The sequence below is a fragment of the Kribbella endophytica genome, assembly GCF_054781295.1.
On sequence record NZ_BAAGUR010000002.1, the window covers coordinates 1 to 461,373 of the forward strand.

Sequence of the window (461,373 nt, forward strand, 5' to 3'; positions counted from 1 at the left end):
TACGCGCCACGCGTCAAGGGCGCCTTCGGCGTCGCTCTGCGATCGAGCAAGCTCGCCCCTGGACCCGCATCGCTCCGGACCTCGGGCGGCAGCTATCGGGACGATCCGGCGGACTGGCCGCGCTTGACACGTAACCGTCAACCAGCGTCAAAGGCTTCCGACAGTCTTTGCATCTGAGCTGCGATGCTATCGCGCATCTCGGACTTCCGCTTGAGAAGGTCAGGCCAGTTCGGATCGGCCGGGCTCGATTTCGTGATGGAAACTTCGAGCTGAGTTTGCAGCTCATATAGCTCCGCCAGAGTGTTCAAATGGAATTTCCGATTGCTTTTCGACTGCTCCGAATTACGAGCATCTTCCTGCTCTTGCTGGGTGGTGCGCGTCTGACGCTCATGCAATGCCCGCGCACGCGCAATGACCGAATGCTCAATGACACCCGACAAAACTGCGCGCATCAGAACGTTAACCGCCAATTGATGCTTTCGGAATGATTGCAAAGTTAAAAGTAGAGCTATCAACATCGGCACAGGAATCAATAGAGTACCTAGGAGGCTATCCCCAGCTAGCGGCGCAATTGCGATGCCTAAAACAAGAAGGGGAGGTGCGACATTTATGCGAAATGTTGCCTCGGATTCAAGCCTATCGTATTCTCCATACATTTCTTGGTTGGCAACTAGGAGCCTCGCACGCAGATCATCCGCCGGTAGCATCTCGTTCCATTCGAGTGCCTTGGATCGTCGGGACGCATCCACACCCTCCAATGCGGTCGATATGAAGTCTTCAAGTTGACCTTCAGTATCCAATCGGCGCGCGCGCACGCCCATAAATGAAAGCCTGCTGAGAAGCTTAGATTCAAAATCGATGGTCAGTATTGCGCCAACTAGAAAAGCAGTGAACGAAACTGCCGCGATTGCGGCGCCCTGCCCCAGGAATTCGTAAGCAGCGATCACCGCTTCCCAGGTGCGTGAATCTGCATTGCTTCCGCGTAGAGCGTAATGGCCAAAGAACAACCAAAGATTGAGCAGCCACAGATATCCCACGGCGAGCGGCGTACGCACGTCTCGCAATCCAGGCAAAAGACTGGCCAGCATGTTTCCCCTTGCAAGAATCTACCCCGAACACCCTGGAAGATTGAGCATACTCGCGAGTCGAGGCCTGCCTCCGAGAACTCGCGGGGCATTACTCATCCAGTCTGACGGCGATGTGTGTCAGATCGTAGAAGGCGGCCAAGTTTCGGCCGGCCGAAGATGCACGGCTGCGAACCAGTCCTCGATCGACCGCCCCGACCGGTAATCAGGGACGTAGACCACTCGTGCTACCCAGACTCCCGAATTGGCTCGCCGCCACTCCAGAATCAATCCGGGCCAGGGACCGCTGTCGGATGCTGTCCGGAGCACCCAGCAGTGTCGAGTGGCCAGCTTCGGCGGCGGTTCCCGAGGGTATCGACGGTTGCTGCCCATGCTGAGAACTATAGAACATGTGTTCGATCCGAGGTTGACTCATACGTGTCAATACGGCCCTGTGGATAACCGCCCCGGATGGGGGCAGCGCTGCGGCATACTCATCGACAGGTCCGGCGCGGCCACCGACCCAGACCCTGGCCTGAGCGCTAGTGAGCATCAGGAGGCGAGGCGTCGGCAGGCCACCGGACCGTCTACGCGGATGGGAGAGATTCGGGAGACGGCGATGCGTAAAAACGCCCCTCAACATGCCGCAACGCGCAGGAACCGGGGGAGGGGCAATCCCTTGTAGGGCAGGGGCTACGCGGACCAGAGCGTAGAGCACGAGGCAGACCCCCGCCCATGGCATGGAAGAGGTCAGGGGTTCGAATCCCCTAAGCTCCACCGCAGGTTAGAGGCCGGTTTCCCTGAAGGGGAACCGGCCTTTTGTATGCCTGAGTGACTAGCTGAGTGACTGACGGTTTGGGCGGCCGCGGGGTCAGTCGTCTGCTTGGGGGAGGTGGGCGGTTGCGTTGAGGGACTCGACGGTTCGGTAGTGGTAGCGGTCGTCTTCATGGAGGGTGGTTATGCCTCCGCTGGTGGAGCGGAAGGAGGCGTAGTTGGCGGACTCCAGGGGGACTCGGAGCCAGGCGGTGATGAGGAAGGTTAGGGCTGTGCCGTGGGTGACGATGATTTGGTGGGGCGTGTTGCGGGCGAGGATTTGGGTTAGGGCTCGGTAGGTGCGGTGGGCTAGGGCGGCGCGGGTTTCGGCGCCTGGGATGCCTTCGTGGTGGTGGAGGCGTTCGCCCTCGGGTGGTGGGTAGATGAAGCGGTCGGTCAGCCATTGCTGGGGTTTGCCGCCGGCTTCGCCGTAGGACTTTTCTCGGAGGTCGGTCATGAGGACTGGGGTTAGGGCGAGCTTCGAGGCGATGGCTTCTGCGGTTTGTAGGGTGCGTTTTAGGTCTGAGGTGTAGAGGTCGGCGGTGGGTGGGACTCGGTCGGCCAGGTGGTTGGCGATGGCGGCGGCTTGGCGGTGGCCTCTTGGGGTGAGGGCTGAGTTGAACTGGCCGCCGACGACTCGGTCCACGTGGTGGGTGGCTTCGGGGTGGGTTACTACGTAGAGGGTTCTCATCGGATGGCCTCGAGGATGGCGTCTACGACCTCGGGCAAGGGGCGGTTGGTGTTGATGATCGTGCCGTGAGGGACGCCTGCTCTGGTGGGGTGGAGGCTGAGGATGAAGGCTTTTTGGGCGTCGTTGCCGCCCCAGTCGTCGGCCTCGCGGAGAGCCAGGCGGTGTTTGAGGGTTTCCAGGTCTACGTCGAGGACGAAGATCTGGTCGAAGAGGTCAAGGAACTGAGAGTGGTTGCGGGAGCCGCCGCAGAAGAAGGCGATCTCCTCGGTATCACTAGCGGCGATCTCGCGGACTTGGGGGACGTTCCAGATGTGGTGTTCGTAGCTGCCGGGGCCTTCGAGGGGTTCGCCCGTTGAAGGATCGCCTTGGTAGGCGAGTTCGTTGTCGCCGTCGATGGCTTGGTAGCCGCGGCGTCGGAGCTCTCGGAGGACCGAGCTCTTACCGGTGCCGGAACCGCCTTCGACCAGGTAGTTTCTCTCCGCCATGCGCCGCATCGTAGCCAGGCAGGGAGTAGGCGTACGACGTAATTAGGCTGAGGACGACCAGCTCAACGCCGTCCTCGATCAGCAGCGCGTCGACGCCGAGCAGTACGCACTGCACCGTCGCCGGTGGCCGCAGCCCGCGCACCGCCGTACTCCGCACGCCACACCCCCCGCTCCCAAGCACAGCATGTCTCGTATAGGGAGGAATGCTGATGTCCTGCGCTACCTCAGCCGGGGAGATTCGGTCGCACGCGACGACCGAGGAGCTACGGATGGTCACCGACGAACAGGCGCCTACACGTTTTCGCGACGCCCTGCGTGGGTTGCCGCCGCGGGTGTGGATCATCAGCCTGGGCATTCTGGTCAACCGCGTGGGCAACTTCCTGCCGGTGTTCATCGTGCTCTACCTGACCGAGCGCGGGCACTCCGCCGGCGCCGCGGGGTTCGTGCTCGGCGTGTCCGGCGTCGGCAACGTGCTGGGCAACGCCGTCGGCGGGTATCTCGCCGACAAGATCGGCCGGCGCTGGACGATCGTCGTGAGCGCCGTGCCGACCGCCGTACTGACAGCCACGGTCCCGTACGTCGGGCCGTTCGCTCTCCTCGTCGCGGTCGTCGGGCTGATCGGGGTGACCTCGCAGATCTATCGGCCTGCGGCGGCAGCGGTGCTGGTCGACGCGGTGACGACGAAGCAGGAACGGCTCGCCGCGTTCTCCGTGTTTCGGTTCGCGATGAATCTCGGCGCGGCCCTGGGCGGTGTCATCGGCGGCGTGCTCGCCACTACGTCGTACGTCGAACTGTTCCTCGGCAATGCCGTCACGTGCCTGCTGTTCGGCGTGGTCGTGGCGGTGCTTCTGAAAGGCGCGCCCCGGGCAGAGCAGCAAGACGAAGAGCATCAACAAGTCGGCTACCGGCAGGCCCTTGCCGATCGCACGCTCGTGCGCTTCCTCGTGATGACGGTCGTCGCCGAGTTCGTGTACATCCAGTGCACCGTTGGGCTTCCGCTGCACGTCACGGACGTCGGCCTGACCGCGCGGGACTTCGGCTTCCTGATCGGACTCAACGGTCTGGTCGTGCTGGCGCTCGAGTTGCCGACCACCGCCGCCGTGTCCCGCTATCGCCCCGAGTACGTACTGGCCATCGGCAACCTTCTCGTCGGCGTCGGGCTCGCGCTGACTGGATTCATGACCGGCATGATCTTGCTGGCGGCAACGGTTCTGGTCTGGACGATCGGCGAGATGATGTACAGCTCCGTCGCGATGGCTCACCTCGGCAGCCTGACGCCGCCGGGCATGGCCGGTCGCTATCAGGGTCTGTACGGCGTCGCGTACACCACCGGCACTGGCGCCGGCCCGTTGATTGGCGGCGCCGTGTACGCGATCGGCCCCTGGGCACTCTGGGCCTTGATCGGGGCAGCGGGTCTGCTCTCGGCACAGCTGGCAATGCCTCGCCGCAAAGTGTCGATCTGAGGAGCAGCCGTTCGACCTGTAGGTGCAGGCGGTCACCGGACCGCCGTACGCCGAAAGGAACGACCGATGTCCACTGCAACGATCGCCACACCTACAACCAAGCTCGGAGCCCTCGCGCTGACCGGCCCGCTCTGGGCCGTCGTCGCGCTCACGCAGGCCGCGACGCGGGATGGCTTCGACCTCACTCGTCACCCGCTCAGCATGCTGTCGACCGGCTCGCTCGGCTGGATCCAGATCACCAACTTCGTCGTCGCCGGGATCCTCGCGATCGTCGGCGCCCGCGGGATCGGTCGCGCGACCGGCAGCAAGTGGGCGCCACGGCTGGTGGCGGCGTACGGCGTGGGCTACGTCCTGGCGGGCGTGTTCGTCCTGGATGGCGGGGACGGTTTCCCGGCGGGTACGGAAACTCCCGCGACGATCAGTTGGCACGCGATCGCGCACCTGCTGGCCGGCACGATCGCGTTCGCCGCGCTGACCGCGGTGCTGTTCGTCCTCGGTCGGTACTTCGCCCACCGCGGCGAAGGGGCCTGGGCCTGGACGGCCCGCGCCGGCGCGGCCGCGGTGATCGTCGCGGACGGCGCTTCGATGGCCGGCGTACCCGCGGCGTCCGCCGTACTGGCGACCGGCGTCATCGCCGCCATGCTGATCCTGTCCCTGATCGCCGCCAAGCTGGGGCGTTCGGCGCCAGGCGTCCAGTACGACGCTTAAGCCCCGAGCCCCGAGCCCCGAGCCCCGAGCCGCGAGCCCCGAGCCGTGTGCCGCGAGCTGCGTGCCGGCGACCCGCGAGCCGCGAGTTCCCTGCCGCGACGCGCGACGCGCGACGCGCGCCCCGCGCCCCGCGACCGGCGCCCCGCGACCGGCGACCGGCGACCCGCGTGCCCGCGAGCTCCGTGCCGGCGACGCGCGAGCCGCGAGTTCCCTGCCGCGACGCGCGACCCGTGACCCATGACCCGCGTGCCGGCGACCCGCGACCTGCGACCGGCGGCCCGCGGCCCGCGTGCTGCGAGCCGCGACCGGCGACCGGCGACCCGCGACCCGCGTTCCGCGAGGCCCAAGCCGCGAGGCATGGGGCAACACCCGCCCGTGGCAAGATCAGTGGGTGCAGATCGTGATGCTCGGGCCGTTCGAGGTGCGGATCGGTGACGGGGTTGTCGCCGACGTACCGGGTGCTCGGCTGCGTGGGCTGCTCATCGCACTGGCGCTGAGGCCGGGGCAGGTGGTTCCAAAGGCGACGCTGGTCGACTGGATCTGGGGTGAGAGTCCGCCGGCGGATGCTGCGAACGCCTTGCAGCGTTTGGTTTCGCGGCTGCGTAAGGCGCTCCCGGACGGCGCGGTCGAGGGGCATCCGGAGGGCTACCGGCTGGTTGTCGAGCCGGATGCGGTCGACGCGGTCAGGTTCGAGCGGTTGGTCAGCCAGGCGCGGCAGGATCCGCGGCTGCTGGGTGAGGCGCTTGGGCTGTGGCGCGGCGAGGCCATGCAGGACATCGGGCTGCAGGACAGTACGGCGTACGACGCGGCGATCAGCCGGCTCGACGGGCTGCGGTTGTCGGCCATGGAGGACCGGTACGACGCGCAGAGCGGCGCCGAACTGGTACCGGAACTGACCGACCTCGTCGCCGCCAACCCTGTGCGCGAGCGCCTCGTCGCTGCGCTGATGCGGTCGCTCGCCGCGGCCGGGCGGAACGCCGAGGCGCTCCAGGTGTTCGAGCGGACGCGGCAGGCCCTCGGCGATGAACTGGGGGTTGATCCGTCGCCGGAGTTGTCCGCGGTGCACGTCGCGCTGCTGCGCGGTGAGATGGGGCGGAAGCCGGATGAGCGCAAGACCAACCTGCGGGCGGAGCTGACAAGCTTCGTCGGGAAGGAGTCGGACCTCGCCAAGGTCCGCGAGTTGGTCGCCGGGCATCGGCTGACCACGCTGGTTGGGCCGGGTGGTGCGGGGAAGACCCGGCTGGCCTCAGAGACCGCGAGAACGCTGCTCGCCGCGGGCGGCGACGTCATCGGGGGCGACGTCACCGGTCGCGGCGGCAGCACCGGCGTTCCGTCGTACGGCGGAAGCAGCGACGACACAGGTCGCGGCGGCACCGGCGGCGACGGCACCGGTCGCGGCGGCAGCACCGGCGTTCCGCCGTACGGCGGAAGCAGCGCTGGCACCGGCGTTCCGTCGTACGGCGGAAGCGGCGATCTCCCCGACGGCGTCTGGATGGTCGAGCTCGCCCCGATCAGCCCCGACAGCGACGTCGCCCAGGCCACGCTCGCCGCCGTCGGTCTGCGCGACGGCTTGCTCGGCGACCCGGCCGACCTCGACCCGACCGACCGGTTCGTCAACGCCTTCCGCGACCGTGAAGCGCTCCTCATCCTCGACAACTGCGAGCACGTGATCGAGTCGGCCGCAGCCTTCGCCCACCGGGTCCTCGGCGAGTGCCCCCGGCTGCGCATCATCGCGACCAGCAGGGAGTCGCTCGGCATCACCGGCGAAGCCTTGTGGCGAGTCTTACCGCTGACCCTGCCGCCGAACACAGCGGACGCAGACGAGATCGAGGCCTCCGCCGCAGTAAGACTGCTGCGCGACCGGGCAGGTGCCGTCGGCAAGGACCTCGACGACGCACAGACCATGGCCCGCGTCTGCCGAGCCCTCGACGGCATGCCCCTGGCGATCGAGCTCGCCGCGGCCCGGTTGCGCACGATGTCGCTCGACCAGCTCGCCGACCGCCTCGACGACATCTTCCGCCTACTGACGGGCGGCAGCCGTACGGCGCTGCCGCGGCAGAGAACGCTCAGAGCAGTGATCGACTGGAGCTGGGAGCTGCTCAGCGACGCCGAACGGACCGTCCTGCGCAGGCTCTCGATCTTCTCCGGCGGCGCGAGCCTGGAGGCCGCCGAGCGAGTCTGCAGCACCGAAGCCGAAGGCACCGAAGCCGAAGGCAACGAAGGCAGCGAAGGCGCCGAAAGCAACGAACGCACCGAAAGCGCCGAAGGCAACCAACCAGTCGAGTCGTGGCAGGTCCTGGAGTTGCTGACGGCACTCACCGAGAAGTCACTGATCGTTGCCGACGGCGACAAGTACCGGCTGCTCGGCACGATCCGGGAGTACGGCGTCCAGCGGCTCGCCGAGGCCGGCGAATCGACCACCGCACGGCTCGCGCATCTCGCCTACTTCACCGATCTCGCGGAGACCGCCGAGCCGTACCTTCGCCGTACCGAGCAGGTGGAGTGGCTCGCGACGCTCGCGGCGGACCACGACAACATCAGCGCCGCGATGCGCGGGGCGATCGCCGCCGGCGAGGCGCAGAGCGCGATGCGGCTCGCGGCCGCGGCCGGTCTGTACTGGTGGCTCAGCGGGAACAAGGCCGAGGGCAACGAGTTGGTCATGGCCGCCACCCGGACGCCCGGCGAGGTCACCGACGACATCAAAGCGATGGTGTACGTCATCGTCGTGACGTTCCTCAACAGCGGTCCCGGCGACGAGCACCACGCCGAGGAGTGGATCCACGAGGCGTACCGGATCAGTCAGCGCACGCAGCTCGCCAACCCGGTCCTGGCACTGATCGCGCCGCTCGAACACATGCTGACGGCGCCCGGCGACATCCTGTCCGCGTGGGAGCCGATGCTCGGCAGCGAGGATCCGTGGGTGCGCGCGATGGGCCGGCTGCAGCTGGGCAAGATGCGCGGCGTGCTCGGCCACGGTGGGTTCGAGGCCGACGCGCAGCTCGAACTGGCGGTCACCGAGTTCCGCGCCATCGGCGAGCGGTTCGGGATCTCGTTCGCGATCACCGAGCTGGCCGAGCGGATCTCGACCAGGGGCGAGTTCGAGCGCGCTTGCGGGTACTACGACGAAGCCGTTGCCGTCATCACCGAACTCGGGTCGTTCGACGACGCGATCCGGATGCGCTCGCGCCAGGCCCAGCTGTACTGGTTGCTCGGCGACACCGAGGCGAGCACCAAAACGTTGGCCGAAGCCCAGCAGTACGCGGACCGGGTCAACTGGCCCGGATCGCTGGCCCTGCTGGCGTTGTCGAAGGCGGAGCTCGCGCGGTGGGCCGGGGATGCCGACGAGGCGCAGAAGCAGATCCGACTTCTGACCTCCCTGCTCGGTGACGAAGCGAAGCAGCCGCACGTCAGCGCGACGACCGAGACGCTGCTCGCCTACCTCGCCGAAGACCTCGGCGAGGCTCGCGACCATCTGACAGCCGCCTGTCAGGCAGCGACCGCGACCGGCCATGCGCCTGTCATCGCCGGAGTTCTCGTCGGGCTGGCGAACTTCGCGTTGCGCCGCGACCAGGACGAGCTCGCCGTACAGTTGCTCGCGGCAAGTACCGCCGTACGGGGGCTGCCGGACCGGTCGTTGCCGGACGAGGCGCGGATCGAGCAGACGCTGCGAAGCCGCCTCAGCGACGTACGGTACGCCGAGGCGGCTCAGGCAGGCCGGGAAGCCAGCTGGGATCAGCTGTTCGCGATCATGCTCGCTTCTTGAACGTCGCCGACGCCCACAGGTAACCGACCAGCGCGATCCCGAGGCACCAGGCCAGCGCGGTCAGCGCGTCGCCCATCTGCGGGTTGCCGTTCAGGAATCCGCGCAGCGTCTCGATGATCGGCGTGAACGGCTGGTACTGCGCGAACTGCTTGATGCCCGGGCCCATCTTGTCGGCCGGCACGATCGCGCTGCTGAAGAACGGCAGCATGATCAGCGGTACGGCGGCGAACGCGGCCGTCTCCGGCGACTTCGCGGCCAGCCCGAGGGCGACGGTCAGCCACGCGGTCGCGAAACCGAGCAGCAGGACCAGGCCGATCACGCCGAGCCAGTCGAGGAAACCCGCCGACGGGCTGAAGCCGAGCAGGAAGGCGACCCCGACCAGCGCCGCGATCGCGATCACGTTCGTCAGCACGCTGGCCACTACCTTGCCGGTCAGGACGGCGTGCCGGGGAACGTCCATCACCTTGAACCGGTTGATGATGCCCTTGGTCATGTCGGCGTTCACCGCGACCGCCGTACCGCCGAGTCCGTAGCAGATGGCCAGCAGCATCATGCCGGGCGTCGCGTAGTCGATGTAGTCGACCCCGACGCTGAACGCGTCGCCGAGCACGTACACGAACATGAACAGCATGATCACCGGCATCAGCACGGCGTTGAAGACCGAGGTCGGGTTCCGGGCGACGTGTCGGAAGTCGCGCTGCAGCATGACGAGTGAGTGGGACTTGGCGCTCATGATGCGACTACCTCCGTGGTGTGGCCGGTGAGGGCGAGGAACACGTCGTCGAGATCGGGGGTGTGGACCGAGAACTCCTCGGCGCTCAGCTCGTACTCGTCGAGCCGGTCGAGCACGCCGCGCAGCGACTTGGTGCCGCCGTCGCTCGGGACCTTGAGGGCGAGTGCCTCGTCGTCGCGGGTGGAGTCGGGGAACAGCAGCGCCGCCGCGTCGAGCTCGGCCGGGCTGGTGAACCGCAGCCGGACGTGCGTGCCGGGGAGCTGACGCTTGAGCTCGTCCGGGGTGCCCTCGGCAACGAGTCGGCCCTGGTCCAGTACGGCGATGCGGTCGGCGAGCTGGTCGGCCTCGTCGAGGTACTGGGTGGTGAGGAAGACGGTCACGCCGTCGGCGACGAGCTCGCGGATGATCGTCCACATCGTGCGCCGGCTCCGCGGGTCGAGGCCGGTCGTCGGCTCGTCCAGGAAGATGATCTGCGGGTTCCCGACCAGCGTCATCGCCAGGTCGAGCTTGCGGCTCATGCCGCCGGAGTACGTCGAGACCGGCTTGTCCGCGGACCCGGTCAGGTCGAACCGATCGAGCAGCTCGTCGACGACCTTGCCGCCGACCGGGCGGGTGCTCAGGTCGACCATCAGTTGCAGGTTCTCGCGGCCGGTCAGCAGTTCGTCGACCGCCGCGAACTGACCGGTCACGCCGATCGCGGCGCGGACCGCCTTGGCGTCGCTCTGTACGTCGTACCCGGCAACCCGCGCCGTACCGCCGTCGGCCTGGATCAACGTCGTCAGCACGTTCACCGTCGTCGTCTTGCCCGCGCCGTTCGGCCCGAGTAGCGAGAAGATCGACCCGGCCGGCACCTCCAGATCGATGCCGTCCAGCACGACCTTGTCCTTGAACGCTTTCCGCAGGCCCGAGACCGCGATCGCTGTGCTTGTCATGCGACCAGCTTCGGCGCGGGCGCTGACACGGCCCCGCCACGGTCCTGACACGATCTAGGATCCGGTGTCATGGCGACCCGGCTGGTGCAGATCTCGGTGAAGGCTCAGGACAAGTCCGCGCTCGGGCGGTTCTGGGCGGAGGCGCTCGGCTGGAAGGTCACCGACGAGCCGGACGAGACGAACGTCGAACCGAAGGGCCTCGAGTACCCGGACGCGAGCGCCGTCTACATCGACGTGCTCGCGGTGCCGGCGCCCAAGACGGTGAAGAACCGGGTTCACCTCGATCTCGCCTCCACCTCCGTGGAGCACCAGGCCGAACTGGTCGCGCGGCTTCAGGGGCTCGGGGCGACGCCCGCGGACATCGGTCAGGGTGACGTCCCGTGGACCGTGCTGGCCGACCCGGAGGGCAACGAGTTCTGCGTGCTGGAGCCCCGGGAGATCTACCGCGACACCGGGCCGATGGCCGCGGTGGTGGTCGACTGCGTGGATCCCCGGGCGATGGCCCAGTTCTGGGGCGAGGCGATGGACTGGGTGGTGCACGAGGTGACGGACGACGTCGCGTCGCTGCGCTCGGCCCGGGGCGTCGGGCCGTACTTGGAGTTCCTGCGGGTGGACGACGCGAAGAGCGGACTGAACCGCATCCACGTGGACCTTCGCCCGTACGCCGGAGACGACCACGCCGCCGAGGCAGACCGGCTGCGGGGGCTTGGTGCCACCGACCTGGACATCGGCCAGGGCGACGTCGGCTGGACGGTCTTCGCCGACCCGGAGGGGAACGAGTTCTGCCTGCTCACGCCGTTGGGCAACCGCTGAACTCCCGCTGGCCCGGCGCGGAACCGGGACTGCTGCTCGGGCCGGGCGCTGCTGTCAGGAGGCAGCTTCCTGGCGGCGGACGATTTCGTTGATCCAGGCGGGGGCGTACGGCGACGTGCAGCCGGGCGGTGTCGGGTAGTCCTTGAGGACCTCGAGGCGTTCGCCGATCTTCAGCGCTCGAGGCCGGAGCGTCGGGTGGTCGATGCCGATCTGGGCGAGGCAGTGGTTCATCGCCCACTGGAGCCGGGTGGGCGCGTTCTTCATGTCCGACTCGATGGTGTCGAGCAGGGCCGGGAGGTCGAGGACGTCGGGGTTCTTGGTGACGCGCTCGGTGGTGAGCGCCCAGCCGGCGCTCGCGACGATCGGGTCCGGGTCGGCGAACCAGGTCCGGCGCAGCTCCTCGGCGTACGGGTTCTTCTTGACGACGTAGTTGACCAGCCAGTCGTGCGTCTTGGGGCTGATCGGCTCGCGGATCATCGCGTCGAGCTCGTCCCGCTCGAACGCCTTCGGCCGGCAGATCAGCAGCGCGAGCAATCTGGCGGAGGGCTCGCCGGTCTTCCAGAGGTCGCGGGCGAGCTCCTGCTGCGTCTTCAGCCGCTTGGCGACCGCGCGCAGCTTGGTGAGATTCACCCCGTGATCGTCCCCGTGCCTCTCGTTGACCTCGCGAATCTTCGGGTCTTCGAGCGCAGCCAGCTCGGCCAGGATCTCGGCGGTTTCAGTCACCTCGGCAACGCTACTGTTCGGCGGCTTTGGACTCCAGTACGGCGTACAGGAGGTGGGAGGGGCCGCCGCGGCCCCTCTCCACTCACAGGTCGAACGGCGCGCGCACCGATCGACAGCATGCCAAAAGTTTCTCAGCTGGTCAGTACGACGAGTTGCTGCGTCGCGCGGGTCATCGCGACGTACCGGTCGACCGCGCCCTCGATGCCCTCGCCGAACGACTCCGGATCGACCAGTACGACGAGGTCGAACTCGAGGCCCTTGGCAAGGATCGGCGTCAGCGACCGGACCCGTGAAGTCCCCTCGAAGGTCGGATCCCCGATGACGCAGGCCACGGAATCGGGGTGCTCCGCCACCCACTCCTCGATGATCCGGTCCCGCGACGCGACGTTGCCGTGGACAACGGGCAGGCCGCTGTCGCGGATCGAGGTCGGCACGTTCGCGTCGGGCAGGACGGCGCGGATCACCGGCTCGGCCTCGGTCATGATCTCCGACGGTGTGCGGTAGTTGACGGTCAGCCCGGCCAGCTCGACGCGGTCCAGGCCGACACGGTGCAGCCGCTCCTCCCAGGTCTCGGTGAAACCGTGGCGGGCCTGGGCGCGGTCGCCGACGATGGTGAAGCTGCGGGACGGGTTGCGCAGCAGGAGCATCTGCCACTCGGCGTCGGTCAGTTCCTGCGCCTCGTCCACGACGATGTGCGCGAACGGCCCGGCCAGCTCGTCGGGGTCGGGCGTGGGCAGTGCGCCCTCGTCGATCAGCGCGTCCTGGAGGTCGCCGTGGACCAGGCTCTGCACGAGCCCTTCACCGTCGTCGGCCGCGCGGAGGCGGTCGATCACCTCGGACATCCGCTCGCGTTCCGCGGCGGCGACGGCGCGCTGGCGCCGCTTCCGCCGGGACGACTCCGGGTCGCCGAGCCGTTGCCGGGCGGCGTCGAGCAGCGGCAGGTCGGAGACGGTCCACGCGTACGGATCGTCGCGCTGGAGCAGCCGGACCTCGTCGGGCTCCAGCCAAGGAGCGCAGCGGCGCAGGTACGCCGGTACGGACCACAGATCCGCGACCAGGTCGGTCGGCTCGAGCAGCGGCCAGGCCCGGTCGAAGGTGTCGCGCAGCGTCTCGTTCCGCTGCAGCGACCGGCGGACCTGGTCGAGCGAGATCTCCTCGTCGTCCTCGTCGAGCTTGTCCAGGAGGATCGTGAGCAGCTCCTCCCAGGCCAGGTCGCGGCCCTCGTTGTGCGGCGTACCGGCGTCGACCGATCCGAAGGCCTCGGCCCAGTCGCTGACGCTGAGGCGAAGATCGGCCCAGTCGGTCTCGACGACCAGCGGCTTGGTCGGCGGCTCCTCGTACAGCGCGGCCGCCGGCTCGATCGCCTCGACCATCTGGGCCGTGGACTTCAGGCGCAGGACTGCGGGATCGATTTCCGGACCTGCCGTCGTCCCTTCGGGCAGCAAGTCCCGCAGGGTGCAGGTCTGGACGCCTTCCTCACCGAGGCTGGGCAGTACGTCGGAGACGTAGGCCAGGTACGGCTGGTGAGGGCCGATGAACAGTACGCCGCCCCGCCGTTGCTCGAGCCGCGGATCCGAGTAGAGCAAGTACGCCGACCGGTGCAGCGCGACGACGGTCTTGCCGGTACCGGGACCGCCGTCGACGACGAGCGCCCCGCGCGAGCTCGCGCGGATGATCGCGTCCTGGTCGGACTGGATCGTGCCCAGGACGTCGCGCATCCGGTCGGAGCGGTTGCTGCCGAGGCTCGCGATGAACGCCGACTGGTCGTCGAGCGCGGCCGCGTGCCCCTCGAAGCCTTCGGAGGTGAACACCTCGTCCCAGTAGTCGCTGATCTTGCCGCGGGTCCAGCGGTACCGGCGGCGGAACACGAGATCCATCGGCTTCGCGTGCGTCGCGCCGAAGAACGGCTCGGCGGCGGGGGAGCGCCAGTCGATCAGCAGCCGGCGTCCGTCGGTGTCGGTCAGGCCGAGCCGGCCGACGTACACGGGTTCGCCGTCGGTGCCGACCATCTGACCGAGGCACAGGTCGAGGCCGAACCGGCGTAGGGTCCGCAGGCGCGAGGTCAGCCGATGGATCTCCAGGTCGCGATCCAGAGCCTCCTGGCCCGTGCCGCCCGGGGACTTGCGGATCTCTTCCAGGCGCTCGGACAGGTCGGAGATCGACTTGTCGAGGCTGGCCGCGATCGCCGCGAAGTGCTGCTCGTCGCGCCCGATCAGCGCCGGGTCGTTCTTGGCGGGGTGGCCGGCGAGGTCGAAGGCGCTGGTCGTTCCCACAGACATGGGGCTCCGTTTCGTCCGAAAACTGGTTCGGTCGATGATTGTGAGCTATGAAGTGGGCCTTGCGGCAAGTCCCCCTGTGCGCTATAAGTTAGTTGTGGCAAGGAAAACATTTCCTTGCCGCTTTTTTGTGCCCGGTGTGTGATGGGCAGCGTGAGCGACCACGGATACCTGCTCGACAACCAGCAGACCGAGGCCGGACGGCGGTTCGAGGCTCTCTCGGAGCTGCTCGACCCGGTGACGTTCCGGCACCTTGCGGCGACCGGCCTGACGACCGGCTGGAGCTGCTGGGAGGTCGGGTCCGGCGGGCCCGGCGTACCGGACTGGCTCGCGGCGCAGGTCGGGCCGTCGGGGCGGGTCGTTGCCACGGACATCGATACGGCGTGGATGCCGAGCGATGCGCCGTACGACGTACTGCGGCACGACGTCGGGGCTGACGCGCCGCCGGGGGAGTTCGATCTGATTCACGCGCGGCTGGTGCTGACGCATGTGCCGCAGCGGGCCGAGGCGCTGGCCGCGATGGTCGGGGCGTTGAAGCCCGGTGGGTGGCTTGTGCTGGAGGACGCGGATCCGGCGTTGCAGCCGTTGATCTGCCCGGACGAGTTCGGGCCGGCGCAGGAGTTGGCCAATCGGTTGCGGCGCGGGTTTCGGAGCTTGATGGCGGAGCGTGGGGCGGAGCTCGCTTTCGGGCGGACACTGCCGAGGTTGTTGCGCGAGGCCGGGCTGGTCGACGTACAGGCTGATGCGTTCTTCCCGATCACCTCGCCGGCGTGTACGACGCTGGAGATCGCTACCGTGCAACAGATTCGGGACCGGTTGGTTGCCGCAGGCCTCGCGACTGAGGAGGAGATCGCGGAGCATCTGGGAAATGTTGCCTCGGGCAAGCTTGATCTCGCGACGGCGCCGCTGATCTCGGCGTGGGGACGGCGGGGATAGAGTCGCGAGCATGGCGACCGACGTACGTGACGACCTGGCTCCCACCGGCGTGCTCCGCGCGTCGATCAACCTCGGCAACCCGGTGCTCGCGCAGGGCACGCCCGAGCAGCCGGGCGGCGTGACCGTCGACATCGCCCGGGAGCTCGCGCGCCGGCTGGAGGTGCCGGTCGAGTTCGTCTGCTTCCACGCCGCGAAACAGTCCTTCGAGGCGCTGACCGACGGGCGTGCGGACCTGGGTTTCCTCGCGATCGAACCGGCGCGTGCCGACCAGGTCGCCTTCACGCCGCCGTACGTGATCATCGAGGGGGTGTACGTCGTTCCTGCCGACTCCGCGATCACCGGTCCCGCCGAGGTCGATCGGCCGGGCGTCAGGGTCGGTGTGAAGGAGGGCTCGGCGTACGACCTCTTCCTGACCCGCACCCTCCAGCACGCGACGATCGTCCGCGGAGCCGAAGGCGTCGATCTCTTCCACGCCGAGTCCCTCGACGCCGGCGCAGGCATTCGGAAGCCGGTCGAGGAGTTCGTCGCCCGCACTCCTGGCACGCGCGTGGTCCAGGAACGGTTCATGGAGATCCGCCAGGCGGTCTGCACGCCCAAGCGCCACGCGGACACGACCATCTGGCTCGGCGACCAGGTCGAGCAGCTGAAGGCGAGCGGCTTCGTCGCCGAGTCCCTGAAGCGCTCCGGCCGTCTCGATGCCGCGGTGGCCCCGCCTGCGCGCTGACCTCACCCGAAGTTCTTGGCGCTCTACCGCCGGGCAGTAGCCAGTGCGATGTGCTTGCGCACCGGGAAGTAGCCGTCGGCCGCGATCTTGTCGTCCACCAGGCGCCGTACGGCGTCCTCCTCGGCGGCAGCGAGCGCGATCTCGCTCAAGCTGTTCAGATAGGCAACCACCGGGTCGGCCGACGGCAGCCGCAGCTCGTCCGGATACCGCTCGAGCGCCACCTCCCCGAAATGTTCGGCCACCAGACCTTCGACGGTTTCGGCCACGACGTCGTTCATCACCAGCCCGCGCAGCAACTCGGGCCGCCCGATCGCCGGCCCGAGCTCCCGCAGCTCAGCCAGGTGGTCGGACCCGTTGACCGCAGCCACCAACCGCCCACCACCCCGCAGCACCCGCGCGAACTCCGCCAACGCCGCCGACGGATCGTCCAGGTGGTAGAGCATGTGGTTCGCGATCACCAGATCGAAGCTCGCATCTGCGAACGGCAGGTGCGCAGCATCGGCCCGCCGTACGACGGCGCCAGGCACTCGCCGCAGCTCCTCGCACATGGCGGCCGATGCGTCCGTCAACGTCAACCGAGCATCACCAGCAGGAACCTCACCCCACAACTTCCCGGTCCCCGCGCCTACCTCCAGCACGTCCCCGCGCGGCTCCAGCCGCTCACCCAACCAACCGAACCAGCCCTGCGGATTGGTGCTGAACTCATGCACAGCCATCCGGGCCTTCAAGCGATCAGCAGAACCGGCGTACTGAACAGCAGCGTGAGCGGAAGGCGTCGTCATCCCGCCATCCAAACACCCGGCAGGTGTCAGGTGGTCGCGATCTCGAGCAGGGCGGCGTAGTCGCCGCGGTCCGCCTCGCGGAGAGCCGACAGGTATCGCAAGCGGGCTTCGGCGACAGGCAGGCCGCTGCGTGCGCCCCACGAGAGCTGCGTGCCGAGGGCGGCTGCCAGCGCGCCGGCAGCGAGGCGGGCGTGGCGGCCGTTGCCGTTGACGAATGGGTGGATGAAGACCAGCAGGTGGTGGAAGCGCGTGCCGATCTCCGACGCCGGGTAGGTCTGGTGCTCCACCCAGTACGACGTGTCGCCGAGCAGGATCTGCAGGCGTTCCGGGATCTGGGCCGGCGCGACGCCGATCGTCGTCTCGCGTCGCCGGGGTTGGCCGGCCCAGCTCCACACCTCGCCGAACATTCGCCGATGCAGCTCTCGCAGGAACGACTGGCTCAGCAGCTCGGCCGTGGTGATCGTCTGGTCGCCCAGCCACAGCAGTGCGTCGGTGATGTTGTCGGCTTCGGCGTCGTTCAGCTCGGCGCGGGTGGTGATCCCGGCGTACGCCGGTGTCAGGTACTGCGCGTCGTCGGCGTCGACCGGTGTCTGGCCGTCCTCGTCACCGCCGAGTGGATGCGGGCTCACGCCGCCTGGTTGCGCACGCGATGGCCGACGATCTTGCGCAGGATGCGCTGGAAGCCTTCGTCGGTCACCGGCTGGGCTTCGAGCGACATCGTCCAGGCGATCTGCTGGGCCTTCGCGACGTCCTGCTGGGTGACCTGCTCGTCGGCGGTGACCAGTGAGATGCCGATCACCGACAGCACGTGGAGGACCTTGTCGGCCTCGAGTCGCGGCGCACCGTTCTCGAGGCGGCTGAGCCATTCGCGGGAGACGCCTGCCTCGGCGGCCAGCGCGGCCTGCGACTGGTGCCGTCCCTTGCGCTCGGCCCGTACGGCGGCGCCAAGTTGCTGCATTCCGCCGATCGCCATCCGATCCTCCTCGCGCAGTCATGGTGTGGCAGTACTGTCACAGCTTACGTGTGTGACGGTACCGCCACAAGTCAGCCCGTACGGCGGAGGAGGTGGCGGCCGGGGGTGCGGGTGTAGAAAGCCAGGGGCCCTTCCGAGGGCAGTTCGGAAGGGCCCCTGGAGCTCGGGATCAGCCCGGGAACTTCAGCCGGACGATGTAGTTGTCGATCGTGGTCGGCGACCCGCCGTTCATGTCGTTGTTCGTCGAGGTCAGCCACAGGGCGCCGTCGGGCGTCTTGGTGATGCTGCGCAGCCGTCCCCAGCGACCCGAGAACAGCGCCTGCGGGGTCCCCACACCGTTGCCTGCGGCATTGATCTGGGTGACCCACAGCTGTCGCCCGGTGACGCCGGCGACGTAGATCCAGTCGTTGACGATCTCCACGCCGCTCGGTCCTGCCTGCGACGTCGACCAGGTGCGCTTCGGCGCGATGTACCCGCCGCAGTCGCCGATCGTCCCCTCGCAGGCGGGCCAGCCGTAGTTGCCGCCCTTCTGCACGAGGTTCAGCTCGTCCTGGCTGTTCTCACCGAACTCCGCCGCCCACAGTTGCCCGCGCGAGTCCCACGCGAGCCCTTGCGGGTTGCGGAACCCGAGGCCCCAGACGTAGCGCGCGTTGCCGCCGTCGCTGACGAACGGGTTGTCGCTCGGCGCCGTACCGTCGGGGTTGATCCGCAGGATCTTGCCGTTCAGCGACCCGCGGTTCTGCGAGTTGCCGGAGTTCTTCGCGTCACCGACCGCGGCGTACAGCTTGCCGTCCGGACCGAACCGGATCCGGCCGCCGTTGTGGTACCGGTTCTTCGCCAGCCCGGTGAGCACCGGCTCGGACGTCGTTCCCAGTACGCCGTTCTCGTACTTCATCCGCACGATCCGGTTGTCGTTCGCGGCCGTGTGGTAGAGGTACACCCAGTGGTCGGTGCTGAAGTTCGGCGACAGCGCGAGGCCGAGCAGGCCGCCCTCGCCGGTCGTCGTGACCGCACCAGGGACCTTGCCCAGCGTGGTCTTCTGCCCGGTCGACGAGACCAGCAGTAGCTCGAACCGGTCCCGCTCGGTGACCAGCGCCGAACCCGATCCGTCCGGCAGGAACGCGACGCTCCAGCCGAGGTCGACCCGCGCGATGTCCCGCTCGTACTCCGGAATGCCACCGGTTCCACCACCGCTGGTCCGCACGGTCACCGCGTTGCTCGGCCCGGACGCGTTGCCGTCGGGATCGCGCGCCTTCACGGTGAACATGTACGCCGTGTTGGCGCTCAGGTTCGTCACCGTCGCGGTCAGCGATCCCGTGCTGGAGACCAGCGTGCTGCCCTGGTACACGTCGTACCCGGCAACGCTTCCGCTGTTGTCGGTCGACGCGTTCCACGCCAGCGAGACGCTGTTCGCCGTGGCGCCCGTCGAGCGCAGATTGCCCGGAACAGTTGGCGGCTGGGTGTCGCCACTGACCGGCGTGGTGAACGTGACCACGTTGCTCTGCTGCGACGCGTTGCCCGCGGCATCGAAAGCACCGACCGAGATGTCGTACGCCGTGTTGGAGGTCAGCGTGTCGACGGTCGCGGTCAGCGTGTTCGCGTCGACCACCTTGAGCACGTTGCCGCCGCGGTTGATCTCGTACCGGACCACGCCGACGTTGTCGCTCGCGGCCGACCAGCTGAAGGTCGCGGCGTTCGACTTGATGTTGCTGACGGCAAGGTTGCTCGGCGCGGACGGCGGCTGGGTATCGTCGCTGGTGGGGTTGACCGTCAGCTTGTCGGCGTTCGGGCCGCCGTCGGCGGTCGTCGCGCGAGCGCGGATCTTGTTGCTTCCGGCCACCAACGACAGTCGGACCGTCTTGGTCTGCCAGGTGGTCCACGCGCCGGTGCCGGGGAAGGTGATCCCGACCGCGCCGGCGACGCCGTTGACGGTGAAGTCGAGCGGGCGGGCGGCCGCCGTACCGTTGGCGTACCGCAGGGTGACGTCGGCCGGGCCGGTGGTGGGGGACTGGACGGTCCACTCGACGTAGCTGCCGACCAGGTTGTCGAAGTTGACGAACCCGCGACCGGTGAAGCCGGCGTGGTTCGACTCGACCAGGCCTTGCGAGATCAGTGCGTCCTCGGCCTGGTAGTCGGTGGGCGCCGCCGCGGCGGGTGGAGCGGCTAGGGCCAGCGTCACGGCGAGGGCGGTCAGACCCGCCAGCGCCGTACGCCGGGCAGAACGAAGTCTCATCGGGCGGTCTCCTGACTTCCTGGGGCGGGAGGAGCAGCAGCAGCCAACGCTGATAGGCAGGAATGTTTCCTAACTATCAGCGTTGATCACACCACCGTCGGCAAACCGCTGTCAAGACGTCGGGAATGCGCCTGCCGGGCTCAGTCCGAGCGCACCACCGCGCCGATCACGTCGTTGAACGCCTCGGTCGAGGACGGGTGGGTGAAGATCGAGCTCTGCAGCGCGCTCGCCGTCACGCCCTGGCGCATCGCCAGCGCGACCACGTTGATCAGCTCCTGCGCATCGACGCTGAGCAGCGCCGCGCCGAGGATCTGGTCGGTGTCCAGGTCGATCACGAACTTCATCGCGCCCCGGGTCTCCTCGACGATGTACGCGCGCGGCATCGCGACGATGTCGGCGACAGGCTGGTACCCGACCTTGATCCGGTGCCCGGCCGCACGGGCCGCCTTCTCGGTCAGCCCGACGGTCGCCAGCGGCGGCGACATGAACAGCGTCTGCGGTACGGCGACCCGGTCGGTCGTGGTCCGCTTGCCCTCGCCGATCAGCTGGTCGAGCACGATCCGGCTGTCGTCGAGCGAGATGTAGGTGAACTGCGGCCCGCCGTTGACGTCACCGAGCGCGAAGATGTGCGGCTGCGCCGTCCGCAGGTGCTCGTCGACCTCGACCGCGCCGCTCGCCGTCGTACGGACGCCGGCGTTGTCCAGCTGCAGCGCCGCTGTCGCCGGCTGCCGCCCGGTCGCGGAGAGGATCGCGTCCGCGGTCACAGTGTGTTCACGGCCGTCCTTGAAGTAGACGACGGTGTCCGAGTCGCGGATCTCCAGCACCCGTGCACCGGGAACGATCCGCACGCCCTCGTCGGTCAGGATCTGCTCGGCGACCGCCGCGATGTCGTCGTCCTCCCGGCCGAGGATCCGCGGCGACGCCTCGAGCACGGTCACCTGCGACCCGAACCGCCGGTAGATCGAGGCGAACTCGATGCCCAGGTAGCCGCCGCCGATCACCACCAGGCGGTCAGGCAGGTGCGTGGTGTGGACCAGGTCGACGTTCGTCATCGTCAACGGGCTGTCCCGCAGGCCCGGGATGTCCGGGATCACCGGCTCGGAGCCGGTGTTGATCAGGATCGTCTCGCCGCGCACCTCGATCCGGCCGGCGCCGGTCTCGACCGCGACCGTGTGCGGATCGACGAACGACGCCTCGCCGGTGATCAGGGTGGTCGTCTCCGCGCCGTCCAGGGCCTCGAAGTTGCCGGCCCGGAACGCCGACGTGATCGCCTGGACCTCGCCGACCGCGCGCTCGAACCACTCCTGCGGCGGATCGTTCGTCCGACGCTTGCCCGAGCGGTGCACGAGGGCCTTGGTCGGGACGCAGCCGACGTTCGGGCAGGTGCCGCCGTACATCTGGTCGGACCGCTCGATCAGGACGACGCGGCGCCCGAGGCGGCCCAGCGTGCCGGCGGCGATCTTGCCGCCCTTGCCGAAGCCGATCACCACGACGTCGGCCTGGAGCAGGTTCTCTGAGGTCATAGCCGTAGTGTCGGTCGGTACGCTTGAGACGTACCAGTCGATCCCAACTCAGATTTCGGTCGTATCGTCTCATGGACACCATCAGTCACCTGCTCGAGCTGGCCGACCTGCAGGCCACCCTCGACAAGCGCTGCCTGCTCGCCGCGGCGACCGAGATGAAGGTTCCGGCGTACGGCGCAACGGACGCGACGTTCCATCTGCTGCTGGACGGCGAGTGCACGTTCGAGACCCCGTCGGGCTCGTTCCCCTTGCGGGCCGGGGAAGCGGTGATCCTGCCGGGGAGCCCGCCGCACTTCGTCCGGACGAACACGAGGTCTTCGCGGCAAGCGACTGAACTCGACTCGTCACCACCTGACAAGTACCGACCACCGATCGAGAGCCGGTACTTGATAGGTGGTGACGGGAGTCGACCTGTCGAGCCGCTGCATGGCGTTGTCGACACCCCAGGACCGGCGTTCGGGACCTTGCGGAGTCAGTACGGCGGGGAGCCGGTCATCGATCTGTTCTGCGGGTACTACACGCCGGGATCGGCGTCGGGCGTGATGCTGTTCCGCAGCCTGCCGGACCCGCTGATCGTGTCGGTGGCGGACGACGAGGCCGCGATCCGCGCGCTGTGCACGATGATGCGGAGCGAAGCGAGTAACCCGGGGCCCGGAGCAGGCGCGATCCTGACCAGCCTGTGCGAGGCCTTGCTCGCGATGATCCTGCGCCGGTCGGCGGGGGAGTTGACGCCCGGGCCGCTGTGGACGGCGGTCGAGGACCCGCGGATCGCGGACACGATCGACGCCGTACTGCGGGAGCCCGGCGCGGACTGGTCGGTCGAGCGGCTCGCGCAGGTGGCGGCGATGTCGAGGGCCACCTTCGTCCGGCACTTCGGCAAGCACACCGGTACGACGGTGAACGGGCTGGTCACCCAGATCCGGATGATGGTCGCCGCCGACCTGCTCGGCCGCGACGAGCTGACCGTGGCGACGGTCGCGGCCAAGGTCGGCTACCAGTCGGAGTCGGCGTTCAGCCGGGCCTTTCGGCAGGCCAGCGGCAGTACGCCGGGCCGGTTCCGCCGGCTCCCGGCTGGCGGGCTGGATGGTATCCGGTATACCATTGGCCACTGATCGAAAAGCTACACTAACCGCAGAGCAAGTGGAGGGGAGTATTCCCCCGAGTCCGTCCGGACCGTGTCGCATCACGCCGTACGGACTCGCAACGGCAGTGTCGTCATCACGGAAGGCCCGGGCGGCCGACCCGGTGCTGCCGGTCCGGGTGTGAGCGTACGCCCGGGCGGAAGAGACCTCCGGACCAGGTGCTGTCTGTCGTCGTCCGGAGGAACCGTCATGGTCTCTGTCATGTCCCCTGCCGTCTGGGTGCTCACGATCGTCGGGTTGCTGGCGATCGTCGCCTTCGACCTGATCGTGATCGCGCGCCGCAAACACACCGTCACGATCAAGGACGCCACCCGGTGGGTGCTGTTCTACATCGGTCTGGCGGCGCTGTTCGCGATCGGCCTGTTCGTCTTCAGCCCCGGCGCGAGCGGCGGCGAGTTCGTCGCCGGCTACATCACCGAGTACAGCCTGAGCGTCGACAACCTGTTCGTCTTCGTGATCATCATGGCCCGGTTCGCGGTGCCGTCACTGGCCCAGGACAAGGTGCTCTACATCGGCATCGTGGTCTCGATGCTGCTCCGCGCGGTCTTCATCCTGGCCGGCGCGGCCGCGATCTCGGCGGCCAGCTGGGTGTTCTACATCTTCGGCGCGTTCCTGGTCTACACCGCGGTCAGGCTGGCGATCGAAGGGGAGAACGACGAGGAGGACTTCCAGGAGAACGTCGTCATCCGCGGGATGCGCAAGATCCTCCCGCTGACCCACGACTACGACGGCAGCAAGCTGGTCACCCGCGTCGACGGCCGCCGGATGCTCACCCCGCTGGTGATCGTGATCTCCGCGATCGGGATGGCGAACGTGATCTTCGCGCTCGACTCGATCCCGGCCATCTTCGGCCTCACCCAGGACGCCTACATCGTGCTGACCGCGAACGCGTTCGCGCTGATGGGCCTGCGCCAGCTGTACTTCCTGATCGGCGGCCTGCTGGAGCGGGTGATCTACCTGAACGTCGGCCTGTCGGTGATCCTCGCGTTCATCGGCGTCAAGCTGATCATCGAGGCGCTGCACGGCTCGCACATCGACGACATCGGCGCGATCCACCTGCCGCACATCGGCATCGCCACCTCGCTCGGCTTCATCGCCGGCACGCTGTTCGTCACCACGGTCGCCAGCCTGGTGAAGTCCGGGTACGACCGGCGCCGGGTCGAGGCCGAGGCGGACTGACCTCCAACAGGGCGACGTGCTCGTCGGCGCTTCGCGCAAAAGGCATTGTTTTTCGCCTGTGATTCACCCGGTTGATCCCCCTACGCAGGGGTACCATCGAAAGTGCCTGGCCCGGCCGTTCCCCCGTGATGGTCGGGTCAGGTCTTTGTCCGGACGAGACCTGCCACGGCGAGGCCCGAGGGACCGATGAACACGACAGAGCCCATCGCCGGGTGGTCGCGATTTCTCGCCGAGTGGGGAGTCGATCCGGCGCTCGCGCGCTCGGAACCGCTGACCGGCGGTCTGATCAACGAGAACGTCCTGCTGACCGAGGGCGACCGGCGGTACGTCGTACGGACCTACCAGCGGACGAAGGAACCGGACGACATCGAGTACGAGCTCCTCGCGGTCGAGTTCCTGCGGGCCGCTGGCTTCCCGACCGCCGGGCCGGTGCGCTCGCTGTCGGGTGCTTTGTCCGGCGAGATCGGTGGACGGCCGGCGGCCGTCTTCGAGTACGTCGACGGAAGCCGGGCGCCGTCGCGCAGTGGTGGCTTCGGCTCGTTCGACCTGGCGCTGGGATGCGAGATCGCCGGCGCGGTCGCGCGGATGCACCGCCTGACCTGGGACCTGCAGCTGCCGGTACGACGCGCTGAACGGGCCGATCCGCTGCGCAGGGTCGAGGAGTTTCTGGAGACCGTCCAGGGGTGGCACGGCCGGGAACTCGTTCCTGGGCTGGAGGAGCTCGTCAGCGGACTGGCCGAGGTGTCCTCGTGGGTGCGCTCGGTTCTGGAGAGTGAGAAGGAGATTCCTTCCGGGCTGGTGCACGCGGACGTCACCGAGACGAACGTCCTGGTGGATCGCGACGGACACCTGCTGGCGCTGCTCGACTTCGACGACTGCCTGGACTCCTACCGTCTGTACGACCTCTGCTCGGTGGTGTCGTCGTGGGGTCTGGACGACGAACGACGGCTGGACGTCGAGCGAGCTGCGCAGCTGATCTCGGCGTACACGGAAGCGAGGCCGGTCACGCAGGCTGAGCAGCAGGTGCTGCCGGGGTTGTTGACGGTCTACGTCGCCGCCGGGGGGTTGTGAGTTCCTCACCGGGGTCTGGGAACGCAAGGCCTTCGTCGACGGGGTGAGCGACAGTTTCGCGGCGACGACCTTCTTGTCGCTGCTCGGGGACACGGCGTGGCAGGACTCGTTGCGGGATGCGTGCGTCGTCGCGGACCAGCGGTGACGGTCAGGTGACCGGCTGGACCGGCTGGACCGGCTTGCGGTAGCGCGGCTGGCGCTGGTCCTCGCGGTAGCCGAGCGACTCGTAGAGTGCGACGCTCCCGGCCGGATTCTCAGCCAGCGTCCAGATGCCGCTCGTGGTGACGCCGTGGTCCAGGAGCTGGGCGTGGTTGGTGCGCAGCAGCGCCGACGCCAGGCCCTGACGCCGGTACGCCGGGCGCACGCCGACCCAGGGAGTGTCGGCGATGCCTTCCTCCTCTTCGGCGCTGATCACCCAGCCGGCCAGCTGGTCGCCGTCGTACGCGAGCGTCCACAGCTCGTGGTCGGGGAAGTCGTCGGCCGCCTCGCGCTCGAACTCCTCGAAGGTGTCCTGGACGTAGCCGAGGTTGCGATCGTTGAACACCTCCGCGTTGGCCTCGAAGACGGCGCGGTGGTGGTCGGCGTCGGCGGCGCGGAGCTCGAGGCCGGGTGGGAGATCGGTGAGCGGAGCGCCGTCGAGGTCGAGCGTCAGATGGACCCGGGTGAAGGCGACCTGGTAGCCGGCGGCCTGCAGGAGCGCCTCGACCGACGGGTCGTGCTCGCGGGTGTTGCCGCCGTACAGGGCGGTGCCGTCGGTGGGGTTCGCGGCGAGGTGCTTGCGGGCTTGGGCTTCCTGCCAGGCGAGGATCTGGCGGCCGTAGCCGCGGCCGCGGAAGACTGGTTCGACCCAGCCGAGCAGCAGGTAGAGGCGGGTGCCGTCGGACTCGTCCCACCAGCGCAGCGCCGTGCAGCCGACCAGCTGGTCGTTGTCGAGGGCAACAAATTCCGGGGTGAAGCCGGCTCGGACGGCGTCGACGCCGTCGGTCACCGCCAGCGCGCGCAGGTCCATGGGCGCCGATTATCCCGGTGCGGGCTCGGGTCCGCAGCTGGATAATGGCCGGATGCCCTCCGCGCCGTACGACGTTGCTGCTCTGCTCGGTCTGCCGGTCGAGAAGCTCGAGGAGATCCAGCGCACGGATCCGGGCGATCCCGGCAACGGCGTGTGGTTCCTGTGGACCGGTGGTGGGGAGTGCGTCGTCCTCCGGCGCTACCACGTGCTGCGCACGAAGCTGGACCTGCTGTTCGAGGCGAAGGTGCTCGCGCATCTCACGGATCGGGGCTGGGAGGTGCCGAGCACGGTCGCCGGTCCGGTCGAGTACGGCGAGCGGCTGTGGGCCGCCACACGGTTCGTGCCGGGGGAGGCGCGGCGTGACGAGACGCCGGAGCAGCGTTCCGAGCGGGGCGCGGTGCTGGCGCAGCTGCACGCGGATCTGCGGGACCTCGAGATCGACCTTCCGCAGCGCGAGGGGTTCTTCCAGGGCTGCGACCTGGTGGCGATGGGCAACTTCCAGGACTGGACCCCGGGCGTCGCGGGCCTGCGGTTGCAGCGTCCCGATCTCGCCGACTGGGCCGACCGGGCGATGGCCGGCGGCATCGAACTTGTTGCCGAGCACAACTTGCTGGAGCTGCCGCAGACGATTGTGCACGGGGACTTCGCCGAGTGGAACGTGCACTTCGGGCCGCTGGGTGTGATCGACTTCGACCTGGCGCACGTCGACAACCGGAGCTGGGAGTTCGTGATGGCGCGGGTGCACCGCTCACCCGAGCTGCTCACGGCGTACCAGCAGAAGGCGACGGAGCTGGGGATCCCGTTGTCCCCCGAGGAGCTCGCCGCGATCGAGCCGCTGGAACGGGTCTTCCGGATCAACATGGTGATGGCCGAGCTGTGGACCGGTCAGCACACGGGCGCCTTCAACCTGGAGCAGATCGAGCATCAACTCGGCCGCACCGGCATGCCACGGCCCTGACACACTTGCAGTGTGCCGAGACTGAGTGAACCTGCGTTGGCGGCTGGGACTCTGCGGGACCTGGAGCAGCCCGAGTTGCCGGGAATGCGGCCCTGGTTGGACGGGGACGCCACCGCGGTTCGGGAGGCCTTCGGTGATCCTGGGACTCAGCGGTGGCACGTCCTGCGGATCGACGACGACGCCGAGGCGCTGCAGTGGATCGCGCAGTGGCCGGGGCGGTGGGCCGCGGAGGAGGCCGCGAGCTGGGCGATCGTGTCCGGAGACGGCCAGGCGGTGGGGCAGATCGGTCTGCGCGGAATCGACCTGTACGAGGCGAAGGCGCACCTCTCCTACTGGGTGCTCCCGGCGGCCCGTGGTCGCGGGCTGGCCGGTCGAGCTGTCGGAACGCTCACCGAGTGGGCCTTCACAAAGCTGGGGCTGCACCGGCTGTCGATCGAGCACTCGGTGCACAACGTGGACTCCTGCCGGGTCGCCACCAAGGCCGGCTTTCCGCTCGAGGGCACCCTGCGCGGCTCGATGCTGCACACCGACGGGTGGCACGACGCCCACAGTCACGCCCGGCTCGCGGGCGACTGATCAAGTCCTGACATACTGGCGGCCGCCCGTTCCCGGAGTACGTCAGGAGAGTTCGTCATGCCCGACGCGCCGTTGCGCCTTCTTCAGGTCGGGGCGGGCTCGATGGGCCGCACCTGGCTGCACACGATCGCCGGCTCGCCGGACGTCGAGCTGGTCGGGCTGGTCGACCTCGATCTCGACCTCGCGCAGCGCGTGAGTGAGGACGAGCTGGCCGCGCTGGTTCCGGTCGCGCGGACGTTGACCGAGCTCAAAGACCTGACCGGCGCGGACGCCGTCGTCAACGTGACCGTGCCGGAGGCGCACAACGCGGTCAACGAGGAAGCGCTGCGGGCCGGCCTTCCCGTGCTCTGCGAGAAGCCGATCGCGCCGAGCGTCGCCGACGCGCAGTACATCGCCGGCGTCGCCGAGGAGACCGGGACGTTGCTGATGATCAGCCAGTCCCGCCGGTACCTCAACCAGTTCACCGCGCTGAAGAACGCGACCGGCGAGCTCGGCCGGATCGCGAGCGTGTCCTGCGAGTTCGCAAAGGCGCCGCACTTCGGCGGCTTCCGTGAGCAGATGCCCTACCCGTTGCTCGTCGACATGGCGATCCACCAGTTCGACTCCGCCCGGGCCCTGCTCGGCGCCGATCCGGTCAGCGTGTACTGCGAGTCGTACAACCCCGGCTGGAGCTGGTTCGCCGGTGACGCCGCGGCGACCGCGATCTTCGAGTTCCCCGGCGGTACGCGGTTCGTCTTCCACGGCAGCTGGGTCGCCCCGGGCCAGGAGACCTCCTGGAACAGTCGCTGGCGCGTGAGTGGCGAGCACGGTACGGCGGTGTGGGACGGCGACGACGCTCCCTCGACCGGTGACCCGCTGCGGCCGGTCGCGGTCGGCGAGGATCCCGAGCAGACCGCCGGCTCGCTGGCCGAGTTCGTCGCGTGCGTCCGGACCGGGACGCCGTCGCAGGCCGATGCGCGCAGCAACGTTCCGTCGCTCGCGATGGTCGAGGCCGCGGTCCGGTCGGCCACCGAACGCCGCCGGGTCGAGCTCGCCGACGTCCTCGTCGACTGAACGTCAAAGTCTTGACATAGTCGCCGGTAGGCAGTTGACTGCGACATAGTTAACAAAAGAAATAAACTGGTACGGACCGGTGGCGACCGCTCAGAACGCCACCGCGCCGGATCACCGTAGTGCTCGGACCCGCTGGTGACACCAGTGGGTCTGTTCGGCGTTCCCGGACCCTTCGGTGCCCTGGGCAATTGCGTGAACACCTTACAAAGCAGGGGTTTCGCCGCCTTGGTCAACATCGGATATCGACCGGTGTAATGGCTCTTCCGCAACGCCGCGTTCTGTGTCATTCTCCCGGAGAAGAGTTCCGAGATCCTATCGGATATCGGTTCCGCTGCAAGCGGTACGCGAGTCGTCACAGCACGTGCTGGACCAGGAAAGGGATTCGGGAGTGAGTCGAACGATCGAGGTGAACCCCGCGCCACCGGCGCCGGTGGTCAAACAGGCGGTGGCAAGTATTCGCCACCGACCGACCCGTCGGGCCGCGGCCGGCCGGAGTTTCCGCCGGCACTGGCAGCTCTACCTGCTGATGGCGCTGCCGATCGCTTACTTCGTGATCTTCAAGTACGTCCCGATCTCCAACGCGGTGATCGCGTTCAAGGACTACAGCCCGATCAAGGGGCCGTGGGGCAGTGACTGGGTCGGCTTCAAGAACTTCGAACTGTTCTTCCAGAACCCGGTGTTCTGGACCCTGGTGAAGAACACGTTCTACCTGGCCGCCTACACCGTGCTCGCGAGCTTCCCGATCCCGATCATCCTGGCGATCGCGCTGAACGAGATCCGGGTCGGCGTCTTCAAGAAGACGGTGCAGCTGGTCACCTACGCGCCGTACTTCATCTCCACCGTGGTCGTGGTCTCGATGACGATCCTCGTGCTGTCGCCGCAACTGGGCTTCGTGAACGACGCGATCGGGCTGTTCGGCATCCCGAAGGTCGACTTCCTCGGCAACCCGGACTACTTCCGGCACATCTACGTCTGGTCCGACGTCTGGCAGACCACCGGGTACTCCGCGGTGATCTACCTGGCCGCGCTGGCCGGCATCGACCCGGCGCTGCACGAGTCGGCCCGGATCGACGGTGCCAGCCGGCTGCAGCGGATCCGCAACGTCGACCTGCCCGGCATCATGCCGACCGCGGTGATCATCTTGATCCTCGGCGTCGGCAACATCATGTCGATCGGCTTCGAGAAGGCGTTCCTGCTGCAGAACCCGCTGAACCAGTCGAACGCCGAGATCATCGCCACCTACGTCTACAAGACCGGTCTGCTGAACGCCGACTTCTCGATGGCGACCGCGATCGGGCTGTTCAACTCCGTCGTCAACCTCGTCCTGCTGGTGGTCGTGAACTTCGTCGCCAAGCGGATCACCGGGAACGGACTGTGGTCATGAGCGTCACTCTGCAAGGCTTCCGGCGGACCGGACGGCGCCCGGTGTCATCGCGGCGGACCGCGATCGAGGAGACCAGGACCGACAAGATCTTCCTGGTCGGCGTCAAGATCATGCTCTGGATCGCGCTGCTCGTGGTCGCGGTGCCCCTGATCTACATCGTCGCCAACTCGTTCAGCAGCGCGTCGGCGGTGAGTGCCGGGCGGGTGCTGCTGTGGCCGATCGAGCCGAGCATCAAGGCCTACCAGGAGGCCTTCGGCGATCCGCTCATCATGAAGGGCTACCTGAACTCCTTCATCTACGCGATCGGCGGCACGCTGATCAGCGTCACGCTGACGATCGCGATCGCCTACCCGTTGTCGCGCAAGTCGCTGTTCGGCCGCAACGTGATCATGAGCGGGCTGATCTTCACCATGCTGTTCTCCGGCGGACTGATCCCGACGTACCTGGTGGTCCAGGACCTCGGCATGCTGAACACCCGCTGGGCGATGGTGATCCCGAGCGCGATCGGCGTCTGGCAGGTCATCATCGCGCGCACCTTCTTCCGCTCGACCATTCCCGACGAGCTGTACGAAGCCGCCACCATCGACGGCGCCAGCGACCTGCGCTTCCTCTGGTCGATCGTGCTCCCGTTGTCCAAGCCCGTGATCGCGGTCATCGCCTTGATGTACGCGATCTTCCAGTGGAACAGCTACTTCGACGCCCTGATCTACCTGAAGGACCCAGGCCTCTACCCGTTGCAGATCGTGCTGCGCAACGTGCTGATCCTGAACACTCTCTCCGGGTCGACCACTACCACCAACCTGGCGCAGCAGCTCGAACAGCAGCAGCTGGCCAACGTCTTGAAGTACGCGCTCATCGTCATCTCGAGCCTGCCCGTACTGGTCATCTATCCCTTCGTCGCCCGCCACTTCACCAAGGGCGTCATGGTCGGCGCAGTCAAGGGCTGAAAAGCCCATCCAGAAAGGAACCACCGCAATGCGCTCATCAGTGCGCACGGTCACCGCGTTCGTCGCGGCCGGCCTGCTCGCCACCCTGGCTGCGTGCAGCTCCGACAAGTCCGACGGAGTCGCCAACGAGACAACGGCCGACGGCAAGACCGTCATCGACGTGTTCACGCCGGCCGACCAGACCATGAACCTGGACACCAACTCGGTGACCAAGATCATGAGCGAGAAGTTCAAGCTCCAGTTCAAGTGGCAGACGACGACGTTCGACGCCGGCCCGGCCAAGGAGAAGCGGCAGATCTCGCTGGCCAGCGGCGACTACCCGGACCTGTTCTTCCTGATCCCGTGGGTCGACGGCTTCAGCAAGGCCGAGGTGCTCAAGCTCGGTCAGCAGGGCGTCGCGGTTCCGCTCGAGCAGCTGATCAAGGACAACGCCCCGAACATCCAGAAGTTCCTGGACGAGAACAAGGCCTACAAGGAGGAGTCGACCACTCCCGACGGGCACATCTACGCCCTGCCGCAGTGGGCCGACTGCTACCACTGCAGCTTCCCGAACAAGCTGTGGATGAACTCCGCCTGGCTGAAGAAGCTCGGCCTGCAGCAGCCGAAGACCCCCGAAGAGCTGCGCACGGTCCTGAAGGCCTTCAAGACCCAGGACCCGAACGGCAACGGCAAGGCCGACGAGATCCCGCTGACCGCGGACACCCAGGACGGCACCCTGATCTCGTACCTGATGGGCGCGTACGCCTACCCGCCGGTCGGCGCGAACAACGGCGTCCAGGGCCTGATCACGCTGAACGGCGACAAGGTGGTCACCCCACTGACCACGCCGGAGTGGCGCGACGGCCTGAAGTTCATCGCCTCCCTGTACAAGGAGGGCCTGATCGACCAGGGCGCGTTCACCCAGAACGCGGCCGCGCTGCAGGCCCAGGGCAACGACCCGAAGGCGGTCCGGATCGGCTCGGCGTCGATGCTGCACCCGTACATCTTCGTGCAGTCCGACTCCAAGGACGGCCGGGACAAGCAGTACGACGCGGTCCCGCCGCTGACCGGCCCGAACGGCAAGAGCTTCTCCGGCGAGCAGTACCTGCCGACGCTGAACTACACCTTCATGCTGACCAACAAGGCCAGCAAGGAGGCGCAGGTCGCCGCGATCAAGATGCTCGACTACATCTTCACCGACGAGGGCCAGATCATCACCAACAACGGCCCCGAGGGCGTCGGCTGGAGCAAGCCCGCCGCTGGTGAGGTCGGGCTCGACGCCAACACCAAGCCGCTGTACAAGCCGGTCCAGAACGCGCCGAAGAACATCAACTGGGGCGCGCTCGCGCAGTACCACAACGTGCTCGCGTTCCGGAACGCGCAGGTCACGCCGACCGACATCTACACCGGCGCGGGCTACGAGCGACGGTTGTTCCAGGCAACGAAGCAGTACGACGGTCACGGCGACCGGGCGCAGGTGTACCCGCAGGCCGTCGTCTGGCCGGACCCGAGCCTGAGTGGTGAGCTGGCCACGCTGCAGACCAACCTGAACAACTACGTGACCCAGAACCAGCTGGCGTTCATCACCGGGTCGAAGAACATCGACTCCGACTGGGACACGTACGTGAAGGGTCTGGACAGCACCGGGATGCCGCGCTTCCTGGAGGTCAACCAGCAGGCCTACGACAAGTACAAGTCCGGCAGCAAGTAAGCATTTCCGAAACCCCTCACCCGGCCGCACCCGGGGAGCCGCAGTTCTGGCTCCCCGGGTGCGGCCACCCCTCTGTCCGGCCCCCTGTCCGGCTCTGAAAGGACCTTGCACGATGTCGCACGAGCTGTGGTTCCGTACTCCCGCGCCGGACTGGTTCGAGGCGTTGCCGATCGGCAACGGGCACCTCGGCGGGATGGTGTTCGGCCGGGTGGCCGACGAGCGGATCGCGCTGAACCTGGACGACGTCTGGTCCGGCGACGGGCCGCGCACGCTGCAGGTGCCGGACGGGCCGGCGGTGCTGGCCGACGTACGGCGGTTGCTGCTCGAGGACGGCGACCGGCTCGCGGCGACGGAACGGACGCGGGCGCTGCAAGGCCCGCTGGTCGAGTCGTACCAGCCGCTCGGCGACCTGATGATCACGCTGCCGGCGGCGGATGACTTCCAGGGCTACCGGCGCAGCCTCGACCTGCGGACCGGGATCGCCGCGATCGACTACACACAAGACGGAGTCAGGTTTCGGCGCGAGAGCTACGTGTCGACGCCCGACCAGGTGCTGGTCTGGACGGTCACAGCCGACGTACCGGGGTCGGTGAACCTGTCGGCCGCGCTGACCAGCGTGCACCCGGTCGAGCCGTCGGTGATCGACAGCCGGACGATCGGGGTCACCGGGCGCGCGCCGTCCGACCTCACCATCGAGTACCGGGAGAGCCCGGACCCGATCCGGTACGAGGACGGGCGGGGGATCGGGTTCGGCGTTGTCCTGCGGGCCTTCGCCGAGGGCGGCACGCTCGGCACCGGGCCGGACGGGATCACCGTCGAAGGGGCTGACGCGGTGACGCTCGTGCTGTCCGCGGCGAGCAGCTTCCAGGGCTGGTCGGTGCCGCCGGGCCGCAAGCTGCCGTTGCCGGACGCCATCCGGATCGTGGATGCGGTTGCCCCGGACAAGCTCCTGCAGCGGCACCTGGACGACCACACCGCCTTGTACGACCGAGCCGGGCTCACGCTCGGGACCGCAGTCGACCTGCCGACCGACGAGCGGGTGCGCGCGGTCGGTGCCGGGGGCAACGATCCGGACCTGGCCGGACTGGTCTTCGCCTTCGGACGGTACTTGCTGATGGCATCGTCCCGTCCAGGGACCCAGGCGGCCAACCTGCAAGGGATCTGGAACGCCGAGCGTCGCCCGATGTGGGCCAGCGACTGGACCAACAACATCAACACCCAGATGAACTACTGGCTCGCCGACGTGACCGGTCTGCGCGAGTGCTTCGACCCGTTGACCGATCTGCTCGAGGGCCTGGCCGAGTCCGGCCGCGAGACCGCGCGCATCCTGTACGACGCACCCGGCTGGGTCTCCCACCACAACGCGGACATCTGGCGCGCGACCTGGCCGGTCGGCGACGGCGGCGACGACCCGGTGTGGGCGATGGCCGCGACCTGTGGCGTGTGGATGTCGGCCCATCTGATGGAGCACCACCGCTTCCACCCGGACGAGGCCTGGCTGCGCGACCGCGCGTACCCGATCCTGGCCGGCGCGGCCGAGTTCGTGCTGGCGATGCTCGTCGAGGACGGCGACGGCCGGCTGCAGTTCATCCCGTCGACGGCGCCGGAGCACCACTTCCTGCTGCCGTCGGGGGAGAAGGCGTCGGTCGACTTCACCTCGACGTACGACCTGTGGCTGATCCGCGAGCTGTTCGCGAACCTGTCCGAGGCGGAGACCGTGCTCGGCCTGTCGTCCGGCCTCGCGGCGCGCTTCGCGACGGCGGTCGACCGGTTGCCCGCGATCGGCCTCACCGACGACGGCCGAATGCTGGAGTGGCCGACCGACTGGCCGCCCTCGGAGTTCGACCACCGGCACCAGTCCCACCTGTACGGGCTGTACCCGGGCAACCAGATCGATCCGGTCCGTACGCCGGAGTGGGCCGGCGGCGTCCGCAAGTCGCTAGAGCTCCGTACGTCGGGCCGCCCTGCCGGTGGCTGGACCAGCGCCTGGCTGATCGCCCTGTACGCCCGCCTGTCCGACCCGCAGAGGGCCGTGGACGTCGTCCGCGACTACACCACTCGCCTGGTCGCCGGGAACCTGCTGCACCGCGACGGCGACATCTTCCAGATCGACGCGAACTTCGGGATGACGGGCGCGATCGCCGAGCTGCTGATCCAGAGCCACACGGACGTTGTACGGCTGCTTCCTGCGCTGCCGGCCGAGTGGCCCACTGGTTCGTACCACGGGCTGCGAGCCCGCGGCGGTCTGTCCTTCGACGTCACCTGGCAGGACGGACAGATCACCGAGGCGCTGGTCCGTGCCGACCAGGCAGGTCGTTTCCGGATCGCCTTGGGTGCAACGGCCGAGCCGGTCGAGGTCGAGCTCTCGCCTGGTGAGGCAGTGCGTCTGTAGCCGGTCGGTGACGGGTGGTCCCGGTGGGTGGGATGTGCAACAAAATGAGGGTTGCCTTACCAAACTCATGTAATGTCCGCTACGGTTTCAACGCCCGAGGAAAGGGACATGACATGAGGAGCCGATGGACCGCGGCTGTCGCGGGATTGGCCGTGCTCGGCCTGGCACTGGCCGGTTGCGGCAGCGACGACAAGTCGGCCGACACCGGCGTCGGCGACACCGAGGTGGCGACCGGCGGACGGTTGTTCTCGACCGCCGACGCCGAGACCGCGAAGCTCGGCTCGGACGCCGCCGACGGCGTCTTCCCGCGGACGGTGAAGCACGCGCTCGGTGAGACCAAGCTCGAGAAGAAGCCCGAGCGGGTCGTCGTCCTCGACAGTGGCGAGCTCGACGGCGTGCTCGCCCTCGGCATCACGCCGGTCGGCATGGGCACCAACGCCGGCCAGAACGGCGTCCCGAGCTACCTGGCCGACAAGGCGCAGGGGATCCAGCCCGTCGGTGGCGTCAGCGAGCTCAACCTCGAGGCGATCGCGAAGCTGAAGCCCGACCTGATCCTCGGCAGCAAGCTGCGGGCCAACGACCTGTACGCCAAGCTCAGCGCGATCGCGCCGACCGTGATGAGCATCCGGCCCGGCTTCCCGTGGAAGGAGGACTTCCTGCTCGTCGCCGACTCGCTCGGCGAGGAGGCCAAGGCGACCGGGTTGCTGAACGACTACCAGAAGCGCGCCAACGAGGTGAAGAGCAAGGTCGAGGGCTCGCCGACGATCTCGCTGGTCCGGTTCCGGCCGGCCGACATCCGGCTGTACGGCAACCTGTCGTTCATCGGCGTGATCCTGAAGGACATCGGCCTGCCGCGGCCGAAGGTGCAGGACATCCAGGAGCTCGCGCTGGAGATCTCCCAGGAGAACATCGGTCAGGCCGACGGTGACTGGATCTTCTACTCCAGCTACGGCAAGCCCGAGACGACCGCGGAGAACACCGTCGTCAACGGGACGCTGTGGAAGTCGCTGTCCGGGGTGAAGTCGGGCAAGGTGCAACGGGTCAACGATGAGGTCTGGTTCCTCGGCCTCGGCCCGATCGGCGCGCAGGCCACGCTGGACGACCTGGAGAAGTACCTCAGCGCGAAGAGCTGATCATCGGTACGCCGGCCTGCTGCATGTGCGGCGGTGGGCCGGCGTCAGTCCGGGACGCGACCGCGGTCGTTGACCGCGACGTGCGGAGCGTACCGGCGTACGGCGGCCTCGAGCTCGTCGAACGGCAGCGTCCTGGTGAGCAGGCTGCCCGGCCAGTCGCACGACGGGCCCCAGTTCTTCGACAGCTTCGGAAGCTCGGTGTCGGGAACCTTCTGGACGATCAGGTACGACGACCAGGTCTCGTCGTCGTCGCCGTGCACCTCGCGCCGCTCGACCCGGCAGATGCCGTGCACCTGGTCCCACGGCAGCTTCTGCGGCTGGTCACCGCCGAGGTAGACGCCCTCGCTGTCGATCGCGAGCAGGATCTCCTCGCCGTCCGCCTCGTGCCGGGACTCCGCCGTCGTGACCCAGCCGACGCCGAGCAGCACCGGTAGCCCGACCGCGAAGATCAGTGGCATCCCGCCGAACGACAGCCAGACGGTCTCCAGTGGTTCGCGGACAGGTTCGTTCCGGGCCAGCGCGACGACGACGCAGGCGATGGTCAGCAGGATCATCAGGCCGAAGACCACCAGGCCGACGTACAGGAGTCCGGCCGTGCTCTCCCACCGGCTCTTGCGCACCACGAAGGAGGGTGGCGGCTCGGTCTTCGTCATAACCGCATTGTGTGCGCTGCCGGGGTCGCGCACCAGCCCCCAGGCGCGTCGCTCAGGCCGAGCCGGGCCGAGCCCGCACCAGGAGCGTGCTGGTCGCGGTCGCGACCAGGTCCCCGGCCGCGGTCTTGACGTTGCCTTCGGCAAATATCACCGAGCGGCCGCCCTTCACCACCCAGCCGGTCCCGATCAGCTCACCGGTATCGGCCAGGACCGGGCGCAGGTAGTTCACCTTGATCTCGACCGAGGTGTAGCCGACGCCGGCCGGCAAGGTGGTGTGCGCGGCGCAGCCGGTCACCGTGTCCAGCAACGTGCAGACCAGGCCGCCGTGCACCATCCCGATCGGGTTGTACGACGCGTGCGACGGCTGGCAACTGAACGCGACCCTTCCCTTCTCCACGCTCACCGGGCCGAACTGCATCAGCACCGCGATCGGTGGCGGCGGGATGCGCCCCTCGTTCATGCCCTGGATGTACTCCAGTCCACTGAGGGCCGCGGTCTCGGCCAGTACCTGCTCGGGATCGGTCCATTTGAACGTCTGCTCACCCATGGTCTGAATAGTAGACTCAGCCAGGTCCTTTTGGGGGATCGGTCCTCCGATCGGCGTCGGGTGGTACGCCGGGTGTCCTTCCATCGGATGAATTACCCGGGCCTTACGTGTCACGGACTTTGGTACGGACCGGGAGTCCGTAAGAATCGACGTCATGTCCGACCGCCAGACAGCACTCGCCAGCCGCCCGCCACGCAGCGCCGCCCGTAAGCGCCGCTCCGGCGGTTCGCGCGCGCAGCGTCGCAACGGTGGGAAGTGGCGTCGCGGCATCGTGATCGCGGTGCTGGCGATCCTGTCGGCGCTGCCGCTGATGTTCCACCGCTACGTGCCCAACACGGTCGGAAACCTGGGGAGCCTGCTCGACACGTTCCTGCCGTGGGTCGGGATCGCCGTACCGGTGCTCGCCGTTGCCGCGCTGGTCCGCCGGTCCGCTACGGCCGGGATCGCGTTGCTGGTGCCGGCTGTCGTGTGGGGGTTGATGTTCGGTCACCTGCTGATCCCGAACGGGTCCGGTGGGCCGCACGACCTGCGCGTGCTGTCGCACAACGTGGGTGCGGACAACCCGGACCCGGAGCACACGGCGGCCGAACTGCTGAAGGCCGACGCGGACGTGATGGCGCTGGAGGAGATCACCTCGGCGGACCTGAAGATCTACAAGCGGGAGTTCGCCGCGGCGTACCCGCACGTGGTGTCGCGGGGGACCGTGGCGCTGTGGTCGAAGTTCCCGGTCGAGGAGGGCAAGGCCGTCGACGTCGGCTTCTCCTGGACCCGCGCGCTGCGCGCCGAGGTCAGTACGCCGGAGGGCAAGGTCGCCTTCTACGTCGCGCACCTGGCGTCGGTGCGGGTCGGCACGAGCGGCTTCACGTCGAACCAGCGCAACGAGACGATCAAGCAGCTCGCGCAGCAGATCGCGGCCGAGAAGCGCGCCGGGGTGGTCGTGATGGGCGACTTCAACGGTACGGCGAACGACCGCAGCCTCGCGCCGATCACCGCCGGCCTGCGTTCGGCGCAGGGGGCTGCGGGGCAGGGCTTCGGGTTCACCTGGCCGGCGAAGTTCCCGATGGCGCGGATCGACCACATCATGGTGCGCGGTGTGACACCGACCAAGGCGTGGGTGATGGAGCCGACGGGCAGCGACCACCGGCCGGTCGTCGCGGAGCTTGCGGTCTAGGCCTGCTGCCCTCGCCTCAGGCCTCGGCGATCCCGTGGCGATAGGCGTACCGCACAGCCTCGGCGCGATGCCGTGCCCCGATCTTCGCGAACGTGTTGTTGATGTGCGTCTTCACCGTCGCCTCCCCGATGAACAACAACGCCGCGATCTCAGGGTTGCTCAACCCCTGAGCGATCAGCCGTAGTACCTCGGTCTCCCGCGCCGTCAATCCGTCTGAAGTGTTCGGCCCCGGCGAAAGCCCAGCCACCAACCGCCGAGAAACCTCCGCATCAAACGTCGACTGCCCCGCCGCGGTAGCCCTGAGCGCCGCCCCGATCTCCACCCGGCCGGCGTCCTTCGTCAAATACCCCCGAGCCCCGGCCTTCAACGCCTGAGCAATCGACGTGTCATCCGCGTACGTCGTCAGCACCAGCACCGCAACCTCCGGATACTCAGCCGTCAGCCTCGCCGTCGCCTGCACCCCGTCCACCCCAGGCATCTTCAAATCCATCAACACCACGTCGACGCCGCCCTTGCTCACCAACTCCACAGCCTCACCCCCATGAGCCGCGGCCCCCACCACCTCCACCCCATCAATCAACCCCAGCAGCGCCACCAGCCCTTCCCGCACCACCTGCTGATCATCAGCAACCACCACCCGAACCACGTCACTCATCCGCCACCTCCGCCACCACAACCCACTCCCCGTCAACAACCCCCGCCGACAACCCCCCACCCACCAAAGCCAACCGCTCCCGCATCCCCGCCACCCCAAAACCACTACCTGTTGCAGAGTCAGTCACTTGATTACGCACCTCGAGCCGAACGCCCGTGGACAAGTACTCGAGCTCGACCTCGATCGGCTCTCCCGGCGCGTGCCGACCCGCGTTGGTGAGCGACTCCCGGCTCGCACCCAGCAGAGCGACCACAACACCTGAGTCCAGCGGCCGAGCCGTGCCGGTGACCGTCAGGTGCGCGGTCGTCGCGTGGTCCTTGGCATGCTGTTCGGTCATCGTCTCCAACGCCGTGGGGAGAGCCGGTACGTCGTCCTGCCGCAAGGTGGCGACCGCGTTGCGGGCCTCCGTCAAACCTTGGACGGCCAGGCGGCGGGAGCGGCGGATTCTGTCTAGGGCTGCTGGTCGGTCGTCCTTCTCGGACAACAGGGCTTCGGCCAGTTCTAGTTGGACGGACAGGGCGCCCAGCGAATGCGCGAGTACGTCGTGGAGTTCTCGGGCTATGCGGGTGCGTTCGTCCAGCGCGGCGGCTCGGGAGTGTTCTCGTTGGGCCAGGACGGTCTGGTCGAGCAGCTTGCGGGTCTGCTGGGCGCGGAGTTCGTCGTACCGGCGGTTGAGGCCGAAGAGGATCAGGACCGCGGTCCACAGGAGCTGGCTGAGGAACCAGCTGCTGGTGCGGTCGTACAGCTGCGCCGAGACGCCGTACAGGAGAAGGCAACCGATGCCGACGGCAATGATCGGCTGGTTGCGGCGGAGCCGCGGCGTGCGGGCGAAGGTCATCACGGCGACGTCCGTGATCGGGACCAGCACGAGGATCAGCGCGTTGGAGCCGGGCATCCCGGTGACGACGGCGGCGCTGAGGGCGGCGTACGACAGCAGCCCGAGCGCCACCACCTCGTACCGGTGCATCAGGAACGTCCCGGCGAGGAAGCTGAGCAGCGCGACGACGAGCACCGGCCACGCCCACGGCTCGGACGGTCGCGCGGTGGCCAGGACGCCGATCGTCACCGCGGTGATCAGCAACCGGGCGAGCACGCCGTTCCAGCCGAGCAGGCCGGCTTGCTTCCTGATCAACGTTCTCCCGTCCGACGAGCTCCGACGACGACGCCGAGGCGACCTCCGACCGACGCCGGTCGATCGTCGCACGCCGGCCGGTCCCATCACCGCGAAGTTATCCCCGGCGAACCATCGCGCGGGACCAGCCGGAGGTGGATCTTGGGGTGGAGAAACGCCCGGGCGCGGCCCAGCGGGACTGTGGTTGAAAGCAGGAGTAACGTTCCTCACCGGTAACAGCACCTTGCGTCACGAGACGATGCGGAGGCCGGATGTTCGCGCAAGAATCGGTCCTGAGGCTGGACGCCCAGGCGATCGACTACATCATCATCGCGTTGTACTTCGTCTTCGTGCTCGGCATCGGGTACCTCGCCAAACGCGCGGTCTCGAACAGCCTCGACTTCTTCCTGTCCGGCCGCTCGCTGCCGGCCTGGGTGACCGGCCTGGCGTTCATCTCGGCCAACCTCGGCGCGATCGAGATCATGGGCATGTCGGCCAACGGCGCGCAGTACGGCATGCCGACCGTGCACTACTTCTGGATCGGCGCGATCCCCGCGATGCTCTTCCTGGGGGTCGTGATGATGCCGTTCTACTACGGCTCCAAGGTGCGCAGCGTGCCGGAGTTCATGCTGCGCCGGTTCGGCAAACCGGCCCACCTGGTGAACGCGATCAGCTTCGCGGTCGCGCAGGTGCTGATCGCGGGCGTGAACCTGTTCCTGCTCGCCACCATCGTCAACGTGCTGCTGGGCTGGCCGATCTGGGTCTCGACGGTCGCTGCCGCCATCATCGTTCTCAGCTACATCACGCTCGGCGGCCTGTCGGCGGCGATCTACAACGAGGTGCTGCAGTTCTTCGTGATCGTCGCCGCGCTGCTGCCGCTGACGATCGTCGGCCTGCACAAGGTCGGCGGCTGGCAGGGACTGGTCGACAAGGTCTCGGCCGGACCTGGAGGCGGCGAGCAGATGAGCGCCTGGCCGGGCAACGAGCTGAGCGGGTTCACGAACAGCACGTTGTCGGTGATCGGCCTGGTCTTCGGCCTCGGCTTCGTGCTGTCGTTCGGCTACTGGACGACGAACTTCGTCGAGGTCCAGCGGGCGATGGCGAGCAAGAACATGTCGGCGGCCCGGCGGACGCCGATCATCGGCTCGTTCCCGAAGATGTTCATCCCGTTCATCGTGATCATCCCCGGCATCATCGCCGCGGTCGCCGTACCGGAACTGCAGGCGGTCAAGGCCGGCACCGGGTCGGAGGTCACCTACAACGACGCGTTGCTGCTGCTGATGCGTGACCTGCTGCCGAACGGCATGCTCGGCCTGGCGATCACCGGTCTGCTGGCGTCGTTCATGGCCGGTATGGCGGCGAACCTGAGCTCGTTCAACACCGTCATGACGTACGACCTGCTCGAGCGGTACGTGATCAAGGACCGCAGCGACGACTTCTACCTGCGGACCGGGCGCTGGGTGACCGTGATCGGCACGCTGGTGGCGGTCGGTACGGCGGCGATCGCGTCGGGCTACAGCAACCTGATGGACTACCTGCAGCAGTTGTTCTCGTTCTTCAACGCGCCGCTGTTCGCCACCTTCATCCTCGGTATGTTCTGGAAGCGGATGACGGCGACGGCCGGCTGGGTCGGTCTGGTCAGCGGTACGTCGACCGCCGTACTGGTGTTCATCCTGTCCGAGACCGGCGTGATCAACCTGCCGGGTCAGGGCGCCAGCTTCGTCGGGGCCGGTGCGGCGTTCGTCGTCGACATCCTGATCAGTGTCGTGGTCAGCATGGTCACCAGGCCGAAGGCGGACGAGGAACTGAAGGGGCTCGTGTACTCCCTGACCCCGAAGGAGGACCGGACCGAGGTGGCCCAGGAGGGCGACCACGGCTGGTACCGCAAGCCGACCCTGCTGGCGGGGATCTCGCTGGCGATGGTCGTCGTCCTGAACATCGTCTTCGGCTGACCCGGAAAGGAAGCGGCAGATGGCAGACAAGAAGAAGGCCGGAGCGTTCGACATCCGGGTGGTGATCGCGCTGCTGGTCGGCGTGTACGGAGTGGTGCTGACGGTCCTCGGCATCATCGCCGACCCGGCCGAGGTGGCCAAGGCCGACGGCCTGAACATCAACCTGTGGGGCGGTCTGGCGATGATCGTGTTCGCGCTGCTCTTCGTCGCGTGGTCGCGGCTGCGGCCGATCGTCGTACCGGCCGAGCCCGCGGAGAAGGCACCGACCGAGTAGGCATGACCTCCGGCGCTGCTGGTCGTTGTAAGACCACTAGCGCCGGTGGTCCTTTGCGGTGGGACGCCGGCATCGCCCCCGTTCCACCGCGAAGGACCACGTATGCCTGCTGCAGCTCCGTTGTCCCGCCGGGCCTTCCTGGCCCGGATCGGTGTGCTCGGTGCGGCGCTGGGTGGAGGCGGCCTGCTGGCCCGCGGCCTCCTCGCCCCGGCCGACGCCGCCACCGGTAACCCGCTCCTGCCACCCGCCGTCGACCTGATCCGGCCGGTGCTGGCCGAGCTCGCCCGCGACACCCTGAACGGCCTGACCGTCTTCGCGATGCCCGGCCCGGACGCCTACTCCCGCACCCAGGGCACCCCGAGCGGTACGCCGGGCGCGATGGAGTCCGGCGCGACCGACTTCATGATCGAGGCCCTGGACAACTTCGTCCCGTTCCCCGACGCGATCGCGCAGCCGATCTCGGCCGCGCTCGTCACCGGGCTCGCGGACAGCGGCATCGCCCTGCCCGGGCTCGAGCTGCTCCCGCCCGAGCTGCGGCAGCTGGACCGCGCGCTCGCGTCGTACCTGCAGAGCGACGAGGCGATCCCGCTGTCGTTCCCGATCGCCGGCCTGCTGAACCTGATGGCCACGCAGGTGAATCCGCTCGCCGTCAACGGCGTGCACCTGTCGCCGTTCGCGCGGCTGACGTACGCCGAGAAGGCGGCCGCGTTCGCGTTGATCGAGAAGACCGACTCCGACCTCGTCGCGCTGCTCGACGTGCACTTCCCCGAGCCGCTGAAGGAGTCGGTGTCGGGGCTGCTCAAGTTCGTCGGCGGTGCGCTGATCGAGTTCGCCACCTTCGGCGCGTACAGCGAGTACGGCGTACTCGACAAGACCACCAAGACTCTCCGCGGGCGTCCGGTCGGCTGGACCCTCGCGGGCTACCAGCCGAACGGGCCGGTCGAGGGCTGGGACGACTTCATCGGCTACTACCAGGGACGCAAAGAGGTGCACGACTGATGCGCGACGTGATCGTGATCGGGGCCGGCGGTGGCGGCCCGGTGGTCGCCAAGGAGCTGGCCGCGAAGGGGCTCGACGTCCTGCTGCTGGAGGCCGGGCCGCGGCACGCGAAGCCGCGGGAGGAGTGGAGCACCTTCGAGGAGGACGCGAACAACCCGCTGTCGGGCTACTTCCGGCTCGGCCCGACCGACCGCAGCAAGCCGGCCTGGTACCGGGAGTGGCCGCAGAACTCGTTCGTCTGGCAGCTGTCCGGCGTCGGCGGGACCACTCAGCACTTCTACGGCAACTACCCGCGCGCGTACCCGGGCGTCTTCACGGGGTACGACGGTGCCGACCGCAACGAGTACGACGTGAACCACCGGTTCCCGTTCACGTACTCGGAGCTGGTGCCGTACTTCGAGTGGGTCGAGGCGACGATGCCGGTGATGACCGCGGCGATGGGCACCAAGGAGCAGACGTTCTTCAAGGGCGCCGAGACGCTCGGGCTGCCGGTGCAGACCACGAAGACCACGCACCGGCCGTCGTACCGGCCGCAGGAGAACGCGATCCTGCAGCCCGGCGGGACGGCCGGCAAGACGTCGGACAAGAACCTGCTGAACTACCCGCAGGCGACCGGATGCACCTTCTGCGGCTACTGCTTCCAGGGCTGCATGCGGCCGAACGGTGCCCCGCGCAACCAGTTCGCGAAGCGCTCGACCGACAACAGTTACGTGCCGATGGCACTGACCGCGAACGTGTGGGCGCGCGGCGGCAAGCCGGTCGAGCTGATCGCCGACGCGTACGTGACGAAGGTGCACAGTGAGAAGCGCAACGGCGAGCTGACCGCGACCGGCGTGACGTGGCGGGACAACGTGTCCGGTGACGAGCACCGCGAGGACGCCCGCGTCGTCGTGATGGCCGGCGGCTGCACCGAGAACCCGCGGCTCTGGTTCAACAGCGGCCTGCCGAACCCGAACGGCTGGGTCGGCCGCGGCTACACCGACCACTTCTTCGACTGGATGATCGGCTCGTTCGACGACTACACCGGCAACCCGAAGGGCGTCGGGTCCAGCGCGCGGCTCGACTACCCGGGGTACGGCGGGCTGGAGAACGTCGGGCTGCCGCCGGCGCTGAACGCGTTCTCCGGGACGCTGTCGGACAGCGGGATCCGCGGCCAGTACAAGAACGGTCGCGGCGCGACGGGGCCGTGGGACGGGCCGGCCGGGCGCGTGATGGGCCCGGAACTGAAAGAGTTGATGGCCGGCGGCATCGACCACCTGCTGACCGTGCTGGTGATCACCGACGACGACGTCGAGGCGCAGAACCGCGTCACGCTGTCGGCGCTGCCGGCCGACGAGAACGGGCCGATCCCGAAGGTCACCTTCAAGCAGCGCAAGCGGACCCGGCGTACGGTGCGCAACCGGGAGTTCATGGCTCGCAAGGCGGCCGAGCTGCTGCGCGGCGCCGGCGCGAAGAAGGTGTACCGGGTCGACTGGGCGCCGCTCATCCTGCACGTCCAGTCGTCGATGCGGATGGGGGAGTCGGAGAAGAACTCGGTGCTCGACGCGCGCGGCGAGGCCCGGGCGGTGAAGCGGCTGTTCATCGCCGACAACTCGGCGCTGGCCAACGGCCTCGGCGGCCCGAACCCGACGCTGACCAGCCAGGCGGTGGCGACGCGGACGGCGGAGAAGATCTTCCAGACGTACTTCGACGGGGACCCGTGGGTGCGGACGTCGGCGCCGGTGGTGTCGACCGACCCGCGGATCAGCGTGCGGTTGGGGCAGCTCGGGCTGTAGCTGTGTCCGTTTCACGAACATCGGCGTCCGGCGCGGTCCTGCCGTCCGGGCGCCGGTGTTCCTAGGCTCGAAGTACCCCGACGAGGAGGACTTCGAGATGACTGTGACCACTGATCTTTCGGCGCTGGCTCAGCAGTACGCGACGCAGGGCTTCGTACTGGTGAAAGGCCTGCTCAGCAAGGAGGAGGCCGCGTCGTACCGGGAACGCAGCCACGCCCTGCTGGCGCAGCTGAACCGGAGCGACGACCCGACCTGGAAGTCGGCGATGGGCCTGTCCGACGGCGCCACCCGGCTGCAGCACCTGCACGACGCGCAGTTCTACGACGCGGCGTACTCGCGACTGCTGGTGGACCCGCGGTTCACCGACGTGGCCGCCGCGGTGATGGGCGTGGACAACGTCCAGCTGCACCACACGAAGCTGTTCGTGAAGCCGCCGGAGAACGGGTCGCCGTTCCCGCTGCACCAGGACTACCCGTTCTTCCCGCACACCTACCACCGGGTCGGTGCGGCGATCTTCCACTTCGACGACGCGCCGGAATCCAAGGGTTGTGTGCGGGTGATCCCGGGCAGCCACCTCGAAGGGCCGCGCGAGCACGACCCGGAGGGGTCGTTCCACCTGCCCGACGTACCGTTCGAGTCCGCTGTCCCGCAGCCGGCCGAGGCGGGGGACGTGCTGTTCTTCACCTACCTGACCGTGCACGGCTCGGGCGTGAACGTGAGCGACGAGGCGCGGACGACGTGGCTCGTGCAGTACCGCGACGCGGGCGACCCGCCGTCGGTGAAGACCCACGACCACTCGCTCGGTCAGGGCATGATGCTGCGTGGGGTCGACCCGACCGGCAGGAGCACCGTTTGAGCTTGTCGTCCGTTGCGGCGGCTGATCGTTTCGTCGACCTCGCAGGGCTACTGGAGTCCTGCGAGGTCGACGGGTTTCGCGCGGACTTCGTGAGCTGGGGGCACTACCGGCCGGAGTACTGGCGCAACTACTGGCACAGCCACTCGTTCCACGAGGTCTGCCTGGCCTACTCGGGCGAGGGCCGCTTCAACGTGAGGGATTCGGAGTACGCCGTGGCGCCCGGCACCCTCTTCCTCGCCCGGCCCGGCGACACCCACGAGATCGAGTCCAGTCGATCGGAGCCGCTGGGCATCGCCTTCTGGGGCTTCACGTTCCGCCCGGTCTCCAGTGTCTCCGGTGCAGGTTGGTGGTCCGGCCTCACTCGGTCGGACGGACCTGTTGTCTCCGAAGCCGTTGGAGGCCTGACGGCTACGGTCTCTGCCCTTGCTGCAGAAGCTGCTGTTCCCCGATCCGGCTACCAGGCTTCTCTGGCTGCTCTCGGCTCTGCTCTGGTGGTCGACACCGCTCGGGCCTTCGCACTGGAGGAGGACCTGGCCGTCGAACCAGTCGGTCGCTCGCAGTCCCGCGACCGGGTCGTGGTGGACGCCATGCAGCGTCTGCTGCTCGACAACCTGGCCCGGCCGATCACCGTGCGGGAGGTGGCGGCCGCGGTCCACCTGTCCGAGCGGCACACCGAGCGGCTCTTCCGCTCGGTCACAGGCGACTCCCTGATGTCCACACTGCGCCGCCTCCGGCTGGAGCTCGCTGCTCAACTCCTGCTCGACCCGTCGAACACCGTGACCCAGGTGGCCCACGCAGCCGGCTACTCCGACGTCCGTCCCTTCTCGACGGCCTTCCGCCGCCACTACGGCAGCACACCGACCGCCTACCGCCGTACGGGCGGTACTACGTTCGTCAGTTGACCCGTCGGCCGGCCAGCGCGGCCACCTGGCTGAAGTACGCACGGAACGACGCCTCGTCGGCCTCGTCCACCTCCAGATGGGTCCCGGCGAACCGGAAGTCGAGCCGGTCCGTCCCGTAGAGCGGTGACGCACTGTCCCGCACGACACCGACGAACAGCTGCCCGGGCTTGCCCGGCTTCTTGAAGTGCACCAGCACCCCGAGCCACTCCAGCGGCACCCGGAAGGTCTCGCCGGACCGGCTGAGGTCGAACAGCTCGAAGACCCCTCGATCTGTGCGTGCGTGCAGGTCTCGGTAGTCAAAGGTGAGCGGATCCATCCGCGTAACCTATCGGCTCAGTCACTGGTACGAGTGCGCCACAGGGCGACCACGGCGACCAGGCCGGCGAGTGCTGGGAGCAGGCCGAGGGTCCCGTGGAACAGGGGGACGATCGTCTCGTACGCCTCTCCGCCGATGCTCGCGTCGATGAGTGCGACGGTGGCGCCGACCGCGAAGAGCGTCGTACCGACCCAGCGGGTCCAGCGCTTGCCGCGGCTCACTCCCGCCAGAGTCGTCAGCCAGCCGACGAGTCCAAGCACTCCGACGGCGACCAGGTAGGCCGTGATCGCGGTCCGGTCCTTGCTGACGTCGGCGGCCGACCAGTCCGGGTACGCGCTGCGCACGTGGTCGCCGATGCTGTCGACCGTCGCCAGGTCGACCAGCGGTGCGGCTGTCGCCAGCACGGTCAGCACCAGCCCGGCGACGAGGGCCTTCTTCGGGGACATGCTCGATCCTCCTCATTCTTACGGCGTAAGTTTCAGCTCTACGGTAAACTTACGGCGTAAGAATGATCAAGTCGAGGAGATTCTCGTGCCAGGACGCCGTACGCAGGGGCAGAGCGCCGGACTCACCCGCGAGGCGGTGCTGCGCGCTGCCGTCGTACTGGCCGACCGCGAGGGGCTGAAGGCGTTGTCGATGCGTCGGCTCGGTGCTGAGCTGGGCGTCGAGGCGATGACGCTCTACCACCACCTGCCGAGCAAGGACGCCTTGCTGGACGGTCTGGTCGAGCAACTGGTCGCCGGCGTGACTGCGCCGCAGTTCGAGTCCTCGTGGCAGGAGGGACTCCGCGGTTACGCAGTGGGCCTGCGGTCGGCTCTGCTGGCCCACCCGAACCTGGTTCCGCTGATCGCCTCCCGCCCGGCTGTCACCGCCCAGAACCTGCAGGTGATGGAAGCGGCCCTGCAGGGACTAGCAGTCGCAGGACTCGAGCCGGCCGACGCGCTGGACGTCCTGTACGCCGTGAGCGGCTTCGTCGTCGGCCAGGTCGTGACGGCGTCGGAGGGCGACCCGGTCGACCACCTGGTGGCGATCGACGCCGGGGAGTTCCCGCTGCTGGCCAAGGCGGCAGCCGCCGTACCGGCCCGCGATGCGGACACGCGTTTCACGTACGCGCTCGACGCCCTGCTGAAAGGACTCGACGCAGGGCGGTAGTATGGGTGTATGCGAGTGAGCCTGCTCCTTAGTTAGCCGTACTGGCAGATCCAGGTCAGTACGGCGTCCCCTCCTGTGTGAGGGGCTTTTTCATGTCTGGGATGCCTTTCTGGCACATTTGGGCTCAACCATCACAGAAGAATGCGGGAGTAGGACCGTGAGCGAGCAGGTGGAAGACACTCCGATCGACCGGGGCGGCTACGACTTCAACGCCATGCAGGACAAGTGGCGGCCGGTCTGGGAGAAGCTCGACCCGTTCAAGGCCAAGGACGACGGCTCGGCCGAGCGGCGCTACGCGCTGACGATGTTCTCCTACCCGTCGGGCGACCTGCACATGGGCCACGGCGAGGTCTTCGCGCTGCACGACGTCCTGGCCCGGTACTGGTTCCAGCAGGGCTACGACGTGATGAACCCGATCGGCTGGGACTCCTTCGGGCTGCCCGCCGAGAACGCGGCGATCAAGCGCGACGAGCACCCGGCGACGTACACCTACGCCAACATCGAGACCCAGGCCGAGTCGATCCGGCGCTACGCGCTGAGCTTCGACTGGTCGCGCCGGCTGCACACGTCCGACCCGGAGTACTACAAGTGGACGCAGTGGCTGTTCCTGCAGTTCTTCGAGCGTGGACTGGCCTACCGCAAGGCGTCGTTCGTCAACTGGTGTCCGCACGACCAGACCGTGCTGGCCAACGAGCAGGTCGTCCAGGGCCGGTGCGAGCGGTGCGGCCACGAGGTCACCAAGCGTGAGCTGACCCAGTGGTACTTCAAGACCACCGAGTACGCGCAGCGCCTGCTGGACGACATGGACCAGCTGCAGTGGCCCGAAGAGATCCTGCTGATGCAGCGGAACTGGATCGGCCGGTCCGAGGGCGCCTTCGCCTCGTTCCAGGTCGAGGGCCGCGACGAGCCGATCAAGGTCTTCACCACTCGCCCCGACACGCTGTTCGGCGCTACCTTCATGGTCGTCGCGCCGGACGCCAAGCTGGCCGAGGAGCTGGTGACGCCGGACCAGCGGCCGGCCTTCGACGAGTACCTGAAGGCGGTCAAGGCCTCCACCGAGATCGAGCGGCTGAGCACCGAGCGCGAGAAGACCGGTGTCTTCCTGGGCTCGTACGCGATCAACCCGGTCACCGGCGAGCGGATCCAGATCTGGGCGGCCGACTACGTGCTGGCCGACTACGGCACCGGCGCGATCATGGCCGTGCCCGGTCAGGACAGCCGCGACTGGGAGTTCGCCGAGAAGTTCGGCCTGCCGATCGTGCGCACCGTGCAGCCGGACGAGGGCTTCGACGGCAAGGCGTACACCGGTGACGGCCCGGCGATCAACAGCAGCAACGCCGAGATCAGCCTGGACGGGCTGCCGATCGGCGAGGCGAAGTCGAAGATCATCGACTGGCTGCAGGACAAGGAGCTGGGCGAGCGCACGATCAACTACCGGCTGCGCGACTGGCTGCTGAGCCGTCAGCGCTACTGGGGTGCGCCGATCCCGATCATCCACTGCCCTTCGTGCGGTGAGGTCCCGGTGCCCGAGAACCAGCTGCCGGTCGAGCTGCCGGATCTGCGCGGTGCGGCGCTCAAGCCCAAGGGCGTCTCGCCGCTGGCCTCGGTCCGCGAGTGGGTCGAGGTGGCCTGCCCGAAGTGCGGCGGTGCCGCCGAGCGGGACACCGACACGATGGACACGTTCGTCGACTCGTCGTGGTACTTCCTGCGCTACTGCTCGCCGGGCTACACCGAGGGCGCGTTCGACAAGGACGCGGTCAACCGGTGGATGCCGACATACCAGTACGTCGGTGGCAAGGAGCACGCCGTACTGCACCTGCTGTACGCGCGCTTCTTCACCAAGGCGCTGCACGACATGGGCCTGCTGGACGCCACCGAGCCCTTCACCCGGCTGCTGAACCAGGGCCAGGTGATCAACGAGGGCAAGGCGATGAGCAAGTCGCTGGGCAACGGGGTCAACCTGGGTGACCAGCTGGACGAGTTCGGCGTCGACGCGATCCGGCTGACGATGGTCTTCGCCGGTCCGCCGGACGACGACATCGACTGGGCCGACCTGTCCCCGGGCGGTTCGCTGCGCTTCCTGCAGCGCGCCTGGCGGCTGAGCGGCTCGGTGGAGGCTCCGGTCGGGGCCGACCCGTCCACCGGTGATCTGGCGCTGCGGAAGATCACCCACAAGACGGTGGCCGACGCGAGCGAGCTGATCGACTCGTACCGGTTCAACGTGATGGTCGCCCGGGTGATGGAGCTGGTGAACGCCACCCGCAAGGCGATCGACTCCGGCCCGGGTGCCGCCGACCCGGCGGTCCGCGAGGCGGCCGAGACGGTGGCGATCCTGCTCAGCCTGGTCGCGCCGTACACGGCCGAGGACATGTGGGAGAACCTGGGTCACCAGCCGACGGTCGCCAAGGCCGGCTGGCCGACGGTCGACCCGGCGCTGCTGGTCGAGGACTCCGTCACCTGCGTCGTACAGATCGCGGGCAAGGTGAAGGAGCGGCTGGAGGTCGCCCCGGACATCAGTGACGCCGACCTGGAGAAGCTGGCCCTGGACTCCGAAGCGGTGCAGAAGGCGCTGGACGGCCGCGGGGTGCGCAAGGTGATCGTGCGCGCGCCGAAGCTGGTCAACATCGTCCCGGCCTGACACTCTGGCGGGCATGCGTTCCGAGCTGATCGACGTACGGACCGGTACTGGTGAGGTCGTCTTCGACCTCACCAGCCGGTGTGAGCAGTTTGTCGCCGCCGAGGCCCACCAGGCCCAGGGCGACGGACTGCTGCACGTGTTCGTCCCGCACGCGACGGCGGGGGTGGCGATCCTGGAGACCGGTGCCGGGAGCGACACCGATCTCCTGGCGCTTTTGGAAGACCTGCTGCCGCGGGACTTCCAGTGGCAGCACCGGCACGGCACGCCAGGGCACGGCCGGGATCACGTGCTGCCGGCGTTGATCCCGCCGTACGCGTCGATCCCGGTGCTGGGCGGGCGGATGATGCTCGGGACCTGGCAGTCGATCTGCCTGGTGGACACGAACGTGGACAATCCTTCACGTCAGGTGCGGCTTTCCTGGCTGCCCTCGTGAATTACTGACCACCATTGTTTTGTGGCGGGTTTTTGCTGACGTATCGCGATGTTGCCGGACGTGTTACCTCGGCGAAACACGTCTTCGCTTGAATATCCGCATGGCAGCCCTTGACTCCTTGCTCGGCCTCGGTTCCGAGCTCCTCGTGCGCGCGACCAGGAACATCTGCGCCGGCAGCCTGCTCAACGCCGACCACGGCCGCACCGTCACCGCGGCCCGGCTCTCGGACTGGACCGAGGTCCTTTCCCTGTACGCCGAAAAGAATGCCGACGACGTCCGGATCAGTGCCTGATCGGGCATTCCTGTTCGGGCAGCAATTCCCCTGGTAATCGGTCTGTCCGGTGGCGCCGCCGCGGACGTGACCGCCCACCCCGCTCCGGTCACGTATCTTGTGCTGTGGCGGTGTGAGGCTCAGAAGGGGTGACGGGCTTTGGCGGACGCGGATGGCCGGAGCGGTTTCGCCGATCTCCTGCTCGACTTGAGGGTCAGGGCGGGGTTCTCCCAGGAGGAGCTGGCCGAGGCGGCAGGCCTGAGTGTGCGCACGATCCGCGAGCTGGAGGCGGGCCGGGTGGCTCGGCCTCGCAAGGACTCGGTGCGGCTGCTGGCTTCGGCGCTGGGGCTCCAGGACGCCGAGGGCTTCCTCGCGGCGGCTGGGCACGGGACTGTTCGGCCGGTGATCGCCGTGGGTGCTCCGGCGCCGACCGGCATGCGCTGGCGGGGGACCAGGCCGATTCCGGACGGGCTGGTCGGGCGGGACAAGGAGCTGGCCGAGCTGGCCGACCTGCTGCGGCAGAACCGTCTGGTCACGCTGGTCGGCCCTGGTGGGGTCGGGAAGACCGAGCTGGCGCTGGCTGCTGCCGATCGGTTCTCCGGTGCGGACACCACTGTCGTGGTCGTGGACCTGACGACGGTCCAGCGCGATGCCGCCGTACCGTCGGCGATTCTGGATGCTTTTGGTACGGCGCCCGGCACCTCCGACCTGGATGACGTGCTGTCCGGCCGGCAGCCGGGCGACCTGGTGATCGTGGAGGACAACGCCGAGCACGTGCTCGACGGAGTCGCCACGGTGGCGAACCGGATGGTCCGCAGCTTCCCGGGCGTCGGCGTACTGGTGACCTCGCGGATCCCGCTCGGGCTGCCGGACGAGGTGGTCCGCCGGGTCGAGGTGCTCGGCGTGCCCCGGAACGACCGGGACTTCGCGGAGATCGCCGCGAGTCCCGCGGTCGAGATGTTCGTACGACGGGCCGCGCGGGTCCGGCCGGACTTCTCGCTGACGCCGGAGAACGCGGCCACGGTCGCGCGGCTCTGCCAGCGGCTGGACGGGCTGCCGCTCGCGCTGGAGCTGGCCGCGGCGCGGGCCGGGTCGCTGTCGGTGGAGACGATCCTGACCGCGCTGGACGACCGCTTCCGGCTGCTGTCCGGGCCGCGCCGTTTCGGTGCGCCGCACCAGCGGACGCTGGCCGACACGATCGCCTGGAGCGTCGACGCGCTGTCCGACGCCGCGCGGCAGCTGCTGTACCGGGCGTCGATGCTGGGGTCGCCGTTCACGCTCGACGCGGTGGTCGGGGTCTGCACCGGGCTGCCGATCGACCCGCTCGACGTACCGATGCTGCTGGCCGAGCTGGTGGACAAGTCGCTGCTGCAGCCGGTGCTGGAGTTCGAGCAGCTGTACGGCGCGCGGTACAAGATGCTGGAGACGATCCGCGAGCACGCGTACGCCGGACTGACGTCGCAGGGCACCGACCTGACCGAGTTCCGCGACCGGGCCGTGGCGTGGTGCGCGGAGTACGTGAAGGGGCTGGAGGGCGCCTGGTCGAGTCCCGACCGCGACCGGCGGTACCGGGCGGCCAACGCGAACTCGGCGACGTTCGAGGTGGCGCTGGAGCGGGCCGCCGAGCTGGGCCAGTGGGACACCGCCGCGCAGATCGTGCTGGGCTTCCGGATCGCCTGGCAGTACCAGGCGAGCGTGGCGCAGAGCGGGATCCGCTGGGCCGTGGCGTGCGCCGAGAACGTGGTCGACAAGGAGGTCAGCGGGATGCTGCTGGCCATCGGCGGGCGGCTGTCGAGCCTTACTGGCGACGTACGGGCTGCTCGGCGGTTGTACGGCGAAGCGCGCACGCTGATCGCACCGGAGTCGGAGATGGGTCTGGTGGCTCGCGGCGGCTGGGTGTCGTCCGGGTCGCTGCTGCTGGACACGGCGAGCCTGGCGGAGATCCCGACGCTGGTGGCTGACGCGCGGGCGCACGGGAACGTCCAGCGGTCCGCCACAGTCCAGGCGATCTGTGGGCTGGCGCTGGGTCGGTGGGGTCGGCTGCCGGAGGCCAAGGAGTTGCTGCTGGCCTGGGAGGCCGCCCTGGTGAACCCGGGGGTCTACCCGGACGAGATCGCGTACATGGCGCTCAGCCGGGTCTCGCTCGAGCTGGGTGACCTCGTCGAGGCGCGGCGGTGGGCGGAGTTGGCCCGCGACAGCCAGGCCTCCGATGACCCGGAGCGGACGAAGATCGCCGGGTGCTTGGCGATGGTCGAGTTCGCGGAGGGGCGCTTCGACGAGGCGCAGGCCCTGCTGGACGAGGCCGACGCGGACATCCGCGGGCACCGGGGGTACTTCGACTATCTGGTGATGCTCTACCGGAGCCGGTTGGCCCGGCGTACGGGTGACCTTGCGGCGGCTCGTATCGCGATCCGCGACGCGGTCAGCCGGCTGCAGGTCGAGGGACGCGTCGTGTACCTGCTGGACGTCTTGCCGGAGGCTGTCGCCGTACTGCATGCAGCTGGGCAGTCTGCCGCGGCCGACCTGCTCTGCGGGCAGCTGCTCGCGTGGCAGCGGACGATGGACCCGCCGATGCTGCCGACCGCCTGGGCGGTGCTGCAGGAGTCGTGCTCGAGCGCCTCGCAGGCGCCGGGCTGGCCTGAGCCGAACCCGGCGGAGTCCGTACGACGGCTGGCGGACGACGTACTGCGGGCACTTTCGTAAACGTCGCTGCCGCGAAGCTGCCGGGGAACTGCCGGGGAACTGCCGGTTCTTCTGCCTCGTCGCGGGGGCCTGTCCCGACCAAGATATTCGGTGTAGGGCAGGTTCCACACAGACAGAGATCGACGGCCGGACCGGGTGTCCGAGGCAGGAGGTGGACCGTGACGAGGCAACCGCGGACCACCGACCGGCTCAGGGAGACCACGGGACGGGTGGAGGCGACACGGAGCAGGTCAGGCAGTGATCGGTGGGGGCGCCGTTCAGCTGTCGTGAAGCTCCGGAGTGCTGCGACGTGCGGGTCTGTCCTACGTAGTACCGGGTGCCGTGCGCCGTCAGGGCACCGGACCCGGGGTGGGGCTCCAGCAGAGGCCATGCACACGACACAGGGGACGAGTGCGGGCCCGGCCGACACGGGACAGCCGATGGGTTTGGTCACTCATCGGTGGGGTCGGCCGCTGGAGCTCCCCGGGGGGCTTTGTTTGCGGGGAACTGCGGGGGAATCAGTGGGGCACTGAACTGACAACCAGGGGGAGTCAGTTCGCAGCGGGGTGGCAGTCGGCGGAGGGGTCGGCAGCCACCTCGCTAGTCCTTCGTCGGCTGGTCCTTGGTCAGCTTGGACTTGTCGAAGGCGTAGCCGACCATCCAGTGCGGCTGGAGGCGGCAGTAGGCGATGTCGTCGGCCCAGCTCGACGGTGAGCTGCCGTAGTGGTTTGTGAGGTGTTGCTCGATCTCGTCGAAGTCGCTGTGGCCGGCCGTCAGGAACTCGACCTGACCGTGGCTGAACACCCCGATCCGCTCGCCGTCGACGTACGAGAGACTCGCGGCCGGCCTCTTGGTGAGGTGTCTGGCCTTCGCCGCCGAGTGCGCCGTCGTGAACACCCAGCGCGCGTGCAGGAAGTGTCCGTCGACCGCGCTGATCCGTGGCTCGCCCTTGGCCGTCACGGTGGCCAGGTTGAGCGTGCACATGCCGGTCAGCGCCTGGGTCAGCTCCTCGGCGGTCAGGTTCCGCTCGTCGGTGACGATGTTGCGCAGGTGCTCGGTCGAACGCCCGTACGCGGCGTCCAGCAGCTCCTGCAACTCCGTGATCTCCGCTGTGGTTTCCCTCATTCTCCCCACTCTCGCACCAGGCACCGACGAAAACTGTCCGGTAACCTCGCTGCATGTCAGCCCGCGTGCACGTCGTCACCGACTCCACGGCGGGCCTGTCTGCGCACGAGGTGCTCCGCCACCCGCTGACCGTCGTACCGCTGCAGGTGGTGATCGGCGGCGTCTCGTACGACGACGGCGGCACGAGCGCCGACGCCGTCGCGGAGGCTCTGAAGACCTTCACCCCCGTCTCCACCAGCCGCCCGTCACCGCAGTCCTTCGCCGACACGTACGCCGAGTGCGCGGCCGCCGGCGCCGAGTCCATCGTCTCGATCCACCTCTCCGGCGACATGTCCGGCACCGTCGAGGCCGCGATGATCGGCGCCAAGGAATCCCCGATCCCGGTCCGAGTCATCGACTCCCGCTCCCTAGGCATGGGCCTAGGCTTCCCCGCCCTGGCAGCCGCCGCCGCAGCCGCCAGCGGCGCCACCCAGCAAGAGGTCGAAGCCGCCGCCCGAGCCCGCATGTCGGCGATCTCGTCGTACTTCTACGTAGACACCCTCGAATACCTCCGCCGAGGCGGCCGAATCGGCCCAGCCCAAGCCTTGCTGGGAACGGCCCTAGCCGTAAAACCCCTCCTAACCATCAGCGGCGGCCGCATAGTCCCCCTCGAGAAGGTCCGAACCTCCTCCCGAGCCATAGCCCGCCTGGCCGACATAGCCGTCCAACGAGCCGGCACCGGCCCAGTCCAACTGGCAGTCCACCACCTGGCCAACCTGGACAAAGCCCACACCCTCGCCGACGGCCTAGCCACCCGCCTACCCCAAGCCGAGGAAATCGTCCTCCGAGAAGTAGGCGCCGTAATAGGAGCCCACGTAGGCCCCGGCATGCTCGCGGTAGTAGTAGCCCCGCAGTAACCGCCAGCCCACCTACTGACCACTCGCTCTCACTCAATCTCTTCCGGCCGCAGCGGCCTTAGCCCCCACAGAGCCTTCCCGGCCGCATCGACGCCGGCCCTGCCAACCGCCGTCTCCTCGGACCCACCCGCGCCCCCACCTCTCGCGCCCCCACCACCCCGCGCCCGCTCACCACCCCGGCGCCTCCAGCGTCCCCAGGGTCCGCCCCACCTATCGCGCCGCGGCCCACTTTCTTCTTCTCGTCCGGCCGCAGCGATCTCAGCCCCAACAGCCTTCCCGGCCGCATCGACGCCGACCCTGCCGACCGCCGCTTTCTCGGTCACCCCGCGCCCGCTCACCGCCGGCGCCCGCTCATCGCCCCGCGCCACCCCAGCGCGCCTGGGCACCCAGCGCCGCCCCACCTCGCCTATCGCACCCGCCCACCAAACTGAGCACCCTCTCACTTACCTCTCTTCCGGCCGCAGCGACCTCAGCCCCCACAGCCTTCCCGGCCGCATCGACGCCGACCCTGCCGACCGCCGTTTCCTCGGACCCGCCCGCGCCCCCACCTCCGGCGCCCCCACCATCCCGCGCCCGGTCACCATCCCGCGCCCGCTCACCACCCCGGCGCCCCCAGCGTCCGCCCCGCCTATCGCACCGCGGCCCACATCTTCTTCTCTTCCGGCCGCAGCGACCTCAACCCCTCACGACCTCTCCGGCCGCTTTGACGCAGACCCTGCCGACCGCCGTTTCCTCGGACCCACCCGCCCCGCTCACCATCCCCGCGCCCGCTCACCACCCCGCGTCGACTCACCGGTCGGCGCCGCCTCATCACCCCGCGCGCGCTCACCACCCCCACAACCTCCCCGGCCGCATAAAGCCGACCCCAACCTTCTCCACAGGCAAAAATCTCCCCCCGCCCACCCGCGGTTTCGCTCGTACCTTCCTTGTGTGAAGCCACCACGCCGCTCTCCCGCGCCGGATCCGGCCGACCGCCAGGCTGCCCTGGACCGGTTGCGCGCCGCCTCCGCCCCGAGACCGGCCGACGAACGGGAGGACCAAGTGCGAGGCGGATGGATCCCTGACACCGTGCTGCCCGAACGCCTACGCGGCAGCACCCGCTGGACCGTGGCCCCACGCCACCTCATCGTGATCGCCCTCGTCCTCGCCGCAGGCCTGACCTGGGCCGGCTGCACCGTCCTCCGCTCCCGCCCCCAACCAATCCCCGAACGCACAACCGAAACCCCCAGCGCCCTCACCACCGGCACCCCAGTCGCAGCCCCAACAACAGCCAAACCACCAACCCCACAAGCAACCCTCGTCATCCACGTAGCCGGCAAGGTCCGCCGCCCCGGCCTCATCCACACCAAGTCCGGCAACCGAGTAGCCGACGCCCTGGAAGCAGCCGGCGGCGCCCTCCCCGGCACCGACCTGACCACCCTCAACCTCGCCCGCCCCCTCACCGACGGCGAACAGATCCTCGTCGGCACCCCCAACCTCCCACCCACCACCAGCTCAACCAACCGCCCACCAACCCCCACCACCACAGGCCCGATCGACCTCAACACAGCGACGATCGACCAGCTCGACGACCTCCCCGGCGTAGGCCCGGTCCTCGCCCAACGCATCCTCGACTACCGCACCGAGCACGGCCGCTTCACCACCATCGACCAACTCCAGGAGGTCTCCGGCGTAGGCACCAAGAAGTACGAGGACCTGAAACCCCATGTCCGCATCTAGCGACCCCAGCAGTCTTCAGCCGAGCGACTCACGAGACCTCCACAACCCCATCCAGCAAGCCCCCTCCATCGCCGACCAAGACCCAGCTGACCAAGAAGAAGAGCCCACGCTCGACGCCCGCCTCCTCCTCCCCGCGACCGCAGGCTGGATCACCGCGATCCTCCTGATGCCTCGGGCAAGCATCGTCGCCGTCATCACCGCCGCAACAGCCACCGCCCTCACCCTGACCCTGCTCACCCTCGCCCTCCGCCGCCGCTCTCGACTCCTCTTCACCCTGGTCGCGATCACCGCCCTCTCCGCAGGCATGGCCGCAGCCTCAGCGCTCCAGATCCACCAACTCACCACCGGCCCCCTCCCAGCCCTGGCCGCCACCAACTCCACCGCCAAACTCCACCTCAAAATCACCAGCGACCCAGCCGTCCGCAGCACCCCCGGCAACCGCCGGCCGCCGTACGTCGTCCTCAAAGCCACCGCCGAACAGCTCACCGCGAAGGGGGCAACCACCCGCATCCGCACCAAGGTCCTTGTCATCGGCTCACCTGCCTGGCAGCACGTCCGCCTCGGCCAACACGTCGAAACCACCGGTCGCCTGAGCCCCGTAGAGCCCGGCTCTGACGTAGCCGCGATGCTCTCCGCCCGCTCAAACCCCACGATCATCGACGACCCAGCCTGGTGGCTTCTCGCGGCCGAACAGGTCCGCGCCGGCCTCCGAGAATCAGTCGAAGACCAGCCCGAAGATGTACGCGGCCTCGTGCCCGCCCTGGTCATGGGCGACGAATCAGCCCTCCCGCCCGACCTCGTTACCGATTTCCAACTCACCGGCCTGACTCACCTCTCAGCGGTCTCCGGCACCAACCTCACCCTCCTACTCGCCTTCGTCCTCCCACTCGCCAGGCTCCTCGGCGTCCGCGCCCGCGGCCTCACCGTCGTCGGCCTACTGATCGTCGTCGCCTTCGTCATCCTCGCCCGCCCCCAACCAAGCGTCCTGCGCGCCGCTGCCATGGGCCTGGTCGCCCTCGCCGCCATGACCACCGGCGGCACCAGACGCCGCGCAGTCCGAAGCCTCTCCGTCGCCGTCATCGCTCTACTCCTGCTCGACACCTCACTCGCCCGCTCGGCAGGCTTCGCCCTCTCCGTCCTCGCCACCGCCGGAATCGTTCTCCTCGGCCCCGGCTGGCGCGACGCCCTCGCCAACTGGATGCCACTCCGCCTGGCCGAGGCCATCTCCTGTCCACTAGCAGCCCAATTAGCCTGTACGCCGGTTGTCGCCTGGCTCTCCGGTCAGGTCTCCCTGGTCGCCGTCGCCGCCAACCTGCTCGCAGGTCCCGCGGTCGGCCCAGCCACCATCCTCGGCTTCGGCGCCGCCGGCATCGCCTTACTGAGTTCAGATCTGGCCCGCCTGGCGGGTTGGCTCGCAAGCTCGCCGGCCCGGTGGATCATCCTGGTCGCCGAGACCGGTGCAGACCTCCCAGGCGCCGTCAGCCCCTGGCCGGCCACGGTCGTCGGCGTCACGATCCTCACCCTGCTCTGCGTCGCACTGACCTTCGGCCTGCACCGAGTCCTCGCTCGTCCGCTGGCAGTCCTGCTCTGCTTGGCGATCCTCGTGTTCGTGGTCCTTCGTCCCACTCCACGCCTGGGCTGGCCACCCGCCAACTGGATCCTGGTCGCGTGCTCTGTCGGGCAAGGCGACGGCCTGGTACTGCGCGCAGGTCCGAACTCCGCCGTCGTGGTCGACACCGGCCCCGACCCAACCCCGATGGACCGCTGCCTTCAAGACCTCGGCATCACCCACATCCCGGTCCTGGTGCTCACCCACTTCCACGCCGACCACGCGGGCGGTCTCGCCGGTGCGCTCAACGATCGCCAGGTCGACGAGCTCGAGGTGACGCCGTACTTCTCCCCACCTGCCGAACACCGCCGAGTCCAAGCCCTGGCGGCAGCCCACCAGATTCCCGTCCGCCCAGTCACCTACCTCGAACGCCGAGCCGTCGGCGCCCTCACCTGGACGACCCTCTGGCCAGCCCAGGTCCCGTCCTTGCCCGACAACCCAGCGACCACCAGCGACAACGAAAGCTCACCCGAGAACAACGCCAGCATCGTCATGCTCATGGAGACCGCGGGCCTGCGCATCCTGCTCACCGGCGACCTCGAACCCGAAGCCCAACGCGCCGTCCTGGCCGCACACCCCGATCTCCACGCCGACATCCTCAAGGTCCCGCACCACGGATCAGCGCGGCAGGACCCGGCCTTCTTCGCCAAGGCTGGCCCCCGACTGGCCCTCATCTCCGTCGGCATCGCCAATGACTACGGTCACCCAGCCCCGCGGACGTTGGATCTCCTCACCCGAACCGGCACCACCATCCGCCGTACCGACACCGCCGGAGCCGTCGCCGTCACCACCGACGGCGACACCCTGGCCACTGCCACCCAAGGCCGACAGCCATGACCACCTCAACGTCAGTCAGGAATCCCAGATCGGCCCCAGGGCAGGGATTCCCAGTCGCTCCATCCCGTGCACCACCGACCAGGTCACCTTCTTGTTCGACACACAGATCACTGCCTCGGCCTCCGATTCCGCGTACGCCGCGTAGGCGAGCTTCACCATGTCTGGCTTACCCCTCGCGTCCGTATCCCAGATCACCGTGTCCGGTTGCGCGGCCAGGATCTCGTCGACGAGTTCCTGCCCGTACGTCTTCACCGGATCCCGCGTCACCCAGACCAGCGTGTGCGGCACCCGAGCAGCCAGCACGTGCGCCAGCACCGGACCGATCCCGCTGCCCGTCACTACGTAGACCACCCGCTTGAACACCGTCCCGTAGTTCGCCATCCCCGCAGTGGCCACCCCACGCACCCACACATGCGAAGGCGGTTCGTCGATGAACTCACCGGTCCAGTCCCCAGCCCGCGAAACCGCCATCCGGAAGCCGTCCTGCCCAGGCGTCGGAACCACCGCGAAGCTGTGCCACTGCCGCAACGGATGCCGCGAGATCGCCCGCGTCGTTCCAGCCATCGGCGTACTACGCCCGCTCTTCACCAACGCGACGTGCGACGACGGCCGCACCACCTCGATCGGAATCCGCCGCAACAACATCCACGGCACCAACGAGCTGACTGTGGTCACGACGAGTACCCACACGGTCGGCGTACTGGCCAACGCCGACCACAGCGCCTCTTCATCACGCCGCTCGTCCGCCAGCAGCACCGCACCGATCCAGAACAGTGCCGACAGCCCCCACCCACCGAACCGATGCACCCGCTCGAACAGGTCATGCCGCTTCGCCCGAACCTTCGGCCGCGAAGTCATCACAATCCCCACCAGCAAAGCAGCCTGTACGAAGTACACCGCCGTGAGCGCCATCCCGACGTGCCCGACAGCTACCACAACCAGCCCCAGAAACCAGAAGGTCCCACAAACCGCCCCACCCACATGCAACCCACCCAGGTGGTACCCCTTCGCCAACGCCCACCGCACCCGCAACGGCCACGACTTGGGCACCCGCATCACCAGCCGAGACAGCCCGTTCACCAAGAACTGCTGCCGAACCAGCACCCCCACCGCAAAGTTGCCCTGCGCAACCAATGCCAGGTTGACCACCCCCTGCAACCCGCCACCCCACCACGAGTTCCCCAGCCCGAGCCCGAGAATCACCAGGTTGATCCCCAGCACCATCACCATCAACCGATGGCTCTGCATCAACCGAGGATCCTTCAAAACTCGTCGCCCCAAAGGAAGCGGAGCCGGCAAGACCACCCCCGCCAACTCCGGCGCAGGCCGCCCCAACCTCCCGGCTGCCCCTGCCCCCGCCGCTGACTGTGCCCCTGCCCCCGCCGCTGACTGTGCCCCTGCCGCTGACGCCTCAGCCTGCCTCCCGACCGCAGAAGCCCCGCGATCCGCGACCTCCCTGACCAGCCCGTTTGCCCTTACGTGCAAGCGTTCTGGCCGCGTACAAACCGTCCGCCGACCATGCCCAACCCGACGCCCCGGCCTGCACTCCACCCCGGAAGCCAGATCGCGCTCCGCCAACGACAAATCCACCGCATCCATGAAATTCCCCCAGAATTTCGAAACCACCCCGAAGAGCGCCGGCGATCACCACCCCGATGACCAAGCCCACGCGAACCGCCGAACCACCCCGGCGTCACAGGCTGAGACGACCCCAATCCCACGCCAGTTCGCCCCCACCCCCGCGTGCAACCCCACTGCAACAAAACCTCAACAGTCCGAGGCTCTGTCTGGGAGTCGTCCCACGGAGAGCACTAGGACCAAGTGCAGGCCTGCCCCCGAACCCCCTGCCCGATCGCCCCCGCGCCCAGACTCGTCAGCACCGGCCGGAGCGCGTAGTCGATCACCAGCACGTGCGCCGGCGTACCGCCTGTTGCCCGTCGCGACGCCGATCCGGTCGCGACTGCCCGAATGGCTCACCCCGACGCGATGCTGTGGGGCGGAGACTTGCCAGCCCGCCAGCCCGCCAGCCCGCCAGCCCGCCAGCCCGCCAGCCCGCCAGCCCGCCAGCCCGCCAGCCCGCCAGCCCGCCAGCCCGCTGCACCGGTGGTGCTGCCCGTTGCCCGGTCCCCGTCGCCGGCTGCCCATTGCCCGCTGCCCGCAGCCGCGTCCGACTGGGCGGCCTGCCGCAGTCAACACCGACCAACTCCGCGCTGCATCGCGTCGCAAGGCGCGACGACCAGCCGACCGTGAGGACGGCGACGCTGTCCGCTCGGGCACCGCGCGCGACGCTGCCTGCTCGGGCACCGCGCGCGACGCTGTCCGCTCGGGCACCGCGCGCGACGCTGCCTGCTCGGGCACCGCGCGCGACGCTGTCCGCTCGGGCACCGCGCGCGACGCTCCCTGCTCGGCCACCGCGCGACGGTGTCTGCTCGACGACCCCGCGTCGGGGTGGGCGCGAGGATTGTCGGTACGGCGTGGGATGCTGGCCGCGTTATGGCTGCTAGGAAGAGTGGTGCGCCGAAGCTGGGTGACGTCTTGCTCGTCACCGGCTCGGAGACGTTTTTGGCGGATCGGGCGGTGCGGTCCGCGATCGCGGCTGTCTCCAAGGGAAAGACCGACGTCGAGGTCACCGACGTCGGCGCCGGCGAGCTCGACGTCGGCGACTTCGCCGAACTGACGGGTCCGTCGCTGTTCGCCACCGAGCGAGTGCTGGTGCTGCGGATGCTCGAGAACCTTCCGGCCGAGATGGTCACCCACCTGCTGGAGTACGCCGGGGCACCGGCGGACGACGTACTGGTCGTCCTCGTGCACTCGGGCGGACAGAAGGGCAAGGGCGTACTCGACAAGTTGCGCAAGGCGTCGGTCAACGAGGTCGTCGCAACCGCGCCGAAGACCTGGGAGCTCCCGCAGTTCGTACTGGGGGAGATCCGTTCGTTCGGTGGATCGATCGACGAGCACGCCGCCGCAGCCCTGGTCGACGCCGTCGGCCATGACCTGCGAGCCTTGTCGGGAGCCTGCTCACAGCTGGTCTCCGACTCCGACGGCCGGTCGATCTCCACCGACCTGATCAGCCAGTACTTCGGCGGCCGAGCCGAGGTCACAAGCTTCGCCGTAGCCGATGCAGCCATCGCCGGCCGTACAGAACCAGCCCTCGAACAACTCCGCTGGGCCCTCGACTGCGGAGTCGCAGCAGTCCTGGTCACGAGCGCAATGGCCGGCGGCCTCAGAGGCCTCGCCAAGTTCTCCAGCGCACCCCCCGGCCTCCGCGAAGCAGACCTGGCCCGCGAGGTCGGCGTACCCCCGTGGAAGCTGAAGTCCCTCCGCCAACAATCCCGCGGCTGGACCCCAGGCGGCCTCGCCACGGCGATCAAAGCAGTAGCCCAAGCAGACGCCGACGTAAAAGGCGCCTCCGGCGACGCCGGCTACGCCCTCGAACGCATGGTCATCACCGTAAGCCGATCCCACGGCAGACGCTGACAGCCCGTACAGCTCGCCCTGATCCCACGTCACCCAGCTCAGCCGGCCTGCGCCAGCCGAAGGCCGTCGGCCGCCTGTACAGCTTTCGCGCGGCTAGCACGCACGGCTCGCCCTGATCCCGCGTCACCCAGTCCAGCCGACCTGCACCTGCCGCAGGCCGTCGGCCGCCCGTACGGCTTTCGCGCGGCTAGCACGCACGGCTCGCCCTGATCCCGCGTCCCTCAGGCCAGCCGGTCTGCACCTGCCGCAGGCCGTCGGCCGCCCGTACGGCTATCGCGCAGTTGGCACGCACGGCTCGCCCTGATCCCACGTCACCCAGCCCAGCCGGTCTGCGCCAGCCACAGGCCGTCGGCCGCCGGTGCGGCACTCGCGCAGCTAGCGCGGGCTCCGGCACCCCAAGGCCCTGCTGCTCGCGTCGCTGTCGCCGCGCAGCTAGCACGTGCCGCGGCAACCCGAACCGCCGCTGCGAGTCCTAGCCTGCTCACCCGGCCAACGAACCTACGGATCGTTCCACCGCGTGCGCCCGAACGCGGCGCGCGACACCACTCACGCCGTACAAGCACGCCACCAGGTCGCCGTCCGGGTGGTGTGTGAGCGAGCGAGCTGAACTACCAGGCTCATCACGGGCACGCAACCCGCCGCCATCGCGCGCCGGTGCGCCGATGTCTCGCAGGCAAGTACGACGTCGAGAGGACCGAGCATCCGCCGGGCACCGGGCATTCACAGCGCAACGGTCATCCGTCGGGCGACGAGCACCCACCGGGCAACGGGCATCCGTTGGGCGACGAGCACCCACCGGGCTACGTGCATCTCGGGCAACGGGCATCTGCGGGGTGATGGGCATTCGCCGGGCTACGTGCATCCGCCGGGCTACGTGCAACGTGCATCCCGGGCGACGGGCATCCGCCGGGCATGGGCATCGCGGGCGACGGGTATTCGCCGGGCTACGTGTACCCGCCCAGCAACGAATGGCCGCCGACCTGTGAGCACCCGCAAGTGGGGGAGCCGGCGGCTGTGGCGACTGCGCGTCCACCACGAGCCCTACGGCCGCGGAAGGGGTGAGCTGCAATCGGGGTGGTCGGGCATTGGGGCTTGTGAGGTCACGCCATTTTGGGTCCGCGACAGCACCTCGGCGTACCGGCGGCTGATCTACTCGCCGAGGGGTGGCCGGGCGTGTGAGGTCAGGGCGTTCGTGTTCGCGACTGCACTCCGAAGTACCGGGAGCTGACCTACGGGCCGAGGTGTGGGAGGGGCGGCGCGGCTAGGTTGAGTGGGTGGCGACTTATGGGGAACTGCCGGGGGAGTTGGGGACTGAGCGGTTGCGGTTGCGGCGGTGGGTGGGGGCGGATGCTGAGGAGTACCGGGGATTGTGGCTCGAGCGGGATCCTCGGGCGTTGCGGCGGGTTGATGCTGAGGGGCGGCCTACGGTCGAGGAGATTCGGGGGTGGCTCGTCGAGAATCCGTTGGCGGCGGCGCCTGGGTTGGGGTTGTTGCCGATCGAGCGGCGGGATACCGGGGAGTTCGTCGGGTACTGCGGGTTGACTGTGGGGCAGGCTTCGTTTGACGAGCCTGAGATTGCGTACGAGTTGGCTCGGCGGGCGCATGGGTGCGGGTATGCGACGGAGGCCGCGCGGGCTGTTGTCGAGGCGGCCGCGCGGACGGGTCGGCGGCGGTTGTGGGCGACCGTGCGGGAGTGGAACGCGGAGTCGTTCCGGGTGCTGGAAAAGCTTGGGTTTGAGCGGAGCGGTCGGGTGACCGCGGATGCTGAGCGCGGGGATTCGATCTGGATGACGCGCGAGCTCGAGCAGGTCTGAGGGCGCGCGCAATACGGTGCGGCGAGGCCGGACCTGCGACCAACGGATTAGAAGTCCGACGCTCAAGCCTGAGACGCCGTCGGTTGAGCTGCGGGTCAGAGCTGATGCCGGCGGGCATGTGGCCGGACTCGGTCGTCTGGGGTTGCGGCCGCGGCGGCCGGAGGAAAATGCCAGAGAGGGCCGGGCTATCGGCTGGGGTGAGGCCGGGCGCGCCGGGCGCGCCGGGCGGGGCGGGATTCGGTTGGGCGCGGGCGCGGGCGTTGGCAGGCGAAGGCGAACGCGAGGCGAGGGCGAGAGTGAGGGCTTGCGTCGGCGGTGTCGAGGCGACAGTCATCGGGCGGGGCCTGGATGTCGGCCGAGGCTAGCCGGTGCGGGGTGATCGGCTGCGGCCGCTCGAACTGTGGGTCAGAGCAGCAGGCCGGCGGGCATGCGGCCGGACTCGGCTGTCTGGGGTGAGGCCGTGGCGGCCGGAGGAGTTGGCGGAGCCGGGGCTATCGGCTGGGGTGCGGCCGGAGGAGTTGCCGGGGCGCCGGGCCGGATTCGGTTGGGCGCGGGCGTTGGCGGGCGCAGGCGAGGGCGGGGGACTGCGTCGGCGGGCGTCGAGGCGACAGGCATCGGGCGGGGCCGGATGTTGCTATCGCCTGGGTGCGGCCGGAGGAGCTGAACGAGCCCGGGGCGTTGGCGGGGGTGCGTGGGGCCGAGGGTCAGGCCTGTTTCGGGGACGCAAAAACGATCGGCCCGGGCCACTGGGTGGCGGGCCGATCGTTGGGTGCGATCAGAGGGAAGCGGCCTTCTTGAAGATGGACGACTTCCGGTTGGCGGCCTGGTTGGCGTGGATGACGCCCTTGCTGGCAGCCTTGTCGAGCAGGCGGCCAGCGACCTGGGCCTGCTCCTGGGCCTTCGTGGAGTCGCCGGCTTCGGCGGCCTCGCGGAAGCGGCGAACTGCCGTCTTGAGGGTCGACTTCACAGACTTGTTGCGAAGCCGCGCAGCCTCGTTCTGGCGGTTGCGCTTGATCTGGGACTTGATGTTCGCCACGGAGCAGAGCCTCGATCAGGAGTTTGCGGTCAGTACAGGAAAGGTGGCGGGTGCAGGGCGGTAAACCGACGCACACACGCGAAGAGACAGATTAGCAACAACTTGTGGGGTCCTCCAAACTGAGCACCCCACGCCGGTGGCGGTCACCCGCGTGCCAACGCCCCACGCCAGCCGCGGTCACCGCGCAGGCGCTTCACACCGGGGACGGTCAGCCGTGAGTTGCGAGTTCAGCGTACGGCCGACTCGGCGGTGGCTTTGAGGTTGGTGAGGGTGGTGTGGATGCCGTGCTCGTTGCGGGGTGCTCGGTCGCCGTAGATCGTGGCGAAGACTCGGCGCAGCGCCCGGGGGCGGCGGTCGGTCCAGGTTTCGGTCACGGTGCAGGTGCCGTCAGGGGACGCGGTGAGCTCGTAGGACCAATCCGCGACCGGGACCGGGCCGCCGTAGATGTGGAAGGTGAAGCGCCGCCCGGGCTCGGCCTCAGTGATCACGCCCTGGCTGATCCAGCGGATGGTGCCGGCGCGGTTGTGGCCGATGAAGCGGGTGCCGACGACGGCGTACGGCGGACCGCCGCGCCAGGTGACGCCGGTGCACTCCGGGGACCACTCGCCCATCCGGGGAAGGTCCGCCACCAGGGCGTAGATGGTGGAGGGGTCGGCGGCGATCAGGATCGACTCGCTGAGGTCCGGCATCGGGCTCCTCGGGGGAAAGGGCAAGGGGGCAAGTACAGCCCGGTACGCCGGGAAAAACTGCCGTACGGCGTACTGGCAAACCCGTGACACGGCGTGGACCGAGCGTGACATCCCTGCGGGCCCCCGGCATACTCAGGGCCCATTGTGGCGCCGTTGGGGACGGCGGCCATCTCGGTAGCGAACCAGCAAGCCGACCAGCCAGCTCCGTCCAGCTCTGGAGGAACTCCGTGCCAGCTTCCGCCCGCCGGCGTCTGACGGTGCTCACCGTCGCCGCCGTGAGCGCGACCGCCCTGGTCGCCACTGTCATGAACCATGCGACGGCGTCCACCCCGACCGCGACCCAGGCCGAGCCGCAGGTCAAGGAATCGGGGACCGGCGCGTACATCGTCCAGCTCGACGACTCCCCGGTCGCCGAGTACGACGGTGACATCGCCGGCCTGGCCGCGACGCGGGTGCTGCCCGGCGGCAAGCTGCTGCGCGAGGCGACCCAGGTGGTCAGCTACGTGCAGCACCTTGCCAGCGAGCGGACGCAGGTGCTCGACCAGGTGCCGGGTGTGGAGAAGCTGTACGACTACGACTACACGTACGCCGGGTTCTCGGCGCGGATGTCGCACGACGACGCGGTGAAGCTGGCCAAGACGTCCGGTGTGAAGAGCGTCGAGCCGAGCGAGATCCAGCACGCGGACACCGTCGACACCCCGCGCTACCTGGGCCTGTCCGGCAAGGGCGGCGCCTGGCAGCAGGCCGGTGGCGTCGACAAGGCCGGCGACGGCGTGATCGTCGGCGTGATCGACTCCGGGTTCACCCCGGAGCGGCCGAGCTTCGCGCCGATCAAGACCACCAAGGCGTCCGACGCGCTGATCAAGAAGAAGTGGAAGGGCACCTGCCAGGTCGGCACCGAGGCTCCGGTGGCCTGCAACAACAAGGTGATCGGCGCCCGCTACTTCGACGCCGGCATCGGCAACCGCCCGATCCCGGAGGAGTACCGCTCGCCGCGGGACTACGGCGGCCACGGCACCCACACGGCCAGTACGGCGGCCGGCAACTACGGCGTCGACATGAAGGTGCTCGACCGGGACTACGGCAAGGGCTCCGGCATCGCCCCGCACGCGCGGCTGGCGATCTACAAGGTGCTGTGGGCCGTCGACGCGGCCGGTGGCGGCAGCGGGACCGACGCCGACATCGTGGCCGGGATCGACGCGGCCGTCGCCGACGGCGTCGACGTGATCAACTACTCGATCTCCGGTTCCGGCTCGACGTTCGTCAACGCGACCGGCCTGGCGTTCCTGCGGGCCGCGAAGGCGGGCGTGTTCGTCTCGACCAGCGCGGGCAACACCGGCCCGGGTGTCAGCACGGTCGGCAAGAACTACCCGTGGGTGACGACCGTTGCCAACGGCACCCATGATCGCGACGTCCAGACCACGGTGACGCTGGGCAACGGCAAGTCCTACACCGGCGCCGGCATCGCGAACGGTACGCCGACCAAGCCGATGGTCCTGGCCAAGGACGCCGGTCTCGACGGCGCGAACCAGACCAACCTCGTGCTCTGCATGCCCGGCACGCTCGACCCGGCCAAGGCGACCGGCAAGATCGTCGTCTGCGACCGCGGCGTCAGCGACCGGGTCGACAAGAGCCGCCAGGTGAAGGCCGCGGGCGGCGTCGGCATGATCCTGGTCAACCCGACCGCGAACACGCTCGACTCCGACCTGCACTCGGTCCCGACGGTCCACCTCGACAACGTCGTCGGCCCCGAGGTCAAGGCGTACGCCGCGACCGCCAACCCGACCGCCACGATCGCGGCCGCGAAGACCGTCCGCGTGAACGCGCCGAAGGTCGCCAGCTCGTCCAGCCGCGGCCCGTCGCTGGCCGGCAACGGCGATCTGCTGAAGCCGGACGTGATGGCGCCCGGCACGAACGTGCTCGCCGCGACCACGCCGTTCGCGGCCGCCGGTGGCGAGTACGCGTTCATGAGCGGTACGTCGATGGCCGCGCCGCACATCGCCGGCGCTGCCGCCGTACTGAAGAGCCGGTACCCGACCTGGTCGCCGATGGCGATCAAGTCGGCGCTGCTGACCACCGCGACGTCGCTGAACACCGGGGGTCAGCCGATCCAGAACGACGCCGGCTCGCCCGGCAATCCGTTCGGCTACGGCGCCGGACTGATGCAGCCGAAGAAGGCGATGGATCCGGGCCTGGTCTACGACTCGTCGTACGACGACTGGGCGCGGTTCGTCTGCGGGTCCGGGCAGGTCGGGGAGACGCACGAGCTGTGCGCGAAGGGCAAGATCGACCCGAGCGACCTGAACTACCCGACGATCGCGATCGGCGACCTGGCCGGCAAGCAGACGGTCAAGCGGACCGTGAAGAACGTCGGCAAGCTGCCCGAGGTGTACTTCCCGAAGGTGGAGGGCCTGACCGGCTTCAAGGTCACGGTGACGCCGAAGCTGCTGGTCCTGCTGCCGGGCGCCAGCGCGTCGTACCGGGTGACCTTCGAGCACAACGGCGCTCCGCTGGAGCAGTACTCGTTCGGCAAGCTCAACCTGCGGTCCGCGCGGCACGTGGTGAGCAGCACGCTGGCGATTCGCCCGCTGACCGTCAAGGCGCCGGTGCAGGTCAACGGCACGGGTACCGCCGGGTCCGTCCCGGTCCCGCTCACCTCCGGGTACGCCGGGACGCTGCAGACCTCCGCGGTCGGCCTGGCCGCGGCCGGCGTCAATGACGCGGCGCTGAAGAACCCGGGTGGTGTCTCGTTCCCGACCACGAACCCGGCGGCCAACGAGCACGTCGCCAAGTTCACCGTGAACGTGCCGGCCGGGACGAAGCACGCCCGGTTCTCCACCTTCGACGCGGACTACCCGGCGGGCACCGACCTCGATGTGTTCGTCTACAAGGCCGGTACGACGGCAGTGCTCGGCAGCAGCACGGGCGGCTCGGCAGAGGAAGAGGTGAACCTGCCGGCGCCGGCAGGCGGCTCGTACGACGTGTACGTCGACCTGTTCGCCGGTGCGGACGAGCAGGGCGTCAAGCTGAACCACTGGGAGCTGCAGACCCCGGCCGGCAACCTCACGGCGACTCCCGCCAGCCAGCAAGTCCAGGTGGCCGGCCAGGCGAGCGTCACCGCCACCTGGTCCGGCCTGACCGCTGGCACGCGGTACCTGGGTCTGCTGTCGTACACCGACGGCGCAGCAGGGTCCGGCTCGACGGTGCTCCGCGTCGACAGCTAGTAAGACAGCTAGTACGACGGCTAGGGCTGACCGAGGTTGACCCAGGTGTCTGCAGGAGCTGTGTACACGGCTTCGCAGGCACCTGTGGTCACGTCACAGCGGTAGAAGATCTGCTGGGGAGTAGAGCGTGGGGTGGTGGCTGCGCCGGCCGCCCCTCGGATCTGCGCCAGCAGGTGGGTGGCGTCCTCGAATACCGGGGGCGCCATCAGGTTCCCGGCCGGCAGCGCGAGCTTCGTCGTACGGCCACCGGTGACGGCGACCCGACGGTCGAGGTTGACGATCGTGGCACCGTCCGGGGAGAAGCCGGCGTACCCCTGGGCGCTCGTGCCGGCGCAGTACTCGGCGTCGACGGCCAGCTTCCCGTCGCGCGCCGTACCGGCCTTCAGACAGGTGGTCGACCCCTTCTTGGTGACCGCCAGGACCCTGTCACTCGCCGAGCCCACGAAGAGGTTGGCGCCGTAGTCCGCGACCTCGAGCTGGGTGAACTGGTCGCTGCCGGGCTTCCAGAGAACGGGCTGCACCTTGCTGGAGTACTCCGCGATCAGCCAGACGCCGTCCTTGTTCCAGCCGGTCGGCGTGAGTCCGCCGGGTGGCAGTTCGTGGCTCTCCACTTCGTTGCCGGTCGCGACGTCCAGGACGACCAGCCGGGTCTTGCCGGCTCCGGCGCCGTCCGGAGTGACGGTTGCCACCTGCCGGTGGTCGGGGGAGACCTCGAACCCGTACGCCGTGGAGGGCCCGAAGGGAATCGGGTCTCCCGTCGGCTTGACGAGGCCGAGCCGGTAGCCGCGCACGCTCTGGTCCTGGTACAGGATCACCCAGCCGCCCTCGACGCGTGCGCTGTCGCGGAAGGAGAACTGGTTGAGGTCGAGCGAGACCGTCACGTCGCCGTCGTGCAGGGTCACCGGCTTCGCCATCACGGCGTACGGGACTCTCAGGCCGGGCTTCGCGGCGGGCGGTGCCGACGGTGGTGGTGGCGTGGTGTTCAGCTTCGACACGACCGGTACGGCGATGACCGCCGCGATCGTCGCGGCAGCCGCGAGGACGGGCCAGATGCGGCGGCGGGGGGCGGGCTCGTCGAGTCCGGGTGGTTCAGCGTCGTCGGGGACCGTCGCGGCCTTGGTCTGCAGGTAGTCGCGGAGGCGGGTCTCGGTGTCGGTCATCAGGCGTCCTTCAGGTGCTGGGTGAGGATCGTGAGGCCGCGCGACGCGGTGGAGCGTGCGGTCGACTCGCTGATCCCGAGGGTCTGGGCGATCTCGGCGTGCGGGAGATCGAGGTAGTAGCGCAGGACGAGCACCTCGCGGGTCCTCGTCGGGAGCTTGCGCAGGGCTCGCTGGACCTCACGGCGCTCTTTGTCGAGCACCACCTCGCTCTCGGCAGATGCACCGGGTCTGTCGAGCGGGGGTGTGTAGAGCCTGGCTACGCGGCGCCTGCGCAGGGTGGACCGGCTGCGGTTGAGCACCGTCGTACGGAGGTAGCCGACGGCCTTGTCGGCGTCCTTCAGCGGCCAGCGCCGGTACAGCTCGGCGAAGGCCTCCTGGACCAGGTCCTCGGCCGACTGGCGGTCGTCGACCATCAGCACGGCCAGCCGGACCAGTCCGACCCAGTGCTGCCGGTACAGCTGGCTCACGGCAGCCGGTGCGTCGTCAGGTACCGGTACGGCGGTGCCGATGCTCACCATTGGATTCGTCACACCCGTCTAGACGCCCGGTGAGCCAGAACGCTGCATGCGTCAGCCGAGTCGTTCGCGCAGCCAGTCGAAGTGCACCTGGGCGGTCGCGTACTGCCAGGCCCGCATGGTCGGGATGCTCGGCTGCGGCGGCTGAGTGCTTCCCCACAGGTAGCCGGCGCAGAGCCCGGCGATCAGGCCGTTCACTCCCGGCTCGTCCGGGAGGTCCGGCAGGTCCACCGACTCGTACATGTCGCCGCACAGGATGACCGTGTCCGTCCAGACCGGTGCGATCGAGGCGTGGGCCCAGTCAACGAAGACGACCCGGTCCTCGGTGAGCAGGAGGTTGTCGGCGCGCAGGTCCCAGTGCACCAGGGCACTGCCCTTCGACAGCTCGTCCAGCCCGGTCTGGGCCAGCTCGGCGAGCTCCTGCTCGCGGCCGGCTGCCCAGGCCGGTACGGCGACGCCGTCGGCGATCACCTTCTCCCACCGGCTCAGGAACGCCTGGCTGCGCTCGGCCGCGACCGGTGCCTCGGTCCACGGCGCCGGGTCCAGCGACTCGGACAGCTCGGCCAGCGCGTCGAGCACCCGGGAGGCGTCGTGCTGGTGCCACGGGTGCGGCGGCACATAGCCGGAGATGTCCTCCAGCAGGATCCCGACCCAGTCATCGTCGTCGTACACGCCGTACAGGCCGGGCGTCTGCGGCAGCGGGCCGATCGCCTGCATGGCGGTGATCTCGTTGCGGATCAGGTCGGGGGTGCCCGGGTTGAGCTCGGGGCCGACCGCCTTGACGAACGCACGCCGTCCCGACGCCGTCACCAGCCGCGCCGCGACGCCGGGCGAGAACCCGCCCAGCTGCGTGGAGGCCGAGACGACCGAGGCGCCGAGCGAGCGCTCGACCCACGCGCGCACCCGGGCTGGAGCCTGTTCGTAGGCCAAGCGGGTCCCCAGTGCGTGCGCCATGCCTACTGAGGGTAGATGGTCGGCCCAGCAACCGGCGGCCGGTTTTCCACCGGCCGGACAGTGGCCCGGCCGGTGGAGTCCTCAGGGGCGCCCGAGGTCGGGGCCGGCCGGGCCGGTCTTGGGAGGACCATCCTTGATGCGCTCGCAGGAGCCGCTGACGACGTCGCACCTCAACATCACGTCGCGGGTCGCCGCTACGTTGCGAGTCGCCCCCAGCCCCATCCGGCCGAGCAAGTGGGTGTCGTCCTCCCAGAGGCCCGGGTAGTCCGCGTGGAAGTGCTGCGGTGACAGCTTCAGACGCGTCTTGGCGCCGGTGTCCACGACCACCCCCTGGACCGCGGCCCCCTCGGCCACCAGGATCTTCCCGTCCGGTGACAGGGCGCCGGTACTGCTGCCGCACTGCTCCCGCAGGGTCTTCAGCCGCGTGCCGTTCAGCTCGGCCACCCGCACGCACGGCCCGGGCCCCTGACCGTCTTCGCCGGTCTGCTCCGGGTCACTGAGCAGGATCCGATCGGTCGTCCGGTACGCCGCCAGCCGGCGTCCTTCGGTGTCCACCGGTACGGGGTCCGTACCCGGCCTCCAGACGCGGGTCTGTGCGCGCTCGTTCCGCGGCATGAACCAGATCCCGTCTCCGTTCCAGCCCAGTACCTCGGCCTCCGAGTCGGTCGGCCACGACGCGGTCTCCTTGCCGGTGGCAACCTTCCGAACAGTGACCCGGGCCTGACCGCCCTCGGTGGGCGCGACGAAAGCGACCTCGGAGCGGTCCGGGGACACGCTCATCCCGTCGCCGGTGACCGGACCGAACGAGCTGTACGCCCCCGACGTGTCCAGCCGCCCCATCACCAGCTCGCCGCCGGGGCCGTAGCGTTGCCGGGCGACGATCCACCCGCAGTCGACCCGGCCGAGGCTGAAGTAGGTGAAGCCCTGCTCGATCGGGACGCGAACGCCCAGATCCTCCAGGTAGCCGCCCGAGCCCTCACGGTTCGCTGCCATCGTGAAGGGGACCCGTGGAGCTTCGCCGAAGGGCAGCTTGTCCAGTTCCGGGGTCGCCGGCTTGGTCCCGTTCTGCCGCGGGAAGGCCAACGGCTCGACGGCCGGCGGCGCAGTGCAGGCACCCGTGCTGACCTGAGCGTTGTTCCGGGAGACGACCACCGGTACGACGACCGCCGCGACCACGGCCGCCGCCGCTAGGGCGATCACGAGCACCGGCCGCGTACGCCGTACAGATGCCTGCGTACGGCGTACAGAAGGAAGGTCAGCCGGCGGTACGGCGTCGCTCGGCACCGTCCGGGCGGCAGCGTCGAGGGCGTCGGTCAGACGCTGGTCGAGGTTCATCGGTCCTCCTTCAGCTTCGCGCCCAGGGACTTCAGCGCCCGGGAGACGGTGGAACGGACGGAGACCTCGGTGATGCCGAGCGTCTGGGCGATCTCGGCGTCGGACAGGTGCAGGTAGAAACGCATCACCAGCACCTCTCGCCGCCGGGCCGGCAGGGTCGCGAGCGCGGCCAGGACCTCGCGGCGGTCCTCGCCGAGCATCGCCTGGTTCTCCGCGGACCAGACCGGCGGATCGACAGGCTGCCGGTGCAGTACGGCGAGCTTGCGGCGGCGCAGGACCGAGCGGCTGGTGTTCAGCACGGCCGACCGCAGGTACGCCTCGACCCGGGTGCCGTCTTTAATCTTGTCCCAGCGCCGGTACACGGCCGCGAACGACTCCTGCACGGCGTCCTCGGCCGAGGCACGGTCGCCCAGCATCAGCAGCGCGAGCCGGACCATCCCGGCCCACTGCTCCTGGTAGAGCCGGGTGATCGCGGCCTCACGCTCCGCGACGGGCGGTGGGTGAGTCTGGGACCGGCCCAGGCTCAGCATCATGTTCGTCACGGTAGAGAGACACCGGTCCACCCGGTTTGTTGCACGGCCGGACGCTTCGATGCGGAAACGGCTGGCGTGTCATGGGAAGATGGAGCAGTTGTCCTGTCTCCATCCTCAGACGAACTGGATCCCTCCGTGCCCGCTGGACCCACGACCGTTCCGCAGCCGGGTCGCACCGACCCGTCGCTGATCCGGAACTTCTGCATCATCGCCCACATCGACCACGGCAAGTCGACGCTGGCCGACCGGATGCTGCAGATCACCGGTGTCGTCGACGGCCGGCAGATGCGGGCGCAGTACCTGGACCGGATGGACATCGAGCGCGAGCGCGGCATCACGATCAAGTCCCAGGCGGTCCGCCTGCCGTACGCGCCGAAGCCGGACAGCCCCGGCGGTCTGCTGGCCGACGACGGTACGACGTACATCCTGAACATGATCGACACCCCCGGCCACGTCGACTTCACCTACGAGGTGTCGCGGTCGCTGGAGGCGTGCGAGGGCGCGGTGCTGCTGGTCGACGCGGCGCAGGGGATCGAGGCGCAGACGCTGGCCAACCTGTACCTGGCGCTGAACGCGGACCTGCACATCATCCCGGTGCTGAACAAGATCGACCTGCCCGGCGCGATGCCGGAGAAGTACGCCGCCGAGCTGGCGCACATCATCGGCTGCAAGGAGTCCGACGTCCTGCGGGTCTCGGCCAAGACCGGTCAGGGCGTCGAGGAGCTGCTCAGCGAGATCGTCGCGCAGGTCGAGCCGCCGAAGGGCGTCAAGGACGCACCGCCGCGGGCGCTGATCTTCGACTCCGTGTACGACACCTACCGCGGCGTGGTCACCTACGTCCGGGTGGTCGACGGCGAGCTGACCCATCGCGACAAGATCAAGATGATGTCGTCCGGCGCCGTGCACGAGATGCTCGAGGTCGGGGTCATCTCGCCCGAGCCGATGAAGTCGCCGAGCATCGGCGTCGGCGAGGTCGGGTACCTGATCACCGGCGTGAAGGACGTTCGCCAGTCCCGCGTCGGTGACACCGTCACCTCGTCGATCCGCGGCGCGACCGAGGCCCTCGGCGGGTACAAGCACCCCCAACCGATGGTGTACTCCGGGCTCTTCCCGATCGACGGCGACGACTACCCGACGCTGCGCGACGCCCTCGAGCGCCTGCAGCTGAACGATGCGGCGTTGAGCTACGAGCCGGAGAGTTCGGGCGCGCTCGGCTTCGGGTTCCGCTGCGGCTTCCTCGGCCTGCTGCACATGGAGATCGTCCGCGAGCGGCTCGAGCGCGAGTTCGACCTCGACCTGATCTCGACCGCGCCGAACGTGGTCTACCGCGTCGAGATGGAGGACGGCAAGGAGCACACCGTCACCAACCCGAGCGAGTTCCCCGAGGGCAAGATCGCGGACATCTACGAGCCGATGGTGCGGGCGACGATCCTGAGCCCGAAGGACTTCATCGGCACGATCATGGACCTGTGCCAGACCAAGCGGGGCAGCCTGCTCGGCATGGAGTACCTGTCGGAGGACCGCGTCGAGCTGCGCTACACGCTGCCGCTGGCCGAGATCATCTTCGACTTCTTCGACCAGCTCAAGTCGAAGACCAAGGGCTACGCGTCGCTGGACTACGAGGCGACCGGTGAGCAGGCCGCGGCGCTGGTCAAGGTCGACATCCTGCTGCAGGGCGAGACCGTGGACGCGTTCTCCGCGATCGTGCACCGCGACAACGCCTACGCGTACGGCGTCTCGCTGGCCGGCAAGCTCAAGGAACTGATTCCGCGCCAGCAGTTCGAGGTGCCGATCCAGGCCGCGATCGGGTCCCGGATCATCGCCCGGGAGTCGATCCGGGCGATCCGCAAGGACGTGCTCGCCAAGTGCTACGGCGGTGACATCACCCGTAAGCGCAAGCTGCTGGAGAAGCAGAAGGAGGGCAAGAAGCGGATGAAGATGGTCGGCCGGGTCGAGGTTCCGCAGGAGGCCTTCATCGCCGCGCTGAAGACCAACGAGCCCGCCGAGAAGGCCAAGAAGTAGGTGCCGGCCTTCGAGATCCCGGCCGGGTTCCTGGTCGTCGGGTCGCGCGGGCCGGACTGGGTCGCGTACCTGGACGGGCTGCCGCGGCTGGTCGGCGATCTGCTCAGTGAGTGGGAGCTGACCATCGACGGCTCGCCGTCGTACGGGAGTTGTGCGGTCGTCGTACCGGTGCTGACGCGTGGTGGCGAGGCGGCGGTGCTGAAGGTGCAGTTCCCACACTGGGAGGCCGAGACCGAGCACCTCGCGCTGCAGGCCTGGGGTGGTCGTGGGGCGGTGCGGTTGCTGCGGGCGGATCCGCGGCGGTTCGCGCTGCTGCTGGAGCGGTTGTCGCCGCGGGATCTCACCGGGGTCGACGATCGCGAGGCGTGCGAGATCGTCGGTACGGCGTACTCGAAGCTGCATGTCGCCGCCGGCCCGCAGTACAGGACGTTGTCGGGCGAGCTGAAGCGGTGGATCGAGGAGTTCCGCGCGCTGCCCGCGTCGGCGCCGGTCCCACGCCGGTACGTCGAACAGGCGATCTCGCTGGGCACGGACTTCGCCGCCGATCCCGCGACCGACGGCCGGCTGATCCACAGCGACCTGCACTACGAGAACATGCTGGCCGGCGAGCGCGAGCCCTGGCTGGTGATCGACCCGAAGCCGCTGTCGGGCGACCCCTGCTACGAGGTGCCGCCGCTGCTCTGGAACCGCTGGGACGAGGTCGTTGCCTCCGGCGACATCCGCTTCCGGGTCCGCTCCCGCTTCTACACCGCGATCGACGCCGCAGGGCTGGACGAGGAGCGCGCCCGCGACTGGGTCATCGTCCGCCAGATGCTCAACGTGCTCTGGACCCTGAAGGACGCCGGCGCCGACGAGTCCCTGCCCCAGGACTGGCTGACCCGCAACATCGCCATCGTCAAGGCCATCCAGGACTAGAAACTCGGTGGAGCGTTGCCGCCTGCCGGGGGAGGATGCGGGTATGCGGCTGCTGACGGTGAATGTGGTGGAGGAGTTGATCCCGGGGCCCAAGGAGACCGGGTGGACGGCGATCGACAAGCGGCCGCAGGGTGGGCGGGTTCGGGTGGGGGAGTTGGGGCTTGCCGGCGACTCCGTCTGTGACGTCGAGAACCACGGTGGGCTGGATCAGGCTGTTTACGCGTACGCCGAGGAGGACGCTCGGTGGTGGAGCGAGCAGCTGGGGCGGGAGATTCCGTCGGGGTTGTTCGGGGAGAACCTGCGGACCGAAGGGGTCGATCTGACCAACGCGCTGATCGGCGAGGTGTGGCGGATCGGGGACGAGGTCGAGGTGCAGGTGCGGGCGCCGCGGATTCCGTGCATCACGTTCCAGCACCGGATGGGGATCCCGGGGTGGGTGAAGCAGTTCCACCAGGCCCAGAGGCCGGGCGTGTACTTCAAGGTGTTGAAGACGGGCACGATCGCGGCGGGGGACGAGGTCAGCGTGGTGAGCCGGCCTGAGCACGAGGTGACCGTCGGCGTGATGTTCGCGGCGCAGGACAGCGCGAAGATGCAGGGGATGCTGGACTCCGGGGTTGACCTGATGGTCGAGTGCCGAGAGATCGCCAAGCGGGTCGCCGCCCGGCCGGCAGCCAAACCAGGCTCCGAACCGAGCTCCAAGCCGGGTTCCACCACGAGCTCCACCCAGTGAAGGGTGTGATCCCGGAGCCAGGCCCGCTGAGGCCGCTGGCTCTGGCGACGCTGCTCAGCCGGGTCGGCAACGGCCTGCTGATGACGGTCAGCGTCCTGTACTTCACCCGCATCGTCGGCCTCTCGATCGCCGAGGTCGGGCTCGGGCTCACGATCGCCGGGCTGTTCGGCCTGCTCTCCGCCGTACCGCTCGGGCACCTCGCCGACCGGCGCGGCCCGCGCGGCCTGTTCGTCGTACTCGGCAGCGCGGTCGCCGTCCTGTCGCTCGCCTACCTCCTGGTCGACACCTTCTGGCAGTTCCTCGTCGTCGCGATCGTCGTCACCGTGCTCGACCGCGGCGCCGGCGCGGTCCGCGCCGCATTGATCGCAGCGGTCACCCAAGGATCGGTCGGCCGCGTCGCAGCCCGCGCCTACCTGCGCGCGATCACGAACATCGGCATCATGGCCGGCGCCGCCATCGGCGCGCTCGCTCTGCACTTCGACACGCGTACGGCGTACCAGCTGATGTTCGTCATCGACTCGGTGCTGACCTGCGCCTCGGCGTTCATCATCCTCGGCATCCCGCGCGTCGCGCCGCAACCGAAGACCGACGAGGGCCCGGTCTGGATCGCGCTGCGCGACCGCGGCTACCTCGCCGTCGCCGCGCTGAACGCCGGCATGTCGATCCACTACGCCGTGCTCGACGTCGCGATCCCGCTGTGGGTGGTCGAGCACACCGACGCGCCGCGCTGGACGGTCGCGCTGCTGCTGATCATCAACACGATCGTCGTCGCGCTCTTCCAGGTCCGTTCCAGCCGTGGCATCCAGGACCCGACGTCAGCCGCACGAGCCACCCGTACGGCGGGTTGGTTGCTGCTGGCATCGATGGTGCTGTTCGCCGCCGCCTCGGGTGGAGGAGTCGTGGTCGCTGTCGCGCTGCTCGCGATCGGCGCCTTCGTCCAGGTGATCGGCGAGCTGCTGCAGTCGTCCGGCTCGTTCCTGCTCGGTTTCGACCTGGCGTCCGATCAGGCGCAGGGCCAGTACCAGGGCGTGTGGGGGACGAGCATGTCGATCAGCTCTATGGTCGCGCCGACCGTGCTCGCGCTGCTGCCTTTAGGACTGGGCGTCCCCGGCTGGATCATCCTCGGCGTTTGGTTCGCCGTGATCGGCGTGCTGTTCGTCCCGGTCGTCCGCTGGGCGGCTGCTCGCAAGCAGACCGCTCAGACTCAGTTGGAAGGCTCCATGTAGCCCAGCGCCGCCGAGATCTTCCGGGCTGCCTCGATCGCGGCCGGCGCCATCAGCGCGACCTGCGCGATCGACTGCTCCAGCGACAGCGTCGAGATGCTCACCGCCGCGATCGCCGCTGCTGTGTGATCGTGGATCACCGCCGCGACGCAGCGAATGCCCGGCTCGTTCTCCTCGTCGTCCAGCGCGTACCCCCGCGCGCGAACCTGCGCGAGATCCGCCTTCAACCCAGCCGCCGTCGTGTGCGTCAGCGGCGTACGGGCCGGCAGTCCAGTGCGAGTGATCAGCGCGTTGAGCGCGTCGTCGTCCTTCTCCGCCAGCAGCGCCTTGCCGATCCCGGTGCAGTGCAGCCAGAACGCCTTGCCCACTCGCGACGGCATCCGGTACGGCTTCGGGCCGTCCAGGCGGGCGACGTAGATCGCCTCGTCTCCGTTCAGCAGACCGACGTGCACCGTGCAACGCGTCTGCGCGACCAGGTCGGCGAGCACCGGCCGGGCGACCGTCGCCAGGTCGACGTTGGTCAGCGCGTGCCCGGCGAGCCGCAGCGCCTTCGGGCCCGGGTGGTACGAGCCGTCCTCGGCCTGCGCGACGAACTCGTGCTCGACCAGCGACGCCATGATCCTGTGCACGGTCGACTTGGCCAGGCCGGTGGCCGTCACCACGTCGGTGAACCGGGAGTGCTCGAGGACAGCGTCGAGCACCATCAGCGTCTTGTCGATGGCCGAGGGCGAACTCATGTCGCTCATCCTGTCACCTCTCTCCTGGTCAACCCGGTACGCCGTACTGCATCACCGCGCCAGCCAACCTCCGTCGACCGCGAGCACGTGGCCGTTCACGTAGTCCGACGCCGACGAGGCCAGGAACACCGCGGCCCCGACCAGGTCCTCCGGCCGACCCCAGCGCCCTGCCGGGATGCGGTCCCGGATGGCCGCCTCGCGGGCCTGGTCGGCCCGCAGGTCGGTGGTGTTGTCGGTACTGATGTAGCCCGGCGCGATCGCGTTCACCTGGACGCCGGCCGCTCCCCACTCGTTGGCCAGCGCCTTGGTCAGTCCCGCGACCGCGTGCTTGCTCGCAGTGTAGGCGGGCACGGTGACGCCGCCCTGGAAGCTGAGCAGCGAGGCGATCGTGACGATCTTGCCCGCGCCGTGCGCGACCATCGCGGCGCCGATCGGGCGGGTGACCGCCCAGGTGGAGTTCAGGTTCACGTCGATCACGTGCTGCCAGTCGGGCGTCGCGGTCTCGGCCGCGGGCGCCCGGCGGATCGTGCCCGCGTTGTTGACCAGGATGTCGATCCGGCGCTCGCGGGCGAGGTCGGCGGCAACCTTCTCGACGGCGGCCGGGTCGGCGAAGTCCGCGGTGACGACGGTCGCTTCACCGCCGCCGTTCAGCTTGATCGCCTCGAGCGTGTCCTCGAGCGCCGCGTCCCGGGCGAGCAGGATCAGGTCGGCGCCGGCCGCGGCGTACCCGGCAGCGATCGCGGCGCCGATCCCGCGCCGCGCCCCCGTCACCAGGGCGGTCCGTCCCTTCAGGGAGAAGACGGTCACCGCAGCTCCGTCACGTTGACGCCGTCCATGTCGGTGAAGGCCTGGTTCTCGCCGGCCATCGCCCAGACGAAGCTGTACGACGAGGTGCCGACGCCGGAGTGGATCGACCAGCTCGGCGAGATGATCGCCTCGCGGTCCGCGACCAGCAGGTGCCGGGTCTCGTCGGGCTCGCCGAGCAGGTGGACGATCCGCTCGGTCTCCGGCAGGCCGAAGTACAGGTAGCACTCGGTACGACGGTCGTGGGTGTGCGCGGGCATCGTGTTCCAGGTGCTGCCGGCGTGCAGCGTGGTGACGCCGAGCACGATCTGGCAGCTCTGCACGCCGCTCGCGTGGATGTACTGGTCGATCGTGCGCCGGTTCGCTGTCTGCTGGTCGCCGAGCTCGAGCCGGTTGCCCTCACCGGGCTGCACGAGCGTCGTCGGGTACGCCGTGTGCGCGGCCGCGCTGAACAGGTAGAACGCGGCGTCGGTGCCCTCGAAGACGACCTCGCGGGCGCCGCGCCCGGCGTACAGGCAGGCACCGGTGGTCAGCTCGAACTTGGTGCCGTCGACGGTCACCGTGCCGGGGCCGCCGACGTTGACGATGCCGGCCTCACGGCGTTCGAGGAAGTACTCGCTGCGCAGCTCCGGCCAGGTGCCGAGGGTGAGCGGACCCGAGACCGGGCGGGCGCCGGCCAGCACGATCCGGTCGTGGTGGGTGAGCACCGCCGTGACCGCGTCCGGGGTGAACAGGTCGTCGACCAGGTACTGCTCGCGCAGTGCGCGGGTGTCGAACCCCGGCACCTGGGCGGGATGGGTGGCATGCCGGACCTGAAGATTCATGGAACTAAGTTCTACTAGACAGAACCACAAGTCAAGAGTACAAATGCTGCCCAGGTATTAGTTCCGCCTCGCGACACCTAGTTCCGCCCCCTGGAGGCTTCGCATGACCACACTCGACTGGACGGTCCTGGCCGGCTACTTCGTGCTGATGGTGCTGATCGGGCTCTGGTCCCGCACCAAGATCAAGACCGTCGTGGACTACTTCACCACCGGCGGCCGGATCCCCTGGTGGCTGTCCGGCATCTCGCACCACATGTCCGGCTACAGCGCCGTCATGTTCGTCGCCTTCGCGGCGGTCGCCTACACCTACGGCATCACCGTGTACGTCTGGTGGGCGGTCTCGATCGGCGTCGGTGTCGGGATCGGCGCGTTCGTGTTCGCCGCGCGCTGGAACCGATTGCGTGCCAAGCACGGGGTCGTGTCGCCGCTGGAGTACCTTGCCCAGCGCTACAACCTGCCGACCCAGCAGGTGCTCGCGTACTCCGGTGCCGCGCTGAAGGTGGTCGACATCGCGTCCAAGTGGGTCGCGATCGCCGTGCTGCTGAACGGCTTCACCGGCGTACCGATGCGGTGGGGGATCCTGCTCACCGGCGTGGTCACGATGTTGTACGCGACGCTCGGTGGGTTGTGGGCCGACGTGCTCACCGACTTCGGGCAGTTCGTCATCCAGGCCGCGGCCGGGATCGCAATGTTCGTCGGCGTACTGCGGCACCTGGACGGCGTACCGACGCTGTGGAAGATGTGGGACCAGCTGCCCGAGGGGCATGGTGACGCGCTGAACGGCCCGTACACCCCGATCTTCCTGATCGCGTTCCTGTTCATCAAAACCTTCGAGTACAACGGCGGCATGTGGAACCTGGCGCAGCGCTACATGGCCGCGCCGTCCGGCTCGGAGGCCAAGCGGTCCGCGCTGCTGTCGTCGATCCTGTGGCTGGTCTGGCCGCTCGTGCTGTTCATCCCGATGTGCGCCGCGCCGCTGCTGGTGCCGGACCTCGGCAAGCCCGAGCAGTCGTACGTCGAACTGGCGCAACTGCTGCTGCCGAGCGGCCTGATCGGTCTCGTGCTGGCCGGGTTCTTCTCGCACACGATGGCGATGGTCGCCTCCGACGCCAACGTGATCTCGTCGGTGATCACCCGCGACCTCGGCCCGGTGCTGGTGCCGAAGCTGCGGCGGATGTCCGACGTCGCGACCCTGAAGTTCGCGCGGATCACGACATTCACGTTCGTGACGGTGAGCATGCTGATCGCGATCCTGACCAACGGCCAAGGCGTCGTACTGAAGATCGTCGTGGACCTGGTGGCCGCGACCATGGGACCGATCTCGATCCCGCTGATGCTCGGGTTGCTGCCGTGGTTCCGGCGCTGTGGCTCGCGGGCCGCGATCGCTTCGTGGGCGGCCGGGCTGATCGTCTGGGCGGTCGTGAAGTGGGGTGTCGGGTCGACCGACACCACGCTGGTCGTCGCGTTGCCGCTGGCAACTTCCCTGGTCGTGTACGTCGGGCTCGGGCTGCTGATGCCGGAACGGCGCGACTCCGTCGACGCGCTGCTCGAGTCGCTGAACAGCGACCCGGCCGAGACCGACGAGGTGCTCGCCAGGCGAGCAGCCGCCGCCGCGGCCGACTGACCCATGGAACAATGTTCCGCTGAACAGAACATCTACTGAGGAGATCTGAGATGCCCAACATCACCGTCGAACTGCTGTCCGGCCGCACCCTCGACCAGCGCCGCGAGTTCGTCGCGGCCGTCACCGACTCGGCGATCTCCATCCTCGGCGCCAAGCGCGAGGCGGTCCGGATCGTCTTCACCGAGATCGAGAAGTCCGACGTCGCCAACGGCGGGGTGCTGGTCTCGGACTCCTGAGCCCTGTCTTTAGCTGATTCGAGCGGCCGGCCCTCGCTGGCCCGGCGTCCCCTCCCGCCCCAGGGGACCCGGGCCGTTCTTTCTACTGCACGAACGCGGCCTTCACTGACTGCTGGGCCACGGTGCTGAGCTGCTCTGCGGTCAGTCCTACCTCGGCAAGCGCCGTCCGGTGCTCCTGCGACAACCTCACATTGCTCGCCCGCGGATTGTCCGTGCACAACGCCACCGGCACCCCGGCAGCCAGCAACTTGTGGATCTGGTGCTCCTTGTAGCTCGGCGCAGCACCGGTCTGCGTGTTGCTCGTGAGCGACACCTCCAGCGTCACCCCGTGCGCGGCCAGCCACTCCATCAGCCGCGGATCCTCAGCAGCCCGTACGCCGTGCCCGATGCGCTCGGCGCCCAGTTCCCGTACAGCGTCCCAAACGCTCTCCGGCCCGGCAGCCTCGCCGGCGTGGATCGTCACGTGCAATCCCGCCTGCTTCGCCTGGGAGAACGCGTCCGCGAAGAGCGTGGCGGGGAAGTTCGCTTCGTCGCCCGCCAGATCGACCGCGCAGAACCGGTCCTTGCGCGCCAGCAGACTCGCCATCTGTGCGGCGGCCGAGTCTGCGCCGAGATGCCGGACCACGATGCCGATCAGTCCGACCTTCAGCTGCCACTTCTTCGCCCGCTCCGCAACGGCATCCGCGACCGCGTCGATGATTGCCTCAGGCGCCAGTCCGGTCTCGTGCGCGATGATGCCCGGGCAGAACCGCAGCTCGAGCAGGTCGAGCCCGTCGTCGAACGCGTCGTCCACGGCCTCCCGTGCGGCACGGTTCCAGTCGTCGAGGCTGGTCAGCACGCCGATCGCGAGGTCGACCCTGTCCAGGTACGGCAGCAGACCCGTTTGGTTGTCGTCGGCCACCAATGCGTTGCGTGGCGCGTTTCGCCGTACCAGTTCGTGCCCGGTCCGTTCGGCGACGTCGAGCACGGTGCTGGTCCGGATCGAGCCTTCGAGATGCCGATGCAGATCAACCAAGGGAAGCCGAGTCACCATCCCGTCACCCTAGCCGCCGATCCTCCAAGTCTTCGCGGGTCCAAGATCTCCGCATACTGAAATTCCAGCGCCACCCTGAACCCCTCCAACTATCCTCGTCCCCATGCGAGTAGGCGTTTTCGGAGCGACAGGTCAGGTCGGCGGCGTGATGCGGGAGCTGCTGGTCGAGCGGAACTTCCCCATCGACGAGATCCGGTACTTCGCGTCCGCGCGATCCGCCGGCACGGAGCTGCCGTACGGCGACGCGAAGGTCACGGTCGAGGACTCCGCCACGGCGGACTTCTCCGGGCTCGACCTCGCGCTGTTCTCCAACGGCAAGACGGCCTCCAAGGAGCTGGCCCCGAAGGTCGCCGCGGCCGGCGCGATCGTGGTGGACAACTCGTCCGGCTGGCGGATGGACCCCGACGTCCCGCTGGTCGTTGCCGAGGTCAACCCCGAGGACCTCGACGTGCTGCCGAAGGGCATCGTCGCCAACCCGAACTGCACGACCATGGCCGCGATGCCGGTGCTCGCGCCGCTGCACCGCGAAGCGCGGCTGACCCGGCTCGTCGTCTCGACCTACCAGGCGGTGTCGGGCTCCGGCGGCGTCGGCGTACGGGAGCTGGCCGACCAGACCGCCGGGCTCGTCGACGGCGCGGAGCGGTTGGCTCGTGGGACTGAAGGGGTGAGCCTGCCGCAGCCGAACGTGTACGCCGGTCCGATCGCGTTCAACGTGCTGCCGCTGGCCGGCTCGATCGTTGACGACGGCACCGGTGAGACCGACGAGGAGCAGAAGCTCCGAAACGAGAGCCGCAAGATTCTGCACCTGCCTGATCTGCCGGTCGCCGGTACGTGCGTGCGGGTTCCGGTCTTCACCGGGCACTCGCTGAGCATCCATGTCGAGTTCGCCGAGCCGATCACGCCGGAGCGCGCGAGCGAGCTGCTCGCGGTCGCGCCGGGTGTCGAGCTCGCAGAGCTGCCGACGCCGCTCACTGCCGCCGGCCAGGATCCGTCGTACGTCGGGCGCATCCGCCAGGACCAGTCGGTGCCGGGCGGGCGGGGGCTGGTGCTGTTCATCTCCAACGACAACCTGCGCAAGGGCGCGGCGCTCAACGCCGTACAGATCGCCGAGCTGCTGCAGAAGCGCTGATCGAGTTCACAGCCCCGCCCCCGTCGTACGCCGGGAGCGGGGCTGTTTTGCGTCGGGCGATGCACGTGCAATGGACTGCCGGCGCGTCTAGAGACCAGGTCAGATTTTCTGACTCAATGCTCGGAAATAACACAGTGTCTCAACTTGATCCACTGTGCTCGATTACTGGGCGTAGTGCCAGGAAAGAGGGTGTGACGCCAGGCTTTCCGCTGATGCAGACTGCGGAAGATGAAGCCCGAGGAGCTGGACGCCCTGATCGCGGGCAACGTGCGCGCAGCCCGCGCCCGCCTCCGGCTGCGCCAGGAGGACCTCGCTGCCGAGATCGGTTGGTCGCGACCCACCGTTTCCTCGCTCGAAGCCGGCACCCGCCGGATCACCGTCTCCGACGCGGTCGCGCTCTGCCGGGCGCTGAAGCTCACGCTGCCCGAGCTGCTGCGGGGTGCACCCGCTGAGGTCTTGGAAGCACTGGGTGTCACACCCGCCTGACCGTCGTACCCCTGCGTTGCGGAAACGTGATGGAGCTCGGGCCCTCGCGTGGGCGAGCGGCATGGTCAGCGTGCGCCCGACCTATTACTCTCCGGTTTACCTGACCCCTGGGAGGCCAGAATGAAGCCCGTTGCCGACGGTCCGCAGCTCGCGCTGCTCAGCTCCCGCAAGGAGCACCTCGCTCAGATGTTCTTCGACCGGGTGGCAGCCACGCCCAACCGGGAGGCGTTCCGGCACCCCGTCACCGACGGCTGGGCGTCCGTCACCTGGCAACAGACCGACGAGGTCGTACGCCGCCGCGGCGCGGGCCTGATCGCGCTGGGTGTCGAACCCGAGCAGCGCGTCGCCGTCGCCGCGAACACCCGGCTCGAATGGGTCGAGTGCTACCTGGCGGCCGTCGTCACCGCCGCCGCGACCACCACGATCTACCCGACCACGATGGCCGCCGACGTCGCGTACATCGTGGCCGACGCCGAGGTGCAGGTCGTCTTCGCCGAGGACGCCAGCCAGGTCGACAAGCTGCGTGAGCACAAGGCCGACATCCCGTCGGTGCGCAAGGTCGTGCTGATCGACGGCGAACCCGACGTACAGGACGGCGACTGGGTGATCAGCGTCGCCACGCTCGACGAGCTCGGCGCGCGCCACCTCGACGAGCACCCGGAGGCGATCGACGAGCGGGTCGCGCAGATCAAGCCCGAGCACCTGTGCACGCTCGTCTACACCTCCGGTACGACGGGCCGCCCGAAGGGCGTCCGGCTGCCGCACTCGGTGTGGACGTACGAAGGTGCCGCCGTCGAAGGGATCCGGGTGCTCAGCCCGGACGACCTGCAGTACCTGTGGCTGCCGCTGTCGCACGTCTTCGGGCAGGTCCTGCTCGCCGTACAGTTCCAGATCGGCTTCGCCACCGCGATCGACGGCCGCGTCGACAAGATCGTCGAGAACGCCGCGATCGTCCAGCCGACGTTCATGGCCGCCGCGCCGCGCGTCTTCGAGAAGGCGCACGGGCGGATCGTCACGATGATGGAGGCCGACGGGGGAGCCAAGCTCAAGCTGTTCCACTGGGCCTTCGGCGTCGGGGCCGAGGTGTCGAAGCTGCGGCAGGCCGGCAAGGAGCCCAGCGGCGTACTGGCGGCCAAGTACTCGCTGGCCGACAAGCTCGTGCTGTCGAAGATCCGCGCGCGGTTCGGTGGGCGGATCCGGTTCTTCGTGTCCGGCTCGGCGGCGCTCGACAAGAAGCTCGCCGAGTGGTTCCACGCGGCCGGGCTGCTGATCCTCGAGGGCTACGGCCTGTCCGAGACCGCGGCCGGGGCGACGCTGAACCGCCCGGACAACTACCGGCTCGGCAGCGTCGGGCCGGTCTTCCCCGCGGCGCAGTTCAAGATCGCCGAGGACGGCGAGATCCTGATCAAGGGTCCGCTGGTGATGAGCGGTTACCACAACCTGCCGGACCAGACCGCCGAGGTGATCGACGCCGACGGCTGGTTCCACAGCGGCGACATCGGGCACTTCGAGGACGAGTTCCTCTTCATCACCGACCGCAAGAAGGACCTGTTCAAGACCTCCGGCGGCAAGTACGTCGCCCCGCAGGTGATCGAAGGCCGGTTCAAGATGATCTGCCCGTACGCCAGCCAGTTCCTCGTCCACGGCAGCCAGCGCAACTTCGTCAGCGCCCTGGTCACCCTCGACCCCGACGCCATCGTCGCCTGGGCCGAAGCCAACGGCCTGCCCGGCAGGTCGTACGCCGAGATCGCGAACTCCGACGCCGCCCACACGATGATCCAGGGCTACGTCGACGAGCTCAACGCCGGCCTGAACCGCTGGGAAACCATCAAGAAGTTCACCATCCTCGACCGCGACCTGACGGTCGAAGGCGGCGAGATGACCCCCAGCCTGAAACTCAAGCGCAAACACGTAGAAACCCAGTACGGCGACCTGCTCGACAAGATGTACAACTAGCCGACGCGTTCGCTCGGCGAGCGGAGGAAAGCAAAAGCCCCCACGCGCGGCCCTCCGCTCGCTGGCGCTCGCTGCGTGCCGTGCTCCCGCCCACCCTTTGCAAAGTGTGCGGGCTGGCGCCCGCCGAGTGTGCGCTGGCGCGCTGGGCGCGCGTGCTGTCGCCCGCTCCGCACGCGCGAGCTGGCGCTCGCCGGGTGCGCGTGCTGCCGCGCTTCGAGTGCGCGGGCTATCGCCCGCCAGGTGCGCGCTGCCGCGCTGTTCGACAACAGGCGGTGGCGGGGGAGTGTCGCGGGATGCCTGCAACGACGCTACAACCCCTGGCTTGTACAAGCTCAAGGTTGTATTGTTGCGCCATGGAGGAGTACGACGTCTACGTCCTGGACGGCTGCAGCAAGTGGATGGATTCGCTGCCCACCAGGGAGTACGACGCCTTGGCCGCTCGGATCGATCTGCTGGCTGAGCAGGGTCCGGCGACGCCGCGTCCGACGGTCGACACGATCAAAGGTTCGCGGCATCAGAACATGAAGGAACTGCGGTGCGGCAAGCTGCGGGTGCTGTTCGCCTTCGATCCGCAGACTCAGGCAGTGCTGCTGGTGGACGGCAGCAAGCAGGATCGCTGGTCCGAGTGGTACCTGGAGAACATCCCGGTCGCCGACGATCTCTACGACGAGTGGCTCGGCAACCTCCGGCGAGATCCAGGCTGGGCTGACGATCCTTACGGTGAAGGAGGGAAGGACGCATGACACATCGGAAGTGGAAGGACGTGCGCGCCGAGCGCATCGACAGTCCTGAGGCTGAGGCTCGGGTCGCTGTCCATCGCGAGGAGGCGCTGGCCGAGCAGCGGGCGTACCGGTTGGCGGAGCTTCGTCAGCAGCACGGTGTCACGCAGACGCAGTTGGCCGAGTCGATGTATGTCAGCCAGGCGGCGGTCTCGTCGATCGAGCGCGGTGAGCTGACCAGGTCAGAGCTGAGCACCATCAGAAAGTACGTCGAAGCGCTGGGCGGCAAGCTCGAGATCGTCGCGAACTTCGGAGACGAGCGGCTCGTCCTCGGCTGAGCCGCCGTCGTCGACGGCGTGGCCTCGGAAACGGGCGTGCAGATCGCGTCGTCAGGTGACGGCTTGCCAAGGGTCGGCGGGGGAGCTGCCTGGGGCGAAGCCGTGTTCTGTGGCGACGGCTGCGGCTTGTGCCAGGCCGGTGGCGAGGGCTTCGGGGAGGTGGGCGTCGCTGCCGAAAGTCAACCGCTGGCCGCCCTGTTCTCGCCACCAGTGGAGGATCAGCGGGTCCAGCGGGAGGCGGGTGTTGAGTTCCAGGGCTCGGTCGGCTGCGGCTAGGGCAGATAGGGCGGACCGGAGTTCTTCTTCGAAGTCGACGGGGTTGAAGGGGCCGGGCCAGGAGCGGACTGGGTAGTCGATGTGGCCCAGGACGTTGAAGGCTTCGGAGGCGGCGATCATGCGGGGGATCTCAGCCAAGTAGGAGCGGAAGATTTCGGCGGGTGGGTGGTGGGGGAAGAGTTCCCAGGGCTCCGCCATGGTGCCGCCGGTGTCGGGGAGGCAGTGCAGGGAGCCGATGACTCGGTCGAAGTTGCCTTGGGCCAGCAACGACGCGACCTCGGCCGTGTGCAGGTGGGGCTGGCCGATTTCCAGGCCGGTGAGGATCTGGAGGTCGGGGTACGCCGAGCGGCAGCGGTCGATCGAGTCCAGGTAGCCGGCGACGTCCAGGGGCGGGGCTTGGAGGATGCCATCGGTGACTAGGTGGGGGAAGTTCTCGACCAGAAAGCCGGCGCGGAACGGGGTGAAGTCGACGTGCTCGGTGAAGGCGACGGCCGGGAGGCCCAGGGCGACGGCTCGGGCGCAGGTGGCGTCCATGTCGCCGCGGTCGGCGTCCCAGGAGAACTCGGTGTGTACATGACCGTCGGCCGGTAGCTGCATCGCCCCAGTGTCCGGCTTGACCCTGACGTTGCGTCAACCCTCCACCCTGTGGTCACGACGATCAGGGAGGACCAAGGGATGACAGCGATTCGCGTGCGGGGGCTGGAGAAGTCGTACGGCGAAGTGGACGTGCTGCGTGGCGTGGACCTCGAGGTGGAGCGGGGGAGCGTGTTCGCGCTGCTGGGCTCGAACGGGGCGGGAAAGACGACCCTGCTGCGCATCTTGGCGACGCTGTTGAAGGCCGACGCAGGGACGGCCGAGGTCAACGGGTTCGACGTTGCCACGCGAGCGTCCGACGTACGGGAGTCGTTCAGCCTCACGGGGCAGTTCGCGGCGGTGGACGACATTCTCACCGGGCGGGAGAATCTCGTCCTGGTCGCGCGGCTGCGGCATCTCGGGGATCCGGGGGCGGTCGCCGACGAGCTGTTGCGGCGGTTCTCGCTGACTGATGCAGGCGTACGCCGGGTGTCGACGTACTCAGGCGGGATGCGGCGCCGGCTCGACATCGCGATGAGCCTGATCGGGGAGCCGCCGGTGATCTTCCTCGACGAACCGACCACCGGGCTCGATCCCGAGGCGCGCGTCGAGGTCTGGCAGACCGTCCGAGGCTTGGCCGGCGACGGCACCACGGTCCTGCTCACGACGCAGTACCTGGAGGAGGCCGAGCAGCTCGCCGACCGGATCGCGATCCTGCACGAGGGTCGGATCATCGTGAACGGCACCCTCGCCGAGCTCAAGCAACTCCTGCCGCCCGCCGAGATCGAGTACGTCGAGAAGCAGCCGTCGCTCGAGGACGTCTTCTTCGCGCTCGTCGCGAACCCCGCGAACCACGGGAACCCCGCGAGCCCAGCGAATCCCGCGAACGCCGCGAGCCTCGCGAACGCCGCGAACCCAATGGACCCCGCGAACCCACCGAACTCAGCGACCCGCGTCACGAGCCCCGACGCCGGCCCCGTCGCGAACGGCCGAGACCGCGAGCCCAGGAGCTGACGAACCATGCCCACCCACTTCCTCGCCGACACCGCCGCGCTCACCGGGCGCACCCTGCGCCACGTCACCCGCAGCCTCGACACGGTCCTGTCGACCGCCGTGATGCCGATCGCGATGATGCTGATGTTCGTCTACGTGTTCGGCGGCGCGATCGAGACCGGCCGGGCCCGGTACGTCGACTACCTGCTGCCGGGCATCCTGCTGATCACGATCGGCTCCGGCATCTCCTACACCGCGTTCCGGCTGTTCATGGACCTGAAGAGCGGCATCTTCGAACGGTTCCGGTCGATGCCGATCGCCGGCTCCAGCGTGCTCTGGGCGCACGTCCTGACCTCGCTGGTCGCCAACCTGATCTCGGTGGTGATCGTCGTGGCCGTCGCGTTCCTGATGGGCTTTCGGTCGGCCGCCGGCGTACTGCAATGGCTCGGCGTCGCCGGCATCCTGGTCCTGTTCACGCTCGCGCTGACCTGGATCGCCGTGATCGCGGGCCTGTCCGCGTCGTCGGTCGACGGGGTCGGCGTGTTCTCGTACCCGCTGATCTTCCTGCCGTTCATCAGCTCGGCGTTCGTGCCGACCGCGACCATGCCCGGCCCGGTGCGCTGGTTCGCGGAGAACCAGCCGGTGACGTCGATCGTCGACACGATCCGGTCGCTGCTGGCAGGGCAGTCGGCCGACGGCGACAGCTGGGTCGCGTTGATGTGGTGCGCCGGCATCCTGCTCATCGCGTACGGCGGGGCGATGGCCGCCTACCGCCGGAAGATCGCCTGAGGCAGGCTGATCCCATGCTCACGATCAGCCGGCTGGCGGTGTACGCGGGAGTGACGGTCCGGGCGGTGCGTCACTACCACCAGATCGGGCTGCTGCCCGAGCCTGAGCGCGACTACTCGGGGTACCGGAGCTACGGCGTCGACGCGGTGGTGCGGCTGATCCGGATCCATGCCCTGGCCGGTGCCGGGGTGCCGCTGGCCCGGGTGCAGGAGCTGCTGGACGCGAGCCCGGAGGAGTTCGCCGACGGCGTCCAGGAGGTCGACCGGGAGCTACGGGCCGAGATCCGGCGGCTGCAGGACAACCGTCGGCGCATCGCCCGGCTCGCCGCCGGAGAGCACCTGGCGCTGCCGCAGAGCGTCGTGGACTACCTCGATCGGCTCCGCAGCCTGGGGGTCGACGAGCGGTACGTCGTCATGGAGCGCGACGCGTGGATCCTGGTCGCCGCCCAGGCACCGGATCTGGTCGACGACATCATCGCCAGGAAGCACGAGGAGCTGCGCGATCCCGACATGCAGCGGCTCTACGGCCTGCTGAGCGACGTGTCCGGCTGGCAGGTCGATGATCCACGGGTCGTCGAGATCGCGGACCTCGTAGAACGGCGGCTGGTCCGTGCGGTCGAGGCGGGGGAGGCCGGCGGCGGGAGTATCGACGACCCGTTCGTCGACCTGCTGGACGCAAGCATGATCGAGTCCTCCCCGATCGCCGAACGGATCGTGACGATCCTGGAGCAGCGAGGCTGGAAGGGCTGGACCCGAATCGAGCGCGTCCCCGACAACGTCGCATCCAGGGCGCCGCACGCCAAAACGCTCAACGGCGCGCTCGACCGGTAGGCCCCGGACCCGCCGCCAGCCGACAGGGACAGCACGTCCAACAGCCCAGTCAACGTCTGCTCGACGGTCGGTCGTGTGCCCGACGGCGTCGTGTCCAGGGCGCCGCGGTAGGTCCCGGACCCGCTGCCGGTCGCCAGGGAGAGCACGGCCGGCAGCCCGGTCAGCGTTTGCTCGACGGTCGGTCGTGTGCCCGACGGCGTCGCGTCCAAGGCGCCGCGGTAGGCCCCAGACCCGCCGCCGGCCGACTGGGACAGCGCGTCCGACAGCCCGGTCAGCGTCTGCTCGACGGTCGAGCGGGTGCGCGACGGCGTTGCGTCCAGGGCGCCGCGGTAGGCCCCGGACCCGCCGCCGGCCGACCGGGACAGCGCGACCTACAGCCCGATCAGCGTCTGCTCGACGGCCGGCCCGGGTGCTACCCGGCGCACGGCGCGGCTGTGGTCGCAGTGTCGTCAGTGCGCGGCGCGGCTGTGGTGACAGTGTCGGTCAGCGCGCGGCGCAGGTGTGGTCGCAGGTCGGTCGGCGCACGGCGCGGGAGCTGCCCCGCACGGCCACCGGCAAGATCCTGAAACGCGACCTGGGCTAGCGTCAACCGATCGCTCGGGCGGGCCTCGGTGTGGGCGCAGTGCCGATTGGCGCGCGGCGCGGATGGTGGCGGTCGGTCGGCGCGCGGCGCGCGGCGCGGGTGTGGCGCAGGTCGGTCAGCACACGGCGTGGTGGTGGCGGTGTTGGTCGGCGTGGGGCGTGGTGGTGGCAGTGTCGGTCAGCGCGCGGCGCGGGTGTGGTCGCAGCGTCCGTCAGCGCGCTGCGCGGGTGGTGGCGGTGTCGGTCGGCGCGCGGCGTGGGTGTGGTGGCGGTGTTGGTCGGCGTGCGGTGCGGCTGTGGGCGCAGTGTCGTCGCAGTGGCGGTCAGTGGGTGGGCCGGCTTGCTGAGCTCGGCCGTGGTCGGGGCCGGCGGCGGCTCGTGGAAGTAGGGCGCTCGGACCTTGTCGAGCTTGGTGCGGGCGGAGTGGTGCTGGGACTGGAGACGGCGCCGTTGGCTCCGGCGTCGCCAACACGGCGGCACTTAAATTGCCGAGGGCAACGAATTGTTTTCTCACAGGTTGCTTACGAAACCCCGGGAGGACGCCGATCGGCCTTACCGTAGAAGAGTGGACGCAACCGGCAGGGGCGGTCGCAACTTCGTTCGGTCGTTGAACAAGTTCATCGGCGTGAGCGTGCTGTCGGGCGCGCTCGCGGCCGGGCTGGTGATCCCGTTGACCGGACTGGTCGATCTCGGCACGCGGAAGGTGTCGGAGACGGTCGAGAGCTTGCCGCAGGAGTTGCAGACCGAGCCGTTGCAGATCCGCAGCCGGATCTTCGCCGCGGACGGCAGCCTGATCGCGACGCTGTTCGAGCAGAACCGGGTCCCTGTGCCGCTCAACCAGGTCAGCTCGGTGATGCGCCAGGCGATCGTCGCGATCGAGGACTCGCGGTTCTACAGCCACGGCGCCCTGGACGCGAAGGGCACGCTGCGGGCGCTGGTCCGCAACCAGACCGAGGGCTCGGTGCAGCAGGGCGGTTCGAGCATCACCCAGCAGTACGTGAAGCTGAGCCTGATCGCGAAGGCGCGGACCGCCGAGGACCGTGCGGCGGCGACGGCGGTGTCGTACCAGCGCAAGATCACTGAGCTGCGGTACGCGATCGCGCTGGAGAAGGAGGTCTCCAAGGACCAGATCCTGGAGCGGTACCTGAACCTGGCGAACTTCGGCGACGGCGCGTACGGCGTACAGGCCGCCGCTCAGCACTACTTCAGGACGTCGGCCGCCAACCTGACCCTGCCGCAGGCCGCGCTGCTGGCCGGTCTGGTGAAGAACCCGACAGGCTACGACCCGACCAACAACCTGAAGCGGGCGCGCGACCGTCGCGACGTCGTGCTGCGCCGGATGCAGGAACTGGGCCTGATCACCACCAAACAGACCGCGAGCGCGCTCAAGACGCCGGTGGTCGACCTGGCCAAGATCCAGAAGGTCCCGAACGGCTGCGCCGGCTCGCGGTACCCGTTCTACTGCGAGTACGCCGTGTCGAAGCTGCTGCAGAACCCGGCGCTCGGGGCGACGCCGAAGGAGCGCGACCACTACCTGAAGACCGGCGGGCTGTCGGTGACGACCTCGCTCGATCCCAGGATCCAGGCGGCCGCGCAGGCGTCGATCAGCGAGCACACCAAACCTCGCGACACCGCGATCGCCGCGATTACCGTGGTCGAGCCCGGCACCGGCGTGGTGAAGGCGATGGTGCAGAGCAAGCCGTACGGCAACGGCAAGTACCAGACGGCGTACAACTACAACGTCGAGAAGTCGTACGCCGGTGGGTACGGCGGGTTCCAGAACGGGTCGACGATGAAGGCGTTCACGATCGCCGCGGCGATCTCGAAAGGCCTTCCGCTGAGCTACCGGATCAACTCGCCGCAGCAGATCGATCTGAGCGGGAAGCGGTTCCGGACCTGTACGGGCTTCACCAGGGACCCGGACTACCAGCCGCAGAACTCGACCAAGAGCGGCGACCTGACCATGATCGAGGCGGCCAGGTACTCGACGAACACCTACTTCCTGCAGCTGTCCCAGCGGACGGGGCTGTGCGCGCCGGCGACGATCGCGGCGAAGCTCGGCATGTACAACGCGCAGAGCCTCGGGCCGCTCGACCAGGTCGTGTCCTTCACCCTCGGCGTCGGCTACACGACGCCGCTGATGCTGTCGAACGCCTACGCGACGTTCGCTGCCCGCGGCAAGTACTGCACGCCGGTGCTGGTCACGTCGATCCAGGACAACGCCGGCAAGCCAGTCAACACGCCTGGCGCGTCCTGCCGGCAGGCGATCTCGCCGCAGGTCGCCGACGGCGTCAACCGGGTCCTCAGCGCGGTGATGGAGCCCGGCGGCACCGGCGGCCGGCTCAACTTCGGCAAGTGGGACCTGGCCGGTAAGACCGGAACCATCCAGGACAACCGCGCGGTCTGGTACGCCGGTTACACCCCGAACCTGGCTGCGGCCTCGGTGGTCGCCGACGCGAACCTGCCGTACACGAACCTCATGTACGGCCACACCCTCGACGGCCGAGACATCGCCGACCCGACGGGCTCCGGCACCGCCGGCCCGCTGTGGAAAACCACCATGGAGAAGGCCCTCCCCGGCCTGCCGCTGCGCCGCTTCGTGCCCCCGACCGCCAAGATCGTCGGCGCCGACCAGAAGAAGCCGGACGACGAGAAGAAGAAGCCGACCGACGACGACAACCGAGGCCGAGGCAACGACCGGACCCGCTAGCTCGGGATCGAGGCGTCACCGACAGCAGACCTCGTCGCCCGCCACCTCACAAGTACCGGCGCCCGGTCGGTGGCGGGTACTTGAAGGGCGTGGGTGGGGGTTGGATTGTCGCCGGGCGCAGACCTCGTCGCCCGCGACCTCACAAGTGCCGGCGCCCGATTGGTGGCGGGTACTTGAAGGGCGTGGGTGGGGGTTGGCTTGTCACCGGGCGCAGACCTCGTCGCCCGTCACCTCACAAGTACCGGCGCCCGGTCGGTGGTCGGTACTTGAAGGACGTGGGTGGGTGTTGGTCTGTCACCGGGCGCAGACCTCGTCGCCCGTCACCTCACAAGTACCGGCGCCCGATTGGTGGTCGGTACTTGAAGGGCGTGGGCGGGTGTTGGGCCTGTCACCGGGCGCTGGCCGGCTAGCGGCTTGTGGGATCTATGTGAATCGCATACATTCACCTCATGCAGCACCACCTGGAAGCCGCGATCAACCGCTGGCACGACGCGGTGAACGCCCACGACTCCGCCCAAACCATCGGCGCTGTCACCGATCCGGTCGTCGTGCTCGGCCCCAAGGGCGCCGGGCCGATCAGCCCGGACGAGTTCGCCGACTGGGTCGTGCGCTCCGGCATCTCGCTGACCGCGCGCTCCTGGCACCCGGTCAGCGAGCGGCTGATGGTCGTCGAGCAGGACGCGGCCTGGCCGGGGAACGAGGGACCGACGCGCGTGGCGACCGTCTTTCGCGTCACCGGCGACCAGGTGTCGGCCTCGCTTCGGCTGCCGGACCTTCGAGCCGCGCTGGACCTGGCGTTCGTCTGCGGCGAACTGGCGGCCACCGAGTGACTCCGGAGCCGGGCCCAGGGCAGGTGCTCTTCGAGTTCGTGCGGCACTGGTCGCGCCGTACGGCGGGCGAGGCGGCCGAACAAGGCCGCCTCGTGGTGGTCGTCGAAGCCGTGCACTCGCTCGCCGCGCGGACCTCACCGACCATCAACGCGGTCGCCCACGAGATCGGGATCGATCAAAGCGGCGCGTCCCGGCTGGTCAAGGATGCCGTCGCCGAGGGATATCTGGAGCTGACGCCCTCGCCGACCGACGCACGCCGGCGTGAGGTCGCGGTGACGGCCGCCGGGCGGCAGATGCTGCGCGATGCGCACCGCTGGCAGGAGTCCGTCTTCGAGCAGCTCACCGACCACTGGAGTGCCGAGCAGCGCGACGACTTCCGCGCGGCCATGCTCGAGCTCGTCGGCCGCTCGCGAGTCCTCAGCGCATAAGGCGGGGCCGTCGAGGATGACGTCCGGGCCGGACCTGCTGCCCGGCGTCTTCGCTCACGCGACCCGGCACCCGACCGCCGCGGCGATCAGGCGTCAACCAGGGCGGCGTTCACGCTCGCGCCACGTCTTCCACGAGACTGGTCAGCACGGCGCGGCGATCAGACATCAACCAGGGCGGCGTTCACACTCGCGCCCACGTCTTCTCCGAGACCGGTCAGCACGGCGCCGGGATCAGGCGTCAATCAGGGCGGCGTTCACGCTCGCGCCCACGTCTTCTCCGAGACCGGTCAGCACGGCGCCGGGATCGGGCGTCAACCAGGGCCGCGTGTTTGCCAGCGGCGATCAGGCGTCGACCAGGGCCGCGTGCTTGCCTGTGGTGAGTGAGTGTCCCCGGTCGAGCATCTGTTCGGCGATGCGGTCGATGGCGATGGAGAAGTCCTCGGTGGTCTCCCAGTCCTCCAGCCGGGCCAGGAGCCAGCGGCGGTAGGCGCCGATGAAGCGCTGGAACATCTCCAGCCCGTACGGCGTGAAGCGGTAGTGCCCGAGCACCTCGGACAGGTAGCCGTCGGCAACCAGCTGGGCGGCCAGCGGCTCGAAGACGCCCGGCGGGACCTTCAGATCGCCGGCGATCTCGGCGAGCGTCGCCGAGCCGTGCTCGGCGCCGCCGCGGAAGACCCGCATGATCATCCAGGCCTGCGCGATGTTCAGCGGGATCCCGGACTCGGCCAGCACCTCGGGAGCAGGGCTGCGCTTGTGGTTCTGGACGATCAGCGCGACCAGCTTCTGCAGTTCGTGCTCGGAGTCGAAGGACGACGGCGCCGCGAAGCTCTCGCCGACGCCGGAATTGCCGCCGGCCGTCATCCGCGCGGTGTCGCGCAGCGGCACTTGCTTCAGCAGCAGTGCGACGACGAACCCGAGCACAGCAACCGGTACGGCGGTCAAGAACACGACGTGCAGCGCATCGGCGTACGCGGCCGTGACCGGCTCCCGCGCCGCCGGAGGCAGCGACCGAACCCCTTCGACCGTCGCCGCCAGCCGCGGATCGACGCCTTCAGGCACAGCCCCGGCCAGCTTCAAAGGCAGCTCGGACGCGTAGATCGAGCCGAACACAGCGACCCCGAACGAGCTGCCCATCGTCCGCAGGAAGCTCACCCCCGACGTCGCCACGCCGAGATCCTTGTAGTCGACCGTGCTCTGCACGACCACGGTCGGCACCGGCATGCACAGCCCCACGCCGAGCCCGAGCACCACCATGAACCCGGCCGTAGTCCAGTACGGCGTGCTGTTGGTCATCAACGACAGCAGGTACAGCCCACCCGCGATCAGCACCGTCCCGATGATCGGGAACGGCCGGTACCGGCCGGTCTTGCTGATCACCTGGCCAACGCCGACCGATGCGAGCAGCAGTCCCATCACCAGCGGCAGCATCTGCAGGCCGGAGTCGGTCGCCGAGGCGCCGTGCACGTACTGCAGGTACGTCGGCAGGAAGGTGACCCCGCCGAGCATCGCGAACCCGATGATGAAGCTCAGGATCGAGCACACCGTGAACACGCCCGACCGGAACAACCGCATCGGCAGCAACGGCTCGGCTGCGCGCTGCTCGACCAGCACGAACAGGCTGAGCGCGATCAGCGACCCGACCGCCATCGCCAGGATCACCGGTGACGTCCAGTCGTACTCGTTGCCGCCCCACGTCGTCACCAGCGTCAGCCCGGTCGCGGCCAGCCCGATCAGCAGGATGCCGAGGTAGTCGATCTTCGGCCCGACCGCCGCCTTCACCGACGGCAGTGTGAACGAGGCGACCACCAGGACGAGGATGCCGAGCGGGATGTTGACGTAGAACGCCCAGCGCCAGTTGAGCTGGTCGACGAACAGTCCGCCCAGCAGCGGTCCGGCGACGGTCGAGACGCCGAAGACCGAGCCGATGAACCCCTGGTACTTGCCGCGCTCGCTCAGCGGTACGACGTCCGCGATCACCGCGGTCGACGTCACCAGCAGGCCGCCGGCGCCGAGCCCCTGGATCGCCCGGGAGCCGACCAGCCAGAGCATCGAGTCGGCCATCCCGCACAGCGCCGAACCGGCCAGGAACAGCACGACGCTGATCAGGAACATCCGCTTGCGCCCGTACAGGTCGCCGAACTTGCCGACCAGCGCGGTCATGATCGTCTCGGCGAGCAGGTACGCGGTGACCACCCAGGACAGGTGGTTCGCGCCGCCCAGGTCGCTGGTGATGGTCGGCAGCGCGGTCGCCACGATCGTCTGGTCGAGGGCCGCGAGCAGCATACCGAGCATGATCGCGACGACGACCGCGTTCCGGGTGCCGCGTCCGACCGGCCGAGCCTCGGTGTCCATGAGCCGAATGTAGCGACTCAACCACACGTAGTGATCGAGGAACCGCCGCAACGAGATGGCAAACGAGGGTCCGTAGCATGGGATGCGTGCCATCGACACTGCCTGAGGGAGAGGTCGCGCCCCGGGACGGGTCGCTGCCGGACGCCGCCGTCGCCGAGTCCGCCACCAGGCCGTTCGGGTTCTACCTGCACGTCCCGTTCTGCGCGTCGCGCTGCGGCTACTGCGACTTCAACACCTACACCGCCAAGGAGCTCGGCGGTGGTGCTTCGCAGGCGTCGTACGCCGAGACCGCGGTGGAGGAGGTCCGGCTCGCCCGCCGGATCCTGCCGCACGAGAAGCCGGTCGACACGGTGTTCTTCGGGGGCGGTACGCCGACGCTGCTGCCGGCCAAGGATCTCGGCGCGATGCTCAAGGCCGTCCGGGACGAGTTCGGGCTGGCGCCCGACGCCGAGGTGACCACCGAGGCCAACCCGGAGTCCGTCGACCAGCGCTACCTGGAAGAACTGCTCGAAGCCGGGTTCACCCGGGTCAGCTTCGGAATGCAGAGCGCCACGTCGCACGTGCTGAAGATCCTCGACCGCCAGCACACGCCCGGCCGGGCTCTGGACGCCGTCAAAGAGGCGACCGCCGCCGGGTTCCGGCACGTCAATCTCGACCTGATCTACGGTACGCCGGGGGAGACGCTCGACGACTGGCGCGCTTCGCTGGAGTCGGCCCTGTCCGCGGAACCCGATCACGTCAGCGCGTACGCCCTGATCGTTGAGGACGGCACCCAACTCGCCCGCCGGGTCCGCCGCGGCGAGCTGCCGATGCCGGACGACGACGACCTGGCCGACAAGTACGTGCTCGCCGACGACCTGCTCACCGCGGCCGGACTCGGCTGGTACGAGGTGTCGAACTGGGCCAAGGCCGACGACGCCCGCTGCCGGCACAACGAGCTCTACTGGCGCGGCGACACCTGGTGGGGGATCGGCCCCGGCGCGCACAGCCACGTCGGCGGAGTCCGCTGGTGGAACGTCAAGCACCCGAGCGCGTACGCCGAACGGATCGCGGCCGGCGAGAGCCCGGCGTACGCACGAGAGCTCCTCGACGAGGAGACCCGCCGGGTCGAACGAGTACTGCTCGAGATCCGGCTCCGGGCCGGCCTTCCGGTCGGCGTCCTGGACGCTGCCGGGCGCGCCGCGCTGCCGGGTCTGGACGGACTCGTCGTTGTCGACGACGATCGTCTGGTGCTCACGCGGCGTGGTCGGCTGCTGGCCGACGCGGTGGTCCGCGACCTGCTCACCTGAGCGGTCAAAAGTCCGGACAAGTCATCAAACTCCCAGGTTACGGAGCACTCGGTCATCGGCGTGGTGCTGTCGGTGATCAAACCCCCAGGTATGTACTGACCTAGGTGGATCGGTATCTCAGCGTGACGGTGTGGTCCTTGACACACCCGGTTGAAACGCTCGAAACTCAGGTCACTTTCCGAAAGGGGAGCGCTCTCAACCCGTCCGAATCTCAGGGAGCAACTCACATGCGGCCCAAGGCCCGCCTCCGCCCCCGTACTACCGCCGCCGTGCTCGCCTGCAGCCTCACCCTGCTGGTCGGCGCCTGCGGCGGAAACAACGATCAGCCCGGCACCGCGTCCCGTGACAGCGCCGCCGACGGCCCTCGGGTCGAGCTGACCATCGCGACCTTCAACGAGTTCGGCTACAGCGACCTGTACCGCGAGTACGAGGCCGCCCACCCGAACATCAAGATCACCGAGCGCCGCGCCCAGACCGTCGACGAGCACATCAAGAACCTGGAGACCAATCTGGCCTCCGGCTCCGGGATGGCCGACATCGAGGCGATGGAGGTCAGCTGGATCTACAAGTACCTCGCCAAGGCGGACAAGTTCGTCGACCTGCGCGACTACGGCGCCGGCGACCTGTCGAAGCGCTGGCTGGACTGGAAGGTCGCCGGCGCCACCGCTCCGGGCGGCAAGATCATCGGCTACGGCACCGACATCGGGCCGGAGGCGATCTGCTACCGGCGCGACCTGTTCGCCAAGGCCGGGCTGCCGACCGACCGGGCCGAGGTCGCCAAGCTGTTCCCCGACTGGTCGTCGTACTTCTCCTACGGGCGCCGGTTCAAGGCCAAGATGCCGAACTCGGCCTGGTACGACTCGGCGGCGCTCACCTGGGACGCCATGCGCAACCAGCTGATCGAGGCCTACTACTCCAACCAGGACCGCTACCTGGGCGAGGACAACGAGCTGCTGCAGCGGACGTGGAACCAGATCGTCGCGGGCAGCGAGGACGGGCTGTCGGCGAAGCTGCCGACCTGGAGCGACGCGTGGACCAAGGCGTTCCGCACCGACGCGTTCGCCACGATGGCGTGCCCGGGGTGGCTGCTCGGGGTGATCTCCGACAACGCGGGGTCGTTCGGCAAGGGCAAATGGGACGTGGCTGACGTGTTCCCCGGCGGGGGCGGGAACTGGGGCGGGTCGTACCTGACCGTGCCGACCCAGTCCGCGCAGCCGGAGGAGGCCGCGAAGCTGGCCGCCTGGCTGACCGCGCCGGAGCAGCAGATCAAGGTGTTCAAGAAGGTCGGGTCGTTCCCGTCCACGGTCGACGCCTACGACGCGGAGCAGGTGAAGTCGCAGGTCAACGCGTACTTCAACAACGCGCCGGTCGGGAAGATCTTCATCAACCGGGCGCAGAACGTGATCCTCAAGCAGCACAAGGGCCCGCGCGACGGTGAGATCAACCAGGTCTTCTCCCAGGCCCTCGAACGCGTCGACCAGGGCAAGCAGTCCCCGTCGGCCGCGTGGAAACAAGCCCTCCGAGAAGCCGAGAAGGCCGCCAACACCCGAGTCGGCAACTGAGGTCAGGACAGCGGAGCGGCGGTCACCTCTTCCTCGCTCGTCCTCCGCTGCCGGACCAATTTGTTGCTTGAGGCAAACACCAGGGCACCGGCCACCACGCCGATCGCCAGGTTGTGAGTGGCGACGACGACGATCACCGTCACCAGCATCGCCGTCGTCTCCCGGTACGGCATCCGGCGCAGGGTCTTCGGCCGGATGCTGTGCCAGTCGAACGTGCCGACCGACACCATCACCATTACCGCGACCAGCGCGGCCATCGGGATCAGGCCGACCAGGTCGCCGAGTCCGACCAGCAGCACCAGCAGGAACGCGCCTGCGAGGAACGTCGAGATCCGGGTCCGGGCGCCGCCGCCCTTCACGTTGATCATCGTCTGCCCGATCATCGCGCAGCCGCCCATCCCGCCGAACAGTCCGGTGATCACGTTCGACACGCCCTGGCCCCACGCCTCCCGCGTCTTCGCCGACGGGGTGTCCGTGACGTCGTCGACCAGCTTCGCGGTCATCAGCGACTCGAGCAGCCCGACCAGCGCCATGCCGAGCGCGTACGGCGCGATGATCCGCAGCGTCTCCAGCGAGAACGGCACATTCGGCCAGAACAGCGACGGCAGACTGTTGGGCAGTTGCCCCTCGTCGCCGACCGTCGGCACACCGGAGTGGGTCAGCAGCACGATCGCGGTCACCAGCAGGATCGCGACCAGCGGCGCCGGCACCGCCGTCGTCAGCCGCGGCAGGAACACCAGCACCGCAACGCCGATCGCCACCAGCGGGTAGACCAGCCACGGTACGCCGACCAGATGCGGCAGCTGGGCGAGGAAGATCAGGATCGCCAGCGAGTTCACGAAGCCGACCATCACCGACCGCGGGATGAACCGCATCAGCCGTGCGACGCCGAGCAGCCCGAGCACCACCTGCAGTACGCCGGCCAGCAGCACCGTCGCGATCAGGTAGTCGAAGCCGTGGTCGCGCATCACCGGCGCGATCACCAGCGCGACCGCACCGGTCGCGGCCGAGATCATCGCCGGCCGGCCGCCGAGGAACGCGATCGAGATCGCCATCGTGACCGACGCGAACAGCCCGACCCGCGGGTCGACGCCGGCGATGATCGAGAAGCTGATCGCCTCCGGGATCAGCGCGAGCGCGACGACCAGGCCGGACAGCACCTCGGTCTTCAGCAGCCGGGGCGACCGCAGCGCGCCCAGTACGGACGTGACGGGCAGAGCTGACTCAGGCGTCAGCGAAGTCATCGGGGTCTCCTGGAGCGCGGGCGCCGCCGCTCGCCCGGGACGGCGCGCGTCGTTGCGCGCGGTCGGGTGGGCCGAGGGGGAACCGGGTCGGTGGGCGGGCGGGTCGCCGCCGTACCGAAGGGCGACTTTACCCGAGGCGGAAATCGATACCCCGCCCGGGAAACGGCCGTGGCGTGGATATACCCGACCCGGTGGCCCGAAAGGCATTACCGTGTGAAGGTCAGATCGCGTCAAGGAGGTCCCAGTGGCATTCGATGGTCAGGCCGGTGGGACTCCGACGTTGGAGCAGGTCGCCGCGCTGGCAGGCGTGTCCCGCGCCACCGTGTCCCGGGTCGTGAACGGTTCGCCGAAGGTGCTGCCGGACACGGTCGCCGCGGTCGAGCAGGCGATCGGCCAGCTCGGCTACGTCCCGAACCGGGCGGCTCGCGCGCTGGTCACCCGGCGTACGGACTCGGTCGCGCTGGTGATGCCCGAGCCGGACAGCCGCGTGTTCTCCGACCCGTTCTTCGCCGGCATCCTGCGCGGCGTGAGCCGGACGCTCGCGCCGACGTCGTCGCAGCTGGTGCTGCTGATCGAGCCGGCCGAGGGCGACGACCAGCGCCTCCTGCGGTACCTGCGGGGCGGTCACGTCGACGGCGCGATCATCGTCAGTCACCACGGCCGCGACAACGTGCTGCAGGACCTGGCCCAGCTGCCGCTGCCGATCGTGTTCAGCGCGCGCCCGATCGGCGTCGAGGTGCCGGTCGCCAGCGTCGACGTCGACAACGTGGCCGGTGCCCGTACGGCGGTCGAGTACTTGCTCTCCAAGGGCCGCAAACGGATCGGCATCATCGCCGGCCCGCTCGACATGACCGCCGGCCTGGACCGCCTGACCGGGTACCAGGAGGTCGCCGCCGAGGCAGGCTTCGACGAGGCCGTGGTGTTCGGCGACTTCACCGCCGAGGGTGGTGAGCAGGCGACGATCCAGCTGCTCGACGAGCACCCGGACCTCGATGGCATCTTCGTCGCCAACGACCTGATGGCGACCGCGACCCTGCGCGTCCTGTCGCAGCGTGGCCGCCGCGTGCCGGACGACGTCTCGGTGGTCGGCTTCGACGACTCGGTCGTCGCGACGACGACCACGCCGCAGCTCACCACGGTTCGCCAGCCGGTCGAGAAGCTGGGCTCCCGCCTCGCCGAGCTCCTGCTCGCCAAGATCGGCGGCGCCGACCTGACCAGCCCGGAGATCTACGGCACCGAACTGGTCGTCCGCGGCTCTGCTTAAGGCGGATCGTTCTGGAACTGGAACTGCACTCGGATCGACGAGTCCAGTGACACGACCAGCGTGGTGTTGGACGGGTTCCACTGGTTGGGGACGAGGAACAGACGGTTGTCGCCGACAACGAGCAGTCGCAGCCCGCGGTAGCGGTAGTTGAAGGTCTGGCCGGTGCTCGGCCGCAGAGCCGTCTCCTCCAGACCGGGCGATCGGAGCTGCAGCCGTTCCTTGGTGTCGAGGATGACGGACGGGAACTGGCCGAGGTTCTCCGCGTCCGACTTGGCCAGACCACGTCCGGAGTACTGCGCTGTGGTCGAGGTCGCCCAGAACGCGCAGGTCGTGGTGACGACGCCGAGCAGCACGATCAGTACGACGGGAGGACGTCGCGTCGCGAGGCGCGCGGCGACGTACGAGAGATAGCCGAGCGCGGCGGCCGCGAGGCCGATCACCACGGGGACGACGAGCGCGTAGTACGCGAGATGGCCGATCACGGGGTAGAGGAACAGGCCGACGACGCCGAGCATCAGCAGTACGGCGGAGGCCGCGGCTGTTCGTCGTACGGCGAGCTCGGTGGGGTGGACCGCGTTGTGCAGCAGCAGACCGGCGACGGCGAGCAGGGTGAGGACGAGCAGCGGGACCAGCAGCGGCTGCGGGCTGCGCATCACGTAGTCCTGCGTGCTGAGGCCGATCGTGTCGACGTCGATGCCGAAGTACTCGTACTGCGAGCGCGCGGAGACGTAGCCGAAGTAGAACAGCAGCGTGCTGATCAGCGTGACCGGCGCGACGATGCCGGCGGCGAAGCTCACCCAGCGTTCGAGCTGGGGGCGCTGCGGCTCAGCCATCCCCGGCTTCGACCGAGATCGTCAACCCACCGGCTTGCAGGTACTCGTTCTGGACCTTCGCGCAGTCGTCTCCGGAGGAGCAGGTCACGTCGCCGTAGATGTTGAGCACCGTCTGGCCTGGGCCTGCCTTGTTCAGCGCGAGGTAGCAACTGTCCGCGCCACTGCCGAACCGCGTGCCCTCGACGCAGGGCGGTCCGTCCGGGCACGTGCCATCGCCGAACTTCACGACCGAGGTGTCGGTGAGCTCGTACTTCACCGCCAGGATCTCCACGCCGGCCGGCAGCTCACCCGATCCCCACGCGGGTGCGAAGCACGCCTTGCCCTCGTCGTCGAACTCGACCTGACCACCGACCGGCAGCTTCGCGTTCTTGATCGCGGGCTTGGCCTGCGCGGTCTGCGGCTTCTCGGGCTCGGTCGGTTCGACCGACGGCTCGTCGGTGGACTCCGTCTCCACCGGCGCCGTGGTCGTCGTGTCGCCGCCGCTCGGTTCGTCACCGCCGGCTTCGTCGTTGCCTGCTGAACAGCCTGCCAGGCAGACAATCACCAGCAGGACCGTGGATGCCTTCCCCCACTGGGACATCGAGCATCACCCCCACTGACCAGAGTGATCCGGGTAGGGCGGGTCGGCAACAGTTCGGGCCTGCTTTGTTCACTCTCCGCTGCCGAACTCTGTTTCTGTAGTTCCCGCCGTGGTATTCCTGCTAGTGGACGAGGGGGGAGACCATGTCCGACCACGAGATCCGGATCGCGCTGGTGCTCAACGGAGGCGTCAGCCTGGCGGTCTGGATGGGCGGCGTCACGCACGAGCTCGACCTGATCCGCCGCGCGTCGGCGGGCGGCGACGCACCGCCGTCACAGCCGTACGACGAACTGCTGGCGCAACGCTGGCGCGACCTGTGCCGCCGCGACGGCGAGCAACGCAAGCTGGTCGTCGACGTCATCGCCGGGACCAGCGCCGGCGGCCTGAACGGGTCGTTGCTCGCGACCGCCGTCTCGCACGGGTCGACGCTCGATCCCGGCGACGACCACGGGCCGTGGCTGCGGCAGAAGTGGGTCGGCCTGGGATCGCTGGAGGTCGGCAAGCTCGTCCCCGCGGTCGGCAAGCCGTCCACGTCGGTGCTCGACGGCGACTACTTCCTGACCGAGCTCAAACAGCTGCTCAAGGGCGTCGCCGGGGGAGGGCAGTCCTCGGCGGCGGAGCCGGTGACGTTGTTCGTGACGGCGTCCGGGCTCGGGGTGCAGCAGTTCGAGGCGAAGGACGCGGCGGGCCAGCGGTTCGTCGTACCGGATCATCGATACCTGTTCTGCTTCACCAGCGAGCAGCGCGCCCTGTACGACGGTAAGACGCGGTCGTTCTCGGTGGATCCGGTCAACGGGCTGCGCGACACCAAGCTGCTGGCCCGGGCCGCGCGGGCGTCGGCGTCGTTCCCGGTCGCGTTCGGGCCGGTGCTGGAGACGCCGAACATGGCGACCAACCCGCCTCGGCTGCAGCCGGGTGCGCACACCGGGGCCGGCGCTTGGCTGGTGGACGGTGGCGTGCTCGACAACGCGCCGTTCGGGCCGGTGCTCGACGTCGTCGCCCGGCGGCCGGTGACGGGGAAGGCGAGCCGGTACGTGCTGTACGTCGTACCGTCGTCGGGGATCGGGCTGGCCGAGACTCGGTTGCCTGAGGCAACTGAGCCGGGCTGGCAGGTGGCGGCGTTGTCCGCGGTGCAGTTCCCGCGGGAGGTGGACTTCCGGTCCGACGTCGAGCAGCTCGAACGGTTGCTGCTCGAGGCGGATGCGTCGTGGTCCGACACGCAGCGGCTGTACGACCGGTGCGTGCATCACCCGGAGAACCGGGGCGCGTTGCACGACGCCGCGGCGCTGCTGCAACCGACGTACTCGCGCGGCCGGGCCGCCGGTGGGGTGTGGGAGGCCGTGACCGTGGCCTCGCCGGACCGGTCGACCGTGCTCGACGCGGCGACGGCGTTGTCGGAGCCGGAGGTCGACGAGATCCTGGCGGCCGACCACCCGTGGGTTCCTGGGCCGGACGGGTCGACGGCATTGCTGCGCGAGGATGCGGACGGGAATCCCTGCTGGCCTTGGGGAACCGGCGCGGCCGAGCGCGTCGTACGGCTGGTGCTGCGATCGTTGCGGACGCAGATCGACAACGCGTTGGACGACGATCGCGACGTGCTGGAGAAGTGGCTGAAGGCATCGAGTGACGCGTTGCTGAAGGTGCAGGCCGTGCGCGACGCGTTGGCGGCCGAGCTGGCGGTGGCGGATCTCGACCTGCGGCCGGCTGGTGGGGCCGAGGCGGTCGCGGTCGGGCTGAACGACATCTTCGAGTCGCTGCAGATCCAGCGCGCGCTCGGCGACGAGTTCGCGACGCTGGTCGGGGTGGTCGGGCCGGTGATGGTGGAGACCGCGCTGGAGGTCGAGATCGTGTCGCGCTGCACGTCGGCGCGGACGCCGCAGCAGCGCAGCGCGCCGTTCCAGTTCCTGCGGCTCGGACCGGACATCCCGCTGACTCTGCTCGACGAGCTGCCCGAGGGATCGATCGCGAACGACCTGAAGGACAGGATCCTGTACGGGACGCAGGTCGGGCACTTCGGCGCGTTCGGTGCGGCCGAGTGGCGCCGGTGGGACTGGCTGATGGGCCGGCTGCACTGCGTCGCGCACCTCGGCGCGATGCTCGGCGCGGAGCCGGACTGGATCCGGGAGACGCAGCGGCAGGTGCTCGCGTCGGAGGAGTGGACGGTCGACGAGCTGGCGCTGCAGGTGCGGAAGCTGGCCGAGGACTTCCCGGTCACCGCGGGGCTTGGCGCGCTGACGACGATGCGCGACGAGCTGAACGGGTCGAAGGCCGGGCGGGCGACGACGCGCGGGCTGGCTGATCGGCTGGTCGACGTGTCGGGCGGGTTGAATCCGCAGGTCGGCCAGTGGATGAAGGCGTCGGCGGCGCGGAAGAACGAGCCGAAGTCGTGGTTGCTGCGGACCGTGCGGTGGTTCACCAAGCCGGCCCGGGAGACGTTGTGGGGTCGGCTGGTGCGGTCGCCGGATCTTGGCGCCGTACGGCGGCCGCTGGTGTTCGAGCCGTGGTTGCCGGTGGCGGCGGCTGGGGTCGCCGTGCTGCTGCTGGTGGTTGCCGGGGTGGTGAGTGCTGGCGGCGTACGGATTGTTGCTGCGTTGCTGGCCGGCGTGGTGCTGGCGCTGGCGGCGGTGCTGTTCGTGGTGTCGTTCTACGTACGCCGGGCACGTCAGCAGATCCGCCGGTGGATCGAAGCGCGGCTGCCGGAAATCAGTCCATCGTCACGAAATCGATGAGCTCCTCGACCCGGCCGAGCAGGGCGGGGTCGAGGTCGGCGAAGCTCTTCACCTTGGACAGGATGTGCTTCCAGGCGGCGGCGACGTCGGCCTGGTCGGTGGCGGGCCAGCCGAAGGACTTCAGCACGCCCTTCTTCCAGTCCTCGCCGTACGGGATCTTCGGCCACTCCGCGATCCCGACCGACGACGGCTTGACTGCTTCCCAGATGTCGATGAACGGGTGCCCGACGACCAGCACGTGCCGGTTGTTCACCTGCGCCGCGATCTTGGACTCCTTCGAGCCCTCGACCAAGTGGTCGACCAGTACGCCGAGGCGCCGGCCCGGGCCGGGCTGGTACCGGTTGACGATCGCGGGCAGGTCGTCGATGCCTTCCAGGTACTCGACGACGACGCCTTCGATCCGCAGGTCGTCACCCCAGACCCGCTCGACCAGCTCGGCGTCGTGCCGGCCTTCGACGTAGATCCGGCTGGCCCGCGCGACCCGCGCCCGGACGCCGTCCACCGCGACGGACCCCGAGGCGGTCTTGGTCTTCTTCGCCGGCCCCGCCTTCTTCGGCGCGACCAGACTCACCGGCTTCCCGTCCACCCAGAACCCGGGGCCCATCGGGTAGGTCCGGATCTTCCCGTGCCGGTCCTCGAGATCGACGACGCCGTGCTCCCAGCGCACCACCGCCCCCACGAACCCGGACGTCGGCTCCTCGACCACCATCCCCTTTTCGAGCGGGACCTCTACAGTCCGCCCGTTCTTGGGCTTGCGCCAATCCCCGGCCAGCACGTCGTTCCCATACCTGTCAGCCACCCCCAAACCGTATGCCCAGAACGGTCTTTCCCCCGTCAACCACACACCCGAGCTGGCAGGATCCGTCGTATGGCTTCGCTCACCGCCTACGAACTCCGCCCGGCGACCGCGGCCGACGGCGAGTTCCTCTACGCCCTCCACCGCGAGTCCCTCGGCGCCGCCATCGAGGCAACCTGGGGGCCGTGGGACGACACACTGCAACGCGAGTTCCACCGCGCGTGGTTCGTCCCAGCGCAGGTCGAGCTCGTCCTGGTCGACGGCGATCCCGCCGGCATGCTCGAGGTCCATCCGCCGGTAGATGGCGTCGTCTACTTGTCCCGCTTAGAGCTCAGCGCGAGCACCCGCGGCAGGGGCGTCGGTACGGCGATCGTCACCGATGTCATCACCCAGGCCCGCGCAGCTGGTGCAACCGCCGTCGACCTCGACGTACTGGAACAGAACCCCCGCGCCCGAGCCCTGTACGAGCGCCTCGGCTTCACCCTGCTCTCCGCCAAGCCCCCGAAACTCCGCCTCCGGCACGATCTGAACCAGGACTGAGGCTCAGGCCGCGAGGTGTTTGACCTCGTACGCGTGGATCTGCTGGTCGCGGGTGACCAGAGTCAGCTGTTCGCACTGGGCCTGGGCGATCAGCATGCGATCGAAGGGGTCGCGGTGCAGGGGTGGGAGTCGGCCGGCCTCGGCGGCGTGCTGGGCTCGGATGGGCAGCTCCAACAGGCCGCTCTGGCCGACCACGTCGAGCCAGTCGGCGGGCATGGTCAGCTTGCCCGCGGCGGTCTTGATCGAGATCTCCCACAGGCTCGCGCCGCTGACGTACACCTCGAGCTCGGTGTCGATCAGGTCCTTCACACCGACGGACAGCTCGTAGTTGTCGCTCAACCACCACAGCACGACGTGGGTGTCCAGCAGCAGCCGGGCCGGGGACAGCATCATGACGGCAGGAAGTCCCGGGTGATCTCGGCGTTGGTCTCCGCGGAGTCCCAGTCCTCGGCGGCCGAGAATCCGGTCAGTGAGCCGCGGCCGGTTCGCACGGTGCTGCGCAGGGGAACCACCTTCGCGACGGGACGGCCGGCGCGCATGATCACGATCTCGTCGCCGAGCTCCACCCGCTCGATGATGCGTGACAGCTGGGTCTTCGCCTCGTGCATGTTGAACCGCATCGCGCCCACGCTCACGGCATCCTCGCCTCCTTAGTCCGGTTAGCTAAGGTTAGTCGGCGCGGGAGGACTCGGCAAGTTCTAGACCGTCGGGGTGGCGTGGGTGGCTTGGGTGGTTCGGTGGGGGAGGGCGATGGTGAGGCCCAGGTAGATGAGCAGGCCGGCGGCGAGGCCGACGACCCAGGAGTAGTCGTAGAGGGGCTGGAGGAACGGGATCAGGCCGTCGGAAGGGAACGGGCCGCCGTACGCGCCGCCGACGGCGAGGACCGAGCCGATCACGGTGGCTAGGACGGCTCGCCAGTTCCAGCCGGCCCAGTACCAGTAGCGGCGGTGGGGGAGGTAGAGGTCGGCGAGGAACAGGTTGGTGCGGTCGATCAGCCAGTAGCCGGCGATGAGGACTCCGGCGACCGACGCGAGCAGGCCGCCGTAGAAGCCCAGCCACGCGAAGATGTAGATGTCGGGGTCGGTGAGCAGGCGCCAAGGCTGGATCAGTACGCCGATCACGCCCGTCAGCAACCCCGCCGTACGGAAAGTGAGCCACCGCGGCAGCGCGTTCGCGAAGTCGTACGACGGGCTGACGACGTTCGCGGCGACGTTGCAGGACATGGTCGCGAGGATCGCCATCACCAGGCCGACGGTGACGACCACCGGGTTCTCGAACCGGCGGGTGAGCTCGACCGGGTCCCAGATCGCCGAGCCGTAGACGATCACGGTGCCGGACGTGGTGACGATCGAGACCAGCGCGATGAACGACATCGTGGTCGGCAGCCCGATGATCTGCCCGATCACCTGCTGCCGCTGCCCGGCGCCGAACCGCGTGAAGTCCGGCATGTTCAGCGACAGCGTCGCCCAGAACGCGATCATGCCCATCAGCGACGGCGCGAAGATCTTCCAGAAGTCGGCGTCCCAGCCGAGCGCGGACGGCTGCGACAGGATCGGCCCGGGCCCGCCGGCCTTGACCAGGATCGCGATCATCAGCGCCAGGAACGCGACCGTGACCAGCGGCGCCGCCCAGTTCTCGAAGCGCCGCAGCCCTTCGATGCCGCGCCAGATCAGCCACATCTGCAGCAACCAGAAGAACGCGAAACTCACCCACAGCGTCCACGGATGCCCGCCAACAGAAGAAGCGTTCTGCCAGCCCGACCCGGCCAGTTCACCGACGATCACGTGGATCGCCTGCCCGCCGATCCAGGTCTGGATGCCGAACCACCCGCACGCGACGAAGGCCCGCAGCAACGCCGGGAAGTTCGCACCGCGGACGCCGTAGAAGGCCCGCGCGAACACCGGGAACGGGATCCCGTACTTCGTCCCCGCGTGGCTGTTCAGCAGCAGCGGCACCAGCACGATCAGGTTGCCCAACGTGATGGTGAGGAAGGCCTGCAGCCAGTTCATCCCGAGCGCGACCAGCCCGGACGCGAGCAGGTAGCTGGGGATGTTGTGCGCCATCCCCATCCACAGCGCCGCGTAGTTGTACGTCGTCCAGTGCCGCTCGCTGATCCGGGTCGGCGCGAGCTCCTCGTTGCCGTACCGGCTCTGGGTGACCACGGTCGGGTCGTCGAGCTCGACCCTTCCGTCCGGGTGATCGAGCTGATCCGTGTTGACCATTGGTCCCACCTCATCCCGTCGGGGCGCCTCGCACACAACGTGCGGGATGAGGTGTCACTGTGTCAACGGATAACCACTACTAGTGCTCGGGCCCCAGCAACGGCAACGTCGGACGACGTGGAGCACCCAGTACGCCGTACCCACGGCGTACGGCGTGCTCGAGGTGCTCGACAGGCCAAGGCCAGTCGTCGGTGTGCTTCAGCGCGTCGTCGAGCGACGTCCCGGCGTGGTGCAGCCCGGAGATCGTGTTCGCGACCGTGCCGAGGTGCCCGGCCTGGTCGCGGACGAACTCCGCGTCGACGACCGCGCCGTGCCCCGGGACCACCTTCGAGTCCGCGCCGAGCAACCCGATCACGCGGTCGAGCGTCTCGGGCCATTCGAGCGGGTACGAGTCGTCACCGTACGACGGCGGCGCGGACTCCTCGACCAGGTCGCCGACGAAGAACACGTCGGCCTCCGGTACGACGACCACCACGTCCCCGTCGGTGTGCGCGTTGCCCAGGTGCAGCAGCTCGACCCGACGGCCGCCCAGGTCGATGACCTTGGCGACGGAGAAAGTGTTGTCGACGGCAACCAGTTCGGTCGCGGCGACCTCGGCGAGCACCTCGGCCGCGATCTCCGGGTACGCCGGGTCGGTGCCAGGGTTGTCGCGGTAGTGCTCCTGCAGCGCCGGGCCGCGCTCGGCCAGCGCCGTCGCGGCGTTCTCGTGCGCGTAGCTCGCGGCCTCGGTGAAGACGCTGTTCCCGAAGGTGTGGTCGAAGTGCGCGTGCGTGTTGACGACCCACTTCACCGGCAGGTCGGTCAGCTCGCGGATCTCGGCCAGCACCTGCTCGGCCTGCGCCGTCGACGCCCGCGGATCGATCACCAGCGCGCCGTCGTCACCGACCACCAGCCCGACGTTCAGGTCCCACTCGCGATACCGGCGGACCCAGCATCGATCACCCAGCTCGGTCCACTCACTCATGCCACGGACTTTAGCCTTCGGCGTCAGTGGGTCAGCACGTCACCCTGCTGCACGTCGGACTTGTCCAGATCCTTCAGCAGCAGGCCGACGTTGTCTCCCGCGACCGCCTGCTTCGTCGTACGCCGGAACATCTCCACGCCGGTGACCACGGTCCGCAGCACCTCGGCGCCACCACGCTGCACACCGACCGTGTCGTTCACCCGGACCATTCCGGCCAGCACCCGCCCGGTGACGACCGTGCCACGGCCGGTGATCGAGAACACGTCCTCCACCCGCAGCTGGAACGGCACGCCGTCCTGCACCCGCGCCGCCACTGGCGGCACGGTGTCCTGCGGGCGTTCGTCGTTCTTCCAGAACTTCCATCCCATGTCGGCGACCCTATGCGGTGACCGGTTCCGGTAAACGATATCCACCGGCTGGGAAGGGGCTTGAAGGGCCGGTGGGCACCGCCTAGGGTCGCCTAGGCGGTGCAAAGATCCGATCTCTGAAGGGCAGGCAGCGTGACGACACGACGGGCACTGGTGGTCCGGGGCGGCTGGGAAGGCCATCTCCCGGTCGAGGCGACCGAGCTGTTCATCCCCTTCCTGCGGGACAACGACTTCGAGGTCACCGTCTCCGACAGCACCTCGAGCTACCTCGATCTGGACGGCACCGACCTGGTGCTGCAGTGCATCAGCATGGGCGAGATCACCGCCGAGGAGACCAAGGGCCTGGAGGCCGCCGTCCGCGCGGGCACCGGCCTGGCCGGCTGGCACGGTGGCATCGTCGACTCGTTCCGCGGCAACGTCGACTACAGCTTCATGACCGGCGGCCAGTTCATCTCGCACCCGGGCGGTTTCGTCGACCACCGGATCGAGGTGGTCTCCGACGACCCGATCGTCGAGGGCATCGAGCAGTTCGACCTGCACACCGAGCAGTACTACGTGCACGCCGACCCGAGCAACAACGTCCTGGCGACCACGACCTTCCGGGCCCACCCGGACTACCCGTGGATCGAGGGCGCGACGATGCCCGCGGTCTGGACCCGCACCTGGGGCGACGGCAAGGTCTTCGTCTGTACGCCGGGCCACAGCCTCGCCGACCTGGACACCCCCGAGGTCCGCACGATCATCGAGCGGGGGCTGCTGTGGGCGAGCAAGTGAGCCGGATCGGGATCGTCGGCACCGGCGTCATCAGCGGCACCTACCTGGACCACCTGGCCAAGCTGCCGGGGGTCGAGGTGGCCGCGGTGGCCGACCTGGACGTGTCGCGCGCGCAGGTCGTCGCGGACGCGCACCCCGGCGTACGGGCGCTGTCATCGGACGACCTGATGGCCGACCCGGACGTCGACATCGTGCTCAACCTGACCATCCCGGCCGCGCACGCCCCGGTGCACCGGGCCGCGCTCGAGGCCGGCAAGCACACGTACGGCGAGAAGCCGCTGGCCGTCGACCGGGCCGAGGCCAAGCCGCTGCTCGAGCTCGCCGAGGCGAAGGGCCTGCGGATCGGCTGCGCGCCGGACACCGTGCTCGGGACCGGGACTCAGACCGCGCGCGCCGTGATCGACCGCGGCGACATCGGCGTACCGACGGCGGCCAGTGCGTCGTTCGTCACGCCCGGGCACGAGCTGTGGCACCCGGCGCCGGAGTTCTACTACCAGCCCGGCGGCGGCCCGCTGCTCGACATGGGCCCGTACTACGTGACCAGCCTGGTCACACTGCTCGGCCCGGTACGACGGGTGACCGGGCGCGCCGGTCGTTCGCAGGACGAGCGGAAGGTGCACACCGGGCCGCGGGCCGGGGAGATCTTCCCGGTCGACGTACCGACGCACGTGACCGGGATCCTCGAGCACGAGTCGGGCGCGCTGACGACGGTGCTGATGTCGTTCGACGTGTGGGCCGCGCGCCTGCCGCGGATCGAGATCTACGGCACCGACGGCAGCCTGTCCGTGCCCGACCCGAACGCGTTCGACGGCACGGTCGAGATCGCGACCGCGGCGCGCCGCGAGTGGACCGAGGTCCCGGTGGCCGGCGGGTACGCCGGAGCGGGGCGGGGTGTCGGGGTTGCTGACCTGGCGCGCGCGATCCGTACCGGCGGGCCGCACCGCGCGGACGGTGCCCTGGCGTTCCACGTGCTCGACGTGCTCGAGTCGCTGCTCGAAGCGGCCGCCAAGGACCAGCCGGTGGACGTCACCAGCACGGTCGAGCGCCCGGCCGCAGTACCGTTGGGAGCCTCGCCCGAAACTGCCTGAGCAGCGATCGCCTGCTACGGGTCGGTAGACTGGCACTCGAAAGACTTGAGTGCCAGGGGCCGACGCTGAGAGAGGGTGGTGCGCGTGCTGGACGAGCGCAAACTGGACGTGCTCCGGGCCATCGTCGAGGACTACGTGGCGACCCATGAGCCGGTCGGGTCCAAGACGCTGGTCGACCGGCACAACCTCGGCGTCTCGCCGGCGACCGTGCGCAACGACATGGCCGCGCTGGAGGAGGAGGGGTACATCACCCAGCCGCACACCAGCGCCGGCCGGATCCCGACCGACGCCGGGTACCGGCTGTTCGTCGACAAGCTGAGCACGGTGAAGACGCTGTCCGCGGCGGAGAAGAAGGCGATCTCGTCCTTCCTCACCGGCGCGGTGGACCTGGACGACGTCGTACGGCGTACGGTCCGGCTGCTCGCGCAGATCACCCGCCAGGTCGCGATCGTGCAGTACCCGACGCTGATCCGCTCCAGCGTGCGGCACGTCGAGGTCGTCACGATGACGCCGCGGCGGCTGCTGCTGGTGCTGATCACGAGCACCGGCCGGGTCGAGCAGCGGATCGTCGAGACTCATTCCGACGTCGACGAGCAGCTGGTCGCCGACCTGCGCTCCCGGCTGAACACGGTGCTCACCGGCCAGCGACTGACCGACGCGACGACCGCGCTGACCAGCGTGGCCGACACCTTCCCGCCGGTCGACCGGCCGTTCGTCACGACGATCGTGACGACGCTGCTGGAGGCTTTCACCGACGAGGGCGAGCAGCGGATCGCGGTCGGCGGCGCGGCCAACCTGACCCGGTACGGCGACGACTTCGAGCGCAACGTGAAACCCGTGCTGGAAGCGCTCGAGGAGCACGTGATCCTGCTCAAGCTGCTCGGCGAGGCGACCCACCCGCAGACCCTCACGGTCCGGATCGGGCACGAGAACCCGTACGAGGGGCTGGCCACCACCTCGGTGGTCGCGACCGGGTACGGCCCCAAGTCGGAGGCGCTGGCCACGCTCGGCATCGTCGGCCCGACCCACATGGACTACCCCAGCACGATGGGCGCCGTCCGCGCCGTCGCGCGCTACGTCAGCCAGATCCTGGCTGATTCATGACGTTCCCCTACCTCTGGTCTGGAGTATGAGCACCGATTACTACGCCGTTCTCGGCGTCAGCCGTGACGCGTCCCAGGACGAGATCAAGAAGGCCTACCGCAAGCTGGCCCGCCAGTACCACCCGGACGTGAACGACTCCGAGGACGCGCACGCCAAGTTCCAGGAGATCGGCCGCGCCTTCCAGGTCCTGAGCGACCCGCAGAAGAAGCAGGTCCACGATCTCGGCGGCGACCCGTTCGCGAGCGCCGGACCGGGTGGGGCGGGCGCGGGCTTCGGCCAGGCGTTCACCTTCACCGACATCATGGACGCCTTCTTCGGCCAGACCGGCGGGGCGACGCGGGGACCGCGGCCGCGGACCCGGCGTGGTCAGGACGCGCTGATCCCGTTGCGGATCGACCTGAGCGAGGCCGCGTTCGGTACGACGCGGGAGCTGAAGGTCGACACCGCCGTACTGTGCCCGACCTGTTCGGGTTCGGGCGCGGCGGCCGGGTCCGAGCCGGTCACCTGCGAGGTCTGCCACGGACGCGGCGAGGTCACGCACACGCAGCGCTCGTTCCTCGGTGAGGTCCGGACGATGCGTCCGTGCCCGAACTGCCGCGGCTTCGGGACGACCATCCCGAGCCCGTGCGTCGAGTGCTCCGGCGACGGGCGCGTGCGCTCGCGTCGTACGGTCACGGTGAAGATCCCCGGCGGCGTCGACAGCGGCACCCGCGTGCAGCTGTCCGGCCAGGGCGAGGTCGGCCCCGGCGGCGGTCCGGCCGGCGACCTGTACGTCGAGATCGAGGTCGAGCCGCACGAGATCTTCAGCCGCAACGGCGACGACCTGCACTGCACGGTCACGCTGCCGATGACCGCTGCCGCGCTCGGTACGACGATCGACCTGCCGACGCTGGAGGGCGAGACGACGCCGCTGGAGATCCGCCCCGGCACGCAGTCCGGCACCGCGATGACCCTGACGGCCCGAGGAGTCCCGCGCCTTCGCCACGCCGGCCGCGGCGACCTGATCGTGCAGATCATCGTCGAGACCCCGACGAAGATCGACGACAGCCAGGCCCAGATCCTCCGCGACCTGGCCGCGGCCCGCGGCGAGGAACGCCCCCAGGGCCAGGTCCAAGCCACCCACAAGGGCGTCTTCGGCCGCCTCCGCGACGCCTTCGGCGCCCACTGAACAGCCAGACCCAGGCACCGACGATGGGACTCGCAGTCTTCTACCTGGCGGACCTGGGCACCCTCCCGCCACCCCCCGACGCCGGCGTAGCCGGCGAGCCCGGGGGCAACGACCTCGCCTCCGCTCCCGGCGTAGCCGGCGAGCCCGGGGGCAACGACCTCGCCTCCGCTCCCGGCGTAGCCGGTGAGCTCGGGGGCAACGGCCTCGCCTCTGCTCCCGGCGTAGCCGGTGAGCTCGGGGGCGCAGGCTCCTCCTCCCCCCACTCCTCCTCCGCCGCAGGCGGAGGAGGAGCTGAGTTGGTGCTCGGCGGCGCCGAGGGTCGCCATGCGGCGGTGGTGCGGCGCATCGGTCCCGGCGAGCGCGTTCGGCTGACCGATGGCGTGGGCAACTTCGCTGAAGGTGCTGTGGTGGCTTCCTCCAAGGCTGGGATCACTGTGTCCGTTGATCAGCGGGGGAGTGTGCCCAAGCCGGCTCCTCGGTTGGTCGTCGTACAGGCGCTTCCCAAGGGAGAGCGGGCTGAGTTGGCCGTCGAGATGCTGACCGAGGTCGGGGTGGATCTCATCGTTCCGTGGAACGCGGATCGTAGTCAGTTCCGGGCGAATCCGGAGCGGGTGGAGAAGACGCTGACCAAGTGGCGGTCGTGGGCGTTCGAGGCGAGCAAGCAGTCGCGGCGGAGCTGGTTCTGCGAGGTGGCTCCGGTGGCCTCGACGGCTGAGGTCGCTCAGCTGGTCAAGGACGCCGCGCTGGCCGCCGTACTGCACGAAGAAGCCAAGACTCCACTGGCAACACTGAACCCACCGACCACCGGCGACGTGGTGATTGTCGTGGGACCTGAAGGCGGCATCACCGACGCCGAGCTCGAGACGTTCGCAGCCGAGCCTGTGCTGCTCGGCGACACCGTCCTGAGAACATCGACGGCAGGCGTCGCGGCAGCTTCTGTCCTGCTGGCCAGATCTCGTTGGAGGACAGCGGTTTGAGCTCGATGGACTGGCTGGAGTGGCACTCGTCGTACGAGGACGAGGAGTCGCCCTTGAGTCGCCGCCTCGCAGCGGTGCAGAAGGCGATCCGCGAACGCCTCGATGCCGACCCCGACGCCAAGCTGCAGGTGGTCAGCGCCTGCGCCGGCCAAGGCCGCGACCTGATCGAGGTCCTTGCCACCCACCCGGCCCGAGGCCGCGTCACCGCCAGGCTCGTCGAGCTCGACCACCGCAACGTCGGCCTCGCCCGTGCCGCCGCGACCGTCAACGGCCTGACCGGCGTCGAGGTCGTCGAGGCCGACGCCGGCAGGACCGACGCCTACGCCGGCGCCGTACCGGCCGATCTCGTCCTGTTCTGCGGCGTCTTCGGCAACATCACCGACGCCGACGTCGAGACCACCGTCAAAGCACTCCCGCAGTTCTGCGCCCCCGGCGCGACCGTCGTCTGGACCCGCACCCGCGAGGAGCCCGACCTCTGCCCGACCATCCGCGGCTGGTTCGAGAGCGCAGGCTTCGAGGAGATCTCGTACGACGCCCCCGACGACGTGCTCTGGTCCGTCGGTGTCCACCGCCTGACCGCCGACCCGCAGCCGCTAGAGCTGGGCCGGCAGCTCTTCAGCTTCGTCCGCCACCCCGACACCCAGTCGATCTGAGCCGGAACCACCAGCCGCTCAGCGGTACTGGGCGTGGATCACGCCGGACGGATAGGAATCCACGGCGGTCAAGCTCAGCCGTTGAGGATCGGCGATCCCGGCGAACAGGGATCCACCACGGCCGATGGCCGTAGGGCTGACCTTGAGCCAGTACTCGTCGACGAGACCGGCGGCGACGAGCGAGCGCAGAGTCTTGACGCCGCCGAAGGCCACCATGGCGCCGCCGGACGACTTCTTCAGCCGACTGACCTGATCCACGCCATCGCCTGCGGCCAAGGTCGAGTTCTTCCAGACACTGGTGTCGAAGGAACTGTCGCTGGACAGCACGACCTTCGGTGTCTCGTTCAGCCACGCGGCCATGTCGCCGTCCGCGGTGGACCAGTACGCCGTCATGTCGAGGAAGGTCTGGCGGCCGACCACGATGGTGTCGGCGACGGCTCTGAACTTCGCGGCCAGTTCGTCGTCGAGCTGCTGGTCCTGGACGATGAACTCGAGTGACGCCAGCGAGTCGTCGGGACCGGACATGAACCCGTCGACGGTGACGTTGCAGGAAACGATCAGAGGCTTCATGGTCCGTCCCAGAGGTGGTCGAGAGGTGCTGTCACTCCGAGCATGTCGCTCGGCGGCACCCGTCGCATCACCCCCACGGGGACACCTCGCCTACGCCGACCGCAGTACGCCGACACCCAGTGCGGGCTACTTCACGACCAGCGTCTTCGAGTCCGTGGACGTCAGCCGGCCGTCCGCGGCCGACACCTCGAAGACCTCGAGCGTGTAGCGCCCGGCCGGCAGTTTGGCGACGACGAACGAGTACGGCGTGAGCTTGAAGGCCTCCTCGGTCGCCGCCACGCCCTCGCGGAGCACCCGGCGGTTGTCGTCGGAGGTGATCCGCCAGTTCAGCTGGGCCTCGTTCACCGCGGCGATCCCGCTCACCTTGAACGGCGCCGTGAGCACGGCGCCGTTGTCCGGCGAGGTGATCCAGATGTACGCCTGGACGTCGAGCGACTGGGCCCGGCCGAGCGGTTGCTTGATGTCGACCCCGAACAGTTCCGACAGCGGCTTGCCGTGCAGCCTGACCTCGACCGGGACGGTCGCGCCGCTCGCACCCTGCACCGTGTAGACGAGTTGCTGCAGCGCCATCTCCGCGACGTCCGGCTCGAGCCGCGTCTTCGGCACGGACTTGAAGTCCACGGTCGTCAGCGCACCGGACATCCGGACCTCGGAGACCTGCGCGCCGATCCACGGAGAGGTGTAGTCGGGGTCGTTGGACTTCCCGGAGGCCATCAGCTGCAGCGCCGAGTACGTCGCGCGGCCCTTGAACGGCACGAAGGTCCGGTACAGCCTGACACCGGGACCCTTCTCGAAGCCGACCGCCTTGCCCAGCCAGTAGACCGGGATGGCGCCCGAGGTCTCCGGCTCCAGCTTGCCGGCCTGCGTCGGCTTCGCCTTCGGCGTCGCGTCGGTCGGCAGGGTCGCCGACGGCGGTGGCGACGGCATGGTCGACGGCCGAGCGGTCGCGCTCTCCGGAGCCCCGGTCGCGCTGGTCGTCGTACTGGGTGCTCCGGCGACCTCGCTGTCGCCCGCCTGCTTGTTGTCGCCGTTCAGTACGGCGAAGGCGCCGATCGCGGCGGCCGTCCCGACCACGGCGGCGCCGGCGGTGACCACCCAGGGACGGCGGTTGACCGGCGTCCGGGTGTTGCGGACCCGGGCCTGGATCTCGTGCAGCCCGTCGGTCGGCTCGATCCGGTCGGCCTCGTTGTGCAGGGCCCGCCGCATCAGCTCGTCGAACTCGTCCTTCGGCTGATCATTCATGCGCTCTGCTCCAGGACCTGGCGCAGGGACTTGGTCGCCCGCGCGGCATGGCTCTTCACCGATCCCCGGCTGATTCCCATCGTGTCGGCGATCTCCGCCTCCGACAGGTCACCGTAGTACCGCAGCACCATGACGGTGCGTTGCTTCTCCGGCAGGGTGCGCATCGCCTCGATCACCCGGTCGGTCTCCGCGGTCCGCAGCACCGCCTGCTCCGCGCTCGGCTCGTCCGGCAGCGAGCGCGGCATGTGCTTGTCGACGACCACCAGGTGCCGCTGCCGGGAGCGGCAGCGGTTCACCACGGCGGTCCGCAGGTACGCCAGCGCCTTGTGCGGGTCGCGCAGCCGGTGCCAGCGGGCGTGCATCGCCACGAAGGCGTCCTGCACGATCTCCTCCGCCGCTCCGCGGTCACGCAGGAGCAGGGCGCCGAGGCGGACCAACGACGTGTAGTGCGCCGTGTAGACAGCCGTCAGCGCCTCGTCGGCATTCCACGAGGAGTCCTGAGCCACGCACTCGTCATACACCACGGCCGGTTGTGCCACATGACGATGACGCGACGGAGGTGTCCCAGGTTGACAACCGCGCGAAAGTTCGGCCTCATCGTGTGACCTACGACGCATCGGGAGCCCGATGAGACAGCACGGCGATCACACCTGGTGCGGGCATCGTGAACTCACCGTGACCGCCGTTCATCGCCTGTACGACGACCTCGCGGGCCCGGACGACCTGATCCGCGGCCTCGGACGGCACGACTACGCACGGGCGATCGACCGGGCCCAGGCCCGCCAGGACCGAGCCCTCGGCGCCGGCCTGATCCGCAACGTCGCCAACACCGGCCGCACCGTCCCGTACGCCGGCCCCGGGCCCACCCTGCACTCGGCGTACCTGAACCCCGACGTCCAGCGCGAGCACTTCCTCGCCGACCCGTTCCGCAGCGGCGAGGACAACCTGCGCATCAACGCCCAGTACGTCGTCGACCGGCTCCGCCTCGCGTGGGCGTCTTCGATCCGCCCACTCGGCGCCGCGGTCCACGCGATCCAGGACAGCTACAGCGGAGCCCATGTCTGGCGAGACTACGCGGTCCACGACGGCGACCCGACAGCCGCCGTCCGGGCGCTGCACGTGTTCACGCCGTCCCACCTGCTCGGCCGGGACGACGGCCGCAACACCCACGCGGACGAGTTCGATCACCCGCCGGCGGGGTCCGGTACGGCGCGCGCCGCGGTCGAGGCGACGTACCGGATCCTGCGCGCGCACGAGCTGGGCCGGCGCGATCCGGACCGGGCCGAAACCCTCGTCAGCGACCTGGTCGAGCCGCTGCTCAGAGCGTGCGCGGACGGCGTACAGGTCTGTCTGCGCGCGGACGAGCAGTGGCGTGCCGAGCGGGACCGGCGGCTTGAACTGGACAAAACCCCTGGTCAGACACCAGAAGGGGGGTGATCCGGAGTTTTATCGAGTGAGTGTGTCGGAGCGTACGGCTAGCATGGATCAGGTCATCGTCACCAGGCACCAGGAGGAAAGGCTGTCCAGGCCACGCAGTATCGAGCCGTCGCACCAGGGTGCGACGCGCGCCGGCGGTAACGAGCCGCCCAAGGCGTCCCACAAGATCGTCGTGCCGAACAGCATCGACATGGTGGCGCTGCTCGGAGCCCGGGACGAGTTCCTCCGGATCATCGAGAAGGAGTTCGCGGCCGACATCATGGTCCGCGGCAACGAGATCACGATGAACGGCGAGCCGGCCGAGCTGGCGCTGACCGAGCGGCTGATCGACGAGCTGATCGCGGTCGTGCGGACCGGTCACGGGCTGACCGCCGACTCCGTCGAGCGCAGCATCGCGATGATCAAGGCCGAGACGGCCGAGAGCCCGGCCGACGTCCTGACCCAGAACATCCTGTCCAGCCGTGGCCGGACGATCCGCCCGAAGACGCTGAACCAGAAGCGCTACGTCGATGCGATCGACAAGAACACGATCGTGTTCGGCATCGGCCCGGCCGGTACGGGCAAGACCTACCTGGCGGTCGCCAAGGCGGTCCAGGCGCTGCAGGCCAAGGAGGTCAACCGGATCATCCTGACCCGGCCGGCCGTCGAGGCCGGCGAGCGGCTCGGGTTCCTGCCCGGCACGCTGTCGGAGAAGATCGACCCGTACCTGCGCCCGCTGTACGACGCGCTGCACGACATGCTCGACCCCGAGTCGATCCCGCGGCTGATGACGGCCGGCACGATCGAGATCGCGCCGCTGGCCTACATGCGCGGCCGGACCCTGAACGACGCCTACATCATCCTGGACGAGGCGCAGAACACCTCGCCCGAGCAGATGAAGATGTTCCTCACCCGGCTCGGCTTCGGCTCCAAGATGGTGGTCACCGGTGACGTCACCCAGGTCGACCTGCCGACCGGGACGAGCTCCGGCCTGCGGGTCGTGCAGGACATCCTGGAAGGCGTGCAGGACCTGACGTTCTGCCGGCTCACGTCGCACGACGTGGTCCGGCACAAGCTGGTCGGCCGGATCGTGTCGGCCTACGAAAACTACGAAGGCAGCGCTGAACCGAACCGATGAACGTCGAGGTCAACAACGAGTCCGGCGTGGAGATCGACGCCCACGGACTGATGCGGCTGAGCCGCTTCGTGATGTCGAGCCTGCGCCTGCACCCCGAGTGCGAGCTGTCGATCAAGCTGGTCGACGAGGACACGATGGCGCGGTACCACGTCGAGTTCCTGGACCTGCCCGGGCCGACCGACGTGATGTCGTGGCCGATGGACGAGCTGCGTCCCGGCAACGACTCCGACGACGCCGAGCCGCCGCTCGGGCACCTGGGTGACATCGCCCTGTGCCCGACGGTGGCCGCGGCGCAGGGCGCCAAGGCCGGTCACGGGACGTGGGCCGAGCTCGAGCTGCTGACGGTGCACGGCATCCTGCACCTGCTCGGGTACGACCACGCCGAACCGGCCGAGAAGGCGGAGATGTGGGAAGTCCAGGGCCGCCTGCTCGAAGCGTGGCGTGCCCCGGGAAACCGGCTCGGCGAGGAGTGACGCGGCGGTGAGCTACCACGACGGCGTCCTGCTGGTTGTGGCTGCGGTGCTCGTGCTGCTCGCGGGCGTGTTCGCCGGCGCGGAGGCGGCCATCTCGGCGTATTCGAAGGTGCGCGCCAACGAGCAGGTCGAGATGGGCAACACCCGCGCGATCCGGTTGAGCGAGCTGCTGAACGACGCGCCGCGCTACCTGAACACCCTGCTCCTGGTCCGGCTGAGCTGCGAGATCACCGCGATCGTGCTGGTCACCCAGGCGCTGTCGAACATCTTCACCATCACCTGGGAGCACATCCTGATCACCGCGGTGGTGATGGTGGTGGTCTCGTACGTGATCATCGGCGTCGCCCCGCGCACGCTCGGCCGGCAGCACTCGGACCGGTTCGCGATGCTCTCGGCCGGCCCGATCATGGCGCTGACCACGGTGCTCGGCCCGATCCCGAAGCTGCTGATCCTGATCGGCAACGCGCTCACCCCCGGCAAGGGGTTCGCGGCCGGCCCGTTCGCGACCGAGTCCGAGCTGCGGGCGCTGGTCGACCTGGCCGAGAAGTCCGCGGTGATCGAGTCCAACGAGCGGCAGATGATCCACTCGGTCTTCGAGCTCGGCGACACGATCGTGCGCGAGGTGATGGTCCCGCGCACCGACATGGTCTACATCGAGCGGCACAAGAAGCTGCGTCAGCTCACCTCGCTGGCGCTGCGCTCGGGCTACTCGCGGATCCCGGTCGTCGGTGAGTCGCTGGACGACATCCTCGGCGTGGTCTACCTCAAGGACGTGATGCGCCGCGTCTACGACAACGCGCAGTCGGAGTCGACCGAGCGGGTCGAGTCGGTGATGCGGCCGTGCATGTACGTGCCGGACAGCAAGCCGGTCGACCAGCTGCTGCGCGAGATGCAGGCGGCCCGGATGCACGTCGCGATGGTCGTCGACGAGTACGGCGGCACCGCCGGCCTGGTCACCATCGAGGACATCCTCGAGGAGATCGTCGGCGAGATCACCGACGAGTACGACGAGGCGCCGGAGGCGGTGCAGGCGCTGTCCGACGGCGCCTTCCGCCTGTCCAGCCGGTACCCGATCGACGAGCTCGGCGAGCTGTTCGGCGTACCGCTGGACGACGACGACGTCGACACCGTCGGCGGGCTGATGGCCAAGCTGCTCGGCAAGGTGCCGATCCCGGGCGCCCAGGTCGAGATCGAGGGCCTGTCCCTCACCGCGGAGCGGCCGTCCGGCCGCCGCAACCAGATCGGTACGGTGCTGGTCCGGCGGACCGACGAGGTCGCCGAGCAGCCGCAGGACAGCAGTCACCAGACTGCCTGAACACAGATGGAGCCCTTCACTATGGAGCACTGCGTTGCCTGACCTCTCCGACGAGGACGCCAAGCTGGTCACCCTGGCCCGCGCCGCTCGAGCCCGCACCCGTGCGGCCGAGGGTGCCGCCGTGCGTGACACCGACGGCCGCACGTACGCTGCCTGTACGGTCCAGCTCGACACGGTGCTGCTGTCCGCGCTGCAGCTCGCGGTCGCGATGGCGGTCTCGTCCGGCGTCAAGGGGATCGAGGCGGCCGCAGTCGTCACCGACGCCGGCCCCGAGGCCGTGGACGTCGAGGTCGTTCGGTACTTCGGTGGCGCCGCGCTGCCGGTAGTCGTTGCTGATGGCAACGGAGAGGTTCGAGATGTCGTCCACACCTGAGGAGTTCCGCTCCGGTTTCGCCTGTTTCGTCGGGCGGCCGAACGCGGGCAAGTCGACGCTGACCAACGCACTGGTCGGCCAGAAGATCGTGATCACCTCGTCCAAGCCGCAGACCACCCGGCACGCCGTCCGGGGGATCGTGCACCGCGACGACGCGCAGCTGATCCTGGTCGACACCCCCGGGCTGCACAAGCCGCGGACGCTGCTCGGCGAGCGGCTGAACGACGTGGTGAAGACGACCTGGGCCGAGGTCGACGTGATCGCCGTCTGCCTGCCGGCCAGCGACCGGATCGGGCCGGGCGACCGGTTCCTGGTCGGGGAGGCGGCGAAGGTCGCCAAGACGCCGAAGGTCGCGCTGGCCACCAAGGCCGACCTGGTCGCCCCGGAACGGATGGCCGAGCACCTGGACCAGATCGTCAAGCTGGGCGAGGCCCACGGGATCGAGTGGGCCTCGATCGTGCCGGTCTCGGCGGTCGACGGGTACCAGGTGGACGTCGTCGCCGACGAGCTGGTCAAGCTGCTGCCGACCGGCATGCCGCTGTACCCCGACGGTGACGTGACCGACGAGCCGGAGGAGATCCTGGTCGGCGAGCTGATCCGGGAGGCCGCGCTGGAAGGCGTCCGGGACGAACTGCCGCACTCGATCGCGGTCACCATCGACGAGATGATGCTGCGCGAGGGCCGCCCCGACGACAAGCCGCTGCTGGACATCTACGCGAACCTCTACCTCGAGCGCGACAGCCAGAAGGGCATCGTGATCGGCCACAAGGGCGTCCGCCTGCGTGAGGTCGGCGCCAACGCCCGCCGCCAGATCGAGGCCCTGCTCGGTACGCCGGTCTACCTGGACCTGCACGTGAAGATCGCCAAGAACTGGCAGACCGACGCCAAGCACCTGAAAAAGCTCGGGTTCTGATGGGGGAGGGGAGCACCGCCTCCGACGCGAGCGCCGGCGCACCTGACGCCGTGCTCCTCAATCCCGCCCTCGCGGCGCTCTCCGGACCGCACTCCTCCTTCGCGGAGGTGCGCGGGAACGCTCGGGTCTACCCGGCCGACGTGGCGCCTTTCCTTGGGCTGCCGTACGAGCCGAGTGAGCAGGACTGGGCCGACGCGGCCGCGCTGATCGGGCCCGGGCGGGTGGTTGCGATCAAGCACCCTGACCTCGTGGTGCCGGACTCGTTCAAGGTCGACCTGGTGATCGACCTGGTGCAGTTCGTCGCGCCGGACGGTCTGGGGGTCGAGGACCCCGAGTTGGTCGTGCTCGGTCCGGACGACGTACCGGAGATGCTGAGTCTGGTCGCGCTGACCGACCCTGGTCCCTTCCGGGCGCGCACGATCGAGCTCGGCACCTACCTGGGCCTGCGGCAGGATGGCATCCTGATCGCGATGGCCGGCGAGCGGTACAGGCTGCCTGGAAATGGTCTGGCCGGCTACACCGAGATCAGCGCCGTCTGCACTCACCCCGACCACCGCGGTCGCGGACTCGCCACCCGCCTGATCCGCGCCGTCGCGGCCGGGATCGAGCAGCGCGGCGACCGGCCGTTCCTCCACACCGGCAGCGCCAACCTGCCCGCGATCCGCGTCTACGAGCACCTCGGCTTCACGCTCAGCAACCGGACGAAGGTCACGATCCTGCAGGTCGTCTGACCACCAGCGCCTCGCTCAGCGGCTTGCGCTCCAGCACCGGCACCTCGCAGTCGTCCGCGGGATAGCCGATCGGGAACAGGATGTACGGCCGCTCGGTCCGCGGCCGGTCGAGCAGCTTGGTCAGGAAGTTCATCGGGTTCGGCGTGTGCGTCAGCGTCGCCAACCCCATCCGGTGCAGCGCCGCGAGGAACAACCCGCACGCGATCCCGACGCTCTCCGACACGTAGTAGTTCTTCCGCAGCTCGCCGTCGGCCAGCGGCGTGTGCTTCTGCGCGAACACGACCACCAGCCACGGCGCCGTGTCCAGGAACTCCTTGTGCTCGTCGGTCTCCAGCCGATCCAGCGCCGCATGCCACTCGGGCAGTTCACGGTCGCGGTAGAACCGCCGCTCTTCCTCCTCGGCGGCCATCCGCACCGCCCGCTTCAACTCCGGGTCGTCAGTCGCGACGAACGTCCACGGCTGATGATGCGCCCCGCTCGGCGCCGTGTTCGCAGCCTGTACGGCGAGCTCGATCGCCTGCTGGGGAACGGGATCGGACGAGAACCACCGCACCGACCGCCGCCGGTCCAGCTCCTGGTAGAACTCCTCGCCCCGCCGCAGTCCCTCGTCGATCGGCAGCCGCGGTACGGCGTACGGGACGAACGGGTGGCGGTGCTCGCGCGACGACATACGACCACCGTGGCACGCTGTTGACTCATGAGTCGAGCTTGGAAAACTCAACCGAGCCATATGCTCTGCTCATGGTTCTGCCGAACGTCTCACCCCGCCAGCTCGAGTACCTGGTCGCCGTGGCCGAGACCGGCGGCATCACCGCCGCGGCCGCGTTGTGCCACGTCTCGCAGTCCGCGGTGTCGCTCGCGATCGGTGAACTGGAACGCGCGCTCGACGTCCGCCTCGTCCTGCGCGGCTCGCGTCGTGGCACCCGGCTGACGGCCGCCGGGCAGCAGGTGGTCGTCGACGCACGCAAAGTCTTGGCAGCCCTGACCGAGCTGGGCAGCGGGGCTCGCAGCCTCGGGCAGGAGATCGAGGGCCGGCTGGTCGTCGGCTGCTACGCGCCGATCGCGCCGTTCCACCTCCCGGCGGCGATCGCCGGGTTCCGCGAGGTGCAGCCGGGCGTGACGATCGAGTTCGTCGAGGGCACGCTGCCCGACGTACAGCGCAGCCTGCTCGACGGCCGGAGCGAACTCGCGTTCCTGTACGAGCAGAACCTGGAGCCGGGCATCGAGACCGAGGTGCTGCACGACCGTCCGCCGTCGGTGCTGCTGCCGGCCGGCCATCGGCTCGGCCGGAGGCGAAAGGTCGCGCTCGCCGACCTGGCCGACGAGCCGTACGTGCTGCTCGACGTACCGCCGAGTGAGCACTACTTCGCCCGCGTCTTCGAAGCCGCCGGGCTGGAGATGAAGCCCGCGCATCGCGCGGGCAGCTTCGAACTCATGCGCGCATTGGTTGCCCGTGGCATCGGTTATTCACTGGCCGTGCAGACACCGCTGACCGACCTCAGCTACGAAGGCCTACCGCTGCTCACGAAGCCGCTGGCCGACCTCGTGCCGACGACGCCGGTCGTGCTCGGTTGGGCCGCAGGCTCCCGGATGACCCGCCGTGCGGAGGCCTTCCGGGAGCACTGCAGACAGCTCTTCAGCTAGAGCGACTTCTGGTAGGCGATCGACTTGGCGACGATCTGGTACCCGAGCTGCTCGTTGATGCCGATCATGTGCGCGTTGGACTCGGCGTTCCAGGTGTCGAGCTGGCTCAGCGCCGGCTCGACGTCGCGCATCCACAGCAGCATGCCGGTCTTCACCAGCGCGCCGAGCCGATGCCCGCGGTGGTCGCGCGACACCGCGGTGTCGGCCTGCTCGGCGATGTGCGGGCGCTCGCGCTCCACCGTGATCGTCGAGTGCCCGGCCAGCGCGCCGGTCGCCTTCTCGCGCGCGATCACCCGGTACAGCGTCCGGTCGTGCGCCAGCTGCGCGTCCTCGTAGGCCCGCAGCCGCTCCGGGCTGTACTCGTCGTCCTCGATGTCCAGATCGTCCTTGGGCGCGTCGTTGATCGACGCGGTGACCGCGACCATTCCCTCGAGCATGTCGTCGGGCAGCTTCCCGGTCACCCGGACCAGCTCGTACGCCGAAGCGGCGCGCACCGCGTCGTCGTACAGGCGCTGGACGAGGTCCCAGTCCAGGACGGTCAGGTCCTGGCGCCGGTTCACCTCGATCGCCTTCTGCTCGAAGCCCTGGTGGCGCGCGAACACGTCCGCCTTCGGCAGGTCCCAGGCGCTCAGCCCGGCCGACGTGCGGCCGAGCTCCTCGGCCAGGCCCTCGCCGTACGCGATCAGTTCGCCGCCGAGACCGCGGCCGCGCCGGTCCGGATGCACCTCGACCTCGAACCAGGCCAGGTTCGTGTTGTCGTACGTCGGGAGCTCGACGCTCAGGACTCCGACCAGCCGGCCCTCGTCGTCACGCGCCAGGTACGCCTGTCCGGGATCGCCGTCCCAGCCGTACCTCAGGTGCGCCGCGAACCCGCGCGGCGTCGGCAGCAACGCGCCGGGGCAGTCGAGCTTGTGCGTGGCCTGGAACAGCGCCACGGCGTCCGCGCACCCGACCTCGTCGTCGGGGGAGAGCCTCGTGATGTCCACCAGGTCAGAGTGGCTCGGACGGGCGGACACCGCGAGTGATTTATCGGTGGTGAGTTTCTTGCGGGCTCACCCATTCTTGACTCGTTCCAGAATGCGCGAGAGACTGCGCTCGATGGCCTCCGACCGTGACTTCCACCACCTGCTGCGGGACTCCGCACTGCGGGTCACCAAGCCACGGCTCGCTGTCCTGACCGCCGTGCACACCCATCCGCACGCCGACACCGACGCGATCATCCGGGCCACCCGGGAAGAGCTCCCGGACGTGTCCCACCAGGCCGTGTACGACGTACTGCGCGCGCTGACCGACGCGGGTCTGCTCCGGCGGATCCAGCCGGCCGGATCGGTCGCGCGCTACGAGGCCCGGGTCGGCGACAACCACCACCACGTGGTGTGCCGGTCCTGCGGCGCCATCGAAGACGTGGACTGCGCCACCGGCGCGGCTCCGTGCCTGCACCCGTCCGACCATCACGGCTTCTCCGTCGACGAGGCCGAGGTCGTGTACTGGGGACTGTGCCCGGACTGCTCCGCGGCCAGTTCTGAACCAGCCACCACATCGAGAGGTTGAGCATGACCGAGACGCCTGAGCTGCCCCACCACGGCAGCGAGAGCGAGAACCCTGCCATCGACGCCCCGACGCCCACGGTGCCCAACCCGCGGACGAACCGGGACTGGTGGCCGAACCAGCTGGACCTCTCGGTCCTGCGCCGGCACGCGCCGCAGGCCAGCCCGCTGGACGGCGACTTCGACTACGCCGAGGAGTTCAAGACCCTCGACGTGGACGCGCTCAAGCGCGACATCGTCGAGGTGATGCGGACCTCGCAGGACTGGTGGCCGTCGGACTTCGGCCACTACGGCCCGCTGTTCATCCGGATGAGCTGGCACAGCGCCGGCACCTACCGGATCGAGGACGGCCGCGGTGGCGCCGGCGACGGCTCGCAGCGGTTCGCCCCGCTGAACAGCTGGCCCGACAACGCCAACCTGGACAAGGCCCGCCGCCTGCTCTGGCCGGTCAAGCAGAAGTACGGCCGGAAGATCTCGTGGGCCGACCTGCTGGTGCTGGCCGGCAACGTCGCGCTCGAGGACATGGGCTTCGAGACCTTCGGGTTCGGCTTCGGCCGCGAGGACCTGTGGGAGCCCGAGGAGATCTTCTGGGGCCCCGAGGACACCTGGCTGGGCGACGAGCGCTACAGCGGTGAGCGGCAGCTGCACAACCAGCTGGGCGCGGTCCAGATGGGGCTCATCTACGTGAACCCCGAAGGCCCGAACGGTCAGCCCGACCCGGTCGCCGCGGCGCACGACATCCGCGACACGTTCGCCCGGATGGCGATGAACGACGAGGAGACGATCGCGCTGATCGCCGGCGGTCACTCGTTCGGCAAGACGCACGGTGCCGGCCCGGCCGACCACGTCGGCCCGGAGCCCGAGGGCGCGCCGCTGGAGCAGCAGGGTCTCGGCTGGAAGAGCGGGTACGGCTCCGGCAAGGGCGCCGACACGATCACCAGCGGTCTCGAGGTCACCTGGACCAGCACGCCGACGCGCTGGGGCCACGACTTCTTCAAGAACCTGTACGAGTACGAGTGGGAGCTGACCAAGAGCCCCGCCGGCGCTCACCAGTGGGTCGCGAAGGACGCCGACGAGACGGTGCCGGACGCGTACGACGCGGCCAAGAAGCACCGCCCGACGATGCTCACCACCGACCTCGCGCTGCGCTTCGACCCGGAGTACGACAAGATCTCGCGCCGATTCCTCGAGCACCCGGAGGAGTTCCAGCTCGCGTTCGCCAAGGCCTGGTACAAGCTGCTGCACCGTGACATGGGCCCCCTGCCGCGCTACCTCGGCCCGTGGGTCGCGGAGCCGCAGCTGTGGCAGGACCCGGTCCCGGCCGTCGAAGGCGAGCTCGTCGACGACGCGGACGTCGCGGCGCTGAAGGACAAGCTGCTCAACTCGGGCCTGTCCATCGGCCAGCTGGTCCGTACGGCGTGGGCCTCGGCCGCCTCGTTCCGTGGCACCGACCGGCGCGGTGGCGCCAACGGTGCCCGGATCCGGCTCGAGCCCCAGCGCAACTGGGAGATCAACGAGCCGGCCGAGCTGTCGAAGGTGCTGGAGACGCTGGAAGGCATCCAGCAGGAGTTCAACGGTGCCGGTGGCAAGCAGATCTCGCTGGCCGACCTGATCGTGCTCGGTGGCTCCGCGGCCGTCGAGAAGGCGGCTCAGAACGCCGGGCAGGACGTCACCGTGCCGTTCCACCCGGGCCGGACCGACGCCTCGCAGGAGGACACCGACGTCCACTCGTTCGCGGTGCTCGAGCCGCGGGCCGACGGTTTCCGCAACTACCTGCGGGCCGGCGAGAAGCAGACGCCGGAGCTGCTGCTGCTCGACCGCGCGTACATGCTGACCCTGACCGCGCCGGAGCTGACCGTCCTGGTCGGCGGCCTGCGCGCGCTGGGCGCCAACGCGGGCGGCACGGCGCACGGCGTACTGACCGACAAGGTCGAGACGCTGAGCACCGACTTCTTCGTCAACCTGCTCGGCGCGGGCACGGAGTGGAAGGCCTCGGCCTCGGAGGAGAACGTCTTCGAGATCCGCGACCTCGGCTCCGAGGACGTCAAGTGGACCGCGACGCCGGTCGACCTGGTCTTCGGCGCGAACTCGCAGCTGCGGGCGCTCGCCGAGGTGTACGCCGCCGGGGACGCGCAGGGCAAGTTCGTCAAGGACTTCGTCGCCGCGTGGGTCAAGGTCATGGAGCTCGACCGCTTCGACCTGAAGTGAGCTGACGGGGCCGGCCGCACTTCGGTGCCGCCGGCCCCGGGTCTTCCAGTCCGCGCGACTCTCGAGTCGCGCGGACTTGGTGGTTCAGGCGGGTTTCGGCATCCCGTACGCGTGGTCGACCGTCATCGTGAACAGCAGTCGGCCGTCGGCGACCATCGTGCGCCGGTAGTCGTCCCAGTCCGGGTGCTCGCCGGAGGCGGTCCGGTAGTAGTCGACCAGTGCGTCGACGGTCGCGTCGTCCGGCCGCTGCGCGACCGCGGTGAGCTCGGCCTTGCCCTCCAGTACGACGTACGACCGGCCGTTCGGCCCGTCGACGTACAGGCTGGCCCGCGGATCGCGGCGCAGGTTCTTCGTCTTCGCCCGGCCGTCGGTCAGCGAGACGCTGATCCGGTTGAGCTCGGCGTCGTACACGTAGGTGACGTTCGACAGCTGCGGCCGGCCGTCCCGCTTGAGAGTGACGAGCGCACCGAGCCCGTGGGAACCGAGCCGCGCGGCGAGAGATTCAGTCATGTCCTCAAGCCTAGGAGCTCAACCCAACTTGAAGACAAGCCAGCGTCCGCGCGAGCCAGGCGGTCCTGGTCTTCCGCGCCGCGACGGACAGCGCGGCATCGGGGAAGAGCGCGTCGAACCCGTGAAACCCGCCGGCCCACACGTGCAGCTCCGCCTGCCCGCCGGCCGCCCAGATCCGGGAGGCGTAGGCGACGTCCTCGTCCCGGAAAACCTCCGCCGAGCCTGCGTCGATGTAGGCGGTCGGCAGGTCGGCCAAATCTCCATGCCGAGCAGGTGAGACATAAGCACTTGGCTGTCCTACAGCGTTCCAAGCGAAGGCGTTGGTCTCACGGGTCCACACGCCCGGCTCTCCGGCGTACTGCTGACTGGAGACAGAGCTGTTGGAGTCGTCGAGCATCGGGCAGATCAGCAACTGGGCGGCGATGACCTGCGTACGTCGGTCGCGGGCCATGAGGGTGACTCCTGCGGCCAGCCCACCGCCCGCGCTGGCTCCGGCGATGATGATCCTGTCGGCATCGATCCCCAGCTCGTCGGCGTGCTCCTTGATCCAGAGCAGCCCCTGGTAGCAGTCCTCGACGGCGGTGTCGCCAGTGGCCTCGGGCGCCAGCCGGTAGTCGATCGTCACGACGACCGCCCCGAACTCGTCGAGCCACTCCAGCGGAATGTCGAGCTGGGAGAACCGGTCGCCCATGATCCGCCCACCGCCATGCAGCCAGTAGACGCAGGGCGCCCCCGGCTTGGCGTTCGCCGGAGTGAGCACGGTCATCGAGATCGTGGAGCTCTCCGCGCCCGCGCCCGAGCCCGCGTCCGCGCCCGGGGTCTGGACCGGGACCTCGACCTCGCGCCGGCGGACTGTGCGACCGGCGAGCACAGCCTCCGCCGGTACTGCGGACATCGCACGTAGCTGGGGGAGCAGCTCAGCGGTGACCTCCGTGACGAGCGGCATGCCCTCCAGACCGGCGGCGAGCTCGGGGTCGAGTGCGGGGCGGGCCAGCATCACAGCACCGCCTTGCCGCCGACGGGCATGTAGTCGGTGCCGGTGGAGTCGCTCAGCAGGTTCTGGACCTGGGTGACGATCGCCTGGGCCGCGTCGCCGGCGAAGATCCGGTGGTGGTCCTCCTCGGTCGTCCAGCCCTCGGTGACGTGGACGACGTCGGGATCGGAGGCCGAGCGGCTGACCAGGTAGACGACGCAGTACTCGGTGGAGGCCGGGTTGCCCGGCTTCAGCGCCGACAGCAGGACGTCGACGAGTTGGTTGCCCATTGCTGGCTTGGCGGTCATGGTCGCTTGGAATCCGTAGGTGACGTTCATGAGTCAATTCCACAGTCCAGCGCGTGATACAGGTAGACAGAAGCTCTCAGGCTCTTGCACGATCCTCTACGGTTCGAGGTGGGCACGCACGGCGGTCAGCCAACGGTCGGGGGCCTTGGTGTGGATCCGGTGGCCGGCGTCGACCTCGGTGATGCTTGCTGAGGGCAAGAACTTGGCGACCAGCGGGAAGCGCGACTGGTCGAGGTGGCTTCCTGAGCCGCCGGCCAGCAGGAGAGTGGGGGCGGTGATCTCGGGCAGCCCGGCCCACCACTCGGGCTGAGGCTCTTGGAGCTGGGTGAGCACCTGGCGGAACATAACCGGGTCGTACGAGCGACGGCTGAGTCGAGCCAGCAGTCGCATCACCGGACCCGCGGCGGTCCGGGCGGGCGCGCTGTCCTGCGCGTCCCGCGGCGGGACCGGCACTTCCTCGAGCACGAGCCGTTCGACCCGTTCAGGGTGCTGCTGCGCCACGAGCGTCGCGACGAACGCGCCCAGCGAGTGACCGACCAAGGTGAAGCGATCGATGCCGTCGAGCTCGCGAACGACTTCGTCCCGGAAGGCCGTCAGGGGATAGGCATCACGTCGTACGGCGTCCTCATGACCGAGCAGCGTCGGGCAGACCAGCTCGTACCCGAGCGCCTCCAACCCCGGGCGGACGACATCCCACGTACCAGGCCCGCTGATACCGGCATGCAGGCAGACGAGCGTTTTCACAGCGAGGCTCCTAGCAGCACGCCGCCGACGATAGCGGCGAGTCCGGTGGTGGTCAGGGGAGTGAGTCGTTCGCGCAGGACGACGAGCCCGAGCAGCGTGCCGACGACGACGTTGAGCGTGCGGCCGATCGCGACGGTCTCGATCGAGGTCAGCGTCATCGCGACGAGCACGAGCCCGTAGCTGGCAGGCGTGAGCGCGGCTACCGGTACGGCGCTTCGCCAGTACCGCAAGACCTTGCGCGGCCGAACGACCGCGGTGAGCAGGATGACCTGGGCAAGGTTGCTGACCGCGAGGTAGGACAGCAGATCGACGTCGAGCATGGTGATCGCGATGCCGTCCCAGAGGGTGTAGGCACAGCTGCACGCGGCGACTCCGAGGCCGAGCCCGACGCCGCGGCCGAGTCCACGCCGTCCGGGAGTGCGGTCCATCACCAGGACTCCGCAGGCGACCAGGGCTGCGCCGATCCACGTCACTATCGGCGGCAGGCCGGTCCACGGAATCGCCGCCAGCGTCACCAGCACCGGCGTCGTACCGCGGCTCACCGGATAGACGATCGAGAACCCACCGGCGCCGTACGCCTTCTGCAGCGTCACCGCGTACGCCGTGTGCAGCGCCATGCTCACCAGCGCCGCCCACCACGCGGGCCCGAGCCCGCGCCACGCGACCAGCCCGAGCGACACCGGCGCCATCACGACCGAGCACAACCAGACGAATCCCGGCCCCTGCGGCGGCGACCTCTTGAGCAGCAGGTTCCAGCTCGCATGGCAGCAGGCGGCGACGACGAGCAGGGCGAGAGCGGTCACGTAGACAGTGTCTACCTCAACCAGGTAGACGCTGTCTACTCAAGCGGGAAGCGCGACCCGACGGCGGTCACCCTCGCTGCCGAGCCGCCCGCGATCACGCTGCGTGTCTCGCCGATCGAGACCCCCGGTTCGACGGCCAGGCGGAGCTGTGCCTAAACTCGCTGGCATCATGCGGCACCAGATTCTCCTCCTTCGCTGCCGCGGCGAGGCCTGACCAGGCCGGTTCCCTCGCCGCGGAGTTCTGTCGTGCGCCGGTCGTCTGCGACCCGTAGTACAGCCTTCCCGAGGAGAACCCCGTGGCACCGAAGAACCAGCCTCAGCCCGTCCAGCAGCCGTCCGGGATGCCGGTAGCGCGCTACCGCGCCTTCCCCCCGATCGCCCTGCCGGACCGCACCTGGCCGACGAAGTCCGTCGAGCAGACCCCGCGCTGGCTGTCCACCGACCTGCGCGACGGCAACCAGGCCCTGGTCGAGCCGATGTCGCCGGCCCGCAAGCGCCGGATGTTCGACCTGCTGGTGAGGATGGGCTACAAGGAGATCGAGGTCGGTTTCCCCAGCGCCAGCCAGTACGACTTCGACTTCGTCCGCAGCCTGATCGAGGGTGACGCGATCCCCGAGGACGTGACGATCTCCGTCCTGACCCAGGCCCGCGAGGAGCTGATCGAGCGGACCGTGCAGTCGCTGCAGGGCTCGCCGAAGGCGACCATCCACCTGTACAACGCGACCGCGCCGCTGTTTCGCCGGGTGGTGTTCAACGTCGAGAAGGCCGAGTGCCTGAACATCGCCGTCCGCGGGACCGAGACCGTGATGAAGTACGCCGACGAGATGCTGGGCGACTGCGAGTTCGGCTACCAGTACAGCCCGGAGATCTTCACCGGCACCGAGATGGAGTTCGCGCTGGAGGTGTGCGAGGCGGTCAGCGACGTCTGGCAGCCTGCCGCCGGCCGCGAGATCATCCTGAACCTGCCGGCCACGGTCGAGATGTCCACGCCGAACGTGTACGCCGACCAGATCGAGTGGTTCGGCCGGAACCTCACCCGGCGCGAGCACAGCACGATCAGCCTGCACCCGCACAACGACCGCGGTACGGCGGTCGCCGCCACCGAGCTGGCGCTGATGGCCGGCGCGGACCGTGTCGAGGGCTGCCTGTTCGGCCACGGCGAGCGGACCGGCAACGTCGACCTGGTGACGCTGGGGATGAACCTGTTCAGCCAGGGCATCGACCCGCAGATCGACTTCTCCGACATCGACGAGATCCGTCGTACGGTCGAGTACTGCACGCAGATGCGGGTTCCCGAGCGGCAGCCGTACGCCGGTGACCTGGTCTACACCGCCTTCTCCGGCTCGCACCAGGACGCGATCAAGAAGGGCCTGGAGGCGCTGGACAAGCAGGCCGCGGCCGAGGGCCGTCCGGTCGGCGAGATCACTTGGGAAGCGCCGTACCTGCCGATCGACCCGAAGGACGTCGGCCGCTCGTACGAGGCCGTGATCCGGGTCAACTCGCAGTCCGGCAAGGGCGGCGTCGCGTACATCATGAAGTCCGAGCACCGTCTCGACCTGCCGCGCCGGCTGCAGATCGAGTTCAGCCGGGTCATCCAGCAGCACACCGACGCCGAGGGCGGCGAGGTCGGCCCGGGCGTGATGTGGGACATCTTCGCGGCCGAGTACCTGGCGCCGGGCAAGCTGTCACTGCTGACCGTGACGTCGAATTCCGGTGGCGAGGGCAACGAGACCGTCGCCGTGCAGGTCTACTCCAACGGCGTACCGCACGAGCTGACCGGCGAGGGCAACGGCCCGGTCTCGGCGTTCGTCGACGCGATCAAGCCGCTGAAGTACGACGTGCGCGTGCTGGACTACCACGAGCACGCCCTCTCGGCCGGCGGCGACGCCCTGGCCGCCGCGTACGTCGAGTGCGAGGTCGGCGACGAGGTCTTCTGGGGCGTAGGCCGAGACGCCAACATCCTCACTGCCTCGCTGAAGGCAGTCGTCTCAGCCATCAACCGCGCCACCCGGTAACCCGGGGGCGGAGCTCCCGCCCGCACCGCAGGTGCAGGGCCCCGGGGCTCGGCTCCCTCCCGCCCCTCTTCTTTCCACCCGCCCCCGTGCCCGCAGGGCACGGGGGCGGGTGAGAAATAGGTGGTGTTGTGGGGGCCGAGCTGGTTGGCTCGGCGGATGATTTCCGTGCGTGAGGTGGACCCGTTCGACGAGCCGACGTTCGGAAGCTGGTACGACGCCTTCCACGCGGCCGCCGTCGACCAGCGCCCCGCGGCGTTCGTCGCCAACCGCGACGCCATGACCTACTCCCTGCAGAACCCAGGCCCGGCCAAACGCCGCATCCCGGTCGGCGCCTTCGACGGAGACCGCCTGATCGGCGCGATGCTCTTCGAGTACCCCCTGATAGGCGACCCCGACACGGTCGACGTCGAGATCGACGTCCCACCGGCCGAACGCCGCCGCGGCGCCGGCACCATGTTGTGGCGCTGGGCAACTGCTCGCGCGGCGGAGCTGGGCCGCACCATCTTCCAGGCCGAGCTCGGCGTCCCGGCAACCAACGGCCCCTGGCCCGCCAGCGCGTTCGCCGCCGGCCTCGGGTTCACCATCGGCAACGTCGAGGACCACTTCGTCGTACCGCTCCCGTACGACGACGACCGCCTCGCCAAACTCACGACAGACGCCGGCGACCTCACCGGCTACCGCCTGACCTCCTGGGCCGGCCCCTGCCCCGAGGAGCACCTCCAGGCGTACGCCGACCTGAGAACCGCGATGGACCTCGACGTCCCCTCCGGCGAGATGACCCGCAACCCCGAGCCCTGGACCGTCGAGCGCCTGCGCCCCAACGAGGAGCGGATGGCGAAGAACTACCTCGCCCTCGTCACCATGGTTCACACCACCGACGGCGCCCCGGCCGGCTACACGCTCATCTACGTGATGCCCGGCGACCCGGACAACGTGATGCAGGACGACACCCTCGTCCTCCGCGACCACCGCGGCCACAATCTCGGCACCCACCTCAAACTGGCCAACCTCGCCCAGCTCGCCGAGCACCGCACCACCCAGACCCTCCTGCACACCTGGACGGCCAAATCGAACGGCCCGATGCAGAAGGTCAACGCCCGCTTCGGCTTCGAGTTCGCCGAAGAGCTCCACGAGCTCGAACGCCACACTCCGAACCTGCGCCCGGCCGCGCGCGCCGTCGTACTGGATCGCGACGACCGCATCCTGCTGCTCCGCTTCGCCTTCGGCGACCGCCCGGACGTGTGGGCCGCGCCAGGCGGCGGCGTCGAGCCGGGCGAATCATTGCTGCAGGCCCTCACTCGCGAACTGGTCGAGGAGATCGGCCTGACACCGCCCGCCGATCCGCCGCACCTGTGGCACCAGGAGGTTGTTGCCGAGGGCCACGCCGCCGGGTACGACGGCGTGATCAACGACTACTTCCTGGTCCGCGTCGACACCCACACCGCCGCCGGCACGATGTCGGCGGACGAGCTCCTGGCCGAGAACGTGCACGGCCATCGCTGGTGGACCCAGCAGGAGCTCGCGTCGTACGACGGCCCGGACGTCTTCTCCCCGCGCGCACTCCCGGCCTACCTGGCCGACCTGCTCGCCAGCGGACCGCCCACCTCACCGCACCTGATCGGCCTGTGACTACAGCCGGCGCTGCCAGCTGAGGTGGCCCTCGTCCATCGTCGCGTGGCCGTCGGCACCGGCGGCCACGCTTGGGTCGTGCGTGGCGATGATGACCGCGGCGCCACGCTCGGCCTCCTGGCGCAGTAGGTCCAGCACGCGTTCGCGATTGGTGCTGTCGAGTTCACTGGTCGACTCGTCGGCCAGTACGACGCGGCCCTGCTGGGCCAGCCCGCGCGCGACCGCGACCCGCTGCTGCTCGCCACCGGACAGCTCCTCGACCAGGTGGTCGCCGCTCTCCTCCAGCCCCACCGCCTTCAGGGCCTCGTCGATCACGTGGTCGACATCTTTCTTGCCCTCAGCAAGCAATGGCAGGGCAAGGTTCTCCCGAGCGGTCAGCACCCGCGCCAGCCCGTTGCCCTGAGGGATCAGTACGACGCCCTGCTTGGACGCGCCCGGTCGATCCACTACCGGTACGCCGTCGAGCTCGACCGTGCCCGACTTCGGCGCGACCGCCCCGGCCAATGCCCACAGCAACGAACTCTTGCCCGCGCCGGACGGCCCGCTGACCGCCAGCACGAACCCCGGCGGAACGCGGAGCGACACGTCCGCGACGGCCACCAGTTCGCCGTACACGACGGTGAGCCCGGTCGCGGTGATGCCCTGCTCGCTCATCGGGTGCCTTCCTGCTCGACCGGGCTGAGCCGGACCTCGCCGTCCTCGGTGGTCGTGACCCGGAGCAGAGTCCCCGGCGGCAGCAGGTCGGCCACGTGCGGTGGCAGCGGCAGCGAGCCGTCGCTGGCGACCACCGCGAACTCCTCGCCGGAGCGGCCCTCGGACGCGATCCGGCCGTCCCGGATGGTGATCGTCCGAGGCAACGCGGCGGCCACGTCCGGGTCGTGGGTGATCAGCAGCACCGTCATCCCGGTGGTCCGGTTGATGGTGGAGATCGCCGCGAGCACCTCGTCGCGGGCCTGGTGGTCGAGCTGGCTGGTGGGCTCGTCGGCCAGCAGCAGCCCGGGGAAGGTGGCGATCCCGACCGCGACGGCGGTGAGCTGGATCTGCCCCGGGGTGAGCGTGCCGAGCGGCGCCTTCGCCTGCTCAGTCAGGCCGACCAGTTCCAGCACCTCCTCCGGCGACGGCAGGTCCCGGTCACGCGGCGCGGCGCGCTGCGCGTACCGGATGTTGTCGATCGGCGTCAGGTACGGGATCAGGTTGCGCCCGGCGCCCTGCAGCACGATGCCGACGTCGGCCGCGCGCATCCGGTCCAGCTCCGCCTCGGTCATCGTGGCGACGTTGTGGTCGCCGATGTGCAGCCGCCCGGCGCTCGGCGTGAGCAGCCCGCCGCACAGCTGCAGCAGTGTCGACTTGCCCGCACCGGACGGCCCGAGCAGGCCGACCAGCTCGCCCGGCCGGACGTTGATCCCGATGCCGGACAGCGCGGCGACGTCGTGGCCCTGGCTGCGGTAGATGTGCACCAGTCCGCTGGTGCTGATCGCGAGCCCGCTCATGACAGCTCCTCCTTGATCCGGCTGTAGCCGGCCCGGCGGTTCACTCCGGAACCGAGCAGCAGGGTCGTCACGGTCAGGACGACGGTCCCGATCAGCCACAGCACGCCCGCGACGGCCCAGTTGGTGCCCAGGTCGAGCGGGATCGGCGACGGTTCGGCGGTCTCGGCGAACAGCGGGATCAGCGGCAACGCGACCTTCGCGCCGACCACCCCGCAGATCGAACCGAGCAGCACAGCCAGTGCGACCGGTCCGGTCTGCTCCCATCGAGCGGCCCGTCCGGTCGTCGAGGCCGGTACGCCGGTGATCCTGAGGCTCGCGTAGTCCTGCGCCCGCGAGCGCCACGAGGTGACCACCATCAGCAGCAGCACGATGATCGCCAGCGACCAGCCGGCCACCCCGATGATCGGCGTGAGCTGCAGTGCGAGCGCACTGGCCGAACGTCCGTACGCCGCCTCGCGGTCGGCGCTGCGGTCGACCAGTTGCGCCTGGAACCCGGCCTTCCTCAGCGCCGCGATCGCCTCGTCGGCCTTGGCCACGCCCTCGTCGTTCAGCCAGACCTCGAACGACATGCTGCGCAGGGCAACGGTTCCGCCCAGCCGGCGCATCGTCTCCAGGTCGACCACCGCCGACCGCTCGGGGTACCGGTTGATCGGTGCCGTGAGCCGGTCGACCGAACTGATCCGGAACGCAATCCCGTCCAGGCCCGGCACGGTCAGATTGTCGGACCACGGGTATCCGCGGGTGACCAGCGAGGGGACCAGCGGTGGGACCGAGCCGTGCTGGAGCAGGGTCTCCAGCGCGATGCTGGTGACGTACAGCGTGAGTCCGCCGGCCGGTCCGTCCTTCGCGCTGATCGCTCCGGTCTTCTCGCTGAGCTGCGGGATCTCCTCCCAGTCCGACGCCTTGCCGAGTGAGAGGGCCGGCTTCTCGGCGGTGCCGAGCTTGCTGATCGTCACCTCGCCCTCGATGCCCGACTGGTCGTCGAGGCCACGGGCGATGCCGATCCGCAGCAGCTGGCAGCCGCCGCCACACGGGATGCTCGTCGAGAGGTTGACCGTGCGCCCGGGGACCAGCGGCAGCGGTGGGAAGTTGGCAACGTACCGGCCGCCGTCGCGGAGGCTGACCACCGTGGCCTGGACGATCACCGACTTCGCGGGGTCCTGATCCGGCGGCGGCGTCCCGTTGATGGTCTCCGGGATGACCGGCTTCATCGGGCCGGTGCTCGCCGTCACGTGCAGCTTGTCGCCACGCAGGTCGATCGGCGTCGGCTCCCGCCGCGCGGTGACCTGGGCGAAGCCGTCCGGGTCGGTCAGCTCGTCGCCGCGGAAGGCGATCCGGCGGAAGCTGTCCGGCTCGATCATCATGGTCCGCAGGGAGTCCGGGGCGGTCGTCGTACCGATGATGACGGGGGAGAGCCACTGCCGGTCGCGGTCCAGGTCGTCGAGCACCTTGGTGAAGTCGCCGAGGCTGCCGGGGCTGACATCGAGTACGCCGGGAGCGCCGGCCTCGTAGCCGGCGCGGGTGTCGCGGTTGTGAGCAGCAACTGACGCGGCCTGGCCGGCGAACGACACCAGCGCGGTCGCCACGGCGACGACCGCCACGATGCGGGTGACCGCAGGTCGGCGTGAGACCTGCAGGGCGCCGAGGGCGAGTCCAAGTCGCCCAGCGCGCAGGGCCTGCCGGCTGATCATGGCCGCGGCCGGGAGCAGCAGGTGCGCGAAGGTCAGACCGACTGCCAGGGCCAGCAGGGTCGGCGTGAGCACCGGCAGCGGACCGCGGCCGCCTCCAGTGAGCGCACCGACCAGTCCGGCGGTCGCGAGGACGATGATGGCGACATCCACGGCCGCCACGGTCCTGCCGCGGCGGCGGGGCACCACGCGACGCAGCAGCGTGGAGATCGGCTGGCGGGCGATCGACCGTACGGTCCACGCCACCACGGTCAGACCGATCACCAGGGCGAGGCCCAGCGCGGCCGGGACCGTCCAGTGGAACTCGAGTGGAGACCCTCCGTTGAGCCAGGTCGCCCGGACCGCCAGCAGCAGTCCGAAGCCGGACACCAGGCCGAGGAGCATTCCGATCGCCACTGGCGCGCCGAGCTCCACTGCGAGTGTGCGCCCGGCCCTGCGCGCGCTGGAGCCCCGCAGCCTGGCTACGGCGAGCTCAGGTCTGCGCTGGTCGACCACTGCGGCCAGCGCCAGTGCCAGGACGACCACGCCGAACAGCGCGACCTGGACCATCACCAGCGGGATGATCGTCGCCGCCTGCTTGCGTTCGGCATCGATCGAGTCGATCAGGCTGGTCAGCGCGGAGGCGTTGGAGGCGTTGTACTCGAGTTCGCCGGCGTTCGCCTGGACCTCGTTGGTGGCGGCCTTGAGCCGGTCCAGGTCCTTCAGACGGGTGAGGCCGGGCAGCGGCCGGGTGTCGAGGGTGTTGCGGTGTCCCCACGCGTTCTGGTCGAAGGTGTCCCGGGCAGTGAGCAGGTAGTCGAGCTTGCCGGGGTCCTCACCGGTCTGCGGGTAGGAGTGCCCGGTCGGCGGGCGGCCGAACCAGTAGACGTCCTTTGCGTCCACCGGCCGGTACAGGCCGACCACGGTGAGCTTCCCGCTGCCGACGTACTGCTCCGGGACGATGTCGAGGCGCTGCCCGAGCTTGACCTCGTGGTTCTCGACGTCCGCCAGCGACGCCACCACTTCGTTGGGCGCGGTCGCGCACCGTCCGGCGGTCAGCGTCAGCCGCTCGCAGAACCCGTCGCGCCACACGATCCGGACCCCCGGCTTCGGATCGGTGATGTGGGGGCCGGTGATCCAGCTGACGTCGACGTGCGAGCCGTACACGGGCGTGCTGAACAGCGGCCGGACGTCGGCCGGTACGAGGTTCTGCAGCTTCTCCGGCGCGGTCGGCGTACTGGTGATGCGGCTCGTCGGCGGCGGCAGCGCCTCCATCTGCCAGGCGGCCGCGAGCGGCTGGTTGGTCAGCATCTCGGTCGTCACGGTCTGCTCGACCGACCGCGAGAACCAGGGCGCGAAGGTGGCGCACGTGCCGATCAGCAGACTGACCCCGGCCAGCACGACCGCCTGGGACCATCGGTACCGCAACGCTCGGCCCAGAAACATCTTTTCCGTACCCCCCAGCAGTGCGTGGAACCCTGACGAGAACTTACGGACTGGCCGGTGTCACGTCAGGAAGTCGACGGCGACCGATGCGGTTTCGTTGCGCACCCTGTCGGCCACGAGCAATAGTTGCTACTGAGTGATACCTGCCTGTCACCGTGGGTCGATACGGCGGGGGCTTCGTCGCGTCAGGGATGCTTGTCCCATGACGGATCCGAAGGTCACGCTGGAGCTGGACAGGCCGCAGGGTGGATCACTCGACGCACTGATGGCACTGCCCGCCGGCGAGGTGCGCGCGTACGCCGTACTGGCGCACCGCGCACCGGGCTCGGTGGACGTGATGACCGAGGTCCTGACCCGGGCCGGCATCGCCGTGCTCGCCTTCGAGATCGGCGCGGCCGGGGCGGTCGCGGACGTCGTGCTGGCGGCGTACCACCTGCGCGCGAACTTCGAGCCGCCGGAGATCCTGATCGGCCACTCGCTCGGCGGGGTCGCCGTCCTGTCGGCCTCGCACCTGGTCCCGGAGATCCGCGCCGTCGTGACGATCAACGCGCCGGCCGGCGAGATCCCGCCGCCGCGCACCGCGCTGCTGGTGATGCACGCGCCGAACGACCAGCAGGTCGGCATCCAGAACGCCGGCCACCTGTTCGTCGCGGCCCGGCACCCGAAGTCGTTCATCGCCCTCGACGGCGCCGACCACTCGCTGTCGGCCGCCGCCGACGCCCTCTACGTCGCGTCGATGATCGGCGCCTGGGTCTCGCGGTACTTGACCATGCCCGCCCCGCCGGAGGTCGCGCCGGCACCGCCTGCACCGCCCGAGGTCGCGCCCGCGCCGTCCGCGCCGGCGGAGGTTGCGCCCGCTCCGCCCAAGGTTGCGTCGGCGTCGTCCCCGCCGCCGGAGGTCGCGTCCGTGTCGTCCGTGCCGCCCGAGGTGGCGGTGGCGCCGTCCGTGCCGCCGGCCGTCGCGTCCGGGCTGACGTTCGGCCACCACGTCCTCGTCCGAGAGAACGGCGCGCCGTACGCCCAGACGATCGTCGCCGGCCGCCACCACCTCACCGCCGACGAACCCGTCCCCTTGGGCCGCGACACCGGCCCCACGCCGTACGACCTGCTGCTCGCGTCCCTCGGCTCCTGCACGTCGATGACCATCCGCATGTACGCCGACCGCAAACAGATCCCCCTCCGCGACGTCTCCGTCGAGCTCCGCCACGCCCGCATCCACGCCAAGGACTGCGAAACCTGCGAAACCACCAACGGCATGCTCGACCGCATCGACCTCCGCATCAAACTAGACGGCGACCTCACCGAGGAACAACGCGAAAAACTCCTAGCCATAGCCGGCAAGTGCCCGGTCCACCGAACCCTCCACTCAGAAATCCAAATCCGCACAGCCATGGTGGACTGAGGTTGTTGGTCCACGTACGGCGCTCACGGGGAGAGACCGGTTTCTTGTCTCACGGGGCCGGGCCCCTCGACGTACGAGCGGGCGAACGGGGGTAAGTTCGGACGCATGCGTGAATCCCAGCTCGGAGATCTGACCGTTTCCGCCCTCGGCCTCGGCTGCATGGGGATGTCCCAGTCGTACGGCACCGGCGACGACGCCGAGTCGATCGCGACGGTGCACGCGGCGATCGATGCCGGGTGCACCTTTCTCGACACCGCCGACGTGTACGGCGACGGCGCCAACGAGGAGCTGCTCGGCCGTGCGCTCGCCGGCCGCCGCGACGAGGTGGTGCTGGCGACGAAGTTCGGCTTCCGCCGCGACAGCGCCGGCGACCAGGTCCCGAACGTCGTCAACGGCACCCCCGAGTACGCGCGGGAAGCCATCGACGCCTCGCTGCGCCGCCTCGGCGTCGACCACGTCGACCTCTGGTACCTGCACCGCCGCGACCCCAACGTCCCGATCGAGGAGACCGTCGGCGCGATGGCCGAGGCCGTCACCGCCGGCAAGGTCCGCTACCTCGGTCTCTCGGAGGTCAACGGCGAGACCGTCCGCGCCGCTCACGCCGTGCATCCGATCAGCGCCGTCCAGAGCGAGTGGTCGCTGTGGACCCGCGACCCCGAGACCGTCGTCCTGCCGACGCTGCGCGAGCTCGGCATCGGGTTCGTCCCGTTCAGCCCGCTCGGCCGCGGCTTCCTCACCGGCCAGATCAAGTCGCCCGCCGACTTCGGCCCCGACGACATGCGCGCGAGCATGCCCCGCTTCACCGGCGACAACTTCCAGAAGAACCTCGACCTGGTCGACGAGGTGAAGGCCCTCGCCGCCGCCCGCAACGTCACCGCCGGCCAGTTCGCCCTCGCCTGGCTCCTTGCCCAGGGCAACGATATCGTGCCGATCCCCGGCACCAAGCGCCGCAAGTACCTGGCCGAGAACCTCGCCGCCGTCGACCTCACCCTCACCCCCGAGGAGCTCACCACCCTCAACAACGCCTTCCCCCCGGATGCGGCCGCCGGCACCCGCTACAACGAAGCCGGCCTGAAAATGGTCGGCAAGTGAGCCCGTACGGCGAGGAGGGCAGCCCCGCCGCACCTACCCCCGGCGCCATCCCCACTGCTTCAACCGGCGCCGCCGCGGCGAGCACCTCGAGCCGCGTGCCCGGCGCTCTCAGCGGCGAGCAACCACTGATCGCCGTGACCGGCTCCACCGGAACGCTCGGCTCGAAGGTCGCGCGCCAGTTGGCCGACGCCGGCGTACACCAGCGCCTGCTGGTCCGCGACCCGGCCAGAGCCCCCGAGCTAGAAGGGAGCGAGATCGCCCAAGCGCCGTACGGCGAACACAACGCCCTCCTCAACGCCCTCGACGGCGTCCACACGCTCCTCCTGCTCAGCGCCACCGAGTCCGCCGACCGCGTCTCCTTGCACAAGGCAACGATCGACTCGGCCGTCGCCGCCGGCGTCCAGCACATCGTCTACACCTCCTTCGTCGGCGCCGCACCGAACGCGACGTTCACCTTCGCGCGCGACCACTGGCACACCGAGCAGCACCTCCGCGCGACCGGCATCGACTTCACGTTCCTCCGCGACAACCTGTACCTCGACTTCATCCCCGGCTTCGTCGGCGAGGACGACGCCATCCGGGGCCCGGCCGGCGACGGCCATGTCGCCGCCGTACTCCGCGACGACGTCGCCGCAGCCGCCACGCAGGTCCTCCTCGACCCGGCAGCACACACCGGTACGACGTACGACCTCACCGGCCCGACGGCCTTCACGCTCACCGAAGCCGCCGCCGTCCTCAGCGAAACCCACGGCCGCAAGATCCGCTACGAACCGGAGACCCTCGACGAGGCCTACCGCTCCCGCGAACGCTTCGGCGCCCCCGCCTGGGCGGTCGCCGGCTGGGTCACGTCGTACGCCGCCATCGCCAGTGGCGAACTCAGCGCCGTCAGCCCCGCCGTCGAACAGCTCACCGGCCGCAAGCCCACCGGCCTCGCCGAGTACGCCAACTCGCTCTGACTGTCGGACCCGTTTGAGACACTGTCCCCGTGCCGCTCTACCGTGACGAAGCCATCGTGCTCCGAACCCAGAAACTGGGCGAAGCCGACCGCATCGCCACCCTCCTGACCCGCCAGCACGGCAAGATCCGCGCCGTCGCCAAGGGCGTACGCCGTACGACGTCCCGCTGGGGCGCCCGCCTGGAGCCCTTCAGCCACGTAGACCTCCAGCTCGCCACCGGCCGCACCCTGGACGTGGTCACCCAGGCCGTCTCCATCGCGGCGTACGGCGAAGGCATCGTCTCCGACTACGCCCGCTACACCACCGGCACGGTTCTCCTCGAAACAGTCGACCGCCTCGTCGTAGAGGAGAAAGAGCCAGCCACCCAGCAGCACCTCTTACTAGCCGGAGCCCTGAGAGTCCTCTCCACCGGAGAACGAGAACCCGGCCTGATCCTCGACTCCTTCCTCCTCCGCTCCCTGGCCATCTCCGGCTACGCCCCCTCCTTCGGCGACTGCGCCAAGTGCGGCGAAGAAGGCCCCCACCGAGCCTTCAACCCCTCAGCAGGCGGCGTGGTCTGCAGCGCCTGCCGCCCACCCGCCTCCGCCATGCCCGCCCCCGCCACCATCACCCTCCTGGCCGCCCTCCTCACCGGCGACTGGCCCACCGCAGAACGCACCGACCCCAAAACCCGCCGAGAAGCCGACACCCTGGTAGCCGCCTTCGCAGCCTGGCACCTAGACCGCCTCCGCTCCCTCCGGCATCTGGACCTCTCCATCACCCCAGGGACCCCCCTCCCCGGCACCGAAGCGGTCAACTAGCCCGGGCAAATTGCAACAACCTGCAGCCTCCAGCCTGCCGCTCCGACCCCTGTGGACAACCCCAACGCCACGAACTACCCGTATGGCAGAGTTATACGGTCAGTAGTCGCACAGGCCAGTGGAGGCGCATCAATGATCGGCCGGCTCATCGCGGTCACCCTCGCAGTAGCCGTCGCCTTGACCGCCTGCGACAGCAACGCCGGCGGCAGTGCCACCCCACCACCGTTCACCCCCTCGGCTGCGCCGACGACTGCGAGCACTCCAACGGATCCGTCGGCAGCGGCCGGCGTTGCCGCCGTGGAGGCCTACAAGCGATACCGCCAGGTGATCGACACGATGACGGGCAGCGGCGGCACCGACGTCAAGGACCTGCCGTCGGTCACGACCGGCCTCGAACTCGAGGCATCGAAGAACCAGGCTGTGACCTACCAAGGGCGGAAGGTCCACACCGTCGGTCAGATCAAGGTGCTCTGGGCTCGCCCGGGCACGATCTCGGCGCCGGTGGACGGCAAGGTCGTCGCGGTGTCGGTTCAGGCTTGCTACGACACCACGAACATCAAGGCCGTCGACGCTGCGGGAAAGAACGTCCGGCCCCCTGGCACTCCGGACCGCTGGCTGGACAACCGGGAAGTGAAGTTCGTCGGCGGAAGCTGGAAGGTCGCCAACGGGCGAAATCAGGCGGCCAAATGTTGATCGCGACCGCGTTGACCGCGGTGCTGATCGGCGCAAGTATCCCGGCCGGACACATTCCGCTGGCGCCTGCCACCGCACTCGCTGGCCCCGACTGCGACCTTGACGCTGCTTCGGGTCTCTGCAGGATCAAGGTGGTCAAGCCCGAGAAGCCCGGAGCGCAGAACAACGGCAAGCCCGGGACCAAGGCCGTGAAGTCCGGGTGCCAGCGGGAGGGAAAACCGCTGCCATGCACAGCTCCCGAAGGGGTCTGGGACCCTGCCACATCGTGCTACCTGAAGCAGGAGGCTAAGCCGCAGCTGCTCGGCAGCCCGGGGGAGATCAAGCCGGCAGTACGTTCTACCGATGCTTCTACGTGTACGACGTCGTCAACGGGAAGGCCGAGGGGATCGAAAGGTTCGACTCGGTGATTCGGGAACCGGGGGAGGCTCCGACCAGGGATCCTCGAGAGGTGGCTCAGGAGGTTGTGGACGACATGAACTTCGTGGCGCCGCAGCTGGGTCTGTCGCCGTTTGTGCAGAGCGCGCGGCGAGAGGGCGTCGTGAATTCACCAGTCTGGATGTGGGTCACCGATCCCGGTGAGAGCACGACTGGACCGTTGTCTGCGCGAGCAACTCTTGGCGGCGTGACGATCGCGGCCACAGGGACGTTGGCCCGGATCGAATGGTCGATGGGTGACGGGGAAACGGTCAGCTGCAAAGGCGCTGGTACGCCGTTCGACCGATCGGCGATGGAGGGCAAGTCTCTGAAGGAAGTGCCCGCGTCGCCGACCTGCGGGCACAAGTACGTGAAGACCTCTCGCTGCGAGAAGGGCGGCACGTTCCCGGTCGGCGCCACGGCGTACTGGAACGTCCACTGGACCGGCGGCGGCATCGAGGGCGACATCCCCCTGCAGTTCAGCCGCTCGACCTCGCTCGCGGTGGTGGATCTGCGACCGGTCCTCGTGGCGCCTGACGGTGCCGGCGATCCGCAGGTCAGCTCGCCTGCGCGCTCTTGCTCTTGAGCCACTCGGGAATGCGTTCGGCACGGCTCTGGTTCAGTTGCGCCTGAGGCCATGCCGGCTAGCGGCTCGTGGTCGAGCCGCTCCAGGGATCCTCATCGAGGAGTTCTCGGATCCCCTAGGCTCGCACTGTCCGGAGATTGTTGCCCCAGGCAATCACTGTGGCGAGGTCCACCCAGTCGACCGAGTCTGTTGATCGGAAGGGCACCGCGCCTTCGGCGGCGTAGGCGCGCAGGTCGTCGCGGCCATGCTGATCGCGTCTGCTGCCTCGTCTATTGGCAGTTCGGGGCGTAGTGGGGAGATTTATTGCCATGCCGGCTCGCATTGCCTCAAGCACGTGCTGGACTGCCGCGAACGCGAGGGGAGGAAGGTCTTCTCGTACGCCGTCCGGACCGACGACGAAGGGGCCGTCGGAGGTGATCCGTCGTTCGTCCGCGTCCAACAGGTAGATCCGCGCCTCGCTCGTGGGGCCAGGCATGGGCAGAGTTTTGTCAGGCGTGGGCTTTCTGCGACCGGGTTCGCTCTGGCTGCAGGCGACGGCGGAGGCCTGGTCCGAGGTCGCGTCGCCGTGCTGCGGCCCTCAGCAGGGAGTCTTTGCAGCTTGGCGACGGCGTTCTCGACTGCGGGGAACGGAACTGCCGGCTTATCGGGCCTCGGTGAGCAACCGGGAGCCGGGCTGCCGCGTCACGTGGCCGCCGCTGCTGGCCGGCGTCAGGCACGCACGCCAAGGTCCGTCCCGGCACCCGCTGACCGCCCTGTGGTGCGTGGCTGTAGGGATTCGGTGATCGGTGGATCGGTCCTGCGGAGGTCAGCAGTTCGCGGTACTGGGTGGGGCGGGGGCTTGGGCGTTGCTGTTGGGGTCGACGAGGACCGGTACTGCTTCGCCGATTCGTAGTTGGGTGTTGGCGGACTGGGTCATGGGGATTTGGCCGGTGTCGCCGAGGGTGCTTTCCCAGGTGATGTCCCAGTGGGTGGTGGCGGTGATGGGGTAGTTGCAGTTGGGTTGGGTGTGGGAGGTTTTGGTGTAGCGGTGGCCGCAGTCGGGGGAGTCTTTGATGCCGGAGGACTTGGTGTACGGGGTGCCGGCGGTTTCGCAGCGGAGGGTTTTGCCGTCGCCGAGGGACCAGTTGACGGCTTTGACCTGGGCCTTCACGTTGACGGTGAGGCCGGGGACGCTGGCTGAGCGGGTGATCGGGCCCCAGGTGTTCTCGGATTTTGTGAGCCAGAGCCAGACGGGCATGTTGACGAGGCCGATCTGACCGGGGCCTGGGGTGGTTTGGATCTGGGGTTTGCCGAGCTTCATCTCGGCGATGGCGCGGTAGACGAGCGTCAACGGGTCGACGACCTCGATGTCGGGTTCGCCTTGGATCCAGATGAAGCGGGTGACGAGGTGGCGGCCTTCGTCGTAGCCCTGCTCGCGCACGCAGGCCCAGACGCTGCCCTTGGTGAGGTCCTTGCCCGTCCAGATGGGGCTGTCGTACGGCGGGGGAGGATCCATCCGCTGCAGGTAGCACTGGTGGGTGTTGGACCAGTTGCCGAGATCGGACGTGCAAGCCTGTGGGGCTCCGCCGAAGTTGCAGACGCGCTTCGTGACCTGTTGGGTCTTTCCAGGCTCCTGCTCCGATTCCTTCTTACCGTCGTCGGTGACCTCCGACTTCAATTGGAAGTAGCAGGTGTGCAACGCCGCCACGCAGACCCGTTCGTACCCGGGAGGAGGGTCGCCTTCGGCAAACGCATTCGGCATAGCCCAAGAGCTCGACAGCAGGCCGAGCGTCAAGGCGAAGGTTGCGGCGGCTCTCAGCAATTGGTTGCACCTTCCTCCTCGACCAGGTACCAGGCCTTGGCCTGGCTGGTGGACGTCGGCGCGAACACGAGTTTCGCCTGAGCCTTCTTGCGCTTCCCGTCGTCACCGGCGGTGGTTACCGGTTTGCCCGTCTTCCTGATGATCGTGGTCGTCTTCGAACTATCGATGCAGCTGGTCAGGTGCACCTCCGGCCGCTCGCCGGCGAGCTTGACCGACTGGGCGACCACCGAGTCCACGGCAACGTCGCCCTTCTGGTACCACCCCTGGTCCTTGAGGAACTTCAGGTCGCCGATGACCGAGATCAGCCACGGATCGCCGTTGCCGGCCTTCAGGAGCGAGTCCCGTGTGGCCGCGCGAGGGTCGTGGAACGCCTGGTTGATCGCGCTGCGGGCGGAGAGGTAGCGGGCCTGGGCGGCGTTGATCGCCTGCTGCTCCTCCTCGGTCCACTGCGGTGTTGACGGCGTACCAGGGCTCGTTGTCGTCGGCGTGCTGCTGGGCGGAGTCGTGTCTGGGCGGCCCGCTTCGGGGGAAGGGCTGGTGCAGGACGCCAAGGGCAGGGCCAGGGACAAAGTGGCGGCTGCGAGGGTGAGTCGGCGGGGCATGCGGGTCGGCTCCTGGGGCAGCGGGGGTTGCGGACAGTGCAAGGGTTTCATACGGGGCGTGGTGGGGGGCCGGGGTTATCCACAGGTTGCAGGTTGTTGCGGGGGTGAGGGGGTGGCGGGAAGTTGCCGGTTCAAGTAAGGGGAGGGTTGGTGGGCGGCGCGAGCAGGGGATGGGGGAAAATCTCAGGCATGTCGCCACTGGGTCGTCGTCGGGTTGTGGAGCGCGGGCGTCGGGGGGAGGTGGTTGCGCCGGAGCCGCATCCTTCGGGGGCGGTGCCGCCGAAGGTGCCGGAGGAGTTGGTGCCTCGGCACGTGGCGATCGTGATGGACGGGAACGGGCGGTGGGCCAAGCAGCGGGGGTTGCCGCGGACCGAGGGGCACAAGGCGGGGGAGGCCTCGCTGCTGGACGTGATCAAGGGCGGGATCGAGATCGGGGTGAAGTACATCTCGGCGTACGCGTTCTCGACCGAGAACTGGGCGCGCTCGCCTGAAGAAGTGCGGTTCCTGATGGGGTTCAACCGGGACGTGATCCACCGGCGGCGCGACGAGCTCGACGCGATGGGGGTGCGGGTCGTCTGGTCGGGGCGCCGGCCGCGGTTGTGGAAGAGCGTGATCGACGAGCTCGAGGACGCGCAGGAGCGGACGAAGGACAACGACACGATCACCCTGCAGTTCTGCGTGAACTACGGCGGGCAGGCCGAGATCGCCGACGCGATGAAGTCGATCGCCGGTGAGGTTGCTGCAGGCAAGCTTCGGCCGGACCGGATCACGGAGAAGACGATCGCCAAGCACCTGTACCACCCGGAGGTTCCGGAGGTGGACCTGTTCGTGCGGTCGTCGGGCGAGCAGCGGACGTCGAACTTCCTGGTCTGGCAGTTGGCGTACGCCGAGATGGTGTTCCTGGACACGCTGTGGCCCGACTTCGACCGGCGTGATCTGTGGCGGGCGATCGAGCTCTACGCCCAGCGGGACCGCCGGTACGGCGGGGCAGTACCCAACGAGGTCGCTAAGTAGCAGGTCACCGGTTCCGGGGGGAAGGCAACAACCCGCGCTCGATCGCGACCGTGACCGCGTGGGTGCGGTCGTCGACGTCCAGCTTGGTGAACAGGCGCTGCAAGTGCGTCTTCACCGTCGCCTCGCCGATGAACAGTTCGCGCCCGATCTCGGCGTTGCTCAACCCCCGAGCCACCGCGGCCAGCACTTGCAGTTCGCGCGGCGAAGGCTGCGCGGCGGCGGCAGGCGCCGGCGTACGCAAACGCGACATCAACCGTGCCGCGACCGGCGGCGCCAGCACCGTCTCACCACGCGAAGCGGCGCGGATCCCGTCGAGCAGTTCGGCATGCGGGGTGTCCTTCAGCAGATACCCCGCAGCGCCCGCCTCGACGGCGTGCAGGATGTCCGTGTCTGTGTCGTACGTCGTGAGCACGAGCACCTTCGTCGCCGGATAGCCCGATACGATCGCGCCGGTCGCCGAGACCCCGTCGCGCCGCGGCATCCGCAGGTCCATCAGTACGACGTCCGGCCGGGTCGACTCGACGAGCGCGAGGGCCTCCTCGCCGTCGCCGGCTTCGCCGACCACCTCGATGTCGTCGGTGACGGCGAGCATGCCGGTCAGCCCGGAGCGGACGATGGGGTGGTCGTCGACCACCAGAACCCGCACGGTCACGATGTCTCCTCCAGACCCGTCGACGAAAGGACGCGCTCAGTCACGAGCTCTCCCGACCTGTCGAAGGAAGGACGCCAGCTCTCCCGTCGACGAACGACCTGCACAGTCACGAGCTCTCCCGATCTGTCGACGATCGACCTGCACGGTCACGAGTTCTCCCGACCCGTCGACGCTGCCCAGCGCGGTCACGAGCTCTCCTGACTGCTCGAAGGGATGAGGACCTGCACGCGGGTTCCGCGCCCCGGCGCGCTCTCCACCTGCACGCTCCCGCCGGACTCCTCGACCCGCCCGCGCATCGCGGCCAGTCCGTACCCGGCGGCAGCCGCCGACGGCTCGAAGCCGGTCCCGTCGTCCGACACCGAGATCCCGACCCCGTCGGCCGACATCGTCAGCGTGATCAGCACCGTCGTCGCCCCCGCGTGCTTGCGTACGTTCGCCAGGGCCTCCTGCGCCGCCCGCAGCAGCACCACCTGCTGACCCTGCGGCAGCGCGGCGACCTCTTCGTCGGGCATGTCCAGCGACACCTGTACGTCGACGCCCGTCTCCGCCGCGAACCGTTCCGCCTGCCGCCGCAGCACCTCGGTCAACGTTGCCTCCGACAACGCGACCGGCGTGAACGCGGCCACCAGCGCGCGGGCCTCGGCCAGGTTCTCCCGGGCGGTGTCCTCGATCGCACTCAGGCGACCGGCAACAGCGAAAGCACCGCCGCGCGAGAGCTCGACCGAAGCGGTCTGCGCGAGCATCACGATGCTGGTCATCCCCTGCGCGAGCGTGTCGTGGATCTCCCGCGCCATCCGCTCCCGCTCGGCCATCACGCCCGCCGAGTGGTGGGCCTCGGCGAGCTCGTCGCGGGTCGACTCCAGCTCCTCGATCAGGTCGGCCCGCTGCTGGCTCTGCGCGATCACCCGGTCGATCCAGATCCCCAGCATCGAGCTGACCAGCAGGCTGATGATCATCCACGGGAGAATCGACCAGAAGGCGTCGGTGGTCCAGCCGGCCGCCCACAGCTGAGCGGTGCCGACGGCAACCAGCAGCGTCAGCGTCAGCACGATGGCGTCGAGCGTCCGGTGACTCAGCAGCCAGATCTGCGGCGAGACGATGAACAGGATGAACACCGACTGCGGGAAGATCCCGACGGCTCCGGCGATGCAGGCGATCATCAGCAGCCGGTAGACGTTCGACAGCAGCCGGTTCCGCGAGAGCATCGCGGGCATCGCGAGGAACCGGTACCCCAGCGCCAGCGCGGCCATCAGGATCAGGTACGCCGTCCGGCGGTCGGAGCTGAGCTCTGACGAGGTCGCCGCGCCGATGACGACCACCACCAGCATCGCGTAGAACACGACGTGCCAGCCGACGAGCGTCCGGATCCAGACCGGCTGCTGGTCGCGCGAAATGGGCTGCATACCCCCTATCTTCCGCCAGAACCCGCAGTCGTCCACGCGACGCACGGTTCCGGCGGAAGCGTGGAGGACCATCAGCCGGCGTCCCGGCGGGTCCAGCGGAAGACCCGCTGGGCGACGACCAGCCCGACCACGAGCCAGAGCGAGAGCACGATCGCACCGGTCCCGAGCTGCCAGGAGCCGCCCGGCTCGGTCGCCTCGAAGCTGTCCGGCAGGAACACCGACCGCATGCCCTGGGCCAGCCACTTCAGCGGGAAGAACTCGGACACGGTCCGCATCCAGGACGGCAGGCTGCTGTAGACGAAGTAGACGCCGGAGATGAACTGCAGCAGCAGGACGACGGGGGTCACCACGGCCGAGGCGGCCTTGCCGGACTTCGGTACGACGCTGAACGCGATCCCCAGCACCGAGCCGGACGCCGTGCCGAGCACGAAGATCCACAGGAAGTTCAGCCACTTCGACGGCTCCGAGGGGATGTCCACGCCGAGCAGCAGCCCGGCGATCGCCAGCAGCAGGCCGAACTGGGCGATCGAGGTGGTCAGGACCAGCCCGATCTTGCCGATGAAGTACGACTGCGGCGACATCGGCGTACCGCGCAGGCGCTTGAGCAGGTCCTCGTCGCGTTCCATCGCGATCGTGATCGCGAGCGACTGGAAACTGGTCAGGAAGATGCCCGAGGCGATCATGCCCGGCGTGAAGTACGTCGCGGCGTCGACGCCGTCGGCGAAGCCGGTGCCGCTGAAGACGGCCGAGAAGATGCCGAGAAAGATGATCGGGAAGAAGAAGGTGAAGATCAGCTGCTCCTTCTCGCGGAAGAACTGCTTCACCTCCAGCGCGGTCCGGGACAGCCCGACCTGTACGACGGACGGCAGCGGGCGGGTCGGCGCGGTGGTGCTCATCGGGTTGCTCCTTCGAGGGCGGCCGGCTGAACGGCGCCGATCAGGTCCAGGTAGATGTCTTCGAGGCTCGGCCGGCGGACCTGCAACTCGGGTACTTCGCCGCCGAACCGGGCCATCAGCCGCGCGACCTCCGCGGTCGGCTCGTCGGTCCGGAGCTCGTGCGCGCCGTCGGCGTCCAGCCAGGACACCCGCGCGGTCCGCGCTCCACGACCACCGAGCGTGTCCGGCGTCGCGACCTCGAGCATCTGCCCGTCCGCGATCACGCCGACCCGGTCGGCCAGGTGCTCGGCCTCGTCCAGGTAGTGGGTGGTGAGCAGGATCGTCGTACCGCTGGTGCGCAGGTTCTCGATCAGGGTCCAGAACTGGCGGCGCGCCTCGGGGTCGAAACCGGTGGTCGGCTCGTCCAGAAACAGCAGTTCCGGGTTGCCGATGACGCCGAGCGCGACGTCGAGCCGGCGGCGCTGACCGCCGGACAGCTTCCGGGTCCGGGTCTTGGCCTTCTCCTCGAGCCCGACCGACGCGATCACCTCGGCGGGGTCGCGCGGGTTCGGGTAGTAGCCGGCGAAGTGCTGGACCAGCTCGGCGACCGACAGCTCGGCCTCGTCGCGCGACGACTGCGCCACGATCCCGACGCGGGCCCGCCAGTGCCGGTCGGCGTGCGCCGGGTCGATGCCGAGGACCTGGACGTCGCCCTCGTCGGCGCTGCGGTACCCCTCCAGGATCTCGGTGGTCGTGGTCTTGCCGGCGCCGTTCGGGCCGAGCAGGGCGAACACCTCACCGTGCCGGATGTCCAGGTCCACGCCGGCGACGGCGACCTTGTCCGGGTACCGCTTGACGAGTCCGCGGACCCGCACTGCCAAGTCGTTGTCGGTCATGGCTCAAGCTTCGCGGCCGCAGCCGGTACGCCGGGAGCACCGGACGGCGTACCGGCTGTCCCCCGACCGGTGGACACGACGCCGTCCCCCGATGCCGTACGGCGCAGGCGCCGATCCCGTTCGGCGGCGGCCCGGCGCGCCGCGCCCGGTCTACCGGCGGGACCGACCCCGGCGTACCGGCGCCCGGTCTACCGGCGGACCGCGGACCGGCGGCCCGGCGTACCAGCGGCCCGACGTACCGAAAATCACCGGTACGACGCGCGGACGGGGGCTGACGGGAGCGGCCCGCGTTGGTTAGCGTCGGGCGCATGAGTCAGACAGTGCGTGGAGTCGTAGCCCTGAGCAAAGGTGCCCCGGTCACGATCGAGCAGATCACGATCCCCGATCCCGGTCCGGGCGAGGCGGTGGTGCAGGTGCAGGCCTGCGGCGTCTGCCACACCGACCTGCACTACCGGGAGGGCGGGATCAACGACGAGTTCCCGTTCCTGCTCGGCCACGAGGCGGCCGGGATCGTGGAGAGCGTCGGCGAGGGTGTCACCGATGTCGCACCGGGCGACTTCGTCGTACTGAACTGGCGCGCGGTCTGCGGCAACTGCCGTGCGTGTCTGCGCGGTCGCCCGTGGTACTGCTTCAACACCCACAACGCCAAGCAGAAGATGACGCTGGCAGACGGCACCGAGCTGTCGCCCGCGCTCGGCATCGGCGCGTTCGCGGAGAAGACCCTGGTCGCGGCCGGTCAGTGCACGAAGGTCGACCCGGCCGCGAAGCCCGAGGTCGCCGGGCTGCTCGGCTGTGGCGTGATGGCCGGTCTCGGCGCGGCGGTCAACACCGGCAACGTCGGTCGCGGCGACACCGTCGCGGTGATCGGCTGCGGCGGCGTCGGTACGGCGGCCGTCGTCGGCGCCCGGCTGGCCGGCGCGGCGAAGGTGATCGCGCTCGACATCGACCAGCGCAAGCTCGACGTCGCGCAGGAGCTCGGCGCGACGCACACGATCAACTCCAAGGGTCTCGACCACGACGGTGTCGTCGAGGCGGTCCAGGAGCTGACCGGCGGCTTCGGCGCGGACGTCGTGATCGACGCGGTCGGCCGTCCGGAGACCTGGAAGCAGGCCTTCTACGCTCGCGACCTGGCCGGAACGGTCGTGCTGGTCGGCGTACCGACGCCTGACATGCAGCTCGAGATGCCGCTGCTCGACTTCTTCGGTCGCGGCGGATCGCTCAAGTCCAGCTGGTACGGCGACTGCCTGCCGAGCCGCGACTTCCCGCTGCTGATCGACCTGCACCTGCAGGGCCGGCTGCCGCTCGACCGGTTCGTGTCGGAGACGATCGCGCTGGACGAGGTCGAGGCGGCGTTCGCGAAGATGCACCACGGCGACGTGCTGCGGTCCGTGGTGGTCTTCTGATGGCCGCCCGGATCGAACGACTGGTCACGTCCGGGACGTTCAGCCTGGACGGCGGGACGTGGGACGTCGACAACAACATCTGGCTGGTCGGCGACGACCACGAGGTGCTGGTGATCGACGCCGCGCACGACGCCGAGCGGATCGTGCAAGCGGTGGGGGACCGGCGCGTCGTCGGGCTGATCGCCACGCACGGGCACAACGACCACATCAACGCCGTCGGCGGCGTCCAGGCCGTGCTGAAGTGCCCGGTCTGGATTAGCTCCGCCGACCAGATGCTCTGGTCCGCCCTGTACGACGAGCTGCCGGACCACGATCTGAAGGAAGGCGCCGAGTTCGCGGTTGCCGGGACGACGCTGAAGGCCGTGGCGACGCCCGGGCACAGCCCCGGCTCGACCTGTCTGTACGCCGCTGAGCTGGACGCGGTCTTCACCGGTGACACCCTGTTCCAGGGCGGGCCGGGGGCGACCGGCCGGTCGTACAGCGACAAGCCGACGATCCTGAAGTCGATCCGGGAGCGGCTGCTCACGCTGCCCGAGGGCACGGTCGTGCACACCGGCCACGGCGACACCACCACGATCGCCGCGGAGCTCGGCAACATCGAGTAGTCACCAGCCGACCGTCGAGCAGCGCGCCCGCCGGCCGTCACGCTGAGCAGCGCCGACCGTCGTACAAGCACCACGAGACCGGCTTCGTAGTTGCCCTGGGCAACCGCGGAGCCGGTCGTTCGTCTGCTCGGAAACTTCCTGTGGACACACAATTTACAGCGCTGTAAAGTCCCCGGCAAGCCACTGCCGAGAGGGGACCCGCCGAGGATGCCCACCCGTCCCAACATCCTGCTGCTGATGACCGACCAGCACCGGGCCGGCCTCACTGCCGGTTCCGGGCTCGGCCTGGACACGATGCCGCGCCTCGACCAGGTCGCGGCCGCGGGCGCCGCGTTCGGTCGCGCCTACACCAGCTACCCGGCGTGCGTGCCGGCCCGGACGAGCCTGCTCACCGGCCGCTTCCCGACCGCGCACCACGTCCGCCAGAACAGCAATGCCGAGCACGCCTACTACTCCGAGGACCTGCTCGACGTACTGCGGGCCGCCGGTTACTCGCTGCACTTCGCCGGCAAGCCGCACATGCACCGGACCGAGCACGATTTCGACACCTACCACGGCCCGTTCATGCACGACCGCGGTCCGGCGGCCAGCGAGACCGAGGCCGCGTTCGACCAGTGGTTGCACGACCTCGACCACGGCGTCGCCGACGAGCCCACGCCGTACCCGGTTGAAGCGCAGCTGCCGTACCGGATCGTGGACGGCGCCATCGACGCGCTGAGGACAACCACCGAGGACGACCCGTTCTTCCTCTGGGTCTCCTTCCCCGAGCCGCACAATCCGTACCAGGTGCCCGAGCCGTACTTCAGCCTGTTCGCCGAGGAGGACGTGCCCGAGCGCCTGGCCGGACCGGAGGCGATCCCCGCGCTCGGCTGGCGCTACCGCTGGCTGCACGAGCTGACGACCGCCAAGCGACCCGGGTACGACGACGCCTGGCGACGCTACCGGGCCAACTACCTCGGCATGCTGCGCCTGATCGACGACCAGATCACGCGGCTGCTGGACCAGCTCGGCGATCGGCTGGACGACACGATCGTGGTGTTCGTCAGCGACCACGGCGACTACGTCGGCGAGTACGGCCTGCAGCGCAAGGGCGCCGGCATGTCCGACTTCCTGATGCGGATCCCGTTCGTGGTCAGCGGTCCCGGCATCACGGCCGGTCAACGCGACGAGCTGGTCTCGATGGTCGACCTGTTCCCGACGCTGTGCGAGCTGGTCGGCGCGGAGATCCCGGCCGGCGTCCAGGGCCGCAGCCTCGCACCGCTGCTCGCGGGCGAGACCGGGCCCGAGGCCGAGTTCGGCAGCATCTACGCCGAGCTCGGGTACGGCGGTGTCTCGTACGACGAGAGCGACCGCCCGCCGCTGCACTTCCCTTACCAGGGACGCAACTACGACGAACTGAACTCCGTCACCCAGAGCGGTGGCGAACGGATGGTCGTCAGCGGCAACCACAAGCTGATCGTGGACGACCGCGGTCAGCACCGCCTGTACGACCTGGACGCCGACCCGGCCGAACTGGTCGACCTGGCCGACGACCCCGCCCATCACGCCGTCCACGACGCGCTCCAGGCCACCTTGCTGCGCTGGCTGATCCGCGTCGCCGACGACCTGCCGGCCGGGGCCTACACCCCCAAAACCGTCAAGCACAACTGGCGCTGGCTCCAGCGCTGATCCGGAGGCGCATCATGGCAGGACTGACTCGCCGGACCTTTCTCGGGTTCGGCGCCGCGGCCGCGGCCGCACTGACTGTTCCCGGCTGCGGCGGCAGCGACGAAGCGTCGTCGGACGGGCTGCGGGTCGCCTGGTACGGCGGCGACCCGGTGCACAAGGCAATGGACGCGGCGCTGAAGGACTTCAGTACCGACCTGAAGCTCAGCACCGAGCGCGCGGCGTTCGCGGACTACTGGGACAAGCTGGCCACGCAGACTGCGGGCCGCAAGGGCCCGGACGTCTTCCGGATGTCGATGACGTACTTCGCCGAGTACGCACAGCGGAAGGCGCTGCTCGATCTCACAGACAAGGGGATCAAGCTCGACGCGCTGGACCAGGACGTCGCCGACAGCGGCAAGATCGACGGCAAGCTGATGGGGATCGGGCAGTCGTCGATCACGCACGCGACGTTCCGCAACCCCGCGCTGGTCGAGTCCCGCGGCGGCAAGCTGCCGGCGACCTGGAGCTGGGACAGCTTCGCGACCTTCGCCAAGGACTTCGCGGCCGACGCCGGTCCGGGCAAGTACGGCACGACCGATGTCGGCGGCAACATCCAGATCTTCGAGACCTGGTCCCGCGAGTACGGCGCCGAGCTGTTCGCCGACGGCAAGCTTGCCGCTGGCAAGGATGTGATCGAGGCCTGGTTCGCGTACTGGGACGCCCTGCGCAAGGCCAAGGCCGCGCCCGCCGCGGACGTGTCCGCCGAGGGCGGTTCGTTCGAGACCTCGCAGCTGTCCAAGGGTGCGGCGCCGGTCGAGTTCGGCTGGGTGCAGCAGCTGACCTTCTACCAGCCGCTGGTCAAGAACGCCGAGCTCGCGGTCGGCGCCGTACCAGGCCGTACGCCGGGGTCGCTGCGCGGCCAGTTCCTCAAGGCGCTCGACTTCTGGTCGGTCTCGGCCGAGACGAAGAACCCCGAGGCCTCCGCGCAGCTGATCGACTTCCTGGTCAACGACGACCGCGCGGTCAAGGCGATCGGCCTGACGCTCGGCGTACCGCCGTCGAAGAAGTCGCGTGACCTGCTGGCCGCCCAGCCGAAGACGCCGGCCGGGCAGGCGATCGCGTACGTCGAGAAGATCGAGCAGCAGGTCGGCCCGTCGCCGCAGCCCTGGCCCAAGGGGTACGGGGAGCTGAACAGCGTGTTCAACCGGCTCAACCAGGACATCGGGTTCGGCAAGACCGACCCGAAGGCGGCGGCGGAGAAGTTCGCCTCGGAGTCGGCGCGGGTCCTCGGCGCATGATCAGCGGCACCCTGCGCGGCCGGCTGCGGGAGAGCCTTCCGGCGTACGCGTTCCTGACCCCGTGGCTGGTCGGTCTGGTCGGGCTGACCCTCGTACCGATGGTGCTGTCGCTGTACTACTCGTTCACCGACTACAGCCTGCTCAGCCCGCCGGTGTGGGAGGGGCTCGCGAACTACGAGCGGATGCTGTCCGACGACCGGTTCCAGCACTCGCTCGTGGTCACCTTCACGTACGTGCTGCTGTCGGTGCCGCTCGAGCTGGTGTTCGCGCTGGCTGTTGCCGTCGTACTGAATCAGGGCCTGCGCGCGGTGTCGTTCTACCGGGCTGTGTACTACGTGCCGAGCCTGCTCGGGGGCAGCGTCGCGGTCGCGATCCTGTGGCGGCAGATCTTCGGCGCGGACGGGCTGGTCAACCAGGTGCTCGGTCTGGTCGGGCTGGACGGGCCGGGCTGGATCTCCTCGCCGGACACGTCGCTGTTCACGCTGGTGCTGCTGCGGGTCTGGCAGTTCGGGGCGCCGATGGTGATCTTCCTGGCCGGGCTGCGGCAGATCCCGGCCGACGTACTGGAGGCTGCCGAGGTCGACGGCGCCGGGCGGCTGCGGCGGTTCTTCCACATCACGCTGCCGCTGCTGTCGCCGATCGTGTTCTTCAACCTGGTGCTGCAGATCATCGGCGCGTTCCAGGCGTTCACGCCGGCGTTCATCATCTCCGGCGGCAGTGGGGGGCCGTCCGACTCGACCTTGTTCTACACGCTTTACCTGTACCAGAAGGCGTTCGGCAGCTTCGAGATGGGCTACGCGGCCGCGATGGCCTGGGTGCTGCTGCTGATCATCGCCGGGTTCACCGCGGCCAACTTCGCGATGAGCCGGCGCTGGGTCTTCTACGCCGACGAGAGAGAGGCCCGATGAGCAGCTCCACACGTGGCAGGGCCTCGGCGGCGAACCGCCCGGCTGGGCTGCTGTCCCGCCGTACCGTCTCGCACGCGGTGATCATCCTGGTCGGACTGGTGATGCTCTACCCGCTGATCTGGATGCTGAGCAGCTCGTTCGAACCGAACTCCGAGATCTTCGGCTCGTCGTCGGTCGTGCCGAAGTCGCCGAGCGTCGACAACTACGTCAACGGGTGGTCGGGCACGGGCAAGCCGTTCTCGCTGTACCTGTTCAACTCGTTGCTGATCTGCGCGCTGACGATCGTCGGCAACGTGCTGTCCTGCTCGCTGGCGGCGTACGCGTTCGCGCGGCTGTCGTTCGTCGGGCGGCGGCTGCTGTTCGGGCTGATGCTCGGCACGATCATGCTGCCGCAGCACGTCACGCTGATCGCGCAGTACTCGATCTTCCGCGACCTCGACTGGGTCGACACCTACCTGCCGCTGGTGGTGCCGAAGTTCCTCGGCACCGAGGCGTTCTTCATCTTCTTGATGGTCCAGTTCATCCGCGGCCTGCCGCGCGAGCTCGACGAGGCGGCCCGGATCGACGGCTGCGGGGTGTTCCAGATCTACCTGCGAATCGTGCTGCCACTACTGCGCCCGGCGCTGGTGACCACGGCGATCTTCTCGTTCATCTGGAGCTACAACGACTTCTTCACCGCGCTGATCTACATCTCGGATCCCGGCAAGCTGACCGTCCCGCTCGCGCTGCGCACGTTCCTGGACTCGTCCGGGCAGTCCGAGTGGGGGCAGATGTTCGCCATGAGCCTGGTCACGATGGTGCCGGTCCTGGTGGCCTTCGTGCTGTTCCAACGGCGGATCGTCGAGGGCGTCGCCACGTCCGGCCTGAAGTGAGGCCTGAGCTGCGGTGAGGTCGGGGCTGAGGGGTTTCGGGCAGGTCACCTTGGGCGCCGGCCGCGTTGCTGACGCCCTCGGCCTAGGCGGCCGCCGTACGGGCTGCTTGGACGGACGACTAGCCGGCCTTGGCCACCAGCCCGCGCTCACGGCGGGACCAAGGGGCGTCCGGGCTGCGGTGAGGTCGGCACTGTGGGAGGTGCTGGCCGGTAGCCTGGCGCACGTGATCGGTGGACGGTGGGGCGTGTGACGGGCAGACCACGGCTGGCCGACGTCGCGGCGCGGGCCGGGGTGTCGATGAAGACCGTGTCCAACGTGATCAACGACTTCCAGCACGTGTCGGCCGATACGCGCGCACGGGTGCAGGCCGCGATCGACGAGATCGGTTACCGGCCGAACCTGTCGGCCCGCAACCTCGCACTCGGCCGCGCCGGGCTCATCGCGCTCGTCGTACCGCAGCTCGACATGCCGTACTTCGCGGCGCTCGCCGGCCAGGTACTGCAGGCGGCGGCCCAGCGCGACTGGGTGGTACTGATCCAGCAGACCGACGGCGACCTCGCGGTCGAACGCGACGCGCTGGCCGGGCGGTTCCCGCAGCGCATCGATGGGCTGATCCTCAGCTCGACCACCGTCGGCCCGACGGAGCTGCGGAAGCGGACCGACCGGACGCCGCTCGTCATGCTCGGCGATCGCAACTACCAGGGCGCCGCGCAACACGTTGCTATCGACAACGTCGCGGCGGCCGCCGCCGCGGTCACGCACCTGGCCGAGCTCGGTCGACGACGGATCGCGATGATCGGCTCGAGCCCGGGCGACCGAAAGCATCCGCGCCTGGTCGGCTACCGGCTAGCGATGAAGGCAGCTGGCCTGCCGATCGACGACACCCTGATCAAGCCAGTCCGGAACAACCTAGGCGAGGAGGGTGAGCAACAGATGGCCGCACTGCTAGCCGAGCACGCGGCCGACCCGCCGGACGCAGTCTTCTGCGTAACCGACTGGGTTGCGCTGGGTGTCGTCCGGGCCCTGCAGACGCGCGGCTTCCGGGTGCCTGAGGACGTCGCGGTCGTCGGATTCGACGACATCCCGTACGGCCGAGCAGCAACGCCGACCCTGTCAACAATCTCGCCAGACCGCTCGGCGATCGCACGGCTTGCGGTCGATTCCCTGCAAACCCAGTTCGAGGCAGCCGCAGCCGGTACGACGTACGAGGTGGGAGAACAGCAGGCAGCATTCCAGCTGGTAGTCCGGGAGAGCTCAGGCGGCTAGGCCCCGGGCAGGATGCCGCCCCGACCTGCGGCGTCTGCCCCGGCCGAGCTGCCGTGTCCGCCTAGCTGCGGCGTCGACGCCCGCCGCTTCCGCTCCGGCCAAGCTCTCGCGTCCGCCCCTGCCGAGCTGGCCACGCCCGCTCCGGCCTGCTGCGTCGGGTCCCGCCTGCCCGCCGCGTCCGCCCCGGCCGAGCTCGCGCACCCGCCCCGACCTCCTGCCTTCGCCGCCCGGCCTCCCTGCCCTCGCCGCCCGGATCCCGGCTGCCCGGTCCCCTCCCAGCTCCCCAGTCCCCGGGCCCCGGTCTCTCGGCCGTCCCCTTGCCTGCCACGTCGGCCCCGGCCTGCTGCGTCGGCCTCGGCCTACCTGGTACGCCCACCCCGGCCGCTGCCCGGGCACCCTGGCTCCCAGGCCCCCGGGCGGCGGCCACCTCGATCTCCCGGCTTCCCCGGCCCCGGCACCCCGGCCGTTCCTGGCCGCGGCGCCGACGGGTGTTCGACGGTCGAGCCTTGCATCTATGCATGCATCTATGCGCTACCGTGGCCTCGTGGCCGATGAGAAGACTCCGGCGGGAGATCGCGCCTACCGGCATACCAAGGAGCTGATCCTCACCGGTGCGCTGGCCGGTGGGCAGTTGTTCAGCGAGGGCGAGATCGCGCAGGAGCTGTCGATCAGCCGGACCCCGGTGCGTGAGGCGTTCCTGCGGCTGGAGGCCGAGCAGCTGCTGCGGCTCGTGCCCAAGCGCGGCGCTGTCGTCGTACCGGTGTCGCCGACCGAGGTCGAGGACGTGCTCGAGCTGCGGGAGGCGCTGGAGACGGCCGCCGTACGACGTCTGGTGAGGGACGACAGGCTGCTGGCCGCGGCTTCGGCGGGGTGGTCGCGGGCACTGGCCGAGCAGGCGCGGTGCGCGGCCGCCGAGGATCCGGACGGGTTCGCGGCGGCCGACGACGCCTTCCACACCAGCTTTGTGGAGGCCTCCGGCAATGCGCTGGCGATCCGCTTCTACCGGTCGCTGGCAGACCGGCAACGCCGGATGAGTCTCGGCGTACTGCGACCGCGCGCTCGCCTGCTTGACGTGATCCTGGCCGAGCACCGCGTGATGGCCGACCATGTGACTGCCCGGGACCCCGAGGCCTTTGGCCGTGCACTTGCGGACCACCTGGACCGCAACCATCGGCCATGACCCGCCGCACGTGGCTGCCGGCCGTGTTCGCGATGTTCTGCTGCGGGTGGGGCGGCAACCAGTTCACGCCGCTGCTCCTGCTGTACCGGCGGGCCGGTGGCTACTCGACTGTTGAGGTCGACCTGTTCCTCGGCACGTACGTCGTCGGGCTGGTGCCCGGACTGCTCGTCGCGGGAGCCCTGTCCGACAGGCACGGCCGCAAGCCGCTGATGCTGGTCGGTACTGCGCTCTCGGTGGTCTCGAGCGCGTTCCTGATGGTCGGGCAGACCTGGGCGCTGTACGGCGGGCGGCTGCTCACCGGAGTGGCCGTAGGCATCGCCATGGCTGTCGGGACCAGCTGGGTCAAGGAGCTCTCGCAGCCGCCGTACGACGCAACTGCTGACGCCGGCTCCGGTGCACGGCGTGCGGCGATGGGGCTGACACTCGGCTTCGGCCTGGGCGCCGGAGTGGCCGGCGTACTGGCTCAGTGGGGGCCGCGGCCGATGGTTACGCCGTACGTGGTGCATGCCGTACTGGCGTTGGTTGCGCTGTCCTTGCTTTCACGTGCTCCCGAGACTCGGACTGCACCGGCTGCCGGGACGCTCTGGTCGCTGCTGAAGGTACCGGCCGTCGCCCACCGCCGCTTCCTGCGCGTGGTGCTGCCGATGGCGCCGTGGGTCTTCGGCTCGGCCGGCATCGCGTACGCCGTGACGCCGCAGCTCGTCGGCGACCGGCTCGGCAACTGGGGACTGGCCTACGCCACCCTGCTCACGGTCTGCACCCTCGGCACGGGGGCTTTGGTGCAGCCGCTGGCCAAGAGGCTCGACTCCGTGTCGACAGCCAGGGCCATCGTCGTCGCGATGGTCCTCATGTCGGCCGGAGTCGGCCTCAGCGCGGTGGTCGCCGACGTCGGCTCGCCGTGGCTCGGCCTGCTCGACGGGGTGCTGCTGGGCGCGGCGTACGGGATCGCTGTGGTGTCGGGGTTGTTGGAGATCCAGCGCATCGCCGCTCTGAACGGTGGGGCTGATCTGGCCGGGCTGACGGGCGTCTACTACGCCGCCGCGTACACGGGGTTCCTGCTGCCGACTGTGCTCGCCGCCGTCGCCGGTTTGGCGCCGTACGTGATCCTGCTGGGCGCTGTCGCTGTGGTGACGCTGGCCTGCACGGCGGTGGTGCTTGCTTCGTCGCGGCGGCATCTGCCCGCGTAAACCTCGCTCCCGGCAGTGCGCGAAATCGGGTCGCCGCCGTCGCTGGTCGGCTGCGATCATGACGGGGAGCGGCTGTGTGCGGGAGCTGGAGAGGCGGACGTCGTGGGCGGGTTGATGGATCGGGTGCCGGAGCAGTTTCGCGAGGTGGCGGACGGCGTGATCGCTGCCGCTGCGGGGGATCCGCGGTTCCTGGCCGTGATCGTCAACGGCTCGGTCGCGAACGGGCAGCCGGACGAGTGGTCCGACCTCGACCTGGTGATCGTCTGTGCTGACGCGGTTCAGCAGGAAGTGGTTGCGCAGGGCAAGGAATTCGCCGCGGCGGTCGGTCAGCTGCTGGTCGCGTTCACCGGCGAGCACGTGGGCGAACCGCGGCTGCTGATCGCGCTGTACGGGCCGCCGGTGATCCACGTCGACCTGAAGTTCATCGGGCTCAGCGATCTCGACGAGCGGGTCGAGGACGGCCTGGTGCTGTGGCAGCGCGACGACAGCGTCGAGCAGCGGCTCGGCACGGCGCAGGCCGCGTGGCCGCAGCCGGATGCCCAGTGGATCGAGGACCGGTTCTGGGTGTGGATCCACTACGTGGCGGCGAAGGTCGGCCGTGGTGAGCTGTTCGAGGCGGTCGACGGGCTCGGGATGATCCGGAGCGCGGCGCTCGTGCCGGCGATCGTTGCCAGCCGCACCGATCGGCCGGCCGGCGTACGGCGGGTCGAGCAGTTGGCCCCGGAGCTGGTTCCCGCGTTGGCGCGGACGGTCGCTCTGGCTGATCGCGCCGATTGCCTGCGCGCGCTGCGTGCGGCGGTCGAGCTGTACTTCGAGGTCCGCGACAGCGGCGTCGTACGGCGTGAGGATGCCGAGAAGGCCGTTGTCGCGTACCTGGACGTCTTGGACTGAGCTGGGTCAGCGCGTGGTGGTTGCGCTGGCCTGGTCCCAGGAGACCGGGGTGGTGTAGAGGACGAAGCGGTAGTCGCGGGTTTTGCTGTAGCGGTAGGACATGGTTGCGACGCCGGCTGAGCTGGTGGTGACGGCCTTGAGGCCCTTCCAGGTCGTGGTGCCGCGTTCCTTGAACTGGAACGCGCCCTTCGCGGACCGCTTGAAGTAGCTGTCGCTACCGGTCGAGTACAGGAGCGAGGTTCCGGTCAGCGTCACTACGTCGGCGGTCCGCTTGCTGGTGATCCAGGCGGCGGTTGCGAGGCGGATGTCGGACTGGAGAGTGTTCTGCGTCAGCGGGTTGGAGCTGCTGTCGAAGGCGCCCGATGGACGCCAAGTGTGGAGGCCGATGGTGTGGAAGTCGTAGACGTCCCAGCTTTCCTGGGTGGTTCCGCTGACGAAGTACGCGCCGCCCTGGCTTCCCTGGCTCGGGTGAATGAGGTCCCAGCCGGACGAACCACCGTTCAGAGCGCAGACGCTCGACGCGTACAGCTTGAACTCCTTATACGGCTGGCCGATGACGACCCGGTACGGCGCGGTGAGGTTGCAGGTCGCGGCGGGCTTGGCGGTTGCCGGTGTGGCGGTGATGACTGCTGTGGCAAGCATCAGCGCGGCGACTACTGCGGCAGTTGGCTTCGTACGCATGGTTCGACCCCCAGTTGTTGTTTCCGCTCGCCAGGGATCCTTGACGCGATGACCGGCGATGGCAAGTCCTGCTCGCCGACTTGCGGTGTGGCGCCGGCGACAGGCGGCCTGTGACAGGAGACAGGCGGGCTGCAGCCACGCCGAGCTGGATGGTCTCGGAGACCCCGGCGGCCTTGACGCACAGGCGGAGTCGCCGGTGTGCCGGGCAGGCGGGCGTGGCTGATGTCCGGAGGCGGGCGGGCCTCGCGGGGTCAGCTGAGAGTGGGGTCGGGGAGGTGCGGCGGCGGGCGGCTTGGGGGAGTAGCTGCCGGGGTGGTGGGCGAGTGGGCGGTGGAGTGCGCCGGGGTGGTGGGTGAGTGGGTGGTGGGGTGCGCCGGGGTGGTGGGTGAGTGGGTGGTGGGGCGCGCCGGAGTGGTGGACGAGTGGGTGGTGGGGCGTGGCGGGCTGGTCCAGGGTGGGCGGTTGGTGGTGGGGCGGCCGGAACTGGTGGTGAGGGTCCAGTGGCCTTGGTGGACGTCGATGTGGTGTCGCTTGCAGAGCAGGGCGAGGTTGGTGAGGCGGGTTTCGCCGCCGTCGGCCCAGTGGACTACGTGGTGGGCTTCGCACATCGCGGGCGGGGCGGCGCAGACGATGCAGCCTTGGTCGCGGACGTTCAGGGCGCGGCGGATGGCGGGCGTGACGAAGCGGTGCTCGGCGCCTACGTCGAGGGGTTCGGAGGCGGTGCCGAGGACCATCGGGATGACTCCGGCGTCGCAGGCTAGGCGGCGGACCGTGGCTGCTGACAGGGTGGCGCCGGATGCGAGGGAGGCCGTGCCGGTTCCGGTGGTGAGAGCGTCCAGGCCGATGGTGACGGTGACGTGGGGCTTGATGGCGCCGTGGGCGGGGACGGCGGTGCCGGTCGCGGCGGCGCTCTCCAGTACGGCGGTCAGGGCGTCGGCCTGGCGTCGGCCTCGGCTGCGCGGGTCCCGCCGGCCGTCGAGAGTTTTGCGCGGTTTGGCGCCGGCGAAGACGAGGGTCTGCAGAAGTTCGGCGTGCGCGCCGGCGAGGTACCCGCCGAACTCGACGCCGAGGTCGCCGCGCTTGAGCCAGAGGTTCTCGGCCGCCAGAGCCTGGGCCTCCTTGGGCTCGATGCCGTCGGTGTCGAGGGTGTCCCGGACGCGCTTGCCCAGCACGCGAAGGTCGGCGGGGCACAGCACCTGGGCGGACCTGATGAGTTCGCGCTCGGCGACCTCCAGGTCGTCGACAGGCACCTGGGCCCTCGCGGGGATCCGCTCGAGAGCGGTGACGATCGCGTCGGCCTGGCCGGGATGGAGCCGTACCGGGTAGGCCCGGCCGGGATGGAGCCGCGCTGGGTCGGTCTGGTCGGGGTGAAGCGGCGCTGGGTCGCCCTGGCCGGGGTGGCGCCGTGCCGGGTCGGTCTGGTCGGGGTGAAGTGGCGCTGGGTCGCCCTGGCCGGGGTGGAGCCGTGCTGGGTCGGCCTCGCCGGGGAGAAGCAGCGCTGGGGCGGACTGGTCAGGATGAAGCCCTGCCGGGGCATCGGGCACGGACTCGCCGGGGAGGAGTGGCGCTGGGTCGCCCTGGCCGAGGTGAAGCCGCGCTTGGGTGGACTGGTCAGGATGAAGCCCTGCGGGCGCGTCGGGCACGGAGTGGCCGGGGAGAAGTGGCGCTGGGGCGTCAGGCCTGCTCAGCGCGGCGCGGACTTGCTCGTACTTCGGCAGGGCGAGGGCGAGTCGGAGGTCGCGGCGTACGTCGGTGTGGTCTAGACGATGGCGGGTCGAGATCAGCTGGACTGTGTCGCGGGCGCCGATCTCGGCGGCATGGCCGTTGGCCTCGAGGGCCGCGAGCAGCTCCAAACGGTAGGTCTGCAGGCGGTCGAGTTGCGCTTGCACGCCGTCGAGAGTGGTCAGCATTTCGCTGCCACTCATCGACCACATTGGGCGCTGCCCGAACTGTTCCATGCCGACCATTCTGCAATAGGCCGCCGACTGTTTTTGGGTCTGGAAGCCCTTGTACACAAGGGATCTGACGATTGGCCGGATCCGGCCAAGTCCGGGGTGGCTGTGGAAAACCTCGGTGCGGTACGACGTGCGGTCTCGTACGATCGCCGGCATGGAGAGCGCTGAGGTTGTCGCCCGGAATCGGCAGTACTGGGAGGCGTTGGCGCCGCGGCGGCTGGGTGAGTCGGTTGAGTTCTTTCGGGCGGGCGGGAGTGTGCTCAACGAGCACGAGCTGGCTGCGGTGGGCGATGTGCGTGGGCGGCGGGTGCTGCAGTTGGCTTGTTCGGTGGGCGATGAGGCGTTGACGTTCGCGGGGCTCGGCACTGATGTTGTGGCGGTTGATCTGGCGCCCACGCACTTGGCGACTGGTCGCGCCAAGGCTGAGGCGCTTGGGCTATCTGTCGACTTTCGCGAGCAGGACATGATGGGGTTGGAGGCGGAGCTGACCGGGTTCGATCTGATCTTCATTTCGTGGGGTGGGATCTGTTGGGTGCCGGACCTGAAGGGGTGGGCTGCCGATCTGGCGTCGCGGCTCGCGCCGGGCGGAGTGCTGGTGATTTCGGAGCACCACCCGGTGTGGGAGGTGCTCACTGTCACCGCGCCGATGAGGGTCACTGGTGACTACTTCACGCCGGCGCGGGATGGCTACCCGGATCCGCTCAAGGCTCCGCAGATCACTCGTGAGCTGGGAACGCCTCTCGCTAGCCGCAGCTACGTCTGGAACCTGGGCGCTGTCACCACCGCCGTACTGGCAGCCGGGCTGACGGTTCGCTCGCTGGAGGAGTTTGCGGCTCCCGAGATGTATGCCGGGCTCGGTGATCAGGCCGGTCAGCTGCCGGCGACCTATCTGCTCACCGCGGTCCGCTGAGGTGCGCCGGTTCGTCGTGCTGGATGCCATGGGTGTGCTTTACCGGCACGGCAACGTGGTCGGCAGCTTGCTCATCCCGTACCTGCGCGCTCACGGCTGCATCGCAAGCGAGTTGGAGATCCGCGAGGCCTATCGCCGGTGCACCCTTGGCGCGATCTCAACTGACCAGCTGTGGATGGACTTCGGGGTAGCAGCTACGGCCAGTGACGCCGACTACTGCAGCAACCACGAGGTGACGTCCGGCGCCCGGGAAATCCTTGAGCAACTCCGCAGTGCAGGCGTCACCCCGCTGGTGCTCACCAATGATGCTGCGCCTTGGTCCCAGCTTCTCCGCGCCCGCTTCGGGCTGTACGCCGAACGCTGGTACGTCAGCTCCGAGATCGGCGCTCGGAAGCCGTCCCCGGAGGCGTTCCGAGCTGTACTGGCTCACGCCGGCCTGGATGCTGCTCGAACCGTCCTGGTCGATGACCGTCCTACCAACCTTGTGGCAGCGCATAAGGCCGGCTTTCGCCCGCTGCTCTTCGCCAGCGACGACACCGCCAGTAACCGGGTCGAGGGCTTCACTCCTGAGGTAGTTCACACCATGCCGGGCCTGCTGGAGCGCCTCGTCGGTGCCGGGGCTCAACGCTAGGCCGCGACTGCGAGGGCAGGCCGCGCCTAGGAGGGTAGCTGCGACCACGAGGGTAGGCCGCGCGACCACGACTCGGTAGCGGAGCGGGTGTAGAGCCTGCAGGGCCAGATGAGGGGCGTCGGGCGAGGGGCCGGGTCGGGGGTCGGTACTTGGGGCGGCGGTGGGGCGTGGTGGGGGCGGGGTCAGGTGGTCGGCGTACTGCTCTGCCTGGGAGGGCTTCTGTTCGGGTTCCGCCCGTGGCGGGAGTGGAGCCGGGAGAGGTTGATGCTTGGGCTCCGCGGCGACAGCGGAAGGCGACAGGGCCGTCGACCTGCGGGCGGCGGGGTCAGGCTTTTTGGCAGTCGGCGCAGGTGCCGAAGATTTCCAGGGTGTGGCTGATGTCGGCGTAGCCGTGTTCGGCGGCGACCTTGTCGGCCCAGCGTTCGACGGCGGGGCCTTCGACCTCGACGGTGCGGCCGCAGTTGCGGCAGACGAGGTGGTGGTGGTGGCCCTTGGAGCAGCGGCGGTAGGCGGTTTCGCCGTCGGCGGTGCGTAGGACGTCGACCTCGCGGGAGTCGGCCAGGGCCTGGAGGGTGCGGTAGACCGTGGTCAGGCCGACGGCCTCGCCGGAGGTCCGGAGCTCCTGGTGGATCTCCTGGGCCGTGCGGAAGTCGTCCAGGTTGTCCAGCACCGACGCCACCGCCGCGCGCTGGCGGGTGGACCTCGTACCGATCGCCACCGTTCCTCCTGTCATGAGATCACTGATTCTCCCCGGCAACTCGCCATTCTGGCAGACGTCGCCAAGTCAGCGCCTGTCGCCAAGCCAACGCTCACCAACTCAGCGCCCGCCAAGTCGGCGCTTGCCAGGTCAGCGTTCGCCAAGCCAGCGCCCGCAAGTCGGCCCTTGCCAAGCCAACCGCCGAGCCAACGCTCGCCAAGCCAGTGCTCACCAAGCGAGTGCCCGCCAAGTCAGCGCCCATCAACTCAGCGTCCATCAACTCAGTGCTCGTCCCAGTGGTCGCCGTGGGCGGCGTGCAGGTGTCCGTCGTGCACGTAGTCCACGTGGTCGCCGTGCTCGACCTTCGTGTGGCCGCACTTCTGGCCGTGGGCGTGCTCGTGCTCGTCGGTGACCACGTGCGGCTCCGGACCCGGTACCCCGACCTCGGGCTCTTCATCAGCCAGCGGTGCCTGTACGGCGCGGCGCCGGCGGACCAGCGCTCCGGCGGCAGCGGCGGCGACGAAGCACGCGAGGGCCAGTACGACGATCGTCGCGCCAGGCGCCACGTTCGCGTTGTACGACGTGATGATGCCCGCGAGACACACGAGTACGCCGATCCCGCAGGCGGTCACGAACGTCGATCGGAACGACCGCGTGACCTGCTGGGCGGTCGCCACCGGCACCACCATCAGCGCGCTGACCAGCAGCAGCCCGACGGTCCGCATCGCGACCGTGACGGTCACCGCCGCCATCACCGCGATCAGCAGGTTGAGCAGCTGGACGCGCAGCCCGGTGACCCGCGCGAACTCCTCGTCCTGGCAGACCGCGAACAGCTGCGGCCCGAGGCCGATCGCGATGACCAGTACGACGACCGCGAGCCCGACCACGACGTACAGGTCGGACGGTGAGACCGTCGTGAGCGAGCCGAAGAGATACGTGTTCAGCGTGGCGGCGCCCTGGCCGGCCAGGCCGATCAGCAGCACACCGCCCGCGATCCCGCCGTAGAAGAGCAGCGACAGGGCGACGTCCCCGCTGGTCTTGCCGCGGGCTCGGATCAGCTCGATCGCGCTCGCGCCGACCACCGCGACCAGGATCGCGGTCAGCACCGGCGCGGTCCCGGTCAGCAGGCCGAGCGCGACGCCGGTGATCGCGATGTGCCCGATTCCGTCGCCCATCAGGGCCAGCCGCCGCTGCACCAGGTACGTCCCGATCGCCGGCGCCGACAGCCCGGTCAGCAGCCCGGCGATCAGCGCCCGCTGCATGAATTCCAGTTGGAAGAGAGTCATCGGGTTTCCTGGCTTGATCTGAGGAGCACCGCAAAGGTCATGGGGCCTCCCGCCCTGGACTGAGGAGCGGAGGGAGCGAAGCGACTGGAGCGACGAGGGAAGGGCGGGAGTTGGGCCCCATGACCCCGCCGTGCCGGAGGCGCGGCCATCAGCCCAGCCATCCGGGCTTGTCATCCACGACGTGGTGGACGTGGGCGTGGGTTTGTGAGGCGTGCGGTGGGCCGTCGTACACGATGCGGCCGCGGCGGAGCACGATCGAGCGGTCGATCAGGGCGTCCATCGGGCCGAGGTCGTGGCTGACCATGACGACCGTCGTGCCGCGGGCGACGCGTTCGCGGATCGCGTCGGCGAAGATGTCCTGGCTGGCCAGGTCGACGCCGGCGGTCGGCTCGTCGAGCACGAGCAGCTCCGGATCGGACACCAGCGCACGGGCGATCAGCACTCGTTGCTGCTGGCCCCCAGACAGCTCGGCCACGGCGTCCTTGCGTCGGTCGGCCATGTCGACCAGCTCGAGCGACTCGTCCACGGCGGCCTTCTGAGCGGCCGTCAGCGGCCGGAAGAACCGCCGGTTCGACAGGAGGCCGGACGAGACCACCTCGTGCACGGTCGCCGGTACGCCGCCGGCCGCGGTGATCCGCTGCGGCACGTACCCGATCCGGCTCCACTGGCGGAACCGCGGGACCGGCGTACCGAAGAGCCGGACCTCGCCGCGCGCGGCCGGGAGCAGGCCGACGATCGTGCGGACCAGCGTGGACTTGCCGGAGCCGTTGGTGCCCAGTACGGCGACGACCTCGCCGGGCCGGATCTGCAGGTCGATACCGCGCAGCACGAGACGACCGCCCAGGTCGACCGAGAGATCGGCGACCTGGACGGCCTTCGGGGTGTCAGAGGGAGAGGCTGTCACGCGCAGCTGTTCGCCTTCCGGAGCTCCTGCAGGTTCTCCCGCATCAGCGAGAGGTAGGTCTCCTGAGAGTTCGCGTCCGACAGCCCCTCGATCGGGCTGAGGACCGCGGTCTTGACGTGGACGTCGCGGGCGATCGACTCGGCCACCTTCGGGCTGACGAGCTCCTCGTAGAAGATCGTGGTGACGTGCTGGTTGCGCACGATGTCCTGGACCTCCCTGATCCGCTGGGGGGTCGGCTCGGCGTCCGGGGTGAAACCGGCGATTCCGACCATCTGCAGACCGTACCGCTTCGCCAGGTACGCGAACGCCTCGTGGCTCGTCACGAACGTCTTGAGCTTGCACGACTCCAGGCCGGTCTTGTAGTCGGAGTCGAGCTTGTTCACCTCGCCGAGCAGCGTCTTGGCGCGTTCCTTGTACCCGTCGGCGTGCGCGGCGTCGACCTCGACCAGCTTGTCGGTCACAGCCTGTACGACGCCCGCGTAGCGGACCGGGTCGAGCCAGAAGTGCGGGTCGAGCGCGTCCTCCGTGAACGCAGCCGGCTTCACAGTTCCGGTCGGGGTGGCGGCGCCGCCCTCCTCGTGCTCCTCGAAGTCCGCGCCGGTGGCCTCGAGCTTCGCCGCCGGGGCGACGTCGAAGCCGGCGCCCTTGGCGTTCTGCTCCACGGCCTCGTCGACGGCGGGCTGCAGACCCTTCTCGAACACGACCAGCTTGGCCCCGGCGATCGTGCCGACCTGCTTCGGGGTGAGCTCCAGGTCGTGCGGCTCGACGCCCGGCGCGGTCAGCGTGGTCACGTTCACCGCGTCGCCCCCCACCGACTTGGCGATGAACTCGAGCGGGTAGAAGGATGCCACCACGTCGAGCTTGTCCCCGCTGCCGCCGGAGCCGTCGGCAGCGTTGCTGCCGCAGCCTGCGAGAGTGAGCAGGGTCAGGGCGGCAAGGCCGGCCGTGACAAGGCAACTGACAGGACGACGACTAGATCTCATGACAATCATTTTCATTTAAATGGAACTGGTTGTCAAAACAGGGAGTGGACGGATGGCCAGGCGGACGGTCGGGCGCAGGCGGGCCGACAGCAAACCCAACCGGCGCCGCCGGATCGAAATTCCCCGTGGTTCCGGGCACGGACACGGTCATGGGCACGGTCACGGCGGCGGCTGGGGCGACGAGCACGTGGTGGACACGTCGGTCGTGGACCGGGACGCGGTGGTCGCTCGCCGGGTCCGCGTGGTGGTCGCGGCGCTGCTGATCCCGCTGATCGCGGCGGCGATCATCGCGATGGTCGTGATGTGGCCGGGCGGCGACGTCGTGGTCGAGTCGGCCAAGTCCAGCGGTGCCGGCGGCACGGTGATGAAGCTCGCGCCGTGCCCGGAGAGCCCGGCCGACTGCGACGAGGCGACGGTCCGGGTCGACTCGGGCAAGTCCGACGTCGGAGCTGAGGTGCCGGTCCAGGTCCCGAAGGGCGCGCAGACGTCGATCCCGGTCAAGGTCGGCGACAAGGTCCTGCTCGGCGTCGACGGCAAGGCTCCGATCGCCGAGCGGTACCAGTACGTCGATCACGACCGCGGCCGTCCGCTGCTGATCCTGGCGGCGATCTTCGCTGTCGCGGTCGTCGTGCTGTCTCGCTGGCGCGGTCTGGCGGCGCTCGGCGCGCTCGTGGTCACCGGGATCACGCTGACCCAGTTCATCCTGCCCGCCATTCTCAAGGGGTCGAACCCGCTGCTCGTGGCGGTGGTCGGCGGCTCGGTGATCATGGTGATCGCCCTGTACCTGACGCACGGGATCAACGCGCAGTCGTCGGTCGCGCTGGCCGGCACGATCGCGGCGCTCGGCCTGACCGCGTTCCTGGGCTGGGCGTTCGTGAAGTTCTGCGACCTGTCCGGGATCGCGTCGGACGGTGCGTCGGCGCTCAAGGCGTACGTGCCCGACATCGACCTGGCCGGGCTGCTCGTGGCCGGGATCGTGATCGGTGCGCTCGGCGTACTGGACGACGTGACGGTGACGCAGGCGAGCGCGGTGTGGGAGCTGTCGGCGGCCAACCCGGCCGCGGGTCGCGCCGCGCTGTTCGGCGCCGGGCTGCGGATCGGCCGGGCGCACGTCGCCTCGGTCGTGAACACGCTCGTCCTCGCGTACGCCGGGGCGGCGCTGCCGATCCTGATGGTGTTCGCGATCAGCGGGACGCAGTCCAACTACCTGATCTCGACCGAGCAGGTGGCGATCGAAGTCGTCCGAGGTCTGGTCGGCAGCCTGGGCATCATCGCGGCGGTTCCGTTGACCACCGCGCTGGCCGCGATGGCCGTCGCGGACCGCTCGCGCGACCTGGTCGCCGAGGTCGAACACGTCGGTCCTGAGGCAGAAAACGCCGATCGAGTGGCGGATTCTTCGCAGTCGTGATGTTGCACTGATCGCGGCGTGATCTTCCGTATTTCTGTTCGGCAGGTTCTTCCGTCGCGACCATCCGCGCTCTAGAGTTCCGATCTGTCACGGATTGTCCGCCCAAGACTACCTTCCGTGGCAGCGAGCCTGAGGAGCCGCGGATGCATCGACGCGTGGGTGTGTGGTTGTTCGGGGCAAGGGGTTCGGTCGCGACCACGACCGTCGCCGGAGCGGCCGCACTGGCCCACGGCGCCCCTCCCGCCGGAGTCGTCACCGAGCAGCCGGCGTTCGCCGGTGCCGGGCTGACGCCGATCGATCGGCTGGTCTTCGGCGGGCACGACCCGTCCGAGATCCCGCTGAGCAAACAGGTGGAGCGACTCGTTGCCGGGGGCGTGCTCCCGCCCGGGCTGGACGGTCTGATTGCCGCCGAGCTGGCCGAGACCGAGCGGAACCTGGTGGTCCTCCCGGTCGCCGACACCCAGGACGAGCTGGTCCGCCGGATGGCCGAGGACATCCGGGCGTTCCGGCTGCGCAACGACCTGGAGCACGTCGTCGCGATCAACGTCGCGTCCACCGAGCCGCCCGCCGAGGTCCGGTACGCCGACCTTGCCGAACTCCGACGGGCGCTGAAGGCCACCCGGGTCGCGAACGGGGAGAGAGGGGCGGAGGCGAGCGGCGCCGCGAGGACCGGGCAGGCATTGCCGGCGAGTTCGATCGGCGCGCTGGCAGCCTTCGAAGCTGGCGCGGCGTACGTGGACTTCACGCCGTCGACTTCGATTCGGCCGCAGGTGGTTCGGGACTGGGCGGTCGAGCGGCGGCTGCCGTACGGCGGGCAGGACGCGAAGACGGGGGAGACCCTCGTGAAGAGCGTGCTCGCGCCGATGTTCACGGCTCGGGCTCTGCCTGTGCAGGCCTGGTCCGGGACCAACCTGCTCGGTGGTGGCGACGGGGCGACGCTGGCTGACCCGCACGCGGCCGAGTCGAAGAGCGTGTCCAAGGAGCGCGTACTGACCGAGCTGCTCGGCGGTGAGGTGCCTGGTGAGGTCCACATCGACTACGTGGACCCGCTGGGCGACTGGAAGACCGCCTGGGATCACGTGATGTTCTCGGGGTTCCTCGGCGTACGGATGACGCTGCAGTTCACCTGGCAGGGCTGCGACTCGGCTCTGGCGGCTCCGCTCGTGCTGGACCTGGCTCGCCTGTCCGCACTGGCGCTGGAGCGAGGCCATGTCGGGGCGATGCCGTTCCTGGGCTTCTACTTCAAGGACCCGGTCGAGTCGAGCGAGCACGCACTGACCAGGCAGTACGACGAGCTGGTGCGGTGGGTGCAGGAATGCTGAAGGACCTGGTGGAACTAGTCCGGGCTCCTGCTGCGCTGACCGTGCCGGGCGACGTACTGGCTGGTGCTGTCGCTGCTGGAGACCTGAGGCCTGGCCGGATGGTCGGGCTGTCAGCTGCGTCGGTGTGCATCTACTGGGCCGGCATGGCGCTCAACGACTGGGCTGACCGGGAGATCGACGCTGTCGAGCGACCTGAGCGGCCTATCCCGTCCGGACGAGTGCCTGCCAGTACGGCGCTTGGTCTGGCGACTGGACTCACTGCTGCCGGGCTGGCGCTGGCCGGACGAGCTGGAGGTCGCTCCGCCCTCGCGACCTCGGCAGTGCTGGCTGCTACCGCGTGGAGCTACGACCTGAAGGCCAAGAACACGGTGGCCGGTCCGGTGTTCATGGCGGCGGCGCGGGCGCTCGACGTACTGGTTGGTGCTGGTGACCAGCGCCGGCGTGCGTGGGCTCCGGCGCTGGCCGTCGGGACGCACATCCTTGGGGTGACGGCGATGTCGCGCGGTGAGGTGCACGGCAGTACGCCGCTGCCGGCGCGTGGTGCACTGGCCGCGACGTCGGCGATCACCGCGGCGACTATGAGTCGACCAGAACATGCAGCAACAGCAGTACTTACAGGACTCTTCGTTCAGGCAGTCGGACCGGCGCAGGTGGCTGCGGCGCAGGAGCCGAGTGGGCCGAAGCTGCGGCGGGCTGTTGGCGCGGGCATCCACGGGCTGGTGCCGTTGCAGGCGGCCTGGTGCGCTCGGGCCGGTGCCCCGAAGCTCGGGGCTGCGCTGGCTGTGGCGTTGCCGTTGGCCAAGGCGCTGGCGCGGAAGGTGTCGCCGACATGAGGCTCGGCTACGGCACCAACGGGTTCGCGAACCATCGGCTGCCCGAGGCGCTGACGGTCATCGCCGAGCTCGGGTACGAGGGTGTGGCGCTGACGCTCGATCACAACCACCTCGACCCGTTCGGCCCGGACCTCAAGGAGCGGACGGCCGAGGTCGGGCGACTGCTGGCCCGCGCCGAGCTCGCGGTGGTGATCGAGACCGGCGCCCGCTACGTGCTCGATCCGTACCGGAAGCACGAGCCGACGCTGCTGCACACTGACGGCGCCGAGTGGCGAATGCTGCTGCTGGAACGCGCGATCGACATCGCCGGCGAGCTCGGCGCCGAGGCGGTGTCGTTCTGGTCCGGCGTACTGCCTGATGAGGTGCCGGCGGAGGTCGGGTGGGAGCGGCTGATCAGCAGTTGCCAGCAGCTCGCCGCGTACGCCGCCGATCGGGGAGTCGTGCTCGGCATGGAACCCGAGCCCGGGATGCTGCTCGATGACCTCGCGGGATTCTTCAAGCTACACAAAGAGGTGGACACGCTCGGGCTGACGCTCGACATCGGCCACCTGGCCTGCAACGAGCCGAAGCCGCCGGAGGAGTGCATCCGGCTCGGCGCGCCGCATCTAGTCAATGTGCAGATCGACGACATGCGCCGGGATGTCCACGAGCACCTGGAGTTCGGTACCGGCGAGGTCGACTTCGAGCAGGTCTTCAAGGCGTTGCAGGAAGCCGAGTACGCCGGGCTGGTGGCCGTCGAGCTGCCGAGACACTCGCACGCTGCCCCGACTGTCGCTCGGGAGTCGCTGGCCTTTCTGCGGAACTACTTGTGAAGGCCACCGAGTTGCCTGTGGACGTCAGTGCGTTCGTTGGTCCCTTGGCTGAGGTCTTTCCCGCAGTCGCACGGGTGACGGGAAAAGGGGCCTTGGGCAACGGGTGGTCGGCGGACGAGGCTGTGCGGGCCAAGCTTCTGGCGACCGCTTCGGCCGATGAGATCGCGGAGCTTTATCGCTACGGCGACACCGCCGAGAAGCTCGCGATCCTCAAAGCGCTCGAGCTGGAGGACGTTGAGCAAGCGGCCGGCCCGCAAGGCACAGCGCTGATCGAGGACGCGATCCGGACCAACGACCAGCGCCTGCTCGCCGCCGCGCTCGGGCCCTACGCGACCCGGCACCTCACGCCAGCAGCGTTCCGGCAGGCCGTGCTCAAGTGCGTGTTCGCCGGCGTACCGCTGGCTGCGGTCGACGGACTCCCGGAGCGCGCCGACGACGTACTGCGACGGATGATGGCCGACTTCGCTGCCGAGCGGCGCGCGGCCGGCCGGTCCGTTCCCCTGGATCTTCAGCCCTATCTGGAGGGGTGACATGCGCATCTTCGACCCGCACATCCATATGACGTCCCGCACCACCGACGACTACGCGGCGATGGCCGCGCACGGCATACAGGCTCTGGTCGAACCGGCGTTCTGGCTCGGCCAACCGCGGACCAGTGTCGGCTCGTTCGTCGACTACTTCGACGCGCTGATCGGCTGGGAGCCGTTCCGCGCTTCGCAGTTCGGCATCCGGCACCACTGCACGATCGCGCTGAACCCGAAGGAGGCCAACGACCCGCGCTGCCGCGAGGTGCTCGACGTGCTGCCGCGGTACCTGGCCAAGGACGGCGTCGTCGCGGTCGGCGAGGTCGGCTACGACTCGATGACGCCGGAGGAGGACGAGGTGTTCGCCGCCCAGCTCGAGCTGGCCAAGCGCTTCGAGCTTCCCGTGCTCGTGCACACTCCGCACCGCGACAAGGCTGCCGGTACGACGCGAACGCTCGACGTCGTGCGCGAGTCCGGCGTACCGGCCGAGCGCGTGGTCGTCGACCACCTGAACGAGGTGACGGTCAAGGAGGTCGCCGACTCCGGCTGCTGGATGGGCTTCTCGATCTACCCCGACACCAAGATGGACCCGGACCGGATGGTCGTCATCCTGCAGCAGTTCGGCACCGAGCGGATCCTGGTGAACTCCGCCGCCGACTGGGGCAAGTCCGACCCGCTGCGCACGTACGCGACCGGCCAGGCGATGCTCGCGGCCGGCTTCACCGAGGACGACGTCGACCAGGTGCTGTGGCGCAACCCGGTCGCCTTCTACGGCCAGTCCGGGCGACTCGACCTCACCGACGCCACGACCGACGACACGTTCGCGGGCAACTCGATCCTCAGAGGAGCACGCTCATGAGGTTCCGGCATCCCGACGGCTCGCTCGTCCACCTCGCGTACTGCACGAACGTCCACCCCGCCGAGGACCTCGAAGGCGTGATCGCGCAGCTCGACGGCTGCTCGTCGCTGGTCCGCAAGGAGCTCGACGTTCCGGTGCTCGGCGTCGGCCTCTGGCTCGCGCACTCGCTCGCCGACCGGCTCGCGAACTCCACCGTCGCGCTCAACCGCCTCAAGCGCGCGCTCGACCGCAACGGCCTCGAGGTCGTCACGCTGAACGGTTTCCCGTACGCCGGGTTCCACGACCGCGTCGTCGGCAAGAAGGTCTACAAGCCGGACTGGACCGAGCCCGAGCGGCTGCGCTACACCCTCGACCTGATCGACGTACTGGCCAAGCTGATGCCGCCGGACGCGGCGTACGGGTCGATCTCGACGCTGCCGCTGGCCTGGCGCCACCCGTGGTCGAAGGAGCAGGACGCGGCCGCGCGCCAGGCGTTCGACCGGGTCCAGGTCCGCCTCGCGCAGGTCGAGACGAACACGGGACGCCGGATCCGCGTCGCGGTCGAGCCCGAACCAGGCTGCATCCTCGAGATGGTCCCGCAGGCCACGCACTGGCTTACCCCGTACGCCGGGCCGGCGCGGATCGGTCTCTGCCTCGACACCTGCCACCTGGCGGTCCAGTTCGAGGACCCGGCCGAGACGTTCGCGACGATGGCCGCCGCGGGGGTCGAGGTCGTGAAGAGTCAGGTGTCGGCGGCGCTGCATGTTGCGGATCCGAGGGACGCCGAGGCCTCCAGGCTGCTGGAGGAGTTCGCGGAGCCGAAGTTCCTGCACCAGACGCGCGAGTGGGGTGGTCCGGGCGTCGACAACTTGGACGAGGTCGACCAACTGTCGGGCCACGCGGCCTGGCGCGTGCACTTCCACGTGCCGGTGCATGCCGCCCCGCGAGCGCCGCTGACCAGCACGACCGGCGTGCTCGAGGACTGTCTTCAGCATCTGGTCGGCGGCGAGCATCCGCTGACGCAGCACTTGGAGTCGGAGACCTACACCTGGTCGGTGCTTCCCAACGGGCCGAAGAATCAGCAGGAGCTGGCCGAGGGCATCGCCGCCGAGCTGGGTTGGCTGCGCGACCGGATCACCGGGCTTGGACTGGAGGAGGTCAAATGACCAAGCAGGTGGTCGTTCTCGACGTGGTCGGGCTGACGCCTCGGTTGCTGCGGAAGATGCCGCGGCTGCGGTCGTTGCCGTTGGCCAGGAGCCTGGAGACGGTGCTGCCGGCGGTGACCTGCTCGGCGCAGGCGACCTTCCTGACGGGCTCGATGCCGTCCGACCATGGGGTCGTGGGGAACGGGTGGTACTTCCGGGATCTCGGAGAGGTGTTCCTCTGGCGGCAGCACAATCGGCTGGTGCAGGGGGACAAGGTCTGGGATGTCGCGCGGCGCAGCAACCCGTCGTACAAGGTGGCGAACGTCTGCTGGTGGTACGCGATGGGTGCGGAGACTGATCTGCTGGTGACGCCGCGGCCGATTTACTACGCCGACGGGCGGAAGGCGCCGGACTGCTACACGCGGCCGGTCGAGCTGCATGACCGGCTGACCGCGAAGCTCGGGGACTTCCCGTTGTTCAACTACTGGGGACCGACTGCGGGGATCAAGTCGAGCAAGTGGATCGTTGCCGCGTCGCGTCAGATCCTTGCCGAGGACAACCCTGATCTGCTGCTGACCTATGTGCCGCATCTGGACTACGACCTGCAGCGGTACGGCGCGTCGTCGGTGCAGGCGACCCGGGCCGCGATCGAGCTGGACGCCGTACTGGCGCCGCTGCTGGACGACGCCGAGGCGCGGGGTGCGACGGTGATCGTGCTGTCGGAGTACGGGATCACGGATGTCGCGCGGCCGGTGGACGTCAACCGGGTGCTGCGGGCCGAGGGGCTGCTGGAGGTGCACACGCAGGACGGAATGGAGTACTTGGATCCGTGGACCTCGCGGGCCTTCGCGGTGGCGGATCATCAGGTGGCGCAGGTCTACGTGAAGGATCCGGCCGATGTCGATGCCGTCGGCAAGCTGCTCGCCGGGGTGAAAGGGGTTGCCGAGGTGCTCGATGGTGAGGGGAAGAAGCGGTACGGGCTGGATCATGAGCGCGCTGGTGAGCTGGTGGTTGTTGCGGAGCCGGATGCTTGGTTCACCTACTACTACTGGCTGGATGATGCTCGGGCGCCGGACTTCGCGCGCGGGGTGGAGATCCATCGCAAGCCTGGGTACGACCCGGCGGAGTTGTTCTTCGATCCGGCGGACCGGTTCGTGAAGCCGCGGGCGGCGTCGTACTTGCTGAAGAAGAAGCTTGGGCTGCGGTACGCGATGTCGGTGGTGCCGTTGGATCCGTCGATCGTGCGGGGATCGCATGGGAGGTTGCCGGCTTCGGCGGAGGATGGGCCGGTGTTTCTGAGCAGTGATCCGGAGTTGGTGGAGGGCGAGGGGCCTGTGGCGGCGACTGCTGTGCGGGATCTGCTGCTGCGGGCGGGAAGACTTGAAGGCGGGGGCGAGGCGTAGTTGGCGGCCGAGCAGCTGGACGGTGGGTAGCAGCGGCGGGTCAGGCTGATTCGCGGACGATGATCTCCGTGGGCAGCGTGACCGAGTCGGCGCTGCCGTGGGCGATGAGGTCGAGCAGGAGGCGGGTCGTCTGGGCTGCCTGCTCGCCCATCGGGCTGCGGACGGTGGTCAGCGCGGGGGCGGTGTAGAGCGCGGCCTCGATGTCGTCGAAGCCGATCACCGCGACGTCCTCGGGCACTCGCCGGCCGGCCTCGCGCAAGGTGCGCAGGGCGCCGATCGCCATCAGGTCGTTGGCTGCGAACACCGCGTCCAGCTGCGGGTCGTCGGCCAGCAGTTGCCGCATCGCGTCGGCGCCGGAGATCCGCGTGAAGTCGCCGAGGGCAACGATCGAGCGCCGTCCGGTGTCCTTCAACGTCTCCCGGTACGCCGTCAGGCGATCCTGCGCGGCAGTCATGTCCAGCGGCCCCGAGATCGTCGCGATCCGCTGCCGGCCCTGGTCGAGCAGGTGCTGCACGGCTTTGGTCGCACCGCCGAGGTTGTCGTTGTCGACCCACGGCATCAGCCCCGGCGTCGCCAGCCGCCCGTGCGAAACGATCGGCAACCCGGTCCGCGCCAGTACGGCGGGCAGCGGGTCGGCGCCATCCATCGACACCAGCATCGCGCCGTCGACGTGCCCGGCGGCCAGGTACTGCTCGACGCGCTGACGACTCTCGTCGGACCCGGCCAGCACCAGCGACACCTGCTTGCCCGCGGCCTCCAACGCGCGGCTCGCGGCACGCACGACCATCGCGAACATCGGGTCGTCGGAGACCAGACCAGCCGGCGGATCGGAGACGATGATCGCGATCGTGTTCGTCCTCTGGGTGACCAGGTTGCGGGCCGCGCCGTTCGGCACGTAGCCGAGCTCGGTGACCGCGGCCATCACGATCTGCCGGATCTCCGGCGCGACCGTCGGCTCGCCGTTGATCACCCGGGAAACGCTCGACTTCGACACCCCGGCCCGGGCCGCGACGGCGTGCAGGGTCGGTCGTCTCACGGGCACCCCCTCGTCACTGGCAGGGGAGCGTTCCCCAAGCACGAGCATCCCGGCGGTTCGCGAGCCTTGTCAAGCGGCTGCGAACAGTTGCGCGCAGGTTACGCCCCGATGTCCGCGAAGTCTTGACACCGTTCCCTCAGCAGGCAACTCTCAGACTCGGGGAACGTTCCCCGACCTCCTGCCCGCCCCTGGAGATGCCCATGCGTTTGTCCCGTAGACCGTCGCGTCTCAAGGCCGCCGCACTCGTCGCGATCGCGACCAGTTTCGTGGCCGCCCTGCTGGTCGCACCGCCCGCCGAGGCCGCCGACCCGTTGCTGTCCCAAGGCAAGACCGCCACCGCGTCGTCCTCCGAGAACGTCGCCTTCCCCGCCTCCGCCGCCGTCGACGGCGATCCTGGTACCCGCTGGTCGAGCGCGTTCGGCGACCCGCAGTGGATCCGGGTCGACCTCGGCCAGACCGCCACCATCAGCCAGGTCGCGCTCAGCTGGGAGGCGGCGTACTCGACCGGCTTCCGGCTGGAGACCTCCACCGACGGCACCAACTGGTCCTCGATCTACAGCACCACAACCGGTGCCGGAGGCAACCAAACGCTGAACGTCAGCGGCAGCGGCCGCTACGTCCGGCTGCTCAGCACGGCCCGCGCCACCCAGTGGGGTGTGTCGCTGTGGGAGTTCAAGGTGTTCGGGACCACTGGTGGTGGCCCCGGCCCCGGTCCGGGCAGCAAGCTGCTGTCGTACGGCAAGACCGGCGCGGCCTCGACCCAGCAGCACGACCCGAACTGCTGGGAGTGCACGCCGGCCCGCGCGTTCGACCTCGACCCGGCCAGCCGCTGGGCCACCGCGACCGACTCCGGCTGGGTCGACCCGGGCTGGATCTCGGTCGACCTCGGCGCCACCGCCCAGATCGACAAGGTGATCCTGCAGTGGGACCCGGCCTCGGCCAAGGCGTACGAGGTGCAGACCTCGAACGACAACGTGAACTGGACCAAGATCTACGGAACCGCCGCCGGCCCGGGCTTCAAGGAGACGCTGAACATCACCGGCACCGGCCGCTACGTCCGGATGTACGGCACGCAGCGCAACACGCCGTACGGGTACTCGCTGTGGGAGTTCCAGGTCTACGGCACCGGTGGTGCACCGAACACTCCGCCGACCCCGCCTGCTGATCCGTCGCCGAACCCGCAGCTGATCTTCGCCGACGAGTTCAACGGCCCGAACGGCACCAAGCCGGACGCCGCGAAGTGGTCCGCCGATCCTGGCACCGGCCAGAACAACGAGCTGCAGGTCTACACCAACCACAACAACACCCAGATGGACGGCCAGGGCAACCTGGTGCTCGAGGCCCGTCGTGAGGTGACGCCCGGATCGGCCTGCCCGATCGACCCGGTCACCGGCAGCGGGACCTGTCAGTACACGTCGGCGCGGATGAACAGCGCCGGCAAGTTCAGTACGACGTACGGCAAGGTCGAGGCCCGGATCAAGGTGCCCAAGGGCAACGGCCTGTGGCCGGCGTTCTGGATGATGGGCGCGGACTTCCTGACCGGTCGCCCCTGGCCCTACAACGGGGAGATCGACATCGTCGAGATCCTCGGTCGCGAGACCACCAAGGGCTACTCGACGCTGCACGCCCCGGCGTACAACGGAGCCGGCGGGTACGGCGGCACCTACGGGCTGCCCGGCGGCGCCGACTTCTCGAACGACTTCCACACCTGGACGATGCTCTGGAACAGCACGAGCATCACCTACCAGGTCGACGGCACCACGGTCTTCGTCGTCGACAAGGCCCAGCTCGAGGCGACCCGCGGGCCGTGGATCTTCGACCACCCGTTCTACCTGATCCTCAACCTCGCGGTCGGCGGCGACTTCCCCGGCCCGCCCAACGCGCAGACGCCGTTCCCGGCGCGGATGCTCGTCGACTACGTGCGGGTGTACAAGTGAGCGCGCGCAGGGTCTTCCGCCTCGGCACACTCGCTGTCGGCCTGCTCGCTCTGCTCGGCGCCTACCTGGTGTCGACGAGCCGATCGGCTCAAGCTGCCGAAACGCTGCTGTCGCAGGGCCGACCGGTCGTCGCGTCCTCGGTGGAGAGCGGTTCCTTCCCGGCCGCTGCCGCCGTCGACGGTGACGGTGGGACGCGCTGGGCGTCGGGGTTCGCCGACAACCAGTGGCTGTACGTCGACCTCGGGTCGAGTCAGACGTTCAACCGCGTCGTACTGAAGTGGGAGGCGGCGTACGCCCGCGGCTTCCAGGTCCAGACGTCGGCCAACGCGACCAGCTGGACCACGGTGCACACCACCACGAACGGCACCGGTGGCGAGCAGAGCCTGACCGTGACCGGCACCGGCCGGTACGTGCGGGTGCTGGTCACCCAGCGGGCCACCCAGTGGGGTGCGTCGCTGTTCGAGTTCCAGGTGTACGGCGGGACGCCGGCCGGCGGTCCGATCGTGCGGGTCGCCGAGTTCCTCGCGGACTGCCCGTACACGCACCGCCTGCCCGACGACCCGATCGTGTTCCCCAACATGCCCGGGGCGTCGCACATGCACAGCTTCTTCGGTGCGACCGTGACGAACGCCAACACGACCGTGGACGACCTGGTGAACTCGCCGACGTCGTGCAACCCGGCCGAGGACAAGTCGTCGTACTGGGTGCCGACGCTGTACAACAACAATCAGCCGGTCGAGCCGACCGGGACGACCTTCTACTACCTGGGCGAAGGTGTCCGGGACGATGTGATCGCACGGACCCAGCCGCTGCCGTTCGGGCTGCGGATCGTCGCCGGCAACGCGAAGGCGACCGGGCCGAGTGACAACACCATCTCCCGCTGGTCGTGCCTGCACGCCGGTGACGCGGGCGCCGGGCACGACTTCATCAACTGCCCGGCCGGCTCGATGCTGGAGTCGTACCTGGACTTCCCGCAGTGCTGGAACGGGCGCGACCTCGACTCACCGGATCACAAGAGCCACATGTCCTACCCGGTGAACGGCGACTGCCCGGCGACCCATCCGGTGCCGGTGCCGAAGCTGCGGCAGGTCCTGCGCTACCCGGTGAACGGGCCGACGGTCGGGTTCCGGCTGGCGTCCGGTGGCGGGTTCACGATGCACGGCGACTTCTTCAACGCCTGGCCGGTCGCCGAGATGGCGCGCCGCGTCAACGACTGCATCCGCCCGATCATCAAGTGCGGGGCCAACGGGCACCCGTAAACCCTCTACTGCCGGGCGGGTCTCCCCGTCCCAGGGACCCGCCCGGCCTCTCCGCCCGACCGCTTTTGCAAAGAACCTTTCTTTACCCTCTGTACTGCGGCGGTCGCCGTCTGTACTCTCACCACAACCGCCCCTGCTGTTCCAAGGAGCTCTCCATGAAGGCTCTGGCCTGCGCCGCTCTGCTCGTCGCCCTGACCGGTTGTGGTTCGTCCGTTGCCGCCTCGCCGCCCCCACCGGCGGCCAGTACGCCGAGCGCCGGCGCGAGCGAGTGGAACATCGACCCGTCCTTCAACTCCACCGACCTGGCCTACGTCGAGCTCATGATCCCGATGGACGCCCAGCTCCTCCGCGTCCTGGACCTCGGGCAGAAGCAGGCGTCGGCTCCGGCCCTGCGCAGCCTCGCGACCCAGGTCGCCACCGGCCATCGCGCCGAGGTCGCCCAGCTCACCGCCATCCGTACCCGCTCCGGCCTGCCGGTCCGCAACCCGCACGAGGGTCACGACATGCCCGGCATGATGACCGAGCCCGAGATCGATGCCTTGGGCAAGCTTTCCGGTCCGGCCTTCGACGCGTCCTTCACCAAGAACCTGAAGGAGCACCTGGACCAGACGATCCTGCTGGCGCGCAGCATCGCCAACGCAGGCAAGGATCCCGAGACCAAGAAGCTCGGCACGACCGTCATCGCCGGTCGTACGGCGCAGCTGAAACAGCTCGCCGCCGCCGGCTGATCCACCCCTCCCCGCAGCGCGCGTACCGCCTTTCACGGCGGTGCGCGCGCTGTCGCGTGTCGACGTTTTCGCACTGCCGCCCTACCGACCGGACAGGACGTAGGAACTCAGGGGTAGGCCCGGTGTTCCTCACGGGTCGGGCGTGATGGCAGACACTACGCGGCGCGCTCTCTCGGCCACACCATGTGACGACGGCATCGAGCCGCACCGGCACCAGGGGAGGCGAGAATGGAACAGTACGAGCTGTACTGCCTGGCCGATCGGCTGTTCTACGACAGCCCGACCAACCGGACCGCCGAGCCCGACTTCGACGCCTGTGCCCGGCCGCTGCCCGCCGGTTGGGAGCACAGCGCCGGCGACATCTGGATGCACTACGCGCCGCTGACCGCCCGGATTCCCCAGCAGGGCTGGAAGATCCACGTGTCGGCCGGCCTCGACGACGCCGACCGGACGCTCGCGGCGGTCTGGGACTACTGCGTACCGCGCGGTCTCCCGTTCAAGTTCCTGCGCAGCAAGCCGGTCCTGGTGATGGTCAACTCCAAGTCGGCCGCCCGCGGATCGAGCGGCAAGCTCGTCACGATCTACCCGGCCGACGACGCGCAGCTCGAGCTCGTCCTGAAGGAGCTCGACGACCTGCTCACCGGCGTACGAGGTCCGTACATCCTCAGCGATCTCCGGTACGCCGAAGGCCCGCTCTTCGTTCGGTACGGCGCCTTCGTCACCCGCTACTGCCTGTCCGACAGCGGCGAACGGGTCTACGCCCTCGCCGACGCGGAGGGCCGGCTGGTGCCGGACGTGCGCGGCCCGACGTTCTCGCTTCCGCCCTGGGTGGCGCTGCCCGACTTCCTGATGCCGCACCTGGAGGCCCGCAATGCGGTCACCACCGGCGAGTTGGCGTACGTCGTGGAGCACGTCATCCAGTTCTCGAACGGCGGCGGCGTCTACCTCGGCCACCACCGCGACAGCGAGGCCAAGGTGGTGCTCAAGGAAGGCCGTCCGCTGGCCGGCCTGGACGTGCTCGGCCGGGACGCGGTGACCCGGGTCGGGCACGAGCGCGACATCCTGCAACGGCTGGCCGGGCTCGACGTCGTACCGGTCGTGCACGACTACTTCGTGCTCGGGGACCACCACTTCCTCGTCCAGGAGTTCATCGACTCGAACCCGCTGCAGCGCTTGATCAGTCGGCGTTTTCCGCTGACTCGTCCTGATGCCAGTGAGGCCGAGCTCACGGAGTACGCCGACTGGGCGCTGGCGATGGTCGGCGAGATCGAGCGGGCGGTCGCGGCGCTGCACGAGCGGGGCGTGGTGTTCAACGACCTGCATCCCGGCAACATCCTGGTCGACGCCGAGGACCGGTTGGTGCTGATCGACTTCGAGGTAGCGACGCTCGTCACTGAGCAGGCGCGCTCGGCGCTGGCCCATCCTGGGTACGCCGCGCCGGGGGACCGGCAGGGCGTGGCCGTGGATCGGTACGCGCTGGCTTGTCTGGAGCTCGGGTTGTTCGCGCCGCAGACGACGATGCTGCTGCACTTCTGGCCACAGAAGGCGGCGCAGCTTGCCGACCTGATCAGTGAGACGTTCTTGGTGCCTCGGGAACGGTTCGACGCGGCGGTGGCGACCATCCTTGGCGAGCCGCCGGCCGCCGTCCTCGGCGAGGGTGATCCGGTCGCGGGTCCGGCCGAGCGGGGGCCGGCCGAGCGGGGGCCGGCCGAGCGGGGGCCGGCCGAGCGGGGTCCGGTCGCGCGCCCGGCGGAGCGGGTCGCTCCGCCCATGCCCGGGCGGACGCCCTGGCCGGAGCTGCGGGCCGCGATCTCCACAGCGATCGCGGCCGCAGCCACCCCGGAGCGGGAGGACCGGCTGTTCCCCGGGGACATCGAGCAGTTCGAGCCCGGAGGTGGGATCAGCCTCGCGCACGGCGCGGCCGGTGTGCTGTACGCGCTCGCCCTCTGCGGCGGCGACCGCCTCCCGGCGTATGAGGACTGGCTGCGCAGGCAGGCCCGCAAGGTGATGGCCGGTCCGGGGCTCTACAACGGGCTGCACGGTGTCGCGCTGGTGCTCGACGAGCTCGGCTACCGCGAGGACGCCTTCGACCTGCTCGATCGTTGCCAGCAGCAAGCACTTGGCGAGCGTGAGTTGGGGATGTACTCCGGCCTGGCCGGGATCGGCCTCAACTTGCTCAGCTTCGGGAGCGAGGGCGCCGAGCCGGCCGCTCACGCCGCTGCGATGCGGATTGTTGACGAGGTTGCCGAGCGGCTCGGCGGGCCGGACGACGTACCGGAACTCAGCGGCGAAGGGCATCCCCGAGCGGGCCTCATGTTCGGCTCCTCCGGCCCGGCGCTCTTGTTCCTCCACGCCTACGAGCAGTCAGGCGACACCGGCCTGCTCGACCTGGCCAGGACCGCGCTCCAGCAGGACCTTCGCCGCTGTACGACGGACGACCACGGTCTCCTGCAGGTCAACCAGGGCTGGCGCACGCTCCCGTACCTCGAGGAGGGCTCGATCGGGATCGCGATGGTGCTCGACCGCTACCTGCGGCACCGTCCGGACGACGAGCTCGCCCAGGTTCTTCCGGCGCTCCGCGACGTCACCCACTGCGGGTACTTCGTTCAGCCCGGCCTCTTCATGGGGCGCGCCGGCCTGTTGCTCGCGGCCTCGCAGCTCGACCCGGGCGCCGTTGACCCGTTGATCGCCGGCCTGGCCTGGCACGCGCTCCCGTACGGCGACGGTCTCGCCTTCCCCGGGAACCAGCTGCTCCGCCTGTCGATGGACCTGGCCACCGGCTCCGCCGGAGTCCTGCTGGCCCTTGGCGCCGCCCTGCACGAGCAGCCGGTGGCCCTCCCGTTCCTCGGACGCTCCCTGCGCCCCGAGCCCAACAAGTCCTGGAAGGAGGTGTAGAAAATGGCACTTCTCGACCTGCAAGGTCTCGACGCCCCCACGGGTGGCGGCGGTCACGGGGGTGGCGGCAGCACGCTGACGGTTCTCGGCTGCGCGTCGCAGACCCCGAGCAACATCAGCCTCGTCCTGTGTCACTGAGGTCGGTGAGGTCCCGGGCGGGGTGTCCACCTCCCGCCCGGGATCGGCTTGTGGTCGCGTCGATCGGCCGCACCGGCGGCAGCGCCGGCGCGGACCGCTCGGCACCGTGCCGGAGTCGGCCGCGGTGGTGTCGTGGACAGAGTGGAAGGAGCGGCAATGCACAGCATCGACCGGCGCTTTCCCGACGCCGAGCGGGACGAGGCCGTCGAGTGGCTGCACGGCCATGCGATCACGGATCCGTACCGCTGGCTCGAAGATCCCGACGACTCACGCACTGTGAACTGGCAAGCCGCGCAGGACCAGCTATGGCGGACAGCCGACCTGCCTGGCCGGCGCGCTTTCCGGACCCGAGTCGCCGCCCTGAGCGCGGTCACCACCTCCAGCCCGCCGACCTGGCGCGGCGATCATCAGTTCTTCGTCCGTAGAGAACCCGATCAAGAGCATCCCGTCCTGTACGTCGACGAGCGCGTCCTGATCGATCCGATGCAGCTCGATCCGTCGGGTCTCACCACCCTCGACCGCTGGCAGCCGTCGCCCGACGGACACCTGCTCGCGTTCCAGCTGTCGCGGGGCGACGAGCAGTCCGTCCTGTCCGTGCTGGACGTCCGCACCGGCGAGGTCGTCGACGGACCGATCGACCGGTGCCGCTACTCACCCGTGGCCTGGCTGGCCGACAGTCAGTCCTTCTACTACGTGCGCTCGAGGCGGCTCTGCCTGCACCGCCTGGGGCGCCGTCGCGCAGCCGGTGGTCGACCGGATCGCCACCTTCCGCGAGGAAGCGCGCGACCGCGCGGCCTGGCTGGGTCTCCTGGTCCGCGGACGCGGGAACCGGACGACGTCCAGGTGCTGCCCGGCGAGGCGTCGTACGGGCTGGAGATCAGTGCCGACGGCCGCTGGCTGACGATCTCCGCAGCTGTTGCCCACCGCAACGATGTGTGGCTGGTCGACCTGAGCCGGCCTGACTTCGTGCCGGTGGTGGCGCAGGAAGGTGTCGACGCGCGGACCGCGCTGGGCGTGGGGCCGGACGGTCGGCTGTACGCCGCGACCACCCTCGACGCGCCGTCGGGGCGGATCTGCGTCGGCGACCCTCAGCAGCCCGGCCACGAGCACTGGCAGGAGCTGATCGGTGAGGACCCGGGCGCGCCGCTCACCGGCTTAGCGGTGCTCGACGGGTGCCTGCTGGTCGGCCGGACGCGGCACGCGATCAGCGAGCTCACTGCGCACGATCCGAGGACAGGCGCGCGGCTGCACGACGTACCGCTGCCTGGGCTCGGCACGATCGGTGAGCTGACGGCGCGGCCGGGAGGTGGGCATGAGGCCTGGTTCAGCTATACGGACAGCGTCACGCCGCCCACGGTCTACCGGTACGACGCCCGCACGGGCGCTGTGACGCCATCGTCCACAGCGTCTGAGCAGGCCACTTGGATCTGGTCGCGCTCGCGCAGCCAGGTCCCGGCGCCGGCCGCCGGACTGGACATCGACAGTGCTAGCGCCCGGCAAGGCCTTGGCGACGCGGTCGTGCAGGAGCAGGTTGTCTACCCATCGCGGGATGGCACGCCGATCCGCATGCTGGTGGTCTCGCGAGCTCGGCCCAATGCGAGCGCGGAGCTGTCTCGTCATCTACGTGCGCGACCACCTGCGGGAGCGACGGGTGCGCCACCAGACGCGGGAGCGACGGGTCCGCGACCACATGCGGGAGCGACGGGTGCGCCACCGGACGCGGGAGCGACGGGTCCGCGGCCGACGATTCTCTACGGGTACGGCGGATTCGGGCTGTCGGTGACGCCGAGCTACTCGTCGTTCGCGCTGGCCTGGGTGGAGGCCGGTGGCGCGTTCGTCACGGCGAACGTACGCGGCGGTGGAGAGCAGGGTGACGCCTGGCACCGGGCTGGGACGGTGGGATCCAAGCAGACGGTCGTCGACGACTACCTGGCTGCGGCGGAGACGTTGATCGCAAGTGGCCGTACGACGCCGGAGCAGTTGGGGATCTGTGGTGAGTCCAACGGCGGTCTGCTGGTGGGCGCCGCGCTCACCCAGCGGCCGGAGCTGTTCGCGGCAGCGGTCTGCTCGGCGCCTGTGCTGGACATGGTCCGCTACCAGCAGTCCGGGCTCGGCCCTGCATGGGTAGGGGAGTACGGCTCTGCCGACGACCCCGAACAGCTCGCGGCGCTGCTCGCCTACTCGCCGTACCACCGGGTGACCGAGGCCGACTATCCAGCAGTTCTGTTCACGGTCTTCGGCGCAGACAGCCGCGTCGATCCGATGCACGCGCGCAAGATGTGCGCGGCTCTCCAGCATGCGACCACCGGTCGCCGGCCGGTGCTGCTGCGGTACGAGAACAACGCCGGGCACCTGCCGTCCGCAGCCGGCCGAGGGAACAGCCTGGCCGCGGACCTGCTCGCCTTCCTGAGCCACCACACGGGGCTGGACCTGTGATGGCGCGCGGCGGCTGGGCCCCGTGGCCTGCCAGACCGGGGGGCGACCTGTGACGACCTCCGGTCCCCTGCGCGGGCCCCGCCCTGTGATGGCGCGCGGCGGGCTGGGCCCCGTGGCCTGCCAGACCGGGGGCGGCCTGTGACGACCTCCGGTCGCCTGCGCGGGCCCCGACCTGTGACGACCCGCAGTGGGCTGCGCGGGCCCCGACCTGTGACGACCTGCAGTGGGCTGCGCGGGCCCCGACCTGCGGCGACCTGCAGCGAGCTGCGGCGCCGGGCTCGACTTGTGGCGACCTGCAGTGGGCCGCGGCATCGGGTCGGGCTGTGACTACCTTCGGGGGGCTGCTGCGGCATGGGCGGGGCTGGCTGCCGTTGGTCGGGGCGAGTGCGTTGCTTGGCAGTCTTACTGTGCTGGCTCTTCCGACGGTGCTCGGCCGTGCGGTCGACGCTGTTGCGGTCGAGGGGCGTCCGGGCCGGTGGCTGTTGGTCGCCTGCGGGCTGATTGCCCTGGGCATCGTCTGTGAGATCACCGAGGTGATTGCCGGTACGGCGTGTGCGGCGGGCACGACCGCCTGGCTTCGGCGCCGGATGGTTCGCAGCGTGCTGAGCTCCGGCGCGACCGGCGCGCGTCAGTTCGGTACTGGCGATCTCGTCAGCCGGGTTTCGAGCAGTGCCACCGACGCGGCCAGGGCCGGCCCGGCTGCAGTGACGGCTGCGGCGGCCGTCGTACCACCGGTGGGCAGTCTGGTCCTGCTGGTGGTCCTGGACCCTTGGCTCGGTGCGGCCTTCCTCGGCGGGGTCCTGCTGGTCGTCGCGGTGCTGTGGGTGTTCGCCCGGCGTACTGCCGAGATCAGCCTTGCCTACCAGGAGACCCAGGGCCGGATCGCGGAGACGCTGACCGAGGCACTGGCCGGCCTCCGCACGATCGCCGCCGCGGGCACGGCAGGCCGGGAGGAGCAGCGGGTCCTCCGACTCCTGCCGGAGCTGCACGCCCACGGACTCCGCACCTGGCGAGTGCTGGCGCGCTCCGGCGCACAGGCTGCCGTGGTCGGCCCGCTGGTTCTCGTCGCCGTACTGGCCGTCGGCGGACTCCAGCTGGTGAACGGCCACATCACACCGGGCGACTACTTCGCCGCCGCGCAGTACGCCGTCATCGGTGCCGGGCTGGGCAGCCTCACGGGGGTGCTGGGCCAGCTGGCGAGGTCACGAGCGGGGATCACCCGCGCCGCAGAGGTGACCGGGCTCGACGTCTTCGAGTACGGCGCACTGTCGCTGCCGGACGGTCCGGGCCGGCTGGTGTTCGACGAGGTCACCGTCCGAGCAGGCGACACCGTGCTGCTGGACCAGGTCCGGCTGGACCTGCCGGGTGGCGCGACGATCGCTGTCGTGGGACCGAGTGGAGCGGGCAAGTCCGTCCTGGCTGCCGTCGCCGGCCGGTTGAGCGATCCCGACTCCGGGCAGGTCCTGCTCGACGGCGTACCGCTGACCGCGCTGACGCACAACGCGTTGCGGGCCGCGGTGAACTGCGCGTTCGAGCGTCCTGCGCTGGTTGGCGCGACGGTTGGCGAGGCGATCTGCGTCGGCTCGGTCCAGCCCACGCAGTTGCTGGCGGCGGCCCGCGCCACGCACGTGCACGACTTCGTCAGCAGAATGCCGCAGGGCTACGACACCGCGCTGGCACGCGCGCCGCTGTCAGGCGGTGAAGCGCAACGGCTCGGCCTGGCCAGGGCGTGGTCGGCCGAGCGCCTGCTGATCCTGGACGACGCGACGTCCAGCCTCGATACGGCGACCGAGCTGCAGATCAGCGCGACGCTGATGGGCGACCGGCGGCGTCGTACGCGCCTGATCGTCACCCACCGGGTGAGCACCGCGGCGCGCGCCGATCTCGTGGTGTGGTTGAACGACGGTCGTGTCAGGGCGGTCGGCTCGCACGACGGGTTGTGGCTGGACGCCGAGTACCGAAAGGCCTTCGGATGAGCCGCAGACGACAGCAGGCCTGCAGATGAGCCGCGAGCTGCGGGACGGCCTGACCGCCGTACGACGACAGCAGGCTTTCGGATGAGGCGCGAGTTGCAGTACGGACTGACTGCCGTACGGCGACGGCCGACCGCGCTGCTCGCCGCCTGGTCCGTGCCGGAGATCCTGCCGAGCATCTGCTACGGCGTGGCCGTCGCGCATGCCACCGACTCCTTCATCGCAGGCCGGCTGGAGGCAGGGCTGCTCTGGCTAGCCGGCCTCCTCGCCGCCGCTGTGCTCGGCGCGGTCGGCGCTCGCCAGGTCTACCGGCGACTCGGCGAGCTGGTCGAACCGCTGCGCGACGACCTGGTCCGCGGGGTCGTCGCCGGAGCTCTCCGATCCGCACGCACCGACGGTGCGGTCGCGCGCCTGAACCGCCAGGTCGAGATCGTCCGCGACACCTTCGCCGGGCTGGTCCTGGTGGTGAGGAGCTTCGTGGTGACAGTGGTCGGCGTCGTCGCCGGCTTGGTGTCGCTGTCGCCGCTGGTCGCGGCGCTCGTCGTACCGCCGTTCGTGCTCGGATTCCTTATTTCCTTCGCGGTTCTCGGTCTGGCGGCCGCGCGCGTCCGGGCGTCACTGCGCGCCGACGAGGAGCTGACCACGTCGGCAGGCTCGGCGTTCGCGGCGGTACGGGACCTGACGGCGGCCGGTGCCGAGGACTTCGCCGCGGGCCTCGTCGGCCGGCCGATCGAGACCCAGGCGGCAGCTGAGCGCTCACTGGCCAACGTCGCCGCCTTGCGGACGCTGTGCTTCGCCGTCGGCGGCTGGCTGCCGTTGGTCGTCCTGCTGACTGCTTCGTCGTGGCTGGTGGACCGAGGAGTCAGCACGGGAACGCTGCTGGGCGGTCTGACCTACGTGCTGCTTGGGCTGCAGCCCGCACTGCGGATGGTGATGTCGGCCCTCGGCGACAGCGGCCTGCGGTACGTCGTCACACTCGGCCGCATCCTGGACCAGAGCGAGGTGCCTGCCCGTACGACGTGCGCGCGGCCGCCGTACGGGCACGAGGTGCGGCTGCAGGCGGTGTCCTTCGCCTACGGGCCGCAGGCCGAGCCGGTACTGCGCGAGCTCAACCTGGTGGTCGGCGACGGGGACCACCTGGCGGTGGTCGGGCCGAGCGGCATCGGCAAGTCGACGCTGGCCGGTCTGGTCTGCGGGCTGCTGGCGCCGACCGAGGGGACTGTGCTGCTTGGTGGGGTGCCGCCCTCGTCGTTGCCGCCGGGGGAGCTCGGCGGTGTGCGCGTGGTGCTTCCGCAGGAGGCCTACGTCTTCAGCGGCACGGTCCTGGAGAACCTGACCTACTACCGGGCGGATGCTCCGGCAGGCCAGGTCTGCCAGGCGATCGACGCAGTGGGAGCGTTCGGCCTGGTCCGGCGGCTGGGCGGGCTCGGGGCCGAGGTGAAGCCGCTGGAACTGTCGGCGGGGGAGCGGCAGCTGATCGCGCTCACCCGTGCGTACCTGTCGCCGGCGCCGCTCGTCGTACTGGACGAAGCCACGTGCCACCTCGACCTCGAGGCCGAGCGCGTGGCCGAGGAGGCGTTCAGCGCCCGGCCCGGCAGCCTGATCGTCATCGCGCACCGGGTCAGCTCGGCGCTGCGCGCCCAGCGGATCCTGCTGCTGGACGGCAGCGCCGCCACGATCGGCAGCCACGCCGACCTGCTGGCCGGCAATCCGTCGTACGCCGAGCTGATCGGCCACTGGGTGCGAACGGATCAGATCCAGCCGGCCTCCTGAGCCTTGCGCATCGCCTCGATCCGGCTTCTCGCGTCGGTCTTGGTGAGGATCCGGGACAGGTAGTTCCGGATCGTCCCGGCGCTGAGACTGAGCCCGCGCGCGATCTCCTGGACCGTCGCGCCGGTGCTGATCAGCCGGAGCACCTCGCCCTCCCGCTCGGTCAGCGGACTGTCGCCGGCCCGCCAGGCCGCGAGCGCGAGGCTCGCGTCGAAGACGGTCCGCCCGGCCGCGACCTCGCGGACCGCCGCGACCAGGTCGTCCGGCGACACGTCGGTCGCGATCACGCCGACGGTCGGCGTCCGGCGGACGACCGACAGCGCCAGCGAGATCGCCCCGCCGTCCTCGCGTTCGATCAAAAGCAGGACCGACTGCCCGCGGAGCCGGTGGCACAGCTCCGCCATCGCGACCTTGCCGGGCAGCAGCGGATCGAGCAGCACCACCCCTGGCGGTCCCGTCGATCCCTTGAGGACGTCCTCAGCCCGTTCGTACTCCGCGATCACACTCATATCTGGTTCTCTGGTCAGGACCGCGGCCAGTGCTCCACGCACCAATTTGCCGCGGTGCCCGATGACGACTCGGATCACCCGCTACGCCCCCCTGGCGTCAGCGCAGCTCGCCGGCTCCCGGACCCCCCAGTCACTGTTCGCGGCGAACTGCTCCCCTTCGGTAACTGTCAGTGTCGCCGCAGATCCCATCCGTGTCACCAGCGCAGCCCGAGAAATTCGCGTCGGTACACCGATGGAGATCCCCGACATGCCGGTGACAGGTCCGTTACGCAGAGTAGAACTAGGCTCGGGCCATGCCGACGACGCGGGGAGCCGACACCAAGACCCGCATCCAGGCGGCGGCGCTCGAATTGTTCGCCGAGCAGGGCCTGCAGCAGACCAGCCTGCGGGAGATCGCCGAGCGGCTGGGGATGACGAAAACCGCGCTGTACCACCACTTCTCGTCCCGCCAGGAGCTGATCCGCAGCCTGGCGAGACCGGTCGTCGACGAGATGACCCGGCAGCTCGACGAGCTGGAGGCCACGCCGCCTGGTCCGCGCGAGGTGCTCGACCGGTACTTCGACGTCACTTACCGCCACCGAGCGCTGTTCCGGATCGCAGTCCGGGACATGCGCGTGCTCGAGCAGCTCCTGCTGACCGACCACGTGCTCGACTGGCGCCGCCGCGTGGTCGCGCTGCTGCTCGGTACGTCGTCCTCCTGGGAGGACGAGGTCCGCGGGGTGGTCGCTTTGGGTGGGCTGTCGGCCTGTGTCCTCACCTTCGAGGGAGCCGACGTCGCCGCACTCCGCGCCGCGGCGACGAGTGCGGCGTACGACGCTCTGCAGGTCTCTTGATCCGTTGCCGCTCGATCAGTCGCCTGGTCAGCTGCCCGTTCGATTAGTCGCCTGGTCGGGTGCCGTTCGATCAGTCGCCTGGTCAGGTGCCGTTCGGTCAGTTGCCGTTCGTGGCGATGCGCGAGACCGCGAACAGCAGGATCACCAGCACCGAGAACACCCGGACCGCGCGCTGCCCGGTCGACACGACCGGCCAGGACAGGAACCCGAGCCAGCTCAGCAGCAGCGCCAGCAGGATCAGCGCCGGGATGCCGGCAGTCACCGGAGCGAACACTCCGATCAGCGCCAGCACCAAGGTGATCCCGGGCAGCGTCAGCTTCGGCATCGCGTGCAGCTTCGCCACGACCGGGTAGCTGGCCTTCGTCACACGCTGCCGAAGCGGACTCACCGGCTGACTGCTGGAGGAACTCATCTGCCTATTGTTCCAGCACACCCCACTCCTGTGGAAAACTCCGTCCCCCGCCCATCCGTCCCCGATACATTTCTCGCATGACCGGCCTGCTCTCCCTCGAACACTTCGCCGCCGACCTGCCTGCTGTCCTGGCCAGGTTCCGCAGCGGCCAGACCCGTGCCTTCAGCGTCGGCGACGGCGTGCCTGAGGCGGTTGTGCTCACGTACGACGAGTTCGAGGACCTGGGCGGCGAGGCGAAGTTCTCCGTCGGCGACGAGGTCGTCGAGCCGGGCGCCCTCGCCGCGCGACTGCCTGGTCTGATGACCGACGTCCGCGCGGGGACAGCGGGCCCCACCGTCTGGGGCGACGAGGGCGAGCCGGAGGCTGTGCTGCTGTCGACGGCTGACTACCGAAAGCTCCGCGGCGACGATGAGCCTCCGCCGGGGGTTGTGGACGACCCGACGCAGCGCACGTACGCGACAGAGCCGCTGCCTGACAGCGTGTCGATGACCATGGACGAGATCGCAGCCCTCATGGGTCCCGAGGCGGTCGAGGATCTCGCGCAGATCCGGCGCGAGCGCGGCGAGCCATCGTGAGGGTGCACTGCGGCGGTCGGGCCTGAGTTGTGGCCGACCAGGTCGAACGCCTGATCCCGCCCCGCGCCGGCCCCGCGCCGTACGAGGTGCTTCTGGGGCACGGCTTCGTGACCGATCTGCAGCGGTTGAGTGCAGCTGCCCGGCGCGACCCGAGCGGCCGCCTGGCGAGGCTGCGGCGTGAGGTCGTGCGCACGATCGACCAGCTCCGCGCGGGGGAGACCGACGGTCACCACCCGCTCGGCTTCGAACCGGGCAAGGGGGATCTGCGGGACTGCGTCACGGCGTACGTGCGTGCGGATCCGCAGGAGAAGCCGACGCATCGGCTGGTGTTCCGTGAGATCGCGGCCGCGGAGCCGGGCGGGCTACCTCGGCGGGAGTTGCTGGCGGTCAAGCCCCGCAAGGGCGCCGGCAATGTCTACGAGCATGTGTGCGCCCGGCTCCGCCGACACCCAGCGGATCGGCAGCCAGGCTTGAATCGGTTCGGCGACCGGGCGCCAGGTGACGGAGGCAACCAGACGCAGCGCCAGGCCGAGTTGGACACCAAGCGCGCGATCGCCCACGCCTGGGCCGGGCAGATACCGCTGGCGACGTCGCGGCCGTTGCGAGGGACACCGAGGCAGGCGAGAGCACCCGGGCCTGCGCCGACGATCGGGCGGTCGGTCGGCTCGCCAGGCGGGACAGGCTGGCCCGAGCGAGCGTGACCACCCACGCAACCGACCACCCACTCGCAACCCACCACCCACTCGCAACCCACCACCCACTCGCAACCCACCACCCACTCGCAACCCACCACCCTCCCCGCGTCCACCTGCCTCTACCTGCTTTCACTTGAAGCGGGCGGCAGCACGCGCACTCGGCGGGCGTCAGCCCGCACGCACGAAGCGAGGGACAGCACGCGCACCCGGCGAGCGCCAGCGAGCGGAGGGCCCCGCGGCGCGCCCCCGACCAGCCGCCCGGCGCCCACCTGCTTTCGCGTGAAGCGGGCGCCAGCACGCGCACTCGGCGGGCGCCAGCCCGCACGCATGAAGCGCGCGCACCCGGCGGGCGTGGGCGAACACCTGCACGCCTCCGACGACAGTCCCCAGGCCACCTGCTTTCGCCTGAGACGCGCGCCGGCACGCGCACCCGGCGGGCGTGGGCGAACACCTGCACGCATCCGACCACAGCCCCCGAGCCCACCTGCTTTCACTTGAAGCGGGCGCCGGCACGCGCACCCGGCGGGCGTGGGCGAACACCTGCACGCATCCGACCACAGCCCCCGAGCCCACCTGCCTTCACTTGAAGCGCGCGCAAGCACGCGCACTCGGCGGGCGCCAGCCCGCACACGCTCGCAAAAGGGCGGGCGGGAGCACGGCATGCAGCGAGCGCCAGCGAGCGGAGGGCCGCGCGTGGGTTAACACCTGCACGCCTCCAACCACAGCCCCCAAGCCCACCTGCTTTCACATGAAGCGCGCGAAAGCACGCGCACCCGGCGGGCGCCAGCCCGCACACCCTCGCAAAGGGCGGGCGGGAGCACGGCGCGCAGCGAGCGCCAGCGAGCGGAGGGCCGCGCGTGGGGGAACACACTCACCCCGCATAAGGTGACCACGTGTTTGTCGTGATCAGGTTCAAAGTGGCCGAGAGCGCTCAGGGCGAGTTCGGGGAGCGGCTGGCGGCTGCTGTGGAGGTGTTGTCGCGGCAGAAGGGGTTCGTGGCGGCTCGGACCGGGCGGAACGTGGACGATCCGGAGTTGCTGGCGTTGAGTATGGAGTGGGTGAACGTCGGGAGCTACCGGCGGGCGTTGTCGCCGTACGAGGTGAAGATGGTGGCGGTGCCGTTGCTGTCGCAGGCGATCGACGAGCCGACGGCGTACGAGGTGCTGGACGACGCCTCTGGCGGGGCGAACCTGCTGCCGTAGCAGGTACCTTGCGGATGCGACGTGGAGGACCCTGGCCCGTTAGCCTGGACCCTTCCGTTCTACCACTCGTGTCAGTTACTGGAGTCGAATAGTGCCCGTGGATACCGTCGATGCCGTCGTCAGCCTCAGCAAGCGGAGGGGCTTCGTCTACCCGTGCGGCGAGATCTACGGCGGTACCCGGTCGGCGTGGGACTACGGACCGCTCGGTATCGAGCTGAAGAACAACGTCCGCAACCAGTGGTGGCGCGCGATGGTGACGAGCCGCGACGACGTTGTCGGCCTGGACTCCTCGGTGATCCTGCCGACCAAGGTGTGGGAGGCCTCCGGCCACCTGCAGGAGTTCGTCGACCCGCTGACCGAGTGCCAGTCCTGCCACAAGCGGTTCCGTGACGACCACCTGCGTGAGGACTTCGCGCGGCGGAAGAACAAGGACGCCGACGACGTCAAGCTCGACGAGATCGCCTGCCCGAACTGCGGGAACAAGGGCACGTTCACCGAGCCGCGGATGTTCAACGGGCTGCTGAAGACCTACCTCGGCCCGGTCGAGTCCGAGGAAGGGCTGCACTACCTGCGCCCGGAGACGGCCCAGGGCATCTTCATCAACTTCGCGAACGTGATGGGTACGGCGCGCAAGAAGCCGCCGTTCGGCATCGCGCAGGTCGGCAAGAGCTTCCGCAACGAGATCACCCCGGGCAACTTCATCTTCCGCACGCGCGAGTTCGAGCAGATGGAGATGGAGTTCTTCGTCGCGCCGGGCTCGGACGAGGACTGGCACGAGTACTGGCTGAAGGCCCGCTGGGACTGGTACACCGGCCTCGGCCTCAACCCGGACAACATGCGCTTCTACGAGCACCCGAAGGAGAAGCTCAGCCACTACAGCAAGCGCACGGTCGACATCGAGTACAAGTTCAACTTCGGCGGCAAGGACTTCGACGAGCTCGAGGGCATCGCGAACCGGTTCGACTACGACCTCACGACGCACTCCAAGCACTCCGGCGCCGACCTGTCGTACTTCGACCAGGAGAAGGGCGAGCGCTGGACGCCGTACGTGATCGAGCCGGCCGCCGGCCTCACGCGCAACGTGCTCGCGTTCCTGCTCGACGCCTACACCGAGGACGAGGCGCCGAACGCGAAGGGCGGTGTCGACAAGCGGACGGTACTGCGGTTCGACCCGCGGCTCGCGCCGGTCAAGGCGGCCGTGCTGCCGCTGTCGCGCAACGCGGACCTGTCCCCGAAGGCCAAGGACCTGGCCGCCGAGCTGCGCCAGGCCTGGAACGTCGACTTCGACGACGCCGGCGCGATCGGCCGCCGCTACCGCCGCCAGGACGAGATCGGTACGCCGTACTGCATCACCGTCGACTTCGACACCCTCGAGGACCACGCGGTGACGATCCGGGAGCGCGACTCGATGAAGCAGGAGCGCGTCGCGCTGACCGAGGTCACCGGGTACCTCGCCCAGCGCCTGGTGGGTTGCTAGGCATGCCCGCCCGTACGACGTCCGCCCGTACGACGGGTGCCCGCGTGCTGGCCGTCGGTGCGGCCGCCGTACTGCTGCTGGCCGGTTGCTCCGACGATCCGACGCCCGACGCGGGGAGCACCCCGCCGCCGTCGGCGCCTTCCTCCGGTCCGTCCAGCGCGCCGATCCCGACCGCTTCCACGCCGTCGCTGACACCGTTGCCGACGCCGTCGAAGCCCTGGCCGACCCCGAAGGTCACCGGTACGCCGGACGCCGATGCCCCGCTGGCAAACCGGATCCGCTTCGCGATCGCCAAGCAGGTCCAGGTCGCGGCCGGTCGCGCCGCGACCACCAAGGTGACCTGCCCGGGCATCGAGGACGCCGACAAGCCGGGTGCCCACACGCTCACCTGCACGGTGAACTACGCGGGCAAGACCTTCACCGGTCAGCTCACCGTCGACGCTAAGCAGTACAGCGCGACGTACAAGTTCACGTCCGAGTCCGTGGCGATCGTGAAGCCGAAGGTCGTGGACGCTGTGCAGCGGGCGGCGTCGGGCGCCGCGAAGGTGACCTGCACAATGGATGACGTGACCGTCGTCAAGCACACCGCGCAGGGCATCGCCTGTGACGTGACCACCGTGGAGAACGCTGTCCAGCCGTTCCGCGCGCAGATCTCCGGGAACGGCCAGGTCCTGGTGGCCAAGGCCTAAGTGATGCTCCAGCTCGGCAACCTCACCATCGACACCCCCGTCGTGCTCGCGCCGATGGCCGGGATCACCAACGCGGCGTACCGGCGGCTGTGCGCGGAGCAGGGCGCCGGGCTGTACGTGTGCGAGATGATCACGTCCCGCGGCATCGTCGAGGGGGACCAGAAGTCGCTCGACATGCTGACCTTCGACGAGCGCGAGACGGTGCGTTCGGTGCAGCTGTACGGCGTCGACCCGGTGTACGTCGGGCGCGCGGTCGAGCTGCTGTGCTCCGAGTACGGCGTCGCGCACGTCGACCTGAACTTCGGCTGCCCGGTGCCGAAGGTGACCCGCAAGGGCGGCGGCGCCGCGCTGCCGTGGAAGCGGAACCTGCTCGGCGCGATCCTGCAGTCCGCGGTGAAGGCGGCCACGCCGTACGCCGTACCGGTGACGATGAAGACCCGGATCGGGATCGACTCCGCGCACCAGACCTACCTGGACGCCGGACGGATCGCCGAGGAGTCCGGCGCGGCCGCGATCGGGCTGCACGGGCGGACCGCCGCGCAGGCGTACTCGGGTCAGGCCGACTGGACGAAGATCGCCGAACTGGTCGAGCACGTGAAGATCCCCGTGCTCGGCAACGGCGACATCTGGGAAGCGTCCGACGCGCTGCGCATGGTCGACGAGACCGGGTGCGCCGGGGTGATCGTGGGCCGTGGGTGCCTCGGTCGGCCGTGGCTGTTCCGGGATCTCGCTGTTGCTTTTGCCGGTGGGGAAGCCCTCAACCTGCCGACGCTCGGCGAGGTGTCGACCGTGATGCGCCGCCACGGCGAGCTGCTCGCCGGGCTGATGGGGGAGCAGCGCGGGCTGCGCGACTTCCGCAAGCACGTCCCGTGGTACCTGAAAGGCTTCCCCGCCGGCGGCGAACTCCGCGCCGCCCTCGGCATGGTCGACTCCCTGGCCCGCCTCGACGAGCTCCTCACCCAGCTCGACCCGTCGGCCCCGTTCCCCGTCGCCGAACTAGGCGCCCCCCGAGGCCGCCAAGGCTCTCCCCGAGACCATGTCGTCTTACCTCACGGCTGGCTGGACGACACCGACGGACTCAACACCGACCTGGCAGACGCCGAAATCGGCGTATCGGGCGGCTGAGCTTTCCGGCCGAGCACGCCCCCGCCCGCAACACCCTGCAGGCGCCGCCCCCGCCGGGCGAGCCTTCGCCCGCAGTACGCCTGCAGCGCCACCCCGGCCGGGCGAGTCCCCGCTCGCGCCGCCCCCGGCCAAGTGACACCACCCCCGGGAGCCGGCAGTTGCTCCCACCGCAATGCAACTCCTTCTTCCCTTCCCGGCCGTCGCGGCCTCGGCTCCCGCGACCTCACCGGCCGCATGGCCAGTCAGCTCAGCTGGCACCCTCCCTGGACAGGTGGATAGCTGTGGCTGAGGTCGCTGCCAATGTGGCCGATGGGGTCGCGAACCTGAGGTTGCACCGGCCGGAAAGAGGATGAGCTGCCTGTCGCGGATAGCGGTGGCCGTTGGCCGGTGCCGGTGGCGGGTTGGGCGGTGGCTGTTGCAGTTGGGCGGTGGCGGTTGGGCAGCGCTTGTCACGAATAGGCGGTGCCGGGTGGTAGTTGGGCGACGCCTGTCGTGGGCAGGTGGTGCCGTTGGCGGTGGGGGGCCTGCCCGGTAGTCGCAGGGGCTGGGCTCAGCCGAAGCAATCCTGGTTGGTGGTAGCGAGGGCGAGTTCGCCGACCGTCTTGGTGTCGTTGGTCGGGATGATCGAGTAGTACGCCGACTTGTTGCCGGGGACGGCGATCTGCAGGCCGTTGGGGCCGGACTCGGCCTTGGGGAAGACGGCGCGGACGTGCTTCATCGTCGTACCGAGTTTGATGCCCTGGGCGGTGATCATCTTGTCCTGGGCGAAGATCGCGACCAGCCCGTGCTGCTTGGAGAAGTAGAGCCCGACCGAGTCGGCCGGGGTCGGGTGGGCGGCGAGGTCGTAGCCGTCGCAGCTGTCGGCGAACTTCTTCTTGCCGAGCAGCCCCGTGGCCTTGGCCTGCGCGACGCTCATGCCGAGCTTCAGCTTGCCGTACCCGTTCGGCCCGAGGATTGCCGCCGAGGTCGCCTGCGTGGTCGCCGCGACCGGCTTCGCCGGGTCGGTCCCGCCGCCGGTCGACGGCTTGCTGATCGGCGTCGTCGCGCCGCCGGCCGGGACCGGCGCTCCGCCCGCCGCGTTGGGCTGCGCGCCGCACGCTGCGAGACCGAGCAGCGCGAACATCCCGCCCGTGGCGACCGCGGCGGACTTCAGGCGACGTGCGGAGGTCCTGCTGACCATGACGATTTCTCCCCGTAGTAAAGGCGTTTCGGTTGATGTTGCTGACTTCGACGCCGGTCTGCGAGAGATGGTTGGTCGCGGCTGCGTTACAGTTCCATGTCGGGGCCTAAGGCAACAAAATTAGGAGCCCTGGGCCCGCAGTTGCTCCAGTACGACGGGATCGAGCTGCCCGTCGACGAGCCGCTCCTCGAAGTTCTCCGTCCCGGCCCACGCATCGAGGGCGTCGGGAGTCGTGTAGCCGAGGCCGGCGAGAAGGGCGATGACCTCCTCGGCCAGAGCACCCTCCAGCGGGAGCAGGGTGGACGGGTCCGGCGTACCGAAGTACAGGTCGTGGAGGGCGAGCAACCGTCCGAGTTCCTCGACCGGAGTGCGGTGGTCGTCGACGCGGAGGTCGATGGCGGTGTCGAGCTGACCGCCGTACGCCGCTCCCGCACGCCACACGCGCAGCGCGGCGCTCTGGCGACCGCGACGGTCGCCGCCGGCCTGGTCGCCCGCCGCCAACGCGCCGAGCAGCCGCCGGTCGAACGGTTCGTCGGCCCGATCACGCCAGGCCTCCGCCATCGCGGGTACGACGCCCGGTCCGGCCAAAATGTTGCCCTGCACCGCAAACCCGTCCCCGGCGAGCCCGCCGGCCCAGTCCATGCACTCCGGTCCGGTGTACGTCGCACCCCGCCCCGCGGCGTCGACGATCCCCACCTGCCGACTGTCCCGCCCGTCGTCCGCCGCCGTCAGCCGCTCAACCACCTCGTCGGCCGAGACGCCGTCCGCTAGCAGATCGAGCCCGTCCGGGCCGTACGACAAGTTCGCCGAAGCCTGAGTCGCCACCGCGCCGGCCCCCGCCCTGCCCCACGGCACCACAGCCCCCACCGCCAGGAACTTCGACGCCACCGCCACACCCCAGGACGCCGACTCCACGTCGTACGCCACGATCGTGAACGTCATTCGCCAGCTCCTCCACGCCGGGCTTAGGCCCGGCCTCGTCCATCAGTTCCGGCCGACGCCTTGTCGATCGGATGCGGCCTACGCCCCGATCATCGGCTCCAGCCGAAGCGTCGTCCGGCCGACGCCTCGCCCAGGGGCACCGGCCGAAGCCCCCGGTCAGCGGCCCCGGCCTACGCCCCGATCATCGGCCCCCGGCCCACGCCCCGGTCATCGGCCCCGGCCTACGCCCCGATCATCGGCTCCAGCCGAAGCGTCGTCCGGCCGACGCCTCGCCCGGGGGCACCGGCCGAAGCCCCGGTCAGCGGTCCCGGCCGAAGCCCCGGTCAGCGGCCCGGCCTATGCCCCGACCATCGGCCCCGGCCCACGCCCGACCATTGGATCCGGCCGAAGCGTCGTTCGGCCGACGCCTCGTTCGTCCGGTGCCGGCCGAGTCTCGTCGATCGACTCCGGCGGGACGCGGTCGGCTCGGCCTGGGAGAGTCTAGGCTCGGCAGATGGCGAGCACACCGGACGAGACGCGTGACGGGGTCGATCTGACGAACCTCGATCAGCCGTTGTTCGACGGGGCGGAGGCGACGAAGCGGGATCTTGTCGACTACCTCGACGCGGTGCACGAGCGGATGCTGCCCGAGCTGAGGGAGCGGCCGCTGACGGTCAAGCGGGTTCGGCCGCGGCAGCAGCCGTTCATGCAGAAGAACGTGCCGAAGTACACGCCGGAATGGGTGAAGACGGTGACGGTGTGGGCAGAGGCGTCCAAGCGCGAGGTGTCGTACGCGCTCTGCGACGACCGGCGCACGCTGCTGTGGTTCGCGAACCAGCGGGCGGTCGAGTACCACCCGACGCTGATGCGCGCCGACCGCTGGGACCGGGTCACGCACCTGGTGCTCGACCTCGATCCGCCGGAGGGTGACGAGACGTTCGGGCTCGCGGTTCAGGCCGCGCATCTCGTCCGGCAGGCGCTGACCGATTCCGGGCTGCAGGGTGCGGTGAAGACGAGCGGCGCGAAGGGCGTGCACGTGTACGTGCCGATCGACGACACGATCTCGATCGAGGACGCCGCCGCGGCCACGCGGGCGATCGCGGCGCGGGCCGAGCGGATCGATCCGAGCGTCGCGACCACGGCGTACATCAAGGAGGATCGCGGCGGGAAGGTGTTCGTCGACTCGACCCGCGCCGGTGGTGCGACGGTTGTTGCGGCGTACAGTCCGCGGATTCGACCTGGTACGCCGGTGTCGTTTCCGGTCGGGTGGGACGAGCTCGACAATGTGTCGCCGCTGGACTTCACCGTACGAAGCGCGCCCGGCCTGCTTGCGTCGGCGGACCACTGGGCGGATGAGCTGCCCGCGCCGCAGGCCCTGCCCGAGGACCTGCTGGAAGAGGGGCGCGCGATTCCGATTGCTCGCGTGGTCGCCATGCACGAAGGCAAACGCCGAGCCAAGGCCCGCCGCGACGCGGAGGATAAGAGCGATTAACTCAGACCTGGGACAGGGCGTAGAGCAGGCTTCGCAGGGGCTCGGGGTCGTTCGGGGTTTCGCGCCAGAGGAGGCGTAGCTGCAGTGGTGGTGTGGCGATGTCGACGGCGACCAGGCGGCCGGCCTCCAAATCACGCCGTACGGCGAAGTCCGGCAGGACCGCCACTCCTCGTCCCGCCGCAACCCAGTCGCGGACCTGTGCTAGACCGCCTACCCCGATCAGGTCGACGTCGGGCCCGAGCCAGCGCCGCGTCGCCAGCCAGAACGAGCACCGGCTCTCCTGCCCGACCAGCGTCGCGCCGTCACGGATCTCGGCGGCTGTCACCGGCCGCCCTAGCAGTGGATGCCCCGCGCCGGCGACAGTGACCATCGGCACCTCCCGCACGTCGACGAACGCCATCGGAAACTCCGGCCCGAACGCGCGCTCCCTCGGCGCGACTCGGGTGTTCGCGTCTCCGACGAGCGCACTCGGGGTGACCTGGGTGTTCGCGTCTCCGACGAGCTCGCTCCGGGTGACCTGGGTGTTCGCGTCTCCGGCGAGCGCGAGGCGTTCGCGACCGCGATCGGCGCCGGCTTCATCGACCTGTCCGGTGGAGAATCCGAGGTCGCCGATCCGGGGTCCGGTGTCGAGCAGCAACGCTGCGTCGAGCTCACCGCGCTCCAGCGCCGCGAGCAGCTTGGAGCGGTCGGGCTCCGGCCGGATCTGCGCGACGAGGTCCGGGCGCCGGCGCGCGAGATCGTCCAGTACGCCGGGCAGCAGCGTGTCCGCGATCGACGACTGGGCGCCGACCGCGACGACCGAGTCGGCGCTGATCAACTGCTCGGCCGCGGCATCGAGCGCCTCCAGCGCGGCACCCGCCGCGGCCAGATAGGCGCGCCCGGCAACGGTCGGATGCATCCCGGACCGGTCGCGCGTGAACAGCTGCGCCCCGAGATCGGCCTCGAGCCGTCGTACCCGGTCCGACACCGACGAAGCGGCCAGACCCTGGGCGGCGGCAGTCCGGTTCACGGTGCCGTGCTGGACGAGCGCGATCGCCGTGCGCAGGTGGTCGACGTTCACGCGGGCAGGCCCTGGGCGGCGGTGGTGCGGTTCACGGTGCCGCACTGGACGAGCGTGATCGCCGTGTGGAGGTGGTCGACGTTCATGCGGGTAGGTCCTGGGTGGTGGTGGTGGTGGTGCGGTTGACGGTGGCGTGCTGGACAAGCGTGATCGCCGTGTGCAGGTGGTCGACGTTCACGTGGGCAGGCCCTGGGGCGGCGGTGGTGCGGTTGACGGTGGCGTGCTGGACGAGCGCGGTCGCCGTGCGCAGGTGGTCGAGGTTCACGCGGGCGGGTCCTGGGTGGCGGTGGTGCGGTTGACGGTGGCGTGCTGGACGAGCGCGATCGCTGTGCGCAGGTGGTCGACGTTCACGCGGCCAGCCCTGGGCGGCGGCAGTCCGGTTGACGGTGGCGTGCTGGGCGAGCGTGATCGCCGTGGGGAGGTGGTCGACGTTCACGTCGGAAGTGTAGGTCGTCGGTGAGCCCGGTGCGTTCGGGTTTGCCGAACACCCCTTCGGTGGTGGCGGTCGAGACCGCGGGCCGATCCGGCGAGGCTGTGCTGAGCCGCACCGGGGCCCCGTCGGCGTGCGCGATCGCGCGACGGCTTCGGTCGATCGATTCCTCCTGTACGGCGTACGCGTCGGAGAGGCGGTGCAGCGGGCCGTCGACGCGCTCGGGTAGGTGCCGAACGCAACGGCCCGCGCGCTGGAGGGGAAGCGATCGGAACCGCCAGCGCCTCGGCGTACTCGAGGATCACGACCGGAGCAGGTCAGCGGCTCGCGCCAGGGGAACGCCCCTGGTGCTTCTTCGACCGAATGGTGGCTCATGTTTCGCAGATCGACCAGGTGGCCCGCGTTGCTCGGGATCTCCTTGGCCTACTTCATGGTGCTGCTCGACACGACCGTGCTGGCTGTGGCCGGGCCTGATCTGATCGCGTCGCTGCCTACGGATGTGATCGGCGTCGGCTGGGCGACCATGGCGTACACGATGACGCTCGCCGCCGCGCTCGTGCTCGGCGGCAGTCTGGCGGACCGTCTCGGCGCGGATCGGGTTCTCCTGGTCGGCAGTGCCGGCTTCGGGATCGTGCCGGTAGCTTGCGCGCTGTCGCCGAATCTTGCGGCACTGCTGCTGGGGCGAGCGGTCCTCGGCTTGCTCGCGGCGGGCGTCGTTCCGAGTTCGATGGCTCTGCTTGCGGCGCTGTACGCGAGGCCGGACGAGCGGGCGCGGGCGATCAGTTGGTGGGCTGCGATCAGCGGCGCGGCCATGGCCGTCGGTCCGGTGCTCGGTGGATGGCTGGTCGAGCTGTCGGGGTGGCGTGCGGTCTTCGTGATCAACGCGCCCCTGGCCCTCGTCGTGGTGCTGCTGTGCCGGAATCGGATCACCGTGACCAGACACCGCCGGACCGTTTCGCCGGGGCCTCACCTCGGGTTGGCGGCAACGCTCGCGGCACTGACCCTGGCGATCACCGAAGCCGGGCAGCTGCACTGGATGACGGCCTCGGGAGCCGGGTGCGCGGTGCTGGTCCTGGCGGCCGTCACCGTCCGCGCCGACCGGCGATCCGTGGCTCCGCTGATTCCGGACGCGCTTCGACGGAATCGGCCGGTTTGGAGCGCGTTCGGGTGGGGGACTCTGGTCAACTACGCGCTCACGACCGTGCTGTTCGCCGTACCGCTGATCGTTGCCGAGGGCTCCTTGTCGATCGGGATCACGTTGCTGCCGATGACGGTGGTGGTGGCGGTCAATCCGTTGCTCACCGGGCGGCTGGTGCGGAGGTTCGGGGCGTTGGTGCCGATTCGGCTGGGATTCGTTGCGTTCGCGGTGGGGCTGTGTGCCGTTGCTGTCGCGCTGGTGGGAGAGCAGCGTCCCGTCGTACTGGCTGCCGGTCTGCTGGGCTGCGGGTTGGGGGTTTCGTGGACTTTGCCGCCGCTGGTCGGGTTCGCTGTGAGCAAGGCGCCCGCGGATGCCACGGGTGCGGTTGGCGGCCTTCTCAATGCGATGCGTCAGGTCGGTGCCACGGTTGGTGCGGCGACGGCGGGTGCGGCGCTGACCGTGCGCGCCGACGGGGTTGTGGTGTTCGTGGTGGCCGCCGGGCTTTGTGTGGTGGGGTTGCTTCTGACGGTGCGAGTGGACGCGGGTTAGCTCTCCGGGCTGGTGGTGAGCTCCAGTGCGCGCTCGCGGACGTCGGGGTCGGGGTGGTTGCGGAGGGCAACGAGTAGGGCGCGCCAGGCCGGGGTCCAGCCGGTGCGGGGGCCGGCGGCCTTGATCAGGGCGTGGGCGATCAGGCCGTCGGCGAGAGTTCGGCTGGTGACGAGCTGGGCGGCGACCGGGTAGAGGTCGTCGGGGGTCCAGTGGGCTTCGATTCGGCTCAGATGGTTGGCCAGGAGATCGGCTGCGGTGGCCGCGGCCAGGGGGCGGTCCGTGCGGAGGAGCGTCAGGTCCTCGGCCAGGTGGGCTGGGTGGAGGGCTGCCGTGAGCAGCTTCTGGCGGAGGTGCACGTACGGCGTGGCGGTGAGTTCGTCGGCGATCGGGCGGAGGACCTGATGGGTCTCGATCGATCGGCGGGACAGGTGGCCGACCAGGGTGTCGACGACTGTGGTGAGGCGTTGGCGGGCGGGGTGGTCGCGGTCGGGGAGAGCGTCGGGGACCTGGGGGTTGTTCTCCAGGCGGACGAGCAGGCGGACCGAGCCGATGAGTTCGTCCAGGCCGCGGTCCGGGTTGGTGGCGACGATGCCGACGAGGGCGGTCGCGGCGCTGCGCCAGGTCCGGGAGCCGAGGTCGGTGACGAAGGCGGCGATGACGGGGGCGACGGCGGTGTTCCAGTTCGCCCAGTGCTGGAGGGCGAGGACTGCGGCGCGGGCGACCTCGGGTTCGGGGCGGTTCGTCACCGCGATCAGGAGGTCGGCGTACCGGGAGCGGTACTTGGTGGCGAGGCCGTACGGCGTGCGCTGGGTGAGGACCGTCGCCGTGGCGGCGCTGTCGTGGACGGCTTGCTGGAGGAGGGCCCAGCTGGCGGGTTCGTGCAGGAGGTACTGCGAGGCGGCGCTGGTGATGGCGGCGCGGACGTCGCGGTGGGCGTCGCCCCAGGCGTCGGTGAGGACGGCGGCGGCGCCGGGGGCGCGGAGTTCGCCGAGGAGGCGGGCGGCTTCCTTGCGGGAGGTCACCTTGGCGTTGTCGCCGGTGAGGACCGGGTGGAGGAGGGCGGGGAGGGTGCTGGGGCGGACGAAGCGGGCGACTCGGGTGGCGGCGTAGATCGCTACTCGGGCGCGGTCGTTGCCGGCGTACTGGAGGAGTTGGGGGAGAGCGAGCTGGGGTTGGTCGGACCAGGAGAGGGCGCGGAGGGCTGCTTCTTGGAGGAGGACGCTGGGCTCGGCGGTTGCAGTTGGGTCGGGAAGAGGCTCGCTGCGGGGGTCGGTACTTGGGGCGGTGGTGGGCTGAGCGGCCTGTGGTGCGGTGACGGGCTGCGGGGGTACGGCCTGTGGCGCGGTGCCGGCCTCGGGACTCGCGTTCGCGTCCGGCGCGGCGCCGGGCTCGGGGTTCGCGTCGGGCGTGGGGACGGGCTCGGGGTTCGCGTCGGGCGTGGGGACGGGCTCGGGGTTCGCGTTCGCGTTGGGGTCGGGGAGGTAGGGCTGGACGGCTGTGGGGCCGATGGTGGGGAGTTGGCCGAGCATGAGGATTGCCTCGGCTCGGGTCCACTCGGCGAGGCGGGTGTCGTCGGCGACGGTAGTCGCTGCCTCGGCGTACTGGTGGTGCTGGCGGGGGAGCCAGCGACGGAGGGTCGAGCCTCCGACTCGCCAGGGGGCGTGGCTCTTGGTGAAGAGTTGGCTGCGGGCGGGGTCGGCCAGTACGGCGTCCAGCAGGTCGGTGCGGACTTGTGTGACGGCGGACCAGACGGCGTCCCACTGGACCATGCCGAGGTCGCGGGCGATGATGCGGCCGACGCGGTCGGCGCGGGTCGCCGGCGGGCGGAGCCAGTGCGAGGCGGCGGTGCCGACGGTGAACTCCTGGTTCGACCAGAGGGCGACCTCGAGCAGGTTCTGCAGGTGGTCGTTGTCCCAGCCCCGGCGGTCGAACGCGGTGGAGACGGCGAAGAGGAGTTTGAACTCGGTGCGCTCGGCGGCGCTCTCCAGGTACGGACGCAGCGCGTCGTACACGGCGGTTTCGCGGCCGCGCGGCAAGCCGTCGATGATGCCGTCGAGGTCGACGGTGCCGCGATTCTGGGTGATCGCGGCGTGGGCGTCGAGGCCCCAGGCGAGCAGGGCGGATTGGTTGCGCTGGGCCCCTTGATGGACGGCGTGGCGGGCGGACTCGGTGAGCGCGGCGCGGCTCGGCCAGGAGGTGTCGCGGGCTTCGAGGGCGTCGGTGAGCAGGGTCTGCAGCGGTACGACGTGGTCGTCGGTGAGCACGGACGGCGGCAGCGCGGCGGTGGCTTCGAGGACGGACTGGCGGACCGGATCGCGGTCGTTGCGGACGCGGGTCGCCCAGGTGAGCGCCTGGTGGACCAGTTCCGGCTGGCGGGAGCGACCGGCCGAGGTGATGATGGCCCGGTAGACGGCGGCGCGGTCGGCTGCTTCGGGGCGGCGGATCTCGGGTTCGAGCAGCGCGAAGGCTTCGTCGTACGGGAGGTAGGCGGTGATCTCCCAGCGGCGGTGCGGTTCCTCGGCGATGTCCGGGAGGGTGAGCATGCGGCGGGCCTGGTCGGTGCGCGTGGATCGGGGGAGGACGTCGAGGAGTGCGGCGGGGAGCTCGCGGAGTTCGAGGTCGGCGGTGACCGCGGCGAAGACGGCGGCTCGGCGCGAGGGCGGGAGGTCGCTGAGCAGTCCGCTGAGGTTCGGCCAGAGCAGGCGGCCGAGGGCGGTGAGGTCCTGGTCGGAGTAGCGGTGGAGGCGGCGGCGGACTGCTGGGGTGAAGGCTCTGTGGAGAGTGTTCGCTCGGTCGGGAGGCAGGAGGAGGGCGAGTACGCCGCTGGGGTCGAGGTCGATCAGGCGGCCGAGGATGCTGACGACCGCCCAGGGGAGGTCGTCGGGGGCGATCGCGGATTTGATCAGTGCGAAGGCGCGGGGTGCGTCGTGGTCGAGGGCGGCGGTGACGCCGTAGCCGACGCCCTGCCACCACTCGTCGCGGTCGGTGCCGGTCGGGAGGGTCTCGGTCGCGTGGTCGAGGACGACCTGCGGGTGGCGGCGGGTTAGGCGTTCCCACTGGCCGGAGGAGAAGCAGTACGCGAGTTCGGGGAGGAGGCGCCGGACGGTGGCGTCGTCGGTGCTGTCGAGAAGCGCTGCGGCGTACTGGTCGCCCCAGCGGTCGCGCTGTTCGTCGATGAGGCGGGCGGCGAGCAGCTGGCGGCCGGTACGGCGGATGACTTGCAGCAGGCGGGGGCGGAGCGCGGCCGGTGCATCGTCGTGGAGGATCCGCAGCTCGTCGTCGGAGACCGCCGCTGTGGGGGTTGCCGAGGAGCGGCGGTTCCAGTGGCCGACGGCCGCGAGGGCTTGGGCCTGGACGGTGGGCTCGTGGTCGTGGAGGAGTTCGGTGACGTAGGCGGCGTTGCCGGTGATCTGGGCGATGCGGAGGCCGATGACGCGGTGGTCGGCGGGGCCGGTGGAGAGGTCGGTGAGGAGCTCGTCCAGCGCTGGGGTGCCGCGCAGGCGCAGGGCCTGGTCGGCGATCGCGCGCACGCGGTCGCCGTACGGGAGGGAATCGATCGACCGGAGCAGATCAGCGGCTCGCATGCCGCCCATCCTGCCGACCCCTGGTGTCAGGTTGGCCAGGGGTCGCCGAATTCGGTGTTGCGGGCCGCGCGGTACAGGGGGCCTTGGCGTTTGGAGACGATCTCCTCGCGCAGCTCGCCCGTGTCGGTGCACAGGCGGAGCGAGACCAGGCCCTTGCGCTGCTGCGGGTGGCGGAGGACCCGGTTCGCGGCCTGGGCGCGCAGGGTCGGGCTGGTGACGACGTACGAGAACTTCTCGTCCTCGAAGCCGAGTTCGGCGCCTTTGGTACGGCGGTGCACGGCGCTGCGGTTGACGCGGCTGGTGAAGTGGCACCAGTCCCGGCCGCGCGGGATCGGGCAGCCGAGGTCGTGTGGGCAGGGCGCGATCACGCTGTGGCCGGCGGCGATGAGCTGGTCGCGGGCGGCGACGATGCGTTCGTAGCCGCCGGGGGTGCCGGGCTCGATCAGGGCGACCAGGCCTTGCTGGGCGGCCAGTTGGGCGACCAGTTTCTGCTGCTGTTCGGTCGACAGTTCGCTGAGCACGTACGAGACGGTGACGAGGTCGGCGGACTCGAAGGTGGTCTGGTCGAGGAGGCCGGTGGTCCAGGTCGTGGTGCGGACGGCGGAGGACTCCGCGTTCGCGGTGAGTTTCTTGCCGAGGGCAATGGCTTCGGTGACCTGCTCGAGCACAGTGATGTTCGCGAGCGACGGCCAGACGTCGGTCGCGGCCCACACCGCGGAGCCGGTACCGCCGCCGATGTCGAGCTGCTTGGCCGGCGCGAAGTCGGGCAGTTGCAGGGCGGTTTGTTCGAGCGTCGAACGGACGGCGGCGAAGGTCGCCGGCATCCGGTACGCCGAGTAGGTGATCACGTCGGCGGGCGACGCCATGATCGGCGAGGTCGCCGCCTGCTCCTCGCGGTACCGGGTGCTGAGCCGCTGGAAAGCACTGGTGAGCTGGGCCGCCGGGACGCTGCTCACGGCTGCCTCGAGTGCAGTCCGCAGATCCTGCGGCAGGTCAGCCATCGTCATCCTTCGTCGGCCGGCATGAACCCGCGAATCCTACTGCCGCGGGGGAGAGGGAGGTGAGAGGAGGCAGTCAGTCGGCAGGCAGAGAGACCTGCATCAGCAGTACGGCGGCCTCGCGCGCCCGCCGGGCGGGTTGGGCCGAGCCGGAGATTGCAGAGGTGGTGATCGCACCCTCGCTCAGCAGAATCAAGTGGTCGGCAAGCTGCTGGGGATCAGGCGCGTTGGCAGCTTCAGCCAGTTCAGTGAGCGCCTGCCGGAAACCCGCCTTGTGCTGCTGCGCCAGCTCCGCGACCCGCGGCGACACCGCGCCCAGCTCGCCGAACGAGTTGATGAACGCGCACCCGCGGAAGTCCTTCTGCGTGAACCACGTGTGCAGGAACTCGAACACCGCCAGGATCCGCTCGCGCGGGTCGGTCGTGGCGTCGACATGCTCGGCGAGCATGTCCTTCCACTGCTGGTCGCGCTGGTGCAGGTACGCCTCGATCAGCGCGTCCTTCGACGGGAACAGCTGGTAGAGCCGCTTCAGCGAGACCCCGGACGCCGTCCGGATCGCGTCCATCCCGACGGACTGGACACCGCGCTCGTAGAACAGCGCGTCCGCCGCGTCCAGCACCTGCCGCTGCGCGGTCGCCGTGTCGATCGCCATCTGTCTCCACCTTCTCGTCGCCGGGCCGGCCCGTCCGCCGCTCGCGGGCAGCCCCGCTCCCGCCCGCCTGCTGTTCCCGTGTGATCCGGAGCACCCCACTTGCGCGGAGAACCATCGTTCTCCTAGAGTACAAGACATCGAGAGAGAACGCCCGTTCTCTCCGATGAGAGATCTTCTGGAGGAGAGTCCGATGACCGTTCTGGAGCCCGCCGCCCAAGCCTTCGCCGACGCGACCGCGCAGCCCCCGTTCCTGTTCCAGCTCGAGCCGGCCGAGGGTCGCAAGCTGGTCGACGAGGTGCAGACCACCGACTACCCGAAGCTCCCGGTCGACGAGGAGTGGGTCACCGTCGCTGACGGCACCAAGGCCCGGATCGTCAAGCCGGCCGGTACGACGGACGAGCTGCCGGTGATCCTCTACATCCACGGCGCCGGCTGGGTGTTCGGCAACGCGCACACCCACGACCGCCTGGTCCGCGAACTGGCCGTCGGCGCCGGTGCGGCCGTCGTCTTCCCGGAGTACGACCTGTCGCCCGAGGTCCGCTACCCGCACGCGATCGAGCAGGCCTACTCGGTCGCCCGCTGGATCGTTGCTGAGGGCAAGAGCAAGGGTCTGGACGCGACCCGGCTGGCGATCGCCGGTGACTCGGTCGGTGGCAACCTGACCGCCGCCGTGACGCTGCTCGCGAAGGAGCGCGGCGACCTGCACTTCAAGCAGCAGGTGCTGTTCTACCCGGTCACCGACGCGTCGTTCGACACCGCGTCGTACCAGGAGTTTGCCGAGGGCTACTTCCTGATGCGGGACGGGATGAAGTGGTTCTGGGACCAGTACACGACCGACGAGGCCGAGCGGAACCAGATCACCGCGTCGCCGCTGCGCGCGACGACCGAGCAGCTGGCCGGCCTGCCGACCGCGCTGGTGATCACCGGTGAGGCCGACGTACTGCGCGACGAGGGTGAGGCGTACGCCGCGAAGCTGCGTGAAGCGGGCGTCGACGTGACCGCCGTACGGTTCGGCGGAATCATCCACGACTTCGTGATGTTGGACGCGCTGCGGGACACGCACGCCGCGACCGCCGCGATCGACCTGGCGATCCGCACTCTGCGTTCCGCACTGGCTTGAGCTACCGAAGGGACCTTCTGAGATGACCGAGAAGAAGAACACCACCGTCGTCCTCGTCCACGGCGCGTTCGCCGACGGCGGCAGCTGGAACGGCGTGATCGACCTGCTCCAGAAGGTTCACATCGACGTCACCGCGGTGCCGAACCCGCTGCGCGGCCTGACGCCCGATGCGGCGTACGTCGCGAGCGCGGTGCGCCAGATCGACGGGCCGGTGCTGCTCGTCGGTCACTCGTACGGCGGGGCGGTGATCAACAAGGCGGCGCAGGGGCTGGAGAACGTGGTCGGCCTCGTTCACGTCGCCGCCTTCGTGCCGGACGAGGGGGAGAGCCCGGCCAGCATCTCCGCGAAGTTCCCGGAGACACCGTTCGGGGCGGCGATCCGGCCGACGCTGTTCCCGCAGCCGGACGGGACCGAGGCGCCGGAGCTGCGGCTCGATCCGGCGGCCTACCCGGAGGTGTTCGCGGCGGACCTGCCGATCGAGGTGAGCCGGGTGCTCGCGGCCAGCCAGCGACCGGTCGCGGCGCAGGGGCTGGAAGAGGAGTTCACCGGCGAGCCGGGGTGGAAGAAGCTGCCGAGCTGGACGCTGATCTCGACCCAGGATCAGGCGATCCATCCGGAGGCCCAGCGCTTCATGGCCGAGCGGGCGGGCGGTACGACGGTCGAGGTCGAGGGCTCGCACTCGGTCGCGGTCTCGCAGCCGGAGGCGGTCGTCGACTTCATTCTGAAAGCACTGAGCTGAACAGATCGGGTAGTCCCGCGGCGGTGCGGAGTTCGCCGTACGCGAGGGCGAGTTTCGGCAGGGTGTAGTGCGCGTTCAGTCCGCTCGGGTTGGGCAGGATCCAGACCCGGGTCGGGCCGATCGTGCGTTCCTGCGGGCCCATCGCGGCCTTCGGAAGGCCGAAGGCGTCGCGGTACGCCGTGACGCCGACGACCGCGAGCCAGTCGGGCGCGAACTCGAGCACCTTGCGCTCGAGGTTCTCGCCGCCGGCGCGGAACTCGGCCTTGGTGAGTTCGTCGGCGCGGGCCGACGGGCGGTCGACGACGTTGGTGATGCCGAGGCCGAGGTCGAGCAGCTCGCCTTGCTCGGCGGGCTTGAAGAGCCTCGGCGTGAAGCCGGCCAGGTGCAGGGCGGGCCAGAACCGGTTGCCGGGGCGGGCGAAATGGTGGCCGGTCTGTGCGGACATCAGTCCGGGGTTGATCCCGCAGAACAAAACCTTCAGGCCGGGCTCGACCAGATCCGCCAGCTGCTGCATCCCCACACCCTAAGCAGAGTGTGGGGATGCGAGGCATCGGGGCAGGGCAGTGGAGTAGCGCGTGGGGACTTGGGCGGAAGGGGTGGGGCAGGGGGCGGGGGCCGGTCAGTCGTTCTGGTTGTTGAGGCCGGCGGGGAGTTGGCTTGCGATGCAGGAGTGGGCGACGAACAGCCAGATCGTTTCGCCGCTGGCGTTGTCGACGCGGATCATCGAGGCGCCCAGGTCGTTGGTCGAGTAGCGGTAACCACCGGTCGTCGGGAGCGCGAAGCCGGCGGGATCGTGCAGCCGGCCGCCGGCGTACGTGCTGTCGGTGAAGTAGTTGTAGTAACCGGTGCACGCCGACGGATTGATCCGCACGATGATCGCGCCGTTGCCTGTGTGCGGTGCGGCGTCGAAGTCGCGGCCGAACGTCCGCCGGTGCGACAGCCGTTCGCTGGTGTCCGCGCTGCAGCTCTCGGCGACCGACGAGCCGGTGCCCAGGTCCAGCGCCGACGGCACCAGGAACGCGCAGAAGTTCGAGCCGTCACCGGCCCGCCAGCGGCCGAAGTGGAAGTTGTTCGCCGTCGTCGTGTGGACGTCGAACCGCGTCCCGGCGATTGCCGTCCCCATCACGTACCCGCACGACTTGTTCGCCAGCCAGCCGCCCGCCGGGATCGTGCCGTGGTTGTTGCACGCGACCGGCTTCGGCACGTTGCCGATCGTCGTGTACTGGTTCACCGCGTACGACGGCAGCTGTGTCGCGACCGCCGTCAACAGCCCCGCGGCCAGTACGGCGAGCAGCCGGCGCATCAGCAGAACCACCCGTCCTGGACCCAGCCCCGGTGGTTGATGTCGCCGTACGCGAACCCGTAGACCCAGGTTCCGGAGACGCGTTCGACCAGGAAGGTCTCGGGGTGGTGCAGCGTGCCCATCCGGGCGCCGAGCGGTTCGGTGCGCAGTTCGAGATCCTGCGCGCAGACGGTCTCGCGTACGCCGACCCGGCCGTTGGCGGCCTCGGCGGACGTCGCGGTGAGCGTGGTGGCGCCGACCAGTACGGCAGCGGCGAGTGCGGTGGTGCGGGTGATGCGGTTCATCGGTCGTCTCCTCGGTCTCAGGTCTCGGTTACCAGCTGCCCCAGCCGCCCAGGCACTCGATCCGGACGAAGCCCCAGTCGTTCGGGCCGAAGTCCTGGACCGAGGCCCAGCCGTTGTAGACCGGGTGCGCGCCGCGGGTGTGGCCGACCTTGTTGCCGGCCTCGAGCGTGCGCAGCTCGTGCACCGGGCCGGGGATCGAGAAGTCGTAGTTCTCGTAGAAGGTCGCGCTCTGGCAGGTGATCACCGCGTGCTCGGGGATCTCGACCGCGTGCGCGGCCGGGGCTCCGGCGGTCAGCGCGGCGGCGCCGAGGGCGAGTGCTGAGAGGACGAAAGCGGGGCGGCGTGTCATCAGAACCTCCAATTGATTGTCATCTGAGATGACGGTAGGTCGTGTCGTCAGAGATGGCAAGAGGTGTCATCAGTGGATACGCTGAGCCGATGAACCACCCGCGGAAGGCCTTCTACGGCATCGCCGAGATCGCCGAGGCGCTCGGTCTGAACCGTCAGCTGGTGACCGCGTGGCGCCGGCGTCGCAGCCACGGCCTGCCCGAGCCGGACGCCGAGTTGTCGTCCGGCCCGATCTGGCGCGGCGAGACGGTCGAGCCGTGGATCGACGCGTTCCGCGACCGTGGCGACAGCGGTGAGATGCAGCCGGTCAGTGGTGAGCTGGCGATGCGGGCCGGACGCCGGATGCTCCGCGTGGCCGCGCTGCTGCTGGAGCAGCCGATCCGGCTCCGGTTGCTCAGCCAGGCGCTGACCGAGGCCCGCGATCTGCTGCCGCTGGTGGACGCCGCGGCCGACGATCCGTTGGGGCGGGCCGCCGTACAGCTGCTGTCTCCGTTGCGGGCCAACGACTCGGGGAATCTGGAGGAGTTCCGCCGGCAGGTGCTGGTCGAGGTGGCACAGCTGGCACCCCTGGTGGAGCTGGCATCGCAGAGCCTTCCCACCTCGGAGAGTGCGGGTTAGTGTGCGAGCCGTGATCGTCGAGGTACCTGGCTACCGCCTCGCGGAGCCGCTGGGTGCGGGCGCGACAGGGGTGGTGTACGACGCGAACCGGCTGGCCGACGGGCAGCGCGTCGCGGTCAAGGTGGTGCATCCCGAGCTGGTCGACCCGCAGTACCGCGAACGGCTGCGTCGCGAGGCGCGGGCGGCCGCGGCGGTGGTGCACCCGGGCGTGGTCCGCGTGCAGGAGGTCGGCGGCGACGGGAACAACGCGTGGCTGGTGATGGACCGGCTGAGCGGGCCGGATCTGCAGCGGCGGCTGGCCGATGAGGGTCCGCTGGAGCCTGCCGAGGCGGCCGAGCTCCTCGCGTCGGTGGCCGACGCGGTGCATGCGATGCACGAGGCCGGGGTGATCCACCGGGATCTCAAGCCGGCCAACATCATCCTCGACAACGGGCGGCCGTTGGTCGGGGACTTCGGGGTCGCTCGGCAGTTGGTGAGCTTGGAGTCGAGCACCGGATTTGATCTCACCGGTGGGTCGGATTGGCTTCGGTCGGACGCGCCCGCCGGCCCGCCGCTGGGCGCGATGGCGGGCAAGGTCGCGTACATGGCGCCGGAGCAGTGGCGAGGCGATCCGGTGGCAGCTGCTGCCGACGTCTACGCGCTGGGCGGCACGCTGTTCTCGCTGCTCACGGGGTTGCTCCCGTACGACAGAAAGACGCTGCCGGAACTCGCGTACGCCGTAGCAATCCTCCCGGCGCCGCAGCCAAGCCAGTACGGCGTACCGGCGGCATTCGATGCGGTGGTCGCGCGAGCGATGGCGAAGGATCCAGCTGATCGGTACGCGAGTGCGGCCGAGTTCGCGGACGCCGTTCGTGCGGCAGTCGGCCCGCAGACCGTAGTAAAAGCTGGTTGGTCTCGGTGGCTGGTGAAAGTAGCTGCCGTTGCCGCACCAGTGCTCCTCGCGGTCGGCGTCGGTGCGTCAATGCTTGCCCAAGGCAAGGAAAATGACCAGCTGACCGTTTGTGCTGAGGATGCGACGGTTCGGGATGCTCCTCGTAGTCGAACGGTGGTGGCGACTGTTTATCAAGGGGATCACCTCACGCCGATTGCGCCGCGGGACGGGGACTCGTGGGTGCATGTGCGGCTCGGTGACGGGAGTACCGGGTGGGCGCTGACGGACTTCGTCCGGCACGAGTGCTGATCGTCAACCTGGGGTTGACGCACACGGCTTGTCAACCTAAGGTTGACGCATGACTCCTGGACCTGATCTGCAGCAACTCATCGACACCATCCGCACCGACACCGGCAACGACGACGTACTGGACCAACTCGCGACCGCGTCCAGCACGATCACCGATCTGACCGCGACCTCCGACGCTGCGCTCGGCTACTTCGTCGATCGCGCCCGCAGTTCGGGCAAGTCGTGGGTCGAGATCAGCGCGGTGCTCGGCGTCAGCAAGCAGGCCGCGCACAAGCGGTTCTCGGACTCCTGGCCGGTCAAGCTCGACCTCGAACGGTTCACGCTGCGGACGAAGGTGGTCATCCAGGCCGCCTCCGGCATCGCTCGTGAGCGCGGGCAGGGCTTCGTCGGCACCGAGCACCTGCTGCTCGGGCTGTTCACCGAGCCGCAGTCGGTCGCCACGCTGCTGATGATCGAGGCCGGCCTCACCGAGAACGACGTCCTGGCCGCGATCGACGCCGAGGCCCCGCCAACGGCTGCCGCCGAGGCAACCAGCGATGAGCTCCCGATGACCCCGCGCGCCTCGCACGTGATCGGCTACGCGACCGAGGAGGCCCTGCTGCTCGGCCACAACTACATCGGCACCGAGCATCTGCTGCTCGCCTTCTACAACTACCCGGGCGGCATCGCGGCCAAGGTGCTGAACCAGCTCGGCCTGTCCGAGGAGGCCGCGCGCGACGGCGTCCGGGCCGCGCTGGAGGAGCTGACCAAGGGCAAGTAGTTTGGCCTCGTGCCTGACTGGACCGCGAGACTGACGCACCTGGCCGCGAAGTACGACGTACCGGGCGCGGTGCTCGGTGTGTGGGTCGACGGCGAGCAGACGATCGCGCCGTACGGCGTGCTGAACCGGCGGACCGGCATCGAGACGACGGCCGACTCGGTGTTCCAGATCGGCTCGGTGACCAAGCCCTGGACGGCGACGATGATCGTCCAGCTGGCGGCCGAGGGCAAGGTCGCGCTGGACGACGCGGTGGTCAAACTGTTGCCTGAGGCATCGATCGACGAGCGGATCACTGTCCGCCACCTGCTGACGCACACCAGCGGGATCGACGGCGACGTGTTCACCGACACCGGACGCGGTGACGACTGCGTCGAGCGGTACGTCGCGCTGCTGGCCGACGTACCGCAACTGTTCGAGCCCGGTACGGCGTACTCGTACTGCAACGCCGGGTTCGTGCTGCTCGGCCGGATCATCGAGGTGCTCGACGGCCGGACCTGGGACGAGTCGCTCCGGGCCCGGCTGATCGAGCCGCTCGGACTCACCGCGACGGTGACGCTGCCGGAGGAGGCGATCCTGCATTGCGCGGCGGTCGGGCATCTGGCCAGCGACGGCTCCGTCGTGTCGACCTGGCAGCTGCCGCGCAGCATCGGGCCGGCCGGCCTGATCACGTCGACGGCCGAGGACCTGCTGAAGTTCGCGCAGCTGCATCTCGACCAGTACGCCGAGATGCGCGAGCCGCAGGTCGACTACCCGGGCGGGACCGGCGGAGTCGCCGAGATCGGGCTGGCCTGGCGGTTGTACGACTGGGAAGGGCGGCGACTGTTCGGGCACGACGGGTCGACGATCTCGCAGCTCGCGTTCCTGCGGATCGATCCGGAGGCGAGGATCGCGTTCTGCCTGCTGACGAACTCGGGCAAGGCGCCGGCGTTGTTCGACGAGCTGGCGACGGAGGTCTTCGCGCACTACACCGGTGTGGGCGTGCCGCCCGCGCCCGAGCCGGCTGCGCCGACCGGGCAAGCAGAGGCCGGGCAAGCAGAGGCCGGGCAAGCAGAGGCCGGGCAAGCAGAGGCCGGGGTGGCAGAGGGCGGCGCGGCAGAGACCGGTGCAGGCTTCGGTGGTCGGCACTTGGGGCGATACGCCCGGGAGAGTGTCGCGATGGAAGTCGAGCGGCGCGACGGGAAGCTCGTGCTCACCTACCAGGCGACCGGCGATCGGCTGGCGTTCGCCGAGGAGCCGGTGCACGAGTTCGAGCTGCTGCCGACCGAGCCGCTCGACGGCGACCACTTCGTCCTGCGCGATTCCGACGACCAGCCGTGGACGCCGATCACCTTCCGGCCGGCGTACTTGTTCACCTCCGGCCGCGTCACGCCGCGAGTCCAGGGATGAGCCTGCGCCCGGTCGATCTCGCCCGCAGGGTCGGGGTGTCGACCCAGCTGATCCGCAACTACGAAGCGGCCGGCGTACTGCCCGAGGCTCCGCGGACCGAGTCCGGCTATCGCCAGTACGACGAGCAGCACCTCGACGCGTTGCTGACCTATCGCGCACTCGCCCCGGGATTCGGTGCCGAGAGCTCGCAACTGATCATGCGCGCAGTCCATGACGGCGACATCGAGCTCGCACTCCGCGTGATCGACCAGAGCCACGCCGAGCTGCACGAACAACGGCGAGCGACCGACACAGCGAGTGAGGCACTCGGTGCGGCAGCCGAGCAGTTCCTCGATGGCCAGCCGGTCTCAGGCCCGCCGCTGCGCGTCGGCGAGCTGGCCCATCAGCTCGGGATCAGGACCTCCGCGCTGCGCGTCTGGGAGGCCGCCGGGCTGCTCATGCCGGCCCGGGAGCGCGGGACGAACTACCGCCGCTACCAGCCCGGTCAGGTCCGGGACGCGCGGATCATCCACATGCTGCGGCAGGGCCGGTACGGCTTCGACCAGATCCGGCCGGTGCTCGAGGGACTTCGCCGTACGGGGAGTACGGAGGCGCTCAGAGCAGCCGTTGCCGAGCGGAGAGCAGCGCATGATCGGCGTACGAGAGCAATGTTGCACGGTGCAGCCTTGTTGGATGCCTACCTCAACAGGTGAAATCCCGAGCCTTTCCTGGGGTGAGCGAGCTAACGTCGTCAGAGTGACTAGTGCACCTGCTGACCTTCCCCGGAAGGCCGGCGAGCTTCGCGCCGCCGGTTACCTTCCCCGCACCATCAAAGCCGAGATCCGCGACAACCTGCTGACCAAGCTGCGCGCCGGCGACGACCCGTGGCCCGGCATCGTCGGGTTCTCCCGAACCGTGATTCCCCAGCTCGAGCGGGCGCTGCTCGCCGGGCACGACGTCGTGCTGCTCGGTGAGCGTGGGCAGGGCAAGACGCGCCTGCTGCGCACGCTGATCGGGCTGCTCGACGAGTGGACGCCTGTGATCGAGGGGGCGGAGCTGCCCGAGCACCCGCTCGACCCGATCACGCCCGCGTCGAAACGCCGGGCCGCCGAGCTCGGCGACGACCTGCCGGTGACCTGGCTGCACCGCGACCTGCGGTACGCCGAGAAGCTGGCGACGCCGGACACCTCGGTCGGTGACCTGATCGGCGACGTCGACCCGGTCAAGGTCGCCGAGGGCCGCAGCCTCGGTGACCCCGAGACGATCCACTTCGGCCTGGTTCCCCGGGCGCACCGGGGGATCGTCGCGATCAACGAGCTGCCCGACCTGGCCGAGCGGATCCAGGTCGCGCTGCTGAACGTGATGGAGGAGCGCGACATCCAAGTCCGCGGTTACACGCTCCGGCTGCCGCTGGACGTGTTGCTGGTGGCAACGGCCAACCCCGAGGACTACACCAACCGCGGCCGGATCATCACGCCGCTGAAGGACCGCTTCGGCGCCGAGGTCCGGACCCACTACCCGCTCGACGTCGATGCCGAGGTGGACGTCGTCCGGCAGGAGGCGCACCTGACCGCCGAGGTCGGGGAGCCGCTGCTGGAGGTGCTGGCGCGGTTCGTCCGGCACCTGCGCGAGTCGACGGCGATCGACCAGCGGTCGGGTGTGTCCGCGCGGTTCGCTGTCGCGGCGGCTGAGACCGTTGCGGCTGCCGCGCTGCGGCGTAGTGCGATCACCGGTGAGGAGCCGGCCGTTGCGCGACCGGTCGATCTGGACGCGGTGCCCGCCGTACTGCGGGGCAAGCTGGAGTTCGAGCCGGGCGAAGAGGGCCGGGAGGTCGAACTGCTGGAGTACCTGCTGCGTCGATCGGTGGCCGACACGGCGCGGGAGCGGTTCGCCGGGCTGGACCTGACGCCGCTGGCGAATGCCGTTGCCGAGGGCCACTTGGTGACGACCGGCGAGCGGATTCCTGGCCGCGACGTACTGTCTGCTCTCCCCGAGCTGCCGGTGCTGCACGACGTCGCTGCTCGCGCGGGCGTCGAGCCGGACGACTCGCCAGGCCGGATCGCGGCCGCCGTGGAGCTCGCTCTGGAGGCGCTCTACCTGTCGAAGCGACTGGCCAAGGACGCCGACGACGACACGACGGTCTACGGGGCCTGACGTGCTGTCGACGAGCCCGGAAGGAGGGCTGAGATGACCGCTGCGATTCCCGAAGGCTGGTCGTACGGGCCCTGGCACGAAGGGCCTGATCCGCTGGCGCCGCCGGTGGATCTGCGGGACGCGCTGGACGAGCTCGGCCAGGACGTGATGGCCGGCTCGTCGCCGCGGTCCGCGCTGGAGGAGCTGCTCCGCCGCGGCACCCGGAACACGCAAGGCCTGGACGATCTCACCCGCCGGCTCTGGGAGCGGCGACGGGAGATCCAGTCCCGGCACAACCTCGAAGGCACTCTGCGCGACGTCCAGCGCTTGCTCGACGAAGCGCTGGAGGCCGAGCGGCACGACCTGTTCCCGAACCCGTCCGACGACGCCCGGTTCCGGGAGGCGCAGCTCGACGCGCTTCCGGCCGGTACGGCGGCCGCCGTACGGGAGCTGGCGGAGTACGACTGGCAGTCACCTCAGGCGCGGCAGAAGTACGAGGAGATCCGCGAGCTGCTCGGCAAGGAGCTGCTCGGGTCGCGCTTCGAGGGCATGAAGGAGGCCCTGCAGAACACGACACCCGAGGACGTTGCGCGGGTCAACGAGATGCTGGCCGATCTCAACGCCCTGCTGGCCGCGCACGCGCAGGACCGGCCGGACGTGGACCAGCTGTTCGAGCAGTTCATGGCCAAGCACGGCGAGTTCTTCCCGGAGAACCCGCGGACCGTCGACGAGCTCATCGACGCGCTGGCCCGGCGAGCAGCCGCGGCGCAACGGATGATGAACTCGATGACGCCGGAGCAGCGAGCCGAATTGGCCCAGCTCTCGCAGCAGGCGTTCGGCAGTCCTGAGCTGTCGCAGCAGTTGTCGCAACTGGATTCGCAGCTGCAGGCGCTGCGGCCGGGCGAGGACTGGTACTCCGGTGAGCGGATGAGCGGCGACGACCCGCTCGGCCTGGCCGAGGGTGCGAAGGCGATGAACGACCTGGCCGAGCTGGACGCGTTGGCTGAGCAGCTGTCGCAGTCCTACCCGGGTGCTCGGTTGGAGGACATCGATCTGGATGCCCTGACCCGGCAGCTCGGGGACGAGGCGACGGTCGACGCTCGGCGGCTGAGTGAGTTGGAGCGCGAGCTGCGCAACCAGGGCCTGCTGGAGCGTGCTCCGGACGGCGCGCTGCGGCTGTCGCCGAAGGCACTGCGGCAGCTCGGGCAGACCGCGCTGTCCGACGTACTGCGGGCTGCTCGTGGGCAGTCGGGCGAGCGGGAGTCCGCGTCGGCCGGTGCCGCGGGGGAGTTGAGTGGATCGACTCGCCAGTGGCAGTTCGGCGACACCCAGGCCTGGGACGTGCCGAAGACCGTGCGCAACGCCGTACTGCGGACCGCTGGGACCACTGGCCGGGTGAAGCTCGACGTGGGCGACGTGGAGATCGCCGAGACCGAGCACCGGGCCCGCGCCGCGGTCGCGTTGCTGGTGGACACCTCCTGGTCGATGGTCCAGGAGAACCGCTGGCTCCCGATGAAGCGGACGGCGCTCGCGCTGCACCAGCTCATCTCGACCCGCTACCGCAACGACGCGCTCCAGCTGATCACCTTCGGCCGGTACGCCGGGGTGGTGGAGCTGCCGCAGCTCATCGGGCTCGAAGGCACCTGGGAGCAGGGCACCAACGCGCACCACGCGCTGCTGCTCGCGGGCCGGCACCTCCGGCGGCACCCGGACGCGCAACCCGTCGTACTGATGGTGACGGACGGGGAGCCGACGGCTCACCTGGAGCCGGACGGTACGGCGGAGTTCTCGTACCCGCCGGAGCCGGCGACGCTGCGCAAGACGATCTTCGAGGTGGACCGGCTCGCCAAGCTCGGTGCGTCGCTGACCGTCTTCCGGCTCGGCGACGACCCGCGGCTGGAGAAGTTCGTCGATCTGCTCGCGCGCCGCAGCGGCGGTCGCGTGCTCGCGCCGGACGCCGACGGCCTCGGTGCCGCGGTGGTCGGTGACTACCTGAGGACGCGCCGCAAGCTCTGAGCTCGGACAGACCCCGAAGCAGGGTGTGTACCCACCTCGAAGGTGGGTGACACCCTGCTTCGGCGTTTCGACGGAAAAACGTCTCGATGTCCTGCGTTGTCAACGTGGTAAGGGTTTTCCGCCGATTCCCGTGTGGGGAGAGTCACGGTCTCAACGTGAGACCAGTGTTCAAGTGGACTGGTTTTTGGGCTTACTCTGAAAAAACGCCCCCGCCACCGGAGTCGACGGGCCAGCGGTCACCATGCCGCGCCCTTTCCCGCATCGCTCGAACACCTGGGAGTGACTGTGCCGAAACTCGTCTACGACTTCGCTGAAGGCAACAAGGACATGAAGGAGCTCCTCGGTGGCAAGGGGGCGAACCTGGCCGAGATGACCAACATCGGGCTGCCGGTGCCTCCCGGCTTCACCATCTCCGCCGAGGCCTGCAAGGTCTACCTGGCCACCGGTTCGGTGCCCGCGGAGCTGGCTGACGAGATCGACCATCACGTCGACGCGCTGCAGCAGAAGATGGGCAAGAAGCTCGGCCAGGCCGACGACCCGCTGCTCGTCTCGGTCCGCTCCGGAGCTGCCGTGTCGATGCCCGGCATGATGGAGACCGTCCTCAACGTCGGCCTGAACGACGACTCGGTGAACGGCCTCGCGCACCAGTCCGGCAACGCCCGCTTCGCCTGGGACGCCTACCGGCGGCTGATCCAGATGTTCGGCAAAACCGTGCTGGGCATGGAAGGCGACGTCTTCGAGGACGCGATCGAGGCGGCCAAGCAGGCCAAGGGCACCAAGAACGATCTCGACCTGGACGCCGACGACCTCAAGGCGCTGGTCGACAACTTCAAGGCCGCCGTCCGTGAGCACACCGGCCGCGACTTCCCGCAGGACCCGCGCGAGCAGATGGACCTGGCGACCGAGGCGGTGTTCGGCTCGTGGAACTCCGAGCGCGCCATCCTCTACCGCCGCCAGGAGCGGATCGCGGCCGACCTCGGCACCGCGGTCAGCGTCTGCTCGATGGTCTTCGGCAACCTCGGCATGGACTCCGGCACCGGCGTCGCGTTCACCCGTGACCCGTCCAGCGGCCAGCCCGGCGTGTACGGCGACTACCTGCAGAACGCGCAGGGCGAGGACGTCGTGGCCGGCATCCGCAACACCGTGCCGCTGGCCGATCTCGAGCAGATCGACAAGACGTCGTACGACGCGCTGATGGAGATCATGGCCACGCTCGAAGGCCACTACAAGGACCTGTGCGACATCGAGTTCACCGTCGAGCGCGGCAAGCTGTGGATGCTGCAGACCCGCGTCGGCAAGCGGACCGCGGCGGCCGCGTTCCGGATCGCGACCAGCCTGGTCGACGAGGGCATGATCGACACCGACGAGGCGCTCAAGCGGGTCAAGGGCGCGCAGCTCGCGCAGTTGATGTTCCCGCGGTTCGACTCCGACGCGTCGAAGGAGCTGATCACCAAGGCGATCGGGGCTTCGCCGGGCGCCGCCTCCGGCAAGGTCGTGTTCACCTCGGCCGCCGCTGTCGAGGCTGCTGACCGTGGCGAGAAGGTCATTCTGGTACGCCGGGAGACGAACCCCGACGACCTGCACGGGATGATCGCGGCGCAGGGGATCCTGACCAGTCGCGGCGGCAAGACGTCCCACGCGGCCGTGGTCGCGCGGGGGATGGGCAAGACCTGCGTGTGTGGCGCCGACGAGCTCGACGTCAACGTCGCGGCCGAGAAGGTCACCGTGAACGGGACGACGTTCGGGCCGGGCGAGATGATCTCGATCGACGGGACCACCGGTGAGGTGTTCCTCGGCGAGGTACCGGTCGTGCCGTCGCCGGTCGTGCAGTACTTCGAGGGGTCACTCGCGCCGGACGCCGGGGACGAGTTGGTGGCGGCGGTGCACCGGTTGATGACGCATGCCGACGAGATCCGGCGGCTCGGCGTACGGACGAACGCGGACACCGCTGACGACGCGGCGCGGGCTCGGCGGTTCGGTGCCCAGGGCATCGGTCTGTGCCGGACCGAGCACATGTTCCTCGGCGAGCGGCGGGAGTCGGTCGAGCGGTTGATCCTGTCCGAGAACGACGCCGAGCGGGACGCGGCGCTGGCCGAGCTGGAGCCCTTGCAGCGCGGGGATTTCCTGGAGCTGCTGGAGGCGATGGACGGGCTGCCGGTGACGATCCGGTTGATCGACCCGCCGCTGCACGAGTTCCTGCCGTCGATGGAGGACCTCGCGGTGAAGGTCGCGCTGGCCAAGGAGCGCGGCGAGGAGCCGGGGCACGACGTCAAGCTGCTGGCCGCGGTCCAGCGGCTGCACGAGCAGAACCCGATGCTCGGGCTGCGCGGCGTACGGCTCGGGCTGATGATTCCCGGGCTGTTCGCGATGCAGGTGCGGGCGATCGCTTCCGCGGCGGCCGAGCTGCGGAAGGCCGGCAAGGATCCGCGGCCGGAGATCATGATCCCGCTGGTCGGTGCGATCCAGGAACTGCAGTTGGCGCGTGACGAGGTCGAAGGCGTGCTGAACGAGGTCGCCGAGGCGTCCGGCGTGGAGTGGACCACCCCGATCGGCACGATGATCGAGTTGCCGCGGGCCGCGGTGATCGCGGATCAGATCGCTGAAGCCGCCGACTTCTTCTCCTTCGGGACCAACGACCTGACCCAGACGACCTGGGGCTTCAGTCGCGACGACGTCGAGGGGTCGTTCTTCTCGCGCTACCTGGAGAAGGGCATCTTCGCCGTCTCGCCGTTCGAGTCGATCGACCGCGAGGGCGTCGGCAGCCTGGTCCGCACGGGCGTCGAGCGCGGCCGGGCCACCCGCCCGGACCTCAAGCTCGGCATCTGCGGCGAGCACGGCGGCGACCCGGACAGCATCCACTTCTTCCACGAGGTCGGACTGGACTACGTCTCCTGCTCGCCGTTCCGCATCCCGGTCGCCCGCCTGGAGGCGGGCCGCGCCACCCTCGACTGATCGCGGGCACGGGCGTCGTACACAGTCCGTACGACGCCCTCCGCGCGCTAGCCTGCTCGCATGGGGCGGTTGGAGTTGCGGGAGACGTTCGGCGAGGACGCGGAGTTGTACGACCGCGTGCGGCCGTCGTACCCGATCAGGATGTACGACGAGGTCGCGCGGAGGCTCGGACCGGTCGCGCGGCCGCGGGTGCTGGAGATCGGCTGCGGGACCGGGCAGGCGACCGTGCCGATGGTGCGGCGCGGCTGGTCGGTCAAGGCCGTAGAGCTGAGTCCGGCGCTCGGTGGGATCGCACGCGACAAGCTGCCCGAGCTCGAGGTGATCGTCGCGGACTTCGACACCTGGCCGCTGCCGGCCGAGCGGTTCGACCTGGTGCTGTCGGCGACGGCGTTCCACTGGCTCGACCCCGCGACCCGCGTCGGCAAGGCGGCCGACGCGTTGCGGCCGGGCGGCGTACTGGCTGTGGTGTCGACGCATCACGTCGCCGGTGGGAGCTCGGAGTTCTGGACCGAGGTCCGGGGTTGCTACGAGCGGTTCACCGACGACGCCGACCGGAGCGTTATGCCGACAGGGGACTCGATTACGGGCGACGAGGACGAGATCGCGGCCTCCGGGCGGTTCGAGCCGGCGCAGGTCCGTCGGTACGAGTGGGAGCTGACCTATTCGGCGGCCCAGTACCTGGATTTGTTGTCGTCGTATTCGGGGCATCGGGCCTTGACAGACCAGGCGCGTGACGGTCTGTACAGCTGTATCCGGGCCTTGATCGAGGCATCCGGCGGTTCGGTCACTAAGCGTTACCTGACGCTGCTGACCGCAGCAAATCGTCTTCACCAACCTCTTGCGTTGGGCTGATCCGGCAGTCCAAGATAGCCGGGCGGGAAGGGCATCACACGTCGACTTTCGGGTCTGACTCGAACCAGCCGCTGTGGCGGCTCGTGACTCCCTTCCCGCACCAAATTCCCTTGTCTGGTTGGGTTTTCGCGCGCTCTAGTAGAGTTGCGGGCATGGCCATCTTCGCTGTGCAGCTGAAGTTCGACGCGTCCGACTCCGAGGCGCGGATGCAGGTCCGACCGGCCCACCGGGACTACCTGGCTTCCCTCAAGGAAGCCGGCAAGCTCGTCGAGGCCGGACCGTTCGCCGACGAGTCCGGCGCGCTGCTGATCTACGACGTCGCGGACGAGGCCGAGATGCGCGACATCCTGGCGAAGGACCCGTACACCCCGGCCGGGGTGTACGAGCTGGCCACGCTCAAGGAGTGGAACCAGGTCTTCACTGCTTAGGCTTCCGCGGCCTCGAGGTCCAGGTAGTCGACGTACGCCCAGAACCAGCTGAGCGGGCCGAGCACCAGCTCCGGCTCGCCGCCGTCGTCCTCGATGAACAGCAGGGTGCCGGTGCCGCCTTTGATGTCCTCGAGGACGGCGCCGCAGACCTCGAGCGCGGCCTCGAACGGGACCAGCTCGGGCCCGCTCTCCCAGCGCGGCCTCGGCAGCGGCAGCACCGGCGCGTCGTCGGTGCCGTCCATGTCGACCGAGACCTGCTGCAGCATCTCGTACAGGTCGTAGGAGATCAGCCCGGCCAGCGGGTGTCCGTCGACGCCGATCAGGTACGGGTCGTCGGCGCCGCCGCGGAAGCTGTCGCGCACCTGCGGCAGCGCAGCGGCCAGGTCGTCGATCTCCAGGTACGGCGCTTCGCTGAGCTCTTCGTCCTCGTCGTCGCTCATCAGCCCGCTGCGCATCTGGTCGAACTGGTGCAGCAGCTCGGACAGCTCCTCGTGGGCGCCGCCGTTCGGGGCCTTCTGCGCGCGCTCCTCGAGTCCGCGCAGGTGCTCGATCAGGTCGTCCTCGAAGTGCAGGTCGTACTTCGGCAGCCCGGGCTCACGGCCGGCGTTGATCTGCGCGACCAGCTGCGTGGAGATCGGGCCGAGCCGCTCGGCGAGTACCTCGAGCGGCGTGGTCGGCTTCTCCTCCTCGTCGTGCGCGCAGGAGTCGTCCTCCTCGGTGCTGCCGCCCTCCATCGCGAGCAGCACGGAGAACGCCGGGAAGGCGATCAGCGCGGCGGTCGCGAGCATGCCGTCGCCGATCAGCATCAGCGGGTTCCCGCCGGCCTCGGTGCGACGCAGGTGGTCGGGCAGCAGGACAGCCGCCTGCTCGACGTTCACCTGGCTGGCCAGCGAGCTGAGCCCGTGGTCGGTGTCGACACCGAGCTGCTCGACCAGGGTCTCCGAGCTCATGTCGAAGTTCGAGCGCAGGTAGTACCGCAGCCAGCCGGCGTCGACCGGGTTGCCGAGCAGCTCGGCGATCCGGGCGCGGAAGTCGGCCAGGTCCGCGATCGCCAGCACGACCAGCACCGGCTGGTCGCCGTCACCGATCACCAGCGGGCGGGTGTCGCCGTTGTGGAAGCCCTCGATCACCTGCGCGAGGCTGTCGGCGGCTGCTTCGAGAGGCCAGGACTCGGCCTCGAACTCGGTCACACCGGCGGCGGTGCTGACGTCGTCGGGCATCTGCTGGTCCTCTCCGATGGCGGCGGCGGGGTGGCGCTAACTGTAAGGGGCGGACGTTCTACCGGGGGTGGCCGGTCGGTGCGGCGTGATATTGGCTACCCTGTGAGCGGCGGGTCGGTGCAGGGGTATCTCACATGTGAGATAAGGTCCGGCGCATGACCGATGACTACCTGAGCCGGATCGGCAACCTGATCCGGGACGCCCGTAAGCACCGCGGCTGGACGCAGACCCAGCTCGCCGATGTGCTCGGCACCAGCCAAAGTGCTGTCAACCGGATCGAAAAGGGTCATCAGAACCTCACTCTCGAGATGCTCGCCCGGATCGGCGAAGCACTCGACTCCGAGATTGTCTCTCTCGGTGGCGGTCCGGTCCACCTCCGTGTCGCAGGTGGCCGGCAGTTGTCCGGATCGATCGACGTCAAGTCGTCCAAGAACGCCGGCGTCGCGCTGCTGTGCGCCAGCCTGCTGAACAAGGGCCGCACCACCCTGCGCAAGGTCGCGCGCATCGAAGAGGTCAACCGGCTGCTCGAGGTCCTGAACTCGATCGGCGTGAAAACCACCTGGCTGAACGACGCCGGCGACCTGGAGATCGTCCCGCCGGAGCACCTGAACCTCGGCGGCATGGACGCCGAGGCTGCCCGTCGTACCCGCAGCATCATCATGTTCCTCGGACCGTTGCTGCACCGCGAGGACACCTTCGCCCTGCCGTACGCCGGTGGCTGCGACCTCGGCACCCGGACCGTCGAGCCGCACATGTCCGCGCTGCGCCCGTTCGGCCTGGAGATCAAGGCGACCGCGGGGGAGTACCACGCGGTGGTCAACCGGGCCATCACACCGGGCAAGCCGATCGTCCTGACCGAGCGCGGCGACACCGTGACCGAGAACGCGATCATGGCCGCCGCCCGGTACGACGGCGTGACGGTGATCCGCAACGCCTCGTCCAACTACATGGTTCAGGACCTCTGCTTCTACCTGGACCTGCTCGGCGTGAAGATCGACGGCGTCGGCTCGACCACGCTGACCGTGCACGGCCGGCCGGAGATCGACGTCGACGTCGACTACGCGCCGTCCGAGGACCCGATCGAGGCGATGAGCCTGCTCACCGCGGCGATCGTCACCAGCTCGGAGATCACCATCCGGCGCGCGCCGGTGGAGTTCCTGGAGATCGAGCTGGCGCTGCTGGAGGAGATGGGCCTGGACTACAGCCGCTCCGAGGAGTACCTGGCCGAGAACGGCCGGACCCGGCTCGTCGACCTGACCACCCGTCCGTCGACGCTGCACGCGCCGATCGACAAGATCCACCCGATGCCGTTCCCCGGGCTGAACATCGACAACCTGCCGTTCTTCGCGGTGATCGCGGCGACGGCGACCGGCCAGACCCTGATCCACGACTGGGTCTACGAGAACCGCGCGATCTACCTGACCGACCTGAACAAGCTCGGCGGCCGCGTCAAGCTGCTCGACCCGCACCGCGTGATGGTCGAGGGCCCGACGCACTTCTCCGGCGCCGAGATCATGTGCCCGCCGGCGCTGCGCCCGGCCGTCGTCACGCTGATCGCGATGATGGCCGCCAAGGGGACCTCGGTGCTGCGGTCGGTGTACGTGATCAACCGTGGTTACGAGGATCTGGCGACGCGGCTCAACTCGCTGGGCGCGTCGATCGAGACGTTCCGCGACATCTGAGGGCGCTCATGGTCGCCGACCTCGTCGGTGGCGGCCTGAGGCCCGCGTGGTCGCCGACCTTGTCGGTGGCGGCCTGAGACCCGCGTGGTCGCCGACCTTGTCGGTGGCGGCCTGAGTCGAACAAGTACCGGCCCCCGGTCGGTGGCCGGTACTTGTTCGTGAGCCGCTGGACGGTCAGGTCCGCGCAGCAGTCCACGCCGGGTCGCGCCCGGTCAGCGTGAGGAAACGGTCGCTGGGCGACACGTCGTCGGCGGTCTCCAGGACCGGGGCGAAGGAGCTGCCGGCCGGCCTGTCCTTGGGGATCGCGTCGGCGTACCGGATCGCCGCTTCCGCAAGCTGCGGCGGGATCGGGTCGTCGAGGCCGATCGCCTTCGCGATGTCCCAGCCGTGCGCCAGGTAGTCGACGAAGTGCATCGTGATCGCCGTACGGGCCGGGAAGACGCCGAACTCGCGGACCTCGACCGGTGCGTCCAGTTCGGCGACGCGGAATGCGCCGGTCACCAGGTTCACGGACTCCGCGAACGCGTCCAGCGCCGTCTCCGGCTGCCCGGGCCGCCAGATCTCGCGGTTGATCGCGCCGGGCGGGTTGATGATGTTCGCCGCGAAGCCGCGGTTCTCGGCGACCTGGTGGGCGAGCAGTTCGCCCAACGTCCACTCGCTGCACGGCGTCGGCAGCCCGAGCTGATCGGGCTGTACCTGCGCGACCACCGCCAGGCACATCACCGCGGCCGCTTCGTCGAGAGCTCGGGGATCGGTCACAGACTCCTCATTCCACAGTGATGGGTTCGAGCGATCGTATGCGTCGAGGTGGCGGGAAGTCGCCGGTTCGAAGGGATCGCGGGGCGTGGATCCGCTGTTATGGTGCCCGCATGAGGGGATGGATCGCGCCCTTGGTGGCGCTGAATCCTGGTCCCGACCGCAGCCTGTACGGCGGTGTGGCTGCGGTGTCCACCGCGCTGCCGATCGTGGTCGGGCAGGCCGTTGGACAAGGGGCCGTGGGGTTGGTCGCGAGCATGGGCGCACTGGCAGCCCTGTACGGCGATCACGGCACGGCTCGGCAAGAGCTCGCGGTCGTCAGCACCGCTGCGGTGGGGGTGACGGCCGGGCTTGCGGTCGGCGTCGCGACGTCCGGCCATCCAGTACTCGCGGTCGTCGTGACTGCCCTGTGGGCTGTCGTCGTCACCGTCGTGTGCCGAGTGCTCGGGGCGCGCCAGCCGGGCATCTTGATGTTCGTCCTGGTGTGCGCGGTCGGTACGACGCTGCCCGCCGCGAAGGGCGGCTCATGGATCCTCGGCGTCGCCGTCGTCAGCCTGTTCGCCACGCTCCTCACAGGAATCGCCGTCGCGATCCGCACCGCGATCAAGCACGGCCCGGTCGCCGCCCCGCCGCCGACCATGACGGCCGCGTTGCCCAACGGCCCATGGCTGGGCGTCCGCGGACTTCCGCATGAACTCCGACTGCTGCCGCACTCGGCCGTTCCCCTGATGGCTCTCCGCGTAGGCATCGCCGTACTGGTCGCCGGAGGGCTGTCCTTGGCATTTCAGTTGCCGATGCCCGCGTGGGCGATGACGGTCGCCGCCGCGATCCTCACGCAGGGAACCTTCGCACTCAGCGCCGACCGACGAGCACTGCTCACCGGCGTCGGTACGGCGGTCGGCTGTCTGCTCGCCGGGGTGCTGGTGCTCATCCACCCGCGGGGCGTCTGGCTGGCGCTCATCCTCGCCGTACTGACCTACGTCATCGAACTAGCCGTCGTCCGCAACTTCGCCCTCGCGATGGTCTTCATCACCCCGCTCGCCGTGCTGCTGGTCGACGCGGCCGGGCCGTTCCCGAACCCGCTGACGCTGGTGTGGACGCGGCTCCTGGAGACTCTCATCGCCTGCTTGGCGGCTGTCGCGGTGGGCCAGCTCGTCTCCCGCAGGTGGGCCGTTCGCCAGCGCGTGAACGCGGTGAGTGCCGTGCTGGTGGCAGCCACCGATGCTGTCGCGACGTCGGCGTTGCCGACGGCTGCCGCGGTGTTGCAGCGGGCTCGGTGGAACCTGCTGCTGGTGAACGAGCGCACGGCGGGTGAGCGGCCAGGGATCCGGGAAGCTGTGGCGCCGCTCGATGGGGTGGTCGAGGAGACGCTGCAGGTCGCCGCGCAGGTTCTGGGTGAGGCGCCGTCGGGCGAATCGTCGGAGGTCCAGGCGGCACTTCGGCGTATCGCAGGAACGCTCGATGGACGGTCGGGCGGGACGGCGAGCTAGGCGCGCGTCGGCAGTACGTCGTACTGGTGTGTGGGCAGGTCTCGGCGGGTGCGGATGGGGGAGCAGAGGAGGACCAAGCCGGCCAGCGGGATGCCGGCGGTGGTGATCCAGAGGGCGGGCGTGAGGCCGAGGAATTGGCCGAGGGTGCCGCCCAGGAGAGCGCCTAGCGGGATGGTGCCGTAGTTGACGAAGGAGGACGTGGCGGTCAGGCGGCCTAGCAGGGCTGGTGGGCAGTAGGACTGGTAGAAGGTGGCCTTGATGACGTTCCCGGCGACTACGCCGACGCCGATGGAGAACGCGCCGGCCAGGTAGAACCAGGGGCTGATCGTGCTCAGGGGGATGAGTAGGGCGAGCGTCGGCAGGCCTAGTTCGGCGACGAGGATGGTGCGGGCGGTGCCGAGGCGGGTCATCAGGCGGCGGGCGGCGAACGCGCCGATGATGCCGCCGCTGCCGGCTGCGGCGATGAGCGCGCCGACTGTGCCGGGGGTGAGGCCGACTTCGCGGACGAGGAAGACGACGGCGATCGACTGGTAGCCCATCAGGGCCAGGTTCGAGACCGCGCCGAAGAGTGTGAGGGTGCGGAGCCAGACGTCCTGCGCGACCAGGCGGAGGCCTTCGCCGATCTCGGCGCTGATCGTGAGGCGGCGTACCGGCGTAGGAGATGGTTCGCTGGGGAGGGTCGGCGTACGGCGTGGTTCGCGGTGGCGGATCGCGGCCAGGCAGGCGACTGCGACCAGGAAGGTGGCGGCGTCGACCAGGAGGCCGTTGACCGGGCCGGCGAGTTGGATGATCAGGCCGCCGCAGCCGGCGCCGGCGATCTGGGCGGCGGAGGCGCTGCCGTGGAGTTTGGCGTTGCCCTCGGCGTGGTCGACCGGGTCGATCAGCGTCGGGAGGTACGCCGTGTAGGCGGTCTGGAAGAGGACGGCGGCGACGCCGGTCAGTACGACGGCCGCCAGCAGGAGGTGGACGGTCAACAGCTCGGCCAGGTGGGCGAGCGGGACCAGCGCGAGCAGCAGGAACGACGACGCCGCGGCGGTCAGCATGATCGGGCGACGCGGGAGGCGATCGACCCAGGCCCCGACCGGGAGCCCGATCACCAGCCAAGGCAGCCAGGCGAACGCCGTCAGGAGGCCGACCTGGAAAGTCGTTGCATCGAGCACCGAAATCGCAACCAGCGGGATCGCAACCCCGGACACCGCGGTGCCGAAACGGCTTGCCGTCTCCCCGGTCCACAACAATCGAAAGTCCCGATGCCTCCGCAGGAGACTCATTGGTCCGGGTCTCTCGGGAACGACTGGAGCTGGACGATGATCGGCTTCGCGTTCTCTCCCGGCTCGACCGACTTGTACCGATCGATCACCGCCGCCAGTTCGTCGTTCAAGGCAGTCAACTGCTCCGGCGCCAGCCGCAGGTCGCGCCAGTCCGACAGCGCCGCCGCGTGCTGCCACTCGCCCGGCCAGTTCTCCTCGACGTACGCCTGCACTCGCGCGTAGTACCGCTGCACCAGATGCTGCAGATACACCCGCAGCGCCCCGCTCGTCTCCGGATCGTCGCGGAACTCCGAGGGATCCAGCACCGTCTGCCCCCGCGGCACCCTCCACCACCGCTCGCGCCGCGTGCCGCGCTCGGTGTCCTCCTCGATGTAGCCGTGCTCGGCGAGCAGCCGCAGGTGCCAGCTGATCGTGCCCGTGTTCTCCCCGAGGCGCGCCGACAGCGTGCTCGACGTGGCCGGCCCGTCCAGCTCCAGCGCTTCCAGGATCGTCATCCGCAGGGGATGGGCCAGGCCGCGCAGGCTCCGTGCATCGATCTTCCGCATGTTGCAGAGGATACTCTGCAAAGGAGTCTCTGCAACCCCTAAATTGTCGGTGCCGCCGCCTACGGTCTGAAGCATGCGGCCACATGTGGTGGGTCATCTGGCAATCTCGCTCGACGGCGTGACGGCCGGTTTCGCCGTGGACCTGGCGCGGTTCTACGCGATGGCGACCCTCTGGCAGGAGGACGTCACGCTCACCGGCGCGGACACGATCCTCGCCCAGGAATCGGCGATCAGATCGGCCCCACAGCCAGGCCCTCGCGAGAAGGCCCCGCTGCTCGCCGTCGTCGACAGCCGCGCGCGGGTCCGCGAGTGGGACCGTCTGCGCGCGACCGGCCACTGGTCCGACGTACTGGCCTTGTACGCCGACCAGACGCCGGCCCGCCCGCCCGACAGTCGGACCCGCGAGTTGATCACCGGCTATGAACGCGTCGATCTCGACGAGACGCTGCAGCTGCTCGGCAAGCATCACGACGCGCGCGTGGTGCGCGTCGACAGCGGCGGCACGCTGCTCGGCGTACTGCTCGAACAAGGCCTGATCGACGAGCTCAGCCTGCTGATCCACCCAGTGGTCGTCGGCGAAGGTCCGCGCTGGCAGGGCGGGTTCACCGACCGGCTCGACCTCGGCCTGGCCAACGTCGAGATCTTCGAGGGCGGTGTCGTCTGGCTGCGCTACTGCATGACCTAGGTTTGGCTCCCCGGATAAACTGGGTACACTGTACGAAGTTAATCCGAGGAGGGGTTCGATGACGGGTTTTGAACCGACCGAGGCCGACGTCGCGAGCGTGCTGGCCTGGTTCGAGCAGTACGACGCACTGGCGGCGGCGAAGGACTACGACGGGATGGCCGAGCTGGCGGTCTTCCCGCTGAACGAGGTCACCGACGACGGCCAGGGCCACGGCTCGGCGACGCAGTCGAGTCGCGAGGCGTACCTGGCGCAGATGGCCCAGGTGATGGGCGGCGCGGAGGACGTCAAGCTGGACACCGTGCGCACGCCGCACTTCCTGTCCGACGCGCTGGTCTTCGTGATCAGCGACGGCACGATGACGTACGCCGGCAACACCACGCCGATCCGGTACGGCGACCTGCTGCTCAGGACCGATGGCGGGTGGAAGTTCCAGACCATGGTTCAGGGAGGGTGGGGCTGACGTTCGCCTGAATGTCGGTGCCGCCCAGTAGTTTGAACTGTGATGAGGAAGCAGTCTGAGGGGTACGACGAGCACGACGCCGAGCGCTGGGTGCCCGAGCCGGTCAAACGGCCGGGGAGGACGGCCTTCGCGCGTGATCGTGCGCGCGTGCTGCACAGTGCCGGCCTGCGCCGCCTGGCGGCCAAGACCCAGGTGGCGACGGCCGGCAGTGACGACTTCGTCCGCAACCGCCTGACGCACAGCCTCGAGGTCGCCCAGATCGGCCGCGAGCTGGCCGGCACGCTCGGCTGCGATCCCGACATCGTCGACGCCGCGTGCCTGGCGCACGACCTCGGCCACCCGCCGTTCGGGCACAACGGTGAGCGGGCGCTGGACCAGATCGCGGCCGACATCGGCGGGTTCGAGGGCAACGCGCAGACCCTGCGCCTGCTCACCCGGCTGGAGTCGAAGGCCTTCACCGCCGACGGCCGCAGCGCGGGGCTCAACCTGAGCCGCGCGACCCTCGACGCCGCGACCAAGTACCCCTGGGCGCGGCGCGAGGGCCAACGGAAGTTCGGCGTGTACGACGACGACCTGGCCGTCTTCGAGTGGCTCCGGCAAGGGCTCGGTGACGAGCGCTGCCTGGAGGCGCAGGTGATGGACTTCGCCGACGACGTCGCGTACTCGGTGCACGACGTCGAGGACGGGATCGTTGCTCACAGCATCGATCTGGACCGGGTCGGAGCCGAGCGTGCGCCGTACTGGGAAACCGTTCGCGAGGCCTATCTGCCGGACGGCGAGGACGCCCAGCTCGACGAAGCATGGGCGCGGCTCACCGCGTTGCCGTACTGGCCGACCGGTCCGTTCGACGACAGCCGTCGCGCGCTCGGCGGGCTCAAGGACCTGACCAGTCAGCTGATCGGACGGTTCTGTACGGCGGCCGAGCAGTCCACCCATGCGCGCTTCGGCCGGCGCTCCCGGCTTGTTCGGTACGACGCCGACCTTGTTGTCCCCGACGGCACCCGTGCCGAGATCGCGCTGCTCAAGGGCATCGGGATGTTCCACGTCCTCAACTCGCCCGAACGCCAGCGTCGCCGCGCCGTGCAGCGCGAGCTGCTCACCGAACTCGTCGAGGCCTTGGCGAAGACCGCGCCCGACAACCTCGACCTGCCCTTCGCCGCCGACTACCGCGCCGCCTCCGACGATGCCGCGCGCCTCCGCGTGCTGGTCGATCAAGTTGCCTCGCTCACCGATCCCTCGGCCCAGGCCTGGCACAGCGCGCTGACTGGCTGACCGCTGTTTGACAGAGACTTGAAAGCCGGCGCCCCTAGCGTCCTCGGATGTGCGGCCCTGATCGGGGCCTACGACAACCATCTGAGAGGGATTCCCATGCGTGCGATGAAGATCACGGCCACGGTTCTCGGCGCTGTCGCGCTGGCGGGCGCCGGTCAGCAGAGCTTCGCGGCATCGTCGCCGACGGCAACGACTCCGGCGACGGTGACTGCCGCCGCACCCGGCTGCATCGGCGCCAACTTCAACGAGAAGCGGGCGCTGAACTCCGGCGAGGCGATCTGTAACGGCAACTACCTGGTCCGCATGCAGCCGAACGGCGACCTCGTCCTGCGGGTGATCTCGACCGGCCGCGCCTGCTGGGCCAGCGGCACCCGCGCCGCGGGCGCGTCGGCGACGTTCCACGGCGGCAACATCCAGGCCGGCCTGCGCCCGTACGTGCAGATCGGGTCGACCCGCGTCGGCGGCGACTACAACCTCGGCGACCCGGGCACGAACGCGAACGTCAACTCCAAGGGCGAGTTCTGGATCGCGTACGCCAAGCGCGGGTGGTGCTGACCCGCCGCTTGTCCACAGGCCTGCTTGTCCACAGGTCGCCGCCGGCGGGCGGCGCGAGCGCGGCCGGAGGAATAGGCTGCTGTGCATGAGCGATGGACAGCGGATCGTAATCGTCGGGGCGAGTCTGGCCGGGGCAACGGCGGCCGAGACTCTCCGGGCCGAGGGCTTCAGCGGAGACGTCGTGCTGATCGGCGCGGAGCGCGAGTTGCCGTACGAGCGACCGCCGCTGTCCAAGGACGTGCTGCTCGGCAAGAAGGAGCCGGTGTCGGCGCAGCTGCACGATCAGCAGTGGTACGACGACAAGTCGATCGAGCTGCGGCTCGGGACCACCGTGACCGCGCTCGACCCGGCGGCCAAGACCGTCACGACCGACGACGGCACCAGTACGTCGTACGACGAACTGCTGATCGCGACCGGCTCGCGGGTCCGCCGGCTCGACGTACCGGGCGGCGACCTGCCCGGCATCCACTACCTGCGGACCGCGGCCGAGTCCCAGGCGCTCACCGATGCGTACACCGCGAAGCCGCGCGTGGTCGTCGTCGGCGCCGGCTGGATCGGACTGGAGTCGGCCGCGGCCGCGCGGGAACGCGGCTGCGAAGTGACGGTGATCGAGCCGCAGTCCACCGCGCTCGCGGCGGTGCTGGGGGAGCAGGTGGGCGGGCTGTTCGCCGACCTGCACCGGCAGCACGGGGTCACGTTGCTCTTCGACACCGGCGTCGAGGGTTTCGAGGGCACCGACAAGGTGACCGGCGTCCGGACGTCGAAGGGCGACGTGATTCCGGCCGACCTCGTGGTGGTCGGCGTCGGCGTCCAGCCGAACACCGAGCTCGCCTCCGACGCCGGCATCGAGGTCGCTCCTTCGGATCAGGGCATCGTCACCGGGCCGAACCTGCAGACCTCGGCTGCGGGCGTCTTCGCGGCCGGTGACGTCGTCCGTTGGGACCACCCGCTGCTCGGGCACTCGGTGCGCGTCGAGCACTGGCAGAACGCCAAGGACAGCGGCGCCGCGGCCGCGAAGGCGATGCTCGGCCAGGACGTCGCGCACGACGCGATCCCGTTCTTCTTCACCGACCAGTACGACCTCGGGATGGAGTACGCCGGCGACGTGCCGCGCGGTACGTCGTACCAGGTGGTCCTGCGCGGCGACCCGGCCTCCGGCGCGTACCTCGCGTTCTGGCTCGACGACGACCACCACGTGCTGGCGGGTCTGCACGTCAACACGTGGGGCGCGATCGACGGCATCCAGGACCTGATCCGCTCGGGTCGCGCGGTCGACCCGGCCAAACTCGCCGACGCGTCGACGGACCTGGCGGAGGTCTAGTTCAGCTTCAGCTCCGTGCGCAGGATGTCGAGGTACGCCGAACCGTCGCGCTCGTTCGGCTCGATCACGCCGCCCTCGTGCCACTCGTTCCACGCGTACAGCCAGACGTAGTTGTCGACCGCGGTCGGCCGGGTCGACGCCGCCATGTCGGCCTTCAGGTTGCGCACTGCCTGCCGGTACCCGTCGAGCGACTGGTCCGGCATCCAGCGGATCGCCTTCACATCCGGCGTCTCGATCGGGAACCGCGGCCGCTCGTCGAAGTCCGACAGCACGCACCGCCCGTACGCCGCCGGCGCCTGCGCGTAGAACGCGCGCTGTCCTTCGAGGTAGCTCGCATACGAGCGACTCTCGATGGCCGGCCCGTCGGTGGTGCAGTACGGCGCGTCGCCGCCCGCCGCCGGGACCTGGCGCGGGTCGAACCCGGCCTGGTTGATCATCACGTAGATGTCCTCGCCGAGCTCGGCCTTCGCTTTCGCCCGGACGGTGTCGGCGAACTGCTTGACCTGTGCGGGACTGCCGTCGCCGAGGCCGCGGGCGTCGCAGATGTTGAGGATCTTGCGGCCGTCGTTGGTGCGCAGGGTGTTGTCCTGGCCCAGGTACGACGTCAGGTTCGCGGCCACCGCGCCGTACTGGCTGGTGGGGATCTGGAGATTGCCGTACGGGTGGGCGCAGACGCCGACGGTGAAGTCGATGGTGTCCTTGTTCCTCGCCTGGGCGAACGCGTCGAGCGCGGCCTTGGTGATGGCGTTGGTCTGCTGGGTGTTGTCCCAGTACCAGTAGAAGTTGAAGAAGCTCAGACCGGCCGACGTCGCCTGGGTGATGTGCTTCTCGAGCGTCGCGGGCAGGCTGTCGTCGTAGTAGCCCATGGAGGGCTTCAGGTTCGACCAGTCCTCGCCGGGCCAGTTGTCGGTCGCGTAGTGGGTGCCGCTGCGGAAGTCGCGGACGCCGCCCCACCAGTCGTTGTCACGGCCGTAGATCTCCTTGGTGCGCGCGATGATCGTGCCGTGGCCGTTGGCGTTGAACATGCCGAAGTAGACGGCGCCGGCGCGCACGTAGTCGGCGTACACGTAACCGAGCGGACCGTCGAGGGTGTAGCCGGCCGCGATCAGCTCGGCGGTCTTCGGCTCGAGGGCGAGGCGCCATTCCTTGCCGTTGGTGAATCGGCGGAGCTGCTGGAGGCCGGCGCCGGGCTGCGGGTAGAGGTAGGCGGCGATGCCTTCGTCGATCCAGCCCTGGTTCGTGAGTGTCTGGCGCTCTGTCGGTGAGGCGGTGAAGAGCCACGTGCTCGCTGACGCCGTGGGCTTCATGCGGTACATCGGGACCGCGCCGGTGAAGGGCCGGCGGGGGAGGAAGCCGATCTGGCCGGGCTGGCGGGTCAGGCCGCTGCTGGTCGCCGCGGCGACCTCGTTCGGGTCAGTGCTGTAGAAGCGGCCGGCTGGGGTGATGAGCTCGGTGAGGGGGACCGGGGTTGCTTTGGGGGCTGCTGCTTGTGCTGTGGGGTCCGCCGGTTGTGCTGTGGTCTGGTCGGCTGCGACCGGGCCGGCGATGCCGACTCCGGCGGCCAGGGCCGCCACCAGCGCCGTACCGAGGACAAGGCGCTTCACGAGGTCTGACTCCTTCGGAGGGCTTCTGGTACAGACCGCCGCAAGCTAGCAGCCGGGCGGGGCAGCGAACGGCTTCGGGATCCCCGTAGACTCACGGCGTGGCAGGCAGGATCAAGGAAGAGGACATCGCGCTGGTGCGCGAGCGGGCACGGATCGACGACGTGGTCGGCTCGTACGTGACCTTGAAGAACGCCGGCGGTGGTTCGCTGAAGGGGCTGTGCCCGTTCCACGACGAGAAGTCGCCGTCGTTCAACGTGACCCCGGCCCGCGGCTTCTTCTACTGCTTCGGCTGCCAAGAGGGCGGCGACGTGATCGACTTCATCCAGAAGATCGATCAGATCAGTTTCAGTGAGGCCGTCGAGACGCTGGCCTCCAAGGTCGGCATCCAGCTGCGGTACGACGACTCCGGCGCGCCGATCCCGAAGTCGCAGGGCAACCAGCGGCCGCGGCTGGTCGAGGCGCACAAGGTCGCGGGCGAGTTCTACTCCGAGCTGCTCTTCGGTGCGCCCGAGGCGATGCTGGGCCGGCAGTTCCTGGACAAGCGCGGGTTCGACCGCGACGCGGCGGCGCACTTCGGGGTGGGGTTCTCGCCGCGCGGTGGCGAGCAGCTGGTCGCGCATCTGCGCGGACGCGGTTTCTCGAACGCCGAGCTGGTCGCGTCAGGGCTGTGCGCGGAGGGGCAGCGCGGGCTGTACGACCGCTTCCGCGGCCGGCTGATGTGGCCGATCCGCGACGCGAGCTCGGACACCATCGGCTTCGGCGCGCGCCGGCTGTTCGACGACGACAAGATCGAGGCCAAGTACCTGAACACGCCGGAGACGGCGATCTACAAGAAGTCCAAGGTCCTGTACGGCGTGGATCTCGCGCGACGCGAGATCGCCAAGGGCAAGCAGGCGGTCGTGGTCGAGGGGTACACCGACGTGATGGCCTGCCACCTGTCCGGCGTACAGACTGCTGTGGCGACGTGTGGGACATCGTTCGGTGACGACCACGCACGGGTGCTGCGGCAGCTGTTGCTGGACCACGACCAGTTCCGCGGCGAGGTGATCTTCACCTTCGACGGCGACTCGGCGGGACAGCGGGCCGCGGTGAAGGCTTTCGAGGGCGACCAGGCTTTCGCGGCGCAGACGTACGTCGCGGTCGAGCCGGACGGTCTGGACCCGTGCGACCTGCGACTGCAGAAGGGTGACGCGGCGGTCCGTGAGCTGATCGGGCGGCGAGTTCCTCTTTATCGCTTCGTGCTGACGGACCGGCTGTCGAAGTACGACCTCGACCGCGCCGACACCCGGATCGACGCGCTGCGCGACGCGGCGCACCTGGTCGTGAGCATCCGGGACCGGTCGAAGGTCGACGCGTTCACGCGCGAGCTCGCCGGGCTGCTGGGGCTGGAAGTCGACCAAGTCCGCGCCGAGGTGCACCGCGCTGCCTCGCGGCCTGCCCCTGCTGCTCGTTCCGGCCCTGCGGATCGCACGCCGGTCGTCGTACAAACCGAGGCCCCGCCGCCCCCGCGCCAGAACCTCCCGTCACCCCGCGAGCCCCGCTTCCAGATGGAGTGGGACGTCCTCAAGCTCGCGATGCAGTACCCGGCGCTGGTCGGCGTCGCCTTCGACGAGCTCGACGACCACGACTTCACCCACCCCTGGCTGGCCGCCGTCCGCGCCGCCATGTCCAAAGTCGGCGGCCCCTCCCAAGCAGCCCCCGGCGAAGCCTGGGTAGTAGCCGTCCGAGAAGCCATGGGCAACGACCCCGCCGCCGCGGTCGTGTCGGCTTTGGCCGTAGAAGGTTTGAGGTTGGGCCGAGACCCCGACGAACGCTTCGCAAGAGCCCACCTGGCCCGCCTCCAGGAACTCACCTGCCTCCGCCGCATCGCCGACCTCAAGTCAAAACTCCAACGCACCAACCCCATCGACAAGGCCGACGACTACAACCGCATGTTCGGCGAGCTGATAGCCCTAGAGCAATACAGAACCGAACTAAGAGAACAAGCCATCTCCGGCGCGTTGTAACCAGCACCCAGCGGACGGCCCCAACAGCCTCAGCCGCCACCCAGCCAAGCCTGCTCCAGCCCGCCCCAGCCGAGCCTGCTCCAGCGCAGCCCCAGCCGAGCCTGCTCCAGCGCAGCCCCAGCCGAGCCGGCCCTTACCTGGGGCTCGGGCCTGCCCGCCCCCGCCCCGACGCCTGTGCCCTCCCGTCCCCGGCGCCTGACGCCGAGTGCGAGCCGACCCCCTCATTCACGCTTCCCCCTCTTCTTCTTCCCGGCCGCAGGGGCCTCAACTCACGCGACGCTCCCGGCCGCATCGCCGGCAACCTTGCCCACGCCTGCTCACCGCCCGGCTCGGCCTCCACGCAGCGGCGCCGGCCCCAGCCAGCCTCTCCTTCTTCCTCCCGGCCGCCGCGACCCTAGCCCTCACGACCTCCCCGGCCGCATCGTCGGAGACCTTCACCGTAGGCATGCGAGGTTCCTCTCGCCGCCTGCGCGCCCACCTCGCCTCGCCCCCGCGACCTCAGCCTCTGACCTAGAAACCAGGGCCAGCTCAGGGGTTTGACCCAGTGCTTCTCACCACCCACAGGGGATGATGGAGTCCAGGTCCGACCGAAGGAGAAGTTCGATGGGCTGGTTCATCCTGCTGGTGCTGATCGTGGGCGCGGTCGCGGCGTTCAAGTACCGCGTCCCCCTGATCGCCAAGCTGACCGGGCAACCACAACACCGCATCCAGCGCGCCCTGGAACGCCGCAAGAACAAGAGCTGACCCACCCAGCCACCGCCCCGTCGCCCCAAGCGACGGGGCGCCCCAACCCGCGCCTACCAAACCGGTGCGCACCAGCGCCTACGGAGCAGTGCAACACCCGCGCCCAGACACCTCCTGCGCCACGGAGCGAAGCAGCACCACCGCCCAGCACCAGCACCACCGCCGAGCAGCACCCGCGCCACCGAGCAGGACCCGCGCCACCGAGCAGCGCATCACGCGCGCCCAGCAGCACCTCCCGCGCCACCGAGCAGCGCATCACGCGCGCCCAGCGCGCACGTCCCGCGCCACCGCGCAAGGCAGCGCCTGCGCCCAGCGCAGCATCCGGCCTCAGAAGTAGCGCGGCATCTGCGCCCAGCGACTCCGCGAGCATCAACCTGAGAGCCCAGCGGGTCGGTTGGATCACGGCGAGTGGTTGAGGCTGGATGTGGTTTTCTTCACCTCGACCACCGCCGCCCTGCACCAACCAAGCCGGCGGCAACCATCGCCCGTCGTACAGACAACAAAAAGACCGGTTCCGAAGATCGGAACCGGTCGATCGTTTGTTGCTCCCGCGACTGGACTCGAACCAGTAACCTGCCGGTTAACAGCCGGCTGCTCTGCCAATTGAGCTACGCGGGATCGTTTGTGTTCCCTGCCCCCGATCCCCGAGGACCGGATTAGGTTAGCAGGATCGGGCCGAACTACAAAAACGGGATTCGCTGCTCGCGATCGCCCGCTCAGACTGCCTTTCGCGTCAGATTCCGAACTCGTCCCGGACCGCCGCCAACGCCGCCTCGGCCTGCTCGATCAGCCCCGGGCGATCCGGCTCCAATCCCTTGTCCAGAACGAAGTTCCACGCCACCGGCGCGTCCGTCGTCGCAGGATTGCGACGCCCGACGATCCGTACGCCCTTCTTCCCGACCAGCGGCACGTGACGCTGTACGACGATGCTCGCGTCCACCCGCTCCCGCAGCAGCTGCCCGAACCGGCCGGGGTCGTCCACTGCCAGGTCGGTCGACCGCAGCGGAGTACCGAACGCGGTCGTCTCGAACACCCGCAGCACCGACTCCTCCGAGTCCCACGCCGCGCGCTCGATCGCCTCCCACCCGACCCGCCGGACTTTGTCCCCTTCCGGTAGGTAAACCGCGGACCGAGTCCCCGCCACCCAGTCCCCACCCGTCAGCTGCACCGCCGCCAAGATGTCGTCCCGCCCACCCGCAGCAACCCGAACCCCCTCAACCAACTCAGAGGGCCACACCGAACGCCGAAGTCTCAACACACCCCCATCGTCCCAGCCCACGCCAACTCCACCCCGCCCACCCCAAGAACAGACGCCGACCACCGCCAGCGCCAACAACCCACCGCCTAGTCACGCGCGGTCGCACGAGTCGCAACCCTTACTGCCGCCGGCGCCACCATCACCACCCGCCATCGCCTCCGCCAGCACCTGCCATGCCGTCACCACCTGCGGCCGCCAGCACCTGCCGTGCCGACACCACCCGCCATCACCACCTGCCGCAGCAAACACCTGCCGCGCCATCAGCACCTGCAGCTGCCGCTAGCTGCCGCGCCGCCGCCGGCACCCGCCGCCGGCGTCTGCCGTGCCGGCACCTGCCGCGCCGTCACCACCTGCGGCAGCCACCACCTGCTACGTCGCCACCACCTGTTGCCGCCGCCAACGTTTGCTGCGTCGCGGCCTCTATCACCGGCCGCCTGGCCCTGTCGCGGGCCTTCAGCGGGTTCATGACCGTGGCCCGTCTGGATAGCCAGAAGGTGGCCCGCCTACAGGTCACGCTGCTGTAGACCGGCGACAACTGGAAGCTGGTCCTGCAGCCCGACGGCAGCTTCAACGGCGCGGTCGCGCCGGTTGGGGCGGGTCCGTCACTGCGACGGGAGCTCAGCGGCCGCGGAGTGCGTGTGGGCGGGGGACGGTGAGCACGGGAGCGGGATCGGGCAGAACCTCCTGCTGGTTCCGCTCGCGGCGTCAGGTGGTTGGCGGAGCTCGCAATAGGCAGGGGGCGGCGTGGTCTGCAGCAGCCAGTAGTCCGGGCGGGGCGGCGAGGTCGCCGATCACGGCAGCGGGCTCGTCCTGCCCGCGGTGTTGTGGCCGGGTTGTCGTCTCGGGAGAGGTGGTGAGTGGTGGAGGTTCGGGGTGGGGGGAGATCGGCGATATCAGCCACGCGCGTACGTGAGCCGACATGACCGCCCTGGGGCAGGAGGCGGCCTGGTGTTGGCTGTGGGTGGGGATGGGTGAATAGGTTGGGGGCTATGCGAATCTTCCGGCGGCCCAAGACCGTGTCTGTGCCGGATCGGTATGGGCTGGGTGGCGCAGCCTTGATCGAGGTGCCGGCTCGGCCTGATGTTGCGCGGCTGTTTGACGGCGTACGGGCAGGCGAGCGGACTCGGATGGTCGTGGGGTATCTGAACCACCCGGATCCGGCGGTGCGGCTGGCTGCTGTGCAGCAGGGGCCGGAGGTTGGTACGGCGACTGTGGCTGAGGTTGAGGAACTGGTTGATCGGCTGGCTGATCTGGATCCGGCGGTACGGGCTGCTGCTGGCGCTGCGCTTTGGGATCTTCAGGCGGACTCCGACTGCGAGCGGACCGTGCTCGTGCTCCGCGATGAGATACGGGGGCACACGATGAGCTTTGGTGCGCCGAGTACCGAGTCGCTTCGGCTCGGGCGGGAGCCTGCTGAGCAGGCGCTCCAGACCCTGCTCGCGTCGGCGCCTGACGACGAGGCTCATGCCCGTCTGCAGGCTTTGATCGACGAACATGTTCTCCTTCCTGATGCTGTGGAGGCCGACCCGACGTTGACTCTCGAGTTCATCGAGAAGGTCCAACGGCGGTCGGGCGACGGGCAGGTGGCGACGTACGAGGCTTATCGCGCGGACGACCGGGCGCAGGCGCTCGCGTACCTCAAGGCGCACCCGGTGACCGAGGAGTTCTACTACCTGGAGGTCGAGACTCCGGCCGGCACGTTCGGGCGCGACATCAACGGCATCTACGACATCTGACGCGCGCCGTCTCGCGACTCTCAGACCCGGCGCGCATCGCCGGGTCTGAGAGTCGGCGGCGTCAGGTGGCGTTCGAGTACTCGCGCAGGCCCGGGGATTTCCGGAGGTTGCGGAGGGCCTCCAGCTCCAGGGCTCGGACTTTCGCGGGTGGTAGGCGGAGCTGCTCGGCGGTTTCCTCCAAGGTGGACAGCGGCGTGTTGTGGAGGCCGAAGCGCAGGCGGAGAACGTCTTGGGCCAGGTCGTCGAGGTGTTCGAGTTGGCAGTGGAGATCTCGGATCAGGGCGGCTCGGTAGAGGAGTTCCTCGTCGTCGATCAGCTGATCGGCTTCGTTGAGGTCCAGGGGAGCGGGGCGGACCTTCCAGGCGCGGGCGCGTTCGACCCGGGCGATGGTGAGGGACGCGGCCTTGGCCAGTTCCTCGGTGGTGGGTTCTCGCTCGAGTCGTTGGATCAGGTCGCGGTGGACGGAGGCCACGCGGCCGGCGTCGACGTACGCCTGAGCAGGCATGCGGATCAGCCGCGAGCGGTCGGAGACCGCCCGACCGAGGGATTGGCGGATCCACCAGATCGCGTACGACGAGAAGCGGTGTCCGAGCTTGTGGTCGAAGCGTTCGACGGCCCGGATAAGGCCGATGTTGCCCTCCTGGATCAGGTCGAGCAGCGACAGGCCCTTGCCGGCGTACCGCTTGGCCAGCGAGACGACGAGGCGGAGGTTGCCCTCGATCATGCGTCGGCGCGCGGCTTGGCCCAGCTCGGCGATCGCACCCAGTTCGGCACGGTGGGCGAGCTCTGCTCGGTCTGTCGTCGGTGCGGCCCGGGCCAGTTGGTCGGCGGCCAGTACGCCGGCCTCGATCCAGGACGACAACTCGTACACCTCTTCCGGGCTCAGCAGCTCGTGCCGCCCGAGGTCGCGCAGGTACGCGACCAGCCCGGTCACATCAGCGGCATCGCAGTCGATTGTGGCCATCGGTGCTCCCCTCTCTCTTGAAGGGATGGTGCCGCGAAACACGGCGCCGGAACGGCCCGATCTGCAATCGGTGGACAACTACGCCAAGTGACCGGAAAGTAACCCTGTGTCTGTGGATAACTGTCATCACGCCCGGGCCTCGCCGGGTTATCCTCCGGCACCGACAACTCGGGAGCTACCAGATACGATCTCCCGGACAAGCGCCGACCAGGCGCCGGGGGCGGTAGCTCAGCCGGTCAGAGCAGGGGACTCATAATCCCTGGGTCGTGGGTTCGAACCCCACCCGCCCCACAACGCAAAGGTACAGGTCAGGCGCCGATTTCGTGCTGGGTCCAAGCGACTTCGATCACCTCCATGACATGGTCCGTGACATGAAGTGCTGATACCGTCCATGACATGGCACGCGCAGCAGAGCCCCGGAAGCGGAGAAGGGGAAGCATCTCTGCGCTGCCATCGGGAGCCCTCCGCGTCCGGGTATATGCCGGCCGAGATCCAGTCTCGAAGAAGGAGCTCTACCTCGACGAGGTGGTTCCACCCGGTCCCCGGCAAGCACGGGAAGCCGAACAGCACCGCACCCGTCTCCTAAACTTGGTCGACGAGAAGCGGAACCCGAAGACCCGTGCCACGGTCGCGCAGCTCATGACTAAGTACTTCGAAGTGCACGACGTGGACCCATCCACATTGCGGGGCAACAGGTCGAAGTATGAAAGTCACATCAAGCCGCTGCTGGGAGACGTTCAACTCGCTCGGTTGGATGCTGAGATACTGGAATCGTTCTACGCGCAGTTGAAAGTGTGCCGCGCACACTGCGGTAGCCGAAGGTACATCGAGCACCGAACGAAGGTCGAGCATCGGTGTGATGAGCACCGGGAGGCACCGTGCTGTCCGCCTCGTCCTCTGGGGTGTCGAGCGTGCAGGCGTATGTGCAGACCGCACGTTTGCGAAGGGCTGTCGGCCTCGAGCATCCGCGCCATCCACTGGCTCCTCAGCGGTGCGCTTCAAAGAGCGGTCGTCTGGAAGTGGATCTCGGTCAATCCGGCCGAGCATGCCGCGAAACCAAGCCTCCCGAGTCCGGAGCCGACGGCTCCAACTCCGGACGAGATGGCGACGTTGATCATCGAAGCGTGGAAGGATGATCCCGACTGGGCCAGGTTCCTTTGGGTGAAGGCGACCACTGGCGCACGTCGCGGTGAAATGTGTGGTCTGCGTCGTGCGGATCGGCGACGAGTCGACGGCGACTCGGTCTTGACCATCGCCCGCTCGATCTACGTCGCTGCCGGAAACAAGCTCGTCGTCAAGGACACAAAAACGCATCAGCAGCGGCTCTTGGTCCTGGATCCGGAGACGGACTTTGTCTTCGACGAAATGGAGCAGTCCGCCGCGGGAAGACTCGCCGGCGTTGGCGAAGAGCTAGCGAGGTCGGCGTACCTCTTTTCTCCAGTCCCGGACGGCAGCCTGCCTCATCACCCGGACCTCCTGACGCGCCGCTTCACCAGATTGGCTCGCCGCCTGCGGATTGACGCATCGCTTAAGCATCTGCGCCACTACAACGCAACGGAACTCCTCGCCGCCAACCACAACGTCAAGATCGTCGGCGGCCGACTCGGCCATGGAGGCGGCGGCACGACCACGCTCAAGGTCTACGCCGTCTACCGCGATCAAGCCGACCAACGCGCTGCCGGCATCATCACCCCAAGAATGCCGACACGTCCCGGCGCGCAGCTGCGAAGACCACCGGGCGAGCCAGCCGCTTCGGAGATTCACGAGACCGTCCCGACCGCACCCATGTTGCCGCGAGAAGAGAGCAACGCCCCGTATACGCGAATCGCTGCTGACCTCCGGGGTGCGATTGCCAGCGGCGTATTGAAGCCAGGTGACTCTCTGCCGGCCGTGAAGGAGTTGGCGGATCGGTATAGCGTTTCCGCGAGTACTGCACACCGGGCTATCGTCTACTTGTCGAACCTCGGCCTGGTCGTCATCCGAACAGGTAAACCAACGAGGGTTGCCCAAACGATGTAGCTCGCCTCCGACGTCTGCTGATTGAAGGCCAGCCAGCTCACCATCTGAACCTGTGAATTGGAAGGCTGCCCGATCCGCCTCGTACGGCCCCGTCGGGCGTCGGCAGTCTCGAACGAGCCTCTATAACCGCCTCTGGCATCGCTGTTTGTAAGTAGTCCGCGTCACAACCGCGTCGCAAGTCAGGTCTTCTCGGCCTCGATTTGGTGCCAGCCGGCTGAAGCCGCTCATGCTTCCGGACTGCTCCGTGACAGATCGAACCTGCATCGGGTTTCCGCTAGCTGCTTCGGGTCAACGGCTCGTTGATCCCACATTGAACCGCGAGTGCGATGCCTCCGGCTGACTGAGCGCTGGGTCCGACAGGTCGGTCTACCTAGGATGTGGTCCGGTCGGCCGCCGACTTAGCGCTGGCGAGGTTGTCGCGGTAGATCCGGGTGGAGGGGTGGTTGGGGCCGAGGAGACGGTCGGAGTCAGCGAGGTTCTGCGCAAGGAGGGAAACGGCATCGCCTATGCGTCCGGCGGACCTGTAGGCGCTGGCGAGGCTATTGCGGGATGTCAGGGTATCGGGGTGGTTGGGGCCGAGGATGCGTTCATACTCGGCGAGGTTCTGCTCGAAGACGGGGATGGCGTCGTCGAGGCGCCCGGCGGACTTGTAGGTGCTCGAGAGGTTGTGGCGGGAGGCCAGAGTGTCGGGGTGGTCGGTGCCGAGGACGCGGGTTCGGTCGGCGAGGTTCTGCTCGAAGAGGGGGATGGCGTCGTCGAGGCGCCCGGCGGACTCGTAGGCGTAGGCGAGGTTGTTGCCGGCGCTCAGGGTGTTCGGGTGGTCGGGGCCAAGGACGCGTTCCAAATCGGCGAGGTTCTGCTCGTAGAGGGAGATGGCGTCGTCGAGGCGCCCGGCGGACTCGTAGGCGCCGGCGAGGTTGTTGCGGGATGTCAGGACGTCGGGGTGGTCGGTGCCGAGGACGCGGGTTCGGTCGGCGAGGTTCTGCTCGAAGAGGGGGATGGCGTCGTCGAGGCGCCCGGCGGACTTGTAGGCGCTGGCGAGGTTGTTGCGGGATGTCAGGGTGTCGGGGTGGTCGGTGCCGAGGTCGCGGGTTCGGTCGGCGAAGTTCTGCTCGAAGAGGGGGATGGCGTCGCCGGGGCGCCCGGCGGACTCGTAGGCGCCGGCGAGGTTGTTGCGAGATGTCAGGGTGTCGGGGTGGTCGGTGCCGAGGACGCGGATCCGGTCGGCGAGGTTCTGCTCGAGGAGCGCGACGGCGTCGCCTAGGCGTCCGGCGGACCTATAGGTGTAGGCGAGGTTGTTGCGGGATGTCAGGGTGTCGGGGTGGTCGGGACCGAGAACGCGTTCAGAGTCGGCGAAAGTCTGCTCGTAAAGGGGGATGGCGTCGTCGAGGCGCCCGGCGGACTCGTAGGCGCCGGCGAGGTTGTTGCGGGAGCTCAGGGTGTCGGGGTGGTCGGTGCCGAGGACGCGGGTTCGGTCGGCGAGGTTCTGCTCGAAGAGGGGGATGGCGTCGTCGAGGCGCCCGGCGGACTCGTAGGCGCCGGCGAGGTCGTTGCGGCAGATCAGGGTGTCGGAGTGGTCGGTGCCGAGAACTCTTTGAGACGCAGCGACTTGGTCCTTGGCAAGGTCGATTGCGCGAGTCGAGTCAGCGGCCGCCATCAGCTGCCTGACCGCCCAGGTCCGAGCTTGCAGGACGGTCCAAGTAAGCGAGCGTTCGGAGTTGTCGAGCGTGCCGTACTCCCAGAGAGCCTCGATGTGCCCGATTAACTCAGCGCCTTCTGTGCGTCTCTGCCAGGCCATCGTGCTATCGAACAGCCATGGCTGAATCAGATGTACCGCGTCGCGGACTGCGATACCTCCTTGCTCGCCGTGGTGGCTGCGGTCGCGGAGAACGCGTGCAAGGAGGCGGTGCATGATCAGCGCGTCGCCCGCGACTGACCATGTCAAGAGAGATCCTGCGACGCAACGTTCAAGAACTGCGTCGATTTCGGGTTCGGCTCCTGCACCGCGAAAGCGACTGAAGAACGCTTGGCGGACTCCGTCGTGAGAGAGCAGGGAGAAGACCGCGAGCACGCGTCCTGTCATGTCGGAGTTGTCGAGACTTTCTACGGCGTCGATCGACATCAGCAAGGCGGCCGCGGTGGACCGTGGGTAGGCCTCACCGGGGGTTCGCCCGAGGATTGCTTCGACAGGTAGCCGCCTCAGCCTGTCGAGGTACTTCAAGTAGGAAAGGTGCCTTTGACGACTCAGTGTGGCTGCTGCTTGTGCGAGAGCCAGTGGAAGATCCCCGAGCTCATGGGCGACAGCGCTGGCGCCGGCAACATCGTTCCGTTTCGCGCGTTCGTTCAGGTAACGGATTGACTCTGACCGCGTGTATGCCTCGACGTCAACGCTCTGGCCGACGGCGTGAAATGCCAAATTTGTGCTCGTGATGACAATCTGGGTTCTACCCACCGCAGGAAGGTAGGGGAGGAGATCGTCCGGATCGGTTGCGTTGTCGAAGATCAGTAGACCGCGTTCGGGGCGGGTCTGGAGATGATCGCGCAACCGTTGGGCTGACCTGGTCGAGTCGCCGTCAGGGTCGTCGACCCGAAGACTCCTGGCGGCGTTCGCCAGGCCTTTCAAAAGCGTGTCGCCGGACTCGGCGTTCACCCAAGCGACGAACCTCCACCCATCGCGCACACATGCTCGGGCGTAGGCTGCCGCGACTTGGGTCTTGCCGACTCCCCGCTGCCCGGTAACAGCGCACACCACAACGATCCCGCTGGCAACCGAGGTAGCGGCGAGGCGGTCCACCGTCTCGCGCTCGACAAAGGCGATCGGTTCACTCGGCATTTCCCCGACCACGACCTGCTCAGAGGACACCGGTAGATCGGGAACTGGCTCAACTGGACCGGGCAACCACGGCAGCAGTGATGAGTCCGCCACTCCCAAAGCGCTCCAGAATCGGGCCGCAGTTTCGGGTGGGAGGTCGTCGATGCTGCCCAGAGAAGTCACGCTTAGGGAACTGCTTCCTTCGGCGAGGTTGTGGCTTCGCACCACGCCCACGAGGAGCCCGTGCGCGGTGACGACTGCCGCACCCGACATCCCAGCCCAGTGGGTACCAGCCGTATCCAGCCCACCGGTGGAAGTGGTGCGGTGCTGTGCTGGGGGGTCGCTGAGCTTGAGCGTAAGCAACGGGACAGCGCCGGGTGTTGAGCTCGGATCGCGGCCCTCCGCAGTGGGCACAGACCCTGCGACTTGAGCCAAGATGGCCCGGCTTGGATCGCCTGGCTTGTCCTTCCATACGGGGAATCCCAAAGCCACGCAGTCTTCAAGGCGGGCGGCGATGCTCCGGTCGACCAGCACTGGCTTGGAGTTCTCCACCTCGGGCAGCCCGACTCCCTGTAGAACGGCTATGTCCACGGCTGCCGTATTACTGCGGACCGATACCACAGCCGGGTACCCGCTCCCGTCGACGAAGATGCGATGGTTTGTGCCATCGGCGCAGTGATCTGCGGTGAGTACGAGGTCAGCTCCGATGCGCAGGCCAGAGCCGCGGCGAGGCTGGCCCCCGCGTGTGTAGCGGATAAGCACGGCTCGGGCAGTGGCTAGCATCGGTCGTCCGGTCAGCCCACTGCATCCGTCGGAATGTCGGTGGATGGGCGCGTTGTCTGTCCATCGACGGTGTCGATGAGGAACTCGACAGAATTGCCGGCCGCGTCAAACAGCCGCGGCTTGAGGGTGAGCTTCACGGTTTGTGTGGTGACCGACTGGCGTGAAATCTCGCCCCCAGCGCTGATCAACCACCACTTAATGCCAACATCGGCCCTTCCGCCCCACGTCACAGCCGTCTGCAGCGTCAGCTCCACTGGAGCCGCCTCGAACCGCAGCGACTCGTCAGCCCCAGACATGAAGGCCCGCATCAGCTCGGCTCGCAACGCCTCGATCGCCTCAGACAGCGGCACCGCGCCTTTCGGAACCTCCGCTTCATCGCCATGCTGCATACGTCCCCCTAGTCGTGAATCACTGACCGTAACGATGCGCCGAACAAGCGTCAACCACCAGGTCGCGGTCTAGGCCAGGTGTCTTTCGGTCTCTGGGTCAGTGCCGCCACGGTCCGAGCAGATCAAACCTAAGACTCTCGGTTTAGGAAACCGACGCCACTCATCGACAACGTCCTCTTCAAGCGCAGCTAGTGCACTCCACTTCGAGGGTTGTTGACTCCAGTCGACCCGGTTTGACGCCTGTCTGTTCCCACGGGTGTTCCCACGCCGAACTTGAGCGCGGTGGCGCATGTCGCGCGCTGAGCGACCTGCACGGCCGCTACGTCATCGCTTCTGTTCCGGATCCGAGCTCTTGGTGACAGCGCTCTCGATGGGGGTGCGTGCGGTTGCTACCACTGGGATCCGGCGGATCGCACGGTCGGTCGCAGGGATCAATAGTGCAGCTTCACGTCGGCCCAGGCCGCAGTTTCAACGTTGGTGCCACTGCCGACCTTGAGCGTGATTCGGCTGGCGTCCAATTTGATGTCGAAGCTGATCTTTGCCGGGTACTCCACCTTCTTCGGTCCGAAGACCAGTCGGTCGTTGGCATAGATCGAGGCATATACAACGCCATCGATCAAATCGTCGTGCCGAGTGTCGTCAGTCAGGCCGAAAACACCCGTCATGCGGGTATACGCGCGATCAATCTTGATCTCATCCACGTACGTGCACACAGAACAATTGCTGAAGGTGTATGAATAGGCGCTCGGATAATTCTGGCCATCTATTGTCACCGCGCCAGCGTGGCCTCCGAAGGACCGCTTCACGTAGTTTTCGCGCGGGATGTCGGCGAGCAGTAGAGGGTTGGGTTTCGGCTCAGGTCCTGGCGTGTCGGGTCCAGGCGTATCCGGGCTTTCCGTCCCAGTCGTGACTGTCGCGGTCGTGGTGACCGTCTCGGTGACGGTTGTGGTTTCACGAGACGTCACGGCAGTCGGTGTCGGTGGCAGGACGCCGCCGAGGGTGCCGCCATTTCGAGATTCGATAGCGACGGCTATGAGTGCGAAGGCGCCAGCGACGAACGCGGACACCAGCGCGACGAAGAGCGGGTGGCGCAGAAAGTCACCGAGCCGCGACTTGTTTTGAGGTGAGTTCATAGCTCCTGTGCAGTCCTGTGTCATCTTGGGCAGATCCGCGAGGCGAGGGTCGCTCAACGAGTACGGCCGAGTTCTCGCCCGCGGTCCGCCTAGTGTTGATTTTGGTCCTCCCACCTCCGGTTGGACGGGATGAGGCGACTTGTGATTAACGGCGGCTAGGTCAAATAGATCGAACAGCCCTACTTCCCAACGACAAGCACGCCGAGCACGCCGGCCAATAGTCCGATCACAAGGCCAGCGCCGACGCCGTTGGTTATGTCCAGCTTGCCAATCGTCACATAACGGCGCCAACTGAATGGTCGCGGCGAGGTTAGACGGCGGAGGAATCGCCGCTTGCTAAGACCACCGAACCCTCCTGGATCGGCGAGAATGAATGCAAAGATGCCCGCGAAGGCCACTGCAATTGTTATAAGTAGGTACCACCACGGGCCATAAAAGTCCGAGCCCGGAGGATCCGTCGGGTTAGCTGCTGGGACGTCGCGGCTCCACGCTCCGAACATTAAGAGCGACACGAGCATCACCGACCAGGGCCACGTAAGCCTGAAGCGCCGGCGACGCCGACCTCTCTGTAACGTCCTACTGAACTCAAATGCCGCGTCGTGAGCCGCGCCAGAAGTGGTCCAACGCCACCGGCGCTGGACAGGCGGTAGATCTAGCCAAAGATTGGACCTATCGCCATACGTCGCCTGGATAGTGGATAGCCGCACGTCGGCCAACATGACTGCGAACTCGTCGGCGCTGCACGTCCCGTTCCATGTCCGCCGTACCACCCTGTGATCCTCCAGCGTGGCGATGAAAGCCATCGTCGCGTCGTCGGTCGCGAGACTCGCGAGCGCGCTCACAAAGGTGCCAAAGTCAGCGCCGGCCGCCGGCAGCTTGATGTCGTACCGATTGCTGTTCAGATCCCATTGGAGCGGCGTAGGAGCCGCGAACCGGCCATCGATCTGCATGTCACTCACTGTGGTCTCCCCCCACCATGACAGGCGACCAGTTTCCACCCAGAGTGACAGTGCGTCTATAAGTAGCCCCGCACTGATTCAGACACCTGCCGCGACGCTCCTCGGGCGGCGCCCAAACTGAAAGACACGCGACGTGCCGGTGCTAGATGATGGGACCGCGGGCAGCAACGGCCTCCGCGACTGCCGCCTCGCTGCCGCCATCCGGTCCTTTGCTGGCACGCAGACGTCCTGAACTCGCTCGATGTCTGGGCGCTACCGCGGATGTGTAATCTGGTCAGCCGTCGCTCGGAGCCGTGTGATGACGAACCTTCGGATTGGAAGGCCGCGCGGTGCCGTAGACACTGCTCTCTTCAGGCATCTTCGGTATCGAACTCAGCCGCTGTGGGTGTCTTGAGGACCTTCGTTTGACTCTAGTTCGCGTCATGAACCGTGTCACGCCGGGGTTGGCAGTCAGCGGCGCCCGGCGGGTTACGCTACGGATCACCCTCGCCAATCCACCTCGGCCAGAACCTGTGTTTGACCGATTCCGGCTGAACAAGGCGGGGTCCCTCGCGCACAGCCTCCGCTATGGACCGGAGTACCCACCAATCCTCGCGTACAAGGAGTTGCTGCCATGGCCCAGCGCATTGAGGTCTTTCTGACCGATGACACCACCGGGAGCGACATCCCAGCTGGAAAAGGCGAAACAGTATCGTTCGCACTGGATGGCCAGGGTTTCGAGATCGACCTGGCGGCCAAGAACGCAGCGGCGCTGCGTAGGGCGCTCGTGCCATACGTTGACGCCGCGCGAGTGGTGACGACTGCTCGTGGTGCGAAGGTGAAGCGTACTAAGGTCGGATCGGACGCCAGGACGGTCAAGGAATGGGCGCGGGCCAACGGGTACGAGGTCAACGACCGTGGCCGGATCCCGGATGACGTTCGCGCGGCGTTCGAGGCAGCGAACTGAGTTCTCACCGTGACCGGTGCAGGATCTCAGTTCGAGGAGATCCTTCTCGGCACCAATCCTTCGCCGACCTCCAAGCATGGCTCCGCGCCCTTGCGGAAAGCAGCCGGAGCGAGCGTCGGGCTGGAGGTCGTGATTGGGACCCGCGATGTGCGCGGCGGTACATGGTCAGTAGGCCGCCTGGTGACACGGCGGCAGCTACCTCGTTGTCCGGCGGTTCGATTCTGAACCGCCGGCGACAACCTACTCGCGCCAGGCCAGGGGAGACGTCGTCAACTCTGCGTCGGCGACCCGGATCGCAAAGTCGGTCTTGAGAGCAGCCCGGGACGAATCGATCCAGTCCTGGATTCGCTTGGTGGGCCGAACCTCGGCCAACGAGAACGGCCAACTAGATCAGTTCGGAAGAGACGGCCATCGCACAGTGACCACAACGGAGTCTGTCTGGGCCTGCCAGAAGTGGTCGATACCAGGTCCCCAGACAACGTAATCCCCAGGTTGATCCAGGGTGATCGTCTCTTCTGTCAGGTCGAGTCGGAAGCTACCGCTGATGAGCATCAGCAGGGTGGTCCGTTGATCGCCGGCCGTCCATTCGGGCCGCTGCTGTCCGGCGGGGTGGGTGCCCCACTTGACCTCAACGTCCTTCGTCGACCTAACGTCATCAGCGGGCTCTATGAAGTGCCCGAGAATCCATCCGCGCCTTTCTTCACTTTCCATATTCGCATTCCCGTGGTGCCAGTTCTTCTCGCTCATGCCGGGGTCTCTCGATCGATTTTAGGTAGGTCCACTCTATCGCCGCCGATTTCACGCAAGCGTCGAAGACCTTGGAGTAGGGCAAAGAGCCCCTCGTTGCTCCATGACTGGTCTCTGATCAGATCTCCCAATAGGTCACGGCTCATGCTTGAGTATTGCCGAACGCCGCTCGATTCCCAGTTTGCTTGAACCTGGCCACCGAACTGAACCCAAAAATCGGGATCGTCGATGACGATCAGATTCGCGAATTCGAAATTGCCGCTGACGAGATTAATGCCGAAGCCTGTGCACTCGAAACGCAGGCGCTCGCCTTGACTATCGTCGAGAAGCCATCGCATCGGCGCCGATAGCCTTGTTGGATGCATGGGGTCGGCGTGCCGCTGGTTGCTGTTTGTACTGTCCACGTCCTCGCGACCGAACAGTTCCTCTTCCATCTCGCGCAGCAGGGTGGCGCGCAACTGCGCATCGTCCTGGAAGTTGACCAGCGGTTGGTGAAAGCCTTTCGGGATTACAGCTAGACGACCTGCAGCATTCAGAACATGGCCTGAACGTTCCTGTATCAGCAGAAGATAGTCCGCCTCGCCCTGACGCGAACGACTCGCTGGCCTGGCTATCGCACATAAGGCCAGCGTGCCGCCAGCGCATAGCCTCCCTGGAAAGTCGAGTACAGCAGCGAGGTCTGGGAGGTATTGATCTCGCAGCGGGAGAGCGCCTGGCGTCGTCGGCTGCCCGGCAGCGATTGTGTCGAGTAGTTCGCCTTCGAGCATGTCCATGGTAAGCGCGTAGTCCATGAAGGTCGTCAGGCCGACGGTTCCATTGATTCGGCCGGATTCGAGGTCAAGACTCAACAGCCGATACAGCGGTGAATCTACGACCCGCCGGCCCGATGACACGATCTCGACAAGGTGATGCCGAACGCGCTCGGCCGGCGCGGCTTCCATAATTGTCGGTCGGGCATCGGTTGCGGAATTCGCTAGAGTGAGCCGATCTGAAGCCGTATCTAACTCGATGCTGAGATCCAGCCAGTCCGATCGAGACAGGATGCTGACAAGTGCTACGTCCCCCTCGGAGCGCGCGCGATATAGCGAGTGCTCACCGAGCCCGGCGGCGTAGTAGATGCCGAGGGCATCTGCGACTTCGTGCTGACTAATTCGGGCCCGCCGACGTGCCTGCTCCTTCATCCGACCGTGGTCGAAGGCGGCCAGATCTACCTCAACTAACTGCCGTGCTGCGATCTCCGGATATCCCTGCTGGCGATCCAGCCACTCAAGCGCAATGGCAATTTCGTTGTCCGTGTCGAGTCTCTGCATTGCTTCACTGACCGCCCGCGCTACTGACGGAAGACGGTTTGGAGAGCGCTCGCACCCTTCATCGTTCAGCGCTGAGAATCGTTGCTGGACCGGTTCCGATGCCCGATGTAGGGCCGCGTCGAGCGTCTCCTGCATCGCTGGTGACAGCACGATGTCCGGCTTTGCTTCCCAATTGGCCACCGTGCGGACACTAGCGCCGAGGTGCTGGGCGAATGCCTCGATGGTCATACGGCAGGCTCTCCGCAGCGCGGAGGTCTTCTGACCTGTCCACGTCTCAACCACTGGCACGGGGCGGTTCGCTCCTAGTTCGTCGCCGGTCGATGCATGTTCGTTGCATCCTCGCTGCTACGTGGATGCATGTCGCGGTTCGCAACTCCAGTATTCACTAGTTCGTATGGAACCAAGAGGTAGCAGCAGCTCGCCGAGTCACTCCGTTAGCGGTTGTGGCGCGACGATGCCGAGCTGCCGCTCGACCACACCAAGCCGCTCCTGCAGCTGTTCAACGGTTGTGCGCAACACCGAAAGATCGTCGGCCGGCTGCTGGTCGTCGGGCGAAGCGACGAAGACGCCTCGCCCCTGCTGGGCGTACACGCGGCCTTCGTCCCGCAGGTGGTCGATGGCCTTCTGCAAAGTCATGAGCGAGACGCCCCACTGCTTCGCGAGTTCTCGACCCGACGGCAGCTTGGCCCCGACGGCCAGCTCGCCAGAGTCGATCGCCTCGCGAACGCCGTCCGCGATCTGCACGTACGACGGACGAGGGTCGTTGGTGTCTACCGGCATCCCACAAGAGTAGTCGACCTAGATAACTAGATCAGTTCCGCGACCGGCACCCTTGTAGACTTATGTGACCCAGGTTAACCTAGGTCAACCTAGATAACCCAGTTAAGGAGTGCACATGAACGAAGCGAACGAGGTCAGTTCTCCGATCCCGCCGAAGGCGTGGCTCGACGTCGCCGAGGCCGCCGCCGATCTCGGCGTCTCGAGGATGTCGCTGTACCGCTTGATCGCGGCCAACAAGTTCCCGGCCGTTCGGATCGGGACGCGAATCCGCATCCCGTCGGAGGCGTTGACGGCCTTGTCGGCCGCCGCGATGCAGGCCGGCGCCGTGATCGACACGGCCGATTGGCGAGAGGTGCTGATGACCGGATGACCAGCGCACCGCACATCAAGAGCGTGGACCGGCCCCGAACGGGCGCCAACCAGACCGGGGCCGGTTCTCCCAGCACTCAGGTACGAGTTCGAGAGGTCTACAGCATGACTGAGGCAGTACAGGACGGCATGGAGTGGGTGCCGCGGTTCGGGATGTTGGAGGTTCCGCGCGGTCGCGCCGAGCTGATCCGGGGGCTGTTCGAGCTGGCCGCGTTCGTCGCGGATCACCCCGAGTTGCCGCTGCCGAAGGTGCAGGCGGACATCTGGCCGCGCGGCGACGACTACGTGGCCGAGGTTGACCAGGTCAACGACGTGGCGGCCGCGTTGGGTGTGACGGCCGGGTTCGCCTCCGGCGGTGCGCACTACCGCGCAGCGCGTCGTTTCGGCGCGGTCGAGGTTCAGTCGGTGGCGATCACACGGGAGTCGATGGAGGCCCTCAGAGCGCACATGTCCTACCGGGACAACGTTCAGCCCGCCGAGGCGACGGAGCAGTCCGGTGGTGGTTCGCGATGAGCGAGGGTCTGGACTTCGCGAAGTGGATGTACGACTCAGCCGCGAACGCGATCGAGCGAGCCGACGACAAGGCGGGCTTCGCGGTGACGGTCGAGACCGCGCTGACCGCGGTGGTGCTGGCGCTGGTGTCGGAGTCGGGTAGCTCGCCGTTGGCCGCGCGTGTGCTGCTGGGGCTGTCCCTCGTGGCGCTGGCGGTCTCGATCGTCGCCGCCATGCTCGTCGTCGTACCGCGCCTGCACACGCCGGGCAAGGACCTGGTGCCGGGGGAGTTCTTGTACTTCGGCGCCGTCCGGTTGCGCTCGATCGAGCAGCTGCGTCGCCACGTGGCCCACTGGGGTTGGCGGGTAGAGGATCGCCAAGTTGCGGAGCCGTGGGCGGCAGTGAGCCACCAGGCGAAGGTGCTGGCTGAGATCGCGTGGGTCAAGCACCGCATGTTCCAGGTCTCGGTCCTGGCGTTCTCGGTGGGCGGGTTCCTCGCAGCAGCCGGGTGGCTGCTGGGTGGTGGTCGCTGATGACTGACGACCGCAGTAGCAAGCATGCCGCGCGCCGCTTGGCGCAGGTCGAGGGCAGCTCCTACACCGCGGCGCAGCGACGGCTGATCGATGCCGGTTATTGGGGCCGGGGGCAACGGTTCTTTGACGACCTGCTGAACGCCCACGTACCGGGACGGCCGTTGCCGTCGCTGGACCAGCTGGCCGACAACGACGAGAAGGGAGAGCTGTGATGGAGCGTCGACCGAACGCACGAGACGGTGTCGTACTGCCGAAGCTGGGCCTGTCGATGGCCGCTGTGCTGGCCGGCGGGATCGCGCTCATCGCGCTCGCCCCGGGCACACGGGCTGTTGAGGTCGGCACCTGGATGGCGGTCGGCGGCGCGCTCGGTGTGCTGTCGGTGGCCCTGATATTCTGGCAGGTCGGCCGCGGCCTGATCGCCGCTACGCCGCTGTGGCTCGGCTTCGCCGGTCTCCTGACCATCCGGGCGGGCGCGCCCGGAGGCATCGGTACCTGGCTTGTTGCGGCCGGGGTGCTGGTGCTGGTCTCAGCGGCCCTGGTCAAGGTCAACCAGCCGATCGGCGCCGGGATCTCCGCCGGCGCCTGGCTGGTCTACGCCGGGCTGGCGCTGCGGGCTCTGCCAGTCGGCCCGGAAGTCCACCGCTGGTGGCTCGCCGCAGTCGCGGTCGGCGGTGTGGTGTCGCTGGGCACGGTGGCGCGAGTGCTGTTCTCGCGGTCCAGCTCGCGTGGTCTGCTGCGCCGCCTCGGTCGCGCCGGGCGTGAGACCGATGGTCTCGCCTCGAGTGTGGACGTGTTGCGTACCGCGTCGGCGCGGGGTCTGCGCAAGCAAATGGCGGTCCTGCGGCCGTCGCTGGCCGGGCTGTCGCGCTGGCAGCGGCGCCTCGTCCGCACCGCCGAGCTGGGAGTGAAGATCGCTCGCGTCGGACTGGTGTGGCTGTGGTCGTCGATCCAGCACCACACGATCACGTTCGGCGGTCCCCGGCAGGGCAAGACGCAGCTGCTGATGAACTGGATCCTGGACGCGGTTGGCGCGGTGATCACGACCTCGACCAAGCAGGACGTGCTGCGCGACACCGCGACCGCCCGCGCCGCGACGGGGCCTGTGTGGGTGTTCGACCCCAGCGGCGTCATCACCGCCGGGTCCGAGGTCGACGAGCTGGTCGAGTCCCTCGGCGGCACATGGGTCCGGTTCGATCCGCTGCAGGGCTGCGAGCTCGCCGCGAACGCGATGGACCGCGCCGCCGACCTGATCGACGGCATCGGCAGGAACAAGAGCGACGGCCAGGGCGAGCGCTGGGACGGCTTCGCCAAGCAGACCCTGCAGGCCCTGCTGCACGCCGCCGCGCTGGGCGGCTACTCGATGTACGACGTGCAGCAGTGGGTCGCCCACCCGTCCAAGGAAGCGGCCAGCACGGTCCTGTACCAGCTGGAGGCCGCCGGGACGACGGCCGCCGGCATGATGCAGGAGGCCAAGCAGTTCTTCACCAACAACCCCAACACACAGTCCAGCATCAGCACGACGATCATGCCCGCGCTGGGCTGGCTGTCGGTCCCGAGCGCGGCGAAGTCGGCGGCGCCCGGCGGTCAGCAGTTCGACGTCCAGGAGCTGCTCGCCACCAACGGCACGGTCTACCTGATCGGTGCCGAGGACAAGAAGACCTCGCCGCTGGTCACCGCGCTCACGGCGAACATCGCCCGACAGGCCAAGGCGATCGCCGCCCGGTCGCCGCGCGAGCGGCTCGACCCGGCGCTGACGATGGTGCTCGACGAGGCCGCGCTGATCTGCCTGATCCCGCTCGACCAGTGGTCGGGTGACTTCGGGTCGCGCGGGATCACCATGCACATCGCAGCCCAGTCCCGTGCGCAGATGCGGCAGCGCTTCGGCGACGCCGCGACCGGTGCCCTGCTGACCAACTGCGCGACCAAGATCCTGTTCGGCGGCTCGGCCGACGGCGAGGACCTGCAGTACTGGTCGACCGTCGCCGGCGAGCGCGAAGAGCCCGCCGTCACCAAGGACCGCGCGACCGGAGCCCAGTCGGTGAGCACCCGCAAGTCGACAGTGCTCACCCCGGCCCAGGTCGGACAGCTGCGCACCGGGCAGGTGCTGATCATCACCAACGGCATGCCGCCCGCGATCACCAACGCCCGGATGACCTACAAACGCCGCGACGTACGCCTGGCCAAGTTCCGGCACCGCCCCGCGGTCCGCTGGATCACCACCCGCACGGAGACCGTCTCCGACGCGACCGGTGGCTGGCTGCTCGCCCAGCTCGGCTGGCTGCGTGACCAGGTCATCGCCGCCGACCGCGCCGTGACCACCCGGACCCGGGCCGTCGTACGGAAGGCCACCGCGCCCGCGGTACGTCGTACCGCCAGCGTCCTGGCCTGGCTGGAGACCAACGACCCGGCCCGCGAGTTCATCGCCCGCGTCCGGCTCAACGGCGCGATGCGCAAGGCCCGATACGCCCTCGCTGCCCGGACGGCGACCACGACCCAGCCGCGCGCGATCACCGCCGCCAAGACCGACAGCGAAGGAGAGCAGCGATGAGCGCCACGAATCCCGCCGTGTCGCCCGGCGACGAGCTGCGCGCCCACTGGGCGGTTCTTGAGCTGGCCGAGCTCGGCATCGATGCCGTAGCGGCGCACGACGAGCACGGCCGACCGACCGGCTTGGTCGCCCTCGACGGCCACGGCCTGGCCGGCCTTCTCGAGGAACTCGGCCACGGCCAGGAGGAGGACCGATGCGTGAACGCATGACCGCCGCCGTCGCGTTTCCACATGCGGGGCGGATCGTCACGATCTGCGGATCGACGCGGTTTCGCGACGACATGGCGCTGGTTAATCGTGAGCTGACGCTGGCCGGGTACATCGTGCTCGCGCCGGGCGTCTTCATCCACGACGGTGACCCGGTCGACGATGATGCCAAGGCGAACCTCGACCGGTTGCACCTGGCCAAGATCGACCTGGCTACCTGGATCTACGTCGTCAACCCCGGCGGCTACATCGGCGAATCGACTCAGCGCGAGATCGACTACGCCACCAGCAGCGGCAAGGCCGTCTGGTTCCTCACCGAGGGAGCACGGTCGTGACCGGGCGCGCCGAGTGGGTCGAGCTGTGGGACGGCCGCAGCTGGCCCGGCATCGTCCGCGACGGGTTGCCGGAGTTCCGACGCCGCCAGGCCCCCACCGGGTTGGCGACTCGTCGGCAATTGCGCGATCAGGGCCTGCGCCCGGGCGGCCAGGAGCCGTTCGCGCGGCTCACGTGGAACCGCAGTGACAAGTTCGCCTGGCTGTACGTCGAGGCCAAGGCGAAGCCGAAGCGGACCGCGACCGAGGCGCAGTTGGCCGCGATCGAGAAGGCGCTCGCGGCGCGGAAGGTCTGCGCCGAGTGCGGCCCGGTCGACCACTTCGTCCGCACTACCGACCGCTTGTGCGGTGACTGCCACGCCGACGGCGTTGAGCCCCGCCCCGACCAGGGCGCTACCTGGCGGACCCTGCACGACTGGATGGCCGAGGCCAGGGACAGCCCCGGCGACGCCCCGGCGGCCGAGGCATCGGCCGCCGTCGACCAGGCCGCCAACGCAGTCGAGCAAGCCGCCTGCGAGCGCCGCGCCCGAGACGACGCTGCACGCGACGAGCAGCTCGCGCGCTGGCACACCGACGACACCGACCGCGCCCAGACGCGCGGTCACCACGACGAGATCCCGGCCGGTGACGAGTCCTGGCCGGGGCTGGAGGTAGGAGCAGCATGAAGCACGACGACCACGAGGATCCCGGCGTCGCCGCGCAGCGCGCCGTCGCGGGTCTGGCTCGTACCGTCGAGGCCTTGAGCCGCGACGTCCAGGCGATGAAAGGCGGTCTGCGGAATGTCGCCAGCGCAGGGGAACTGACCCGGCTGGCGAAGGTCGTGACCGAGCTCGGCGAGGTCCTCACCCAGGCCCCGGCTAAGCGGACCAGCAGCGGCGCCGACACCGACGAGGCCGCACCGGCCGTGCGGTCGTGGCTGGTTCTGGCCGAGGACGAGGCCGCCGTGCAGACGGTGCTGTCCGAGTTGCTGCCGTGGCTGCAGACGGTCTACCTGCGCTACAAGGACGGCCGCGAGTCGTTGCCGGTGTGCTGGCTGTGGCACCCCGAGATCGTCGAAGAACTGCTGTGGCTGATGGACGCCTGGACCGCCGCGTTCCACGGGCAAGAGGCGTCGCTCAAGCTCGCCGGCGACTGGCACGACCGCCAGCGCCCCGGCGTCGCCAAGCGCGTCACCGGCTACGGCGAAGGCTGCAGCGTCCTGGCCCACCGCGAGCATGCCGGACAGCCCGCCGTCACGGTCCCGCTGATGAACGACGCGGACCCGTTCGTGACCTGGTGGGCCACCGGCCGCGACCAGCACGGCCCCACCCCGACACCTGAGCAGGTCAAGGCCGGGCGCCCCGGCGGTGCCGCCCTGACCGCCGTACCGAACACCGCTGGAGGCCAGCGATGAACACCAACCTGATCCTTGCCCTCAGCAACCCCTTCGGCGATCACGCCCTGCCGGGCCTCGCGCGGGTTGCCGAAATCGCTGCGATCGCGGCTGCTGCCGCCGTCACGATCGGCTTGGTCGCGTGGCTGGTGCTGCGGGCGGTGCGTGCCGCCGACCGGGTGGCCAGCCGCCCGGGTGCGGGGCGGCGGGTGCTGATCGTGGTAGCGGTCGTTGCCGCGTTCGGGGTCGCCGCGATCGGCGGTGCCCGGTCGTTCAGCGCGGTCTCGGAGAAGTTCAACAGCCCGCTCGTGCCGCTGGTTGCCGACGGCATGATCATCGCCTGTACAGCGCTGCGGCTCGCGGCGCTGACGCGGGGTTGGCGGATCCCGGGCGCGCTGGTGACCACGTACGTGTTCATCGGCGGCACCGTGTGGCTCAATGTCGACACCGCTACCGGGATTGCCGACGCGGTGGCGCACGCGCTCGCGCCGATTGCCTACGCCGTCCTGGTCGAGATGCTCGCTCACCTGCTGCGCCTGCAGATGAAGCTCGCGCAGCCCGCCCGCGCGAAACTGTCCGCGCTGACGTGGTTCACCTCCCCGGTCATCACCACCAGGGTCTGGCTGCACCTCGCGCGGACCGGCACCGACGACCCAGTCGCGGCCCGCGCACTGGTTCAGCAGGTCGTGCGGATGTCGTCGCGGCTGAACACCGTCTGCCCGAGCCGCCGCGTCCTGCCGATCGACTCGGCTCGCGCCGCGCGGTCGGCGGCGCTGCAGACGATCCGCGACGGACTGCTGACCGCCGGCCAGCTCGCCGCCTTGCTGCCCACTACCGACCGGATGACCGCGGGCGAACTCCTCGCCGTCGTCGATTCCGCCGCGCTTGGCCTTCCTGTCACAAACGAGCCGACGCAGGCCCGGACCGAGTTCCCGCTGTGGCTGGTGCTGTTCCTGCTTGCCGCGCGCTGCGACCAGGTCGACCCGGCCAGCGCCGACGAGGACGAGTTGGTCGACGGCTCCGAGGACGACGCGGCGGCGGTGCAGTTGATGGTCGGTTTCGTCGTCGGTGCACTGCTCCACCAGGGCGGCGCCCGGATCGTTTCGGAGCAGAGCGCTCCGCTGGCCGCACCGCACCAAGACCGCACCGGTGCAGCCGCACCGCGCTCCACTGCACCCGCTCCGGTGCACCACGTGAACGCGACCGGTGCAGGTGCTCCGGTGCACCAGCCCGCCGCAGCCCGCCGCGGCGGTGCATCGGTGATCAGTGCACCTGTCCTCGAGTCGCCGCGAAGCGGTGCAGGTGTGGGGGCAGAGGCGCGGGTCAAGGGATCCGACGCGGAAGTCCTGGCGTTGCTGGTCGAGGTTTCGCGGCGCGAGCACGGCGGCGAGCCGCTGGGGCAGCGCGAGATCGTCCGCGTCCTGGGCTGTGGGTTCCCGAAGGCCCGGCGGCTCGCCGAGCTTCTCGGCTGGGTCGAGCCCAAGGACAGCACCGACAACGCGACCCCGGCAGACGGCGCAGAAGAAGCGGCCGAAACCGATGCCAACAGCAACAACCAGCAGCACAACACCAGCGACGAAGCACACGAACTCGAAACGAGCAGCACCCGATGAACACCCGAAGCGAACAGGCAAGCCCGATCCACAGGTCAGGCCCATCAGCATCTATCCAGCACCCCTCAGCAGGGGAGCGAAGGAACGAATACGTCGATACACACCTATGCATCACGATCAAATGGAGCCTCGACTCCGCTTGTCGTCGGTCGGCTGACCGGCCCGCCGCCGCAGCTTGCGCCGCCGTCGGCGTGGCCCGGGGCCGGGCAGGTGGTCGCTCGTGCTGACGGTTTCGAGCGGCCACAGCGCCGACTACCTGACCGGCGCGGTCGCGGCCGGCCGGGAGAACTACTACACCGGCGCCACCGCCGCCGGGGAGCCGCCGGGCCGCTGGTCCGGCCGGGGCGCGGAAGCGCTCGGGCTGTCCGGTGAGGTTGGCACCGAGGAGATGACCGCGCTGTACGAGCGGTTCGTCGACCCGCGAGACGAGCGGTTCGGCGACCCGGTGCTGTGGGACGAGGCCGACACCCTCGGCCACACCGGCCGCGCCTACAAGTCGGAGGAGGAGATCTACCAGGCTGCACTGGCCGCCGAGCCCGGTGCGGACGCGGAGCGGCGTGAGGAGCTGCGCGCGGAGGCGGGTCGCAACGTGCGTCGCAACGTCGCGTTCTACGACGCGACGTTTTCGGTGCAGAAGTCGATCACCGTCCTGCACACCTCGTTCGAGGCACAGGAGGTCCGGGCGGTGCGGGCAGCGGAGCAGGCCCGGGCCGCTCTGCCCGGTGCGGTTGCGGAGGCGGAGCGGAGCGGGGACCGCTCCGCGGTGCACCGTTTGCAGGCCACAGTGCAGCGCGCCCAGACCGAAGCGCTCGCTTGGGGGCAGCAGCGCCAGGCCGTCGAGGACGCGATCTGGGCCGGTAACCAGGCCCTGCTCGGCTACCTGTCCGACAAGGCCGGATACACCCGGGTCGGGCACCACGGCGGCGCGGCCGGCCGGTGGGCCGACGCCCACGACTGGACCGTCGCGTCGTTCTTCCAGCACGACTCCCGCAACCACGACCCGCAGCTGCACATCCACAACGCCGTCCTGAACCGGGTCCAGGGACCCGACGGTGAATGGCGCACGATCGACGGCGCCGCGCTGCACCGCTACCGCGGTGCCGCCGGCGCAATCGGCGAGCGGGTGATGGAACAGCACCTGACCCAGGCACTCGGCGTCCGGTTCGCGATGCGACCCGACGGCAAGTCCCGCGAGATCGTCGGCGTCGACCAGAACGTCATGGACCTGTTCAGCTCCCGCCGCCGAGCGATCACCAAGAAGACAGCCCAGCTCGTGGACGAGTTCCGCACCAAGTTCGGCCGCGAGCCGAACGGGCTAGAGCTCGACCGGCTGCAGCGGTCGGCGACATTCGCGACCCGCAAGGCCAAGTCACACGACGGCGAGACCGTCGAGCAGCGCCTGGAGCGGTGGGACCGCGAACTGCGCGCCGAGGTCGCCGGAGGACTGGCCGCAGTCGCTGATAAGGCGCTGCAGCACGCAGAGGCCGACCGCGACGCGCAGCCGCTGACCGAGGCCAAGGTGGTCGACGAGGCGCTGGCCGAGGTCCAAGCGACCAAGGCCGCGTGGACCGCCGCCGACCTGACCCGGGCCATAAGCAACCGCCTGCCCGACGATCTCGGCAACCGCACGCCGGACGAGATCGTCGACCTCCTCGACACGCTGACCGAACGGGCACTCGAGCGCGCCTGGTCGATCGAGGCATCCCGCCCAGGCGACATGAGCCTGCCCGACGAATTGCGTTTGAACGATGGATCGTCGGCGTACCGGGCGCCCGGCGGGGAGCGGTTCATGACCGCCGCCCACCGCAGTGTCGAAGAATCCCTCGCCGTGCTGGGCTACGAGCGCGGCGCGGCAGCCATGAACAGCGTCGACGCGGCCAGCTTCATCAACCAGCTCGCAGCGCGCGGGTTCACCCTCGGCCGCGGGCAAGACCTCGCGCTGCGCGGGATCCTGACCTCCGGCGCGAAGGTCGAGGCACTCATCGGCCCGGCAGGCACCGGCAAATCCCGCGTCGTCGGCGCCCTCGCCAAAGCGTGGGAAGACCCCGCGCTGTGGGATGGCCGCCAGCAGCGCATGGTCGGCCTCGCGGCATCGCAGGCCGCGACCGAGGTCCTGGCCGGCGACGGAGTCACGGCCCGCAACATCACCCGCTGGCTGATGACCCAAGCCAAGATCGCCAACGGTACGGCGAGCCGTGAACAGCTGGCGTGGGCGCTGCGCGACGGCGACCTGGTCGTCGTCGACGAGTCCGCGATGGCCGAGACCGCCGATCTGGCCGCGATCAACCGGCACTGCGAGGCGGCCGGCGCCAAGCTGCTGCTGGTCGGCGACCCGCGACAACTGGCCGCCGTCGGCGCCAGCGGCGGCATGGAACTGGTAACCAAGGCCGCGCTGACCCACGAGCTCGCCGAGACCCACCGCTTCCAGCAGGACTGGGAAGGCCCAGCCTCGCTGCGGCTGCGCGCCAGGGACACCTCGGTACTGGCCGAGTACTACAAGCACGGCCGCATCATCGACGGCGAGCACGCCGAACGTGCCGAACGTCTCGCGGCCGACGCGTGGCTGGCCGACCACCTCAAGGGCCTGAACACCCTGCTCGTCACCGACACCAACGAGCAGGCCGCCAGCGTCGCGGCAGAACTGCGCGCGCGTCTGGTCAAGCTGCGCCGTGTCGACGACCGCACCGTCGTCGAGCTGGGCGCTGACGGTAACCGCGCCGGTCGCGGCGACCTCATCCAGGCCCGACTGAACGACTGGAATCTCAAGGGCCATCTGGACAACACCTGGGCCGTTTTCAACCGCGACGAGTTCCGCGTCGACGCGGTCCTACCCGACGGCTCGATCCGGGCTCTCCCGCTCGACCGCGAGACCCGCGAGCCGATCGCGGACGAGATCGTGACGCTGCCGGCCTCGTACGTCCGCGAGAACGTGACCCTGGCCTACGCCGCGACCGTCCACGCCGCTCAAGGCGCCACCGTCGACACGACGCACGGCGTGGTGTCGGCCCGTACGTCGCTGCGATCGCTGTACGTGCAGCTGACCCGCGGGCGGATCTCCAACACCGTGCACGTCGTCACCAAGGCCGCCCACGCCGACGCCGAGACCGGCGAGGTCGCGCGAGCTACGCACAAGTCCGCGGTCGCCGTTCTGGCGGCGGCCTTCGATGCCGACGCCGCTGCGCCGGAGACGTCGGGTCTGCAGGCCGAGGCCGACGACGCTGGCGAGGCCGCCACGTTCCGTACGGCGTTCGAGCGGCTCACCGATGCCATCACCGTTGCCACCGGCGACCGCACCGCTCAGTGGCTGCGCGACCTCGAAGCTGACGAGGTCCTCACGCCCGACGAGTGCCAGCGGCTGATCGGTGAGGACGGCGCCGCGACCCTGTCGACCTTGCTGCGCCGCGTCGAGCTCGCCGGAGGCGACGCAGAGCAGATCCTGCGCAGCGCTGTCGAAAAGCGGTCCCTGGACGGCGCGCGGCAACTGACCAGCGTCCTGCAAGACCGCATCACCCGTACCGCCGACGTGGATCCGACCACCTCGAGCCATGCCGGTCTGGTCCCCACCGCGGTCGGCGCCCAGTGGAGCGTCTACCTCCACGAACTCGCGGCCGAAGCCGACAAGCGGCGCCACCAGCTCGGCGAGGAAGTCGCCGAGGAACAGCCCCAATGGGCGCTGGAGGCGCTCGGTCCGGTGCCGGCCCAGGGGCTCGACTCCGCGAACGACCGAGCCGACTGGGTCTCGCGCGCGGCTGCTGTGGCCGCTCACCGCGAGATCGCCTCGATCACCGACGCGGCCGAGGCACTCGGCTCCGCTCCCAAGCCCGGCCAGCCCGAGATGTACGCCACCTGGCGGACGGCATGGCGCGCGCTCGGTCGTCCCGAAGCCGACCGGGCCGAGGCCGAGATGACCACCGGTCAGCTCCGCGTCCGGGTCCGCGCCTACGACCGCGAGCAGACCTGGGCACCGCCGTACGTCGCACACGAACTGGCCGGGACCCGCGCCGGCGCGGAAGACCAGCGCCGCGACGCCACCCGGCAACGCGCGGAAGCCATGGCGCTCCACACCGAGGGCGTGGACCGAGTCCATGAGCTACACGCCCGAGCGGCCGAGGCCGACGCGCTCGCCAAGGCACTCGACGCCCGCGCCGCCGAGCTGCAGATCGCCGATGACGCCCGCGCAACCTGGTACGCCCACACCGCCGAAACCCGCGCCGCCGCGCAACGCGCCGCCGACGAACTCGCTGCCCGCGGTGTCGACAACACCGACGACGGACCCACCGTCGACGACTGGGTCGCCGCGAACATCGCCGCCGATCGCGCCGAAGACCCCCACCGTCTCATCACCGACGAACACGACCTCACCGAGCTCGCAACACAGCAAGAACGTGACCGCGCCAGCGCCGTACGCGCCGACGAATTCGTCGAAGCCGAACTCGTCCACGACCAGCTCGACTCTGGCCGCAACGGCACGGACGACATCGCCGCCGAGTCCATTCCCGACGCCGAGATGGTCGAGGAGCGGGACCACGCTGATCAGGCAGCCCCGGCCGAGACCACCAGCGACGACGCGGCAACTAAAGCCGTCGACGAGCAGGCCCCTGCAGACCTGCGCGACGTCGCCGCCGCCGAGGACCACGCCATCGAGGCCGACTCGATGCGGATTCCGACCGCCGACGAGACCGCCGATGCGGTACGGCGTGCGCAGCGGGCGCTGATCGAGCTGCGGCAACGCGAGCGGGCCGACGCCGAACGCGAAGCCACCGAGACCGAGCGGCGCGACGAAGACCTCGCGGCCTGGCACACCGAACGCGAACTCGGCGAAGCCGATGCCACCAGCAACAACAGCCAAGCCGGCGACTCGCTCGGCCTGGACGACTAACCCCACAAGGAGAACGATCATGGCGAAGTTCACAACCTGGCTCGATGGACTGCTCAACTGGATCGCACCGCTGCAATCGCCGGGTGACTACCCGGCCCAGATCCAGCGGGCTCAGGACCGGATGGACACCTTGGACCGGCTGGCCGACACCGAGCCGGACTCGCTGCGCGCAGCGGCGTACCGGTCGGTCTGGCAGACCATGGGAGAGGAACTTGGATTCGTCGTGGCCGACCTCGACCGCGGCAAGCTCAACGACGAAGCGCTGACCACAGCGATCGAACAATGGGAGAACTACGGCCGCGCCTACCTCGCACAGAACGCGATCAGCGCCGACACCGTATTCCCTCAGCCGCAAGGGGCGATCTACGACCCGGCCGGCGACGTAGCGCTGGCCCGCGACGCGATCCGCACCGACCTACGCCAAGCCGAGGCAGACGGCAACCAGCACCGCGCCACGGTCCTGCGCGACTTCGACGCCCAGCTCGACAAGATGGTCGAGCTGTACACGCTGCAAGCCGCTGACCAGCGCGCCGCGGGCCGCGATGAAATCCCGGAGCTGGACCGCGAGGTGTTTCGCCGGGAGCTGGGCGAGCACGCCGCGTACTTCACCGGCAAGGTCCACCCGGGGGCGGAAATCGCGCTGCCGAACGATCTCTTTCCGGAGCTGTCGTCGTACCACCCCGGATTGTGGGAGCGGCACCAGCAGGTGTTCAGCGCGACGATGGGCTGGTCGTCCGAGGTGCGGCACCCGATCTTGGACAGCACCCAGTACCAGCCGCCTACGTCGGCGTCGTCGGCCGTGCGTGACCATGCCGCCGCTGTGCACGCGTGGGCACTGGCCGAAGCCAAGCAGGCCCGCAACGCCGGGCAAACAGCGCGGCAGGATGGACTGCACGACTTCGCCGACGACGTCGTCATGCTCCTCAGCCAGTACGAAGCTCGTGCTACGAGCAGCCCCGGTCAGGGCGGCGAAGACTTCGACCGGTTGGACCGTCACGCGTTCGGCGATGCACTGGAGCACGTCGCCGGACTCGGCAACGAGATCCTCACCGACGAGGATGCGATCGTGCTGCCCGAGCAACTGCGCACCGGGGCGTACAAACTCGCCGACGATGAGTACCCCGAGGAAGTCGAGCCTCGACTGGCCCTGCGCAGCCGCCAGCTGTTCCCCGGCCTGGAACAACCCGTCGACGCAGGCGAGGGAGAAGACGCGCTGCTCGACCACCTGGACAACGCCGAGGACTGGATCAGGCTCCGCCCGCCTAACTTGGGTCACCGGCCGGTGATCATCGGGTTGTCGCAGCAGGCCGACCGGGCGGTTGCCGCCGGCGACTTCGAGCTGGCCGCGCGGTACCGCGACCTCGCCGACCAGGTCGCCGAGAACGCCCAGTTCGACGAATATGCGGCGATCGAAGGCGCCCTGCGCGCCGACGACCGGCGTGCCCACATCGCCGAGCAGCAGACCCAGACCACAGCCCGCCTGCAGGAGCAGATCGCGCGTCACAGCCTGGTCCTGCCCGACAGTGCCACCGACCATGATGACGACGACGGCGTCGCCGAGCGCGACAGCGAGCAGGGCATCGACAACGCCGTCCGGCACGCGTACGACATGATCCTCATCGAGCGAGCCGCCGAGCGACAGTTCGACCTCGGAACCCCCAGCGACCACGACCCCGTCGAACTCGACCAGCTCAAGCTTCGACTCTCCCTCAACAGTCGAATGAGCGGAGTCACGCCCCACACGCCGGAACAGATCGACGCGGCCCTACAGCGACTGACCGCCAGCCAGGTCGGTCCGCGCACCGAACTGCTCGACAACAACCACCACGGCGAGCGCCGCTCTAGCGTGCGGATCACCAACGACGACCAGACCGACGCCCTGGTCGACGAGAGCGCCGACGCCGCCGCAGAGGCCGACGACAGCGACTGGCCGGCCGACCCCGCTTCGTATCTGACGGCCCGGCAGCGCGCGGTAGCTGAGGCCATGGACACCCCTGACCTCGGACACGCCCGGATCGCCGAACGGCTCGCGCAGCTGGCCGGTGAAGCCGCCCACGCCGGGGACGGGGAGCGTGAGGAGCGGCTCGGGATGCTCGCCGACGACGTACGGTTTGCCGCGGTCGACGATGAGTACAACGCGGTCATGCGCGCTGCCTCGAGCAGCGACAGCGTCGCCGAGCTCGCCCAGGCGCGGAGTGACGTCTACGCGTGGGTCAGTCAGCAAGCTGAAGGTCTGCGGGTCGAGTTACCGGCAGATCTCACCGATGATGCTGACGCCACTGACGGCCATTCTTCGACGGATCAGACGTCGGAGCCCGCCGACTCGCGGCATCACGCCGAACAGGACACGGGCCGCATCGATCAGTTGGTCAGTGACGCCGAACGTGCCGAGATGAACGCCGAGCGCCTCGACGATGCCGACGACCCAGCCGGTGCAGCGCGGCTGCGGGCGCAGGCGCGGCAATGGATTCAGGAGGCCGAGGCACTCGCGGCCTCGACAGACCTGGGAAGCATCTACACCGACACCGACACCGAGCTGGAGCGCTCCGGGCAAGCCGCCGGCACAGAGACCAAGGGCACTTCAGATCTGAGTCAGGCGGATGTCGCGAAGTGGCGCGACCGTCTCGCGGCATCGGTCATGGAGGAGACAGCACGCACGGATGAAAGGCTCTGGTCCAGCTCAATGTTCATCAACGTCGCCTCGCCTCCTGTGACGGCTCACGCCCCGGTGGGGGAGACCGGCACGGGCAGCGCCGCCGAGGGACGCATCCTCCAGCCCCGGGTCGACTTCGATAGCTGGCTGGATCAGTCCCAGCAGTACCAGGTTGAGCAGGACGACGACGCGTCCGATGCCGCCCGGCGAGAGCTTGACGCCGACCTCGAGGCCGCCGAGTACAACGACCCTCAGCGACGCCGCGAGGCGCTCGCGCGCGAGGTCGACGACCTGTCGGCCACCGCCGAGAGCGGTGGCGACGTCGACCGTGCGGGACGGCTGCGGATCCTCGCCAGCGACACCCGCCACGTCCCGTACGACTGGGACGGCGAGTCGGCGATCACCTCTGAGCCCTGGCAGGTCGAGGCCAGCGAAGCAGCCGAGGCCGAGGTGTCGGCAGCGCGCGAGGCTACCGCCCGCGAGAGCGCCGACAAGGCCGAGCAGGATGACGACGCCGGCGTCGAGCAGCGCGCCCCGGCCCGCGAAGAAGTCGAGCAGGTCGACGTGGATGACCGCGGCGACGATGCAGCCGAGCAGGTCACGGCGGCCACCGAGACCAGCGCGTGCTCGGTAGCGATCAGCCGTGCGCGGCGCTCGGTCGAGCAGGTGCACGAGCGGATCGAGGTCGACCAGCAGGCGCGTGACGAGCGCGATGACGAACTGGCGCGCTGGCACGCCGACGACCGTGCCGCTTCAGCGGCCGACGAGCAGGCCATTGAAGACACCGGACCGGCGCTCGGCGACGACCAGCAGGTCTGACTTTGGCTGCGCCCCGCCCCTCTCGGGGGCGGGGCGTTCTCGGTCCTACGGCCCGAGCAAGGTCCCGGTGCCTGGCTGGGGCTGGCGGGCGGCTAGCGGATTGGGTCCCTCAGTCCAAGTCGGCCCCGGCAGTTCTCACCTGGAGGACAAACCGCGTCCACCAGCTGACAACGACCGAAACCAACTTGGCCCGAGCCTCTGACCCAACCCGCTAAGCGGCAGTAGCCGGCAGGCCCCCAAGAACGGGGCTGCCGCTACACGAAGCCCACCAGCGAAAGGGATGACCACCGTGACCAACGACCGGAACAGCATCCAAAGCACCACCTGCGCCCCCTGGTGCAGCCCCAAGCACTACCGGTTCTGCGGCTCGCCGATCTGCTGCGAGCACCTGCACACCCCGCAGGCCGTTGCCGCCCGCAACAACACCAAGGGCGGCAAGCGATGACCACCAAGACCGTCAGGACCACCGAGCACCGCGACGTGACCCCGGGCGAGCAGCCCTACGTCGACGGCAAGTTCGTCAGCTTCTGCTCGTGCGGCCAGGAGTTCTTCGGCGACGACGGCGACGACGCCGATTTCGCGCTGTACGGCCACCTGTTCCCCGAGGACGCCAACTAACCCCACCGGCCGGGGAGGCGCCGTGGTGAAGGACCACCAGACACCCACGGCGCTCCCCGCACCACAGGAAGGAGCCGACCATGACTTTGAGCTTGACTGACCTGTTCTGCGGCGCCGGTGGATCCAGCTCGGGCGCGATGCAGATCCCCGGGATCGACGTTCGGATCGCCGCGAACCACTGGGCGCTGGCGGTTGCCGTGCACAACCTGAACCACCCCAACACGGACCACTCCACCGCCGACCTGCACAAGGAGGACCCCCGGTTCTTCCCGCGCACCGACATTTTGTGGGCGTCGCCGGAGTGCACGAAGTGGTCCCAGGCCAACGGCAAGGCACTGCCCGCGATCGAGGAAGGGCTGTTCGAAGACCCACTGTCCAACGAGGCTGCGCAGCGCTCGCGGCTGCTGATGTTCGACGTGCTGAAGTTCGCCGAGCACCACCGCTACCGGGTGATGATCATCGAAAACGTCGTCGACATCGCCGTCCAGGACAAGTACCGGCTGGCCTGGCACGTGTGGCGACAAGACCTGATGAAGCTCGGCTACAAGTTCCGGGTTGTGTCGCTGAACTCGATGCACGCCCAGGCGTTCGGGCCGCCGGCGCCGCAGTCGCGCGACCGGATCTACATCGCCTGCTGGCTCGACGGGACACCGGCGCCGGACTTCGAGCAGATCCTGCGGCCCCAGGCGTACTGCACCCGGTGCGAGCAGATGGTGGAGTCGCAGCAGGCCTGGGCTCAGGGCAAGTCCGTGGGCCGGTACCGCCAGGCGTACCACTACGTGCACGCGGCCTGCGGCACCGTCGTCGAGCCGGGCTACCTGCCCGCCGCAGCGGCTATCGACTGGAGTGTTCCGGGGGAGCGGATCGGAGATCGGCTGAAGCCGAAGACCCGGGCCCGGATCGCCGCCGGGATCGCCCGCTACTGGGGAGCATTCCACTTAGAGGCCGCCGGGAACGCCTACGACGCTACGGACCCGAACCACCCGCGCTACGGCGACCCGGACGGCTACTACCGGACCTGGGGGATGGACGAGGTTCTCCGGACCCTGCACACCACCGTGTCGAAGGGGCTCGCGGTTCCGGTCGAGGGCCGTGACGGGAAGCAGGCCGACCCGATGTGGTGGCCGATGAGGACCCAGACGACCCGGGCCGAGACCGCGATGGTCACACCGTTCGTCGCGGAGCTGCGAGGTGGCGGGTCGGATGCCCGGTCGGTGATGCAGCCTGCGGCGACGTTCTGTGCCAGCGGCAACCACCACGGGCTCGTGACCCCGTCCGGCGGCTCGTGGAACGACGACGCCCGCCCCACCGACGAGGCGCTGCGGACCCTGACCACCCGAGAGGCGTACGCACTGGTCTCGCCGTACTACGGCAACGCCCAGTACGCGAAGCCCGCCGACGAGCCGATGGGCACCCTGACCACCGTCGACCGCTACGCCCTCGTGCACCGCAACAACACCGGCGGTGCGGAGATGACCACACCGATCACCGAGTACATGCGAACGCTCACCACCAAGGGCCACCAAGCGCTGATCCAGGCCGGGCCGCGTGGCGGGCGTCCGAAGGTCTCACCGGCTGATCTGAAGGAAGCCGAGGCGATGGTGCCGGAGTGCCTGTTCCGCATGTTCATGCCGCGCGAGGTCGCCGCCGGGATGGCGTTCGCACCGGACTACCGCTTCGACGTCCTCAACGAGAAGGGCAAGCCACCCAGCAACCGTGACCTGGTGAAGATGACCGGCAACGCCGTCACCCCACCCGCCGCCAGAGACATGATCGGCGCCGCCATCGCACCGCTCGGCTACGCCGCCTAACCACCCGAAAGGGGAGGGCCGCACAGCGTACCGGCGGCCCTCCCCACCACCCGAAACACCAGCAGGAGAAGGGGAAACGATGACCGAGACCACGGCGCCGGCCAACGAGCCGGACAACTTCGAGATGGCGGCGCAGGCGCTGACCCGGGCTATCCGGGCGATGAACGCAGACCAGCGACCCGGTGACGGGGGCGAGTTCCTCACGCGCCTGCTCGCCACCGTGGCCGCGAACCTCGGCAGCAGCGCGGCCGTGACAGCGAGTCGCCCCGGATCGTGGGAGGCCACCAGCGTGCAGCAGGTGCTCGCCAGCACCGTCGGCGAAGACGACCGGTACCTGCTCACATACCGCACCGAGCCGATCGAACTGATCGTCGACACCGTCGATTCCCTCGACGAGCTGGGGATCTACCAGACCTACGAAGCGAGCCTGAACCACATCGGGCAAGCCATATTCGGGAGACGGTGGAGCCCGGCACGTAGCCGCCTGACACTCGACGAGCTGGGGCAGATCGAGGACGTCATCGAACTACTCGCCGACCTCGAGCGCCGCGACCGCGCCGAGTACCAATTCCGGTTCACCACGACCGTGCTGGCCGGATTCGAGCAGCTGCGCGCCGACGAGCCCGACAGGTACCCCGCGCACCTGACCGTCACCGTCCGGTACGTCGACCACACCACGCACGCGACACCGCACCGCAGAGATCCCTGGGACACGCCCCTGATCGAGCGCCTGTACGAGTTCGGCCGGACGCACACCACGCTGCCCGGCAGCGAGACCCGGCCGCAGTGGGAGGGCCACGACCGGTTCGCCGGCGAGCTGCTCGCCGCCGGCCACTGGCCCCACATGCGCATCCCCGAACTCGCCCACCACGGCGTACCCACCACACCGAAGGACAACTGACCATGTACCAGCGCATCCCCATCGGAACGCTCATCACGACCTTCGACCAGGTGGAGGAGCTGAGCACCGACACCCTGTCCGTCGTGGTCATCGACCGCGACGGGACACTGTGGATCGTGTTCCAGAACGAAGACGGCGACGACTTCGCCATCACCGCGGAATGCCCCGACGAAGGCATCCCGGCCCAGCTCGGCTTCTGGGGACTGTGCGAGCGCGGCCCGCTGCGAGTGGTGTTCAACGGCGACACCAGCACCGAAGCGTGGGGCGGCCGGGAGCAGCACAATGAGGTGAAGCCATGACGATCAAGGTCCGGCTGCTCGGCGAACCCGACGAGATCAACGCGATGGTCGCGCACCTGCAGCAGGAGTTCGAGGTGACCGGCGGCGAGCGCAGCTACCCCAACCGTGGAGATTTCGGAGTCCGCGTCTACCTGGCGGTCCGGCCCCGCACCGCGACCACCAGCCCGCGTGTACGGGGCGAGTGTGTGCAGGACGAGGCGAAGGAGGTCGAGCCGTGAACACGAGCCCCAACACCACCAGGGGACGGTCTCGAGCTGCTACACCCGATCGGCTGGCGCGGGCAGCTCACTGGCACGCAGCACGTGGTCTGGCAGTTTTTCCACTGTCGCCCGGCAGCAAGATTCCGGCGGTCGAGGACTGGCCGCACGTCGCCACGACGGACCGGGACCAGATCACGCTGTGGTGGCGCGAGGCCGCGTACAACGTCGGCGTAGCGACCGGACCGTCTGGGCTGCTGGCCGTCGACCTCGACCAGCCCCGAACGCCGGACCAGGTCGCGCCGGCCACCGCACGCGGCGCCACCTGCGGGCGTGATGTTCTCGACCAGCTCGCGGAAGCTGCAGGTCAACGGCTCCCGAGGACGTGGAGCGTCACCACCCCCAGCGGCGGACAGCACCTGTACTTCCGGCGGCCCGACGGGACCGAGCTCGGCAACACCGCAGGGCGGCTCGGATGGAAGATCGACACCAGGGGAGTCGGCGGGTACGTCGTCGGAGCTGGATCGATGATCCAGGGCCAGCGCTACCGCGCCGACGTCATCCGCCGGCCCGCCCTGCTGCCGGACTGGATCGCCGTCAACCTCACACCACCACCGCCACCGGCCGAGAGCCCCAGCGCACCCCACAACGCCGACGCCTACGCCCTGGCCGCACTGTCGGGAGAACTCGACAACCTCCTGGACGCGACAGAAGGCCACCGCAACCACGCCCTGAACCGCGCCGCGTTCCTGCTCGGTCAACTGGTCGCCGGCGGCGCGCTCGACCAGGCGACCGTGCACGACGAACTCTTGTCTGCAGCCGAGCGCATCCGTCTCAGCCGCGCCGAAGCTGAACGCACCATCCGCTCCGGACTCCGGGGCGGCGCACAGCACCCCCGATCCAGGAAGACCGCCTAGAGCTTTCCGGACGTACGTGAGGGGCGGAACCGCGGCTACGCGGTTCCGCCCCTCAGCGGTTCGGCTGGCGAGACGCTGTCAGGCTGAGCGGTGCTCGACCGGGCTCACAGCGCTGGGCACCGTTCCCCGGCCTGCGGCCCAATCGATGACGTCGCGGACGCCCTCCAGGTACCCAGGCTGAGGAGGCATCGATGCGGACTTGTAGCCGTCAGGACACCGCTGGATCAGCGATCCCACCTCCGTCCGGACAGCATCGACCGCGGCCGGCGTCGCAGTCTCCACATCAACTCCAGGTACCTGGAGCGGTGGCCACATGCGCGTCCAGTCCGTAGGTGAGGGGCTTAGGCGCTGCTCGGCGCCGGTCAGCCAGCGGAAAGTTCCGACCGCACCGGAGGTGTAGTTCGTCTCCCACTCCCGCCCGTCGCTGCCCATCACCAGATGGGGCAACGCGGCCTCAGCCCGTCGCCAAACGTCCACAAACTCCGATGAACCGACCCGCACGTTGGCGAACGGCTCAACCACCCGTACCCGGTCAGTGATCTCCATACCACCAACGGTCCCAGACACCGCCGACAGTTTCTACGCTTTGAGCGAGTGTGCGGGGTACAGCAATCCCGGTATCGAACACCTGTTCGATTTGTGGCATCCTAAGGGCATGGCAGGACAACGCTTTGGTGTACGTCCCGGCGGCGCGGATGGCTTCGCTGTGTGGGATGCCTCAGTGAACGGCCAGCGCGGCAGCCGGGCAACCGAAGCCGAGGCGCGAGAGCTGGCGGCCGACCTGGAGCTGCAGTACGGCACACACGGTCCGCGTGACCCTAAGACCGTCCGGCGGCTGGCCGAGCCGGTCGCCGTCGATGTGTGGCAGCACGAAGCCGGCGTACTCGACGCGTGGGTGCAGGAGGGTGGGCAGTGGATCGGCCGCGTCAGGCTCGCGGATGGCGCGGTGAGCTGGGTCGGTCAGGACGAGCTGCGGCCCAGCGACGCCGCTGCCGGCGGTAGCGACCGCACAGGCGGTATGGCCTGATGCCCGGCCCGCTGCGCGAACCAGTGATCACGCTGGTCGGTGGTCTCGGCGACCGATGGGTGTTCTACGTGTCCGATTGGGAGGACCAGCGCCGAGCGGCCCAGAGCATGAGGCGAACGGCCAGCGAGTTCGCTGGCTGGCCGCTCGCGTACCGGCAGGAGTCGCCAGGGAGCAGCCGGTGGGTGTGGGCGGCGGGTGACCACTGGCCCAGGTCAAGCACATTGCACAACGCCGCCTAGTCCACCCAGTCAAAATCCGGTCGAAGGCACGCGCCGACGGCATCTCGCGTGCGCCGGAAACCGGCCACCGTACGGAGACGTCTCCGGCTGATCACCGCACGTACGCGGTCCGGTGACAATCCCGACAAGTGACGACGCACCCCTCGATCGGGGCGCATGCTGGCCTCATGGCTCGGCACTGTGGCAAGTGCGAAGGGGCGGATGTCCCTGAACACCACCGCCTGTGCCCGCGCCGCCGCCCGGGCCTGCGTGTAGGCAAGATCAAGGTCGTCGTCTGGCCGCCGTTCGGGCGGCGACCGGCGAAGCGGCGAGATTCCGATGCCTCCCCGGGCGCGACGGACTGACCCGGCCGGGGTCCGGCTGCCCGCGGACCTCACCGGTCCGGTCGAGGTGGAGTTAGCCAAGCTGGTCGGAGCGATCCCCGCCGAGTCGGCGCTGCCGGGCGGAAGCCGGTACGACGTGAAATGGGACGGCTACCTTCACTGAACTAGTCAAGGGGGAGCCTCGGCCGCGGTGCTCCTCCCGACCGACTCTGCGGCGTACGAGGCGGCGTCGATCGAAGTGGACCTCGTGTGCGCGGCCCGCCGAGCATGAATGCCGTTCTGGCGACGGTTTAAGGTCACATAGTACTATTCGTTTCCAAGTGCTCCCGCAGGGGACGTCTCCCTCCTGGCAATTGCGATAAATTTGCCGACGTCGGTTTCATTTATCGGCTGCTCAAGCTTGCCATCGCTGCGAAAACCGTACATGGCGAGCGGCTTGAACCCCGCACTCACCAGGAGCGATTCGACCCGTCCTGGCGAATAGTGGCGTTGGGCGTGTGGAGACGATGACCTGGTCCAAGTATTTTCGGAGGCTCGTTCAAAAATGTAGAGATCGGCCGATACCTCCCTTTCCGCAGCGTGATCGGGTCGAGAGTGTCCTTGCCAGACAAACATGACATCGTCCAGCGCGGTGACCTCTGCGGAGCTGTACCAGGTTCGGTAGGTCTTTAGAGTGTTGCAATCGAACACGTAGAGGCCGCCGGGGTTGAGGACCCGATAAGCGCTTTCGAATGCGGCAAGGACATCCTCTTCAGTGAGGAGGAAGTTCAGTGCGTCATCCATGCAATTGACTACGTCGAACCGCTCCTCGACCTCATCGAGCGCTCGCATGTCCGATGCGAAGAATCGAATCGATGTGGCCGAAGTCTTGCTATGAGCTATCGCCAACATGCTGGAACTGAGATCGCATCCTGTGACCTTGTAGCCTCGGGCGGCCATAGCGAGTGCGCTTTTCCCAGTTCCACAGGCTACGTCCAGCAATGATTTCCCGGGGGCGCCCCATTTGGTGAGCAGATCCGACAGAATAGTGCTCCACAGCTCGTAATTGTCAAACTGCGTGAACTGATCGTAGTAGGTTGCGAGAGGATCGAACGCGGCGAGAGCTTCCCGGGCGCTATCCATCCTTGGCGTTCTCGTTTGCTGTGGGGCTGCAAGTTCTGTCGCGGTCTTTTCTGTTTCCGCTCAATTGAAGGGCGCCAATCTCGTGCTGGTCGTCCAGTGCTGCGGCATCGATCCGGTCCAGGAAACGGCGGGTCGCGTCAGGAGCGCCGTGAGACTTCACATCGAAGTCGCAGGCTACCCAGCGCGCGGCGACGCTAGCTCGATCTGCGTACCCTCTTTGGACATCGCCGACTTGCCACCCGTCTCGGCCGGCATTCTCCCAGCAGCTGTACAGTCCGCCGTCGCCGTTGATCACGGCACCGCGGCCGCCGCCGACTGTTGAGCAGTACGGGCAGACGCTCAGGGGTTGTGAAGGCGGGATGCGCATGCCCATGGCGATCGCGCGACGGTTGACCGCGATGAACCTGTCGGCGAGGTCGTCGTCGTGGCGTACGTCGTTCTCGTACCCGAGTCCGGTGTCGTCGATGAGAGCCAGGTGAAAGCTCACCTTCCTCGCGACGGCGGCGATCGACGACAGATCATCGATGAGTCGGTCGAGGTGACCGACGGTACGATGCGAGACGTTGACTCGGAAGTTCCATGCGAGGTTGGGAAGCTTTTCAGCGGCTACCCGGACATTGCGCAAAATGGTTGCGTAGGTCGGCCGACCGTTGCGCGTCACCCGAATTTGATCATGCGCTTGCTGCGCACCGTCGAAGGTGATCTGCACCCGACGAAGACCCGCTTCGTGCAGCGCGCGGGCTGTCGGCAACGTCAGCAGCACGCCGTTGGTGACGATCTCGGCGTCGGCCAGGCCGAGCCCCGTCATCCCTTCGAGCACGCGAACGCAGCCCTCGATGTTGAGCAGCGGCTCACCACCGAACAGCAAGACGCTCACGGTCGACAAGCCGGCGGCGTTCTGCTGCCGACGCACGAACGCAACCGTGGCATCGACAAGATCTCGGTCCAACGCGGCATTCTTGATACGCGGCGGCGCGAACGACCCGGGGTCGGGCGCGGCCGTGTTTTGGAAGCAGTAGGCGCAACCAAGGTTGCAGGCGGTCGCTGTTAGCACCGTCACGGCGTAGTTGTCCGGCCGGTGCAGGCGATAGAAGTCGCCGGCGTCCAGCGCCGCCGCAGCTTGGGGGGCGAGGCGTCTGCGCCGGACCTGGTCGGTGTATCGGGCGTTGTCGAGAGAGCCGACCCCGGATTCGAGGTTGACATTGTCGGTCTCTACGAGGGGGATCACTGCCGTGAGAGGCAGGCGCGCAACCTTGGTGTCGTACATCGCCCACCAGCATCCCCGGCCATCGACCAACCGAAGAGAAAGAGTCATAAGACGAGCCGCCTTCTGGGCAGGGTGCAGCACAAGACATACTTCTGCCGTGGCCGGCGACGGCAATTCCAGTGCCGTCGCCGGCCCGCTCGATCACTGCTGACAGCAGTGTGAGATCACTTCGACGCGCTCGGGTCAGCCCTTGAGCCCGCAGTTGTCACGCTCGTCCAGCTCGAAGATCTCGACCGCCATACCACTCACCTCCTTCCGTCTCAGTAACGGATGGAACACGCGCAGTCTGTCATGCAAGATCAATTGCGCAATAGATCTAGCGCAACTATTCCTGAGCTTTGCACCTTTGGGCAGAGGCATCAGGCCATACTCAGGAGCAGGTCCAACTGATGTTCAGGATCTATTGCGCAAGTTATCTTGCGGACTTACTGTGGTGGTGTGGCAAGCGATGATGATCGGATCAGGGACATTGAGCCGCTGCGGGCGTTCGCGAACCCGCTGCGGCTGCGTCTGTACTACGCGCTCACCGCTGAGGGGGTGGCGACGGCGACAAGGCTCGCAGCGATCGTTGAGCAGCCCTCCTCGTTGGTGAGCTATCACCTGCACAAGTTGGCTGAGTACGGCTTCATCGAGGAGGCCGAAGGTCACAGTTCGGACGGTCGTGAGCGCTGGTGGCGCAAGGTTCGAGCGCTGACATGGCAGCCGACGGATTTCACCGGACAGCCGGCCGAGCGGGCAGTGTCGGCGTCTCTTCGACATGCCTTGGCCAATCACCAGTCGACCCGGCTTCGGCAGTACCTCGACGAGGAAGACAGGGACGTGTGGCCGCGGGAATGGGCTGCCGCGGCCTTCTCAAGCGACACATTGCTACAACTCACGCCGTCAGAGATGGCCGACTTCGAGACGGCACTTCAAGAGGTTGTCATCCGGTTCGCCAAGTTGCGAGACAACCAGTCCGATACCGGGCAGTCCGCACGCGCTGAACGAGTTGAATCTGCCAGCGGCGAGGATGGATCTCCTGCCGAGCGCACACCGGTGATGTTCTTCATGCACGCCTTCCCGTTCCGGCCGTAGGAGGCGAATCGTGGACGTCACACCGCCGCCGTTGAGGGACGGCAATGTCTATCGCTGGCTTGGTGGCCTCGCGTTGTCACTGGTCGCCGATCAGGTCTACTTCGTGGCCTTCGCGTGGGCGACTGTGCGCTCGGTCGAGCCAGCCATGGTCGGTGTGGTGATTGGCGCGGGAGCGCTACCCCGAGCGCTCCTGATGCTGCTCGGAGGTGTTCTGGTCGATCGCTGGTCTCCCAAGGCGGTGATCATCGTCAGCAATCTGGGCCGCACAGCCGTCATGTTCGCGGGTGCGGCGGCGGCCTTCCTGACCTCGTCTGGTCTGACCCTCCCGGCTCTGATTGCGGTCGCCCTCTTGTTCGGCGCAATCGACGCGATGTTCTGGCCCGCGGCTGATTCGCTTCCACCACGCGTCGTGGAACGTCAGCACCTCGTCCGACTGCAGGGCGTACGGTCAATCACCTACAGAGGTGCAGCGATCCTCGGTGCACCGCTCGGTGCAATCTTGCTGACCGTTGTTCCGGTCGGCGGGGTCTTCCTCGCGGTCGGAGCGACCACGCTCCTGTCCGCGCTCGTTATGGCCACGGTCAAGTTACGCGTCGTTTCCGGCGAACCGGCCAGCACTGAATCGGTGGCCCGGGCCCTCGCCGAAGGCGTCCGCTACGTCATCTCGCGGCCGCTGACACGCAGTGTCCTGCTGGTCGCCGCAGTCGTTGAGGTCGCCTTCACTGGCGTCTTCAACGTCGGCGTGCCACTGCTGGCGAACGCCCGCGACTGGGGACCTGACGGTATCGGCTGGGTAATGGGAGGCTTCGGCATCGGTGCTGGGTGCAGCGCGCTCCTGCTGATCGTGCTCGGCACCATCCCACGCGCGGGAGCGGCACTCATCGCAAGTATCGGCGTACAAGCTGCCGCACTCGGAGCCTTCACTTTGACTGACAGCCTTGCGATCTGCACCGCGGCGGCCGCGATCGTCGGCATCTGCTCTGGTCTGATCGGCGGTGTGATCGGCAGCCTGCTGCAAACCACCACGCCAGTGAGGTACCTCGGTCGTGCAATGAGCTTGATGAACCTGGTCAGCTTCGGTCTCACACCAATCGCGTACGTCGCTACTGGCTTGATCAGCAGCCAGATTGGAATCGCCGCAACTTTCCTCGGAGCAGCCATCGTCACGGGCGCCGCAACTGTCGTAGCAGTCGCTAGCAAGACCCTGCGAGCAGCACAACTTCCGGCCATTACGACCGTGGACGACGAACCGCCTGTGGCGGAAACCACCTCGACCATCTCGCCGAGGCCCTGAATCCCAACCATCAGAGTCACCACCGACAAGGAGCGCCAAAATGAGTGGAGCGCCTAACCACCTGGACATGCCGACAGTGGCTGCCCTGGACGACCTCATCGGTCCGGCCGGCTTCGGAGCACTGGATCGCGGACACCGGGCTGGAACCTACGCCCTCGCAGCAGGCAAGGCCGGTCGGTTCAGCAATCTGTTGTCCTGGCCGGACTTGAACGAAATCGTGCGGCGACAACGCGTCTCCAACCCGCGGCTCGATCTCAGCCTCGACGGCGAAGTGCTGCAGCCAAGTGTCTACACCAGGCAGGTAGCCACGGCGCGGGGAAGCCTGGCTCAGCTCGACGCCACCAAACTTGCGCTGCAGTTGCGGCGAGGAGCGACGCTGGTTCTCAATTCGATCGATCAGGAGCACCCGCCGATCCGAAGTGTCCGGCAAGGCCTTGAGCAAGCATTCGCGACGCACGTCTCGGTGAACTGCTATGTCAGTTGGGGAACCACACACGGATTCGATCTGCACTGGGACGACCATGACACCGTGATCTTCCAGATCAACGGCCGCAAACGGTGGCAGATCCATCAACCAACTCGGGAGTGGCCGCTACACGACGATCTCGAGCAGCCTTTACGCCCTACCACTCAGCCAGCGGAAGATCTCTTGCTCACCGACGGGGATGTTCAATACGTGCCACGCGGCTGGTGGCACGACGTAACCGCAGTCGGTGAGCCGTCCGTGCACCTGACCTTTTCGCTACTCGCCCCCACCGGCGCGGACGTCCTGGGATGGCTTGTCCACCAGGCCAAGGAGGCCGCACTCACTCGGCAAAACCTGCCCAGCCTCGAAAGTCAGCAAGAGCGGGAGGCCTACGCTGCAGCGCTCCGCAACGCGCTCGACAGCCACATCACCGCCGAGCATCTCAAACGGTACGTAGACGAACTGGAGTACAACAGCAGCCTGGACCCCGCACCCAGCTTCCCGCTGATCGACCCAGCCACCCAAGAGATCGCCCAGGAAACCCGCGTCGGGCTCGCCACCGGGCGCGCGAAGCGGTCAACCGACGGCAGCGGGGTTGCGCTTCGGATCGCCGGGCGAACCAAGAACTATCCGGCCTCCACCTCCGGGTTTATCGACTCGCTGATCAGCGGAGCTCGTCCCCAACTCGACAAGTTCGCAGACAGAGCGGAGCGATCAGAGATCGAGGCCGCAACTCGTGACTTGTGGCAGGACGGCGTGGTGACGCTGACTAATCCTGGCCAGGACCGAGTAGTCGAGGAGCAAACAACACCGCCAACAGAGTTGGCGGACCAGCCATTCGACCAAGTCCCCGGCTCGAACCTGCCTGAGCAAGCGCTCGGCTCGGCCGGCGAACAGTCCGGATTTCAACGTCGCGTCGAAGAGCACGATGTCCGCCTCCTTTTCGGCCCTTGAGCCATGGGCCCCACCGGGACGGCCGAGGCCCCGGCATCCGTCGCCGTACCAAATCAGCACCATTGGAGTCGGGGCGGCAAGAGCCGCTGGGGACCGTCCGGCCGTGGTGGTCGAGGTCGCCCCCAGGCCACATTGCCGGTAGGCCCTACCTGGTCAAGACGCGGTCACCCCGGGTCCTGGGGCACGGAGTTGGCCTCGAGCCGGCGCTGCCGCAGATGCTTCAGCGATTCCTCCAAGGCAGCAACTTCCCCGAGCCACGCCCGTTCCTTGGCTTCGGCCAGGCGCGCGGTGGCGTTGCTGGTCATCTCTTCGATCCGGGGCAGCTGGGCGGGATCGACGCGCAGGAACCGGCATCTGCTGCAGGCGTGCTCGTGGACGCACGGGGTGCCGTAGGGGCGGTGACAGTCGCCGAGCGCGACCTTGCGGAGCAGGAAGTGGTCCTCGAACTCGGCCCACTCCTCGCCGGTGGCCGACCGGAGCTCGGCGAACGGTCTGGTCTCGCGGCGGCGTTCGATGAAGTGCTGGTGGGCCGCCATGACCTGTTCGGGGAAGACTGCGGTGTAGCCGCGGGTGGTGTCGAGGCTCAAGTGCCCGAGCAGCGTGGCGGCGATGTGGAGCGGCAGCCCGGTGGAGACCATCTCGGTCGCGAACAGGCGCCGGAAGTCGTGCGGGGTGAAGTGGACCGGCTGGCCGGCGCGAGTGGCTGAAAGTGAATTCTGTTGGGGTGGCTGGTGCACCGCCACGTCTCCGGGGCTGTGTTGCGCTGGTCAGGTGGCTGATGTCGCGGTGGCAGCTGTGCGCGACAGGTGTCGCGGACGTGTGGTGGCCTGATGGTGCATCTGCAGGTGGGGCTGGTTGGGCCGGTGGACTTCGAGCTGGCGCAGCCGGTGGAGGCGCTGCCTGTGGAGTAGGCGCCGCCGGGCGGGTTGAGGTATCAAACGAAGTGGGATGGCTTCCTTCCCTGAACTAGGAGAGCGTCTTACGGAGCAGTGTGGCCACCTCCCCGCCTCCGGTTGGGACGAGTTCGTCGATCTCCCAGCCGCAGGCTTGGTAGAAGGCGATGGCCTCTCCTCCGGTGGCTACGTAGACGCTGGCGGCGCCAAGGTGGGCGGCGTGATGTTCCAGATGGGTTAGCAGAACGGCTCCGACCCCAGCTCGACGGTAGGCCGGCGCGACAATGGTGCCCACGATCCATGGGCCGCGGTCACGCCGTTGGCGAAGGTCATGGCTGGCAAGTCCGACGCCGCCGAGCAGAATGTCGCCGTGAGAGGCGACAAAGGTGACCGGCAGGCTGTCACGTCCCGCTTCCCGCGCGGTAATCGCGACCCAGTCCGTGAGCCTTTCACGTCCTGGTTCGGGTCCCCATTCCTGGAACCGAAGTGCGGCCAGCGGTTCGATGAAGTCGGATTGATCTGCCAGCAGGGCCACGTGGGCTTTAAAGTCGGGCATAGCCCGATTGTGACCAAGAGCTAAGCGAGTGGCTACGAGATATTGGCGCTCGCCGCATCCAGCGTCCGCTGAGCAGGACCACTCAGACCGAGCTGGGCGATCTGGGCGAGTTCAGCCAACACCGTCCAGTACCGCACGCCCGACGGCAACCGAACCACAAACGTTCGCACCCCGGCCTCCAGCCCATCGGCATACAGATTCGAGCGCCAACCGTAGATCCGCGCCTGCTGCCGCGTGTGTGCTCCAAGAGGGGGTGTCGTACGCCAGGCGAAATCCCGTCCCAGTGCGACAGCGCACGACACCAAATCCAACCCGTTAAAAGGTCAAGCGCAGAGACTCCGTCGAGGTGATCGTCGGCGGCGTCATCGGACCCATCGACCGGCCGGAGGTCGTGATCGCCGGACGATACCGCGCCGGAGAGCTGCTGATGGTCGGCCGTACGGTTCCACTCGACAACGACCAGTCCCGCCAGCTCGGTGCCGTCCTGCGCGCAGCCAGGCGTGGACATCCGTGGCCTGACGAGATCGCGTCAGTTCGTTGGGGTGGCAAGGACTCCAAGAGGCCGTTGACGAAGGTACGCCCAGACGTCGTGGTGGAAGTCCTCGCCGACGCCGCGATGCAAGCCGGCCAATGGCGGCACGGGCTGCGCTACGTCCGGTACCGAGCAGAGTTGCAGTCGGAGGACGTTCCAACACTGCCAGGTACCGCTGCTGACGTGTGATGGAATCGTCGAGACTCGCCCCAAGAGTAGTTGCAAGCGTTGGGGCGGCCGGTTGCCTCTAGCCACGACGCATCAATGTTGTGTTAGATGCAACCGTGTCCGATGCGGGAAGAGGGCTCCCTGGAGCCGCGAGTCTGGTGCTGGTGGAGGGACTTGGGCTGCTGCAGCCTGAGTCGGCAGTGCTGAAAGCGCGATGATCGAGGGATGGGAGCGTCAGCAGCGCGTTCGGTTCCTGAAGGCCGATACCTTGCGGCGGCGTCGGCGGATGGTCGAGCGGCTGGTGGAGTTCTCCGGCCTCTACCCGTGGCAGTGGACGGCGGCCGAGGTCGAGGCGTTCGTTGACCACATGCGGTCGGGGTCCGCGCCTATCGTCGCGTCGACCGCGCGGAACTATCTGGTGGATCTGCGGGTGTTCCTGGAGTACGTGACCGACCCCCGCTACGGGTGGGCGGAGGTGTGCATTGAGCGCTTCGGGCAGGCCGCCTCAGCAAGTCCTGAACGAGTGGAACACCATCGCCCACGTCAGCGAATACGAAGGTTCGCCGGGGCGCCGGCCTTTGACGTATGAGGAGGTGCAGCGGCTGTTCGACGCGGCCGACGACATGGTCGACCGGGCGGCCTCGAGCGGTCGCAAGGGCCTGCTCGGTGCACAACGAGACTCCGCTGCGCTGAAGACGATCTACGCGTTCGGGCTGCGGCGCCGCGAGGCCTGGGGCCTGGACCTGCCGGACCTGCGGCGGAACCCGAAGGTGGCCGAGTACGGGGCGTTTGGCGGGTTGTTCGTGCGGTGGGGCAAGTCGTCGCGCGGCAGCCAGCCCAAGCGTCGCACCGTGTTGTTGACGCCGGAGATGGACTGGATCGTCCCGGTGCTCCAGCAATGGGTCGATGAACTGCGGCCGCGGTTCGATCCGGGCGCGTTGCCGGCGATGTGGGTCACCGAGCGGCGCAGCAGGTTGTCGATACGCGGCTTGAACTCCGCATTCGCGGCCGCGCGTGATCTGGCCGGGCTGGATCCCGTGCTGGATCTGCACAGCTTGCGGCATTCCTACGTGACGCACCTGGTGGAGTTCGACTATCCGGAACGGTTCGTGCAGGAACAGGTCGGCCACGCCTACGCCAGTACGACCGCGATCTACACCAGCGTGTCCGATGCCTACCGCAACACCCTGCTGCGACGATCGCTGATCGGGCGGCACCCAGATCTGTGGAACGACGACATCGACAGCGAGGCCGAGCGATGAACAAGAAGATGGGCATCGAGTGGAATCTACGGCTGCGGATGGCCGAGCAGGGCCTGTTCTCCACCAGCGACCTCGTTCCTTTGCTGGCCGAACGTGGCATCCACCTGTCCCGCGAGCAGGTCTATCGCTTGGTGACCTCGACACCGCAGCGCCTCAGCACCGACGTGCTGGCTGCGTTGTGCGACATCCTGGGCTGCACTCCTAATGACCTGATCACGGTGGCTGTCGTCAACCAGCAGGTCGCCAAGCCCGCCCGCAGCGGGGGCACGGCGACCGGCCGGGACGCGGCGGCGCGGCGCACGACGATCCGGCGCCCGGACCCCGGGAGGTGACCGGCCCCAATCGGCAGGTTCAGTGCGGCAACTGCGGGCAGGTGCGCAAGGCGATCGTCTACTGGCCGGTCGGTCCGGTATGCCGCAGCTGCTACGTCCGTGCTCGCGCCTATCCCGCGCAATGCCGAGCTTGCGGCCTGGTTCGGGTTCTGATCGCGGAGTCTCCGGCCGCCTCAGGAGACCAGGTCGAGCTCGCAGTCTATGGTCCATGCGCAGGCAGCCGACACGCCTACTTGTGCAGCAAGTGCGGGAACGGCGATGAGCCCTACAAGAATGGTGTCTGCGTTCGCTGCGCCGTCGAGGAGAAGCTGACCACCGCCTTCACTGGCCCCGACGGTCAGCTGAGCCAGCAGGCACGACGCATCATCGACGCCATGACCCGCAGCCGCCGGCCGCGCTCGGTCCTTCAGTGGTGGTCCAACTCCAATGGCGGCGCTCACATCCTGCGCGAGACCTTCAGCCGCGGAGACAAAGTCACCCACGAACTACTCGACCGAACCGGCGAGCAGAAGGTGTGGTCGCTGCGCCGAACCCTCATCGACGTCGGCGTCCTGCCTGAGCGCGACGAAACCTTGGCACAACTGCAGACCAGGATCCGCCGAATCGCCGCCGCAGCCCCACCACGGCACCGGCACCTGCTACTCACCTACGGCACCTGGCGGATCCTGCGCGCCGCACACCGCCGCCGCGAACGCACCGGCCGATTCACCGCGGCCCAAGTCCGCTCTGCCGAGCGCCGCCTCACCGGCGCCGCCGACCTGCTGTCCTGGCTCGATCAGCACAACCTCGCACTCGAGGACCTCACCCAAGCCGACGTCGAGCGCTGGAGCGAGAACCGCGCCCTGGCTCGCGAAGCCGCCGACTTCCTGCGCTGGACGCGACGGCGCCGCTTCGCCCGCGAGCTGACCATTCCCTACCCACCAAGGACCGACCCCGACATCATCCTCAGCGAGGACGACCGGTGGCGGCTACTAACCACATGCCTGCAAGACTCCGATCTGCCAACCGACCTTCGAGTCGCAGGCGCACTGCTCCTGCTCTACGGGCTACCGCTGACCCGAATCGTCGAACTCACACGCGACCACCTCGACCCACCCGAAGCCACGGTCATCACCGGTCTCCGGATTGCCTCAGACTCACCGCCCATCGCCATTCCGCCCGCGCTCGGACGCCTCCTCACCCAACTGCCGACCACGCCCCACAACCCCAGCGCAGTCGCCCTCATAGACCCAGCAGAGCGACCCGCCTGGCTGTTCCCCGGACGCTCCGCCCGCGGCACCGTCAACGCCTCAGTCATCTCCAAACGACTCAAGGACTACGGAATCCAGCCCCGCGCATCCCGCAACGCCGCCCTGATCGCACTCGCCGCCGACCTTCCCACCTCGGTGCTGGCCGATCTCTTCGGGATCAGCATCACTTCAGCAATTCAGTGGACCCACCGTGCAGCCAGGAACTGGAACGCCTACATCGCGGCCACCATCACTGCCAAGCGCGCGGCTCATCCGTCAAACTTCCTGGTGCTATCGGACCAGTAAGAATCGGTCTCCGCCCTGGGCGAGGCGGCCGTTCCGTCGACCTGGCCTGATCAACCCCATTCGCCACCATGCAGCCCGGTGGAAGCCTCCAACCGATGCTGAAGCCAAGCTAAAGCACCCGCCGCTGATCGCTGCTGATAGTCGAGCAGACTTCGATCTCGCCCAGCCCGAGGCCGGCGGATCGCGTTGCTCCAATAGCCAGCTAGTGCCGCGAGGTGAGCGTTCACGGCGTTCGGATCCACAGAGGTGCGGTCGGTGCCTCGTTCCAAGATCCGCTCAGCGTCATAGCCATCTGCCGCCAGCGTGACAGCAAGTGTTGCGATGTCGACCCATCGCGCACCGACACACCCTCGGCTCCAGTCCACAACCCAAGCGCGCCCGTCACGGTCGATCAAAAAGTTGTCAGCCCGCGGATCGAAGTGGCAGAGCGTCTCGCCGGCTACAGCGATAGGCCACCTTGCCTCCAACTCAGCCAGTTGTTCAAGATTGCTCAGCGCCCAAGAATCCAGGTCGGACTTCGTAACCGCCCGAGGGCGACCCGCCAGCAAGTCGTTCCATACGGTGAAGGCTCCCGTCTCGGCGATCATGTCGGACATCGTTCGAAGCAAGGGCACCGGGCTGGGAGTGAGCCGCACGGCATGCTGGCTGAGTGCTGCTACAACGGCATCCGTCGCCTGGGACTGCCAGGGCTGAACCGGTGGTGCGCCGCTGACAGCGTCGAACCACAAGACGATCCACCGGCCTCGGGTCAGCCAGCCCCGCAATTTCGGCGTGAACAGCCCAGTCGGCAGGCAACCGCCGATCAGAGACTCAACCTCGTAGTCAGCTCGACGTGCTCGATCGCTCGACGCTTTGACGAAGACCGTCGAGGCGTCCTTCAGCGTCAGCACTGCAGCGAAGTCCGAGGCAAATGTGCCAGACGCAGGCTGGACATCGGTGACCGGTTGTCCCAACCGGTCGACCAACTGCGATGCCAGTGGCCCGGGCAACCAATCGTTCACAGTCACACCTGAGAGCATGCCAGGGCTCAGATCCCACGACAGGACTGCGCCTCGCTCCTCGGCGGTTCGGTCGTGGGCTTCAGCGCGAGAACTCGAAAGTGCAGGGCTCAAATATGACCCGTTGCCAACGCGCGCAGACTTGCGTCCAGATGACCTGACCGACTCTGCAGCATCGAAACTGCGGACGGCTGGTTCATGGGGCGACTCACGCCGGCCGCGACCTCACTCGGCCGGGGTGTCTACTGGTGCGGACAACAGTTCAATGCGTCGACGCAGTTTCCTGGGAAGGTACCAACCCGAGTACAGGTTCCCGACAGCGACTAATGCATAGAGCAAGGCCCAAAGCGATCTGGATACAGTCGCACCGACAGCGGCAATCGCCATCACGACGCCGAGTGCGGTTATCAGTCTGGGACTCGGATGCCAGCGGGATCTTGTGAGACCGTCGAAGGCGATCCGGAGAGCCGCTGCTCGGATCTCAGGATCGGTCGGTACTTGCCCACGCATGGAGGCGCGACGAGCGAGCTTCAGTCTGTCGGATGGAAGGCCGCCTGCAAGCTCTTCGCGTTGGCGCCGCCAGTTCGGCTCTGACCGCCAAGTCGCCATCGCAAACGGAACTACAGCGATGCCGGCGACGATTCCGGATGCTGTCCAGCTCGCCCCCTCAGTCTTGAGAAAGAACCCCACTCCCACTCCGCCAATGAGGCCAATCCAGACTGCCAGCAGCCACCTGCGCGGGTCGGAGAAGTTGCTCTGCACGGGCTCATCATTGTCGACGAGGCTCGTGCACGCCAGACCACCTAACGCATCGCCCGCCTCGGGCCGGTGACAGACGGCTATCCGCTAGCGACCAATACCGCACGGTCCAGATAACGCTCGTTGCCAACGTACCGAGCAGACCTGCAACCAAAACGATGTTCCGGCACTTCCAGACCCGAGTTCGGATCGATGATGGGTGGCGAAGGCGTTCTGCGAACGAGGTTGCTCATGTTTGCAGGGTTTGGACGATCGTCTGATTCTGTCTGGCCGTCGCTTCCGCCGATCTTTTGTGAAACCCCAGTGAGACCTACTGGCGCGCGCGAGGCCTGATCAGCGTGAAGCTGGACTCCCGGGTCGAAGGAGGCAGTTTCGGTGGTTAGCACCCAGTTCCACGTAGACGAACTCTCACCGTCGTACTGGCGAGTGGTCTTCGATAACGGGCCGGTGAACCTGATCGATGCCGACTCTGTCGACGACCTCGCCCGCCTTATCACCCGGATCGAGGAGGCGCCGGATCTGACGGTGGTCGTGTTCGACAGCGCCAACCCGGAGTACTTCATGGCTCATTGGGATCTCCGCGCTGATCGGCGGCGGGTCGCATCGATGAAGCCGGGTCCGACCGGCTTGCACCCTTACCTCGACAATTTGATCCGTCTCAGCAAAGTACCCGTCGCGACGATCTCGTCGATCCGGGGCAGGGTGCGGGGCGCCGGCAGTGAATTTGTCCTGGCCACGGACATCCGGTTTGCGGGGGACCGAGCTGTTCTCGGGCAGTTTGAGGTAGGCATCGGGTCGGTACCTGGTGGTGGGGCTATGGCGCGGCTTGCGCGGCTGGTTGGCCGGGGCCGTGCGGCCGAGATCCTGCTCGGTGCGGACGACTTTGATGCCGCGCTTGCAGAGCGCTACGGCTACGTCAACCGGGTGGTTCCGGATGCCGAGCTGGCCGGCTTCGTCGACGGCTTCGCCTGGCGGATCGCCGGCTTCGACAAGACCGCTGTGGCCGATACCAAGGCTCTGCTCGACTTCGCTGGGCTTCCCCCGGACGAAGAGTTCGTCCCCGGCCTCGCGGCGTTCTTCCGCACCTCGGGACGTCCCGAGAATGCGGCGGTGATCCGGTATTTGTTCGACAACGGATTGCAGACACCGAATGGTGCCGAGGCGGATCTCGGTCGAGCTGTCGGTGGATCGTTCGAATCGCTGGATGGTGATTAGCTCCGCGAGGCCATCGCCTGAGACATCCCTTGCCGCCTTGGATAGCTGGTGCAAGACTGCGATTGGCTGACCTCGGCGCCCGTCTGGCGCGCGCCCCGCACGTTGGTCGTGACAGGGGTGGTGGGGATGGCCGGCAAACCCTTCTGGGCAGGACTCCGCGGACGACAGCCCGAGTGCGAGACTCTCAGCGGTCTGGTCGCCTCGGTCGAAGCCAGCCGCAGCCAGGTTCTGGTTCTGCGCGGTGAGGCCGGCATCGGCAAGACCGCTTTGCTTGCCTTCCTCACCGAGCAGGCTGCCAACTGCCGGATCGCAACGGCGGCCGGAGTGCAGTCGGAGCTGGAGTACGCGTACGCCGCCCTGCATCAGCTGTGCGGCCCGTACCTGGGTCGGATCGACTCTCTGCCCGAGTCGCAGCGCGACGCCCTCGGTATCGCGTTTCGCACCCGGCCGGGAGCAGCGCCAGACCGCTTCCTACTCGGTCTGGCGGTGCTGACGCTGTTGTGCGAGGTCGCCGAGGAGAAGCCGCTGATCTGCGTCGTGGACGATGCGCAGTGGCTGGATCAGGCTTCGGCGGAGACGCTTGAGTTCGTGGGCCGCCGCCTGGTCGCTGAACCGCTCGGGTTGGTCTTCGCGACCCGGAACATTCAGGAGGAACCCAAACTGTCTGGGTTCGCCGAGCTGCCGGTGCGCGGACTTGGCAGTGCCGACGCCGCCGCGTTGCTGCAGTCCGCGGTCCCCGGAACGCTGGATCCGCAGGTCCGCGACCGCATCCTGGCCGAGTCGCACGGTAACCCGCTCGCCCTGCTCGAACTCCCGCGGGCGTTCACCGCGACGGAGTTGGCCTTCGGAACCGGAGCGGGCGAGCGCAGTACCGAACAGCTGGCCAGCCGGCTCGAACAGGGCTTCATCGATCAGCTGGCTGAGCTGCCGGCAACTACTCGGCAGTTCATGTTGGTCGCTGCTGCTGAACCTGTTGGCGACGTTGTCCTGCTGTGGCGGGCAGTAAATCAGCTGGGCATCGGCGCCGACGCGGCGGCTACGGCTGAGTCAACTGGACTGATCGAGTTCCGGGATCGAGTTCAGTTCCGTCATCCGCTGGTCCGCTCGGCTGTCTATCGCTCCGCGAGCCAGGTGGAACGGCGTGCGGTTCACCAGGCGTTGGCTGACGCCACCGACCCTGAACTGGATCCGGACCGGCGGGCCTGGCATCGAGCCAGTGCGGCCTTTGGCCCGGACGAAGACGTCGCCGCTGACCTCGAGCGCTCCGCCGACCGTGCCGTCGCTCTCGGCGGCCTGGTCGCGGCCGCCGCGTTCCTCGAGACAGCGGCGGGATTGACGCCGGACCCTGCCCGGCGGGCGCAGCGATCGCTCGCGGCCGGGCAGGCCAAGGCCACCGCCGGCGCGTTCGAGGCTGCCTCGTCATTGCTCCGTATCGCAGAATCCGGGCCGTTGAGTGAGGCGGGCCTCGCGACGATCGACCTGCTCCGCGCGCAGATCACCTACAACTCGATCCACGGCAATCAGGCACTACCGCTGATGCTGGCTGCGGCTCGTCGGTTCGAGCCACTGGACGGAGGCGTCGCCAGAGCTACCTATTTGGATGCCCTCTCGGCGGCCCTGTTCGCGGGCCGCCTCGCGCCAGGTCCGGCCGCTGGTACGCGGCAGGTGGCGGAGGCCGCGCGCCAGGCGACCGCACCGATGGAACCCCGCAAGGCCGACCTTTTGCTGGAAGGGATGGCGGTGCTCTATACCGACGGCTACTCGACGTCCGCGCCGCTGCTGCACCGCGCCGTACAGGCCTTTGGCCGCGAAGACCTCACTCTCGAGGAAGCCTTCCGGAGCGCGTGGGTGGCTGCCGTGGCCGCCGTCGACCTGTGGGACGACGAGCACTGGGATGTCCTTAGTGGAAGGCATCTGGAGACTGTTCGCGCGGCAGGCGCACTCAGCTTATTGCCGCTGGCGCTGGCCAGCCGCGCCATTTTCGACATTCATGCCGGCAACCTGACGGCAGCCGCAGCCCTCGTCGCAGAAAGCCACTGGATTGCCGAGGTGACCGGTGGCGAGAACACCTTCACCGCAATTCCAGAGTCCTGGCTGGCCGCCATGCGGGGCCAGGAGAAACAGGCTGAGCTACTGATTCAAGACACCCTGAACGACGCGACCACCCGCGGTCAGGGTGTTGGTCTGAACATGATGTACTCCGCGCGCGCCACCCTCTACAACGGCCTCGGCCGCTACGACGAAGCGCTCACCGCCGCGCAGGAAGCCGCCACCGACCCGCTGGAGCTCGGCCCGACCAAATGGGCGCTGGCCGAACTCGTCGAGGCCGGCGTCCGCAGCGGCAACACCGACGCCGCCGCCAAAGGGCTCGAAGTACTGACCGCGATGACCCAAGCCAGCGGCACCGAGTTGGCCCTCGGCATCTCAGCCGCCCGAGGCGCCCTGCTCCGCGAAGACACCAGCGCGGAGGATCTCTACCGCGAAGCACTCGACAGACTTGCCACCAGCAGGATCCGGGTCGAGCACGCCCGAGCCCAGCTCCTGTACGGCGAGTGGCTCCGCCGGCGGTCACGCAGAGTCGACGCCCGCGGCCAGCTACGGCTCGCCTTCGAGTCGTTCAGCGCGATGGGTGTCGAGGCGTTCGCGGAGAGGGCCCGCCGCGAGCTGGCGGCCACCGGTGAGTCCGTCCGCCGTGCCACAGTCCGAACGAAGGCCGAACTGACACCCCAGGAAGCCCACATCGCGGGCCTGGCCGCTGAGGGCCTAACCAATCCCGAGATCGCCGCTGCTCTCTACGTCAGTCCACGCACAGTCGAATGGCACCTCCGCAAGATCTTCACCAAGCTCGGCGTCAACAGCCGGCGACAACTACGAGGCCGGCAGGGCCTGTGAGTCCGAGGTGATCAGTGCAGTCGCCAGCTCCCGGCGGGACCGGATGCCGAGTTTCATGTAGGCGTTCCGCAAGTGCCACTCGACTGTGCGTCGGCTGAGGAACAGCCGTGCGCCGATTTCTGGGTTGGACAGTCCGTCTCTGGCCAGCCAGGCGATCTGCCGCTCCTGCGCGGTCAGGTCGTCGCGTACTCCGACCACGCCCTTCCGCACCTTTTCGCCGGCATCCCCGAGCGCGGAGCGGGCTCGTTCGGAGAAGGCCTCCATACCGATCGCGACGAACATCCCATGCGCAACCCGCAGGCTCTCCCTGGCGTCGGCGTGCCGGTTCTCGTCACGCAACCACTCGCCGTACAGCAGGTGTGCCCGGGCCAGTTCTGGCCGCAACGGAGTTCGGCCCAGTCGCTCGATCGCCTCCAGATACAGGCTGGCGGCGCCCTCACCCTCGGATACGAGTGCCTTGCTGCGCGCCTCCATGCCGAGCGCGACGTCAGTGCCACAGGGTCGTGTGGTCTCGGCGAGCCGCTCGAACGCGGTCCGCGCCAAGGCGATGTCACGATTCCGTGCGGCCGCTTCGACCAACTCCGGCAACGCCCACATGGTCATGAACGGATTCAGGCTGTCAGATGCGGCGTGTTGAGCTGCCGACGAGGCCTCTTTGAAGCGGCTGAGTCCGTTGTAGAGGACCGCGGCCGACCAGTTGGCCCAGGCACCAGCCATTCCCTGGCCCGCGGCGGCCTGTTCCACTGCGGCTGAGATCGCCGCGTCGGCCTCACTCTCTCGACCCTCCAGCGCGCGGAGCCTCAGCAACGTGTACGGCGCCACGGGACTTCCGATTGCCGCGGCGACATTGTCGACCTCGGTGATCAGCGACGCCGTCGCGGCGAAGTCGCCCATCCACGGCAGCGCAATGCCCAGCTGGGAAAGATAGAGCGGGAGCAGACTCATCGCTCCGGCGTCGCGAACGAGCTGAACCTGCCGAATCGAGATCGCGTGCAGACCATCGAAGTCCCACGTGATGGCGCTGGCCGTGGTGGCCATCCAACCCCACCGCATCACATCCTGAATCGGGATGCCGATCATCAGCTGCGCGGCTTCCTGCAAGCCTGGCACCGCAGCGGGATGCCCGTCGGTGGTCAGCCGCGCGATCGCGTCGAGTAGAACCTCAAGAGGAGTCGCCTGACCGTCGGGCGCGGGCAGAGCCTGGACACCACGACAGATCTCAAGGAGAGCTTCGCCGACAGAGTCGCCGGCGAGGCCCGCGGCCCCCCAGGCGTACAGGTACGTCTCGCGTGCGAGCCCCAGGTCAAACGCCTCGAGCTGTCGCGCCGCGCTGAGCAGGAGAGGCGGCGCTTCGGCACCAAGCCCCGAAGCGAAGGCGATGTGACCGCGCAACAGAGCGGCCCGAGCCAGCTGGAACGCATCGCGCTCCGTGCCCTCCAGCGTCGCCAGCAACCCAAGCGCGGTCTCGAAGTCGCCGGCCTGGAAGGTCCCCTCGGCCGCGGCCAGCGTCCGGTCCGTCCGCCGGGCCGGATCACCGGTCAGCATGAGTGCACGGCGCAGAAACGCTGCGCCAGCGGCGAGCTCACCTCTTTCCTGGGCACGCCGGGCCGAGTTCTCCAGTTCCAGTGCTACGGCTTCGTCCGGCCCCGCAGCGGCCGCAGCCAAGTGCCAGGCACGCCGATCGGGGTCCGCCTCACCATCGGTCGCGTCCGCGAGTGCGAGGTGAGCTGCCCGACGGCCTTCGTCGTCGGCCGACCGGTAAACCGCCGAGCGCACGAGAGTGTGCCGGAAAGTGACTGTCCTGCCTATGGTTACCAGTCCGTGCGCTTGCGCAGCCTCGCCGGCCGCGGGGCCGATGCCGCGCCGCTCCGCTGCGCGCCACAGCAGCAGTGGATCGCCGACCGGTTCGGCGGCAGCGATCAGCAGCAGTTGTCTGGTGTCTTCAGCAAGCGGGTCGAGTCTCCGCAAGAAGCTTTCCTCGATCTGGCCCTGCAGTGCCTGGGCCTCGAGCAGCCCAAAGCCGCCGGCCAGTTGCGTCGCGGTCAGACCACGTGGAAGTTCGAGCAGGGCCAACGGGTTGCCGCGGGTCTCGGCGACGATCCGATCCCGGACACCCTCGTCCAGAGCGAAGCGCACCACCTCTCTCAGTAGCTCGCGCGCGTCGCCGTCCCGCAGCCCATGTACCGGCAAGGTATCGACGTGTTGAAGGTTCTCATCCGCCTCACGCATTGCGAACACGACGCCGACCTGCTCGGCCATCAGCCGGCGGGTGACGAACGCCAGCGTGACAGCCGAGGCCTGATCGAGCCATCGCGCGTCGTCAACGACGCACAGCACGGGTCGGTGCTCAGCTGCGTCCGACAAGAGGCTCAGGACCGCCAAACCAACGAGGAATCCGTCCGGGGGTGGGCCTGCGCTCACCCCGAACACCACCCGCAGGGCATCTCGCTGCGGATCAGGCAGGGAATCGACCCGATCGATCAGCGGAGCGCAGAGCTGATGCAGGCCGGCGAAAGCCAGTTCCATCTCTGACTCCACGCCTGTTGTCTGTAGGACGGTGAGGTCGGAGGCTGAGGACACCAGGTACTGCAGCAGGGCGGTCTTGCCGATCCCGGCTTCACCTTGGAGTGTCAGCGAGCGGCTCTCACCGCGCCGGACGGCCGAGATCAGTTCGTCGAGCCGCGCGCACTCGCCGGCCCGGCCCAGAAGTACCGGGCGTGAACCCGACCCGGTACCGGTGATGTGCACAGCCATGGCCAACGCCCCCTCATCGCTCCGCGCCGGAGATTGTCGTACGACAGGCGCAGCGCCGACCGCCGGACCACTGAGGGTCCTGACGTTGTCCCTGGCCAGACATTACGCCTGGCATCGGGAGTGATTCCAGCATTCGCGGGTGTCTGATCGCCCCTCCGACGCGCCGTCGGCGGACGTAACCCAGTGAAGGCCCCAGTGAGCAACCCGGTGAAGCGCCCCAGGGAACTCGACCGGCGCGCGGATGCTGTGCGGCGAGGAGCGTCGTGTGTGTCGGCAACGGCCCCTCTATCAAGGAGTACCCCATGGCAATCATCGCCGAACAGCCCACCACCAGCACCGAGATCCGGCCCTTCCGGATCGACGTTCCTCAGGCCGAGCTCGACCGGTTGCGTCAGCGGGTCGAGGACACGATCTGGCCGCCCAAGGAGACGGTCTCCGACCACACCCAGGGTGTCCCGCTCGCGACCAGTCAGGCGCTGGCGCGGTACTGGGCCACCGAGTACGACTGGCGCAAGGTGGAGGCGCGGCTGAACTCGTACCCGCAGTTCCTGACCGAGATCGACGGGCTGGACATCCACTTCCTGCACGTCCGGTCGCCGCACGAGGACGCGTTGCCGTTGATCGTCACGCACGGCTGGCCGGGTTCGATGGTCGAGCAGCTGAAGATCATCGAGCCGCTCACCAACCCGACGGCGCACGGTGGCCAGGCGTCCGACGCGTTCCACGTCGTGATCCCGAACATGCCGGGCTACGGGTACTCCGGCAAGCCGACCGAGCCGGGTTGGGGTCCGGACCGGATCGCGCTGGCGTGGACCGAGCTGATGCGTCGCCTGGGCTACACGAAGTTCGCCGCGCAGGGTGGTGACTGGGGAGCGGTCGTCACCGAACTGATGGGCGTCCAGGCACCGCCGGAGCTGGTCGGCATCCACACCAACATGGCCGGCGTCGTACCGCCCGAGGTCGACGGCGCCGTGTTCACCCACCAGCCGGTACCGCCGGGTCTGTCCGCGGAGGAACAGGCCACCTGCGACCAGCTCGCCAGCGTCTACTCGCACATCGGGTACGCCGTGATGTTCGGCGACCGCCCGCAGAGCCTGACCGCGCTGGCCGATTCGCCGGTAGGTCTGGCCGCGTTCTTGATCGATCACGACCTCAAGAGCATGGACATGATCGCCCGGGTCTTCGACGGGGTGCCCGAGGGGTTGTCGCGGGACGACGTGCTGGACAACGTCACGCTGTTCTGGCTGACCAACACTGCGCTCAGCGCCGGCCAGCTGTACTGGGAGAACAAGTTCGCGTTCTTCGCGACCAAGGGCGTCGAGCTCCCGGCCGCGGTCAGCGTGTTTCCGGACGAGCTGTACACCCCGCCGCGCAGCTGGGCCGAGAAGGCCTTCCCGAACCTCGTCCACTACAACCAGGTCGCCAAGGGCGGGCACTTCGCCGCCTGGGAGCAGCCCGAGATCTTCTGCGACGAGGTCCGCACCGGCCTGCGCTCGGTGCGCTGACGCCGCCCTTCACCACCCGATTTCGAGAGAGGTACTCATCGTGTCCGAACCGTCCTCGTCGCCCTCGCGACGAACCGTCCTGTCGCTGACGGCCGCGGCCGCAGCGGCCGGCGCCACCGGTCTGCTCTCCACCCAGTCGGCAACCGCCGCCGGCACCGGAGCAGCCGCGCCCACCCTGGCGTCACACGAACGGATCCGCCGATTCCAGGTCGGCTTCCCGAACCGGGACCTGGTCGACCTGCGCCGTCGCATCGCCGCGACCCGCTTCCCCGACAAGGAGACCGTCAACGACCACTCCCAGGGCGTACCGCTCAAGACCCAGCAGGCGCTGGCGACGTACTGGGCGACCAAGTACGACTGGCGCGACGTCGAGCAGCGGCTGCAGAAGCTGCCGCACTTCATCACCGAGATCGACGGTCTCGACATCCACTTCATCCACGTGCGGTCCAAGCACGACAACGCGCTGCCGCTGATCGTCACGCACGGCTGGCCCGGCTCCATCGTCGAGCAGCTCAAGATCATCGAGCCGCTCACCAACCCGACCGCCCACGGCGGCAAGGCTTCCGACGCCTTCCACCTGGTGATCCCGTCGATGCCGGGATACGGGTTCTCCGGCAAGCCGACCCGCACCGGCTGGGGACCGAACCAGATCGCGACCGCCTGGATCGAACTCATGCGACGCCTCGGCTACAACCGGTACGCCGCACAGGGCGGTGACTGGGGAGCGGTCGTCACCGATCTGATGGGCGTGCAGGCACCACCCGGCCTGCTCGGCATCCACACCAACATGCCCTGCTCGGTCCCGCCCGACGTCGACGCCGCGCTCTTCACCGGCGCCCCGCTGCCACCCGGCCTGTCCGACGACGAGAAGGAAGCCTGCGCCCAGCTGGCCTTCTTCTACCAGCACATCGGCTACGCCCGCCTGTACGGCGACCGCCCGCAGACCCTCAGCGGACTGTCCGACTCGCCGATCGCGCTGGCGGCGTACATGCTCGATCACGACGCCGCCAGCCTGGCACTGATCGCCCGCACCTTCGACGGGGTGCCCGAGGGACTCAGCCGTGACGACGTCCTCGACAACGTGACGCTGTTCTGGCTGACCAACACCGGCGTCACCTCCGGCCAGCTGTACTGGGAGAACAAGTACCCCTTCTTCACCCCGAAGGGCGTCAAGGTTCCGGCCGCTGTCAGCGTCTTCCCCGACGAGCTCCACACACCCCCGCGGAGCTGGGTCGAGAAGGCGTACCCGCAGCTGCTGCACTACAACAAGGTCGCCAAGGGCGGGCATTTTGCCGCCTGGGAGCAGCCGAAGATCTTCTGCAACGAGGTCCGCAACGGCCTCCGTGCTCTGCGCTAGCCCCTCCTGCCCGGTACGCCGGCCGTGCGCAACGCCGGCCGGCGTACCGGTTCCATCCCCGGAGCCCCTGATGGTTCAACAGTGCAACGCCGACTCGAGCTGGGACGAAGTGGTCCGGACGCACACCGTCCGGGTCTACCGCTACGCCTACCGCCTCACCCAGAACCGCCACGACGCCGAAGACCTCATGCAGGACGTCTTCGTCCGCGTCTTCCAGAATCTCTCCCGGTACCGTGCCGGAAGCTTCGAGGGCTGGTTGTACCGGATCACCAGGAACCTGTTCCTCGACCGACTGCGACGGCGCCGCGTCCACCTCGTGCCGATCCCGAGCGACCTGCAACTCGTCGACGGCCTGACCCCGGACCAGGACTTCGATGCCCGAACCTTCGACCCGGACGTCCGCGCGGCGCTCGGCGACCTACCGTCCTGCTACCTGGCGACGCTCATCCTTCACGATGTCGACGGTCTGAAATACGACGAGATCGCCGTAATCCTGAACATCCAGCCCGGAACAGTCGCCAGTCGCCTGCACCGAGCACGCTCGCGACTCCGCATCGCCCTTGTCCACCGATCGCCGGCACAGCGTGAGTTGTCCGCGTAATCAGCCTGGGACGCGAGCCATGGAAGGTCCAGCAACCGACTGCTGCGGACCGAGCGCACCACAGGCTCATTGCTATGGGCAACCGACACATCGCAACTCTCCGACAGTGGAATCTCTGGCTGAGCGGAGCTGCACCCCGGAGAGCTCGCCCGACCTGCGTGGCCATCGGGCATTACCTGCACGACCCGAACAGGGGAAAGATCATGACGCTGAGCATCGAGGACTACGCCCTGATCGGTGATCTGCGGACTGCCGCATTGATCGGCATCGGCGGGGAGATCGACTGGTTGTGCTTACCGCGGTTCGACTCGCCGGCGGTCTTTTCGGCAATCCTTGGCGACGCGCGGCACGGCCGATGGAGCTTGGCTCCTGCCGACCGGACCGCGTCTGTCCGGCGGCGGTATCGCAGGGGCACTCTCGTGCTGGAAACTCGATGGACGACCTCGGAGGGCGCAGCGCGCGTCACTGATCTGATGGTCCCGACTTCGCCGGTGCCGATGGTGGTGCGGATCGTGGACGGTTTGACCGGAACCGTGCGGATGCACACCCGCTTGACACCGAGAATGGGCTACGGCAAGGACGTTCCGACGGTGTACGCCGCCGGCCGGCGCCTGATCGCGACGGCCGGCGATGACGAACTGTGGCTCGACAGCGACGTCCACCTGGAGTCGGACGACGCCTCCTGGAGCGGTGAATTCAGCGTGACCGCCGGCGAGCGGATCGCCTTCAGATTGAGCTGCCCCGAAAACGCAGCGCAGGCATCTCCGCTGTCCGTCGACTCTGCGCTGACAGCAACCGTGGAGTTCTGGATCGAATGGGTGGGGAAGTCGACGTACGCGGGTCACTGGAAGTCGGAGGTGACGCAGTCGCTGATCATGCTGAAGGCGCTGACCTATGCGCCGACCGGCAGCATCCTGGCCGCCGCGACCACGTCGTTGCCCGAAGAGCTCGGCGGGTCGCGCAATTGGGACTACCGCTACTCCTGGCTGCGCGACGCCAGCTTCACACTGCAGGCCTTTCTCGCGACCGGCTACCTCGACGAAGCCGCGGCCTGGCGCGACTGGCTGATTCGCACGGTTAAGAGGAGTCCGGGCGGACCTCAGATCATGTACGCCGTCGACGGCGTCACCGAGCTGCCGGAGCAGACGCTCGACTGGCTCCCTGGCCACGCCGACTCCGTACCCGTGCGGGTAGGCAACGCGGCAGCAGCTCAGCAACAGAACGACGTCTGGGGTGAAATCCTCGACACCCTCTACGCGGCCCGAGTCGCCGGCCTACCGGACGCCGCCGGGCAAGAGGACCTCGAGCAAGCTCTCCTCGATGCCATCGAAAGAGACTGGCGCGACCCTGACCACGGCCTGTGGGAGGTCCGCGGACCACGGCGCCAATTCGTCCACTCCAAGCTCTTGGCCTGGGTCGGCGTCGACCGAGCCGTACGCACCCTCGAACACAGAGGTGGCCGCCGATCTGCCCGTCTCCGTCGCCTCAGGATGTTGCGCCGCACCATCGCACGCGAGATCTCCGAGCGCGGCTTCAATTCCCGCCGCCAAGCCTTCACCCAGTCCTACGGATCCTCACGACTCGACGCAGCCGTCCTGCTGATGCCTCGCTACGGCTTCTTGCCGTGGGACGACAAACGAATGATCGGCACAGTCGACGCCATCCAGCAGAACCTGACCCAACAAGGCCTCGTACTCCGGTACGCCGTAGCCGACGGCCGGCGCAACGTCGACGGCGTTCCAGGCGGAGAAGGTACATTCCTCGCCACCTCCTTCTGGCTTGCAGACGCACTTCACGGCATGGGACGCACCGACGAGGCGATCGAGCTCTTCGAAAGACTCCTCTCGCTCCGCAATGACGTCGGCCTCCTCAGCGAGCAGTACGACCCGACCACCGGACGCCACCTCGGCAACACACCGCAAGCCTTCAGCCATGCAGGCCTGATCACCACAGCTCTCACGCTCACCTCCGAAAACGCCCCAGCAGCTGGATGGACCGGAGTACCTCGGACGTCAAGTGCTCAGGCCGAAGCAGTTCACTGGGTAGTTGCCGACGGGAACGGATCCCGAGCGTCCTGAAGCCATTGCCGGCTCGCCCCACCCTGCAGCAGGCTCGGCCGCGGCGGTACGAGCCCAGTTGCCCGTGGTGCGGTTCGTGGTGCGAAACGGCGGAGAAGCATGAGAACCCTGGCTGGTGACGACGGTCGCCGTGCAACCACAAACGCCTCATGGAAGCGAGCGACACGCTGAGCGTCCTCCTCGTAATGAGAAGGTCGTCGGTTCGATTCCGACACCTGACCTGCATCCGCGCTTCCTGGGTGCCCGTAGCTGGGTGAGGGGTCGCTGGCCATGTCACAGAACTTTGGTCAGCGCCAGCCGAACCCGTTGTCCGGGCCGTAAGGCGACAGGCCGCGCATATATGGTTTGATCGCCTCCGGACTCGGATCAGGGTCAGCTGGCAGTACCAGACGCCGGTTGAGCGGATTCGACCGCTGATGGTGGTCTTCTACCCACTCCAGCCATTCACGTGCACCGGGCTGCTCGTCGCCCTCCAATGAGGCGATGCGCTGCTGCATAGCGGCGATGTAGTCACCAAGCAGTTGGCTCTGGTGCCATTGGGCGGCCTGCTCGGCCAAGATGGCGGCGCGGTTGTGTTCGCGCAGGGCGACGACCGCCTCGCCTCGGACCTGTTCCCAGCGCCGGCGGCGTTCGGCTTCCTGCTGTTCACGTTCAAGGCGGCGTTGCTCATCAGCAGCGGCCCGGAGTTCCAGTTCCTGGACGAGGACTGGTAGACGGTCGGCGAGGTTGATCGTTTTCGTGTCGCTGAAGGCGGACTGGCGGGCTGGGACGCCGCCGTTAACCAAGATGGTTAGCCGCCTTGAAGGAACCTTGTCGTACGTCGGGATCCGTGGGTAGCCCCACCTCTCGAAGTCGCGAAGTTCCTTCGCGGTCGGTTCATGCGGGACCTTGTCGTCGTTCTCGGAGACCTGTAGGCCGTACGTGTACCCGGTGATGGAGACGGCCAGGTCCGAGGGATGGTGATCGTCCCGCGTCCACGCCGGGCAGGTGACCTCCCACCCCCGCCCCGAGGCGCTCTTGGCTATCGCGTCGAGCAGACGCAGCGCTCGTTGCCGTACGTCGCCCTTGAACCGCAGTCGCTGCCCCTTGTCGGCGCGGAGCGCGACGATCGCGGAATGGGGTTTGAGGAGCCTGTCAGATACTTCGATCGACTCCAAGACGGCGTTCATCCAGGATGGCTTGTCTACAAGCTGCAGCTGCTTCTGAGGCCAGCTACGGCCGCGCGCTATCTCCAGCAGCTTGCCCTCAGGGACCTTGCCGTGCCGTATGGCTGATGACACAAGGTTGTCGTAGTAGTTGTGGAAATCCTCGACTTCGAGGCTCCCGCCTGCGGCCACGATGTCGGCGATCATCTGGTCAACCGGGCGCAAGGCAGTGACCTTCCGCTGTGCGCGTTCCGGGATGCTCGGCCTTGCCGGCGACAACGTCGGCGCGCTCTTTGCGCGTGTTGTGTCCGAGGCGATCGTCCAGTGTCCGGCTGGGTAGCAACCGTCCTCGGCGAAATGCCGACCAGCCTCCGTTGCCTCCGCCTTCCACACCCCGCGCTTCTTGGTCACAGTCGCCAGGCGACGGTTCTGGAGCGCGATCGCAGTCGTCTTGTACGTCGTGTCGTCCATCACTCCCTCGGGACATCCGGCAACGACCCACTTCAAGACCTCGAGTTGACGTGCGTTCACGGTCCGCTCAGCCACGCAAGCCACCGTATCGATGCACAGGGCCGATCAGTCCCAGGCGAGGTCGGGTGCCGCGGCGCTCCGGAGCGCAAAGCGCGAGCGGTCAGGCCACGGCGCCGGGGAGCGGTCACCGCGAGCGTGTCGGTGCTATTGCATGGGTTTGGTTTGACGGCTGTCGTCGAGGAGGTCCCAGGCGCGTAGCAGGTCGAGAGCGCGGCGGACGGTCCCCTCCGATACTGCGTGCTGTTCCAGCTTGCTCGGTGACGGCGCCGACCAGTTCCTGCGCGTCGCAGCCGCCGAGCTGCGCACCGCGCTGACCGATATCCCGACGACGACTACCTCCGCGGCATACTCGCGGAACTCACCGCGACCAGCCCGACCTTGCGCGACTACTGGGAACGCGGCGAGGTCATCGCGTGGCGATCGGCAACCAAACAGCTGCACCACTCCACCTACGGCCGGGTCAGCTTCGACACGAGCTTCTGCACGACCGGGAACGAGATCACTGGGCCATGCTCTACACGCCCCGCGACGACGCCTGATCTCTGCCACGGACTCGCGCATACTGCGCCCGCTGGAGTGCCTCCTCTTGAGACTTCTCCATAGCTCCTGTAATGTATTACGCGTCATCTATGACACCTGAGGCACCTGTGGCACCTGATTGGAGAGGGATATGAAGACGACCTTTGAGACCGCCAACATCCCTGCTGGTCAGCTTGATGAGCTCGAGCAGTTCGCTCAGGAGCGTACTGACCCTGAACTTCGTGCAGCACTACTGCTCATCACCCGCTTCGCCCGCGACTCCAGTCAGCTGATCGTCAGTGACGCCACCCAGACGCTGACGCCGAACGAAGCAGCCAAGCGCCTCGGTATGAGCCGTACGCACCTGTACAAGCTCCTCGACGCAGGCGAGATCCCTTTTCACAACGTCGGCCGTGACCGTCGAATCGAGATGCGTGACCTCGTCGCCTTCGAGGAGAAGCGTGACACCGCCCGTCGTGAGCTCGCCGAGCGTTTCGCGCATCAGCGTGCGACCACCAAGACGGCAGTCGACGAACTCGCCGCCGAGCTATAAGCCGCACGCAGGCGATTAGTTAGGCAAGATTGCCTACGTGCACAATCGCCGCGCCCGCCCAACGCTCCGAGTGCTTAAGGATGACCTGACGTCGGGCTGGGACTCGACCCAGCCCCAGCGCCAGCTGTCTGAAGGCGACTTCGAGGGACTCCATCGCCTTAGCGAGCTTCCCCACCCCATCGTGGTTAAGGCGGTTGAGTCCTTCGGTACGGATCATGATGACGACAACCATGCAGGCGCGATCAAGAGCTCGACCAAGATTCCGCTGCTGGAAATCAAGTTCTCTCAGTGGCGCGGCGGCGTTTGGGAGGACCCTGCTGACGGCGTCTGCTGGCTGGTAGTCGCTGGTCTCGCAAAAGGAGGCCACCTCGATCGGGATGACTTCTACCGCCGAGTTCAGCGAGAGAACGACTCAGGTGTGTCAGGTAAGTGGCTGCCGACGGACAAGGACCGGGCGCTACTCAGGCAAGAGACCGCGGCACGCTTGATGCTTGAGTGGGAACTCGGCGTCCAGCGGCAAGCGTTGGAAGCGCTCGAAGCGATTCACGCAGGCGGAAACTGTCGCTTCAAGGTCCCGCATCCCTCTCCCAAGAGGCCAAGAGACCTCGCAGAGGTCGAACTGACCGTGGACCAGGTCCGCAACAGCGACATTGACACTGACGATGTCCTCTTGGAGGTCCGGCCAGCCTCGGACGACACCTACTCATTGATCATGCAACTCGAGACACGGATGCTGATATCGATCAACCCGCCTGAGCAAGACTGGGACACGTCCGGAAATCACATCTTCTCGAACATGGGTGACGTTGGCGCCTGGACCGAACGGGTTGTCGAGCTAAGAGCGCTCTGTGAAGCAAACGAGCTAGCGATCTCCGAGCCGGGAACAGCAAGCCACTACACCCATCGCGCTGGCCTTTTCAGCAGCACCGTCGAAGGGCGTGCCGTGCGCGCCTTATGCGGCGTCTACTTCGTCCCGACTCAAGATCACGAACAGCTGCCCAAGTGCGATAACTGTTCGACCAAGTATTCAAAACTTCCCGAGTTCGGCTGACTTCCTGCGATGGCCAAAGTAAACGGTTAGTTGGCCTCCCTGGGCTTCGCCGCAGAGAGGGGGGACGACGTCCCTCGTGACATGACTCGTGACATGAACTCACGTCAACCAGGGTGGTTGAAGACGCCTCTAGAGGGCGGGAGTGCAAGCCTTGCCGCCTGAAGTAGGCCGGTGATGCGTGTGACGTGGCTCTCATAATCCCTGGGTCGTGGGTTCGAGCCCCACCCGCCCCACAGCAAAAAACCGCAGGTCAGGGCTAGGTTTGGTCTTTCAGCCGAGCGCGCCGCGTTCGAGCTGGAGAGCCGCGGCCTCGACAACAGCGACGACGGACCAACACCGCGCGCAGTTCAAGCTCTCCCGCCCCTGGCGGGCGGGAGCCGAGCCGGCTGTCCGTCCAGCTCGCAGGCACCTGAGGGAGGTCAGCGATGCGCAAGGCCCGGGTCGCGTGTGGAGCCCGGACCTTGCGCTTCGTCGATGGAACGAACCGAGACGGATCCCTGGTCGTGCGTCAGTTGGGCTGGGTGCCCGTCACCGTGACCTCGGCCAGGCTGATCACACCGGCGCTGGTGGCCGGCGACTGCACCTTGACGTAGCGGGCCACGGTGTTGGTCGTCAGGCTGGTGACCGCCCCCGGCGTCGCCCCGAGGTTCAGCTTGGTCACCGAGGAGTCGGCCATCAGTTGGGCGTAGGTCCGGCCCGACATGCTGGCGGTGGAGAGGAACACCACCGCGTTGTTCAGCTTGTCGGCCGAGGCGTCGGTCCGGTTGTGCACCGTGACGTTGCTGACCCGGGAACTGGTCAGCAGGTCGACCTGCCACCACGGCTGCGAGCTGGACGCCGTCCGGCTCACCGACCCGGCGGCGAAGACGCCGTTGGTGTTCCCGTCCACGGCCCGGGCGGCGGTGCCGACGTCGGTCGACGACTGCGTGGCCGGCCGGCTGGTGGACAGGTTCACGGCGCCGGTGGTGCCGCCGACCTGCAGCTCGGCCAGGTTCATGATGGCGATGATGCTCGACAGCTGCACCCGCACGTACCGGCCGGTGGCGTTGCCCGCGTTCAGGGTCAGGCTGTTGGTGGTGGACGAGAACGCCGAGAACGACATCTCCTTCACCGAGTCGTCGGCCTGCAGCGAGGACATCGACCGGCCGGTCATGTCGGTCGAGGAGATGAACACCGAGCCGCTGCCCATCCGGTTCGAGTCGGTCCGGCTCCACACCGTGACCGTGGAGACGGCCGCCGCGGAACCGAGGTCGACCTGCCACCAGGGCTGGGTGGAGATGTTGGTCTGGGTCACCGAGCCGCTCGCGAACACGCCGTTGGTGTTGCCGTCCACCGCCCGGGCCGCCACCGCGGTACCGCTGGTGCTCGACTGGGTGGCGGTCTTGCCCCGGGCCAGGTTCGGACCGGTGACGGTCACCGTGGTGGTCGACACCGCGCTGTCCGCCTTGCCGTCCCGCACGACCAGGCTGAAGGTCAGCGTGGCCGGTACGGCCGGGGTGGTGAAGGTCGGCTTCTGCACCGTCCGGCTGGACAGCGTCACCGCCGACCCACCGGTCTGGGTCCAGGTGTAGGTGAGCGGGTCGTTGTCGGCGTCGCGGCTGCCGGAGCCGTCCAGCGTCACCGTGGTGCCCGTGTAGACCGACTGTGCCGTACCGGCGTTCGCCACCGGCACCGTGTTGTTGGTGGTGACCGTGGTGGTGACGGCGGCGCTGTTGGCCTTGCCGTCCCGCACCACCAGGCTGAACGTCAGCGTGGTCTTGTTGGCCGGGGCAGTGAAGGTCGGCTTCTGCACTGTCCGGCTGGACAGCGTCACCGCCGACCCACCGGTCTGGGTCCAGGTGTAGGTCAGCGGGTCGTTGTCGGCGTCGCGGCTGCCGGAGCCGTCCAGCGTCACCGTGGTACCCGTGTTGACCGACTGTGCCGGACCGGCGTTCGCCACCGGCACCGTGTTGACCGGGATGGTGGTGGTGACCGTGGTGGTCGCCGCCGCGCTGTTGGCCTTGCCGTCTCGCACCACCAGGCTGAAGGTCAGCGTGGAGGCCGAGGACGGGGCGGTGAAGGTCGGCTTGGCCGCCGTCGTACTGGACAGCGTCACCGCCGGTCCACCGGTCTGGGTCCACGCGTAGGTGAGGTCGTCGCCGTCGGCGTCGGTGCCGGACCCGTTCAGGGTCACGGTCGTACCAGCCACGACCGACTGCGGCGCACCGGCGTTCGCCACCGGGAGGCGGTTGTTCGACTCCGAGACCGGCCGCGGAGTGCAGTTGCTCATCGAGACCGTGAAGGGCTCGACGTCATTGTCCGTCTCGATCATGGCGCCGTTCTCGGAGCCGCTGAGCGAGATGGTGTACGCCTGGCCGGCGTTCAAGCGGGTCTCCCGCCACTCGTCCGTACCGCGCTCCCACTCGACGATCAGGACCCGGCCGGTGACCACGCGGACGGTGCACCCGTCGGCCCAGGCACCCATGTACGGGTAGAGCGGAGCGCCCGAGTCCGAGTAGACGGTGCGCGCGTTGTCGCCGGAGCGGCCGTTGCCCTGGTAGGCCGTGCCGACCGGCCAGGTGATCACGCCGCCGTACCAGTCACCGGGGTTCTCGCCGGTGCCGGCGTAGCGCCAGCGGGCGTTGACCCAGGAGACCGGGTCACAGGTGGTGGGGTCGGTACAGGCGGGCGGCGTCGGCGGGACCGGCGGGCCGGGCACGAAGGCGTACTCGAACGGCGAACCGCCCTGCACGCTGACGATGCTGCTACCACTCAGCGTCGTCGGCACGGTGTAGCTCTGGCCGGCCGACAGGTTGGCCAGCGACGCGTGCGAGTCCCCGACCGGGCCGGAGAACACGGTGGCGCTGCCAGAGGTGACGGTGATCTTCCAGTTCGCTACCTGCGGGGCCGGCGCGTAGACGTCGTGCGAGGCGGTGTAGCCGTAGCGGGCCCGGCTGGGGTCGGTCTCGGCCGGCCAGACCGCGGCGTACCCGCTGTCCGACGGACCCCACGGGCACGGGCTGCTGGTGCAGGTCCAGGTCACCTGGGCCGCCCCGCCGTCGCCGGCGGGCGGGGGCGTGACCGGCGCACCCGGGGTGAGCGTGTACTCGAACGCGGAGCCACCCTGCACGCTGACGATGCTGCTGCCGCTCAGGGTGCTCGACACGGTGTAGCTCTCGCCGGCCGACAGCGCGGCCAGCGACGAGTGTGAGTCCCCGACCGGTCCGGCGTACACGGCGGCGCTGCCGGAGGTGACGGTGATCTTCCAGCCGGCAACCTTCGCCGCCGGTGCGTACACGTCGTGGGAGACGGTGTAGCCGTAGCGAGCCCGGGTGGGCTCGGCCGTCGCGGGCCAGACCGCCGCGTTGCTGGTGTAGCTCGCACCCGATGGGCAGGGCGTGCCGGTGCAGTTCCAGGTGGCCGGCACCGAACCGTAGCCGGACGCCGGCGGCGTGGTCGGCTCGCCCGGAGTGAAGGTGACCCGGAACGCGCCATCGTTCTGCACGCTCACGATGCTGCTGCCGCTCAGGGTGCTCGACACGGTGTAGCTCTCGCCGGCCGACAGAGCGGCCAGCGACGAGTGCGAGTCGTCGGCCGGGCCTGCGTAAACCGTGGCGCTGCCGGAGACGACGGTGATCTTCCAGCCGGCCACCGTGGACACCGGAGCGTAGACGTCGGCGGAGACCGTGTAGCCGTAGCGGGCGCGGACCGGCTGAGCTGCGGCCGGCCAGACGCCCGCGTTGGTGGTGTAGCTCTGGCCCGACGGGCACGGGCTGGTGGTGCAGTTCCAGGTGGCCAGCACCGAGCCGTCACCGGAGGCCGGCGGCGGGTCGGTCGGGGCGCCGGGGGTGATCGTGTACTCGAACGACCCACCGTCCTGCACGCTCACGATGCTGCTGCTACTCAGCGTGCTGGGCACGGTGTAACTGTCGCCGGTCTGCAGATTGGCCAGCGACGAGTGCGAGTCGTCGGCCGGGCCTGCGTAAACCGTGGCGCTGCCGGACGTGACGGTGATCGTCCAGCCCGCCACCTTGGGCGCCGGGGCGTACACGTCGTGCGAGACGGTATAGCCGTAGCGGGCCCGGACCGGCTCGGCCGCGGCCGGCCAGACCGCCGCGTTGCCGGAGTCCGACGGGCCCCACGGGCACGGGCTGCTGGTGCAGGACCACGTCGCCACAACGGAGGACGCAGGATCACCCTCGGCTGCCAGCGCGGGCGAGGCGGTGAGGCCCAGCACCATCATGACCGCAGTGGTGAGAACGAGAAATGCGGTCGCAGAACGTTTGAACATGCCGGCCCCCCGGATTGTGACTCCCCTTGCGGCAAACCGTAGCCCAAGTCGCTCCCTGTCAACCGAATAAGAAGCGAAAAAATGCAACCACGTACCGTTTGTTATGGACTTCATCACGCTACGGAAATACCCCATTACTCATTGATGAGAAAATGGGGTATCGCGGGACTCGGTGCCGGTTTCGCTGAACGGCGCCGGTGCGCGCTCGAGCTCCGCAGGAGCTCGAGCAGCCGCCTGCAGGTGAGTCGACATGAGCCTCGCAGTCGACGAAGGCGAGTGGCCACGCGACTGGTTCCAAGCCCAGTAGTCCCGCCAAAGGGCCGAGGGTGTGCGGGCCGGATGATTAGCCCTAAAACATCTGTTCGTTTCGAACAACCGCGATTGCTCTGTGGTAGATGAACGGGACTGACAGCAACCAGAACCCGGGCCGCCGCCTGCTAGGAGCTCACCCGATGCGGCTTGGCGGAGTATCAGGCGCCAAGCCGCCGTCGTACGGACACCAGAATCAGCGGAGGCGGGCGATGCCGCCGTACTCGATCCACTCGGTGGTGAGTTGCTTGGCGGGGACCTGGGTGTCGTCGGGGCGCCAGGTGGAGACCTCGACGAGGCCGGGCTCGAGGATGTCCATGCCCTCGAACCATGCGGCGACGTCCTGCTCCTCGCGGACGCGGCCCCAGTGGCCCTGGGTGGCCTGGTCCATGATCTTGGTGACGGAGTCGCGGATCTTGGCGTCTTCGCTGACCAGTTGGCACATGACCAGGCAGCTGCCCGGAACGAGCTTGTCGACGACCCGGCGGACCACGGCCGGCGGGCCGTCGGTCTCGCTGTCGGGGATGCAGTGGAAGACCGAGTTGAACAGCACGGCCACGGGCTGGGAGAAGTCGATCAGCCGCAGCGTGTCGGGGTGGTTGAAGATCGTTTCCGTGTCACGCATGTCGGCCTGGATGACCGTGGTGCGCTCGTCCTCGACCAGCAGGGCGCGGCCGTGGGCCAGCACCACCGGGTCGTTGTCGACGTAGACGACCCGCGACTCCGCGTCGACCTTCTGGGCGACGTGGTGCACGTTGTCCTGCGTCGGCAGGCCGGATCCGATGTCGAGGAACTGCCGGATGCCCTCATCCTCGGCCAGGACCCGTACCGCCCGCTGCAGGAACTGCCGGTTGTTCACGGCCAGCGCGCGGGTGCTGGGGACGACCTTGTCCAGCTCCTCGACGGCAGCCCGGTCGGCCGCGAAGTTGTCCTTGCCGCCCAGGTAGAAGTCGTACATTCGAGCAGCTGTCGGAATGGATTCGTTGACCGTGGACTGTGGCGCCTCAGGCTGCATGACCTTCCCCAAGTTCCGAGCTGTGCCGAGCGGACCGTCGGCCGACGCACACATTACTAGCTCCCGGTCACAAGGGGTATCGGCAGGCCACGCCAAGTGACAGTCGCTCTGACCGACCGCGTTCCGCTGAAGGTGAAATTGGTTCGCTGGGGGTGAACGAGGGTGGTGGTCAGCGGCAGGCGCCGACAGGGTTTGGGGGATGCGATGGCGGCGGAATCCCGAGTTCTTGAAGTTGTGGGTGGGGGTTGGGGTTTCGGCGGCGGGGTCGGCGGTTTCTTCGGTGGCTTTGCCGTTGGTGGCGGTGGTGGGGTTGGGGGCCTCGGCGGGGGAGATGGGGGTGCTGGCCGCGGTGCGGGTGGTGCCGCATCTGGTGCTGGGGCTGGCGGTGGGAGTTTGGGTGGATCGGGTGAGCCGGAGGCGGCTGATGGTGGGGGCCGATCTGGGGCGGGCGGGGTTGCTGGGGGCGATTCCGTTGCTGGCGGCAACGGGGCAGTTGGGGATGGGGTACCTGTACGTCGCGGCCGCGCTGGTGGGGGCGTTGACGGTGGTGTCCGATACCGCGTCGTTGGCGTTGCTGCCGGCGTTGGTACGGCGGGAGGAGTTGGTGGAGGCGAACAGTGCGACGACGTTGAGCCAGACACTGGCGTCGACGGCTGGGCCGTCGGCTGCGGGGGTGCTCGTGCAGGCGGTCAGTGCGCCGTTCGCGATTGCGGTGGATGCGGTGTCGTACGTCGGGTCGGCGGTCGCGACGTACCTGATCAAGGAGCCGCCGCGGGAGAAGCAGCCGCGGGAGCAGAGGCCGACCCTGGGGCTGAAGGAGCTGTTCGGGGATCCGGTGCTCAACCCGTTGGTCCGGTCGGCGACTGTGGCGGCGGTCGCGGGGGCCATGCAGGGGCCGCTGGTTGTGCTGTACCTGGTGCGGGAGCTGGGGTGGTCCGCGGTTCAGCTGGGACTCGCGGTCACCACGCTGGGCGTCGCGTCCGTCCTCGGCGCACTGCTCGCACCGGCGTACAGCAAGCGGTTGGGGACGGGCCGGGCCTACCTGACCGGTCAGAGCGTGGCCGCGTGTGCTGGGTTCGCGCTGGCGCTTGCGTGGTGGCCGTTCGTCTTTGTGGGACAGGCGATGGCCGGATTCGGTATGTCCCTGTACGGCGTACCGCAGCGCGCGCTGCGGCAGTCGCGCATGCCCGACCACCTGCTAGGCCGTACGACGGCCGCCTGGCGCACGCTGGTGATCGGCGGTCAGACGGTCGGCGCCCTGGTCGGCGGGCTGGTGGGGACAGTGCTGGATCTCAGAGCGGCCCTGGTGATCAGCAGCCTCGGCATGCTGGCAGGTGTCGCGCTGGCTTACTTCTCGCCGGTGCGGACTACCCGGTAGCGCAGGTGGGTGACGTCGCGGCCCTGGAGCTGGCGGAGAGGCTCCAGCTCGACGTACTGGCCGTCGAAGAGGCTGCGGCCGGCTCCGAGGAGTACTGGGACCAGGTGGATCTCCAGCTCGTCCAGCTCACCAGCTGCGAGTAGTGCCTGAGCAGCTCCGGCGCCGTGGACCATGACGTCGCTGTCCCCGGCAGCAGCGCGGGCGTCGGCAGCACAGGCGGCGACGTCGTTGTAGTACCGGGCACTGCCGAGTGGCGGGTCGAGGTCCGTCCGGTGCGTCAGGATGTTGATCGGTACGCCGTCGTGGTGGTCACCGTTCCACTGCCCGGCCAGCTCGAACGTGCGGCGGCCCGCGATCACCGCCCCGGTCGCCGTCGCCTCGGCGTACACCTGTCCGTTGACGCCGGTCCCCATCCTGTCGTCCAGCCAGTTGAACAGCCGGAAGCCGCCCTGCCCGAGTTCCTGTCCTGCACGGTCGTCCGGTCCGGTCACGAATCCGTCGAGTGACATCGACATGTAGAGCCTGATCATGCGCCACTGTAGACCGCGCCGGGGTGTCACGAAATCCTTCAACGACAACTGGAAGGGTCCACGCTCAGGCGCAACGGCACCTGGAGCGCGCAACCTTAAAATCTTGCATCACGCTTCTAGGTTGAGCTTCATGGCAGTTGTCCAGGTTGACGGATTGACGATGACGTTCCAGGCGCCCGTCCGGGAAGCCGGTCTGCGGGCCGCGCTCAAGGCGGTCACCCACCGCGAGTACCGGCAGATCGAGGCGGTCGCAGACCTCTCGTTCAGCCTCGACGAAGGCGAGGTCGTCGGCTTCCTCGGGCCGAACGGCGCGGGCAAGACGACCACGATGAAGATCCTGTCGGGGATCCTGCACCCGACGAGCGGAGACGTCAGTGTCCTCGGATTCACGCCCTGGCAGCGGAGGCGTGACTACCTCCGGCGGATCGCGCTGATCCGCGGCAGTCAGCCGATCGGCGGCCCCCCGGAGCTGACCGTGATGGACTCCTTCAAGTACCAGCGCGTCCTGTACGACGTACCGCGCGCTGACACGACAGTCGACGACCTGGTCGACCTGCTCGACATCGGTAACCTCCTGCATCGGCAGATCCGCGCCCTCAGCCTCGGCGAACGAATGCGCGCCGGCCTCGCGATGGCCCTGCTGTACAAGCCGAAAGTGCTGTTTCTCGACGAACCGACGCTCGGCCTCGACGTCCTCGCCGCGGGCGCGCTGCGCCGGTTCGTCGCCGAGTACGCCGCGAGCACGGGCGCGACGATCCTGCTGACCAGCCACTACATGACCGACGTCGAGACGCTGTGCAAACGCGTCATCCTGATCGACCAGAGCCGCATCCGGTACGACGGGGAGCTGGCCACCTTGGCCGCGAGGTTCTCGGACAACCCGTCGCTCGAGGTCGTGATGGACCGCTTCTACCGCGACGGGATTCCGACGTGAGCACAGTCAGCCGTACGGCGGTGCTGCTCGGGATGGGGGTCTGGCGCAGCTCGGTGGAGTGGTGGAGCTTCCGGTCGTTCGTGATCACGCTGGTCGCGGGGCAGGTGGTGACACCGCTGCTCGGGTTGTTCGTGTGGTCGGCGGCGGTGCCGGGCGACAGCGGCATCTCGACGTACTACGTGCTGCTGCTCGCCGTACAGCTGATGACGGTCTCGTACGAGCACCACACGTTGGCGGGCAGCATCTACGGCGGCGACTTCGCCGTCGAGCTGGTGAAGCCGCGGCCGGTCGTGCTCGACTTCCTCGGGACCAATCTGGCGCTGCGGTGCTGGCACGTGGCCTTCGGGGCGCCGGTGATCGTCGCCGTGGCGTTGCTCGCCGGCATCAGCGTGGACGGCACCGACCTGCTGCTGGCGTTGCCGGCGATCGTCCTCGCGGCGGCGCTTCGGTTCGCCTTCACCTACACGCTCGCCCTGACCGCGGTCTGGACGCAACGGGCGCACGGCGTGGTCGGGATGGGCGAGGCGATGATCTTCCTGCTCGGCGGTACGGCGGCGCCGTTGACCTTCCTGCCCGAGCCGTTCCGGGCGGTGGGGTCGGTGCTGCCGTTCTGGTCGATGCTCGGGGCACCGGCTGAGGTTGCCGCAGGCAACGTTGACGACGTGCTCGGGGTGTACGCCGTTCAGGCCGCCTGGCTGGCCGTGACCGTGCTGCTCGCCGTACTGGTCTGGCGGCGAGCGGTCCGTCGATTCACCGCTTTCGGAGGTTAGGGATGTTGTTCGGTGTGCTGTTCTCGTTGTCCGTACGGCGGGCAGTCGCCTTCCGGGCCGACCTGCTGTTCGAGCTGCTGGTGACGATCGTCGGCGCGGGCGCCTCGGTCGCCGCGCTGCTCGTCGTCTACACCCGCACCGACACGCTGGGCGGGTGGGGACCGGGCGAGGCGATCGCGTTGCTGGGAACGTTCCAGGTCGTGAGCGGGCTGCGCAGTACGTTCGTCGAGCCGAATCTGCAGTTCTTCGGGGAGCAGGTGAAGAGCGGGCGGCTGGATGCGATCCTGTTGCAGCCGGCGCCGAGCATTCTGCTCGCGAGTCTCGGGTCGTGCGCGCCGACGGCGTTGATCCAGGTGGGGCTCGGTGTCGGGATTGCTGTCACGGGGGCCGCGCGGGCTGACCTCGTGGTCACGGCGGGTGGGGTTGCGGCGTGGGTGGTCCTGGTGCTCGCGGCGACGGTGGTGATGTGGGCGACGCGGGTGGTGACCGCGTCGGTGGTGTTCTGGGCGTTCGGGCTGAGTCTCGACGTGCTGTACGACGCGCTGTGGCAGTTCGGGCGGTACCCGGTCCAGGTCTACCGGTCGGGGCTTCAGGTCGTGTTCACGTACGTCGTGCCCGTGTCGTTGATCGCGACGGTGCCGGTGCAGGCGCTCAGGGGTGAGGCGCTCGTGGTGGTGCCGGTGATTGTTGCCGTGGGCACCAGTACGGCGGCCTGGTGCGTGTGGCGGCGCGGGTTGCGGCGTTACACCAGTGCGACGAGTTAGGCCGTGCGGAGGCGGGCGGCGTCCGCGCCGGGTGGGGTGCCGAAGAGACGGCGGTACTCGCGGTTGAACTGCGACGGGCTGTCGTAGCCGACCAGGTGGCCGACGCCGGCGATGTCGCGCGGGTGGGCGGCGAGGAGCGAGCGGGCCTCTTGGAGGCGGATGCGCTTCTGGAACTGGAGGGGGCTGAGGTTGGTGATGCCGCGGAAGTGGCGGTGGAAGGCGGCCGGGCTCATGCCGGCCAGGTTGGCGAGGTCGGCGACGCGGAGAGGCTCGGCGTAGTTGTCGCGGATCCAGTGGATCGCGCGGTTGACGTGGGTCAGGCTGCTGTCGGCGAGGCCGATCTGGCGGATCACGTCGGCGTGCGGGCCGGTGAGCAGGCGCCAGAGGAGTTCGCGTTCGATCAGCGGGGCGAGGACGGGGATGTCGGCGGGGGATTCGAGCAGGCGCATCAGCCGGAGGGCGGCGTCGAGGATCTCGGGGCTGGCCGGGCCGGTCGCGATGGCGGGTGGTGCGCCCGTACGACGTCCGCCCGCGTCGCCTGCGCCAACGGAGCGGCCCGCGGCCTCGCCGGTGCGCTGCGCGGCGGCAGTACGGCGTACTGGCGGAGCTTGCAGCAGCAGCGGCGCGATCGCCTCCGCCCGCAGGGTGATCCCCATCCCGAGCGCGGGCGTCTTGGTGCTCGCGCCGACGAAGTGGCCGGAGACCGGGAGATCGGTCGTCACGATGAACAGGTCGCCCGCGTGGTAGTCGAAGATCTCGTCGCCGAGCAGCAGCCGCTTCGCGCCCTGAGCCATCACGACGAGCAGCGGCTCGGTGAGCGAGTAGTCCGGCTCGGAGTACTCGACCTTCGACAGCGTCAGGCCGTCGACGGCGGTCGACAGGTCGGGACGCGCGTGAACAGCGATGCGGTCGCGGAGCTCGGTCAGCTGGTCTCGGGGCACGTCCCCAGCGAAGCACGGCTCACTCGCCAGGACAACCTGATCCGGACTTGTCTGAGAGGAACAGGCAAGAGGACGAGCGGATCCGGTTAGTCCTTCTTCGGCGGGAGCGCCGGGTAGTCGAGGATCGGGTACACGCCGGTGACGAAGCCGTACGTCGTGTCGCCGGAGCGCGGCAGGGTGTCGAAGTCGTGGACCAGCTGCTCGACGCGGTCCCAGAACTCGGAGACCCGCTGGTCGGGGATCCGCGCGTGCCGGATGAACGAGCGCAGCTGGCCGGCGTCGTACGCGGTGGTCGACTCCTTCATCGCGACCTCGAAGTCGTTGAAGTCCGGCGGCAGTTCGACGCCGTCGACGCGGCGGCCGAGGCCGACGAAGAACATCCGGGCCGCACGGCCGTAGTACCGCTCGTCGATCGCGCGGACCTTGCGGGTCCGGACGACGCGCAGGATGCCGGCGTCGGCGAGCACCTTCACGTGGTGCGCGACGGTGCTCTTCGGGCGTTTGACCGCGGCGGCCAGTTCGCTGACGGTCGCGGCGCGTTCGTGCAGGAGGCCGAGGATCGTGGTCCGCAGCGGGTCGCTGATCGCCCGCACCTGCTCGGCCGTGGTGAGCTCGATCGTCTCCTCGAGCTCGTAGTCCGGAACGGCGGAATCACTGGCCATGATCGGATCAGACTAACATCGCGGATCGTTCCGCGACCGTGGATCAACGGCGCTTCCCGGCCGCCTGGTAGCCCGCGAAAAGAGGGCCGCCGGCAAGAGTCAGTGCCTCCTCGGCGAGCTTGCGGATCGCGTCGGTGTCCGTGCGCGCGGCCAGCCAGCGATCGGCGTACGCGGGGTCGAGATCGCGGAGCTCCCGGAGCAACCACTTGCCGTTGCCGACCCAGTGGTCGCGGAACTGGAGGGTGGCTTCGGCCGTGCGGATCCAGGTGTACGTCGCGATGACGGCCTGCTCGTCCAGCGGAGCGTGGGTGAGGTCGTCGAGCAGGTCGGTCAGGGCGTAGCGGAGGTTGTCCGTCTCGGCCTGGTCGAGAGGCGGCGGACCGGCGTCGAGGTGTTCGCGGGCGGCCTTCTGGTCGTCGGTCGGATCTCCCAGCGCCGCGGTGCCGAGAGCAACCATCCGGTGCAGCGCAGGGCGGCGGCCGTCCCCGGCGAGGTAGTGGGCGAGGCTGGCCCGGTCGTGCACGAACAACTCGACCGGCCAGCCGTCGTACTCGATGGACTCGCGGCGCGGGGCGCCCGGCGTACCGTCGGGCAGCAGTACGACGACGTCGAGATCGGAGCCGGCTGTCCGCGCCGAGGTCAGCACGCTGCCGCCGAGGACGACCCAGACAGCCGTCGGAAAGAGCTCCGCGGCGAGGCGGCGAGTGGTCTCGAGGGGATCCATGGGGACATCATGCAGGCAGGCGCCCCGGGCCTGGCGAACCAATTTACGAGAACTGGCGAGCGGTTCCGCTCGGCGAGTTCGTTGCTGGGCGAGGGCGTGCTGGAGCCCGTACGCCGAGGTGAGGCCGTGTCGTACCGGCCGCCGGCTTGGGACGTGCACGGCCGAGCGGGTGCGATCGAAGTGCCGGGGGCCTCGCCGGATGCTGCGGCCGTGGTGGTTGCCGGGGGTTGACGGCCGTTCGATGGGCCGGTTCAGTGCGAGCATGTGGCTCATGGAGTCGTACGTCGAGCGCGCGCCCGTGGTGGCGCTGTCGGGCGTCGTACGGACCGTGTGGATTCAGCGGACCGGCGATGCGCCGTACGTGCAACGCCACCTGCCGACGGGTGGGGTGGAGATTCACTTTCCGCTCGGTGGGCGGCCGCAGTTGGTGGGGCCGTTGACCGGGCCGGAGGTCGAGGTGATTCCGGCGCGGACGACGATCGTCGGGGTGCGGTTCATGCCGGGGACGGCGCCGCCGCTGCCGGCGGGGCTGGACGATCTGGTGGACCAGCGGCTCGACCTGACTGATCTGTGGGGCGGCTTGGTCGATCGGCTGGTCGAGACGATGGCCTTGGCCGGTACGCCGGAGTTGGCGTTGATGGTTCTGCAGAAGCATCTGGAGCGGGAGTTCCGGGGGCGGCTGGATCCGTTGATGGGTGAGGCAGTGCGGGCATTGATGCCGTGGCAGCCGCTCACGATCGACGCGCTGGCGGATCAGCTGGCGCTCTCGGCGAGTCAGCTGCGGCGGCGGTGTCTGCAGTCGATCGGGGTCGGGCCGAAGGTGCTGCAGCGGACGCTGCGGTTCCAGGGGTTTCTCGCGCTGGCGCAGGCCGGCGCTTCGGCGTCCGGGAAGCGTGGTGAGGACGGGACCGCGGGGCTGGCGATCGATGTCGGGTACGCCGACCAGGCCCACCTGAGTCGCGAGTGCCTGCGGCTGACCGGGCTCACGCCGACCCAGTTGCTGGGCGGGACGGTGGATCGATGCCTCTGCGGGCACGACCACTCGGCGTCGTACCGGCCGTTCCTGCATGCTCGATTTGTTCAAGACGGGCCGGAGCGCCGCCCCTAGATTCGAGGCATGTTCACTGTGGAACCGCGGCTGGTGATGGTGTGCCGGTCGGTCTCGGACGTTGTGGAGGGACTCCGGCAGGGCGCCGCGTCCGGGGTCCGCGTCGTGCCGCGCGGCGGCGGGCACTGCTTCGCCGGGCGCTCGTCGACGGACGGGATCGTGCTCGACCTGTCCGGGCTCGACGTGATCTCCGTGCGCGATGGCCTTGTAACGGTCGGGGCCGGGGTGCGGCTGGGGGCCCTGTACGCCGAGCTGCACCGTTATAGGCGGGCCGTGCCGGGTGGGTGCGGGGCTTCGGTCGGGATCGCCGGGCTGACGCTGGGCGGTGGGATCGGGCTGCTCGGGCGGAAGTACGGGCTGACGTGCGACCGGTTGGTCGGCGTACAGGTGGTGCTTGCGGACGGGCGGGTTGTGGAGTGCTCCGAGTCGTCGGAGCCGGAGCTGTTCTGGGCGTTGCGGGGTGCGGGCGGTGGGCAGTTCGGGGTGGTGACGTCGCTGCGGTTCGCGACCGTGCCGGAACCTTTGATGACTCGGGTCGAGGCGCGGTGGTCGGAGGTCGACCTCGCCGAGGTCGTGTCGGTGTGGCAGGAGTGGGCGCCGGACGCTCCGGACGAGGTGACGGTGAATCTGAGTTTGGGAGCGGGTGGGGCGCGGCTGTTCGGGGCTTCGATGCTGGGGGCCGCGGAGACCCGGGAGTTGCTGGGGGCGTTCGGCGGTTCTGTCGAGCTGCGCGGTGGGTTGGCGTACGCCGAGGTGAAGAGCTCGTTCGCTGATCCGTTGGAGAGGCCCGCGCTGCGGATCCGGTCGGAGTTCTTCACGTCCTCGTTGCAGGCCGGCACCGTCGCCGCGCTTATAGGGGACCTGTCGGCGGGGCGGGAGCTTTCGTTCACGGCGATGGGTGGGGCCTATAACCGGGTCGCGGCGGAGGCGACGGCGTTCGCGCACCGGTCGTCGCGGTTCCTGCTCGAGTACGTCTCGGACGTCGGCGATCCGTGGGTCGACGCCGCGTGGGCTACCGCCCGGGTGGACGGCTCAGGCGGGGTCTACCCGAACTTTCCCGATCCGGCGCTCGAGGACTGGGCTTCGGCGTACCACGGCAGCAACTTCGCACGGCTGCAGGCGATCAAGCGGGCCTATGACCCGCAACGTTTTTTCGACTTTCCGCAAGGGATCTGAGGGAGCGAGATGAGCAAGGTCATCACTGCGTTGTCGGTGTCGGTCGACGGGTACATCACCGGGCGCGATCCCGGCGCCGGGCGAGGGCTGGGGGACGGGACGATGCTGTTCGACTGGTACTTCGACGGCGACACGGTCAGCAAGGAGTTCGACGGGTTCCGGCTGAGCGCGGAGAGCGCGCGGGTGTTCGACAGCTTGGCGAGCCGGGTCGGGGTGAGTCTGGCCGGGCGGAACACGTACGACGACTCCGGGTGGATCGACGGGGGAGCGCCGCATCCGACGGCGCCGCTGGTGGTGGTGAGCCACCGACCGCTGGTTGATGAGCCTGGGGCCGAGGTGGCTTCTGGCGTCGTACCGGGAATGAGCGAGCGGCAGACCCTGGTGACCTCCGGCATCGAGGACGCGGTCGCCGTGGCGCAGAAGCTTGCCGGGGACAAGGATGTCGCGTTGATGGGCGGTGGCGTGGTGAGCACCGCGCTGGCGGCCGGACTGGTGGACGAGGTCGTCCTGCACCAGATCCCGATCCTGCTCGGCGGCGGACGCAGCTTCTTCCAGGAGCTCCCGCAGCACGTGAACCTGCGCCTGATCGAAGCCGTCGCGGCCCCGGGCGTCACGCACCTGCACTACGAGGTGGTCCGATGATCCTCGTCACCGGCGGCCTCGGCATGATCGGGGCCCACACCGCGCACGCGCTGGTCGAGCTCGGGCAGGAGGTCGTGGTCACGACGTACCGGCAGACCGACGTCCCGTCCTTCCTTGCCGGACGGGTGGTTGTCGAGTCGCTCGACGTCACCGACCGGGACGCATTCCTTGCCCTGGGCAACCGGTACGACATCGACGCGATCGTCCACCTGGCCGGCACGATCCCCGGTGAGAACCCGGTCGACTACTACCGCGCCGACCTGACCGGTTTGCTGAACGCGCTCGACGCCGCACGGACGTGGGGCGTACGGCGGTTCGCCGTCGCCAGCAGCCTTGGCGTCTACATCGGGCGGCCCGAGATCCCGTGGCGCGAAGAGCTCGACCTGCCGACGGTCGACCTGCCGCACCACATCATCGCGTTCAAGAAGGCCGTCGAGCCGATCACGACCCACGCGCTCCAGGGCAGCGGCGTCGAGCCGGTACTGCTGCGGATCGGGAGCATCTGGGGTCCGCTGATGGATCCGGAGTCGCCGTTCAGCCCGATTCCGGCGTACGTCAGCGCCGTACTGCGTGGTGAGACTCCGCGCCCGCTGCCTGCCGGCGAAGGCGGCGACAACTGCTACGCCCCGGATGCGGGCCGCGCGATCGCGTTGCTGGCGAACGCGGAGACCCTGCAGCACACGGTGTACAACGTCTCCGCCGGTCGTCCGTCGACCAACCGCGACCTCACCGCGGCCGTGGAGGCGGTCACTCCCGACTCGCAGCTCCCGGAGCGAACCGGTGGTGAGCCCGATCCCGGCGAGCAGCTGTACCTGGACATCAGCCGCCTGACGCAGGAGACCGGCTTCACGCCGCGGTTCGACGCCAAGTCCGCGGTCGCCGACTACTTCAGCTGGCGCAGCAAGAACGCGCGCTGAGACCGCTCGTCCGTCCGCTCGCTCGCCCATCCGTCCGTCTGCCCGTCCACCGGACCGCTCGTCACCCGACGACCCGACCGATCCCCGCATCCGCGCTCTACCTGTCGAAGGAGCACCTCATGCTCGACTCCGTCGTACGCCGTGTCCTCGAAGGCACGTCGATCGCCCACCTGGCCACCGTCTCCGCCGACGGCTCACCGCACTCGGTCCCCGTGTACGTCGGCACGCGTGGCGAACACGTCGTGCTGTTCACCGGCCCCGGCAACCGCAAGGCGCGCAACCTCCGCCGCGATCCTCGCCTGGCGCTGTCGATCGCCCCCGCCGACAACCCGTTCGAGCCGGTCGTCATCCGGGGCCAGGTCGTCGAGTGGCTCGAAGGCGACGCCGCCTGGGAGATCGTCGACCAGCTCGCCATCAAGTACGCCGGCCAGCCCTACCCCCGCGGCGACGAGCGCGTCGTCGCCGTCATCGAGCCCACCCACCAGGCCGTCGGTGTCGGCTGAGCGACTCTGAGCACCGCCCAGCCACGGACTCGGCCGCACGACAACCGAGCCGTGCACAAAGTGCCGGCACAGCGGCCGGTCAGCCGGCCGCCGTGCACAAGGTGACAGCACAGCGGCCGGTCAGTTGACCGGCCGCGATGCGTTGACCGCCGTGGGTCAGTCGGTGCCCGACTCCATCGCGGCCCGGTCGAGGAGGGCGGCTTCTTCGTCGACCTCGCCGCGGGAGGCGATCAGGTTGGCGCCGCCTTCGGGCATTTCGCCGATCAGCTGGGGGATGCCGGTGCCGATGAGCTCGGCGTGGGCGGTGCCGATCATGCCCAGGCCGGCGTACTGCTCGAGCTTGGCGCGCGAGTCGGCGATGTCGAGGTTGCGCATGGTGAGCTGGCCGATCCGGTCCAGCGGGCCGAACGCGGAGTCCTCGGTGCGCTCCATCGACAGCTTGTCGGGGTGGTAGCTGAACGCCGGGCCGGTGGTGTCGAGGATCGAGTAGTCCTCGCCGCGCCGCAGCCGCAGCGTGACCTCGCCGGTGATCGCGGCGCCGACCCAGCGCTGCAGGGACTCCCGCAGCATCAGCGACTGCGGGTCGAGCCAGCGGCCCTCGTACATCAACCGGCCGAGCCGCCGGCCGTCGTTGTGGTACGACGCGACGGTGTCCTCGTTGTGGATCGCGTTCACCAGCCGCTCGTACGCCGCGTGCAGCAGCGCCATGCCCGGCGCCTCGTAGATGCCGCGGCTCTTCGCCTCGATGATCCGGTTCTCGATCTGGTCGGACATGCCCAGGCCGTGCCGGCCGCCGATCGCGTTGGCCTCCATCACCAGGTCGACCGCGGAGCCGAACTCCTTGCCGTTGATCGTCACCGGCCGGCCCTGCTCGAACCCGATCGTGACGTCCTCGGCGGGGATCTCGACCTCGGGGTCCCAGAACGCGACGCCCATGATCGGCTGCACGGTCTCGATCCCCGCGTCGAGGTGCTCCAGCGTCTTGGCCTCGTGGGTGGCGCCCCAGATGTTGGCGTCGGTGGAGTACGCCTTCTCGGTGCTGTCGCGGTACGGCAGCTCGTGGGCGAGCAGCCACTCGCTCATCTCCTTGCGGCCGCCGAGCTCGGTGACGAACGCCGGGTCGAGCCACGGCTTGTAGATCCGCAGGTTCGGGTTGGCGAGCAGGCCGTAGCGGTAGAACCGCTCGATGTCGTTGCCCTTGTACGTCGAGCCGTCGCCCCAGATCTGGACGTTGTCCTCGAGCATCGCGCGGACCAGCAGCGTGCCGGTGACGGCGCGGCCCAGTGGGGTGGTGTTGAAGTACGCCCGGCCGCCGGAGCGGATGTGGAACGCGCCGCAGGTGAGCGCGGCCAGGCCCTCCTCGACCAGCGCCGCCCGGCAGTCGACCAGGCGGGCGATCTCGGCGCCGTACGCCTTCGCCCGGCCGGGCACCGACCCGATGTCGGGCTCGTCGTACTGGCCGATGTCGGCGGTGTACGTGCAGGGGACGGCGCCCTTGTCGCGCATCCAGGCGACCGCGACCGACGTGTCGAGCCCTCCGGAGAAGGCGATGCCGACGCGTTCGCCGACGGGCAGAGAGGAGATCACCTTGGACATGAGAATAAGTATGCAGTCTCCTGCATGATCATGCAAGCTCGGCGCGGGGGTGAGTGTGACGGAAATCGGCGGCCGGGTGGGTGGTGACCGGTGGATGCTGGGGGTATGGCATTTCCTGGGGCCGAGTTGCTGGAGGACGCGGACTTCTCGCCGGTGACGCGAGGACAGATCGCGCGCGGGGTCGGTGAGTTGGGTGTAGGGCCGGGGGACGTCCTGATGGTGAACGTGCGACTGTCGGCGCTGGGGTGGGTGGTCGGCGGGATCGACACCGTCGTCCGGGCGCTGCGGGACGTGGTCGGCGCCGAGGGGACGTTGGTGGCGTTCTGTGGGTGGGACGACAGCCCGTACCACGTGGCGTTCTGGCCGCGGCGCTGGCAGACGGCGTACGGCGAACTGCCCGGGTTCGACCCCGCGGTCTCGTCGGCGCGGCGGGACTTCGGGCGGTTCCCGGAGCGGCTCAGGACCTGGCCGGGCGCGATCAGGAGTCCGCACCCGGAAGTGAGCTTTGCGGCGCTCGGTGCGCGGGCCGGCGAGTTGATCGTGGACGTGGAGGATCCGTGGGGAGCGGACGGGACGTTGGGGCGGCTCGTGGCGGTCGGGGGGAAGGTGTTGATGCTGGGGGCGCCGTTGAAGACGTTGACCTTGTGCCATCACGCGGAGGCGATCGCGGACGTCGCGGGGAAGCGGTACCACAGCTATCGGATGCCGGTTCGGGCCGGTGCGGGCGAGGTTTGGCGCGACTACACAACGCTCGACACCTTCTACGGGGCTTTGCCGTACGGGGCGGGGAGCGCGGTGGGGAACCTCGCGCAGCAGGCTGTTGCTGCGGGCGCCGGCGTGCAGGGGCGCATCGGTGCGGCGGGCGTCTGGGTGTTCGACGCCCGCCGGACTGTCGTGGCGGTGCGAGGGTGGATCGAGGGGAACTTCTCAGACCGGCGGTAGGTCGTTCGCGAGTTTGATGAGGCGATCCAGGACTGCGCCGCCGGACGCGCGGGCTCCGTCGTGTTCGTACTCGTTGGTGATCCAGGTGGTGACGTTGCCTACGCGGGAGGCTGTTTCTATGGAGAGGTTGGCGTCGACGTACATGTCGTCGTGGTAGATGGCGGCGGCGACGGGGACGCGGTTGGTGGCGAGGACCGCGGGGTCGTAGAGCGGGGTCCAGTCGGTGGCGGCGGCGAGGAGGTTGGCGGCTTCGGCGAAGGGGCGGAGGCCGCCCAGGTCTTCGACCATCCAGGGGTAGATCATCTCGCCGGTGAAGAGGAACGGCTCGGCGGCGGGGGCGAACTCGGCCGGCATCACGCGGGACGCCGCCCAGTTGGTCGGGCGATCGTCCTGGCCGTAGAGGGATTCGTGCAGGACCACGAACAGCGGGCTGAGGGTGTGATCCGTGCGCGCCATCGCGCCGTACAGGAAAGCGTCGGAGAGTTCGTCGCCGTCCCAGGCCTCGTCGATCAGCCAGTGCAGGGACTCGGCGGACTCGCTCATGCCGAGGCCGAAGCCGAGGGTCTGGAAGCGGTCGACGGTCAGGCGGTCGCCGTTGGGGAGGCGGACGTCGTTGGCGGTCACGTGGTCCGCGATGCGGCGGACCTTCGCGACGTCCTCGGGGAAGAGGCGGTAGTAGCGCAGCGTCTTGGCCTTGGCGCGCGGATACGTGCGCGTGTAGATGTCGTCCGCGGTCGCCTCGATGCCGGCCAGGCCGCCGGTGACGTAGCAGGCCTTCAGGCCCGCGGGCGCCTTCGACAGATAGGTCAGCGTGATGAACCCGCCGTACGACTGGCCCAGTGTCGACCACGGCTTGCCAGGGCTGAGCTGCCCGCGGATGAACTCGGCGTCCGCCACGATCGAGTCCGCGCGAAAGTGCTTCAAGTACGCCGCCAACTCGGCAGGCTCCATCGACAACGCCGTACGACGGGTGACCGGCGTGCTGCGACCGGTCCCGCGCTGGTCGAGCAGTAGCACCCGGAACTCACGCGTCGCACGCTCGAGCCAGCCACTGCCGCTCGTCGGCCGCGGTGACGCGCCGCCCGGCCCGCCCTGCAGGAACACCAGCCAGGGCAGGTCGTCGCCCACCTTTGTCGGCGCGACGGCTTCGCGCGCGAACACCTCGATCGTCGAACCGTCCGGCCGCTCGTGGTCGAGCGGCACGGTGAAGGTGTGATCGGTCAGCACAAGTCCCGGGATTCTGGCCACCCGCCCATTGTCCCGGATCAGCGCACGAAGGCCGGATCGTTTTCCACAGCCTGATCGACGACGCCGAGCGCGGTCTGCACCCGGAAGACGTGATCGAGCGCGTCCTGGCCGGCGAGAACTCGCCGTACGGACTCGAGATGGGCGGTCCGGTACGCCGCTGTCGTGAGTGCCGCGACCAGCCGCGGCTGCCGGACTCCGGTGGCCTCCATCGCCATCGCGATCGCGTCCTCGAGTTGCTCGGCCATCTCGCGCGCGCGAGCCTGCAGCGGTCGGGACTCCGCGACGATCCGGAAGAACAGCGCCTGGTGCGGCCGGACCAGGAACGGCGGCGACTCCTGCGAGGCCAGGAAGAGCGCCCGGTCGGCGATCGCGCGCACGGGCGACACGCCTGGTGGGCGATCGAGTACGGCGCTGACCAGCTGGGCCTCGGTCTCCGGGTACTGGTCGAAGAACAGGTCCTCCTTGCGCGGGAAGTGCGCGAACACGGTCGGCCGCGCGACGTCGGCGGCCTCGGCGACCTCCGACACCGACACTCGGTCGAACCCGCGCTCGACGAACAGCGCGGTCGCGACGTCCGAAATGTGCTGACGGAGCGCGGCCTTCTTTCGTTCCCGACGACCTTCCACGGGAAAAATCATACCCAACTCAAACTCATACCGAGTATGGTTATGAGATCGACGCGACGAGGAGGAGCAGGTGTACTACCTGGAGGAGTCGGTCGAGGTGTTCGAGCAGCTCGAGACGGCGGCGGAGTTCTGGTGGGGTGCTGCCGAGGAAGAGGGCTTTCCACAGGCGGACGCAACTCACCACCGAACGGAACTGAGCCGGGCTACGGTAGGCGGGTGCGCGTAGCTACCTGGAATGTGAACTCGGTCAAGCAGCGGATGCCGCGGTTGCTCGACTGGCTGGACGAGCGGGAGCCGGACGTCGTCTGCCTGCAGGAGACCAAGCTGGCCGACGACGCGTTCACCGCCTTGCTGGGCAAGGAGTTGGCGGGGCGTGGGTACGAGGCTGCCCTGTACGGCGAAGTGCAGTGGAACGGTGTCGCCCTGTTGTCGAAGGTCGGGATCGAGGACGTGGTGACCGGCGTGGCCGGGGCGCCGGGGTTCCCGAATCCGGAGGCCCGGGCGGTCGCGGCGACGTGCGGCGGGATCCGGATCCACTCGCTGTACGTGCCGAATGGGCGCGAGCCCGACTCGGACCACTACGTCTACAAACTGGCGTGGTTGAAGGCGCTCAGGGACGTGGTCGCGGCCGGACCGGCCGAGCAGATCGTGTGCGGTGACATGAACATCGCGCCGGCGGACGCGGACCTGTTCGACCCGGCGGCGTTCGTCGGCTCGACGCACGTGACCGTGCCGGAGCGGGAGGCGCTGGCCTCGCTGCTCGCGACCGGGCTGCACGACGTCGTACGGGATCGCTGGCCGACCGAGCGCGTCTTCAGCTACTGGGATTACCGCGCCGGCATGTTCCACCAGGACCTGGGGATGCGGATCGACCTGATGCTCGCGTCGGATCCGGTCGCCGAGCGGGTGAAGGCGGCCTGGATCGATCGGAAGGCACGCAAGGGGACCGGGCCGAGCGACCACGCGCCGGTGATCATCGACCTGGACGTCGCGCCGGACGGCGACATCGGTCCCGTCGTACCGCCGCCGTCGAACCCGCGCGGCGCTCGCAAACGGACCACCAAGCTGCCGCAGAACCGCTGATGCGCAGAGCTCTGCTGCTCGTCGTACTGCTGCTGATCACGGCTGCCTGCAGTGACGACAAGCCGCAGGCTCAGCCGGTGGCCTGGTCGCAGGTGAAGCTGCCGGCCGAGCCGGTCGTGCTCACCGGGCACGGCGACCAACTGCTGGTCGGACTGCGCGACCGGAACGCCAAGGTGGTGCCGCGGCTGGTGCTGGTCGAGGGGGACACGCAGCAGGAGGTCAAGCTGTCGCCCAACGCGAGCAGCCCGTACGCCGCCCTGGCGATCTGGAAGTCCATCGCGTACGACGGCCGCCGCGTGCTCGCGCTCGGCGGAGCGGCGGGCGGCGCGCACTCCAACGTGCGCTGGACAGTGTGGACCGGGACGACCACCGAGGTGCAGGAGCTGCCGCAGGAGTTCAACACCTTCGGCGGGCCGGACGCGGGCACGTTGTACTCGGCCGTGATCGCGCCCGCCGGGCAGGCGTTGCTCGGAGCGTGGGCCTCCAGGACGTCAGGACTGGACGCGGCGGTCTGGCTGCCGACGGGGACCAAGTGGATCCGGCAGGACTCGGCGGGCACTGTCCTGCGCAGTACGCCGGGGCTGCTGCCTGGACCGGGAGACGCGACTGTTCTCGGCGACTCGATCGTGCAGACCGGGTCGCAGGTGCGGCTCGCGCCGAACGTCGTACGGCAGGAGGCCGCGGTGTGGAAGTCGCAGCGGCTGAACGACGGGTGGTCGGGCTTCGCGCTGCCGGAGGGCGGCGAACGCAGCCACGGGCAGCGGGTGACCTGCGGCGAAAAGCTCTGCACGGTGACCGGTTGGGTCGAGGGCAAGCTGGCGATGTGGCAGTTCGACCCGGCGAAGCCGGACAGCGCGCGGCGGCTGAAAGGTCTGCCGGACGTCGCTGTCGGTGACAAGACGCCGCTGCCGCCACCGATCCTGGACGGCGACCAGCTCCTCCAAGTAGTTGCTGACGGCAATCAGGTGAAGGTGCTGCGCGGCGCGGACGGCGCCTGGACTGTCAAGACCTCGGACGGTCCGACGGGTGACGTCACCGACGCGCGGCTGGTCGGCCGCACGCTCTACCTGATCGCCGGCAGCACGCTCTGGAAGTCAGCCGCCGAGTAGACCGCGGACGTACGCCGCCTGGCCGGCGTGCTGGAGGTCGTCGGACAGGACGCTGTTCAGCCGGACGCCGAGCGTGACCGGCGGGTCCCAGCGCTTGTCGACAACGCGCTCGAGCTCGTCGTCGGTCACGGTCTCCAGGTACTGGACCGAGCGGGCGTGCACGGCGTCGTAGTACCCGGTCAGTTGCGACGCCGACAGCTTGACCGCGGCAACGTCCTCGGGAGTGTGGCCGTAGCCGGTGTCGGACGGGTCGAACGGCAGGCCGAGGCGGTCGTGCCAGCCGTCGGCGGTGATGAGCTGTTCGTAGCCGCCGGCATCGGCCAGGTGATCGTCCTGGATCCGGGTCAGGTGCCAGACCAGCCAGGCGATCGAGTTCCCCGCGTCGTTCGGGCGGGTGCTCAGGACGTCGTCCGACAGCCCCTCGACGGTCTCGTGCACGACCTCCTGGATCCGGCCGAACGCGTCGATGAGAAGTGCGCTGGTGTTCATCTTCTTCCCTCCATCACACGGACTTCTGTCACCGTACTCCGGCCTGTGGACGGTCTCGCGCACCGGCGGCTGAAACGTTCTACTGTGAGCGGTACCAGACCCTGAAGGAGCAGCTGTGGAATACCGCACCCTCGGTGCGAGCGGCACCGTCGTCTCGACGTACGCGCTCGGCACCATGACGTTCGGGAACGAGACCGACGAGGCCGGCGCGCACCAGCAGCTCGACCGGTACGTCGAGGCCGGCGGCACGCTGATCGACACCGCGGACGTGTACTCCGCGGGCGTGTCGGAGCAGATCGTCGGCACCTGGCTGGCCAAGAGCTCCGCCCGCGACAACGTCGTCCTGGCCACGAAGGGCCGGTTCCCGACCGGCGACGGGCAGAACGACGTCGGCACCTCCCGCCGGCACCTGCGGCGCGCGCTCGACGAGTCGCTGCAGCGGCTCGGCGTCGACCACATCGACCTGTACCAGCTGCACGCGTGGGACCCGATCACCCCGCTGCAGGAGACGCTCAGCTTCCTGGAGGACGCCGTCCGGGCCGGCAAGATCGCGTACGGCGGTCTGTCGAACTTCACCGGCTGGCAGCTGCAGAAGGCGTGCGACCTGATCGACCGGCAGGGCTGGTCGCCGCTGGTCACGCTCCAGCCGCAGTACAACCTGCTGGTCCGCGAGATCGAGTGGGAGATCGTGCCGGCCGCGCAGGAGAACGGGCTCGGCCTGCTGCCGTGGTCGCCGCTCGGTGGAGGCTGGCTGACCGGCAAGTACTCGTTCGACGAGGCGCCGACGGGCTCGACCCGGCTCGGGGAGAACCCGGAGCGTGGCGTCGAGGCGTGGGCTCGGCGGAGCAAGAACGAGCGGGTTCGCGCGGTGGTCGACGCGGTGCGGGCGATCGCCGAGGCGCGCGGGATCTCGATGGCGCAGATCGCGCTGGCCTGGCTGGTGGACCGGCCGGCGATCACGTCGGTGATCCTCGGGGCGCGGACGCTCGAGCAGCTGGACGACAACCTGGCGGCGGCGGACCTGCACCTGACCGAGGAGGAGCGCAAGCAGCTCGACGAGGCGAGCGACCCGGGCGCGGCGGACTACCCGTACGGCGTACCGGGCGTGCAGCAGCGCGACCGGCCGATCGCGGGCGGCCGCGGCTGAGTAGGCAGCTGGCGGCGGGAGCACGCGCGCCTCGACTCAAGTCGTTGAGGCGAGGCTTGTCGCTGGAGGCTCAGAGCTGGGTGTGCTCAGGTCGGTAGGACGTCCGACCAGAGCACGCCCAGGGCCAGGCAGGCGAGCGTGATCAGGCCGAAGACGCCGACCCAGAGGATGGCCGGTACGCCGGTGATGCGGCGCAGCTGGTCGGCGTCGGAGTTGCGGCCGGCGCCGTGGCGGCGGGAGCGCTGCAGCTCGAGTACGGCGCGCGGCGCGGCGAGCAGCAGGAACCAGGTGAGCAGGTACGCGAACGCCGACTGCACCTGCTCGGAGCCCCACCACGACACGCCGAACACGACAGCGCCGAAGACGAGCACGGACCAGAGCCCGAAGAGATTGCGGATCTGGAGCAGCAGGATGACCAGCGCGAGCAGGAGTCCCCACAGCAGCCCCACGGCGTACCCGCGACTCAGGACGAACGCGGCGGCAAGGCCGAACAACGCGGGACCCGGGTAGCCGACGAGCAGTACGGCGACCATGCCGAGGCCGTCCGGCTTGCCGCGCGAGACGGTGACGCCGGACGTGTCCGAGTGCAGGCGGATCCCCGCGAGCTGGCGGCCGGCCAGCAGCGCGATCAGCCCGTGCGCGCCCTCGTGCGCGATCGTCACGACCTGGCGGGTGTGCCGCCAGACCGGTCGCCACGCGATCAGCAGCAGCGCCGCGACGCCGGTGCCGATCACGACCTGGATCGACGGATCGGCCTGCACGGACGTGATGTTGTCCCAAACGTCAATCACCGGGACATCCTGACAGGCGGGTGGTTGACCCGGCGATGGGGTGTGAATGGGGGGAGGTATGTGCGGGCGCTGATGCGGCGACGGGCGTGGGTGGGGGGAGGTATGTGCGGGCGCCGCCGCGGGGGTTGAGGTGGGCGGCTAGGTGCGGTGGTTTGGGGTTTTGGACTCGGCGCTGGGGAGTGTTTTTGGGCAGCTGGGTGGGGGTTCGGCGACTACTTGTTGTCTTGGCGGTGGGGACTGCGTTGTTCAAATGCTTCGCTCGGCGAGCTGCTCGACCGAGCGCAGGATTCCGCGAGTTGCGAGCGCGTGGGCGCCGGAGCTGATCACGAGCAGGCGGTAGATCCGCCCGTGCGGGCCGGGGAAGGCGGCGAATGTCAGGGCGCTCAGCTTGGTCGCGGCTGGCCCGGCCTCGGCGGTGCTCGCGGATTCTTCGTCGGCGAGCTCGAAGCGCAGCAAGTAGGTGGAGAAGTGGTGGCGGCCGACCAGGTCAAGTCGTTGCTTCTCGACACTTTCCGTGATCTCGAAGCCGCCGCGTGGTTTCGTGCCGAGGATCAGCGCCAGCGGGTTGTGTGGGCCGATCAGCAGGTCGCCGGTGGCGTGTTCGTTGAGGGCTTGCCAGACCACGTGCCGTGGGTACGGGATGGTTCGCGAGTGTTCGTCGACGAAGGGTGGCTCCACCCTCGGCACGCTACTGCCAGGGGATGTGGACGGTCACGCGTTCGCGGAGTTGCTCGCTGATCAGCCAGAGCTCGTTGGTGGCCGGCCAGTGGGACAGGTTCTCGGTGTTCTTCGGGGCCTTGGTCCAGACCGAAGTGGACGCTCCGGCCGTGCCGCGGTGCAGGCAGCTCGGGTAGTCGACGCCGTCGCCGATGTTGTCGGCGTACTCGGGACAGACCCCGGTGATCACGAAGCTGTTGCCCGACGACACCGCGCCCTGCATGCCCCAGACGGGAGAGGCGAGCGCCTCGGAAGCCTGTACGACGCCCGCCGCGTTCGACTTCGGCAGACCCGTCGCCGGGTCGTGCGGCCAGCGAACGATCCGGCCGCCGCCGCGCGTGGTGTGCTCGACGCTGACGAAGGATCCGGTGTGATCGAGGGCGAGGCTGGAGAAGCACGGTCGGTTGCCGGTCGACGCGGCACAGCCACCGCCTCCGGCGTACCAGTAGGCCCCGATCTGCGGCAGCGCGAAGGCGTGCCAGCGCGCGTGGTACTTGCCGTCGGCACCTAGTCCGACGACCTCGCTGGTGGTGTCGGTGCGCCAGACATGCCGCAGGTCGAAGACGCGCAGCACGGATCCGCTGGTCGCGACGACGAGATAGTTGCCCGACCAGTACAGGCCGTGGCCGTGCCCGGTGATCGCGGCGAAGTTGGTGTCGGAGGTCGGCTCGACGAGCAGGACGTGCCGGTACTTGTTGGTCGCGACGTCCAGGAACGACACCCGGATCGCGGTGTCGTCCGCGTTGTGCCACGTCGCCGCGATCACCCGCCGCGCGCCGCCGCTCCGCTGCGCGTCGCCCGAGCCGGTGACGCCCTGCGGGATCCAGACGTTCTCGTCGTCGTCCTCACCGTCCTGCCAGCAGAAACCTTGCGGGTTCAGCGCGGCGTTCAGGTACGTCGTGTGGCAGAGCGCGCGCCCGGTCCGGTTCGATGCGGCGAGCACCTCCGGTACGCCGACCGGCGCGAGCTGCGGCTTCGTCTCCAGCGCGGCGATCCGCGCGCCGTACGTCGCGAAGGTGCTGCCCTGCACGAGCTGGAACCCGGACGCGTCGATCCTTGGGAAGGTGGCGGCGGCCTGGGCGGCCTGGGCGGCCTGCGCAGCCGGGGGTGCGCCGAGCAGGCCGGTGACGAGGGCGATCGTGACCAACAAACGACTGATCCGCATGCTGTCGATGCTGACCGGGTTCGCGAGGGTTGGCCACCAGGACAACGCACCAGCACAACGCACCGGGCCAACGTTCTGGGACGACTCGTCGGGAGCCGAGGCGTTGACACGGAAGTACCGGCGGCGGACGGTGGACAGATCGCGACGCCCAGGGGAGGGGCGCGCCCGTTGGGGGATGTCATGACCGAACCGCGCAAGACCGTCACCAAGAAGCCGACGACCCGGCAGCGAACCACCGGGAAGGCCGTTGCCCGGAAGGCAAGTCGAGCCCCGAAGGCCGAGCAGGCGGCCGCCGTACCCTTGCCGCAGTTCCTCACCGGAGCCGGCACTCTGACGCTCGCCCAGCGCAAGCTGCTGGTCGACCAGTCGCTGCTGCTGCTCGGCGAGAACTACGTGCACCTGCCGCTGAAGGCCGCGATGCACGCGGTCAACCCGCTGCAGCGGCTGCGCGTGCTGCGGGCCCGGATGGAACGCCAGACCGACGCGACGATGGAGGCCGAGTGGATCTTCCACCGGCAGATGTCGAGCATCTTCCACTCGGTCCGCGACCTGCACACCAACTACCTGCTGCCGGCGCCGTTCGCGGGCAAGGTCGCGTACCTGCCGTTCATGATCGAGAAGTGCTTCGACACGGTGGGCGAGCACTACCTGATCACGCGGATGGTCACCGGCTACAGTGCGCCGCAGTTCGGGCCGGGGGCGGAGGTGACGCACTGGAACGGTACGCCGATCGCGCGGGCTGCCGCGCTGAACGGCGCTGTGTTCGCGGGGAGCAACGATGCGGCGAATCTCGCGCGCGGGCTGGAGTCGCTGACGCTGCGGCCGCTGGTGATCCAGGCGCCACCGGACGAGGACTGGGTCACGCTGACCTACACCGGTCTGGACGGGTCGGCGCAGGAGCTGCGCGAGCAGTGGAAGGTGACGACGAACTTGCCGCCGATGACGGACCTCGACGCGATCACCGAGGCGTCGGCGTCGATGGGGCTCGACCTGGATTCCGACGAGAAGTCGCGGGCGAAGAAGGTCTTGTACGTACGGGATGTGGTTGATCTCGAGCGGGGGGAGAGCTCCGCTGCGCTGGCGGCGCCGGTTGCGGTGGGGGCGGCGGATCTGCCGACGACGATGCCTGGGGTGTTCCGGGCTCGGGCGGTGACGACGTCGCACGGGACGTACGGGCATCTGCGGATCTTCACGTTCAGCGTGACGGATCCGGTGGGGTTCCGGGACGAGTTCGTCCGGCTGGCTGCTGCGCTGCCGCAGGATGGCCTGATCGTCGACGTACGGGACAACGGTGGGGGGCACATCTACGCGAGCGAGTTCACGTTGCAGACGATGACGCCGCGGCGGATCGCGCCGGAGCCGGTGCAGTTCATCAGTACGGCGCTGAACCTGCGGATCTGCCGGCGGCACAAGGACAATCCCTCGGGGATCGATCTTGGACCGTGGTTCGACTCGTTGGATCTGGCGACGGAGACCGGTGCGGCGTACTCGGCGGCGAAGCCGATCACGCCGGACGACGGGGCGAACGAGGTCGGGCAGACGTACTACGGGCCGGTGGTGCTGGTGACGGATGCTCGGTGCTACTCGGCGACGGACATCTTCGCGGCGGGGTTCGCGGATCATCAGGTCGGGATGATTCTGGGGGTCGACGACAACACCGGTGCTGGTGGGGCGAACGTGTGGACGCACGGGTTGCTGGCGACGCTGCTGAACGAGCCGCCGCCGGCCGATCCGACTTCGCCGTACGTCGCGCTGCCGAACGGGGCGAACCTGCGGGTGGCGATCCGGCGGACGCTGCGGGTGGGGGAGCTGTCGGGGACGCCTGTTGAGGATGTGGGCGTGCGGCCGGATGCGATCCATCGGATGACTCGGGCTGATCTGTTGTCGGGCAATGCTGATCTGCTGGAGGCGGCGGGGGCGATGCTGGCGGGGATGCCTCGACGGCGGCTCTCGGTCAGTACGTCGATGACTGGTACGACGTTGACTGTTGGGTTGGAGGTGGAGGGGATCGATCGGGTCGACCTGTACCTCGACGACCGGCCGATCAGCTCGGAGGACCTGGTGGGCGTGCCGATCGCGATCGAGATCGTCGAGGTGTCGGTCGGTCAGTTGCTGCGGGCTGATGCGTTCTCTGGTGGTCAGCTGGTCGCTTCCCGAAGGGTGTCCGTCTGACTTGCTGTGGGCGGCGATGCGGCCGGCGAGGCTGCCAAGGGTCGGCCGCCGCTGCGGCCGGAAAGAGATGTTGAGTGAGCCTGGCCGAGAGTTTCCGGTGGGTGCGCGAGGGCGCGCACCCACCGGTGACCTCAGAGGTCGGCGTCTGCGGGGGTGTTGGCGGTGGCCAGTTGTTCGTCGGCTCGGACCAGGTAGGGGGCGTGTTCGATGACGAGGCGGGCGGCGGTGGCGCCGATGTCGAACCAGAGGCCTGTGAGTTGCAGGCGGCCTGCTTCTTCGGCTTTGCGGACTGAGGCGAAGGTGCGGAGGTTCTCGAGTTGGACAGCGACGTTGGCGACGGACAGCTTGTCGGCGGGGGTTAGTTTGACGCCGGTGGCTGGGTCGACGATGTCGGGGAGGGCGACGGCTCGGCGTACTGACGGCTCCAGGTGGCGCAGCCAGGTGCGGAGGCCGGAGCCGTCGTCGGCGGTGCTGTCCAGCGCGGCGCCGGCGGCGCCGCAGTGGGAGTGGCCGCAGACGACGATCGAGGTGACGCCGAGGACGTCGACGGCGTACTCGACGGCGGCGTCGACGGAGTTGCTGTTCGATCCGTACGGCGGGACCAGGTTGCCCACGTTGCGGACGCAGAACTGCTCGCCGGGACCTGACGTGGTGATCAGGTTCGGCACGATCCGGGAGTCCGCGCAGGTGATGAACAGCTGCGTCGGTTTCTGCCCGTCGGCGGCGAGTTTCGCCATCATCGGCCGGATCAGGTCGGCCGACTCCTCGAACTCGCGGATCCCGTCCAGCATCGAGACGCGCTGGTCCGGCGCGGGCACGACCTGCTCGTGCTGCCACGGCAGCCGGCGCTTCGCATCGCCCTGCAGCGCCGCCCGGAACGCCGAGCGGTTGAGCTCGACCGTCCCGCCGCGCGCGACGTGCCCGCGGCTCCAGTCCTCGATCGCCTCGTACGCCGCGTGGTCCAGGTGATCGACCTGGAGCTTCACCCGTACGTCGGCGCCGGCCGGGATCGTCCGCAACGTCCGGACCAGTGACGAGACGCCGAGAAACACCAACGTGCCTTGGATCCGCACGGTCCAGACGCCGTTCTCCTCGGTCGCCGTGACTGTTGCCCTGGCCAACCGATACAGCACCCGCCCGAGCGCGAGCACCAGCCCGGCCAGCACCCCTTCGGCCAGGCCGAGCGCCGCCACGCCGGCCGCGGTCACGACGTACACGAGCAGTTCGTCGTGACGTCGCAGGGTGCGGATGTGGGCGAGCTGGACCAGCCGGAGCCCGGTGACGAGCAGCACGCCCGCGAGAGCGGCCATCGGGATGAGCTCCAGCATGGCGCCGGCCGCGAGCACGAAGACCGCGATCCACAGGCCGTGCATGATCGCCGAGGCCCGGGACTTCGCGCCGGCCGCGACGTTGGTCGAGCTGCGGACGATGACGCCGGTGACCGGCATCCCGCCGAGTGCGCCGGAGACTGCGTTCGCGGCGCCCTGGCCGATCAGCTCGCGGTCCAGGTTGCTGCGCTTGCCGCGGTGAAGCTTGTCCACGGCAACGGCTGAGAGCAACGACTCGACACTGGCGACCAGGGCAACGGTCAGCACCGCGGTCCCGATGTCGAGCACGCTGCCGGACGGCATCGCCGGGAGGATCAGCTCCTGCAGCGGGTTGTCCGGCAGGTCGACGCGGGTGACGTCGACCATGAACAGAGCGGCCAGCGCGGTGACGACGACGACCGCGACCAGCGGAGCCGGAACGATCTTCACCTTCGGGATCCGCGGCCAGGCGAGCAGGATGACCACTGTCAGCACACCGACGAGGACCGACCCGGCGTGGTGTGCGAGCAGTTGGTCGGGAAGCCCGGCCAGGTTGGCGATCAGCGAGCTCTGCGCCCGTCCACCGAGAACGACGTGGAGCTGCTGGACGGCGATCGTGACGCCGATGCCCGCGAGCATGCCGTGCACGACGGCGGGAGAAAGAGACAGTGCGAGCCGGCCGATGCGGGTGACACCGAGCAGGATCTGCACCAGGCCGGCCGCGCAGGTGATGCCCGCGGTGGCGGCCCAGCCGTACTGGCTGACCAGTCCGGCGACGACAACGGTGAGGCCTGCGGCCGGGCCGCTGACCTGGAGAGGGGAGCCGCCGAGTGCACCGGCGACCACGCCACCGACGACGGCGGCCACGAGGCCCGCGATCAGCGGCGCCCCGGATGCTGCGGCAATCCCCAAGGACAAAGGGATTGCGATCAGGAAGACCACCAGCGAGGCCGGTAGGTCATGACGGACGATGGACCTCCACGCAACCTGTTCGACAGCAGGCTCGCGCGAAGGCGGGGAATGGGATTTGGACTGCGTTCTGGACATGGTCGGCACGGGTCCCTCCGGCGTCGGTGCGAGTGCATCAGGCGTCGAAACAAAGAGTGTCGATCTCGTTACTCATAGTACCCAGCCGTTCAAGAGCCGACGACCCTCGATTTGTTGCCCTGGGCTCAGATCGCCCGGAGTAGTGGTGAAATCGTTGCCTAAGGCAGCGTTGTGACCCGGCGCTCGGCATCCACGTCGGCCCTGAGCACGACACCGTGGCCGGGGGCATCGGTCGCGGCGATCCGGCCGTCGACGATCGGCGGCAAGCCGTCCACCAGTTCGGCGTACCAGGTCCGCAGGAAGGCGCGGACGGTCTCCTGGATCAGGCCGTTCGGCACCGACTGGGTCAGGTGTACGCACGCGGCCAGCGTCGCCGGGCCGGTGCAGTCGTGCGGAGCGACCGGTACGCCGTACGTGTCGGCGAGTGCCGCGACCTTGCGCGCTTCGGTGAGTCCGCCGGTCCACTGGACGTCGACGGTGACGACGTCGACCGCGCCTCGTTCGAGCAACGGGAGAAAGCCGCGGCGGCCGACGAGCGTCTCGCCGGTCGCGATCGGTACGTCGACATCGCGCCTCAGTGAAGCCAGGGCGTCGACGGCGTCGGGACGCATCGGGTCCTCGACCCAGTACGGCCGGTACTCGGTCAGCGCCTGCAGGATGGTCGTCGCACCGCGCCGGTTCCACAGCCCGTGCAGCTCGACCATCAGCTTCATGTCGAAGCCGACCTCCGCGCGAATGGCCTCCAGAACGGCCAGCCCTCGGCTCAGCTCGGCGGGCGAGATGTCCGTCCCGCCGGTCGCCTCGGCCGCGCGGTCGAACGGCCAGACCTTCATCCCGGTGATGCCCTCGTCCCACAGGTCGCGGGCCAGCGCGGCCGGACGGTTGAGGAAGGCATCGAGATCGTCCCAGCGGTCCGGAGTCGTTGCCGGCACCCCCCAGTTGTCCGATCGTTGCCTCGTACTCGTACTGATGTAGCCCGGTCCCGCGCAGGTGTTGTACGTCGGCAACGACTCCTGCACCGGCCCGCCGAACAGCCGGACCAGCGGCAGCCCGGCCTGCCGGCCGACCAGATCCCAGAGCGCCAGATCGACCGCGCCGTTCCCGCGCGTCTCGACTCCGGCCCCGGCAAAGCCCGTGTACGACGCGAGCGCGCGGGCCATCGACTCCGGCGTCGGGTCCGCGGCACGGAGCAGGACCTCGGCGGCCGACTCGTGCAGGTACGACTCGACCGTCCGGCCGCCGAAGAACGCCTCGCCCAGACCGGTCCGCCCGTCGTCGGTGTGCAGCAGCACGAACACGATGTTCGGCTGGATGCTCGGCCTGACCGTCTCGACCGCGGTGATCCTCATCCCCGGCGTCCTTCCCGTCGACTACCGCAATCCTGTCAGCTGAACAGCACTCGGCGGGCGTGATCCGTGTCGAGGAACTCGCGCACCGCCACGATCCGGCCGTCCCGCACGGTGAAGACGCCGCCGCACCGGTTGTCGTACGCGGCGCCGGACAGGGCGGTCGCCTGGGCGGTCCACTCGGCGAAGACCTGCTCGCCGTCGGCCAGGAGGTTGGTCAGCTCGATCACCACCGGTTGGTCAGCCCGGAACAGCTTGCCGGCCGCGGAGCCCAGGAAGTCGTCGATCACCGAGTCCCGGCCGCGCCAGGTCCCCGACAGCGGCAGGTCGCCGGGGTACGTCCACTCGACGTCGGGGGAGAAGCTCGTCCGGATCGTTGCCAGGTCACCCGCCGCCACCGCCTCGACGTACCGGGTCACCACGGTCTTCGGGTCCTTGCTGGTCATCTCTGGTCTCCTTGTCGTCAGTACGGCATTGCCGCGGATGCGGCGGTCGCGCAGTTTCCCGAGTACGGCGTCCGTGGTGGTCCAGTCGGCGATCCGCCCGAGTTCGGGGTGCAGGCGACCGGCGGCGACGAGCCGGACGAGCGTCGCCAGGTCGGGGCCGTCCGGGATTCCGAGGTCGTAATGGAAGTGGCGGATCACGGCCGCCTCGGGCGCGGTGAAGAAGTCGAAGAAGTTCAACTCGACCGGTTGCCGGCTGGCCTGGCCGAACCAGATCAGGGTGCCGCCGGGGCAGAGCTTCGAAAGGGCGACCGGCAGGCTCGTGCCACCGACCGACTCCAGCACGAGGTCGAACGGACCGCGAGCGTCGGCGACGTCGTACACGAGTTCCATCGCGCCGAGCTCGAGCAGTCGCGCGCCGCGTTCGGGGGAGCCCACCACTGCGGTGAGCTCCGCTCCGGCGGACGCGGCGAGCTCGGTGAAGTAGTGCCCGACCCCGCCGGACGCGCCGGTGAGGAGGATCCGCCGGCCGATGACGGCGCCCGCCGTACGGAGCAGTCTGAGAGCGGTCAGCCCGGCGAGTGGCAGGGCTGCCGCCTGCTCGTACGAGATCTCATCAGGCAGTACGGCGACCTGCGCGGTCCGCGCGACAGCACGCTCGGCCCAGCCCGAGTGCGGCAGGTGCGCCACCACTCGCGTGCCGACCGGTGGACCATCGGGCGTCGACCGGATCACCTCGCCGGCGATGTCCTTGCCCGGACGCCACCCGGGCCGGGGCTTCTCCAGTTGGAACGTCTCACCCCGGTTGATCGAGAACGCGGCGACCTCGATGAGTAGCTCGTTCGGCGCCGGTTCGATCTCGTCCACCTCGGCCAGTTCGACCTGCCCCGGGCCTGCCGGTACCACTGCCTTCACGGCTCTTCTCCTTCGTCGATAGACTCGCCAACGAAGCTACGGACCGGATCGCGGCTCGTGGAAGACAGCACTTCCTACTGCTCTAGGCACCGAATGGATACCGACCAGGTCAGCGGCAGGTGGGACGCCAATAAGGGTGCCTGCCCGACCCGTCAGGTGCTCGGCCGGATCGGCGACACCTGGACGATGCTCGTCATCACCACGCTGGAACGCGAGGGCACGCTGCGGTCCGGCCAGCTGAAGGCGGCCATCGAGGGGATCACCCAGAAGATGCTCACCCAGACGCTTCGGCACCTCGAACGCGATGGGGTCGTCCACCGTGACGTAATTCCTACGGTGCCCGTCACCGTGACGTATACGCTGACTCCGCTGGGCCGGAGCCTGGGCATCGCGGTCGCCACGATGCGTTCCTGGGCCTACGACCACATGGACGAGATCGTTGCCGCGCGCAACGAGTACGACGCGCGCGACTGAACCCCGGAGGAAGAACCAGTGGATCTGCAACTGTCGGGCAAGACCGCGGTCGTCACCGGGGCGAGCAAGGGCATCGGGCTGGCCTGCGCGGAGGCGCTGGCCTGGGAGGGTGTGCAGGTCACCGGTATCTCCCGTGATCCCGGGAACCTCGCGAAGGCGCAGGCCGAGCTGAAGGCGAAGGGCCTCGAGTACGCCGTCGAGGCCGTCGACCTGACCGATGCCGAGGCGACCAACGCGGTGTTCGCGCGGATCGGCGTCCCGGACATCCTGATCAACTGCGCGGGGGCTGCTCGCCGTACGCCGGTCGACGAGCTCGACAGCGTCACGCTGCACGCGGCGATGGAGGCCAAGTACTTCACGTACATGCACGCCACCGAGGCGGTGATCCGCGGGATGGCCGAGCGCGGCAGCGGTTCGGTCGTGAACGTGGTCGGCCAGGGCGGCCGGCAGGCGAACCCGCTGCACATCGGCGGCGGCGCGGCCAACGCGGCGCTCATGCTCGCGTCGGTCGGCTACGCGAAGGCGTACGCCGGGCAAGGCGTCCGGGTGAACGTGATCAACCCCGGTCTAACGCGCACCGGCCGCGTCGACGAGGGCCTCGAGGCCGCCGTACGGGCGTCCGGTCGGCCCAAGGACGAGCTCCTGTCCGAGATGGTCGCCGAGATCCCCCTCGGCCGCGCCGGCGAACCGTCCGAGGTCGCGAATCTGGCCGTCTTCCTGTCCTCCCCTCGCGCCAGCTACGTGACGGGCGCGGTCATCCCGATGGACGGCGGCGTCACGTCGGCGATCTGAACCAGATGAAGCTGCTGAGCATCGGCGCCCTGGCCGCTCGCTGCGGCGTCGCGACCCACGTCCTGCGGCACTGGGAAGACGTTGGCCTGCTCACCCCGGTCACCAGGGTCTCCGGCCAACGCCGGTACGACGAGTCGCACGTAGCGCGCGTGGTGGTGATCCGCCGCGGCAAAGCCGCCGGCCTGTCGCTCGCCCGCCTCCGCGAGATGCTTGACGCACCCGACGGCCCCACGCGCCGCGCCGTCCTGGCCGAGCAGCACGCCCGCCTCGACGAGCAGATCCGCCAGGCCCAGGAGTCCCAACGACTCCTCGCCCACGCCCTCGCCTGCAAGTCCCCGGACTTCACCGAGTGCCCGCACTTCCAGCAGTTGATCGACGAGTTGAGCGGCTAGGAGAACGGCGTGATCGGGCGGTCTACTGCGATGCCGTCGAGGGTGAGGTCGACTTTTTCGTTGAAGAAGGCGATGTGGTTGGCGACTGGCAACAGAGGCGCGGTGGGGAAGTTGTAGGACCAGGCCAGGTCGTCGTACAGGGCCTTGGTGGTGCGGATGGACCAGTACTGGCTGGTGTGGCCCTTGTACGGGCAGGACGTGGCGGTTTCGGTGGGCTCGAGGTGCGCGAAGGACACGGCGGTGCGGGGGAAGTAGTAGCGCGGCGGGAGGCCTGTTTCGTAGACGATGACGGTCGACGTGGAGTCGGCCAGTACTACGCCGTCGAGTGAGACCTGGACGTGGCGGCCGGACTTGAGGGCGTCGACTCGGGCGTAGGGGTTGCGCGGGTGGACGAAGACTTCCTCGTCCTCCTCGAACCAGCTGTCGACGGCGTCCCACTCGAAGCGGACCAGGCCGGCGAGCTCGCCCTCGTCGTACTGCCAGGCAGTGCCCGACCCGGCGCGCAGAACCCGCGCTTCGCCGTGGTGGAAGGTGCGCGTCTCGCCGGTGTCGGTCAGAAGGCCGTCCGCGACGTCGACGGCCGGCAGGTAGTACTGCGGGTACGGCGGGAACTCCCAGACGTAGACCGCGTTCAGGGTGTCGAGCACGAACTTGCCGTCGTGCAGCGCGCGGATCCGGCGGGAGACCGGCACGGGCCCGGTCGGGACGATCGATTCGGGGTAGCCGCTCATGCAGCCCAGTAAAGCCCGCTGGGGCCGACCCGCGAAAGGTCGGCCCCACCGGGAGCAGGGCTAGACCGTGATCCAGTCGATGTCAGCGATGTAGCCGTTCGGGTTGCTGATCTTCAGGGCGTTGGTCCCGGCGCTGAGCTTCACCGGCAGGTAGGTGACCTGCGGTGTTCCCCAGTCGTTGTCGCCGAGGCCGTGGTAGTTCACCCAGTAGGAGTCGGCGTCGTTCACCGTCAGCATGCTCTGCCGGCTGGTGTCACCGTCGGTGTAGGCGATCTTCACCAGGTACGTGCCGGTCGTCGGCACCGTGATGCCGTTCAGCGTCACCGACGCGTCGTACCCGATGTTGCCGACCTTCTTGCCGCCGGAGCACAAGGTGCAGTCGCCGGCGCTCGCGTTGCCGGTGAAGGTGCTGGTCGAGGCCTCCGCTTCGTACCGGACCGGACCACCGCCCGACTTCGCGGTCAGGATCGTCGTCGACGCACTCGCCTCCGACAACTTGTTGCCCTTCACCCCCAACACCTCGAAGGAGTAGGAGGTCTGCGGCAACAGCCCGGCGACGATGACGGAGGTCGACGAGCTGGTCGCCACCTGCTTGCCGTTGGCAAACACCTTGTACGACGAAGCGCCGGTGCTCGGCTGCCACGTCAGCGCGGCCGTCGTACGGCTCGTGTCCGTGACGGTCAGATCGGCCGGACGGCTCGGCGCCGCCGCCTGGTTCGGCGTGATCTTGTAGAGCTTCGACCCGTGCGCGGGCAGCGCGGCGCTGACCTTGCCGGAGACGTTGCGCGAGGTCTGCCCGGCCCACACGTCGCGGACCGACGCCTTGCCGGACAGCCCGAGCTGGGCGAAGTCGCCGGTCACGGTCGCGGCGGTGTCGGCCAGGTTGAACAGGCCGACCGTGACGCTGCCGTCCGGGTTCTTCGCGTACCAGGTCTGCTGCAGCTGGTCCTGGTTCAGCGGCCGGGCCGGGACGCCGGCCTGGTTGATCGCGATCACCTCGCGGTTGGTCAGCAGCTTCAGCCCGTACGGGTCGAGCTTGGTCAGGTCGTCGCCGATGAACAGCGGTGCGGCGTTCATCGCCCAGAACGTCATGGAGCTCTGCCGCTCGACCTCGGTGATGCCGTCCATCTCGCCGTTGCCGACGTTGATCGCGTCCAGGTTGTTCCAGTGCCCCGGCCCGGCGTCGTCGACCCACTGCGGCAGGTCCCACCAGCGGCCGACCAGCGAACCGTTCCAGCGCACGATCGTGTCGCAGTAGCACTCGACGTCGGTGTCGATCCGCCAGCCGTTCGAGTTCGCCTTCCACGTCTCGGCGTACCGGTGGCTGAGCGACCACGACAGCGTGTACATCATCGGGCGGCCGGCGTTCTGGACCGCGCGCCACCAGGCCTCGACGTCCTCGGTGTTGTTGTGGTTCGGGTCGTCCGGCGCGCCCTTCCAGGAGCCGGGACCGACGCCGTCCATCTTGATGAAGTCGACGCCCCAGTCGGCGAACAGGTTCGCGATCGAGTCGGCGTACTTCTGCGCGCACGGGCTCGAGTAGTTGATCTTGTACGCCTGGTCCCAGCCGTTTGTGGTGCGCAGGTCGGGGTAGACGATGTCGCGCGTGAAGCAGCCCGGTGCGTTGTAGATCGGGGTGTTGCCCTCGCGGTAGACGTCGAACCCGAGGCCGACCACGGTGTAGATGCCGAACTTCAGTCCGAGCCGGTGGATGTCCTGGCCGACCGCCTTCATACCGCGCGGGAAGCGGGCGAGGTTCGCGGTCGGGCGGCCGTACTCGTCGCCGCCGAGCTGCCAGCCCGCGTCGATGTTGACGTACTCGTAGCCGTACGGCTTGAGCTTGGTCGCCATCGCGTTGGCCTGGGCGAGGATGTTCTTCTCGCTGATGAAGCTGCCCGGGCCGTCGGGGTTCACGCCCGGGTAGTTGGTCGACTGCAGGCTCCAGCTGCTCCAGCCCAGGTACGGCTTGGCCGCGACCTGCGGATGCTTGGCCGGTACGGCGGCCTTGGCCTTCGGCGCCTCGATCGGCGCGATGCCCTGGAAGGCGGAGTCGGGCTCGACCAGCGCCGGCTTCGGGCCGGGCTGGGAGACCGGGGGCGTGCTCGCGTCGGCGGGAGCGATCGCTACGGCTGCCGATACCAGGGCGGCAGCCGCGGTGACCACGATCGCGGCACGGCGTTTTCGGCCGGTGGGGAGAGGCATGGGGGAGTTCCTCCGTCTCGAGGCGGGAGCGGGGCGAGTGCGGCCGAGCCTAGGATGGATAAATTTACGGGGTCAAGTAACAAGGCCCGATAATCTGCGTAGGGTTCGCCGTATGCACCTGTACGCCGAACGCCGGGGCTCCGGCGAGCCGCTGCTGCTGATCATGGGGATGGCCGGTCACCACCGGATCTGGGGCGAGCCGTTCCTGGCCGGGCTGGCGAAGCATTTCGAGGTGCTGACCTTCGACCAGCGCGGGATCGGGACGAGCGATCGCGCCGAGGGACAGTTCAGTACGGCGGACCTCGCGGACGACGCCGCGCGGGTGATGGACGAGGCTGGGTGGGCCGACGCGCACGTGTTCGGGATCTCGCTCGGCGGGATGGTCGCGCAGGAGCTGGTGCTGAATCATCGCTCGCGGGTCCGGCACCTGACCTTGGGCTGTACGTCGCCGGGCGTGGGGACCGGCGTACGCCGCGGGGACTCCGCGCGGGGCGCTGCAGGCATCGGCCCTGGGCCTGAGTTGCTGCTCGCCGCGATGCGGTCGGGGCGGGAGGCGACCGTGCTGCGGACCGGGTTCGAGGTGAACCTGTCGGCCGGGTTCGCGGCCGATCCGGCGCACTTCGCGGCGTACCAGGAAGATGCTCTGGCGGCGCGCGTCCCGGTGCCGGTGGTCGGGATGCAGTTCCAGGCGGCGTTGCAGCACGACGCGGTCGACCGATTGCCGGCGATCGACGTACCGGCGCTGGTGATCCACGGGACCGCCGACCAGATGATCCTGTCGACCGAAGGTGAGCGGTTGGCTCGGTTGATCCCCGGTGCGCGGCTGGAGCTGCTCGAAGGGGCAGGACATCTGTTCTGGCGCGAGCAACCGGAGTGTGTGATCGAACTGCTGAACAACTGAGACAAACTTAACGGTCCGCGACCGTCGTCCCACCTGGAGTAGATATCCATCTAGGAGGGGACGGATCATCAAGACTTCAAGGCGAAACGTGCTGCTCGCCGCAGCCGCTTCATTGACGCTGGTCACCGCGGGGGCGAGTGGCGCAGCAGCCCAGCAGCAGTCCGCCGAACCGCCGCTGAAGATCGTGGCCGGGAGCACCGAGGTCACGCTCGACCGGTTCCCGGACTACGGCGTCGATCTCGATCTCGGGACGCACCTGGTGGCCGGCAAGTCGGCGATCAGTCCTTCTGCCTGAACGGCGAAGGGTCGCGGACCCGGCCGGACGCGCCGGACACGTCGCCGTACCCGGACGACTGCAACGCCAACCCGTTCACGCTCGGCGCGGTCTGGGGGCTGCAGGCCGGCTGGTCGGCCAACACCTACGGGTACAACGGTGAGCCGGTCGATCTCCCGGTCGGCAAGTACACGGCCACGATCAGTGTGAACCGCGTCTACCGGGACTTCTTCAAGATCCCGGCGTACGACGCGAGCGTGGGACTGAACCTGACCGTTCGGGAGGCCGAGGACTGTGGTCACGGTGGGGCCGCGGGGTGTCGTACGGCTCCGAAGACGTTGAAGGCGCCGGAGGCGAAGCGCGCGACGGCTGTCGCGCCGAAGCCGAACGCGTCCCGGCCGACCGGCAAAGCCGGCGTACCGGCTGGTCCGAAGCCGGACCTGCGGGCTCTGCCGGCCTGGCAGATCACCGTTCAGCCGGGGGAGGAGGGGACGCCGGAGGCGAAGAAGGACTTCCTGCAGTTCTCGGCGAACGTGTGGAACGCCGGGCCGTCGACGCTCGTGCTGGACGGATTCCGCCAGCAGGGCAAGGACCTGATGGATGCGTACCAGTACTTCTACGACGCGGCCGGCAAGCAGGTCGGCTACCAGAAGACCGGCACGATGGAGTGGGACGCGCGCGACGGTCACACCCACTGGCACTTCACCGACTTCGCCCGCTACAGCCTGCTGAACGCGAAGCAGACCGAGGTCGTCCGCAGCCAGAAGGAAGCGTTCTGCCTGGCCGCGACCGACTCGATCGACTACACCGTGAAGAACGCCAACTGGCACCCGTCGAACACCGACCTGCACACCGCCTGCGGCAACCACGGCTCGCTGTCGGTCCGTGAGGTGCTCGACGTCGGCTCCGGCGACACGTACGTCCAGTCGCTGCCCGGCCAGTCCTTCGACGTGACCGACCTGCCGAACGGCACGTACTACGTGCAGGTGGTCGCCAACCCGGAGAAGCGGCTGTTCGAGTCGAACACCGCCAACAACGTCTCGCTGCGCAAGGTCGTCCTCGGCGGAACGCTGCACCACCGCACGGTCCAGGTACCGCCGGTCGGCGTGATCGACGCTCCGTAGTACAACAGAGGAAACCGCCGACCAGTCGGCAGCTGACTGGTCGGCGGTTGTCTGGAGCGCGGGGCCGCCGGCTGACATCGTCGAGTCGCGCGGGGTTGATCGTCCCCGGCGAAGCCAGGGGAGGGCGGGCCTGCCCTCCCCTGCCCCATCCTTCAGCGGTGCAGCGGCTTGCGGCGGGTTCTCGTTGTGGTGGTGTGGGGATCGGTCCGCTGGTACCTGCGGCGGGCCAGTGTGAACGGGCGGGGTTTGGAAGGGATGGCAGGTTCGGGGCGGGTGAGCTGGATCGGGAGCTGCTCCAGACCCAAGCGCACCGGGGGTTCGCGCCACGGAGAACGGGTGCCGCGGACAACGACCACCCGGAAGCGGCCGGCCCTCGCCAGCTTGATGCCGATGGCAACTGTCGCCACGGCCGGGATCAACCCGGCGAGCAGCAGGCTGGTGCGCGCGCCGAAGTGCTCGGCGATCGCACCGACGGTCGGTCCGCCGATCGCGCCGCCGCCGATGAAGACCAGGTTGTAGATCCCGGCGACCCGACCGCGCAGACCGTCCGGCGTGGTCAGCTGCACCATCGACTGCGCCGCGGTGAGGAACATCAGCGTCGCCATGCCGAGCGCGCACAGCAGCGGCAGGAAGGTCCACAGCGACGGCTGCAGCGCCGCGATGATCTCCGTCACGGCCAGGATCGCCGCGATCCCGACCAGGTTGCGCAGCCGGGTCGGCCGGATCCGCCGTGCCGAGAGCAGTGCGCCGGCCAGGGAGCCGACGGCAACGACCGAGTTCAGTACGCCGTACCCGGTGGCTCCGGTCTTGAAGACGACGTCAGCGAACGCCGTCAGCGTGACCGGCAGGCTGATCGTGAACATGCCGAAGATGCCGACCAGCACGATCGCCCAGCGCACGGCCGGCTCGTGGAACGCGTACCGGACGCCGTCGCGCAGCCCGTCGCGGATCCGCAGCGCCTGACCCGCCTTCCGGGCGGCCTGGAGCCCCGGCATCTCGCTCTCGCGCATCATCAGCAGCGCCGAGATCGAGCCGAAGAACGTGATCGAGTTCAGCGCGAAGGCCCAGCCGGCACCGATCGTGCCGAGCATCGCGCCGCCCAGCGCCGGGCCGATCAGGCCACCGAGCTGGAAGGTGGACGAGACCATGCTGATCGCGTTGCGCAGCCGCTGCTTGCCGACCAGTTCGGTGACGAACGACTGGCGGGTGGGGTTGTCGACCGCGGTCGCCAGGCCGAGCACGAGCGCGAGGGTGTAGACCTGCCAGACCTTCACGTCGCCGGTGAACGCGAGGACCGCCAGTACGGCGGCCAGGGTGCCCATCGTCGACTGGGTGACGAGCAGGATCTTGCGCTTGGGGAAGCGGTCCGCGATCACCCCGCCGTACAGGCCGAGCAGGAGGGTGGGCAGGAACTGCAGCGCGGTGGTGATGCCGACGGCGGTCGGGCTGCCGGTCAGCGTCAGGACCAGCCAGTCCTGCGCGATGCGCTGGACCCAGCCGCCGGTCGAGCTGACGAACAGGCCGCTGACCAGGAGCCGGAAGTTGCGGACCTGGAGAGCGCTGAAGGTGTCGCGGAATCCGGGGCGCCGCTGGGTCGGCGGCAGTTCACCGGGGGTGGTCCGCGGAGTGGAACGGTGGGTGTGGAAGTCGGGGACGGGGACAGAACCGGTGGCCCGGGTGGTCAAGAGTCAACCCTTTGGAAGTGGACGTGTCAGGGGAGGTCTGTTCCATCCTCACCGGTCCGGGCCGGATTCTCACAACGAATTACTCCTATTAGTCTTATTACGAGTCGCGATGAGAGGGAAATCGATGGCCTACGACCCGGACCAGCTGCGCACGTTCCTCGCGGTGGCGCAGTCGCTGAGCTTCACCCAGGCCGCCGAACGGCTCGGCATCCGCCAGCCGACGGTGAGCCAGCACATCCGCAAGCTGGAGGCGGCGGTCGGGCGGCCGCTGTTCGTGCGCGACACGCGGACCGTGACGCTGACCGCGGACGGCGAGGCGATGGCCGGGTTCGCCCGGACGATCCTGGCCGCCCACGAGGAAGCGGTCGGGTACTTCACCGGCTCGGAGCTGCGCGGCCGCCTGCGTTTCGGCGTCACCGACGACCTCGCGCTGACCCCGCTGCCGCGGATCCTGCGCGACTTCCGGCAGCTCTACCCGCGGATCGACCTGGAGCTCACCGTCGCCCAGAGCCCCAACCTGCTCCGCCGCGTCGAGTCGGGCCACCTCGACCTGGCCTACGTGAAGCACTCGGTCGGCGCCGCCTCCGAACCCAACGGTCGTCTGGTCCGGCGCGACCCGCTGGTCTGGGCCGGCATCTCCGGCACGCGGATCGCGCCCGACGGTCCCGTCCCGCTGGTCGCGTACCAGGCGCCGAGCCTGAGCCGGATGCTCGGCGTACAGACTCTGGAGAGCGTCGGCCGTCCGTACCGGGTGACCTGCATCGTCCGCGGCGTCAACGGAGTCCTCGCCGCCGTCCGCGCCGGTCTCGGTATCGCGATCTTCGCCCATTCGCTGATGCCCGCCGACCTCGTCGAGCCGCCACCGAGCGCGGGTCTGCCCGAGCTCCCGTCCATCGACCTGGTCCTCATCACCAACCCGCGCGCCGCGAAGGAACCGGCCGAAGCCCTGACCGCCGCCATCCTCGGCAGCAACGCGCCGTTGAAGCCCTCCAGCAACTGAGCCCGCCCCAGCCGGGAGCGGCGGCGGGCGAAGCCCGCTCGCCTCGGGGCGGCCGGCCCTGAATACACCCCCACCCCTGGGGCACCGGGGCCTCATGGCTAACACCGTGGGTGACTACTTGTTGGAACGGCTCCGGGAGTGGGACGTCGGCACCGTCTTCGGCTATCCCGGTGATGGCATCAACGGACTGCTCGCCGCCTGGACCAGGGCCGAGGGCCCTCGCTTCATCCAGGCTCGGCACGAGGAGATGTCCGCCTTCCAGGCCGTCGGGTACGCGAAGTTCACCGGCCGGGTCGGCGTCTGTGTGGCAACCTCCGGGCCCGGCGCGATCCACCTGCTGAACGGCCTGTACGACGCGAAGCTCGACCACGTCCCGGTCGTCGCGATCGTCGGCCAGACGAACCGCTCGGCAATGGGCGGCTCCTACCAGCAGGAAGTGGACCTCCACAGCCTGTTCAAGGACGTGGCCGGCGAGTTCCTGGAGACCGTCAACGTCCCCGAGCAGCTCCCGAACGTCCTCGACCGAGCGATCCGTACGGCGCTCAGCCGGTCGGCGCCGACCGCGATCATCATTCCGGCCGACGTCCAGGAGCTCGAGTACACGCCGCCGGAGCATGCGTTCAAGATGGTCCCGTCGAGCCTCGGCTTCGAGCCGGCAACCCAGCAGCCGGACCAGGACGCCGTACGACGCGCTGCCGAGCTGATCAACGCAGGCGAGCGCGTCGCCGTACTGGTCGGGCAAGGCGCCCGCGGAGCGCGCAAGGAGATCGAGGAGCTGGCCGAGATCCTCGGCGCCGGCGTAGCGAAGGCTCTCCTCGGCAAGGACGTCCTGAGCGACCACCTCCCGTACGTGACCGGCTCGATCGGCCTGCTCGGCACGCGGCCGTCGTACGAGCTGATGACCGGCTGCGACACGCTCCTGACGATCGGCTCGAGCTTCCCGTACTCCCAGTTCCTGCCCGAGTTCGGCAAGGCCAAGGCCGTCCAGATCGACGCCGATGCGTCGATGATCGGGATGCGGTATCCGTACGACGTGAACCTGGTCGGCGACGCCGCGACCACGCTGCGCGCCCTGATCCCGCTGCTGCGCCGCAAGGAGGACCGCTCCTGGCGCGAAGGCATCGAAGACGGTGTCGATCGCTGGTGGAACGTGATGGCCGGGGCGGCTCACGTCGACGCGGACCCGGTGAACCCGCAGCGCCTGTTCCACGAGTTCTCCGAACGTCTGCCCGACGACTGCATCGTCGTCGCCGACTCGGGCTCGGCCGCGGACTGGTACGCGCGCCAGCTCCGCTTCACCGACTCCACCCGCGGCTCGCTGTCCGGCACGCTGGCGACGATGGGCTCGGCCGTCCCGTACGGCATCGGCGCGAAGTTCGCCCACCCGGACCAACCGGTCGTCGCGTTCTCCGGCGACGGCGCGATGCAGATGAACGGCCTCGCCGAGCTGATCACGATCAAGCGGTACTGGCAGGAGTGGTCGGACCCGCGGCTGGTGATCGCCGTACTGCACAACAACGACCTCAATCAGGTCACCTGGGAGATGCGGTCGTTGCAGGGCGCCCCGAAGTTCCCCGACTCGCAGACGCTGCCCGAGGTCGACTACGCCGGCTTCGCGCAGTCGGTCGGTCTGACGGGGATTGCTGTCAGAAAACCTGACGAGCTGGCCGCCGCCTGGGACAACGCCCTGGCCGCCGACCGGCCGACCGTGCTCGACGTGTACTGCGACCCGGACGTCCCGCCGATCCCGCCGCACGCGAGCTGGGACCAGATCACCAAGATGACCGAGTCGCTGTGGAAGGGCGACGAGGACCGCTGGGGCGTGCTCAAGGAAGGCGTGAAGACGAAACTCCAGGAGCTGCGGCCGTGACCCTCACAACGCGTCGCCGCGGACGACGAGGACGACCACGCTGACGACCGCCACGCCGATGGTGACGAGGAACGGCGCCTGCTTCCACGCCACGATCACGCCGAGCAGGACGGCGACCACGGCCAACGCGATCCAGCCGACAGCGCCGATCGGGCCCGCCGGTGCGACCGTGAGCAGGACCGTCGCGGCGGCGAGGGGGAGTGGCGCGAGCAGCCTGGAGGCCTGCCCAAGCCGCTGCGGCCATCCTCGTACGCCGGTCGCCAGGTCGTCGGCGAGATCCGGTACGACGTTCGCGAGGTGCGCGCCGACGCCGAGCAGCGCGGTCGCCGCCGTGGCCCACCACGGCGCCCACTCCCCACTCGTACCGAGCGTGACGAACGACGGCAGCGCGCCGAACGCCACGGCGTACGGAAGCCAGGAGACCGGCGTCGACTTGAGCCCGAGGTTGTACGCCCACGCGCAGGCGACGAACAGCAGATGGGCGAGGCCCGCCAGGAGGCCGTTGGCCAGCGAGACCGGGATCGTGACGACCAGCGCGACGACCGCCGCGATCCACAACGTGCGGCGGCCGACGAGTCCCAGGACGACAGGCTTGTCACGCCGGTTCACAATGGAGTCGCGGGTGGCATCTATCGCGTCATTGCTCCAGCCGATCGAGAGGTGGCCGGTGAGGATGGTTGCGGCAACGAGGAGAGATCCGGTGAGGCCGCGGCCCGCGGACCAGGCAACGGCCGTGACGAGCGTGGTGACGGCAACGGTCGGGCCGGGATGGCAGGCCAGAGCCAGACCCTTGACGGTTCCGAGTCGGCTCACCGAAGCAACGATGCCACGATGAGCCGGATCGCCGCGGTGCAGGCCGCGTTGCCGCCGTACCGGTATCAGCAGGCCGAGCTCACCGAGGCGTTCGCGGAGCTGTGCCTGACCGACGGCAAGGGCTTGGCGCTGCTGCGTCGGCTGCACGCGAACGCCGGGGTGTCGCACCGGCACCTCGCGATTCCGCTGGAGCAGTACGGCGAGTTGAAGGACTTCGGCGCGGCCAACGACGCGTGGATCGCGGCGGCGGTCGACCTCGGGGCCGAGGCGGTCAGCGGGGCGCTGGCGGCGGCCGGGCTGTCGGTCGACGACGTGGATCTGCTGATGTTCACGACCGTGACCGGGGTGGCGGCGCCATCGATCGACGCGCGGGTCGCGATGCGGCTCGGACTGCGCGAGGACGTGAAGCGGCTGCCGCTGTTCGGGCTCGGATGCGTCGGGGGAGCGGCGGGGATCGCTCGCATGCACGATTACCTGACCGCGTGGCCCGGGCACGTCGCCGTACTGCTGTCGGTGGAGCTGTGCTCGCTGACGCTGCAGCGGGACGACTCGTCGTTGCCCAACCTGGTGGGTGGGGCGCTGTTCGGGGACGGTGCTGCCGCCGTCGTGATGACTGGTTCCGAGCGGCCGGCTGCAGGGCCTTCGGTGGTGGCGACGCGGAGCCGGCTCTACCCGGACTCCGAGCGGGTGATGGGGTGGGACGTCGGGTCGGGCGGGTTCCGGATCGTGCTCGGGGCCGACGTACCGGAGGTGGTGCGCAAGTACCTCGGCGGTGACGTCCGGGACTTCCTCGGTTCGCACGGGCTGACCGTGCCCGAGATCGGGACGTGGGTGAGCCATCCGGGCGGGCCGAAGGTGCTGGAGGCGGTCGCGGAGACGCTCTCCTTGCGGCCGGGGGCGCTCGACCTGACCTGGAAATCGCTCGATGCGGTCGGCAACCTGTCGTCGTCCTCGGTGCTGCACGTGCTCGGTGACACCATGAGGCTGGATCCTGCAGGTCCGGGCGTGCTGCTGGCGATGGGCCCGGGCTTCTGTTCCGAGCTCGTGCTGATGGAGTGGTGATGGATCCGTCGTTGTGGTGGTACGTCGTACTGGTGCTCCTGGTCGGCCTCGAGCGGGTCGCGGAGCTGGTCGTGTCGCTGCGCAACGCGGCCTGGAGCTTCGGGCAGGGCGGGGTGGAGTCCGGGAAGGGGCACTACCCGTTCATGGTGGTGCTGCACACCGGGCTGTTGGCCGGGTGCCTGGTCGAGGCGATCGTTGCCGACCGCCCGTTCGTCCCGGCGCTGGGGTGGACGATGCTGGCCGTCGTACTGCTGGCGCAGGGGCTGCGGTGGTGGTGCATCGGCACGCTCGGGAGGCAGTGGAACACGCGGGTGATCGTCGTACCAGGGTTGTCGTTGGTTGCTAAAGGCCCCTATAAGTTGCTCCGGCACCCGAACTACGTGGCGGTCGTGCTGGAGGGGATCGCGCTGCCGCTGGTGCACACGTCATGGGTGACGGCGGTGGTCTTCACGGTGCTGAACCTGCCGCTGCTCGCTGTGCGGATCCGCGCCGAGGAGACAGCGCTGGACGGTGCGCTGACCGCTGGTCGACCGCCGGCGCCGTGATCGATCTTCTCGTCGCGGGCTCTGGTCCTGCCGGGGCTGCCACGGCGATCCGGGCAGCGCTGGCCGGCTTGGACGTTGTTGTCGTCGAACCGCGGGAGGCGCCGATCGACAAGGCCTGCGGGGAGGGGCTCGCGCACAGCGCGGCCGCTTACCTCTCCCGCCTGGGTGTGGTGCTGGAAGGCCGCCCGTTCCATGGCATCCGCTACCTCGACGCGTCGCACTCCGTCGACGCCCGCTTCCGGGCTGGACCTGGCCTGGGAGTACGCCGCACGGAACTTCATCGGGGCCTGCGGCACCGCCTAGATGCTCTGGGCGTGCCAGTTGTCCGAGCAAGGGTCGGCGAGATCTCGCAAACCTCGTCCTCGGTCACCGCCGCCGGCCACACCGCCCGCTACCTGGCGGCCGCCGACGGTCTCCACTCACCTATCCGCCGACAGCTAGGACTTGGTAGTGCTGCCGGTGCCGTCCGGCGGGGCCTGCGGCAACATTTCGTCATCCGCCCGTGGAGCGACCTCGTCGAGGTCTACTGGTCCTCCCTCGGTGAGGCCTACGTGACGCCGGTCGCCGACGACCTGGTGGGTGTTGCTGTGCTGACCAGTGCTGTCGGTTCTTTCGACGACCATCTCCGCGCCTTTCCCCGCCTGCGTGCCCGCCTCGGCGATGCCCCGCCCGCGTCCGGCGTACTGGGCGCCGGGCCATTGCGTCAGCGAGTCCGACGCCGCGTCGCAGGACGTGTCCTGCTGGTCGGCGATTCCGCCGGCTACGTCGACGCGCTGACCGGCGAGGGCATCGCCGTCGCCCTCCGCACCTCCGCCGAGCTCGTCGACTGCATCGCCAAGGATTGCCCCGAGGACTACGAGGCCGCCTGGCGCCGCGTGTCCTGGGAGTGCCGTGCGCTCACCGCATCCTTGCTCTGGGCCCGCAACAGATCGTTGCTCGCTCCCCGCATCGTCCCCGCCGCGGCCGCACTGCCCGCTGTCTACGGCGCGATCGTCAACCGCCTGACGTGAAGGGGCCCGGCGATCGCTCAGACAATCGCCGGGCCCAAATGGTTCGAGCTCCCTGGTGAAGAGTTCGACCCAGTCGGCTCAGCTCCCTGGTGAAGAGCTGAGACGTCTTCGTGATCAGTACTTTTCCACCCGGATGTTGCTCATCGATTGCCGGAATGTGAAGCCTTGTTACGTAGCGCTGTGGCGAACGTCTCAGTGCTCGGTGCGCACCGACGCGATCTGCAGCTGGAGCGCGAGTCGCTCCCGCGGATCCGACAGGTCGAGCCGCGCGATTTCGCCGATCCGCTTCATCCGGTGCCGCAGGGTGTTGGTGTGCAGGTGCAGGTCCTTGGCGGCCTGCTGCGGCTGGCCCGGATGGTTCAGCCACGCCTCCAGGGTGTCGACGAACGCGGTGTCGTTCTCGATGTCGTGCCGCAGCAGCGTGGCCAGCGGCCCGTCCATCTTGGTGGTGTCGAGCGAGGTGACCGCTCGGTGAACAGTCAGTACGTGCCAGGCCTGCTCGACCCGGAGCGCCGGTCCGCGCGCAACACCACGTCGTACGAGGTTGAGCAGCTCCACCGACTCAGCACGTGAGCTGGGCAGGTCAGCGGGGTAGCGGGCGCGTCCGCCGGCGGCAGCCGCCGTACCGGGGTTGTCCTTGGCCTGGTCGCCGACTAGCTTGCGCAGCCAGCGCCAGGAGCCCGGCACAGCTTCGCCGTCGGACACCACCGCGAACACCGTGCCGTCCAGGTCAGCCAGCAGCGGCTCACTCCAGCCCTGGCGGCGGCCCAGCGACTCCCAGAGGTCCAGCTGCTGCGGTACGTCGTACCCGTCGGGTGAACTGAGCGCGACCACCCGCCACGGCGCCGACGGGAGCCTGACCTCGACAGGCGCCTCAGGGGAGAACTGCCGGAGCACTGTGCGCAGACGGTCGATCGCCGAGCGCCTGGCGACGTCTGCCTGCGCCCTGAGCCGCAGCAGGTGCAGTGCGAGCACTGACGCGGCGTTGCTGAGCTCTTCGGTGACCTCCTTACTCACTGGGCCGTCCACCACCGCCCAGATCGAGCCCAGCCACTCACCACCCGCCCGGACCGGTACGACGAGCCGCGGGCGGATGCCGTTGGGCCCGTCGGGCACCAGGAACGGTTCGCTCGACCGGGCCAGCCGCCGGAAGATGCCCCGGGCGCGGAAGTGGGCGATCACCTCGGCGGGAACTCGCCGACCGACGATGGTCGACACCCGGGTCGGGTCGGTGTCGGACAGGTCCTGCTGGGACGAGTAGGCCAGCACGCGCGACTGGTTGTCCTCGATGGTCACCGGTGCGTCCACGATCGCTGCAGCCGCGTCAGCCAGGGCAAACAGCTCCTGGTGGACTCCGGCGTCACCAGCGGCGGGGGAGTCCGGTGCGGCCGCCCGGTCGATGACTCCGCGGAGCAGCCAGACCACGTGCGCCCAGGTGACGGTCGGCTGGAGCGCGATGAGGGTGAGCAGCCAGCGCTCCGCCGTAGCCACTACTGCGGGCTCCTGCGCCAGACCGGTCCGCAGTACGACGCCAGACGCATTGCCGGCGGCACAGCGCTCCAGGAGCTCGACCGCCTCCTCGGCGTTGCGCAGGCCGAGTCCCAGGACCAGGTCGCCGGGCCCACCGGTCGCCGGCTCCTGCGGATCGGCGAGGAAGACGTCCCGCACCTCGGTGTCCCCCTGCCCGGCGACAACGGTCTCGAACAGGGCTGGGCCGACGGCGACGACCAGGTCAGGCGCGGTGATCATAAGGTTATTGTGCTCTGCGCACTGTCATTTGCTCCAGCAGTGGTGCGATCGCACCATGACAGCGCTCCGGGACCGGCGCACCATCGAACCATGGTCGCTGCTGGTTCAACCACACACATCGTCCCCGACCGGGTCGCCATCGTCGGCGCCGGCATGGTCGGCCTCGCCACTGCCTGGTTCCTCCAGGAGCGCGACATCGAGGTCACCGTGTACGACCGTGAAGGTGTCGCCGCGGGAGCGTCCTGGGGCAACGCGGGCTGGCTCACGCCGGGTCTGGCGACCCCGCTTCCGGAGCCCGCGGTGCTCAAGTACGGCGTACGCGCTGTCCTGAGCCCGTCCTCGCCGGTCTACGTACCGCCGACGGCGAGCCCGCGGCTGCTGTCCTTCCTCACCCGGTTCGCTCGCAACAGCACCGCCGGGCGCTGGAAGACGGCGATGGAGTCGCTGGTCCCGATCAACCGGCAGGCCCTGAGCGCCTTCGACCTGCTGGCCAAGGCCGGGGTCGAGGCCGAGACGTACGAGGCCAAGTCGTTCCTCGCGGCGTACCGGACCGCTGAAGAGCGCGCAGTGCTGCTCGAGGAGATCGAGCACATCCACGCCGCCGGGCAGGGCATCGAGTTCGAGGCCATCACCGGCGACGACGCCCGGGAGATCGAGCCGTCTCTGTCGGACGAGATCGGCGCGGCGATCCGGCTGCACGGCCAGCGCTTCATCAACCCCGGCGACTACGTCAAGCTGCTCGCCGACTCGGTCGTCGCCCGCGGCGGCCGGATCCTCACCGGTGCGAACGTCGCCGACATCGTCGACGGGATCCGCGACACCCGCGTGGTCACCGCCGACGGCGCGAGCGAGCAGTACGACTCGGTCGTGATGGCGACCGGGGCGTGGCTCGGCGACCTGGCGCGGCGGTTCGGCGTCAGGACCGTCGTACAGGCTGGTCGTGGGTACTCCTTCAGTGTCCCGATCGCGCACGTACCGGCCGGACCGGTGTACTTCCCGGCGCAGCGGATCGCCTGCACGCCGCTGGGCGACCGCCTCCGGGTGGCCGGGATGATGGAGTTCCGCAAGCCCGACGCGAAGCTCGACCCGCGCCGGATCGACGCGATCGTCGAGGCCGCCCGTCCGCTCCTGCGCGACGCCGACCTGGACGCGCGCACCTTCGAGTGGGTAGGACCGCGCCCCTGTACGCCGGACGGCCTGCCGCTGATCGGTGCCACCTCGTCCCCGCGGGTCTTTGCCGCCGGCGGGCACGGGATGTGGGGCATCACGCTCGGCCCGGTCACCGGTCAACTCCTGGCCGAGACCATCACCACCGGCCGTCGTCCCGCCGAGCTGGCGCCGTTCGACCCACTCCGCTGACCTTCGTGGCGGATCGCATCCAGCGACCCGCCACCGACCCGGGCCGTGGCGACACCTCACCGCCACGACCCACCCGGCCGGCCAGAGATCTCTGACCCGGCCTCACCCGCCTCCAGCGCGGGCGCCGTACCCGCTCTCTCCTCGAGCGGCGCACCACCCGCCCTTTCTCGTGGGGCGGCGCACCACCCCCGTACCACCTTGAACGGGGCGCACCATCCCCGCTACACCTCAGAACGGGGCGCACCACCCGCTCCCTGCGAGCGGCGCACCACTCCCCGTCCCTGCGCGGGAGGCACAATCCCGTTCAGCAGCGAGCGGGCGCACCATCCGCTCCCCTGCGAGCGGCGCACCACCCCACTCGCGCCTGGAGTGGGGAAGCACAAAGTCCGCCATGCGGGGCGGACCAGAACAAACGGGCACCGGCTGCGCCTGAGCCGGCCCGGCACCACCCGCTCGACCCCGAGCGGCAACCCGTCCCTTCCGGGACGGAGCGCACCACCCGCCTCCCCTGGGGCGGTAGCAGCACCGACCGGGCATCCCCGAGACCGGTCCCGAGAGCGTGGTTCCCACCAGCACCTGGGAACCACGCTCTCGTCGTACGACGACAAAGGCCCCTGGTCTCGTCAGATTCGACGAGACCAGGGGCCTTTTGTGCTGTGTGAACTAGTGCGTGTGCGGCTCGGTGCCGTGCTCGGCCTCGTGCGCCGCGATCTGCGCGCGGACCTCGTTCATGTCCACCGCACGCAGCTGGCTGATCAGGTCCTCCAGCGCCGGCGCCGGGAGCGCACCCGGCTGCGAGTACAGGACGACACCGTCCCGGACCGCCATCAGCGTCGGGATCGACCGGATCTCGAACGCCTGCGCCAGCTCGACCTGTGCCTCGGTGTCCACCTTGCCGAAGGTGATGTCCGAGTGCTCCTCGGAAGACTTCTCGAACACCGGTCCGAACATCTTGCACGGACCGCACCACTCAGCCCAGAAATCCACCAGGACGAGCCCGTCGGAACCGACGACCTCGTCGAAGTTCTGCTGGGACAGCTCGACCGTTGCCACTACGACCTCCGAAAGAATAGGGAATACGCGCTGTTCAACACCGCCGGTGCCGCCAGTGTTCCCCGCGGCCCGCCCGCCCGGGACAGGTCCGCCGGTGAGCACGCTCCCACCCTCACACATCGCACCGCACCGACCACACTCCGGTACGACGATCCGACCCATCCGATCAGTTGCCTCAACCGAACAACTGATTCACGTGCGGCGAGACGCCGGACTGGAATGCATGCTCCCGGGGCACACTGCCCCACCGAGGGATCTGCCCTTCCCAGCCCGGCGCACGCCGTGCTCGCCTGAGGGTCAGATCGGGATGTCGACGAAGGGAGACGCGTAATCGTGGACCTCGTCCAGGATCGCCGCCGCGGCCTCCGGCGTCAGCTCGGCCCGCTCCTGCTCGGCGACGACCATCTGCCGCAGCAACCGGGTCTCGCCGGCCGTCGCGAGCCCGGTGATCTCCGGGTGCCCGTTGAGCAGCCAGGCCGTCGCGGCCGTGATGTAGCGCTGCTCGTCGAACGGCCGGTACCAGGTGTCGTACGTCTTCTCCTCGCCGTCCTGCCAGTTCCGCCGGGCGATCATCTTGATCGTCATCAGCGCGGCGTCGGAGGCCTGCACGGCCTCGACCAGCGCCGCGTAGTCGTCGGCGTACTGCGGGTCGGTCGAGAGCCGGTAGTTCAGCGGCGTGAGAACCGAGTCGAAGTCGAAGCGCCGCAGCCCCTCCCGGTGCACCGCCGGCGCCTGGGCGGTGTGCCCGGTGATGCCGATGGCGCCGACCATGCCCTCTTCCTTGGCCCGTACGGCGGCCTCGAGCGACCCGCCCTTACCGGTCACCAGGTCGAGGTTCTCCATGTCGCAGACCGCGTGCATCTGGATCAGGTCGATCCGGTCGGTCTGCAACCGTTCGAGCGAACGATTGATCTCCGACCACGCTTCGTCATAAGTTCGCCGTCCGGTTTTGGTCGCGAGGAAGATCCGGTCCCGGATCTCACCCATCCGCGGGCCGAGCCGCAGCTCCGCGTCGCCGTAGTCGGCGGCCACGTCGAAGTGGTTGACGCCGGCCTCCAGCGCCTCTTGGATCGACGCGTCGGCGGTGTCCTGATCGACCCCGCCCAGCGCTGCCGCGCCGTAGATCAGGACCGAACTGCGGTGCTCCAGCCGTCCCAGCCGTCGAGTCTCCATGCCCGTCCTTCCGCAAGTACTTCAGAGTGCCGGCCCGATGGTCAGCAAAGTCACCAAGAACCTATTACTTTGACCCTGCGCCACGACAGAGTTTTCCACAGGCTGGTACGGGCATCGACTACACTGCGTGATCAGTTGAATCGATTCTCTACCCTGTCCTTCGCACGGATTTTCGAACCTGTCCGCGGCGTGTGGCATGGTTTGCGCTGCCTGATCGAGCCGGTCGGGCATGAGAGAGGAGCTATGGCGACGGTACCGAAGGTGTCACGCTTCGAGCGGAAGTGTGCATCTGCCCCCGAGTGGGGTAACAGTATGGCTGCGGGGAGCGATGGAGCATCCGGATCCTGGTCCCAGGACTCCCGATGGACAGTTGCTTGCCGTATCCTCCCGGCTACTGTCCGCGTAACTGCTGTCTGAGGGGCGGGGAGAGATGAGTTGGTGGCGAACGGTCCTGAATCTGCCACCCAAAGGTGAGCACTGGTCGGACCAGCGACGGACGAAGAAGCCCAAGGGCCGTCCGCAGAACACCGCACCGGAGTGGTGGCAGCACCCCGACGGCCCGGTGTCACCCACCCCTCGCCAGGCACAGGGCGTAGCCGCGCAGTACAGCGCGCCCCCTCCGGCCACCGGTGGGGTGATGGCGCCTCCGCGCCGGCCCCAGGGCCCGGAGACACCTCGTACGGCGAACCAGCCGCCCCAGCACGCCACCGCTCCCGGCCAGCGACCCCCGGAACGTCTTCGCCAGCGCTCTCCGCACGGAGCCCACGCGGCACCCCAGCCGCCGCGTGGACCGGTGGAGCCAGGCCAGACGCCGTGGGCGACCGAGCCGGAGTCCTCCTTCTCGACCTGGGCCCGGCGGTTCTTCCGCGGCCTGGTCGTCGCAGTACTGCTGCTCGCCGCGATCAGCGGCGTCCGCTCCTGGATCCGGCCCAACACCGGGACCAACGGGGGAGTCGTGGCCAACCAGTCCGGCTTCCCGGCCGACGAGGCCCGCGCGGTCGCGACCCGGTACGCCGTGTCCTACCTCAACTGGGACGAAGGCAACCCGGACGCCCGTCCGGCCCAGATCAGCCTGGACCTGGCCGCCGGGCTCGACGCCCGCGCCGGCTGGAACGGGCGTGGCAAGCAGACCGCCAACGCGGCGTACCCGGGTGAGGTCAAGGTCGACTCCGGTGGCGTCACGGCGGTCGTCGACGTCCGGGTGCAGGTGCGCCCGTTCGCCAAGCAGGGCCGCGGCTGGGCCGGCCAGGCCTACAGCTGGCAGCGCGTCGCCGTACCGGTCGCTCGTACGTCGTCCAGGGTCGTCGCCAGCGGCCCCCCGACGTACGTCGCCGACGAGCGGGTGGCACTGCCGGACAACATGCCGGACGCCGGCGTACCGGACGACGACCTGACCGCGGCCACGCTGAAGGACGCCGAGGCGTTCTTCAGTGCGTACGCCGAGTCCGACGCGAAGGTCGAGGCGGTCGCCGCTCCGGGGGCCGCGATCCGCAGCCTCAACGGTGCGGTGAAGCTCGGCGAGCTGAAGGACTGGCAGGTCTTCACCGGAAACGATGACGAGCGCCGGGCCACCGGTGCCGTCACCTGGAAGGGCACGGGGGACACCACCCTCGACCAGACCTACACGCTCACTCTGCGGCGGACCGTCGCCGCGGACGGGGCACAACGATGGCAAGTGGCTGCCGTCGGATGACCGCAGCTGACCGCCGTCGGACCATGAGAGCACCAAGGGAGACACCGCAATGATCACGACTCAACTGGTAGCCAGCGTGGTGGAGCTCGCCGCGCCGCTGGCCGACCCCAACGTGCCCACCGGCGCGGACTTCAAGGACTGGGTCCTGGTCATCGCGGGGAACATCTTCATCGCGATCCTGGTGCTGCGCGCCATCGGGCACTACTTCAAGCGCGAGTGGGGCGAGCTCTTCGGGCACATTGCGGCCGGTGTGCTGGTCGGCGGGCTGATCTACGCCAACAACCAGACCATCAACGTGCTCAAGGGCTTTTGGGGACTGCTCTCCGGAGGCAGCTGAATGCGTGTCGGCCGGACCCTGACCCACCACTTCGAGATCGAGACCCGGCAGTACGACCTGCTCGGCATCGATCTGGGTGAAGGCGCCCGTCGCCGGATGATCATCTTCGGTGCGGTGATCATCCTGCTCTGGATCGCGCTGCTCGTGCCGTTCATCGGCGTACCGAAGAAACCGACCGTCAGCCTGTACGTCGTACCGCCGTTCGTGATCACCGCGTTCGGCTGGCGCGCGGGCAAGCACCACGAACGCCGCCGCCGCGTGACCGAGTGGGCGCTGGCCGTCCGCTACGCGCTGCGCGCGCACCGTCCGATCATCGGGCTCGGTGCCCGGGCCGCGGACAAGACGGAGTACCTGCCCTGGCGCGAGCGTGTCGCGACCCAGAAGGTGGCCGGCCTGGCCAAGGCCAGGGTGACCCCGGAGTGGGAACGTGAAGTCGTGGAGGAGCTCGACCCCCAGGTCCGCGCCGGTGCGGACATCACGGTGAACCAGCGGGCCCGCCTCCTCGGGGCGGACCACGTGCAGAGGGTCAGTCGCAGGACGTCGTCGTCGGGGCTCGGCCGACACAAGAGCGAGGGGCACTGATGAAGATCGCTGACAAGCTCCTGAACCTGGTCGGCGTCGGCCGTGAACGCGGTCTCCCGCCGCCACGCCTGGTCGCCATCGCCGACGGCCTGCTGGTCACCGAGCGCAGCGCGGAAGCGTGGTTCCTGATCTCGGTGGCGAACACCGACCTGGCCACCGAGGGCGAGCAGGACGCCGCCCTCGACGCCGCGGTGAGTGCGGCCGCGACGATCCTCGGCGACCGGCTCAGCCACCTCAAGGTGGTCTGGGGCCGTTCGACCGGCCAGGATTACATCGACAGCATGGCCGGCCACTACCGGCTCGGCGACCACGAGGCCTGGGCGCAGACCCGCGCCGACCGGATCGACGAGATGCGGATGCCGGAGCGGTACGTCGCGCTCGGCGTCCACCTCAGCGACCGCGACCCGCGCGCGACCGCGCAGGTCCGCGGCTCGATCAGCGACGCCCTCGGTACGACGTCCTGGCGCGTGAGCGCGCGCGAGCTCGCGCACCTCGACGAGCGGGTCCGCAAGCTGGCCCGCCAGCTGGGTTCGACGGTCTGGCGGGCGCACACCGCGCCGGCCGAGGTGATTTCCTGGCTGGTCAGCCGCGAGATGCACCGCGGTGCCGTCGCCGCCCCTCGCCGGGGCCTGATCACCGGCGCCTCGCTGGCCCGCCTCACGGCCGGACGAGTCGTCCCGTACACCGACCACCTGCGCATCTACGACACCCGCGGCCAGATCGCGGCGTACACGACCGTGCTCGCGATGACCGACTTCCCCGAGGAGCTCGAGACCCCGGGCGCGGGGGAGTGGCTGCGGACGCTGTCGGAGATCAAGGCGATCGACGACGACGGCGACGAGATCGACGTCACCGTCGAGGCGTCGGTCCGGTTCCGGGTGCTGACCAAGAAGACCGCGCGGCACCTGGTCGACGAGACCCGCAAGTCGGCCAAGGAGCAGCGGCGTTCGGCCGCCAAGGGCACCGCCGAGGAGACCGCGGACGAGATCGTCGAGACCGAGCGGATCATGCGCGAGGTCAAGCGCGACATCAACCGGTCCGGCCTGACGCTGGTCGAGGACCACCCGCGCCTGCTGGTCAGCGCGGACACCCGCGAGGACCTCGAGGCGTACGTCGACGCCGTCATCGCGCACTACGCCGACCGCGGCATCACCGTCGCCGCCGGCGCCGACGAGCAGCGCGATCTGTGGCTGGAGTCGCTGCCCGGCGACCAGCTCCGGGTGCCCGACCTCGGCCACGTCCGGGAGTCGACCGCGTTCTTCGGGTCGTGGTTCTGGGGCGGTGCGTCGATCGGTGACGCCACCGGTCCCTCGATCGGGTACCTGACCGGCTCGACGCCGGGTCTGGTCCGCTTCGACGCGGCCGCCGGTTCGGCGCTCGGCGACGCGACCACGACGCTCTTCCTCGGTCGATCCGGTCGAGGCAAGACGACCGCCGCGATGCTCGGTGGCCTCGACTCGGCCTTCGCCGGCGCGTGGGTCCCGCTGCTCGACCTGAAGGGTGACGCCGCGGGCGTCTCCGCGGTCGCCGCCGAGTACGGCGTACCGACTGCTGTCATCGAGATCACCGCGCAGTTCTCCGGTGCCGCGGACCTGCTCCGCGTCCTCCCTGTCGACGACGCGCTCCTGCAGGCGCCGTCCCAGCTGATGCTGCTGCTCCCGCCGCACCTGCGTGGCGCCGCGGAAGCACCGGTGATGGCGGCCACCCGCGCCGAGATCCAGTCCCCGGACCCGTCGTCCTGGGGCGTCATCCAGCGCCTCTGCGCCGCCGACTCCGAAACCACCCGTACGGTCGGCTTCGCCCTGCGCGACCTGGTCGAGACCGGCCTCGGCTCGGTCGTCGCCGGCCCACCGTCCGGCCTCTCGTCGCTGACCACGAACCCAGGCCTCTGGGTCGTCCAGATGCCAGGCCTCACCCTGCCCTCTCCCGAGTCGGCCCCCGAGTCCTGGTCCCCGATCGAACGCGTCGGCATGGCCTGCCTGCGCGGCTGCCTGGCCTGGATGGTCCGTACGACGGGCCGCCGCGAGTTCCGCGGCCGCTCCAAGGTCGTCATCGTCCCCGAGGTCCACCTCCTGACGAAGACCCCCGACGGCGCCAGCTTCCTCGACTACATCGCCCGAGTAGGCCGAGCCCTCGGAGCCTCGCTGGTCCTGGACACCCAGGACCCCGCGTCGATCCTCAAGCTCCCCGGCCTCGTCGAGCAGATCACCACCCTGTTCGCCTTCTCCCTGCGCTCCCGCGAACAGGTCGACTCCCTGCTCGAGCTCCTGGGCCGCCCGCAGACGGCGCCGTACCAAACCCTCGTCCGAGGCATCAACACCGCCGCCAACGGCAAGTCCATCCGCCACGGCCACTGCATCATGCGAGACCGCTGGGACGAGGTCGCCACCGTCCAGATCGACATCCCCAGCCAACGCGTAGCCGACCTCCTCCGCACCACCCCGGAGTCCGAGCACGCCCTGGAACCCACGCAACCCATCCCCACCCTCCCCGAAGACATAGACCCCTTCGCCGAGGACGAGGAAGACGACGCCCTCCTCCCAGAACCAGCCGCCACCGCCACAGCCCAGGCCGAAGCCCACACCCTCGACCCCGAGCCCCTCCAGGACTCCCCTCTCCAGGACGTGCCCCTACAGGACGCCCCAGCCCAGGCCACCCCGGCTCACGCGGCACCGGCTCACAGCACCCAGTCCCAGGGCACCCCAGCCCACGGCGTACCGGCCTACGGCACCCACCCCCAGGGCACCGGCTCTCAGAGCCCCCCGTCCCACGGCGTAGCGGCTTACGAAACCCCGGCCGACGGTGCAGCGACTCACGGCACCCAGCCCCAGAGCACCCCGTCCCACGGCGTGCCGGCCTACGACACCCCGGCCCAAGGCCCCGCCCTGGACGACGCTCAACCCCAAGAAGCCCCCACCCAAGTCACCCGCGCCCGCAGGGACCCCGCCCAGGCCCCCCAGCCCGCCGCCCCATCACCAGAAGACGCCGTCCCCACCACCCCCAACGGCACCCCCGTCTCCCATGCCACGCCCCACCCCCCAGTAGCCCAGCAATCCGGCACCGCCCCCGCCCCCCTCTCCCCAAACGGCAACGGCCACACCCCCCACCCCACCCACCACGAGGCCCCCATAGGCCCCGACGAGGTCTACGACCAAGAAGCCGACGACCCCGGCTACAACAAAGCCATGTACACCCCCGACGAAACGCACCCCACCAAGAAAGAGCACGTCGGATGAGTCGCGTGCGCAGACTGCGCACAGCGCTCACGGTGATGGCCGTCACCACCATCCTCACCTGCCAAACAGCCCTGGCCGCTGACCCCGACACCGGCCCAACGAACCCCACCGGCTTCGGCGACCTGCTGCCGACTCCGGACCTGACCCACGGCGACACTCGGACTCTCTTCGAGCAGTACAGCCCGACCGTCTACGGTCTGGACTTCGAAACCAGCTTCAGGGACCCGGTCGAGGCGGTGTTCAACGGATACGCCCACATGGTCATGCTGTACATCGTCGCGATCACGCGGGCAGCGATCTCGGTCGGCTGGTGGTTGTTCTCGTTCACCGATCTGAAGCCGTTGACCGAGACAGCGGCGACCGCCATCGGTTCGGTCAACACGGAACTGGTCGGTTGGCTCCTGCCCTCGGCTCTGGCATTCGGCGCCATCGCTGCGTACGCCGCTCGTCGAGCCAATGGCAGCGCGATGGGACAGCTGGTGTGGGTCTTCGCTGCTGGCCTGCTCGCCACCAGCTTCGCCGTGGCGCCCTCCACCTGGCTGTCCGGCGTAGACGGCGCGAGGCAGGTCGGCTCGGATGCTGTCGTCAGCACCTCGAACGAGGTCCTCGGTGACACGGTCAAGGTGCCGATTCCGTTGCCGGAGCCGAGTTTCTCCGGAACCGCGCGGGACAACCTGCTGCGTAAGTCGGGCGACGCGACCTGGCGAGCTTTCGCCGCGACGCCCTGGTGCGTCGCCGAGTTCGGATCGCTGGCGGCCTGTCAGCGGTACGGCAAGGCGATCCTCGACAAGGGCACCGACGGGGATGCGCGGTCCAAGTACATCGATACCGAGGTGAGCAAGGCCGAGGGTGGTGGCAACTCCCCGACGGTGAAGTGGGCCAAGGGTGACAACCCGTTCGGCCGCGTCGGGGTTCTGACCCTCGGTGCGATTGCGGCGACCTTGTTCGCCTTCCTCACGATCTCCTTGGCGTTCACCGCTTTGATGGCCTTCGTCGGCTGCATGCTCCTGCTGGTCGTAGGGGTGTTGTTCGCCTGTCTGTGGGCGGTGCCTGGTCGGACCCGGCAGTGGGGCATGAACTGGTTCGAGGCGCTTCTCGGCCTTGTTCTGCAGTCGATCCTTGCCTTGCTGGTCTTCTCGACAACGCTTGCGTTCGTCACAGCCGTCTTCAGTCTCACGGACACGCTCGGGTGGCTCCCGGTGAGTGGCCTAGCAATCGCAGTACTGATCGCCGGGTTCCGGTTACGGCGCCTGTTCGAAAGCATGAGCTCGATGATGCGTCCGGGCTCAGGCAGCCTTCTGATGGGTGGCCTGGCCCGCCGGGGAGCGATGACGGCGGTACGCCGGCTCATGGGCGCGGTTGGCAGCCGTGCGGCGAGCCCGACGATGGGGGAGCGGCTCGGAGGTAAGGGCGGCTCGTCCGATGCGCCTGCAGAGCGTGCTACTGCCGTCCGTGTCTTCAGACAGGCACCGGCCGTCGGTTCGAACGCCCCTGGGGCAGCACTAGGACGTCAGCAGCCGGCGCACGAGCTGGGTGGCGGTCAGGATCGCCGGGCACTTGGTTCTGCCGCGAGCCCTGCCGGCTCGGGACCGGGCGCACGCAAGGAGGGGTTGCTGGGTCGTCTGAGGGACCAGCCTCGCACCGTTCAGACCGCGGCGATCTCGGCGGTTCCCGTTCCTGGTGACGCCTCGCAGTCCGGGCGCCGCAAGGCGATCTCGGTTGGTCTCGCATCGACCTCCGGTACGACGGCGTCAGGCGGGTCCACGAGCGGAGGGGCCTCCAGCACGCCGTCGGACAGCAGACGCGGAAAGCACGCGAGGGAGGCGAAGCCGGCGCCGGCCTCATCGAGCCGGTTCGAGCCTCGCGTGCACAGCCACTCGGCGAGTCTTCGCGATGGGCCGCCGAAGGCCGTGCGGGAGCGTCGTCGTCCGGCCGGGGGCGGGCAGCGTCGATTCCGCGAGTACTCGAAGGTGACCAAGGACGGCGTGACCGTCATGGTGCCGACGCGCAGGTGACCAGGCGATGAGTAAGCGGAACCGGGACCGGCCGCCCACCGGCAACGACCCTGACGGCATCGACGACGGTTCTGCCGGGCAAGAGTTGCGTCCGGATCAGCCGTCCAACTGGCGCGACGCGATGAGTCCGGACTACTCGTATCCGGAGGAGATCGACGACCTCGGGCGCCGTCAGCGCAGGCAGGCGAAGCGTTCGTGGCGGCGCGACGACCACGCGCAGCGGATGGCCTGGCTGCGGGAACAACGCCAGGCTGAACCGACCAGTCCTGTCACCGTGATCGTTGCCGTGGTCATCCTTGCCATCGTCGTCCTTGGTCTCGGTGGAGGCTTGCCGCGCCTGTTGGGTCGCGACGAACCGTCGGGTCCCGACGTCGGGCTGCTCACTCCTTCGGCGCAGGCACCCCAGCCGACCTCGGGCAGCAGTTCGGAGCAGAGTTCGCCGTCCGACACACTGACTCCCAGCTCTGCGCTGTCGACGCCGCCGGTCCTGACCGAGCGGCCGTCGTCATTGGCAACTACGGCAGCAGTCGATGTCGCGACGCTGTGGGCCCGGATGTTCTACACCCGGAACCCGTCGGCCGAGAGCTACGCCGATCTGGTCGCCAAGACAGGTCCGTACATCAGCGACGAGGTCGGCGACAGCCTGATCGCCGCCGGTGATTCGACCTACGAGGCGTTGAAAACCGACGGCGGAAAGTCCACGGTGGCATCGCTGACGGTCGGCGTGCCAAGGCCCGATTCCGCTCCGGTGGATACACCGACGCGGATCAGCCGGCTCCTGACCATCACCATCGACGTCACCGGCAAACAGCCCAGTCGCATCGTCCTGCCCTTGGTGGTCACCCTCGTTCCCGAAGGCAGCGTCTGGGTGGTCAGCGATCTGAACGGCGGAGCGGGACCATGATTAGGTGGGTGAGCTGACCGTGTTCGAACAGCGGCAGCAGGGAGGAGTCCTGGGCGCCGTCCTCGGACAGTCGATGGTGCTGAAGGCCGTAGGGGTCATGGCAGCAGTGGGTCTGATGACACTGGTGCTGCTCGTGCCCTTCGGCGCCGGTGACAACAACTACGCAGCTGGTTGCCCATCCGGTGACGGGGCTCGTGTAGACGACCCGCCAGCGAGTGGGTCGTTGCGAGCACGCCAGGTCGGCTTCGCGAAGATCATCGACTCTGTCGCTGTCGCACGTGGTCTGCCGGGGCGCGCGACGCTCGTGGCCTTGATGACCGCGCTGCAGGAGTCTCAGCTCGAGAACATCAGCTACGGCGACAGAGATTCTGTCGGGCTCTTCCAGCAACGTCCTTCGGCAGGGTGGGGAACTGTCGCGGAGATCCTCAATCCGAGATACGCCGCCGAGGCTTTCTTCGGTGGCGCAAGACCTCCGAGCCCTCCTGGTCTCGTCGAAATCGACGGCTGGCCGTCCATGTCGTACACCGAGGCCGCGCAGGCCGTTCAGGTGTCGGCCTTTCCGAATGCGTACGCCAGGCACGAGCGAACGGCTCAACAGATCGCTGCCGAAGCGGGGATCGACCTCGAGCGTGCGGGTGATCCGTACGCCGGCCGATCAGGTGCCAAGCCGACCAGCAATCCGACGGCGGGAGAGCAGGTCCTCGACGAATGCGATGACGGGCAGGGGCTGATCGCAGGACGTCCGGTGCACGGCGTTTGGCCGCCGCAACGGCCGAGCGTCACGGACCCGACCGGTACCGGCGGTTTGGTCACCGAGCGTACGGCTCTCTGGGTCGCCCAGGCGCGTGCGGCCTTGGCCAATCCGTCGATGAGTTGCTGGGACCGGCACGCCTGGAATCCGACCAGCGACCACCCCCAAGGCAAGGCGTGCGACGTGTTCGTCGGTGGTGACGCACGACGAGCGCCCCAGGCGCGGGCGAAGGGGGACAAGATCGCGAACTGGACGATCACGACAGCAGGGACGACAGGCGTTCGCTACCTGATCTGGTATGGAAGGATCTGGAGCGCTCGTACCGGTCAGTGGAAGGTCTACAACGGCGGCGGTGTCTACGATCCGAACAATGCAACTGGCGGACACTACGACCATGTCCACGTGTCGCTCTACTGATGGCAGGAGCGTCGCATGAGCAACGTCAACGGTCCGGATGAGGACCGCGAGCCGGACTCGTCAGGGTTCCCTCCCGGAGCGCCACGCCCGCCCGAGGGGCAATCACGTCCGATTCCGCCTCAGCTCCCGGGTGGGACCTCGGGGGAGGTCAATCGCGCCCCTTCACCACCGCGTGGCCCTCACAATCCCGGTGGAACGGGTCTGCTGGTTGCCGAAGCCCTGAGCGGTCTGCTGTGGGCCGGAGTCAGCTTCGTGATCATCTACTGGATCGGCCAGGCGTTCGACCTTTACGAGGGCACGTGGGTCGTGATCTCCCTGTGGATCCTGTCAGGTCTGATCGTGCTGTGGCCTGGATTCGACGGGTTGGTCGCGCGATACCTCCTTGGGCTCAGGCAGCCGACGATGGTGGAGGCGCAACGGCTTGCGCCCAGTTGGATCGGGGTCGCGAACCGTGCGGGAGTCGATGCTCACCGATACACGCTGTGGATCGAGGCCGGTGAGAACGCGACCGGGACGGCTGCCGGCGGGTACGCCGTGACGGTCACAGGATGGGCGCTCTACACACTGCCTCCTAGTCATCTGGAAGCGGTGCTGGCGCAGGATCTCGCCACTCACCTCCGAGGGCGGACCTGGCTGAGCAGACTCGCTCTGTGGTACTCGGTGCCCACCCGAATCGTTGCCCTGGTGATCAGGTTGCTCTTGAGGCTCAGCCGTACGATTCCCGCTGTCGGGTGCACGATCATCGGCTTCCTGATGGTGTCCTACTTCGGCTTCATTCTCGCTTCGCTGATCTTCTACGACAGCCTCTTGGTGCCTCTGCTGTTCCTGTCGCCGCTGTTCGCCCCGTTGCTCTTCATCGGGGTCGGCAAGTTCATCGAGCGGATGGCCGACCGGGCTGCGGTGGACCTCGGGTACGGACGGCGTCTGCTGGAGGTCTTTTACGGCTGGCAGGCGCAGCACCAGGAGACCGCGAGGCGGATCGGCCTCAGCCAGCCCGACTGGATGAGCGGACAACCCTCCGTGGCCGAACGGATCCGAGCGCTCGAGGTCTACCTTCAACCTCGCTGACCTGCCCGCTGCGGCAGGACCAGGTTTTCCCTTGTAAGGGCGAGGTGGCTGGAGGTTTTGCTTCCCAAGATGGTGGTGGGCGAACTAGGGTCGCGACGGATCGTAGTCGTGTCACCACGTATGTCCATGGGAGGGAAGAAGATGACGAAGCGTAAGGCGGTCGCGGCGGTGGCTGCGGGGATTCTTGCGGCTGGGTTGGGGTTGTCGGCCACTGGTTCCGCGGGGGCGGCGCCGGCTGAGGCGGTGCCTGCGAACTTGAAGTTGGTGAAGACGAAGAACTCGTTGCTCGGGAAGCACGTGTGGTACCAGCAGACCTTCAAGGGGCTGCCGGTGGTGAACGGGTACTACGCGAAGCACCTGGACAAGTCGGGCAAGGTGGTGCAGATCTCGGACGGGCGGGACGCCGTACCGGAGTCGCTGGACGTCAGTGCCAAGGTGCCGTCGGCAACGGCGACGAAGTCGGCCAACACGGTGGTGAGCGCCCGCGCGGCGAGGAACCGGATCGCCGCTCCGAACAAGAGTGTGGCGCAGACGCCGACGGCGACGCAGGGAGCCGCGCAGCTTGCGGTGATCGGTGGGGCCAACGCCCGGCTGGTGTGGAACGTGACGTCCAGGAGTTCTGAAGGGGTCACTCGGTCGCTGGTCGACGCCAAGAACGGTGTGGTCGTCGAGTCGAAGGTGATCAGCGACAACGTCGACGGCAAGGGGTCGGTGTTCGACCCGAACCCGGTGGTCACGTTGAAGAACGAGGACCTGCTCGACAACAACGACAAGAACAGCAACGAGTTGTTCCTGGCGCAGAAGAACGTGATCCTGCGCAACCTGGACGGGTCGGGCAAGCTCAACGGTGCCTACGTCAACATCCTCGAGGCCAAGGGTGGGGTCGCGCAGAACAAGAACAACACGTTCGTGTACCAGCGCGCCAACGACAAGTTCGAGCAGGTCGAGGCGTACTACCAGGTCAACCAGACCCAGGAGTACATCCACTCGCTCGGCTTCACCGAGGTGAACAACGAGTCGCAGGACTTCTCGATCAACACCTACGAGGGCGACAACAGCTTCTACGACCCGTCGGTCGACCTGATCACGATGGGCGAGGGTGGCGTCGACGACGCCGAGGACGCCGAGGTGATCTGGCACGAGTACGGTCACGCGATCCAGGACGACGTCGTCCCGGGCTTCGGTGAGTCGCTCGAGGCCGGTTCGATCGGTGAGGGCTTCGGCGACTACTGGGCCGTGCAGCAGTCCATCCCGGTCAGCAAGGGGTACGACATCCCGTGCGTGATGGACTGGGACGCCACGTCGTACACCGACGGACCGAAGCACTGCCTGCGGCGTACCGACACCGGCAAGACCACCGACGACATCGTCGGCGAGGTGCACGACGACGGTGAGATCTGGTCGAACGCGCTCTGGGACATCCAGAAGGCGCTCGGCCGGAACAAGGCCAACAAGGTGATCCTGCAGGGCACGTTCTTCTACGCGCCCGACACCAGCTTCGCCGACGCCGCGCGCGTCACGGTCCAGTCGGCCCGCCTGCTGTACGGCAAGGCGACCGCGGACCAGGTCACCACCGCCTTCAAGGCCCGCAAGATCCTCTAGTACGACGTACGACGTACGACGTAACGACGTACGACCGGCTCATGCGCCCACCGCTACTGTGGGCGCATGAGCTGGAGCACTGCGGACATCCCTGACCAGACCGGCCGTCGCGCCCTCGTCACCGGCGCGACCAGCGGCATCGGCTACGCCACCGCCCTCGAACTGCTCAGACACAACGCCGACGTGCTGATCGCGGCGCGCAACCCGCAGAAGGCCGCCGACGCTGCGGCCAAACTCGCGAAAGCCTCAGGCAAAGAGCCCGAGACGGTAGAGCTCGATCTCGCCGATCTCACCAGCGTCCAGCTGGCCGCCGAGCAGCTTGCCAAGACGCACGACCGCCTCGACCTCCTGGTCAACAACGCCGGCGTGATGGCCCCGCCGTACCGGCAGACCGTCGACGGCTTCGAGCTGCAGCTCGGTACCAATCACCTCGGCCACTTCGCGCTGACCGCCCGGCTGATGCCGCTGCTCCAGCAGGCCGACGAGCCCCGCGTGGTCACGGTCAGCTCGTTCATGCACAAGACCGTTCGCGGGATCGGCCAGTCCGACTTCACCGCCGAGAACGGCTACCGCAAGTGGGAGTCGTACGGGAAGTCCAAGCTGGCCAACCTGCTGTTCATGCTCGAGCTGACCCGCCGAGCGGGCGACAGCCTGATCAGCGCCGGCTCGCACCCCGGGTACGCCTCGACGCATCTCCAGGCTGCTGGTCCGGAGTTGGCCGGCCGACAGCTCCAGGCCCGCGTCTTCGGAGCTGCCACCAGGTTGGTCGCCCAGTCGGCTGCTGCCGGCGCCTGGCCCAGCCTGTACGCCGCGACGCTGCCCGATCTGCGGTCGGGCTCGTTCGTCGGCCCGGGCTTCCTCGGCTACCGCGGCGCTCCGAAGCCGGCGACCCCGACGAGTACTGCCCAGGACCCCGAGCTGGCCAAGAAGCTGTGGGCCTGGTCCGTCGAGGCCACCGGGGTCGACGCGTTCTGAGCACACACCGTGACACAGCGGTGATTTCGAAGCTACTCTTCGATAGTCCTCGTCCGCCCCCACGGAGGTCCCCACAGATGGCTACGACCCGACGCACCTTTCTCGGTCTCACCGCAGCGGCAGCATTCACCGGCATCACTCCCGCCTTCGCCGGCCGCCGCGACCAGCAGACGCTCTACATCGGCACCTACACCTCGGCCGGCGGGACCGGTATCGGTCTCGCCCAGTACGACGCCGCCAGCGGCGCGATCACCTCGACCGGCGTCCTGACCGGAGTCCAGGAGCCCTCGTTCCTGATCGCGGCGCCGTCCGGGAGATTCCTGTACGCCGTGAACGAGCAGACCGGCGGCGGCGTGACGGCCGTCGCGGTGGATGCCCCCGGCAAGCTCCGCGTCCTGAACCGCCAGTCCACCGGTGGATCCGCGCCCTGCCATCTCGCACTCGTTGCTGATGGCAAGTACCTGCTGAGCGCCAACTACGGCTCGGGCGATGTCGCCGTACATCCGGTGAAGACCGACGGAAGCCTCGGTGCCCGGACCGATCTGGTCAAGCACGTCGGCGCCGCGCCGCACGCGCACCAGGTCGTCCAGGACCCCACCGGCCAGTACATCCTGTCGGTCGACCTCGGCACCGACACGGTCTACACGTACACGATCGCGGCGCCGGGCAAGCTCACCGAGGTTGCGCAGGCCAAGCTGAAAGCCGGCGCCGGCCCACGTCATCTGGCCTTCCACCCGAACGGCAAGTACGCGTACGTCGCGAACGAGCTCGACAGCACCGTCGTCCCGTGCGCGTACGCCGACGGCCGGCTGACGCCAGGGACGCCGCTCCAGGCCGCACCCGCAGGACCGCAGAACTACCCCGGCGAGGTGATCGTCTCGCCCGACGGCAACTTCGTGTACGTCACCAACCGCGGCCACAACAGCATCGCGGTCTTCGCGACCAGCGCAGACGGAGCGACGCTCACCCGCACCCAAACCCCCTCCACCGGCGGCGACTGGCCGAGGCACTGCGCCATCGACCCGACCGGCAAGCTCCTGCTGGTCTCCAACCAGCGCTCCAACTCGATCACCACCTTCCACAGAAACCAACAGACTGGAACCCTGACGCCGGCCGGCAGCTTCACCACCCCGAGCCCGGTCTGCACGCTGGTGTGATGTTCGAATCTGAGTGAGCTCTTGCAATTCTGTCGTGGGAGCGTTTCCATCGGAGCTGTCCTTTCCCCGCCCCGGAAGGAAACGCAGCATGAAACGACGCCTCGCCGCGGTCGCGGCCGGCCTCCTGGCCGCGACCGCGATCGTGGTCCCCACCTCACAAGCCGCCCCGGCCCAGGAGGCTTGGCAACGAGGGACCCCGCCGCTGAGCACCCCGTGGACCGACGACGTCTCACCCGCCAACGCGCTCCCGGAGTACCCGCGACCGCAGCTGACCCGCGACCGCTGGCAGAACCTCAACGGCCTGTGGGAGTTCGCGGCCGCCACACCAAACGAAGCGCCGCCGTTCGGACGCCAACTGGCCGAGAAGGTCCTCGTCCCCTACCCGATCGAGTCGGCCCTCTCCGGCGTCCAGCGCCACGAGGACCGCATGTGGTACCGCCGCACGTTCACCGTCCCGAACGGCTGGAAGGGCCAGCAACTCCTGCTGCACTTCGGCGCGGTCGACTACGACGCCAAGGTCTGGGTCAACGGCCGCCAGGTCGCGACGCATCGCGGCGGGTACGACGGGTTCTCGGTCGACGTGACCGGCGCTCTGCACCGGACAGGCCCGCAGGAGATCATCGTCTGGGCCGAGGACCTCACCGACGAGACGTTCCAGCCGATCGGCAAGCAGCGCGAGGTCGGCGACCACGGCATCTTTTACCAGGGCAGCTCCGGCATCTGGCGGACCGTCTGGATGGAGCCGGTGGCGCGCTCCTCGATCGAGCGGCTGCAGCTGACGCCCGACGTACCGGGCAAGGCGCTCAAGGTCATCGCCGACACGACCGGACCAACCAATCTGGACGTCGAAACCACCGTGTACGACGGTCGCCGCAAAGTCACAGCCCTCAGAGGCAAGGCCGACCAAGAGCTCAAGATCAAGATCCCGAACCCGAAGCTCTGGTCGCCCGACAACCCCTTCCTCTACACGCTGAAGGTCAAGCTGATCGACCGCGGCAAGGTCGTCGACGAGGTCGGTTCGTACGCCGGACTGCGTGCGGTCGGCAAGCTGAAAGGTGCCGACGGCAAGCTCCGGCTCGCGCTGAACGGCAAGATCCTCTTCAATCTGTCGACGCTGGACCAGGGCTTCTGGCCGGACGGCCTCAATACAGCACCGACCGACGAAGCACTCAGGTTCGATCTCGAGCAGCACAAGGAGCTCGGGTTCAACACCGTCCGCAAGCACATCAAGGTCGAGCCGGACCGCTGGTACTACTGGGCCGACAAGCTCGGCCTGATGGTCTGGCAGGACATGCCGGCCTCCAAGACCGACCCGATCCCGCCGGCCTGGCAGGCGCAGTACAAGGCCGAGCTGCACGAGATGGTCGAGGAGCACAAGAGCTTCACCTCGATCACCACCTGGGTGCCGTTCAACGAGGGCTGGGGTGAGTGGGACCTGGCCGAGACCGGCCGGATCGCGGACAGCGTGAAGGCGCAGGATCCGTCGAGGCTCGTCAACGCGCACAGCGGCATGAACTGCTGCGACTCCCTCGGCGACTCGGGCCGCGGTGACATGATCGACCACCACGCCTACCTCGGGCCCGCGACGGCAAGCCCGTCCGGCGATCGCGTCGCGGTGGACGGAGAACACGGCGGGTTCGGGCTCAAGACCCAGGGCCACATGTGGTTCGGCGACGGCTTCGCGTACGAGATGACACCGGACTCGGCCACGCTCACTCGCCGGTACCTCGAGAACCAGCGCGACGTCCTGCGGTCGGCCAACACCTGCGGCATCAGCGGATCGGTCTACACCCAGATCACCGATGTCGAAGGCGAGGTGAACGGCTTCTTCACCTACGACCGCCAGGTCCCGAAGATGGACTTCGCCCAGGTCCGCACGATGAACGAGCAGATCATCGCCGGGGCGGACGGAACCGGCAGCGGCGGACCCAATCCACCACCCGGTACGCCGGGTGCCGACGGCACCCATTTCTACCCGCTCGACGGCTCGGGCGAAGACGTTGTCGGCGACAACGACGCCACGCTGCAAGGCGGTGCGATTTTTGCCCCCGGCAAGAACGGCGAGGGCGTCGCGACCAACGGCACCAACCAGTTCGTCGACACCGGCGCCCAACTGATCGACACCAACGGCAACTACACCGCGACCGCCTGGGTGAAGCTGAACAAGGCCGACGGCGGGTTCCAGACCGTCGTCAGTCAGGACGGCGACCGGGACAGCGCGTTCTTCCTGCAGTACTCCGGCCAGGACCAGCGGTTCGCGATGAGCTTCCCGGGGCAGCGCGCGCTCGCGCCGACGAAGCCGAATCCGGGCCAGTGGTACCACCTCACCGGCGTACGGGATGCCGCGAAGGGTGAGCTCCGGCTGTACGTCGACGGCGCGCTGGTCGCGACCAAGTCGGCCTGCACGCTCGACGCGACCTCGACCGGCAACACGGTGATCGGGCGCGGCAAGTTCGGTGGCAACCCGGTCGACTACCTGGACGGCGTCGTCGACCAGGTGCACCTGTTCGACCGGGCGCTGGAGGCGACGGAGGTGAAGGCGCTGTACGACTCCGGCCGCTGATCGTGATCTCGGGCCCCGCGCGGGGCCCGAGATGCGAAACCGTCGCGGAGGACCGATCCTGGTAGTGCCGACCAGGGAGGTAGGGCCGATGACCGCTCCCAGCCGTGTGCGCGCACCGCAGAACGTGACGCGTTTCCGTCCGCCGCGCTTCGGCCTCGGTGGGTCCCGGCTCGGCGCCGCCGAAGGCGCGGTGGCGACGGCAACCATCGAGGCGGCGTACACGGCGGGGATCCGCTTCTTCGACACCTCACCGGCGTACGACGGCTCCGAGCAACGCCTCGGCGCGGCACTGGCGGCGCACCCGCGGTCGGGCTTCCTGCTGTCGACGAAGGTCGGACTCGACGGAGTCCGCGAGTCGATCGCCGGCAGCCTCGAGCGGCTCGGCGTGACGTCGCTCGACCTCGTCTTCGTGCAGGATCCCGGTGACCAGCCGATCGACAACGCGTACGCCGTACTGGTCGAGCTGCGCGAGCGGGGTGTGATCGGCGCGATCGGTGTCGCCGGCCGGGAGTGGCAGCAGCTTGATCCGCTGGTCCGGGACCTCGACCTGGACGTCGTACTGCTGGCCGGGCAGTACTCGTTGCTCGACCGGTCCGGGGCGCCGTTGCTGGATCGCTGCCAGGCAAAGGGAGTAGCGGCGATCGTTTCCGGCGTTCTGACCAAACACGTCCTGCTGACCGATCGATCCAAGCAAACGACTGATCCACTGACGATCCGCGCGCGGCGGATGTCGGCGGTCTGCGAGCCGTACGGCGTATCGCTGCCGCAGGCCGCTTTGGCCTTCCCTGGCAGGCATCCCGCGGTGACGTCGGTCCTGATCGGCGCGGCGACACCTGCTGAGATCCGGGCCGACGCGGCACTCGTCCGGCAGCCCGTGCCGGAGCAGTTCTGGCGCGACCCGGAGTTGGCGCGGCTTCTCGCTGGGTGAGGGGTTGTCAGCACAGGGTCGCTGAGGAATTCTGGTGGCCTCGATTCCTGTGGGGGGATTTTCATGTCCAGAATCACTGCGTCCTGCCTGCGCGCCGCCGCGCTGGCCGGGCTGCTCGGTTCGTGCCTGGTCGTTGTCACGACCGCACCGGCCTCGGCCGCTGCCATCACGGTCACCACGACCGCCGACGTGGTCAACGGCGGTGACGGTGTGACCTCGTTGCGGGAGGCCTTCACCACCGCTTCCGGCAACGGCGCCGACGACGTCATCACGCTCGGCGCCGGCCTGACGTACGCGTTGTCGGTCTGCTCCGGCCCGCTGACACATGCCGACAGCCACGAATTGATTGTCCAGGGCAACAATTCCACGATCGAGCAGACCTGTGACGCCAAGGGCATCGTCGACAGTACGAGTCACGACGGCCGGCTCGAGCTGCAGGACCTGGTGATCGATGGCGGGCCGAACACCACGAACACCGCGCTGGAAGGCGCCGCGGTGCGGTCCGACAGCGAGCTCCTGCTCAACAACGTCGAGGTCCGCAACGTGCTGTCGCCCGGTGGCAGCGTGGTCTGGAGCAGCTTCGGGCACGGCATCACGCCGTACAGGATGACGATGCTCGGCGGCAGCCTGCACGACAACACCGGCAGCGTGGTCAGTTGCGACAACTGCTCGCTGGCGGTCAACGGGACGACCATCTCGGACAACACCGGCTCCGGGATGTCGCTGGTCGACGGGTATCCGGTCGAGATCGAGGGCGCGACGATCGAGAACAACACCCGGACCGGCATCACCAACACGGGGCAGGGGTTCGCGGCGAACAAGATGACGATCAACCTGACCGGGATCGTCGGCAACGGCCGGGCCGGCATCCTGTGCAGCAACTGCGGGTCGCTCAGCATGTACTCGACCAACGTCAGCAACAACGGGCTGACCGCGGCCGACGCGCGCGGTGGGATCTCGTTCACCGCGTCCAAGCGCGGCAACGGCTCGACCGGGATCGGCGGCCTGCTGTCCACCGTCACCGGCAACAGGAGCACCCAGCCGGGCGGCGGCATCTCGCTGACGCCGGTGCTGATCGAGGACGCGGGCGCGACGCCGAACGTCGGGCTGGATCGCGTGCTGGTCGAGAACAACGAGTCCGTCGGTGGTGGCGGCGGGGTCTGGCTCGGGTTCGGCGCGCTGCACATGTACAAGGGTTCGCTGATCGGCAACAGCACGACCGGCGGCAACGGCGGCGGCGCCGGGACGATCGACGCGACCGGGCCGTTCGACCTGTCGTTCGACGAGACGCCGATCAACCACAACTCCGCGACCGGCGACGGCGGTGGTCTGTACGCGCAGGCGATCACGGAGCTGTTCCTCGACCGGACCGGGCTGAGCAACAACACCGCCGGGGGCAACGGTGGTGGCGCGAAGGTCGTCAACAGCTACTCGGTGACGCTCGACGACATGGCGGTCGACGACAACACGGCCGCCAACGGCGCCGGGCTCGACATTGCGACCGAGAACCTCGGCGGCACCAAGGTGACCTTCGCCGGGAACGTCGCGACCGGGACCGGTGGTGGTGCGCGGGTGTCCGCCGTGGCGGCGAACTTCCTGAACAGCACGTTCAGCGGCAACACGGCCGCGACCGGCGGCGGGCTCGCCGTCACCAACGCCGCGGTCGCGACGCTGACCCACGTGACGATGGCCGACGACCAGGCGGCCACCGGCGCGCACATCGCCGCCGTACCGGCTGCTCAGGTGAAGACCGAGAAGAGCGCGATCGTGCTGCCGAAGGTCGGTACGTCGTGCGCGGGGATCGGTGGCGCGTTCGCGGGGACGTCGCTCGGTTTCTCCGTACGGCGTGATGCCAGCTGCGGGAGTGTCGCGTCGGACCTGGTCACGGCGAACGATCCGCAGCTCGCGGCGCTGAGCGGGGGCGGGTTCGCGCGGGTTCGGGTGCCGGCGGCAACGAGTCCGCTGGGCGGGCGGGTTCCGGTGGCGAACTGCACGGTCGAGGACGATCAGCGGATGACGTTCCGGCCCGCGGGGGCGAACTGCGAGGCGGGGTCGGTCGAGATCGTCGAAGCTGCTCCTGACGCGGCGCTGACGGCGTTGATCGGCCAGGTGAAGGCGCTGCACCTGGCGAAGGCGGTCGAGACGAGCCTGGTGGTCAAGCTGGAGGCGGCTCGCGTCGCGGTGCAGAAGAACCAGAAGCCGGCCGCGAAGGCGCTGCTGACGGCGTTCGTGATCGAGGTGAAGGTGCTGGCCGCGAAGAAGCTCGTCCCGGCGGCGGCCGCGACTCAGCTGGTCGCGAAGGCGACGGCGATCAAGAACGCGCTGTGAGCCTGGCGGTGTGAAGGCGTTGGGTGCGGTCGCGGAGCGGTTGGTCCTCGAGCTGATCGAGCAGACCGGCCGCTGCGTCGACGAGCGCCTTGTCGAAAGCGGTCCAGGTCGGGTTAGTCGGTAGGGCGTCGAGGCAACGGCTGACGACCTCGTCCGGCGGCAGGACGTCGGCCTTGGGCAGGGTGGGGAGATTGGTGACGGTCGGTACGTCGTACGCGGCTGCCAGACGCAGAGCGGTGAGGATGTCGCCGAGGTCCTTGGTCCGGCCGGACTGTTCGAGCTCGGCGCGGTGGGTATGGGCCCAGTACAACGGGTTGGAGGCCGAGGACATCGAGTAGACCCAGCCATCGGTGGCCTGAGCGAGGACCGTCATCAGGCTGTCGGGGTGGAGGTACTCCTCGAAGTCGGTCGGCTGCCTCGGGACCTGGATGAGGTCCAGGTCGAGGTCCTTCAGGTAGAGGTCCCGGCGGAAGGGGCCGTAGCGGTCGGCGAGCGGGCCGGCGGTCAGCTCGTCGGGGCCGTAACGCAGGCGGCGGGTCTGGACGGTGAAGTGGCTGCCGGCGTACCGGTTGGTGGGGAGCTCGTGCCAGGAGAACTCGACCAGGCCGAAGTCGAGGGTGAGCATGCTGTGGCCCTTGTTCCCGCCGTACTCGATACCGGGGAAGGCCGCGGTGACCTGCTCGGGGGAGTGGCCGTGGTCGACGCCGAGGACCTCGCCGGTGAGGACGGCGGTGCGGAAGAAGGTCAGATCGGTCACCAATGCTCCTCGGTCGCGGTGAGCGACAGTATGGTGGGGATCAGGTCCGCGAGCTGCGGGCCTCCGGACGAGACGGCGCCGTACCCGACGCAAAGACGACGCCAGCCCCTGGAGGGGCAGTTCTCATGCATGCAGTCGACGTCCTCGAAATCGCCGGCGCGATCACGATTCTGATCGCCTTCGCCGCGTCTCAGGCGGGGCGGTTGGAGCAGAAGACACTGCGGTACCAGGTGCTGAACCTGGTCGGCTCGGGTGTGCTGGCGGTGATCGCCGGGGTCGAGCAGTCCTGGGGGTTCCTGCTGCTGGAAGGCACCTGGGCGGTGGTCAGCCTGATCGGGCTGATCGCGCTGCTGAGGTCCCGGCGTACGGCGGCTGTCAGCTAGAAGCGGTCGGCGGGGTCTACCGGGGTGCCGGGGGAGCCTGGCGTGTTGGGGGAGCCCGGGCCCGGGCCCGTTGTGGTGGGGCTGCTGGGGCCCGTCGTGTTGGGGCTGCCGGGGCCGGTGCTGCCAGGCGGCGGGGTGGTCGGGGTGATCGTGACCGTCGCCGTACCGCTCGGGTTAGGGATGACCGGGCCGGGGTCGACCTCGGGGGCGTTGCGGAACAGGAGCCAGGCGATCAGGACGGCCAGCGCCATGATCAGGGCCATCGCCAGCAGGGAGAGGATGAGCGCGAGCCTGGAGGCTGGGCGGAGTACGGCGGGCCAGGGGAGCGGCCAGATGCGGAACAGGCCCGGGCGGCGGCGGTTCTCCCAGTAGTGGCGGAAGTCCGGGCCGCGGACCCGGCCGAGCTGGGGGACGCGGTCCATCAGTACGGCGGACAGGACGTCCTCGCCGCGGCGTTCGGCGATGGCGTGCTCGTCGGCGGCCGAGCTGGAACCGTCGTCCTCGCGGAGGGGGCCCACGGCCACCCAGAGGGCCAGATCGTCGTCGTCGGCATCGTTGTGGGCGAGGACCAATTCCTCGGGGAGCTCGTCCACCGCGCGCACGAAGCGGTCGCGGGCGGAGGCGTCGTCGGCGGAGCCCTCGGTCATCATCGCGACGACGGCGCCGCGCCCGGACTCGTCGGCAGCGGCGTACAGGTAGCCGGCGGCGTTGGCGCCCAGGCGGCCGCGCAGCCAGAACTCGCCTACGCGGGGCGGGTCCTCGGGGAGGAGCGGGAGCGCGTCCGGGAGCAGCTGCGGGCGCGGGCTCGGCGGGGGAGCCTGCGGAGGCGCAGCGGCGGGGGATTCGGTCGCGGTCATGTTGGGGTCAATCCCACCATATCGGCGGTAACGGTGTCTTGTTGCCTGCTGCCTGTGCGGGTTGGTGAGGCCCGGTGGGGAAGGTGGACAGGTACGTGCGGACGCCGCCGCGGGGGGTGCGGGTGGGCGGCTAGGTGGGGTGGTTTGTGGTTTTGGGCTCGTCGGGGGTGGCGCGTGGTGAGGGCAGTGGGTGGGGATTGTGCGGACTATTTGTTGGGTGGATCGGGGGACTGCGTTGTACGGGCGGTGGGTGATGCCTCGGGGAGGATGCGTACGGATTTGGGTGGGTGGGGAGGATGGACAGTGGTCCGGGCGGGGCTTGGTTCGGCTTGAGCCCTGGGATCTGATGGAATGGCCGGAGTTCCCGAGCAGTAGGTCCGTGTGGGCCCCGGAAGGACAGGCATGACCGAAACCACCGTCCCGGCAGGGTCAGTGGCCCAGCAGTCTCGTCTGGTCGGCGAGGCGATCACCGAGGTCAAACGCGTGATCGTCGGCCAGGAGCACATGGTCGAGACGCTGATGGTGTCGCTGCTGGCGAAGGGGCACTGCCTGCTCGAGGGCGTGCCGGGCGTGGCCAAGACCCTCGCCGTACGGACCTTCGCCTCCGTGGTCGGCGGGTCGTTCGCGCGGATCCAGTTCACCCCGGACCTGGTGCCCTCCGACATCGTCGGCACCCGGATCTACCGGCAGACCCGCGAGGCGTTCGACATCGAGCTCGGCCCGACGTTCGTGAACTTCGTGCTCGCCGACGAGGTCAACCGCGCGCCCGCCAAGGTGCAGTCGGCGATGCTGGAGCTGATGGCCGAGCGGCAGGTGTCGATCGGCGGCCAGACCTTCCCGATGCCGAAGCCGTTCATCGTGATCGCCACCCAGAACCCGATCGAGTCCGAGGGCGTCTACCCGCTGCCCGAGGCGCAGCGCGACCGCTTCCTGGTCAAGATCGACGTCCCCCACCCGCGCGGCCACGAGGAGTTCGAGATCCTCCGCCGGATGAGCGTCGACCCGCCGCAGCCGCGTCAGGTGCTGCAGCCGGAGACGATCATGGAGCTGCAGCGCTCGGCCGAGCAGGTCTTCGTGCACAACCTCGTCGCCGAGTACGCCGTACGCCTGGTGATGGCGACCCGGACGCCGACCGACTTCCACCTGCCCGACCTCGAGCCGATCATCGAGCTCGGCGTCAGCCCGCGCGCGACACTCGGCCTGATCGCCGCCGGGCGCGCGCTGGCCCTGATCCACGGCCGCGACTACCTGCTGCCGAGCGACGTCCAGACCGTCGCGCTCGACGTGATGGGCCACCGTCTCGGCCTGACCTTCGACGCGATCGCGGACAACATCGACGCCCGCGCCGTGGTCGAGCGGATCCTGGCCACCGTCCCGCCGCCGCAGCCGGTCTGGCGCGACGGCAACGACCAGTCCAGCCGCCCCGAGTTCGTCTAACAGATGGCCAACCGACCCGACCCGAGGGCTGCGATGACGATCTCGCAGCTCGCTCCCGAGCGCGCGCTCCGGCGCCTCGAGCTGACCGTCGTACGGCGGCTCGAGGGGTACCTGCACGGCGAGCACCTCGGGCTGCTGCCCGGGCCCGGGACCGAGCTGGCCGAAGCCCGGGAGTACCAGGTCGGCGACGACGTCCGCCGGATGGACTGGGCCGTCACCGCCCGTACGACGATGCCGCACGTCCGCGACCTGATCGCGGACCGCGAGCTGGAGACGTGGGCGCTGGTCGACCTGTCCGCCTCGATGGACTTCGGTACGTCGCAGCTGGAGAAGCGCGAGCTCGCCGTCGCCGCGGTCGCGACCGTCGGCTTCCTGACCCACCGGCTCGGCGACCGGTTCGGCGGGCTGATGCTGCGCGACTCGACGCTGCGCCGCTGGCCGGCCCGCTCCGGCCGCCTCGCGCTGTACGGGCTGCTCCGCGCGCTGCTCGCCGAGAAGGACCACGGCGAGCACAAGGCGCGCAGCGACCTGGCCGGAGCGCTCGACTCGATGGCCCGGACGCAGCGCAAGCGCGGTCTGCGGGTCGTCGTGTCCGACTTCCTGACGCCCGAGGACGGCGAGATCGACAGCCGGATGGAGCCGTCCTGGGAGCGCGCGATGCGCAAGCTGACCGCGCAGCACCAGGTGCTCGCGGTCGAGATCGTCGACCCGCGCGAGCTCGAGCTGCCGAACATCGGCGTCGTGATGATCGGCGACCCCGAGACCGGCGCGGTGCGCGAGATCGACACCCGCAAGCGCCGCGTCCGGGACGAGTACGCCGCCGCGGCGCTCGCGCAGCGGGAACGAACCAGGACGGCCCTGCGTAGGGTAGGTGCCGGGCACCTGGTTCTGCGGACCGACCGGGACTGGGTCGCCGACACCGTGCGGTTCGTGCTCGCCTACAAGCGAGTCGCGCCGCGCCTGCACCAACCGCCGAAGGGAGTGGCTCGCTGATGGAGTTCCTGTCTCCGGCCCGACTCTGGTTCCTGCTGCTGATCCCGCTGGTGATCGCGGCCTACGTCTACCTGCAGCACCGGCGCGCCCAGTACGCGCTGCGCTTCACCAACATCGCCCTGCTCGACCGCGTCGCTCCGAGGCGTCCGCAGTGGCGCCGGCACCTGGCCGTCGCGCTCGCGCTGCTGGCGGCGTGCTCGTGCGTGGTCGCGTTCGCGCAGCCCAAGGACGAGGTCAAGGTGCCGCGCGAGCGGGCCACGATCGTCGTCGCGATCGACGTCTCGCTGTCGATGATGGCGACCGACGTCGACCCGAACCGGCTCGAGGCGGCGAAGAAGTCGGCGAAGAACTTCGTCAACCAGTTGCCGTCGAAGTTCAACATCGCGCTGGTCAACTTCGCCGGTACGGCGTCCATCATCGTGCCGCCGACGACCGACCGGGCGACCGTGCAGCGGTCGATCGACGGGCTGGAGCTCGCGGAGTCGACGGCGACGGGTGAGGGGATCTTCACCTCGCTGCAGGCGCTGACGCAGGTCCCGCCGGACCCCGAGCACCCGAACGACCCGGCGCCCGCGCGCATCGTGCTGCTGTCGGACGGCAAGCGCACCGTCGGCCGTACGGCGCAGGAAGGCGCGCAGGCGGCGAAGGCGAAGAACACCCCGATCTACACGATCACCTTCGGCACCGACTCCGGCTTCATCGAGATGGACGGGATCCGGCAGCGCGTACCCCCGGACCGCGCCGAGCTGCGCAGCGTCGCCGAGATCACCGGCGGCGAGGCGTACACGGCGGAGTCCGCGGGTGAGCTGGAGGACGTCTACAAGGACATCGGCTCCTCGGTCGGCTACGACAAGGTCGACAAGGAAGTCACCTCGCGGTTTGCAGGCATCGCGATGCTGTTCACGCTGGCAGCTGCCGGCGCCTGCATCGCCATGGCTACTCGCTTCCCGTAAGACCACATGCTCCGGCCCCGTAGCACCTTTGGTGCTGCGGGGCCGAAGCATGTGGGGAGGGGGGTCTTGCCCGGGGGCACGGCCGCGGGTTCGGAGACCATGGCGCGCGCTGGTACTTGTTGGCGTGAGCCGAGGGCGCGGTCGACCCGCTCGGGGGCCTTGGCGCGCGCTGGTACTTGTTGGAGTGAGTCCGGTCGACCTGCTTGGAGGCCTTGGCACGCGTTGGTGCTTGTTGGGTTGGGGGCTCAGGTGCCGTTGATCAGGTGGGTTGCCAGGGTCGGGTCGAACTGTCCGGCGGGGATTGTTGGTGCTGTGCCGCAGGGGCCGTCGGAGTTGCCGGGGACCTTGATCCAGAGGAGCATCTCGGCGCCGCCGCCTAGTTGAGTCGGGGTGCCGAGTTTGCGGCCGGCGGGGTTGCACCAGGTGCCGTTGGAGCCGTTGCCGTTGCGGCTGGTGTCGACGACGTACGGCTTCGGCGTCGCCATCGAGGCGCGGACGTTGTCGGCGTACGCCGTGGAGGCCGCGGTCGTGTAGTAGTTCGACACGTTCACGGAGAAGCCGTGGGCGGCACTGACACCCGCGCCGGCCAATCGCTGCGCCATGGTTGCCGCAGGCACCCAACCGGCGTTGCCGGCGTCGAGGTAGGTCCACGTGTTCGGCGCCTTGTCGCGGAACTGCTGCAGCGCGAACGACAGCATCCCGTTCCGCTCGCTGATCTGCGCGGCCGTCATGCACTCGAAGTCACCGAGCGCATCCGGCTCGACGACCACCACCGCCGGACGCGTCCCGATCGAGTCGGCGAAGGCCGACACCCACGTCCGGTACGCCGCCGGCGACCCCGCGCCGCCTCCCGAGTGCCCGCCGCACGCGTCTCGCCCCGGCAGGTTGTAGGCGACGAGCACCGGCAACTTGTCGGCGTTGTCCGCCGCTCCCACAAACCCACCCACCATCGCGCCGATGGTCGTCCCCGACGGCGGATTCCCGAACCACCGAGCCATCGGCTTGGACGCAATGCTGCTGTTGATCGAAGCAGCCCGAGAGTCAGACGCGTGCGAGTTCACCCAGGCCTTGGGCGTCGAGTTCGGATCCACGTAGAAGCCGCTGGTGAGGTCGACAGGACTAGCCAGAACTTTGGAACTATTTGAAGGCCGGCTCTCGGCGTCGGCGAAGGCGGTAATCCACGCGAGGGCGGAGTTCCAGTTCACTGCGACCTCGTTGGTCGAGTACGAGCCGATGTGGTCCGTGTAGCAGGTCGCCGGTGCGCAGCCCTGGAGGTTGCGTTGGGCTACCGGGTCCTGCAGACCGGAGTTGGGCCCACCGGCCAGCGACCCCGGGTACGGCGACGGCAGGGCCGGGTTCAGCGACTTGGCCCAGAAGCGATGATGCTGATTCTGGCTGGCGCGCTCGCCGTACCCGCTCACGTACGACTGGTTGATCGCGTTCCGCCCCAACAGGTAGTCGAGCGACTCCAGCGCAACCTCCCGGTACTTGTAAGACCGCGTCAGGTCGTACGCAACGGCCAGGATCATCGCGCTGTTCGCCACCGCACTGTTCGACCCCCACACGTACTTCCCATCGGCCGGGAGATAAGGATTCGCATACCCCTGCCCCCGAGCAGCAGCGACGTACACGTCAGCCACCGCGGCAATCCTCTGCCGCAGCTTCCACTGGTCCACCAGCGGCAACCGCCAAGGCGCACGCGCCAGCGCGAGATCCGCCAGCCCACCCGTCTCCTGCCACGAGAACCCATCAGCCGCCTTCACCACCGTGGTGATCGACCGCCGGTACGACGCCTTGCCCGTGGCAACGAACAGCTCAGCCGCCGCCCACGAGAACTCGTCGCTCACCTTCGTGTCGTCGTAGGCGCCACCCCCAACCCCACCGTCGGGCGCATAGACCGCAGGATGCGCCGCAGCCGCCTTCCACGCTCTTTCAGCGACCCGAAGGCACCGAGCCGCGAACGCCTTGTCCCACGCGGCGTACACCCGCGCACACCGCGCCCCAACGGCCGCCACGTTCAGCGTCGCCGCCGTCGACGGCGGGTACAGGTACCGCGGCTGCGGATCCGCCGACGGCAGCAACGGCAACCCCGTCCACGCCACGTCGTGAATCTTGTGATGCACCATCCCAGCCAACGCACCGGACGGCACCTGCATCCGCAGCAGGAAGTCGATCTCCCACCGAGCCTCGTCCAGTACGTCGGGAGTCCGGTTGCCCGCCTCGGGGATGCGCAGGTCGACCCCGCGATCCCGGTGCTGCGCCGATCGCTCGTACAGATCGAGCAACTGCCAAGCCGCCAACGCGCCGTTCACCACGTACTTCCCGTGATCGCCCGCGTCGTACCAACCACCCCGTACGTCGAGGCTGTAGTCGCACGTCCCCGGCAGACATGGCACCGCCGTGTCGCCCTGATTCGGCGCGACCCCGACGTGCCCGGCCGGCCGCGCGTACGCCTCCCCGACGTACCGGGCCTCGATCGGGATCCCGCTGCGGTTGTTGTAGAAGTACGCGAGCGCGTCCCGGCGCAGCGGCTGGTAGAGACCGTTGCCGAGGTCAAACGGTTCGCTCAGCTGATCCCCGACTGCCAGCCGAAATCCTTGCCCGCTCCCGCGATACCGCCCGAAGTCGATCAGCTGAACGCGAGTCCCAGCAGCCGCATCCAGCCCGTACGGCGTGGAGAAGCCTGAGCCCACCACCCGATCCGTTGCATCGAGCAACCGCCACGCCTGCGGCTCGACGGCGTCCGTCACGTACGTCGCCCGCCGCGGACCGTTGCCCAGGTACCCGAGCTGGTTGACCCGCACCGGCGAGCCGAAGTCCCGGACCCCACCAGGTGGCACGACACCTCCGACCAGCGAGATGTCGTCCAGGCACAGCGTGAACGCCGCGCCGTTGCCGCCGGACTGGAAGCTGACCTGTGCGTGGTCGCTGGTCACCGTCGACGGCGCGCTGAACTCGAACGCCGTCGGCGTCGCACTCAGCGCAGCCGGTTTGTTGAGCACCGTCGTCTGCGGTGTGCCCGCGAGCTGCACCACCGCGCGCACGGTCACGTCCCGGCTGGCCGTCGCGGTGAACCGCAACCGGTAGTCCTGACCGGCCTCGACCGGGACGTCGTCCTGGCCGATCATCGAGTCCCACACGTTGACCGTGCCGGCCGGGACCTGCGCGCACAGGCGACCGCCCTCGACGGCGGACGGCGTACTGCCGCTGCTCCACCACGGACTCTTGTCGGCGTCGAAGGTCCCGTTCAGGATTCGTTCGTACTCCGGGTCCGCGGCCTGCGCGGCGGGTGGACTGACGAGGGACACAACCAAGGCGGTCAGCACGAGAGCGGACCGCCGGCGAAGTCTGGACATGCGCTGCCTCCGATGGGCGACTGGACTGGGAGCGCTTTCAGTCTCAGTATGGTGACCAGCGCTTTCGATGCTGTCAATGGGACCGGGAGCGCTTCCAGTTCTTTCCGCAAAGGAGCAGGATGGCGAAGCGGCAGGTGACGCTCGACGAGGTGGCCGAGCGGGCGGGAGTCTCGCGGTCGGCCGCGTCCCGGGCGATCAACAACGCCCCGAACGTCAGCCGCGCCAAGCGGGAGGCGGTGCAGCGGGCGGTCGACGCGCTCGGGTACGTGCCGAACGCAACGGCTCGCGCGCTGGCCACGCAGCAGGCCGGCTCGGTCGTGCTCGCGATCTCGGGGGAGGACCCGGCGCTGCTGGCCGACCCGTTCTTCGCCGAGGTGGTGGTCGGGATCTCGTCGGTGCTGGAGGAGACCGACCTCGAGCTCGTACTGTCGCTGGCGACGTCGGAGCGCGGCCAGGCCCGGCTGGCGCAACGGCTGCGGACCCGGCAGGCGGACGGCGTGATGCTGATGTCGCTGCGCGAGAACGACCCGCTCGCCGCGCTCGCGCACGACGCCGACGTACCGGTCGTGTTCGGTGGACGACCGCTCGGCTTCGAGCCGTCGTACTACGTGGACGCGGACAACCGTGGTGGTGCGCGGGCCGCGACCGAGCACCTGATCAGCACCGGCCGGACGAGGATCGCGACGATCACCGGACGCCTCGACGAAGGGGCCGGTACGGCGCGGTACCAGGGTTTCCAGGAAGCGCTGGCGGTCGCCGGGCTCGATGCGAGCCGAGTCGTGCAGGGCGACTTCGCCGAGGACGGCGGCGCGAAGGCGATGGTGGAACTGCTGGCGCGGTGGCCGGAGTTCGACGGCGTGTTCGTCGCCTCGGACCAGATGGCGATCGGCGCGCTGCGGGTCCTGCGCGAGGCCGGGAAGTCGGTGCCGGACGACGTCGCCGTTGTCGGGTTCAACGACATCTCCGGCGCGCGGCACACGGTTCCGCCGCTCACCACCGTGCACCAGCCGATCCAGGCGCTCGGCCGCGAGATGGCCCGGATGCTGCTCGCGCTGCTGGCGGGGGAGCAACCTAGTCCACTCATCCTGCCGACGCGACTGGTGGTCCGCGCGTCGAGTTGAGCGGCCTCGAGGCCTTACGGACTGACCGGTGCAGCATCGCGACACGACGGTGATGTAGTTGACACGGCGAGGTTGCTGGTGTCAAAGGGATCTGTGGTGCAAGATGGGTCTCGCTGTCAGGACCATCTGGCCGTGATCGAGAACGCTGGGGAAGGCGCAGCTCGAGCACATAAGGAGGTCCTGGTGGCGACGACTCGTGGCGTTCTGTACGTCCACACGGTGCCGTCAGCGCTGTGCCCGCATGTCGAGTGGGCAGCGGGCGGCATCCTTGGCGTGCCCGTGAAACTGGACTGGACGCCGCAGCCGGCGGCCCAGGGTCAGTACCGGGCCGAGCTGTCGTGGCAGGCGGAAGCCGGTACGGCGGCCAAGCTGGCGTCCGCGTTGCGCGGATGGCAGAAGCTGCGCTTCGAGGTGACCGAGGAACCCAGCAACGGTGTCGAAGGTGAGCGGTACTCGTTCACGCCGGCGCTCGGGGTGTTCCACGCGACCACCGGCGTGCACGGCGACATCATGGTGCCCGAGGACCGGCTGAAGGCCGCGATGCTCAAGGCCGCCAGTGGCGAGGCCGATCTGACCGAGGAGGTCGAACGGTTGCTGGGAAGGCCTTGGGACGACGAGCTCGAGCCGTTTCGCTACGCAGGTGACGGTGCTCCCGTTCGCTGGCTGCACCAGGTTGTGTAGGCACTGAATCAACCGCTCGACAGTAAACCTGAGAAGTTCTGAAGAATGCGGTGAAGGCAGGAGCTTTTCGCGGTTTCTTGGACGATGCTGGAGACCCACAGCTTCCCCGGTGCGAACCGAGGACCAGGCCGTGGCCGCTGGGCCACCGGGTGTCGGGACACCCCCGGTTGTCACAAACAGCGGCCGCACCACGTGGAAAGGGCGCGAACCCCAGCAGGGTTCGCGCCCTTTCTCTTGTGCGGTTCTACAGCGGGATGTTGCCGTGCCGTCCGCGGACCTTGCCGTTCTCCTCGGCGGTCGCGATCGCGGCAGCCAGCGCCGACCGCGTCTTGGCCGGCTCGACCACCTCGTCGACGACGCCGATCTCCCGCGCCCGCTCGATCCCACCGGCGATCTTCTCGTGCTCTGCAGCCAGCTCGGCCTCGACCTGCGCCCGCAGCTCCGGCGCGACGTCGGCGAGCTTGCGGCGGTGCAGGATCCGGATCGCGGCCACCGCGCCCATCACCGCGACCTCGGCCCGCGGCCACGCGAACACCCGGGTCGCTCCGAGCGACCGCGCGTTCATCGCGATGTACGCGCCGCCGTACGTCTTGCGCGTCACCAAGGTGACCCGCGGCACGACCGACTCCGCGAAGGCGTGCAGCAGCTTGGCGCCTCGCCGTACGACGCCGTCCCACTCCTGTCCGACGCCCGGCAGATAACCCGGTACGTCGACCAGCACGACCATCGGTACGCCGAACGCGTCGCACATCCGCACGAACCGCGACGCCTTCTCCGCCGACAGCGCGTCAAGGCACCCGCCGAGTCGCAGCGGGTTGTTCGCGATCACGCCGACCGTGCGCCCGCCGAGGCGGCCGAGCGTGGTGACGATGTTCGGCGCCCAGCGCTGGTGCAGCTCCACGCCGGAGTCCTCGTCGAGCACGCCGCCGACGAGCGGGTGCACGTCGTACGCGCGCTTGGCCGACTCCGGCAGCAGCCCGGACAGATCCGTGTCGGAGACGTCGCCGGACACGTCGCCCTGGTTCGCGAACAGGTCGGCCAGCTGGCGCGCCTTCTCGATCGCGGCGGCCTCGGTGTCGGTGGTGATGTGGACGACGCCGGAACGACGACCGTGCGGCTCGGGACCGCCGAGGCGCAGCATGTCGACGTCCTCGCCGGTGACCGAGCGGACGACGTCCGGACCGGTGACGAAGATCCGCCCCTCCGGTCCGAGGATCACCACGTCGGTCAGCGCCGGCCCGTACGCCGCACCGCCCGCGGCGGGGCCGAGCACGACGGAGATCTGCGGGATCTTGCCCGAGGCCTGCGTCATCGCGTAGAAGATCTTGCCGACGGCATGCAGGCTGAGCACGCCCTCGGCCAGCCGGGCGCCGCCGGAGTGCCACAGCCCGATGATCGGCAGCTCCTCGCGCCGCGCCACCTCGTACGCCGTACAGACGACCTCGCAGCCCTCGTCGCCCATCGCGCCACCCATCACGGTCGCGTCGGAGCAGAAGGCGACGACGGGCGCGCCGGCGATCGTGCCACGGACGGCGAGCATGCCGGACAGGTCGTCGGGCGTGATCAGCTCAAGCGAGCCCGGGTCGAGCAGGTTCGTCAGCCGGGTGAAGGGGTTGCGCGGGTCCAGTTCGCGAGGCGGCTTGGCTGGTTTCGCGGGGGCAGTGGTCATGGGCATCTCCGGGGGATCAGCTAGCTCGAACTGCCTGCTGGAAAGAAGTGGGCCGGGCAGCGAACTGCCCGGCCCACCACGCGACTAGACCGACTTGAAGGCCAGGGCGACGTTGTGGCCGCCGAAGCCGAAGGAGTTGTTCAGCGCCGCGATGTCACCGTCGGGCAGCTTGCGCTGCTCGGTGGCGATGTCGAGGTCGACGCCGTCGTCGACCTTGTCGACGTTGATCGTCGGCGGTACGACGCGGTGGTGCAGCGCGAGCACCGTGGCGATCGACTCGACCGCGCCGGCGGCACCGAGCAGGTGACCGACCATCGACTTCGGCGCGGTGGCGACGGCGTGGTCGGCCGCGCCGCCCAGCGCCTTGCGGATGGCGATCGCCTCGGCGACGTCACCGGTCGGGGTGGAGGTGGCGTGCGCGTTGATGTGCACGATGTCGCCGGCCGCCAGGTCGCCCTCGCGCAGCGCCTGCAGCATCGCGCGCTCGGCGCCGGAACCGGTCGGGTCGGGCTGCACGATGTCGTGACCGTCGGCGGTGATGCCGGCGCCCGCGAACTCGGCGTAGATCTTCGCGCCACGGGCGACCGCGTGCTCGTAGGTCTCCAGGACCAGGACACCCGCGCCCTCACCGAGCAGGAAGCCGTCGCGGTCGACGTCCCACGGACGCGACGCGCGCTCCGGGTCGTCGTTGCGCTTGCTGAGCGCCATCATCTGGCCGAACGCGGCCAGCGGCAGCCCGGCGATCGACCCCTCGGCGCCACCGGCGACGACGATGTCGGCGCGGCCGAGCCGGATCTGGTCGGCGGCCAGCGAGATCGCCTCGTTGCTGGAGGCGCAGGCCGAGACCGGGGTCTGGACACCGGCCAGCGCGCCGAGCTCGAGGCCGACGTTCGCGGCCGCGGAGTTCGGCATCAGCATCGGGATCGCCAGCGGCGAGACCCGGCGCGGGCCGTTGCGCAGCGCGTCGTAGTTGGTGAGCGTGGTGAGCAGGCCGCCGATGCCGGTGGCGATCGCGACGCCCAGGCGGGTCTTGTCCAGCTCGACGTCGGCCAGGCCGGAGTCGGCCCAGGCCTCGCGGGCGGCGACCACGGCGAACTGCGCGTTGCGGTCCAGGCGACGGGCCTTGACCCGCTCGATGATCTCGGTCGGCTCGACCGCGGCCGGAGCGGCGATCTTCACCGGCAGTTCCTCGACCCAGTCGGCGGTCAGCAGCTTGGCGCCGGACCGGCCGGCCAGCAGGCCTTCCCAGGTACTGGCGACGTCGCCCCCGACCGGGGTCGTCGCTCCGAGCCCGGTGATCACGACTCGGGTCTTCGACATGGTTACCTCATCCTTCGGCGAGAGAACTGGTGCGGTGGGGTGTGCTGGTACGGAGTACCGGCCGCGTGCCCACCGGGCCTGAGGGCCCGGTGAGGCACGGCCGGCCAGCGCGATCGAGGGACTCGATCAGCCGTTCTGGGCGCGCTCGATGAACGCGACCGCGTCGCCGACGGTCTTCAGGTTCTTGACCTCGTCGTCGGGGATCTTCACGCTGAACTTCTCCTCGGCGGCCACCACGACCTCCACCATGGAGAGCGAGTCGACGTCGAGGTCGTCGGTGAAGGACTTGTCCAGCTGGACGTCCTCGACCGGGATCCCCGCGATCTCGTTGACGATCTCGGCGAGGTTGCTGCGGATCTCTTCGGTGCTGGCCATCTGTGTGGTTTCCCTTTCGGATCTTCTACTGCTCTGGTACGCCGGGGACCTGGCCCCGGACATCTGAGGGGTACTACGGGATGCGGATGACCTGACCGGCGTACACCAGTCCGGCCCCGAACCCGATGATGAGCGCGAGGTCGCCGCTCTTGGCCTCGCCACTCTCCCGCATCGCACTGATCGCGAGCGGGATCGACGCGGCCGACGTGTTGCCCTGCCGCTCGATGTCGCGCGCGACCTTGACGTGATCGGGCAGCTTGAGCGTGCGGTGCATCGCGTCGGTGATCCGCATGTTCGCCTGGTGCGGCACGAACAGGTCGAGGTCCTCGGCGGTCACGCCGGCCACGTCGAGCGCCTGCTGCGCGGCCTTGGCCATCTCGAACGCCGCCCAGCGGAAGACCGGGTTGCCGTCCATCTTCAGGTTCGGCCAGTTGTAGCTGCCGGCCGCCTCCTGCCAGGACTCCTTCTGGCTGATCAGCTCGTGCTGCGTGCCGTCGGAGCCCCAGACCACGGGGCCGATGCCGGGCTCGTCGGACGGGCCGACCACGGCCGCGCCGGCGCCGTCGGCGAAGATGAACGCCGTACTGCGGTCGGTCCGGTCGGTGATGTCGCTGAGCCGCTCGACGCCGATCGCGAGCACGTACTTCGCGCTGCCGCCGCGGACCAGGTCACTGGCCATCGCGACGCCGTAGCAGAAGCCCGCGCAGGCCGCCGAGATGTCGAACGCCGCGGCCGTCGGGGCACCGACCGCGACCGCGATCTGGGTTGCGATCGCGGGCGTCTGGTACAGGTGGGTGACGGTGGCGACGACGACGCAACCGATCTGCGCCGGGTCGATACCGGAGTCGCGCAGCGCCTCCTTGGCGGCCTCGACCGACATCATCAGCACGGTCTCGTCGGGCTCGGCCCAGCGCCGCTCGCGGATGCCGGACCGGGTCCGGATCCACTCGTCGCTGGAGTCGATCTGCTCGAGGATCACCGAGTTCGGCACGACCGTCCGCGGACGGTAGGCGCCCATGCCCAGGACGGCGGTGTGCTCGGCACCCTGGACGGTCGCGATCGAACCGGTCATGTCAGTTTCCTCCGCTCGGGTGCAGCCGCACGAGCGGCTGCCCGGGGGCGACGGGGTCGCCCTCCTCGACCAGCCACTCCACGACGATGCCGCCGTGCGGGGCGCGCACCTCGAGCTCGTCGCGCAGGCTCTTCACCGTCGCGACCACCTCGCCGGCCTCGACCGCGTCACCGGTCTCGCGCTTGACCTGCGCCTCGCGGGTGAAGGTGCCCTTCATCGGCGCGACCAGCAGCCGCCAGGTCGGCGACGCGTCGATCTCCGACGGGCTGCCGTGCTTGTCGACGAACGCGCGGGCGTCGTCGAGCTGGTCCGGCGTCTTCAGCGCGAACGTCTCGACGCCCTTCAGCGCCCGCCGCGCGATCCCGGTCAGCGTGCCGGCCGGGGTCATCTCCAGGATGCCGGTGACCTGCAGGTCGGCCATCGTCTGCATGCACAGGTCCCAGCGGACCGGCGCGTTGACCTGCTGGACCAGCCGCTGCAGCACGTCGCGGCCGTCGTGCACGACCTGGCCGTCGCGGTTCGAGATCAGCCGCGCGCGGGGGTCATGCGTGGTGATCGACTTCGCGTAGCCGGCCAGGGTCTCGACGGCGGGCTCCATGTGGCGGGTGTGGAAGGCACCGGCCACCGAGAGCGGGATCAGCCGGGCCTTGGCCGGCGGGTCGGCCGCCAGTGCGGCCAGCTCCTCGACGGTGCCGGCGGCAACGATCTGGCCCGGGCCGTTGTCGTTGGCCGCGGTCAGTCCGTACTGCTCGAGCTTGGCCAGGATCTCGTCCCGGTCGCCGCCCAGTACGGCGGTCATCGAGGTCGGGGTCAGCGCGGCCGCCGAGGCCATCGCCTTGCCGCGCTCACGGACCAGGACCATCGCCTGCTCGGCGCTGATCACGCCGGCGCCGACGGCCGCGGCGATCTCGCCGACGCTGTGACCGGCCAGCGCGCCCATCTTCTGGAACGCGTCGCCGGGGTGCGGGAAGACGGCCAGCGCCGCCAGCATGCTGGACGCGACCAGCAGCGGCTGCGCGATCGCGGTGTCACGGATGGTGTCCGCGTCGGCCTTGGTGCCGTAGTGGGCGAGGTCGAGACCGGCGACCGCGGACAGCCAGTGCAGCCGGTTCTCGAAGACTGGGTCCTCCAGCCACGGCTCGAGGAAACCTGGGGCTTGAGCGCCCTGACCGGGCGCGACGATGACGAGCACGTGACAACTCTCCCTGAGCCGGGCCGTTCGTGGGCTACAAAGCAGCACGAATTCTACTGCCTCGACTTTGTGGGAATCCTACAAAACGTGCGATCCGGGTTCCGGGTTGAGCAGGCGGCCCAGTGTCAGTGCGACACGCAACGTGAAAGCGTCTCGCGGGTTGCCCGGGGAGTAGCCGGTGATTTCGCCCACACGCTTCAACCTGTACCGGACGGTATTGGCGTGGATGAACATCGCGCGGGCCGTCGCCTCGATCGAACCACCGGAGTCGAGGTACGCGCTGACGGTGTCCAGGAGGACTCCGTCGCCCATTGTGAGCGGGCCGTAGACGTCGGTGGCGAGTTGGCGACGGGCGTGACCGTCGCCGGACAGGGATCGCTCGGGCAGCAGTTCGTCGGCGTGGACGGGTCGTGGAGCGCCCGGCCAGGCCGGTGCCGCGCGTAGTCCGGCGACCGCCGCGCGGGCCGACGTGACGGCCGACATCAGGTCCTTGACGACGGGCCCGACGACGATCGGACCGGGTCCAAACCAAGCGGCCAGCTTTTGTACGATCTCCACAGGTTTACTCGTACCACCGAGTACTACGACCAGCCGGTCGCCCTGCATCGCGCACAACGCGTCGGCCCCCGCCTCACGGGCCGCGGCCCGGACGGAGTCCGCGACGTTCGCCGTACCGGACTCTCCTTCGAGCGCCCTTCCCACCACGACGGCCACCTCACTGGACCCACTCGCCCCGGTCCAGCCGAGCGCGGACGCACGGGAGCGGACCGACTCGTCGGCCTCGCCGCGGATCACCGAGTCGACGACCAGGGCCTCGAGCCTGGCGTCCCACGCGCCCCGCATCTCCGCCGCCTGCGCGTAGACGGTCGCCGCCGCAAAGGCAACCTCACGGGCATACCGCTGCATCGCCTCCCGGACCGCCGGTACGTCGTCCTCCGGCAGCAGGTCGCCGATCGTGTTCTCGATCATCTCGATCGTGGTCCGCAGCAGCTCGACGGTCTGGTGCAGGCTGATCACCCGCGTGAACTCCCGCGGCGCCGACCCGAACATCCGCGTCGGCATCGACGAGTGCGCCTCCGGATCGCGAAACCAGTCCACGAACGCCGTGATCCCCGACTGCGCCACCAGCCCGATCCACGACCGGTCCTGCGCCGAAAGCTTCCGGAACCACGGCAGCTCCTCGTCCATCGCCGCCATCGCCGCGGTGGCGAGCGCCCCGGTCGCCCCCTGCAACCGCTCGGCCCGCGCCGCGTGCAGTCGCCTAGCGCTCAGCCCCGCGGATGTCCGGTTGCCTGCCACCCTCCCGACCCTACCGAGAACCGCGACACGCACCGCGACCCACACGCGGTCTCATCTGGCAGCATCACCGACATGGGCGAATAATGGGACGCTCTGTAACTAGCGGGGGACAAGTGACGATGTACCCCGCAGGGGGCGAAATGACTGAAGAGAACTTGGGTGGGTCGGACAACGTCGCGGTCACGGAGGTGAACAGCTCTACGCTGCTGGGGACAGCGCACTCGTCGGGCGTCTTCATCAGCCACACGTCTCGCGAACGGAGCGAGAGTGAACTGACGCTGCCTGGCGACACGATGAACAAGCACAAGGCCCGGAAGCGATACATGCAATACGTTCTGGCCGGGTTGACCGAGGGGTTTGCTGCTCGGCAGATCGATGTGTGGATCGACCAGCGGGAGATCGATGCCGGCGACGACTTCGAGCAGGCCATCTGCTTGTCGCTCGTCCGCTGCTCGGCGGCGATCGTGCTGATCGACCGTGACGCCCTGACCTCCGGGTACATGCGGGAGGAAGCGCGGTTGCTGGGCTGGCGAAAGATCCTGGAACCCGACCTGCTGATCGTTCCGGTCCTGCTGGGTGGGGTCACGGCCGCCGAGTTCGCGAAGAGTCCGCTCGGAGCGGCTGGCGGCCTCTCGCGCCTTTCGCATTTCCTTCCGGACAACCGCAAGCAGAACCAGGCGGCCGCAGCACTGGCCGCGCGCCAGATCTGTGCGCAGATCGAGCTGTACCCCCTGGCTCCGAAGGCTGCCCGCTGGGTGAACGACGTCGCCCATTTCATTGCTGCTGCTCCCGCCCATGCCCTGGACGAGGCGGCCGAGGTTCTCGGAATATTCCCGGACACACTGCTTGCGCACAAGGAGAAGCACGCCCTGATCGCGGCGGCGCTGCTGAACAGCAGTCTGCAGACGGCGTTCCAGGTCATGCAGACCATCGCGGAGTACCTGTCCGACCGGGACCTCGAGGCAGCGAAGCGGCGGATCGTCCCGCTGTGGGTCGACCTCGAGGATGCGCGGGTCCTGATGAAGGTCAGCGACGCTCCGCCTCGGGAACGCATCGTGCACCTGATCGCGGGTCGGCTCCTGCCCGCCGCTGAGCACGCCGTGCACCGGGCGAGTGCGTCGCAGCGAAATGTCCGGACGGCCAAACTGGGTGGCGTCGCAGGGGAAGACATGGTCGCCGAACTCGTCGACCGCTACGACGTGGAGCTGCGGTCGAAGCTGAATCTCGAGTTCGACGACAGCCCCGACTACATCAACGATCTTCTCCTGCTGAAACGGAGCGTCGTTTTCGCCCTGATGAACTGCGATCAAGTGCCCTACCAGGTGATCAGGGCGGTTCTGCTCGAACTCATGCGACGGTTTCCTGGCGTCGTCTTCGCCCTGGTCTCCTCCGATCCGGCGGTTGACCCCAGGCAGCTGCGTGGTCAGCGGATTCGGCTGGCCACCGATGACACCGAGGATCGACGCACGCTTCACCTCATCCGGGAGATCCAGGGCCTGAACAGCAAGCCGGTAGGTATCGATGTCGACTGAACCAGCCGTTGTGATCTCCGCCGACGCCGCGCTCACAGATGCTCTCGGCATCGTCGAAACGCTGACCGACCACCGGACGACGGATGTCCCTCGGCATGGGGACTCCCGCTCAGGTGAGGTGTACATCGTGACGTCCGAGATCGTCACGGCGTTGAAGGTCGCGTTGCTCACCGGGAGGCCGTTGCTGCTGGGCGGTCCACCCGGTTGCGGAAAGTCGAGTCTCGCGAGCTACGTGGCCCGCAACCTCGGTGTCGAGTACTTCGAGTTCGTCACGACCGACGACGCCCGGTCCGCGGACCTCACCTGGCACCTGGACAGCGTCCGCCGACTCGGTGACGCCCAGGCGAAGAAGCTCGACCAGGGTGCGGGCAGGGCCTCGATCGCGCCGTATATCGAACCAGGGCCGTTGTGGTGGGCGCTCAACCGGGACTCGGCAGCCGTCCGCGGCCTGGACAAGGCGCCTGCCGACCAGCCCGGGTTCGAACCAGCTCGCCCACCTCGCCTGCTCGCTGATCACCAGATCGACCGGGAGGGTGCGGTGTTGCTGATCGACGAGATCGACAAAGCCGACAGTGCGTTCTGCAACGGTCTGCTCGTTCCACTGGGAAGTCGCCAGGCCTTTGTCCCTCCCCTCGACCTGACGGTGTCTCCTCCGCTCACCGCGCCCAGCTGGAGTCCGCTGACGATCGTCACCACGAACAACGAGCGCGACCTGCCGGAGGCGTTCCTGCGCCGATGCGTGGTCCTTCGTCTCCCGGGCCCAGGGGCCGACCAGCTGATGGAGATCGTTTCGCGTCACTTCAGGGATCTGTCGATCGAAGTCCACGCCGTCGTCGCGGAGCTCGCGGAGCAGGTGGCGGGCGGACCCGCCGACGAGCGACCGGTGAGCACGGCCGAGTTCCTGGACCTGGTCAAAGTGATCGAGCACCTGTCGGAGACTGGGCGCCTCGACAATGACATCCTTGCGATCGTCAAACGGATCACGCTGGACAAGCACGAGCTGTACGGTCGTCAGGGCCGGATGTGGTCCAGGTGACGTTGCGGGACGCGCTCGTCGTCATCTCCTACCGGGAACAGTTCGACGATCTCGGGGCTGCGCTCGCGCTGCTCGGCGTCGGCATGGACGACCTCCGCGAAGAGGCTGACGTTGCGCAAACCCCGCTCGTCGACCCGGATCTGCCGGAGGATGATCTCGAGGCTGCTCCAGCCGCCATATCCGACGGTTGGTGGGGGGAAGAAAGCCTGCTGGATGGCGAGTCGTCCGAAGACGATCAGCCAGCGGCGAGCGGAAGCGGAAAGGGTGGCGCCTCGACCCGCAGAGGTGGCGGAGCATCTCGTCAGGGATCCCTGACGCACCGGCAGGGCGTGATCGCACGCGTGCTCGAGCGCGAACTTCGCCCTGATGACGGCCCGCCGCCGCTGCCCTACCTGTCGGTGCCGCTGCCGGGACTCGCACAGGTCTCCACGGCTTCGGAAGATCCCAGCGTGTTTCGAACGCGGACTTTGTCGTCCACCCTGCACAGCATGATGCGAACCTGGCACGGAGGGTTCGAGCCTGACATCGAAGCAATCGTGGCGCACATCGCCCGCCTCGAGCCGCTGAGCCGGGTGCCGACGATTCCACGACGTGGTCAGCCGGATCGGATCGCTGTGCTCTGTGAACTTGGTCTGCGGTCCGGGCCGTATCGGGATGACGTCAATGATCTCCTCGAGGCCATTCGAAGGCTTTTCGGTGACCAACGATTGACGTTCATGGCCTTTCGGGGATCTCCTGCTCTGGGATGCGGCGCGGGTCCGGTGTGGACCTGGGAACCGTACGTTGCGCAACCGCAGTTCGCGGCGACCATGGTGATCAGCATCGGAGTGACGACACGCGACAGCGATCCTGAGGAGACCCATCTTTTCGCGATGCAGGAGGTCGCGGCGGGACGTGAGGTGTGCACCGTACTCATCGGTGCCTCGCCGGCGATTCCCGCGGCCCGGGCCTATCCACAGCTCCTGGTGCGTGACTGATGGCGGTGCCGGCGGCCTGGATCGAATCTCTGCGGAACGACCCGGAAGTCGGCGGATCGCTCACCAGGTTGCTCGGAGTCCTCGTCAGTGGTCCACCCATCGCACCGCATCGTCTGGTTCGCCGTGTCCGGCGGGCTCTCCTTGGTCCAGGCACACTGCACCTGGAGGCCGAACTGTGTGACAGCGAGATTGTGGAAGCTGTTTCCAAGGACGGTCTCGAGTTGGAGCCCGAGTTCCGCGCGATCGCACGAGGCCTCCTGCGCGAGCGGGTCCTGTCAGCAGCGATCCCGGCGGCCGAGTTGCGGTCGGCCAATCGGTGTGACGACCTCGGGATGAGTCCACTGCTGCACCTCGAGGAGCAGCTGATCTGGACATACGTCAGCGAGGAGGATCCGCGTCCCGAATGCGATCGGCTACTGACCAACTGTCTGATCACTGTGGTCCGGGAAGACCGCAAGCGGATTCTCGACTGGGCGTCCGGCGCGCTCCGCCGACTGCCCGACCTAGTCGTGGCGACGCCGGCAGCATGGCTGCTCAGTGAGGTCTGCACCGCCCTGCAACGGACAACGCGACAACTGCAGCCGCCGCCGGTTGGTGATCTCAGACCCGAACTGATGTCCGAAGTGCTTCAGATCGTCCCGTCGGTCCTGGTCGGGTTGTCTCGCGACGGGGACTCACTGCAGTTGGGCTTCATCGATCGGAAACGAAGGGTTGCCTTCGCCGTACCCGGTATCGCCCTTCGGCCTGTCACGGTGACCTGGACCGAGTCCGGAGCACCGGCCGAGGAGACGGGGGTTGATGAGGCGGGCAGTGATGGCGGGGGGTGGCAGCAACGGGAGGTGACAGTCGATCTGATGGAACGTACGGCGACCATCCCCGTGGGCACTTCGGAGGTGCGGCTGAGGAACGCGACGGGAGCGACGGTCGTGCTCCGCGCGTTCGAACGTGGGAGCAAGCCGCCGGAGCTTGTCGAACTGGACCAGCAGTTGGACACCGTTGAGAGCGCGTGGGTAGCGGGACGCTCGGTCGATGCTGTGGTTCTCCGTCCAGGGACATCGGGGGGCGCGATAGTTCGCTTCGTCGATGCGCCCATGCTCACCGCACACCTCAGGTTCGACGACAGGGAATCTCTTGACCTGCGCGGTCTCCGGCCGGCTGCATTGACAGGGCAAACGCTCGAAGTACGGATCAGCAATTTCGATCGTCCGCTCCAGCGGATCGTCTGTCGGCCTGCCCCCACACCAGTCCTGTCCTGGTCAGTGGGGATCCTGGCTCCGGGGATGCGACTGGTGGGCCGGGTCCAGAGCATCGTCAACTTCGGCACGTTTGTCGCCGTACCGACCACCGAGCAAGTGTTCGACGGTCCTGTCGTTGACGGGTTGATCCACAGGTCGCGATATCCGTGGCTCTGGACCGTCCACGGCCCGCCGATCGAAACAGGGGAAGCGCTTGAAGTCGAAATCCTGGAAATCAACCGGGAGACGCGGCGAATTCAGTTGGGCCTTCCCAGTGAACCCCCGGCTTCGCCCGCCGTCATCGCCAACCTGCCCATAGGGACGGTAGTTCTCGGGACGGTCGTCAGGATGGTGTACTTCGGTGCGTTTGTGCGGCTTCCCTCGGGTGTCGACGGTCTGTTGCACAGAACGGAGATTGCTGCTGATCTGGTGCTCGATGTCGACACCCAGATACTTGTTCGTGTGATCAGGACCAGCGCTGTGGAGGGCCGGGTGTGGCTGGCGACCGAGCCCCCGCTCGCAGCGGGCGCGCCCACGTGGCATCCGAGCTCTCTCAAGGACATCCGAAGAGACCTGCGAAATCAGTGGCTCGCCGATGCGGTGACCAGACTGGGCCCTCGACCGGATGTCCGAGGCATGACTGCTGCTCAGTTGGCTGATCGAGTGGCCAAAGACCTGCGCGGTGTGTTGAGCGACGTGGAACGGCCGGTCTCGATGTCGCTCGTGGACACCCTGCTGCGTCAGCGTTTCGGCAGCGCGGTCACCGATGGGTGGCTCGGTTTCGAGAAGCTGAAGGTGATGCTCGCTCATCTCCTTCCCGAGGCGACCATCGACATCATTGCTGGAGGTCATGTCCACCCGCTCCGGCGATAGAGCCCCCTGGCGGGCCATGATGGGGGGATGAGTGACAAGGCTGGGGTGGTGGCGGCGGTTGAGGCGTTGCGGGCTATCGGGTACTACCTCGAGCGGGACCGGCAGCCGACCCATCGGGTGAAGGCGTACCGGCGGGCGGCGGACACGATCGAGGGGTTGTCGGCGACCGAGGTGCGGGCGCGGAAACGGGCGGGGACGCTGACCGAGCTGCCGGGGATCGGGCCGAAGACCGAGGCGGTGATCCTGGAGGCGATGGACGGCGCCGTCCCGTCGTACCTGACGAAGCTGGAGCAGGGCGCCGCCGCGCTGACCGAGGACGGTACGGCGATGCGCTCCGCGCTGAAGGCCGACCTGCACCTGCACTCGGACTGGTCCGACGGCGGGAGCCCGATCGAGGAGATGGCGCGGACGGCGGCCCGGCTCGGGCACTCGTACATCGCGCTGACCGACCACTCGCCGCGCCTGACGGTCGCCAACGGGCTGTCGCGCGAACGCCGGCTGCAGCAGCTCGAGGTGGTCGCAGAGCTGAACAAGAAGCTCGCCGACGAGCTCGACGGGTTCCGGATCCTGAACGGGATCGAGGTCGACATCCTCGACGACGGGAAGCTGGACTGCGACACCGAGATCCTCGCGCGGCTCGACATCGTCGTCGCGAGCGTGCACTCCAAGCTGCGAATGGCGTCCGAACCGATGACCGAACGGATGGTCAAGGCGGTCGCCAACCCGCACGTCGACATCCTCGGCCACTGCACCGGCCGCCTCGTCACCGGCGGCCGCGGCACTCGGCCGGAGTCCGACTTCGACGCCGAGGTCGTCTTCGAGGCGTGCCGTCAGTTCGGTACGGCGGTCGAGATCAACTCCCGCCCCGAACGCCTCGACCCACCCCGCCGCCTGCTCACCCTCGCGGTCGAGACCGGCTGCCAGTTCTCCATCGACACCGACGCGCACGCGCCCGGCCAACTCGACTGGCAACCCTACGGCTGCGAACGCGCCGAGGAGTGCGGAGTCGAACAGGACAAGGTCATCAACACCTGGGAGCTGGACGACCTGCTGGAGTGGACCAACAGCTAGCTCGGCAGCTGTCTCAAAGGGTGCTGGGATGGTGCAGGGCCAGCGTTCGCTCGGCCAGTTCGTCGATGGTGATGCGGTCGAAGCCTCGGACGGCTGAGCGGACTACTCCGTTGCCGGCGGTTGCCAAGGCCGGCGGGATCGCGGCAGCGCCGTGGAGGGCTCCGAAGACGCTGCCCACCGTGGCGCTGGTGGAGTCGGTGTCTCGGCCGGCGCCCACTGAGAGGGCGAGAGTGCGGACGTAGTCGCCTGTGCCCCACAGGAGGGCCGTGGCGATGATGGCGGCGTTGTTGAGGGTGTGGACCCAGTTGTAGTCGAGGGTTTCGTCGATCCAGTCGAGGGCTTCCTCGGCGGTGGCGCCCTGCTCGTGCAGATCCAGGAGGCAGCGTTGGCTGTCGGCCAGGCGGGAGCGGGGCGGGATGACGGTGAGGGCTGTGCCGAGTGCTTCGGCCGGGGTGGTGACGACGAGCGCTTGCGCGACGAGGGCGGCGGCCCACTGGGCGCCGTACAGGCCGTTGGCGGTGTGGGAGAGGCTCGCGTCGATCAGCGCGAGACGGGCGGCCTCGGTGGGGTTGCCGGGGTTGGTGTAGCCGTAGGCGTCGACGCGGATGAGGGCGCCGATCCACTCGCGGTACGGGTTGCGGGTGGTGGCCGTGTCCGGCGGGTGCAGGCCGTGGACGAGGTTGCGGTACGCCGCGCGCTCGGCGGTGTACGTCTGCGTGAACGGCATCCGGTCGAGCCACTCGCGGGCGACGTCCTCGGTGTGCAGGTCGCGGCCGTACGTCTCCAGCAGGTGCAGCCCGAGCATCGTCCAGTCGAGGTCGTCGTCACGCGGTACGGCGTCGAAGCGGCCGGCTGATGCTTCGGCGGCTGAGGGGTGCAGGGTGATGCCGGGTGGTGGCGTCGCGACGTACGGGACGAAGCCGCTGAGCGGCCAGTCGCCGGCTGCTTCCAGATAGGTCCGTACGTCGGCGCGGCTGAGGCCTTCGACCGGTTTGCCCATCGTGTTGCCGACGCACCGCCCGAGCCAGGCACCACGGATGCGGTCGGGAAGATCACCACTCGGCTCCGGCTGGCCTGACGCCTCCACCACTTGAGAGCGTGGTGCGGCCATTGTCCCGGACGGGCCGGCGCCCGCTGCAGGCGAGTCGGCCTCGTACACGCCGGTTGGCGTTGGTTCCGGCTCTTCGTACGGCCACTCGGGGTTTCGGTGCAGGCCCGCGAGGGCGGTCTCGATGTCGGCGAGCTGGGTCAGGTCGCCGGCGGCGGCCGCGATGCGGGCGCGGGCGTGCAGGTCGCCGACGGCGTACCCGGAGCTCTCCAGCTGCTCCGCCTCGTCCGGGACTAGGTCGCGAAGATCGAGTGCGTCGTGCAAGGCCGGCCTCCTGGTGTCGGACGTCGTCCCTACCCGACCACGCCTCAGGGGCCGGAGTCCATACTCGTTGCATGAGCGACTTGGAGAAGGACCCGGCCGAGGTCGTCTGTGACGGGGCGGAGGCCGAGGGGCCGGTGCAGGAGTTGCTGGAGCCGCGGCAGGTCGTGCTCGGCCGGACCACGAAGGTCCGTCGGCTGCTGCCGAACAAGAACCGCCGGATGGTCGGCGCCTGGTGCTTCGCTGACCACTACGGGCCCGACGACCTGACCCAGCGCGTCGACTCGTACGACGGACCGGGGGAGCAGGGCATGCTCGTCCCGCCGCACCCGCACACGAGTCTGCAGACGGTGAGCTGGCTGTTCGAGGGCGAGATCGAGCACCGCGACTCCGCCGGGTCGCACGCGATGGTCCGGCCCGGCGAGCTGAACATCATGACCTCCGGCCCGGGCATCGCGCACTCGGAGATCTCGTTGCCCTCGGCACCTCCGACGCTGCACGGCGCACAACTGTGGGTCGCCTTGCCCGAGTCGGCGCGCAACACGGTGACGCCGACCTTCAACGCGTACGCCGATCTGCCGGTGCTCGAGCTCGACGGTGCGCGCGTGCAGGTGATGATCGGCGCCGTCGGCGGCGTCACCTCGCCGGCCCCGGCGTACACGCCGCTAGTCGGGGCCGATCTCACGATCGAGCCCGGGCGGACGGCCACGGTGCCACTGACGCCTGAGTTCGAGTACGCCGTACTGGTCGTCGACGGCTCGGTCGACGCCGGCGAGGTCGCGCCCGGCTTCGGTGAGATGGCGTACTTCGGCACTGGTCGGGACGCCATCGAGCTCACCGCGGCCGCCGACGGCGCCCGCCTCCTGCTGCTCGGCGGCGAGCCGTTCGAGGAGCAGCTGGTGATGTGGTGGAACTTCATCGGCCGCTCGCACGAGGAGATCGTTGCTGCCCGCAACGACTGGATGGCGTCGATCGAGTCGCACGGCTCAGCCCGCTTCCCGGCCGTCCCCGGCTACGACGGCGACCCGCTCCCGGCCCCGCCGCTCCCCGGCACCCGCCTGAAGCCGCGCCCGCGCTCCCGCTGAGGCCATGCTCCCTGCCCAGGATCCTTCCAGGCACTTCCAAAGCCTCATGAAACCAGCGCGCCTTCCCGCCGTACGCCGCTCACCCGGCGTCGGTAGTACCCCCACGTCAGCACGAGCAGCGCCGGCCCCCACAGGTTCAGCGGCGCGTAGCAGCTGATCATCAGCGCCGCTGCCGCGTCGCTGCTGAACGGCAGGAAGTGCCCGCTGAACACATCGCGGAACCCAAAGGTCCAGATCCCGATCAGCGCCACACTCCCGAGCGTCGCCGGAACGATCGCGGCGTACGGCGCAACCCGGCGCCCGCCGATCAACGGGATCCACGACGGCACCACCTCGCCCCACCGCCGCACCATCCCGAACGCCGTCAACGCGACCGCCTCGGAGAACAGCGTCAGGCACACGATGTACACGTGCTCGCCGGTGCCGTGCAGCATCGCCGGCTGCCCGGCGTCGTCCAGCATCCCCATCGAGGAGCCGGCCACCAGCCCCAGCCGCCACAGCCCGGACGGCAGCACCATGAACGGAATCGCGTGCGCCAACCACTCGGCCCACCGGGGCACAGGTCTCTCGGTCATGCCCTCAAGCTTGCAAGGCGAAAGCCCCGAAAACCTCACCCACACGAGGGATTCGCCTCCCTCGCGCGGGGGAAATCCGCAGCAAGAGCTCAGCGGCGAGCGTGCCGCCGGATCCACGGCGATAGGAAGTACAGCGCCAGCGCGAACACGATCGTCACCACAGCCAGCCCGCCGAAGTACGACGTGTCCGAAGCCCCCTCCGTCGCCTGCACGAGCTGCGCGGTGATCGCCTGCCCAGCCGCCGGCGCGAGGAACCACAGCGCCATCATCTGACTCAGGAACGCCTTCGGCGCGAGCACGGTGGTCGCGGCCAGACCAACCGGCGACAGGAACAGCTCACCGAGCGTCTGTACGACGTACACGAGGACCAACCACAGCGGCGAAGCCAGACCGTCCCCGGTCACCGCCGAGGCAATCGCCATGATCGCGAACGAGATCCCCGCCAGCAGCAGCCCGGTCGCGAACTTCTGCCCGATCCCCGGCCCGCGGTCGCCGAGCTTGATCCAGACCGCCGCGAACACCGGCGCCAGCACGATGATCGAGAACGGGTTGACCGACTGGAAGAACTCCGGCGAGATCGAGATCCCGACCAGCTCCAGCGACGTCCGGTCGGCCGCGAACGTGGTCAGCGTCGTCGCCGCCTGCTCGAACAGCATGAAGAACAGCATCGCCGCGACGAACAGCGGGATGTAGGCCCTGACCTGCTGCTTCTCGGTCGGCGTCACCAGCGGGCTGCGCAGCAGCATCGTGAAGTACGCGATCGGCGCCAGGAAGCACAGGTACGAGATCGCGTCGACGACCGGCTTCGGCCCGATGCCGCCGGAGATCCACGCCGACACCGCGAACACGACGACGAGCAGCGCGATCACCGCGCCGCTGATCTTCAGCATCGTCGGCCGGTCCTCGGCGGTCAGCGGGTTCGGCGGCGCGTCGCCACGGCCGTGCAGGGTCCGACGGCCGAGCACGTACGCGACCAGCGCCAGCGTCATCCCGACCGCGGCCGCCGCGAACGCGACGTGGAAACCGAACTCGCGGCGCAGGAACCCGACCACGAACGGCGCGCTGAACGAGCCGATGTTGATGCCCATGTAGAAGATCGAGAACGCCGAGTCCCGCCGCTCGTCACCGTCGGAGTAGAGCGTGCCGACCATGGTCGACACGTTCGGCTTCAGCAGACCGGTGCCGAGGGCAACGAGCGCGATGCCCAGGTAGGCGAGCCCCTCGACCGGGATCGCCAGGCACAGGTGCCCGGAGACGATCACCGCACCGCCGTACAGGACCGTACGCCGGGCGCCGAAGACGCGGTCGGCGAACCAGCCGCCGAGCACCGACAGCAGGTACACCGAGGCGCCGTAGATCGAGACGACCGCCTCGCCGAGCGACTGCCCGAGGCCGAGTCCGTGCGCCTGGTCGGTCAGGTAGAGCAGCAGGATGGCGCGCATCCCGTAGTAGCTGAAGCGTTCCCACAACTCGGTGGTGAACAGCGTCATCAGGCCTCGGGGATGCCCGAAGAACGTCTTCTCCTGCTCGGCGCCCGGTTGCGTTTGCGACACGCTCGACTACTCCCCGTAGATCGGATACAGACCGTCTCGACGGTAGTCGGTGCACAATCCCACAGGCCATCCGGGGCGAGTCAGAGCGTGATCCAGTACCTCCGCGTCAGCCCCAGCCAGGTCTCGCGCACGTCTTCCAGTACGCCGCCGTTGCGCTCGATCGTCCGCGCGGACGGCGCGTTGTCGTCGTCGCAGGTCACCAGCACCCGCTCCAGCCCACGCTCCCGCGCCCGGTCGAGCACCGCGCCGAGCGCCCACGACGCCAGCCCGCGCTGACGCGCCGACGGGCGTACGCCGTACCCGATGTGCCCGCCGCCGTCGAGCAGCTTGTCGTTCAGCCGGTACCGCAAGGTGATCGCGCCGGCGTACTTGCCGTCGTCAACGATCCACCAGTACGCCGCCGGCACGCGCCCCGGCGCGAGCTCACGGCTCTCGTCGCCCTCCCGCGCCAGCCGCGCGACCCAGGCCTCAAATCCCTCGACGCTGCCCACGTCGTCGGACTCGTGCACCCCGGAACCGTGCTGAGCCTCGGATCCCCACTCCAGCGAGGACTCCAGCCAGGAGTCCCGCAGGGCGACGGTCGGCTCGATCAACTCAGGCATGTGCAGAGCCTAGGTCCGCGCCGCGAAACCCTCACCCCCAATTCCTCAGAGCAGGTCCCGCTCCCGTGCCTGTGCGACCGCCGCCGTCCGCGACGGCACCCCGAACTTGGTGAAGATGTTCGACAGGTGCCGGGCCACGGTCTTCTCGCTGAGCACCAGCAGCTGCGCGATCGACGTGTTGCTGTTGCCCGCAGCCACCAACCGGAGGACCTCGACCTCCCGGGGAGTGAGGCCTCCCGCAGACGGCCGGTTGAGCAGCCGTCCGGCCTCCTCCCGGCCGCCCACAGCACCGACCTCACCAAACGTCTGCAGAGCCGCGGCCAGTTCTGCCGTCGCCGAGTCCTCGTCGCCCATCCCACGGAACGCCCGCCCGACCAGCACCCGGCCTCGCGCGACCTCGTACGGCGCTTGTAAGTCGCCCCACAGTTGCGTGGCGAGCCGCGCCTGGGGGAGCGCACGCTCGGGATCACCGACGGCCAGTGCGACGAGTCCGGCGCTGTACGCCGCCATCGCGCGCAGACCGCTGCAGCCGAAGGCGGCCGCGATCTCGGTCAGTTCGCCACACGCCCGCTCGGCCTCGTCGAGACACTCGCCGGCGACCAGGATCTCCACCGCCGCGGGAAGCAGTCGGGACCGGTGGACCGGATCGGGCGTTTCGGCGAGCAGGCGGCGGATCGCGGCGAGCGCTGCCGGCGTCCGGCCGCGGGCGAGCCACAGCATCGCCAGACCGGGCTGGGGCTCGTAGCCGAACCCGGAGGCCTGGTCGTAGGACGCCTCGGCCGAGGCGAGGTCGCCGCGGATCCGCAGTACGTCGCCGCGCTCGCTCAGAGCCAGCCCCGCCGCAGCCTGCGACTGCGCGGCCGCATAGCGACGGCAGGCGAGCTCGAACTCCTCCAGCGCCTCGGAGAAAGCACCCCGCAGCCGCAGGATCTGCCCCCGATGCACGGCGCACTGGCCGGTGAACGGGATCAGATCCGGCTGGCTGTCGCACCACCGCGTCAGCGCGCTGGTCCAAGCAGACGCCCGGCCGAAGTCCAGCACCTCCTGACACGCCTCGACCATCGCGCAGTACACGTTGCCCGCGAAGATCGGCGACAGCTCCCCGGCTGCGACCGCGACCATCGCCTCGTCGAGCAGCGCGAGCCCCTCGGGGACCTGACCGGAGTAGATCAGCAGGCGCCCCTGGCACACCAGGCCCTGCGCCACCAGATCCGCGTTCCCGAACCGCCGCCCCAGCTCGGACATCTCGGTGCCGACGCGCAACGCCCCGGCGAAGTCCTGCCGGTCCAGGCACCGGAAGAAGTCGTGGATCAGCAGGTACCCGCGTTCGACCACGTCGTCGGGCTGATCGGCCAACAACCGTTGGGCCCGCGCGACCCAGCCGCCGGCGACCGCCGCCTCGCCGCGCGCGCTCAGCACCAGTCCGAGCCAGAAGGCGAACCTGACCGCCCGGAGCGTGTCGCCACCCGCGATGCCCGACTGGTAGCCGCGCTGGAAGGCCCTGATGCAGGCGTCGTCGTCACCGGCCAGGTACGCCGCGGTGCCCATCGCCATCAGGTCGTCCGGGCCCAGCTCGTCCCGGTCCAGCTCGTCGACGCTCGACAGGCGGGCGTAGGCGGCGGTCCAGTCCCGCCGCTCGAACGCCTGGCGCGCCTGCTCCAGCTCGTCGACGATGCCCATCGCGTATCCCTTCCCCTGCGGCCGAGAATACGCGCGCGGCACGTCAGGCGGCAGTGACGGTTCGGGCCGCGCGGGACCGGGCGACGATGCGCCCGGCGACGTACTCGGCATCGCGGCCGACGCCCGGCAACGTCATCGAGGTGAACGAGAACTGGAACGACAGTCCGCAGAAGAACAGCCCAGGTGCAGCCGGTACGACGCCGCGCGACTCCTCCGGCCAGCCGTCCGCGCCGATCACGGGCACGTCGATCCAGTCGAACACCTGGCGGAACCCGGTGCACCACACGACGTTCGCGACGTCCATCACGCGACCGTCGTCGAGCACCGGCCGACCGTCCCGTACGGCGGCCACTCGCTCGGGAACCCGTTCGACGCCCCGGGCGAGCAGGTCCGCACGCTTGACCCGGAGCGCAGGACCACCGTGGTAGCGAACCTCCCGCAGCTCCTTGCGTCCCATCGGCGTCCGCCGGGTCAGCACGTGCTTGCCGACGAAGAGGAACACCGGGAAGAACAACCGCGCGCCCTTCTTCTCCAGCCGGACCGGGATCTGGCCGGTGTCCCGGCCGCAGAGCACGGTCGGGTGGGTGGGCGCCACCTCGTAGGCGATGTCGGTGCCCGAGTGCGACCCGCCGACGACGAGCACCGGCCCGTCCTTGAGCTGCCCGGGCCGCCGGTACTCGCTGGAGTGGAGCTGCCGGATCGCGGGGTCAAGGTCGACGGCGAAGTCCGGCAGGTACGGCGTACGGCCGAAGGTGCCGGTGGCAACCACGACGTTGTCGGCCAGGATGCGGCGGTCGCCCGTGGTCACGGCGAACCCGCCGTCGCCGGACGGTTCGAGCCGGTCGACCGTGGTCCTGCTCCGGACCGGCAGGTCGAAGCGGGCGGCGTACGACTCCAGGTAGTCGGCGACCTCGTCCTTGCCCGGGTAGGACCAGGGGTCGTCGCCGGGGAACGGCAGGCCCGGCAGGCCGTCGTACCGGCGTGGTGTGTAGAGCCGCAGGGTGTCCCACTGGGCCCGCCAGTTGTCACCGACCCGCGCGTTGCCGTCGAGTACGACGAACTGCCGCCCTCGCTGCCGCAGGTGGTAGCCGGTGGCCAGCCCGGCCTGCCCGGCACCGATGATGACCGTCTCGATCCGTTCGGTGAACATCGCTGGGTCTCCGCTCGTCGTTGAAGGTTCTTCGACGCTAGGAGCGCGGGACGCCGGTCGGCGTCGGGCGTTCTACCCAACTCGCGCTGGGACCCGATGGGTGTTTTCACGCACGAAGGGCCGCCCACCCGGCAGGTGGACGGCCCTTCGCTCAGGCAACCAGGCGCGGATCAGGCGCCGGCGCCCTCCTGCTTCACGCCGGCGACCGCGGTCGGGTCGTCGATGCGGTACTTGCGGGCGGCCTCGGCGGCCACCTCGCGCTTGACGTCACCGCGCTTGGCCAGGATCTCCAGCGTGGCGACCACGATCGACTCGGCGTCGACGTGGAAGTGCCGGCGAGCGGCCGCCCGGGTGTCGGCCAGACCCCAGCCGTCGGTACCGAGCGAGGTGTAGTCGTTCGGGACCCAGCGGGAGATCTGGTCCTGCACCGCGCGCATGAAGTCGCTGACGGCAACGACCGGGCCCTTGGAGTCCTTCAGCTGCTCGGTGACGAACGGAACCCGCTCGTCCTCGTCCGGGTGGAGCAGGTTGTGCTCCTCCGCGGCGATCGCGTCCCGGCGCAGCTCGTTCCACGAGGTGACCGACCAGACGTCGGCGGCCACCGAGTACTGCTCGGCGAGGATCTGCTGGGCCTTGCGGACCCACGGCAGCGCCACACCGGAGGCGAGCAGCTGGACCCGCGGCGCGTCGGCCTCGGCCTGACCCTCGCTGAAGCGGTACATGCCCTTGAGCAGGGCCGCGACGTCGAGGTTCTCCGGCTCGGCCGGCTGCGCGACCGGCTCGTTGTAGACGGTCAGGTAGTAGAAGACGTCCTCGCCGAACGGCTTGTCCTTGTCCAGGCCGTAGCCGTACATCCGGCGCAGCCCGTCCTTGACGATGTGCGCGACCTCGTAGGCGAAACCGGGGTCGTAGTGCACGGCCGCCGGGTTCGTCGAGGCGAGCAGCGGCGAGTGCCCGTCGGCGTGCTGCAGACCCTCACCGGTCAGCGTCGTACGGCCTGCCGTCGCGCCGACCAGGAAGCCGCGCCCGAGCTGGTCGCCGAGCGCCCAGAGCGAGTCGCCGGTCCGCTGGAACCCGAACATCGAGTAGAAGATGTAGAACGGGATCATCGGCTCGCCGTGCGTCGCGTACGCCGTCGCCGCCGCGATCATCGACCCCATCGCGCCGGCCTCGCTGATGCCCTCGTGCAGCAGCTGGCCCTGGGCCGACTCCTTGTACGACAGCAGCAGCGCGCGGTCGACCGACTCGTAGGTCTGCCCGTGCGGCGAGTAGATCTTCGCCGTCGGGAACATCGAGTCCATGCCGAACGTGCGGTACTCGTCCGGGGCGATCGGGACGATCCGGTGGCCGATCTCCGGGTCCTTCATCAGGTCGCGGAACAGCCGCACCAGCGCCATCGTGGTGGCGACCGGGGTCTTCTCGTTGCCCTTGCTGAGCGGCGCGTACACCTTGTCGCCGGGCAGCTTCAGCGTGGTCTTCGGGGCCACCCGCCGCTCGGGCAGGAAGCCACCGAGCTGACGCCGGCGCTCCATCATGTACTGGTACTCCGGCGAGTCCGTGCCGGGGTGGAAGTACGGCGGGTTGTAGGCGTCCTCGAGGTCCTTGTCCTCGATCGGCAGGTAGAGCCGGTCGCGGAACAGCTTCAGGTCGTCCGAGGTCAGCTTCTTCATCTGGTGGGTCGCGTTGCGGCCCTCCAGCGCCTCGATCGTCCAGCCCTTGACGGTCTGGGCGAGGATGACGGTCGGCTGGCCGACGTGCTCCTTGGCGCTCTTGAACGCGGCGTACACCTTGCGGTAGTCGTGACCACCGCGGGGCAGCTTGCGCAGGTCCTCGTCGGACAGGTTGCTGACCATCTGCCGCAGCCGCTGGTCGCCGCCGAAGAAGTTGTTGCGGATGTACTCGCCGGACTCGACCGAGTAGGTCTGGAACTGACCGTCCGGGGTGGTGTTCATCTTGTTCACCAGCGCGCCGTCGTGGTCCTGGGCCAGCAGCGCGTCCCACTCGCGGCCCCAGACCACCTTGATGACGTTCCAGCCGGCGCCGCGGAAGAACGCCTCCAGCTCCTGGATGACCTTGCCGTTGCCGCGGACCGGTCCGTCCAGCTGCTGCAGGTTGCAGTTGATCACGAAGGTGAGGTTGTCGAGCTCCTCGCGGGCGGCCAGGCCGATCGCGCCGAGCGACTCCGGCTCACCCATCTCGCCGTCACCCAGGAACGTCCAGACGTGCTGGTCGCTGGTGTCCTTGATGCCGCGGTTGTGCAGGTACCGGTTGAACCGGGCCTGGTAGATCGAGTCCAGCGCCGCCAGACCCATCGAGACCGTCGGGTACTCCCAGAAGTCCGGCATCAACCGCGGGTGCGGGTACGACGACAGGCCCTGGTGCGGCCCGCGGGAGACCTCCTGGCGGAACCCGTCCAGCTGGTCGGTGGTGAGCCGGCCCTCGAGGAACGCGCGCGCGTAGATGCCCGGGGAGGCGTGGCCCTGGATGAAGATCTGGTCGCCACCGCCCGGGTCGTCCTTGCCGCGGAAGAAGTGGTTGAAACCGACCTCGTACAGGCTGGCCGCGGACTGGTAGGTGGCGATGTGGCCGCCGACCTCGAGGCCCTTGCGGTTGGCCTTGCTGACCATCACCGCGGCGTTCCACCGGATGAAGGCCCGGATCCGCCGCTCGATGTGCTCGTCACCGGGGAACCACGGCTCGCGCTCGGGCGGGATCGAGTTGATGTAGTCGGTGCTCCGCAGCGCAGGTACGCCGACCTGCCGCTCCCGGGCCCGCTCGATCAGCTTGAGCATCAGGTAGCGCGCTCGCGCCTTGCCACGCTCGTCCAGCACGGCGTCGAGCGATTCGACCCATTCACGAGTTTCGTCGGGGTCGATGTCGGGGAGCTGGGTCGGCATCCCCTCGGTGATGATGGCTGGTGGTTCGTGTCCGGAAGCCACGGTGTCCTGCCGTTCTGTCTAGTCGATCCTGCCAAGCACTAGTCGGTACTCCTAGCAATCCTGTCACCTGTTCGGAATGCGTTCTACTTTGCGTCCCTTCCAGAGCAAGATCCGCCCTCGGGGCGGCGGTGGGAGCGGACACGCCCCCTCCGCGGCACGCGGATACCGGACACGTCACGGAACCCTCGTGCATACTTGCGCGACGCGGTAGGCCACGATGGACTACTGCTACTGACGCCTACCCCCGGGCCCCGGGGACGACGGAGGAGGACACGTGAGCGCGACCGCGGACCACGCGGACGGCAAGAGCGGCGAGCCGAACATGGCGAGCCGGCTCGGCCTGGAGAGCGGCTGGGTCGTCCAGGAGCTCGGCTACGACGAGGACTGCGACGACGCCCTGCGCGACGCCATCCAGGAGACGACCGGCGAGGAATTCGTCGGCGAGGACACCGATGACGTCGTGGACGTCGTGCTGCTCTGGTTCCGGGACGGTGACGGCGACCTGGTTGACGCGCTGTTCGACGTCCTGACCGACCTGAAGGCCGGCGGCGTGGTGTGGCTGATGACGCCGAAGGTCGGCCGGGACGGCTACGTCGACGCCGCTGACGTCGCCGAGGCAGCACCGACCGCCGGACTGTCCACGACCAGCAGCCTGACGGTGACCGATGACTGGTCCGCCACCAAACTGGTGATGCCGAAGTCGCCGCGAGTCAAGAAGTGAGCCCCGCTGCCGCCCACCTGGTCGGCAGCGCGGCTCCGGACTTCACCGCACGCACGCAGCACGGCGAGCCGTTCCGCCTCAGCTCCCTTCGGGGCGGGCGGCCGGTGGTCGTGGTGTTCTACCCGTACGCCTTCAGCCGGGTCTGCACGAGCGAGCTGGAGGCGTTGCGGGACCGGCCCGACCTGCTCGATGCGGCGGACTTCGTCGGGGTCTCCTGCGACCCGATGTTCACACTGCGGGCGTATGCCGAGTCCGCGCGGCTGGAGTTCGCCCTGCTGAGCGACTTCTGGCCGCACGGGGCGATCGCCTCGTCGTACGGGGTGTTCGACGCGGAGCGTGGATGCGCGCTGCGGGGGACCTTCGTGATCGATCCCGCGGGGGTCGTGCGGTGGTCGGTGGTCAACGACGTACCGGACGCGCGGGACCCGGACGACTACGCCGCCGCCCTGTCCGAACTGGTCCCCGGATTCGGGTAAAGTACGTCGCTCGCGGGTGCTTAGCTCAGCGGTAGAGCGCTTCCCTTACAAGGAAGATGTCGGGGGTTCGATCCCCTCAGCACCCACCCTCCGCCTGTTCCTGGCGTCTTCGCGCCAGCTGCCCGTCCGCCCGTATCCGATCGGGCCGACGCTCGTTGTCTTCTCTGTCAGCGGTCGGCGAAATTCTTAACTTTCGGCTGCTGAGAACGGACTCCTCCGGCCCACCCGCCGGCTGGTAGGGTTCACGGCTGTCGGTCGGCACGATGAGGCATCGCCGCCCGGCTGTTTACGGGGCCTGTTCTGTCGGTGAGAGCGAGACGGGTGTGCCCTGAGCCCGGCTCCGTCCAGTTGGGGAGGCGCGTGTCCGTGGGTCGCCGACTTGGCGCCGCTGAGGTCCACAGCCGTACCCAGCCTGCACCCCGCTCACCCCGCCCGGTGATCGACCGCCAGTACGTCGTACTGGATGGTTTCAATCAGCCTGCTCCGGAGCAGGCTGAGCTGGTGGTGGCTACCGAGTGGTGAGGAACGGCGCGGACCGACCGGCGATCAGCACCGGGCCGGCCCTGATGATCCCGGCCGGGTACCCCCGTGACCTGCCGAGCGCGCTGCTGCGCGCCGCCCGCGACTTCGGCACCGCCGGCGTCGTCGAGATCGGCCCCGACGGCCGCGAGACCCGCCTCGATTTCCCGACGCTGCTCGAGCTCGCCGCCCGCATCCTGGCCGGCCTGCGCGCCAACGGCGTCCGCGCCGGCGACCCCGCGGTCGTGCACTGCACCGAACCCGTCGGCTTCTTCGCCGCGTTCTGGGCCTGCACCCTCGGCGGCATCCGCCCGCTGCTGATCTCCCCGTCACCCGCCGGCGACCGCTCCGAGGAGGGCCGCGAACGCCTCCGCAAGGTCACCGACCTGCTCGGCTGGACCGTCCTGATCGGCCGCCCCAGCGACCTCCCCGACGACCTCGGCCTCCCGGTCCTCGACCCCGACGCCCTCGCCGGCCACGAGCCCACCTCGGACTTCCACCGCCCCGCGGCCGACGACGTCGCCGTACTGATGATGTCGTCCGGCAGCAGCACCGGTACGCCGAAGCTCACGCAGCTGACGCACCGCGGTCTGGTCGAGTTCGCCGCCGGTACGCCGGCGATGCTGCCGGTCCGCCCCGGCCAGGTCACGCTCAACTGGCTCCCGCTCGACCAGAGCGGCGCGTTCCTGCTCTACCACCTGCTGCCCGTCTTCACCGGCTGCACCAACATCCACGTCAACACCGGCTGGATCGTCGCGAACCCGCTGCGCTGGCTCGACCTGATGGACCAGCACCGGGTCAACCACTCGTGGTCCCCGAACTTCGGCTACCGCCTCGTCACCACCGCGATCGCCGGCGAGCCCGACCGCCACTGGGACCTCTCGGCGCTGCGCAGCCTGGTCAGCGGCGGCGAGCAGATCACCGTGCCGGTGATGAGCGAGTTCCTCCGGCTGACGAACCGCTTCGGCGTCGTACCGGAGACCTTCGTCGCCGCGTGGGGGATGACCGAGACCGTCACCGGCATCACGTTCGCCCGCCCCGGCCTCACCCCGAACGTGCACCGCGTCCGCATCCCCCCGACCGGCGTCGTCGAGTGGGTCGACCAGCACACCCCCTCTGGAAAGGTTGCGGTCGCCCGCCCCGGGAAGCCGCGGGTCGACGCTCCCGGCGTACTGAGCCTGCTGTCGGTCGGAGCACCGGCCCCCGGTACGACGGTCCGCATCGTCGGCCCGAACGGCGCCGTACTCCCCGAAGGCCGGATCGGCCAGCTCCAGGTCGCCTCCGCTCGGGTGACGCCCGGCTATCTCGGCAACCCCGAGGCCGACCGCGCTGCCTTCCCGGTCGGCAACTGGCCGGCCCGCAAGTGGCTCGCGACCGGCGACCAGGCGTTCATCGCCGGCGGCCAGGTCGTCATCACCGGCCGCGACAGCGAACGCATCGTCCTGAACGGCGAGAACCACTACGCCCACGAGATCGAAGCCGTCGCCGGCAGCGTCCCCGGCGCCCCCGAAGGCCTGATCGCCGCCTGCGGCATCGCCGACAGCACCACCGGCACCGACCGCCTGATGGTCTTCTACGCCGACGTCCCCGGCGCCCGCCCCGACCTGCCTGACGCCATCCACGCGGCCCTGCTCGACCGCCTCGCCCTGTCGGCCCAGCTCGTCGCGGTCCCCAGGCACCAGTTCCCGACCACACCCGGCGGCAAGATCCTCCGCCCCCTCCTCAAACAACGCTGGATCGAAAACAGCTTCGACCAGTCAAGACCGCTCCGGCCTGCTGGGGCTGCCCCCGCTGGTGCGCCTGGCGCTCCCGGCTCGGCCGGCGCCTCGGGTGCTCCCGGCTCGGTTGGCGCCTCTGGTGTCTCTGGTGCTCCCGCGCCGGCCGATGCCCCTGGCACTCCCGGCTCGACTGGTGCCTCGGGTGCTCTTGCGTCAGCCGATGCCTCCGGCGCTCCGGGTCTCTCCGGTCCCTCCTCCGGCATCCCCGGCGCCTCAGGCGCGTACACGGGCGCCTCGTCTGCTCTTCCGGGTGCCTCCGGCACACCGACCATCGACCCCCTCGACCCGGCCGCGTCGCCCCCGACTTTCGAGGAAGACCCCGCCGAACGCACCATGGAGCTCCCGGTCGTCCGCCTGGCCTGGCGCCGCGAGATCAAGGACTCCATCCCCAAACCCCCCGAACGCCCCACCCTCGGCGCCAACCGCCACGAGGAAGAGGCGAACGAGGACCCCGAGCACGACCAGCCATCGACCTACGGCGAAGCGCCTCTCCAGGCAGACCCCGCCAACCCCCGCGAGACCTCCGAGTCCGACGAGTCACAGTCACTCCCCGACGCCGCTCCCGAGCCGCGCGAGGACTCGGCGTACGACAACCAGGCATCCTCCGACGCCGTCCCTTCCACGCCCCCTGAGTCCATCACCGACCCTCATGCGGCCGCCTCCACCGACGCCGACGGAACCTCGCCCGAGCCGACCCCCGCGGAAGCCTCGGCCGACACCCAAACGGCCGCCTCCACCGGCGCCGATGGAACCTCGCCCGACCCGACCCCCGCGGAAGCCTCGGCCGACACCCACACGGCCGCGGAGCTAGCAGCCGACGGTTCGCCGTCCGAGCCGACCGCACCGAGCACAGACGCACTCCAGTCCGAGGCGCCCCCGTCCGACGCACCCGTATCCGCGTCCGCCGACCAACCCGACGACGAGGCACAGCCAGCCGACCCCCTCACGCCCGCCGCCGGCGACAAGCCCTCCGCCGAGGCAAAGACGGCTGAACCGTCCGACGACGCCCGTCCGTCGGCATCAGCTGATCAGGACGCGCTCGCATCCGACGCACCGTCGTCCGCGGACGACGGCAAGTCGTCCGCCGTCGCGGACGCGGCTGAATCGCCCGACGACGCCCGTGCGTCGGCATCAGCCGATCAGGACGTGCTCGCATCCGACGCACCGTCGTCCGCGGACGACGGCAAGTCGTCCGCCGTGGCGAAGACGGCTGAACCGTCCGACGACACTCGTACGTCGGCATCAGCCGACCAGGACGCGCTCGCATCCGACGCCCTCTCGTCCGCAGACGACGGCAAGTCCGCCATGGCGGACGTGGCTGAATCGTCCGACGACGCCCGTACGTCGGCATCAGCAGACGCGGTGGACCTCCCGTCGGAGGTGACCCCGACCGACGCTCGCTCGGACGCTTCCGCCGATCGATCCCTCGACGAGCAAGCGCCGACCCCCGTCGACCTCGGCGAGGAGACGCCTACCACCGTCCTCCCGCGAGTACAGCCCTCCGAAGCAGTCCGCGTCGAAGCACCCGCCGATGCCCCCGCACCCACCTCGGACGCCGACCCAACCTCCTCCGAGGCGACGCCAGCCGACGCACCTTCCTCCGCGCCCGCCGACGAGTCGACCACCGAAGCGCAGCCGACCGACGCGTCGTCCTCTGCGCCCGCCGACAAGTCCGTCACCGAGGACGAATCCGCCGACGCGTTGTCGCCTGCGTCCGGCGACAAGTCCGCGAGCGAAGACGAGCCAGTCGACGCGCTGTCGTCCGCCGACGACTCCGTCAGCGAAGCCGGCCAGACCGATGCAACCACGGTCGAGGACAGCGAGAAGTCTTCCACCGAGGACAGCGCCAAGCTCTCCGCCGAGGACAGCGCCAAGTTCTCCGCCGAGGACGGCGGCAAGCTCTCGGTCGCGGATCGCGAGGCGTCCTCCACCGCGGACGGCGAGAAGGCCTCTGCCGCGGACGGCGAGAAGCCCTCGGTCCTGGATCGCGAGAAGTCCGCCGCGGTCGGCGACAAGCTCTCGGTCGCGGACGGCGACGAGCCTTCCGCCGAGGTGGCCTCAGCTGACGCTTCCGACGAGACTCGTCCGTCGGCAGACGCAGACGACTCCTCGGCCGAGGAGTCTGCGGGCGAGACAGCCTCGCCGGCAGCAGGCGACGAGTCGCACGACGAGGCACGCCCGACCGACGTCGTACGGGCGGAAGAGCAGGACGTCGTACGGGCGGAAGAGCAGACTGACGGCCTCCCAGCCGAAAGCGCATCCGCCGAGCCCCTGGACGCAGCTGCCGACTCCCGTCAGCAGGCCGCGACAGGTGCCGACGACCACCCGGCCGACGCACCGCAGACCGATGCGCCGCACCCCGAGGCAGCTGACGCCGACGTACCGGCATCGGGTGACACCACCGAGGCTGCCGCCGAACCGACCGGCGGCGGCGAACTGTCAGCCGACTCCGACTCCGACTCCGACTCCGACGCAGCGCAAAGCGGCGCGGCGTCGAGCGATGGGTCTCAGCCTGAGGCGCTTGACGTCGCCGTAGGGACGTCAGCCCGCGCCGACGAGGCAGCCGCCGAACCTGCTGCCGTCGACAAGCCGTCGGGCACGACGGAAACCGCGCAGTCCGTCGCGGCACCAGCTGATGCGGATATCGCGCAGTCCGTCGCGGCACCAGCTGATGCGGATATCGCACAGTCCGTCGCGGCACCAACTGATGCGGATGCCGCGAAGACTGGCACGGCACCAGCCGATGTGGATGCTGCGGAGACCGGCACGGGCCGAACCGAGGAGCCTCAGCCTGCGGCAGCTGATGCCGACGTACCGGCGTCCGCCCGCGCTGACGAGGCAACGGCCGTACCGCCGATCGGCGACGAGCCGTCGGACGAGGCCGAGGCCGCGGACGCGGACGCGGAGAAGCGTCCTGCCGTCGAGCAGGCTGCAGGCGAAGCACGTGCAGACGATGACGCTGCCGAGCCCCTCACTTCCGCGATGGCCACCGCCGACGAACCGCCTGCCGGGGTAGCCCCGGTCGAGGAGCTCGTGGGGGAGCAGCCGTCGACCGAAGGCGCGCAGGCCTCCGCCAGCACGCGACCTGCCGACGACGTACAGCCGGCCGACGACGTGGCCGAAGGTGACGACGAGCGTCCGGCTGACGCGGTACGACGGTCCGACGGTGTGCAGGGAACTGGCGACGCGCATCCGGACAGCGCTGTACGACAGGCCGACGTACAGGGGTCTGACGACGCACGGGCGACCAAGGCGCCGGTATCTGCCGACGAGCCGGCCGACGCGGCTGCGGCCTCCGACGTCGCTCCGACGACCGCGAACGCTGCATCGGCCGAGGGTGCCGTGAAGACGGCGACCGCTGGGGCGGCTGAGGCTGCTGCGTCGGCCGAGCGAGCCACGTCGGCGACGGAAGCCGTAGCCGACGAGGAGGGTGCGTCGGCGGCGGAAGCTGTGGCGGCCGAGGACGCTGGGCCTGCCGAGGATGCGGCGCTGGCTGAGGACGCGGCGCCGGTTGAGGCTGGTGCCTCGGCTGAGGGATCCGCGTCGGCGGCGGAAGCCGTAGCCGCCGAGGAAGGTGCGTTGGCGGCGGAAGCTGTGTCGGCCGAGGAGGCGGCGCCGGCTGAGGACGCTGGGCCCGCTGAGGACGCGGCGCCGGTTGAGGCTGGTGCGTCGGCTGCGGGATCTGCGTCGGCGGGGGATGCCGCGTCGGCGGAGGACACGCAGCGGGCGGATTCGGCGTCGAGCGCGGGGGAGACCTCGACGGTTGACGAGGACGTGCCGTTGGCGACTGCTGGGGCCGGCGACGAGGCTGGTGCGGGTGATGGTGACTCGGCTGTTGAGCAGGTAGAGGACGCGCGGTCGGCGGAGGCCTTGGTTGCCGATGACGAACTGCCGGCAGGATCCTCCGGCGACGACGCCGTCGTGTCGACTGGCGAGGCTTCGTCTGGCGACAACGCTTCGCCGGTAGGTGCGCAGTCGATCGAGAAGGCTTCGTCGGAAGGCGAGGCGCAGAAGGCGGGCGTGACGTCGGCCGAGGTGCCACCGGGCAGCGAGGCCTCGATGGGTGCGAGCGAGGTGCCGGCTGAGGATGCAGGACACCGCGCCGAACTAGAAGGCCCGGCTACGACGGCTGACGTCGTGGAGTCTGCCGAGATGGTCACGTCGGCTGATCTGCTGGAGTCTGGCGACGCGGAGCCGTCGGGCGAGATGGCCGATGACGCGGACGACACAGAGGCAGTGGCCGAGCAGTCGATCGAGGCGTCGGCGGCCGACGACGTACCGGCGGATGAATCGTCTACCGGTGACGGTGATGAGCAGGCAGAGTCTGCGGCTGCTGAAGCGGAGGCCGAGGGCGGCGCGGCTGAGCCCGCCGCTGAAGGGCCGGGGGAGGTTTCGGCGGCGGAGGTAGTTGCCTCTGGCGACGATCGACAGTCGGACGAGCAGGTGTCGGACACCGACGGAGCCGGGGCTTCGGGGCTTGCTGCTGCGCCGATGCTTCCAACTAAGGCGCCTGGCGAGAATGCGGCCGGTGCGAACGGGGAAGACGTAGCTGGGGCTGAGGGAGCTGAGGAAGCTTCTGCGGACGTAGCGGCGGCCGGCGGGCCCGCGGCGACAAGCGGTGGGGCGGCGGCGAGCGGTGGGGCGGCGGCTAGCGCGCCTGCGGCGGCCAGCATGCCTGCGGCGGCTAGCGCGCCCGCGGCGGCCAGCATGCCTGCGGCGGCCAGCACGCCTGCGGCGGCTGCGGCTGCGGTTGCTGGGGACGTCTCCGTGGTGGAGCTCGCCAAGGCCCCCGCCGGCGCAACCAAGGCACCCGCCCACGCCGGCCGAGGTGCCACACCAGGTCAGGTGGCCGAGCCCGTCGCAGTAGTCGGACTGGCCGCACGCCTGCCGGGGGCCGGCGGGTTGGACCAGTTCTGGGACAACCTCGTCAACGGCGTGGAGAGTCTCCGCAGGTTCTCGCCTGAGGAGCTGCGTAGCGCTGGCGATGCCGAAGCGTTCGGCGACGACGAACTGGTCGCGGTCAGCGGTGCGCTGGATGACGTCGAGTCGTTCGACGCCGCGTTCTTCGGGCTCAGCGCCCGCGAGGCGGAGCTGACGGACCCCGCGCAGCGGTTGTTCCTCGAGGTTTGTCAGCAGGCTCTCGAGCACGGCGGGCACGCGGGGTCGTCGTCGAGGATCGGCGTCTTCGCCGGGTCCGGCATGAACTTGTACGGCGCGCAGCCGGGCGAGAACCTCGCGACCCGCGTCGCCTACCGGCTCGGGCTGACCGGCCCGGCGATCGGCGTACAGGCTGCTTGGTCGTCCTCGTTGGTTGCCGTGCACCTCGCATGTCAGGCGTTGCGGAGCGGCGACGCCGACCTCGCGCTGGCGGGCGCGGCCGCCGTACATGTGCCTCAGGCAACGGGTTATCACACCAGTGCCGGATCGATACTTTCCCCGAGCGGGCACGTGAGGGCGTTCGACGCCGACGCCGACGGGACCGTCGGTGGCAACGGTGTCGCGGCGGTGCTGCTGAAGCGGCTCGATCAGGCGATCGCCGACGGCGACACCGTGTACGCCGTGATCCGTGGATCCGCTGTCAGTGAAGGCGATCAGGTCGAGCTCGTCGAGCGCGCGCTGGAGAAGTCCGGTGTCCCGGCCGAGTCGATCAGTTACGTCGAGGCCAGCGCTTCCGGTACGCCGGACGCCGACGCCACCGAGTTCCTTGCCCTGAGCAATGCCTTGCGCAAGCACACCGACAAGGTCGGGTTCTGCACTATCGGTTCGGTCAAGCCGAACATCGGCCACCTGGCCAGCGCCGCGGGCATGGCCGGGCTGATCAAGACGATCCTGATGCTGCAGCACCGCACGCTCGTGCCGACGATCAACTACGACCGGCCGAACGCGAAGCTCCAGTTGGCCGGCAGCCCGTTCGTGATCGGCACACAGGTCGGCGACTGGAAATCCGGTACGCCGCTAAGAGCGGGCGTCAGCGCGATAGATGCCCGGGGCACCAGTGCGCACGTGATCCTCGAAGAGGCGCCGCGCCAGATTCGCCGCGGCGACGACGGTCCCGTTGTACTCGCACTGTCCGCGCCTGACCCGCACGGCCTGAGCGACCTCGCCGAGCTGTACCGCGCCGACTTCGAGGCCGGCACCGGGCACCGCCTGATCGACCTCGCCGGTACGGCGGCGCTCGGTCGCCCGGCCCACCGGCACCGGATCGCCGTCGCGGGCTCGTCGGAGGAGGAGCTCGCGGAGGCGCTCGGATCGGCGATCCCGGCGGAGGTTCCGCGCGGCGGGCCCGGTCCGCTCGGGTACGCGTTCACCGGGCAGGGCGCGGCGCGCCGTGGCATGGCGGCTGGGCTCGCGGCACGGTTCCCCGTGTTCCGTTCGGTGCTCGACGAGTGCGACAAGGTGTACGCCGAGGAGTTCGGCGGCAGCCTGCTCGAACTGCTGCTCACCCCCGCGACCGGGACCGAAGGGGTCTGGCCGACCGAGACCGCGCAGCCGGCACTGTTCGCGTTCGAGCTCGCGCTGGCGAGGCTGTGGGAGTCGTTCGGCGTACGGCCCGCGCTGGTCGTCGGGCACAGCGTCGGCGAGTATGCCGCGCTGTGCGTCGCTGGCGCTTTGTCGACAGCGGACGGCGTCCGGCTGACCGCGAAGCGTGGCGAGCTGATGCAGCGCGGAACGGTGCCGGGGGCAATGGTTGCCGTGCGCGCCGACGCCGACCGGGTCCGCGAACTGGCCAAGACGCCTGGCGTTGAGGTTGCTGCGGGCAACGGTCCGCAGTCGTTCGTGCTGGCCGGGTCCGAGGTGATCGTCGGGCAGCTGGCCGAGCAGCTCGACCGGTTGCAGGTGTCGTGGCAACGACTCGACGTCGATCGCGCGTTCCACAGCTCGCTGGTCGACCCGATCCTGTCCGACTTCGCCGAGATCGTTGCCAAGGTCAAGCTTCGGCCACTGCGCACGCCGATGGTGTCGTCCTGGTCGGGCGAGCTGCTGGAGAGCGGCACGAAGCTTGACGAGGACTACCTGGTCGGCCAGCTGCGCCAGCCGGTGTTGTTCGGTGACGCGGTCGAGGCGTTGACCGCGGCCGGGTGCCGACGGTTCCTGGAGCTTGGGCCGGACGCCGTACTGTCACCGGCCGGTCGTCGGATCGCGCCGAACAGCACCTGGATTCCCGCGCAGCGCCTCGGGCAGGACCCGGTGCTGGCGACGATGAACGGGCTCGCCGAGCTGTACCTGCAGGGCACCGAGATCAACTGGGCGAAGGTGTACGCCGACGGCGGGCGCGTGCCGCTGCCGACGTACCCGTTCCGGCGGACGCACTACCCGGTCGACGTGTTCGCGACCCGGGCGCCGGAGCCGACGCAGGCGAAGGCCGCGCGGGTCGAGGAGCCGGCCGACGATCTGCGTCCGGTCGAGCGGACGAGCGGTGCGCTGAAGCGGATCCCGCTCGATCCGCCGGCCGCGAAGACCACCGAGGTCGCCGCGGAGCCGGAGGCAGCCGAGGAGGAGTCGCCGTTCGCGATCCCGGCCGACGACGTCGACCGCGTGATCGTCGTACCGGCGCAAGCCGCGCCGGTCGTCGAGCAGAAGCCCGCAGCCGAAGAGAAGACCGCAACCGAGCAGAAGACCGCAACCGAGCAGAACGCAGCGGCCGAGGAGAAGCCCGCGGCCGACGAGTCCGGGTACGCCGCGGCCGCCGATCCCGAGGTCGTCGCCGAGCGGTACCGCGAGTCGCTCGACCTGGTGCTCGACCTGACCAGCGAGCAGCTCGGACTCGACCCGTACGACGTCACCGTCGACCACTCGTTCGCCGAGCTCGGTGCCGATCCGGCGTCGATGCAGCGCGTGCTGGACGAGGTGTTCCGCAAGTTCGACGTCGAGGTGAAGGCCGAGGCGCTGTTCGAGGACTTGATCACGCCGCACAAGCTCGCGTCGGCGGTTGCCGCGAAGACGCCGCCGTCGGCGTTCGCCGCGCAGCCGAAGAAGGCGAGGCCGGTGACGCTGAAGCCGGCGCGGATCAGGGTGCTGCCCGAGGTCCCGAAGAAGGAAGAGCCGAACGCGCGCGCTGCGCTCGCGGTGCTCGGGTCGGGCCTCGCGGAGTTGGCGGCGAAGGTTGACGCCGCGGCCTCGGCGACGAGCGAAGCGGACCTGCCTGGTTCGGGCATGGCCGCGTTGATGTCGCAGCAGCTGCGCGTTGCCAGCCAGCTGGTCGACGGTGTCACCAAGCTGATGCACGAGCAGCTCGCGTTGCTGGGCGACGTACCGCAGGTGCAGAGCGGCGTAGAAGCTGGGCAGACCGGTGCGCCGCACGTCGGCGGCACGCCGCATGCCGGCGCGGGTCAGGCTGGAGCGGGCTCGGGCCAAGGCAGCGCGTCCGCGGAACAGAGCGACGCGGCAACCATCGAGGCCGAGCGCGCCCGGCAGCGCGCGGCGATCCAGTACTGGCAGGCCGCGCTGAGCGGCGCTCAGCCGCTCGTACTCCCGGCGGACAAGGCTCGTCCCGAGGCAGCAGCCGGTACGGCGGCGCTGGTGCACGAACTGGACGCCGGGCTCGGCGAGGCCGTGTTCGCGTTCAGCCGGCAGCGTCGGCTCAGTCCGCTGATGACGATGCTCGCGGCGGTCGGCACGGTGCTCGGCCGGTTCGCGGCGCAGGACGACATCACCATCGGCGCGGCCGCGCTGCGCAGCCAGGAGCCCACCCCGCTGCCGCTCAGGATCGACCTGTCCGGCGAACCGGACCTCGGCGAGCTGGCCCAAAGGGTGCGTGAGGCAACGACCGGCGCGTTCGACCACGCCGGCGCCGACCTCGCCGTACTCGAGCAGGACCCGCTCTACCAGGTCCTGGTCGTCTTCGAACCGACCACCGACGAACTGCCGGCCGGCCTGGACCTCAGGCTCACGCTCGCGAACCACTCGCAGGGCATTACCTGTACGGCGGATTACCGCTCCGGCCTGTTCGACGAGTCGACGATCAAGCGGCTGCTCGACTATCTCGAAGCGGTGCTGCGTCGCGCGCTCGCCCAGCCGGCGATGGCGCTGCCGGATCTGATGCTGCCGATCGAGTCCGACCGGCTCGCGCTGCGCGAGCTCGAAGGCGCTGCGCCTGCTAGCGGTCCGGTCGGACGGGTTCGGCGGAACGCGGTGGTCAGCGGTGAGTTGAGCGGGCTGCACACGCTGTTCGAGCAGCAGGTCGCCCGTACGCCGGACGCGATCGCGCTGATTCACGGCGAGCGCGAGATCTCGTACGCCGAACTGGATCGGCGCGCTAATGCTGTTGCCTGGCAGCTCGTTGATCTCGGCGTGAAGCCGGGGCAGCTGGTCGCCGTACGGGTTGCGCGTGGGGCTGAGCTCGTGGTCGGCGTACTGGCTGTGTTGAAGTCCGGGGCTGCTTACCTGCCGCTGGATCCTGGAGTGCCGGAGGCGCGGTGGGCCTTCATGACGGCCGATGCGGGCGCGGTGGCGCTGGTTGGTGACGACGCGGCGCTTGCGGACCGGCTCGGGTTGCGGCTGGTGCCGGTGGTTGCGGCCGACAACGACGTACGGGCTGATCAGGCGCCGCCGGTGAAGGCCGCGGCCGATGATGTTGCCTACTGCATCTACACGTCGGGATCGACCGGGAACCCGAAGGGTGTCGCGGTTCCGCATCGTGGTCCGGTGAACTTGATCCGGCACTACCTGCGGTCGCGGTCGTCGCTGCGGACGCTGCAGTGGACGTCGTTCGGGTTCGACGTGCACGTGCAGGAGATGTTCACCGCGCTCGCGTCGGGTGCCGCGCTGGTGCTGATCGGCGAGGACGATCGGTACGACCCGGACGCGGTCGTTGCCGCGCTCACCGAGCACGGGATCGAGCGGCTGTTCATGACGTTCACGCCGCTGACCGCGCTGCTCGCGACGATGGACGAGATGCCCGAACTGCCGGCGCTGCGCGAGATCGTCGCCGGCGGCGAGGCGATGGTGCTGACCCACGGGATCCGCGACTTCCTCGCGGCGCACCCGGAATGCCTGCTGTACAACGAGTACGGGCCGACCGAGGCGTCGGTGGTGACGACCATCCACCAGGTCGACCCGGCCGAGGACCGGCCGTCGATCGGTCGGCCGATCGACGGTGTCGTCGTGCGGCTGCTGGACGAGGCGCTGCGGCCGGTGCCGGTCGGTGCGGTCGGCGAGATCCACCTCGGGGGAGTAGCCGTTGCCCAGGGCTACATCGGGCGGCCGGACGAGACGATGACGTCGTTCGTGGGCGATCCTTCGATGCCCGGGAGCCGGTTGTACCGGACGCGCGACCTCGGGCGCTGGCGTCCGGACGGGACGCTGGACTACCTGGGACGGGTCGACGACCAGGTCAAGATCCGCGGCCACCGCGTCGAGCCCGGCGAGACCGAGCACGTCCTCGCCGACCTCGACGGCGTCATCGACGCGGTCGTCGTGGCGTGCGTCAACCCGGCTGGTGACACGTGCCTGATCGGCTACGTCGTCCTCGACGATGAGGACCCGGCAGTCCTCGCGCGGCTGATGCTCGAGCTGACGAAGGAACTCCCGATCTACCTGGTCCCCGCGGACCTCATCCCCATCGAGGAGCTCCCCTTGGACGCGGCCGGCAAGCTCGACCGCCGCCAACTCCCCGAGCCAGAGTGGCTCAAGGACTAACAACTACAGGGGTCCCGGGCTCGTGGGCTCCGCCCACCTCGCCCCCGGAAAGGCGGAGAGGGAGAGAGGCCTGTCCTTCTCCGCGGGGCCGGGGCCACAACAAGCCCGCCCCGGGGAGGCTGCCCGTGCGGCCCGCCCCGGGGGAGGCTGCCCGTGCGGCATGCTGGACCGCCGCCGGCTCCCCGAGCCGGAGCGGCTCAGGACTGACGGGCTCGTGGGCTCCGCCCACCTCGCCCCTGGGAAGGGCGGGGAGAGAAGCCAGTCCTCTCCGCGCCGCAACAAGCCCGCCCTGGGCAGCCGGCGCGGCCCGGCGCGAGCCTGATCGCCTACGCGCCTAACGCTTTCCCTCGGCCGGAGCGGCCTCAGCACGCGCGGGCTGGTCGGCCGCATTCGTGCAAGCCTCAGCCCGAGCCGATTCGCCAGATCTGCGAGCACCAGCAGACCGCAGTACGGCGAGCAGCGTGCCGGCGGCGTACCGAACAAAAGACAAACAGCGAGCCCGCCCGGTGAGCACCGGGCGGGCGGTAACAGCGCTGGACGTCGGTTCTGCACCGTGGACGGGGGTGTGAGTTCCGGTGACGGCCCTCCCGCAGTCATCGGCCCACCGTCCGCGGTGCAGAACCCGCGACGATCCTCATCCCTCCTGAGGATCGATCGCACTCACCGCCCGCCGGCGCAGCAGTGCGTAGGCACTGATGACGCAGATGAGCAGCGAGTAAACGGCCCAGACGGATCCGACGTTGCCGAGCTCGTCCCCGTTCCCACGGGATCCGACCGCGACGACGGCGGTGACCGCGACCAGCGCGATCAGTGGGCCGGTCCAGCCCAGCACGCCCATCCGGACCGGCTGCTCGGACTCGGACGGGTCGTCCGGGTCGAGCACGGCGGAGATGGCGCGTCCCCGGAGGGACTCGTGCAGGGCCGCGACGCCGCACGAGGCGGCGACGTTCAGGAGCAGCAGGCGGTCGGCGACCTCGGCGACCGGTACGCCGGCGACGGTGCCGTAGATCACGGCGTACACGTCGACGGGAACCGTCGCGGCGGCGACGCCGAACACGACCAGCTGGAACAGCCGCGGGCGGCGTACCGACGCACGCAGACGGCCGTGAGCGCTGGTGGTGACGACCACCAGCGCGGTGAAGAAGAGTGCGAAGACCACGAGGACGGCGACGTCCATCAAGACCTGTCCCTCTGGTCGAGCGTTGCCCCGGACAACGCTGGTGGACGTGCGTACGAAACTTCCTGAGCCCGCGTGCGCGGCGGAGAGTCGCCTCTCCGCCGCACTCGCAAGCGGTCAATCCCTGGCATGCAGGCCCCCCTGATTGCCCTTGGATGACGTGCCCCCACCCCATCCATCCGTTGCATCGCGTGGACAGGGGTCGCCGTTACAGACTTTTCGGCATTGGCGTAAGAATTGCGCAAAATTGCGCGGGAGATCCCTTTCCGCGCGGCGCAACTGTGTGTAATGCCTGCAGCCGGTGCTGCCGCTGTCACACGCGGTTTCCCGTCGGACTGTCGGACAAAATTCAATCATCCGGGTACGCCGAAGAGCCGCGCCCGCGGCGCGGTCGGATCGGCTCAGGGGAGAGTCGGGCTCAGGCGAGCGGGCTCAGGGGAGGAGGCCGCCCAAGGAAGCAGCCCGCTCAGGTGGTCGCCCAAGCCAACCGAGCAGCACCCAGCAACCCAGCGTTCGCGAGCTGCGCAGGCTCGACAGTCAGGTCCGTGACGAACGGCAGCTGAGCCAACCGCTTCACCCACCGGCTCACCGGGTCGAACAGCACCGGCCCGGCCTTCGCCACGCCGCCGCCGATCACCACCGTCGTGAGGTCGACCGTGACGGCCGTCGCAACGATGCCTGCGGCAAGCGCCTGCGCCCCGTCGTCGAACACCGCGAGCGCGATCTCGTCCCCCGCCGCGGCGTCCGCGGACAGCACCGCCGCATCCACCTGCTCGTCCGTACGCCAGCCGCGACGCTTCGCGCGAGCGACCATCCGCGGCCCACTCGCGTACGTCTCGACGCATCCGTACGAACCGCAGGCGCACGCCTCGCCGTCCAGATCGACCACCATGTGCCCGAGGTGCGCCGCGTTCCCGGACTGCCCGAGCATCGGCTTCCCGTCGACGACGATGCCGGCGCCGACGCCGGTCGAGACCACGATGCCGAGCAGCGTGTCGACCGCCCGCCCCGCGCCGGTCCAGGACTCACCGAGCGCGAAGCAGTGCCCGTCGACGCCGAGCTCGACCGGTACGTCGCCGACCAGCGCGCGGACCCGGTCGACCAGGGGGAAGTTGCGCCAGCCGGTGATGTTCACCGGGGAGACCAGTCCGTGGGTCAGGTCGAGCGGACCCGCCGACCCGATCCCGACCGCGATCGGCGTCGTACCGCCGGCCACCCGCTCGACGAGTTCCGCGAGCGCGCCGAAGACCTGATCGGCGTCGCCGGGCGGGGTGAGGATCCGATCCTCGGTGAGGATCGTGCCGTCGGCGGCCACCAGGGCGGCGGCCATCTTGGTGCCGCCGATGTCGATGCCGAGAACGGTCGCTGAGTCAGCGCTCATGGGCGGGTGATCTGCACTGTCACGGTGATCGGGCTCCGGTCGGTGGCGGTCAGGTCGAGAGACAACGTTATCCGCAAGTAGCTGATACAGCGAGAGGTAACCGCAGCTAATCACGCATGACCACGCCACACCGTGCGCAGATTGCCCCGTCGGGTGCACTGACGGTCACTGACAACGATGGCCTTTGAGAGGACAAAAACAGCCCGCCGTACGCCAGGTGAGCGATTTGTACGGGTGAACTGTACGAGTTGTACCTGGTCGCCGGGACGGGCCGCCCGCAGAGTCGGGGGACACCCACCGAGAGGATCCGACGATGATCAAGCGCCTGCTGGCGACCGCTCTCCTGCTGGCGGCCTTCGCACCCGTGACGGCCACCGTCTCACCCAGCTCCCCGAGCCACACAGTCCTGGCCGGGGACGAGCCCGACGGGCAGCGAGGCGACATGTACTGAGTACGACGAAGGACCGGGCGGACACCGCCCGGCCCTTCGACAGGTGGTCAGCTCAGCTCGAGGCCGGGCCGGCCGGCTTCTACCGTGAAGCTGGCTCGGGTGGAGACGGGGGCTCCCGGCGTACTGACGTACGGGATGACCTTGAAGTCGGCCTGGAGGGTGTCGCGGGTGATGCGGGTCTTGACGTAGCCGCGCTGGTTGTTGAGGAGCTTGATGTGCGGGTTCTCGTCGAGCTGCAGCTGCCCGCCGGCGGGGAAGTCCTGGCCGTCGCCGCCGGAGGTGATCGACGTGGTGACCAGTTCGACGCCGACCGTGCGCGACGAGGGGTCGCGGAAGTCGGCCTTGAGGTCGTTGGCATAGTGCTTGTGAACGTCACCGGTCAGTACGACGGGGTTGGTGACGTGCCGCTGCCGGAAGCCGTCGAGGATCCGCTGCCGCGAGGCGACGTACCCGTCCCAGCCGTCCATGCTGTAGGTGACCGCGGGTCCGGCAGTGAAGTCGCGGGCGCCGAAGAACACCTGCTGCCCGATCACGTCCCACGTCGACGACGACCGGCCGAGACCGTCGAGCAGCCACTTCTCCTGCGCCGGTCCGGTGATCGAGCGCGCCGGGCAGTCCGACGTCGTGTCGTTGCAAGCCTGGTCGCTGCGGTACTGCCGGGTGTCGAGCATGTGGAACGACGCCAGCCGCCCCCACTGGATCCGCCGGTAGATCTGCATGTCGATCCCGCGCGGGATCGAGCTGCGCCGCAGCGGCATCATTTCGTAGTACGCCCGGTACGCCGCCGCGCGCCGCTCCAGGAACCCGGCCTGCCCGGCCGGCGACGGGATCTCGTCGGCGTAGTTGTTCTCCAGCTCGTGGTCGTCCCAGACCACGACCCACGGCGCGACCGCGTGCGCGGCCTGCAGGTCCGGGTCGGTCCGGTACTGCGCGTGCCGGACCCGGTAGTCGGCCAGCGACCAGATCTCCTTGGCCGGCGAGTGCACGCGCGCGCCGGTGCCGCCCGCGCCCTCGTAGATGTAGTCGCCGAGGTGCAGCACCAGCGACGGGTGCTCCTCGGCCATCCTCTGGTACGCCGTGAAGTAGCCGCCGGAGTAGTTCGAGCAGGAGACGAACGCCATGTCGAGCGGGCTCCCGTACGTGCCCGGCAGCGGCGTCGTCAGCGTGCGGCCGATCGCGGAGACGTGGCGCTCGCAGCGGAAGCGGTAGTAGTACTCGCGGCCGGGCAGCAGCCCGCGAACCTCGACGTGGACGGCGTGCGCCGACTCCGGCGTGGCCGATACGACACCGGACCGTACGACGCGACGCATCGCCGGATCGAGCGCGACCTGCCACTGCACCTGGTACCGGCGGCTCGGCATTCCCCCCATACCGTCGGCGGCGAGCGGGTCGAGCGCGAGCCGCGTCCACAGGATGACGCTCTGGTAGTCCGGGTCGCCCGAGGCGATCCCGAGGGTGAACGGGTCGGTGAGCGGCTGCCGCGAGCCGGAGGCCGGCATCGGCGAGCCGACCGCGGGCAGTGACCCGGCCGCGGCGACTGCGGTGGCACCGGCGGCAGTGGCCACCAGCAACGTCCGGCGAGTGATCGGTGTGACGGGCATGGCGGAGCTCCGTAACTGATCGGTGGGATGGATTCCCATCCACCCTGGTGCGCTGCTCCGAACCTCAGATGACGCTGGGAGGTGGCCTTGGTGAACTCACTGGGAGTGAGACATCCCCGGGTCCATTGGCATCCCATGCGTTCGCGCGAGAGGGTGGCGCTATGAGCGACCAACTGGAACGCGACGCCGCCGGCGCCCTGATCGTCGGCTTCACCGGTACCACCGCCCCCGACGACCTCCGCCGAGCCGTCGCGAACGGTCTGGGCGCGGTGATCCTGTTCACCCGCAACGTCGTCGACGCCGACCAGGTGTCCGCGCTGACGACCGCGCTGCGCGCCGAGCGGCCGGACCTGCTGATCGCGATCGACCACGAGGGCGGCGAGTTCAGCCACCTCGCGCCCGCCAACCCCTGGCCGCTGTCCTCGCCGCGTGCGCTCGGCGAGCTCGACGACACCGACCTGACCCGCGCCGCGGCCCGCGACGCCGCCGCGACCCTGGCCGCGCTCGGCATCGATGTGATGCTCGCGCCGTCGGTCGACGTGAACAGCAACCCGGCCAACCCGATCATCTCGACCCGCTCGTTCGGTACGACGGCCGGCGTGGTCTCGCGGCACGGCGTCGCCTTCGTCCAGGGCGTCCGCGACGCCGGGATCGCCGCCTGCCCGAAGCACTTCCCGGGCCACGGCGACGTCGCCGTCGACTCGCACCTCGCGCTCCCGCGCGTCGACCGTTCGATCGAGCAGGTCACTGCCGTCGAGCTCGCGCCGTTCAAGGCGACGATCGAGGCCGGCGCCGACCTGATCATGAGCGCCCACATCGTCTTCTCGGCGTACGACGACCAGCCGGCCACGCTGTCGCGCCGGATCCTGCAGGGGCTGCTCCGCGACGAGCTCGGCTTCGGCGGCGTGATCACCACCGACGCGCTCGAGATGCAGGCGATCACCAGCACCCGGTCGATCGAGCAGGCCGCGGTCGAGTCGATCCGGGCCGGCGCGGACCTGGCGATGATCGCGATCGGTGAGGCCGACCCGCGGGCGCTGACCGCGGAGATTGTCAGTGCCGTCGGCAACGGAACGCTGGACGCGTCGCGCGTCACCGAGGCGGCTCAAAGGGTCCGCGATCTCGCCGCCGACCTGGCGGCCCGGACCCGCATGCCCGGTCTGGACGGCGCCCCGACCCGTGAGGTAGCGGCGCGGACCGTGACCGGGCAGGAGTTCCCGGCGCTCGGCGGTTCGCCGTACGTGGTGGATCTGACGCAGGGGCTGCACCCGGCGTGGAACCCGTACTTCAGCGGGCTGCCCGAGGTCTTCGCCCGGATCGCGCCCGGATCGGCCGGGGTCGTGCTGCGCGAGGCGGACGCCGAGGCGCTCGGTGAGGCCCAGGCGGCGGCGATCGGCCGGCCGCTCGTGGTCGCCGTACAGGACGCTGTGCGTACGCCGTGGATGCGGGCCGCGCTGCAGCACCTGATCGAGAGCCACGAGGGTGACGTGTTCGTGCTCTGCACGGGGATCCCGGAGGATCGCGCGCTGGTGCCGGCGAGCGTGCCGACGGCGGTCACCTACGGGCGGAACCTGGTCGTTCTCGAGGCCGTGACCCAGCTGCTGACTCGCAAACCGTAAATCCTATATCCTATTGCGCACCCTCACCGAGGAGCGCGCGATGGCGATCCAGCCCTGGTTCGAGCAGGCCAAGCTCGGCATCTTCCTGCACTACGGCATCTACGCGGTGAACGGGATCGCCGAGTCGTGGTCGTTCTTCAACGGCGAGATCAGCCATGAGGACTACCTCAAGCAGCTGGACGGCTTCACCGCGTCGAAGTTCGACGCGGAGGCGTGGGCCGAGCTGTTCGAGGCGGCCGGTGCCCGGTACGCCGTACTGACGTCGAAGCACCACGACGGCGTCGCGCTCTACGACACCGCGGCGAACGACCTGTCGACGGTGAAGGCGACGCCGGCGCGGCGCGACATCGTCAGCGAGTACGTCGACGCGCTGCGGGCGCACGGGATCAAGGTCGGGCTGTACTTCAGCCATCTCGACTGGACGCACCCGGACTACGCGTCGGTGCGGCCGGTCGGGATGCCCGCTGACGAGCGGGGCAATCCGTACGCCGTACCGCCCGCCGGCGAGGAGGATCCGGCGGCGTGGGAGCGGTTCCTCACCTTCCACCGGACGCAGCTGACGGAGATCATGGACCGGTTCGCGCCGGACCTGCTGTGGTTCGACGGGGACTGGGAGCGCGATCCGGAGCAGTGGCGGATGGACGAGGTGCGCGACCTGATCGTCGGGAAGCTGCCGGCGACGGTGGTGAACGGGCGGATGCGCGGCGGGTTCGGCGACTATGCGACGCCCGAGCAGGGTGTGCCGATCGTGCCGCCGGCCGGGCCGTGGGAGCTGTGCGTCACGATCAACGACTCGTGGGGGTTCCAGCACAACGATCACCACTACAAGTCGGTGCGGCAGCTGATCCGGCTGTTCGCCGAGACGATCGGCGGGGGAGGGAACCTGCTGCTCGACGTCGGTCCGCGTGAGGACGGGACGATTCCGGAGGAGCAGGTCGAGCGGCTCCGGGAGCTGGGGGACTGGATCCGGCGGCACGAGCGCGCGGTCTTCGGTACGACGCGCGGCCTGCCGAACGGCGCGTTCTACGGGGCTTCGACGGTCTCGGCGGATCGGCGCAAGGTATACCTGTTCGGCTTCGACCGGCCGAACGAATACTTCGTCATCCGCGGCATTCGCAACAAGGTGCTCAAGGCAACGATCGTCGGCTCGGACGTGGAGCTCCGCATCGACCGCCAGGGCGGCGGCATCGAGGGCGCGGCCGGTTGGACGTACTTGTACGTCGACTCGGACACCGCGCTGGACCGCGACTGCACGGTGGTCGAGCTTGAGTTGGAAGGCGAGCTAGATCTGGCTGAGCATCACACCAGGGACTAGAAACGCCGGGCGGTCAGCGTGAGGTCCAGTGCGTTCTGTTCCACGTAGTTCAGCGCGTGCCTGACCGCGCCGACCGACACGATCGTGTCGCCTAGGGATGACACCGCGACCTTCGGCGGCGTACTGGTGAAGGTCGCCAGCAGCTGCTCGATCGACGGCAGCAACGCCTTCGACGCCTCCGCGACCGCGCCGCCGATCACGACCAGCTCGGGGTTGAACAGGATCCCCAGCGTCGCCACCACCCGCGCCGTCCGCTGACCGACAACTTCCAGTACGTCGCCCGCCGCCTGATCGCCCTGTGCCGCCGCGGCGAACACCATCTCCGCCGTCACCGGATCGCTGCCCGCGAGCTCCCGCAGTACGGTCTGAACCTCCGGATCCGCGATCGCCGCAGCGCCACCCTCACGCGCGATCCGCGCGATCCCGTGCGTATCGCCGACGCCCTCGACAAGCTTGAGATAAACCATCTCGCCCGCCCCGCCGCGACTCCCGTGCAGCAACCGCCCCGAGTCCATCAGGCCCGACCCGAACCGCTCACCAGCCAGCAGTACGACGAGGTCGTCGACCCCCTGCGCCTCGCCCCGCCAGTGCTCACCGAGGACGGCCAAATTCGCGTCGTTCTCCAGCAGGGCAGGCCAGCCGTGCACCTTCGACAGCCGCGCGGTCAGCCCGGCGTCGAAGCGCCGCCAGAACTCGTCGTCGGCCAGGATGTTCCCGCCGCGGTCGACCGGCGCCGCGACGCCGACCCCGGCCGCGATCACCTCGTCGTCGGTCACCTCCGCGGCCTGCATCGCGTCGACCACGGCCTCGTCGACCAGGTCGGTCCGCTCTCCCGGCTCCTTCACCGCGGCGAACGAACGGCCCGCCTTGGCCAGCGTCTCGCCGCGCAGGTTGGCCACCACGACGGTCGTCTTCGCCGCGCCGACGTCGATGCCCAGCACGAACCCGGCGCCGCTGTTGAACTCGAACCGCCGCGACGGCCGGCCGACGCTGGAGTCGTCGCGGACCGGGTCGAGCTCGAGCACCCAGCCCATGCCGATCAGGTCGTTGCAGACCGCGTGAACGGTCGCGCGGGTGAGTCCGGTGGCCTCGATCAGGCCGGTTCCGGTCATCACTCCCGCGGTCGAGAGCACGCCGAGTAGCTTGCTCGCGTTCACCCGCCGCAGCAGCGGTGGAGTGGCCGCAGATGTCTTCGGCATAACCCTCTTGACCTCCTCGCAGTACCGTGTTCACAATACTACAGATTCTAAATTTAAAGTCTATATAAACCAGTTGTACCCCACACACTCAGAGTGAGGCTCTGTCTTGACTACTCACGCGCAGGAGACGAGCGCTGCCGACTGGTGGCGGCAGGCGGTCGTCTACCAGGTCTACCCGCGCAGCTTCGCCGACTCCGACGGTGACGGCATCGGTGACCTGCAGGGCATCATCAGCCGCGTGCCGTACCTGACGTCGCTCGGCATCGACGCGGTCTGGCTGAGCCCGTTCTACCCCTCGGCCCTGGCCGACGGCGGGTACGACGTGGACGACTACCGCGACGTCGACCCGCGGCTCGGCACGCTCGCCGACTTCGACGAGCTGGTCGGCACGCTGCACGACAACGGCATCAAGCTGATCGTCGACATCGTGCCGAACCACAGCTCCGACCGGCACGAGTGGTTCCAGGAGGCGCTCGCCGCGCCGAAGAACTCGCCCGAGCGCGACCGGTACATCTTCCGCGAGGGCGACGGCGACCAGCCGCCGTCCGACTGGGACTCGGTCTTCGGCGGGTCGGCGTGGGCGCAGATCCACGACGGCCAGTGGTACCTGCACCTGTTCGCCGCCGAGCAGCCCGACCTCAACTGGGACAACGACGAGGTCCGCGAGGACTTCCTGAAGACGCTGCGGTTCTGGTCCGACCGCGGGGTCGACGGGTTCCGCGTCGACGTCGCGCACGCGCTGAAGAAGGACCTGACCCAGCCGCTGCCGTCGAAGACCACGCTGCCGCGCCAGTCGGAGTCGAACGGCGTCCACCCGCTGTGGGACCGCGACGACGTGCACGACATCTACGTCGAGTGGCGCAAGGTGCTGAACGAGTACGACCCGCCGAAGTCGGCCGTCGCCGAGGCGTTCGTACCGGCTGCTCGCCGCGCTCGGTACGCGAGTGCCGCCGGGCTCGGGCAGGCGTTCAACTTCGACCTGCTGCAGGCCGACTGGGACTTCGACAAGTTCCGTCAGGTGATCACGGAGAACCTCGCGCTGGCAGGTGACAACGGGTCGTCCTCGACGTGGGTGTTCTCCAACCACGACGTCGTACGGCATGCCACGCGGTACGGGCTGCCCAGGGATCCTGACGGTGCTTGGCAGGACGGCAAGGCGTGGCTGCTGAGCAACGGCACCGAGCCGACCGTCGACGTCGAGCAGGGTCTGCGCCGCGCGCGGGCCGCCGTACTGCTGATGCTGGCGCTGCCGGGCTCGGCGTACCTGTACCAAGGTGAGGAGCTCGGGCTGCAGGAGGTCGGCGAACTGCCGGCGGCGAACCTGCAGGACCCGGCGTACTTCCGCTCCAAGGGCGCCGAGAAGGGCCGCGACGGCTGCCGCGTCCCGCTGCCCTGGACGGTAGGAGGCCTGTCCTTCGGCTTCGGCTCCGGCGGCTCGCACCTGCTCCAGCCGAAGTGGTTCGGCGGGTACTCGGTCGAGGCGCAGGACGGCGACCCGGACTCGACCCTCAGCCTGTACCGCAAGGCCCTCGCCGTACGCCGAGGCCTCCAAACCAGCGAAGGCCTCGAGTGGGTCGACGGCGTCGAGTGGGCCCTCCACTTCCGCCGCCCCGGCGGCTGGCAGTCCATCACCAACTTCGGCGCCGCCCCCATCGAACTCCCCGAAGGAGCCGTAGTCCTCTCCAGCGCCCCCCTGGAAGGCGAAAAGCTCCCCACAGACACCACAGCCTGGCTGATCTGAAGAGCCACCACCCCTCACCAACCCATCTCCCTGGTGGGTTGGTGAGGACTTGGTGCGGCGGGTGCGCCACAGCCCCCGCCTGCCGACGACCACCACACACCTACTCACCGCGTCTCCGACGACCACCCCGCCCGCCGGCGCGGATGAGTACCCCCGCCCGCCGCTGCCGCCGAGGACGCCGCCCCAAGGCACCGCCGAGTCGCCGGCCCGGCCAATCAGCCCAAGCATCCGTGCCGAGGACCAGGTCGCCGAGCGCAGCGAAGGCCCCGGGGGCCGCGTCGTACAGGACGGGCGGGGGCGGTGCCAGGCGATCGCCGAGCGCAGCGAAGGCCGCGGCGCGCTGCACCACTGATCAACCCCGCCTGGCGGACGTGTTAGCGGGTGAGTTGAGCGGCGCCGATGGTTGCCGCCGGCAGTTGATCAGTGGTGGGCGTCGGCGTTCGCCTCGACCACCCTGCCGCGTCTCGCCCGGCAAGCGGGCCGCTCCAGGTAGCCGGCGGCGGTACCAGGTGATCGCCGAGCGGAGCGAACGCCCCACCCCAACCCCTTGGGGGTGGGGCGAACTCGGTGGCAGGAACCTCACCCGCATCCGGGATTCATCGCCGAGCCAGCCGAACAAGTCGACGTCGCGAACCTTGAGGCACCCATGGACGGCAGCCGATGCCGCCGAGCGGAGCGAAGGCCCGCGGCGCGCTGCACCACTGATCAACCCCGCCCGGCGGACGTGTTGGCGGGTGAGTTGAGCGGCGCCGGTGGTCGCCGCCGGCGGTTGATCAGTGGTGGGCGTCGGCGTCCGACCCGAACCACCCTGCCGCGTCTCGCCCGGGCAAGCGGGCTGCCCCCGAGTGCCGGAGCGGCCCAGGTCCGCCCGGCATCATCCCCCCGGCCGCCCGCTCGGCATCATCCCCGCTGCCCGCTGCCCGCTGCCCGCTGCCCGCTGCCCGCTGCCCGCTGCCCGCTGCCCGCTGCCCGGCTCGCCGCCCCGCCCGCCCGGTCCGCCCGGGGGTTTGCGTCACTTGGTCGGCGGCTGTTGGACCGAGTGCGCTGGTCTCGAAAGCCGGTAGGGCTGGGTGGTTCGACGGGGGTGGCCGCTCGGCGCGGGGAGTGGAGGGGGCGGTCTGGGCCGTTAGCGCGTGCTGCAGGTTGGGCAGTTGGGTGTGTTGCGTGCTCGGCTGGGTGGGGGCTGAGTGGTGTGTGACTGGTGCGGCAGGATGGGGGTGTGGCGACGACGCTTGGTGATGTGAAGGCGGTTCTGGATCGGTTGTACGACCCGGCGTGGGCGGAGAGTTGGGACGCCGTGGGGTTGGTGACAGGGGATCCGGAGCAGTCGGTGGGGAAGGTCTTGTTCGCCGTTGACCCGATGCGGGGGGTGGTGGACGAGGCGATCGATGGTGGGTTCGATTTGATCGTCAGTCATCATCCGTTATTGCTGCGGGGAGTGAACAGCGTTGCCACGACCACGCCCAAGGGGCGCGTGGTGCACGACCTGATTCAGAACCAGATCGCGCTGATCGTCTGTCACACCAATGCGGACAACGCGAATCCTGGGGTGAGCGACGCGCTGGCCAAGGCGCTCAACCTGCAGGACACCCGGCCGCTGAAGGCGATGCCGGAAGCGCCGATGGACAAGCTGGTCGTCTACGTGCCGGTCGGCGAGACGCAGGCGATGATCGACGCGCTGGCGGCGGCGGGCGCCGGGCGGATCGGCGACTACGACCGCGCAGCCTGGTCGACCACCGGGGAAGGGACCTTCCGGCCACGCGAAGGCGCCAACCCGACCATCGGCAGCATCGGCGCGATCGAGGTCGTCGAAGAGTCGCGCGTCGAGATGATCCTGCCGCGGCACCGCAGGCGCGCGGTCGTCGAGGCGATGCGGGCGGCGCACTCGTACGAGGAGCCCGCGTACGACGTACTGGAGCTGGCGTCGCTGCCGAGCGAGCGAGGCGGTGGGCGGATCGGCTCCCTGGCGACGCCGCTCTCGCTGCGCGAGTTCGCGGCGACAGTCGACCGAGGACTGCCGAAGACCGAGCACGGCGTACGGGTCTCAGGCGATCCCGAAAGAACCATCAAGACCGTCGCCGTCTGCGGCGGAGCGGGCGACTCCGAGCTCGACCGAGTCCGCGCGGCCGGCGTCGATGCGTACGTGACGGCCGACCTCAGGCACCACCCCGCGACCGAGGCCCGCGCGTACGCCGACGGCCCGGCGCTGGTCGACGTCGCGCACTGGGCGAGCGAGTGGCCGTGGCTGGCTGACGCCGAACGCCTCCTGGTAGCGGGGTTGGCAGAACGGGGCAGTACCGTGGACACTCACATCTCGACGCTCCGCACGGATGCCTGGGACCTGCGCCTGTAGGGCCCGCCCGGAGAGCTGACAACTGAACGCAAGATCTAAGGAGCCGACCCTGAACGCCGAGCCCGCTGTCCAACGCCGGTTGCTGGACCTGCAGGATCTCGACCTGCAGCTGGATGTGGTCGCGACCAAGCGCAAGGCATTGCCCGAGCACCAGGCGCTGGTCGACCTGGGTGCCGAGAAGTCGGTCGTCGACCGGGAACTGGTCGGCGCCGACACCGAGGTGTCGGATCTGCGGCGCGAGCAGAAGAAGGCCGACAGCGACGTCGACCAGGTCCGGCAGCGCAAGACCCGCAACCAGCAGCGGATCGACTCCGGCCAGATCTCCTCGCCGAAGGACCTGGAGAACCTGCAGCACGAGATCGGTTCTCTCGATCGCCGGATCTCCGACCTGGAGGACGCCGAGCTCGAGGTGATGGAGAAGCTCGAGGCGGCCGAGGTCGTCCAGGCCGATCTGCAGGGCCGGGCCGAGGCTTTCGCCGGTCGTCAGTCCGAGCTGGAGGGCACTCGCGACGCCGCGCTCAAGGAGCTCGACGAGCAGCGCGCGACGCTGGGCGACCAGCGGTCGACCGTCGCCGCCGAGCTGCCGGACGACCTCGTCACGCTGTACCAGAAGCTGCGCGAGCGCAACGGCGGCATCGGCGCAGCGCCGCTGGTCGGCAAGCGCTGCATGGGTTGCCGGATGGAGCTGGCGCCGTCCGACCTGAGCAAGATCAAGGCGTCCGCGCCGGAGGTCGTCCAGCGCTGCGAAGAGTGCGGCCGGATCCTGGTTCGGACGGCGGAGAGCACGGTATGACCTACACGCACGTCATCGTCGAGGCTGACGGTGGGTCCCGGGGCAACCCGGGACCGGCGTCGTACGGCGCGCTGGTACGGGACCCCGCCACCGGCGAGGTGATCGCGCAGGCCGGGGTGACGATCGGGGTCGCGACCAACAACGTCGCGGAGTACAGCGGCCTGATCGCGGGGCTGGAACTGGCCGCGGAGTACGCGCCGAACGCCTCGATCGAGGTCCGGATGGACTCCAAGCTGGTCGTCGAGCAGATGGCCGGGCGCTGGAAGGTCAAGCACCCGGACATGAAGCCGCTCGCGATCAAGGCGCAGTCGCTGGCGCCGTTCGGGACCGAGTGGACCTGGGTCCCGCGGGCGCAGAACGCGGCCGCCGACGCGCTGGCCAACATGGCGCTCGACGGCAAGCCGGTCCCGCTGAAGCCGGCCGAGAGCTCGGCCGCGCCGGTCGTCACCGAGGCGTCGGAGCTCGGCAAGGCTCTCGCCGGCTGGGGAGGCGTTCAGGCCGAGCCGCCGACGCGGCTGATCCTGCTGCGGCACGGCGAGACGGCGCACACGGTGGACAAGCGGTTCTCGGGTTCCGGCGGGGACGACCCGGGGCTGAGCGAGATCGGCCGCGGGCAGGCCGAGGCCGCGGCGGCGTACATCGCCGGGCTGGCAGGCGGCGAGACCTCGGCCGACGGCGCAGCCGGGCTCGGGTCGATCGACGCGGTGATTTCTTCGCCGATGCTGCGGACCCGGCAGACCGCGGCCGCGGTGGCCGAGCGGCTCGGGCTCGACGTCGAGGTGCGGGACGCGTGGGTCGAGTGCTCGTTCGGCGACTGGGACGGGTACACGTTCGCCGAGGTGCAGGAGAAGTGGCCGGACGCGCTGAACGCCTGGCTGGGGTCGACCACGGTCGCGCCGCCCGGTGGTGAGTCGTTCGACGCGTGCGCGCGACGGGCGCGGTCCGCGCGCGACGCCGTACTGTCGTCGTACCCGGGCAAGACGGTCGTCGTGGTCACCCACGTGACGCCGATCAAGCTGATGGTCCGCGGCGTGCTGCAGGCGCCGATGGCGTCGCTGTTCCGGATGGAGCTGAAGCCGGCCACGGTGACCGAGATCAACTGGTACGCCGACGGCCTGGCCTCGCTGCGCGGCTTCAACGTCGTGCCGCCGCCCGTCTGAGCCGTCGCGCACTAGTCTGAAGCTCCCGGCCGCATCGTCGCGGCCGGGCTAGCGAGGACGGAGTGGTCGAGTGCCGTTGCAGAAGGTGCATTTCGCCGAGGACGTGCCCGAGGTGCTCCGGGCTTCGCTGCAGACGATCCGGCGCGAGCTGGAGGTGCCGGCCGAGTTCCCGCCCGAGGTGACCGCGGCGGCCCTGGCGGCGGTCGAGAACGCGCGGCTGCCGGAGCTGGACCGGACCGACATCGAGTTCGTCACGATCGACCCGCCGGACTCGATGGACCTCGACCAGGCCCTGCACATCGAACGCGCCGGCGACGGCTACACGGTGCACTACGCGATCGCGGACGTCGCGGCGTTCGTCCAGCCGGGCGACCCGATCGACGTCGAGGCGCGCAAGCGCGGCGAGACGCTGTACGCACCGGACAAGCGCACGCCGTTGCACCCGCCGGAGCTGTCCGAGGGCGCGGCGTCGCTGCTTGCGGACGTCGTACGGCCTGCGCTGCTGTGGACGATCACCGTCGACGCGTCCGGCGAGGGCACCGACGTCGTCTGCGAGCGCGCGCTGGTGAAGTCGCGTGCGAAGCTCAACTACGCCGGGGTGCAGAAGGATCTCGATGCCGGTACGGCGTCGGAGTCGCTGCAACTGCTGCGCGAGGTCGGCAAGCTGCGCGAGCAGCGTGAGCTCGAACGTGGCGGGGTCAACCTGCCGATCCCCGACCAGGAGATCGTCACCGCGGACGGCCAGTGGACGCTGGAGTTCCGCGCGCCGCTGCCGGTCGAGGGCTGGAACGCGCAGATCTCGTTGCTGACCGGGATGGCTGCCGCGCACCTGATGATGTACGGCGAGATCGGCATCCTGCGGACGCTGCCGGAGTCGCACGACGACCTGCGCCGCAAGCTGGAGAACACCGCGAAGGCGCTCGGGATCGAGTGGCCGGTCGGCAAGTCGTACGCGGAGTTCATCCACGGGCTCGACCCGAAGGTGCCCGCGCACGCGGCGATGCTTGCCGCATGCACCGTTCTGTTCCGCGGGGCGGGCTACACCGCCTTCTCCGGTGGGGTTCCGGAGCGGCCGGAGCACGCGGCGATGAAGTCGGAGTACGCGCACGTCACCGCGCCGCTGCGCCGGCTGGTCGACCGCTGGACCGGCGAGATCTGCGTCGCGCTGTGCGCCGACGCGCCGGTGCCGGACTGGGTGCGCGAGTCGATGGACGAGATCCCGAAGATCATGGAGGAGTGCGACCGCAAGGCGCACGCGTACGAGCGCGCGATCGTGTCGATGGTCGAGGCCGGGCTGGTGCACGACCAGGTCGGTACGACGTTCGACGGGGTCGTGGTCGACGTCGACGAGCGTGATCCCACGCGCGGGGTCGTCACGTTGTCGACGCTGGCGATCGAGGGGAAGGTCAAGAGTGCGACGGCACTGCCGCTGGGGCAGCCGGTGCGCGTGAAGCTGGTCGAGGCGGACGTCACCAAGCGGACGATCGCGTTCGAGCTAGCGGACTAGTTGTTGCTCGACCGCTCTTGTCGTGCGGTCGAGGTCGCCGGTGGCGAGCAGATCCAGCAGCGCGCCGCGCAGCAGCGCCAGTACGGCGGTCCGCTGCGCGCGGGCATGCTTGCTCTCGGCATCGGGTTGTGATGCCTTGAGCAACTCGAGCCAGTCGTCGACGGTGCTGCGCGCGTAGTCGCCCCACGGGCCGTCGGGGGAGACCAGGGAACGGCCGTACGCCTCGACCCAGAGGTTCATCAACGGGCGGCGCTCGGGGGCGGACAGCCAGGTCCACAGTTCGCGGGCGATGGCGTCGAGGCCGGGCTGTTCGTCGTACCGGAGCTGCTTGAGCAACGTCAGTTCGTCGCTGCGTGCTCGCGCCAGGAGGGCGCGGATCAGCCCGTCCTTGCTGCCGAACAGGAACAGCAGCACGCGCGGGCTCGACCCGATCGCCGTCGCCAGTGGGCGCAGCGAGAGGTCGGCGAGGCCGTGGGTGAGCGAGTAGCTGTAGGCGCGCTCCAGCAGTTCCTGCTCCCGCGCGGAAGGGGCTGGCTTCGTGGTCGGCACGCCGCTAGTATCGCTTACTGAAACAGTCGTGTCAGTAGATCGGGTGGTGCAGATGTCCGCAGCAGTGATCCGTCCCGCCGACCAGCCCGGCGATCTCGGCTGGGTGGTCCAGTCCCACGGCGAGCTGTACGCCGCCGAGTACGGCTGGGGCCTGCCCTTCGAGGCCCTGGTCGCCCGCATCGTCGCCGACTACGCCGAGG

Annotated in this window: 397 protein-coding genes, 3 tRNA genes, 3 pseudogenes and 1 riboswitch (1 of these 404 only partly in view); of the genes and pseudogenes, 251 read left to right on the forward strand and 152 right to left on the reverse strand. The window is 69.0% G+C overall.

The annotated features are described in order from the left end of the window. Positions 1-137 precede the first annotated feature (137 nt). The 3 genes from ACYVIO_RS18640 to ACYVIO_RS18650 form a co-directional block, all read right to left on the reverse strand. Positions 138-1,088 (reverse strand): hypothetical protein, encoded by a 951-nt coding sequence (locus ACYVIO_RS18640; protein WP_460652094.1) that lies wholly within the window; start codon positions 1,086-1,088, stop codon positions 138-140. A gap of 847 nt (positions 1,089-1,935) precedes the next feature. After that, positions 1,936-2,568, reverse strand: a complete 633-nt coding sequence (locus ACYVIO_RS18645; RefSeq protein WP_460652095.1) for a histidine phosphatase family protein — start codon at positions 2,566-2,568, stop codon at positions 1,936-1,938. Continuing rightward, positions 2,565-3,053, reverse strand: coding sequence for a nucleoside kinase (locus ACYVIO_RS18650; protein WP_460652096.1), 489 nt, complete (start codon positions 3,051-3,053; stop codon positions 2,565-2,567). The genes ACYVIO_RS18645 and ACYVIO_RS18650 overlap by 4 nt, the downstream gene beginning before the upstream one ends. 269 nt (positions 3,054-3,322) lie before the next feature. Between ACYVIO_RS18650 and ACYVIO_RS18655 the strand changes: the two genes are divergently transcribed. The 3 genes from ACYVIO_RS18655 (at position 3,323) to ACYVIO_RS18665 (ending at position 8,987) form a co-directional block, all read left to right on the forward strand. Beyond that, complete coding sequence (locus ACYVIO_RS18655; protein ID WP_460652097.1) at positions 3,323-4,516, forward strand: MDR family MFS transporter; 1,194 nt, start codon at positions 3,323-3,325, stop codon at positions 4,514-4,516. Between the two features lie 66 nt (positions 4,517-4,582). Further along, complete coding sequence (locus ACYVIO_RS18660) at positions 4,583-5,224, forward strand: DUF998 domain-containing protein (RefSeq protein WP_460652098.1); 642 nt, start codon at positions 4,583-4,585, stop codon at positions 5,222-5,224. Positions 5,225-5,615: 391 nt separating this feature from the next. Beyond that, positions 5,616-8,987, forward strand: coding sequence for a BTAD domain-containing putative transcriptional regulator (locus ACYVIO_RS18665; protein ID WP_460652099.1), 3,372 nt, complete (start codon positions 5,616-5,618; stop codon positions 8,985-8,987). Here the strand turns inward: ACYVIO_RS18665 and ACYVIO_RS18670 are convergent. Next, complete coding sequence (locus ACYVIO_RS18670; protein ID WP_460652100.1) at positions 8,971-9,720, reverse strand: ABC transporter permease; 750 nt, start codon at positions 9,718-9,720, stop codon at positions 8,971-8,973. The genes ACYVIO_RS18665 and ACYVIO_RS18670 overlap by 17 nt on opposite strands. Beyond that, positions 9,717-10,652, reverse strand: a complete 936-nt coding sequence (locus ACYVIO_RS18675; RefSeq protein ID WP_460652101.1) for an ATP-binding cassette domain-containing protein — start codon at positions 10,650-10,652, stop codon at positions 9,717-9,719. Before ACYVIO_RS18675 ends, ACYVIO_RS18670 begins: the two co-directional genes overlap by 4 nt. Positions 10,653-10,721: 69 nt before the next feature. Between ACYVIO_RS18675 and ACYVIO_RS18680 the strand changes: the two genes are divergently transcribed. Continuing rightward, positions 10,722-11,465: a VOC family protein gene (locus ACYVIO_RS18680; protein WP_460652102.1), complete on the forward strand. Its 744-nt coding sequence runs from the start codon at positions 10,722-10,724 to the stop codon at positions 11,463-11,465. Between the two features lie 54 nt (positions 11,466-11,519). Here the strand turns inward: ACYVIO_RS18680 and ACYVIO_RS18685 are convergent, their stop codons facing one another. After that, positions 11,520-12,188 carry a DNA alkylation repair protein gene (locus ACYVIO_RS18685; protein ID WP_460652103.1) on the reverse strand — a complete coding sequence of 223 codons (669 nt, stop codon included), beginning with the start codon at positions 12,186-12,188 and terminating at the stop codon, positions 11,520-11,522. 131 nt (positions 12,189-12,319) lie between these two features. Continuing rightward, positions 12,320-14,467, reverse strand: coding sequence for an RNA polymerase recycling motor ATPase HelR (gene helR, locus ACYVIO_RS18690; protein ID WP_460652104.1), 2,148 nt, complete (start codon positions 14,465-14,467; stop codon positions 12,320-12,322). Between the two features lie 150 nt (positions 14,468-14,617). On the opposite strand from helR, the gene ACYVIO_RS18695 reads away from it, so the two are divergent. Together ACYVIO_RS18695 and ACYVIO_RS18700 are read left to right on the forward strand one after the other, a co-directional pair. Further along, positions 14,618-15,400 (forward strand): methyltransferase domain-containing protein, encoded by a 783-nt coding sequence (locus tag ACYVIO_RS18695; protein ID WP_460652105.1) that lies wholly within the window; start codon positions 14,618-14,620, stop codon positions 15,398-15,400. Between the two features lie 10 nt (positions 15,401-15,410). Beyond that, on the forward strand, positions 15,411-16,124 hold the full coding sequence (locus tag ACYVIO_RS18700) for a transporter substrate-binding domain-containing protein (RefSeq protein WP_460652106.1): 714 nt from the start codon (positions 15,411-15,413) through the stop codon (positions 16,122-16,124). A gap of 23 nt (positions 16,125-16,147) precedes the next feature. Here the strand turns inward: ACYVIO_RS18700 and ACYVIO_RS18705 are convergent, their stop codons facing one another. The 5 genes from ACYVIO_RS18705 to ACYVIO_RS18725 all read right to left on the reverse strand — a co-directional run bounded on the left by ACYVIO_RS18705 (position 16,148) and on the right by ACYVIO_RS18725 (position 21,635). Beyond that, positions 16,148-16,906, reverse strand: coding sequence for a class I SAM-dependent methyltransferase (locus ACYVIO_RS18705; protein ID WP_460652107.1), 759 nt, complete (start codon positions 16,904-16,906; stop codon positions 16,148-16,150). A gap of 26 nt (positions 16,907-16,932) precedes the next feature. Continuing rightward, entirely contained in the window at positions 16,933-17,535 is a 603-nt protein-coding gene (locus ACYVIO_RS18710; RefSeq protein WP_460652108.1) for a mobile mystery protein B, read from the reverse strand. Beyond that, entirely contained in the window at positions 17,532-17,879 is a 348-nt protein-coding gene (locus tag ACYVIO_RS18715; protein WP_460652109.1) for a helix-turn-helix domain-containing protein, read from the reverse strand. The genes ACYVIO_RS18710 and ACYVIO_RS18715 overlap by 4 nt, the downstream gene beginning before the upstream one ends. A 169-nt stretch (positions 17,880-18,048) precedes the next feature. Further along, entirely contained in the window at positions 18,049-20,112 is a 2,064-nt protein-coding gene (locus ACYVIO_RS18720) for a PQQ-dependent sugar dehydrogenase (protein ID WP_460652110.1), read from the reverse strand. Between the two features lie 140 nt (positions 20,113-20,252). Beyond that, positions 20,253-21,635 carry an FAD-dependent oxidoreductase gene (locus ACYVIO_RS18725; RefSeq protein WP_460652111.1) on the reverse strand — a complete coding sequence of 461 codons (1,383 nt, stop codon included), beginning with the start codon at positions 21,633-21,635 and terminating at the stop codon, positions 20,253-20,255. Between the two features lie 71 nt (positions 21,636-21,706). On the opposite strand from ACYVIO_RS18725, the gene ACYVIO_RS18730 reads away from it, so the two are divergent. From ACYVIO_RS18730 to ACYVIO_RS18740, 3 genes are all read left to right on the forward strand, one after another. After that, a complete protein-coding gene (locus tag ACYVIO_RS18730) occupies positions 21,707-22,747 on the forward strand; it encodes an AraC family transcriptional regulator (RefSeq protein ID WP_460652112.1) in 1,041 nt (346 codons plus the stop codon). A gap of 231 nt (positions 22,748-22,978) precedes the next feature. Next, positions 22,979-23,956, forward strand: a complete 978-nt coding sequence (locus ACYVIO_RS18735) for a TerC/Alx family metal homeostasis membrane protein (protein WP_460652113.1) — start codon at positions 22,979-22,981, stop codon at positions 23,954-23,956. A 186-nt stretch (positions 23,957-24,142) separates the two neighbouring features. Continuing rightward, positions 24,143-25,027 (forward strand): phosphotransferase, encoded by an 885-nt coding sequence (locus tag ACYVIO_RS18740; protein WP_460652114.1) that lies wholly within the window; start codon positions 24,143-24,145, stop codon positions 25,025-25,027. A 148-nt stretch (positions 25,028-25,175) separates the two neighbouring features. Here ACYVIO_RS18740 and ACYVIO_RS18745 read toward each other — a convergent pair whose 3' ends face one another. Next, positions 25,176-26,036 (reverse strand): GNAT family N-acetyltransferase, encoded by an 861-nt coding sequence (locus tag ACYVIO_RS18745; RefSeq protein ID WP_460652115.1) that lies wholly within the window; start codon positions 26,034-26,036, stop codon positions 25,176-25,178. Positions 26,037-26,088: 52 nt separating this feature from the next. Between ACYVIO_RS18745 and ACYVIO_RS18750 the strand changes: the two genes are divergently transcribed. The 8 genes from ACYVIO_RS18750 (at position 26,089) to ACYVIO_RS18785 (ending at position 36,169) form a co-directional block, all read left to right on the forward strand. Continuing rightward, positions 26,089-26,994, forward strand: a complete 906-nt coding sequence (locus tag ACYVIO_RS18750) for a phosphotransferase enzyme family protein (RefSeq protein WP_460652116.1) — start codon at positions 26,089-26,091, stop codon at positions 26,992-26,994. Between the two features lie 12 nt (positions 26,995-27,006). Continuing rightward, positions 27,007-27,570, forward strand: coding sequence for a GNAT family N-acetyltransferase (locus tag ACYVIO_RS18755; RefSeq protein ID WP_460652117.1), 564 nt, complete (start codon positions 27,007-27,009; stop codon positions 27,568-27,570). A gap of 57 nt (positions 27,571-27,627) precedes the next feature. After that, positions 27,628-28,623, forward strand: a complete 996-nt coding sequence (locus ACYVIO_RS18760; RefSeq protein ID WP_460652118.1) for a Gfo/Idh/MocA family protein — start codon at positions 27,628-27,630, stop codon at positions 28,621-28,623. Positions 28,624-29,011: 388 nt separating this feature from the next. Beyond that, a complete protein-coding gene (locus ACYVIO_RS18765; protein ID WP_460652119.1) occupies positions 29,012-30,007 on the forward strand; it encodes an ABC transporter permease in 996 nt (331 codons plus the stop codon). Further along, positions 30,004-30,954 carry a carbohydrate ABC transporter permease gene (locus ACYVIO_RS18770; protein ID WP_460652120.1) on the forward strand — a complete coding sequence of 317 codons (951 nt, stop codon included), beginning with the start codon at positions 30,004-30,006 and terminating at the stop codon, positions 30,952-30,954. Before ACYVIO_RS18765 ends, ACYVIO_RS18770 begins: the two co-directional genes overlap by 4 nt. Before the next feature lie 28 nt (positions 30,955-30,982). Beyond that, a complete protein-coding gene (locus ACYVIO_RS18775) occupies positions 30,983-32,644 on the forward strand; it encodes a type 2 periplasmic-binding domain-containing protein (protein WP_460652121.1) in 1,662 nt (553 codons plus the stop codon). Between the two features lie 112 nt (positions 32,645-32,756). Next, on the forward strand, positions 32,757-35,036 hold the full coding sequence (locus tag ACYVIO_RS18780; RefSeq protein ID WP_460652122.1) for a glycoside hydrolase family 95 protein: 2,280 nt from the start codon (positions 32,757-32,759) through the stop codon (positions 35,034-35,036). 113 nt (positions 35,037-35,149) lie between these two features. Then, a complete protein-coding gene (locus tag ACYVIO_RS18785) occupies positions 35,150-36,169 on the forward strand; it encodes an ABC transporter substrate-binding protein (protein ID WP_460652123.1) in 1,020 nt (339 codons plus the stop codon). 44 nt (positions 36,170-36,213) lie between these two features. Here ACYVIO_RS18785 and ACYVIO_RS18790 read toward each other — a convergent pair whose 3' ends face one another. Continuing rightward, a complete protein-coding gene (locus tag ACYVIO_RS18790) occupies positions 36,214-36,822 on the reverse strand; it encodes a hypothetical protein (protein ID WP_460652124.1) in 609 nt (202 codons plus the stop codon). 52 nt (positions 36,823-36,874) lie between these two features. Then, the gene (locus tag ACYVIO_RS18795; protein ID WP_460652125.1) at positions 36,875-37,369 is read right to left on the reverse strand and encodes a PaaI family thioesterase; all 495 of its coding nucleotides are present in this window, start codon (positions 37,367-37,369) and stop codon (positions 36,875-36,877) included. A gap of 154 nt (positions 37,370-37,523) precedes the next feature. Here ACYVIO_RS18795 and ACYVIO_RS18800 point away from each other — a divergent pair, with 154 nt between their 5' ends. Then, on the forward strand, positions 37,524-38,540 hold the full coding sequence (locus ACYVIO_RS18800) for an endonuclease/exonuclease/phosphatase family protein (protein WP_460652126.1): 1,017 nt from the start codon (positions 37,524-37,526) through the stop codon (positions 38,538-38,540). A gap of 16 nt (positions 38,541-38,556) precedes the next feature. Here the strand turns inward: ACYVIO_RS18800 and ACYVIO_RS18805 are convergent, their stop codons facing one another. Both ACYVIO_RS18805 and ACYVIO_RS18810 read right to left on the reverse strand, forming a co-directional pair. Beyond that, entirely contained in the window at positions 38,557-39,195 is a 639-nt protein-coding gene (locus tag ACYVIO_RS18805) for a response regulator (protein ID WP_460652127.1), read from the reverse strand. Beyond that, complete coding sequence (locus tag ACYVIO_RS18810) at positions 39,188-40,327, reverse strand: sensor histidine kinase (RefSeq protein ID WP_460652128.1); 1,140 nt, start codon at positions 40,325-40,327, stop codon at positions 39,188-39,190. Before ACYVIO_RS18810 ends, ACYVIO_RS18805 begins: the two co-directional genes overlap by 8 nt. 251 nt (positions 40,328-40,578) lie before the next feature. Here ACYVIO_RS18810 and ACYVIO_RS18815 point away from each other — a divergent pair, with 251 nt between their 5' ends. The 6 genes from ACYVIO_RS18815 to ACYVIO_RS18840 all read left to right on the forward strand — a co-directional run bounded on the left by ACYVIO_RS18815 (position 40,579) and on the right by ACYVIO_RS18840 (position 47,064). Continuing rightward, positions 40,579-42,258 (forward strand): sodium:solute symporter family protein, encoded by a 1,680-nt coding sequence (locus tag ACYVIO_RS18815; RefSeq protein ID WP_460652129.1) that lies wholly within the window; start codon positions 40,579-40,581, stop codon positions 42,256-42,258. A 19-nt stretch (positions 42,259-42,277) separates the two neighbouring features. After that, positions 42,278-42,532, forward strand: coding sequence for a hypothetical protein (locus tag ACYVIO_RS18820; protein ID WP_460652130.1), 255 nt, complete (start codon positions 42,278-42,280; stop codon positions 42,530-42,532). Positions 42,533-42,634: 102 nt separating this feature from the next. Next, complete coding sequence (locus tag ACYVIO_RS18825; protein WP_460652131.1) at positions 42,635-43,531, forward strand: hypothetical protein; 897 nt, start codon at positions 42,635-42,637, stop codon at positions 43,529-43,531. Next, positions 43,531-45,306 (forward strand): GMC family oxidoreductase N-terminal domain-containing protein, encoded by a 1,776-nt coding sequence (locus ACYVIO_RS18830; protein ID WP_460652132.1) that lies wholly within the window; start codon positions 43,531-43,533, stop codon positions 45,304-45,306. Before ACYVIO_RS18825 ends, ACYVIO_RS18830 begins: the two co-directional genes overlap by 1 nt. 97 nt (positions 45,307-45,403) lie before the next feature. After that, complete coding sequence (locus ACYVIO_RS18835) at positions 45,404-46,162, forward strand: phytanoyl-CoA dioxygenase family protein (RefSeq protein WP_460652133.1); 759 nt, start codon at positions 45,404-45,406, stop codon at positions 46,160-46,162. Beyond that, positions 46,159-47,064 (forward strand): helix-turn-helix domain-containing protein, encoded by a 906-nt coding sequence (locus ACYVIO_RS18840; protein ID WP_460652134.1) that lies wholly within the window; start codon positions 46,159-46,161, stop codon positions 47,062-47,064. The genes ACYVIO_RS18835 and ACYVIO_RS18840 overlap by 4 nt, the downstream gene beginning before the upstream one ends. Here ACYVIO_RS18840 and ACYVIO_RS18845 read toward each other — a convergent pair. Beyond that, positions 47,057-47,380 (reverse strand): hypothetical protein, encoded by a 324-nt coding sequence (locus tag ACYVIO_RS18845; RefSeq protein ID WP_460652135.1) that lies wholly within the window; start codon positions 47,378-47,380, stop codon positions 47,057-47,059. The two genes, ACYVIO_RS18840 and ACYVIO_RS18845, sit on opposite strands and share 8 nt — an antisense overlap. Before the next feature lie 17 nt (positions 47,381-47,397). Next, positions 47,398-47,826: a hypothetical protein gene (locus ACYVIO_RS18850; protein ID WP_460652136.1), complete on the reverse strand. Its 429-nt coding sequence runs from the start codon at positions 47,824-47,826 to the stop codon at positions 47,398-47,400. 85 nt (positions 47,827-47,911) lie between these two features. Between ACYVIO_RS18850 and ACYVIO_RS18855 the strand changes: the two genes are divergently transcribed. The 5 genes from ACYVIO_RS18855 to ACYVIO_RS18875 all read left to right on the forward strand — a co-directional run bounded on the left by ACYVIO_RS18855 (position 47,912) and on the right by ACYVIO_RS18875 (position 54,577). Further along, positions 47,912-48,532 (forward strand): TetR/AcrR family transcriptional regulator C-terminal domain-containing protein, encoded by a 621-nt coding sequence (locus ACYVIO_RS18855; protein ID WP_460652137.1) that lies wholly within the window; start codon positions 47,912-47,914, stop codon positions 48,530-48,532. A gap of 157 nt (positions 48,533-48,689) precedes the next feature. Further along, the gene (gene leuS / locus ACYVIO_RS18860; RefSeq protein WP_460652138.1) at positions 48,690-51,170 is read left to right on the forward strand and encodes a leucine--tRNA ligase; all 2,481 of its coding nucleotides are present in this window, start codon (positions 48,690-48,692) and stop codon (positions 51,168-51,170) included. Positions 51,171-51,183: 13 nt separating this feature from the next. Beyond that, positions 51,184-51,603, forward strand: a complete 420-nt coding sequence (locus ACYVIO_RS18865) for a YjbQ family protein (protein WP_460652139.1) — start codon at positions 51,184-51,186, stop codon at positions 51,601-51,603. A gap of 100 nt (positions 51,604-51,703) precedes the next feature. Next, a complete protein-coding gene (locus tag ACYVIO_RS18870) occupies positions 51,704-51,895 on the forward strand; it encodes a hypothetical protein (RefSeq protein WP_460652140.1) in 192 nt (63 codons plus the stop codon). Between the two features lie 138 nt (positions 51,896-52,033). Continuing rightward, positions 52,034-54,577 (forward strand): ATP-binding protein, encoded by a 2,544-nt coding sequence (locus ACYVIO_RS18875; RefSeq protein WP_460652141.1) that lies wholly within the window; start codon positions 52,034-52,036, stop codon positions 54,575-54,577. A gap of 579 nt (positions 54,578-55,156) precedes the next feature. On the opposite strand, the gene ACYVIO_RS18880 is transcribed toward ACYVIO_RS18875, so the two are convergent. After that, on the reverse strand, positions 55,157-55,681 hold the full coding sequence (locus ACYVIO_RS18880; protein WP_460652142.1) for a pyridoxamine 5'-phosphate oxidase family protein: 525 nt from the start codon (positions 55,679-55,681) through the stop codon (positions 55,157-55,159). Positions 55,682-55,734: 53 nt separating this feature from the next. Here ACYVIO_RS18880 and ACYVIO_RS18885 point away from each other — a divergent pair, with 53 nt between their 5' ends. From ACYVIO_RS18885 to ACYVIO_RS18895, 3 genes are all read left to right on the forward strand, one after another. After that, positions 55,735-56,577, forward strand: a complete 843-nt coding sequence (locus ACYVIO_RS18885; RefSeq protein WP_460652143.1) for a DegV family protein — start codon at positions 55,735-55,737, stop codon at positions 56,575-56,577. A 930-nt stretch (positions 56,578-57,507) separates the two neighbouring features. After that, on the forward strand, positions 57,508-58,296 hold the full coding sequence (locus tag ACYVIO_RS18890; protein ID WP_460652144.1) for a helix-hairpin-helix domain-containing protein: 789 nt from the start codon (positions 57,508-57,510) through the stop codon (positions 58,294-58,296). Further along, positions 58,283-60,742: a ComEC/Rec2 family competence protein gene (locus tag ACYVIO_RS18895; protein ID WP_460652145.1), complete on the forward strand. Its 2,460-nt coding sequence runs from the start codon at positions 58,283-58,285 to the stop codon at positions 60,740-60,742. Before ACYVIO_RS18890 ends, ACYVIO_RS18895 begins: the two co-directional genes overlap by 14 nt. Before the next feature lie 15 nt (positions 60,743-60,757). Here the strand turns inward: ACYVIO_RS18895 and ACYVIO_RS18900 are convergent, their stop codons facing one another. Then, positions 60,758-61,990, reverse strand: coding sequence for a ferredoxin reductase domain-containing protein (locus tag ACYVIO_RS18900; RefSeq protein WP_460652146.1), 1,233 nt, complete (start codon positions 61,988-61,990; stop codon positions 60,758-60,760). Between the two features lie 1,245 nt (positions 61,991-63,235). Between ACYVIO_RS18900 and holA the strand changes: the two genes are divergently transcribed. Both holA and ACYVIO_RS18910 read left to right on the forward strand, forming a co-directional pair. Further along, entirely contained in the window at positions 63,236-64,219 is a 984-nt protein-coding gene (gene holA, locus ACYVIO_RS18905) for a DNA polymerase III subunit delta (protein WP_460652147.1), read from the forward strand. 1,274 nt (positions 64,220-65,493) lie between these two features. After that, complete coding sequence (locus tag ACYVIO_RS18910) at positions 65,494-66,033, forward strand: GNAT family N-acetyltransferase (protein ID WP_460652148.1); 540 nt, start codon at positions 65,494-65,496, stop codon at positions 66,031-66,033. 775 nt (positions 66,034-66,808) lie between these two features. Here the strand turns inward: ACYVIO_RS18910 and rpsT are convergent. Both rpsT and ACYVIO_RS18920 read right to left on the reverse strand, forming a co-directional pair. Further along, positions 66,809-67,069 (reverse strand): 30S ribosomal protein S20, encoded by a 261-nt coding sequence (gene rpsT / locus ACYVIO_RS18915; RefSeq protein WP_460652149.1) that lies wholly within the window; start codon positions 67,067-67,069, stop codon positions 66,809-66,811. Between the two features lie 227 nt (positions 67,070-67,296). Next, positions 67,297-67,758, reverse strand: coding sequence for an SRPBCC family protein (locus tag ACYVIO_RS18920; protein WP_460652150.1), 462 nt, complete (start codon positions 67,756-67,758; stop codon positions 67,297-67,299). A gap of 275 nt (positions 67,759-68,033) precedes the next feature. On the opposite strand from ACYVIO_RS18920, the gene ACYVIO_RS18925 reads away from it, so the two are divergent. Continuing rightward, positions 68,034-70,982, forward strand: coding sequence for a S8 family serine peptidase (locus ACYVIO_RS18925; RefSeq protein WP_460652151.1), 2,949 nt, complete (start codon positions 68,034-68,036; stop codon positions 70,980-70,982). A 20-nt stretch (positions 70,983-71,002) separates the two neighbouring features. Here ACYVIO_RS18925 and ACYVIO_RS18930 read toward each other — a convergent pair whose 3' ends face one another. The 5 genes from ACYVIO_RS18930 to ACYVIO_RS18950 form a co-directional block, all read right to left on the reverse strand. Next, positions 71,003-72,142: a hypothetical protein gene (locus tag ACYVIO_RS18930; protein ID WP_460652152.1), complete on the reverse strand. Its 1,140-nt coding sequence runs from the start codon at positions 72,140-72,142 to the stop codon at positions 71,003-71,005. After that, positions 72,142-72,660 carry an RNA polymerase sigma factor gene (locus ACYVIO_RS18935; RefSeq protein ID WP_460652153.1) on the reverse strand — a complete coding sequence of 173 codons (519 nt, stop codon included), beginning with the start codon at positions 72,658-72,660 and terminating at the stop codon, positions 72,142-72,144. Before ACYVIO_RS18935 ends, ACYVIO_RS18930 begins: the two co-directional genes overlap by 1 nt. 51 nt (positions 72,661-72,711) lie before the next feature. Next, positions 72,712-73,611 (reverse strand): phosphotransferase family protein, encoded by a 900-nt coding sequence (locus tag ACYVIO_RS18940; protein ID WP_460652154.1) that lies wholly within the window; start codon positions 73,609-73,611, stop codon positions 72,712-72,714. Positions 73,612-73,692: 81 nt separating this feature from the next. Continuing rightward, entirely contained in the window at positions 73,693-74,946 is a 1,254-nt protein-coding gene (locus ACYVIO_RS18945) for a hypothetical protein (protein ID WP_460652155.1), read from the reverse strand. Further along, positions 74,943-75,479 carry an RNA polymerase sigma factor gene (locus ACYVIO_RS18950; RefSeq protein ID WP_460652156.1) on the reverse strand — a complete coding sequence of 179 codons (537 nt, stop codon included), beginning with the start codon at positions 75,477-75,479 and terminating at the stop codon, positions 74,943-74,945. The genes ACYVIO_RS18945 and ACYVIO_RS18950 overlap by 4 nt, the downstream gene beginning before the upstream one ends. 135 nt (positions 75,480-75,614) lie before the next feature. Between ACYVIO_RS18950 and lepA the strand changes: the two genes are divergently transcribed. The 4 genes from lepA to ACYVIO_RS18970 are packed head-to-tail and all read left to right on the forward strand — an operon-like array spanning position 75,615 to position 80,372. Further along, a complete protein-coding gene (gene lepA / locus ACYVIO_RS18955; protein WP_460652157.1) occupies positions 75,615-77,501 on the forward strand; it encodes a translation elongation factor 4 in 1,887 nt (628 codons plus the stop codon). Further along, on the forward strand, positions 77,502-78,416 hold the full coding sequence (locus tag ACYVIO_RS18960; RefSeq protein WP_460652158.1) for an aminoglycoside phosphotransferase family protein: 915 nt from the start codon (positions 77,502-77,504) through the stop codon (positions 78,414-78,416). A 43-nt stretch (positions 78,417-78,459) separates the two neighbouring features. Continuing rightward, positions 78,460-79,146, forward strand: a complete 687-nt coding sequence (locus ACYVIO_RS18965; RefSeq protein ID WP_460652159.1) for an MOSC domain-containing protein — start codon at positions 78,460-78,462, stop codon at positions 79,144-79,146. Between the two features lie 5 nt (positions 79,147-79,151). Beyond that, complete coding sequence (locus ACYVIO_RS18970; protein ID WP_460652160.1) at positions 79,152-80,372, forward strand: MFS transporter; 1,221 nt, start codon at positions 79,152-79,154, stop codon at positions 80,370-80,372. Here the strand turns inward: ACYVIO_RS18970 and ACYVIO_RS18975 are convergent. Genes ACYVIO_RS18975 through kduI form a run of 3 tightly spaced genes read right to left on the reverse strand, consistent with a single transcriptional unit; the run spans position 80,351 to position 82,734 of the window. Then, the gene (locus ACYVIO_RS18975; protein WP_460652161.1) at positions 80,351-81,115 is read right to left on the reverse strand and encodes an IclR family transcriptional regulator; all 765 of its coding nucleotides are present in this window, start codon (positions 81,113-81,115) and stop codon (positions 80,351-80,353) included. The genes ACYVIO_RS18970 and ACYVIO_RS18975 overlap by 22 nt on opposite strands. 42 nt (positions 81,116-81,157) lie before the next feature. After that, positions 81,158-81,913, reverse strand: coding sequence for an SDR family oxidoreductase (locus ACYVIO_RS18980; protein ID WP_460652162.1), 756 nt, complete (start codon positions 81,911-81,913; stop codon positions 81,158-81,160). Next, positions 81,910-82,734: a 5-dehydro-4-deoxy-D-glucuronate isomerase gene (kduI, locus tag ACYVIO_RS18985; RefSeq protein WP_460652163.1), complete on the reverse strand. Its 825-nt coding sequence runs from the start codon at positions 82,732-82,734 to the stop codon at positions 81,910-81,912. Before kduI ends, ACYVIO_RS18980 begins: the two co-directional genes overlap by 4 nt. Before the next feature lie 103 nt (positions 82,735-82,837). Here kduI and ACYVIO_RS18990 point away from each other — a divergent pair, with 103 nt between their 5' ends. After that, entirely contained in the window at positions 82,838-84,358 is a 1,521-nt protein-coding gene (locus tag ACYVIO_RS18990) for a sodium:solute symporter family protein (RefSeq protein ID WP_460652164.1), read from the forward strand. Positions 84,359-84,408: 50 nt separating this feature from the next. After that, positions 84,409-84,594, forward strand: coding sequence for a tautomerase family protein (locus tag ACYVIO_RS18995; RefSeq protein ID WP_344167865.1), 186 nt, complete (start codon positions 84,409-84,411; stop codon positions 84,592-84,594). Between the two features lie 82 nt (positions 84,595-84,676). Here the strand turns inward: ACYVIO_RS18995 and add are convergent, their stop codons facing one another. Continuing rightward, positions 84,677-85,627, reverse strand: a complete 951-nt coding sequence (gene add, locus ACYVIO_RS19000) for an adenosine deaminase (protein WP_460652165.1) — start codon at positions 85,625-85,627, stop codon at positions 84,677-84,679. 103 nt (positions 85,628-85,730) lie between these two features. Here add and ACYVIO_RS19005 point away from each other — a divergent pair, with 103 nt between their 5' ends. From ACYVIO_RS19005 to ACYVIO_RS19025, 5 genes are all read left to right on the forward strand, one after another. Continuing rightward, a complete protein-coding gene (locus ACYVIO_RS19005) occupies positions 85,731-86,756 on the forward strand; it encodes an aspartate-semialdehyde dehydrogenase (RefSeq protein WP_460652166.1) in 1,026 nt (341 codons plus the stop codon). A gap of 228 nt (positions 86,757-86,984) precedes the next feature. Then, positions 86,985-87,242 (forward strand): helix-turn-helix domain-containing protein, encoded by a 258-nt coding sequence (locus ACYVIO_RS19010; protein ID WP_460652167.1) that lies wholly within the window; start codon positions 86,985-86,987, stop codon positions 87,240-87,242. Positions 87,243-87,362: 120 nt separating this feature from the next. Then, positions 87,363-89,198, forward strand: coding sequence for an AMP-dependent synthetase/ligase (locus ACYVIO_RS19015; RefSeq protein ID WP_460652168.1), 1,836 nt, complete (start codon positions 87,363-87,365; stop codon positions 89,196-89,198). A gap of 353 nt (positions 89,199-89,551) precedes the next feature. Next, entirely contained in the window at positions 89,552-89,941 is a 390-nt protein-coding gene (locus ACYVIO_RS19020; RefSeq protein ID WP_460652169.1) for a type II toxin-antitoxin system RelE/ParE family toxin, read from the forward strand. Then, on the forward strand, positions 89,938-90,255 hold the full coding sequence (locus ACYVIO_RS19025) for a helix-turn-helix domain-containing protein (protein ID WP_460652170.1): 318 nt from the start codon (positions 89,938-89,940) through the stop codon (positions 90,253-90,255). Before ACYVIO_RS19020 ends, ACYVIO_RS19025 begins: the two co-directional genes overlap by 4 nt. Positions 90,256-90,306: 51 nt before the next feature. On the opposite strand, the gene ACYVIO_RS19030 is transcribed toward ACYVIO_RS19025, so the two are convergent. Then, entirely contained in the window at positions 90,307-91,128 is an 822-nt protein-coding gene (locus ACYVIO_RS19030; RefSeq protein ID WP_460652171.1) for a PHP domain-containing protein, read from the reverse strand. Positions 91,129-91,206: 78 nt separating this feature from the next. Between ACYVIO_RS19030 and ACYVIO_RS19035 the strand changes: the two genes are divergently transcribed. The 6 genes from ACYVIO_RS19035 (at position 91,207) to ACYVIO_RS19060 (ending at position 98,266) form a co-directional block, all read left to right on the forward strand. Continuing rightward, positions 91,207-92,118, forward strand: coding sequence for an ABC transporter ATP-binding protein (locus ACYVIO_RS19035; RefSeq protein ID WP_460652172.1), 912 nt, complete (start codon positions 91,207-91,209; stop codon positions 92,116-92,118). A gap of 6 nt (positions 92,119-92,124) precedes the next feature. Next, complete coding sequence (locus tag ACYVIO_RS19040; protein WP_460652173.1) at positions 92,125-92,886, forward strand: ABC transporter permease; 762 nt, start codon at positions 92,125-92,127, stop codon at positions 92,884-92,886. A 14-nt stretch (positions 92,887-92,900) separates the two neighbouring features. Beyond that, positions 92,901-93,716, forward strand: coding sequence for a MerR family transcriptional regulator (locus tag ACYVIO_RS19045; protein ID WP_460652174.1), 816 nt, complete (start codon positions 92,901-92,903; stop codon positions 93,714-93,716). 1,189 nt (positions 93,717-94,905) lie between these two features. Further along, positions 94,906-97,008 carry a transglycosylase domain-containing protein gene (locus ACYVIO_RS19050; RefSeq protein WP_460652175.1) on the forward strand — a complete coding sequence of 701 codons (2,103 nt, stop codon included), beginning with the start codon at positions 94,906-94,908 and terminating at the stop codon, positions 97,006-97,008. A gap of 449 nt (positions 97,009-97,457) precedes the next feature. Then, positions 97,458-97,838, forward strand: a complete 381-nt coding sequence (locus ACYVIO_RS19055) for a hypothetical protein (RefSeq protein ID WP_460652176.1) — start codon at positions 97,458-97,460, stop codon at positions 97,836-97,838. Between the two features lie 23 nt (positions 97,839-97,861). Next, positions 97,862-98,266 carry a MarR family winged helix-turn-helix transcriptional regulator gene (locus ACYVIO_RS19060; protein WP_460652177.1) on the forward strand — a complete coding sequence of 135 codons (405 nt, stop codon included), beginning with the start codon at positions 97,862-97,864 and terminating at the stop codon, positions 98,264-98,266. A 342-nt stretch (positions 98,267-98,608) separates the two neighbouring features. On the opposite strand, the gene ACYVIO_RS19065 is transcribed toward ACYVIO_RS19060, so the two are convergent. Next, a complete protein-coding gene (locus ACYVIO_RS19065) occupies positions 98,609-100,618 on the reverse strand; it encodes an MDR family MFS transporter (protein WP_460652178.1) in 2,010 nt (669 codons plus the stop codon). An 86-nt stretch (positions 100,619-100,704) separates the two neighbouring features. On the opposite strand from ACYVIO_RS19065, the gene hemW reads away from it, so the two are divergent. Both hemW and ACYVIO_RS19075 read left to right on the forward strand, forming a co-directional pair. Beyond that, positions 100,705-101,907, forward strand: coding sequence for a radical SAM family heme chaperone HemW (gene hemW / locus ACYVIO_RS19070; RefSeq protein ID WP_460652179.1), 1,203 nt, complete (start codon positions 100,705-100,707; stop codon positions 101,905-101,907). 227 nt (positions 101,908-102,134) lie between these two features. Next, positions 102,135-103,469 (forward strand): ABC transporter substrate-binding protein, encoded by a 1,335-nt coding sequence (locus ACYVIO_RS19075; RefSeq protein ID WP_460652180.1) that lies wholly within the window; start codon positions 102,135-102,137, stop codon positions 103,467-103,469. A 2-nt stretch (positions 103,470-103,471) separates the two neighbouring features. On the opposite strand, the gene ACYVIO_RS19080 is transcribed toward ACYVIO_RS19075, so the two are convergent. Next, positions 103,472-104,713, reverse strand: a complete 1,242-nt coding sequence (locus ACYVIO_RS19080; protein WP_460652181.1) for a SulP family inorganic anion transporter — start codon at positions 104,711-104,713, stop codon at positions 103,472-103,474. A 244-nt stretch (positions 104,714-104,957) separates the two neighbouring features. Between ACYVIO_RS19080 and ACYVIO_RS19085 the strand changes: the two genes are divergently transcribed. Beyond that, positions 104,958-105,977 (forward strand): LacI family DNA-binding transcriptional regulator, encoded by a 1,020-nt coding sequence (locus ACYVIO_RS19085; protein WP_460652182.1) that lies wholly within the window; start codon positions 104,958-104,960, stop codon positions 105,975-105,977. Here the strand turns inward: ACYVIO_RS19085 and ACYVIO_RS19090 are convergent. Together ACYVIO_RS19090 and ACYVIO_RS19095 are read right to left on the reverse strand one after the other, a co-directional pair. Further along, on the reverse strand, positions 105,974-106,810 hold the full coding sequence (locus tag ACYVIO_RS19090) for a hypothetical protein (RefSeq protein WP_460652183.1): 837 nt from the start codon (positions 106,808-106,810) through the stop codon (positions 105,974-105,976). The genes ACYVIO_RS19085 and ACYVIO_RS19090 overlap by 4 nt on opposite strands. Next, entirely contained in the window at positions 106,803-107,390 is a 588-nt protein-coding gene (locus ACYVIO_RS19095; RefSeq protein ID WP_460652184.1) for a hypothetical protein, read from the reverse strand. Before ACYVIO_RS19095 ends, ACYVIO_RS19090 begins: the two co-directional genes overlap by 8 nt. Positions 107,391-107,533: 143 nt before the next feature. Here ACYVIO_RS19095 and ACYVIO_RS19100 point away from each other — a divergent pair, with 143 nt between their 5' ends. Then, a complete protein-coding gene (locus ACYVIO_RS19100; protein ID WP_460652185.1) occupies positions 107,534-110,119 on the forward strand; it encodes a DUF3376 domain-containing protein in 2,586 nt (861 codons plus the stop codon). On the opposite strand, the gene ACYVIO_RS19105 is transcribed toward ACYVIO_RS19100, so the two are convergent. Then, complete coding sequence (locus ACYVIO_RS19105) at positions 110,094-110,918, reverse strand: DUF3097 domain-containing protein (protein ID WP_460652186.1); 825 nt, start codon at positions 110,916-110,918, stop codon at positions 110,094-110,096. The two genes, ACYVIO_RS19100 and ACYVIO_RS19105, sit on opposite strands and share 26 nt — an antisense overlap. Positions 110,919-110,987: 69 nt before the next feature. Between ACYVIO_RS19105 and ACYVIO_RS19110 the strand changes: the two genes are divergently transcribed. Next, positions 110,988-111,455: a GNAT family N-acetyltransferase gene (locus ACYVIO_RS19110; protein WP_460652187.1), complete on the forward strand. Its 468-nt coding sequence runs from the start codon at positions 110,988-110,990 to the stop codon at positions 111,453-111,455. A 3-nt stretch (positions 111,456-111,458) separates the two neighbouring features. On the opposite strand, the gene ACYVIO_RS19115 is transcribed toward ACYVIO_RS19110, so the two are convergent. The 5 genes from ACYVIO_RS19115 to ACYVIO_RS19135 form a co-directional block, all read right to left on the reverse strand. Beyond that, positions 111,459-111,848 (reverse strand): type II toxin-antitoxin system VapC family toxin, encoded by a 390-nt coding sequence (locus ACYVIO_RS19115; RefSeq protein ID WP_460652188.1) that lies wholly within the window; start codon positions 111,846-111,848, stop codon positions 111,459-111,461. Further along, positions 111,845-112,090, reverse strand: coding sequence for a type II toxin-antitoxin system Phd/YefM family antitoxin (locus ACYVIO_RS19120; RefSeq protein ID WP_460652189.1), 246 nt, complete (start codon positions 112,088-112,090; stop codon positions 111,845-111,847). Before ACYVIO_RS19120 ends, ACYVIO_RS19115 begins: the two co-directional genes overlap by 4 nt. A 63-nt stretch (positions 112,091-112,153) precedes the next feature. Next, entirely contained in the window at positions 112,154-113,677 is a 1,524-nt protein-coding gene (locus tag ACYVIO_RS19125; RefSeq protein ID WP_460652190.1) for an NCS1 family nucleobase:cation symporter-1, read from the reverse strand. Positions 113,678-113,756: 79 nt separating this feature from the next. Further along, complete coding sequence (locus ACYVIO_RS19130) at positions 113,757-114,641, reverse strand: MBL fold metallo-hydrolase (protein ID WP_460652191.1); 885 nt, start codon at positions 114,639-114,641, stop codon at positions 113,757-113,759. 23 nt (positions 114,642-114,664) lie between these two features. Further along, positions 114,665-115,009 carry an EF-Tu/IF-2/RF-3 family GTPase gene (locus tag ACYVIO_RS19135; RefSeq protein ID WP_460652192.1) on the reverse strand — a complete coding sequence of 115 codons (345 nt, stop codon included), beginning with the start codon at positions 115,007-115,009 and terminating at the stop codon, positions 114,665-114,667. A 132-nt stretch (positions 115,010-115,141) separates the two neighbouring features. Between ACYVIO_RS19135 and ACYVIO_RS19140 the strand changes: the two genes are divergently transcribed. The 6 genes from ACYVIO_RS19140 (at position 115,142) to ACYVIO_RS19165 (ending at position 120,773) form a co-directional block, all read left to right on the forward strand. Then, complete coding sequence (locus ACYVIO_RS19140; protein ID WP_460652193.1) at positions 115,142-115,783, forward strand: ThuA domain-containing protein; 642 nt, start codon at positions 115,142-115,144, stop codon at positions 115,781-115,783. Next, positions 115,768-116,871: a Gfo/Idh/MocA family protein gene (locus ACYVIO_RS19145; RefSeq protein WP_460652194.1), complete on the forward strand. Its 1,104-nt coding sequence runs from the start codon at positions 115,768-115,770 to the stop codon at positions 116,869-116,871. The genes ACYVIO_RS19140 and ACYVIO_RS19145 overlap by 16 nt, the downstream gene beginning before the upstream one ends. Before the next feature lie 84 nt (positions 116,872-116,955). After that, entirely contained in the window at positions 116,956-117,975 is a 1,020-nt protein-coding gene (gene hrcA, locus ACYVIO_RS19150) for a heat-inducible transcriptional repressor HrcA (RefSeq protein WP_460652195.1), read from the forward strand. Between the two features lie 25 nt (positions 117,976-118,000). Continuing rightward, positions 118,001-119,143 (forward strand): molecular chaperone DnaJ, encoded by a 1,143-nt coding sequence (gene dnaJ, locus ACYVIO_RS19155; protein ID WP_460652196.1) that lies wholly within the window; start codon positions 118,001-118,003, stop codon positions 119,141-119,143. Between the two features lie 23 nt (positions 119,144-119,166). Continuing rightward, the gene (locus tag ACYVIO_RS19160; protein WP_460652197.1) at positions 119,167-120,120 is read left to right on the forward strand and encodes a 16S rRNA (uracil(1498)-N(3))-methyltransferase; all 954 of its coding nucleotides are present in this window, start codon (positions 119,167-119,169) and stop codon (positions 120,118-120,120) included. A gap of 5 nt (positions 120,121-120,125) precedes the next feature. Further along, a complete protein-coding gene (locus tag ACYVIO_RS19165) occupies positions 120,126-120,773 on the forward strand; it encodes an SAM-dependent methyltransferase (RefSeq protein WP_460653545.1) in 648 nt (215 codons plus the stop codon). Positions 120,774-120,791: 18 nt separating this feature from the next. On the opposite strand, the gene ACYVIO_RS19170 is transcribed toward ACYVIO_RS19165, so the two are convergent. The 3 genes from ACYVIO_RS19170 to ACYVIO_RS19180 form a co-directional block, all read right to left on the reverse strand. Then, positions 120,792-121,343 (reverse strand): dihydrofolate reductase family protein, encoded by a 552-nt coding sequence (locus tag ACYVIO_RS19170; RefSeq protein ID WP_460652198.1) that lies wholly within the window; start codon positions 121,341-121,343, stop codon positions 120,792-120,794. A gap of 126 nt (positions 121,344-121,469) precedes the next feature. Beyond that, complete coding sequence (locus ACYVIO_RS19175) at positions 121,470-122,585, reverse strand: Gmad2 immunoglobulin-like domain-containing protein (protein WP_460652199.1); 1,116 nt, start codon at positions 122,583-122,585, stop codon at positions 121,470-121,472. Then, positions 122,582-123,091, reverse strand: a complete 510-nt coding sequence (locus ACYVIO_RS19180; RefSeq protein WP_460652200.1) for a SigE family RNA polymerase sigma factor — start codon at positions 123,089-123,091, stop codon at positions 122,582-122,584. The genes ACYVIO_RS19175 and ACYVIO_RS19180 overlap by 4 nt, the downstream gene beginning before the upstream one ends. Positions 123,092-123,212: 121 nt before the next feature. On the opposite strand from ACYVIO_RS19180, the gene ACYVIO_RS19185 reads away from it, so the two are divergent. The 7 genes from ACYVIO_RS19185 to ACYVIO_RS19215 all read left to right on the forward strand — a co-directional run bounded on the left by ACYVIO_RS19185 (position 123,213) and on the right by ACYVIO_RS19215 (position 128,944). Continuing rightward, positions 123,213-124,022 (forward strand): hypothetical protein, encoded by an 810-nt coding sequence (locus ACYVIO_RS19185; protein WP_460652201.1) that lies wholly within the window; start codon positions 123,213-123,215, stop codon positions 124,020-124,022. A gap of 190 nt (positions 124,023-124,212) precedes the next feature. Beyond that, positions 124,213-125,139 carry a PhoH family protein gene (locus tag ACYVIO_RS19190; RefSeq protein WP_460653546.1) on the forward strand — a complete coding sequence of 309 codons (927 nt, stop codon included), beginning with the start codon at positions 124,213-124,215 and terminating at the stop codon, positions 125,137-125,139. Further along, positions 125,136-125,612, forward strand: coding sequence for an rRNA maturation RNase YbeY (ybeY, locus tag ACYVIO_RS19195; RefSeq protein WP_460652202.1), 477 nt, complete (start codon positions 125,136-125,138; stop codon positions 125,610-125,612). Before ACYVIO_RS19190 ends, ybeY begins: the two co-directional genes overlap by 4 nt. A gap of 7 nt (positions 125,613-125,619) precedes the next feature. Continuing rightward, the gene (locus ACYVIO_RS19200; RefSeq protein ID WP_460652203.1) at positions 125,620-126,927 is read left to right on the forward strand and encodes a hemolysin family protein; all 1,308 of its coding nucleotides are present in this window, start codon (positions 125,620-125,622) and stop codon (positions 126,925-126,927) included. Between the two features lie 34 nt (positions 126,928-126,961). Then, positions 126,962-127,300, forward strand: a complete 339-nt coding sequence (locus ACYVIO_RS19205; RefSeq protein ID WP_460652204.1) for a cytidine/deoxycytidylate deaminase family protein — start codon at positions 126,962-126,964, stop codon at positions 127,298-127,300. Next, positions 127,284-128,213 (forward strand): GTPase Era, encoded by a 930-nt coding sequence (era, locus tag ACYVIO_RS19210; protein ID WP_460652205.1) that lies wholly within the window; start codon positions 127,284-127,286, stop codon positions 128,211-128,213. Before ACYVIO_RS19205 ends, era begins: the two co-directional genes overlap by 17 nt. Then, entirely contained in the window at positions 128,213-128,944 is a 732-nt protein-coding gene (locus ACYVIO_RS19215; protein ID WP_460652206.1) for a GNAT family N-acetyltransferase, read from the forward strand. The genes era and ACYVIO_RS19215 overlap by 1 nt, the downstream gene beginning before the upstream one ends. Here the strand turns inward: ACYVIO_RS19215 and ACYVIO_RS19220 are convergent. Then, on the reverse strand, positions 128,922-129,614 hold the full coding sequence (locus ACYVIO_RS19220; RefSeq protein ID WP_460652207.1) for a nitroreductase family protein: 693 nt from the start codon (positions 129,612-129,614) through the stop codon (positions 128,922-128,924). The two genes, ACYVIO_RS19215 and ACYVIO_RS19220, sit on opposite strands and share 23 nt — an antisense overlap. A gap of 71 nt (positions 129,615-129,685) precedes the next feature. Between ACYVIO_RS19220 and ACYVIO_RS19225 the strand changes: the two genes are divergently transcribed. Next, entirely contained in the window at positions 129,686-130,588 is a 903-nt protein-coding gene (locus ACYVIO_RS19225; protein ID WP_460652208.1) for a LysR family transcriptional regulator, read from the forward strand. On the opposite strand, the gene ACYVIO_RS19230 is transcribed toward ACYVIO_RS19225, so the two are convergent. Beyond that, complete coding sequence (locus ACYVIO_RS19230) at positions 130,585-131,574, reverse strand: GNAT family N-acetyltransferase (RefSeq protein ID WP_460652209.1); 990 nt, start codon at positions 131,572-131,574, stop codon at positions 130,585-130,587. The two genes, ACYVIO_RS19225 and ACYVIO_RS19230, sit on opposite strands and share 4 nt — an antisense overlap. A gap of 112 nt (positions 131,575-131,686) precedes the next feature. Here ACYVIO_RS19230 and ACYVIO_RS19235 point away from each other — a divergent pair, with 112 nt between their 5' ends. Both ACYVIO_RS19235 and katG read left to right on the forward strand, forming a co-directional pair. Then, positions 131,687-132,139, forward strand: a complete 453-nt coding sequence (locus ACYVIO_RS19235; protein WP_460652210.1) for a Fur family transcriptional regulator — start codon at positions 131,687-131,689, stop codon at positions 132,137-132,139. Positions 132,140-132,141: 2 nt separating this feature from the next. Next, complete coding sequence (katG, locus tag ACYVIO_RS19240) at positions 132,142-134,343, forward strand: catalase/peroxidase HPI (protein WP_460652211.1); 2,202 nt, start codon at positions 132,142-132,144, stop codon at positions 134,341-134,343. Positions 134,344-134,427: 84 nt separating this feature from the next. Here the strand turns inward: katG and ACYVIO_RS19245 are convergent, their stop codons facing one another. From ACYVIO_RS19245 to ACYVIO_RS19265, 5 genes are all read right to left on the reverse strand, one after another. Continuing rightward, positions 134,428-134,853, reverse strand: a complete 426-nt coding sequence (locus ACYVIO_RS19245; protein ID WP_460652212.1) for a PPOX class F420-dependent oxidoreductase — start codon at positions 134,851-134,853, stop codon at positions 134,428-134,430. A gap of 10 nt (positions 134,854-134,863) precedes the next feature. After that, positions 134,864-135,850, reverse strand: a complete 987-nt coding sequence (locus ACYVIO_RS19250) for an alpha/beta hydrolase (protein WP_460652213.1) — start codon at positions 135,848-135,850, stop codon at positions 134,864-134,866. Continuing rightward, a complete protein-coding gene (locus ACYVIO_RS19255; RefSeq protein ID WP_460652214.1) occupies positions 135,850-136,164 on the reverse strand; it encodes a putative quinol monooxygenase in 315 nt (104 codons plus the stop codon). Before ACYVIO_RS19255 ends, ACYVIO_RS19250 begins: the two co-directional genes overlap by 1 nt. Positions 136,165-136,230: 66 nt before the next feature. Beyond that, entirely contained in the window at positions 136,231-136,878 is a 648-nt protein-coding gene (locus ACYVIO_RS19260; RefSeq protein ID WP_460652215.1) for an alpha/beta fold hydrolase, read from the reverse strand. Further along, the gene (locus ACYVIO_RS19265) at positions 136,875-137,681 is read right to left on the reverse strand and encodes an EamA family transporter (protein ID WP_460652216.1); all 807 of its coding nucleotides are present in this window, start codon (positions 137,679-137,681) and stop codon (positions 136,875-136,877) included. The genes ACYVIO_RS19260 and ACYVIO_RS19265 overlap by 4 nt, the downstream gene beginning before the upstream one ends. 341 nt (positions 137,682-138,022) lie before the next feature. On the opposite strand from ACYVIO_RS19265, the gene leuA reads away from it, so the two are divergent. Both leuA and ACYVIO_RS19275 read left to right on the forward strand, forming a co-directional pair. Next, on the forward strand, positions 138,023-139,696 hold the full coding sequence (gene leuA / locus ACYVIO_RS19270) for a 2-isopropylmalate synthase (RefSeq protein ID WP_460653547.1): 1,674 nt from the start codon (positions 138,023-138,025) through the stop codon (positions 139,694-139,696). Between the two features lie 156 nt (positions 139,697-139,852). Continuing rightward, positions 139,853-141,325: a GNAT family N-acetyltransferase gene (locus ACYVIO_RS19275; RefSeq protein WP_460652217.1), complete on the forward strand. Its 1,473-nt coding sequence runs from the start codon at positions 139,853-139,855 to the stop codon at positions 141,323-141,325. Here ACYVIO_RS19275 and ACYVIO_RS19280 read toward each other — a convergent pair whose 3' ends face one another. From ACYVIO_RS19280 to ACYVIO_RS19290, 3 genes are read right to left on the reverse strand one after another with little or no spacing between them, the layout of a single operon-like run. Next, positions 141,326-141,979, reverse strand: coding sequence for an ABC transporter ATP-binding protein (locus ACYVIO_RS19280; protein ID WP_460652218.1), 654 nt, complete (start codon positions 141,977-141,979; stop codon positions 141,326-141,328). Then, a complete protein-coding gene (locus tag ACYVIO_RS19285; protein WP_460652219.1) occupies positions 141,976-142,815 on the reverse strand; it encodes an ABC transporter ATP-binding protein in 840 nt (279 codons plus the stop codon). Before ACYVIO_RS19285 ends, ACYVIO_RS19280 begins: the two co-directional genes overlap by 4 nt. After that, positions 142,812-145,928, reverse strand: coding sequence for an FtsX-like permease family protein (locus ACYVIO_RS19290; protein WP_460652220.1), 3,117 nt, complete (start codon positions 145,926-145,928; stop codon positions 142,812-142,814). Before ACYVIO_RS19290 ends, ACYVIO_RS19285 begins: the two co-directional genes overlap by 4 nt. A gap of 202 nt (positions 145,929-146,130) precedes the next feature. On the opposite strand from ACYVIO_RS19290, the gene ACYVIO_RS19295 reads away from it, so the two are divergent. The 6 genes from ACYVIO_RS19295 (at position 146,131) to ACYVIO_RS19320 (ending at position 151,871) form a co-directional block, all read left to right on the forward strand. After that, on the forward strand, positions 146,131-147,330 hold the full coding sequence (locus ACYVIO_RS19295) for a bifunctional alpha/beta hydrolase/OsmC family protein (protein ID WP_460652221.1): 1,200 nt from the start codon (positions 146,131-146,133) through the stop codon (positions 147,328-147,330). Between the two features lie 105 nt (positions 147,331-147,435). Continuing rightward, a complete protein-coding gene (locus ACYVIO_RS19300; protein ID WP_460652222.1) occupies positions 147,436-148,422 on the forward strand; it encodes an aldo/keto reductase in 987 nt (328 codons plus the stop codon). After that, positions 148,419-149,378 carry an SDR family oxidoreductase gene (locus tag ACYVIO_RS19305; protein ID WP_460652223.1) on the forward strand — a complete coding sequence of 320 codons (960 nt, stop codon included), beginning with the start codon at positions 148,419-148,421 and terminating at the stop codon, positions 149,376-149,378. Before ACYVIO_RS19300 ends, ACYVIO_RS19305 begins: the two co-directional genes overlap by 4 nt. Positions 149,379-149,407: 29 nt before the next feature. After that, the gene (gene recO / locus ACYVIO_RS19310; protein ID WP_460652224.1) at positions 149,408-150,178 is read left to right on the forward strand and encodes a DNA repair protein RecO; all 771 of its coding nucleotides are present in this window, start codon (positions 149,408-149,410) and stop codon (positions 150,176-150,178) included. A 132-nt stretch (positions 150,179-150,310) separates the two neighbouring features. After that, positions 150,311-150,871 (forward strand): hypothetical protein, encoded by a 561-nt coding sequence (locus tag ACYVIO_RS19315; RefSeq protein WP_460652225.1) that lies wholly within the window; start codon positions 150,311-150,313, stop codon positions 150,869-150,871. 448 nt (positions 150,872-151,319) lie between these two features. Beyond that, positions 151,320-151,871 carry a hypothetical protein gene (locus ACYVIO_RS19320; protein WP_460652226.1) on the forward strand — a complete coding sequence of 184 codons (552 nt, stop codon included), beginning with the start codon at positions 151,320-151,322 and terminating at the stop codon, positions 151,869-151,871. Between the two features lie 115 nt (positions 151,872-151,986). On the opposite strand, the gene ACYVIO_RS19325 is transcribed toward ACYVIO_RS19320, so the two are convergent. The 3 genes from ACYVIO_RS19325 to ACYVIO_RS19335 all read right to left on the reverse strand — a co-directional run bounded on the left by ACYVIO_RS19325 (position 151,987) and on the right by ACYVIO_RS19335 (position 154,274). Continuing rightward, positions 151,987-152,346 (reverse strand): hypothetical protein, encoded by a 360-nt coding sequence (locus tag ACYVIO_RS19325; protein WP_460652227.1) that lies wholly within the window; start codon positions 152,344-152,346, stop codon positions 151,987-151,989. Positions 152,347-152,676: 330 nt separating this feature from the next. Continuing rightward, the gene (locus ACYVIO_RS19330; RefSeq protein WP_460652228.1) at positions 152,677-153,612 is read right to left on the reverse strand and encodes a hypothetical protein; all 936 of its coding nucleotides are present in this window, start codon (positions 153,610-153,612) and stop codon (positions 152,677-152,679) included. A 53-nt stretch (positions 153,613-153,665) separates the two neighbouring features. Continuing rightward, complete coding sequence (locus ACYVIO_RS19335; protein ID WP_460652229.1) at positions 153,666-154,274, reverse strand: hypothetical protein; 609 nt, start codon at positions 154,272-154,274, stop codon at positions 153,666-153,668. Positions 154,275-154,463: 189 nt separating this feature from the next. On the opposite strand from ACYVIO_RS19335, the gene ACYVIO_RS19340 reads away from it, so the two are divergent. Beyond that, positions 154,464-155,288 (forward strand): isoprenyl transferase, encoded by an 825-nt coding sequence (locus tag ACYVIO_RS19340; RefSeq protein ID WP_460652230.1) that lies wholly within the window; start codon positions 154,464-154,466, stop codon positions 155,286-155,288. A 4-nt stretch (positions 155,289-155,292) separates the two neighbouring features. On the opposite strand, the gene ACYVIO_RS19345 is transcribed toward ACYVIO_RS19340, so the two are convergent. From ACYVIO_RS19345 to ACYVIO_RS19360, 4 genes are all read right to left on the reverse strand, one after another. Beyond that, positions 155,293-155,943, reverse strand: coding sequence for a response regulator transcription factor (locus ACYVIO_RS19345; protein ID WP_460653548.1), 651 nt, complete (start codon positions 155,941-155,943; stop codon positions 155,293-155,295). A 182-nt stretch (positions 155,944-156,125) separates the two neighbouring features. Further along, positions 156,126-157,343, reverse strand: coding sequence for a sensor histidine kinase (locus ACYVIO_RS19350; RefSeq protein WP_460652231.1), 1,218 nt, complete (start codon positions 157,341-157,343; stop codon positions 156,126-156,128). A gap of 71 nt (positions 157,344-157,414) precedes the next feature. Then, complete coding sequence (locus ACYVIO_RS19355; RefSeq protein ID WP_460652232.1) at positions 157,415-158,239, reverse strand: ABC transporter permease; 825 nt, start codon at positions 158,237-158,239, stop codon at positions 157,415-157,417. Then, positions 158,236-159,114: an ABC transporter ATP-binding protein gene (locus tag ACYVIO_RS19360; protein WP_460652233.1), complete on the reverse strand. Its 879-nt coding sequence runs from the start codon at positions 159,112-159,114 to the stop codon at positions 158,236-158,238. The genes ACYVIO_RS19355 and ACYVIO_RS19360 overlap by 4 nt, the downstream gene beginning before the upstream one ends. A gap of 308 nt (positions 159,115-159,422) precedes the next feature. Between ACYVIO_RS19360 and ACYVIO_RS19365 the strand changes: the two genes are divergently transcribed. From ACYVIO_RS19365 to ACYVIO_RS19410, 10 genes are all read left to right on the forward strand, one after another. Further along, the gene (locus ACYVIO_RS19365) at positions 159,423-160,517 is read left to right on the forward strand and encodes an S-(hydroxymethyl)mycothiol dehydrogenase (protein WP_460652234.1); all 1,095 of its coding nucleotides are present in this window, start codon (positions 159,423-159,425) and stop codon (positions 160,515-160,517) included. Then, entirely contained in the window at positions 160,517-161,122 is a 606-nt protein-coding gene (locus ACYVIO_RS19370) for an MBL fold metallo-hydrolase (protein ID WP_460652235.1), read from the forward strand. The genes ACYVIO_RS19365 and ACYVIO_RS19370 overlap by 1 nt, the downstream gene beginning before the upstream one ends. A gap of 207 nt (positions 161,123-161,329) precedes the next feature. Further along, positions 161,330-162,790: a sulfatase-like hydrolase/transferase gene (locus tag ACYVIO_RS19375; RefSeq protein WP_460652236.1), complete on the forward strand. Its 1,461-nt coding sequence runs from the start codon at positions 161,330-161,332 to the stop codon at positions 162,788-162,790. Between the two features lie 14 nt (positions 162,791-162,804). After that, positions 162,805-164,067 (forward strand): ABC transporter substrate-binding protein, encoded by a 1,263-nt coding sequence (locus tag ACYVIO_RS19380; RefSeq protein WP_460652237.1) that lies wholly within the window; start codon positions 162,805-162,807, stop codon positions 164,065-164,067. Continuing rightward, positions 164,064-164,975: a carbohydrate ABC transporter permease gene (locus tag ACYVIO_RS19385; protein WP_460652238.1), complete on the forward strand. Its 912-nt coding sequence runs from the start codon at positions 164,064-164,066 to the stop codon at positions 164,973-164,975. The genes ACYVIO_RS19380 and ACYVIO_RS19385 overlap by 4 nt, the downstream gene beginning before the upstream one ends. Next, positions 164,972-165,847 (forward strand): carbohydrate ABC transporter permease, encoded by an 876-nt coding sequence (locus ACYVIO_RS19390; protein WP_460652239.1) that lies wholly within the window; start codon positions 164,972-164,974, stop codon positions 165,845-165,847. Before ACYVIO_RS19385 ends, ACYVIO_RS19390 begins: the two co-directional genes overlap by 4 nt. Positions 165,848-166,093: 246 nt before the next feature. Then, positions 166,094-167,113: a LacI family DNA-binding transcriptional regulator gene (locus ACYVIO_RS19395; protein WP_460652240.1), complete on the forward strand. Its 1,020-nt coding sequence runs from the start codon at positions 166,094-166,096 to the stop codon at positions 167,111-167,113. 544 nt (positions 167,114-167,657) lie between these two features. Continuing rightward, on the forward strand, positions 167,658-168,293 hold the full coding sequence (locus ACYVIO_RS19400; RefSeq protein ID WP_460652241.1) for a GntR family transcriptional regulator: 636 nt from the start codon (positions 167,658-167,660) through the stop codon (positions 168,291-168,293). Next, positions 168,290-169,480: an MFS transporter gene (locus ACYVIO_RS19405; RefSeq protein WP_460652242.1), complete on the forward strand. Its 1,191-nt coding sequence runs from the start codon at positions 168,290-168,292 to the stop codon at positions 169,478-169,480. The genes ACYVIO_RS19400 and ACYVIO_RS19405 overlap by 4 nt, the downstream gene beginning before the upstream one ends. Positions 169,481-169,495: 15 nt before the next feature. Further along, positions 169,496-170,371 (forward strand): aminoglycoside 6-adenylyltransferase, encoded by an 876-nt coding sequence (locus ACYVIO_RS19410; protein WP_460652243.1) that lies wholly within the window; start codon positions 169,496-169,498, stop codon positions 170,369-170,371. Positions 170,372-170,377: 6 nt separating this feature from the next. On the opposite strand, the gene ACYVIO_RS19415 is transcribed toward ACYVIO_RS19410, so the two are convergent. The 3 genes and pseudogenes from ACYVIO_RS19415 to ACYVIO_RS19425 all read right to left on the reverse strand — a co-directional run. Then, positions 170,378-171,052: a hypothetical protein gene (locus ACYVIO_RS19415; protein ID WP_460652244.1), complete on the reverse strand. Its 675-nt coding sequence runs from the start codon at positions 171,050-171,052 to the stop codon at positions 170,378-170,380. Between the two features lie 251 nt (positions 171,053-171,303). Continuing rightward, positions 171,304-171,720 carry an HNH endonuclease signature motif containing protein gene (locus ACYVIO_RS19420; RefSeq protein WP_460653549.1) on the reverse strand — a complete coding sequence of 139 codons (417 nt, stop codon included), beginning with the start codon at positions 171,718-171,720 and terminating at the stop codon, positions 171,304-171,306. Beyond that, a pseudogene (locus ACYVIO_RS19425) lies at positions 171,706-172,344 on the reverse strand (DUF222 domain-containing protein); the annotation flags it as partial. The pseudogene ACYVIO_RS19425 and the gene ACYVIO_RS19420, both read right to left, overlap by 15 nt. Before the next feature lie 15 nt (positions 172,345-172,359). Between ACYVIO_RS19425 and ACYVIO_RS19430 the strand changes: the two are divergent. Genes ACYVIO_RS19430 through ACYVIO_RS19445 form a run of 4 tightly spaced genes read left to right on the forward strand, consistent with a single transcriptional unit; the run spans position 172,360 to position 174,548 of the window. Beyond that, complete coding sequence (locus ACYVIO_RS19430; RefSeq protein ID WP_460653571.1) at positions 172,360-172,815, forward strand: hypothetical protein; 456 nt, start codon at positions 172,360-172,362, stop codon at positions 172,813-172,815. A gap of 3 nt (positions 172,816-172,818) precedes the next feature. Further along, entirely contained in the window at positions 172,819-173,175 is a 357-nt protein-coding gene (locus ACYVIO_RS19435) for a hypothetical protein (protein ID WP_460653572.1), read from the forward strand. Continuing rightward, complete coding sequence (locus ACYVIO_RS19440; protein WP_460652245.1) at positions 173,162-173,917, forward strand: class I SAM-dependent methyltransferase; 756 nt, start codon at positions 173,162-173,164, stop codon at positions 173,915-173,917. Before ACYVIO_RS19435 ends, ACYVIO_RS19440 begins: the two co-directional genes overlap by 14 nt. 1 nt (position 173,918) lies before the next feature. After that, a complete protein-coding gene (locus ACYVIO_RS19445; RefSeq protein ID WP_460652246.1) occupies positions 173,919-174,548 on the forward strand; it encodes an HAD family hydrolase in 630 nt (209 codons plus the stop codon). Between the two features lie 325 nt (positions 174,549-174,873). Here the strand turns inward: ACYVIO_RS19445 and ACYVIO_RS19450 are convergent, their stop codons facing one another. The 4 genes from ACYVIO_RS19450 to ACYVIO_RS19465 all read right to left on the reverse strand — a co-directional run bounded on the left by ACYVIO_RS19450 (position 174,874) and on the right by ACYVIO_RS19465 (position 178,418). Further along, positions 174,874-175,266, reverse strand: coding sequence for a Fur family transcriptional regulator (locus tag ACYVIO_RS19450; RefSeq protein WP_337925597.1), 393 nt, complete (start codon positions 175,264-175,266; stop codon positions 174,874-174,876). A 260-nt stretch (positions 175,267-175,526) separates the two neighbouring features. Further along, positions 175,527-176,531, reverse strand: a complete 1,005-nt coding sequence (locus tag ACYVIO_RS19455) for a metal ABC transporter permease (RefSeq protein WP_460652247.1) — start codon at positions 176,529-176,531, stop codon at positions 175,527-175,529. A gap of 148 nt (positions 176,532-176,679) precedes the next feature. Beyond that, positions 176,680-177,435: a metal ABC transporter ATP-binding protein gene (locus ACYVIO_RS19460; RefSeq protein WP_460652248.1), complete on the reverse strand. Its 756-nt coding sequence runs from the start codon at positions 177,433-177,435 to the stop codon at positions 176,680-176,682. After that, positions 177,432-178,418: a metal ABC transporter substrate-binding protein gene (locus tag ACYVIO_RS19465; protein ID WP_460652249.1), complete on the reverse strand. Its 987-nt coding sequence runs from the start codon at positions 178,416-178,418 to the stop codon at positions 177,432-177,434. Before ACYVIO_RS19465 ends, ACYVIO_RS19460 begins: the two co-directional genes overlap by 4 nt. Positions 178,419-178,470: 52 nt before the next feature. Between ACYVIO_RS19465 and ACYVIO_RS19470 the strand changes: the two genes are divergently transcribed. The 8 genes from ACYVIO_RS19470 to ACYVIO_RS19505 all read left to right on the forward strand — a co-directional run bounded on the left by ACYVIO_RS19470 (position 178,471) and on the right by ACYVIO_RS19505 (position 186,703). After that, complete coding sequence (locus ACYVIO_RS19470) at positions 178,471-179,826, forward strand: YibE/F family protein (RefSeq protein ID WP_460652250.1); 1,356 nt, start codon at positions 178,471-178,473, stop codon at positions 179,824-179,826. A 143-nt stretch (positions 179,827-179,969) separates the two neighbouring features. Next, entirely contained in the window at positions 179,970-181,148 is a 1,179-nt protein-coding gene (locus ACYVIO_RS19475; RefSeq protein WP_460652251.1) for an inositol-3-phosphate synthase, read from the forward strand. Then, positions 181,142-181,981 carry an SCO3242 family prenyltransferase gene (locus tag ACYVIO_RS19480; RefSeq protein WP_460652252.1) on the forward strand — a complete coding sequence of 280 codons (840 nt, stop codon included), beginning with the start codon at positions 181,142-181,144 and terminating at the stop codon, positions 181,979-181,981. Before ACYVIO_RS19475 ends, ACYVIO_RS19480 begins: the two co-directional genes overlap by 7 nt. Further along, complete coding sequence (locus tag ACYVIO_RS19485) at positions 181,978-182,793, forward strand: sugar phosphate isomerase/epimerase family protein (RefSeq protein WP_460652253.1); 816 nt, start codon at positions 181,978-181,980, stop codon at positions 182,791-182,793. Before ACYVIO_RS19480 ends, ACYVIO_RS19485 begins: the two co-directional genes overlap by 4 nt. A gap of 74 nt (positions 182,794-182,867) precedes the next feature. Next, on the forward strand, positions 182,868-183,323 hold the full coding sequence (locus ACYVIO_RS19490; RefSeq protein WP_460652254.1) for an EboA domain-containing protein: 456 nt from the start codon (positions 182,868-182,870) through the stop codon (positions 183,321-183,323). Between the two features lies 1 nt (position 183,324). Continuing rightward, positions 183,325-184,176, forward strand: a complete 852-nt coding sequence (locus tag ACYVIO_RS19495) for a TatD family hydrolase (RefSeq protein ID WP_460652255.1) — start codon at positions 183,325-183,327, stop codon at positions 184,174-184,176. After that, positions 184,173-185,321, forward strand: coding sequence for a metabolite traffic protein EboE (gene eboE, locus ACYVIO_RS19500; RefSeq protein WP_460652256.1), 1,149 nt, complete (start codon positions 184,173-184,175; stop codon positions 185,319-185,321). Before ACYVIO_RS19495 ends, eboE begins: the two co-directional genes overlap by 4 nt. Then, positions 185,318-186,703 (forward strand): alkaline phosphatase family protein, encoded by a 1,386-nt coding sequence (locus tag ACYVIO_RS19505; RefSeq protein WP_460652257.1) that lies wholly within the window; start codon positions 185,318-185,320, stop codon positions 186,701-186,703. The genes eboE and ACYVIO_RS19505 overlap by 4 nt, the downstream gene beginning before the upstream one ends. A gap of 40 nt (positions 186,704-186,743) precedes the next feature. Here the strand turns inward: ACYVIO_RS19505 and ACYVIO_RS19510 are convergent, their stop codons facing one another. Further along, the gene (locus ACYVIO_RS19510; RefSeq protein ID WP_460652258.1) at positions 186,744-187,739 is read right to left on the reverse strand and encodes a LacI family DNA-binding transcriptional regulator; all 996 of its coding nucleotides are present in this window, start codon (positions 187,737-187,739) and stop codon (positions 186,744-186,746) included. A gap of 200 nt (positions 187,740-187,939) precedes the next feature. On the opposite strand from ACYVIO_RS19510, the gene ACYVIO_RS19515 reads away from it, so the two are divergent. From ACYVIO_RS19515 to ACYVIO_RS19550, 8 genes are all read left to right on the forward strand, one after another. Next, positions 187,940-189,676 carry a discoidin domain-containing protein gene (locus ACYVIO_RS19515; RefSeq protein ID WP_460652259.1) on the forward strand — a complete coding sequence of 579 codons (1,737 nt, stop codon included), beginning with the start codon at positions 187,940-187,942 and terminating at the stop codon, positions 189,674-189,676. After that, positions 189,673-190,935, forward strand: coding sequence for a DUF1996 domain-containing protein (locus ACYVIO_RS19520; RefSeq protein WP_460652260.1), 1,263 nt, complete (start codon positions 189,673-189,675; stop codon positions 190,933-190,935). Before ACYVIO_RS19515 ends, ACYVIO_RS19520 begins: the two co-directional genes overlap by 4 nt. Positions 190,936-191,090: 155 nt before the next feature. After that, complete coding sequence (locus ACYVIO_RS19525) at positions 191,091-191,663, forward strand: DUF305 domain-containing protein (protein WP_460652261.1); 573 nt, start codon at positions 191,091-191,093, stop codon at positions 191,661-191,663. Between the two features lie 228 nt (positions 191,664-191,891). Then, positions 191,892-194,558, forward strand: a complete 2,667-nt coding sequence (gene lanKC, locus ACYVIO_RS19530) for a class III lanthionine synthetase LanKC (protein WP_460652262.1) — start codon at positions 191,892-191,894, stop codon at positions 194,556-194,558. Positions 194,559-194,561: 3 nt separating this feature from the next. Then, positions 194,562-194,696: a SapB/AmfS family lanthipeptide gene (locus ACYVIO_RS19535; RefSeq protein WP_363699618.1), complete on the forward strand. Its 135-nt coding sequence runs from the start codon at positions 194,562-194,564 to the stop codon at positions 194,694-194,696. Positions 194,697-194,852: 156 nt separating this feature from the next. Next, complete coding sequence (locus tag ACYVIO_RS19540) at positions 194,853-197,132, forward strand: prolyl oligopeptidase family serine peptidase (protein WP_460652263.1); 2,280 nt, start codon at positions 194,853-194,855, stop codon at positions 197,130-197,132. A gap of 323 nt (positions 197,133-197,455) precedes the next feature. Further along, a complete protein-coding gene (locus ACYVIO_RS19545) occupies positions 197,456-199,108 on the forward strand; it encodes an ABC transporter ATP-binding protein (protein WP_460652264.1) in 1,653 nt (550 codons plus the stop codon). Between the two features lie 81 nt (positions 199,109-199,189). Next, positions 199,190-200,878 (forward strand): ATP-binding cassette domain-containing protein, encoded by a 1,689-nt coding sequence (locus ACYVIO_RS19550; protein ID WP_460652265.1) that lies wholly within the window; start codon positions 199,190-199,192, stop codon positions 200,876-200,878. Here ACYVIO_RS19550 and ACYVIO_RS19555 read toward each other — a convergent pair. Beyond that, positions 200,857-201,384: a response regulator transcription factor gene (locus ACYVIO_RS19555; protein ID WP_460652266.1), complete on the reverse strand. Its 528-nt coding sequence runs from the start codon at positions 201,382-201,384 to the stop codon at positions 200,857-200,859. The genes ACYVIO_RS19550 and ACYVIO_RS19555 overlap by 22 nt on opposite strands. Positions 201,385-201,677: 293 nt before the next feature. Here ACYVIO_RS19555 and ACYVIO_RS19560 point away from each other — a divergent pair, with 293 nt between their 5' ends. After that, a complete protein-coding gene (locus tag ACYVIO_RS19560) occupies positions 201,678-202,217 on the forward strand; it encodes a TetR/AcrR family transcriptional regulator (RefSeq protein ID WP_460652267.1) in 540 nt (179 codons plus the stop codon). A gap of 97 nt (positions 202,218-202,314) precedes the next feature. On the opposite strand, the gene ACYVIO_RS19565 is transcribed toward ACYVIO_RS19560, so the two are convergent. Continuing rightward, complete coding sequence (locus tag ACYVIO_RS19565) at positions 202,315-202,629, reverse strand: DUF6703 family protein (protein WP_460652268.1); 315 nt, start codon at positions 202,627-202,629, stop codon at positions 202,315-202,317. A gap of 77 nt (positions 202,630-202,706) precedes the next feature. Between ACYVIO_RS19565 and ACYVIO_RS19570 the strand changes: the two genes are divergently transcribed. The 6 genes from ACYVIO_RS19570 to dusB all read left to right on the forward strand — a co-directional run bounded on the left by ACYVIO_RS19570 (position 202,707) and on the right by dusB (position 208,392). Next, entirely contained in the window at positions 202,707-203,204 is a 498-nt protein-coding gene (locus ACYVIO_RS19570) for a hypothetical protein (protein ID WP_460652269.1), read from the forward strand. Between the two features lie 29 nt (positions 203,205-203,233). After that, complete coding sequence (locus tag ACYVIO_RS19575; RefSeq protein WP_460652270.1) at positions 203,234-203,905, forward strand: hypothetical protein; 672 nt, start codon at positions 203,234-203,236, stop codon at positions 203,903-203,905. A gap of 896 nt (positions 203,906-204,801) precedes the next feature. Then, entirely contained in the window at positions 204,802-205,101 is a 300-nt protein-coding gene (locus ACYVIO_RS19580; protein ID WP_460652271.1) for an antibiotic biosynthesis monooxygenase family protein, read from the forward strand. Between the two features lie 91 nt (positions 205,102-205,192). Continuing rightward, positions 205,193-206,578 (forward strand): glycine--tRNA ligase, encoded by a 1,386-nt coding sequence (locus ACYVIO_RS19585; protein WP_460652272.1) that lies wholly within the window; start codon positions 205,193-205,195, stop codon positions 206,576-206,578. A 2-nt stretch (positions 206,579-206,580) separates the two neighbouring features. Continuing rightward, positions 206,581-207,267, forward strand: a complete 687-nt coding sequence (locus ACYVIO_RS19590) for a hypothetical protein (protein WP_460652273.1) — start codon at positions 206,581-206,583, stop codon at positions 207,265-207,267. A 3-nt stretch (positions 207,268-207,270) separates the two neighbouring features. Continuing rightward, entirely contained in the window at positions 207,271-208,392 is a 1,122-nt protein-coding gene (gene dusB / locus ACYVIO_RS19595) for a tRNA dihydrouridine synthase DusB (RefSeq protein WP_460652274.1), read from the forward strand. A gap of 550 nt (positions 208,393-208,942) precedes the next feature. On the opposite strand, the gene ACYVIO_RS19600 is transcribed toward dusB, so the two are convergent. Together ACYVIO_RS19600 and ACYVIO_RS19605 are read right to left on the reverse strand one after the other, a co-directional pair. Further along, positions 208,943-209,572 (reverse strand): hypothetical protein, encoded by a 630-nt coding sequence (locus tag ACYVIO_RS19600; protein ID WP_460652275.1) that lies wholly within the window; start codon positions 209,570-209,572, stop codon positions 208,943-208,945. Between the two features lie 120 nt (positions 209,573-209,692). Then, the gene (locus ACYVIO_RS19605) at positions 209,693-210,514 is read right to left on the reverse strand and encodes a DUF1028 domain-containing protein (protein ID WP_460652276.1); all 822 of its coding nucleotides are present in this window, start codon (positions 210,512-210,514) and stop codon (positions 209,693-209,695) included. A 493-nt stretch (positions 210,515-211,007) separates the two neighbouring features. On the opposite strand from ACYVIO_RS19605, the gene ligD reads away from it, so the two are divergent. After that, complete coding sequence (gene ligD, locus ACYVIO_RS19610; RefSeq protein WP_460652277.1) at positions 211,008-211,985, forward strand: non-homologous end-joining DNA ligase; 978 nt, start codon at positions 211,008-211,010, stop codon at positions 211,983-211,985. A 1-nt stretch (position 211,986) separates the two neighbouring features. Here the strand turns inward: ligD and ACYVIO_RS19615 are convergent, their stop codons facing one another. Then, entirely contained in the window at positions 211,987-213,045 is a 1,059-nt protein-coding gene (locus ACYVIO_RS19615) for a LysR family transcriptional regulator (RefSeq protein ID WP_460652278.1), read from the reverse strand. Between the two features lie 82 nt (positions 213,046-213,127). Beyond that, a complete protein-coding gene (locus ACYVIO_RS19620) occupies positions 213,128-213,310 on the reverse strand; it encodes a hypothetical protein (RefSeq protein ID WP_460652279.1) in 183 nt (60 codons plus the stop codon). A 538-nt stretch (positions 213,311-213,848) separates the two neighbouring features. Here ACYVIO_RS19620 and ACYVIO_RS19625 point away from each other — a divergent pair. Next, the gene (locus ACYVIO_RS19625) at positions 213,849-215,162 is read left to right on the forward strand and encodes an MFS transporter (protein ID WP_460652280.1); all 1,314 of its coding nucleotides are present in this window, start codon (positions 213,849-213,851) and stop codon (positions 215,160-215,162) included. On the opposite strand, the gene ACYVIO_RS19630 is transcribed toward ACYVIO_RS19625, so the two are convergent. The 3 genes from ACYVIO_RS19630 to ACYVIO_RS19640 form a co-directional block, all read right to left on the reverse strand. Beyond that, a complete protein-coding gene (locus tag ACYVIO_RS19630; protein WP_460652281.1) occupies positions 215,159-218,746 on the reverse strand; it encodes a hypothetical protein in 3,588 nt (1,195 codons plus the stop codon). The two genes, ACYVIO_RS19625 and ACYVIO_RS19630, sit on opposite strands and share 4 nt — an antisense overlap. A gap of 26 nt (positions 218,747-218,772) precedes the next feature. Continuing rightward, the gene (locus ACYVIO_RS19635) at positions 218,773-219,747 is read right to left on the reverse strand and encodes a small ribosomal subunit Rsm22 family protein (protein ID WP_460652282.1); all 975 of its coding nucleotides are present in this window, start codon (positions 219,745-219,747) and stop codon (positions 218,773-218,775) included. A gap of 73 nt (positions 219,748-219,820) precedes the next feature. Beyond that, positions 219,821-220,396, reverse strand: a complete 576-nt coding sequence (locus tag ACYVIO_RS19640) for a TetR/AcrR family transcriptional regulator (protein WP_460652283.1) — start codon at positions 220,394-220,396, stop codon at positions 219,821-219,823. 190 nt (positions 220,397-220,586) lie between these two features. On the opposite strand from ACYVIO_RS19640, the gene ACYVIO_RS19645 reads away from it, so the two are divergent. Both ACYVIO_RS19645 and ACYVIO_RS19650 read left to right on the forward strand, forming a co-directional pair. After that, positions 220,587-221,516: an alpha/beta hydrolase gene (locus ACYVIO_RS19645; RefSeq protein ID WP_460652284.1), complete on the forward strand. Its 930-nt coding sequence runs from the start codon at positions 220,587-220,589 to the stop codon at positions 221,514-221,516. A gap of 22 nt (positions 221,517-221,538) precedes the next feature. Beyond that, on the forward strand, positions 221,539-222,255 hold the full coding sequence (locus tag ACYVIO_RS19650) for an alpha/beta hydrolase (RefSeq protein ID WP_460652285.1): 717 nt from the start codon (positions 221,539-221,541) through the stop codon (positions 222,253-222,255). Here ACYVIO_RS19650 and mug read toward each other — a convergent pair. The 4 genes from mug to ACYVIO_RS19670 all read right to left on the reverse strand — a co-directional run bounded on the left by mug (position 222,233) and on the right by ACYVIO_RS19670 (position 224,191). Beyond that, entirely contained in the window at positions 222,233-222,769 is a 537-nt protein-coding gene (gene mug / locus ACYVIO_RS19655) for a G/U mismatch-specific DNA glycosylase (protein ID WP_460652286.1), read from the reverse strand. The genes ACYVIO_RS19650 and mug overlap by 23 nt on opposite strands. Positions 222,770-222,874: 105 nt before the next feature. Next, positions 222,875-223,570 carry a hypothetical protein gene (locus ACYVIO_RS19660; protein WP_460652287.1) on the reverse strand — a complete coding sequence of 232 codons (696 nt, stop codon included), beginning with the start codon at positions 223,568-223,570 and terminating at the stop codon, positions 222,875-222,877. Next, entirely contained in the window at positions 223,558-223,842 is a 285-nt protein-coding gene (locus ACYVIO_RS19665) for a hypothetical protein (protein ID WP_460652288.1), read from the reverse strand. The genes ACYVIO_RS19660 and ACYVIO_RS19665 overlap by 13 nt, the downstream gene beginning before the upstream one ends. A gap of 28 nt (positions 223,843-223,870) precedes the next feature. Then, positions 223,871-224,191: a hypothetical protein gene (locus ACYVIO_RS19670; protein WP_460652289.1), complete on the reverse strand. Its 321-nt coding sequence runs from the start codon at positions 224,189-224,191 to the stop codon at positions 223,871-223,873. 89 nt (positions 224,192-224,280) lie between these two features. Here ACYVIO_RS19670 and ACYVIO_RS19675 point away from each other — a divergent pair, with 89 nt between their 5' ends. From ACYVIO_RS19675 to ACYVIO_RS19720, 10 genes are all read left to right on the forward strand, one after another. Further along, a complete protein-coding gene (locus ACYVIO_RS19675) occupies positions 224,281-224,808 on the forward strand; it encodes a helix-turn-helix transcriptional regulator (RefSeq protein WP_460652290.1) in 528 nt (175 codons plus the stop codon). A gap of 10 nt (positions 224,809-224,818) precedes the next feature. Then, positions 224,819-225,988, forward strand: coding sequence for a serine/threonine protein kinase (locus ACYVIO_RS19680; RefSeq protein WP_460652291.1), 1,170 nt, complete (start codon positions 224,819-224,821; stop codon positions 225,986-225,988). Positions 225,989-226,037: 49 nt separating this feature from the next. After that, positions 226,038-226,748, forward strand: coding sequence for a Clp protease N-terminal domain-containing protein (locus ACYVIO_RS19685; protein WP_460652292.1), 711 nt, complete (start codon positions 226,038-226,040; stop codon positions 226,746-226,748). A gap of 9 nt (positions 226,749-226,757) precedes the next feature. Continuing rightward, complete coding sequence (locus tag ACYVIO_RS19690) at positions 226,758-228,134, forward strand: serine hydrolase domain-containing protein (protein WP_460652293.1); 1,377 nt, start codon at positions 226,758-226,760, stop codon at positions 228,132-228,134. Beyond that, positions 228,131-228,826, forward strand: a complete 696-nt coding sequence (locus ACYVIO_RS19695; RefSeq protein WP_460652294.1) for a MerR family transcriptional regulator — start codon at positions 228,131-228,133, stop codon at positions 228,824-228,826. The genes ACYVIO_RS19690 and ACYVIO_RS19695 overlap by 4 nt, the downstream gene beginning before the upstream one ends. 43 nt (positions 228,827-228,869) lie before the next feature. After that, positions 228,870-230,267 (forward strand): ATP-binding protein, encoded by a 1,398-nt coding sequence (locus ACYVIO_RS19700; RefSeq protein WP_460652295.1) that lies wholly within the window; start codon positions 228,870-228,872, stop codon positions 230,265-230,267. Between the two features lie 33 nt (positions 230,268-230,300). Then, a complete protein-coding gene (locus ACYVIO_RS19705; protein WP_460652296.1) occupies positions 230,301-232,262 on the forward strand; it encodes a vWA domain-containing protein in 1,962 nt (653 codons plus the stop codon). 285 nt (positions 232,263-232,547) lie between these two features. Next, positions 232,548-235,214 (forward strand): pyruvate, phosphate dikinase, encoded by a 2,667-nt coding sequence (gene ppdK, locus ACYVIO_RS19710; protein ID WP_460652297.1) that lies wholly within the window; start codon positions 232,548-232,550, stop codon positions 235,212-235,214. Positions 235,215-235,274: 60 nt separating this feature from the next. Further along, positions 235,275-236,066, forward strand: a complete 792-nt coding sequence (locus ACYVIO_RS19715; RefSeq protein WP_460652298.1) for a class I SAM-dependent methyltransferase — start codon at positions 235,275-235,277, stop codon at positions 236,064-236,066. A 152-nt stretch (positions 236,067-236,218) separates the two neighbouring features. Continuing rightward, positions 236,219-236,494, forward strand: a complete 276-nt coding sequence (locus tag ACYVIO_RS19720; protein WP_460652299.1) for a YciI family protein — start codon at positions 236,219-236,221, stop codon at positions 236,492-236,494. On the opposite strand, the gene ACYVIO_RS19725 is transcribed toward ACYVIO_RS19720, so the two are convergent. Beyond that, positions 236,491-237,714 (reverse strand): hypothetical protein, encoded by a 1,224-nt coding sequence (locus ACYVIO_RS19725; protein WP_460652300.1) that lies wholly within the window; start codon positions 237,712-237,714, stop codon positions 236,491-236,493. The genes ACYVIO_RS19720 and ACYVIO_RS19725 overlap by 4 nt on opposite strands. Positions 237,715-237,869: 155 nt before the next feature. Between ACYVIO_RS19725 and ACYVIO_RS19730 the strand changes: the two genes are divergently transcribed. After that, a complete protein-coding gene (locus ACYVIO_RS19730) occupies positions 237,870-239,396 on the forward strand; it encodes a helix-turn-helix domain-containing protein (protein WP_460652301.1) in 1,527 nt (508 codons plus the stop codon). A gap of 174 nt (positions 239,397-239,570) precedes the next feature. Here the strand turns inward: ACYVIO_RS19730 and ACYVIO_RS19735 are convergent, their stop codons facing one another. Then, entirely contained in the window at positions 239,571-240,155 is a 585-nt protein-coding gene (locus ACYVIO_RS19735) for a TIGR03086 family metal-binding protein (RefSeq protein WP_460652302.1), read from the reverse strand. A gap of 110 nt (positions 240,156-240,265) precedes the next feature. On the opposite strand from ACYVIO_RS19735, the gene ACYVIO_RS19740 reads away from it, so the two are divergent. Beyond that, positions 240,266-241,642, forward strand: a complete 1,377-nt coding sequence (locus ACYVIO_RS19740) for an FUSC family protein (protein ID WP_460652303.1) — start codon at positions 240,266-240,268, stop codon at positions 241,640-241,642. Here the strand turns inward: ACYVIO_RS19740 and ACYVIO_RS19745 are convergent. Beyond that, the gene (locus ACYVIO_RS19745) at positions 241,639-242,913 is read right to left on the reverse strand and encodes an MFS transporter (RefSeq protein WP_460652304.1); all 1,275 of its coding nucleotides are present in this window, start codon (positions 242,911-242,913) and stop codon (positions 241,639-241,641) included. The two genes, ACYVIO_RS19740 and ACYVIO_RS19745, sit on opposite strands and share 4 nt — an antisense overlap. Next, positions 242,910-243,458 (reverse strand): helix-turn-helix domain-containing protein, encoded by a 549-nt coding sequence (locus ACYVIO_RS19750; protein WP_460652305.1) that lies wholly within the window; start codon positions 243,456-243,458, stop codon positions 242,910-242,912. The genes ACYVIO_RS19745 and ACYVIO_RS19750 overlap by 4 nt, the downstream gene beginning before the upstream one ends. 73 nt (positions 243,459-243,531) lie before the next feature. Here ACYVIO_RS19750 and ACYVIO_RS19755 point away from each other — a divergent pair, with 73 nt between their 5' ends. The 5 genes from ACYVIO_RS19755 (at position 243,532) to ACYVIO_RS19775 (ending at position 247,751) form a co-directional block, all read left to right on the forward strand. After that, entirely contained in the window at positions 243,532-244,143 is a 612-nt protein-coding gene (locus tag ACYVIO_RS19755) for a dihydrofolate reductase family protein (protein WP_460652306.1), read from the forward strand. A gap of 58 nt (positions 244,144-244,201) precedes the next feature. Continuing rightward, complete coding sequence (locus ACYVIO_RS19760; protein ID WP_460652307.1) at positions 244,202-244,603, forward strand: Cif family virulence factor; 402 nt, start codon at positions 244,202-244,204, stop codon at positions 244,601-244,603. Between the two features lie 42 nt (positions 244,604-244,645). Continuing rightward, the gene (locus ACYVIO_RS19765) at positions 244,646-245,875 is read left to right on the forward strand and encodes a deoxyguanosinetriphosphate triphosphohydrolase (RefSeq protein WP_460652308.1); all 1,230 of its coding nucleotides are present in this window, start codon (positions 244,646-244,648) and stop codon (positions 245,873-245,875) included. 105 nt (positions 245,876-245,980) lie between these two features. Then, the gene (locus tag ACYVIO_RS19770; protein ID WP_460652309.1) at positions 245,981-246,430 is read left to right on the forward strand and encodes a hypothetical protein; all 450 of its coding nucleotides are present in this window, start codon (positions 245,981-245,983) and stop codon (positions 246,428-246,430) included. An 85-nt stretch (positions 246,431-246,515) separates the two neighbouring features. After that, a complete protein-coding gene (locus tag ACYVIO_RS19775) occupies positions 246,516-247,751 on the forward strand; it encodes an NAD(P)/FAD-dependent oxidoreductase (protein WP_460652310.1) in 1,236 nt (411 codons plus the stop codon). Here the strand turns inward: ACYVIO_RS19775 and ACYVIO_RS19780 are convergent. Further along, positions 247,748-249,355 (reverse strand): glycoside hydrolase family 99-like domain-containing protein, encoded by a 1,608-nt coding sequence (locus tag ACYVIO_RS19780; protein WP_460652311.1) that lies wholly within the window; start codon positions 249,353-249,355, stop codon positions 247,748-247,750. The genes ACYVIO_RS19775 and ACYVIO_RS19780 overlap by 4 nt on opposite strands. Positions 249,356-249,453: 98 nt before the next feature. Between ACYVIO_RS19780 and dnaG the strand changes: the two genes are divergently transcribed. Both dnaG and ACYVIO_RS19790 read left to right on the forward strand, forming a co-directional pair. Beyond that, positions 249,454-251,361: a DNA primase gene (gene dnaG, locus ACYVIO_RS19785; RefSeq protein WP_460652312.1), complete on the forward strand. Its 1,908-nt coding sequence runs from the start codon at positions 249,454-249,456 to the stop codon at positions 251,359-251,361. 603 nt (positions 251,362-251,964) lie between these two features. Further along, the gene (locus ACYVIO_RS19790) at positions 251,965-252,105 is read left to right on the forward strand and encodes a hypothetical protein (RefSeq protein WP_184793674.1); all 141 of its coding nucleotides are present in this window, start codon (positions 251,965-251,967) and stop codon (positions 252,103-252,105) included. 545 nt (positions 252,106-252,650) lie between these two features. Here the strand turns inward: ACYVIO_RS19790 and ACYVIO_RS19795 are convergent. Both ACYVIO_RS19795 and ACYVIO_RS19800 read right to left on the reverse strand, forming a co-directional pair. Further along, a tRNA-Asn gene (locus tag ACYVIO_RS19795) sits at positions 252,651-252,723 on the reverse strand. A 115-nt stretch (positions 252,724-252,838) separates the two neighbouring features. Next, positions 252,839-253,273 (reverse strand): hypothetical protein, encoded by a 435-nt coding sequence (locus ACYVIO_RS19800; RefSeq protein ID WP_460652313.1) that lies wholly within the window; start codon positions 253,271-253,273, stop codon positions 252,839-252,841. Between the two features lie 1,079 nt (positions 253,274-254,352). Between ACYVIO_RS19800 and ACYVIO_RS19805 the strand changes: the two genes are divergently transcribed. Beyond that, the gene (locus ACYVIO_RS19805) at positions 254,353-255,099 is read left to right on the forward strand and encodes a hypothetical protein (RefSeq protein WP_460652314.1); all 747 of its coding nucleotides are present in this window, start codon (positions 254,353-254,355) and stop codon (positions 255,097-255,099) included. 61 nt (positions 255,100-255,160) lie between these two features. Here ACYVIO_RS19805 and ACYVIO_RS19810 read toward each other — a convergent pair whose 3' ends face one another. Continuing rightward, the gene (locus tag ACYVIO_RS19810; RefSeq protein WP_460652315.1) at positions 255,161-256,063 is read right to left on the reverse strand and encodes a sigma-70 family RNA polymerase sigma factor; all 903 of its coding nucleotides are present in this window, start codon (positions 256,061-256,063) and stop codon (positions 255,161-255,163) included. A 217-nt stretch (positions 256,064-256,280) separates the two neighbouring features. On the opposite strand from ACYVIO_RS19810, the gene ACYVIO_RS19815 reads away from it, so the two are divergent. The 3 genes and pseudogenes from ACYVIO_RS19815 (at position 256,281) to ACYVIO_RS19825 (ending at position 258,082) form a co-directional block, all read left to right on the forward strand. Next, positions 256,281-256,354 (forward strand) — tRNA-Ile (locus ACYVIO_RS19815). A 105-nt stretch (positions 256,355-256,459) separates the two neighbouring features. Further along, positions 256,460-256,837: pseudogene (locus ACYVIO_RS19820) on the forward strand (tyrosine-type recombinase/integrase); the annotation flags it as partial. A gap of 327 nt (positions 256,838-257,164) precedes the next feature. Further along, on the forward strand, positions 257,165-258,082 hold the full coding sequence (locus tag ACYVIO_RS19825; RefSeq protein WP_460653550.1) for a GntR family transcriptional regulator: 918 nt from the start codon (positions 257,165-257,167) through the stop codon (positions 258,080-258,082). 370 nt (positions 258,083-258,452) lie between these two features. Here ACYVIO_RS19825 and ACYVIO_RS19830 read toward each other — a convergent pair whose 3' ends face one another. The 4 genes from ACYVIO_RS19830 to ACYVIO_RS19845 form a co-directional block, all read right to left on the reverse strand. Then, positions 258,453-261,677: a tetratricopeptide repeat protein gene (locus tag ACYVIO_RS19830; RefSeq protein WP_460652316.1), complete on the reverse strand. Its 3,225-nt coding sequence runs from the start codon at positions 261,675-261,677 to the stop codon at positions 258,453-258,455. Between the two features lie 11 nt (positions 261,678-261,688). After that, positions 261,689-262,066: a trypco2 family protein gene (locus ACYVIO_RS19835; RefSeq protein ID WP_460652317.1), complete on the reverse strand. Its 378-nt coding sequence runs from the start codon at positions 262,064-262,066 to the stop codon at positions 261,689-261,691. A 431-nt stretch (positions 262,067-262,497) separates the two neighbouring features. Beyond that, positions 262,498-263,199, reverse strand: coding sequence for a hypothetical protein (locus tag ACYVIO_RS19840; RefSeq protein WP_460652318.1), 702 nt, complete (start codon positions 263,197-263,199; stop codon positions 262,498-262,500). 179 nt (positions 263,200-263,378) lie between these two features. Next, positions 263,379-264,149 (reverse strand): hypothetical protein, encoded by a 771-nt coding sequence (locus tag ACYVIO_RS19845; RefSeq protein WP_460652319.1) that lies wholly within the window; start codon positions 264,147-264,149, stop codon positions 263,379-263,381. Positions 264,150-264,771: 622 nt separating this feature from the next. On the opposite strand from ACYVIO_RS19845, the gene ACYVIO_RS19850 reads away from it, so the two are divergent. Further along, positions 264,772-265,104 carry a histone-like nucleoid-structuring protein Lsr2 gene (locus ACYVIO_RS19850; protein WP_460652320.1) on the forward strand — a complete coding sequence of 111 codons (333 nt, stop codon included), beginning with the start codon at positions 264,772-264,774 and terminating at the stop codon, positions 265,102-265,104. 390 nt (positions 265,105-265,494) lie between these two features. Here ACYVIO_RS19850 and ACYVIO_RS19855 read toward each other — a convergent pair whose 3' ends face one another. The 3 genes from ACYVIO_RS19855 to ACYVIO_RS19865 form a co-directional block, all read right to left on the reverse strand. Further along, positions 265,495-265,851, reverse strand: a complete 357-nt coding sequence (locus ACYVIO_RS19855) for a hypothetical protein (protein WP_460652321.1) — start codon at positions 265,849-265,851, stop codon at positions 265,495-265,497. Beyond that, a complete protein-coding gene (locus ACYVIO_RS19860) occupies positions 265,848-267,389 on the reverse strand; it encodes a hypothetical protein (RefSeq protein WP_460652322.1) in 1,542 nt (513 codons plus the stop codon). The genes ACYVIO_RS19855 and ACYVIO_RS19860 overlap by 4 nt, the downstream gene beginning before the upstream one ends. A 198-nt stretch (positions 267,390-267,587) precedes the next feature. Further along, complete coding sequence (locus tag ACYVIO_RS19865; RefSeq protein WP_460652323.1) at positions 267,588-267,941, reverse strand: GntR family transcriptional regulator; 354 nt, start codon at positions 267,939-267,941, stop codon at positions 267,588-267,590. Between the two features lie 115 nt (positions 267,942-268,056). On the opposite strand from ACYVIO_RS19865, the gene ACYVIO_RS19870 reads away from it, so the two are divergent. From ACYVIO_RS19870 to ACYVIO_RS19970, 21 genes are all read left to right on the forward strand, one after another. Next, positions 268,057-268,311: a helix-turn-helix domain-containing protein gene (locus tag ACYVIO_RS19870; protein ID WP_460652324.1), complete on the forward strand. Its 255-nt coding sequence runs from the start codon at positions 268,057-268,059 to the stop codon at positions 268,309-268,311. A 104-nt stretch (positions 268,312-268,415) separates the two neighbouring features. Continuing rightward, positions 268,416-268,823, forward strand: coding sequence for a hypothetical protein (locus ACYVIO_RS19875; RefSeq protein ID WP_460652325.1), 408 nt, complete (start codon positions 268,416-268,418; stop codon positions 268,821-268,823). Then, on the forward strand, positions 268,820-269,335 hold the full coding sequence (locus ACYVIO_RS19880; protein ID WP_460652326.1) for a Pycsar system effector family protein: 516 nt from the start codon (positions 268,820-268,822) through the stop codon (positions 269,333-269,335). The genes ACYVIO_RS19875 and ACYVIO_RS19880 overlap by 4 nt, the downstream gene beginning before the upstream one ends. Further along, on the forward strand, positions 269,335-269,547 hold the full coding sequence (locus ACYVIO_RS19885) for a hypothetical protein (protein WP_460652327.1): 213 nt from the start codon (positions 269,335-269,337) through the stop codon (positions 269,545-269,547). The genes ACYVIO_RS19880 and ACYVIO_RS19885 overlap by 1 nt, the downstream gene beginning before the upstream one ends. Continuing rightward, positions 269,547-271,883 (forward strand): type IV secretory system conjugative DNA transfer family protein, encoded by a 2,337-nt coding sequence (locus ACYVIO_RS19890; RefSeq protein WP_460652328.1) that lies wholly within the window; start codon positions 269,547-269,549, stop codon positions 271,881-271,883. The genes ACYVIO_RS19885 and ACYVIO_RS19890 overlap by 1 nt, the downstream gene beginning before the upstream one ends. Next, entirely contained in the window at positions 271,880-272,092 is a 213-nt protein-coding gene (locus tag ACYVIO_RS19895; RefSeq protein WP_460652329.1) for a hypothetical protein, read from the forward strand. Before ACYVIO_RS19890 ends, ACYVIO_RS19895 begins: the two co-directional genes overlap by 4 nt. Continuing rightward, positions 272,077-272,424: a hypothetical protein gene (locus ACYVIO_RS19900; RefSeq protein ID WP_460652330.1), complete on the forward strand. Its 348-nt coding sequence runs from the start codon at positions 272,077-272,079 to the stop codon at positions 272,422-272,424. Before ACYVIO_RS19895 ends, ACYVIO_RS19900 begins: the two co-directional genes overlap by 16 nt. Continuing rightward, on the forward strand, positions 272,421-273,086 hold the full coding sequence (locus ACYVIO_RS19905) for an RRQRL motif-containing zinc-binding protein (protein ID WP_460652331.1): 666 nt from the start codon (positions 272,421-272,423) through the stop codon (positions 273,084-273,086). Before ACYVIO_RS19900 ends, ACYVIO_RS19905 begins: the two co-directional genes overlap by 4 nt. Further along, positions 273,083-273,814 carry a hypothetical protein gene (locus ACYVIO_RS19910; RefSeq protein WP_460652332.1) on the forward strand — a complete coding sequence of 244 codons (732 nt, stop codon included), beginning with the start codon at positions 273,083-273,085 and terminating at the stop codon, positions 273,812-273,814. The genes ACYVIO_RS19905 and ACYVIO_RS19910 overlap by 4 nt, the downstream gene beginning before the upstream one ends. Next, the gene (locus ACYVIO_RS19915) at positions 273,811-275,406 is read left to right on the forward strand and encodes a DUF2637 domain-containing protein (RefSeq protein WP_460652333.1); all 1,596 of its coding nucleotides are present in this window, start codon (positions 273,811-273,813) and stop codon (positions 275,404-275,406) included. Before ACYVIO_RS19910 ends, ACYVIO_RS19915 begins: the two co-directional genes overlap by 4 nt. Positions 275,407-275,626: 220 nt before the next feature. Then, positions 275,627-280,285, forward strand: coding sequence for a MobF family relaxase (gene mobF / locus ACYVIO_RS19920; protein ID WP_460652334.1), 4,659 nt, complete (start codon positions 275,627-275,629; stop codon positions 280,283-280,285). Positions 280,286-280,508: 223 nt separating this feature from the next. Continuing rightward, positions 280,509-283,757, forward strand: a complete 3,249-nt coding sequence (locus ACYVIO_RS19925; RefSeq protein ID WP_460652335.1) for a hypothetical protein — start codon at positions 280,509-280,511, stop codon at positions 283,755-283,757. A gap of 289 nt (positions 283,758-284,046) precedes the next feature. Then, a complete protein-coding gene (locus ACYVIO_RS19930; RefSeq protein WP_460652336.1) occupies positions 284,047-284,202 on the forward strand; it encodes a hypothetical protein in 156 nt (51 codons plus the stop codon). Continuing rightward, a complete protein-coding gene (locus ACYVIO_RS19935; protein WP_460652337.1) occupies positions 284,199-284,375 on the forward strand; it encodes a hypothetical protein in 177 nt (58 codons plus the stop codon). The genes ACYVIO_RS19930 and ACYVIO_RS19935 overlap by 4 nt, the downstream gene beginning before the upstream one ends. Before the next feature lie 80 nt (positions 284,376-284,455). Then, entirely contained in the window at positions 284,456-286,186 is a 1,731-nt protein-coding gene (locus ACYVIO_RS19940; RefSeq protein WP_460652338.1) for a DNA cytosine methyltransferase, read from the forward strand. Between the two features lie 79 nt (positions 286,187-286,265). Continuing rightward, entirely contained in the window at positions 286,266-287,087 is an 822-nt protein-coding gene (locus ACYVIO_RS19945; protein ID WP_460652339.1) for a hypothetical protein, read from the forward strand. A gap of 2 nt (positions 287,088-287,089) precedes the next feature. Next, on the forward strand, positions 287,090-287,386 hold the full coding sequence (locus ACYVIO_RS19950) for a hypothetical protein (protein ID WP_460652340.1): 297 nt from the start codon (positions 287,090-287,092) through the stop codon (positions 287,384-287,386). Continuing rightward, complete coding sequence (locus ACYVIO_RS19955; protein WP_460652341.1) at positions 287,383-287,604, forward strand: hypothetical protein; 222 nt, start codon at positions 287,383-287,385, stop codon at positions 287,602-287,604. Before ACYVIO_RS19950 ends, ACYVIO_RS19955 begins: the two co-directional genes overlap by 4 nt. Then, positions 287,601-288,500, forward strand: coding sequence for a bifunctional DNA primase/polymerase (locus ACYVIO_RS19960; RefSeq protein ID WP_460652342.1), 900 nt, complete (start codon positions 287,601-287,603; stop codon positions 288,498-288,500). The genes ACYVIO_RS19955 and ACYVIO_RS19960 overlap by 4 nt, the downstream gene beginning before the upstream one ends. A gap of 721 nt (positions 288,501-289,221) precedes the next feature. Continuing rightward, entirely contained in the window at positions 289,222-289,527 is a 306-nt protein-coding gene (locus ACYVIO_RS19965) for a hypothetical protein (protein WP_460652343.1), read from the forward strand. Positions 289,528-290,084: 557 nt separating this feature from the next. Next, positions 290,085-290,252, forward strand: coding sequence for a hypothetical protein (locus ACYVIO_RS19970; protein ID WP_460652344.1), 168 nt, complete (start codon positions 290,085-290,087; stop codon positions 290,250-290,252). Between the two features lie 143 nt (positions 290,253-290,395). Here the strand turns inward: ACYVIO_RS19970 and ACYVIO_RS19975 are convergent, their stop codons facing one another. Together ACYVIO_RS19975 and ACYVIO_RS19980 are read right to left on the reverse strand one after the other, a co-directional pair. Continuing rightward, positions 290,396-291,211: a class I SAM-dependent DNA methyltransferase gene (locus ACYVIO_RS19975; protein WP_460652345.1), complete on the reverse strand. Its 816-nt coding sequence runs from the start codon at positions 291,209-291,211 to the stop codon at positions 290,396-290,398. After that, on the reverse strand, positions 291,204-292,478 hold the full coding sequence (locus tag ACYVIO_RS19980) for a radical SAM protein (protein WP_460652346.1): 1,275 nt from the start codon (positions 292,476-292,478) through the stop codon (positions 291,204-291,206). Before ACYVIO_RS19980 ends, ACYVIO_RS19975 begins: the two co-directional genes overlap by 8 nt. Positions 292,479-292,916: 438 nt before the next feature. Between ACYVIO_RS19980 and ACYVIO_RS19985 the strand changes: the two genes are divergently transcribed. The 3 genes from ACYVIO_RS19985 to ACYVIO_RS19995 are packed head-to-tail and all read left to right on the forward strand — an operon-like array spanning position 292,917 to position 296,266. Further along, positions 292,917-293,552: a helix-turn-helix domain-containing protein gene (locus ACYVIO_RS19985; RefSeq protein WP_460652347.1), complete on the forward strand. Its 636-nt coding sequence runs from the start codon at positions 292,917-292,919 to the stop codon at positions 293,550-293,552. Positions 293,553-293,562: 10 nt separating this feature from the next. Further along, positions 293,563-294,846, forward strand: a complete 1,284-nt coding sequence (locus ACYVIO_RS19990) for an MFS transporter (RefSeq protein ID WP_460652348.1) — start codon at positions 293,563-293,565, stop codon at positions 294,844-294,846. 40 nt (positions 294,847-294,886) lie between these two features. Further along, positions 294,887-296,266 carry a JmjC domain-containing protein gene (locus ACYVIO_RS19995; protein ID WP_460652349.1) on the forward strand — a complete coding sequence of 460 codons (1,380 nt, stop codon included), beginning with the start codon at positions 294,887-294,889 and terminating at the stop codon, positions 296,264-296,266. Between the two features lie 164 nt (positions 296,267-296,430). Here ACYVIO_RS19995 and ACYVIO_RS20000 read toward each other — a convergent pair whose 3' ends face one another. The 3 genes from ACYVIO_RS20000 to ACYVIO_RS20010 form a co-directional block, all read right to left on the reverse strand. Further along, on the reverse strand, positions 296,431-297,009 hold the full coding sequence (locus tag ACYVIO_RS20000; RefSeq protein ID WP_460652350.1) for a tyrosine-type recombinase/integrase: 579 nt from the start codon (positions 297,007-297,009) through the stop codon (positions 296,431-296,433). A gap of 223 nt (positions 297,010-297,232) precedes the next feature. Beyond that, on the reverse strand, positions 297,233-297,715 hold the full coding sequence (locus ACYVIO_RS20005) for a GNAT family N-acetyltransferase (protein ID WP_460652351.1): 483 nt from the start codon (positions 297,713-297,715) through the stop codon (positions 297,233-297,235). A gap of 32 nt (positions 297,716-297,747) precedes the next feature. Then, complete coding sequence (locus tag ACYVIO_RS20010) at positions 297,748-297,885, reverse strand: hypothetical protein (RefSeq protein WP_460652352.1); 138 nt, start codon at positions 297,883-297,885, stop codon at positions 297,748-297,750. Positions 297,886-298,061: 176 nt separating this feature from the next. Here ACYVIO_RS20010 and ACYVIO_RS20015 point away from each other — a divergent pair, with 176 nt between their 5' ends. From ACYVIO_RS20015 to ACYVIO_RS20030, 4 genes are all read left to right on the forward strand, one after another. Next, the gene (locus ACYVIO_RS20015; RefSeq protein ID WP_460652353.1) at positions 298,062-298,436 is read left to right on the forward strand and encodes a hypothetical protein; all 375 of its coding nucleotides are present in this window, start codon (positions 298,062-298,064) and stop codon (positions 298,434-298,436) included. Between the two features lie 461 nt (positions 298,437-298,897). Further along, positions 298,898-299,677 carry a tyrosine-type recombinase/integrase gene (locus ACYVIO_RS20020; protein WP_460652354.1) on the forward strand — a complete coding sequence of 260 codons (780 nt, stop codon included), beginning with the start codon at positions 298,898-298,900 and terminating at the stop codon, positions 299,675-299,677. Beyond that, the gene (locus tag ACYVIO_RS20025) at positions 299,674-300,009 is read left to right on the forward strand and encodes a helix-turn-helix domain-containing protein (RefSeq protein ID WP_460652355.1); all 336 of its coding nucleotides are present in this window, start codon (positions 299,674-299,676) and stop codon (positions 300,007-300,009) included. Before ACYVIO_RS20020 ends, ACYVIO_RS20025 begins: the two co-directional genes overlap by 4 nt. Positions 300,010-300,050: 41 nt before the next feature. Then, entirely contained in the window at positions 300,051-301,544 is a 1,494-nt protein-coding gene (locus ACYVIO_RS20030; protein WP_460652356.1) for a hypothetical protein, read from the forward strand. Positions 301,545-301,594: 50 nt separating this feature from the next. Here the strand turns inward: ACYVIO_RS20030 and ACYVIO_RS20035 are convergent, their stop codons facing one another. Continuing rightward, positions 301,595-302,551: a phosphotransferase gene (locus ACYVIO_RS20035; protein WP_460652357.1), complete on the reverse strand. Its 957-nt coding sequence runs from the start codon at positions 302,549-302,551 to the stop codon at positions 301,595-301,597. Positions 302,552-303,676: 1,125 nt separating this feature from the next. Here ACYVIO_RS20035 and ACYVIO_RS20040 point away from each other — a divergent pair. Further along, a complete protein-coding gene (locus ACYVIO_RS20040) occupies positions 303,677-304,516 on the forward strand; it encodes an enoyl-CoA hydratase/isomerase family protein (RefSeq protein WP_460652358.1) in 840 nt (279 codons plus the stop codon). A gap of 126 nt (positions 304,517-304,642) precedes the next feature. Continuing rightward, positions 304,643-307,408 carry an AAA family ATPase gene (locus ACYVIO_RS20045; protein ID WP_460652359.1) on the forward strand — a complete coding sequence of 922 codons (2,766 nt, stop codon included), beginning with the start codon at positions 304,643-304,645 and terminating at the stop codon, positions 307,406-307,408. On the opposite strand, the gene ACYVIO_RS20050 is transcribed toward ACYVIO_RS20045, so the two are convergent. Next, complete coding sequence (locus ACYVIO_RS20050) at positions 307,385-310,162, reverse strand: helix-turn-helix transcriptional regulator (RefSeq protein ID WP_460652360.1); 2,778 nt, start codon at positions 310,160-310,162, stop codon at positions 307,385-307,387. The genes ACYVIO_RS20045 and ACYVIO_RS20050 overlap by 24 nt on opposite strands. A gap of 302 nt (positions 310,163-310,464) precedes the next feature. Here ACYVIO_RS20050 and ACYVIO_RS20055 point away from each other — a divergent pair, with 302 nt between their 5' ends. The 4 genes from ACYVIO_RS20055 (at position 310,465) to ACYVIO_RS20070 (ending at position 315,703) form a co-directional block, all read left to right on the forward strand. Beyond that, a complete protein-coding gene (locus tag ACYVIO_RS20055) occupies positions 310,465-311,667 on the forward strand; it encodes an epoxide hydrolase family protein (protein WP_460652361.1) in 1,203 nt (400 codons plus the stop codon). Between the two features lie 40 nt (positions 311,668-311,707). After that, the gene (locus tag ACYVIO_RS20060; RefSeq protein WP_460652362.1) at positions 311,708-313,024 is read left to right on the forward strand and encodes an epoxide hydrolase family protein; all 1,317 of its coding nucleotides are present in this window, start codon (positions 311,708-311,710) and stop codon (positions 313,022-313,024) included. A 70-nt stretch (positions 313,025-313,094) separates the two neighbouring features. Further along, positions 313,095-313,625, forward strand: coding sequence for a sigma-70 family RNA polymerase sigma factor (locus tag ACYVIO_RS20065; protein ID WP_460652363.1), 531 nt, complete (start codon positions 313,095-313,097; stop codon positions 313,623-313,625). 203 nt (positions 313,626-313,828) lie between these two features. Further along, positions 313,829-315,703 (forward strand): glycoside hydrolase family 15 protein, encoded by a 1,875-nt coding sequence (locus ACYVIO_RS20070; RefSeq protein WP_460652364.1) that lies wholly within the window; start codon positions 313,829-313,831, stop codon positions 315,701-315,703. A 287-nt stretch (positions 315,704-315,990) separates the two neighbouring features. On the opposite strand, the gene ACYVIO_RS20075 is transcribed toward ACYVIO_RS20070, so the two are convergent. After that, positions 315,991-317,319, reverse strand: a complete 1,329-nt coding sequence (locus ACYVIO_RS20075) for a hypothetical protein (RefSeq protein ID WP_460652365.1) — start codon at positions 317,317-317,319, stop codon at positions 315,991-315,993. A gap of 375 nt (positions 317,320-317,694) precedes the next feature. Here ACYVIO_RS20075 and ACYVIO_RS20080 point away from each other — a divergent pair. The 3 genes and pseudogenes from ACYVIO_RS20080 to ACYVIO_RS20090 all read left to right on the forward strand — a co-directional run. Beyond that, positions 317,695-317,982, forward strand: a pseudogene (locus ACYVIO_RS20080) (MmyB family transcriptional regulator); the annotation flags it as partial. Positions 317,983-318,049: 67 nt separating this feature from the next. Beyond that, a complete protein-coding gene (locus ACYVIO_RS20085) occupies positions 318,050-318,451 on the forward strand; it encodes a helix-turn-helix domain-containing protein (RefSeq protein ID WP_460652366.1) in 402 nt (133 codons plus the stop codon). 37 nt (positions 318,452-318,488) lie between these two features. After that, entirely contained in the window at positions 318,489-319,502 is a 1,014-nt protein-coding gene (locus ACYVIO_RS20090; RefSeq protein WP_460652367.1) for a DUF3039 domain-containing protein, read from the forward strand. A gap of 508 nt (positions 319,503-320,010) precedes the next feature. Here ACYVIO_RS20090 and ACYVIO_RS20095 read toward each other — a convergent pair. Beyond that, positions 320,011-323,772 (reverse strand): PKD domain-containing protein, encoded by a 3,762-nt coding sequence (locus ACYVIO_RS20095; RefSeq protein ID WP_460652368.1) that lies wholly within the window; start codon positions 323,770-323,772, stop codon positions 320,011-320,013. A 505-nt stretch (positions 323,773-324,277) separates the two neighbouring features. Then, on the reverse strand, positions 324,278-325,150 hold the full coding sequence (locus ACYVIO_RS20100; protein ID WP_460652369.1) for an SAM-dependent methyltransferase: 873 nt from the start codon (positions 325,148-325,150) through the stop codon (positions 324,278-324,280). Positions 325,151-325,295: 145 nt separating this feature from the next. Here ACYVIO_RS20100 and ACYVIO_RS20105 point away from each other — a divergent pair, with 145 nt between their 5' ends. Further along, positions 325,296-326,474: an MFS transporter gene (locus tag ACYVIO_RS20105; protein WP_460652370.1), complete on the forward strand. Its 1,179-nt coding sequence runs from the start codon at positions 325,296-325,298 to the stop codon at positions 326,472-326,474. On the opposite strand, the gene ACYVIO_RS20110 is transcribed toward ACYVIO_RS20105, so the two are convergent. Next, complete coding sequence (locus tag ACYVIO_RS20110; RefSeq protein ID WP_460652371.1) at positions 326,444-327,004, reverse strand: dihydrofolate reductase family protein; 561 nt, start codon at positions 327,002-327,004, stop codon at positions 326,444-326,446. The two genes, ACYVIO_RS20105 and ACYVIO_RS20110, sit on opposite strands and share 31 nt — an antisense overlap. A gap of 130 nt (positions 327,005-327,134) precedes the next feature. Between ACYVIO_RS20110 and ACYVIO_RS20115 the strand changes: the two genes are divergently transcribed. Genes ACYVIO_RS20115 through ACYVIO_RS20125 form a run of 3 tightly spaced genes read left to right on the forward strand, consistent with a single transcriptional unit; the run spans position 327,135 to position 329,472 of the window. Beyond that, positions 327,135-327,938, forward strand: coding sequence for an ABC transporter ATP-binding protein (locus ACYVIO_RS20115; RefSeq protein WP_460652372.1), 804 nt, complete (start codon positions 327,135-327,137; stop codon positions 327,936-327,938). Then, positions 327,935-328,708 carry an ABC-2 family transporter protein gene (locus ACYVIO_RS20120; RefSeq protein ID WP_460652373.1) on the forward strand — a complete coding sequence of 258 codons (774 nt, stop codon included), beginning with the start codon at positions 327,935-327,937 and terminating at the stop codon, positions 328,706-328,708. The genes ACYVIO_RS20115 and ACYVIO_RS20120 overlap by 4 nt, the downstream gene beginning before the upstream one ends. 2 nt (positions 328,709-328,710) lie before the next feature. After that, a complete protein-coding gene (locus ACYVIO_RS20125; RefSeq protein WP_460652374.1) occupies positions 328,711-329,472 on the forward strand; it encodes an ABC transporter permease in 762 nt (253 codons plus the stop codon). Here the strand turns inward: ACYVIO_RS20125 and ACYVIO_RS20130 are convergent. The 3 genes from ACYVIO_RS20130 to ACYVIO_RS20140 form a co-directional block, all read right to left on the reverse strand. Further along, the gene (locus ACYVIO_RS20130; protein WP_460652375.1) at positions 329,469-330,413 is read right to left on the reverse strand and encodes an AraC family transcriptional regulator; all 945 of its coding nucleotides are present in this window, start codon (positions 330,411-330,413) and stop codon (positions 329,469-329,471) included. The two genes, ACYVIO_RS20125 and ACYVIO_RS20130, sit on opposite strands and share 4 nt — an antisense overlap. An 86-nt stretch (positions 330,414-330,499) precedes the next feature. After that, on the reverse strand, positions 330,500-331,075 hold the full coding sequence (locus ACYVIO_RS20135) for an ArsR/SmtB family transcription factor (protein ID WP_460652376.1): 576 nt from the start codon (positions 331,073-331,075) through the stop codon (positions 330,500-330,502). A gap of 43 nt (positions 331,076-331,118) precedes the next feature. Further along, on the reverse strand, positions 331,119-331,799 hold the full coding sequence (locus tag ACYVIO_RS20140; protein ID WP_460652377.1) for a nucleotidyltransferase domain-containing protein: 681 nt from the start codon (positions 331,797-331,799) through the stop codon (positions 331,119-331,121). A gap of 262 nt (positions 331,800-332,061) precedes the next feature. Between ACYVIO_RS20140 and ACYVIO_RS20145 the strand changes: the two genes are divergently transcribed. The 5 genes from ACYVIO_RS20145 (at position 332,062) to ACYVIO_RS20165 (ending at position 336,145) form a co-directional block, all read left to right on the forward strand. Continuing rightward, positions 332,062-332,907, forward strand: a complete 846-nt coding sequence (locus ACYVIO_RS20145; protein WP_460652378.1) for a helix-turn-helix domain-containing protein — start codon at positions 332,062-332,064, stop codon at positions 332,905-332,907. Between the two features lie 9 nt (positions 332,908-332,916). Beyond that, positions 332,917-334,083: an FAD-binding oxidoreductase gene (locus tag ACYVIO_RS20150; protein WP_460652379.1), complete on the forward strand. Its 1,167-nt coding sequence runs from the start codon at positions 332,917-332,919 to the stop codon at positions 334,081-334,083. Between the two features lie 9 nt (positions 334,084-334,092). After that, entirely contained in the window at positions 334,093-334,725 is a 633-nt protein-coding gene (locus ACYVIO_RS20155; protein WP_460652380.1) for a dihydrofolate reductase family protein, read from the forward strand. Beyond that, the gene (locus ACYVIO_RS20160; protein ID WP_460652381.1) at positions 334,722-335,642 is read left to right on the forward strand and encodes an NAD-dependent epimerase/dehydratase family protein; all 921 of its coding nucleotides are present in this window, start codon (positions 334,722-334,724) and stop codon (positions 335,640-335,642) included. Before ACYVIO_RS20155 ends, ACYVIO_RS20160 begins: the two co-directional genes overlap by 4 nt. Positions 335,643-335,761: 119 nt before the next feature. Continuing rightward, positions 335,762-336,145 (forward strand): TIGR03618 family F420-dependent PPOX class oxidoreductase, encoded by a 384-nt coding sequence (locus ACYVIO_RS20165; RefSeq protein WP_460652382.1) that lies wholly within the window; start codon positions 335,762-335,764, stop codon positions 336,143-336,145. Between the two features lie 156 nt (positions 336,146-336,301). Here the strand turns inward: ACYVIO_RS20165 and argG are convergent, their stop codons facing one another. After that, entirely contained in the window at positions 336,302-337,741 is a 1,440-nt protein-coding gene (argG, locus tag ACYVIO_RS20170) for an argininosuccinate synthase (protein WP_460652383.1), read from the reverse strand. A gap of 105 nt (positions 337,742-337,846) precedes the next feature. On the opposite strand from argG, the gene ACYVIO_RS20175 reads away from it, so the two are divergent. Then, positions 337,847-338,683 (forward strand): AAC(3) family N-acetyltransferase, encoded by an 837-nt coding sequence (locus ACYVIO_RS20175; protein WP_460652384.1) that lies wholly within the window; start codon positions 337,847-337,849, stop codon positions 338,681-338,683. Here ACYVIO_RS20175 and ACYVIO_RS20180 read toward each other — a convergent pair. Both ACYVIO_RS20180 and ACYVIO_RS20185 read right to left on the reverse strand, forming a co-directional pair. Next, entirely contained in the window at positions 338,669-339,931 is a 1,263-nt protein-coding gene (locus ACYVIO_RS20180; RefSeq protein ID WP_460652385.1) for an alpha/beta fold hydrolase, read from the reverse strand. The two genes, ACYVIO_RS20175 and ACYVIO_RS20180, sit on opposite strands and share 15 nt — an antisense overlap. Positions 339,932-339,948: 17 nt before the next feature. Continuing rightward, a complete protein-coding gene (locus tag ACYVIO_RS20185; RefSeq protein ID WP_460652386.1) occupies positions 339,949-340,557 on the reverse strand; it encodes a TetR/AcrR family transcriptional regulator in 609 nt (202 codons plus the stop codon). 70 nt (positions 340,558-340,627) lie between these two features. On the opposite strand from ACYVIO_RS20185, the gene ACYVIO_RS20190 reads away from it, so the two are divergent. From ACYVIO_RS20190 to ACYVIO_RS20200, 3 genes are read left to right on the forward strand one after another with little or no spacing between them, the layout of a single operon-like run. Next, the gene (locus tag ACYVIO_RS20190; RefSeq protein WP_460652387.1) at positions 340,628-340,783 is read left to right on the forward strand and encodes a hypothetical protein; all 156 of its coding nucleotides are present in this window, start codon (positions 340,628-340,630) and stop codon (positions 340,781-340,783) included. Next, positions 340,774-341,640, forward strand: coding sequence for an exodeoxyribonuclease III (locus tag ACYVIO_RS20195; RefSeq protein WP_460652388.1), 867 nt, complete (start codon positions 340,774-340,776; stop codon positions 341,638-341,640). The genes ACYVIO_RS20190 and ACYVIO_RS20195 overlap by 10 nt, the downstream gene beginning before the upstream one ends. After that, the gene (locus tag ACYVIO_RS20200; RefSeq protein ID WP_460652389.1) at positions 341,640-342,749 is read left to right on the forward strand and encodes a hypothetical protein; all 1,110 of its coding nucleotides are present in this window, start codon (positions 341,640-341,642) and stop codon (positions 342,747-342,749) included. Before ACYVIO_RS20195 ends, ACYVIO_RS20200 begins: the two co-directional genes overlap by 1 nt. On the opposite strand, the gene ACYVIO_RS20205 is transcribed toward ACYVIO_RS20200, so the two are convergent. Further along, a complete protein-coding gene (locus tag ACYVIO_RS20205) occupies positions 342,735-343,238 on the reverse strand; it encodes a mycothiol transferase (RefSeq protein WP_460652390.1) in 504 nt (167 codons plus the stop codon). The genes ACYVIO_RS20200 and ACYVIO_RS20205 overlap by 15 nt on opposite strands. Before the next feature lie 115 nt (positions 343,239-343,353). Between ACYVIO_RS20205 and ACYVIO_RS20210 the strand changes: the two genes are divergently transcribed. Further along, positions 343,354-344,385 (forward strand): aldo/keto reductase, encoded by a 1,032-nt coding sequence (locus ACYVIO_RS20210; protein ID WP_460652391.1) that lies wholly within the window; start codon positions 343,354-343,356, stop codon positions 344,383-344,385. Between the two features lie 86 nt (positions 344,386-344,471). Here ACYVIO_RS20210 and ACYVIO_RS20215 read toward each other — a convergent pair whose 3' ends face one another. From ACYVIO_RS20215 to ACYVIO_RS20225, 3 genes are all read right to left on the reverse strand, one after another. Beyond that, complete coding sequence (locus ACYVIO_RS20215; RefSeq protein WP_460652392.1) at positions 344,472-345,176, reverse strand: M50 family metallopeptidase; 705 nt, start codon at positions 345,174-345,176, stop codon at positions 344,472-344,474. Positions 345,177-345,422: 246 nt separating this feature from the next. Beyond that, entirely contained in the window at positions 345,423-345,854 is a 432-nt protein-coding gene (locus tag ACYVIO_RS20220; RefSeq protein WP_460652393.1) for a hypothetical protein, read from the reverse strand. 10 nt (positions 345,855-345,864) lie between these two features. After that, positions 345,865-347,058 (reverse strand): hypothetical protein, encoded by a 1,194-nt coding sequence (locus tag ACYVIO_RS20225; RefSeq protein ID WP_460652394.1) that lies wholly within the window; start codon positions 347,056-347,058, stop codon positions 345,865-345,867. A 180-nt stretch (positions 347,059-347,238) separates the two neighbouring features. Here ACYVIO_RS20225 and ACYVIO_RS20230 point away from each other — a divergent pair, with 180 nt between their 5' ends. After that, on the forward strand, positions 347,239-349,230 hold the full coding sequence (locus ACYVIO_RS20230; RefSeq protein WP_460652395.1) for a S41 family peptidase: 1,992 nt from the start codon (positions 347,239-347,241) through the stop codon (positions 349,228-349,230). A 131-nt stretch (positions 349,231-349,361) separates the two neighbouring features. Here the strand turns inward: ACYVIO_RS20230 and ACYVIO_RS20235 are convergent, their stop codons facing one another. From ACYVIO_RS20235 to ACYVIO_RS20245, 3 genes are all read right to left on the reverse strand, one after another. Beyond that, positions 349,362-351,584: a bifunctional SulP family inorganic anion transporter/carbonic anhydrase gene (locus tag ACYVIO_RS20235; protein ID WP_460652396.1), complete on the reverse strand. Its 2,223-nt coding sequence runs from the start codon at positions 351,582-351,584 to the stop codon at positions 349,362-349,364. Between the two features lie 158 nt (positions 351,585-351,742). Further along, on the reverse strand, positions 351,743-352,933 hold the full coding sequence (locus ACYVIO_RS20240) for a mandelate racemase/muconate lactonizing enzyme family protein (protein WP_460652397.1): 1,191 nt from the start codon (positions 352,931-352,933) through the stop codon (positions 351,743-351,745). Between the two features lie 35 nt (positions 352,934-352,968). Next, positions 352,969-354,288, reverse strand: coding sequence for a nuclear transport factor 2 family protein (locus ACYVIO_RS20245; RefSeq protein ID WP_460652398.1), 1,320 nt, complete (start codon positions 354,286-354,288; stop codon positions 352,969-352,971). Positions 354,289-354,381: 93 nt separating this feature from the next. Between ACYVIO_RS20245 and ACYVIO_RS20250 the strand changes: the two genes are divergently transcribed. From ACYVIO_RS20250 to ACYVIO_RS20260, 3 genes are read left to right on the forward strand one after another with little or no spacing between them, the layout of a single operon-like run. After that, on the forward strand, positions 354,382-354,762 hold the full coding sequence (locus tag ACYVIO_RS20250) for a winged helix-turn-helix transcriptional regulator (protein ID WP_460652399.1): 381 nt from the start codon (positions 354,382-354,384) through the stop codon (positions 354,760-354,762). Positions 354,763-354,780: 18 nt separating this feature from the next. Beyond that, positions 354,781-355,554 carry an SDR family NAD(P)-dependent oxidoreductase gene (locus ACYVIO_RS20255; protein WP_460652400.1) on the forward strand — a complete coding sequence of 258 codons (774 nt, stop codon included), beginning with the start codon at positions 354,781-354,783 and terminating at the stop codon, positions 355,552-355,554. A 5-nt stretch (positions 355,555-355,559) separates the two neighbouring features. Further along, complete coding sequence (locus ACYVIO_RS20260; protein WP_460652401.1) at positions 355,560-355,946, forward strand: MerR family transcriptional regulator; 387 nt, start codon at positions 355,560-355,562, stop codon at positions 355,944-355,946. On the opposite strand, the gene ACYVIO_RS20265 is transcribed toward ACYVIO_RS20260, so the two are convergent. Beyond that, the gene (locus ACYVIO_RS20265) at positions 355,943-356,677 is read right to left on the reverse strand and encodes a DUF427 domain-containing protein (protein WP_460652402.1); all 735 of its coding nucleotides are present in this window, start codon (positions 356,675-356,677) and stop codon (positions 355,943-355,945) included. The two genes, ACYVIO_RS20260 and ACYVIO_RS20265, sit on opposite strands and share 4 nt — an antisense overlap. 60 nt (positions 356,678-356,737) lie before the next feature. Next, complete coding sequence (locus ACYVIO_RS20270) at positions 356,738-358,879, reverse strand: fibronectin type III domain-containing protein (protein ID WP_460652403.1); 2,142 nt, start codon at positions 358,877-358,879, stop codon at positions 356,738-356,740. Positions 358,880-358,991: 112 nt separating this feature from the next. Here ACYVIO_RS20270 and ACYVIO_RS20275 point away from each other — a divergent pair, with 112 nt between their 5' ends. Together ACYVIO_RS20275 and ACYVIO_RS20280 are read left to right on the forward strand one after the other, a co-directional pair. Then, a complete protein-coding gene (locus ACYVIO_RS20275) occupies positions 358,992-359,780 on the forward strand; it encodes an alpha/beta fold hydrolase (RefSeq protein ID WP_460652404.1) in 789 nt (262 codons plus the stop codon). A gap of 88 nt (positions 359,781-359,868) precedes the next feature. Next, complete coding sequence (locus tag ACYVIO_RS20280) at positions 359,869-360,075, forward strand: hypothetical protein (protein ID WP_460652405.1); 207 nt, start codon at positions 359,869-359,871, stop codon at positions 360,073-360,075. Here the strand turns inward: ACYVIO_RS20280 and ACYVIO_RS20285 are convergent. Beyond that, positions 360,059-360,199: a hypothetical protein gene (locus ACYVIO_RS20285; RefSeq protein ID WP_460652406.1), complete on the reverse strand. Its 141-nt coding sequence runs from the start codon at positions 360,197-360,199 to the stop codon at positions 360,059-360,061. The two genes, ACYVIO_RS20280 and ACYVIO_RS20285, sit on opposite strands and share 17 nt — an antisense overlap. Positions 360,200-360,260: 61 nt before the next feature. Here ACYVIO_RS20285 and ACYVIO_RS20290 point away from each other — a divergent pair, with 61 nt between their 5' ends. Further along, a complete protein-coding gene (locus ACYVIO_RS20290) occupies positions 360,261-361,178 on the forward strand; it encodes a lysyl oxidase family protein (RefSeq protein ID WP_460652407.1) in 918 nt (305 codons plus the stop codon). 152 nt (positions 361,179-361,330) lie between these two features. On the opposite strand, the gene ACYVIO_RS20295 is transcribed toward ACYVIO_RS20290, so the two are convergent. Continuing rightward, positions 361,331-362,863 carry an MFS transporter gene (locus ACYVIO_RS20295; protein ID WP_460652408.1) on the reverse strand — a complete coding sequence of 511 codons (1,533 nt, stop codon included), beginning with the start codon at positions 362,861-362,863 and terminating at the stop codon, positions 361,331-361,333. A 109-nt stretch (positions 362,864-362,972) separates the two neighbouring features. On the opposite strand from ACYVIO_RS20295, the gene ACYVIO_RS20300 reads away from it, so the two are divergent. Then, complete coding sequence (locus ACYVIO_RS20300; RefSeq protein WP_460652409.1) at positions 362,973-363,863, forward strand: LysR family transcriptional regulator; 891 nt, start codon at positions 362,973-362,975, stop codon at positions 363,861-363,863. 94 nt (positions 363,864-363,957) lie between these two features. Next, the gene (locus ACYVIO_RS20305; protein WP_460652410.1) at positions 363,958-365,733 is read left to right on the forward strand and encodes a thiamine pyrophosphate-requiring protein; all 1,776 of its coding nucleotides are present in this window, start codon (positions 363,958-363,960) and stop codon (positions 365,731-365,733) included. Between the two features lie 3 nt (positions 365,734-365,736). On the opposite strand, the gene ACYVIO_RS20310 is transcribed toward ACYVIO_RS20305, so the two are convergent. After that, positions 365,737-366,546 carry a UbiA family prenyltransferase gene (locus tag ACYVIO_RS20310; RefSeq protein WP_460652411.1) on the reverse strand — a complete coding sequence of 270 codons (810 nt, stop codon included), beginning with the start codon at positions 366,544-366,546 and terminating at the stop codon, positions 365,737-365,739. On the opposite strand from ACYVIO_RS20310, the gene ACYVIO_RS20315 reads away from it, so the two are divergent. The 3 genes from ACYVIO_RS20315 to ACYVIO_RS20325 are packed head-to-tail and all read left to right on the forward strand — an operon-like array spanning position 366,502 to position 369,163. Next, positions 366,502-367,608: a type III polyketide synthase gene (locus ACYVIO_RS20315; protein WP_460652412.1), complete on the forward strand. Its 1,107-nt coding sequence runs from the start codon at positions 366,502-366,504 to the stop codon at positions 367,606-367,608. The genes ACYVIO_RS20310 and ACYVIO_RS20315 overlap by 45 nt on opposite strands. Continuing rightward, positions 367,608-368,153 carry an isoprenylcysteine carboxyl methyltransferase family protein gene (locus ACYVIO_RS20320; protein WP_460652413.1) on the forward strand — a complete coding sequence of 182 codons (546 nt, stop codon included), beginning with the start codon at positions 367,608-367,610 and terminating at the stop codon, positions 368,151-368,153. The genes ACYVIO_RS20315 and ACYVIO_RS20320 overlap by 1 nt, the downstream gene beginning before the upstream one ends. Continuing rightward, the gene (locus ACYVIO_RS20325; protein ID WP_460652414.1) at positions 368,150-369,163 is read left to right on the forward strand and encodes an NAD(P)/FAD-dependent oxidoreductase; all 1,014 of its coding nucleotides are present in this window, start codon (positions 368,150-368,152) and stop codon (positions 369,161-369,163) included. The genes ACYVIO_RS20320 and ACYVIO_RS20325 overlap by 4 nt, the downstream gene beginning before the upstream one ends. A 192-nt stretch (positions 369,164-369,355) precedes the next feature. On the opposite strand, the gene ACYVIO_RS20330 is transcribed toward ACYVIO_RS20325, so the two are convergent. Then, on the reverse strand, positions 369,356-370,912 hold the full coding sequence (locus ACYVIO_RS20330; protein WP_460652415.1) for a helix-turn-helix domain-containing protein: 1,557 nt from the start codon (positions 370,910-370,912) through the stop codon (positions 369,356-369,358). A 90-nt stretch (positions 370,913-371,002) separates the two neighbouring features. Between ACYVIO_RS20330 and ACYVIO_RS20335 the strand changes: the two genes are divergently transcribed. Then, positions 371,003-372,271 (forward strand): NAD(P)/FAD-dependent oxidoreductase, encoded by a 1,269-nt coding sequence (locus tag ACYVIO_RS20335; RefSeq protein ID WP_460652416.1) that lies wholly within the window; start codon positions 371,003-371,005, stop codon positions 372,269-372,271. A gap of 663 nt (positions 372,272-372,934) precedes the next feature. Here the strand turns inward: ACYVIO_RS20335 and trxA are convergent. Both trxA and ACYVIO_RS20345 read right to left on the reverse strand, forming a co-directional pair. Further along, a complete protein-coding gene (gene trxA, locus ACYVIO_RS20340) occupies positions 372,935-373,324 on the reverse strand; it encodes a thioredoxin (protein ID WP_344168376.1) in 390 nt (129 codons plus the stop codon). A gap of 297 nt (positions 373,325-373,621) precedes the next feature. Then, positions 373,622-374,497 carry an aldo/keto reductase gene (locus ACYVIO_RS20345; protein ID WP_460652417.1) on the reverse strand — a complete coding sequence of 292 codons (876 nt, stop codon included), beginning with the start codon at positions 374,495-374,497 and terminating at the stop codon, positions 373,622-373,624. A gap of 793 nt (positions 374,498-375,290) precedes the next feature. Between ACYVIO_RS20345 and ACYVIO_RS20350 the strand changes: the two genes are divergently transcribed. From ACYVIO_RS20350 to ACYVIO_RS20415, 14 genes are all read left to right on the forward strand, one after another. Further along, on the forward strand, positions 375,291-376,190 hold the full coding sequence (locus tag ACYVIO_RS20350; protein WP_460652418.1) for a conjugal transfer protein: 900 nt from the start codon (positions 375,291-375,293) through the stop codon (positions 376,188-376,190). Between the two features lie 49 nt (positions 376,191-376,239). Further along, positions 376,240-376,527 carry a hypothetical protein gene (locus ACYVIO_RS20355; protein ID WP_344168385.1) on the forward strand — a complete coding sequence of 96 codons (288 nt, stop codon included), beginning with the start codon at positions 376,240-376,242 and terminating at the stop codon, positions 376,525-376,527. After that, complete coding sequence (locus ACYVIO_RS20360) at positions 376,528-377,109, forward strand: hypothetical protein (protein WP_460652419.1); 582 nt, start codon at positions 376,528-376,530, stop codon at positions 377,107-377,109. Then, entirely contained in the window at positions 377,109-380,345 is a 3,237-nt protein-coding gene (locus ACYVIO_RS20365; protein ID WP_460652420.1) for an ATP-binding protein, read from the forward strand. Before ACYVIO_RS20360 ends, ACYVIO_RS20365 begins: the two co-directional genes overlap by 1 nt. Further along, positions 380,342-382,360, forward strand: coding sequence for a hypothetical protein (locus ACYVIO_RS20370; RefSeq protein ID WP_460652421.1), 2,019 nt, complete (start codon positions 380,342-380,344; stop codon positions 382,358-382,360). The genes ACYVIO_RS20365 and ACYVIO_RS20370 overlap by 4 nt, the downstream gene beginning before the upstream one ends. Before the next feature lie 7 nt (positions 382,361-382,367). Then, on the forward strand, positions 382,368-383,264 hold the full coding sequence (locus tag ACYVIO_RS20375; RefSeq protein ID WP_460652422.1) for a hypothetical protein: 897 nt from the start codon (positions 382,368-382,370) through the stop codon (positions 383,262-383,264). 4 nt (positions 383,265-383,268) lie between these two features. After that, the gene (locus tag ACYVIO_RS20380; protein ID WP_460652423.1) at positions 383,269-384,432 is read left to right on the forward strand and encodes a hypothetical protein; all 1,164 of its coding nucleotides are present in this window, start codon (positions 383,269-383,271) and stop codon (positions 384,430-384,432) included. Positions 384,433-384,684: 252 nt separating this feature from the next. Further along, positions 384,685-385,500, forward strand: coding sequence for a M48 family metalloprotease (locus tag ACYVIO_RS20385; RefSeq protein ID WP_460652424.1), 816 nt, complete (start codon positions 384,685-384,687; stop codon positions 385,498-385,500). A gap of 141 nt (positions 385,501-385,641) precedes the next feature. Then, positions 385,642-387,102 carry a M36 family metallopeptidase gene (locus ACYVIO_RS20390; protein WP_460652425.1) on the forward strand — a complete coding sequence of 487 codons (1,461 nt, stop codon included), beginning with the start codon at positions 385,642-385,644 and terminating at the stop codon, positions 387,100-387,102. A gap of 66 nt (positions 387,103-387,168) precedes the next feature. Next, positions 387,169-388,077: an oxidoreductase gene (locus ACYVIO_RS20395; RefSeq protein ID WP_460652426.1), complete on the forward strand. Its 909-nt coding sequence runs from the start codon at positions 387,169-387,171 to the stop codon at positions 388,075-388,077. Between the two features lie 77 nt (positions 388,078-388,154). Next, entirely contained in the window at positions 388,155-389,234 is a 1,080-nt protein-coding gene (locus ACYVIO_RS20400) for a lactonase family protein (protein ID WP_460652427.1), read from the forward strand. A gap of 88 nt (positions 389,235-389,322) precedes the next feature. After that, positions 389,323-391,797, forward strand: a complete 2,475-nt coding sequence (locus tag ACYVIO_RS20405) for a LamG-like jellyroll fold domain-containing protein (protein ID WP_460652428.1) — start codon at positions 389,323-389,325, stop codon at positions 391,795-391,797. 88 nt (positions 391,798-391,885) lie between these two features. Further along, positions 391,886-392,725, forward strand: coding sequence for an aldo/keto reductase (locus ACYVIO_RS20410; protein WP_460652429.1), 840 nt, complete (start codon positions 391,886-391,888; stop codon positions 392,723-392,725). A gap of 63 nt (positions 392,726-392,788) precedes the next feature. Continuing rightward, complete coding sequence (locus ACYVIO_RS20415; protein WP_460652430.1) at positions 392,789-395,053, forward strand: right-handed parallel beta-helix repeat-containing protein; 2,265 nt, start codon at positions 392,789-392,791, stop codon at positions 395,051-395,053. Here ACYVIO_RS20415 and ACYVIO_RS20420 read toward each other — a convergent pair. Beyond that, positions 395,037-395,810, reverse strand: coding sequence for a hypothetical protein (locus tag ACYVIO_RS20420; RefSeq protein WP_460652431.1), 774 nt, complete (start codon positions 395,808-395,810; stop codon positions 395,037-395,039). The genes ACYVIO_RS20415 and ACYVIO_RS20420 overlap by 17 nt on opposite strands. Before the next feature lie 40 nt (positions 395,811-395,850). Then, positions 395,851-395,915, forward strand: a riboswitch (guanidine-III (ykkC-III) riboswitch). A gap of 20 nt (positions 395,916-395,935) precedes the next feature. Here ACYVIO_RS20420 and ACYVIO_RS20425 point away from each other — a divergent pair. Continuing rightward, positions 395,936-396,193 (forward strand): CBU_0592 family membrane protein, encoded by a 258-nt coding sequence (locus ACYVIO_RS20425; RefSeq protein ID WP_460652432.1) that lies wholly within the window; start codon positions 395,936-395,938, stop codon positions 396,191-396,193. On the opposite strand, the gene ACYVIO_RS20430 is transcribed toward ACYVIO_RS20425, so the two are convergent. Further along, positions 396,190-397,050, reverse strand: coding sequence for a hypothetical protein (locus tag ACYVIO_RS20430; protein ID WP_460652433.1), 861 nt, complete (start codon positions 397,048-397,050; stop codon positions 396,190-396,192). The two genes, ACYVIO_RS20425 and ACYVIO_RS20430, sit on opposite strands and share 4 nt — an antisense overlap. Before the next feature lie 402 nt (positions 397,051-397,452). Here ACYVIO_RS20430 and ACYVIO_RS20435 point away from each other — a divergent pair, with 402 nt between their 5' ends. The 3 genes from ACYVIO_RS20435 to ACYVIO_RS20445 are packed head-to-tail and all read left to right on the forward strand — an operon-like array spanning position 397,453 to position 400,433. After that, positions 397,453-398,487: an AAA family ATPase gene (locus tag ACYVIO_RS20435; protein WP_460652434.1), complete on the forward strand. Its 1,035-nt coding sequence runs from the start codon at positions 397,453-397,455 to the stop codon at positions 398,485-398,487. Between the two features lie 33 nt (positions 398,488-398,520). Beyond that, a complete protein-coding gene (locus tag ACYVIO_RS20440; protein WP_460652435.1) occupies positions 398,521-399,480 on the forward strand; it encodes a DUF58 domain-containing protein in 960 nt (319 codons plus the stop codon). Then, complete coding sequence (locus ACYVIO_RS20445; RefSeq protein ID WP_460652436.1) at positions 399,480-400,433, forward strand: VWA domain-containing protein; 954 nt, start codon at positions 399,480-399,482, stop codon at positions 400,431-400,433. The genes ACYVIO_RS20440 and ACYVIO_RS20445 overlap by 1 nt, the downstream gene beginning before the upstream one ends. A gap of 245 nt (positions 400,434-400,678) precedes the next feature. On the opposite strand, the gene ACYVIO_RS20450 is transcribed toward ACYVIO_RS20445, so the two are convergent. Further along, a complete protein-coding gene (locus ACYVIO_RS20450) occupies positions 400,679-403,789 on the reverse strand; it encodes a glycoside hydrolase family 9 protein (protein WP_460652437.1) in 3,111 nt (1,036 codons plus the stop codon). 119 nt (positions 403,790-403,908) lie between these two features. On the opposite strand from ACYVIO_RS20450, the gene ACYVIO_RS20455 reads away from it, so the two are divergent. Then, positions 403,909-404,910 (forward strand): LacI family DNA-binding transcriptional regulator, encoded by a 1,002-nt coding sequence (locus tag ACYVIO_RS20455; RefSeq protein ID WP_460652438.1) that lies wholly within the window; start codon positions 403,909-403,911, stop codon positions 404,908-404,910. A 183-nt stretch (positions 404,911-405,093) separates the two neighbouring features. Then, the gene (locus ACYVIO_RS20460) at positions 405,094-405,591 is read left to right on the forward strand and encodes a DUF3145 family protein (protein ID WP_184793743.1); all 498 of its coding nucleotides are present in this window, start codon (positions 405,094-405,096) and stop codon (positions 405,589-405,591) included. Between the two features lie 244 nt (positions 405,592-405,835). On the opposite strand, the gene ACYVIO_RS20465 is transcribed toward ACYVIO_RS20460, so the two are convergent. The 6 genes from ACYVIO_RS20465 to ACYVIO_RS20490 form a co-directional block, all read right to left on the reverse strand. Continuing rightward, on the reverse strand, positions 405,836-407,260 hold the full coding sequence (locus ACYVIO_RS20465) for an acyl-CoA carboxylase subunit beta (RefSeq protein WP_460652439.1): 1,425 nt from the start codon (positions 407,258-407,260) through the stop codon (positions 405,836-405,838). Between the two features lie 84 nt (positions 407,261-407,344). Next, positions 407,345-408,580, reverse strand: coding sequence for a beta-ketoacyl-[acyl-carrier-protein] synthase family protein (locus ACYVIO_RS20470; protein ID WP_460652440.1), 1,236 nt, complete (start codon positions 408,578-408,580; stop codon positions 407,345-407,347). A 126-nt stretch (positions 408,581-408,706) separates the two neighbouring features. Continuing rightward, entirely contained in the window at positions 408,707-408,955 is a 249-nt protein-coding gene (locus ACYVIO_RS20475) for an acyl carrier protein (protein WP_077017127.1), read from the reverse strand. 73 nt (positions 408,956-409,028) lie between these two features. Then, complete coding sequence (locus tag ACYVIO_RS20480) at positions 409,029-410,027, reverse strand: beta-ketoacyl-ACP synthase III (protein ID WP_460652441.1); 999 nt, start codon at positions 410,025-410,027, stop codon at positions 409,029-409,031. A 1-nt stretch (position 410,028) separates the two neighbouring features. After that, positions 410,029-411,219, reverse strand: a complete 1,191-nt coding sequence (locus tag ACYVIO_RS20485) for an acyltransferase domain-containing protein (protein ID WP_460652442.1) — start codon at positions 411,217-411,219, stop codon at positions 410,029-410,031. Between the two features lie 78 nt (positions 411,220-411,297). After that, positions 411,298-412,518, reverse strand: coding sequence for a PucR family transcriptional regulator (locus ACYVIO_RS20490; protein WP_460652443.1), 1,221 nt, complete (start codon positions 412,516-412,518; stop codon positions 411,298-411,300). Positions 412,519-412,658: 140 nt separating this feature from the next. On the opposite strand from ACYVIO_RS20490, the gene ACYVIO_RS20495 reads away from it, so the two are divergent. Genes ACYVIO_RS20495 through ACYVIO_RS20515 form a run of 5 tightly spaced genes read left to right on the forward strand, consistent with a single transcriptional unit; the run spans position 412,659 to position 419,242 of the window. Beyond that, complete coding sequence (locus tag ACYVIO_RS20495; RefSeq protein ID WP_460652444.1) at positions 412,659-414,050, forward strand: toll/interleukin-1 receptor domain-containing protein; 1,392 nt, start codon at positions 412,659-412,661, stop codon at positions 414,048-414,050. After that, a complete protein-coding gene (locus tag ACYVIO_RS20500) occupies positions 414,040-415,086 on the forward strand; it encodes an AAA family ATPase (protein WP_460652445.1) in 1,047 nt (348 codons plus the stop codon). The genes ACYVIO_RS20495 and ACYVIO_RS20500 overlap by 11 nt, the downstream gene beginning before the upstream one ends. Continuing rightward, positions 415,083-416,063 (forward strand): hypothetical protein, encoded by a 981-nt coding sequence (locus ACYVIO_RS20505; RefSeq protein ID WP_460652446.1) that lies wholly within the window; start codon positions 415,083-415,085, stop codon positions 416,061-416,063. The genes ACYVIO_RS20500 and ACYVIO_RS20505 overlap by 4 nt, the downstream gene beginning before the upstream one ends. Then, the gene (locus ACYVIO_RS20510; RefSeq protein ID WP_460652447.1) at positions 416,063-418,171 is read left to right on the forward strand and encodes a S1 RNA-binding domain-containing protein; all 2,109 of its coding nucleotides are present in this window, start codon (positions 416,063-416,065) and stop codon (positions 418,169-418,171) included. Before ACYVIO_RS20505 ends, ACYVIO_RS20510 begins: the two co-directional genes overlap by 1 nt. A gap of 27 nt (positions 418,172-418,198) precedes the next feature. Further along, positions 418,199-419,242, forward strand: coding sequence for a PHP domain-containing protein (locus tag ACYVIO_RS20515; RefSeq protein ID WP_460652448.1), 1,044 nt, complete (start codon positions 418,199-418,201; stop codon positions 419,240-419,242). A 13-nt stretch (positions 419,243-419,255) separates the two neighbouring features. Here ACYVIO_RS20515 and ACYVIO_RS20520 read toward each other — a convergent pair whose 3' ends face one another. Further along, positions 419,256-420,614, reverse strand: coding sequence for an ADP-ribosylglycohydrolase family protein (locus ACYVIO_RS20520; protein WP_460652449.1), 1,359 nt, complete (start codon positions 420,612-420,614; stop codon positions 419,256-419,258). 71 nt (positions 420,615-420,685) lie between these two features. Between ACYVIO_RS20520 and ACYVIO_RS20525 the strand changes: the two genes are divergently transcribed. Next, positions 420,686-421,696: a pirin family protein gene (locus ACYVIO_RS20525; protein ID WP_460652450.1), complete on the forward strand. Its 1,011-nt coding sequence runs from the start codon at positions 420,686-420,688 to the stop codon at positions 421,694-421,696. 44 nt (positions 421,697-421,740) lie between these two features. Here the strand turns inward: ACYVIO_RS20525 and ACYVIO_RS20530 are convergent, their stop codons facing one another. The 6 genes from ACYVIO_RS20530 to aceE form a co-directional block, all read right to left on the reverse strand. Next, positions 421,741-422,271 (reverse strand): hypothetical protein, encoded by a 531-nt coding sequence (locus ACYVIO_RS20530; protein ID WP_460652451.1) that lies wholly within the window; start codon positions 422,269-422,271, stop codon positions 421,741-421,743. 89 nt (positions 422,272-422,360) lie between these two features. After that, positions 422,361-423,824 carry a peptide MFS transporter gene (locus ACYVIO_RS20535; protein WP_460652452.1) on the reverse strand — a complete coding sequence of 488 codons (1,464 nt, stop codon included), beginning with the start codon at positions 423,822-423,824 and terminating at the stop codon, positions 422,361-422,363. A gap of 80 nt (positions 423,825-423,904) precedes the next feature. Next, on the reverse strand, positions 423,905-424,426 hold the full coding sequence (locus tag ACYVIO_RS20540) for a GNAT family N-acetyltransferase (RefSeq protein WP_460652453.1): 522 nt from the start codon (positions 424,424-424,426) through the stop codon (positions 423,905-423,907). A 45-nt stretch (positions 424,427-424,471) separates the two neighbouring features. Beyond that, the gene (locus ACYVIO_RS20545) at positions 424,472-426,106 is read right to left on the reverse strand and encodes a helix-turn-helix transcriptional regulator (protein WP_460652454.1); all 1,635 of its coding nucleotides are present in this window, start codon (positions 426,104-426,106) and stop codon (positions 424,472-424,474) included. A 43-nt stretch (positions 426,107-426,149) separates the two neighbouring features. Further along, complete coding sequence (locus tag ACYVIO_RS20550; protein WP_460652455.1) at positions 426,150-427,256, reverse strand: flavin-containing monooxygenase; 1,107 nt, start codon at positions 427,254-427,256, stop codon at positions 426,150-426,152. Between the two features lie 170 nt (positions 427,257-427,426). Then, on the reverse strand, positions 427,427-430,153 hold the full coding sequence (gene aceE / locus ACYVIO_RS20555) for a pyruvate dehydrogenase (acetyl-transferring), homodimeric type (RefSeq protein ID WP_460653551.1): 2,727 nt from the start codon (positions 430,151-430,153) through the stop codon (positions 427,427-427,429). A 316-nt stretch (positions 430,154-430,469) separates the two neighbouring features. On the opposite strand from aceE, the gene ACYVIO_RS20560 reads away from it, so the two are divergent. The 4 genes from ACYVIO_RS20560 to ACYVIO_RS20575 all read left to right on the forward strand — a co-directional run bounded on the left by ACYVIO_RS20560 (position 430,470) and on the right by ACYVIO_RS20575 (position 444,327). Further along, a complete protein-coding gene (locus tag ACYVIO_RS20560; RefSeq protein ID WP_425837200.1) occupies positions 430,470-430,916 on the forward strand; it encodes a DUF3052 domain-containing protein in 447 nt (148 codons plus the stop codon). After that, positions 430,913-431,392, forward strand: a complete 480-nt coding sequence (locus ACYVIO_RS20565; protein WP_460652456.1) for a peroxiredoxin — start codon at positions 430,913-430,915, stop codon at positions 431,390-431,392. Before ACYVIO_RS20560 ends, ACYVIO_RS20565 begins: the two co-directional genes overlap by 4 nt. A gap of 14 nt (positions 431,393-431,406) precedes the next feature. Continuing rightward, positions 431,407-431,478: transfer RNA gene (locus tag ACYVIO_RS20570), tRNA-Val, on the forward strand. A gap of 432 nt (positions 431,479-431,910) precedes the next feature. Then, entirely contained in the window at positions 431,911-444,327 is a 12,417-nt protein-coding gene (locus tag ACYVIO_RS20575) for an amino acid adenylation domain-containing protein (protein ID WP_460652457.1), read from the forward strand. Positions 444,328-444,961: 634 nt separating this feature from the next. Here the strand turns inward: ACYVIO_RS20575 and ACYVIO_RS20580 are convergent. Then, positions 444,962-445,504 (reverse strand): hypothetical protein, encoded by a 543-nt coding sequence (locus ACYVIO_RS20580; protein WP_460652458.1) that lies wholly within the window; start codon positions 445,502-445,504, stop codon positions 444,962-444,964. 466 nt (positions 445,505-445,970) lie between these two features. Beyond that, complete coding sequence (locus tag ACYVIO_RS20585) at positions 445,971-446,885, reverse strand: ROK family protein (protein WP_460652459.1); 915 nt, start codon at positions 446,883-446,885, stop codon at positions 445,971-445,973. A gap of 313 nt (positions 446,886-447,198) precedes the next feature. Here ACYVIO_RS20585 and ACYVIO_RS20590 point away from each other — a divergent pair, with 313 nt between their 5' ends. Further along, complete coding sequence (locus tag ACYVIO_RS20590; RefSeq protein ID WP_460652460.1) at positions 447,199-447,336, forward strand: hypothetical protein; 138 nt, start codon at positions 447,199-447,201, stop codon at positions 447,334-447,336. 47 nt (positions 447,337-447,383) lie between these two features. Here the strand turns inward: ACYVIO_RS20590 and ACYVIO_RS20595 are convergent, their stop codons facing one another. Next, complete coding sequence (locus ACYVIO_RS20595; RefSeq protein ID WP_460652461.1) at positions 447,384-448,937, reverse strand: alkaline phosphatase D family protein; 1,554 nt, start codon at positions 448,935-448,937, stop codon at positions 447,384-447,386. A gap of 161 nt (positions 448,938-449,098) precedes the next feature. Between ACYVIO_RS20595 and nagZ the strand changes: the two genes are divergently transcribed. Both nagZ and ACYVIO_RS20605 read left to right on the forward strand, forming a co-directional pair. Further along, positions 449,099-450,556: a beta-N-acetylhexosaminidase gene (nagZ, locus tag ACYVIO_RS20600; RefSeq protein ID WP_460652462.1), complete on the forward strand. Its 1,458-nt coding sequence runs from the start codon at positions 449,099-449,101 to the stop codon at positions 450,554-450,556. 40 nt (positions 450,557-450,596) lie between these two features. After that, positions 450,597-451,871 (forward strand): alpha-L-fucosidase, encoded by a 1,275-nt coding sequence (locus ACYVIO_RS20605; RefSeq protein WP_460652463.1) that lies wholly within the window; start codon positions 450,597-450,599, stop codon positions 451,869-451,871. On the opposite strand, the gene ACYVIO_RS20610 is transcribed toward ACYVIO_RS20605, so the two are convergent. After that, positions 451,868-453,070 (reverse strand): ROK family protein, encoded by a 1,203-nt coding sequence (locus ACYVIO_RS20610; RefSeq protein WP_460652464.1) that lies wholly within the window; start codon positions 453,068-453,070, stop codon positions 451,868-451,870. The genes ACYVIO_RS20605 and ACYVIO_RS20610 overlap by 4 nt on opposite strands. Before the next feature lie 106 nt (positions 453,071-453,176). On the opposite strand from ACYVIO_RS20610, the gene ACYVIO_RS20615 reads away from it, so the two are divergent. The 6 genes from ACYVIO_RS20615 to ACYVIO_RS20640 all read left to right on the forward strand — a co-directional run bounded on the left by ACYVIO_RS20615 (position 453,177) and on the right by ACYVIO_RS20640 (position 460,624). After that, positions 453,177-454,811 carry a glycoside hydrolase family 13 protein gene (locus tag ACYVIO_RS20615; RefSeq protein WP_460652465.1) on the forward strand — a complete coding sequence of 545 codons (1,635 nt, stop codon included), beginning with the start codon at positions 453,177-453,179 and terminating at the stop codon, positions 454,809-454,811. A gap of 61 nt (positions 454,812-454,872) precedes the next feature. Next, complete coding sequence (locus tag ACYVIO_RS20620; RefSeq protein WP_460652466.1) at positions 454,873-455,163, forward strand: hypothetical protein; 291 nt, start codon at positions 454,873-454,875, stop codon at positions 455,161-455,163. Positions 455,164-456,030: 867 nt separating this feature from the next. Then, positions 456,031-457,164, forward strand: a complete 1,134-nt coding sequence (locus tag ACYVIO_RS20625; protein ID WP_460652467.1) for a Nif3-like dinuclear metal center hexameric protein — start codon at positions 456,031-456,033, stop codon at positions 457,162-457,164. A 79-nt stretch (positions 457,165-457,243) separates the two neighbouring features. Continuing rightward, entirely contained in the window at positions 457,244-457,957 is a 714-nt protein-coding gene (locus tag ACYVIO_RS20630) for a zinc ribbon domain-containing protein (RefSeq protein ID WP_460652468.1), read from the forward strand. Continuing rightward, positions 457,954-459,117, forward strand: coding sequence for a bifunctional RNase H/acid phosphatase (locus ACYVIO_RS20635; protein WP_460652469.1), 1,164 nt, complete (start codon positions 457,954-457,956; stop codon positions 459,115-459,117). Before ACYVIO_RS20630 ends, ACYVIO_RS20635 begins: the two co-directional genes overlap by 4 nt. 70 nt (positions 459,118-459,187) lie before the next feature. Beyond that, positions 459,188-460,624, forward strand: coding sequence for an RNB domain-containing ribonuclease (locus ACYVIO_RS20640; RefSeq protein WP_460652470.1), 1,437 nt, complete (start codon positions 459,188-459,190; stop codon positions 460,622-460,624). On the opposite strand, the gene ACYVIO_RS20645 is transcribed toward ACYVIO_RS20640, so the two are convergent. Continuing rightward, on the reverse strand, positions 460,613-461,173 hold the full coding sequence (locus tag ACYVIO_RS20645) for a TetR/AcrR family transcriptional regulator (RefSeq protein WP_460652471.1): 561 nt from the start codon (positions 461,171-461,173) through the stop codon (positions 460,613-460,615). The genes ACYVIO_RS20640 and ACYVIO_RS20645 overlap by 12 nt on opposite strands. Before the next feature lie 52 nt (positions 461,174-461,225). Between ACYVIO_RS20645 and ACYVIO_RS20650 the strand changes: the two genes are divergently transcribed. After that, positions 461,226-461,373, forward strand: partial view of a GNAT family N-acetyltransferase gene (locus ACYVIO_RS20650; protein ID WP_460652472.1) — the start only. Its footprint extends 344 nt past the window's final position; the window shows 148 of its 492 coding nt (coding positions 1-148); its start codon is at positions 461,226-461,228; the stop codon falls past the right edge of the window.

Excerpts from the sequence above, each read along its gene's own strand:
- ACYVIO_RS19870 (WP_460652324.1), top strand. The coding sequence starts at position 268,057 with ATGAACGAAGCGAACGAGGTCAGTTCTCCGATCCCGCCGAAGGCGTGG.
- ACYVIO_RS18780 (WP_460652122.1), top strand. The coding sequence starts at position 32,757 with ATGTCGCACGAGCTGTGGTTCCGTACTCCCGCGCCGGACTGGTTCGAG.
- ACYVIO_RS18700 (WP_460652106.1), top strand. The coding sequence starts at position 15,411 with ATGGCGACCGACGTACGTGACGACCTGGCTCCCACCGGCGTGCTCCGC.
- ACYVIO_RS19730 (WP_460652301.1), top strand. The coding sequence starts at position 237,870 with ATGACCGATGACTACCTGAGCCGGATCGGCAACCTGATCCGGGACGCC.
- ACYVIO_RS18705 (WP_460652107.1), bottom strand. The coding sequence starts at position 16,906 with ATGACGACGCCTTCCGCTCACGCTGCTGTTCAGTACGCCGGTTCTGCT.
- ACYVIO_RS19880 (WP_460652326.1), top strand. The coding sequence starts at position 268,820 with ATGAGCGAGGGTCTGGACTTCGCGAAGTGGATGTACGACTCAGCCGCG.
- ACYVIO_RS19810 (WP_460652315.1), bottom strand. The coding sequence starts at position 256,063 with ATGGCCACAATCGACTGCGATGCCGCTGATGTGACCGGGCTGGTCGCG.
- ACYVIO_RS18945 (WP_460652155.1), bottom strand. The coding sequence starts at position 74,946 with ATGAACCTCGACCAGCGTCTGACCGACGCCCTCGACGCTGCCGCCCGG.
- ACYVIO_RS20430 (WP_460652433.1), bottom strand. The coding sequence starts at position 397,050 with ATGACCGCGACCGAATCCCCCGCCGCTGCGCCTCCGCAGGCTCCCCCG.
- ACYVIO_RS20545 (WP_460652454.1), bottom strand. The coding sequence starts at position 426,106 with ATGGGCATCGTCGACGAGCTGGAGCAGGCGCGCCAGGCGTTCGAGCGG.
- ACYVIO_RS18975 (WP_460652161.1), bottom strand. The coding sequence starts at position 81,115 with ATGAGCGACATGAGTTCGCCCTCGGCCATCGACAAGACGCTGATGGTG.
- ACYVIO_RS20480 (WP_460652441.1), bottom strand. The coding sequence starts at position 410,027 with ATGACCGGTTCGATCGCGACCGTCCAGGGTGCCGAGCACACCGCCGTC.
- ACYVIO_RS19600 (WP_460652275.1), bottom strand. The coding sequence starts at position 209,572 with ATGGTCAGCAGGACCTCCGCACGTCGCCTGAAGTCCGCCGCGGTCGCC.
- ACYVIO_RS18740 (WP_460652114.1), top strand. The coding sequence starts at position 24,143 with ATGAACACGACAGAGCCCATCGCCGGGTGGTCGCGATTTCTCGCCGAG.
- ACYVIO_RS19365 (WP_460652234.1), top strand. The coding sequence starts at position 159,423 with ATGAGTCAGACAGTGCGTGGAGTCGTAGCCCTGAGCAAAGGTGCCCCG.
- mug (WP_460652286.1), bottom strand. The coding sequence starts at position 222,769 with ATGCAGCAGCTGGCGGATCTGGTCGAGCCCGGCCTGAAGGTTTTGTTC.
- ACYVIO_RS19115 (WP_460652188.1), bottom strand. The coding sequence starts at position 111,848 with ATGATGCTGTCCCCGGCCCGGCTGCTGCTGGACACCCACGTCGTGCTG.
- ACYVIO_RS18760 (WP_460652118.1), top strand. The coding sequence starts at position 27,628 with ATGCCCGACGCGCCGTTGCGCCTTCTTCAGGTCGGGGCGGGCTCGATG.
- ACYVIO_RS19015 (WP_460652168.1), top strand. The coding sequence starts at position 87,363 with ATGAAGCCCGTTGCCGACGGTCCGCAGCTCGCGCTGCTCAGCTCCCGC.
- eboE (WP_460652256.1), top strand. The coding sequence starts at position 184,173 with ATGAGGTTCCGGCATCCCGACGGCTCGCTCGTCCACCTCGCGTACTGC.
- ACYVIO_RS19715 (WP_460652298.1), top strand. The coding sequence starts at position 235,275 with ATGGGGCGGTTGGAGTTGCGGGAGACGTTCGGCGAGGACGCGGAGTTG.
- ACYVIO_RS20540 (WP_460652453.1), bottom strand. The coding sequence starts at position 424,426 with ATGCCTGAGTTGATCGAGCCGACCGTCGCCCTGCGGGACTCCTGGCTG.
- ACYVIO_RS20100 (WP_460652369.1), bottom strand. The coding sequence starts at position 325,150 with ATGTGTGCGTCGGCCGACGGTCCGCTCGGCACAGCTCGGAACTTGGGG.
- ACYVIO_RS19910 (WP_460652332.1), top strand. The coding sequence starts at position 273,083 with ATGAAGCACGACGACCACGAGGATCCCGGCGTCGCCGCGCAGCGCGCC.
- ACYVIO_RS20275 (WP_460652404.1), top strand. The coding sequence starts at position 358,992 with ATGCACCTGTACGCCGAACGCCGGGGCTCCGGCGAGCCGCTGCTGCTG.
- ACYVIO_RS19435 (WP_460653572.1), top strand. The coding sequence starts at position 172,819 with ATGGCGGGTCGAGATCAGCTGGACTGTGTCGCGGGCGCCGATCTCGGC.
- ACYVIO_RS20585 (WP_460652459.1), bottom strand. The coding sequence starts at position 446,885 with ATGAGCGCTGACTCAGCGACCGTTCTCGGCATCGACATCGGCGGCACC.
- ACYVIO_RS19090 (WP_460652183.1), bottom strand. The coding sequence starts at position 106,810 with ATGGCTGAGCCGCAGCGCCCCCAGCTCGAACGCTGGGTGAGCTTCGCC.
- ACYVIO_RS19300 (WP_460652222.1), top strand. The coding sequence starts at position 147,436 with ATGCGTGAATCCCAGCTCGGAGATCTGACCGTTTCCGCCCTCGGCCTC.
- ACYVIO_RS18885 (WP_460652143.1), top strand. The coding sequence starts at position 55,735 with ATGTCAGCCCGCGTGCACGTCGTCACCGACTCCACGGCGGGCCTGTCT.
- ACYVIO_RS19095 (WP_460652184.1), bottom strand. The coding sequence starts at position 107,390 with ATGTCCCAGTGGGGGAAGGCATCCACGGTCCTGCTGGTGATTGTCTGC.
- ACYVIO_RS19315 (WP_460652225.1), top strand. The coding sequence starts at position 150,311 with ATGATCGGCCGGCTCATCGCGGTCACCCTCGCAGTAGCCGTCGCCTTG.
- ACYVIO_RS18775 (WP_460652121.1), top strand. The coding sequence starts at position 30,983 with ATGCGCTCATCAGTGCGCACGGTCACCGCGTTCGTCGCGGCCGGCCTG.
- ACYVIO_RS18725 (WP_460652111.1), bottom strand. The coding sequence starts at position 21,635 with ATGACCTCAGAGAACCTGCTCCAGGCCGACGTCGTGGTGATCGGCTTC.
- ACYVIO_RS20465 (WP_460652439.1), bottom strand. The coding sequence starts at position 407,260 with ATGACCACTGCCCCCGCGAAACCAGCCAAGCCGCCTCGCGAACTGGAC.
- ACYVIO_RS19665 (WP_460652288.1), bottom strand. The coding sequence starts at position 223,842 with ATGAACCGCATCACCCGCACCACCGCACTCGCCGCTGCCGTACTGGTC.
- ACYVIO_RS18835 (WP_460652133.1), top strand. The coding sequence starts at position 45,404 with ATGACTGTGACCACTGATCTTTCGGCGCTGGCTCAGCAGTACGCGACG.
- ACYVIO_RS19850 (WP_460652320.1), top strand. The coding sequence starts at position 264,772 with ATGGCCCAGCGCATTGAGGTCTTTCTGACCGATGACACCACCGGGAGC.
- ACYVIO_RS19790 (WP_184793674.1), top strand. The coding sequence starts at position 251,965 with ATGGGCTGGTTCATCCTGCTGGTGCTGATCGTGGGCGCGGTCGCGGCG.
- ACYVIO_RS20250 (WP_460652399.1), top strand. The coding sequence starts at position 354,382 with ATGGATACCGACCAGGTCAGCGGCAGGTGGGACGCCAATAAGGGTGCC.
- ACYVIO_RS19165 (WP_460653545.1), top strand. The coding sequence starts at position 120,126 with ATGGACTGGCTGGAGTGGCACTCGTCGTACGAGGACGAGGAGTCGCCC.
- ACYVIO_RS19765 (WP_460652308.1), top strand. The coding sequence starts at position 244,646 with ATGAGGAAGCAGTCTGAGGGGTACGACGAGCACGACGCCGAGCGCTGG.
- ACYVIO_RS19250 (WP_460652213.1), bottom strand. The coding sequence starts at position 135,850 with ATGCTGGCCCGCCCCGCACTCGACCCCGAGCTCGCCGCCGGTCTGGAG.
- ACYVIO_RS19040 (WP_460652173.1), top strand. The coding sequence starts at position 92,125 with ATGCCCACCCACTTCCTCGCCGACACCGCCGCGCTCACCGGGCGCACC.
- ACYVIO_RS18825 (WP_460652131.1), top strand. The coding sequence starts at position 42,635 with ATGCCTGCTGCAGCTCCGTTGTCCCGCCGGGCCTTCCTGGCCCGGATC.
- ACYVIO_RS19560 (WP_460652267.1), top strand. The coding sequence starts at position 201,678 with ATGCCGACGACGCGGGGAGCCGACACCAAGACCCGCATCCAGGCGGCG.
- ACYVIO_RS20075 (WP_460652365.1), bottom strand. The coding sequence starts at position 317,319 with ATGGACGACACGACGTACAAGACGACTGCGATCGCGCTCCAGAACCGT.
- ACYVIO_RS19235 (WP_460652210.1), top strand. The coding sequence starts at position 131,687 with ATGGCCTCCGACCGTGACTTCCACCACCTGCTGCGGGACTCCGCACTG.
- ACYVIO_RS20440 (WP_460652435.1), top strand. The coding sequence starts at position 398,521 with ATGACGATCTCGCAGCTCGCTCCCGAGCGCGCGCTCCGGCGCCTCGAG.
- ligD (WP_460652277.1), top strand. The coding sequence starts at position 211,008 with ATGGCGAGCACACCGGACGAGACGCGTGACGGGGTCGATCTGACGAAC.
- ybeY (WP_460652202.1), top strand. The coding sequence starts at position 125,136 with ATGAACGTCGAGGTCAACAACGAGTCCGGCGTGGAGATCGACGCCCAC.
- ACYVIO_RS20240 (WP_460652397.1), bottom strand. The coding sequence starts at position 352,933 with ATGAGGATCACCGCGGTCGAGACGGTCAGGCCGAGCATCCAGCCGAAC.
- ACYVIO_RS19860 (WP_460652322.1), bottom strand. The coding sequence starts at position 267,389 with ATGACCATCGAGGCATTCGCCCAGCACCTCGGCGCTAGTGTCCGCACG.
- ACYVIO_RS20070 (WP_460652364.1), top strand. The coding sequence starts at position 313,829 with ATGACGCTGAGCATCGAGGACTACGCCCTGATCGGTGATCTGCGGACT.
- ACYVIO_RS19685 (WP_460652292.1), top strand. The coding sequence starts at position 226,038 with ATGACTCCTGGACCTGATCTGCAGCAACTCATCGACACCATCCGCACC.
- ACYVIO_RS19035 (WP_460652172.1), top strand. The coding sequence starts at position 91,207 with ATGACAGCGATTCGCGTGCGGGGGCTGGAGAAGTCGTACGGCGAAGTG.
- ACYVIO_RS18940 (WP_460652154.1), bottom strand. The coding sequence starts at position 73,611 with ATGGCGCACGCACTGGGGACCCGCTTGGCCTACGAACAGGCTCCAGCC.
- ACYVIO_RS19080 (WP_460652181.1), bottom strand. The coding sequence starts at position 104,713 with ATGACTTCGCTGACGCCTGAGTCAGCTCTGCCCGTCACGTCCGTACTG.
- ACYVIO_RS20330 (WP_460652415.1), bottom strand. The coding sequence starts at position 370,912 with ATGATCACCGCGCCTGACCTGGTCGTCGCCGTCGGCCCAGCCCTGTTC.
- ACYVIO_RS20235 (WP_460652396.1), bottom strand. The coding sequence starts at position 351,584 with ATGTCCAGAACGCAGTCCAAATCCCATTCCCCGCCTTCGCGCGAGCCT.
- ACYVIO_RS20160 (WP_460652381.1), top strand. The coding sequence starts at position 334,722 with ATGATCCTCGTCACCGGCGGCCTCGGCATGATCGGGGCCCACACCGCG.
- ACYVIO_RS19185 (WP_460652201.1), top strand. The coding sequence starts at position 123,213 with ATGAGACAGCACGGCGATCACACCTGGTGCGGGCATCGTGAACTCACC.
- ACYVIO_RS19170 (WP_460652198.1), bottom strand. The coding sequence starts at position 121,343 with ATGAAGCCTCTGATCGTTTCCTGCAACGTCACCGTCGACGGGTTCATG.
- ACYVIO_RS19625 (WP_460652280.1), top strand. The coding sequence starts at position 213,849 with ATGTTTCGCAGATCGACCAGGTGGCCCGCGTTGCTCGGGATCTCCTTG.
- ACYVIO_RS19440 (WP_460652245.1), top strand. The coding sequence starts at position 173,162 with ATGGAGAGCGCTGAGGTTGTCGCCCGGAATCGGCAGTACTGGGAGGCG.
- ACYVIO_RS19695 (WP_460652294.1), top strand. The coding sequence starts at position 228,131 with ATGAGCCTGCGCCCGGTCGATCTCGCCCGCAGGGTCGGGGTGTCGACC.
- ACYVIO_RS18850 (WP_460652136.1), bottom strand. The coding sequence starts at position 47,826 with ATGTCCCCGAAGAAGGCCCTCGTCGCCGGGCTGGTGCTGACCGTGCTG.
- ACYVIO_RS19245 (WP_460652212.1), bottom strand. The coding sequence starts at position 134,853 with ATGACTGAATCTCTCGCCGCGCGGCTCGGTTCCCACGGGCTCGGTGCG.
- ACYVIO_RS20610 (WP_460652464.1), bottom strand. The coding sequence starts at position 453,070 with ATGCCGAAGACATCTGCGGCCACTCCACCGCTGCTGCGGCGGGTGAAC.
- ACYVIO_RS19890 (WP_460652328.1), top strand. The coding sequence starts at position 269,547 with ATGGAGCGTCGACCGAACGCACGAGACGGTGTCGTACTGCCGAAGCTG.
- ACYVIO_RS19705 (WP_460652296.1), top strand. The coding sequence starts at position 230,301 with ATGACCGCTGCGATTCCCGAAGGCTGGTCGTACGGGCCCTGGCACGAA.
- ACYVIO_RS19950 (WP_460652340.1), top strand. The coding sequence starts at position 287,090 with ATGTACCAGCGCATCCCCATCGGAACGCTCATCACGACCTTCGACCAG.
- ACYVIO_RS19020 (WP_460652169.1), top strand. The coding sequence starts at position 89,552 with ATGGAGGAGTACGACGTCTACGTCCTGGACGGCTGCAGCAAGTGGATG.
- ACYVIO_RS19010 (WP_460652167.1), top strand. The coding sequence starts at position 86,985 with ATGAAGCCCGAGGAGCTGGACGCCCTGATCGCGGGCAACGTGCGCGCA.
- ACYVIO_RS20055 (WP_460652361.1), top strand. The coding sequence starts at position 310,465 with ATGGCAATCATCGCCGAACAGCCCACCACCAGCACCGAGATCCGGCCC.
- ACYVIO_RS20635 (WP_460652469.1), top strand. The coding sequence starts at position 457,954 with ATGACCTACACGCACGTCATCGTCGAGGCTGACGGTGGGTCCCGGGGC.
- ACYVIO_RS20530 (WP_460652451.1), bottom strand. The coding sequence starts at position 422,271 with ATGACCGAGAGACCTGTGCCCCGGTGGGCCGAGTGGTTGGCGCACGCG.
- ACYVIO_RS18870 (WP_460652140.1), top strand. The coding sequence starts at position 51,704 with ATGGCAGCCCTTGACTCCTTGCTCGGCCTCGGTTCCGAGCTCCTCGTG.
- ACYVIO_RS18920 (WP_460652150.1), bottom strand. The coding sequence starts at position 67,758 with ATGCCGGACCTCAGCGAGTCGATCCTGATCGCCGCCGACCCCTCCACC.
- ACYVIO_RS19570 (WP_460652269.1), top strand. The coding sequence starts at position 202,707 with ATGACCGGCCTGCTCTCCCTCGAACACTTCGCCGCCGACCTGCCTGCT.
- ACYVIO_RS19525 (WP_460652261.1), top strand. The coding sequence starts at position 191,091 with ATGAAGGCTCTGGCCTGCGCCGCTCTGCTCGTCGCCCTGACCGGTTGT.
- ACYVIO_RS20365 (WP_460652420.1), top strand. The coding sequence starts at position 377,109 with ATGAAGATCGCTGACAAGCTCCTGAACCTGGTCGGCGTCGGCCGTGAA.
- ACYVIO_RS19915 (WP_460652333.1), top strand. The coding sequence starts at position 273,811 with ATGAACACCAACCTGATCCTTGCCCTCAGCAACCCCTTCGGCGATCAC.
- ACYVIO_RS19470 (WP_460652250.1), top strand. The coding sequence starts at position 178,471 with ATGGCCAGGCGGACGGTCGGGCGCAGGCGGGCCGACAGCAAACCCAAC.
- ACYVIO_RS19895 (WP_460652329.1), top strand. The coding sequence starts at position 271,880 with ATGAGCGCCACGAATCCCGCCGTGTCGCCCGGCGACGAGCTGCGCGCC.
- ACYVIO_RS20050 (WP_460652360.1), bottom strand. The coding sequence starts at position 310,162 with ATGGCTGTGCACATCACCGGTACCGGGTCGGGTTCACGCCCGGTACTT.
- ACYVIO_RS18675 (WP_460652101.1), bottom strand. The coding sequence starts at position 10,652 with ATGACAAGCACAGCGATCGCGGTCTCGGGCCTGCGGAAAGCGTTCAAG.
- ACYVIO_RS20470 (WP_460652440.1), bottom strand. The coding sequence starts at position 408,580 with ATGTCGAAGACCCGAGTCGTGATCACCGGGCTCGGAGCGACGACCCCG.
- ACYVIO_RS19160 (WP_460652197.1), top strand. The coding sequence starts at position 119,167 with ATGGGACTCGCAGTCTTCTACCTGGCGGACCTGGGCACCCTCCCGCCA.
- ACYVIO_RS18800 (WP_460652126.1), top strand. The coding sequence starts at position 37,524 with ATGTCCGACCGCCAGACAGCACTCGCCAGCCGCCCGCCACGCAGCGCC.
- ACYVIO_RS20305 (WP_460652410.1), top strand. The coding sequence starts at position 363,958 with ATGGCTAACACCGTGGGTGACTACTTGTTGGAACGGCTCCGGGAGTGG.
- ACYVIO_RS18795 (WP_460652125.1), bottom strand. The coding sequence starts at position 37,369 with ATGGGTGAGCAGACGTTCAAATGGACCGATCCCGAGCAGGTACTGGCC.
- ACYVIO_RS19005 (WP_460652166.1), top strand. The coding sequence starts at position 85,731 with ATGCGAGTAGGCGTTTTCGGAGCGACAGGTCAGGTCGGCGGCGTGATG.
- ACYVIO_RS20395 (WP_460652426.1), top strand. The coding sequence starts at position 387,169 with ATGAGCTGGAGCACTGCGGACATCCCTGACCAGACCGGCCGTCGCGCC.
- ACYVIO_RS19075 (WP_460652180.1), top strand. The coding sequence starts at position 102,135 with ATGCGGCCCAAGGCCCGCCTCCGCCCCCGTACTACCGCCGCCGTGCTC.
- ACYVIO_RS19350 (WP_460652231.1), bottom strand. The coding sequence starts at position 157,343 with ATGCAGCCCATTTCGCGCGACCAGCAGCCGGTCTGGATCCGGACGCTC.
- ACYVIO_RS19355 (WP_460652232.1), bottom strand. The coding sequence starts at position 158,239 with ATGAGCACCACCGCGCCGACCCGCCCGCTGCCGTCCGTCGTACAGGTC.
- ACYVIO_RS19225 (WP_460652208.1), top strand. The coding sequence starts at position 129,686 with ATGGTTCTGCCGAACGTCTCACCCCGCCAGCTCGAGTACCTGGTCGCC.
- ACYVIO_RS20590 (WP_460652460.1), top strand. The coding sequence starts at position 447,199 with ATGATCAAGCGCCTGCTGGCGACCGCTCTCCTGCTGGCGGCCTTCGCA.
- ACYVIO_RS19565 (WP_460652268.1), bottom strand. The coding sequence starts at position 202,629 with ATGAGTTCCTCCAGCAGTCAGCCGGTGAGTCCGCTTCGGCAGCGTGTG.
- ACYVIO_RS19535 (WP_363699618.1), top strand. The coding sequence starts at position 194,562 with ATGGCACTTCTCGACCTGCAAGGTCTCGACGCCCCCACGGGTGGCGGC.
- ACYVIO_RS18820 (WP_460652130.1), top strand. The coding sequence starts at position 42,278 with ATGGCAGACAAGAAGAAGGCCGGAGCGTTCGACATCCGGGTGGTGATC.
- ACYVIO_RS19830 (WP_460652316.1), bottom strand. The coding sequence starts at position 261,677 with ATGCTAGCCACTGCCCGAGCCGTGCTTATCCGCTACACACGCGGGGGC.
- dnaJ (WP_460652196.1), top strand. The coding sequence starts at position 118,001 with ATGAGCACCGATTACTACGCCGTTCTCGGCGTCAGCCGTGACGCGTCC.
- ACYVIO_RS19980 (WP_460652346.1), bottom strand. The coding sequence starts at position 292,478 with ATGTACGACACCAAGGTTGCGCGCCTGCCTCTCACGGCAGTGATCCCC.
- ACYVIO_RS20415 (WP_460652430.1), top strand. The coding sequence starts at position 392,789 with ATGTCCAGAATCACTGCGTCCTGCCTGCGCGCCGCCGCGCTGGCCGGG.
- ACYVIO_RS20145 (WP_460652378.1), top strand. The coding sequence starts at position 332,062 with ATGTGGCTCATGGAGTCGTACGTCGAGCGCGCGCCCGTGGTGGCGCTG.
- ACYVIO_RS19845 (WP_460652319.1), bottom strand. The coding sequence starts at position 264,149 with ATGCAGATCGATGGCCGGTTCGCGGCTCCTACGCCGCTCCAATGGGAT.
- ACYVIO_RS19485 (WP_460652253.1), top strand. The coding sequence starts at position 181,978 with ATGAGGCTCGGCTACGGCACCAACGGGTTCGCGAACCATCGGCTGCCC.
- ACYVIO_RS19825 (WP_460653550.1), top strand. The coding sequence starts at position 257,165 with ATGGCGACGTTGATCATCGAAGCGTGGAAGGATGATCCCGACTGGGCC.
- ACYVIO_RS19865 (WP_460652323.1), bottom strand. The coding sequence starts at position 267,941 with ATGCCGGTAGACACCAACGACCCTCGTCCGTCGTACGTGCAGATCGCG.
- ACYVIO_RS19640 (WP_460652283.1), bottom strand. The coding sequence starts at position 220,396 with ATGGCGATCGACACGGCGACCGCGCAGCGGCAGGTGCTGGACGCGGCG.
- ACYVIO_RS19495 (WP_460652255.1), top strand. The coding sequence starts at position 183,325 with ATGCGCATCTTCGACCCGCACATCCATATGACGTCCCGCACCACCGAC.
- ACYVIO_RS19550 (WP_460652265.1), top strand. The coding sequence starts at position 199,190 with ATGAGGCGCGAGTTGCAGTACGGACTGACTGCCGTACGGCGACGGCCG.
- ACYVIO_RS20155 (WP_460652380.1), top strand. The coding sequence starts at position 334,093 with ATGAGCAAGGTCATCACTGCGTTGTCGGTGTCGGTCGACGGGTACATC.
- ACYVIO_RS19290 (WP_460652220.1), bottom strand. The coding sequence starts at position 145,928 with ATGTTTCTGGGCCGAGCGTTGCGGTACCGATGGTCCCAGGCGGTCGTG.
- ACYVIO_RS20345 (WP_460652417.1), bottom strand. The coding sequence starts at position 374,497 with ATGGAGACTCGACGGCTGGGACGGCTGGAGCACCGCAGTTCGGTCCTG.
- ACYVIO_RS19055 (WP_460652176.1), top strand. The coding sequence starts at position 97,458 with ATGCAGCACCACCTGGAAGCCGCGATCAACCGCTGGCACGACGCGGTG.
- ACYVIO_RS19745 (WP_460652304.1), bottom strand. The coding sequence starts at position 242,913 with ATGAGTCTCCTGCGGAGGCATCGGGACTTTCGATTGTTGTGGACCGGG.
- holA (WP_460652147.1), top strand. The coding sequence starts at position 63,236 with ATGGCTGCTAGGAAGAGTGGTGCGCCGAAGCTGGGTGACGTCTTGCTC.
- ACYVIO_RS19760 (WP_460652307.1), top strand. The coding sequence starts at position 244,202 with ATGACGGGTTTTGAACCGACCGAGGCCGACGTCGCGAGCGTGCTGGCC.
- ACYVIO_RS19455 (WP_460652247.1), bottom strand. The coding sequence starts at position 176,531 with ATGACTCTCTTCCAACTGGAATTCATGCAGCGGGCGCTGATCGCCGGG.
- ACYVIO_RS19940 (WP_460652338.1), top strand. The coding sequence starts at position 284,456 with ATGACTTTGAGCTTGACTGACCTGTTCTGCGGCGCCGGTGGATCCAGC.
- ACYVIO_RS19135 (WP_460652192.1), bottom strand. The coding sequence starts at position 115,009 with ATGGGATGGAAGTTCTGGAAGAACGACGAACGCCCGCAGGACACCGTG.
- ACYVIO_RS19840 (WP_460652318.1), bottom strand. The coding sequence starts at position 263,199 with ATGAACTCACCTCAAAACAAGTCGCGGCTCGGTGACTTTCTGCGCCAC.
- ACYVIO_RS20360 (WP_460652419.1), top strand. The coding sequence starts at position 376,528 with ATGCGTGTCGGCCGGACCCTGACCCACCACTTCGAGATCGAGACCCGG.
- ACYVIO_RS19555 (WP_460652266.1), bottom strand. The coding sequence starts at position 201,384 with ATGAGTGTGATCGCGGAGTACGAACGGGCTGAGGACGTCCTCAAGGGA.
- ACYVIO_RS20025 (WP_460652355.1), top strand. The coding sequence starts at position 299,674 with ATGAACAAGAAGATGGGCATCGAGTGGAATCTACGGCTGCGGATGGCC.
- ACYVIO_RS19390 (WP_460652239.1), top strand. The coding sequence starts at position 164,972 with ATGAGCAGCTCCACACGTGGCAGGGCCTCGGCGGCGAACCGCCCGGCT.
- ACYVIO_RS18805 (WP_460652127.1), bottom strand. The coding sequence starts at position 39,195 with ATGAGTGACGTGGTTCGGGTGGTGGTTGCTGATGATCAGCAGGTGGTG.
- kduI (WP_460652163.1), bottom strand. The coding sequence starts at position 82,734 with ATGAATCTTCAGGTCCGGCATGCCACCCATCCCGCCCAGGTGCCGGGG.
- ACYVIO_RS19670 (WP_460652289.1), bottom strand. The coding sequence starts at position 224,191 with ATGACACGCCGCCCCGCTTTCGTCCTCTCAGCACTCGCCCTCGGCGCC.
- ACYVIO_RS18660 (WP_460652098.1), top strand. The coding sequence starts at position 4,583 with ATGTCCACTGCAACGATCGCCACACCTACAACCAAGCTCGGAGCCCTC.
- ACYVIO_RS20475 (WP_077017127.1), bottom strand. The coding sequence starts at position 408,955 with ATGGCCAGCACCGAAGAGATCCGCAGCAACCTCGCCGAGATCGTCAAC.
- ACYVIO_RS19970 (WP_460652344.1), top strand. The coding sequence starts at position 290,085 with ATGCCTCCCCGGGCGCGACGGACTGACCCGGCCGGGGTCCGGCTGCCC.
- ACYVIO_RS18830 (WP_460652132.1), top strand. The coding sequence starts at position 43,531 with ATGCGCGACGTGATCGTGATCGGGGCCGGCGGTGGCGGCCCGGTGGTC.
- ACYVIO_RS18745 (WP_460652115.1), bottom strand. The coding sequence starts at position 26,036 with ATGGACCTGCGCGCGCTGGCGGTGACCGACGGCGTCGACGCCGTCCGA.
- ACYVIO_RS19480 (WP_460652252.1), top strand. The coding sequence starts at position 181,142 with ATGCTGAAGGACCTGGTGGAACTAGTCCGGGCTCCTGCTGCGCTGACC.
- ACYVIO_RS19370 (WP_460652235.1), top strand. The coding sequence starts at position 160,517 with ATGGCCGCCCGGATCGAACGACTGGTCACGTCCGGGACGTTCAGCCTG.
- ACYVIO_RS20450 (WP_460652437.1), bottom strand. The coding sequence starts at position 403,789 with ATGTCCAGACTTCGCCGGCGGTCCGCTCTCGTGCTGACCGCCTTGGTT.
- ACYVIO_RS20260 (WP_460652401.1), top strand. The coding sequence starts at position 355,560 with ATGAAGCTGCTGAGCATCGGCGCCCTGGCCGCTCGCTGCGGCGTCGCG.
- ACYVIO_RS18950 (WP_460652156.1), bottom strand. The coding sequence starts at position 75,479 with ATGATGCTGAGCCTGGGCCGGTCCCAGACTCACCCACCGCCCGTCGCG.
- ACYVIO_RS20510 (WP_460652447.1), top strand. The coding sequence starts at position 416,063 with ATGGCGGTGCCGGCGGCCTGGATCGAATCTCTGCGGAACGACCCGGAA.
- ACYVIO_RS20390 (WP_460652425.1), top strand. The coding sequence starts at position 385,642 with ATGACGAAGCGTAAGGCGGTCGCGGCGGTGGCTGCGGGGATTCTTGCG.
- ACYVIO_RS19750 (WP_460652305.1), bottom strand. The coding sequence starts at position 243,458 with ATGCGGAAGATCGATGCACGGAGCCTGCGCGGCCTGGCCCATCCCCTG.
- ACYVIO_RS19945 (WP_460652339.1), top strand. The coding sequence starts at position 286,266 with ATGACCGAGACCACGGCGCCGGCCAACGAGCCGGACAACTTCGAGATG.
- aceE (WP_460653551.1), bottom strand. The coding sequence starts at position 430,153 with ATGCCGACCCAGCTCCCCGACATCGACCCCGACGAAACTCGTGAATGG.
- ACYVIO_RS20335 (WP_460652416.1), top strand. The coding sequence starts at position 371,003 with ATGGTCGCTGCTGGTTCAACCACACACATCGTCCCCGACCGGGTCGCC.
- ACYVIO_RS20445 (WP_460652436.1), top strand. The coding sequence starts at position 399,480 with ATGGAGTTCCTGTCTCCGGCCCGACTCTGGTTCCTGCTGCTGATCCCG.
- ACYVIO_RS18770 (WP_460652120.1), top strand. The coding sequence starts at position 30,004 with ATGAGCGTCACTCTGCAAGGCTTCCGGCGGACCGGACGGCGCCCGGTG.
- ACYVIO_RS20500 (WP_460652445.1), top strand. The coding sequence starts at position 414,040 with ATGTCGACTGAACCAGCCGTTGTGATCTCCGCCGACGCCGCGCTCACA.
- ACYVIO_RS20595 (WP_460652461.1), bottom strand. The coding sequence starts at position 448,937 with ATGCCCGTCACACCGATCACTCGCCGGACGTTGCTGGTGGCCACTGCC.
- ACYVIO_RS19130 (WP_460652191.1), bottom strand. The coding sequence starts at position 114,641 with ATGAGTGAGTGGACCGAGCTGGGTGATCGATGCTGGGTCCGCCGGTAT.
- ACYVIO_RS20205 (WP_460652390.1), bottom strand. The coding sequence starts at position 343,238 with ATGAACACCAGCGCACTTCTCATCGACGCGTTCGGCCGGATCCAGGAG.
- ACYVIO_RS20525 (WP_460652450.1), top strand. The coding sequence starts at position 420,686 with ATGAGCGACTTGGAGAAGGACCCGGCCGAGGTCGTCTGTGACGGGGCG.
- ACYVIO_RS19975 (WP_460652345.1), bottom strand. The coding sequence starts at position 291,211 with ATGGATAGCGCCCGGGAAGCTCTCGCCGCGTTCGATCCTCTCGCAACC.
- ACYVIO_RS20150 (WP_460652379.1), top strand. The coding sequence starts at position 332,917 with ATGTTCACTGTGGAACCGCGGCTGGTGATGGTGTGCCGGTCGGTCTCG.
- ACYVIO_RS20320 (WP_460652413.1), top strand. The coding sequence starts at position 367,608 with ATGGATCCGTCGTTGTGGTGGTACGTCGTACTGGTGCTCCTGGTCGGC.
- ACYVIO_RS20550 (WP_460652455.1), bottom strand. The coding sequence starts at position 427,256 with ATGTTCACCGAACGGATCGAGACGGTCATCATCGGTGCCGGGCAGGCC.
- ACYVIO_RS19650 (WP_460652285.1), top strand. The coding sequence starts at position 221,539 with ATGACCGAGAAGAAGAACACCACCGTCGTCCTCGTCCACGGCGCGTTC.
- ACYVIO_RS18650 (WP_460652096.1), bottom strand. The coding sequence starts at position 3,053 with ATGGCGGAGAGAAACTACCTGGTCGAAGGCGGTTCCGGCACCGGTAAG.
- ACYVIO_RS19885 (WP_460652327.1), top strand. The coding sequence starts at position 269,335 with ATGACTGACGACCGCAGTAGCAAGCATGCCGCGCGCCGCTTGGCGCAG.
- ACYVIO_RS18720 (WP_460652110.1), bottom strand. The coding sequence starts at position 20,112 with ATGAGACTTCGTTCTGCCCGGCGTACGGCGCTGGCGGGTCTGACCGCC.
- ACYVIO_RS18670 (WP_460652100.1), bottom strand. The coding sequence starts at position 9,720 with ATGAGCGCCAAGTCCCACTCACTCGTCATGCTGCAGCGCGACTTCCGA.
- ACYVIO_RS20355 (WP_344168385.1), top strand. The coding sequence starts at position 376,240 with ATGATCACGACTCAACTGGTAGCCAGCGTGGTGGAGCTCGCCGCGCCG.
- ACYVIO_RS20115 (WP_460652372.1), top strand. The coding sequence starts at position 327,135 with ATGGCAGTTGTCCAGGTTGACGGATTGACGATGACGTTCCAGGCGCCC.
- ACYVIO_RS19125 (WP_460652190.1), bottom strand. The coding sequence starts at position 113,677 with ATGGTCAACACGGATCAGCTCGATCACCCGGACGGAAGGGTCGAGCTC.
- ACYVIO_RS20140 (WP_460652377.1), bottom strand. The coding sequence starts at position 331,799 with ATGGATCCCCTCGAGACCACTCGCCGCCTCGCCGCGGAGCTCTTTCCG.
- ACYVIO_RS19955 (WP_460652341.1), top strand. The coding sequence starts at position 287,383 with ATGACGATCAAGGTCCGGCTGCTCGGCGAACCCGACGAGATCAACGCG.
- ACYVIO_RS19630 (WP_460652281.1), bottom strand. The coding sequence starts at position 218,746 with ATGCGAGCCGCTGATCTGCTCCGGTCGATCGATTCCCTCCCGTACGGC.
- ACYVIO_RS20125 (WP_460652374.1), top strand. The coding sequence starts at position 328,711 with ATGTTGTTCGGTGTGCTGTTCTCGTTGTCCGTACGGCGGGCAGTCGCC.
- ACYVIO_RS19335 (WP_460652229.1), bottom strand. The coding sequence starts at position 154,274 with ATGCCCCGCCGACTCACCCTCGCAGCCGCCACTTTGTCCCTGGCCCTG.
- ACYVIO_RS19855 (WP_460652321.1), bottom strand. The coding sequence starts at position 265,851 with ATGAGCGAGAAGAACTGGCACCACGGGAATGCGAATATGGAAAGTGAA.
- ACYVIO_RS19045 (WP_460652174.1), top strand. The coding sequence starts at position 92,901 with ATGCTCACGATCAGCCGGCTGGCGGTGTACGCGGGAGTGACGGTCCGG.
- ACYVIO_RS18655 (WP_460652097.1), top strand. The coding sequence starts at position 3,323 with ATGGTCACCGACGAACAGGCGCCTACACGTTTTCGCGACGCCCTGCGT.
- dusB (WP_460652274.1), top strand. The coding sequence starts at position 207,271 with ATGCTCCAGCTCGGCAACCTCACCATCGACACCCCCGTCGTGCTCGCG.
- ACYVIO_RS19635 (WP_460652282.1), bottom strand. The coding sequence starts at position 219,747 with ATGGCTGACCTGCCGCAGGATCTGCGGACTGCACTCGAGGCAGCCGTG.
- ACYVIO_RS19190 (WP_460653546.1), top strand. The coding sequence starts at position 124,213 with ATGGTGGCGCTGCTCGGAGCCCGGGACGAGTTCCTCCGGATCATCGAG.
- ACYVIO_RS19900 (WP_460652330.1), top strand. The coding sequence starts at position 272,077 with ATGCGTGAACGCATGACCGCCGCCGTCGCGTTTCCACATGCGGGGCGG.
- katG (WP_460652211.1), top strand. The coding sequence starts at position 132,142 with ATGACCGAGACGCCTGAGCTGCCCCACCACGGCAGCGAGAGCGAGAAC.
- ACYVIO_RS19725 (WP_460652300.1), bottom strand. The coding sequence starts at position 237,714 with ATGCCCGACGACGTCAGCACCGCCGCCGGTGTGACCGAGTTCGAGGCC.
- ACYVIO_RS20085 (WP_460652366.1), top strand. The coding sequence starts at position 318,050 with ATGAAGACGACCTTTGAGACCGCCAACATCCCTGCTGGTCAGCTTGAT.
- ACYVIO_RS20135 (WP_460652376.1), bottom strand. The coding sequence starts at position 331,075 with ATGGCCAGTGATTCCGCCGTTCCGGACTACGAGCTCGAGGAGACGATC.
- ACYVIO_RS20225 (WP_460652394.1), bottom strand. The coding sequence starts at position 347,058 with ATGCGGATCAGTCGTTTGTTGGTCACGATCGCCCTCGTCACCGGCCTG.
- ACYVIO_RS20105 (WP_460652370.1), top strand. The coding sequence starts at position 325,296 with ATGCGATGGCGGCGGAATCCCGAGTTCTTGAAGTTGTGGGTGGGGGTT.
- ACYVIO_RS19340 (WP_460652230.1), top strand. The coding sequence starts at position 154,464 with ATGTCGCCACTGGGTCGTCGTCGGGTTGTGGAGCGCGGGCGTCGGGGG.
- ACYVIO_RS20405 (WP_460652428.1), top strand. The coding sequence starts at position 389,323 with ATGAAACGACGCCTCGCCGCGGTCGCGGCCGGCCTCCTGGCCGCGACC.
- ACYVIO_RS20005 (WP_460652351.1), bottom strand. The coding sequence starts at position 297,715 with ATGCCCGACTTTAAAGCCCACGTGGCCCTGCTGGCAGATCAATCCGAC.
- ACYVIO_RS18965 (WP_460652159.1), top strand. The coding sequence starts at position 78,460 with ATGCGGCTGCTGACGGTGAATGTGGTGGAGGAGTTGATCCCGGGGCCC.
- ACYVIO_RS19675 (WP_460652290.1), top strand. The coding sequence starts at position 224,281 with ATGAACCACCCGCGGAAGGCCTTCTACGGCATCGCCGAGATCGCCGAG.
- ACYVIO_RS19805 (WP_460652314.1), top strand. The coding sequence starts at position 254,353 with ATGCGAATCTTCCGGCGGCCCAAGACCGTGTCTGTGCCGGATCGGTAT.
- ACYVIO_RS19380 (WP_460652237.1), top strand. The coding sequence starts at position 162,805 with ATGGCAGGACTGACTCGCCGGACCTTTCTCGGGTTCGGCGCCGCGGCC.
- ACYVIO_RS19415 (WP_460652244.1), bottom strand. The coding sequence starts at position 171,052 with ATGCGTACGAAGCCAACTGCCGCAGTAGTCGCCGCGCTGATGCTTGCC.
- ACYVIO_RS20065 (WP_460652363.1), top strand. The coding sequence starts at position 313,095 with ATGGTTCAACAGTGCAACGCCGACTCGAGCTGGGACGAAGTGGTCCGG.
- ACYVIO_RS20455 (WP_460652438.1), top strand. The coding sequence starts at position 403,909 with ATGGCGAAGCGGCAGGTGACGCTCGACGAGGTGGCCGAGCGGGCGGGA.
- ACYVIO_RS18815 (WP_460652129.1), top strand. The coding sequence starts at position 40,579 with ATGTTCGCGCAAGAATCGGTCCTGAGGCTGGACGCCCAGGCGATCGAC.
- ACYVIO_RS19430 (WP_460653571.1), top strand. The coding sequence starts at position 172,360 with ATGGAGCCGTACCGGGTAGGCCCGGCCGGGATGGAGCCGCGCTGGGTC.
- ACYVIO_RS19835 (WP_460652317.1), bottom strand. The coding sequence starts at position 262,066 with ATGCAGCATGGCGATGAAGCGGAGGTTCCGAAAGGCGCGGTGCCGCTG.
- ACYVIO_RS19515 (WP_460652259.1), top strand. The coding sequence starts at position 187,940 with ATGCGTTTGTCCCGTAGACCGTCGCGTCTCAAGGCCGCCGCACTCGTC.
- ACYVIO_RS20165 (WP_460652382.1), top strand. The coding sequence starts at position 335,762 with ATGCTCGACTCCGTCGTACGCCGTGTCCTCGAAGGCACGTCGATCGCC.
- ACYVIO_RS18640 (WP_460652094.1), bottom strand. The coding sequence starts at position 1,088 with ATGCTGGCCAGTCTTTTGCCTGGATTGCGAGACGTGCGTACGCCGCTC.
- ACYVIO_RS19995 (WP_460652349.1), top strand. The coding sequence starts at position 294,887 with ATGAGTGGAGCGCCTAACCACCTGGACATGCCGACAGTGGCTGCCCTG.
- ACYVIO_RS19505 (WP_460652257.1), top strand. The coding sequence starts at position 185,318 with ATGACCAAGCAGGTGGTCGTTCTCGACGTGGTCGGGCTGACGCCTCGG.
- ACYVIO_RS19325 (WP_460652227.1), bottom strand. The coding sequence starts at position 152,346 with ATGCCTGGCCCCACGAGCGAGGCGCGGATCTACCTGTTGGACGCGGAC.
- ACYVIO_RS19220 (WP_460652207.1), bottom strand. The coding sequence starts at position 129,614 with ATGTCGTCGCGCGAGCACCGCCACCCGTTCGTCCCGTACGCCGTACCG.
- ACYVIO_RS20605 (WP_460652463.1), top strand. The coding sequence starts at position 450,597 with ATGGCGATCCAGCCCTGGTTCGAGCAGGCCAAGCTCGGCATCTTCCTG.
- ACYVIO_RS18930 (WP_460652152.1), bottom strand. The coding sequence starts at position 72,142 with ATGACCGACACCGAGACCCGCCTCCGCGACTACCTGCAGACCAAGGCC.
- ACYVIO_RS18880 (WP_460652142.1), bottom strand. The coding sequence starts at position 55,681 with ATGAGGGAAACCACAGCGGAGATCACGGAGTTGCAGGAGCTGCTGGAC.
- ACYVIO_RS19275 (WP_460652217.1), top strand. The coding sequence starts at position 139,853 with ATGATTTCCGTGCGTGAGGTGGACCCGTTCGACGAGCCGACGTTCGGA.
- ACYVIO_RS19110 (WP_460652187.1), top strand. The coding sequence starts at position 110,988 with ATGGCTTCGCTCACCGCCTACGAACTCCGCCCGGCGACCGCGGCCGAC.
- ACYVIO_RS19740 (WP_460652303.1), top strand. The coding sequence starts at position 240,266 with ATGAGGGGATGGATCGCGCCCTTGGTGGCGCTGAATCCTGGTCCCGAC.
- ACYVIO_RS18750 (WP_460652116.1), top strand. The coding sequence starts at position 26,089 with ATGCCCTCCGCGCCGTACGACGTTGCTGCTCTGCTCGGTCTGCCGGTC.
- ACYVIO_RS18900 (WP_460652146.1), bottom strand. The coding sequence starts at position 61,990 with ATGCAGAGCCATCGGTTGATGGTGATGGTGCTGGGGATCAACCTGGTG.
- ACYVIO_RS20580 (WP_460652458.1), bottom strand. The coding sequence starts at position 445,504 with ATGGACGTCGCCGTCCTCGTGGTCTTCGCACTCTTCTTCACCGCGCTG.
- ACYVIO_RS18730 (WP_460652112.1), top strand. The coding sequence starts at position 21,707 with ATGGACACCATCAGTCACCTGCTCGAGCTGGCCGACCTGCAGGCCACC.
- ACYVIO_RS20270 (WP_460652403.1), bottom strand. The coding sequence starts at position 358,879 with ATGCCTCTCCCCACCGGCCGAAAACGCCGTGCCGCGATCGTGGTCACC.
- ACYVIO_RS18845 (WP_460652135.1), bottom strand. The coding sequence starts at position 47,380 with ATGGATCCGCTCACCTTTGACTACCGAGACCTGCACGCACGCACAGAT.
- ACYVIO_RS20375 (WP_460652422.1), top strand. The coding sequence starts at position 382,368 with ATGAGTAAGCGGAACCGGGACCGGCCGCCCACCGGCAACGACCCTGAC.
- ACYVIO_RS18715 (WP_460652109.1), bottom strand. The coding sequence starts at position 17,879 with ATGGCGATCGGCGGAATGCAGCAACTTGGCGCCGCCGTACGGGCCGAG.
- ACYVIO_RS19215 (WP_460652206.1), top strand. The coding sequence starts at position 128,213 with ATGGGGGAGGGGAGCACCGCCTCCGACGCGAGCGCCGGCGCACCTGAC.
- leuA (WP_460653547.1), top strand. The coding sequence starts at position 138,023 with ATGCCGGTAGCGCGCTACCGCGCCTTCCCCCCGATCGCCCTGCCGGAC.
- ACYVIO_RS18735 (WP_460652113.1), top strand. The coding sequence starts at position 22,979 with ATGTCCCCTGCCGTCTGGGTGCTCACGATCGTCGGGTTGCTGGCGATC.
- ACYVIO_RS20230 (WP_460652395.1), top strand. The coding sequence starts at position 347,239 with ATGACCGAACCGCGCAAGACCGTCACCAAGAAGCCGACGACCCGGCAG.
- ACYVIO_RS18935 (WP_460652153.1), bottom strand. The coding sequence starts at position 72,660 with ATGGTGAGCATCGGCACCGCCGTACCGGTACCTGACGACGCACCGGCT.
- ACYVIO_RS19175 (WP_460652199.1), bottom strand. The coding sequence starts at position 122,585 with ATGAATGATCAGCCGAAGGACGAGTTCGACGAGCTGATGCGGCGGGCC.
- ACYVIO_RS19030 (WP_460652171.1), bottom strand. The coding sequence starts at position 91,128 with ATGCAGCTACCGGCCGACGGTCATGTACACACCGAGTTCTCCTGGGAC.
- argG (WP_460652383.1), bottom strand. The coding sequence starts at position 337,741 with ATGTCCAAGGTGATCTCCTCTCTGCCCGTCGGCGAACGCGTCGGCATC.
- era (WP_460652205.1), top strand. The coding sequence starts at position 127,284 with ATGTCGTCCACACCTGAGGAGTTCCGCTCCGGTTTCGCCTGTTTCGTC.
- ACYVIO_RS19465 (WP_460652249.1), bottom strand. The coding sequence starts at position 178,418 with ATGAGATCTAGTCGTCGTCCTGTCAGTTGCCTTGTCACGGCCGGCCTT.
- ACYVIO_RS20495 (WP_460652444.1), top strand. The coding sequence starts at position 412,659 with ATGACTGAAGAGAACTTGGGTGGGTCGGACAACGTCGCGGTCACGGAG.
- nagZ (WP_460652462.1), top strand. The coding sequence starts at position 449,099 with ATGAGCGACCAACTGGAACGCGACGCCGCCGGCGCCCTGATCGTCGGC.
- lanKC (WP_460652262.1), top strand. The coding sequence starts at position 191,892 with ATGGAACAGTACGAGCTGTACTGCCTGGCCGATCGGCTGTTCTACGAC.
- ACYVIO_RS20175 (WP_460652384.1), top strand. The coding sequence starts at position 337,847 with ATGGCATTTCCTGGGGCCGAGTTGCTGGAGGACGCGGACTTCTCGCCG.
- ACYVIO_RS19280 (WP_460652218.1), bottom strand. The coding sequence starts at position 141,979 with ATGAGCGAGCAGGGCATCACCGCGACCGGGCTCACCGTCGTGTACGGC.
- ACYVIO_RS19475 (WP_460652251.1), top strand. The coding sequence starts at position 179,970 with ATGCATCGACGCGTGGGTGTGTGGTTGTTCGGGGCAAGGGGTTCGGTC.
- ACYVIO_RS20400 (WP_460652427.1), top strand. The coding sequence starts at position 388,155 with ATGGCTACGACCCGACGCACCTTTCTCGGTCTCACCGCAGCGGCAGCA.
- ACYVIO_RS19755 (WP_460652306.1), top strand. The coding sequence starts at position 243,532 with ATGCGGCCACATGTGGTGGGTCATCTGGCAATCTCGCTCGACGGCGTG.
- helR (WP_460652104.1), bottom strand. The coding sequence starts at position 14,467 with ATGTCTGTGGGAACGACCAGCGCCTTCGACCTCGCCGGCCACCCCGCC.
- ACYVIO_RS19065 (WP_460652178.1), bottom strand. The coding sequence starts at position 100,618 with ATGGACACCGAGGCTCGGCCGGTCGGACGCGGCACCCGGAACGCGGTC.
- ACYVIO_RS20200 (WP_460652389.1), top strand. The coding sequence starts at position 341,640 with ATGCGCAGAGCTCTGCTGCTCGTCGTACTGCTGCTGATCACGGCTGCC.
- ACYVIO_RS19720 (WP_460652299.1), top strand. The coding sequence starts at position 236,219 with ATGGCCATCTTCGCTGTGCAGCTGAAGTTCGACGCGTCCGACTCCGAG.
- ACYVIO_RS20515 (WP_460652448.1), top strand. The coding sequence starts at position 418,199 with ATGAGTGACAAGGCTGGGGTGGTGGCGGCGGTTGAGGCGTTGCGGGCT.
- ACYVIO_RS19590 (WP_460652273.1), top strand. The coding sequence starts at position 206,581 with ATGCCCGCCCGTACGACGTCCGCCCGTACGACGGGTGCCCGCGTGCTG.
- ACYVIO_RS18990 (WP_460652164.1), top strand. The coding sequence starts at position 82,838 with ATGACCACACTCGACTGGACGGTCCTGGCCGGCTACTTCGTGCTGATG.
- ACYVIO_RS18790 (WP_460652124.1), bottom strand. The coding sequence starts at position 36,822 with ATGACGAAGACCGAGCCGCCACCCTCCTTCGTGGTGCGCAAGAGCCGG.
- ACYVIO_RS19875 (WP_460652325.1), top strand. The coding sequence starts at position 268,416 with ATGACTGAGGCAGTACAGGACGGCATGGAGTGGGTGCCGCGGTTCGGG.
- ACYVIO_RS18645 (WP_460652095.1), bottom strand. The coding sequence starts at position 2,568 with ATGAGAACCCTCTACGTAGTAACCCACCCCGAAGCCACCCACCACGTG.
- ACYVIO_RS19375 (WP_460652236.1), top strand. The coding sequence starts at position 161,330 with ATGCCCACCCGTCCCAACATCCTGCTGCTGATGACCGACCAGCACCGG.
- ACYVIO_RS20410 (WP_460652429.1), top strand. The coding sequence starts at position 391,886 with ATGACCGCTCCCAGCCGTGTGCGCGCACCGCAGAACGTGACGCGTTTC.
- ACYVIO_RS18865 (WP_460652139.1), top strand. The coding sequence starts at position 51,184 with ATGCGTTCCGAGCTGATCGACGTACGGACCGGTACTGGTGAGGTCGTC.
- ACYVIO_RS20315 (WP_460652412.1), top strand. The coding sequence starts at position 366,502 with ATGGCAGGCCAGAGCCAGACCCTTGACGGTTCCGAGTCGGCTCACCGA.
- ACYVIO_RS19360 (WP_460652233.1), bottom strand. The coding sequence starts at position 159,114 with ATGACCGACAACGACTTGGCAGTGCGGGTCCGCGGACTCGTCAAGCGG.
- ACYVIO_RS19100 (WP_460652185.1), top strand. The coding sequence starts at position 107,534 with ATGTCCGACCACGAGATCCGGATCGCGCTGGTGCTCAACGGAGGCGTC.
- ACYVIO_RS19295 (WP_460652221.1), top strand. The coding sequence starts at position 146,131 with ATGACGGATCCGAAGGTCACGCTGGAGCTGGACAGGCCGCAGGGTGGA.
- ACYVIO_RS19285 (WP_460652219.1), bottom strand. The coding sequence starts at position 142,815 with ATGAGCGGGCTCGCGATCAGCACCAGCGGACTGGTGCACATCTACCGC.
- add (WP_460652165.1), bottom strand. The coding sequence starts at position 85,627 with ATGGTGACTCGGCTTCCCTTGGTTGATCTGCATCGGCATCTCGAAGGC.
- ACYVIO_RS20110 (WP_460652371.1), bottom strand. The coding sequence starts at position 327,004 with ATGATCAGGCTCTACATGTCGATGTCACTCGACGGATTCGTGACCGGA.
- ACYVIO_RS19605 (WP_460652276.1), bottom strand. The coding sequence starts at position 210,514 with ATGACGTTCACGATCGTGGCGTACGACGTGGAGTCGGCGTCCTGGGGT.
- ACYVIO_RS20265 (WP_460652402.1), bottom strand. The coding sequence starts at position 356,677 with ATGAGCGGCTACCCCGAATCGATCGTCCCGACCGGGCCCGTGCCGGTC.
- ACYVIO_RS18785 (WP_460652123.1), top strand. The coding sequence starts at position 35,150 with ATGAGGAGCCGATGGACCGCGGCTGTCGCGGGATTGGCCGTGCTCGGC.
- ACYVIO_RS18680 (WP_460652102.1), top strand. The coding sequence starts at position 10,722 with ATGGCGACCCGGCTGGTGCAGATCTCGGTGAAGGCTCAGGACAAGTCC.
- ACYVIO_RS19255 (WP_460652214.1), bottom strand. The coding sequence starts at position 136,164 with ATGAACGTCACCTACGGATTCCAAGCGACCATGACCGCCAAGCCAGCA.
- ACYVIO_RS19330 (WP_460652228.1), bottom strand. The coding sequence starts at position 153,612 with ATGCCGAATGCGTTTGCCGAAGGCGACCCTCCTCCCGGGTACGAACGG.
- ACYVIO_RS20425 (WP_460652432.1), top strand. The coding sequence starts at position 395,936 with ATGCATGCAGTCGACGTCCTCGAAATCGCCGGCGCGATCACGATTCTG.
- ACYVIO_RS19645 (WP_460652284.1), top strand. The coding sequence starts at position 220,587 with ATGACCGTTCTGGAGCCCGCCGCCCAAGCCTTCGCCGACGCGACCGCG.
- ACYVIO_RS20045 (WP_460652359.1), top strand. The coding sequence starts at position 304,643 with ATGGCCGGCAAACCCTTCTGGGCAGGACTCCGCGGACGACAGCCCGAG.
- ACYVIO_RS19770 (WP_460652309.1), top strand. The coding sequence starts at position 245,981 with ATGAAGATCACGGCCACGGTTCTCGGCGCTGTCGCGCTGGCGGGCGCC.
- ACYVIO_RS19405 (WP_460652242.1), top strand. The coding sequence starts at position 168,290 with ATGACCCGCCGCACGTGGCTGCCGGCCGTGTTCGCGATGTTCTGCTGC.
- ACYVIO_RS19775 (WP_460652310.1), top strand. The coding sequence starts at position 246,516 with ATGAGCGATGGACAGCGGATCGTAATCGTCGGGGCGAGTCTGGCCGGG.
- ACYVIO_RS20095 (WP_460652368.1), bottom strand. The coding sequence starts at position 323,772 with ATGTTCAAACGTTCTGCGACCGCATTTCTCGTTCTCACCACTGCGGTC.
- ACYVIO_RS20370 (WP_460652421.1), top strand. The coding sequence starts at position 380,342 with ATGAGTCGCGTGCGCAGACTGCGCACAGCGCTCACGGTGATGGCCGTC.
- ACYVIO_RS20300 (WP_460652409.1), top strand. The coding sequence starts at position 362,973 with ATGAGAGGGAAATCGATGGCCTACGACCCGGACCAGCTGCGCACGTTC.
- ACYVIO_RS19540 (WP_460652263.1), top strand. The coding sequence starts at position 194,853 with ATGCACAGCATCGACCGGCGCTTTCCCGACGCCGAGCGGGACGAGGCC.
- ACYVIO_RS18895 (WP_460652145.1), top strand. The coding sequence starts at position 58,283 with ATGTCCGCATCTAGCGACCCCAGCAGTCTTCAGCCGAGCGACTCACGA.
- ACYVIO_RS20435 (WP_460652434.1), top strand. The coding sequence starts at position 397,453 with ATGACCGAAACCACCGTCCCGGCAGGGTCAGTGGCCCAGCAGTCTCGT.
- ACYVIO_RS19025 (WP_460652170.1), top strand. The coding sequence starts at position 89,938 with ATGACACATCGGAAGTGGAAGGACGTGCGCGCCGAGCGCATCGACAGT.
- ACYVIO_RS18995 (WP_344167865.1), top strand. The coding sequence starts at position 84,409 with ATGCCCAACATCACCGTCGAACTGCTGTCCGGCCGCACCCTCGACCAG.
- ACYVIO_RS19385 (WP_460652238.1), top strand. The coding sequence starts at position 164,064 with ATGATCAGCGGCACCCTGCGCGGCCGGCTGCGGGAGAGCCTTCCGGCG.
- ACYVIO_RS19935 (WP_460652337.1), top strand. The coding sequence starts at position 284,199 with ATGACCACCAAGACCGTCAGGACCACCGAGCACCGCGACGTGACCCCG.